The sequence below is a fragment of the Vibrio sp. J383 genome, assembly GCF_023503985.1.
Classification (GTDB): domain Bacteria; phylum Pseudomonadota; class Gammaproteobacteria; order Enterobacterales; family Vibrionaceae; genus Vibrio; species Vibrio splendidus.
Genome location: NZ_CP097294.1, coordinates 630,982 through 1,092,354, shown reverse-complemented (window position 1 = coordinate 1,092,354; position 461,373 = coordinate 630,982). Strand labels below are relative to the sequence as shown.

Annotated in this window: 388 protein-coding genes, 8 pseudogenes and 1 riboswitch; of the genes and pseudogenes, 173 read left to right on the top strand and 223 right to left on the bottom strand. The window is 44.3% G+C overall.

Features of this window, described 5'->3' with window-relative positions:
* Nucleotides 1-25: 25 nt before the first annotated feature.
* The gene (locus tag M4S28_RS21330) at nucleotides 26-454 is read right to left on the bottom strand and encodes a PACE efflux transporter (protein ID WP_102501232.1); all 429 of its coding nucleotides are present in this window, start codon (nucleotides 452-454) and stop codon (nucleotides 26-28) included.
* A 138-nt stretch (nucleotides 455-592) separates the two neighbouring features.
* Between M4S28_RS21330 and M4S28_RS21325 the strand changes: the two genes are divergently transcribed.
* Together M4S28_RS21325 and M4S28_RS21320 are read left to right on the top strand one after the other, a co-directional pair.
* Nucleotides 593-1,495, top strand: a complete 903-nt coding sequence (locus tag M4S28_RS21325; protein WP_249632786.1) for a LysR family transcriptional regulator — start codon at nucleotides 593-595, stop codon at nucleotides 1,493-1,495.
* 417 nt (nucleotides 1,496-1,912) lie between these two features.
* Nucleotides 1,913-2,257, top strand: a complete 345-nt coding sequence (locus tag M4S28_RS21320; protein WP_249633752.1) for a thiamine-phosphate diphosphorylase — start codon at nucleotides 1,913-1,915, stop codon at nucleotides 2,255-2,257.
* A 203-nt stretch (nucleotides 2,258-2,460) separates the two neighbouring features.
* Here the strand turns inward: M4S28_RS21320 and thiE are convergent, their stop codons facing one another.
* Nucleotides 2,461-3,078, bottom strand: a complete 618-nt coding sequence (gene thiE, locus M4S28_RS21315) for a thiamine phosphate synthase (RefSeq protein WP_249632785.1) — start codon at nucleotides 3,076-3,078, stop codon at nucleotides 2,461-2,463.
* Nucleotides 3,079-3,339: 261 nt separating this feature from the next.
* Between thiE and M4S28_RS21310 the strand changes: the two genes are divergently transcribed.
* Nucleotides 3,340-5,283: a methyl-accepting chemotaxis protein gene (locus M4S28_RS21310; RefSeq protein WP_249632784.1), complete on the top strand. Its 1,944-nt coding sequence runs from the start codon at nucleotides 3,340-3,342 to the stop codon at nucleotides 5,281-5,283.
* 135 nt (nucleotides 5,284-5,418) lie between these two features.
* Here the strand turns inward: M4S28_RS21310 and thiM are convergent, their stop codons facing one another.
* The 11 genes from thiM to M4S28_RS21255 all read right to left on the bottom strand — a co-directional run bounded on the left by thiM (nucleotide 5,419) and on the right by M4S28_RS21255 (nucleotide 15,602).
* On the bottom strand, nucleotides 5,419-6,204 hold the full coding sequence (thiM, locus tag M4S28_RS21305) for a hydroxyethylthiazole kinase (RefSeq protein ID WP_249632783.1): 786 nt from the start codon (nucleotides 6,202-6,204) through the stop codon (nucleotides 5,419-5,421).
* 29 nt (nucleotides 6,205-6,233) lie between these two features.
* Entirely contained in the window at nucleotides 6,234-6,914 is a 681-nt protein-coding gene (gene tenA / locus M4S28_RS21300) for a thiaminase II (RefSeq protein WP_004731635.1), read from the bottom strand.
* An 8-nt stretch (nucleotides 6,915-6,922) separates the two neighbouring features.
* Nucleotides 6,923-7,879, bottom strand: coding sequence for an ABC transporter substrate-binding protein (locus tag M4S28_RS21295; RefSeq protein WP_017086372.1), 957 nt, complete (start codon nucleotides 7,877-7,879; stop codon nucleotides 6,923-6,925).
* Between the two features lie 114 nt (nucleotides 7,880-7,993).
* Nucleotides 7,994-8,809, bottom strand: a complete 816-nt coding sequence (locus M4S28_RS21290) for an ABC transporter permease (protein ID WP_249632782.1) — start codon at nucleotides 8,807-8,809, stop codon at nucleotides 7,994-7,996.
* Nucleotides 8,802-9,560, bottom strand: coding sequence for an ABC transporter ATP-binding protein (locus M4S28_RS21285; RefSeq protein ID WP_249632781.1), 759 nt, complete (start codon nucleotides 9,558-9,560; stop codon nucleotides 8,802-8,804). The genes M4S28_RS21290 and M4S28_RS21285 overlap by 8 nt, the downstream gene beginning before the upstream one ends.
* A complete protein-coding gene (gene thiD, locus M4S28_RS21280; protein WP_249632780.1) occupies nucleotides 9,550-10,458 on the bottom strand; it encodes a bifunctional hydroxymethylpyrimidine kinase/phosphomethylpyrimidine kinase in 909 nt (302 codons plus the stop codon). Before thiD ends, M4S28_RS21285 begins: the two co-directional genes overlap by 11 nt.
* Before the next feature lie 96 nt (nucleotides 10,459-10,554).
* Nucleotides 10,555-10,666, bottom strand: a riboswitch (TPP riboswitch).
* Nucleotides 10,667-10,764: 98 nt separating this feature from the next.
* Entirely contained in the window at nucleotides 10,765-11,682 is a 918-nt protein-coding gene (locus tag M4S28_RS21275; protein ID WP_249632779.1) for a DMT family transporter, read from the bottom strand.
* 85 nt (nucleotides 11,683-11,767) lie between these two features.
* Nucleotides 11,768-12,496 (bottom strand): helix-turn-helix domain-containing protein, encoded by a 729-nt coding sequence (locus M4S28_RS21270; RefSeq protein ID WP_249632778.1) that lies wholly within the window; start codon nucleotides 12,494-12,496, stop codon nucleotides 11,768-11,770.
* A gap of 174 nt (nucleotides 12,497-12,670) precedes the next feature.
* The gene (locus tag M4S28_RS21265; protein WP_249632777.1) at nucleotides 12,671-13,699 is read right to left on the bottom strand and encodes a DUF4382 domain-containing protein; all 1,029 of its coding nucleotides are present in this window, start codon (nucleotides 13,697-13,699) and stop codon (nucleotides 12,671-12,673) included.
* Nucleotides 13,700-14,122: 423 nt separating this feature from the next.
* Nucleotides 14,123-14,374 (bottom strand): DUF2999 family protein, encoded by a 252-nt coding sequence (locus M4S28_RS21260; protein WP_009844829.1) that lies wholly within the window; start codon nucleotides 14,372-14,374, stop codon nucleotides 14,123-14,125.
* A gap of 130 nt (nucleotides 14,375-14,504) precedes the next feature.
* A complete protein-coding gene (locus M4S28_RS21255; protein WP_009844828.1) occupies nucleotides 14,505-15,602 on the bottom strand; it encodes a YdcF family protein in 1,098 nt (365 codons plus the stop codon).
* Between the two features lie 498 nt (nucleotides 15,603-16,100).
* On the opposite strand from M4S28_RS21255, the gene M4S28_RS21250 reads away from it, so the two are divergent.
* Nucleotides 16,101-16,775 (top strand): glutathione S-transferase family protein, encoded by a 675-nt coding sequence (locus M4S28_RS21250; protein ID WP_249632776.1) that lies wholly within the window; start codon nucleotides 16,101-16,103, stop codon nucleotides 16,773-16,775.
* Between the two features lie 395 nt (nucleotides 16,776-17,170).
* Here M4S28_RS21250 and M4S28_RS21245 read toward each other — a convergent pair whose 3' ends face one another.
* From M4S28_RS21245 to M4S28_RS21100, 30 genes and pseudogenes are all read right to left on the bottom strand, one after another.
* Nucleotides 17,171-18,979 carry a response regulator receiver domain gene (locus M4S28_RS21245; protein ID WP_249632775.1) on the bottom strand — a complete coding sequence of 603 codons (1,809 nt, stop codon included), beginning with the start codon at nucleotides 18,977-18,979 and terminating at the stop codon, nucleotides 17,171-17,173.
* Nucleotides 18,972-21,974, bottom strand: coding sequence for an ATP-binding protein (locus tag M4S28_RS21240; RefSeq protein ID WP_249632774.1), 3,003 nt, complete (start codon nucleotides 21,972-21,974; stop codon nucleotides 18,972-18,974). The genes M4S28_RS21245 and M4S28_RS21240 overlap by 8 nt, the downstream gene beginning before the upstream one ends.
* A 57-nt stretch (nucleotides 21,975-22,031) precedes the next feature.
* The gene (locus tag M4S28_RS21235; RefSeq protein WP_249632773.1) at nucleotides 22,032-23,210 is read right to left on the bottom strand and encodes a DNA cytosine methyltransferase; all 1,179 of its coding nucleotides are present in this window, start codon (nucleotides 23,208-23,210) and stop codon (nucleotides 22,032-22,034) included.
* 199 nt (nucleotides 23,211-23,409) lie between these two features.
* Nucleotides 23,410-23,667: pseudogene (locus M4S28_RS21230) on the bottom strand (IMP dehydrogenase); the annotation flags it as partial.
* A gap of 130 nt (nucleotides 23,668-23,797) precedes the next feature.
* Nucleotides 23,798-24,088, bottom strand: a complete 291-nt coding sequence (locus M4S28_RS21225) for a hypothetical protein (RefSeq protein WP_249632772.1) — start codon at nucleotides 24,086-24,088, stop codon at nucleotides 23,798-23,800.
* A 485-nt stretch (nucleotides 24,089-24,573) separates the two neighbouring features.
* Nucleotides 24,574-24,771, bottom strand: coding sequence for a hypothetical protein (locus M4S28_RS21220; RefSeq protein ID WP_249632771.1), 198 nt, complete (start codon nucleotides 24,769-24,771; stop codon nucleotides 24,574-24,576).
* Between the two features lie 2 nt (nucleotides 24,772-24,773).
* A complete protein-coding gene (locus M4S28_RS21215; RefSeq protein WP_249632770.1) occupies nucleotides 24,774-25,469 on the bottom strand; it encodes a hypothetical protein in 696 nt (231 codons plus the stop codon).
* Nucleotides 25,460-26,149, bottom strand: coding sequence for a hypothetical protein (locus M4S28_RS21210; protein ID WP_249632769.1), 690 nt, complete (start codon nucleotides 26,147-26,149; stop codon nucleotides 25,460-25,462). Before M4S28_RS21210 ends, M4S28_RS21215 begins: the two co-directional genes overlap by 10 nt.
* A gap of 15 nt (nucleotides 26,150-26,164) precedes the next feature.
* Nucleotides 26,165-26,701 carry a baseplate complex protein gene (locus M4S28_RS21205; RefSeq protein ID WP_249632768.1) on the bottom strand — a complete coding sequence of 179 codons (537 nt, stop codon included), beginning with the start codon at nucleotides 26,699-26,701 and terminating at the stop codon, nucleotides 26,165-26,167.
* A gap of 6 nt (nucleotides 26,702-26,707) precedes the next feature.
* Nucleotides 26,708-27,016 carry a hypothetical protein gene (locus M4S28_RS21200; protein ID WP_249632767.1) on the bottom strand — a complete coding sequence of 103 codons (309 nt, stop codon included), beginning with the start codon at nucleotides 27,014-27,016 and terminating at the stop codon, nucleotides 26,708-26,710.
* 10 nt (nucleotides 27,017-27,026) lie between these two features.
* Nucleotides 27,027-27,827, bottom strand: a complete 801-nt coding sequence (locus M4S28_RS21195) for a hypothetical protein (protein ID WP_249632766.1) — start codon at nucleotides 27,825-27,827, stop codon at nucleotides 27,027-27,029.
* On the bottom strand, nucleotides 27,820-28,626 hold the full coding sequence (locus M4S28_RS21190) for a phage tail-collar fiber domain-containing protein (protein WP_249632765.1): 807 nt from the start codon (nucleotides 28,624-28,626) through the stop codon (nucleotides 27,820-27,822). The genes M4S28_RS21195 and M4S28_RS21190 overlap by 8 nt, the downstream gene beginning before the upstream one ends.
* Before the next feature lie 3 nt (nucleotides 28,627-28,629).
* On the bottom strand, nucleotides 28,630-29,130 hold the full coding sequence (locus tag M4S28_RS21185) for a hypothetical protein (protein ID WP_016796839.1): 501 nt from the start codon (nucleotides 29,128-29,130) through the stop codon (nucleotides 28,630-28,632).
* Between the two features lie 19 nt (nucleotides 29,131-29,149).
* Nucleotides 29,150-30,337, bottom strand: a pseudogene (locus M4S28_RS21180) (baseplate J/gp47 family protein).
* Nucleotides 30,330-30,662: a DUF2590 family protein gene (locus M4S28_RS21175; protein WP_016788158.1), complete on the bottom strand. Its 333-nt coding sequence runs from the start codon at nucleotides 30,660-30,662 to the stop codon at nucleotides 30,330-30,332. The pseudogene M4S28_RS21180 and the gene M4S28_RS21175 overlap by 8 nt, the downstream one beginning before the upstream one ends.
* Nucleotides 30,662-32,992, bottom strand: coding sequence for a phage tail tape measure protein (locus M4S28_RS21170; RefSeq protein WP_249632764.1), 2,331 nt, complete (start codon nucleotides 32,990-32,992; stop codon nucleotides 30,662-30,664). Before M4S28_RS21170 ends, M4S28_RS21175 begins: the two co-directional genes overlap by 1 nt.
* A 27-nt stretch (nucleotides 32,993-33,019) precedes the next feature.
* Entirely contained in the window at nucleotides 33,020-33,163 is a 144-nt protein-coding gene (locus M4S28_RS21165) for a DUF6890 family protein (RefSeq protein WP_249632763.1), read from the bottom strand.
* A 41-nt stretch (nucleotides 33,164-33,204) separates the two neighbouring features.
* The gene (locus M4S28_RS21160) at nucleotides 33,205-33,468 is read right to left on the bottom strand and encodes a putative phage tail assembly chaperone (protein ID WP_016796843.1); all 264 of its coding nucleotides are present in this window, start codon (nucleotides 33,466-33,468) and stop codon (nucleotides 33,205-33,207) included.
* The gene (locus tag M4S28_RS21155) at nucleotides 33,465-33,701 is read right to left on the bottom strand and encodes a hypothetical protein (protein WP_016788153.1); all 237 of its coding nucleotides are present in this window, start codon (nucleotides 33,699-33,701) and stop codon (nucleotides 33,465-33,467) included. Before M4S28_RS21155 ends, M4S28_RS21160 begins: the two co-directional genes overlap by 4 nt.
* On the bottom strand, nucleotides 33,702-34,286 hold the full coding sequence (locus M4S28_RS21150; protein ID WP_016788152.1) for a 3TM-type holin: 585 nt from the start codon (nucleotides 34,284-34,286) through the stop codon (nucleotides 33,702-33,704).
* A 3-nt stretch (nucleotides 34,287-34,289) separates the two neighbouring features.
* Nucleotides 34,290-34,712 (bottom strand): DUF5675 family protein, encoded by a 423-nt coding sequence (locus tag M4S28_RS21145; RefSeq protein ID WP_016788151.1) that lies wholly within the window; start codon nucleotides 34,710-34,712, stop codon nucleotides 34,290-34,292.
* Nucleotides 34,709-34,927 (bottom strand): TraR/DksA C4-type zinc finger protein, encoded by a 219-nt coding sequence (locus M4S28_RS21140; RefSeq protein WP_016788150.1) that lies wholly within the window; start codon nucleotides 34,925-34,927, stop codon nucleotides 34,709-34,711. The genes M4S28_RS21145 and M4S28_RS21140 overlap by 4 nt, the downstream gene beginning before the upstream one ends.
* Nucleotides 34,928-34,953: 26 nt before the next feature.
* Nucleotides 34,954-35,409: a phage protein gene (locus M4S28_RS21135; RefSeq protein ID WP_016788149.1), complete on the bottom strand. Its 456-nt coding sequence runs from the start codon at nucleotides 35,407-35,409 to the stop codon at nucleotides 34,954-34,956.
* A gap of 2 nt (nucleotides 35,410-35,411) precedes the next feature.
* Nucleotides 35,412-36,533 carry a DUF2586 domain-containing protein gene (locus tag M4S28_RS21130; RefSeq protein ID WP_102576115.1) on the bottom strand — a complete coding sequence of 374 codons (1,122 nt, stop codon included), beginning with the start codon at nucleotides 36,531-36,533 and terminating at the stop codon, nucleotides 35,412-35,414.
* A 15-nt stretch (nucleotides 36,534-36,548) separates the two neighbouring features.
* Nucleotides 36,549-37,205, bottom strand: coding sequence for a virion morphogenesis protein (locus M4S28_RS21125; RefSeq protein ID WP_249632762.1), 657 nt, complete (start codon nucleotides 37,203-37,205; stop codon nucleotides 36,549-36,551).
* Nucleotides 37,189-37,680: a phage tail protein gene (locus tag M4S28_RS21120; RefSeq protein WP_016788146.1), complete on the bottom strand. Its 492-nt coding sequence runs from the start codon at nucleotides 37,678-37,680 to the stop codon at nucleotides 37,189-37,191. Before M4S28_RS21120 ends, M4S28_RS21125 begins: the two co-directional genes overlap by 17 nt.
* Nucleotides 37,677-38,096, bottom strand: coding sequence for a head completion/stabilization protein (locus M4S28_RS21115; RefSeq protein ID WP_016788145.1), 420 nt, complete (start codon nucleotides 38,094-38,096; stop codon nucleotides 37,677-37,679). The genes M4S28_RS21120 and M4S28_RS21115 overlap by 4 nt, the downstream gene beginning before the upstream one ends.
* Before the next feature lie 129 nt (nucleotides 38,097-38,225).
* Nucleotides 38,226-38,942, bottom strand: a complete 717-nt coding sequence (gene gpM, locus M4S28_RS21110; RefSeq protein WP_016788144.1) for a phage terminase small subunit — start codon at nucleotides 38,940-38,942, stop codon at nucleotides 38,226-38,228.
* Nucleotides 38,943-38,951: 9 nt separating this feature from the next.
* Nucleotides 38,952-39,962, bottom strand: a complete 1,011-nt coding sequence (locus M4S28_RS21105; RefSeq protein ID WP_016796847.1) for a phage major capsid protein, P2 family — start codon at nucleotides 39,960-39,962, stop codon at nucleotides 38,952-38,954.
* Entirely contained in the window at nucleotides 39,963-40,838 is an 876-nt protein-coding gene (locus tag M4S28_RS21100; RefSeq protein ID WP_108180606.1) for a GPO family capsid scaffolding protein, read from the bottom strand. It abuts the gene before it with no gap.
* Nucleotides 40,839-41,014: 176 nt separating this feature from the next.
* Between M4S28_RS21100 and M4S28_RS21095 the strand changes: the two genes are divergently transcribed.
* The 4 genes from M4S28_RS21095 to M4S28_RS21080 all read left to right on the top strand — a co-directional run bounded on the left by M4S28_RS21095 (nucleotide 41,015) and on the right by M4S28_RS21080 (nucleotide 46,444).
* Nucleotides 41,015-42,793 (top strand): terminase large subunit domain-containing protein, encoded by a 1,779-nt coding sequence (locus M4S28_RS21095; protein WP_249632761.1) that lies wholly within the window; start codon nucleotides 41,015-41,017, stop codon nucleotides 42,791-42,793.
* 4 nt (nucleotides 42,794-42,797) lie between these two features.
* A complete protein-coding gene (locus M4S28_RS21090) occupies nucleotides 42,798-43,817 on the top strand; it encodes a phage portal protein (protein ID WP_249632760.1) in 1,020 nt (339 codons plus the stop codon).
* 482 nt (nucleotides 43,818-44,299) lie between these two features.
* A complete protein-coding gene (locus tag M4S28_RS21085; RefSeq protein ID WP_249632759.1) occupies nucleotides 44,300-46,138 on the top strand; it encodes a tetratricopeptide repeat protein in 1,839 nt (612 codons plus the stop codon).
* Nucleotides 46,139-46,186: 48 nt separating this feature from the next.
* The gene (locus M4S28_RS21080; RefSeq protein ID WP_249632758.1) at nucleotides 46,187-46,444 is read left to right on the top strand and encodes an Ogr/Delta-like zinc finger protein; all 258 of its coding nucleotides are present in this window, start codon (nucleotides 46,187-46,189) and stop codon (nucleotides 46,442-46,444) included.
* On the opposite strand, the gene M4S28_RS21075 is transcribed toward M4S28_RS21080, so the two are convergent.
* The 12 genes from M4S28_RS21075 to M4S28_RS21020 all read right to left on the bottom strand — a co-directional run bounded on the left by M4S28_RS21075 (nucleotide 46,441) and on the right by M4S28_RS21020 (nucleotide 53,712).
* Nucleotides 46,441-47,049: a hypothetical protein gene (locus M4S28_RS21075; RefSeq protein WP_249632757.1), complete on the bottom strand. Its 609-nt coding sequence runs from the start codon at nucleotides 47,047-47,049 to the stop codon at nucleotides 46,441-46,443. The genes M4S28_RS21080 and M4S28_RS21075 overlap by 4 nt on opposite strands.
* Nucleotides 47,050-47,054: 5 nt before the next feature.
* Nucleotides 47,055-47,711 carry a hypothetical protein gene (locus M4S28_RS21070; RefSeq protein WP_249632756.1) on the bottom strand — a complete coding sequence of 219 codons (657 nt, stop codon included), beginning with the start codon at nucleotides 47,709-47,711 and terminating at the stop codon, nucleotides 47,055-47,057.
* A gap of 92 nt (nucleotides 47,712-47,803) precedes the next feature.
* The gene (locus M4S28_RS21065; RefSeq protein WP_249632755.1) at nucleotides 47,804-48,010 is read right to left on the bottom strand and encodes a hypothetical protein; all 207 of its coding nucleotides are present in this window, start codon (nucleotides 48,008-48,010) and stop codon (nucleotides 47,804-47,806) included.
* Between the two features lie 111 nt (nucleotides 48,011-48,121).
* Nucleotides 48,122-50,770: a replication endonuclease gene (locus M4S28_RS21060; RefSeq protein ID WP_249632754.1), complete on the bottom strand. Its 2,649-nt coding sequence runs from the start codon at nucleotides 50,768-50,770 to the stop codon at nucleotides 48,122-48,124.
* The gene (locus tag M4S28_RS21055; RefSeq protein ID WP_249632753.1) at nucleotides 50,770-50,955 is read right to left on the bottom strand and encodes a hypothetical protein; all 186 of its coding nucleotides are present in this window, start codon (nucleotides 50,953-50,955) and stop codon (nucleotides 50,770-50,772) included. Before M4S28_RS21055 ends, M4S28_RS21060 begins: the two co-directional genes overlap by 1 nt.
* Entirely contained in the window at nucleotides 50,952-51,182 is a 231-nt protein-coding gene (locus tag M4S28_RS21050; protein ID WP_249632752.1) for a hypothetical protein, read from the bottom strand. The genes M4S28_RS21055 and M4S28_RS21050 overlap by 4 nt, the downstream gene beginning before the upstream one ends.
* Entirely contained in the window at nucleotides 51,182-51,583 is a 402-nt protein-coding gene (locus M4S28_RS21045; RefSeq protein WP_016788132.1) for a hypothetical protein, read from the bottom strand. The genes M4S28_RS21050 and M4S28_RS21045 overlap by 1 nt, the downstream gene beginning before the upstream one ends.
* Nucleotides 51,580-52,023: a DUF3850 domain-containing protein gene (locus M4S28_RS21040; RefSeq protein WP_249632751.1), complete on the bottom strand. Its 444-nt coding sequence runs from the start codon at nucleotides 52,021-52,023 to the stop codon at nucleotides 51,580-51,582. The genes M4S28_RS21045 and M4S28_RS21040 overlap by 4 nt, the downstream gene beginning before the upstream one ends.
* 2 nt (nucleotides 52,024-52,025) lie before the next feature.
* Nucleotides 52,026-52,430, bottom strand: coding sequence for a hypothetical protein (locus M4S28_RS21035; RefSeq protein WP_137034050.1), 405 nt, complete (start codon nucleotides 52,428-52,430; stop codon nucleotides 52,026-52,028).
* Between the two features lie 110 nt (nucleotides 52,431-52,540).
* Nucleotides 52,541-52,834, bottom strand: coding sequence for a hypothetical protein (locus M4S28_RS21030; protein WP_017079692.1), 294 nt, complete (start codon nucleotides 52,832-52,834; stop codon nucleotides 52,541-52,543).
* 11 nt (nucleotides 52,835-52,845) lie between these two features.
* Nucleotides 52,846-53,385, bottom strand: a complete 540-nt coding sequence (locus M4S28_RS21025) for a phage regulatory CII family protein (RefSeq protein WP_249632750.1) — start codon at nucleotides 53,383-53,385, stop codon at nucleotides 52,846-52,848.
* A 114-nt stretch (nucleotides 53,386-53,499) separates the two neighbouring features.
* Entirely contained in the window at nucleotides 53,500-53,712 is a 213-nt protein-coding gene (locus tag M4S28_RS21020) for a hypothetical protein (RefSeq protein WP_004742462.1), read from the bottom strand.
* Nucleotides 53,713-53,809: 97 nt separating this feature from the next.
* Between M4S28_RS21020 and M4S28_RS21015 the strand changes: the two genes are divergently transcribed.
* The 4 genes from M4S28_RS21015 to M4S28_RS21000 are packed head-to-tail and all read left to right on the top strand — an operon-like array spanning nucleotide 53,810 to nucleotide 58,167.
* A complete protein-coding gene (locus M4S28_RS21015) occupies nucleotides 53,810-54,436 on the top strand; it encodes a phage repressor protein CI (RefSeq protein WP_249632749.1) in 627 nt (208 codons plus the stop codon).
* Nucleotides 54,436-56,511: a sensor histidine kinase gene (locus tag M4S28_RS21010; RefSeq protein WP_249632748.1), complete on the top strand. Its 2,076-nt coding sequence runs from the start codon at nucleotides 54,436-54,438 to the stop codon at nucleotides 56,509-56,511. Before M4S28_RS21015 ends, M4S28_RS21010 begins: the two co-directional genes overlap by 1 nt.
* Nucleotides 56,508-57,200 carry a DNA-binding transcriptional response regulator gene (locus M4S28_RS21005; protein WP_108193665.1) on the top strand — a complete coding sequence of 231 codons (693 nt, stop codon included), beginning with the start codon at nucleotides 56,508-56,510 and terminating at the stop codon, nucleotides 57,198-57,200. Before M4S28_RS21010 ends, M4S28_RS21005 begins: the two co-directional genes overlap by 4 nt.
* A 58-nt stretch (nucleotides 57,201-57,258) precedes the next feature.
* On the top strand, nucleotides 57,259-58,167 hold the full coding sequence (locus M4S28_RS21000) for an MBL fold metallo-hydrolase (protein WP_249632747.1): 909 nt from the start codon (nucleotides 57,259-57,261) through the stop codon (nucleotides 58,165-58,167).
* On the opposite strand, the gene M4S28_RS20995 is transcribed toward M4S28_RS21000, so the two are convergent.
* Nucleotides 58,164-59,702 (bottom strand): DNA cytosine methyltransferase, encoded by a 1,539-nt coding sequence (locus M4S28_RS20995; RefSeq protein ID WP_249633735.1) that lies wholly within the window; start codon nucleotides 59,700-59,702, stop codon nucleotides 58,164-58,166. The genes M4S28_RS21000 and M4S28_RS20995 overlap by 4 nt on opposite strands.
* A gap of 130 nt (nucleotides 59,703-59,832) precedes the next feature.
* Nucleotides 59,833-60,213, bottom strand: coding sequence for a hypothetical protein (locus M4S28_RS20990; protein ID WP_249633734.1), 381 nt, complete (start codon nucleotides 60,211-60,213; stop codon nucleotides 59,833-59,835).
* A gap of 151 nt (nucleotides 60,214-60,364) precedes the next feature.
* Between M4S28_RS20990 and M4S28_RS20985 the strand changes: the two genes are divergently transcribed.
* Complete coding sequence (locus tag M4S28_RS20985; RefSeq protein WP_249633733.1) at nucleotides 60,365-61,396, top strand: phage integrase; 1,032 nt, start codon at nucleotides 60,365-60,367, stop codon at nucleotides 61,394-61,396.
* A gap of 124 nt (nucleotides 61,397-61,520) precedes the next feature.
* Here M4S28_RS20985 and M4S28_RS20980 read toward each other — a convergent pair whose 3' ends face one another.
* From M4S28_RS20980 to M4S28_RS20970, 3 genes are all read right to left on the bottom strand, one after another.
* The gene (locus tag M4S28_RS20980) at nucleotides 61,521-62,564 is read right to left on the bottom strand and encodes a GMP reductase (protein ID WP_017107827.1); all 1,044 of its coding nucleotides are present in this window, start codon (nucleotides 62,562-62,564) and stop codon (nucleotides 61,521-61,523) included.
* An 867-nt stretch (nucleotides 62,565-63,431) separates the two neighbouring features.
* Nucleotides 63,432-63,869, bottom strand: a complete 438-nt coding sequence (locus tag M4S28_RS20975) for a PAS domain-containing protein (protein ID WP_017081449.1) — start codon at nucleotides 63,867-63,869, stop codon at nucleotides 63,432-63,434.
* A gap of 1 nt (nucleotide 63,870) precedes the next feature.
* Nucleotides 63,871-64,875, bottom strand: coding sequence for a response regulator (locus M4S28_RS20970; RefSeq protein ID WP_004731662.1), 1,005 nt, complete (start codon nucleotides 64,873-64,875; stop codon nucleotides 63,871-63,873).
* 102 nt (nucleotides 64,876-64,977) lie between these two features.
* Here M4S28_RS20970 and M4S28_RS20965 point away from each other — a divergent pair, with 102 nt between their 5' ends.
* Nucleotides 64,978-65,175 (top strand): hypothetical protein, encoded by a 198-nt coding sequence (locus tag M4S28_RS20965; RefSeq protein ID WP_017067087.1) that lies wholly within the window; start codon nucleotides 64,978-64,980, stop codon nucleotides 65,173-65,175.
* A 27-nt stretch (nucleotides 65,176-65,202) separates the two neighbouring features.
* Here the strand turns inward: M4S28_RS20965 and M4S28_RS20960 are convergent, their stop codons facing one another.
* Nucleotides 65,203-65,448, bottom strand: coding sequence for a hypothetical protein (locus tag M4S28_RS20960; protein WP_029223306.1), 246 nt, complete (start codon nucleotides 65,446-65,448; stop codon nucleotides 65,203-65,205).
* Between the two features lie 226 nt (nucleotides 65,449-65,674).
* On the opposite strand from M4S28_RS20960, the gene M4S28_RS20955 reads away from it, so the two are divergent.
* Nucleotides 65,675-66,112, top strand: a complete 438-nt coding sequence (locus tag M4S28_RS20955; RefSeq protein WP_017087288.1) for a Spy/CpxP family protein refolding chaperone — start codon at nucleotides 65,675-65,677, stop codon at nucleotides 66,110-66,112.
* A gap of 168 nt (nucleotides 66,113-66,280) precedes the next feature.
* Here M4S28_RS20955 and M4S28_RS20950 read toward each other — a convergent pair whose 3' ends face one another.
* Nucleotides 66,281-67,633, bottom strand: coding sequence for an MATE family efflux transporter (locus M4S28_RS20950; RefSeq protein WP_108155436.1), 1,353 nt, complete (start codon nucleotides 67,631-67,633; stop codon nucleotides 66,281-66,283).
* 100 nt (nucleotides 67,634-67,733) lie between these two features.
* On the opposite strand from M4S28_RS20950, the gene M4S28_RS20945 reads away from it, so the two are divergent.
* Together M4S28_RS20945 and M4S28_RS20940 are read left to right on the top strand one after the other, a co-directional pair.
* Nucleotides 67,734-68,705, top strand: coding sequence for a LysR family transcriptional regulator (locus M4S28_RS20945; protein ID WP_249633731.1), 972 nt, complete (start codon nucleotides 67,734-67,736; stop codon nucleotides 68,703-68,705).
* A 133-nt stretch (nucleotides 68,706-68,838) separates the two neighbouring features.
* The gene (locus M4S28_RS20940) at nucleotides 68,839-69,960 is read left to right on the top strand and encodes an FAD-dependent oxidoreductase (protein ID WP_249633730.1); all 1,122 of its coding nucleotides are present in this window, start codon (nucleotides 68,839-68,841) and stop codon (nucleotides 69,958-69,960) included.
* Nucleotides 69,961-70,078: 118 nt separating this feature from the next.
* Here the strand turns inward: M4S28_RS20940 and M4S28_RS20935 are convergent, their stop codons facing one another.
* Nucleotides 70,079-71,479, bottom strand: a complete 1,401-nt coding sequence (locus M4S28_RS20935; RefSeq protein WP_017081444.1) for an alpha-amylase family protein — start codon at nucleotides 71,477-71,479, stop codon at nucleotides 70,079-70,081.
* A gap of 269 nt (nucleotides 71,480-71,748) precedes the next feature.
* Between M4S28_RS20935 and M4S28_RS20930 the strand changes: the two genes are divergently transcribed.
* Nucleotides 71,749-72,648, top strand: coding sequence for a DMT family transporter (locus tag M4S28_RS20930; RefSeq protein ID WP_081089960.1), 900 nt, complete (start codon nucleotides 71,749-71,751; stop codon nucleotides 72,646-72,648).
* Nucleotides 72,649-72,802: 154 nt separating this feature from the next.
* On the opposite strand, the gene M4S28_RS20925 is transcribed toward M4S28_RS20930, so the two are convergent.
* The 7 genes from M4S28_RS20925 to M4S28_RS20895 all read right to left on the bottom strand — a co-directional run bounded on the left by M4S28_RS20925 (nucleotide 72,803) and on the right by M4S28_RS20895 (nucleotide 81,635).
* Entirely contained in the window at nucleotides 72,803-73,222 is a 420-nt protein-coding gene (locus M4S28_RS20925) for a VOC family protein (RefSeq protein ID WP_061021983.1), read from the bottom strand.
* 229 nt (nucleotides 73,223-73,451) lie between these two features.
* Nucleotides 73,452-74,216, bottom strand: a complete 765-nt coding sequence (gene fecE / locus M4S28_RS20920; RefSeq protein ID WP_249633729.1) for a Fe(3+) dicitrate ABC transporter ATP-binding protein FecE — start codon at nucleotides 74,214-74,216, stop codon at nucleotides 73,452-73,454.
* Between the two features lie 2 nt (nucleotides 74,217-74,218).
* Nucleotides 74,219-75,190 carry an iron chelate uptake ABC transporter family permease subunit gene (locus tag M4S28_RS20915; protein WP_249633728.1) on the bottom strand — a complete coding sequence of 324 codons (972 nt, stop codon included), beginning with the start codon at nucleotides 75,188-75,190 and terminating at the stop codon, nucleotides 74,219-74,221.
* Nucleotides 75,190-76,224 carry a FecCD family ABC transporter permease gene (locus M4S28_RS20910; protein WP_249633727.1) on the bottom strand — a complete coding sequence of 345 codons (1,035 nt, stop codon included), beginning with the start codon at nucleotides 76,222-76,224 and terminating at the stop codon, nucleotides 75,190-75,192. The genes M4S28_RS20915 and M4S28_RS20910 overlap by 1 nt, the downstream gene beginning before the upstream one ends.
* On the bottom strand, nucleotides 76,221-77,198 hold the full coding sequence (locus M4S28_RS20905) for a Fe(3+) dicitrate ABC transporter substrate-binding protein (protein ID WP_249633726.1): 978 nt from the start codon (nucleotides 77,196-77,198) through the stop codon (nucleotides 76,221-76,223). Before M4S28_RS20905 ends, M4S28_RS20910 begins: the two co-directional genes overlap by 4 nt.
* 86 nt (nucleotides 77,199-77,284) lie before the next feature.
* Complete coding sequence (locus M4S28_RS20900) at nucleotides 77,285-79,414, bottom strand: TonB-dependent receptor family protein (RefSeq protein WP_249633725.1); 2,130 nt, start codon at nucleotides 79,412-79,414, stop codon at nucleotides 77,285-77,287.
* A gap of 184 nt (nucleotides 79,415-79,598) precedes the next feature.
* On the bottom strand, nucleotides 79,599-81,635 hold the full coding sequence (locus M4S28_RS20895) for a TonB-dependent receptor (RefSeq protein ID WP_249633724.1): 2,037 nt from the start codon (nucleotides 81,633-81,635) through the stop codon (nucleotides 79,599-79,601).
* Nucleotides 81,636-81,876: 241 nt separating this feature from the next.
* Here M4S28_RS20895 and M4S28_RS20890 point away from each other — a divergent pair, with 241 nt between their 5' ends.
* From M4S28_RS20890 to M4S28_RS20860, 7 genes are all read left to right on the top strand, one after another.
* The gene (locus M4S28_RS20890; protein ID WP_249633723.1) at nucleotides 81,877-83,088 is read left to right on the top strand and encodes an ATP-grasp domain-containing protein; all 1,212 of its coding nucleotides are present in this window, start codon (nucleotides 81,877-81,879) and stop codon (nucleotides 83,086-83,088) included.
* Nucleotides 83,085-84,896: an IucA/IucC family protein gene (locus M4S28_RS20885; protein ID WP_249633722.1), complete on the top strand. Its 1,812-nt coding sequence runs from the start codon at nucleotides 83,085-83,087 to the stop codon at nucleotides 84,894-84,896. Before M4S28_RS20890 ends, M4S28_RS20885 begins: the two co-directional genes overlap by 4 nt.
* 6 nt (nucleotides 84,897-84,902) lie before the next feature.
* Complete coding sequence (locus tag M4S28_RS20880; RefSeq protein ID WP_102546783.1) at nucleotides 84,903-86,120, top strand: MFS transporter; 1,218 nt, start codon at nucleotides 84,903-84,905, stop codon at nucleotides 86,118-86,120.
* Entirely contained in the window at nucleotides 86,092-87,957 is a 1,866-nt protein-coding gene (locus tag M4S28_RS20875) for an IucA/IucC family protein (protein ID WP_249633721.1), read from the top strand. The genes M4S28_RS20880 and M4S28_RS20875 overlap by 29 nt, the downstream gene beginning before the upstream one ends.
* Nucleotides 87,950-89,152, top strand: coding sequence for a type III PLP-dependent enzyme (locus M4S28_RS20870; RefSeq protein ID WP_249633720.1), 1,203 nt, complete (start codon nucleotides 87,950-87,952; stop codon nucleotides 89,150-89,152). Before M4S28_RS20875 ends, M4S28_RS20870 begins: the two co-directional genes overlap by 8 nt.
* A gap of 275 nt (nucleotides 89,153-89,427) precedes the next feature.
* Nucleotides 89,428-89,694 (top strand): DUF3081 domain-containing protein, encoded by a 267-nt coding sequence (locus M4S28_RS20865; protein WP_249633719.1) that lies wholly within the window; start codon nucleotides 89,428-89,430, stop codon nucleotides 89,692-89,694.
* Between the two features lie 47 nt (nucleotides 89,695-89,741).
* A complete protein-coding gene (locus M4S28_RS20860; RefSeq protein WP_249633718.1) occupies nucleotides 89,742-90,377 on the top strand; it encodes a CIA30 family protein in 636 nt (211 codons plus the stop codon).
* 113 nt (nucleotides 90,378-90,490) lie between these two features.
* Here the strand turns inward: M4S28_RS20860 and M4S28_RS20855 are convergent, their stop codons facing one another.
* Entirely contained in the window at nucleotides 90,491-91,516 is a 1,026-nt protein-coding gene (locus M4S28_RS20855) for a zinc-binding alcohol dehydrogenase family protein (protein ID WP_249633717.1), read from the bottom strand.
* Between the two features lie 156 nt (nucleotides 91,517-91,672).
* Nucleotides 91,673-92,440, bottom strand: coding sequence for a glycine betaine ABC transporter substrate-binding protein (locus M4S28_RS20850; RefSeq protein ID WP_249633751.1), 768 nt, complete (start codon nucleotides 92,438-92,440; stop codon nucleotides 91,673-91,675).
* Nucleotides 92,441-92,707: 267 nt separating this feature from the next.
* Here M4S28_RS20850 and M4S28_RS20845 point away from each other — a divergent pair, with 267 nt between their 5' ends.
* On the top strand, nucleotides 92,708-93,640 hold the full coding sequence (locus M4S28_RS20845) for a LysR family transcriptional regulator (protein ID WP_249633716.1): 933 nt from the start codon (nucleotides 92,708-92,710) through the stop codon (nucleotides 93,638-93,640).
* A gap of 156 nt (nucleotides 93,641-93,796) precedes the next feature.
* Here M4S28_RS20845 and M4S28_RS20840 read toward each other — a convergent pair whose 3' ends face one another.
* A complete protein-coding gene (locus tag M4S28_RS20840; protein WP_249633715.1) occupies nucleotides 93,797-94,186 on the bottom strand; it encodes a ParB/RepB/Spo0J family partition protein in 390 nt (129 codons plus the stop codon).
* Between the two features lie 170 nt (nucleotides 94,187-94,356).
* The gene (locus M4S28_RS20835) at nucleotides 94,357-95,550 is read right to left on the bottom strand and encodes a benzoate/H(+) symporter BenE family transporter (RefSeq protein WP_249633714.1); all 1,194 of its coding nucleotides are present in this window, start codon (nucleotides 95,548-95,550) and stop codon (nucleotides 94,357-94,359) included.
* A 98-nt stretch (nucleotides 95,551-95,648) separates the two neighbouring features.
* Here M4S28_RS20835 and M4S28_RS20830 point away from each other — a divergent pair, with 98 nt between their 5' ends.
* On the top strand, nucleotides 95,649-96,215 hold the full coding sequence (locus M4S28_RS20830) for a helix-turn-helix domain-containing protein (protein WP_249633713.1): 567 nt from the start codon (nucleotides 95,649-95,651) through the stop codon (nucleotides 96,213-96,215).
* A gap of 112 nt (nucleotides 96,216-96,327) precedes the next feature.
* Here M4S28_RS20830 and M4S28_RS20825 read toward each other — a convergent pair whose 3' ends face one another.
* On the bottom strand, nucleotides 96,328-97,377 hold the full coding sequence (locus M4S28_RS20825; RefSeq protein ID WP_108150853.1) for a cysteine synthase A: 1,050 nt from the start codon (nucleotides 97,375-97,377) through the stop codon (nucleotides 96,328-96,330).
* 171 nt (nucleotides 97,378-97,548) lie between these two features.
* On the opposite strand from M4S28_RS20825, the gene M4S28_RS20820 reads away from it, so the two are divergent.
* Nucleotides 97,549-97,764, top strand: coding sequence for a hypothetical protein (locus M4S28_RS20820; RefSeq protein WP_004731730.1), 216 nt, complete (start codon nucleotides 97,549-97,551; stop codon nucleotides 97,762-97,764).
* A gap of 203 nt (nucleotides 97,765-97,967) precedes the next feature.
* Here M4S28_RS20820 and M4S28_RS20815 read toward each other — a convergent pair whose 3' ends face one another.
* Complete coding sequence (locus tag M4S28_RS20815; protein WP_017081950.1) at nucleotides 97,968-99,161, bottom strand: acetate/propionate family kinase; 1,194 nt, start codon at nucleotides 99,159-99,161, stop codon at nucleotides 97,968-97,970.
* Between the two features lie 774 nt (nucleotides 99,162-99,935).
* Nucleotides 99,936-101,957, bottom strand: a complete 2,022-nt coding sequence (locus M4S28_RS20810; protein WP_004731737.1) for a DEAD/DEAH box helicase — start codon at nucleotides 101,955-101,957, stop codon at nucleotides 99,936-99,938.
* Between the two features lie 393 nt (nucleotides 101,958-102,350).
* Between M4S28_RS20810 and rnb the strand changes: the two genes are divergently transcribed.
* Nucleotides 102,351-104,357 carry an exoribonuclease II gene (rnb, locus tag M4S28_RS20805; RefSeq protein WP_102488934.1) on the top strand — a complete coding sequence of 669 codons (2,007 nt, stop codon included), beginning with the start codon at nucleotides 102,351-102,353 and terminating at the stop codon, nucleotides 104,355-104,357.
* A gap of 202 nt (nucleotides 104,358-104,559) precedes the next feature.
* The gene (locus M4S28_RS20800; protein WP_004731740.1) at nucleotides 104,560-105,366 is read left to right on the top strand and encodes a helix-turn-helix domain-containing protein; all 807 of its coding nucleotides are present in this window, start codon (nucleotides 104,560-104,562) and stop codon (nucleotides 105,364-105,366) included.
* 161 nt (nucleotides 105,367-105,527) lie between these two features.
* Here M4S28_RS20800 and M4S28_RS20795 read toward each other — a convergent pair whose 3' ends face one another.
* Complete coding sequence (locus M4S28_RS20795) at nucleotides 105,528-105,890, bottom strand: DUF3024 domain-containing protein (protein WP_017077443.1); 363 nt, start codon at nucleotides 105,888-105,890, stop codon at nucleotides 105,528-105,530.
* Nucleotides 105,891-106,199: 309 nt separating this feature from the next.
* On the opposite strand from M4S28_RS20795, the gene M4S28_RS20790 reads away from it, so the two are divergent.
* Entirely contained in the window at nucleotides 106,200-107,015 is an 816-nt protein-coding gene (locus M4S28_RS20790) for a phosphate ABC transporter substrate-binding protein (protein WP_017087313.1), read from the top strand.
* A gap of 236 nt (nucleotides 107,016-107,251) precedes the next feature.
* On the opposite strand, the gene M4S28_RS20785 is transcribed toward M4S28_RS20790, so the two are convergent.
* The 3 genes from M4S28_RS20785 to M4S28_RS20775 all read right to left on the bottom strand — a co-directional run bounded on the left by M4S28_RS20785 (nucleotide 107,252) and on the right by M4S28_RS20775 (nucleotide 112,572).
* A complete protein-coding gene (locus M4S28_RS20785) occupies nucleotides 107,252-107,938 on the bottom strand; it encodes a MaoC family dehydratase (protein ID WP_249633712.1) in 687 nt (228 codons plus the stop codon).
* A gap of 333 nt (nucleotides 107,939-108,271) precedes the next feature.
* Nucleotides 108,272-111,424, bottom strand: a complete 3,153-nt coding sequence (locus M4S28_RS20780; protein WP_249633711.1) for an efflux RND transporter permease subunit — start codon at nucleotides 111,422-111,424, stop codon at nucleotides 108,272-108,274.
* Between the two features lie 11 nt (nucleotides 111,425-111,435).
* Nucleotides 111,436-112,572: an efflux RND transporter periplasmic adaptor subunit gene (locus tag M4S28_RS20775; RefSeq protein WP_249633710.1), complete on the bottom strand. Its 1,137-nt coding sequence runs from the start codon at nucleotides 112,570-112,572 to the stop codon at nucleotides 111,436-111,438.
* A gap of 259 nt (nucleotides 112,573-112,831) precedes the next feature.
* Between M4S28_RS20775 and M4S28_RS20770 the strand changes: the two genes are divergently transcribed.
* Nucleotides 112,832-113,275 (top strand): dCMP deaminase family protein, encoded by a 444-nt coding sequence (locus M4S28_RS20770; RefSeq protein WP_017081944.1) that lies wholly within the window; start codon nucleotides 112,832-112,834, stop codon nucleotides 113,273-113,275.
* 143 nt (nucleotides 113,276-113,418) lie between these two features.
* On the opposite strand, the gene M4S28_RS20765 is transcribed toward M4S28_RS20770, so the two are convergent.
* The 3 genes from M4S28_RS20765 to pepT form a co-directional block, all read right to left on the bottom strand.
* Nucleotides 113,419-114,261 carry a mechanosensitive ion channel family protein gene (locus tag M4S28_RS20765; protein ID WP_004731751.1) on the bottom strand — a complete coding sequence of 281 codons (843 nt, stop codon included), beginning with the start codon at nucleotides 114,259-114,261 and terminating at the stop codon, nucleotides 113,419-113,421.
* Between the two features lie 142 nt (nucleotides 114,262-114,403).
* Nucleotides 114,404-114,871: a DM13 domain-containing protein gene (locus M4S28_RS20760; RefSeq protein WP_249633709.1), complete on the bottom strand. Its 468-nt coding sequence runs from the start codon at nucleotides 114,869-114,871 to the stop codon at nucleotides 114,404-114,406.
* Between the two features lie 76 nt (nucleotides 114,872-114,947).
* Nucleotides 114,948-116,180, bottom strand: a complete 1,233-nt coding sequence (gene pepT, locus M4S28_RS20755) for a peptidase T (protein ID WP_249633708.1) — start codon at nucleotides 116,178-116,180, stop codon at nucleotides 114,948-114,950.
* 349 nt (nucleotides 116,181-116,529) lie between these two features.
* On the opposite strand from pepT, the gene M4S28_RS20750 reads away from it, so the two are divergent.
* The 3 genes from M4S28_RS20750 to M4S28_RS20740 all read left to right on the top strand — a co-directional run bounded on the left by M4S28_RS20750 (nucleotide 116,530) and on the right by M4S28_RS20740 (nucleotide 119,004).
* Nucleotides 116,530-116,676, top strand: a complete 147-nt coding sequence (locus M4S28_RS20750; protein ID WP_004731758.1) for a hypothetical protein — start codon at nucleotides 116,530-116,532, stop codon at nucleotides 116,674-116,676.
* A 410-nt stretch (nucleotides 116,677-117,086) separates the two neighbouring features.
* Nucleotides 117,087-118,079, top strand: coding sequence for an aldo/keto reductase (locus tag M4S28_RS20745; RefSeq protein WP_004731759.1), 993 nt, complete (start codon nucleotides 117,087-117,089; stop codon nucleotides 118,077-118,079).
* A gap of 190 nt (nucleotides 118,080-118,269) precedes the next feature.
* Nucleotides 118,270-119,004, top strand: a complete 735-nt coding sequence (locus M4S28_RS20740; protein WP_004731761.1) for an RNA methyltransferase — start codon at nucleotides 118,270-118,272, stop codon at nucleotides 119,002-119,004.
* 97 nt (nucleotides 119,005-119,101) lie between these two features.
* Here M4S28_RS20740 and fdxA read toward each other — a convergent pair whose 3' ends face one another.
* On the bottom strand, nucleotides 119,102-119,425 hold the full coding sequence (fdxA, locus tag M4S28_RS20735) for a ferredoxin FdxA (protein ID WP_017074827.1): 324 nt from the start codon (nucleotides 119,423-119,425) through the stop codon (nucleotides 119,102-119,104).
* A 254-nt stretch (nucleotides 119,426-119,679) separates the two neighbouring features.
* Between fdxA and M4S28_RS20730 the strand changes: the two genes are divergently transcribed.
* Nucleotides 119,680-121,311, top strand: coding sequence for an NAD(P)/FAD-dependent oxidoreductase (locus M4S28_RS20730; protein WP_017077435.1), 1,632 nt, complete (start codon nucleotides 119,680-119,682; stop codon nucleotides 121,309-121,311).
* A 122-nt stretch (nucleotides 121,312-121,433) separates the two neighbouring features.
* On the opposite strand, the gene M4S28_RS20725 is transcribed toward M4S28_RS20730, so the two are convergent.
* From M4S28_RS20725 to bluB, 3 genes are all read right to left on the bottom strand, one after another.
* Nucleotides 121,434-122,900, bottom strand: coding sequence for a hypothetical protein (locus tag M4S28_RS20725; protein ID WP_249633707.1), 1,467 nt, complete (start codon nucleotides 122,898-122,900; stop codon nucleotides 121,434-121,436).
* Between the two features lie 176 nt (nucleotides 122,901-123,076).
* Nucleotides 123,077-124,732 (bottom strand): ABC transporter substrate-binding protein, encoded by a 1,656-nt coding sequence (locus M4S28_RS20720; RefSeq protein ID WP_108185600.1) that lies wholly within the window; start codon nucleotides 124,730-124,732, stop codon nucleotides 123,077-123,079.
* A 204-nt stretch (nucleotides 124,733-124,936) separates the two neighbouring features.
* The gene (bluB, locus tag M4S28_RS20715; RefSeq protein WP_249633706.1) at nucleotides 124,937-125,608 is read right to left on the bottom strand and encodes a 5,6-dimethylbenzimidazole synthase; all 672 of its coding nucleotides are present in this window, start codon (nucleotides 125,606-125,608) and stop codon (nucleotides 124,937-124,939) included.
* Between the two features lie 167 nt (nucleotides 125,609-125,775).
* Here bluB and M4S28_RS20710 point away from each other — a divergent pair, with 167 nt between their 5' ends.
* The 3 genes from M4S28_RS20710 (at nucleotide 125,776) to M4S28_RS20700 (ending at nucleotide 128,219) form a co-directional block, all read left to right on the top strand.
* Nucleotides 125,776-126,972 (top strand): DEAD/DEAH box helicase, encoded by a 1,197-nt coding sequence (locus tag M4S28_RS20710; protein WP_249633705.1) that lies wholly within the window; start codon nucleotides 125,776-125,778, stop codon nucleotides 126,970-126,972.
* Between the two features lie 112 nt (nucleotides 126,973-127,084).
* Nucleotides 127,085-127,507 (top strand): PPC domain-containing DNA-binding protein, encoded by a 423-nt coding sequence (locus M4S28_RS20705; protein ID WP_249633704.1) that lies wholly within the window; start codon nucleotides 127,085-127,087, stop codon nucleotides 127,505-127,507.
* 88 nt (nucleotides 127,508-127,595) lie between these two features.
* On the top strand, nucleotides 127,596-128,219 hold the full coding sequence (locus M4S28_RS20700; protein WP_108118040.1) for a 3'-5' exonuclease: 624 nt from the start codon (nucleotides 127,596-127,598) through the stop codon (nucleotides 128,217-128,219).
* A gap of 70 nt (nucleotides 128,220-128,289) precedes the next feature.
* Here M4S28_RS20700 and M4S28_RS20695 read toward each other — a convergent pair whose 3' ends face one another.
* A complete protein-coding gene (locus M4S28_RS20695; protein ID WP_249633703.1) occupies nucleotides 128,290-129,126 on the bottom strand; it encodes a DUF6279 family lipoprotein in 837 nt (278 codons plus the stop codon).
* A 302-nt stretch (nucleotides 129,127-129,428) separates the two neighbouring features.
* Here M4S28_RS20695 and M4S28_RS20690 point away from each other — a divergent pair, with 302 nt between their 5' ends.
* Nucleotides 129,429-129,602, top strand: a complete 174-nt coding sequence (locus M4S28_RS20690) for a hypothetical protein (protein WP_017077429.1) — start codon at nucleotides 129,429-129,431, stop codon at nucleotides 129,600-129,602.
* Nucleotides 129,603-129,686: 84 nt separating this feature from the next.
* Here the strand turns inward: M4S28_RS20690 and dbpA are convergent, their stop codons facing one another.
* From dbpA to M4S28_RS20645, 9 genes are all read right to left on the bottom strand, one after another.
* Nucleotides 129,687-131,066 (bottom strand): ATP-dependent RNA helicase DbpA, encoded by a 1,380-nt coding sequence (gene dbpA, locus M4S28_RS20685; RefSeq protein ID WP_004731781.1) that lies wholly within the window; start codon nucleotides 131,064-131,066, stop codon nucleotides 129,687-129,689.
* Nucleotides 131,067-131,215: 149 nt separating this feature from the next.
* Nucleotides 131,216-132,124, bottom strand: a complete 909-nt coding sequence (locus M4S28_RS20680) for an aldo/keto reductase (RefSeq protein WP_249633702.1) — start codon at nucleotides 132,122-132,124, stop codon at nucleotides 131,216-131,218.
* A 218-nt stretch (nucleotides 132,125-132,342) separates the two neighbouring features.
* Nucleotides 132,343-132,936: a hypothetical protein gene (locus M4S28_RS20675; protein WP_249633701.1), complete on the bottom strand. Its 594-nt coding sequence runs from the start codon at nucleotides 132,934-132,936 to the stop codon at nucleotides 132,343-132,345.
* 167 nt (nucleotides 132,937-133,103) lie between these two features.
* Nucleotides 133,104-134,048, bottom strand: coding sequence for a PstS family phosphate ABC transporter substrate-binding protein (locus tag M4S28_RS20670; protein ID WP_249633700.1), 945 nt, complete (start codon nucleotides 134,046-134,048; stop codon nucleotides 133,104-133,106).
* Nucleotides 134,048-134,686, bottom strand: a complete 639-nt coding sequence (locus M4S28_RS20665) for an OmpA family protein (protein ID WP_065681667.1) — start codon at nucleotides 134,684-134,686, stop codon at nucleotides 134,048-134,050. Before M4S28_RS20665 ends, M4S28_RS20670 begins: the two co-directional genes overlap by 1 nt.
* Nucleotides 134,686-135,999 carry a TolC family outer membrane protein gene (locus M4S28_RS20660; RefSeq protein ID WP_249633699.1) on the bottom strand — a complete coding sequence of 438 codons (1,314 nt, stop codon included), beginning with the start codon at nucleotides 135,997-135,999 and terminating at the stop codon, nucleotides 134,686-134,688. Before M4S28_RS20660 ends, M4S28_RS20665 begins: the two co-directional genes overlap by 1 nt.
* Before the next feature lie 34 nt (nucleotides 136,000-136,033).
* Nucleotides 136,034-137,359 (bottom strand): HlyD family type I secretion periplasmic adaptor subunit, encoded by a 1,326-nt coding sequence (locus M4S28_RS20655; RefSeq protein WP_249633698.1) that lies wholly within the window; start codon nucleotides 137,357-137,359, stop codon nucleotides 136,034-136,036.
* Complete coding sequence (locus M4S28_RS20650) at nucleotides 137,352-139,511, bottom strand: type I secretion system permease/ATPase (protein ID WP_249633697.1); 2,160 nt, start codon at nucleotides 139,509-139,511, stop codon at nucleotides 137,352-137,354. The genes M4S28_RS20655 and M4S28_RS20650 overlap by 8 nt, the downstream gene beginning before the upstream one ends.
* A gap of 33 nt (nucleotides 139,512-139,544) precedes the next feature.
* Nucleotides 139,545-148,721, bottom strand: a complete 9,177-nt coding sequence (locus M4S28_RS20645; protein WP_249633696.1) for a T1SS-143 repeat domain-containing protein — start codon at nucleotides 148,719-148,721, stop codon at nucleotides 139,545-139,547.
* 254 nt (nucleotides 148,722-148,975) lie between these two features.
* On the opposite strand from M4S28_RS20645, the gene M4S28_RS20640 reads away from it, so the two are divergent.
* On the top strand, nucleotides 148,976-150,823 hold the full coding sequence (locus tag M4S28_RS20640) for a M3 family metallopeptidase (RefSeq protein ID WP_249633695.1): 1,848 nt from the start codon (nucleotides 148,976-148,978) through the stop codon (nucleotides 150,821-150,823).
* A 93-nt stretch (nucleotides 150,824-150,916) separates the two neighbouring features.
* Here M4S28_RS20640 and M4S28_RS20635 read toward each other — a convergent pair whose 3' ends face one another.
* From M4S28_RS20635 to M4S28_RS20625, 3 genes and pseudogenes are all read right to left on the bottom strand, one after another.
* Nucleotides 150,917-151,228, bottom strand: coding sequence for a hypothetical protein (locus M4S28_RS20635; RefSeq protein ID WP_004731791.1), 312 nt, complete (start codon nucleotides 151,226-151,228; stop codon nucleotides 150,917-150,919).
* A gap of 173 nt (nucleotides 151,229-151,401) precedes the next feature.
* Nucleotides 151,402-152,436, bottom strand: coding sequence for a porin (locus M4S28_RS20630; protein ID WP_249633694.1), 1,035 nt, complete (start codon nucleotides 152,434-152,436; stop codon nucleotides 151,402-151,404).
* 156 nt (nucleotides 152,437-152,592) lie between these two features.
* Nucleotides 152,593-153,509 (bottom strand): annotated as a pseudogene (locus M4S28_RS20625) (DUF3187 family protein).
* A gap of 258 nt (nucleotides 153,510-153,767) precedes the next feature.
* Here M4S28_RS20625 and M4S28_RS20620 point away from each other — a divergent pair.
* Nucleotides 153,768-154,562 carry a response regulator transcription factor gene (locus M4S28_RS20620; RefSeq protein ID WP_017077418.1) on the top strand — a complete coding sequence of 265 codons (795 nt, stop codon included), beginning with the start codon at nucleotides 153,768-153,770 and terminating at the stop codon, nucleotides 154,560-154,562.
* Between the two features lie 39 nt (nucleotides 154,563-154,601).
* Here the strand turns inward: M4S28_RS20620 and M4S28_RS20615 are convergent, their stop codons facing one another.
* A complete protein-coding gene (locus M4S28_RS20615) occupies nucleotides 154,602-155,435 on the bottom strand; it encodes a regulatory protein RecX (RefSeq protein ID WP_249633693.1) in 834 nt (277 codons plus the stop codon).
* Between the two features lie 234 nt (nucleotides 155,436-155,669).
* Entirely contained in the window at nucleotides 155,670-157,274 is a 1,605-nt protein-coding gene (locus tag M4S28_RS20610) for a mechanosensitive ion channel family protein (RefSeq protein WP_017081928.1), read from the bottom strand.
* Nucleotides 157,275-157,527: 253 nt separating this feature from the next.
* Between M4S28_RS20610 and M4S28_RS20605 the strand changes: the two genes are divergently transcribed.
* The 5 genes from M4S28_RS20605 (at nucleotide 157,528) to M4S28_RS20585 (ending at nucleotide 162,165) form a co-directional block, all read left to right on the top strand.
* Nucleotides 157,528-157,776, top strand: a complete 249-nt coding sequence (locus M4S28_RS20605; protein ID WP_004731805.1) for a hypothetical protein — start codon at nucleotides 157,528-157,530, stop codon at nucleotides 157,774-157,776.
* Nucleotides 157,777-158,109: 333 nt separating this feature from the next.
* A complete protein-coding gene (locus M4S28_RS20600) occupies nucleotides 158,110-158,586 on the top strand; it encodes a hypothetical protein (RefSeq protein ID WP_065207018.1) in 477 nt (158 codons plus the stop codon).
* A gap of 95 nt (nucleotides 158,587-158,681) precedes the next feature.
* Nucleotides 158,682-160,745, top strand: coding sequence for a protein-disulfide reductase DsbD family protein (locus M4S28_RS20595; RefSeq protein ID WP_249633750.1), 2,064 nt, complete (start codon nucleotides 158,682-158,684; stop codon nucleotides 160,743-160,745).
* A 3-nt stretch (nucleotides 160,746-160,748) separates the two neighbouring features.
* Nucleotides 160,749-161,318, top strand: coding sequence for a protein disulfide oxidoreductase (locus M4S28_RS20590; RefSeq protein ID WP_249633692.1), 570 nt, complete (start codon nucleotides 160,749-160,751; stop codon nucleotides 161,316-161,318).
* A gap of 127 nt (nucleotides 161,319-161,445) precedes the next feature.
* Nucleotides 161,446-162,165, top strand: coding sequence for a DsbA family protein (locus tag M4S28_RS20585; RefSeq protein ID WP_249633691.1), 720 nt, complete (start codon nucleotides 161,446-161,448; stop codon nucleotides 162,163-162,165).
* A gap of 259 nt (nucleotides 162,166-162,424) precedes the next feature.
* On the opposite strand, the gene M4S28_RS20580 is transcribed toward M4S28_RS20585, so the two are convergent.
* Complete coding sequence (locus tag M4S28_RS20580) at nucleotides 162,425-163,438, bottom strand: succinylglutamate desuccinylase/aspartoacylase family protein (protein WP_249633690.1); 1,014 nt, start codon at nucleotides 163,436-163,438, stop codon at nucleotides 162,425-162,427.
* A gap of 376 nt (nucleotides 163,439-163,814) precedes the next feature.
* On the opposite strand from M4S28_RS20580, the gene M4S28_RS20575 reads away from it, so the two are divergent.
* The 3 genes from M4S28_RS20575 to M4S28_RS20565 all read left to right on the top strand — a co-directional run bounded on the left by M4S28_RS20575 (nucleotide 163,815) and on the right by M4S28_RS20565 (nucleotide 166,543).
* Nucleotides 163,815-164,813, top strand: a complete 999-nt coding sequence (locus M4S28_RS20575) for a porin (protein WP_004731820.1) — start codon at nucleotides 163,815-163,817, stop codon at nucleotides 164,811-164,813.
* A gap of 153 nt (nucleotides 164,814-164,966) precedes the next feature.
* Complete coding sequence (locus tag M4S28_RS20570; protein WP_017089881.1) at nucleotides 164,967-165,857, top strand: DMT family transporter; 891 nt, start codon at nucleotides 164,967-164,969, stop codon at nucleotides 165,855-165,857.
* A 68-nt stretch (nucleotides 165,858-165,925) separates the two neighbouring features.
* A complete protein-coding gene (locus tag M4S28_RS20565) occupies nucleotides 165,926-166,543 on the top strand; it encodes a glutaredoxin domain-containing protein (protein ID WP_249633689.1) in 618 nt (205 codons plus the stop codon).
* A gap of 157 nt (nucleotides 166,544-166,700) precedes the next feature.
* Here M4S28_RS20565 and M4S28_RS26475 read toward each other — a convergent pair whose 3' ends face one another.
* The 3 genes from M4S28_RS26475 to M4S28_RS20555 all read right to left on the bottom strand — a co-directional run bounded on the left by M4S28_RS26475 (nucleotide 166,701) and on the right by M4S28_RS20555 (nucleotide 168,896).
* A complete protein-coding gene (locus M4S28_RS26475; protein WP_004731825.1) occupies nucleotides 166,701-166,835 on the bottom strand; it encodes a hypothetical protein in 135 nt (44 codons plus the stop codon).
* Nucleotides 166,836-167,193: 358 nt separating this feature from the next.
* The gene (locus M4S28_RS20560) at nucleotides 167,194-167,544 is read right to left on the bottom strand and encodes a hypothetical protein (RefSeq protein WP_004731829.1); all 351 of its coding nucleotides are present in this window, start codon (nucleotides 167,542-167,544) and stop codon (nucleotides 167,194-167,196) included.
* A 146-nt stretch (nucleotides 167,545-167,690) separates the two neighbouring features.
* Nucleotides 167,691-168,896: a multidrug effflux MFS transporter gene (locus M4S28_RS20555; RefSeq protein WP_249633688.1), complete on the bottom strand. Its 1,206-nt coding sequence runs from the start codon at nucleotides 168,894-168,896 to the stop codon at nucleotides 167,691-167,693.
* Nucleotides 168,897-169,004: 108 nt separating this feature from the next.
* Between M4S28_RS20555 and M4S28_RS20550 the strand changes: the two genes are divergently transcribed.
* The gene (locus M4S28_RS20550; protein ID WP_054545750.1) at nucleotides 169,005-169,901 is read left to right on the top strand and encodes a LysR family transcriptional regulator; all 897 of its coding nucleotides are present in this window, start codon (nucleotides 169,005-169,007) and stop codon (nucleotides 169,899-169,901) included.
* Between the two features lie 131 nt (nucleotides 169,902-170,032).
* Nucleotides 170,033-171,871 carry a putative bifunctional diguanylate cyclase/phosphodiesterase gene (locus tag M4S28_RS20545; protein ID WP_249633687.1) on the top strand — a complete coding sequence of 613 codons (1,839 nt, stop codon included), beginning with the start codon at nucleotides 170,033-170,035 and terminating at the stop codon, nucleotides 171,869-171,871.
* Nucleotides 171,872-171,993: 122 nt separating this feature from the next.
* Here the strand turns inward: M4S28_RS20545 and shyA are convergent, their stop codons facing one another.
* From shyA to M4S28_RS20530, 3 genes are all read right to left on the bottom strand, one after another.
* A complete protein-coding gene (gene shyA / locus M4S28_RS20540) occupies nucleotides 171,994-173,286 on the bottom strand; it encodes a peptidoglycan DD-endopeptidase ShyA (RefSeq protein WP_017077403.1) in 1,293 nt (430 codons plus the stop codon).
* Between the two features lie 231 nt (nucleotides 173,287-173,517).
* Nucleotides 173,518-173,817 carry an isoamylase early set domain-containing protein gene (locus M4S28_RS20535; RefSeq protein ID WP_009845720.1) on the bottom strand — a complete coding sequence of 100 codons (300 nt, stop codon included), beginning with the start codon at nucleotides 173,815-173,817 and terminating at the stop codon, nucleotides 173,518-173,520.
* 126 nt (nucleotides 173,818-173,943) lie between these two features.
* Nucleotides 173,944-174,597, bottom strand: coding sequence for a hypothetical protein (locus M4S28_RS20530; protein ID WP_249633686.1), 654 nt, complete (start codon nucleotides 174,595-174,597; stop codon nucleotides 173,944-173,946).
* A gap of 32 nt (nucleotides 174,598-174,629) precedes the next feature.
* Between M4S28_RS20530 and M4S28_RS20525 the strand changes: the two genes are divergently transcribed.
* The 4 genes from M4S28_RS20525 (at nucleotide 174,630) to M4S28_RS20510 (ending at nucleotide 179,866) form a co-directional block, all read left to right on the top strand.
* Nucleotides 174,630-175,112, top strand: a complete 483-nt coding sequence (locus M4S28_RS20525) for a GFA family protein (protein WP_017077401.1) — start codon at nucleotides 174,630-174,632, stop codon at nucleotides 175,110-175,112.
* Nucleotides 175,113-175,262: 150 nt separating this feature from the next.
* A complete protein-coding gene (locus M4S28_RS20520) occupies nucleotides 175,263-175,937 on the top strand; it encodes a YoaK family protein (protein WP_004731845.1) in 675 nt (224 codons plus the stop codon).
* A gap of 229 nt (nucleotides 175,938-176,166) precedes the next feature.
* Nucleotides 176,167-177,537, top strand: coding sequence for a YjiH family protein (locus M4S28_RS20515; protein WP_017105635.1), 1,371 nt, complete (start codon nucleotides 176,167-176,169; stop codon nucleotides 177,535-177,537).
* A gap of 457 nt (nucleotides 177,538-177,994) precedes the next feature.
* Nucleotides 177,995-179,866, top strand: coding sequence for a methyl-accepting chemotaxis protein (locus M4S28_RS20510; protein ID WP_249633685.1), 1,872 nt, complete (start codon nucleotides 177,995-177,997; stop codon nucleotides 179,864-179,866).
* Between the two features lie 310 nt (nucleotides 179,867-180,176).
* On the opposite strand, the gene M4S28_RS20505 is transcribed toward M4S28_RS20510, so the two are convergent.
* Nucleotides 180,177-181,562, bottom strand: coding sequence for an alpha-amylase family glycosyl hydrolase (locus M4S28_RS20505; RefSeq protein ID WP_249633684.1), 1,386 nt, complete (start codon nucleotides 181,560-181,562; stop codon nucleotides 180,177-180,179).
* Nucleotides 181,563-181,845: 283 nt separating this feature from the next.
* On the bottom strand, nucleotides 181,846-182,124 hold the full coding sequence (gene ppiC, locus M4S28_RS20500; RefSeq protein ID WP_004731852.1) for a peptidylprolyl isomerase PpiC: 279 nt from the start codon (nucleotides 182,122-182,124) through the stop codon (nucleotides 181,846-181,848).
* A gap of 282 nt (nucleotides 182,125-182,406) precedes the next feature.
* Between ppiC and M4S28_RS20495 the strand changes: the two genes are divergently transcribed.
* Complete coding sequence (locus tag M4S28_RS20495; protein ID WP_249633683.1) at nucleotides 182,407-183,321, top strand: chemotaxis protein; 915 nt, start codon at nucleotides 182,407-182,409, stop codon at nucleotides 183,319-183,321.
* Nucleotides 183,322-183,430: 109 nt separating this feature from the next.
* Here the strand turns inward: M4S28_RS20495 and M4S28_RS20490 are convergent, their stop codons facing one another.
* The 4 genes from M4S28_RS20490 to hutW all read right to left on the bottom strand — a co-directional run bounded on the left by M4S28_RS20490 (nucleotide 183,431) and on the right by hutW (nucleotide 186,748).
* A complete protein-coding gene (locus M4S28_RS20490) occupies nucleotides 183,431-183,973 on the bottom strand; it encodes an ATP:cob(I)alamin adenosyltransferase (protein ID WP_249633682.1) in 543 nt (180 codons plus the stop codon).
* Nucleotides 183,974-184,086: 113 nt separating this feature from the next.
* Nucleotides 184,087-184,617: a heme utilization protein HutZ gene (hutZ, locus tag M4S28_RS20485; RefSeq protein ID WP_249633681.1), complete on the bottom strand. Its 531-nt coding sequence runs from the start codon at nucleotides 184,615-184,617 to the stop codon at nucleotides 184,087-184,089.
* Between the two features lie 141 nt (nucleotides 184,618-184,758).
* Nucleotides 184,759-185,280 carry a heme utilization cystosolic carrier protein HutX gene (hutX, locus tag M4S28_RS20480; RefSeq protein ID WP_249633680.1) on the bottom strand — a complete coding sequence of 174 codons (522 nt, stop codon included), beginning with the start codon at nucleotides 185,278-185,280 and terminating at the stop codon, nucleotides 184,759-184,761.
* Between the two features lie 58 nt (nucleotides 185,281-185,338).
* Nucleotides 185,339-186,748 carry a heme anaerobic degradation radical SAM methyltransferase ChuW/HutW gene (gene hutW / locus M4S28_RS20475; RefSeq protein ID WP_102340527.1) on the bottom strand — a complete coding sequence of 470 codons (1,410 nt, stop codon included), beginning with the start codon at nucleotides 186,746-186,748 and terminating at the stop codon, nucleotides 185,339-185,341.
* Nucleotides 186,749-186,909: 161 nt separating this feature from the next.
* Between hutW and M4S28_RS20470 the strand changes: the two genes are divergently transcribed.
* From M4S28_RS20470 to M4S28_RS20445, 6 genes are all read left to right on the top strand, one after another.
* Nucleotides 186,910-187,725 (top strand): energy transducer TonB, encoded by an 816-nt coding sequence (locus tag M4S28_RS20470; RefSeq protein WP_249633679.1) that lies wholly within the window; start codon nucleotides 186,910-186,912, stop codon nucleotides 187,723-187,725.
* A gap of 2 nt (nucleotides 187,726-187,727) precedes the next feature.
* The gene (locus M4S28_RS20465; protein WP_076666931.1) at nucleotides 187,728-188,423 is read left to right on the top strand and encodes a MotA/TolQ/ExbB proton channel family protein; all 696 of its coding nucleotides are present in this window, start codon (nucleotides 187,728-187,730) and stop codon (nucleotides 188,421-188,423) included.
* Nucleotides 188,420-188,833, top strand: coding sequence for an ExbD/TolR family protein (locus tag M4S28_RS20460; protein ID WP_065104527.1), 414 nt, complete (start codon nucleotides 188,420-188,422; stop codon nucleotides 188,831-188,833). Before M4S28_RS20465 ends, M4S28_RS20460 begins: the two co-directional genes overlap by 4 nt.
* 146 nt (nucleotides 188,834-188,979) lie before the next feature.
* On the top strand, nucleotides 188,980-189,870 hold the full coding sequence (locus M4S28_RS20455; protein ID WP_249633678.1) for a heme/hemin ABC transporter substrate-binding protein: 891 nt from the start codon (nucleotides 188,980-188,982) through the stop codon (nucleotides 189,868-189,870).
* Nucleotides 189,871-189,995: 125 nt separating this feature from the next.
* On the top strand, nucleotides 189,996-191,033 hold the full coding sequence (locus M4S28_RS20450) for a FecCD family ABC transporter permease (protein ID WP_249633677.1): 1,038 nt from the start codon (nucleotides 189,996-189,998) through the stop codon (nucleotides 191,031-191,033).
* Complete coding sequence (locus tag M4S28_RS20445) at nucleotides 191,033-191,815, top strand: heme ABC transporter ATP-binding protein (protein ID WP_249633676.1); 783 nt, start codon at nucleotides 191,033-191,035, stop codon at nucleotides 191,813-191,815. Before M4S28_RS20450 ends, M4S28_RS20445 begins: the two co-directional genes overlap by 1 nt.
* A 406-nt stretch (nucleotides 191,816-192,221) precedes the next feature.
* Here M4S28_RS20445 and M4S28_RS20440 read toward each other — a convergent pair whose 3' ends face one another.
* Nucleotides 192,222-192,683 carry a TetR/AcrR family transcriptional regulator gene (locus tag M4S28_RS20440; protein WP_017105619.1) on the bottom strand — a complete coding sequence of 154 codons (462 nt, stop codon included), beginning with the start codon at nucleotides 192,681-192,683 and terminating at the stop codon, nucleotides 192,222-192,224.
* A 531-nt stretch (nucleotides 192,684-193,214) separates the two neighbouring features.
* On the opposite strand from M4S28_RS20440, the gene M4S28_RS20435 reads away from it, so the two are divergent.
* Nucleotides 193,215-193,514: a YfcZ/YiiS family protein gene (locus tag M4S28_RS20435; protein WP_029225758.1), complete on the top strand. Its 300-nt coding sequence runs from the start codon at nucleotides 193,215-193,217 to the stop codon at nucleotides 193,512-193,514.
* Between the two features lie 39 nt (nucleotides 193,515-193,553).
* Here the strand turns inward: M4S28_RS20435 and M4S28_RS20430 are convergent, their stop codons facing one another.
* The gene (locus M4S28_RS20430) at nucleotides 193,554-193,853 is read right to left on the bottom strand and encodes a YnjH family protein (protein ID WP_249633675.1); all 300 of its coding nucleotides are present in this window, start codon (nucleotides 193,851-193,853) and stop codon (nucleotides 193,554-193,556) included.
* A 100-nt stretch (nucleotides 193,854-193,953) separates the two neighbouring features.
* On the opposite strand from M4S28_RS20430, the gene M4S28_RS20425 reads away from it, so the two are divergent.
* Nucleotides 193,954-194,553 (top strand): hypothetical protein, encoded by a 600-nt coding sequence (locus M4S28_RS20425; protein WP_249633674.1) that lies wholly within the window; start codon nucleotides 193,954-193,956, stop codon nucleotides 194,551-194,553.
* Between the two features lie 221 nt (nucleotides 194,554-194,774).
* On the opposite strand, the gene M4S28_RS20420 is transcribed toward M4S28_RS20425, so the two are convergent.
* On the bottom strand, nucleotides 194,775-195,881 hold the full coding sequence (locus M4S28_RS20420; protein ID WP_029222283.1) for a 1-acyl-sn-glycerol-3-phosphate acyltransferase: 1,107 nt from the start codon (nucleotides 195,879-195,881) through the stop codon (nucleotides 194,775-194,777).
* A gap of 175 nt (nucleotides 195,882-196,056) precedes the next feature.
* Between M4S28_RS20420 and M4S28_RS20415 the strand changes: the two genes are divergently transcribed.
* Entirely contained in the window at nucleotides 196,057-196,683 is a 627-nt protein-coding gene (locus M4S28_RS20415; RefSeq protein ID WP_017077381.1) for a hypothetical protein, read from the top strand.
* A 121-nt stretch (nucleotides 196,684-196,804) separates the two neighbouring features.
* On the opposite strand, the gene M4S28_RS20410 is transcribed toward M4S28_RS20415, so the two are convergent.
* The gene (locus M4S28_RS20410; RefSeq protein ID WP_004731883.1) at nucleotides 196,805-197,296 is read right to left on the bottom strand and encodes a hypothetical protein; all 492 of its coding nucleotides are present in this window, start codon (nucleotides 197,294-197,296) and stop codon (nucleotides 196,805-196,807) included.
* A 22-nt stretch (nucleotides 197,297-197,318) separates the two neighbouring features.
* Nucleotides 197,319-197,840, bottom strand: coding sequence for a nicotinate-nicotinamide nucleotide adenylyltransferase (locus tag M4S28_RS20405; RefSeq protein ID WP_017081421.1), 522 nt, complete (start codon nucleotides 197,838-197,840; stop codon nucleotides 197,319-197,321).
* A 109-nt stretch (nucleotides 197,841-197,949) separates the two neighbouring features.
* Here M4S28_RS20405 and nadE point away from each other — a divergent pair, with 109 nt between their 5' ends.
* On the top strand, nucleotides 197,950-198,780 hold the full coding sequence (gene nadE, locus M4S28_RS20400) for an NAD(+) synthase (RefSeq protein WP_249633673.1): 831 nt from the start codon (nucleotides 197,950-197,952) through the stop codon (nucleotides 198,778-198,780).
* Between the two features lie 97 nt (nucleotides 198,781-198,877).
* On the opposite strand, the gene M4S28_RS20395 is transcribed toward nadE, so the two are convergent.
* On the bottom strand, nucleotides 198,878-200,734 hold the full coding sequence (locus M4S28_RS20395) for a hybrid-cluster NAD(P)-dependent oxidoreductase (RefSeq protein WP_249633672.1): 1,857 nt from the start codon (nucleotides 200,732-200,734) through the stop codon (nucleotides 198,878-198,880).
* Between the two features lie 217 nt (nucleotides 200,735-200,951).
* On the opposite strand from M4S28_RS20395, the gene M4S28_RS20390 reads away from it, so the two are divergent.
* From M4S28_RS20390 to M4S28_RS20375, 4 genes are all read left to right on the top strand, one after another.
* Complete coding sequence (locus M4S28_RS20390) at nucleotides 200,952-201,110, top strand: YqaE/Pmp3 family membrane protein (RefSeq protein ID WP_004731890.1); 159 nt, start codon at nucleotides 200,952-200,954, stop codon at nucleotides 201,108-201,110.
* A 202-nt stretch (nucleotides 201,111-201,312) separates the two neighbouring features.
* Entirely contained in the window at nucleotides 201,313-202,341 is a 1,029-nt protein-coding gene (pyrC, locus tag M4S28_RS20385; protein WP_249633671.1) for a dihydroorotase, read from the top strand.
* 172 nt (nucleotides 202,342-202,513) lie between these two features.
* Complete coding sequence (locus tag M4S28_RS20380) at nucleotides 202,514-203,752, top strand: GGDEF domain-containing protein (protein ID WP_249633670.1); 1,239 nt, start codon at nucleotides 202,514-202,516, stop codon at nucleotides 203,750-203,752.
* 103 nt (nucleotides 203,753-203,855) lie between these two features.
* Nucleotides 203,856-204,782: a M14 family metallopeptidase gene (locus M4S28_RS20375; protein ID WP_249633669.1), complete on the top strand. Its 927-nt coding sequence runs from the start codon at nucleotides 203,856-203,858 to the stop codon at nucleotides 204,780-204,782.
* A 208-nt stretch (nucleotides 204,783-204,990) separates the two neighbouring features.
* On the opposite strand, the gene M4S28_RS20370 is transcribed toward M4S28_RS20375, so the two are convergent.
* The 10 genes from M4S28_RS20370 to xsc all read right to left on the bottom strand — a co-directional run bounded on the left by M4S28_RS20370 (nucleotide 204,991) and on the right by xsc (nucleotide 217,301).
* A complete protein-coding gene (locus tag M4S28_RS20370; RefSeq protein WP_249633668.1) occupies nucleotides 204,991-206,598 on the bottom strand; it encodes a BCCT family transporter in 1,608 nt (535 codons plus the stop codon).
* A gap of 486 nt (nucleotides 206,599-207,084) precedes the next feature.
* Entirely contained in the window at nucleotides 207,085-207,657 is a 573-nt protein-coding gene (locus tag M4S28_RS20365) for an aldolase/citrate lyase/malate synthase family protein (protein WP_004731899.1), read from the bottom strand.
* Between the two features lie 236 nt (nucleotides 207,658-207,893).
* On the bottom strand, nucleotides 207,894-208,814 hold the full coding sequence (locus M4S28_RS20360; RefSeq protein ID WP_054545772.1) for a cache domain-containing protein: 921 nt from the start codon (nucleotides 208,812-208,814) through the stop codon (nucleotides 207,894-207,896).
* An 11-nt stretch (nucleotides 208,815-208,825) separates the two neighbouring features.
* Nucleotides 208,826-210,166, bottom strand: coding sequence for a TRAP transporter large permease (locus M4S28_RS20355; protein ID WP_004731904.1), 1,341 nt, complete (start codon nucleotides 210,164-210,166; stop codon nucleotides 208,826-208,828).
* Nucleotides 210,167-210,203: 37 nt separating this feature from the next.
* Nucleotides 210,204-210,746 (bottom strand): TRAP transporter small permease, encoded by a 543-nt coding sequence (locus M4S28_RS20350; protein ID WP_004731905.1) that lies wholly within the window; start codon nucleotides 210,744-210,746, stop codon nucleotides 210,204-210,206.
* Nucleotides 210,747-210,910: 164 nt separating this feature from the next.
* The gene (locus M4S28_RS20345; RefSeq protein ID WP_249633667.1) at nucleotides 210,911-211,912 is read right to left on the bottom strand and encodes a TRAP transporter substrate-binding protein; all 1,002 of its coding nucleotides are present in this window, start codon (nucleotides 211,910-211,912) and stop codon (nucleotides 210,911-210,913) included.
* 117 nt (nucleotides 211,913-212,029) lie between these two features.
* Entirely contained in the window at nucleotides 212,030-213,496 is a 1,467-nt protein-coding gene (locus M4S28_RS20340; protein WP_249633666.1) for an NAD(P)/FAD-dependent oxidoreductase, read from the bottom strand.
* A 48-nt stretch (nucleotides 213,497-213,544) separates the two neighbouring features.
* Nucleotides 213,545-213,982, bottom strand: coding sequence for a nuclear transport factor 2 family protein (locus M4S28_RS20335; RefSeq protein ID WP_132764031.1), 438 nt, complete (start codon nucleotides 213,980-213,982; stop codon nucleotides 213,545-213,547).
* A 264-nt stretch (nucleotides 213,983-214,246) separates the two neighbouring features.
* Nucleotides 214,247-215,062, bottom strand: coding sequence for an FRG domain-containing protein (locus M4S28_RS20330; protein ID WP_249633665.1), 816 nt, complete (start codon nucleotides 215,060-215,062; stop codon nucleotides 214,247-214,249).
* A gap of 427 nt (nucleotides 215,063-215,489) precedes the next feature.
* Nucleotides 215,490-217,301: a sulfoacetaldehyde acetyltransferase gene (gene xsc, locus M4S28_RS20325; RefSeq protein WP_004731917.1), complete on the bottom strand. Its 1,812-nt coding sequence runs from the start codon at nucleotides 217,299-217,301 to the stop codon at nucleotides 215,490-215,492.
* A 262-nt stretch (nucleotides 217,302-217,563) separates the two neighbouring features.
* Between xsc and M4S28_RS20320 the strand changes: the two genes are divergently transcribed.
* Nucleotides 217,564-218,547: an AAA family ATPase gene (locus M4S28_RS20320; RefSeq protein ID WP_249633664.1), complete on the top strand. Its 984-nt coding sequence runs from the start codon at nucleotides 217,564-217,566 to the stop codon at nucleotides 218,545-218,547.
* A 3-nt stretch (nucleotides 218,548-218,550) separates the two neighbouring features.
* Nucleotides 218,551-220,272 carry a cobaltochelatase CobT-related protein gene (locus tag M4S28_RS20315; protein ID WP_249633663.1) on the top strand — a complete coding sequence of 574 codons (1,722 nt, stop codon included), beginning with the start codon at nucleotides 218,551-218,553 and terminating at the stop codon, nucleotides 220,270-220,272.
* A 50-nt stretch (nucleotides 220,273-220,322) separates the two neighbouring features.
* Here the strand turns inward: M4S28_RS20315 and M4S28_RS20310 are convergent, their stop codons facing one another.
* Entirely contained in the window at nucleotides 220,323-221,090 is a 768-nt protein-coding gene (locus tag M4S28_RS20310; RefSeq protein ID WP_249633662.1) for a sulfite exporter TauE/SafE family protein, read from the bottom strand.
* Nucleotides 221,091-221,158: 68 nt separating this feature from the next.
* Complete coding sequence (gene pta / locus M4S28_RS20305; RefSeq protein WP_108214234.1) at nucleotides 221,159-222,232, bottom strand: phosphate acetyltransferase; 1,074 nt, start codon at nucleotides 222,230-222,232, stop codon at nucleotides 221,159-221,161.
* Nucleotides 222,233-222,385: 153 nt separating this feature from the next.
* Here pta and M4S28_RS20300 point away from each other — a divergent pair, with 153 nt between their 5' ends.
* Both M4S28_RS20300 and M4S28_RS20295 read left to right on the top strand, forming a co-directional pair.
* Nucleotides 222,386-223,174, top strand: coding sequence for an IclR family transcriptional regulator (locus M4S28_RS20300; protein WP_004731927.1), 789 nt, complete (start codon nucleotides 222,386-222,388; stop codon nucleotides 223,172-223,174).
* A gap of 204 nt (nucleotides 223,175-223,378) precedes the next feature.
* Entirely contained in the window at nucleotides 223,379-224,806 is a 1,428-nt protein-coding gene (locus M4S28_RS20295; protein WP_017059979.1) for an NAD-dependent succinate-semialdehyde dehydrogenase, read from the top strand.
* A 194-nt stretch (nucleotides 224,807-225,000) separates the two neighbouring features.
* Here M4S28_RS20295 and M4S28_RS20290 read toward each other — a convergent pair whose 3' ends face one another.
* Together M4S28_RS20290 and M4S28_RS20285 are read right to left on the bottom strand one after the other, a co-directional pair.
* Nucleotides 225,001-227,184, bottom strand: coding sequence for a malate synthase G (locus tag M4S28_RS20290; protein ID WP_249633661.1), 2,184 nt, complete (start codon nucleotides 227,182-227,184; stop codon nucleotides 225,001-225,003).
* A 174-nt stretch (nucleotides 227,185-227,358) separates the two neighbouring features.
* On the bottom strand, nucleotides 227,359-228,312 hold the full coding sequence (locus M4S28_RS20285; protein ID WP_102455298.1) for a LysR family transcriptional regulator: 954 nt from the start codon (nucleotides 228,310-228,312) through the stop codon (nucleotides 227,359-227,361).
* Between the two features lie 141 nt (nucleotides 228,313-228,453).
* On the opposite strand from M4S28_RS20285, the gene M4S28_RS20280 reads away from it, so the two are divergent.
* Together M4S28_RS20280 and M4S28_RS20275 are read left to right on the top strand one after the other, a co-directional pair.
* Nucleotides 228,454-230,052 (top strand): isocitrate lyase, encoded by a 1,599-nt coding sequence (locus tag M4S28_RS20280; RefSeq protein ID WP_017085385.1) that lies wholly within the window; start codon nucleotides 228,454-228,456, stop codon nucleotides 230,050-230,052.
* Nucleotides 230,053-230,304: 252 nt separating this feature from the next.
* Nucleotides 230,305-230,883 (top strand): hypothetical protein, encoded by a 579-nt coding sequence (locus tag M4S28_RS20275; RefSeq protein WP_121602290.1) that lies wholly within the window; start codon nucleotides 230,305-230,307, stop codon nucleotides 230,881-230,883.
* 122 nt (nucleotides 230,884-231,005) lie between these two features.
* Here M4S28_RS20275 and M4S28_RS20270 read toward each other — a convergent pair whose 3' ends face one another.
* Both M4S28_RS20270 and M4S28_RS20265 read right to left on the bottom strand, forming a co-directional pair.
* Nucleotides 231,006-231,398, bottom strand: a complete 393-nt coding sequence (locus tag M4S28_RS20270; RefSeq protein ID WP_249633660.1) for a cystatin family protein — start codon at nucleotides 231,396-231,398, stop codon at nucleotides 231,006-231,008.
* A gap of 222 nt (nucleotides 231,399-231,620) precedes the next feature.
* Nucleotides 231,621-234,056, bottom strand: coding sequence for a M9 family metallopeptidase (locus M4S28_RS20265; protein WP_249633659.1), 2,436 nt, complete (start codon nucleotides 234,054-234,056; stop codon nucleotides 231,621-231,623).
* Between the two features lie 447 nt (nucleotides 234,057-234,503).
* On the opposite strand from M4S28_RS20265, the gene M4S28_RS20260 reads away from it, so the two are divergent.
* Together M4S28_RS20260 and luxN are read left to right on the top strand one after the other, a co-directional pair.
* Nucleotides 234,504-235,790, top strand: coding sequence for an acyl-homoserine-lactone synthase (locus M4S28_RS20260; RefSeq protein WP_249633658.1), 1,287 nt, complete (start codon nucleotides 234,504-234,506; stop codon nucleotides 235,788-235,790).
* Nucleotides 235,783-238,389 carry a quorum-sensing autoinducer 1 sensor kinase/phosphatase LuxN gene (gene luxN / locus M4S28_RS20255; protein ID WP_249633657.1) on the top strand — a complete coding sequence of 869 codons (2,607 nt, stop codon included), beginning with the start codon at nucleotides 235,783-235,785 and terminating at the stop codon, nucleotides 238,387-238,389. The genes M4S28_RS20260 and luxN overlap by 8 nt, the downstream gene beginning before the upstream one ends.
* 158 nt (nucleotides 238,390-238,547) lie before the next feature.
* Here luxN and M4S28_RS20250 read toward each other — a convergent pair whose 3' ends face one another.
* A complete protein-coding gene (locus tag M4S28_RS20250; RefSeq protein WP_249633656.1) occupies nucleotides 238,548-239,474 on the bottom strand; it encodes a LysR family transcriptional regulator in 927 nt (308 codons plus the stop codon).
* A gap of 128 nt (nucleotides 239,475-239,602) precedes the next feature.
* On the opposite strand from M4S28_RS20250, the gene M4S28_RS20245 reads away from it, so the two are divergent.
* A complete protein-coding gene (locus M4S28_RS20245; RefSeq protein ID WP_249633655.1) occupies nucleotides 239,603-240,391 on the top strand; it encodes a hypothetical protein in 789 nt (262 codons plus the stop codon).
* 106 nt (nucleotides 240,392-240,497) lie between these two features.
* Nucleotides 240,498-242,009 (top strand): DUF1214 domain-containing protein, encoded by a 1,512-nt coding sequence (locus M4S28_RS20240; RefSeq protein ID WP_249633654.1) that lies wholly within the window; start codon nucleotides 240,498-240,500, stop codon nucleotides 242,007-242,009.
* A gap of 133 nt (nucleotides 242,010-242,142) precedes the next feature.
* Here M4S28_RS20240 and M4S28_RS20235 read toward each other — a convergent pair whose 3' ends face one another.
* Nucleotides 242,143-242,781: an RpiB/LacA/LacB family sugar-phosphate isomerase gene (locus tag M4S28_RS20235; RefSeq protein WP_249633653.1), complete on the bottom strand. Its 639-nt coding sequence runs from the start codon at nucleotides 242,779-242,781 to the stop codon at nucleotides 242,143-242,145.
* Nucleotides 242,782-242,844: 63 nt separating this feature from the next.
* Nucleotides 242,845-243,606, bottom strand: a complete 762-nt coding sequence (gene kduD, locus M4S28_RS20230) for a 2-dehydro-3-deoxy-D-gluconate 5-dehydrogenase KduD (protein WP_249633652.1) — start codon at nucleotides 243,604-243,606, stop codon at nucleotides 242,845-242,847.
* 340 nt (nucleotides 243,607-243,946) lie between these two features.
* On the opposite strand from kduD, the gene M4S28_RS20225 reads away from it, so the two are divergent.
* The 3 genes from M4S28_RS20225 (at nucleotide 243,947) to M4S28_RS20215 (ending at nucleotide 246,772) form a co-directional block, all read left to right on the top strand.
* Complete coding sequence (locus M4S28_RS20225; RefSeq protein ID WP_249633651.1) at nucleotides 243,947-245,278, top strand: MFS transporter; 1,332 nt, start codon at nucleotides 243,947-243,949, stop codon at nucleotides 245,276-245,278.
* A 185-nt stretch (nucleotides 245,279-245,463) separates the two neighbouring features.
* On the top strand, nucleotides 245,464-246,345 hold the full coding sequence (locus M4S28_RS20220; protein WP_017091732.1) for a DMT family transporter: 882 nt from the start codon (nucleotides 245,464-245,466) through the stop codon (nucleotides 246,343-246,345).
* A 181-nt stretch (nucleotides 246,346-246,526) separates the two neighbouring features.
* Entirely contained in the window at nucleotides 246,527-246,772 is a 246-nt protein-coding gene (locus M4S28_RS20215; protein WP_004731965.1) for a hypothetical protein, read from the top strand.
* A gap of 72 nt (nucleotides 246,773-246,844) precedes the next feature.
* On the opposite strand, the gene M4S28_RS20210 is transcribed toward M4S28_RS20215, so the two are convergent.
* Nucleotides 246,845-248,032, bottom strand: coding sequence for a GGDEF domain-containing protein (locus tag M4S28_RS20210; RefSeq protein WP_249633650.1), 1,188 nt, complete (start codon nucleotides 248,030-248,032; stop codon nucleotides 246,845-246,847).
* A gap of 582 nt (nucleotides 248,033-248,614) precedes the next feature.
* Here M4S28_RS20210 and M4S28_RS20205 point away from each other — a divergent pair.
* Nucleotides 248,615-249,403, top strand: coding sequence for a phytanoyl-CoA dioxygenase family protein (locus M4S28_RS20205; RefSeq protein ID WP_249633649.1), 789 nt, complete (start codon nucleotides 248,615-248,617; stop codon nucleotides 249,401-249,403).
* Nucleotides 249,404-249,522: 119 nt separating this feature from the next.
* Nucleotides 249,523-249,864 (top strand): hypothetical protein, encoded by a 342-nt coding sequence (locus M4S28_RS20200; RefSeq protein WP_249633648.1) that lies wholly within the window; start codon nucleotides 249,523-249,525, stop codon nucleotides 249,862-249,864.
* 170 nt (nucleotides 249,865-250,034) lie between these two features.
* On the opposite strand, the gene M4S28_RS20195 is transcribed toward M4S28_RS20200, so the two are convergent.
* Both M4S28_RS20195 and M4S28_RS20190 read right to left on the bottom strand, forming a co-directional pair.
* Nucleotides 250,035-251,246, bottom strand: a complete 1,212-nt coding sequence (locus tag M4S28_RS20195) for a B12-binding domain-containing radical SAM protein (protein WP_249633647.1) — start codon at nucleotides 251,244-251,246, stop codon at nucleotides 250,035-250,037.
* Between the two features lie 30 nt (nucleotides 251,247-251,276).
* Entirely contained in the window at nucleotides 251,277-251,552 is a 276-nt protein-coding gene (locus M4S28_RS20190) for a hypothetical protein (protein WP_249633646.1), read from the bottom strand.
* An 89-nt stretch (nucleotides 251,553-251,641) separates the two neighbouring features.
* Between M4S28_RS20190 and M4S28_RS26635 the strand changes: the two are divergent.
* Both M4S28_RS26635 and M4S28_RS20185 read left to right on the top strand, forming a co-directional pair.
* Nucleotides 251,642-251,728: pseudogene (locus M4S28_RS26635) on the top strand (phytanoyl-CoA dioxygenase family protein); the annotation flags it as partial.
* Between the two features lie 20 nt (nucleotides 251,729-251,748).
* Nucleotides 251,749-252,738 carry a zinc-dependent alcohol dehydrogenase family protein gene (locus M4S28_RS20185; RefSeq protein ID WP_249633645.1) on the top strand — a complete coding sequence of 330 codons (990 nt, stop codon included), beginning with the start codon at nucleotides 251,749-251,751 and terminating at the stop codon, nucleotides 252,736-252,738.
* Nucleotides 252,739-252,759: 21 nt separating this feature from the next.
* Here M4S28_RS20185 and M4S28_RS20180 read toward each other — a convergent pair whose 3' ends face one another.
* The 3 genes from M4S28_RS20180 to M4S28_RS20170 all read right to left on the bottom strand — a co-directional run bounded on the left by M4S28_RS20180 (nucleotide 252,760) and on the right by M4S28_RS20170 (nucleotide 255,610).
* Nucleotides 252,760-253,707, bottom strand: coding sequence for a FecCD family ABC transporter permease (locus M4S28_RS20180; RefSeq protein ID WP_017081412.1), 948 nt, complete (start codon nucleotides 253,705-253,707; stop codon nucleotides 252,760-252,762).
* 101 nt (nucleotides 253,708-253,808) lie between these two features.
* Nucleotides 253,809-254,771 carry an ABC transporter substrate-binding protein gene (locus M4S28_RS20175; protein WP_249633644.1) on the bottom strand — a complete coding sequence of 321 codons (963 nt, stop codon included), beginning with the start codon at nucleotides 254,769-254,771 and terminating at the stop codon, nucleotides 253,809-253,811.
* Nucleotides 254,768-255,610 carry an ABC transporter ATP-binding protein gene (locus tag M4S28_RS20170; RefSeq protein WP_249633643.1) on the bottom strand — a complete coding sequence of 281 codons (843 nt, stop codon included), beginning with the start codon at nucleotides 255,608-255,610 and terminating at the stop codon, nucleotides 254,768-254,770. The genes M4S28_RS20175 and M4S28_RS20170 overlap by 4 nt, the downstream gene beginning before the upstream one ends.
* Nucleotides 255,611-255,981: 371 nt before the next feature.
* On the opposite strand from M4S28_RS20170, the gene M4S28_RS20165 reads away from it, so the two are divergent.
* Nucleotides 255,982-257,886, top strand: a complete 1,905-nt coding sequence (locus tag M4S28_RS20165; protein ID WP_249633642.1) for a bifunctional metallophosphatase/5'-nucleotidase — start codon at nucleotides 255,982-255,984, stop codon at nucleotides 257,884-257,886.
* Nucleotides 257,887-258,064: 178 nt separating this feature from the next.
* Here M4S28_RS20165 and M4S28_RS20160 read toward each other — a convergent pair whose 3' ends face one another.
* The 4 genes from M4S28_RS20160 to M4S28_RS20145 form a co-directional block, all read right to left on the bottom strand.
* Nucleotides 258,065-258,649, bottom strand: coding sequence for a hypothetical protein (locus M4S28_RS20160; protein ID WP_249633641.1), 585 nt, complete (start codon nucleotides 258,647-258,649; stop codon nucleotides 258,065-258,067).
* A 33-nt stretch (nucleotides 258,650-258,682) separates the two neighbouring features.
* On the bottom strand, nucleotides 258,683-259,261 hold the full coding sequence (locus tag M4S28_RS20155; protein WP_249633640.1) for a hypothetical protein: 579 nt from the start codon (nucleotides 259,259-259,261) through the stop codon (nucleotides 258,683-258,685).
* Entirely contained in the window at nucleotides 259,254-261,905 is a 2,652-nt protein-coding gene (locus tag M4S28_RS20150; protein ID WP_249633639.1) for a DUF2235 domain-containing protein, read from the bottom strand. Before M4S28_RS20150 ends, M4S28_RS20155 begins: the two co-directional genes overlap by 8 nt.
* A gap of 239 nt (nucleotides 261,906-262,144) precedes the next feature.
* Nucleotides 262,145-263,287, bottom strand: a complete 1,143-nt coding sequence (locus M4S28_RS20145) for a hypothetical protein (RefSeq protein WP_249633638.1) — start codon at nucleotides 263,285-263,287, stop codon at nucleotides 262,145-262,147.
* Nucleotides 263,288-263,881: 594 nt separating this feature from the next.
* Here M4S28_RS20145 and M4S28_RS20140 point away from each other — a divergent pair.
* Genes M4S28_RS20140 through M4S28_RS20130 form a run of 3 tightly spaced genes read left to right on the top strand, consistent with a single transcriptional unit; the run spans nucleotide 263,882 to nucleotide 268,256 of the window.
* Nucleotides 263,882-264,580: an ABC transporter ATP-binding protein gene (locus M4S28_RS20140; RefSeq protein WP_249633637.1), complete on the top strand. Its 699-nt coding sequence runs from the start codon at nucleotides 263,882-263,884 to the stop codon at nucleotides 264,578-264,580.
* A gap of 8 nt (nucleotides 264,581-264,588) precedes the next feature.
* Nucleotides 264,589-267,111: an ABC transporter permease gene (locus M4S28_RS20135; RefSeq protein ID WP_249633636.1), complete on the top strand. Its 2,523-nt coding sequence runs from the start codon at nucleotides 264,589-264,591 to the stop codon at nucleotides 267,109-267,111.
* On the top strand, nucleotides 267,111-268,256 hold the full coding sequence (locus M4S28_RS20130) for a lipocalin-like domain-containing protein (RefSeq protein ID WP_249633635.1): 1,146 nt from the start codon (nucleotides 267,111-267,113) through the stop codon (nucleotides 268,254-268,256). Before M4S28_RS20135 ends, M4S28_RS20130 begins: the two co-directional genes overlap by 1 nt.
* A gap of 80 nt (nucleotides 268,257-268,336) precedes the next feature.
* Here the strand turns inward: M4S28_RS20130 and M4S28_RS20125 are convergent, their stop codons facing one another.
* The 3 genes from M4S28_RS20125 to M4S28_RS20115 form a co-directional block, all read right to left on the bottom strand.
* Nucleotides 268,337-268,738: an endonuclease gene (locus tag M4S28_RS20125; RefSeq protein WP_249633749.1), complete on the bottom strand. Its 402-nt coding sequence runs from the start codon at nucleotides 268,736-268,738 to the stop codon at nucleotides 268,337-268,339.
* A complete protein-coding gene (locus M4S28_RS20120) occupies nucleotides 268,675-269,130 on the bottom strand; it encodes a hypothetical protein (RefSeq protein ID WP_249633634.1) in 456 nt (151 codons plus the stop codon). Before M4S28_RS20120 ends, M4S28_RS20125 begins: the two co-directional genes overlap by 64 nt.
* A 353-nt stretch (nucleotides 269,131-269,483) precedes the next feature.
* Nucleotides 269,484-269,912 (bottom strand): nuclear transport factor 2 family protein, encoded by a 429-nt coding sequence (locus M4S28_RS20115; RefSeq protein ID WP_249633633.1) that lies wholly within the window; start codon nucleotides 269,910-269,912, stop codon nucleotides 269,484-269,486.
* 103 nt (nucleotides 269,913-270,015) lie between these two features.
* Here M4S28_RS20115 and M4S28_RS20110 point away from each other — a divergent pair, with 103 nt between their 5' ends.
* Complete coding sequence (locus M4S28_RS20110) at nucleotides 270,016-270,906, top strand: LysR family transcriptional regulator (protein ID WP_249633748.1); 891 nt, start codon at nucleotides 270,016-270,018, stop codon at nucleotides 270,904-270,906.
* A gap of 173 nt (nucleotides 270,907-271,079) precedes the next feature.
* Here the strand turns inward: M4S28_RS20110 and M4S28_RS20105 are convergent, their stop codons facing one another.
* Entirely contained in the window at nucleotides 271,080-271,868 is a 789-nt protein-coding gene (locus tag M4S28_RS20105; protein WP_249633632.1) for an AraC family transcriptional regulator, read from the bottom strand.
* Between the two features lie 98 nt (nucleotides 271,869-271,966).
* On the opposite strand from M4S28_RS20105, the gene M4S28_RS20100 reads away from it, so the two are divergent.
* From M4S28_RS20100 to M4S28_RS20085, 4 genes are all read left to right on the top strand, one after another.
* Nucleotides 271,967-272,860 (top strand): DMT family transporter, encoded by an 894-nt coding sequence (locus tag M4S28_RS20100; protein ID WP_249633631.1) that lies wholly within the window; start codon nucleotides 271,967-271,969, stop codon nucleotides 272,858-272,860.
* A gap of 194 nt (nucleotides 272,861-273,054) precedes the next feature.
* The gene (locus M4S28_RS20095) at nucleotides 273,055-274,677 is read left to right on the top strand and encodes a peptide ABC transporter substrate-binding protein (RefSeq protein ID WP_249633630.1); all 1,623 of its coding nucleotides are present in this window, start codon (nucleotides 273,055-273,057) and stop codon (nucleotides 274,675-274,677) included.
* A gap of 428 nt (nucleotides 274,678-275,105) precedes the next feature.
* Nucleotides 275,106-275,609, top strand: coding sequence for an acyl-CoA thioesterase (locus M4S28_RS20090; RefSeq protein WP_054545838.1), 504 nt, complete (start codon nucleotides 275,106-275,108; stop codon nucleotides 275,607-275,609).
* A gap of 300 nt (nucleotides 275,610-275,909) precedes the next feature.
* Complete coding sequence (locus M4S28_RS20085; protein ID WP_249633629.1) at nucleotides 275,910-276,155, top strand: hypothetical protein; 246 nt, start codon at nucleotides 275,910-275,912, stop codon at nucleotides 276,153-276,155.
* 9 nt (nucleotides 276,156-276,164) lie between these two features.
* Here the strand turns inward: M4S28_RS20085 and M4S28_RS20080 are convergent, their stop codons facing one another.
* The 5 genes from M4S28_RS20080 to malE all read right to left on the bottom strand — a co-directional run bounded on the left by M4S28_RS20080 (nucleotide 276,165) and on the right by malE (nucleotide 282,911).
* Entirely contained in the window at nucleotides 276,165-277,817 is a 1,653-nt protein-coding gene (locus tag M4S28_RS20080; protein WP_249633628.1) for an ABC transporter substrate-binding protein, read from the bottom strand.
* A 78-nt stretch (nucleotides 277,818-277,895) separates the two neighbouring features.
* The gene (locus tag M4S28_RS20075) at nucleotides 277,896-278,507 is read right to left on the bottom strand and encodes an outer membrane protein (RefSeq protein ID WP_102466954.1); all 612 of its coding nucleotides are present in this window, start codon (nucleotides 278,505-278,507) and stop codon (nucleotides 277,896-277,898) included.
* 664 nt (nucleotides 278,508-279,171) lie between these two features.
* Nucleotides 279,172-280,062, bottom strand: coding sequence for a maltose ABC transporter permease MalG (gene malG, locus M4S28_RS20070; protein WP_017081399.1), 891 nt, complete (start codon nucleotides 280,060-280,062; stop codon nucleotides 279,172-279,174).
* Nucleotides 280,063-280,073: 11 nt separating this feature from the next.
* Nucleotides 280,074-281,645, bottom strand: a complete 1,572-nt coding sequence (gene malF, locus M4S28_RS20065) for a maltose ABC transporter permease MalF (protein ID WP_104214893.1) — start codon at nucleotides 281,643-281,645, stop codon at nucleotides 280,074-280,076.
* Nucleotides 281,646-281,726: 81 nt separating this feature from the next.
* Nucleotides 281,727-282,911 carry a maltose/maltodextrin ABC transporter substrate-binding protein MalE gene (malE, locus tag M4S28_RS20060; protein WP_017084832.1) on the bottom strand — a complete coding sequence of 395 codons (1,185 nt, stop codon included), beginning with the start codon at nucleotides 282,909-282,911 and terminating at the stop codon, nucleotides 281,727-281,729.
* Between the two features lie 664 nt (nucleotides 282,912-283,575).
* Between malE and malK the strand changes: the two genes are divergently transcribed.
* The gene (gene malK, locus M4S28_RS20055; RefSeq protein WP_004732014.1) at nucleotides 283,576-284,688 is read left to right on the top strand and encodes a maltose/maltodextrin ABC transporter ATP-binding protein MalK; all 1,113 of its coding nucleotides are present in this window, start codon (nucleotides 283,576-283,578) and stop codon (nucleotides 284,686-284,688) included.
* 230 nt (nucleotides 284,689-284,918) lie between these two features.
* Here malK and M4S28_RS20050 read toward each other — a convergent pair whose 3' ends face one another.
* Together M4S28_RS20050 and M4S28_RS20045 are read right to left on the bottom strand one after the other, a co-directional pair.
* Entirely contained in the window at nucleotides 284,919-285,119 is a 201-nt protein-coding gene (locus M4S28_RS20050) for a restriction endonuclease subunit S domain-containing protein (RefSeq protein ID WP_004732016.1), read from the bottom strand.
* A 208-nt stretch (nucleotides 285,120-285,327) separates the two neighbouring features.
* Nucleotides 285,328-287,244: a methyl-accepting chemotaxis protein gene (locus tag M4S28_RS20045; RefSeq protein ID WP_249633627.1), complete on the bottom strand. Its 1,917-nt coding sequence runs from the start codon at nucleotides 287,242-287,244 to the stop codon at nucleotides 285,328-285,330.
* Between the two features lie 455 nt (nucleotides 287,245-287,699).
* Between M4S28_RS20045 and M4S28_RS20040 the strand changes: the two genes are divergently transcribed.
* From M4S28_RS20040 to M4S28_RS20015, 6 genes are read left to right on the top strand one after another with little or no spacing between them, the layout of a single operon-like run.
* Nucleotides 287,700-288,656, top strand: coding sequence for an AAA family ATPase (locus M4S28_RS20040; protein WP_249633626.1), 957 nt, complete (start codon nucleotides 287,700-287,702; stop codon nucleotides 288,654-288,656).
* 10 nt (nucleotides 288,657-288,666) lie between these two features.
* The gene (locus tag M4S28_RS20035) at nucleotides 288,667-289,593 is read left to right on the top strand and encodes a DUF58 domain-containing protein (protein WP_249633625.1); all 927 of its coding nucleotides are present in this window, start codon (nucleotides 288,667-288,669) and stop codon (nucleotides 289,591-289,593) included.
* On the top strand, nucleotides 289,590-290,075 hold the full coding sequence (locus M4S28_RS20030; protein ID WP_249633624.1) for a DUF4381 domain-containing protein: 486 nt from the start codon (nucleotides 289,590-289,592) through the stop codon (nucleotides 290,073-290,075). The genes M4S28_RS20035 and M4S28_RS20030 overlap by 4 nt, the downstream gene beginning before the upstream one ends.
* Entirely contained in the window at nucleotides 290,068-291,090 is a 1,023-nt protein-coding gene (locus tag M4S28_RS20025; RefSeq protein WP_249633623.1) for a vWA domain-containing protein, read from the top strand. The genes M4S28_RS20030 and M4S28_RS20025 overlap by 8 nt, the downstream gene beginning before the upstream one ends.
* The gene (locus M4S28_RS20020; protein WP_249633622.1) at nucleotides 291,083-293,077 is read left to right on the top strand and encodes a vWA domain-containing protein; all 1,995 of its coding nucleotides are present in this window, start codon (nucleotides 291,083-291,085) and stop codon (nucleotides 293,075-293,077) included. The genes M4S28_RS20025 and M4S28_RS20020 overlap by 8 nt, the downstream gene beginning before the upstream one ends.
* Before the next feature lie 2 nt (nucleotides 293,078-293,079).
* Nucleotides 293,080-294,762 (top strand): BatD family protein, encoded by a 1,683-nt coding sequence (locus M4S28_RS20015; RefSeq protein ID WP_249633621.1) that lies wholly within the window; start codon nucleotides 293,080-293,082, stop codon nucleotides 294,760-294,762.
* Nucleotides 294,763-294,899: 137 nt separating this feature from the next.
* Here M4S28_RS20015 and M4S28_RS20010 read toward each other — a convergent pair.
* The 7 genes and pseudogenes from M4S28_RS20010 to M4S28_RS19980 all read right to left on the bottom strand — a co-directional run.
* Nucleotides 294,900-295,163, bottom strand: a pseudogene (locus tag M4S28_RS20010) (diguanylate cyclase domain-containing protein); the annotation flags it as partial.
* Between the two features lie 10 nt (nucleotides 295,164-295,173).
* Nucleotides 295,174-296,351 (bottom strand): IS3 family transposase gene (locus tag M4S28_RS20005; protein ID WP_249631935.1). Its coding sequence is split into 2 segments (ribosomal slippage): nucleotides 295,174-296,093 and nucleotides 296,093-296,351, totalling 1,179 coding nucleotides; the frame shifts between segments, so codons are not numbered across the junction.
* Nucleotides 296,352-296,428: 77 nt separating this feature from the next.
* Nucleotides 296,429-298,309: pseudogene (locus M4S28_RS20000) on the bottom strand (sensor domain-containing diguanylate cyclase); the annotation flags it as partial.
* Nucleotides 298,310-298,644: 335 nt separating this feature from the next.
* Entirely contained in the window at nucleotides 298,645-299,394 is a 750-nt protein-coding gene (gene pstB / locus M4S28_RS19995; protein WP_004732036.1) for a phosphate ABC transporter ATP-binding protein PstB, read from the bottom strand.
* Nucleotides 299,395-299,483: 89 nt separating this feature from the next.
* Entirely contained in the window at nucleotides 299,484-300,347 is an 864-nt protein-coding gene (gene pstA, locus M4S28_RS19990; RefSeq protein WP_004732038.1) for a phosphate ABC transporter permease PstA, read from the bottom strand.
* 15 nt (nucleotides 300,348-300,362) lie between these two features.
* The gene (gene pstC / locus M4S28_RS19985; protein ID WP_146457831.1) at nucleotides 300,363-301,292 is read right to left on the bottom strand and encodes a phosphate ABC transporter permease subunit PstC; all 930 of its coding nucleotides are present in this window, start codon (nucleotides 301,290-301,292) and stop codon (nucleotides 300,363-300,365) included.
* Nucleotides 301,293-301,403: 111 nt separating this feature from the next.
* Nucleotides 301,404-302,225, bottom strand: coding sequence for a phosphate ABC transporter substrate-binding protein (locus M4S28_RS19980; protein WP_004732042.1), 822 nt, complete (start codon nucleotides 302,223-302,225; stop codon nucleotides 301,404-301,406).
* A gap of 461 nt (nucleotides 302,226-302,686) precedes the next feature.
* Between M4S28_RS19980 and M4S28_RS19975 the strand changes: the two genes are divergently transcribed.
* Complete coding sequence (locus M4S28_RS19975) at nucleotides 302,687-304,330, top strand: methyl-accepting chemotaxis protein (protein ID WP_029405104.1); 1,644 nt, start codon at nucleotides 302,687-302,689, stop codon at nucleotides 304,328-304,330.
* 110 nt (nucleotides 304,331-304,440) lie between these two features.
* Here the strand turns inward: M4S28_RS19975 and M4S28_RS19970 are convergent, their stop codons facing one another.
* Entirely contained in the window at nucleotides 304,441-305,346 is a 906-nt protein-coding gene (locus tag M4S28_RS19970) for a lipase secretion chaperone (protein ID WP_249633620.1), read from the bottom strand.
* A gap of 39 nt (nucleotides 305,347-305,385) precedes the next feature.
* Complete coding sequence (locus tag M4S28_RS19965; protein ID WP_017086552.1) at nucleotides 305,386-306,327, bottom strand: lipase family alpha/beta hydrolase; 942 nt, start codon at nucleotides 306,325-306,327, stop codon at nucleotides 305,386-305,388.
* A gap of 571 nt (nucleotides 306,328-306,898) precedes the next feature.
* Between M4S28_RS19965 and M4S28_RS19960 the strand changes: the two genes are divergently transcribed.
* Nucleotides 306,899-308,146: an SGNH/GDSL hydrolase family protein gene (locus tag M4S28_RS19960; RefSeq protein WP_249633747.1), complete on the top strand. Its 1,248-nt coding sequence runs from the start codon at nucleotides 306,899-306,901 to the stop codon at nucleotides 308,144-308,146.
* 153 nt (nucleotides 308,147-308,299) lie between these two features.
* Here the strand turns inward: M4S28_RS19960 and M4S28_RS19955 are convergent, their stop codons facing one another.
* Nucleotides 308,300-309,631, bottom strand: coding sequence for a DEAD/DEAH box helicase (locus M4S28_RS19955; protein ID WP_004732064.1), 1,332 nt, complete (start codon nucleotides 309,629-309,631; stop codon nucleotides 308,300-308,302).
* Nucleotides 309,632-309,992: 361 nt separating this feature from the next.
* On the opposite strand from M4S28_RS19955, the gene M4S28_RS19950 reads away from it, so the two are divergent.
* Nucleotides 309,993-310,259 (top strand): Lpp/OprI family alanine-zipper lipoprotein, encoded by a 267-nt coding sequence (locus M4S28_RS19950; RefSeq protein ID WP_029223276.1) that lies wholly within the window; start codon nucleotides 309,993-309,995, stop codon nucleotides 310,257-310,259.
* Nucleotides 310,260-310,405: 146 nt separating this feature from the next.
* Here the strand turns inward: M4S28_RS19950 and M4S28_RS19945 are convergent, their stop codons facing one another.
* The gene (locus tag M4S28_RS19945) at nucleotides 310,406-311,482 is read right to left on the bottom strand and encodes a L,D-transpeptidase family protein (protein WP_249633619.1); all 1,077 of its coding nucleotides are present in this window, start codon (nucleotides 311,480-311,482) and stop codon (nucleotides 310,406-310,408) included.
* Between the two features lie 347 nt (nucleotides 311,483-311,829).
* On the opposite strand from M4S28_RS19945, the gene deoD reads away from it, so the two are divergent.
* From deoD to M4S28_RS19925, 4 genes are all read left to right on the top strand, one after another.
* The gene (gene deoD, locus M4S28_RS19940; RefSeq protein ID WP_004732072.1) at nucleotides 311,830-312,540 is read left to right on the top strand and encodes a purine-nucleoside phosphorylase; all 711 of its coding nucleotides are present in this window, start codon (nucleotides 311,830-311,832) and stop codon (nucleotides 312,538-312,540) included.
* An 81-nt stretch (nucleotides 312,541-312,621) separates the two neighbouring features.
* Nucleotides 312,622-314,091 carry a hypothetical protein gene (locus M4S28_RS19935; RefSeq protein ID WP_004732073.1) on the top strand — a complete coding sequence of 490 codons (1,470 nt, stop codon included), beginning with the start codon at nucleotides 312,622-312,624 and terminating at the stop codon, nucleotides 314,089-314,091.
* Nucleotides 314,092-314,276: 185 nt separating this feature from the next.
* The gene (locus M4S28_RS19930) at nucleotides 314,277-315,746 is read left to right on the top strand and encodes a hypothetical protein (RefSeq protein WP_102499697.1); all 1,470 of its coding nucleotides are present in this window, start codon (nucleotides 314,277-314,279) and stop codon (nucleotides 315,744-315,746) included.
* The gene (locus M4S28_RS19925) at nucleotides 315,746-317,326 is read left to right on the top strand and encodes a GGDEF domain-containing protein (protein ID WP_017094635.1); all 1,581 of its coding nucleotides are present in this window, start codon (nucleotides 315,746-315,748) and stop codon (nucleotides 317,324-317,326) included. The genes M4S28_RS19930 and M4S28_RS19925 overlap by 1 nt, the downstream gene beginning before the upstream one ends.
* Nucleotides 317,327-317,389: 63 nt before the next feature.
* On the opposite strand, the gene M4S28_RS19920 is transcribed toward M4S28_RS19925, so the two are convergent.
* Nucleotides 317,390-318,292: a DMT family transporter gene (locus tag M4S28_RS19920; RefSeq protein WP_249633618.1), complete on the bottom strand. Its 903-nt coding sequence runs from the start codon at nucleotides 318,290-318,292 to the stop codon at nucleotides 317,390-317,392.
* A 250-nt stretch (nucleotides 318,293-318,542) separates the two neighbouring features.
* Between M4S28_RS19920 and M4S28_RS19915 the strand changes: the two genes are divergently transcribed.
* The 7 genes from M4S28_RS19915 to M4S28_RS19885 all read left to right on the top strand — a co-directional run bounded on the left by M4S28_RS19915 (nucleotide 318,543) and on the right by M4S28_RS19885 (nucleotide 325,603).
* Nucleotides 318,543-318,938 (top strand): DUF3302 domain-containing protein, encoded by a 396-nt coding sequence (locus tag M4S28_RS19915; protein ID WP_017064245.1) that lies wholly within the window; start codon nucleotides 318,543-318,545, stop codon nucleotides 318,936-318,938.
* Nucleotides 318,938-320,068, top strand: coding sequence for an HlyD family secretion protein (locus tag M4S28_RS19910; RefSeq protein ID WP_102498131.1), 1,131 nt, complete (start codon nucleotides 318,938-318,940; stop codon nucleotides 320,066-320,068). The genes M4S28_RS19915 and M4S28_RS19910 overlap by 1 nt, the downstream gene beginning before the upstream one ends.
* A 319-nt stretch (nucleotides 320,069-320,387) precedes the next feature.
* A complete protein-coding gene (locus M4S28_RS19905) occupies nucleotides 320,388-320,936 on the top strand; it encodes an ECF-type riboflavin transporter substrate-binding protein (RefSeq protein ID WP_004732085.1) in 549 nt (182 codons plus the stop codon).
* Between the two features lie 6 nt (nucleotides 320,937-320,942).
* A complete protein-coding gene (locus tag M4S28_RS19900; protein ID WP_108086138.1) occupies nucleotides 320,943-322,637 on the top strand; it encodes an ABC transporter ATP-binding protein in 1,695 nt (564 codons plus the stop codon).
* The gene (locus tag M4S28_RS19895) at nucleotides 322,634-323,473 is read left to right on the top strand and encodes an energy-coupling factor transporter transmembrane component T family protein (RefSeq protein ID WP_249633617.1); all 840 of its coding nucleotides are present in this window, start codon (nucleotides 322,634-322,636) and stop codon (nucleotides 323,471-323,473) included. Before M4S28_RS19900 ends, M4S28_RS19895 begins: the two co-directional genes overlap by 4 nt.
* A 137-nt stretch (nucleotides 323,474-323,610) precedes the next feature.
* On the top strand, nucleotides 323,611-324,933 hold the full coding sequence (locus tag M4S28_RS19890) for an IS4-like element ISVbsp1 family transposase (RefSeq protein WP_009845967.1): 1,323 nt from the start codon (nucleotides 323,611-323,613) through the stop codon (nucleotides 324,931-324,933).
* A gap of 193 nt (nucleotides 324,934-325,126) precedes the next feature.
* Nucleotides 325,127-325,603 (top strand): hypothetical protein, encoded by a 477-nt coding sequence (locus tag M4S28_RS19885; protein WP_104215511.1) that lies wholly within the window; start codon nucleotides 325,127-325,129, stop codon nucleotides 325,601-325,603.
* Nucleotides 325,604-325,723: 120 nt separating this feature from the next.
* Here M4S28_RS19885 and glgB read toward each other — a convergent pair whose 3' ends face one another.
* The 3 genes from glgB to M4S28_RS19870 all read right to left on the bottom strand — a co-directional run bounded on the left by glgB (nucleotide 325,724) and on the right by M4S28_RS19870 (nucleotide 332,901).
* Complete coding sequence (glgB, locus tag M4S28_RS19880; protein ID WP_249633616.1) at nucleotides 325,724-327,904, bottom strand: 1,4-alpha-glucan branching protein GlgB; 2,181 nt, start codon at nucleotides 327,902-327,904, stop codon at nucleotides 325,724-325,726.
* A 175-nt stretch (nucleotides 327,905-328,079) separates the two neighbouring features.
* Entirely contained in the window at nucleotides 328,080-330,260 is a 2,181-nt protein-coding gene (gene malQ / locus M4S28_RS19875; RefSeq protein ID WP_102557266.1) for a 4-alpha-glucanotransferase, read from the bottom strand.
* Between the two features lie 187 nt (nucleotides 330,261-330,447).
* Nucleotides 330,448-332,901, bottom strand: coding sequence for a glycogen/starch/alpha-glucan phosphorylase (locus M4S28_RS19870; RefSeq protein WP_249633615.1), 2,454 nt, complete (start codon nucleotides 332,899-332,901; stop codon nucleotides 330,448-330,450).
* Nucleotides 332,902-333,469: 568 nt separating this feature from the next.
* Here M4S28_RS19870 and malT point away from each other — a divergent pair.
* From malT to sstT, 7 genes are all read left to right on the top strand, one after another.
* A complete protein-coding gene (gene malT, locus M4S28_RS19865; RefSeq protein WP_102456280.1) occupies nucleotides 333,470-336,178 on the top strand; it encodes an HTH-type transcriptional regulator MalT in 2,709 nt (902 codons plus the stop codon).
* A gap of 591 nt (nucleotides 336,179-336,769) precedes the next feature.
* The gene (locus M4S28_RS19860) at nucleotides 336,770-337,690 is read left to right on the top strand and encodes a polyprenyl-phosphate transporter (protein ID WP_032546399.1); all 921 of its coding nucleotides are present in this window, start codon (nucleotides 336,770-336,772) and stop codon (nucleotides 337,688-337,690) included.
* Between the two features lie 203 nt (nucleotides 337,691-337,893).
* The gene (locus M4S28_RS19855; protein ID WP_102448285.1) at nucleotides 337,894-338,334 is read left to right on the top strand and encodes a hypothetical protein; all 441 of its coding nucleotides are present in this window, start codon (nucleotides 337,894-337,896) and stop codon (nucleotides 338,332-338,334) included.
* Nucleotides 338,331-338,927 (top strand): SCO family protein, encoded by a 597-nt coding sequence (locus M4S28_RS19850; protein ID WP_004732104.1) that lies wholly within the window; start codon nucleotides 338,331-338,333, stop codon nucleotides 338,925-338,927. Before M4S28_RS19855 ends, M4S28_RS19850 begins: the two co-directional genes overlap by 4 nt.
* A gap of 83 nt (nucleotides 338,928-339,010) precedes the next feature.
* Nucleotides 339,011-339,469, top strand: coding sequence for a copper chaperone PCu(A)C (locus tag M4S28_RS19845; protein ID WP_017061862.1), 459 nt, complete (start codon nucleotides 339,011-339,013; stop codon nucleotides 339,467-339,469).
* Nucleotides 339,470-339,957: 488 nt separating this feature from the next.
* The gene (rsgA, locus tag M4S28_RS19840; RefSeq protein ID WP_249633614.1) at nucleotides 339,958-341,022 is read left to right on the top strand and encodes a ribosome small subunit-dependent GTPase A; all 1,065 of its coding nucleotides are present in this window, start codon (nucleotides 339,958-339,960) and stop codon (nucleotides 341,020-341,022) included.
* 458 nt (nucleotides 341,023-341,480) lie between these two features.
* Nucleotides 341,481-342,695, top strand: coding sequence for a serine/threonine transporter SstT (gene sstT, locus M4S28_RS19835; protein WP_004732110.1), 1,215 nt, complete (start codon nucleotides 341,481-341,483; stop codon nucleotides 342,693-342,695).
* A gap of 233 nt (nucleotides 342,696-342,928) precedes the next feature.
* On the opposite strand, the gene M4S28_RS19830 is transcribed toward sstT, so the two are convergent.
* From M4S28_RS19830 to M4S28_RS19820, 3 genes are all read right to left on the bottom strand, one after another.
* Nucleotides 342,929-344,173, bottom strand: coding sequence for a tetratricopeptide repeat protein (locus tag M4S28_RS19830; protein WP_249633746.1), 1,245 nt, complete (start codon nucleotides 344,171-344,173; stop codon nucleotides 342,929-342,931).
* A gap of 322 nt (nucleotides 344,174-344,495) precedes the next feature.
* Nucleotides 344,496-345,098 (bottom strand): response regulator transcription factor, encoded by a 603-nt coding sequence (locus M4S28_RS19825; RefSeq protein ID WP_017058839.1) that lies wholly within the window; start codon nucleotides 345,096-345,098, stop codon nucleotides 344,496-344,498.
* 11 nt (nucleotides 345,099-345,109) lie between these two features.
* Entirely contained in the window at nucleotides 345,110-346,981 is a 1,872-nt protein-coding gene (locus M4S28_RS19820) for a sensor histidine kinase (RefSeq protein WP_249633613.1), read from the bottom strand.
* A gap of 270 nt (nucleotides 346,982-347,251) precedes the next feature.
* Between M4S28_RS19820 and dsrO the strand changes: the two genes are divergently transcribed.
* The 5 genes from dsrO (at nucleotide 347,252) to M4S28_RS19795 (ending at nucleotide 354,526) form a co-directional block, all read left to right on the top strand.
* A complete protein-coding gene (gene dsrO / locus M4S28_RS19815; RefSeq protein WP_249633612.1) occupies nucleotides 347,252-348,088 on the top strand; it encodes a sulfate reduction electron transfer complex DsrMKJOP subunit DsrO in 837 nt (278 codons plus the stop codon).
* The gene (gene nrfD / locus M4S28_RS19810) at nucleotides 348,085-349,242 is read left to right on the top strand and encodes an NrfD/PsrC family molybdoenzyme membrane anchor subunit (protein ID WP_249633611.1); all 1,158 of its coding nucleotides are present in this window, start codon (nucleotides 348,085-348,087) and stop codon (nucleotides 349,240-349,242) included. Before dsrO ends, nrfD begins: the two co-directional genes overlap by 4 nt.
* Nucleotides 349,243-349,256: 14 nt before the next feature.
* On the top strand, nucleotides 349,257-352,349 hold the full coding sequence (locus tag M4S28_RS19805) for a tetrathionate reductase subunit A (protein WP_249633610.1): 3,093 nt from the start codon (nucleotides 349,257-349,259) through the stop codon (nucleotides 352,347-352,349).
* A 464-nt stretch (nucleotides 352,350-352,813) separates the two neighbouring features.
* Complete coding sequence (locus M4S28_RS19800) at nucleotides 352,814-353,455, top strand: c-type cytochrome (RefSeq protein ID WP_249633609.1); 642 nt, start codon at nucleotides 352,814-352,816, stop codon at nucleotides 353,453-353,455.
* 9 nt (nucleotides 353,456-353,464) lie between these two features.
* Complete coding sequence (locus M4S28_RS19795) at nucleotides 353,465-354,526, top strand: c-type cytochrome (RefSeq protein WP_249633608.1); 1,062 nt, start codon at nucleotides 353,465-353,467, stop codon at nucleotides 354,524-354,526.
* Between the two features lie 141 nt (nucleotides 354,527-354,667).
* Here the strand turns inward: M4S28_RS19795 and M4S28_RS19790 are convergent, their stop codons facing one another.
* Both M4S28_RS19790 and M4S28_RS19785 read right to left on the bottom strand, forming a co-directional pair.
* On the bottom strand, nucleotides 354,668-355,597 hold the full coding sequence (locus M4S28_RS19790) for a LysR family transcriptional regulator (protein ID WP_249633607.1): 930 nt from the start codon (nucleotides 355,595-355,597) through the stop codon (nucleotides 354,668-354,670).
* A 26-nt stretch (nucleotides 355,598-355,623) separates the two neighbouring features.
* Nucleotides 355,624-356,064: an Lrp/AsnC family transcriptional regulator gene (locus M4S28_RS19785; RefSeq protein ID WP_102456269.1), complete on the bottom strand. Its 441-nt coding sequence runs from the start codon at nucleotides 356,062-356,064 to the stop codon at nucleotides 355,624-355,626.
* Nucleotides 356,065-356,205: 141 nt separating this feature from the next.
* Between M4S28_RS19785 and M4S28_RS19780 the strand changes: the two genes are divergently transcribed.
* Nucleotides 356,206-356,790 carry a LysE family translocator gene (locus tag M4S28_RS19780; RefSeq protein ID WP_059017579.1) on the top strand — a complete coding sequence of 195 codons (585 nt, stop codon included), beginning with the start codon at nucleotides 356,206-356,208 and terminating at the stop codon, nucleotides 356,788-356,790.
* A gap of 52 nt (nucleotides 356,791-356,842) precedes the next feature.
* On the opposite strand, the gene M4S28_RS19775 is transcribed toward M4S28_RS19780, so the two are convergent.
* Nucleotides 356,843-357,232, bottom strand: a complete 390-nt coding sequence (locus M4S28_RS19775) for a DUF1294 domain-containing protein (RefSeq protein WP_249633606.1) — start codon at nucleotides 357,230-357,232, stop codon at nucleotides 356,843-356,845.
* A 158-nt stretch (nucleotides 357,233-357,390) separates the two neighbouring features.
* On the opposite strand from M4S28_RS19775, the gene M4S28_RS19770 reads away from it, so the two are divergent.
* Together M4S28_RS19770 and pulA are read left to right on the top strand one after the other, a co-directional pair.
* Nucleotides 357,391-359,163 carry an alpha-amylase family glycosyl hydrolase gene (locus tag M4S28_RS19770; protein WP_249633605.1) on the top strand — a complete coding sequence of 591 codons (1,773 nt, stop codon included), beginning with the start codon at nucleotides 357,391-357,393 and terminating at the stop codon, nucleotides 359,161-359,163.
* A gap of 403 nt (nucleotides 359,164-359,566) precedes the next feature.
* Entirely contained in the window at nucleotides 359,567-363,226 is a 3,660-nt protein-coding gene (pulA, locus tag M4S28_RS19765; protein WP_249633745.1) for a pullulanase-type alpha-1,6-glucosidase, read from the top strand.
* A gap of 570 nt (nucleotides 363,227-363,796) precedes the next feature.
* Here the strand turns inward: pulA and M4S28_RS19760 are convergent.
* Both M4S28_RS19760 and lamB read right to left on the bottom strand, forming a co-directional pair.
* Entirely contained in the window at nucleotides 363,797-364,624 is an 828-nt protein-coding gene (locus M4S28_RS19760) for a MalM family protein (protein WP_017081801.1), read from the bottom strand.
* A 163-nt stretch (nucleotides 364,625-364,787) separates the two neighbouring features.
* Complete coding sequence (lamB, locus tag M4S28_RS19755) at nucleotides 364,788-366,011, bottom strand: maltoporin LamB (RefSeq protein WP_181257501.1); 1,224 nt, start codon at nucleotides 366,009-366,011, stop codon at nucleotides 364,788-364,790.
* 434 nt (nucleotides 366,012-366,445) lie between these two features.
* Between lamB and glgX the strand changes: the two genes are divergently transcribed.
* The 3 genes from glgX to M4S28_RS19740 all read left to right on the top strand — a co-directional run bounded on the left by glgX (nucleotide 366,446) and on the right by M4S28_RS19740 (nucleotide 371,271).
* Nucleotides 366,446-368,419: a glycogen debranching protein GlgX gene (glgX, locus tag M4S28_RS19750; RefSeq protein WP_249633604.1), complete on the top strand. Its 1,974-nt coding sequence runs from the start codon at nucleotides 366,446-366,448 to the stop codon at nucleotides 368,417-368,419.
* 258 nt (nucleotides 368,420-368,677) lie between these two features.
* A complete protein-coding gene (locus tag M4S28_RS19745; protein WP_249633603.1) occupies nucleotides 368,678-370,420 on the top strand; it encodes a sensor domain-containing diguanylate cyclase in 1,743 nt (580 codons plus the stop codon).
* Between the two features lie 128 nt (nucleotides 370,421-370,548).
* Nucleotides 370,549-371,271 (top strand): tRNA (adenine(22)-N(1))-methyltransferase, encoded by a 723-nt coding sequence (locus M4S28_RS19740; protein ID WP_249633744.1) that lies wholly within the window; start codon nucleotides 370,549-370,551, stop codon nucleotides 371,269-371,271.
* Between the two features lie 151 nt (nucleotides 371,272-371,422).
* Here the strand turns inward: M4S28_RS19740 and yihG are convergent, their stop codons facing one another.
* Nucleotides 371,423-372,367, bottom strand: coding sequence for a 1-acylglycerol-3-phosphate O-acyltransferase, YihG family (yihG, locus tag M4S28_RS19735; RefSeq protein WP_249633602.1), 945 nt, complete (start codon nucleotides 372,365-372,367; stop codon nucleotides 371,423-371,425).
* Nucleotides 372,368-372,710: 343 nt separating this feature from the next.
* Between yihG and M4S28_RS19730 the strand changes: the two genes are divergently transcribed.
* The 3 genes from M4S28_RS19730 to M4S28_RS19720 all read left to right on the top strand — a co-directional run bounded on the left by M4S28_RS19730 (nucleotide 372,711) and on the right by M4S28_RS19720 (nucleotide 375,129).
* Nucleotides 372,711-373,514: a ferredoxin--NADP reductase gene (locus M4S28_RS19730; RefSeq protein ID WP_249633601.1), complete on the top strand. Its 804-nt coding sequence runs from the start codon at nucleotides 372,711-372,713 to the stop codon at nucleotides 373,512-373,514.
* Nucleotides 373,515-373,580: 66 nt separating this feature from the next.
* Nucleotides 373,581-373,913, top strand: coding sequence for a TehB family protein (locus M4S28_RS19725; protein WP_009845875.1), 333 nt, complete (start codon nucleotides 373,581-373,583; stop codon nucleotides 373,911-373,913).
* A 223-nt stretch (nucleotides 373,914-374,136) separates the two neighbouring features.
* On the top strand, nucleotides 374,137-375,129 hold the full coding sequence (locus tag M4S28_RS19720) for a 2-hydroxyacid dehydrogenase (RefSeq protein WP_017081793.1): 993 nt from the start codon (nucleotides 374,137-374,139) through the stop codon (nucleotides 375,127-375,129).
* Between the two features lie 120 nt (nucleotides 375,130-375,249).
* Here M4S28_RS19720 and M4S28_RS19715 read toward each other — a convergent pair whose 3' ends face one another.
* From M4S28_RS19715 to M4S28_RS19705, 3 genes are all read right to left on the bottom strand, one after another.
* Nucleotides 375,250-376,122: a patatin-like phospholipase family protein gene (locus M4S28_RS19715; protein ID WP_108086817.1), complete on the bottom strand. Its 873-nt coding sequence runs from the start codon at nucleotides 376,120-376,122 to the stop codon at nucleotides 375,250-375,252.
* A gap of 242 nt (nucleotides 376,123-376,364) precedes the next feature.
* The gene (katE2, locus tag M4S28_RS19710) at nucleotides 376,365-377,816 is read right to left on the bottom strand and encodes a catalase KatE2 (RefSeq protein WP_139683731.1); all 1,452 of its coding nucleotides are present in this window, start codon (nucleotides 377,814-377,816) and stop codon (nucleotides 376,365-376,367) included.
* A 199-nt stretch (nucleotides 377,817-378,015) separates the two neighbouring features.
* The gene (locus tag M4S28_RS19705) at nucleotides 378,016-379,197 is read right to left on the bottom strand and encodes a glycerate kinase (RefSeq protein WP_249633600.1); all 1,182 of its coding nucleotides are present in this window, start codon (nucleotides 379,195-379,197) and stop codon (nucleotides 378,016-378,018) included.
* A gap of 427 nt (nucleotides 379,198-379,624) precedes the next feature.
* Between M4S28_RS19705 and yiaK the strand changes: the two genes are divergently transcribed.
* From yiaK to M4S28_RS19640, 13 genes are all read left to right on the top strand, one after another.
* Nucleotides 379,625-380,626, top strand: coding sequence for a 3-dehydro-L-gulonate 2-dehydrogenase (gene yiaK / locus M4S28_RS19700; protein ID WP_017072586.1), 1,002 nt, complete (start codon nucleotides 379,625-379,627; stop codon nucleotides 380,624-380,626).
* Nucleotides 380,627-380,650: 24 nt separating this feature from the next.
* Nucleotides 380,651-381,139: a TRAP transporter small permease gene (locus M4S28_RS19695; protein ID WP_012600147.1), complete on the top strand. Its 489-nt coding sequence runs from the start codon at nucleotides 380,651-380,653 to the stop codon at nucleotides 381,137-381,139.
* Nucleotides 381,139-382,419, top strand: a complete 1,281-nt coding sequence (locus M4S28_RS19690; RefSeq protein ID WP_017078566.1) for a TRAP transporter large permease subunit — start codon at nucleotides 381,139-381,141, stop codon at nucleotides 382,417-382,419. The genes M4S28_RS19695 and M4S28_RS19690 overlap by 1 nt, the downstream gene beginning before the upstream one ends.
* A gap of 21 nt (nucleotides 382,420-382,440) precedes the next feature.
* The gene (locus M4S28_RS19685; protein WP_249633599.1) at nucleotides 382,441-383,415 is read left to right on the top strand and encodes a DctP family TRAP transporter solute-binding subunit; all 975 of its coding nucleotides are present in this window, start codon (nucleotides 382,441-382,443) and stop codon (nucleotides 383,413-383,415) included.
* 95 nt (nucleotides 383,416-383,510) lie between these two features.
* On the top strand, nucleotides 383,511-384,221 hold the full coding sequence (locus M4S28_RS19680) for an L-ribulose-5-phosphate 4-epimerase (protein ID WP_017096280.1): 711 nt from the start codon (nucleotides 383,511-383,513) through the stop codon (nucleotides 384,219-384,221).
* Nucleotides 384,222-384,231: 10 nt separating this feature from the next.
* On the top strand, nucleotides 384,232-385,095 hold the full coding sequence (locus M4S28_RS19675) for a Cof-type HAD-IIB family hydrolase (protein WP_012600144.1): 864 nt from the start codon (nucleotides 384,232-384,234) through the stop codon (nucleotides 385,093-385,095).
* A 48-nt stretch (nucleotides 385,096-385,143) separates the two neighbouring features.
* A complete protein-coding gene (locus tag M4S28_RS19670; protein WP_009845885.1) occupies nucleotides 385,144-385,632 on the top strand; it encodes a NanQ anomerase/TabA/YiaL family protein in 489 nt (162 codons plus the stop codon).
* Complete coding sequence (locus M4S28_RS19665; protein WP_249633598.1) at nucleotides 385,632-387,125, top strand: FGGY-family carbohydrate kinase; 1,494 nt, start codon at nucleotides 385,632-385,634, stop codon at nucleotides 387,123-387,125. The genes M4S28_RS19670 and M4S28_RS19665 overlap by 1 nt, the downstream gene beginning before the upstream one ends.
* On the top strand, nucleotides 387,118-387,804 hold the full coding sequence (locus M4S28_RS19660; RefSeq protein ID WP_249633597.1) for a 3-keto-L-gulonate-6-phosphate decarboxylase UlaD: 687 nt from the start codon (nucleotides 387,118-387,120) through the stop codon (nucleotides 387,802-387,804). Before M4S28_RS19665 ends, M4S28_RS19660 begins: the two co-directional genes overlap by 8 nt.
* A gap of 7 nt (nucleotides 387,805-387,811) precedes the next feature.
* Nucleotides 387,812-388,570, top strand: a complete 759-nt coding sequence (locus M4S28_RS19655) for an IclR family transcriptional regulator (RefSeq protein ID WP_017065667.1) — start codon at nucleotides 387,812-387,814, stop codon at nucleotides 388,568-388,570.
* 9 nt (nucleotides 388,571-388,579) lie between these two features.
* A complete protein-coding gene (locus M4S28_RS19650) occupies nucleotides 388,580-389,449 on the top strand; it encodes an L-ribulose-5-phosphate 3-epimerase (RefSeq protein WP_249633596.1) in 870 nt (289 codons plus the stop codon).
* A gap of 10 nt (nucleotides 389,450-389,459) precedes the next feature.
* Nucleotides 389,460-389,783 carry a hypothetical protein gene (locus M4S28_RS19645; protein WP_017072596.1) on the top strand — a complete coding sequence of 108 codons (324 nt, stop codon included), beginning with the start codon at nucleotides 389,460-389,462 and terminating at the stop codon, nucleotides 389,781-389,783.
* 89 nt (nucleotides 389,784-389,872) lie between these two features.
* Nucleotides 389,873-391,072 (top strand): MFS transporter, encoded by a 1,200-nt coding sequence (locus M4S28_RS19640; protein ID WP_249633595.1) that lies wholly within the window; start codon nucleotides 389,873-389,875, stop codon nucleotides 391,070-391,072.
* Nucleotides 391,073-391,290: 218 nt separating this feature from the next.
* On the opposite strand, the gene M4S28_RS19635 is transcribed toward M4S28_RS19640, so the two are convergent.
* From M4S28_RS19635 to M4S28_RS19625, 3 genes and pseudogenes are all read right to left on the bottom strand, one after another.
* Nucleotides 391,291-391,428, bottom strand: a complete 138-nt coding sequence (locus M4S28_RS19635; protein ID WP_009845892.1) for a hypothetical protein — start codon at nucleotides 391,426-391,428, stop codon at nucleotides 391,291-391,293.
* A gap of 238 nt (nucleotides 391,429-391,666) precedes the next feature.
* Nucleotides 391,667-391,870, bottom strand: a pseudogene (locus M4S28_RS19630) (ribulose phosphate epimerase); the annotation flags it as partial.
* Between the two features lie 4 nt (nucleotides 391,871-391,874).
* Nucleotides 391,875-392,504 carry an HAD family hydrolase gene (locus tag M4S28_RS19625; protein WP_009845894.1) on the bottom strand — a complete coding sequence of 210 codons (630 nt, stop codon included), beginning with the start codon at nucleotides 392,502-392,504 and terminating at the stop codon, nucleotides 391,875-391,877.
* Nucleotides 392,505-392,750: 246 nt separating this feature from the next.
* Between M4S28_RS19625 and M4S28_RS19620 the strand changes: the two genes are divergently transcribed.
* Nucleotides 392,751-392,960 carry a hypothetical protein gene (locus M4S28_RS19620; protein ID WP_009845895.1) on the top strand — a complete coding sequence of 70 codons (210 nt, stop codon included), beginning with the start codon at nucleotides 392,751-392,753 and terminating at the stop codon, nucleotides 392,958-392,960.
* 163 nt (nucleotides 392,961-393,123) lie between these two features.
* Here the strand turns inward: M4S28_RS19620 and M4S28_RS19615 are convergent, their stop codons facing one another.
* From M4S28_RS19615 to M4S28_RS19590, 6 genes are all read right to left on the bottom strand, one after another.
* Nucleotides 393,124-394,005, bottom strand: a complete 882-nt coding sequence (locus M4S28_RS19615) for an L-ribulose-5-phosphate 3-epimerase (RefSeq protein WP_249633594.1) — start codon at nucleotides 394,003-394,005, stop codon at nucleotides 393,124-393,126.
* Between the two features lie 8 nt (nucleotides 394,006-394,013).
* Complete coding sequence (locus tag M4S28_RS19610) at nucleotides 394,014-394,661, bottom strand: 3-keto-L-gulonate-6-phosphate decarboxylase UlaD (RefSeq protein ID WP_017078555.1); 648 nt, start codon at nucleotides 394,659-394,661, stop codon at nucleotides 394,014-394,016.
* Between the two features lie 4 nt (nucleotides 394,662-394,665).
* Nucleotides 394,666-395,487, bottom strand: coding sequence for a pyridoxal phosphatase (locus M4S28_RS19605; protein ID WP_249633593.1), 822 nt, complete (start codon nucleotides 395,485-395,487; stop codon nucleotides 394,666-394,668).
* A 111-nt stretch (nucleotides 395,488-395,598) separates the two neighbouring features.
* Complete coding sequence (locus M4S28_RS19600; RefSeq protein ID WP_017081779.1) at nucleotides 395,599-396,297, bottom strand: L-ribulose-5-phosphate 4-epimerase; 699 nt, start codon at nucleotides 396,295-396,297, stop codon at nucleotides 395,599-395,601.
* 9 nt (nucleotides 396,298-396,306) lie between these two features.
* Nucleotides 396,307-396,774: a PTS sugar transporter subunit IIA gene (locus tag M4S28_RS19595; protein ID WP_249633592.1), complete on the bottom strand. Its 468-nt coding sequence runs from the start codon at nucleotides 396,772-396,774 to the stop codon at nucleotides 396,307-396,309.
* A gap of 66 nt (nucleotides 396,775-396,840) precedes the next feature.
* Nucleotides 396,841-398,679, bottom strand: coding sequence for a PTS ascorbate-specific subunit IIBC (locus M4S28_RS19590; protein WP_017089477.1), 1,839 nt, complete (start codon nucleotides 398,677-398,679; stop codon nucleotides 396,841-396,843).
* 340 nt (nucleotides 398,680-399,019) lie between these two features.
* On the opposite strand from M4S28_RS19590, the gene ulaR reads away from it, so the two are divergent.
* From ulaR to M4S28_RS19570, 4 genes are all read left to right on the top strand, one after another.
* A complete protein-coding gene (ulaR, locus tag M4S28_RS19585; RefSeq protein WP_017081776.1) occupies nucleotides 399,020-399,775 on the top strand; it encodes an HTH-type transcriptional regulator UlaR in 756 nt (251 codons plus the stop codon).
* Between the two features lie 120 nt (nucleotides 399,776-399,895).
* On the top strand, nucleotides 399,896-400,963 hold the full coding sequence (ulaG, locus tag M4S28_RS19580) for an L-ascorbate 6-phosphate lactonase (RefSeq protein ID WP_249633591.1): 1,068 nt from the start codon (nucleotides 399,896-399,898) through the stop codon (nucleotides 400,961-400,963).
* Nucleotides 400,964-401,027: 64 nt separating this feature from the next.
* The gene (locus M4S28_RS19575) at nucleotides 401,028-401,270 is read left to right on the top strand and encodes a hypothetical protein (protein ID WP_017078551.1); all 243 of its coding nucleotides are present in this window, start codon (nucleotides 401,028-401,030) and stop codon (nucleotides 401,268-401,270) included.
* 138 nt (nucleotides 401,271-401,408) lie between these two features.
* The gene (locus M4S28_RS19570; protein ID WP_249633590.1) at nucleotides 401,409-402,308 is read left to right on the top strand and encodes an AraC family transcriptional regulator; all 900 of its coding nucleotides are present in this window, start codon (nucleotides 401,409-401,411) and stop codon (nucleotides 402,306-402,308) included.
* Nucleotides 402,309-402,600: 292 nt separating this feature from the next.
* Here the strand turns inward: M4S28_RS19570 and M4S28_RS19565 are convergent, their stop codons facing one another.
* The 4 genes from M4S28_RS19565 to M4S28_RS19550 form a co-directional block, all read right to left on the bottom strand.
* Nucleotides 402,601-402,900, bottom strand: a complete 300-nt coding sequence (locus M4S28_RS19565) for a hypothetical protein (RefSeq protein WP_237289593.1) — start codon at nucleotides 402,898-402,900, stop codon at nucleotides 402,601-402,603.
* A 50-nt stretch (nucleotides 402,901-402,950) separates the two neighbouring features.
* Nucleotides 402,951-403,289, bottom strand: a complete 339-nt coding sequence (locus tag M4S28_RS19560; RefSeq protein WP_249633589.1) for a Fis family transcriptional regulator — start codon at nucleotides 403,287-403,289, stop codon at nucleotides 402,951-402,953.
* 198 nt (nucleotides 403,290-403,487) lie between these two features.
* Nucleotides 403,488-404,462 (bottom strand): Gfo/Idh/MocA family protein, encoded by a 975-nt coding sequence (locus tag M4S28_RS19555; protein ID WP_249633588.1) that lies wholly within the window; start codon nucleotides 404,460-404,462, stop codon nucleotides 403,488-403,490.
* Between the two features lie 3 nt (nucleotides 404,463-404,465).
* Entirely contained in the window at nucleotides 404,466-404,789 is a 324-nt protein-coding gene (locus tag M4S28_RS19550) for a putative quinol monooxygenase (protein ID WP_249633587.1), read from the bottom strand.
* Nucleotides 404,790-404,895: 106 nt separating this feature from the next.
* Here M4S28_RS19550 and M4S28_RS19545 point away from each other — a divergent pair, with 106 nt between their 5' ends.
* Nucleotides 404,896-405,756, top strand: a complete 861-nt coding sequence (locus M4S28_RS19545; RefSeq protein WP_249633586.1) for a LysR substrate-binding domain-containing protein — start codon at nucleotides 404,896-404,898, stop codon at nucleotides 405,754-405,756.
* Nucleotides 405,757-405,779: 23 nt separating this feature from the next.
* Here the strand turns inward: M4S28_RS19545 and M4S28_RS19540 are convergent, their stop codons facing one another.
* The 4 genes from M4S28_RS19540 to M4S28_RS19525 all read right to left on the bottom strand — a co-directional run bounded on the left by M4S28_RS19540 (nucleotide 405,780) and on the right by M4S28_RS19525 (nucleotide 409,315).
* The gene (locus M4S28_RS19540; RefSeq protein ID WP_249633585.1) at nucleotides 405,780-406,988 is read right to left on the bottom strand and encodes a winged helix-turn-helix domain-containing protein; all 1,209 of its coding nucleotides are present in this window, start codon (nucleotides 406,986-406,988) and stop codon (nucleotides 405,780-405,782) included.
* A 34-nt stretch (nucleotides 406,989-407,022) separates the two neighbouring features.
* Nucleotides 407,023-407,670 (bottom strand): DsbA family oxidoreductase, encoded by a 648-nt coding sequence (locus M4S28_RS19535; protein ID WP_249633584.1) that lies wholly within the window; start codon nucleotides 407,668-407,670, stop codon nucleotides 407,023-407,025.
* Between the two features lie 190 nt (nucleotides 407,671-407,860).
* Nucleotides 407,861-408,658, bottom strand: a complete 798-nt coding sequence (locus M4S28_RS19530; RefSeq protein WP_249633583.1) for a Cof-type HAD-IIB family hydrolase — start codon at nucleotides 408,656-408,658, stop codon at nucleotides 407,861-407,863.
* 78 nt (nucleotides 408,659-408,736) lie between these two features.
* Nucleotides 408,737-409,315 (bottom strand): TetR/AcrR family transcriptional regulator, encoded by a 579-nt coding sequence (locus tag M4S28_RS19525; protein ID WP_249633582.1) that lies wholly within the window; start codon nucleotides 409,313-409,315, stop codon nucleotides 408,737-408,739.
* Nucleotides 409,316-409,453: 138 nt separating this feature from the next.
* On the opposite strand from M4S28_RS19525, the gene M4S28_RS19520 reads away from it, so the two are divergent.
* The 3 genes from M4S28_RS19520 to arsB all read left to right on the top strand — a co-directional run bounded on the left by M4S28_RS19520 (nucleotide 409,454) and on the right by arsB (nucleotide 411,612).
* Nucleotides 409,454-409,978 (top strand): HPP family protein, encoded by a 525-nt coding sequence (locus tag M4S28_RS19520; RefSeq protein WP_102498102.1) that lies wholly within the window; start codon nucleotides 409,454-409,456, stop codon nucleotides 409,976-409,978.
* 134 nt (nucleotides 409,979-410,112) lie between these two features.
* Complete coding sequence (locus M4S28_RS19515; protein WP_249633581.1) at nucleotides 410,113-410,454, top strand: ArsR/SmtB family transcription factor; 342 nt, start codon at nucleotides 410,113-410,115, stop codon at nucleotides 410,452-410,454.
* A 102-nt stretch (nucleotides 410,455-410,556) separates the two neighbouring features.
* Nucleotides 410,557-411,612 (top strand): ACR3 family arsenite efflux transporter, encoded by a 1,056-nt coding sequence (arsB, locus tag M4S28_RS19510; RefSeq protein ID WP_249633580.1) that lies wholly within the window; start codon nucleotides 410,557-410,559, stop codon nucleotides 411,610-411,612.
* A gap of 78 nt (nucleotides 411,613-411,690) precedes the next feature.
* Here the strand turns inward: arsB and M4S28_RS19505 are convergent, their stop codons facing one another.
* Nucleotides 411,691-412,581 carry a LysR family transcriptional regulator gene (locus M4S28_RS19505; RefSeq protein ID WP_249633579.1) on the bottom strand — a complete coding sequence of 297 codons (891 nt, stop codon included), beginning with the start codon at nucleotides 412,579-412,581 and terminating at the stop codon, nucleotides 411,691-411,693.
* A 130-nt stretch (nucleotides 412,582-412,711) separates the two neighbouring features.
* Between M4S28_RS19505 and M4S28_RS19500 the strand changes: the two genes are divergently transcribed.
* Nucleotides 412,712-413,143, top strand: coding sequence for a PACE efflux transporter (locus tag M4S28_RS19500; protein ID WP_054541625.1), 432 nt, complete (start codon nucleotides 412,712-412,714; stop codon nucleotides 413,141-413,143).
* Between the two features lie 58 nt (nucleotides 413,144-413,201).
* On the opposite strand, the gene rtxA is transcribed toward M4S28_RS19500, so the two are convergent.
* The 3 genes from rtxA to rtxH are packed head-to-tail and all read right to left on the bottom strand — an operon-like array spanning nucleotide 413,202 to nucleotide 428,683.
* Nucleotides 413,202-427,829 carry an MARTX multifunctional-autoprocessing repeats-in-toxin holotoxin RtxA gene (rtxA, locus tag M4S28_RS19495; protein ID WP_249633578.1) on the bottom strand — a complete coding sequence of 4,876 codons (14,628 nt, stop codon included), beginning with the start codon at nucleotides 427,827-427,829 and terminating at the stop codon, nucleotides 413,202-413,204.
* Between the two features lie 21 nt (nucleotides 427,830-427,850).
* The gene (gene rtxC, locus M4S28_RS19490) at nucleotides 427,851-428,312 is read right to left on the bottom strand and encodes an RTX toxin-activating lysine-acyltransferase RtxC (protein ID WP_102436863.1); all 462 of its coding nucleotides are present in this window, start codon (nucleotides 428,310-428,312) and stop codon (nucleotides 427,851-427,853) included.
* A 26-nt stretch (nucleotides 428,313-428,338) separates the two neighbouring features.
* Nucleotides 428,339-428,683, bottom strand: coding sequence for a protein RtxH (gene rtxH, locus M4S28_RS19485; RefSeq protein ID WP_004732223.1), 345 nt, complete (start codon nucleotides 428,681-428,683; stop codon nucleotides 428,339-428,341).
* Between the two features lie 351 nt (nucleotides 428,684-429,034).
* Here rtxH and M4S28_RS19480 point away from each other — a divergent pair, with 351 nt between their 5' ends.
* The 8 genes and pseudogenes from M4S28_RS19480 to M4S28_RS19445 all read left to right on the top strand — a co-directional run bounded on the left by M4S28_RS19480 (nucleotide 429,035) and on the right by M4S28_RS19445 (nucleotide 441,738).
* The gene (locus M4S28_RS19480) at nucleotides 429,035-431,140 is read left to right on the top strand and encodes a peptidase domain-containing ABC transporter (protein ID WP_249633577.1); all 2,106 of its coding nucleotides are present in this window, start codon (nucleotides 429,035-429,037) and stop codon (nucleotides 431,138-431,140) included.
* A complete protein-coding gene (locus M4S28_RS19475) occupies nucleotides 431,137-432,498 on the top strand; it encodes an HlyD family type I secretion periplasmic adaptor subunit (protein ID WP_249633576.1) in 1,362 nt (453 codons plus the stop codon). The genes M4S28_RS19480 and M4S28_RS19475 overlap by 4 nt, the downstream gene beginning before the upstream one ends.
* A gap of 110 nt (nucleotides 432,499-432,608) precedes the next feature.
* A pseudogene (locus M4S28_RS19470) lies at nucleotides 432,609-434,693 on the top strand (type I secretion system permease/ATPase); the annotation flags it as partial.
* 590 nt (nucleotides 434,694-435,283) lie between these two features.
* Nucleotides 435,284-436,138, top strand: coding sequence for an MIP/aquaporin family protein (locus M4S28_RS19465; protein WP_004732234.1), 855 nt, complete (start codon nucleotides 435,284-435,286; stop codon nucleotides 436,136-436,138).
* A gap of 59 nt (nucleotides 436,139-436,197) precedes the next feature.
* On the top strand, nucleotides 436,198-437,721 hold the full coding sequence (gene glpK, locus M4S28_RS19460; RefSeq protein ID WP_004732235.1) for a glycerol kinase GlpK: 1,524 nt from the start codon (nucleotides 436,198-436,200) through the stop codon (nucleotides 437,719-437,721).
* 292 nt (nucleotides 437,722-438,013) lie between these two features.
* On the top strand, nucleotides 438,014-438,799 hold the full coding sequence (locus M4S28_RS19455; protein ID WP_004732237.1) for a DeoR/GlpR family transcriptional regulator: 786 nt from the start codon (nucleotides 438,014-438,016) through the stop codon (nucleotides 438,797-438,799).
* 267 nt (nucleotides 438,800-439,066) lie between these two features.
* Nucleotides 439,067-440,626, top strand: coding sequence for a glycerol-3-phosphate dehydrogenase (glpD, locus tag M4S28_RS19450; RefSeq protein ID WP_249633574.1), 1,560 nt, complete (start codon nucleotides 439,067-439,069; stop codon nucleotides 440,624-440,626).
* 302 nt (nucleotides 440,627-440,928) lie between these two features.
* Nucleotides 440,929-441,738, top strand: coding sequence for an SDR family NAD(P)-dependent oxidoreductase (locus M4S28_RS19445; protein ID WP_249633573.1), 810 nt, complete (start codon nucleotides 440,929-440,931; stop codon nucleotides 441,736-441,738).
* A gap of 99 nt (nucleotides 441,739-441,837) precedes the next feature.
* On the opposite strand, the gene M4S28_RS19440 is transcribed toward M4S28_RS19445, so the two are convergent.
* Both M4S28_RS19440 and M4S28_RS19435 read right to left on the bottom strand, forming a co-directional pair.
* The gene (locus M4S28_RS19440) at nucleotides 441,838-442,734 is read right to left on the bottom strand and encodes a LysR family transcriptional regulator (protein ID WP_102536787.1); all 897 of its coding nucleotides are present in this window, start codon (nucleotides 442,732-442,734) and stop codon (nucleotides 441,838-441,840) included.
* A 191-nt stretch (nucleotides 442,735-442,925) separates the two neighbouring features.
* Nucleotides 442,926-443,162: an HP1242/YdcH family protein gene (locus tag M4S28_RS19435; protein ID WP_004732244.1), complete on the bottom strand. Its 237-nt coding sequence runs from the start codon at nucleotides 443,160-443,162 to the stop codon at nucleotides 442,926-442,928.
* Between the two features lie 667 nt (nucleotides 443,163-443,829).
* Here M4S28_RS19435 and M4S28_RS19430 point away from each other — a divergent pair.
* A complete protein-coding gene (locus M4S28_RS19430) occupies nucleotides 443,830-444,870 on the top strand; it encodes a DUF1214 domain-containing protein (RefSeq protein WP_249633572.1) in 1,041 nt (346 codons plus the stop codon).
* 106 nt (nucleotides 444,871-444,976) lie between these two features.
* Here the strand turns inward: M4S28_RS19430 and M4S28_RS19425 are convergent, their stop codons facing one another.
* The 6 genes from M4S28_RS19425 to M4S28_RS19400 form a co-directional block, all read right to left on the bottom strand.
* A complete protein-coding gene (locus tag M4S28_RS19425) occupies nucleotides 444,977-445,891 on the bottom strand; it encodes a LysR family transcriptional regulator (RefSeq protein ID WP_249633571.1) in 915 nt (304 codons plus the stop codon).
* Between the two features lie 241 nt (nucleotides 445,892-446,132).
* Nucleotides 446,133-447,116, bottom strand: coding sequence for an HAD family hydrolase (locus M4S28_RS19420; RefSeq protein WP_249633570.1), 984 nt, complete (start codon nucleotides 447,114-447,116; stop codon nucleotides 446,133-446,135).
* 177 nt (nucleotides 447,117-447,293) lie between these two features.
* On the bottom strand, nucleotides 447,294-448,559 hold the full coding sequence (locus M4S28_RS19415) for a RidA family protein (RefSeq protein WP_249633569.1): 1,266 nt from the start codon (nucleotides 448,557-448,559) through the stop codon (nucleotides 447,294-447,296).
* A 175-nt stretch (nucleotides 448,560-448,734) separates the two neighbouring features.
* Nucleotides 448,735-449,781 (bottom strand): ornithine carbamoyltransferase, encoded by a 1,047-nt coding sequence (gene argF / locus M4S28_RS19410; RefSeq protein ID WP_249633568.1) that lies wholly within the window; start codon nucleotides 449,779-449,781, stop codon nucleotides 448,735-448,737.
* Nucleotides 449,782-449,907: 126 nt separating this feature from the next.
* The gene (gene aguA, locus M4S28_RS19405) at nucleotides 449,908-450,999 is read right to left on the bottom strand and encodes an agmatine deiminase (protein WP_249633567.1); all 1,092 of its coding nucleotides are present in this window, start codon (nucleotides 450,997-450,999) and stop codon (nucleotides 449,908-449,910) included.
* Between the two features lie 16 nt (nucleotides 451,000-451,015).
* A complete protein-coding gene (locus M4S28_RS19400; RefSeq protein WP_249633566.1) occupies nucleotides 451,016-452,452 on the bottom strand; it encodes an APC family permease in 1,437 nt (478 codons plus the stop codon).
* Between the two features lie 396 nt (nucleotides 452,453-452,848).
* Between M4S28_RS19400 and arcC the strand changes: the two genes are divergently transcribed.
* Entirely contained in the window at nucleotides 452,849-453,757 is a 909-nt protein-coding gene (arcC, locus tag M4S28_RS19395) for a carbamate kinase (RefSeq protein ID WP_004732260.1), read from the top strand.
* Nucleotides 453,758-453,881: 124 nt separating this feature from the next.
* Nucleotides 453,882-454,508, top strand: coding sequence for a TetR/AcrR family transcriptional regulator (locus tag M4S28_RS19390; RefSeq protein WP_017078521.1), 627 nt, complete (start codon nucleotides 453,882-453,884; stop codon nucleotides 454,506-454,508).
* Nucleotides 454,509-454,635: 127 nt separating this feature from the next.
* Here M4S28_RS19390 and M4S28_RS19385 read toward each other — a convergent pair whose 3' ends face one another.
* From M4S28_RS19385 to M4S28_RS19365, 5 genes are all read right to left on the bottom strand, one after another.
* The gene (locus M4S28_RS19385; RefSeq protein WP_249633565.1) at nucleotides 454,636-455,880 is read right to left on the bottom strand and encodes an NADH:flavin oxidoreductase/NADH oxidase family protein; all 1,245 of its coding nucleotides are present in this window, start codon (nucleotides 455,878-455,880) and stop codon (nucleotides 454,636-454,638) included.
* A gap of 177 nt (nucleotides 455,881-456,057) precedes the next feature.
* Entirely contained in the window at nucleotides 456,058-457,506 is a 1,449-nt protein-coding gene (locus M4S28_RS19380; protein WP_249633564.1) for a DUF1254 domain-containing protein, read from the bottom strand.
* Nucleotides 457,507-457,578: 72 nt separating this feature from the next.
* A complete protein-coding gene (locus M4S28_RS19375) occupies nucleotides 457,579-459,117 on the bottom strand; it encodes a sulfatase-like hydrolase/transferase (protein WP_249633563.1) in 1,539 nt (512 codons plus the stop codon).
* A gap of 186 nt (nucleotides 459,118-459,303) precedes the next feature.
* Nucleotides 459,304-460,200: a LysR family transcriptional regulator gene (locus M4S28_RS19370; protein WP_249633562.1), complete on the bottom strand. Its 897-nt coding sequence runs from the start codon at nucleotides 460,198-460,200 to the stop codon at nucleotides 459,304-459,306.
* 17 nt (nucleotides 460,201-460,217) lie between these two features.
* Nucleotides 460,218-461,369: an anaerobic sulfatase maturase gene (locus M4S28_RS19365; protein ID WP_249633561.1), complete on the bottom strand. Its 1,152-nt coding sequence runs from the start codon at nucleotides 461,367-461,369 to the stop codon at nucleotides 460,218-460,220.
* Nucleotides 461,370-461,373 lie beyond the last annotated feature (4 nt).

The following is a 461,373-nucleotide window of genomic DNA, read 5'->3' as shown; positions in this document are numbered from 1 at the left end:
AGCTCGTGTTTACTGACTTGGTAGATTACTGAACGGCTAAGTCCGCTCTGCGTACCCAGAATGCTCGTATATGATCATAAATCAGATTAAACACAAACGCGTAAATGGTAATAAAAATGGTCACGCCGATATCCATTAAGAATGCCTGCCAAATCCCCACATTAAGCAAGAAAGCCATCACTGGGATTGTCGCTATGAGAAGACCAGCTTCAAACAACACCACGTGAAAAACACGCAATTTCAGCGAACGCTTTGATTTTTCACCCGTGAAGTAGCGATCAAAAATGCGGTTGAAACAGTAGTTCCAAATCATCGCGATGGTCGCAACAACTATCATGGTTCCTGATAAGGCATTCACATCATGATCAGTAAATATCGCTAAGCCTATAATTGATAGTGTTACGGCCAATACTTCAAATAACACTGAGTGAAACACTCTTTCTAACGTACTCATACATTCCTCTAAATAATCTATTACGTGTTGGATTGGTCGAGATTATGTCACCTGAAATAATAAGAGAAAGTTAACAGCCATCACGAATAGTGATAGCCTAGGAGTGATTACCCCCTTTGGTATTGAGCGAGAGATAACATGTACAGTTTTGAGCAATTAAAAGTCTTCGTCACTGTGTGTGAAAGTGGCTCTTTCTCTGCCGCCGCTCGCAAACTGAAACGCGCTCAGTCTGGAGTCAGCCAGTCGATCGCCAACCTAGAAATTGCCATCGACCAAGAGCTATTTAACCGAGAGAAAAACATCCCCGTTTTGACCAACACAGGTAAAGCGTTATTACCTGTCGCTAAGTCGATTCTCGACCAACAAAAGTACTTCGACCAAAAAGTAGAATCGCTCACACAAGAAGATGAGCACGAACTGATCATTGCGGTTGATGAAAGCATCATAGATAAGAATTTCATTAAGATAATCAGCTCACTGGCCGATCAGTTCCCAATCACGCACTTCGATATTATTACGGCCTCAACCTTCGATGTGGAAGACCTCGTAAGACGCGGCAAAGCGCAGATTGGCATCATCTATGCGGATGGTGAACTTAAAGTGGATATGGACTTCTTCTTACTGGGCCAAGCCCGCTTTCTTACAGTTAGCTCCGCCACTCACGAACTCAGCCAAATGTCGGTAGTACAAGACTCAGATCTAAAGCGTTACCGCCAATGTGTGCATCGCAGTTCAAAGCAGCGCGAACTGTGGTTCACCTACGGTATTAGCTCGATGCTTTGGTATGCCAACAACCACAAAACGATCATCGATCTCGTTGAACAGAACGTTGGCTGGGCAAATGTGCCTGAATTGATGGTGATGGAAGGCATTCAAAAAGGCGTACTTGTGGCGTTACCTGTCTCACACGAGCATGGTGGTTGGATTACTCCAGTGGGTTGTTTGGTGTCTCGCAGCCACATCAATGGGCCAGTGTTAACAAGTTTACTTGAAAAACTAAAAGGCCACTCATTAGAGAACAATCAATGGCAAGCCAACTAGCCTCCCCCAATTCTTGAGTTCAGCCTATTTCAGCAACTGAATCCTAAGTCAATAACGGTGGTGTTTTCTCCAGCACTACCTCATTTCCGCTTTTCGTGCCGATAATTTTCTTTGTCGTGTGGATAAAACACCCTAGTTGATATCTCAAAGTGACATAACTAGTATGTGATCCCAAAGGGTTTGTCTTATCAAACTGATATCGACAAACCAAATCGCTCTTTAACACCACTGACCCAACTTCAAATCTCCCACATAAGTACCCCTGCCCTGCAACCACTTGTGAAAGCTTCAAATAGATCACTTTTGAATATTGATTCGCACCCAGTTTATGAGCCCTCTTCGAGTGCTTTTTTATATCTAAATGAACCTTTTGGAAAATTTGTCGTGAACGTTTTAAGAAATATTTGCCCTGAGAAAATGGGCAAAGAGCGTAACAAACGAGAGTATGATTTACGCGTACTTAATTGTGTCAGTGAAAGCGAATATGAATCGCGTATGGCAGTTTGGAATAGCTTAACTTTGGTTGCTACTCCGTCTGTTCCAGAAACAAAAGGCTTCATCGATGAGGCTTTCAACAAACTTCAACAAGACTTGAAAGAAGCCAGCCGCGAGTTATCGATTAACTACACAGACTTCATTGCCATGGCGCATGAAGAACTCAACTACATTAAGGTGTTTGTTGCTGATAAGACCGCACAATACGGCTGGTATGCCGCGATCGTTGTTATGATCATCGGTACTGTTGCTCTGTGTGCTCAGTAGATCAAACTGTGCATTCAATAGACGCTTTCAGGAACAATAAATACTTTGTGCTTCACACACAGCATAGCGCTCTTAATAGATTGTCTTAGAAGCTCAGTCGATAACCTTAAAAGCTCAAGCGATAAACATAAGCACATCTCTGTGCTTATGTTTTAGCTAGAAAACAAACAGTTAAACTCATTTATTTTCTAGTCTAAAAGCCTTCACTCTCCCATTAGAGACAGCAAATCCTGCGTCGCTTGTTTAGGGCTTTCAGCGTGACATATCGCTGACACCAAAGCCAATCCATGAATACCGGTCGTGACCAACTGCGGAATGTTCGACTCGTTAATTCCACCGATACCCACAATCGGCAACTGCGTTGTTTCCAACGCCATTTGAATGCCTTCATAACCCCAATGTTTCTTTAGATTCGTCTTGGTTGGTGTGGCAAAAAGCGCACTGAGGCCAATGTAATCGATCGGCAAACTATCGGCTTCTTGAAGCTGTTGCTCAGTTTCGATCGACAGACCAAGAATCTTGTCTGGGCCAATCAACTGACGGGCTAACTCTGCAGGCATATCCGATTGCCCTAAGTGCAAACCATCGGCGTCGACAGCCAATGCAACGTCCACTCGGTCATTGATGATCAGCGGAACACCTGAGCCAACCAAAATCGACTTTACGGCTTGTGCTCGTTCAATGAAGGCTCTTACATCCCCATGTTTCTCTCTTACTTGGACCATAGTAACGCCACCTGCAACCGCTTGTTCAACCACGAACTTAAGCGTTTCTAAATCTTGCTGGTCATCCGTTACTAAATAGAGCTTATAAGGGTTCATATCGTACCTTTGGAGTCGATGTCTAAAATTGGCGTTGTACTATTTTACCGACAAATCGCATCATGTGCATGGAAGTTAATACTAAATTAGCTCAATTAAGCGCGCATCATTGAATATACAACTTGTTGAAAGCATACCGAAAACCCTGATTTTTTTAACGAAAGCGTTACTTATTACACAAACTATTCACTCAAGTATGCCCAGAACGCTGTTTTATGAAATACTCCGCTGTGAAGGAATCAGGTAAATATAGGGATAGTTATGCGCCACCTTTCTATAGCGCTCAAGATCAAGCTGGGTTATGCCATCTGCTTGCTCTTTTTCGTCATTTCGGGCTTTGTGAGTTACAAAGGTATCCAAACCTTGTCGAACGGCTTTAGCCAATACAGTGAACTCAGTCAAAAAGCGACATTATCAAGCAACATTCAAGTGCACTTTCTTCAGATGCGTTTAGCTTCTGAACGTTACTTAGAGTCATTGGATGAACAGTACGAAACGAATTATCAATCAAGCAAACTCGCGATTGATGAACTGCTCAACAACTTAATCCAAACCACCACCAAAACCGATAGCCTAGCTAGCCTGCAATTAGTGCAAGACAGTGTGGCGGCGTTTGATGTGGCTTATGGATCAATGAAACAGAGTCAGTTGCTCATAGACCAACTGGTCAACGTTGATATGGTCCAACGAGAAACCAATGCACTGAAAGCTGCTCAGAGTTTGTTGTATGAGTCTTACAATAACAATGATCCAAACGCGAGCTTATACGCGGGCATGTTGATGGAGAATTTCCTCGCAGCCAAGATCACCGTACTCAGTTATTCAAACAACAATGACCTTAAAACCTATGAAGCGGGTAAAGATATCTTTGAATACGCGCTACCAGGTATTGAAGGCGACATTGAATCTCTCAAATCATCGCCTTATCAAAGTGAGCTGATTGAAGACTTCTCGAATCAGCGCGAAGCGTATGCAAAAGGCTTTGAGCAAGTTCATCAACAAATGATCGAGAACACGCAAAGAACTGCGACTCTTGCCTCTATTGGTGACAGCTTAGCGATTGCGGTCTCGGATGCTCAAAGTATTCTCGAGCAACAGAAACAAGCGCTCACACCAGTACTGCAAGCCAGTGAAAAGCGCTCGATTCAAATCATCTTCTTGCTAACGGGTGTGGCTTTGGTGATTGGCATGACGAGCGCCGTGTTGGTGACTCGTTCTATTACCAAAGGCATCGCGCAGGTTAAACAGATCACCAACGAGCTTTCTCAGGGCAACCTGAATGTTGAAGTGAACATTGAGAGCAAGAATGAGATTGGTGAACTGCTGACTAACATGGAGATTACGATTGAATCTCTGCGCGATATTGTTGGTCAAGTGAACCGTTCTAGCGTGCGTATTGGTGAGATGTCGGAGTCACTTAATCAGGTGACAAACAACAGCTCGACCAATGCAACACAATTGAACAGTGAAATGATCAACATCTCTTCTGCCGTTGATCAATTGGCTTCAAGCACATCAGAAATTGCTGCAAGTGCTAACCACGCGTCTCAAGTTGCCAACCAAGCAACCGAGAATGTGGCGATGGGGCTCAAAGAAGTAGACAAAACACTGCATGAGATTGGCAGCGCCGATGAAAGCATGCAGGTGAGCAGCCAAAAAGTGACTGACCTACACAAAGAGTCGATGAATATTGGCGCCATTCTTGAAGTAATCAAAGGCGTTTCTGAGCAAACTAACCTACTGGCATTGAACGCTGCCATTGAAGCAGCGCGCGCAGGTGAACAAGGTCGTGGATTTGCCGTGGTAGCCGATGAAGTAAGAACGCTCGCTAAGCGTACTCAAGATTCAGCTAGCCAGATTGACGAACTCATCACCTCGCTACAGCGTGGCGCTAAAGACGCACTCGAGTCAATCAAAGAGAGTCACAGCACGGTTTCAGATGCTTCAACTCAGGCACAACAAGCTTCTCAGAACTTACATGTGATTAACCAACACATCCAAGATTTGAATCAAGCGAATAGCCAGATCGCAGTATCGGTTGATGAACAAGATTGTCTGACCAAATCATTGGGTGAGAATGCACAAGGTGCCAACACCATCGCACAAAGCAACCAAGAATCGGTCAGCAGCATTTCTGGTGCGGCGAGCGACTTAACCGAAGTTGCCCATCACTTAGAAAGCCAAGTGAATCGATTTAGAACCTAGCTGACTTTAAGTCTCTGTTATTTCGAGCCTCGCTTATTGAAAACATAGCGAACACGGTTTATATAATAAGAAAGCCCCCAGCACATTCGTGTTGGGGGCTTTTTAGTGAGCTAAATGCTTATAGCCAGATTGAATCTACTGAATCTTCAAACATTGGATCAACGTATCTTCATCTAGTTGATACAGCTCGTCAAGCAAGTTCATTTGCAAGCTACCTGGGCCGCGTGAGTTCTCAGCTGCGATTTCACCAACCACACCCAATACCGCCGCTGCCGCTAAACCACTTTCATCTCCAACAGCAGCGAAAGCGCCCGTCAGTGCCGTTAAGGTACAACCCATGCCCGTCACATACGGCATCATTGGATGACCATTGTTTAACGTCACAACACTGTCTTTCGTGACAACGTAATCTGTCTCACCAGAAATCACCACATTCGCACCGTATTCAGCCACCAAACATTGCGCAGCACCTACCGCGGCATCACTGCTATCTAGCGCATCAACGCCTTTGCTCTGTGCTTGCTCGCCCGCTAACGCGATAATCTCAGACGCGTTACCACGAATGATCAACTTGTCAGCTAAGCGTGCAATTTCACGAGAAGTCTCGGTACGCAGCGTACTTGCACCACAACCCACAGGGTCAAGAACCACAACCTTGTTGTTCGCGTTCGCTTGTTCAACAGCGAAGCGCATTCTTGGCGTCCAAATACTGTCGAGCGTGCCAATGTTGATCACAAGCGCGCCAGAGAAAGACATCATCTCAGCCAGTTCTTGCTGCGAGTGCGCCATAATAGGCGAAGCGCCAATCGCTAATAACGCATTGGCCGTATTGTTCATCACAACGTAGTTTGTGATGTTCACAACCAGTGGCTTTTGCTCTCGTACTGCGCGCAACGATTGGATGATTTGTTCAGTTAGCATGGGTAAATCCTTATTCGTGAAAGTCGCTTTTAAGCCGCTGTTGAATCATTAAGAGCGTTCAGCCCTTGCTGCCAAAAAGCCACTTCCATACGCGTTGCGGTTTTGAAGATATGAACGATGTTCTGACCGCGCTCGCTGTTGATATCAATTTCAGCAAGTAGCTGGTTGAAGTATTCCGCGCCCGTTGCTACGCCAGACTGGAACTCTTCACTGCCATACAGTTGCAGCCAACTTGCGTATGGGTTGCCTTCTAATACGGTATCGCTGCTTTCTAAAAGCGCTTTACCAATCACAGCGTAACCAATGGAACACGGAGCCAGTGCAGCATATAAGTCAACAAGATCACCCGTCATGCCTGCATCCAGAACGTAGCGCGTGTAAGCCACCGTACCGAAATCTTCCGGTTCGTTTTCTAGGTCAGATTCGGTTAACCCCCACTGACCACAGTAAGTCACATGGTGAGAGATTTCAGAATCTAATAAAGCATGAACACTTGGCAGTGCACGACGCATATCAGCCAATGTTTTAGCCTTGTAAATCGCCAATGCATAAGCGCGAGCATACTGTTTTAAGAACAGAAAATCTTGCTTCAGATAATGCAGAAAACATGGTTGAGCGAGCGTGCCGTTTGCTAGCGTTTTAACAAAATCATGCTCTGTGTAGTCTTGCCAATCTTGTTGACAGGCTTGGATTAAGTCTTGGTATTTCATGAGATTCCTTAATCAAAAGTCGGTACGTAGTCAGCGGCTTTTGGTAGTGATTTGATGATGCCTTTGTCGAACATGAACTGTGCGTAATCGTCGTAACGTTTTAGATCAACCGCTGAAGGGCGAAGTGCAAAACGAGTCAGCGTATCGTTCCATGCGCGTTGGTTAAGCTCGTTGTTCAACGTATCTGGTGAATACGCGACAAACTCGCTCCATGACTCTTGTGGGTGGTTCACGATGTAAGTTGTTGCTTGCTCAAGTGCTTTGTTGAACGCTTTGATCGCTTCATCATCGTGCTGCTTTGCGTTCGCAACAAAGATAAGCTCATCGTAAGCTGGCACACCGTGCTCTTCTGGGAAGAACGCTTTTGCTTTAAAGCCTTCAAGGGCTAATTGGTTAGTTTCGAAGTTACGTAAACCACCCCAGATTGCATCTACCTTGCCTGATGCCAATGAAGATGAAAGTGCCCAACCCACATTGATGGTTTGCACGTCTGTAAACGCTACATTTTCTTGCGCTAGCATGGTGCCGATGGTCGCTTCTTCGTTACCCGCAATCGCGATACCGATCTTCTTGCCTTTCAGATCCGCTAGCGAATCGTTCTTGCCGTTATCCAGTACCATTAATGTGTTCAGTGGCGTCGCGATAAGGGTTGATGCACGAACTAAAGGAAGGCCCGCTGCTACATCCATAGTTAGGCTTGGTTGGTAGGTTACGGCTAAATCGACCTTACCTGCAGCAACCAATTTTGCAGGCGTGCTTGGGTCAGCTGGCTCTTGGATTTCAACCTCTAGGCCTTGATCAGCAAAGTAACCACGCTCTTGAGCAATCACAATTGGGCCGTGGTTCGGGTTCACAAACCAATCCAACATCAATGTCAGTTTCTTTTGTTCAGAATCCGCTAATGCATGACCTGAAACTAACGAAGCAAGCAGTGCCACTGCACCTATCAATTTTGTATTTTTCATAGTTAACCTTTCCTTTTGAATATTATTATTGTGTTTATAGAGCTAATTTTTAACGAAGTTTTGTTTAGATAAATAGCGTGAGCGAAGCTTTATTAAACAAGTGTTATCGAACCATTACTGGTTCTCCCAAGGGATAGCTTTTTTGAGTAATTTGTCGGTAACGAAGTAGAGCGAGATAGACAGCACCGCCAAGATGAACAAGGCCGCAAACATCTCATCAATGATCATTCGCGCGTTGGCCTGTAGCATTAGGTAACCCAGCCCTTCACTCGAACCAACCCACTCCCCGACGACTGCGCCAATTGGGGCAATAACCACCGCCACACGAATGCCAGACGCTAATGTTGGCAGCGCAGCAGGCAGTTGGATATAACGCAGCAATTGCCATTTCGATGCGCCCATCGTTTTGGCAAGATCAAGGTAGCCTGTCGGAGTATTACGTAAGCCGTCGTAACAACAAGTGGTTACTGGGAAGAAGATAATGATCGCCGCCATCACCACTTTTGAGGCGATGCCGTAACCAAGCCACAGCATCAATACTGGCGCGATAGCAAATACAGGGATCGCTTGGCTAGCGATTAAGATAGGTAACAGCCAGCGTTTTAGTGGTTCGAACATCAACATCTGTAGGGCGAAAAATAGCCCCATCGACAAACCGAGTAGCAAGCCAAGTAAGATCTCTTGCGCAGTCACCCATGTATGTTTGAGTAACACATCGTAACGTTCGAATAGTTTAATAAAGACTTCTGCAGGCGCTGGCAGAATGAAGCTCGGCATCTCGAAGATAACGACCACCATTTGCCATAAACCGAGAATCACAGCACTGCTGATCAGCAAACGCATAACGGGATTCATCTGACGAGGGCGTTCAGTGCTAGGCTGTATGTCGGTTGAACGAGCCCCAACTTCGCTTCGCGTTAGATCATTCATAGTCACGCTCCAACTGATCTAAGATCGCTTGTTGTAACTCAGCGCATTCACCGTCTAACACTCGTGGTGTTGATGTGAGAGGCACAGATAAAGACTGAGCATTCGCAGGTGTGCCTTGCAACACATACAAATTATCCGCCAAGCGCACCGCTTCTTGTGGATCATGGGTGATCAACACAACGGTTTTACCTTTTAGCAGTTCACACGCTAAACTTTGCAGCTTGTGTCTTGTTACCGCATCCAGCGCAGAGAACGGCTCATCCATCAGCACGACTGGCTTGTCTTGCATTAAGGTGCGAGCCAAAGCAACACGCTGGCGCATGCCACCAGACAACTGATCCAGCATCGCATTCGCATAATCAGCCAAACCAACTGCAGCTAACAGCTCTAGTGCTTGATTGGTTTGCAGTGCTTTATCAGAAGCTAGATTTTGAAAGCGATGACTCAGGCAAACATTGTCGATGACCGATAGCCATGGCAGTAACAAATCTTGCTGCGCCATGTAAGCGATGCGATCGGTTAAAGGCAATTCATCAGACGTTGCCAATGTGCCCTGCCACTCCACCTTATCGTCTAATAAGCCTGCCAGATAACGCAATACCGTGGTTTTTCCGCAGCCACTTCGACCAAGCAACACCGTCCATTTACCTGCGTTTAAGCTAAGCGAAAGATCCGATAAGGTTGCGTGCTCGCTATCTCGGTAACGCAGAATCGCATTGCTGAGTTGAACACCAACCGTATTAACGGACATTACCGTGTCCAACGAAGAAGTGATTTACCGGGCCATGGTCTTGGCCGACTTGCAACTCATCAGCGTGAGCAATCGCACGAGAAATGTATTGTTTGCCTAGGTCAACAGCCTCTGGAAGCGTGTTGCCTTGAGCCAAGAAAGAAGCAATGGCAGAAGAGAGCGTACAACCCGTGCCATGGGTGTTTTTGGTAGGAAAACGCTTCGCGCTAATCAGAGCAGATGTGGTTGGCAGAATCAGTAAGTCGTTACTGTTTTCATCTTTCTCTAAATGACCGCCTTTCAAGAGAACGGCTTTAGCACCTAGTGCGCGTAAATCTTCAATCATGCCCTGCATTTCAGCTTCGCTTTCAGGTACCGGCTTGCCTGTTAACGCCGCGCCTTCTGGCAAGTTAGGGGTGATAATGTCTGCGAGCGGAATCAGTTCTTGCTTTAGCGTCGTAATAGCAGAGTTTTCTAACAGAAGATCGCCACTTGTCGCGACCATTACAGGGTCAATCACTAAGTGTTTAGGTTGGTACTGCTTAATTTTGTCAGCAACGACTTTGATGATTTGCGAATCGGCCAACATGCCGATTTTTACGGCCACGATATTCAGATCAGTAAACACCGCATCTAACTGGCTAGCGACATGGTCGAGTGGAATAGGAAAAATGGCGGAAACGCCTTGCGTGTTCTGGGAAGTGATAGCAGTAATTACCGAACAAGCGAAACTACCCGTTGCAGACATGGCTTTGATATCAGCTTGAATGCCCGCACCGCCGCCGCTGTCTGAGCCTGCGATCGTCAATACAATCGGAGTGTTCGTTCGAATCGAACCATCAACAGAATGCTGTTGTGTTGAGGATTTTGGAGTTGAGGCTTTTGGCGTTAAATCTTTTGAAATAGAACTGTGTGTCATTGTCGCTCCTACTATCTTACAAGACGTAGGAGAACGAACACTGATCGAAGGAGAAGTCTCATTAGGCTCATGAAAGTTTTCATGGGTGCAGACGTAGATCGAGTGCTTATAGTTCCCTACGCCAGTGTTAACTGAATCAGGTTCAACGGGTCTCGATTAACGATCTCAGCAAACACCAAATAAGGTATATGCCCCCCGACTATTGATAGCGATAGTAACAGCACTCTCACAACTGAGATACTGATTTTATTCAATTATAAGAATTACGCATGAATAGATTTCAATTAGGCTCAACAAAACAAAGACTTATAGCATTCCTTTAGATGGCTTCGACTGTATCAACAAGCACAGCACAATCAGAAACATACCTAGCCAACCTATAAAAGGAATCAGCTCGCCGACAACGCAGACGGCAAGCACCGCTGCGACTACTGGTTCAAACAGAGTCAGCAGATTGGCGCTACTCGCGGTCACGTGGCGTAAACCAAAACTGAACGCGATATAGCCCAAGCATTGTGGGATTAGCGTCAGATAACTGATGACTAATACGTTAATCTGCGAGGAAAACAGGTTATCACCAGTAAACCAGAGCGTTGGCAGCAACAGCATCGCACCCAGGCCAAAAATACTGCCCATCGCCGCTTGTGACTTAATCCCTTTGTCGATCAGTGCTTTGGTCGCCCAAGAATAAATGGCGTAACACAACCCAGCGAGCAAACCTAAAGCAATACCGAACAGCTTGAGATCATCACCGGATTCATTCGTCGATGAAGATTCTGAAAACACCAACAACCCAATACCCACCACACCAATCGCAAAGCTAGTGAGCCAACGTTTGTTGATATTATTCTTTTTGCTAATCAGACACTCTAATAGTGCCGAAAAGAAAGGGGCGGTCGCAATCGAAACCACTGTACCAATCGCCACACCTGATAATTTCATTGAAGAATAGAAAGCTAAGGGATAGACCGCCAAAGCCAAAGCACTCACTGCCAACAACTTCTTGTTCTGCAAAAGCTGTTCGAAAGCGAATAGGATTTTTCGATACGCCAATCCCGCTTGCATTAGGCCACCGATGCCCATAGAGAAAGCACCAATCGCTAATGGGCTTAGATCAGGAGCAAAACTTGCGGCGGTGCCTGTCGTACCCCATAAAATAGAAGCAAACAAGATGGCTAAAGTGCCCGTTTGGAATTCGTTAACGCGATTGATGGCAAGATTCATTTCTATTACCCAATTTTCAGTTCTGAAATAGATAATAGTGAAGATTGATAAAAGTTAGTTTGCCGAAAGGACGCTATTGTTGTTTCTAAAGACTGTCTTTCATTGAGCCTAGAAACGCCCTTGGAGACATCCCAAAGTGCTGAGAGAAGCGGCGACTGAAAGCAGAAACATCACTATATCCCACATTTTCAGCGATCAATTGAACAGGTAAATCTGTGTGGGTTAACAAGGCTTGAGCTTTCTCCATACGATATCGAGTGATGTATTTAAGCGCACTGATACCCAGGCATTCTTTGAAGCGTTTTTTAAATTGAGTGGGACTCAAACAGGCCGTTTCTGCAAGTTGTGATATGGATAACGGTTGTGTGTAATTATCCGCTATCAGCCTTTGTACGGCGCGGATTCTTGGGTCGATGCTCTTACTGACCTGTTGTTGTTCTAACAGCAGTGAAAACACATCCAAGATGGATGACTCAATACCGCTATCGACCTGATATTCCAGCTGCTTCTCAACAAACAACAAGAAGCTCATCAAAGGTGGCGTTATCGTGAAAACCGAGAGCTCGTGCTCTAACAAATGCTGAGGCAACACAGCCATATCCGCGACAATAAACCGCGCTGCTTCGTCCGCTTTAAACGCATGTGCTGTGGTTACCGGAATCACCACACATTCGCCCACCGCCACTTTACCGACATACCCCACCATTTCGATATTAATACTGCCTTGGATCGGCAATACCAGTTGATGATGGTCACCATGAGCATGGGTATTAAATTGCTTGGTGTAAGATCGAATGCTTAAGCTAGATTTCATGAGCAACGCCGGAGTACATTTCGCTAGGTTAAAGTAAGAGATACAAAGTTACATTATCACTTCCCTAGAGTCACACTCAATGATCATCAAATTCATGCTAACTAGGTGACATGATCAAAAACGGCCTCCAAATAAGAGGCCGTATTTATTCGAATGCTAAATCACGTCAAAGATTTAAAACGATACTTGGTTATCCTGACCAACCACTACCTGAACACTATTTTGAACATCATAGATTTCAAAACCATCAGCAACCGGATCAGCATTGTCTTCATCACTGTCGTACTGCGCAGTACAGGTATAACCCAATGAGTAAGTACCTGGATCAATGAAGCCCAGAGAGAACTCATAGTTAGTCTGTGCTTCATTCATTGCCACTGACGCTGAAGTGATCGGTTTCACTTCATCACTGCCGCCAATCGGAGCCATGTTAGCTTTAGCGATGTCACCTTCATACAAATAAACCGATTGGACGAAGGTATTGTCATTTGTAGGGTTACAAGCTCCAAAAGTTGTTGTCGCTACAGTACCTTCAATGTTTCCTGTCTCAACCGTATTAATAAGGCTTACAGACGTTCTTTGAATGGTGTAATCAGGGAAAGTCGAACTGTTCTTTAGGCCACGTCGAAGATCGAACTCGACAACAAAATCGTTACTCTGTTGGTTCACATCGAATGAGTTGTTGAAGTACAGCACGCCAGCATTGTCTTCTTTACCCACACCTTGCGGGCACGCGCCTTCACCTTTCACTGTTAACTTTTGTTCGTCATTCTGATCATCTACAACATAAGATGGATGCTTCGGGTGATCGCCATCATTCGCAAATACACACAACTTATAACTGCCTACCGGAATGACCTCATTTTCAATCAAAGGAAGCGCCTCGCTGCCTTGGTAATCCAATAAATTAACACTTAACGGAATAGGATCTGCGCCATCAGGTAATGGATCGCCATTTTCATCAACGTAGTCGCCGTTTTCGTCCGTTTTATACACATCATAAATCAGTGGCGAACCTCCCCCTTGAGGAAGTAAAGCCACCTTGCTGAATGTCACCGTCACATCTTTAACATCATCGACGGGCGCATCACTCACACTCAAGGTAATTGGCGTCGTACTGCTTGATGATCCTGAGTCTCCGCCACAACCAACAAGCCCTGCCAACACAAGGCTCGCTAAAGCCGTTTCCTTTAAATATTTCATAACTCATTTCCTATAAAATCACTGCTCAATAAAGGGCTTATTTGAGTGCCCTCTTATTCTTTTTCTTGTTGTGACCCATAAATAAACAGCGCTATTGTTTGATGTTTATATCCCTACTATTCAAGGCATTCCTCATCCAAAAAACACTGTTCATCAAGGTGCACATATCAAGTCGCACATAGGTTAATTAAGTCTAGTAAGTAAATTGTCAGTAGCAACGCATATTTGGCAAAGGTGCTGTCAATTGTGTTGAAATAGTCGTTGAGTAGAAAATGGGAGGCAGGGATTGAAAGCAACTTGATCAAAGTGAATAATCGCCACCAAGATCAAAAAAGGCCGTTAAGACAGCCTGTTGCTGAACTTAAACGACCTTTTCATTGAATTTTGATTAAGCTAATTCGATATTAGCTCATTCAAATTCACTTATTTTTGAAGTTGCTCTTTAGCCGCTTCAACCTTAGAAAAATCTAGGCCAAGCTCTTCAACTGCTTCTTTGATTAGCGCAGGGTTTTGCATTACCTGACCCATCAGCATTTGAAGTTTATCTTGTGGTAAACCAAGTTGGCTGATTGTCGCCATTGCTGCAAGAGGGTTCTCGGTCAACGTCTTGAATATCTCGCTGATCTGCTCGTCGCTAATATTGTTCTCTTTCAACATTGCTAAAATCGGGTTCATTTTTTTGCCTTTGAAACACTAAATTAAGTAGGAGCACAGCATACCATCTAGCTGTGCTCGATTGTACTAGCAAGTGAAGCTTTGGTTTAACACGAACTGTGCTTTTCCCAAATTCAAATGATGCTTGGGCTTAACGAGATTCCAGCGGGTAAGAACGGTAGCTCCACATGCCATAAGTTCTGAGAGCATCACGGTAGATACCTAATAGCTCACCACTGCTCGCTTTCTTAAGATCTTCTAGCGGCTTGTCTGGGTAAGAAACCGTATCGAAGGTAATGCCCTGAGGGCCAGTTTGCCAGCTCGCGATTTCAAACAGAGTTTGACCACGACGAACATGGCTTGCCGAGCTAATAATGGTCGCGTGCTTAATATCATGACGAGCAAGCGCATAACTACTGAATAAGGCATTGCCTACCGTGCTGGTCGCGTAGTTCTCTTCAATGATGCGGTCTTTGCTTACCCCTTTTGAGATAAGCCAATCCGCCATTAACTTGCCTTCTGTCTTATGGTTCTTAGGCACGCCGCCGGTTAACACGATCATCGCGTCTGGGTTCGCTTTCGACATTGCTAATGTCGTTTCAAGACGTTCAATCAAGATTTCATGCATAGAGCCATCAGGGTTAAGCGCGTAGCCCAAAGTGACGATGGCACCGTGGTCGCTCAACAGTCCCTTATCCGCAGACTCTTTAAGAGGAGTTTCTAACACGCGGTCGACCGTTGCAAAAATACGTTTGATGTCTTCTGCTTTGCCTTTATTCAGGCTTTCCAGCTTCTCCATGTGCTTATTCGATTCACTGTCATTGCCTTCAAATCGCTGCCAAACCGCTAGATACGCATGAAGGTCGACATCGTCTGGCGCAACCGTCAGTGCTTGTTCAAACAACTCAATAGCGCGTTCTGCGTTCTTGTTGTAGATCTGAGCGTTCGCTGCCGAGATCAACAAGTCAGTACGGTAAGGTTCTAGCTGGTAAGCTTCTAACAATCGGTTAGTCACAATTTCCATGTTGCTTGGCATTTTAGCCGTGAAGCCCGCGTGAGAAATTCTTGCCGGAGACTTAAACGCCTGCAACGCATCAAGAAGTAATTGGTCGACAACTTGTCGCTTAGTCACCAACTGCGCGTAATCTGCTGAAGCTTGTACTGCGCCATCGTTAGCGGCAAAAGAATAAGGTGTTGCGCCAAAAGCGAGCATGCCACCAAGAGCGAGGGCGATAATGTTCTTTTTCATGGAAAGATCCTGTGTCGTTAAGTGTTCACATCAGATTTGCTCACCAATGTAATTCCCTAAGATTAAAAAACTGTGAACCACACCAGAATCTCCGAGGTTAATATTCATTTGTTGCATAAGGTGTGGCAACAGATCACGATTTTGAACTTACCAATAAGCCTGCGCATCGAGATAACTTTGGTTTAAAGGGGAATTCACCGATCATTTTGGAATATCTAACTGATGATTCCATACGCCCTATTCCACCGAAAACCACCCTTCACAAATCCAAACTCCGCAGAAAACAACACGCCCAAACAGCAACTTTAAGCTCATTTTTTCAACAACTTAAAATCCAATACACTGCATTGTTCGATGTTAATCCTCCCGACAGATAACGAAGTTCTAAACGTATGGCCGATAAATGTGAATCGACGTATTTTCAAATAATTTAGAATCAATTGTTGAACGACCGTTCAAGTGGTGCTTTAATGAATGACCAATACAAGGAGTTACCCCATGCTTAAGTTCTATTTTCACCAAACACCCAACCCAATGAAGATCGCTCTGTTTCTAGAAGAGACAGGCCTAGATTTTGAACTCGTTCCTGTCGATACTTTAAAAGGCGAGCAACACACACCGGAATATCGCTTAATAAATCCGAACGGTAAAACACCAGCCATTGAAGACGATGGGCAACGCGTGTTCGATTCTAACGCTATCCTTCTGTACCTATCAGAGAAAACAGGCAAGCTTGGTGGTCAGCTAGAAGACAGAGCCGAACTGCTATCTTGGATGATGTTTATCGCGAGCGGACTTGGTCCATACTCAGGCCAATCAGTACACTTCCGTCATGCCGCACCAGCAGGCTTAGATTACGCGGTAAATCGTTATCTTCGCGAAGCACAACGTCACTACGAAGTGTTAGAGAAACATATGGAAGGTCGTGAATTTATCGTCGGAAATGAGTACACCATTGTCGATGTCGCTGCATGGGGTTGGATTGATAAAGCACCTTTCGTGCTTGGTGAAGAAGGCTTAGAACCTTACCCGAACTTGAAGCGTTGGTTTAACGCAATTAACACTCGCCCAGCCGCCCTGCGCGCTCGCGAGATTGGTAAAGACGTTGAATTTAAAACCGAACGTGATGAAGAAGCGAAACGAGCACTGTTTCCTTCGAATTATGCGAAGTAGAAGTAGTAAAGTCTTATAATGAGGCTCAGTGAGAATCTGCTGGGCCGATCTCCCTAGAATGAATAGAAAGTCATAGTCCCCCTACTCTTTGTTTAACTTCCTCGATCTTAGTTCAGTGGCTCAAACTAGCTTTTAATAAAACCTAACCACATGTTTGACTATTATGGGTATTAATCTCGATGGGACTCTATTGATTGTCGCTAAAGAGATTCAACCAGCTGCAAGCGATACGTATCTAGTAGGTAGGAGCGGACTTACTTTAGTTAAACGATATTAAATATCGTTTAACTTTACCGGCTCCAACTCGAACAATCGGAGACGGTTAAGTCGCGTTAGTTATAGATAAGTATTAGTTTTGACTTGTCCAACTTAACGTTGCTAGATAGTTAATCTAGTTAGGCTCTATATTGAAGAAAATCCAAACCTACTCTTGACTGCGAGCTTCCAAATTTTTGTAAAAGATTGATTGCGTATTCATAACGAAGTTGAGAAACAATTTTAGCTTTTACTACTCTATTACCTACAATGTTAGACAGGCCGCCAGAATGAACTATTTTAGTAAAAACAATAAAAGGCTTATCATCTTCCCATATTATTTTTCCGAGTTCGTGGCAAAAAGCTTGCTCCCATTGAGGGTTTGCGCCGTCAGCTTTTAAAATAGAGTACCCTTTAATTTTACCATCCTCATTAATGACTACATTCTCGTTACTATTAAGGTTACTTAATAACTTCTCTTCTGAACTAGTCTTCCCTTTAGGTTTAAAGCGATCCGAACAATTCCAAAGTCTAACTAACTTAAATGGCATTAAAGTACCTAGTTCTTTTTTCCAGTCACTTTTTTGTGTAGGAATTAAATCACAAGCAGGAGTCAGGCAAATAAATTTTTCTTCATTAACTTCAACGATATGACCAGTAGATAATTGGTTACCACTAACTAGTTGACTACACCGATGAGCATTCAAATGCTTACATATCTCTAATTTATCATGTCGATCATCTATATTAACCCCGTGATAGTTGGATATAACATCTTTAACTGGGGATCCCTTTAGCTCTTCCCTTAGAGCTGATGAAAATTTTTCTAGGCTTTGCATCATTGATTCAGACATTAACTCAACAGCTTGTGAGACAGTTTGTTGAGTTACCCACTTTGATTTTTCTTCCGTTACTTCAATAAAATCTTTAAGCCAACCAGCATGAACATAGTTATTAGAAAGAATAGCGTCCTCAAATAATGCTCCATTATTATCAAGCTCAGCTCTAATTTTGGACATTAATAAACGGTGTGGCTTTGGATTCCAAGATAGAAGAGCCTTACCTAGATATTCAGGAAGTAGTACTGGCTCGACAGATTTTTTATCTATAACCGTTATAAATAATCGGTTGTTCTTTATCCAATTGACGTTAGATGATATATCTGCATCACAAGTAAGTCCGTTTACTCCTACAAGTTGATGTTTAATCAAGTCGTATTGTTTCTTTGAACCAATATCAACAAATTCTTTAATAGTAAAACCCACATTATCAGGCATATCATTAAATAGATCCAATATCTCACTGTAATAACTTAATTTATCATATTTAATATCATCGTTAGTGAGTGATAATATCTCAATCAATCTTGTCCCTTCGAATAACGTAGTTATTTTTTCTTCAAAATTATCATCTTGACTTTCCCACAACGATAGCTTTAAATCATATTTGACAATAGACAGTGATTCAAAATATTCTGAAGGTGTTGTAAGATTAAATAATATTTCATGAAAAGTATTTTCTATATTATTCTTAGTGTAAACAACAACCAAGTTAAAATGATCATTATGTGATATTTTATTAATAAGCTCTAAAGACTTTGTCCCATCATCATGATCACCCGTCAAATTGTAATCAAGAATTAGTAAATCACTCTGATGTAAGTGATCGGTAATAGTATCACTAATATCTTGGCCATCATGAATATCACACAACCAATTTCTTCCCGGAGCTCGGAACGCCTTTATCAGTTCTCTTGAACGAGCTAAATCTAGTCCATTTGGATATTCAATATTCATATGATATTGAATATCTGAAATGTCATCATGAGTATGAGTATACATACTAATTTCAATCATTTTATCTAAGCTAATAAATTCGTCATCGACAACAAGTACAGTTCTTATCGGATCAATATAGACTTGTTCTAATATACTTGCTAAGTCAGACATTTTTTATTCCTTTAAATAAAATAGAAAAATTGGCACCATTAAGTAACTTTCTTTTTTTATCCATAACATAAGCGATTTTATGACCAGACACTGCGAGATTAGTTCGGCTTAAATATAAACCAATACCTCTTCCACCTGTAGATTTTTTCGTGAAAAATATAGTAAACAAGTTCTTAATATCATCCTTATCCACACCTGGACCATCATCAGAAATCATCACTTCCCCATCAACAAAATCAATCATAATTCTTCTTTCACTTGATTTACTTTGACAGACCCAATACCTAGAATTATTCACTAAATTTACAAACACAGGTAACACTCTTGATTTATCATCTCGAATAGATACATTCCGGAAACTATCAGAATATTCAATGTTTATATTATTTTCCAAAAACAATTTATTAAAAAACGTATTTATATATAATTCTATATCTACGCCCCTAATTTCTTGTTTTTTATTTGAGCCCGAAACTCGTAAAGGAGCGAGAAAGGCAAACTTACTTGATATCCCGTCATAAGTAGATTGCAACGTTGATATCTCAGGTGTGTTTCCTAATTGGTTTACAAGGGTACTAATAATGTTGTTCATTGATTTGTCTAAGTGAGCTAGCTCATGGCTAATAATTTCAACAGTGATTCCAAGCTGCGCCAACCCATTAAGTCTACTAACTTCCTCTTGAAGTTTTTCAAACTCCTCAGAGTCGTATGTGGCAATAGTATTTAGGTCTATATCATTCTTAAGATTATCAATAGATAACATATATGTAGAAAACAGGCTCTCAACTTCTAAGTCTAATTTGTCTTTTTTTAAATCCACATTAGAAAGTGAATCTTGTAAACTAATCACATCATTCTTTAAAGAGAAGCGGATATCTTTATAATCACTTTTGATTCTTTCTATTTGTGATTCAACAACTCCATCTAGTCTAACTCGCTCCGAATCAAATTCACTACTCAAGATTTTGACACTATCTCTTAGGCCTTTAGAAAACGATTTTGTCATTCTTTCTATTCTATCGTCTAATAATTCTATCGGAGTTTTAGGATTCAACTCTTCTTGCAGTAACCCAACTTCTTTTTGGGCATCATTAAGCTTAAATGCAATTTCTTGAAAGTCATCTCTAAACTTTCTATAGTGAATTTCCGCTTTACCTAATTTAGTTGGTATTCCAGACAATCTTAAATTGTTTAATTGTTTTTTATATTCACTGATTTTGTCATGCGATAAGGTTAAATCTTCAGAATCATAAGTCTTCTTGTACTCATTATATACAAGTAAAAACTCTTCGGTTTCTTTCGATAATTCAGAGATCGATTCTAAATTATTTATTAATGTACCAACAAATCTAGCTTGATCTCGTTTCTTTTTCTTTTCTCTTTCTTCTTTGGCTTTACGCTCATTAAATGCAGCATTCAACTGTGGTTGGAGAACCTTTCTTATTTCTGATTCCCTGCCTATATACCTTTTAGATACTGTTACCAATATATTATTAACGATATCTTTAAATACTTTCGAAGATTTATTATCAATAAAACCCTCTCGACCAGCTTTATCTCTTAGGTTTTTGTTATTCTCAGCAGTAATCAATAATCGTCCAAAAGTATTCCTGTTCGAATAATGATATAAACCAGCATTTTTCGATCTTCTTGCCTCTATTTCAAAAAAGTCATTATCATCACGACCGTAGGGCATAACTCTCAAAGTATCTCTATAAACTAAAAATCCCGAAAACTTCTTACTTAAATTAGTCAGGTAATTGAAAACATCATTTTCTAGTGTCGTATTTTTTGCCAAATTTTCAAAGCTAGCTACTGTTATATGAAACTTTCCAACTTTGCTTCTTAGATGTGTAGGTACTGAGTATGGTGAATGTATCGTTACATCCCCTCTATCTTTATGAAATGAGCGAACCTTTCCTGAAAATGTACCATTTTCATCAACTTCACCTGATATTATGTGTTCACAAAGGTCAAAGTTATCAGAAGAAAACTCTTCATCAGGCGATAATATTATATAAGGCTTCCCAGAACGCCATAAACTAACTTCATGTTTAAACGAACTCTCAAAATCATACTCTTTATCAAAGGAATCGAATATATTTCTTTCTATGCCAAGATATGTTTCAGAAAAGTTAGATAATGTTGATGAGAATTTCATTTGAGCTTGTACTATCGTATTATCTACTGAATTTTCCGCTAATTGAGCTGTAATATCAGGGTTCACATCCGAAATAACTAGCGCGGTTCCATGATCACTAAGCTCTTTCCATACATCCCATTTACTAAGTGTTTCCGATGAGTATTTAGTAGCAGCGAGAGTTTTTTCTATTGCGGAAATTGTAGTAGTAACTAATTTATCTTGTTGTTCAAGTTCCTGAGAAACCTCTAATTCAGAAAACAACTTCCAAGCATGGTTAATTCTGCTTGCTCTATCTTTATCTTGCGATATATCACCATAGAGATTACCTCTTAATTGATCTAGCATTGAAGGTAATAAATTGAACAAATCATCTTTATTACTAAACTCTTCAACAGGTAATCTTATATCGTGCAAATACAAATAAGGGTTTTCGAACAAACGCCAGTCGATTAAAGACGCAACAAAATCATCGTTTTTCTTCTTAGATATGATTAAAAGCAATGACCCCATAATTGCACAAGAAAGTCTTCCGATCCCTTTCTGCCCTTGCTTTGGTCGTTCTGGTAGACCATTCATATCACTACGTGACTTAACCTTATTACTTTTTTTAGACTCGGTACCTATTACTAGCCAATAATCGACAAAGTCTTGTCTATTCATTCCATGGCCATTATCGGCCACCATAGCTAAAGGAACATCTCCGTCAATAATATGTAATGCAACATTTCTGGCATAAGCATCAAATGAATTTTTCCAAAGTTCAGATATAGCGGTTGGGCAATCTGCAATTTGTTCTCTTCCCAGATGGTCTAACGTCCTAGCACGGGTTAGAAAAGGAACAGCCTCTGACATTTGTGATTCCTAAGATAATGAAAATAAAAAAAGTGCCTAGTATTGTAGGCACTTTCTTTATATCAATCTACTGCATATGTCACTTATCAGTATCTTTCCGAGCTCAGGAGGTACAGCATTCCCTATTTGCCGAGCTTTTTCAGTCGAGCTGCCATAAAAGTCAAACCAATCGGGGAAAGATTGTAATCTTGCTGCGTGCCGAAGCGTCATACCATGGCTTAACCAGGGGTGCATGAAACGACCTTTGGAAGGGTTATTACATCCAGTGGTGATCGTATTACTTGGCAAGTGTATAAATATCCGACCGTAAACATCTTTATGCCCTTTATACCCATTAGAATGGCATTTTTTTTGATGCTTTTTACCAGCATCTTCTCTACTCCCATTCAGCGGAGTATCTTCAATTTGACCGAGCATTTTTTCTGTAGGCTTCATATGAATGTCGCATGGGTCACTTTCTTTAAAAGTCGCCCCGTAACTCAAAGAAGCTAGGAGCTCAAAAGTCTGCTCATGACTTAGTTTCGATTTATCTTTGAAATAGTCGTCCCAATACTGTTCATAAAGCTCTGTTGGTAACTTATCAAATACACTTGATGCAGTCTCCCAGTGAGGCTTATTTGTAGAACTAGGTGAAAAATGTGTCGGTTTTGGTGGAAAGTGAATACTTTGACAATCCAGATCTTTTCTAAGGCCGTAAATAAACACGCGCTTTCTATTCTGAGGTATACCGTAATCTTTCGCGTTCACAATATCGCAAAACTTTATAATGTACCCAGCATTCTCAGCAAGTGAAATGAACTTATCTAAAAAGTCTTTATGGCGCTTCCACAGTAGGCCTGCAACATTTTCAACAAGGAAAGCTTTAGGGCTAAACTCGTTTACGAATTCAAAGTACCTAAGTAACAGAGCGTTACGAGGATCGTTTACGCCAGCATTATTAATTCGGTGAGTTGAAAAGCCCTGACATGGAGGTCCACCTAGAATAAGGTCTAATTCACCTTTCTCAAGCTTTAAGCTCGTTCTTAACTCTGAAGGCTCCACATTATTAATGTCGCCGTCTTCTTCACCAGCTCGTAAATCAATTTTAAGTTTGCGTGTATTTATAAAGTTTTCTTTATAAGTATTAGCAGCGGCTTTATCAAACTCGATAGCTGCAAGCACATCTACCCCTGCATCGATTGCAGAAAGAGTAAAACCACCGGCACCGGCAAACAAATCTATCGCTTTTACTGTCATTAAAAATACTCAAAGAAACGTAGCTGGCACATTTTACCGACTTACTAATAAATTACCATTATTTGGAGTTCTAATAGACTACAAAACAACCGGAACACATACACTTGGGATAATTAGACCTATTGCTTCTGTTCAAAACCCAAAAAAAGAGCCGCTAAAAAGCGGCTCTTGATTTTCAAACTATTCGAATTCGTTCAGATTACTCTTTACCGAATACGTTGTTCTCTTGCTCTTGTACACGGATGAAAGTCGTACGCTTAGTTAGCTCTTTAAGCTTTGCTGCGCCTACGTATGTACAAGTTGAACGTACACCACCAAGGATGTCAGAAATCGTGTAATGAACTGAACCACGGTATGGAAGTAAAACAGTTTTACCTTCCGCAGCACGGTACTTAGCAACACCACCTGAGTGCTTGTCCATAGCCGACTGTGAAGACATGCCGTAGAACTTAATAAAAACAATAACTATTACAATAAAATCAACAAGTTAATCCAATATTAATGTATATAAAAACAGTAATAAGTGGCGATTTATACCCATAAACAACGCTGTTTTACAATGAATGCCGCCATTTTTGCCGCCACTTTTATTGATTAGGAATGTTCGTTCGTCTCACTTCTCTAATCAAACTTTCTGCAACATCCAAAATCTCACGCTCTTCGCTTTCCAATGGCGCATTTACTATTATTAAGGCGTAAAAGTAGTCAAGCATCACTATCAAGTCGTGGGTTCGATTAACTATATCGATACTTACACTTGCTATGAAGCTATCCAGTTCCGTATCTGAGTGCCATTGTTCGGGCTCCCCGCCAAGTACTTTAGAAATGGTAACTCGTATGTAGCGACATAATGGGACTAACTCCCTAGCAATGATCATTGACCTTCCTTCACAAACATATTTGTAATCTATATTCGATAGCAAGTACTCATTCATACAAGAGGATTAGTGCATAAATTCGTCTGACTTAACAAAGTAAGCGTATTTGAGTGCCAATTCCTCACCAACAATTAGCCAAAATCTATACCTATGATCTCCAGAGGTTCTTCCATGATGATTTTGTAGGCTCAAATAGCAGTAGTAAATCGACACGCCAGATTCTTCAAACTTTCATAATATTGTCTTCAATAGAGTGAGAGGAAAGAAAAATGAGTGGATTCTACGTAATATTATTCCTAGCAATAACTTATAAAACTAGGATTAACGAGACAGGAAAAAAGGAAATTAACCTAATAATTATCAACCTGTTACGATCAATTTTATTGCCTTGCATTGTGATTTTTGGTTTAACCGAAGTATTAATAATGTTTCTTTCAAGTTGATGTAATCAACAAGGGAAACGAACCATCTTAAACTTTGGTTCGTCAACTAACTTTATACTCCCCTGAAGAGCTTCCCGCAGAAATTGCTACTTGAGCGTTCTGCGTGATCTCATCTACTACAGCATTCGCGATGGCTTCAGCCATCATGCCAGCCATTGCGAATTCACCATCGAGCACAAAGCCCTGGGCTTTCAGTTCGGTTTCTAGCTTCTGTTTCAATGATGTTTTACTTATTGCCATTGTTACTTCCCTACATAAACAGTGGTTGATACATCAACATGCGGTTTACCCATGAAGGGGCAAATGCTCGCGCCTGTGCAGACCCCTTTCCCGCCATTGAACTTGATGGTGTCTGCGTCTTCGGTGATGTTCTTAGCTTTGATGGTTCTATTGCCTTTAACGGTTTCGGTGTGGTTCCCATCAATTTCAGCGATTCGATTTTCTAGTACTTTGATTTGCTGAGTTAGGCATTCAAGCTTATCGGCTTGGTCTGTCTTACGTTCAAAGTTGCCTTTCTGGTCGACTAATTGATACACACCTTTGCGCTGTTGGTATCGGCTTTCACCTTCCTTAATGCCTGGTAGCTTAAACCCCAGTGGCAGCACGCAACGAATAAACGGCTTGTCTGGTTGACCGAACATGAAGCCTAGTTCAACAATACTACCGATTGCCGGCGGCTCTAAACGACCAGCATGATCACCCAGACCAGGAACGGGAAGCGGTACCGCCTGCAGTGGTGATTTATCTTCATACTCCATGCCTTTTTCATCAAGCAGCTGAACATCCACCGCGTAGTGAGGGTAGAAGCGATCAGATAAATCGCCCTCTTCAGGCAGCTCTGGGAGCGCAACCACCTTTCCCCAGCGGGGTAAGTGCCATCGCCCTGTGAACTCAGGGAACAACCTAAAGATGATGCGCTTGAAGGTATTCACATCCATGTTAGCTTTGCCTCCGTCCCTTCAAACTCGACACCCACTAATCGAAGCCCGTTCACCACAACACCGGGCTTGAGCTTTGGGATAGCCGGTATCTTTACCGATTTGTTGGCCGTGTGGTTAGTCATAAGCGCATTGGGCAAAGTGATCGGCTTACCTGCCCAAAATGAATCGCTCCAACTGCCCACATACACTTGGCCGTTGCCTTGCTGCTGCCAGAACAAATCATCGATGCTAAATGCCTGGGCCAACTCATCGATGACTCGATACCCATTACCATCACTGTAGAAACAAGGAATGGCTGTTTTACTGTAAGCCTTTTCGGGTACCACAAATTGAAGCCCCGTTTTATTGGTGACCTCGCTCAGTAGCTGCATCAGTGTTGGATGGCGCAATATGATATTGAGCGGTTTATAGAGAATGGCCGCGAGCTCACGGCAAAATATTTTCGACCACCCTTTTTCAGCAGGTTGAACGCGTTCGATGTAACCCAAGAAGACGCGAGTAATGTCATCACCCCAGCCTAAGTCGATAGCGATGAGCGTGTTTGGTTCAGGGTTACCTTCAACCGAAAGCTCACAACGACCAGGCGTATTTTCACTGAAGACAATACGATGGCTTTTGACCTTAGTTTTCTCTTTACCTAAGTAAGCGCGACAAAGAAACTTGTTGTTGGTTGTCATTGGCCACACCCTCGTTTAAGCCAGCGCATTATCCACACTTTTTAGCACTTTCATGACGCCCGTTAATTCCACTTGCGTGCCTGGCGGTACATCGTCGGTTTGTCCTGTTTCAACCGGTGTATTCACACCCTGCACTTTCTGTTGAGCTGCAGGTTTATCCGGTTGACGTTGCTCGACTCGCTCTGGCACTGACAGGTGTTCGACCAGTTCAAACGATACACTCCACTGGCGGTGAGACTCTTGCTCATCTGCCCGCACTACCCCTTGGAATTTCACCTGGCGAATTTTCAACGCCTCGGCTGTTTTGTTACTGATACGATAGATTTGCCGCGCGTCGTTTTCTTGCGCTTCGGCCATACTGAACAAGTTAGTCAGCAACTGATTTTTGGTAAAAGGGATCACGCCTTTCACCGTCAGTATTTTACCCTTGCTGCCTGTTTCCGCTTGGTCAGTCGCCGAGGTTTGGCCGGACATGTCTTGTCCGGCCAATTGCTGACGAACGCTAATACGTAGGTTCTTTAGTGGGAGCTGAGCGCCGTTAAGAATGAGCAAGGTTATCTACCCCTCAGCCGTGTTGTCATCAACTGGTAGAGGGTAGCGCGCTTTTATTTCTTCCACTTTGCTTTTCCAAAGCGATTCAGACTCAGAAGTTCCATCAAACTGCCACTCCATAAACAGTGGGTCAGACTCTTTTCGATAAGCGGCTTTGCGTTTGTCCATCACTTCTTCAAGCTGTTGCTTCCTCTGCTCGGCAGACATACAAGCAACCGCTTCTTCTTCAGTGAATCCAAGCTCCATCAAAATGAATGTTTCGCTTGGAACGTTTATAAGCACTTCGCCGGTTGGTAACGTTAATTCAGATATCATGATCTACCCCTTATGACTTTGGTTCAAACAGTTGTTTATTGGTGTATTGGTACGCATTTCTTGTCTCTGCATATCGCTCACCAAGAAACGAGTCATCTAGCGCGTAAGCTTTGACAGCCCACATGATTTCAAAAGAGCTCTGTGTTGAATGGTCCATCTCAACTTCGCCGACTTCCTTACTAAAATTGACGTCTGTGTCCCAATTAGTCACGACGACATATTTTAGCCCACCGCGCAAATAACAACCGCTTTGTCTCGGACACCCAACGATATCTCCAGACTTCACGCCACCATATAACGGCTTTGCACCCTTAATCGGCCTTGCGATACATGTCATTCGGTGACCAATTTTTTTAACCGTTTCCCGATACGTTTGGGATATGCGCTTAATTTGAAGGTATTGACCATCTCCCCCCCAACCTGAATCATTCCCTTCTAGCTGTAATAAAAGGCCAGCGATATGTACAACACCCGCTCCAAACGGTCTCAAAGAACTATCTCTGCTGTAATGTCGAGTTATCTCTATTTCACAGCCACCATGCTCGTTAGTAAGCATTTTCCACCACACAGGAAAAAAGTAATCCACCGAGGCTTCTGTCAAATCAATGATGTGTACGTATCGAGCGACTCCTTTTAATTGGTCTGCATTGGCAGACTCCTTCCACTCTTCCAGTTGTTTGACTTTGGCTGCCACTGTTGCGTTTATTTGGCCAATTTTCCCCTTCACATCGTCCGACAATTGTTTGCTAGCCGCCGTCTGTTGCAAAGACGCATCCACCGCTTGCTTCAATAACACATCCACATTACTCATCACCGCTCTCCTTCACTCTTAAAGACTCTCGTAACTTCATTAATTCATGCTCTTGTTCTATGGTTTGCTTTTGGGTCTGAATCAAAAACGCCGTCAACGTGACGTCCATTTCTATGCGTTGCTGCTCGGTATACTCATAGTGACTTTGCATTGAATGAGAAAAGACCTGGTGCTTTTCGTTGGTTAAGGCAAGGTCATCCGTTAGCGTATCTAGGCGTTGATTCAAGTGGCAATTTGTCTCACTGAGCATCAAGTTTTCATGGCTTTGCTCAACAACATCCTTTTGGGTCTCAATGAGCCCGACAGTCAACTGGGCGAGTAAAGTGTCCATGTCATCGAGCTTGGCTTCGTAATTAAACTGCCACGTCTCTGGCGTCACGGTAATATTGGTGATGGCCTGAGCGCCGGAGAACTTCAGCAAGAAGTTGCGCGTTAAGTTGTTGCCTTCTTCACTGGTGCGTTCGTTGTTCTTACGTTTGGATTGCACCACCATGTGATTGGCTGATATCAACACCCCTTCTTCGCTGACCAGGCCGAGCCAATTGAATTGAAAGTTGCCCACCGTGTTATCTAAAATCAGCGAATAAACAACCTCGTTTCCATTCACACAAGCGCTACGCGTCGGTGCACTGCGAAACACAATCAGTCCACTCGCCGGAAGCGATTGGTCTCTTCGTGGCGGTATCAGAGGATCTAAGTTTGGCACATGCGCCAACACAAACTCACGGATCACCAAGGGCTGTTTTGCTTGTTGTTTTCGAGCAATAAGCTGCTCGCCTGCAATGGTAATGACTGCCATAACCTATCCTATTGATGCGCTGTACGTTTCATGGGTGTGACTGAACTCGGTGACTGAAATATGAGGATAAGCCGCCGTTGTCACATCAAAGCTGTATCGACGGCAGGTTCTGCCATATTGGCGAACCAAGGCGTCCATCAAGCCAGGGACTTCATTCAAATCACTGTCTCGCACTTTGACGCTCACCACGTCCCAAGGGTAATAGTTCAAACGCTCATCGATTTCGATATGGGGATAACCCAGCTGATCGAACATGGTTTCCCAGCCCACCTCTGAGCCGCCACCGGTTGCAAAGGCGTAAGCAAAATTCACTCGAATACGGTAGATATGCTCGGGCTCTTTAGGCAGACGTTCGATGTCGCGTTGCCAAGCCATCAAATCAACAAATTCGATAGGGGCGACCATCGGGTCTAACTGCCTAAGCGGCCACTCCAATACGTCTTGTACTCGCGACCAATACCCAAGCAAAGCCTGTCCTAGTTTGTAGATCTCGCCCTTACCCATCCAATGCTTGAGCGTAAAGTTAGGCCGTTTCAATACTGACCTCCAAATGGCCCATTCTTGGTACTTCCATGCCATTGGTTAGATCAGCATTATCAAATTCAATCGATTCTAATACGGCGAATTCACCGTGCAGCTCTTGGGCCAATCTCGAAAAACTAAACCGCGAAGAAGGCTTGGTTTTGGTCACGTTATAATCGGTGTTCTGCCTAAAGGCCGAGCCAATAAAAAGCGCAATATTGCTTTCAAGCTGCGCGCTCTCTTCTATCGACAGTATTCGCCCTATCCACACTCGACACTTCACTGTGATGGTATTGCCTGGCATGGCATACACTCTTAAATCATCACCATGGCCATGATTCCCTTCGTGATTAATGTGCGTGTTTAAATCGGCCAGCATTTGAGGCGATGGCTCCCCAGAATCCAATAGAATAAACGCATTCGCCGAACCAGGGCCTCGGGGCGCGTTGTGCTTGAAGTAGACATTTTCACTGTTGATACCGGCGCGCAACATCAGCAATGAACGATAAGCCGCATCAATGTGCCATTTCGCCACCCCACTAAATTGATTGCGAATGCGCACCCTCAATTGGTCGTCACTCTCTTCATCGGCGCCCGCTTTGATTAACCAATCGGCGGTATTCACCGCACGGCTAATACCTGGAACCGCCGTGGTTAGGACATGGAAATACCCTTCGCCTAGATTAAAGGCCGCGCCTTCATGCTCGGCCTCCACCTTGCCAACCGTTGACGCTTCATGCTCTTGCAGTGTCGTGTCCTAGCTTAATATCACTCGGTAAACTGTGCCGTTAATGGGGTCGGTTTGTATCACCGTGCCTTTGGGTACGACAATGGCCGGCCCTTGCTTCGCGGCTCGGTGTATCACCACTTGCCCCCCCGCTTTGGTCGAGGGCTTTCGCTTCACGTTGAATTGCCACGCCCATAAATCGAGCCATTTGTCTTTTGCCGTCGCCACGAACATATTGGGCAACACGTACCCAACCAGAAATCGGTTCACCAACCACACCGTTGGACCAATCACCATGGTTTCAATCAAGCGCCAAAATGGAGAATACTGAGAATCGTTTGCGATGGTGCTGCCTTGCTTTCGAGCTTCCTCTTTGAGTGTCGCTTTCCACTCTGAGGCTTCGAGCGGTAGCCCTGCCTTTTCAGCAAGCTCAGTAAAGTTCGGTTTCGGGATATCAGTCAAAGTTCACCTCTGTGCTTACGCTGCCAAAGCGCACTGTTTCTGCAAAAATATAAATTTGCCCATCGTTCACTTCTTCGATGCGAACCGTACCAGGCACCAGACGAACGTCTTCTTCGACCAACAGTTCGAGTTGCGTACGCGCGTCGGCTTTTTTCGCGGGACTACGTTCAGCTATCAAATGGATCGCGACATTACTTTCAATAATCGCGTGTTTAATGTCTTGTGCTATCACCGCACGATCATGAATCAACACTGGGTTACGGCCGGCATCGAGTACCACGTCACCGTTTTCAATGAGAATGTCTTGATAAAAGAACTCCGCCATTAGCCCGCTGCCATTTCTAGTTCGCTCGCCATGTCTTGTGGGCTACTCATGTAAGTGGGATAAATTGCAACACCACCGTAATTGGTTGAACTCGTTTGGTAGCTAGCAATACTCTTGGCCGCGCCACCTGGCTGGACTTGAGCTTGAGGCGCTGCGCTTTGCACTGACTTAGATTTCACTTTTAACTCATCACTTTCACTGCCAAAGCCTGGTAACCAATCAACAAACCCTTTTAGGTTTTCCCAAATCCCCGCCAACTTATCCGTAAACCAACTAAAGACACTGCCAAAGACATTTCGCATCGAGTCGGCCATTTGTCCAATGAAGGCAAAGCCACTGGTATCAGTAAAACCACTCATTACCCATTGCCAACCTGCAGACAGAAATTGAAACAGCGTTTGAAATGGCAGCGTCAGCAGCTCTAACGCCCCTGAAATCACGGAAAACCACCCAGTATCTGTCATTTCTACTTTCAGCATTTGCCAACCAAAGACCAAGCTTTTAAATCCGTTGCTTAACGAATCCACCACCTGACCAATAAACGTAAAACCACTGGTATCAATAAAACCACTCATCACCCATTGCCAACCTGCAGACAGGAATTGAAACAGCGTTTGAAATGGTAACGTCAGCAGCTCTAACGCCCCTGAAATTACGGTAAACCACCCAGTATCTGCCATTTCTACTTTCAGCATCTGCCAACCGAACACCAAGCTTTTAAATCCGTTGCTTAACGAATCCACCATCTGACCAACAAACGTAAAACCACTGGTATCGGTAAAGCCACTCATCACCCATTGCCAACCTGCTTTGATAAACTCAAACAGGGTTCTAAATGGCAGCGTAATTAACGCGATTGCGCCTTCTAACACTTGAAACCAAGTCGTATCACCAAATGACGCTTTCAGGTCGGCCCAGTAATAAATCAGAGCCCCAACCGCTGCAATGGCAGCCACAACACCGGCAGCAATTAAGAAAATAGGGTTAGCCAGTAACGCCACCGATAGTTTCAAGAACGCCCACGTAGCGCCCATCACCCCTTTTGATAATCCCCACATCGCCACCGTGACGGTTTTGGTCACGCCTACACCTAAAGTCATCGTTGCCCAAGCCACTTTCAAAGCGCCAGATATCATGGTCAACAGGCCACCTGCAGCCACCAAGCCCAAAAGAGCTACGCCAGCAAAGCCAATGTATTTGGTGAAATTTGGGAACATCTGAGTCCATTCGATGATTTCCATCGCGCCATCAGACAAACTAGAAACCACAGGTAAAAGCGCAGGCAACAATGCTGCGCCAAAGGCCGTTCGCACCGCAAACACGCCTTGCTCTAGCCGTTCCCATTGGTCGGTCATGGCGCTAGCCATTTGTTCGGCGACATCCAAACCCTTAACTTGGCCAAGTTCAGAAATGGAGTTGGCAAGACCATCCGTGTTTTGCATCAGTAGCTGGATCATGGCCGACGCTTCTTTGGTACCAAACGCTTTGCTCAGTTCAGCCGCTTCTGCCACCGAAATCGTGTCACCGTAACGGCCTTTAATTTGGTTAAGAATGTCGACAATAGGCAGCATCTGCCCTTGAGCATTAGTGAACTGCATGTTCAATGCTTCTTGGGCTTTTGCGGTACCGGCTAGGAACGAACGGTATTTTGTGCCCGCTTCGCTGCCACTCATCGTGGCTTGCAACGTACCGAGAATGGCCATTTGCTCGGTCATGCCGACACCAACAGAGGTCGCCGCCGCTCCAACTGAGGTAAACGCAGAAGACATACCTGCACCGGTCGTTTTGAACATCTGCACAGCTCTGGCCGTTTGACCACCTAGTGTGTTCACCCAATCCGCTTTGCCCATTTCATTGGCCGAGTTTTGAAAAATGCCATACATAGTCCCAACGTAATTGGTGATGGTTCCAGTATCCGCTTTCGTTGCAGCCGCGAGCACACCCGACGCTCTCGTAAACTCAGACAGCTCATTACCTCCTAATCCAGCAATCGCGGATTGGATGTCATAAGAAGCGGCCACAAACTCCGTGGCTGACTTGCCATAATCCACTGAGAATTTCATTGCCGTTTGAGCAAGGGTTTTGAGTTGTTCATCAGCAACGCCGAGTGATTTGACTTCACCGAGCTTTCTATCCATTTCAATGGCTGGCATTAACGCTTGTTGCAGGGCAAAACCTGCGCCTACCATGCCAGCTGCGCCCGAAACCATCGTTTGAGTACCTTGTTTGTAGGTATTCGTGACATCGGATATTTGGCGCTGAATGTTGCCCAGAGGTTTTGATATCTGGTCAATCAATCCAACTTGAAATCTGAGCGCTTCAGGTAACATCAACCACTCTCTTTATGCTGATTAGAGTTAGGCGCCAAAGGCTTTGGCCACCCCACTTGCGGTAACGGCTTGCATGTTTTCCCAATGGTTCTTCTCTAACCAAATCGCATAGGCAAGATTTTGGTCAGTATCAAGGGCATCGGGTAGCCACTTACGCCGCCACGCATACATCTTTTGCCTGTCACTTCCATCAATGGCCGCGACAAGCGCATCTATTTTTTTACTGAGATAACAAGCTTCGGCGTGTACTCTTTAAGAACCGCACCATAAATCTGCATTGCTGCACCGGCGTTCTCTTTAGTCATCTCACGCAGTGCGTCTTTTGAACCTTCACTCACACAGCTCATCAAAAAGTTGTGTGCTGCCGCGCTTGCATCACCTGAAAGGATGGTATTTTGCGCTTCGTCGTATTCTGCCGGTGTTGGGTTGAATTCAAGGTCGGTTGTGCCAACGGTTAAAACAATGGATTTTGTCATGCTGCTTCTCGCTTTAGTGATTCATAAATTCGGGTGAGTCCGGTTTCAAGTTGACGCTCAAGTCGCTCAAAACCATCCTTCACTTCTTCTTTGGTGGCGTAGCTCTCCGCCACATGGGTTTTATAGTCAGCAAGCTCTTTCGAAAGAGAAAACAGTTTGCTAATCAATGCACCGATCAACATCACCAACAAGGTGGCAAGGGCGACCAGCGCAGATAACCAAGTCGGGTCCATCTAGCCCCCTTTTACCGCCTGCTTTAGTCCACCAATTAGGCTAAGCGGCTTTTGTCCCGCAGTGATTTGCTTATCTACGGAACGTTTGTGGATGTTCACACCAAGTACAGCAAGAGCAACAGAAATCAATGGTGTCAGCGCGACAATGGCATTGACGACATTGGCCGCTTCTTTTGGCTCAATAATCATCACAACAAACAGTCCAAAGAACATCAGCGCCCAACTCAAACACAAGGTGTAACCCCAAGTAGGGCGCCAACGCCTTACAAATGGATCATGACTCGCCATTTCAACTTTCATTGTTGAGGCTTGTTGGGCTATGGCAAGCTTACGTTCTTCACTTTCCAGTTCAGCATGTTGAAAGGCAAATTCACGAAGCTTTACCCGTTCATCAGACTCAAGCTGTTTAATTTTCAATAACGCTTCTGGGTTATTGATAAGTGCCTGTTCAATGGCTTTCGGGCTGCTGTCCACTCCAAGTGCACTGGCGACCATTCCCGCAACCGCGCCCCCTGCAGGGCCACCGATAACAGTGCCAATAAGTGGCGCTGCACTACCAAGTAGTGATTTAATTTTGTCCCACATGATTTAATCCTTAACGATGGTGAGTTTGGCTGGTTTACCGTTCAGCTCTGCCATCAACACTTTGAAAGCGTGACTAGAATTGACAACGGCCCATTCATTTCCGACGAAACCAAAATCGACACCGGGTGCTAAACACCCCTGCAGATCACTCGGTTTATTGGCCTTATGGATCAGCACATGAGTTCGAAGGCTTGGCCCGCTGCGGGTGACGCCTAACATTGGCTCTTCTACTGCATAACAGTGGCCAAAGCGTGGAGATTGATGCGGCAAAAGGTCGTAAGTGCCTTCAACAATGCAAGATTCACTAGGCTTGTTGTTGAGCATTGGTCGTTCAACCACGCAACAGACTTTGGAACCATCAGGGCGATAGAGATACGAATAGGTGCCATGTTCAAAGTAACGGCGTTTCATCAAATAGTGTTTCATCGTTTCATTCGCTCCAATTCGCTTTGGCATTGAGTGCAATATTGGCACCCTGATATGTGTTGGCGGCGAGCTTCTGGAATGGGAACACCGCATTCGCCGCATTCCTGTGCGCTTTCCCGCTGGTTAACTTGCTTAGCCCTTGCCAACTGGTTGGTAAGCGCCACTTCCGTGAATTGGCTTTCAAAGCCACTGGCTTGGTCAAGAACATCAGACATTTCAATCCCTACTTACTGAGCAAACGTTACTGAACCAAATCTTCGGTTTCATCTGGGCGCAAATATGGAACGCCATTGATTTTCACAAAATCTGGACTGGTCACTTCGAACGGCAACTTATGGACTAATGCACTGCCACCATTGGAATCCGCATCGAGTAAGTCTGAGATTTTCAGACGACAACCAAAGGCTTCAATCTTCAATTCGTCTTTATCAATTTTGCCGTAGAACAAGGCATCAAAGTCCGGCATACCGCGCCAAGAGCCGGCGCTTTTAGCGGCTTTGCCTAATCGGTTAAATTGCTGCGTGGTCAGTTCCATTTCACCACTGGCGGCCACATCACCATCGACATAGCCGTCAGGCACACCATTAGTTTTGTTGACGGCAGAATTATCTTCAATCGACAGCGTGACCTTTTGCGCGGTGAGCTTGTAGTCACCCATTGAAAAGTGCATGTTCTTGCCAGAAATACGCATGCTCATGGTTACGCCTCCGTATCTGCAGGGTTAGAGAGATCAAGCCCAATGTTCACAACAATTTGTTTCGGGCAGTTGTGTGGCGTGACCATCAAACCAATCACGACTTTTGTTTTGCTTTGCCACGTGATGGTGACGTCTTGATCGCTTGGTGGCATGATTTCACCAGGGAACGGAATGCCACCAATCTCCGTGGTCTTCGACATATCGCGCATGTCTTTGCTGAAGTAAGTGCGGTTAAGTTCGATACTCGGTGGCGTTGAATTCAGAATGCGGTCAGCAATACGGCGGATCGCTTTGATGCGAACGCGGCGATTCAGTTTGTGAACCGGACGAACGTATTCTAGATATTGATAGTCCCCGCCCTTCGCTTCCAACGTAGTCGCGTCTGTCCAATACACCCCTTCCATGTCGGCATACCATTGCGGCAATGAATAACGCGCATCGGCTAACACTGCGATGGTGCTCATTTCCAGTGGTTTACCTGCGCTATCAATAGGCATTTCACCAAGCCCCAACACGCTGCCCGTTGCTACTCGCATTGGACTGTCGGCGACAGTCACCGCTCGATCGCACAAGCGCCCACCCAACACACCAATGTTATTGCCATTGAGCATCGGCACAGGCGTCACCATATTGGCCGACACATCTTTCACTAACGCCAATAGACTGGTTTCGTATTTCGCCCAAGTTTGCTTACTCTTATCGATGCCAGGACACGCCGCTAAGAAGAACACCCAACGGCCAAGCTTGCTGGTGAGCTCAGTCGCTTTACTTTGCATCGCTTGAAAATCTGCTTTGCTGGTCACGATGTCCACCACACAAACCCCTTCAAACGAGTCCGTGCGATTAGCAATATCAACCGCTTCCTGCCACGTTTTACCTTCAGCGAGACCAAACACGGCGCCTGTCCAGTTCTGTTTCCCATTGAGCTGCGCCGCTTTGAGGTTAGCGCCCAGAGCGTCATCGGCTACGACCTCATCAAGGTTGGTCATGTTATTCACACGCGTAACTTTGCCTTGCAGTTCAGCTTTATCGGTACGCCCGATATAAAGCAGGTGGCGTTCAATTTCTGGGATCCCGCCTTGCCCTAAATTGAGGTTGTTAACCTCTACCTTTCCGGTTGCCATTGGTTATTTCCTCGCTTATTTTCGCTTTCTGGCCTGCTCAAAAATGGTGATGAGTTGGCGGGTGACTTCGCGTTCCTTACTGCCTAATATCTGACGTTCTTTTAAGGGGATATCCCAAGTCGACACACTCGGTTGATTGCTCAACTCACGAATAATTTGTCCTGCTTGCCCGTGGGTTACGGTAGCCATCAACAACTTGAGTGTGGGTTTCTTCCTTCCCTTGCCACTCTTACGCGGGACCGTGTAACCCAGTTCCCTCAGTTTTCTCGCTTGCCCTTTAGAGCAAGGCGCAGAATAGTTTGGTTTTCCCCACCGCTTTTGCATTTGGCGCTTGGTCATTTTTTGTTTTTGACCAAGGTGATGCCTGGCTGCAATTTTTGCGGTGAGCGGATTGCTCCAAGTTAGGTCGAGCGTATTGGCGTTTCTTACATAGGGGGTCAACCCCTTGGCCATACGTCGCATGACTTTTCCGCGCTTATTCCGTTTCTTCGGTGCTAAGGCTTGGCCGTGAATGTCTTTTTGTTGCTGAATGCGCTTTCGAGTCTTGGCTTTTTCCCAGCGCCCTAGGGTTTTCAATATCCAAACACGCTTTCTGGGTGGAAGCGCTAACATGGCAAACTTTTCTTGCAGGTTGAGCACATCCCTTTGATTAACATTAACTGTCGGCTTCATTCACCAACTCCGCTTCTTCGGCGGTATATATCTCGACGGCTTGAACTCGGTATCGAGTCCCGCGCCAAGTGATCATTCCTGCTTCATCAGGTACCAGTTCTATCGGCTCCATCAGTTCAAGTTCAATACTCACATCGGCCGCTTCGCTGCTGATCACATCTACTGATAAAGTCGGGTCTTCAAGCTCTTGCTCGTTACGCTCTTCTTCATGGTCACTTAGCCAGCAAGCAATCAGAGCCAACAAACAGCGTGGGTCTAGTAATTGGTGAGGGAATTCCTCAACCGAGATCACCGCGTTGTATTTCCAGAAACAGGCGATATACCCACCATTCCCACGGTCTTCACCACTAGGCACTATCGAGCCGTTTTCTTGCCACGCATCAATCTTGTTATCGAGCACATTGCTATTGAGGTGACTAACGATGTAATCCGTTAAATGCTCAAGCTTGGTTTTGTTGTAAACCGTGTCGCTCATATCGAATCGATGCCATTAGCACTGCGCCCGAGCAATTGAGAGACATCTTTATTACTTTGAGCTAGGAAACGTGCCGCCTGTTGTGGCTCATCTATCGCCGCGTTGTCCCCTTCTTTACGCCTGTCTTGAGTCGCAAACTCGGGTAACAATTCAGAGTGAGCTCGGCCATACACCGCACGTTTGTACAATGTGGTTTTGGCGATGCTCATTGATGGCGGAATACCATCAACCAACAAGCGATCTAACTTCTCTTGAATATTCAGCGCAGCAATCGTGATGGCCGCAGCAATAGAGTCGTTATCAAACGTATGCGGAATACGGCGTAATTGGCGAAACTCATCGGTCGATAAGCTTGGCCAACCTTCACCAGGTATGGCTTGGTCACTCGTTTTATCCATTTTTCCGCCAAAGCTCATGATTCAACCTTTTTGCTACTGCAGTTAATTAGGGCGCCTCTAGCCACTGAGTCGACGGAATAAGCAGGGTGATGAATCACTTGCTCTTCCTCGTCAGTCGAGGCGCGGTGGCATAGGAGCTGTTTTAAGCTAGAGGTTGTCGCCACTCTCTAATGCTCGGATACGTTGGTCAATGTTATCGATCATGGTGCTGACACCAATCGCGCTGTATTGCTCATGCGCGTTTTGAAGATGAGTTCGCGCTTTCTGTAACGTCGCCACATCTCCGACAGAGGCCGCATGAGGCTTACCTTCATCGTTACGCAGTAGGTACAGGCCCGCGAACTTCAACCATTTAGCCGTTGGCTTTTCGTTGATGCTCCAGTCGTCAGTGACCTTCTCAAATACCTGGGAGAAGTAAGGCTCAATCGATTGGCCTTTGTCTGCCATACGCTCTGACCAAGCCAAGACTTCATCCGCACAGAAGGTGGCAAAATCACGCTTGAATCGTTCTGGTGTATCTAGCCCGCGTTCAATAGCGATATCACACCACTTGATGGCGGTTTCTAGATCTTCGATATCAAAGAGCCAAATCACCATCTGAGTAAATAACGGGTTATCGAACTGCTCGTCACCGGCTAGGTAAGCTTCAATTGCTTCACGATATTTAGGGACCAAAACTTCACGTTTGTGGTTCACCTTTTCATCCTTACGATTGAAGGTTTTTAGCACCTTCAAATCACTTTCGAGTTCAGCTAAAAGCAGGTGAAGGCTGTTAGGATTAGCAACAAACTGTTTCTCAGGTGTCGATTGCTTTTGCTGTTTTGCCAAGGCTTCTTGGCGCAACTTCGCTAATGGACTGGCCATGTCTTCCCCTTAACCTGCGGCTGGCACAATGACAGTGACTTCTTCAATCGCTGCAAACTTGTGGTAATTGCCCACCGCGTAACCTTCCATACGTAGGTATGACGTTTCGAAGCGCTTACGGTCTTCTTCATTACGAGACTTACGCCACTGCGTTCCTTTTTGAGTCAGGATTTGCAGGTTGCTTAAGTTCGTTACCCAAATCATGTCCGGCGGGAAAAATGGCGGTGTATACACCGTTTTACCTGCAACGGTCTTAGCCAAGCTCTGCGCGGCTTTGTGCTCGGTGGGTACTTCTGCCGATTCCAATAAACGATGCTGCTCTGCGGCCACTAAGTTGCGGCCAATCAAAACCACTAAATCCGGGTCGCCTTGATGCACTTCATGGATAGTGGTGTTAATCAGATCGTTAACCAGTGAATCGAGGTTTCGATATGAACCCTCGGTTGCCCCTGTCGAATCCAATTTCACCGCTGGTAAGACTTGAGCCGGTGCTTTCTCTTTTGCGAGTTGTAGCCAACCTTTATTAACGTCTTCACCCATTGGGTTTGCTTTAGGATCCGTACTCTCACCCGCAATGGAGGTGCCGTGGAAACCAATACGCAGCTTATCTAAAGCGAAATTACGCGTGATGGCGTTGTTCATCAGCTTCATCCACTGACCTTTACCACCCGAGTTCGCCCAGATTGTCATCGTAATCCAGTTGATATGAGCGCCTGAGTCCGTTTCGGTTAGCTCGTAGGTATTGCCGCTTTGGTCAAGAGAGCCCATGAAACGACCGTCTTTAACTCGACCTGTCAGCAAGCCACTGTCACCCACATCGATCACTTGACCTTTAATTTGGTCAACCGAGATATTCGAAATACGGTTTAAGAAAGAGTCGGATTCAACAATGGCTTGGCGAAGCTTCGTTTCCATCACAGGCGTGATATTGAATTGCTTAGACGCATCTACAACGCCGCCCGCCTTTGCTACGGCTTGGCAATATTCATCTAAAAATTGAGTCGATACTGCATTGAGCATTTACACGACCTCCACTGTTGATTCGCCGCCGTTGCCTTCTTCACCTGGCTTTTGACCAGGGACTTCTTGCTTAAGCTTTGCGAACTGGGTTTCAAGGTTTTGTACTTGCTCGGCTACAGGAGCAAGCTGCTTCTCTAATTCACTAGAGAACTGCTCCAAAGAGAACGTTTGAACTTCACCTTCTGGTTTGGCTTCGGGTTCGTTAGGTGTTTGCGTTTGCAGGTTAAACTCTTGTTTGAGTTCATCCTTTAGCTCACCTTTCATAATGCCGAACTGCTCTTTCAGTGCAGCTTTGAGTTGTTCTTCGGTCACTTCTTCTTCCTCTGGTTCAGGATCAGGTTGTGGCTCTGGTTGTTCATCACCAGAATTGAAAAAGGCATTACACAAGGCAAAGAATCGGTCTGTTTTTGAGTAACACTCATCAAGGCTGATTTCTTCCAGTTGGCTGCAACTCAGCTCTGTGGTTTGACCTTCTTGTCGCGAAAACTGAAGTAATGAAACACCAGACGACGCAGGGGAATCGGTCACGGCTAATCCCATCAGGTAGCACTTTCCTTGCCCTTTATAGTCTGGGTTGGGTTCTATGGAGGTAAACAGCTTCTGCCCAAGCTTATTGGCTTCAAGTAAATATTGATTAGGTTCAAGTTTGGCAAACAAGCGCATTTTCCCATCCACTTCTTCAGCTTTAACCGCAAGTACTTTGCCCCAGTTACTTCCGTAACCAGCAAAGCGTTTGTGTTCAGGCCAAATCAAAGCGGTGTATTCACTCAAGGCATAATTTTCTGCAATCTGCATGAGCCATTCTCGGGTGATCTTACGACCATCAACCGTCGGCCCTTCTGTTGCTACAATTTTCCAATCACTGGTTTTTGCCATTTGAGTTTTTTACCTAGTATTAATTTGTCAGTTAGGTGTTTCTGGCATTCACAATACGCCTTTGATTTACCCGTTTCAGCCACTTCAATTCCGACCAATTCGGATACAGGGCGTATCCGAACCCATCCGAATTTTGCTATGCAATTTAGGTTGTTACCTCGGCGTATGATTGGTCCATGGCATATTCTCCTGAAACACGACACGCGGCCCGCTCCCTTTATTTAAAGGCTTGGACGCCCAATGAAATCGCTTCCGAACTAGGTTTGAACAGCACCAGAATCATTTATCACTGGGCTGACAAATTTGGATGGCGTGATATGTTGCGCGAGCAAACGATTGATGAATCGATAGCGCGTAGAATTGAAACCCTGCTTGAGCTAGAAAACCCAACCAAAGGCCAGCTCGATATGCTTGATAGGCTCATCAAGCACCACGTACAACTTAAAAAATTCCATGCTCAAGCTCAGCCAGTTGGCGAGAAACACTCAGCCAAAGAAACTGAACCAGCGGCTAAAACTAACGGAAAAAACTCTCGTTCTAATAAGTCAGACGACAAGCAGAAAAAGAAGAGCAAAAAGAAGAACAATATTGCTGAGCTGACCAAAGAGAACTTCGCGACCTGGCATGAATCACTCTTTGAATACCAGCACACGATGCGTAACAACCTGCACCAGCGTACGCGTAATATTCTTAAATCTCGTCAGATTGGCGCCACCTATTACTTCAGTGGTGAAGCGTTAGAAGATGCGATTTTGACTGGCGATAACCAGATATTCTTATCCGCTTCTCGCGCCCAGGCCGAAGTATTCAGAAGCTACATAATTGCGATTGGTGAAGAGTTTTTAGGTGTTGAATTGACGGGTAACCCGATCATTCTCTCTAACGGGGCTGAGCTCAGATTTTTGTCCACCAACTCAAAAACCGCGCAAAGTTATCATGGCCATGTTTATGTGGATGAGTATTTCTGGATCCCGAAATTCGATGAGCTGAACAAACTCGCGTCAGCTATGGCCACTCATAAGAACTGGCGCAAAACCTACTTCTCGACACCTTCCGCCAAAACGCACCAGGCTTACACATTTTGGACCGGTGACCAATGGCGCAGAGGCCGTGATACTCGCACCAACATTGAGTTCCCTACCTTTGACGAATACCGAGATGGCGGCCGACTCTGCCCAGACAAGCAGTGGCGTTACATAGTCACAATTGAAGATGCGGCTGCAGGCGGCTGTGAGCTTTTTGATATTGATGAACTGCGCGACGAATACAGCAAAGACGATTTTGATAATCTGTTTATGTGTATTTTCGTTGATGGCGCCAGCTCCGTCTTCAAGTTCTCAGCCCTTGAAAAAGCCATGGTGGACATTAGCCGGTGGCACGACTTCAAGCCCAATGACAAAGACCCCTTCGATCGCCGTGAAGTTTGGTTAGGTTACGACCCAAGCCGAACTCGAGACAATGCTTGCTTAGTTGTGGTAGCACCGCCCATTGTTGCCGTTGAAAAATTCAGAGTACTTGAAAAACACTACTGGCGAGGTTTGAACTTTCAGTACCAGGCGCAGCAAGTATCAAAAGTGTTTGAGCGTTATAACGTGAGCTATTTGGGTATTGATACAACAGGCATTGGCGCGGGTGTCTATGACTTGATTAACAAGAAACACCCGCGAGAAACCGTGGCCATTCAATACAGTAATGAGAGTAAGAACCGCTTGGTGATGAAGATGATAGATGTGGTCGAAGCCAACCGCATTCAGTTTGATGCTGAACACAAAGACATCGCCATGGCATTCATGGCGATTAAGCGAGCGACCACCAATAGCGGCAACAACATGACCTTCAAAGCAGAGCGCAGCGAGTTAACCGGACATGCCGATGCCTTTTGGGCGATTTCCCATGCCTGCATTAATGAGCCACTCGATCACTCTGAAAAACGTAAATCAACTTGGCAGATGTAAATCAATGACTGAACACACAACAGAAATAATCACGAAAGAATCCGCTAATGATGAAAGCTTGATGTTTAGCTTTGGTGAGCCAGAAATCATGGACCGTGATTTCACCAACTATGAATACAACGAGCTTTACTACAACGAAGACGGAAACTACTGGGAACCGCCACTCGATAGAGCTGGCTTAAATAAACTCACTCGGGCTAACGCTTATCACGGTTCTATCTTAATGGCTCGCCGTAACATGATTGCGGGCCGTTACACCCAAGGTGGAATGCAAAAACAACAAATGCAATCAGCCGTACATGACTTCTTAGAATTTGGTGACACTGCCCTGCTTAAGCTGCGTAATTACTTTGGCAAAGTCATTGGGCTATGGCCTATCCCTACGATGTATTTACGTAAACGTAAGAACGGTGACTTCGCATTCTTAGAGCGAGACGACAAACAGAAGAGTTACAAGAAAGAAGACATCATTTTCATCAAACAATATGACCCAGTGCAGCAAGTCTACGGTGGACCGGATTACCTTGGTTGTGTTCAATCTGCTTTGCTTAGCCAGGACTCCACCACGTTCCGTCGCCGTTACTATAAAAACGGTTTGCACATGGGCTTTATCTTCTATGCGACTGACCCGAACTTGAGTAAAGACGATGAGGAAGACCTAAAGCAGAAGATGGCTTCAAGCCGTGGCGTGGGGAACTTCCGCTCGATGTTCATCAACATTCCAAACGGCAACGAGAAAGGGATTCAATTGATACCCGTTGGCGACATTGCGACAAAAGATGAGTACGAGAAAATTAAAAACGTCACCGCGCAAGAGGTGATCACCGGTCACCGCTTCCCTGTTGAACTGGCCGCTATCATTCCCAATGGTGGCACTCGTGGTGACCCAGTTAAATTTGATTACGTTTACTGTAAAAATGAAGTGATACCCGCTTGCGAAATGTTCATGGATGCAGTGAACAGCGACCCAGAAGTACCCAAACACCTGCATTTAACCTTCAATTTGGACAATGTGGCGGCCTAAGTGGCGTGATGTTTTTTTTGCAATTACGTTTTTATCTTCAATTTGCGCTCAGCCCTTTCCTCATAAGGGCTGAGAAACAACTCAAACGATCGTCGTAAAATACAAACGATCATTAACAAACTGACCTAAAATACAAAAAACCCATAATTTCAATAGCTTAACAAAACCAACCAGATCATCATTGATCATCAAAATTTCAATTCCTTGCAATTTTTTGCACTCTTCGCAATTTTACTAGGCGCTCTGTAAGCCATTTTGAGCACTGTTAACTTGCGGCAAACCCCGTTATTCCTAAAGGGCTAGCGGCTTGTTAGCCTTCAATTGCGGCGGCAGAATTTCACTGAAATAGAATTGCAAAAAAATGAGATCGAAAACTCTTCAGGTGGGGAGGAGGAGTGCGTTTTCCGTGGGTTAGTCTATTGATTCTAATAATAAAAAGGAAGACACTACTCAAATACTTTTATACATGAGATTCATATAAAATGAGCAAGCTAGGCAGAAATTCTATGTGCCCTTGTGGTAGTGGAAAAAAATATAAGAAGTGTTGTTTAACAAAATCGGTTTCCCGAGCAAAGAAAATAGCAAAAATGGACGATAAATCGACTTTTGAACAAGCTATAAGCTTAGTATTACAACACGAAAAAAAACTCATAAATCAAGGAGTCCAGTCTCTTGAACTCCTTTTACAAAAAAAAACGATCTCAGAAGAACTGAGAGCAAATATTATAACTGGGCTTAGTACTGGTTATAGGCATCAAGGGCTGCCTCAAAAGTCATTAGAGATTTTGGAACAGCTAGAAAACTGCTCAATATCTAAAGCACATGAATTTTCGATATTAACGAGCCAAGCTACTACCCTATTCACTCTTCAATATATTGAGTCTGCATGTTCAATTCACGATTACATACTCGTGAACTTCTTTGATACCGATGAAGAACGTAACAAAGATGAAAAAGGATTTGGGATGTATTTGATAGAAGCAGGGAGAGCCTTTAGTTCAAACGATGAAAGAGAAAAGGCTTTAGCCTGTTGGAGTAAATCTGTTGAAATTCTTGAAAAACATGATGAGTTAGAACATCTAAATAGAGCTAGGGCCAATATCGCATTTGACAAATTACGTCATGCAGAAATCGCCCAATCAGATGAATTGGTATCTGAGATTGAAGATATTTCCAAGTCTAAACTGGACGATGGTGATATCCAAGGACTAGCGAACAACTACTGTAATCTAGGAATATACTTTTGGACAAAAGGAAGATACGAACGAGCAATTGCTTACCTGAATAAAGACCTTTATTTATCTCGAATCACCGGTAACAAAATTGACATCATCACATCTCTCGGAAATTTAGCTGCATATTATGTTGAACTTAAGCAATTCAAAAAGGCAAAAGAATTTTTGTGGCAAGTAGAACAACTATGCAATGAAGTTAATTCAGAATACCACTTTGAACAACTTAAGTTCCGCAAAGAACAATTCAGAATCTCAGCTAAAGAGTGTGGTACATCCGGAATTGCAATGAATGAGAAAGCAATTTGTTTATGTGATGAAAACAAGTTGTATATAGACTGCTGTGGAAAGTCAGACTTTGAACCAGTTTATCTCCCTAACAAATTTGGAGGAACAAATGAAGAGTTCAAACAATACAAGGATGGAGAGAATTCACTCAAGCATGCTTTAAGGGACAGTGACGAAACTAAAAAAAGGGTAGCTTGGATGCGATATGAACAACATGATGGGTGGGGTTCACATCATGAAATTCCTGACATGACCAATATCCATCTGATGTCTGCAAGAACCCTTTGCCAAACTATTACACGCGATACTAGCCTCCCTAATGTCTTATCGGCTGTAATACTTTCAGTTTGTTCACTTGAAGCATTTCTCAATCAAGTCTCGTTTTTTTTACATTCATATAAAGAGCAGCACCCTGAGCTCGAAATTCCGCCATTACTTGCAGAAGACGGACCAATTGCATATCAAAGAAAAACGAGTATGGATAGTAAGTTAAATGAACTTTCTAGTTGTTTAATTGGGAAGGGTTGGCTAGAAAATAGTCATTATTGGAAAGAGATTAAAGATCTCATTTATATTAGAAATGAGCTAGTACATTTCAAATCAAGTGGATACGAACAAGTAATTCCAAAACCCCAGCAACGACACAAAATATATGACAAAGTACCAAATCATATAACTATCGCTGATGAGCCACACAGCTGGCCTTTCAAACTATTAAACCTTGATTTAGCTGAATGGAGTATTAGTACAATAGAATGTTTTATTTCTGAATTTAAATCTGATTATTCGACGAAATGTTAATCATTTTTTAGTAGTATAGGGGCAGATTCTATCGTTTATGGTGTCCATATGAGAGTAGTTTGCCCCGAATGCGGCGAGAAAGCCCGCATACAAAAATCAAACCGTATTTCAGCGGGTTATAGCGATTTATATTGTAGTTGTAGTGACCCCGAATGCGGCCACTCTTTCGTTATGAACCTAACTTTTAGCCATACTCTTAGCCCTTCAGCTAAAACAACTTCCCAATTAGCTTTAAACATATTCAAAGCAATACCTCACTCAAAACGTAAGGCATTAAGCGATTTGTTATTAGAGTTTCAGGGCTAATATTCTTCTTTTGCTTTTTTGTTACGAGAAGCATGAACAATAAAGTCAGGCTCAAACGTCACTTGACTTAGCATTCCTTTATTTTTTTTGTCTTTCTTTATTAATAAGGAAGAAGAACTCAAAGATGCAGCTCTAACAATATCAGCGCTACTTAATTTTGGAACCATGCAAGCCATTGGAGCAAAACGTTGATCAACATTAGGACTAAGCTGTTTTTTCCACTCTTCGTATCTTTTTTCAATAGAAGCATTAAGCTTTATCGCTGGTTTTATCGACTGTTTAGGATTTAGTTCAATGTATTGAGTGTCATCCTTATCAACTACTCCTAAACCATCCCAATCAGGGAAAACAACCAGCTCAGCATTAGCGGAAGTTGCCACTTCAGGATCAACAAAAGGAGAGCTTGAAGAAAAAATGACTTTTAATGCCTCATCAATCACTTCGGGAGAACATGTCTCAGACAAGTGCTTTACGAAACGCTCTAAGGCCTCATCACTCAAAGTTCCCAAAGGCTCATTTAGCTCATTTAGCTCATTTAGCTCATTTAGCTCATTTAGCTCATTAGAAACAGAATACTCTTGGTATAACGACGATAGTCGAGACATAATTACTACCTCAAACTGTTATATTTCAAAAAAAGGCTTTGAGAAGTCAGCGCATCACTGTAGAAGAAACGGCCATCATTGCGCCTAATGCCTTTAATAAATTTCCTTTCGTTTAATCTTAGCATACCTGCTTTTTTATACGAACTAATCAAACTGTCCTTCCCCTTAGGGTCAGCATGAAGGCCAATATGCCCCTTGCAACCAACTTTAAAGCTGTCGACAATGGCAGTATCAACTTTAATCGGAATTAAAAAAGGAAGGTTGTCGATATCAACTGAATGCTTTTTCAAGAAACTTTCAGGAGACCTAGCTAGCCACCAAATAAAAGTTGCTTTCTCGTTCCTATCACTAAGGCTATGATAGTTTTGAGCCGCTATCATTAAACTATATAGTACGGGGGTTCCTTGCTGAGACTCAATGTAACTAGCGTAAATTTTAAGGTTCTGTTGACTTCTACTCGTCAACCAATTCGCAAATTTCCAGTTCTTACGCCAATCCCATTGAGCATCTAAACGTAATGGTTCATTATCAATGATGTATGGTCTAATCTTAGTATCCCATAACTCCAAAATATCCTCACTCTCCTCAACGACCTTAATTCGCTGATATGGCTTGTTTTTGGACTCAGCTCGACTCAAAAATAGAAGAGGTTGTTTAAACATTTTTGCTCATAACCCATTGATTTATATATACAAATAATCATACTGATTAATAATGTTAAAATCAATGAAATTAAGCCAGATGACTATGGTTCTCAACTATAAACATCATCAGCCATCTCAATTAATTGCTTCATTGCGACTAACTTTTCAGGCTTCAACTCTTCTCTTTGGTCTGCAACCAATAAACCCATCAAATAAATACCTACATCAGCTCTGCTTTCACCTTCAGTGCTGAGTGCTACAGCATCTATAATGAACTCCATCGCTTGTAAAAATATGTCCTGTTGTTTTAATGACATAGCTCTACTCCAAACCAAAAGACTGGATAAATATACAGTACTTTTATAAATATTCATACAGCGTTTTTATGAAGCGAGATTCACCCCTCATTCTGATAACGAATTTGAGCTTCATATCAACGGCCATTCAGCGGTTTCAGGAAAGAACGACAAATTAGGCTGTTCATATTCATAGTCGTCATCTTCTCCAGCTAAAGGTCCAGGTTGTTTTGCCTTGAAATCATCTAACCAGCTTAAGTCTGGCTTGGGTCGGTACTCTTCAACGAGCTGGGCTGGGCGAACCGTGCCGCATGGTAGATGCTCCGCAGGGCGGATTCTTATACTCGTTTCATCATCGACTCGAATTGAGCTACCTTGTTGCAGCGCGATTAAAGCTAAACCATCAATGTTCGGTGGTAACCCACCACCTACTGAGTAAGGTTCTAATAATCGCTTAAGCTGATCGCTGACCTGTACTTTCTGCGGTAGCGTACAGTTATTGACAGAACTCCGAGAGGAATCGGAGATTCCAGAAAGAGCAAGATCAAAAGCCCCCGCTTTAGCTTCATCGCTCTTTTCTGTTTTTGTTACTATCTGCCAGGTCTTAAGACGTGTCTTAACCAACTCACCTGCTGCAACAAAGCCTTCTATCTTGCGAACGTCTTCGCCATGCGAAGAAGCAAACGGCAGCACTTCATAAGAGTTAGTGATCAACAAATCCTCACGCTTAACGAATGGCCCACCCTGCCCCATGATGTAGCCTTGCCAGTTACCGTGGTCGGCCGCTTTCATTGTTCCTGCGACATTCACTTGGTCAGTATCAGCCCTCGCCTCATAGTTCTCAGCAATCACAGCCACTAATTCAGCATTCGTCATGACATGCGCAGGCTTAAAGGGACCAACCAAACGGTACATCGACATTAGGTAAATAGAAGCTAGCTCTTCACGTTCTTGCTTAAAAACGTATTCCATAAAGGCTTTCTTGTTTTGGCTAGCTAGTCGGCGCAGTTCACGGTAAGTGGTAACCGGCGCCCCACCAAAGAATTGGAATTGACGAATACCCCAACGACTCTTCCAGGCGTTGACGTTTTTGGCCATCGCTTGCACAGATTGCCCGGTCTCTTTCGAAACCTCTTCACCCATGGCATAGCCGTCAATATTTTTAGAAATGTACTTAGCGATGTAACCCGTTGCTGTGCCTTTTTCTGGGTCGATATACCCAAAGTCACAACGAGGCTGATAATTGAATGGACCTTGAATAGACTGCTTTTTGGCTGCACGTTTTTCGTTGCGATCGAAGAACGGGTAAAGTTCTTCTTTGTCTTCATCAACCGCATAGCGAATAAACACGTCACGCACCTTGGCCACATGCTCAGGCTTAACCCAAATCAGCAAATGCCAGTGCGGGGTACCATCATGATGTGGCTCAGCAACGCGAATACCAAACCAACGAATCTCATCACGGCCTAACTTGGCACGAATGCGCTGCCAAACCTTATTCAAATAGGTTTGTGCTTCACGTGGGCTCGCCCCGTTCCAATGTGGAATGAAGCCGCCTTTCTTATAACTATTATGATATTTCGATGGTGTTGTTAGCGTTAAGAACAAACCTTGTAGGCCAAGCTCGTTGCCAATATCTTCACAGCCACGACAACGAACCATTAATTCATGACGACGAATGGCAGGGTTCGACATGCTTTTCAACACCATGTCTTCCATTTCAACTTCTTCGCCAGTGGTCTCTTCTCTAAGTAGCTGGCCCTGAATGAAATCCCAGTTCTTCTTTTGCTGAACTTTATGTTCTTGAATGCAATCCCATGAAGCATAAGGTGATGCCTTCGCCGATACTTGCCCCATAGCAATGGCTAAGTGTTCACGCATAATCTTGCGAATGCGCTTTAAGCGTCTAAACCACCACTTCTCACAACTCAACTTAGAGATAAACGACATGATATTTTCAGGCGTGATTTTCTTGTCATCACTTGGCGTTTTTACCCCAAAGCTACGCACCAAAGAAACGCACTGCTTATAAACCATTAATGCCGCTATGTTCTCACCGTTCTCGGTTTCACATTCAATTGTCTGAGTCAGTGCCGTTTGATAGCGAATCAAGATAGACACAATTTTAAATGCCATATCTCGAAGTTCATCTTCAACAAGCTCGGCAATGATTTTGCTTCTAACAGGTTTACGATTTTTCTCGGCTTGTTCGAAGTCGAAACAGGCTTGCTGGTTCGCTTGTTCAAAGTTGTTTTGCTGAGGCTTGCTATCGTCGTCGACAGCATCACTCAGCAAAGCAACCTTAGAAGTTGTAGGAAGTTGTTTGTATTGCTCTAACACCAACAGAACACGCCTATGCGCGGGTACCATTTTTTCACGAATGAACGTATTCGCAGCAAAGCGGCCTAGCTTCTTAAAAATCGAAACATAGCGATTTGCGAAGTACTTAGTTAGGTAATGAGGGAGTTCGGCAAAGTGCTCAGAAAGCCAGTCTTTGTCTGCAGGGTTTACTTCATATAACTTACGTTCAACAACAGAAAGGTTTTCAGGCTCACGATCGAACACCTGGCGAGAAGACAAAGCCAAGTTGTCTAATGGGGTAACTGCTTGTTCACCACCTACCCATTCAAGGAAGGCTTCGTGTGATCGCTCTTGTTGCTGTTCATTAAATTCAATGCTGCTGATATCAACATCTTGATACCACGAAATAAGGCGTTCACCAGAAGTTTGAACCTTCTGCAGTGAGCGCCTGTTTTTCTTGGAAGCGTAGGTTGATTTCATTAACACTCATCCAAGAAATCTTCGGGGTTACGGGTAATCTTTAACTGAACTTGAATAGTGCTATTACCAGACAATAAAGTACCTAATAACACTTCGTTATCAGGGTGATCACCTTCGAGCATTTCTATTAATAGGGTTTCAATATAATCAGGTGCTTCAGCCGCAACTTTCAATGCTTCGCTCATAACCCTGCTAACTCCTGTGTATCAATGATCATGTGGCCACCGGTGTGGTTACCTTTGATAATCACCCCGTTCAAAACGTGCTGGCAGTTGAACAGTTCGCAAGCCGTATCAATCGCTGGCTCTGGTGAGTCAAACTCACCCAGCAAGACGTTCTTCACTTCATTGGTTTCGTCATGGCGAACAACGCCACCACCGCTATTCAGGGCAACTGCTACATAACTCAACATCAGCAAGCCTCCACAGTTGGGTAGCCATGCTCATCGGCCATATCACGCCACCACATTTGCATTTGAGTAGTTTGAGAAGTGGATTTATTACAAGCCGACACAAAGAACAGCGCACGAACGGCACCTAAAGCTTGATTTGCGATATCTCGGTCAGAAGCCGTGTTGTAAACCACAATCCAAAACGCCCACCAAGCGGTAATGAAATCTTCCAAGCAGAGTCCTTGTTCAGTACCGTTAACATTCACAAGTAGTGCTCGCGTAGAATCCAAGCTCAGCACATCGCCTTGACTAGTTTCTGTGATATTGAAAACACGCATGAACTGTTCAATCTTGCGAGTAGTAAACCCTTCTGAACGCAATGCGTGGTTCAAGTCTTTCTGATAAACAGAGATAGTGCTCATGCTGCCTCCTCCCCTAACTTTTTAAGTAGAGTCGTTGCCTCTGTAGCAAAATAACGTGAGTCTTGAATCTGCCTTTGTAGGTCTGCGGTTGTGAGTCCAGCCTCTCGAACCACATCAATGCCCGCTTCCATGCAGTCGGCAGCTTCCACTAAACGGTCTCGTAAATGCCCCATCAAAATCACACTGTTTAAATGAGATGAATTTGAAAGAGAAAGAACGCACACCTCTTTGCTTAAACCAAACTTACCGCCCTGCAACACATGAGTAATCTCATGAACCAGGGACGCACCCGTTTTATGGCCTTCGCTGTCTACTTCATGCTGTATCAACACATCGTTGGCTTGATAATTACGATCATTGACTCGAATTTCAGCCGTTTTACGGCCTAAACGAACCTCGTTGAAAAACTCTGATTGGGTTTTTACTTCATGTAATTTCATGCCTACGCCCCCACTGCCGATAAACAAAACTGCTCGAATTGATATAACGCTTCATCATCAAAGTGGCCTAAGTCACGGAGGCCAAGCATTTCGAGAAACAAGTGGCGGTTGCTCATATCTAAGTTCGCCCAATGGTGAAGCTGTGAAACTTGTTCAATCGAACCGTTGCGGTACCAGCTTGGAAATGAATAACCAAAGAACACACGAGCTCGATCGCTTTCCATTGCTTCTTTGATATCGGCTAAGACTTCTTCTTGAGGGCGGTGGGTAGCGATAGGCTCTTGCTTCTTCGCGATAGCATCGAGCTGAATCAAAACTTGGTGTTGCTGCTCTTGATTGCTTGAGTTAAAGCGCTCAGCGATTTGGTTAAAAGACTGACTAAATAGGTGTTCCTCAATATTGCTCATCATCATTTCCTCAAATTTTGGATATAAAAAACCCTCCCTCTTTAAATCAAAGAGGGATAAAGGGTGTAGGCATAACGCCTAGTGGCTAGGTCTGCTTGGGTGTAACTGGGTTATGACCAGCGCGAAAGTACATCCTGTGCGTTGGCATCAATTCGGTTAATTTCCCGTGAAAGGCGCATTTGTTCAGCGCGGCAATCACTCTTGGAAAACTGAGCTTGTAACTCTTCACGCTTTGAGCGAAGCGGCTTTAGTTTGCGCTCACCAAGTTCTCTTCGCGTGCGCTGTAATGCTGAAAGGCCACGTTCTTTTTGCTCACGGTTCAAAGACCAACAAGGCAAATCAGGGCATGGATTTTCTAGCGGTGGTACATCTAGGTTTGAATGTTCGACTGTTGCAACTGACATACTATTTTCCTCTAACTTAAGCCGGGAATAGCCGAACCATTAGCGACCAAATCCACACTCATAGCTAAGAATGGGGAAACGCCTTTTGTGCGGCTTTCTATATCGTTGATAAGAAGCACAAGGTTGCTAATACCCGCCTGTGCCTTTTGGATAATGATGTGTTTATTCGTGCGACTAAGGCGATCTTGTCCTGCATGTTCTAAAGCCATACGAGACAAGTCACCAGAGTGCATCGCGTTTTCTAATGCGCGCTTAATGAAGGTTTCTTCACACGCATCATTGGGGATCTGTGCGGTCACCACACCGAGGCCAAGCAAAAGGCTATTAAGAATGGTGAAGTTGCCACTCGCCTTGGTGATCATCACAAGTTCTACACAGGTAAGTATGTGCGGCTGCTCTGGGTTGAGCTTGTTACGCAGCATTGTGGCATTCATATCCACGGCCTTTGCTAACCTGGTCATGTTCTCCGAGTTCGCAAATGCACAACACGCTTCGTTAAATGCCTTTTGTTTAGAGCTACGGAATTCGCACATTGAGTCAATTTCGTTCATAACCAATACTCAATTGAGGACAAACGGGACGAAAACGAAGCCCCAACCAAGAGCATTGAGCCATAAGGGGCAATACTCTTTGGTTGGAATTAGGGAAGATAAACGCATGACGGCCTACCCCAACTTTTCCATGGCTTCACGAGTCGCCATTTCAACTAAGGCGATCATATTGATGAGAGGGGTTTCTTTACCTTTTGCTTTAGTTTTAATAGGTAAGCGGCCATCGGCTACCCAATCCATGATGGTGCGCTTAGGCATTCCAGAGAACTGAGAGTATTGGTCGTACGTCATGAAAGGCGTATTTAGGACTACTTGATATGAGAGCATAGTGATATCCTGTTGTGTTATTGAGTGTTTCATTTCGGACAATAGGGTCGCACCCCGCACTGTCCAGTCATCATTTGAGTGAAAATATAGTCTTCTTATGAGTGAATTACAAGAGCAAATACCACCTTTTGACTACATTGGTGGCCGAGAAGTTACAGAAAGGATGAAGGAAGTCACGAAAACGAGAGACTTCAAGTCCCTTGGAGACGTGCTTGGCATTTCAAAAGGGACGATATCTACGTGGCACCAGCGAGAGTTAACTCCCTTTGAAGTGATTTTGAGACTTCATTTGAAGACTGGCGCATCAATCAAATATCTGGCTTTAGGAGAAGGCGAAGCTTTCCCGGATCAAGTAGTCCAAGAGCATACGTCTAAAAAAAATGAAGCTAAGACACTTTTTGATGTCGATTACTTCACTCTGACTAATGGAAAGCTTGTGGGAAATGAAACGCTAGCTTTTGATAAGAGCTACTTAGACAAACTTGGGGTTCTGAATGTAATGGGCATCGAGCACGATGGGACTACATTCATTGTCGATAAAGAAGTTCACCAAGCAGTAAGCGGCACTTACCTCGTGGATATGGACGGCCTACTCTCACTAAACGATATTCAGCGTTTACCAGGTAAGAAACTAGCGATCAGCTTTAATGGCTCGACTCTAACAGTCGAAGAAGATGAAGTAAGGGTTGTGGGTAGAGTTGCGTTGGTGATGGAGAAGAAGTGATGAGCCAACATAATCTGAAATTTGCTCCATCTATTCTAGCAAGGCTTGGGGAAGAGCTTCTACCCAACTTCGATCAGGGTATTATAGAGCTAGTAAGGAACTCTTATGATGCAGATGCTACTGAATGTACGGTTACCTTATCAGAAATTACCAAACCAGGCGGCAGAATTACAATATGTGATAATGGCTCTGGAATGAATGAAGCCATGATAGCTAATGGCTGGCTTGTATTAGGCAGCTCAACAAAGAGAGGCGCGGAAATAACTAAAAAGGGAAGAACTCAAGTCGGCGATAAAGGGCTTGGGCGTCTCGCAGCACTAAGAATGGGACACCTTACTACCCTTTTATCTCACCCTGAATCTGAACCCGAAATAGCTTACTCTAGTAATATCGTATGGGATCAATTCGACAACAAATCTACCGTTGATGAAGTGAGCATCGAAATAGAGAAATCTATAGTTCCTCCTACTGTTGAATGGGCTAAGGGGACAACTATCGGTATCCACTGCCTACATAAAAAAATTACTAGACTAGAAATTGAACGACTAGCTAGAAGCTTAATGCTACTTTCGAATCCATTTGGGAACACAAACGATTTCACTTTAAAGTTCGAATGTGAAGATTACCCCGACCTCGAAAAGCTCGTCAATAAAGGCTATTTAGAAGAGGCTGAGTACACTCTAACAGCAACACTTCATGATGATGGTTCCGCCTCGGCTCAGGTGTTGGATTGGAAAGGAGATCTCGAGTGGGAAATTTCAAATTCAGATTGGTTTTCCAGTAAAAAAGATATCAACCCTATCTACAACGCCCCTTCAGCCTCTTTTGAACTATCTATCTTCCAACTTGAAAATAAGTCTTTTACTACAAAGAACATCAATGTAAAGCAAGTTAGAGACTGGCTAAAGGCTGTTGGTGGTGTTCATATTTATCACAATAAATTTAGAGTACACCCCTATGGGGATCAAGGCTCCGACTGGTTGGATATGAACTTAGCTCGTGTAAACCAACCTATTCGACCTTCGACCAATACATCTATAGGTAAGGTCGAAGTAACAGACCCTCAAAAAAGACTTCAACAGAAAACTGACCGTATGGGCTTCATTGAAGATGACGAATTTCGCGAATTAAAAAGATTTGTCACCGATGCATTGAGTTGGTATGGGAGAAAGAGAACAGGTCAAGTAGAAAAGAAGAAGAAAGCAGAGCAAACCAAAGATGCACTAGACGTAAAAGATAAGTCTAAGCAGTTAGATAACGCGATCAGCCGCATAAAAGATCGAGCTACGCAGGCTGCTGTTAAAGTTGCTTTAAGGGCAGCTAATACTGCCACCAAAAAGCACACTCAGCATTTAAAGGAAGACCTTAAGCTATACCGCTCTCTTGCAACAGCAGGCACCACTACAGCGGTGTTTTCTCACGAGGTATCTAAACCTTTGGACGAAATACCATTGATTCTAAATAGTGCGAACAAGTTAGTTCAAGATAACTGTGATCAGAGTACTTTTAAAAAATATGAACGACGAACAACCAATATTTTTGGCTACTTAGATCGTTTGAGTCACTTCGCAAAGCTACAACTCAATTTATTAAAGAAAAGCAAAAGGCGTAATGGAGTTATTCACATCAATGATACTTTAAATGAATTGATCGAAAACTTTCGGCCCCTTCTGATGAGAGAGTACATTGAAATCAAGAGCGATATCGATGACTCCACCGGAGCAAGACTCCATGGCTCAGATTGTATATTGGAGGCTATCGTTACGAACTGTTTCACAAACTCCATGAGAGCGTTTCAGACCAACGGCTTCTATGTGGAAGAACGTAAATTAGAAATTTCATCAACAGTTACTGATAAAAAGTTAATTATAGCAGTGCATGACAATGGTCCCGGCATTGTAGATATAAGTGTAGAGGATATTTGGTTACCAGGGTTTACGACTAATACCAATGGTACTGGCTTTGGTTTAACTATTGTTAAAGATTCAGTTTCCGACCTCGGAGGTTACCATCGCGTTGAAGCGAATGGTCCTTTAGGTGGAGCGTCATTTTACTTTGAGTTTGAAATACTATGAAAAAAATTGTAATAGTCGATGATGATTTCGATTCACGAGAGAGTTTAGCTATTCTTGCTGAAGATGCAGGCTTTGAACCTGAAATCATTACTGGTCGTTATGGGAACAATAAAGAAAAGCTAATTGAAGATATTTTGAGCTTTGGGGCAGACGGCGTCATTTCCGACCATAGGCTACAAAATGGGCAAATGGCTAGCTTCTTCGGTGCAGACCTAATTGCTTCTCTATATGACCAGAAAATTCCATCTGTACTAATAACTCAGTTCTATGATGAAGATGCAGATTCTTCAATTAGGTTGTTCCGAGATAAAGTTCCAGCCGTTATTGGCCGCGGCAGCCAAACACCACAATTATTCCATGATTTATTGTCTTTTTCTGAGAGGGAACTTAACGCAGCGAAAGACGTTACTAGAAAATCCCATAGAGCTCTAATTCGACTAGATGATTTTCAAACATATAAAAGTGGAGACCTTGTTGAGGGGATAGTGACAAATTGGAGGGCAGATACTGGTATACGCTTCCCAATTAAATTAATCCCTGAAGAAGTCCGGGAAAAGCTCAAGTCTCAAAAAACAGCTCATGTCTCTGCTTTCGTAAACATAGGAGCTATAGACCCGAGGGATATCTTCATTACCGATATTCATTCAATGCCATCATTTGAGGAGATTAACATCGATGACCTCTGTTAATCTGACTGTCTTAGATATCGGCCATGGCAATTGTACCTTAATCAAGTCAGAGACTTCGATGACTATTATTGACGCAGCTCAAGGCAATGATTTATTGAACATACTCATTGATAAGAACACCTTGGTTGTAGACGATTTGATAATATCACACGCCGATGCTGATCATATTGGAGGCGCTATATCTCTCTTAATGAGTGATGAAATTGTTGTCCACCGTGTACACATGAATTCTGAGCCGATGCGAAATACGAAAGTTTGGATCTCTATAATCCAGGCTATCCAATACGCTAGATCCGCGCAAGACACTAGGTTAAAACCTTCAATAGCTCGCGACGATGACGATATTGTTTATGATAATTATAAGCTAGAAATATTGGCTCCTAACCCTGTAGATTGCTTAACTGGGGCAGGAACGCAAGATCCGGAAGGCCGAATGCTTGATGCTAATTCTATGTCTGTAGTATTGCGACTTGTTCATGACTCATCGAACATCGCCCTTCTACCAGGGGATATGGATGGAGACTCTTTAGAGTTCTTAAAGAACGAACAACAGTGCCTTGATGCTAAAATCTTAATTTTCCCACATCACGGAGGATTACCTGGAACAGGAGATCCGCGAGGGTTTTCGAAGGAGCTATGTGAATTAGTAGAACCAGACTTAATACTTTTTTCTAACTCTAGACGTAAGCACAACAATCCAATACCAGACGTAATCGCTGGGGTAAGGCAGTCAAATTGCGGGGCGCATTTGGCCTGTACTCAGGTATCAGAAAGCTGTTGCCCAAATGAGCAGCATCTATCTAGTGACCACTTAATCGGAATTTATCCAAGCAAAGGGCAACCTAAAAATCATAGTTGCGCTGGTAGTGTAACAATTACATTAAACGGAACAACAACTGACGTAGTAACTCCACTTGGGGGGCATCTCGATTATATTGATAACTTTGCTGAAAGAAAGTGTATTTAGTCATTTGGCTCAAGTAACTCCATAACAACCCTACCAATCTGCTGTGCCAAATACGGTGGTACAGCATTTCCTACCTGCACATACTGCTGCGTTCGAGTTCCTTCAAACAAATAGTTGTCTGGGAATGTCTGTAATCGTGCTGCTTCTCGGACTGTTAAGCTTCGGCATTGCTTTGGATCGTAGTGAATAAAGTAATGGCCATCTTTTGATATATGGCTAGTGACCGTCGTCGCACGCCTGTTTGCTGCTTGGGTACGGAAACGATCGGCGTGTGAACCAGAATCCCAATTTTCATGGGCAGGCGCTAAAGCCGCAGGGAAGTCTCTCGCTTTAGGCGAAGTTCCACCACTTAGTTGAGTATACGCTGCACTGAACGCATAGCGAAGTAAGTCGCTTTCCATGTGACCGCGAGTTTCATGGTTTAGTACACACGTTGGTGCGTTATTCCTATACCATTGAACTAAATGCTCCGGCATTAACTCCGGTTGGTCAACTGGCTGAGTGGCACTTCGTTGGAGTTTTTTTAACGGTTTGAGGTCTAAGGCATTTACTTCTTCTCTTGGAAATAGCAGTCTAAGCACCCTCTTCGCATGTGTCCCATTTCTAGAAATGGTTTTCTCCCACTCTCTTGTTTCATCTTTACGCTTAGAAAAGCCACTTCTTAGCTTAGGTAAATCAGATAATACTTGCTCTACGGTAGTCTGTTCTTCTCCGAGGTTTAATGTTCCTGGCACACCTTCAACATCAGCGCGAACGCCTAGTAAGATAACGCGGTGACGAGCTTGAGGAACACCATAGTTCTCTGATTTAATCAGGAAACTTTTGCCATCTTGATACATAGGGTTAGTTGGGTCTTCTGCATCAACAACTAATGAGAATACTCTGTACCTAGGCGTAGCAATTCTTGTTACTCGCCCTGGCGCTCGTAGGTCTTTCAAGATACGAGGGAACATTACTTCTTCATCAATTTTTGCAGAGAGAATACCTTTTACGTTCTCCATAACGAAAACTTCAGGTTGAGCAATAGAGATGACTTTTAAATACTCTTTGTATAGGAAGTGGCGGTGATCTTTTTTCGCTTCGTAATCATCAACACCCGCATTACGTGAACGGCCAGCTAACGAGTATGCTTGGCAAGGTGGGCCACCAATAACAACTTTCGGCCCATTGTGATTAGCAGTTAGCTCTCTAATACGTTCATGAATATCGTTATTGTCGTCACCCAATGCGTGAGGGGTAAGCAATGTTTCTTGCTGTGCTTCTTCTGCTTGCTGAGGGAAACGTTCAAACAGCTCTTCGCGTGATAAGTCGCCATCTAGATAGGCGTTATAGCTAGCTAGACCGTTTTCAGCATCTTGAATCTTTCTATAGAAAGCTCTAGTAGTAAGAGTTTTGTGTGCAGATGGTTCTTTTTCAACTGATACGCCAATTTGAAATGGCTTATTGCCATTTTCATGTACTACTGACGACACGCCTTCACCAAGCCCTCCGGGCCCCGCGAATAAGTCGATTACAAGAACTTCACCTGTTTCCATGATTACCACAACTATTAATAAAAAGCCTGGCAATCATACCAGGCTTAACCCATGTGGCAATATATTTTGACTATACGGTTAAGGTAATTTTATACATGCAGAATTGTTAGCCAGTAAGATGTTTTATTCATCAAAACAACCCAAACACATTGTTTTTCCCATCTTGTTCAAGGCCTTTGATCTGATGGTGCTTTGGTTCTCCACCAAACAATAAAATATACAACTTCCGGTCTTGATACGTCCCCACTACATAGTGGTCTTTCTGTATCACGTACTCGATGGTTTCGGCTTCATCATCGGTGCACAGATACTTAATATCGACCAGTTTCACCCACTTCAAACCGATCACGTTATCTGCTTCTATAAACCCACCAAATGGCGCCTTAAATCGATTACCTAGCTTCAAAAGCGCTTCAATCATTCCTTGGTTCTTATTATTTATCCCTATTGGGCCATCACTGTTGATTTTGAAAATGCTGTAGCCAGCCGTCACTTGAATTGATTGAAACATAGAAAGCCCGTTTACTACTGTCGACTTTTCAACGTACTAACGTGTTTCTTACTAGGGTGCGAGTCATGTGCTATTCCCCCAATATAAAACATTGTTCTACGTTTTAGCTCGAATTATACTGTTTTTATATACAGTTATTTTAGGCTTTATTATGTCTATCCGCAATTTAAAAGATGGCTCAACCAAACCTTGGATCTGCGAATGTTACCCAAACGGGCGAGCGGGAAAGCGTGTTCGTAAAAAATTCACGACTAAGGGTGAAGCCAAAGCCTTTGAGCTTCACACGATGAAGGAAATTGACGATAAGCCCTGGATGGGCGACAAGCCGGACCATCGCAGACTTTCTCAACTTATCGAGCTTTGGTACTCACACTATGGTGCAACCCTTACCAAAGGCAATGTCATTCATAGTAAATTTCTAAGAATGGCCAACGCGATGGGTAACCCTATAGCGACAGTTTTCAATGCAAAAACATACTCTGAATTCAGAAGTAACCGAATGAGTGGACAAATTAGCTTTGTTGATGCGCGCTGGCAAAAAGGGACGCCTAGTATCGCAACGCTAAATTCAGAACTCGCTCGATTTAAAGCAATGTTCAGCAAGTTAAAAGAACTTGGGGAGTGGAAAGGACCGAACCCTTTGGAAGAAGTGAAGCCATTTAAAGATCACGAACGCACTATGTCTTTTCTTCATAAAGAGCACATTACTTTGTTACTTGAGCATGTGTCTAAACACAGCCGAACAGATATGCAGAAAATAGTGAAGCTATGTCTCGCCACTGGAGCTCGCTGGAATGAAGCAGCTCAGCTGAAAGGCGCTCAGTTAAGCAAATATAAGGTTACGTTCACCAATACCAAGACTAAGAAGAATCGCTCTGTACCCATCTCTGAACGGCTTTACAACGAGATATACAAACCAACATCAGGAAAGCTATTTGAAGAGTGCTATACACCTTTCTGCTACATATTAAAGAATAAACTGGGCATCACCCTACCCTCAGGGCAAGCTTCTCATGTTTTGCGTCATTCGTTCGCAAGTCACTTTATGATGAATGGCGGCAATATTTTAGTGCTAAGGGACATTCTAGGCCACGCCGATATCAGTATGACAATGCGCTATGCCCATTTCGCACCTGATCACCTATCTGAAGCAATTATCCATAACCCTCTTTCTAACCTGTAACCTGTCGCCACAAAATTTTTTGCTCGGCTGTCGCCACTTTGTCGCCACTTGCCAAATTTCAGGTAAAAAAAGAGCCACTCTAAAGTGGCTCAATTCTTAAAATTTTAAACAAGTGTTTTAAACGTTATTCGCGACCGAATACGTTGTTCTCTTGCTCTTGTACTCGGATGAAAGTCGTACGCTTAGTTAGCTCTTTAAGCTTTGCTGCGCCTACGTATGTACAAGTTGAACGTACACCACCAAGGATGTCAGAAATCGTGTTGTGAACTGAACCACGGAACGGAAGTAAAACAGTTTTACCTTCTGCAGCACGGTACTTAGCAACACCACCTGAGTGCTTGTCCATAGCCGACTGTGAAGACATGCCGTAGAACTTCATGTATTGCTTACCGTCTTGCTCTACAACTTCGCCGCCTGACTCAGAGTGACCTGCTAGCATGCCGCCTAGCATTACGAAGTCAGCACCGCCGCCGAACGCTTTAGATACGTCACCCGCACATGAACAGCCACCGTCACCGATGATCATGCCGCCAAGGCCGTGTGCTGCGTCGCCACACTCGATGATTGCAGAAAGTTGAGGGTAACCTACGCCTGTTTTAACACGTGTAGTACAAACAGAACCAGGGCCGATACCAACCTTAACAATGTCTGCGCCAGCAAGAATTAGCTCTTCAACCATGTCACCCGTTACAACGTTACCCGCAGAGATAACTTTAGTCGGAAATTCTGCACGTACTTTTTGTACGAACTCAACTAGGTGCTCTGAGTAGCCGTTAGCGATATCGATACAGATGAATACAAACTCTTCGCTAAGAGCCATGATCTTCTTAACTTTCTCGAACTCAGCTTCAGATGTACCCGTTGATACAAATACGTTGTTCAGTGTTTTCTTGTCTGCTGTTTTAGCGAACTCAGCCCACTGCTCTACTGTGTAGTGCTTGTGTACTGCAGTCATAACACCGTGCTCTGCTAGAGCAGCTGCCATTTCAAAGCTTGCTACCGAATCCATGTTCGCTGCAATTACTGGAGTACCAGACCATTGACGACCGCTATGCTTGAATGTAAAATCGCGGGTTAATTCAACTTGAGAACGGCTTTTAAGGGTAGAACGCTTCGGACGGAAGAGTACATCTTTGAAACCTAACTTAAGTTCTTGTTCGATACGCATGGTGTTTTCCTTGATTCATAAAATTATGTGTCTCTCGCGAAATGCGTAGTAAAACCGTTGGCAGACGAGTTTACTTTTCTTCGGACACAAAAAAACCGGAGCGTTGGCAGACGCTCCGGTTTTCAGCATTATAGGTCGTGATTTAGTAACAGCAAGTCTGATATTTCACTTTTTTTTATGCTATCCTCTCAAAGATTCCATATCCGCTAAAACTCTCTCAGTTACACTTCCCAACTAAATTCTTATTAATTAATAACTTAGCGAACCATTCGCGCAAACGCTGTTGGTTTATTGCGCAATCGTTTTCCTTCATATTTCACGCAATATCGTCCTCATAATGCAAACATGTGAAGAAAGTGTCTCGAAATCACATAAAAACCACACTTTTCTCCAACAAAAAAATGCCTTTTTTCTTAAATAAATTCGATTATTTCCCAATTTTTATCTGTTTTTGACCAAATTGGCCAATCTCGTGACGTTTCTGTTTTGCGGTCACTTAGAAAAGTAGAGTGAAAAGGACTCAATCTAGAGACCAATATTCACTTGGGTTTGAGAGTCGAGCCCTCGCACTCCATTAAATGAAGCTTTCAAGCTTGGACTTTATAAATCCAATTTCTATTCACCCATAGCATTACCGTTCCAAAAGCACGTTTCGTGGCTGCCCTTTCGTTCATTTAACCTAGAAGACTCTGCAAAGGCGCTTAGTAAAAGAGGATTGGTTGACGTGAAAAACCGGGGGAAAGACAAGATCTGAAGAATAGAAAGCAAAAAAAATGGCTAAGGTGATTAACCTTAGCCATTTTTATTCGCTGATCAGACTGATGCTAATGCGCGTACAGGAATGCGTTGTTTGGCGAATAGAGCGATCTAGTTCTTTTGAGAGACTAACGCTTCTGCAGTCGCATCTTGAATAGACAAGAACAATGAGTTGACTTGCCCTGTTGGTGAGCGCATTGGGTTTAGCGTCACGTTCTGATACATGAAATCGGCTTGTTGAGTTACAGGGCGAACATTGCGGCACTTAAACAGATAAGGCCTTTGTTGCCATGTAATGAAGCTGCGGCAGCCTAGGTCATAGACTGGCTTGGTTTTCAGCCTAAACCACTCTTCTGGGATCTCAGGGAACAGTTCAAAGATAGACTTACCGATCGCATCATGCGATTGCTTACCGCTATGGTGCGTCATAAAGCCATTCCAAACTTGTACCTGAAAGTCACGGTTAATGACCACCAGCCCCATATCGACGTTTTGAACCATGTCCACCATCCAGTGGAACTGTTCAAATTCAGCAGGAAGATTCAGCATATTAAAACTCCTCCATTAGGTAGGCCAATTTGTTGTCTAGAAGAGGCAGAGACTCATCAACGAACATAAACAGAAGGTCACAACGGATAGAAGTGCCGTCTATGTTATAGCTGACTTCGAACGTCATGGTCTTTTTGAACGAGCCACTGGTATTCTCAATCACCGAATCAATCGAGATGTGTTGCCCAAGCAGAACAGGCGAACTCTGGAAGAAACGAACTTCTGACTGCTCCCCTAACCCATTCAAGAATGAGCCGACTAAGATGTTAGACACATCCATCAGCAACTCTAATTCTTCTAGCTGCTCGCTTTCTGTTGGCACCTTCATGAGCTTCTTAAGATCGCTCACACTAGAATCACTCAACAAGACTAATGCTTCGCCTGCAATGCCTTCTCCGCTAAAACCTTGGCAAACACCCGACACTTGGTCGTTGTCGGCTAGGTCACGAAGTGCCATGTGCAATTCACTCACTTCGAAGATGTTGACGTTCGGCAGCGGTAAATGAACAAATACATTAAAGTGACGAGCCAGTGCATCAGCGGCACGGCCTATCGCAACGTTCGCCACTTCCATATAGATATCACGTCTGCGAAGTATTGGCAGTTCTAAAGCGGTTGGAGTAATGATCTGAGGCTGTTTTGGCGGCTCAACATGCTCACGTAAAATAGCTTTTAGCGCTTCTTTATCAATTGGCTTTTGTAAAAACGCTTTGGCGCCGAGATCCAGCACCTTCTGTTGTGCTTTTGGTTGTATGTCACCCGAAACAACCACAACAGGCGTGGTATCACCCAAACGTTGCATCTCTTCCAATGTACCATAGCCGTCTAATTCCGGCATGGTGAGGTCGAGGAACATCAATTTAAATTGGTTTTGAGCTAACTCTTCAAGTGCATTAAGCCCATGAACAGCAAAAGTTATATCTGCATTTAGAGAACTAGGCAGTGATCGAGCCATCTGCTTCCTTGCTAACGCAGAATCATCACATATAAGAACTGGGAACGACATAAATGCACCACTGACAAATTAAAGCTAATTCGAACGAGTGTAACAGAACATTATAGTATCAGGTACGGGGTGAATGAATTTATGTGTAGATTATTAGTAAGAATGATGGAACAAGCAGGTGAGCTATTATCTGGCATTATTCTTCATGAAAAACAATATGCTACAAAGGTAATAACCGTTCATCATTATAGAGTAATAGCACTTTTTTATGGAACAACAGCGCTAGTTTATGAAATGGCAGCCTTAATAAGTGAGTTTATTAAGGCTTGGTTTGCTCATTCATTTATCGGCTTTATGTAGCCATGATAAGAGACGTAGTGTGAAGAACTAGAACTGGTATGAAGGCCATAGGATCAGTAATGCGAAACGTATAACCACAGCAAACACCAATAAAGCGATACCCAAACGATACCATTTGTATTCTGCGATATTCATTGGGATGCGCTTATAAAACATCGTAATCACGCCTTTCCAATCACTACTGCGTCTTCCGTACTGCATCATGCTCGTCAAAACAAACAGTGCGCCAAGCACTAACATTCCTTTTTCAGCCCAGAACAATCCAACTTCCATTTGTGTATTCCTTGATAAAACGGTGAGCAACTCAAATCATTCTAGTCACCTTTGCCGTAGGTTTCTGTAAGACCAAGGTCTAACCCACTCTCTACTTACTTGAAGGTACTTATCTGAACGAATTTAAGTGAACGTAAATCGCTGAGCACACTTAACTGAACAGCGTGTTCATATCGAGTTCAGCTTCGCCATCTATACTCATGTTTCCACTAACAGGAGAAATTCAATGAAATCACTGAAAAAGTCGCTTTGTGTATTAACTGCTTCAGCTCTACTCGTTACCGCTCCGTTTGTGAGTGCTTCATCACCACAACAACCGCCACAACCCGCAGTGAGCCCACTGCAAATGGTTATTGCTTCTTTAAACCTAAGCGAAGAGCAGCACGCGGAAGTCATCTCCCTTGTTGAAGGCTACCAATCTGATAGAACACAGATTGACATGGATAGCGCGATCGAGCTCAAGAAGAAACAGATCAGCCTTGTGACTCAACCTGATTTCAATGAAGCCGAGATGGAAAAGATCATCGACACCGTTCAAGCAACCGAGAAGTCGATGGTGATGCAAGAGATGCGTCTTAAGAACAACATTTATAATGTTTTAACTGAAGAACAGAAAGAGCAATTCAAAACCATGATGAAGTCTGCGCTCTCTGGTGGAAAATAGTTTGGTAGAAAGTAGTCTGGCAATAAGTCGTCTGGTAGAAAATAGCTGCCCATAATCCTGATATTGATTCTTCCCATCTCCCTCAGAAAAGGGAGAATCTGAATAGATAACACAAAGCCGCTGTCATTATCATGACTGCGGCTTTGTGTTCAGTGCGCCATTAGCAAATCACGTATAAGCATGATTCGACAAATCTGGAGATTGGTTGTTCTTTTGAATGACACGCATCAATTGGATAAGCAGCAGAATACCTGTCACGCCCAAACCAACGCCGATTCCACCCCAGATCCCTGCCAATTCAAATTTTGGCATCAAATACCAAGCAGCAGGTAGGCCAAATACCCAGTATCCGATAGCAGTCATCACGGTTGGCATGGAGACAATCTTCATCCCTCTCAACAAGTTAATCGCCAGTAGTTGCCAAGCATCAACAATAAAGCACAACGCCACTACCCAGATAACAGAAGCCAATAGTGAAGTCATCGCACCCGTGCCATCGTCCAGCTTAAAGATAGACGCGATCATTTCCGGCCATATGATGAACACGGCAGACAACGCAACGCTCAACACCGACACCAAGATAAAGCTGAGAATCGAGGTTCTTTTGATACCTTCGTAGTTTCCTGCACCGAAATCACGCCCCACCAAAATCGCCGCAGCTTGTGAGAAACCGAAATTGAAGTTCCAAGTAAAGCTTAAGCATTGCAGTAGAATTTGGTGTAAGGCTAGCGAAGCAATACTGATCGTGCCCGCCATCAAGGTGCCACCGTAAATAAGGCCATGTTCAAGTAATGCTGCTAATCCGATAGGTAAACCCATCATTAAAAGCGGACTCATCAACTTAATTGAGTACTCTTCTGTGTTTAACCAAGGGGCGAACTGCCTGAATTCGTCACGTTTGAATACCCAAACTGTGTATCCAACCATCACGATAAATGCCGCGATAGCCGTACCTAGCCCTAAACCCGTTAAGCCCATGTCTAATTGGAAGGTTAAGAAGTAGCTGACTGGCACATTCAGAATTACGGTGATAATCGACATCACAAGAATAGAACGCACATTGCCAAACGCGCTGGTTAAGCCGCGAAGCACCAATAAGATAAGCGAAGGCAACATCACCCATTTCAAGGCGTGTACATATTCCATGGCTAAAGTGATCACTTCTGGCGGCTGTTTGGCTGCTTCTAATACCAACGGAGCAAACCAGAAGCTGGCCATTAAGGTCACACTGAGCACCAATGCCAACATAGTTGCGCCTTTCACAGCCAATCTGATTTGAGTATTACCAAACTCAGGGCGAGCTACTCGCTGACCATAAGCGATCGCAATCAAGTTCGCGACACAACCCACGGTGCTGCTCGCAATAATGAAGATGAAAAAGTAGATAGAGGCTCCTAAGCCACCAGCCGCAAGGGCTGACACACTGATACGCGACATCATCCAAACATCAGTAAGGACTAACGCCATGGAGATCAGCTGTGAAATGATCAAAGGGAATGCAAGTGTGAGTATTTTTTTCATGAGCGCCTCAGGTAATTTCGCCCAAAATACGATCGATGAGACTGGCGTTCAATTGATAAATTTGCGACTCTAACATTCCATAAACTCATGCGAACGAATTATGACCCCATATCCTAGCTTGCCATCCTCACATAATGGCTTAAAAGCGTTTGAAGCTGCTGCAAGGCTGATGAGCTTTACTCTGGCTGCCGAAGAGCTGCATGTGACACAAAGTGCAATCAGCCGGCAGATCAAACAGCTTGAAGATGAGTTAAACGCATCACTGGTTATTCGTAAGCATCGAGCGATTGAATTAACGGTACAAGGTCATGATTTGTATGTAGCTTTGCGAGAAAGCTACGGCAATATCGAAGCTGTCATCGCCTCTTGGAGTGAGCCGAAGCAGAAGCGTATTGTGATCAAAGCGACCTTGAGTTTCGCGACGCGAGTATTGATCTCTAAAGTACGGGAATTAAACGAGCGTTATCAAGATCATGAGATCGTCATTGTTCCTGTAATTGAAGAAGACGAATCGATTAATAGTAGTGAGTATGATCTACTGATCTTCCACACGCGTTTCAAAAAACGCTATGACAAGGCACCTGACATCACCTTCTTGCGTGAAGAGTTTATGGCACCAGTCTGCTCGACTAGCTTAACTAATTCTGCCAACTTAACGAATAAAGACACCGACCTCGATTCGATCTTAACCATGCCACGGTTGCACCCGACCTTAGATCATCACGACTGGAAAGTGTGGTTGGCCGATGTTGAATTCCCACCAAAGAAACCCGTCAGAAATACCAGTTTCTTGTCTTTAGATATGGCACTCAGTGCTTGTTTATCCGGTGAAGGCGTTACGGTCACGGATCTATTGTTAGTACAACAAGATCTCCAACGAGGCTTCTTGTACTGCCCTAAGAATGCAAAGATCCAACACAGTGCGTGGACTTACTTCATGCACCAACGTACTCACACGCCTATCATCAATGACCTTATTGAATGGCTTAGAGAAGAGACAGCAAAAGAAATCGAGTTGCTTAAATCACTATCCCATCAGAACCATTGGTTTGGTGTTATCCAAGATTATTAGGGGATTGGTGCCTCATTTTTTAAAACTGCATTAACCTTATAATTTATAACGTTTATTTATCGATTCGAATGACCTATCTTACGCCCTATGAACCAGTACGCAGATATTGGCATCTTATTCTTAGGAGAAAGTCATGGAACAACAACGTCTAAAAGTCGCAATTATTGGTGCGGGGCTGAATGGTTTGGCACTTGCATTATCATTGCGTAAATTTGGTATTAAAGCTCGAATATACGAAAAAGCAGCACAACCACGTGCTGACGGTACTGGCATCATTATGTGGCCAGAAGGCATGCAAGTGCTTGCGGCACTGGTTGGTGTCGATAAAGTCAAAGCTGCGTGTAACCAAGTCGATACCATCTCGACATTAACGGCGACAGGGTTGCCCATCAACACACTTAATATGAGTGACTCTCCGAGTAAAGCTAACGCGCCAATTGGTTTATTTCACCGCAGCCGTTTATACCAACTGCTATTAAATGAGCTAGGAGATGACTGCATCGTCACTAACCAAACCTGCACTGTTGTTCAAAACGACGATGAGTCGCAAATTCTGATCAACGGCGAACCCATTGATGCGGATATTATTGTGGGTGCCGACGGTGTGTTCTCTCAAGTGAGAAAGTTTGTCGCGCCTGATGTGTCACTAAGACAACCGAACGTTTATTGCTGCCGTGGTGAGATTGATTTCAAAGCATCAGAAATCAGCGATGATGAGTGTTATGTTTTTGCGGGTGATAAATCTCGAATCGTAACCTACACCTACGACCGAGAAACCCAAGGCAAATACTGGTTTGCTGCGTGCGCCGTTCAAGAAGGTGAAACGCTGTCTAAACAAACCGTGTTAGAGCAGTTCTCTCACTATCCGAGCTATCTACTGGATATGATTCGAGATACGCCTGAATCGAAGATCTTGCCTTCTCCACTCACCGATGTCGCCCCATTTGAGACTTGGTATCGCGGCAATGCTGTTCTACTGGGAGATTCTTGTTGCGCTGTGCTACCGACCATGGGTATCGGTTTCAGCTTGGGCATCGAGAACGCTTACGTATTGGCACAAAGCATTGCCTCTAATTTTGAAGGTACAGAGCAAGCATTCAAACGCTATCAGCAGCGTGCTCAGCAACGGTCGCATGAACTGCAAAACATCACACACCGACTCAGTGAGTTGACTTACAAAGATGAGTTCAACCCAGTCGAAGTGGCGGAGCTTTACCAACAGTTCTCCATTGCCAATAGTCGTTCACCTTTCTAAACATTTGGCTCGTAAAAACGCGCCGATCGCTAAACGACTCGTTTACAAAACAATAAGCCGCAGCAAATACTGCGGCTTATACTATCTACCCATTATGTTTCACTTTGTTGAGCAAACATTAAAGCTTAAACATACGCGCACTGCGTGGTGGTAGATTGAAGGTATGGTAGCGAGAAGAAATGGTTTCTGTCGCGCTGCTTAATACGTCTTTGTATTGAACATTCCAATTGAATTCATGTTGGTAGGTATCAACCGTCACGCCACGAGTTTCGCCACACTTGTTAATACCAACAACGCCTTCTTTGCCACGCTTAAACAGCAAAGTACATTGGTCACTCGAAATCATCGTCATCGATTTACCTTGCATCGCGTTATGGAAACTCAGCATATTCTTCATATTCGAGCTATTCCAAACATTACCCCAACGACCGTTATCCTTGTCTTCAGAATCCGGTAGGTCATCGCTGTAGATCAACGGCGTACCGCCATCTTTGCCAAGGATGTAAGCGTAAGCAAGCTGCTCGTCTTGTGGATCCATAATTTGGTAACGGAAACCGTCATTGGTTGGAATATCATGTGTGATCGCAAAAGTAATTGAGCGATTGTCATCCAATGCTTGGCCGTACGCTTTAGGATCATGCAGTTGATTCAAACCACCGCCCATTGAGAATGCCGAGCGAATCGACGCAAACAGCGGGAAATCGTACGCGGAGTGATTAGTATTATTCAGGTACGGCGCTAAGAATGACTCATAGCCGCTGTTCCCTGCTCCACCGCTGGTAATAACTTCACCGAACACATGCATGTTCGCAGTAATTTCAGACGTGAATACCTGATCGATTTGGTACTGGCTCATGTGTTTTACCGCATCAATACGGAACCCTTTGATCCCCATATCTTTTAGCGCTTTCAGATATAAACGTTGCTGTGAAACCACCCAGTTATTTGGGTCGAGATCAGGTAAACCTACATCTCCATCGGCACCACACAAACGCCAGTACTGAACGTGACCAGGATCGTTCCAATCTGAAATACAGCCAGCTGCATGGAAATCGTTAGCCGAGACAAAACCTTGTGCTAAGCTGCCAAACAGAGTCTGGTCAGCATAGTAACTTGAACGGCTCGCATAATCGTTTAGTACTTCTGTGCCTGGATAATCCAAGTCACTTCGCTTCCAGCTTTCATTCGCCATATGGTTGAGTACCACATCGGCATACACATCGACGCCCACACCTTTGAGTGCGGCAATCATTGCGGCTAAATCTTGTTTGTTGCCTAAAGGAGAATCGATAGTGCGTAGATCTTGAGGTTGATAGCGAGCCCACCATTGGCTGCCGCTAGACTTCATCGCAGGTGCAACAAGCACCTTCTTATAGCCAGCTTGTGCAATTTGATCGGCGTTGGCCGTTACGTCCGAATACTTCCAATTGAAAGCATGCAAAATAGTGTCAGCATAAGTGGCTGAGCTAAAAGAACAAACGGCAAGTGCGGATATGAGTAGGGTATTGATTGGTTTCATAGAACATATCTCTCATTATAAATTCACAAGAATGATATGAATAAGAACGACAATTAAAACGACGGATAAATCAGAGTTGAATTAGCGTCACCTTCTGTTGATGGTGATTTTATAAAACTGAGCTATCGCCGATGTTATGCGGGATGAGTTTTGAACAGAACTGAAATGAGAATTAATTGAATCAAGTTGACCAGAACAGGACAAAGACTTTGGTCGGCTCTTCTAAACTACGTTATGATTCCTTTTCCCCTCAACCAATTGATATTTTTATGCCTTCTTTCTCTTTTTCACTGATCCCTGTAGGGGTTCGGTTCATGATCCTTTCTGCTTTTGGATTCGCACTGATGTCAGCTTGTGTGAAATACGTTAGCAATTACGGCATACCTGTATTTGAAATTGTTGCAGCAAGGGCTTTGGTGTCGTTGATCATCAGTTATATCGATGTGAAGCGCAAACGTATTTCTATTTGGGGCAACAACAAACCTCTGTTGTTTGTTCGTGGCGCTGTTGGTACCGCAGCCTTGATGTGTGTTTACTATGCTGTAACCACTCTTCCGTTAGCAGAAGCAACCATTCTACAATACGTGCATCCTGTCTTTACTGCGTTACTTGGCGTACTGTTCCTGAAAGAACGCGTCCAAAAGTCGACCATGATATGCATTGTATTCTGCCTAGCGGGATTATCGGTAATGGTACAGCCAAGCATGAACAGCAGCGCGAGCAGCGAGTTGCCGCTATTCAGTATTATGCTGGCGTTGTGTGGCGCGTTTGGTAGCTCAATTGCTTATGTGATTGTAAGAAAGCTTAGCCAAACTGAAGACAGCTCAGTGATCATCTTCTACTTCCCACTGGTCGCTCTGCCAATATCGACCGCCCTGATCTGGAACGACTTTGTGTGGCCTAGCCTTTTTTTAACCATGATGCTGGTTCTGGTCGGAATTTTCACTCAGATCGGCCAATATGGTTTGACCAAAGCAATGCAAACTCAAGCAGCTGGTAAAGCTTCAGCTTACTCATACGTTCAGATCGTATTCTCAGCACTATTAGGTGTTTGGGTGTTCAATGAGATTCCATCAGTTTGGACCTACCTAGGTGGTGGCCTTATTGTGACGGGTGCTCTTATCAATGTGTTTGGCAAACAACTGTTGGTGCCGTTTAGAGCTAAGTAGATAACCAAATAACAGAGCTGAATACCAGTTAACCAATCAGCGATTAAATAGATCTAAAAAGGGCATTGCGGATTATTCCACAATGCCCTTTTCTATAAATGCTCTAGCGCGTTTTCATTCAGCTAACCAACTTTAATAAAGCGATGTATTACGGCTAGCTTGTAGCGTTACGTAGTTTTGGATCGTCACTCAAATACTCAACGAACTCGATTTCAAAGCCGGCCGGATCCACAAAGTAGACGTTTTTACGATAAGGTTCTTCGGCACCGGGTTTGGCAATTGGGAAGCCTGCATCAACAAGCCGCTTGGTTACGCTTTCGATATTATTGGTCACATAAGCGAAGTGTGCGAGGCCAACAGAATGCCCAGCCAAATCTCTATTTTCACCTTCACCGTGATCGCTCAACGCGATGTATTGGTACTCGTCGCCAAAATGCAGCCAGTTACGTGGCTTGCCTGACCACTCCCCTTGTCCCTCATCACGTACATACCAATGAGGGAACGCCGCTTTATAGAAAACCAGCATTTCGGGGATGTCTTTTACCACTAAATTCACATGTTCAAGTTGGATCATTCTTCTCTCCTTAAAGTATTCTCGTAAGCAACGTTGCATATCCTAATACCTCAAGTTAAGTTGAAGTAAAGCACTAATTTGCATTTATTTTCGAGAACGTTTTTAGAGCCCAAATTGTTCTGCTTTGACTACATACAAACTTTAAGTTTAGACGACTTAATCTAATGTGGCTTCCTTGCCTGTGTTCTGTTCTTTGTGCCTTGGTGATCACGTTGTTCAGAACAGATAACTAAATCGCGACACACATTGGCGTATTTGAAATAGGATCACGAAACACGCTCGCTTTGAGATCAAACACCTTACTGAGCATAGTTTCGGTCATCACCTCATCAGGCGAGCCTTCTGCTATTACGCATCCCTTTTCCAAAACCACTAAATGGTCGCAGTAACGACTGGCTTGGTTAAGATCATGCAGCACAACAACCACCGTTTTTCCTTTGGCATTCATCTGTTGCATCAGGTTCATTAATTCCACTTGGTGAGACATATCAAGGTATGTGGTCGGTTCATCCAACATCACTACGTCCGTATCTTGTGCAATTACCATCGCGATCCATGCTCTTTGACGCTGCCCACCAGACAGTGACTCAACAGGCTTATCAGCAAACTCAAGCACACCTGTATCTCGCATTGCTTGCTCAACAATCCTTTGATCGTCCTGCCCTAACCTTCCCCAATGAGAGACATAAGGCGAACGGCCATATTCGACCAACTTTCTTACCGTGATCCCCTCAGGACTGACCAAGATTTGCGGAAGAAGTGACAACGAACGAGCGAGCGCTTTATCGCCATAGCTTGATAGCGGTTTGTCTTCAAACAACACCTCTCCAGCCACTGGCTTGTTAATTCTGACTAACGTCTTTAACAAGGTGGATTTACCGCACCCGTTAGGTCCTATCAATGCGGTAATTTTTCCCTTAGGGATAGAAACAGACAGGTTCGGTATGATCGTTTGTTTGCCGTACGCGACGGAAAGATTCTGCGTTTTAAGCATGGTTACCAACCTCGATAACGATAGAGAAGAAAGATGAAATATGGCGCGCCAATCACAGACGTGAGAACGCCTGCTGGCAATTCAATGGGTGGCTGTAGACCTCTAGCCAACCCATCAGCGCTGGTAACCAGGATTGCCCCCACCAGTGCAGAGGCTGGGATTAACAACTTATGATTATGCCCAAACAACAAGCGTGCTAAGTGAGGTGCCAATAAACCCACAAAACTGATCGTTCCAGCAACAGAAACGCTAACACTGGCAAGCAATACAGCGGCCAATAACGCGAGAGCCTGAATCTGTTTTGGCTTAGTGCCCAATGTGGTTGCACTTTCCTCGCCAAGCCCCATCACATCTAATCGCCAAGCAAGCCATAATGCCATAGGTAACAACAAGAGCAGTACGCTCCAAATAAAGGGAACTTGCTGCCAGTTTCGCCCCCAAAGGCTGCCAGTAAGCCACACCATGGCCGTGTTAATCTCGATCGGGTTGGTGACCAGCAAGAAGTCGATACAACTGGCCAGAAACGCACTCACCGCAATACCAATCAGTGCCAATTTGGCGGGTGTTGGCCTTGACCACAAGGCCAATGCAGCAATCAGCCCTGCAGCCAATACCCCACCAAACATCGCTACAACAGGAAGCACACTGACTGGTGCATTGGGAAACCAAACTAAACTCGCTGTCGCAGCAAGGCCTGCCCCAGCGCTAATACCCATAAGGTCAGGCGATGCTAACGGATTACGTATCACGCCTTGCACTAATACCCCAGAAAGCCCTAACCCTGCGCCCACGCTTATCGCGAGCAACATACGTGGTAACCGATACTGATGGATAACAAAGTCGTCACTGGAAAACGCGACCAAATGTTCGATGACTTGAGGAATAGAAAGTGACGCTGCGCCGACAAACAAACCCGCAGATGCCACTAATATGAGAATCCCAGATAACAAAACTATCTTGGTGTGATGGTGCATTAAGATCTCCTCGTCGCAATCAAAATAAAACAAGGTGTCCCGAGCAAAGCAGTAATAACACCAACGGGTGTTTCAGTCGGGAAAGCAATCGCTCGCGACAGCGCATCTGACCAAGACACTAATGCTGCGCCTGCCAATGCTGAAATAGGAATCAGTAAATGGTAATTGTGCCCAACCATAGGTCGAACCAAATGAGGCACTAACAATCCAACAAAGCCAATTGGCCCTGCGATAGCGACGCTTGCTCCGGCAAGCAACACGATCGTCAGTCCACTCACGAAGCGAGTAAACCTGATGTTACTGCCCAACCCCACTGCTACCTCTTCGCCAAGCGCCAGTAAGTTGAGATTGCGAGCAAGACTCATTGCCAACACCAAACCAATCACTACAGGCGGCCAAAGCTGTTGCCATTGCTCATCATCCACACTAGACAGTGAGCCAGTAAGCCAATGCAAGACGCTATAAGCCATGTCGTCAGCAAGAATCAGCGCCGCTCGTGTCAGTCCGAGCAATAACGCAGTAATGGCGATACCCGCGAGAACCAAACGTAACGGATGAGAACGTTCGGAGAAAAAACCACCGAGGAGCATCACGGCACCGCCGCTTAGCAATGCACCAAGAACCGCATTAAGGATTGGGTTTAAATCACTAACCACAGGTATGCCTATTGCAGCTAACGCCATAAAACAGGCCGCGCCAGCGTTAATGCCAAGAATCGACGGAGACGCGAGTGGATTGCGCGTCAAACCTTGCATCAATAACCCAGCGACGGCCAAACTCGCACCAATCAATAGCCCAGCACAAGTTCTTGGCGCTCTTAGCGTCGCCAATATTTGATGAGTCATGTTGCTTTCATCAAACGCAAACCAGTAGTGAATCAAGTCACTCAATGTTAAAGAGAAATTAGACCACCCAGTCATAGAGGCCGCGTAACCAGATAGTGCCAAACACGACACTAATGCAATAAATAACGTGACTCGCCACGACAGTATTGGCCAGAATCGCTGACTTTTAGAGAACAACATTGTACTCATGATGGATCCAAGATCTGCTCAAGATTTTTCGCCATTTGTTCTGCCGCTAACATGCCTCGATTCAATGACCAAAGTGCTGGTGACACTTCTACAACTTGCTGATTTTTAGCAGAGGTTAGTACATTGAATAACGGATTTTTCTGCCAATCATCAACAATATTAGGATGAGAGTAAGCGCCAAGGAGCAACCAATCCGGATTGGTTTTCAACAACAACTCAAAACTGGTTGGTAAATATGCCTTCTCTGTTGGTTTCACAATAGGGCTCGCAATACCTAATGCGGTCAGCACGCCTCCTGCGTAAGATGCAGGGCTATGTAACCACATACCTTTATCCGACACGACAGCGAATTGGACGGTTTGTTTGAGCGAGAAATGACTTTTGAATTCAGCCATGGCGTGTTGATGTTGTTGGATGCGTTGTTCCATTGACGAATGCTTGTCGAGAGCGATGCCAATCTTGAGCGCAGACTCCAAATTCTCTTGATACGTCTCGCCGCGGCTTTTGAGCAGCAGCGTTGGTGCGATGCGTTGTAGATCTTGATAGACAGTACGATGACGCTCTGCATCTGCAATGATCAGGTCAGGCTTTAATACCGCAATGGCTTCTAGGCTAGGCTGAGAACGCATGCCAACCGATTCCCATGGTTGAACCAATTCGCGTACCGCCGGAATCACTCGCGAAGCATCATTGTCATCAGCAACACCAACAGGAGAAACCCCCACCGCAGCTAGCGCATCTACAAATGAGAACTCCAACACCACAATACGTTGCGGAGTAGTCGCTATCTCAAACTGACCCTGCTCATCTTGTATGACCCTGGTTTGTGCTGAACTGGAGAATGAAAACAAGCTTAAAACCAGCAAAGCTAAGGTTATCGCTATCCTGCTGAATAAAAACTGCTTATTGAGTGACAGCAGTCCGTTTGACAGCATCAATTGATTCGAAAACAAAAGGCGAGAGTTGTTTTCCATATTTAATTTCCTTAAACGCTAGAACCGTGAAAGTCGCCAAGAGTATTGGCGACTTTTATTCGTTATTACTTTCAATAAATTACGTATTAGAACTGATAATTCAGATCCAAAGTGTAAGAACGTCCTGGTGCTGGATAACGACCAACCGGGCTGGTATCAATACCGCGGAAGTAATAGTCCTCATCAAACAAGTTGTTCACCGCAAGGTTCATTCGCAGCTTACTGTTTTCATCCTTGTACAAATCCGAACCTAGGTTAAAGTTCCAGACCATGTAGGCAGGCACTTTACCTGTCGCGCCCGTTGCATCTTCGGCACTTGTATTCGCATTGTCAGTGTAAGACTCGCTGAAGTAGTAACCAGATAAAGTCGTATCTACCTTGCTAAAGGCGTAAGTCGCATCCCAGCTAAATTGATGTTTAGACGTATAAGGAAGTTGATTACCTTTGTTTGTACCCTCTTCCTCGATCGTCGCATCCAAATAGTTATAACCAGCGCCGAGGCTCAAAGCTTGCATCGCTTGAGGCACGTAACGACCTGAAAGTTCAACACCTTGGTGAAGTGTTTTACCAATGTTGTGAAAAGTTTGAGTTGCACTTTGCCATTGCAGCTGGTCTTCAAAATCGATTCGGTAAAGCGCCACATTGAAGCTTGTTGAATCTTGGTTATAACGTGCACCTAACTCGTAGTTCCATGCGAGCTCGCTGCCCTCTTTACCATTAACCTTAATGTTAGATATTTGTGGTGCACGTAAAGATTTCTGTGCATTGGTGTACCCAACCCATTGTTCAGTCAGATGGTATGCCACCGTCAAGCCCGGCAACCACTCAGTCACCTTATTGTTTCTATTCTGTCCTTGGCCTAGATCACTATATGCCATATCAATCGATTCATAGCGAATACCCGGCGTCACTTTCAGTACATCATTGAACAGGCCGATTTCGTTACTGATGTAACCAGCAAAAGCGTCAGTATCCAAATGCCAATCGCGTGGCGTTGTGGTTACTCCACTAGAAATTGATGTTTGAGTGAGCTTGTAATCGATATCTTCATTAACATAGCGTGCCCCAACAATCACGTTTTGCGTTACGGTATTTCCGTCAAAGTACATCGCGAGTTTAGGTTCAACACCATAAACAGCAAATTCACGTGGTGACGTACGAATATCAGTTGATGGTAATGCAGGGTCCGCCCAGTGACCGCCAGCGCTGTTAAAGCCCCATTGGAAGAAACGCTCAGAACGGTGGCCAAACGTCAGTATTTCTAATTCGGCGCTATCTGCAATATTCAAGTCATGTAAATACTTCAGGCTCCAACGCGTTGAAGTGCCTTGATATTCATCGTATGGGCGCTTCGACTGAGTACGATCTTTTTCGTAATCATCTGGCGATAAAGCGCCCGGCATTTGGGTGTCGGCATCATAACGTTGAACGAAAGCTTGTAACTCTTGAGTATCGCTCAGTAACCATTGCAATTTCGCTTGGAAGTTTTTTACATCCGTGTCGGAGTGTTCACGGAAGCTTTCACCTTTTAAGAAGTTCCCCTCGACTTGAAGTGCCAGCGTATCGGTTAACCAACCACCCGTTCGCAGGTAAAAGTCGTTGAGCGGCGTATCGCCACCCTCGAATACAGTAAAGCGATTACTGATTTCCGTTTGCCACTCATGTGGAATAGGCTTGGTCACCAAGTTGATCACACCACCGACGTTGTTTGGTCCGTACTGAACCGCCGCACCGCCTCGCACAATATCAATACGATCAAGCATCGACAGCGTTGCAGGGAAAATTGATTGTCCTGTGTGACCATACGGCGCCAGTGTCAGAGGAACACCATCCATGAGGAATTGAGCGTGCCCACTGCGACTCGCTTTCAAACCACGCACTGAGATGTTAGGCAAAACACCGGTGCCCGTTTCGTCTTGAACCTTAATGCCCGGTACACTTTGGAAGGCAGAGTCAATCGAGAGTGCGCCAGTCTTTTTAATTTGTTCATTAGTCAGAACAGTACGAGCTCCCGGATACTCTTTCACATCCTCAAGTTCTGAATTACCGATCAAGCTGCCCGTCACGACAACCGTTTCCATGGTCGTCGTTTGTGGATCTGACGCGGCAAATGCGCCCATGGAAGTCACTGAAGCGATGGCCATTGCAAGGGCACTTAGACGCAACTTTTGATGTGATTGAGTACAGGGTTTACCATCCAAATTCTGGTAAGGCATGAAAATCTCCTAAATAGGCAAGTTAGGATCAAAGGCCATGTTTACGATTCGGCGCTTTGATCCTATGGGCTAAACGGCCTCAAAATGAAGCCAACTGTTCACTCACTCGTAGTGAACAAATCAATCGTTTTTAGAGTCGAACTAGCTCTTAGAAATGAACGAACTCTTAGAACTGAATTAGCTTTTAAAACTGATAGCCGTAGCTGAGCATAAATTCGGCTGGTGCTCCGTAACCAATCTGGTTAGTACCCGACGTGCCGTTGGTTGCGCCCAGAATGTATTTCTCATTAAGCACGTTGTAAGCATTCGCTTGAACTTTGTGACGACCCGTGGTGTACGCTGCCATCAAGTCAACCGTGGTGTAGTCACCCAGAGCTACCGCTTCATCATTACCCGCGTAACGGTCGCCTACGTATTTCACGCCACCACCTAAACGCCAGTTGTCATCTAACTGATAAGTGCTCCAAAGAGAGAACAAATGATCAGACACATCGTTTGGCTTTTTGCCTGTCTCTTTGTTCTCCGCGTCTAAATAGCTGTAGCCTACAGAAATGTCCCACTGCTCGGTAAACTGACCGCGAGCTTCTAATTCAATACCTTGGTGACGAGCTTCGATCTTGTTAACAACGTCTCCGTCTATATTGGTTTCAGGTTGTTCTTGATCGATTTGGAAGACCGCGGCATTCAGCATCAAAGCGTTATCTAATAGGTAAGCTTTTGCGCCAATTTCTTTTAGATCGGTGTGGAAGAATTCTGCTAATTTAGGGTTGATGTAGATACCTGAGTAAGGCAATTGCCATGAACGAGCTAAGCTTGCGTACACTGACATATCGTTGTTGATTCGGTAGACCAAACCACCGCGGTAGCTCACTTTGTCATCGTCTAGATTCTCTTTTGCTGAGCCCGCTTTTTGCTGTTCAAGCTCCATCGAGTCGTAACGCACATTGCCGATCACTGAAAGATCACCAAAGGTGTAAACGTCTTGAATGTAAACACCTGTCGTCGTTGTGGTGTTATCACGGGAAGGTTTAAACCCCGGATCAGGCGTTGGGCCTGCTACAGGGTTATAGATATCTTTCGGAGGTAAGGTTTCATCTCTTGCGAGCATTAGGTCGATATTGATCTGATTATAATCCGCACCGATCATCATTTGGTTCGAATCCGTTTCCCAAACTAGCTCAGATTGAAGAGTCGTCGTGGTACGAGGGTCGTAACCGAGGTTATTTACACTCTGAGATACTCCATTCCCAGTTACCGTCCCTTGGCGTGTACCCTTTTGCTCAAGTTCGATATGGTTGTATGCTGCGCGGTTTGTCCATGCCCATTCGCTATTCAAAAGCCATTCATAATTAACGCCAACACGAATGCTGTCCGACTCTTGATAATCGTTCGTGCCACCGTAAAACGTGCTTTCAGAGACGTCGACAGGCTTACCATTCTTTGATGGAACACCACGATATGGCACCAACTCTTGGTGAGCATATTCGACATCGAGATCAATAATGTGTCCATCAGAAGGCATCACTCGAATTGTTGGCGCAATAAAGAAATCATTAGAGTCGACATGGTCTACATAGGAATCAGACTGTCGACTTTCCACGTTGATACGACCACTGACCTTGTCAGTAAACGCCATCGAACTATCAACTTGACCAACAAACAAATTGTTGCTGCCAACACTGCCATTTACGTTGGTGAAGTTATCACCGTTAGCTCGCTTGGTGACCAAGTTAATGATACCGCCCGCGGAGCCTCGGCCATAAAGTGCGCCCGCAGGGCCTTTTACCACTTCGACACGTTCGACATTCGCTAGGCTTCGGTACGATTGCATAGTCCCGTCATCACGCATACCATCACGGTAGATATCGTTGAGTGCATCAAAACCACGAATCACAAATTGGTCTCGGCTTCCCTCACCCAGGGTATTGTTAACCCCTGCGACACCATCAAGTGCATCCACTAAACGTACCGCGCCACGGTCTTCCATTTCCGTCTTTGTGACCACCGATACCGCTTGTGGCACATCTAACCACTCGACATCCGTTTTGGTTCCTGACTGAGGCATATGCTCTGCATAACCTTCGTATTGATGGCCAATAATTTGCACTGTTTCATCTACAGTGGCTTGTTCTTCCGCCACTGCAGTTGACACACCAGCCACCGCCGCCAAGGCTCCGCCAATTGCCAAAGCAAGAGGGGACAAGGTCAATCTCATGTTCATTTTCTAATTCCGTTTTAGTTTATAAAATAACAATATTGCGAATAAGAACAAATATCATTTATATTTGCAATATATATTTTTTGATCTATATTTGCTTTGCAATATGCAACACCACTAATGATACAAGAGTCAATAAAAACAATAAGATAGAAAAATTCTCTTTCTTTTAATTCCGAAAGAGAGCACTAGAAAGCGAGTTGTGAGCAGGCGACAACAACGTTTTGGAAATTAGGAAAGCCCCATGAAATCTACGATAATCATCGTGAGTCACGTCGTGAATGATGCGATCACTCACGGCTTCGTGCCGACAGCAAAAGCGATGGGTCTCCACGTCATTTTGATCACAGACCACAAACTCAATCATTTAAAACTGGCGAATGAAGATGACCGCTTTAATCCAGATGAAATTCTAGAATGCGATGTCTTCAACCCTCTTGAACTCATCGAAATCATCACCGAGAAAAATCTAGCACCTCATGCTGTTTTCAGTAATAGCGACCACCTACAAACTTCCACTGCAATCTGTGCACAGTTCTTTGGTTTACCCGCTAAAGATTGGAACGTGACGATTAAGGCGAAAAACAAATACTTAACTCGTCAGGTTCTCAACGAAAAATCGTTACCTAATACTCAAAGTGTTTTGTTAAGTCGAGAGAGCGCTCCTGTATTCGATTTCGATTTTCCTGTCGTTGCGAAGCCCAAGGAAGGCGTGGCTAGTTTAGACGTGCAGCGCTGCGATTCTGCGGCTGAGCTGGATAACTATTGCGATACGTTTTGGCAAAAGCACCCTACTACTCCCATCTTGGTTGAGGCGTTTTTGCAAGGCCCACTGATTACTGTCGAAACCATTGGCGACGGGGATCATTTGGTCGCGCTTGGTGGGTTTGATGTAGAGCTCTCAGCACCACCCTACTTCATCGAAACAGCGGCGAGTTGGAATGGTATTAACAGCGTGCACTACCGAGAAGAATGTATACGTCAGCTTCAAACATTTGGGGTGGGGTTTGGTGTCTGTCATAGCGAATTCATCATCACAGATTCGGGGCCGGTACTGGTCGAGATCAACTATCGAAGTATTGGTGATGGCCGGGAATTTTTGCTTGATAACCTCAGTGGCGGGAATTGGTTCAATACCATCTTAAATCTTCACTTGGGTCACAAGCTTGACCCTATATTTCGTATTGATGGCAGTGCCCATGTGCACTATGTAGTGGCGCAACAAAGCGGTTTGATTGAAGGGTCATCAACCTCTTTCATTCACCAAGAGGGCGATATTGTCACTCAACAGCAAGTGCTTAAGAAGGTTGGTGAGACGTTCCAACAAAGTTTCTCCAACAAGGATTACCTAGCGAGAATTTCGGTCGTTTCTCCTTCTGGTCGAACACTAGAACCCGCGCTACAACAGGCAATCTCTCGCTTCAATCTAACAGCAACAAACGAGGTAACAGCATGAATGAAAAAGCGTTATACCTCACTCAACGCTTAGTCGATACTTGCTTGCGTGAAGATTTATTCGGATTAGTTTCTCAAAGCCGATTTGAATCTCAGCTCCCGAGTACACTCAAGTTATCTTCTTATCCTCGTAATCAAATTTGGGCTGTTTTTGCGGGTTCAGACTTTACACTCTACTTGCCCGTTACTCCGAGCTATTACATGCAGCGTTGGGTATACGGCCAACCAGATGGCTCGAAAGGTGATGGTTGGTTCATCGAGAGAAATGGTGTCGTTGAAACCCAGCAGCACTATCAAGATTGGATCGAATTATTGAAAGCAAGTGCTCACGAAAGCTCGCATTCGTTATTAGATGGTTATTTGCAAGAACTCGAATGCGCAGAAAAACACAAAGGATTGTGTGATAGCGCCTTCAGTCAGCAATCCGAATCACTCATGCAGCCGATTTCTCAACTAGAACGTTGGGAGAAAAAGCTATTACGTGCCGATCAAATCGCATCCTATCTTGACCACCCTTACTACCCGACAGCACGTGCTAAGTTCGGTTTAAGCGATCACGACCTAGAACAATTCGCGCCAGAATTTGCACAAAGCTTTGAACTTCGTTGGCTCGCAATCGAGAAGTCACTCGTTACATTGACCAGTCCACAACCAGAATGTTGGCCAACGATGGAGCAAGTGGGTCTGCCCGCCGATTTTGCTCTTAGCCATGAGTTATTCCCCGCACACCCATTAACACTAAGAAGTCTTGATGGCATTTCTGACGGTGTCATTGAAGCACCGGTTGCGTATCTTGAGGTAACTCCAACCCTGTCAGTGCGCACTGTGGTCGTGAACACAGCACCACAGGTCCATATCAAGGTGCCGCTGATCATGCGATCTTTGGGTACTAAAAACATTCGCCTAATCAAACCCTCCACGCTCTATGATGGGCATTGGTTTGAACGTTTGTTGACGCACTTAGAGCAAACAGATAAAGACTTACATGGCACGTTTTTCCATTGTTATGAAAAACATGGCGGCCATGTTGGAGACGATAAAACCTTTGCTTACATTGTGCGCGAATACCCGCAGAGTTACTTCCAAGACAAAGCACTAGTACCTGTGGCTGCCCTTGCCAGCCCAATGCCTGATGGACGCTTGTTCTTGGAACACCTCGCCGAACAGTATTATCAACAAGATACACTGATTTGGTTTAAAGATTACGTCGCTCTGCTATGCAAAGTACATCTTACACTGTGGATTCGTTACGGTATCGCTTTGGAGTCTAACCAACAAAACGCCATCATTGCATTCGATGAGCAAGGCAAGATGACCTTAGCCATGAAAGACAACGATGCAGCGCGTATTTGGCCAGAGCGTTTCCAAACGTTTGAGCAACAATCGCCCGTAAAATGCGATCACCTTTTAGATCAACGTATCACTGTAGATAACGAGCTTGCTCTTGGTCAGATGTTTACCACGATTACTTTGCAGTTAGACATTGCTGCGATTGTCGAAGCAATGGCGACGAAAGGAATCGCCACGTCAGCTTATCTGTATGAAGTGGTCGCCAATAGCCTCTCCCAACAACTTAACCAGTTGGATGAACAAGGACACAACACCAAGCTCGCAAACGAGATGTTGTTTGAGTCACCCAACCTATACGCTAAATATCTATTGAGCTCCGGTAGCTTGTTGTCTAAAGAGTCATCCGGTGCAAGCGATATCAATAAATTTTATGGCTTGTCAGCACCGAACTTTTTATTGCTAACCAGCGAAGAAGCACAACACGCTTACCTTGAAAACATCAAGCAGAGTGTGAGTTAACGCATCATGACCAAACTCATCTATTGTGTACTTTTAAGCCACTTTATCGCCGCGTTTGCAGCCTTAGGAATGCCGCTGTTTTTGCCAATGGTATTGCCAACACTAGATGCAAACATTACTTCGGACTGGGCGGGGGTACTGTTCATTTTGCCGACCTTTTGCACTGCCGTTGCGGCACGCTTTTGGGGGCAGTTTGCTGATAAATATGGCAGACGTCGCTCTCTATTACGTGCTCAACTCGGGCTTGCAGCAGGCTTCGCGCTGTGTGGCTTAGCCGATAATCTCTCAATGTTTGTGTTTGGTCTTATCGTACAAGGAACCTTTGGTGGCACCATGGCCGCCTCAAACAGCTACTTATCCAGCCAAATCAACGATGCGAAATCACTCGGTAAGTCACTCAATAAAACTCAGCTTTCTGCTCGTCTGGCGCTAATTATTGCTCCGATAGGGCTTGGCTGGAGCTTATCAGAAACAAACCCGCTGAATGCGTATCTGTGGCTGTCCGCTTTGCCGCTATTCGCGCTATTGATCACCTTAACATTACCCATCGATGACTTAGCGAAATCTAAGGGAATTGTAAAAGATCAGGCGTCGAATAAAGCTCAAAGCAGCCAAACCAATTCGTTAAATACGCTTTATTGGGTGTTTGGCGCGCAGTTCAGCTTTGCTTTCGCCATGGTCGTCACGTTCCCCTATTTCTCGCCTTATGTGCAGCAATATGGAGTGACAAGCCAAGCGTGGATTGGATTTTTATATGCCCTCCCACATGGTGTTTATCTGCTCTTTGCAGGGAAAGTTCATCTGTTCTCAGAATGGGTTGATCGCCACCAGCTTGAACGCAATCAAGCGCAGCGTACTTTATGGCTAGGCTTTGGTTTGCTTTCACTGAGTGCCGCAATGCATCTCACTTCTTATCAAGAAGTATTGATTATTGCTCGTATTGTTTTCGGGCTTGGCATGGTTTGCTGTTATCACGGCTTGCATCAAGTGTTAGCAAACCAAATTGATCGACGACAAAGCGGCAAAGTATTTTCGCGCTTTGATGCCATGTCTAAATGGGGTGGCGTTGCGGCTGGATTGAGCGCGTCTTTCATATCAAGCTTGGGCTGGCTTGAGGTTCCTTTCATACTTTCTATGTTGGTCAGTGGCATTACTGCTATCGCGCTGATCATCCATTCAAAATTTGGACATCAACATGTTACAGACTCAATTATCTCCAAGTGAACATTACGCTGAAGACCAAGTTCTTCAAAGTCGTAAAAAAGTACTGCTAAACCGAGAAAAAGCCCAACTCAATACCATCATGGGCGTAATGAACTGTTACCTACGTGAATACGCGATACCAAAGAAGCAGGTTAATTGGCGCTACAGTTCGGCCTCTCTTCCTCAAACTTTGAAAAGAAACTACAACGCTCACCAACGCGTGGCCATTCACCTACCTCACCAAGATCAACCTCAGAAAAATGGTCTGATGGTTTTACCCGTTGAGTACACCAGTAAACTCGGGAAAGTGAAGCTCAGTGATACACCTTGGGTTAAAATTCCCGGTGCAGCTTGGTTCAAATTGGACGCAACTCAAACCCTGACGCTTCTACTCAGTTACCTAAAAGAAGTGCTGACGATTCCATTCAATCACGAGTTGGTCGAGCAAATGGAAAACAGTTTGTTGATTACCGAGCAGTTCCTAAACTCAGACAACTCACCTCAGCATCACAATTCATTTATCGCATCAGAGCAATCGTTACTTTGGGGACATACTTTTCATCCAACGCCAAAGAGTCGCTCAGGGGTCAGTATCGATGATCTGCTCGCGTGTTCCCCTGAGGTTGGCGCTAAAGTTCCTCTCTATTGGTTTAAGGTCGACACCACGTTGCTTGATGTCTTGAGTTCAGATGACCGAACCTCACCAACGACCATGCTTGAACAACTTGCACCTGATGAAAACAATTCAGCAGGTACCATGCTTTACCCTTGTCACCCTTGGGAAGTTTACACACTTTTGCAAAACCCAGTGGTCAAAACGGCCATTGAACAAGGCAAAATCATCCCGCTTGGATTAGGTGGTGAAAAACTCTTACCCACTTCATCCGTGCGCACTCTGTACCACCCAGATATGGATTGGTTTGCTAAGTTCTCTATCAATGTGCGTTTAACTAACTGCGTACGTAAAAACGCATGGTATGAGCTCGATAGTGCCGTTCAATTAACCTCGATTCTGCATCCCATCAAAGAGAGTGAACAGTTACGTAATCCAGTATTCAAAGTAATGACAGAACCTTACGCAACCACATTGAATCTAGAGTCGGTTGCCGAGCAGGAACAAACTGATGTTATTAAAGCTCGCGAGTCGTTTGGTATTTTGTATCGAGAGAATTTCACCTTAAGCGAAACCGATATTTTGCAACCAACGTTAGCGGGAGCCCTCTTTGCTTACGATACAGACGGGAACAGTTGCATCGCCACTCAACTCAAACAAAAAGCGCAAACAACACAAAGCCAATATGACAATATCGCCACGCTGTGGTTTGAGCGCTATCTGCATTGTTTGATTCCGGGCGTCTTTAACTACTACTTCAAACATGGGGTTGCGTTTGAACCGCACTTACAAAATACGTTGATTGGATTTGAAAAAGGCATGCCTTGCTGTGTATGGATTCGAGACTTAGAAGGTACCAAACTACTACGCGAGTTTTGGCCATCAGACACACTTCAGCAACTTTCAGAGCGTGCTCGTCAATCTGTGTACTACAGCCGAGAGCAAGGTTGGAACCGTATTGGCTATTGCACCTTCATTAACAATATCAGCGAGGCCATTTTCTTTATCGCTGAGTGTAATTCGGCACTTGAGAGCTCGTTATGGGGAACGTTAAAAGACGCTATCGTCCGCTGGCAGTCGATCAATGGTCAGCAACCTGAGCTAATGGCATTGCTCAACGATGGTCATTTCCCAAGCAAAAATAACTTCACAACACGTTTGATGCAAAATGCCGATAAAGAGTCCGGTTACACCCAAGTTGCAGCACCGTGGCCAACTCATTCAAAAGGAGTTCACCATGCTTAATTCTCCTCAACTTTCTGCCTCTATCCATCAAGAAATACAGCAATTGGCCAAGCAGCAAACTCAACCATTATGTGCTTATCTTTATGATCTCGATGCGTTGGAGCTGCACATTAAGCAGATGCGCCATGTATTGCCAAAAAACGTAGAGCTATTTTACGCGGCGAAAGCGAATCCTTCAGCGCCGATACTGCGCACTTTAGCTCCTTATGTTGATGGCTTCGAAGCTGCATCAGGCGGAGAGCTTACACACCTCCACCAGCAACAACTCAATAAACCACTGATCTTTGGTGGCCCGGGGAAAATGCCCAGTGAACTGGAGCAAGCAATTGAACTCGATGTTGATGCGATTCATGTAGAGAGCCTCACCGAATTGCAACGCATTGGTTATTTAACACAAAAGTTGAATCGACCTGCTTCGATCTTCCTGCGTATGAACATAGACATTGGTGACATCACACTTAGCAAATTAGCCATGGGAGGAAAGCCAACCCCGTTTGGCCTAGATGAGAGTGAGTTAAGTAATGCCTTGATGTACCTACGCGATTTCCCCTTAATAAAGTTGAAAGGCTTTCACTTCCATTTGATGTCACATCAACTCGACGTTGATCGCCACCTCGCCTTGATGCAACGCTATTTCCAAGTGGTCAAAGAGTGGCAAAAAACGTTCTCACTCGATGAGTTGATCATCAACCTCGGTGGTGGCATGGGGATCAATTACCAAAACCCTAAACAACATTTTCCTTGGATGGAGTTTTGCGACAAATTGGAGTTCCTGATTTCCAAGGAACATTTACAAGATTGGAAGCTGCGTTTTGAATGTGGCCGCTACATCTCTGCACCTTGTGGCTATTACGTAATGGAAGTCTTGGATATTAAACAAAATCTTGGCGAGCATTTTGTGATTGCCCGTGGTGGCACGCATCATTTCCGTACTCCGGCAGCGCAAAGCCATGACCACCCTTTTGCAATCGTGAAAAGTAATCAGCAACCCACGATTTCACATCCGATAAACCATGCCACAGCCACGTTAGTTGGCCAGCTTTGTACGCCAAAAGATGTTCTGGCACGAAATCAACATATCGAGCAAGTCGATATCGGTGACTATGTGGTGTTCACTCTAGCAGGCGCTTATGCTTGGAACATCTCGCATCAAAACTTCTTAATGCATGAACCTCCGGTGTTTCATTACTTCTAGGCATCCGCTGTGCTCTATGATTTCTAACTTACGGTTTGAGTTGAAACTCCATAGAGCCAGCTAAAGACACCAAATATAAAAAACACTAAATTAAAAAGGCGTTGGCAAACTCAGGTCTGCTAACGCCTTTCTTCTGTTTATCGTAGCCCTTTTGCCAAACAGCTAAGGTGATTGAACACTCGACTCCCCACTGTGATCGTAATGCAGAACCAAACCGTAGTTAATTCGAATACAAGCACTTAGCATTTTTATCGACTACTCAGCGGGAGCAACACATGGACAACAGAATCACCATTTTAGAATTTCTCAGAGTGTTCGATAGCATTCGCTCCTCGGGTAAGCAGCTGGATAGTAAATATCAATTGGGCGAGATGGTAGCGTGGCACGATTACGACGGTTACACCTGTTGGTTGAGCTACCGAGACGTTACGGTGACCCTGATGTTCCACGGTTCATTGAAGATCGAATACGACAAGGCGTCGAACTATGAAGACTTCATCAATCGTTGTTTAGCTATGCTTGAAACTGAACCTTCTTCATAAGTTATCCATCGCTGTCGAGTAAACATCGCATAGCCTATGGGGAAAGAGTGGAGAAATTCATGAACGGAACCAAATGTAAAACGCGGTTACCCCTTAGGTTAAGCACACCTTTATTCCTTCTACTCAGCCTACATTCGTTAAATCTTAAGGCAGATGCAACAGGGACAAACATGATCGACTTTACACAAGCGAGTGAACATCAAAACTGGACAGTGACCAACGACGATGTAATGGGTGGCATCTCAACAGGTGAGCTCATTTATCTTGATAATATGAGTCGATTTAGGGGTGAACTATCGTTAGAAAATAATGGGGGTTTCAGTTCTGTAAAGCGCTCCATTGAATCACTGGCCCATGAAATAGATAGCATAGAACTAGTATTCGTTGGTGATGGTCGCACCTACCAACTGAGGTTCACAACATCGAAGGACGGTCATCGAGTTCAATACAAGCACTATTTTGATACCATTAAGGGACAGCAGCTTAGCAAAGTGTTCCACTTCAATGATTTTCAAGCGGTGTTCAGAGGTAGACTACTAAGCGATGCACCGGAACTTGAGGCACGAGACATCAAACAAATCGGCTTTTTGATTGCAGACAAACAGCCATCGCCTTTTGAGCTAGACCTAATACAGCTTCACTTCAAAACATCGCAACCTATCAGGTCACCAGAGGCTGACTAAATCGCAAACAAACAAAAGCCCCCGATACCTTTTGACTAGCAATAAGATATCAGGGGCTTCTTCTATTTAAACCGTCAACAATTCAAAACAACGGCGGATTAAATCATCAGCAATTAGTATTTGATGGCTGTTTTACCAATCGAGGCACTGCTTTCAATACGTTGGTGTGCATCTTTGATTGTATCCACACTAAAGCCATTTAGGGTCGTGGTTAGCGTTGTTTTAATACGGCCCGCATCAATCAGGTTCGCAGCTTGGAATAAGATGTCTTGCTGCTTCTGGATATCTTCAGTGTTAAACAGTGAACGTGTAAACATCAGTTCCCAAACAAAGCCTGCTGATTTACCTTGCAGCGCTGATAAGTCAATGCCACCGTCAAACTCTACGATCGAACTGATCATGCCTTGCGGTGCAATCAGCTCAACCATCGCATCCCAGTGCCCTTTGGTATCAGCAACATTGAAGATGTAGTCGACATGTTGAATGCCTTGCTCTCGCACTGACTCGACAAGGTTACGGTGGTTTACCACATAGTCCGCCCCCATATCCCTTACCCATTGTTCCGTTTCAGGTCTTGAAGCTGTTGCGATAACATTTAAGTTGGTGAGTTGCTTAGCCAGTTGAATAGTGATCGACCCTACACCGCCTGCTCCGCCAATAATCAGGATAGACTTTTTCTCTTCAGGGCGAACACGCAGGCGGTCAAACAATGCTTCCCAAGCCGTAAGCGTTGCTAGTGGCATAACGGCTGCAGCTTCATCAGAAAGGCTCTTAGGCGCTTTAGCGGTAATGCGGTAGTCCACAGCTTGGTATTCTGCGTTAGCACCCATACGTGTTACGTCACCCGCATAGTACACACGGTCACCGACTTTGAAGCCTTCAACGTCAGCACCTTTGCCAACAACTTCACCGACTGCGTCATAACCCAACACTTTTGGTTGTTCGAGTGTTTTGTCTTTGGCACTACGAATACGAATTTTTGCGTCAGCAGGGTTAATAGAAGTCGCGCTCACTTTTACCAGCAAGTCATTATTTTTTAGTTCTGGCAGACTCGTTTCAAACTCAAATAAACTGTCTTGCTCTGTAATCGCAAGTGATTGAGTAAATCCGATAGCTTTCATTATTGATGGTACTGACATTGTGCTTTCTCCTTGAATTAGACGAGTTAATCTTAGTCAATTCTCACTCTAGATAAACCGCCTAATATTTGAATGATTCTCAAATAATTTTTGATAGTGGTGTTACCGCTATCTGGGTAATGCAGACATCTAACTGCATTGCCAACGGCTTAGAGGTTAAATCAGGCCTTTCTCAATCAACCAATCATGTGTCACTTGATCTTGTGTTTTACCTTCACGGCAAACTTTGTAATCCAGCTCTGCGATGATGTCGTTCGAGAAACGTAGGGAATCCAACTTCTGAATCTGTTGTTCGCTGAACAGGTGCTTCTTGTCATCTCTTAAAAGAAGCACTGCTCTGTCCACAATGCCAAGTAGGCCTTTTGGTTCTTTGAGTTCACGAATATCGTAACGATAGTGCAAAAACTGAGGTTTCCACAGTGGCACTACCACCCACTCTTTGTTTGCGACCGCACTTTCAAAGGCACTGAAACAATCGTCTTCACTGCCAGGAAAGAACTGGTAGCCGGCATCGCTCAGGCCATAGTCTTTCATCATCTGGATAGAGAAGCGTGTGATGCCAGCGCCGGGGTTGATACCTTGGATGGTCGAGTTCATTTTCTCGACCACTTCGGCTTTTAATAAATCAGAGACTTCAGAAACCGCCGCTTCAGGCACATAGTCTGGTACGCCCCACAAGGCATAAGGTTCATAATGAAGCCCAAGCTCGATAAGCGGCTCAACTTCTTCAACGCCAGCTTTGTAGATACCGTGACTTGATGGCAACCACGCAGAAGAAAGCATATCCACTTGGCCTGTTTTCAGCTTTTCAAAGTTCTCCTGATGTGGTGAGAGAATACGCTCTACCTCAAAACCCATGGCTTTCAATACATTGGCAACCAATGATGCGGTCGTACGGTGGAACGACAAATTCGTTACACCCATTATGATTTTCTTAGTCATCTTGTCCCCCTAGATCGTAGGCTTCGTTCATACAGTGTGTACTGCGCTACGTTGTCGATAGGGGAAATGATAGTGAGAAAATTGCTAATGAAAAACAGCCTCATATTTGAATTATTATCAAATTAGTTTTGACAATTAAGTGTTTGAAGCTAACTTTGAAGCGATAATTAGAGATAACCCATCTGCAGATTGTGATGGGGAAATATTCCAACGCCATGTTTAGAACATAATTCAATACAGGTAAACAACATGCTTCTTGAAGACTTACAGGTCATTTTGAAAGTGGCAGAATTTCGCAGTATTACTGCAGCAGCCACCAACCTAGACATGCGTACGGCTACCGCAAGCGCTGCCGTCAAACGTGTTGAAGCGGCTCTGGGGGCGGAGTTATTTGTAAGAACTACGCGCCACCTAAGGCTCTCTTCAGCAGGCGAGCGTTATTTACCGGAATGCGAACAAGCCTTAAAGATGTTGGAGCAAGCAAAGCTCAACATGCGCGAAGAGCTTGGTATTGTTGACGGTGAAATTCGTATTGCGCTTTCATCGGATCTAGGGCGCAACCTAATCACACCTTGGCTTGATGAGTTTTTATTGGAATATCCTAACGCCGCACTACGTACTAGCATCAGCGATAGCAATATCGATTTTTACCGTGATTCTGTTGATATGGCGTTGCGTTATGGCTCCCCGACTGATGCCAACATGTATGGCTTTAAAATCTGCGATGTACCCAGAATATTGTGTGCGGCCCCTGAATACTTGGCTGAAATGGGAATACCAAAACACCCGAGTGACTTAACTCAACACAATGGTTTGCTCTACCAACTTCATGACATATTGCAAGACGAGTGGATATTCAACGATGGCACTCAAGATCATAAAGTGAAACTAAAAGGGAACCGCGCTTCGAACGACGCTGATCTTGTAAGACGTTGGTGTATCGCGGGTAAAGGAGTGGCAATAAAATCTTGCCTAGACATGTCACGTCATCTGCTTTCAGGCGAAGTGGTTAAAGTCATGCCTGAATTTAAACCAACACCTACAGAGTTGTGGTTAGTGTGTCCAAGTCGTCAATCCATCACCCCTACTGTGCGTCTACTGAGAGATTTATTCAGAGAGAAGACCGCAGAGATCCTTTCGCAACTTAGTGAGCAAGGCATTATAGAAAGCAAAATATCATAGGATCTAATGCCGCTTAGAGATAAGAAGTAGAGATACAAAAAAGGCGTTAGCGAACTTCAATTCGCTAACGCCTTTAATCATTTGAACATCATATGGGTATGATGAACATACTAACTTTATTGCAAGTACTTGGTTTAATAACCTTAATACAAGAGTTTAGTTTGACTCGTCTTCAACAACGTCACAGCTTGCACAGCACTGAAGAGCAATTTCATGTTCGAAGGTGATGGTGTCTTCGCCTTCTTCCAGTAGCTCTGTTATTTCGTCCGCGACTTCTTTCTCATCATCCGCTTCAATTTCGCTTGCTAGCTCTTCTTCTGAATAACCGAAGAAGTTAAGCAATAGGTACTCACGAGCTTCCTCTTTAGTACATACCACGTTTGCTGAAAGATCAGGTGTAATCTCACCTTGCGCAAGCGTCGCTGTCAGTTGAGCTATCACATCTTCTTTCATCGCAGGCGTTAACCAACCAAGATCAGTACTTACCGTCGTTTTTTTACAGTCGAAGCAAGGCAGTTGATGAAAATAGTATTGAAAGGTAGTCATAAGTAATTTCTTCTTTAAATGTTGTATAGCGAGATTATGCGCGTTTTGTAGCAAAATACTATCTCAATCACAACCTAAGGCTGGTTCGAACTGAATATTTGTACCAAGTACAGAGCACCATGATGACTACTGATAAATTTAAAGCTTCGCTCACTAGGGACATAATCTCATTACGACGAAGTTTGCGAAGTCTTGTTTGCTCCACGCGACTTAGCTTTGTAATTGTGTAACCAACAACAAAACAACCCGATGCACAGCCCCCAAAATGCACTGCCGATTCCCAGCAAATTGGTGCCCGAAGCAGTGAATAGGAAAGTAAACAGTGCGGGCTCTCGATAGTGGTTGTCTGCCATCGAAACCGCTAAACAATTCATCAATGTAGGCATCACCGCTAAGCCTGCGACAGCTATCACAACCGCTGAAGGAACGGCGCTAAACAGCGACACAAATGACATCCCCATCACACCAGCTAACAGATAAAATACACCCATACAGATCCCCGCCATATAACGTGTCTTTGGATTACTATCCGCATTCGGGCCCATACAAATAGCGCCCGTAATAGCTGCAAGGTTATACGCAAAGCCACCAAACGGTGCAAAGATCAAACCTGTCACTCCGGTGGTGGTAATGATCTTCGATGAATCGACTTGGTATCCGTTCGCTTTTAGAACCGCAAATCCCGGTAAGTTCTGTGAAGCCATCGTCACTATAAACAATGGGATACCGACACTGAACAACGAAAAGAACTCAAAATCGGGCGTAATAAACACTGGGGTCGTTAATCCCATAGTCACCTGACTAACGTCGAGTTTGCTAAACCCCACACACATGACCAGTGCGATGATGAAAATGCTTGGGATCAGTAGATTTCCTAACCGCGCTTTCGCCAAAATAAATACAGCGAGCATGACTGCTACAACTTGTACCTCTTCCATTAACGACGTGAATAAACCTAAGCCGAATTGCAATAGAATCCCCGCGAGCATCGCAGAGGCAATCGATGTTGGGATCTGTTTTAGGACTTTCTCAAATATCCCCGCTAATCCAACTAACGTGATCAACATCGAACTGAACAAAAACACGGCCACTGCCTGATTCATTGTCAGCCCTTCAAGAGACGTGATTAACAACGCAGCTCCAGGCGTCGACCACGCTGTAACCACCGGCTTCTTGTAGTGAAACGAGAGCAGTATCGTGGTTACGCCCATGCCAATTCCCAATGCCCAAAACCATGACGCGACTTGCTCTTCAGTTGCTCCTGCACTCATTGCCGCTTGGAAAATGATCGCAGCAGCACTCGCATAACCGATGAAAACAGCAATAAAGCCGGTACTGACGTGAGAAAACTTTAGCTTAGTCATGTTAATTTGTTCCTGTGTGCGTTATAACGTCCATAGACTGAATTTAGCACTTGTGCGCTATAACGCACAACTGATTTTTAAAAACTTGTAGAAAAAATATGCAAACAGAAATTAAAGTCGGCGTTAACTTGAAACGCCTTCGCCAAGAAAAAGGCTGGAGCTTAGACAGAACAGCAAAAGCAACAGGCGTGAGTAAAGCAATGCTAGGACAAATTGAACGTGGAGAATCTAGCCCGACAGTCGCTAAGCTCTGGCAGATCGCTTCTGGGTTCGAGGTATCACTTTCGAGTTTTATCGCTGCTAGCTCAAACAGTGAACTGACGAGCTTATTCAGAGATGCAAACGAACTAAGGCATGAGGAATACAACATTGGTTTTTTCGTCAGTTTGTTGTTTCCTTTTGAGGAAGCACTAGGGTTTGAAATATTCGAACTCACCCTAGCACCTGATTACCAGCATGAATCCGCCCCACATAACGCAGGCGTCACTGAGCACATCTTATGTATTTCTGGGGAGGTGGCCGTGATGTTTGATGGTGAGTGGCATACGTTACGCGCAGGGCAAGCCGTTCGCTTTAATGCTAACCAGAACCATGGCTACAAAAATGTCGGTGAAGGAAATGCCGTATTTCATAATGTGATTCACTACCCTAATAACAAACAATAATGCCGGATTTGGCGAAAACGGATGTTTAGCGCTAACCGATGTATAGCACTAACGGATGTATAGCGCTAACGGAAGAGTTGGCTGACCACAGGCCTGTATTCACTTAGAACAACTATACGTTGACGACCATGCTGCCATCTTCTGCTTGATAACGAGCCCATAGTTGAGAAAGGTTTTCTTTATTAAGCTGTATCTCTTTTTCTTTCAGAAACGCTTCGTTGTGCAGCTTCGAATACGAGCGCTCAGCAAGGTCACAGCTAAATGTAACGATGGTTTTCCCTTTCCCCATTCTAGCTGCAGCGTATAGCGCACCTGCTACGTTCAGCGATGAACTGCTTCCTAGAAGAATACCGTCATGCTCCGCAACAAGGCGGGATATCGTCACCAAATCCTGATCGGGCAGCGTGATGGCACGATTGATTTTTGCCTGCCTGAAATTTTCAACCGTTCGCATGATCCCTATGCCTTCCGTGAACGAGCTTCCTGTGGATTGATAGTGTCCATTACGGAGAAACGAATAAATGCCAGACCCATTTGGGTCAACCAACCAAGTTTCGAGATTGGGTTTCTGTTCAGATAGATAATGTGAGTTTCCGGCAATGGTTCCACCAGTCCCTACCACAGAAACTAGAGCATCAATATTACCTTGTGTTTGCTGCCATATTTCCGGTCCAGTATTTAAATAGTGCGCTCGATAATTACTGAGATTTTCGAACTGATCTGCCCACCAATAATTTTCATTTTCGACACCGATCCGCTTGGCCGTGTGGTAAAAGTGTTCAGGATTGGCAAAAGGACAAGGGTCGACCAATAACAGTTCAGCATTATAAAGCGAGATCATGCGCTCTTTCTCTTGTGCCTGCCCTTTTGGCATCACCACCAACATTTTGTAACCAAGGGATTTGGCCACCAGAGCAAGGCCGATCCCCGTATTTCCTGCGGTACCTTCAACGATTGTCATTCCCGGCTTAAGCTTACCGGCTTCTACTGCATCCATAACCAACTGAAGTGCCGCTCTATCTTTAATCGAACCACCCGGGTTCTGGTGTTCGCACTTAATAAGAATCTCACAACCTGATATCTCTGAAAGGCTGTTGATTCTAACAAGATCGGTATCGCCGATGAGTTCACTGAGATTGTTTGCAATGTGGGCAGATGACATCGCGACTCCATTTATTTGTTGAGGATGAGTTTGTTGGTCGATTGATCTATCGATGATCATAAGCGTAGCTCTGAGGTCTGCTTAGTCAAGGAGTGGCGGAATTGAAAAGACTCTCATTTTCTAAATAACAATTATAATTAGGGGTAGTCGATTAGATTGAGGGTAAATAAAATGTTTCTAAAAGAGAAAAAGAGCGGTGACCTCGTAGATGTTACTGAAATGACCAAATTGACTAACTTATTTCAAGACAGTATCGAAGGTCGGTTTCAAGCAGGCGAAGAACAACAAGACCCCGAGATGTTTAAAAAGTCCGAACTGGTGTTTATGTCAGGTGAAGAGTTACCTCGATGCTGGACAGATCCAAACTACCGCTCAGAGGTTAAATAACCTTAACTCTTCCAGAGTACCAAGTGAGTTGTAATTGAAACTCTGTTCTAAAAGTGTTTGACGATGGCCTTGTGGGCTATGTAATGGCATAGTTAATTTGGCCCCCTGTTAAAGCGTTAAGACGCATCTTTACTAGACACAAAAAAGCGAGCCACTTGGGCTCGCTTTTGATTGTCTTTTTCTTGCTTAGACTTCAGTTCAGATTACAGAAGTTCTACCGACTGTTGAGCAATCACGAATTCTTCGTTGGTTGGAATAACCATTGCTACAGCGTCTAGCATTTCTGATTTAGCGATGATGCCTTCAGCGCCAAAACGAGCTGCTTCATTGCCTGCTACATCTTCAACAAAACCAAGAATCTTAAGGTTGTTTAGGATTTCACGACGAATTGGTAGAGAGTTCTCACCGATACCGCCAGTGAAGATGATGCCGTCTAAAGAGTCTAGCGTTGCAAGGTAAGAAGCGACGTATTTAGCTACGCGGTAAGTAAACACCTCAAAAGCAAGCTTAGCGCCTTCATGGCCCTCTTCCATTGCTTCTAAGATGCCACGAGCATCGCTCGTAAGACCAGACACGCCAAGGAAGCCAGACTCCTTGTTTAGAGAGTTAAATACTTGCTCTTGTGACCAACCTTTCTTAAGTAGGTATTCGATAATACCTGGGTCTAAGTCACCACAACGTGTGCCCATCATAAGACCAGAAAGCGGTGTGAAGCCCATTGAAGTATCAACACTGTTACCGTCTTTGATAGCACATACAGATGCGCCGTTACCTAGGTGAACAGAGATGAAGCTCGATTCTTCTACTGGCTTGTTGACCATTTTCGCAGCTTCACGGCTAACGAAGTAGTGGCTCGTACCGTGGAAACCGTAACGACGAACGCCAAAGTCTGTGTATAGCTCTTTTGCGATTGCACCTGTAAATGCACGTTGTGGCATTGTTTGGTGGAAAGCAGTATCAAACACAGCGAACTGAGGTAGAGAAGGGAAAGCTTCAATCGCAGCACGGATACCGATAGCACCTGCTGGGTTATGAAGTGGAGCTAAGTCAGATAGGCTTTCAATCTCACTTGTTACTTCTTCAGTAATACGAACGGTTTGAGTGAACTTCTCACCACCGTGAACGATACGGTGACCGATTGCCACGATATCAGCTGTGAAGCCCAAGTCTTCCATCAGGCCAACCAATTTGCCAATGGCAATTTTGTGGTGGTTACCCTCGCCTTGAATAGCAATTTCTGTTTTCTGACCTTGATGCTTCCAGCTCATGCGAGCATCTTCAAGACCAAAACACTCCCCTAAGCCACTTAATACTGCGTCACCAGAAACAGAATCGATGACAGCAAATTTAAGGGAAGAACTACCCGAGTTAATAACCAGAACAAACGAATTAGACATTGGATATGGATCCTGTTTCAGTACGAATTTAGTGAAGTTTTCGCTTCAATTTTAGTTAAGTCTATTATTCAATAATTTTTGAATCTTTCAACTTTTGTTTTGCAAAAACCACTAAATGAACACAATTAAGTTGATCTTAGTCATCAATTTATTTCTTTCGAGAACAAAAATTAAAAAATAGTTGAATAAGATGAAGTAAATGCACTTATGAAACTGATAGATTCATACAAACCACATTGAGAGCAAAGTCATCTGGTATTGAAAGCTTACCCAAGAGCCTAGTTCATGGATTAAGCCCATAAAGCCACCTGAAACCACTAGAACAAGCTAGCGTTCTACGCTGCAACTTAAAAAATACAGCACGACACTTAAATATAGAGCGGTTGGTTACCAATACCCGCGAATAGACTTTAAGGCGTTTAACTTCATCTCAGCATTTCAAGAGCTCACTTATTCGGATCGAACGGTTGAGCAGTTCTTACTTCAAAGTCTGTTTTCATTTTCATTATAGCTCTGTATTTCTTTTGCTAGACAGCGTGCCGCTTCCATATCCCCAAACGAAACACCCTAAACAACGCCTTAAGCGCATGTGAGTGTGAGTGCCATGTGATACGAGACACTATCTTAACCAGGGCATAGAACGTGCTACAGGCGTGAAGAATAAAATAGCAGGCACAAAAAAGCCGAGCATTATGCTCGGCTTTTAAATTCACTGTTTAAGCTATTCGTCTATAAGCACTTGGCTTGTAAGCTTCAGCTTAAACTAAAGGTTGATTAACCTTCGCTGCGCTCTGGACGACGACCGCGGTTGCCGCCATTGCCTGCTGCTGCGCTGCCATGGCCACGTTCGCCACGGTGGTTACCACGGTGATCACCACCACGGTTACGGTCAAAGCGACGTTCGCCATCACGACCACCAGCAGAGTTACCATCACGACCGCCAGCTGGGCTACCATCACGGTTGCCACGGTAGCCACCACGACCGCCATTGCCACCTTCACGGTTACCACCTTCGCGATTACCGCCTTCACGGTTACCACGATAGCCACCGCCATCACGACCGCCACGACCGCCATCACGACCACCACGGTTGCCATCACGACCGCCGCCGCCACGACGAGGCTCACGGAAGTCGTTGAAATCAACAACTACAGCGCCAGCTTCTTTTTGACGAATGCGAAGTTTGCTTAACTTACCAGTAGTTTCAGAGTTCATTGCTTTTGGAAGCTGAACGTAAGTAGAACCTTGGTCTAGCTTGATAGCACCGATAGAACCTTTAGTTAGGCCAAGTTCGTTTGCTAGTGCGCCAACGATATCTTTAACCTGAACACCTTGCTCACGGCCAACTTGTAGTTGGTAAGTATCCCAATCTTGCGTATTGAAGTTACGACCACCACCGTCACGGCCATTGTCACGATCTTCACGACGATCTTTACGACGGTTCTTATCACGCTCAATAGCAGCGATCATTGGGTCTTCGCCAACGTAGAATAGTGGGCTCTTACCTTGCTGACGCTTAAGAAGCATTGCAGCTAGAGTAGCAGCATCAACTTCTAGAGATTCTTGTAGTGTAGAGATTAAACCTGCGAAGTTTTCTAGAGCTTTGCTCTCTTTCTCAGTTTCAAGCTCAGCACCAAGCTTAGCAACACGTGCAGCAGCAACTTCGTCACGTTGTGGAAGTTGGATTTCTTCCATTTGAGACTTAGTTACACGCTCGATTGTGCGAAGCATACGGATTTGGTTAGTACGAACTAGTAGGATCGCTTTACCTTTACGTCCAGCACGGCCAGTACGGCCAATACGGTGGATGTAAGATTCAACATCGAATGGGATGTCGTAGTTAAATACGTGAGTGATACGTGGAACATCAAGACCACGAGCTACAACGTCAGTTGCAACTAGGATATCGATAACACCTTGTTTGATGTGATCAACAGTGCGCTCACGTAGAGACTGAGGAATATCACCGTGCAATGCAGCAGCTTTGAAGCCACGTGCAGATAGCCAATCAGCTAGACGCTCAGTGTCTTGACGAGTACGTACGAATACGATTGACGCGTCAGTTTCTTCAGTTTCAAGAAGACGAGACATTGCTTCGTCTTTCTCTACGCCTTTAACAACCCAGTAATTCTGCGCTACTTTGTCAACTGTGTGGTTAGTACCAGCAACGTCAACTCGTGCAGGGTTACGTAGGTAACGGTCAACAATAGTCTTAACCATTGGAGGCATAGTTGCAGAGAAAAGTACACGTTGTGCAGATTCTGGAGCTTGCTCAAGGATCCAAGTAACGTCATCTACGAAACCCATTTTTAGCATTTCATCTGCTTCATCAAGAACAAATGTATGCGCTTCATCTAGGTGTAGACGGTCACGAGTTAGTAAGTCTTTAACACGACCTGGAGTACCAACAACAATGTGAGCACCGCGGCTTAGAGCACGCATTTGGTCAACAATTGAAGCACCACCGTAGATTTCAAGAACTTTAAGACCGTTGATGTCACGACCTAAGTTTTTGATTTCCGCAGCAACTTGAATCGCTAGCTCACGAGTAGGAGCCATGATGATTGCTTGTGGTTTGTGTTGGTTCAGGTTGATTTTGTTAAGTAAAGGCAGAGAGAATGCTGCTGTTTTACCAGTACCAGTCTGTGCTTTACCTAGTGCGTCACGGCCCTCAAGAAGAAGAGGAATAGCTGCTGCTTGGATTGGAGTCGGAGAAACGAAACCCATGCTATCAAGAGCTGAAAGAATGTTATCGTTAAGGGCTAATTCATTAAATTGAATTACAGATTCGGACATTGGGATCCCACTATATATAAGTAAACAAAAGGTCCCGGGAGCTCTATCAATTCCAATACTGATCCAATCAGATACTGATTCCATTCAGAGTTACGAAGCAGTAATAAAACACTTCAAGCCATTAGGGACGTCTAAGGGAGGCGGATTATTCCCTAAATGCATAAAAAAATCCAGAAAAAATTGAAATACATCACATATTTTTCGCTTTTACATCAATACTGGTTATCATATCGTCAAAACTTGATGAATATCTCGTCACAGCACCCATCTTCTAGCAAATTGACCTAGTTAAATAAGAGGGCAATTAATTAACGCTCACTTCGCCTTTAAGTAGTAATCAAGCCTCGCAATGATTATAGTGTGCTCAATTGTCCTCGATAGATAAAAGTCAAAATGTTTCAAGATAATCCTCTACTCGCTCAACTCAAACAGCAAATCCAAGAAACCCTCCCTAAAAAGGAAGGTACAATCAAAGCCACTGAAAAAGGGTTTGGTTTTCTCGAAGTCGATAACAAGACCAGCTTCTTCATTCCACCTCCATACATGAAGAAATGTGTACACGGTGACAAGGTAATTGCCATCATTCGCACCGAGAAAGATCGCGAAGTAGCAGAGCCTGAGGAATTGATTGAACAAGGCCTTACTCGTTTTATTGCTCGAGTGAAGTTGTTTAAAGGTCGTTTGAACGTTGTTCCAGATCACCCACAACTGAAAAAGCTGCAACTTAAAGCGAAAGCAAAAAAGGGGCTAAACCCTGAAACGCTAAAAGAAGGCGACTGGGTTGTTGCTCATATCATTCAACACCCGTTAAAAGGTGACAACGGATTCTTGGCTCAAATCTCTGAAAAAATCACAGATGCTGACGACAAGATCGCACCTTGGTGGGTAACGCTGGCACAAAACGACCTACCAAACAGCGAACCTGAAGGCATTGACGACTGGCAGATCAAAGACGACGCTGATCTTGAACGTATTGACATGACTCACGTCCCTTTTGTGACTATCGATGGCGAAAGCACAAAAGATATGGACGATGCGCTTTACGCCAAGAAGAAAGAGAACGGTGATTTTGAACTGACTATTGCGATTGCTGATCCTACCGCTTACATCTCTCCAGATGATGCGATGGATAAAGTGGCTCGTGAGCGCGGTTTCACTATTTACCTGCCTGGCCGTAACATCCCTATGTTACCTCGTGATCTAGCTGACAACTTATGTTCACTAATAGAGAACGAAGTTCGCCCGGCACTTTGCTGCACAGTAACAGTATCTAAAGAGGGTGTTATCGGTGATGACATTAACTTCTTTGCTGCGAACATCAAATCTCACGCTCGTCTTGCTTACGACCACGTATCAGACTGGCTAGAAACCGGTGCATCAGACAAATGGCAACCATCAGAAGAGATCGCTGCGATTGTTTCTGACCTTCACCAATTTGCACAAGCACGTTCAGCATGGCGCTCAACAAACGCTGTTGTATTCCCAGATCGCCCTGACTACCGCTTTGAACTAAGCGAAGACAACGATGTTGTCGCTATCCACGCAGACATGCGTCGCACTGCAAACAAGTTGGTTGAAGAGTCTATGATCAGCGCGAACATCTGTGCAGGTCGAGTACTAAAAGAAAGCTTTAACCAAGGTGTCTTTAACTGTCACTCTGGTTTTAAAGCTGAGAAATTAACAGACGTTCTGGAGCTGGTTAACCCAGAAGCAGAAACACCGTTTACAGAAGAGCAGATCGTATCTCTGGAAGGCTTTGCTACTCTGCGTCGTTGGTTAGGTTCTTTAGACAACAGCTACTACGACAACCGTATTCGTAAATTCCAAGCGTACAGCGAGATCAGCAATGAACCTGCGCCGCACTACGCGATGGGATTAGACATTTATGCGACGTGGACGTCTCCAATTCGTAAATACGGTGACATGATTAACCACCGTATGCTTAAAGCACACATCTTAGGTAAAGCGCCAATTCAAACACCAGACGAAACTATTGGTGATGAACTTGCCCTGCACCGCCGTCACCACGGTATGGCTGAGCGCAATGTTGGCGATTGGTTGTACGCTCGTACTCTAGCAAACGCTCCTGTAGAAGAGACTCGCTTCCAAGCTGAGATCTTCGACATTAACCGTGCTGGTATGCGTGTGCGTCTACTTGAGAATGGTGCAGCTGCATTTATCCCTGGCTCTCTCATTATTGATAATAAAGAGAGAATAGAGTGCAACGGTGATATGGGTACTGTATCTATCGATAAAGAAATGGTATACAAACTGGGAGACGTTTTAGAAGTAGTTCTCTTCGAAGTTAATCAGGAAAACCGTAACTTAGTAGCAAAACCTACTCAAGTATTTGCGGACTTGCCTAGCGAGCCTGAAACAACAAACGAAACCGAAGCTTAAGAACTTTAACGGTTACGGCTTTCAAGGTTACGGCTTTCAAAGTCAAAGCTTGCAAGGTTAGAGCTTTCAAGGTCAAAAGCTTCAAAGGTTCACTTCTAAAGGCGCTAATTATTAGCGCCTTTTTTGTAAATGTCTCATGCTTAAACAATACTTAAAAAAACAATCAATAAGCAATCAGTTTACAACGTCAAAGAAGCGCACTATGTCATCAATCACAGTTACTCAATTCAGAAATTTCATTCCCAGGAAACGGGAACGTTACCCCGCCTCTAAAAACGGTATTTTCATCGTTTCTAAAGGCAGTATTTCTTTCGTGCTACCTGATGGGACTGAAGCCTCATTGCAAGCCGGAGATTTTACTCTTTACAATTCTGGTCAGATTAAAGACATCACCGTTGACACTGAGAATGGCGAATTCAGCGCAACCTGTGTAGATTTTGATTTAGCTATTTTTCAGAAATTCATTAATCAGTTTAGCGACCTAGAACCCACTCGAGTCCCAGATAAATACATTAAGTTTAATCAAACTGATACCGAAATCTGCCAATTGAAAGAACTCATCATGTCGCTCGTTCATTCATCGACTCAGAATGACTACGCACTCACTCAATTAGGTTTAGGTTTGCTTTCTCTAATGGTCGAGCAGCACCCTGCTCTGTTAGTTATTATTGCCCGAGCGTCAAGGTTAACCGTGACGCAAAAGGTCATTCATTATATTGAACAGAACATTGAGAATAATATCTCACTCGATACCCTAGCCAGCTATATGGGGATGTCACCAGCCACACTTAAACGCCGTTTATCGGCTGAAGACCTTTCCTTTTCAAATCTATTAAAGATAAAGCGAATCGCCCACGCAGCGACACAGCTCAGAACATCGAATAAATCTATTACTCAAATCGCTTATGAATCTGGATTTAAAAGCGCGGCACACTTCAGTACAGCCTTTAAAACCTATCATGGCAAGACTCCAAAAGACTTCCGCTCTTTGGTTGCACAGTCTTATTAGTTGCATAATCTTATTGGCTGTACTGTCTTATTGGTTGAACAGTCTTAGAAAGTACGGGGACAGGTGCAGGTAAAAGTATAAATCTGAAATGTGTTGGTGGGAATTTACGAAGGTCGTTCGTTTTTGGTATCAAACCACCAGCGAACGCCTAAGTAAAATGGTCACGACCAGAAGTAAGATTTAGGGTCTTTTTCTATTTCAGCCAAAATAGCATCAAGATCCTTGGATTGAGGAAGGTAAGGGTAAGGTCCCCAATTTACAGAGTCGGTTTCCGCATTATCTTCAAGTGGCACCATCACCACCCAGCAAGATAACGACTCATCAAAGGTAACGCAGGCGATCTCGTTGGTATAATCACTATGAGATGAGTCGAGTAGATAATGCGCCTGAGAAAACAGCACACCACCCTCACACTCTTCATAAAGGGATTTGCCTAGCTCTACAGGTAAACTACGATTTCGTGAAGTACAGAGCCTCTCAGCTCCAATTAAAAGACGATTCAGTTCTATATGAATAACGGACATAACACCCCTTGTAACTTCATAGAAACTTCTAAGTAGTGAATTCCTCTACTTAGCTTAGGACTCAACGATCATTTTAGCGAACAAGTGCAAACAAAATACCCGCCCTGCTCCCAGAAACGAATCCTTCTTCAGTAAACACATTCTAAAAGGGTAAAGCCGTCTAAATTTCATTAACCAATGCCATTTTGGCAGCCACACTGTCTTTCACTCACCAGATTAACCGCTATAACGTATCCGTATAGAATTTCACAAAAGTGTCATATAACCGACCTATCATAGCCAACAAATGTTATTAACTAGGAGTTGTTTATGTTACGAGTCGCGCTTGCCTCTCTTTTATCCTTAGCCCTGTCTTCTCAAGCTGCTTTAGCACAAGAAACCACTATTTCGGGCTCCACTTCAGTATCACGAGTGATGGATGTATTAGCTGAGGAGTACAACAAGACTCACCCTGATAACTATATTGCGGTTCAGGGCATCGGTTCTACAGCGGGTATTACCATGGTTAATAAAGGTGTCTCTGATATCGGTATGAGCTCGCGTTATTTAACCGACCGCGAACAGGACGAGAAGTTGAAGGTCTTTCCAATTGCCTTTGACGGCCTAGCTGTCGTAACTAACCGCTCAAACGCTGTAAGCAACGTTACACGTGAGCAGCTATTCGATATCTACAAAGGCAAAATTACGAACTGGAAAGCCGTGGGTGGTGCGGATCAGCCTATCGCAGTTGTAACTCGCGAAGCGTCTTCTGGTTCACGCTACAGCTTCGAAAGCTTGCTTGGTTTAACGAAAATCATTAATGACCGTCTAGTGTCTGACATCAACCCAAATAACTTGGTTGTAAACAGCAACAGCATGGTTAAAACGATTGTTAACCATAACCCACACGCGATTGGATTTATCTCTGTAGGTTCGATCGACCGTTCGATTAAGGCAATTACATTTGAAGGCGTAGAGCCAACATCAAAGAACATTGCTAACCACAGCTATGAATTGGCTCGCCCATTCTTGTTGCTACACAAAACTGAATCAGTTTCTGACGAGAGCAAAGATTTCATCAAGTTCGTGAAGTCAAAGCAAGGGCAAGATCTTATTGAAGAGTACGGCTACACACGTATTAAGTAGCTTATTGCGTCTAAACTAACTAACCGCGTATTAATTAGCAAAACACGCATTAAGTAGTTACACACGTACTAAATAGCGACATACACATTAAGTCAGCAAAATGCTTTTCGTGATGTTGTTACCAACGCTAGAGATGTCGATTTGATATGGCACAAACAAAAAGAGAGAGCCTTAAGCTCTCTCTTTTTTTGAATCTATAATCTTCGCTTAAAAGCAGTTCCACTTATAAAAAAGCTCTAGAAGTGAAGTTGGATCACTGAAACGATCACAGCGCCAGGACGACGAATACCTTCGATTTCTACGCGAATTTCGCGTTCAATCTCTAGGCCTTTCTTAATTGGCGTTACTTTTGTTAGCGTACTTTTAGCACGAACGTTACTGCCCGATTTTACAGGATATGGGAAACGAACTTGGTTAAGACCAATGTTTACAACCATCTTCGCTGTTGGGAATTGAGACTTATCAGGATCAACACTGTCAGTCAGTCTAGGAAGCAGAGACAAAGTCAAAAAGCCATGTGCGATGGTTGTTTTGAACGGAGAATCTGTTTCAGCCTTAGAAGGTTCAGTATGGATCCATTGCATATCTTCAGTAACAAGGCCGAACTGGTTGATACGATCTTGACTAACATTGATCCAGTCGCCAGTATGAATAACTTCACCGATCTGCTGATTAAGCTCATCAAATACAAGCTGTGCTTCTCGCGATAATACTAGCGGCTGTTCTATTGGCATCTCTGGTGCATCTTCATTTACAGCAGGTTTGTGGTGATCACGAACCCAAGCAAAGAAATGGCTATTTTGCGTACGATTCAGAAAGTCACCCCAGTAATCTCTAAGAGCTGGAGACATCCATTGCATAAACTCTGAGTGTTGCGAAGACACGCTATCGCCTCGGTGTTTAAATAAATCAATGACTTTCATAAGAACCTCAATGCACAAAAAATTTCAATATAACTAGGTAATTTTGAAACACTTCACACTATTGTGCAAATGTTTTCGAGCATACACTCGTTAGCTGAACACCGTTATTTCCATATTAAACAGACACTTAATAATAAAACATCATTTTATTACAAAACCCAAATTAGAGTGTTAGCTCCATCACAAAACGAACATTTGATTATATAAATAGCGTTTTTATTCACAAGCGGAATAAAAAAGGCTTAGCGTAATGCTAAGCCTTAGTTTTTACAAGGATTTAATCCTGCAAGGGATTAGCCTTGCAAGGCGTTAATCTGACCGGAGTTAAGTCTCCTATTCGTCATCAAGTGGAATCAACTTAGTCGTGCCACCGTGTGCCTTCTCACGCTTACGTTGCACGAATGCATAGAAGCCTGGGATTAGGAACGTACCCGCTAACAAAACACATAGCAGACCGCCGATCAGCGAAATACCCAACGAGTTCTGGCTCACGTGACCTGCGCCCGCTGCAAAGATAAGCGGGAAGATACCTAAGATGAACGACCAAGAGGTCATGTTCACAGCACGGAAACGCAGCGTACCGCCCTTCACTGCCGCATCTTCAATTGATGCGTCTTTCTCTTCACGCTCCACTTTTGCGAACTCTACAATCAAGATTGCGTTCTTCGCGGCCAAGGCTATCAAGAGAACCAAACCAATTTGCGCATAGAGATTCAGCGGTGTGCCTGTCAGGTTCAACGCCAAGAAGGAACCTAAGGTTGCAACCGGTACCACTAAGATAATCGCTATCGGTATTGTCCAACTCTCGTATTGAGCCACCATAAACAGGTAGATGAAGATCAGAGCCAGTGCAAAAGCAAAGATCGCTTGGTTGCCTGCCAATACTTCTTGGTAGGCCATGCCTGTCCATTCGTACTGATAACCCTGAGGTAAAACTTCAGCGGCTACACGTTCCATTGCAGCAATCGCATCACCACTTGAGTAACCCGGCGCTGGCTGGCCTTGAATCACGGCACTGCGGTACATGTTGTAACGCCATGCGACATCTGGTTCGAAGATCTGGTCGTAAGTCACCAACGTACTGAGCGGGATCATCTCGCCATTAGACGAACGCACGTGGAATCGTTGGAGATCATCCATGCTGCTACGGTGTTCACTATCAGCTTGCATGGTCACTCGGAAGTTCTTACCAAACATGGTGAAATCGTTCACGTACAGTGAACCAAGATTACCTTGCAGAGTTTGGAATATTTCCGACAACGGAATACCTAACTGTTGTGCTTTCTCACGGTCGATATCGACATAGTAGTGAGGAACGTTGGCACGGAAAGTACTGAACGTATGTGAAATCTCAGGCTGTTTGTTCGCCTCAGCAATCACGTCATTCATTACCATCGCCAGATCAGTACGACTACGACCTAATGTATCTTCTAGAACAAATTCGAAACCAGAAGCGGCACCCATACCCGGAACTGCTGGAGGTCCCATTGCAAACACGATAGCTTGAGGCAGTTCAGTGGCCGCTCGACCATTAATACGTTGTGAGATAGCTTGTGCGGAATGTTGACCATCCAGTGCGTTACGCATATCCCAATCATGCAGCTTTATAAATAGCGACGCGCCATTCGAAGCAGAAGCGCCCGTCATGAATGCGTAGCCGTTAACCAGAGTCACACCATCAACACCCGGCTCTTGTTCAACCATCTCTAACAATTGCTTTGTCACATCTTCTGTACGAGATAATGATGCTGCGTCAGGAAGTTGCACGTTAACCAGCAAGATACCTTTATCTTCTTGAGGTACAAACGCCGTAGACGTGGTTTTCGCAAAGTAAGTTACTGCTGCTAGCGCGACTACAAAGAAGGTAAATAGCAAAACGCCCTTTTTCACAAGGAAGCCTGCAATTTGACCGTATTTGTTGGTGACAGATTCAAGACCACGGTTAAACGCTTGGTACCAACGTGCTGTGTTACCACCACCCTGTTTAAGAACCAATGAACACAATGCCGGAGACAAGGTCAGTGCATTAATTGACGAGATAACAACCGCGATACAGATAGTCAGAGCAAACTGGCGATACATGATGCCTGTAATACCCGGAAGCATCGCTACAGGGATAAACACGGCAAGTAGTACCAATGTAGATGTCACAATTGGACCCGTTACTTCTTTCATCGCGATCAGTGTTGCTTTACGCGGTGAGATCGTTGGGTCTTTGGCCATCGTGGTATCTACGTTCTCGATAACCAAGATCGCATCATCTACTACGATACCTATCGCCAATATCAAACCAAACAGGGTTACCGTGTTGATGGTAAAGCCTGTCATCTGCATGATCGCAAAGGTGCCAATCAACGACACAGGAATCGCAACCACCGGAATCAAGGTCGCACGCGCACTACCTAAGAACAGATACGTTACCGCGATAACCAATAAGATCGCTTCAATTAGCGTTTTTACTACGCCTTTGATCGACTCTGCAACGAAGAGTGTGGTGTCATAACTCGCCTCATAAGCAACGCCTTCAGGGAAGTTTTTGCTTAGATTGTCTAGCATCGCCATTACTGCTTTACCACTTTCCAGCGCGTTAGCGTCTGACTGAAGTGACAGCGTTACGATTGAAGCATCTTGACCACGGTATTTACCATTACCATCGTAGAACTTTTTACCAAGCTCAACACGTGCAATGTCTTTTAGGTAAACCGTTGAGCCGTCTTGATTTGCACGAAGCACAACATTTTCAAACTCATCAGCCGTTTCTAGTCGGCCTTTTGTTACCAAGTTGAACTGCACTTCTTGCGCGTCGTTATAAGGAGCAGCTCCAATACGGCCTGCAGCGACTTGAACGTTCTGCTCCGCCAACGCGCGATTCACGTCAGAGGTGGTTATATTCAGGTTAGCCATTTTCTCAGGGTCTAACCAAACACGCATCGCGTATTCACCACCACCCAACACGTTAACTTCACTAATGCCCTTTACACGAGCCAATTGGTCTTTAATGTTCAAGTTCACGTAGTTGATCAGGAATTGATCGTCGTACTCACCGTTTGGCGAATAGAAGTTCAATACCATCAAAAGGTCAGGTGAACGCTTTTTAACGGTGACGCCCACCATTCTAACTTCTTGAGGAAGCTTTGATTCGATTTGAGCAACTCGGTTCTGAACGTTGACCTGAGCCATATCAGCATCAGTACCGACATCAAAGGTCACGTTAAGGTTGTATGAACCATCATTAGCACTCTTAGAAGACATGTAGATCATATCTTCAACGCCATTCACCGACGTTTCTATAGGGTCAGCTATCGCCTGTTCTACTACTTCAGCACTTGCACCTGTATAGAATGCTGTAACACTAACAGAAGGCGGACTAATTTTTGGATATTCCGCCACTGGCAAGATAGCGAGAGAGATCGCACCCGCCAGTGTTAAGATTATGGATATTACAAGGGCAAACTTAGGCCTTTGAATAAAGAAACGACTCAACATAAATAAGCCCCTTACTCAGCTTGTTCAGCAGTAGGTTGAATGCGAACAGACATACCATTACGCACACGCTGTAAGCCTTGAGTGATCACCGCGTCGTTCTTCTCTAATCCAGAATGAACAATCACACCACCTTCAACTTGTCGTCCCATCTCGATGTTTCTACGTTCAGCGACAGGCGCACTCTCGCCTTCAACCAAAACCATGACAAAGTCACCTTCTAGGTCGGTTTGAACTGCACGTCGCGGAATAGTCACAACATCAATAGATTGTTTTTCACGTAGATCAACGCGAACGTGTTGACCTGGAAGTAGTTGCTGATTCGGGTTATCGGCAATCGCACGCATCGCGATTGTACCTGTATTGAGGTTGATACGGTTGCCCAAGAAATCAAGCTGACCTAGATGTTCAAACGCTTCACCATTCTCAAGTATGATCTGAACTTCAACCCCAGCAGAGTCGCTGCTGCCGTCGCCTTCAATGCGATCCATCCCTAACTCGATACGCTCACGCTCACTGATGCTGAACGACGCATGGATTGGGTCTAGGCTAACCAAGGTAGTTAATACACCTGAAGACGGCGAAACCAGATCACCAGTACTCACTTTGGTGTCGCTGATTCTTCCAGAAAAAGGCGCGGTAATTTGGGTATGAGAAAGCTGAACATTGGCTGCGTTTAACTGAGCATGGCTAGCTTCAAGTTGTGCTTGAGAACCTAATAAATTTGCCGTCAGCGCATCGAATTCCGATTGAGAAATACTGCCCTTCGGGAGAAGATTCTTACCACGGTTGAAATCAAGTTCGGCTTTTTTAAGGTTCGCATTCGCTTGAGCAACAGACGCTTTTGCACTTGCAACTTCAGCTTCAAACGAAGATGGTTCGATTGAGTAAAGTAATTGGCCCTTTTCGACCATTTGGCCTTCATTGAAATGACGGCTTTGTAGATAGCCTGAAACCTGCGCGGTGATAGCCGTGTCTTCAACGGCTTCAATACGACCGATGTACGACTTACTTTGCTGGTGAGAAACAACGCTAACATCCTGTACAGCTACGAGAGGTAGAGGCGCTTGCTTGGCATTTTGAGCATCTTGCCCACATCCAGCAAGAATAAGAGAGCTTGCAAGAGCCGTAAGGATCAACTTTTTACGCATGGTTATACCGTCACTTATTAGTATTTGAACAGTATAAAATTTACGTAACACACCCGTTACCATTGTCCGAGGAATATCAATTATAACTAGCCAAAGTGTATCAATATGTTAATTGAAACCAAGTGCTTATAAAGTGGTTACAAACACGTTACAATCCTTAGGTAAATCAACCTCTCAGCTTTTGTTCTCTATGGATATTGTCTAACATAATGTATTGTCGGGCAGATAAGCATTCACATTTAATTGTTAAGGAATTCTCATGATTTCAAAATGGGCTAAGCGTTTCTATCAAATGGCGGAATTGGTCGGTTCTTGGAGTAAAGATCCTTCAACTCAAGTCGGTGCCGTAATCACGAAGCACAACCGTATTGTCTCGGTTGGTTTTAATGGCTACCCACATGGCGTGTCTGATAGTGCGGATACTGATGACAGAGAAATGAAGTACCTCAAGACGCTTCACGCTGAAGAAAATGCAATCTTGTTTGCTAAACGTGATTTAGACAGTTGTGAAGTTTGGGTGACTCACTTCCCTTGTCCGAACTGTGCAGCAAAAATCATCCAAACTGGGATTTCAGCGGTACATTGCCCAGAGCAAAGTGAAGACTTCCTTTCTCGTTGGGGAGATAAGATCAAGATAAGCCAAGATATGTTTGAGCAAGCAGGTGTGGAAGTAGACTGGTTACCACTCGCTGATCTGAACTAATATCGAAGCCGAATTTCAGATTTAGAAAAGCCGAGAGTCGATCTTATCGCTCTCGGCTTTCTTTTACTTTCAGAGCCTTACGTTTCGAACATGAAATACGTGAACAACATAAAGCGTTAGTTAGGATTAAGCGTTAATTGGGGTCAAACGCTAGTTGGAAAGGCCTCTGCGTACGCTTCCATAAAGTCTTTACGAATATCTTGCTCAAGATGAATCGCTTTTTCGGTCGGACAGAAGATCATAAAGTGCACTTCTTGCTCACCCGTCGAACTGCTCGTGATGTGAATATGAGGCTCAGATCCCGGAAGGTCAACGCCAGCGTGTTTTTCGATCACACCGTTATAACGGCGGGCAACATCGATAAACTCTTCACAATGCTCTTCAATTTTCACAATAAGACCCGGCACCATTGGATATAGGTTGACGAAGTCTTTCACCGTCACAAAAAAGTTATGATAAACATAGCGCTTCATGAAATTAAGGTTCTTGACCGGGTAGGTGAAGAACATGCTATTGGGCAGCGTAGCGGTCTTACCTGTGAAATGGTATTGCCCGTGATATAGGTCGATTTCCTGAATCACAGTCGCCATCAAGTTGTGCTCAATCACCTCACCGCTGATTTTGCCTACTTCAATCCAGTCACCAATTCTAAATGAACGAGAGCTTGCGCGTTGAATCGACCCCGTAAAACATAAGATGATCTCTTTAGACGCAACGACTATAGCAACAGCAATGGCCGTTACTGACAGCGCAAACTCGCTGATTTCAGATTTCCACAGCACAAATAAAGTGACCATAATAATGGCAAACGTACCGTTCTTGGTACGTGACATCCAGTTACGTTGATCTTCACTGAGAAAAGCGACATCACCACGGATTCGAGACAGAGTGATTCGTCGGATTATTAATATAATGCAGATGATCAGCACACTAAAAATAAACTTATTAGCGAGTAAGAAATCGATCACTTGCCACAACTTTTCCATTACGTATTCCTTTGTATTACAACAATTAAGCTTTATAACGACGAGCTTTACAACGACTGACTCAACCCAAAAAACACATTATAAAAAAGCGCTCAAAAATAGAGCGCCCCTTTTCATGATTAATTCAGCTTAGGTAAGGCTATCATTTTATTTTGGCAGAAGTAATAAATTGGCCAAAAGTTTCACACCAAATCACAACCGTATTAAATCGATTGAGATCAGTACCCTCGGGAAGCTCAACCATAAACCGGTCAAATGTTTTTACATCTCCGACTCGAAGTAGTTCGCTCTTGCTGTCATTGAATGCCTGCTCGGTTTCAATAAATTTAGGTGATAGGTAAACTTTGTAATCAGGCCCCGGTGCCAGTTCACCTTCAAAAGCTATCGCACTTTCAGACACAGAAACGATGCCTTCTCCCCAATGCAAAAAGTCACTGTCTTGTCGGTCTTTAGTGAACTCGCCTGTGTAGATCGCCTGCTGACTGATCGCTTCAACAGAACTTGAGGAAGGAGAATCAGGCTCAATCAAGATAGGTAGTGCATAGACACCAAGCCCAAAACCAAAAGCACCCACGGTTAAGTGGGTGCAAAGTAAAACTAACTTTTTCATCGCGTACTCCCTTATGCTTAAAGAGAGTATTATTGAATACTCTTAAAAATACAAAGAGATATAACGCTTTGATATCCTATTTTTGGTAATGAGTCGCCGTACGCTGAGACAATTCGACAATCACTTTTACCGCTTGCTCCATGCCTTGAATGGTAATGAACTCATGAATACCGTGGAAGTTATAGCCGCCAGTGAAGATATTCGGACATGGTAGCCCCATGAAAGATAAGCGAGCACCGTCTGTACCGCCTCGGATCGGTTTGATCATTGGCTCAACATCGCACTCGATCATCGCTTGCTTCGCTAATTCAATAATATGTTGATGCGGTTCAACCATCTCTTTCATATTGAAGTAGCTATCGGTTAGCACCAGCTCAACACGGCCTTTCTCAAGACGCTCATTCAGCTCATCCACTTTCTGTTGCATGAATACCTTACGTGCTTCTACACCCTCACGCTCAAAATCACGGATGATGTAACCTAATTCCGAACGCGCTACGCCCATTTCAGCTGATTTCAGGTGGTAGAAACCTTCATAACCTTCTGTGCACTCGGGTGTTTCTTGTGTTGGCATCATCAATTGGAATTGAGCCGCAATATTCATCGCGTTTACCATTTTGCCTTTTGCGGTACCCGGGTGAACGTTCACGCCATGACAGATAACATCTGCGCTCGTAGCATTGAAGTTCTCAAATTCCAACTCACCGACTGGACCACCATCAATGGTATACGCCCACTCAGCGCCGAACTTCTCAACATCAAACAGGTTCGCACCACGGCCGATCTCTTCATCCGGTGTGAAGCCAATACAAATATCACCGTGTTTGATCTCTGGGTTCGCTTTAAGGTAAGCAATCGCACTGATGATTTCAGCAATACCCGCTTTGTTGTCGGCACCAAGCAGAGTCGTACCGTCAGTCGTAATAAGGTCGTGGCCATGTAAAGAATCAAGGTCTGGATATTGGCTTGGGTTCAAACTCTCGCCACTTTCACCTAATTCTATCGTTCCACCTTGATAATCTTTAATCACCTGTGGTTTCACGTTCGCACCGGAAGCATCAGGAGCGGTATCCATATGCGCGACAAAGCCAATAGCAGGCACATCATAATCGACATTCGACGGCAGTTTCGCCATCAAATAGCCATTTTCGTTTAAAGAGACATCAGTTAACTCTAATGCGATCAATTCTGATTTTAAGGCTTCAGCAAATGGAATTTGACCCGGTGAACTTGGGCACTGCTGATTAGAAGGATCGGATTTAGTATCAAAAGTAACGTAATTCAAAAAACGTTCTACAAGCTTTTCCATAATTCATCTCACCATGGATTAAGTAATTGATTTACTGACTTTATTATTCATGTAGATAAGCGAGGCATTGTTAAGTAAATACTTACGCAGAGTCAGTAGCGAGGTTTTTCATCTTACGCCCCTGACCATCTATGTAATTGCTCTACATCATTATTGTGCGAAATTAGACGAGCTTCCTATACTTGAAATCAGAGGGTTTCGTCAGTTCAATATTGCATACGGATGATAAGCGATTGCTTTGTACGCATTCTACGCCCTCCACTCTCAGCCTATAAAAAGTACAAAGTGGATGATGATCACAATTTATCCTTGATGCAGAATCTGTCATACGTTACACGGAGACACAGTTATGACGATTAATAAATATTTCATTTTATCTCCTCAAGCCTCTGAGGAAACACTTCAACCAGCATTAACTGAGAAAGAAGTTCAAAGGCAGGAAGCTCTAAGACAGGCGCAATCTCAAGGTGGGTTTGACACCAACGCGACCTCGTAACTTAATCAATACTCAGAACATATTTATAGAACCCCTAATAAAAGAGCTCTACTTCTCTATGATGTAGAGCTCTTTTGTCTTTGACTCTTCTTCTCTCTTTCTATGATGTCCTATTCAGGCGTCAAACCCATTCACGTTTTGTGACTCCCCTGCTTTATATCTATAGCTCCACGAATATGCGGCTAGCTCATTCGCTACGTTGAGAAATGACTCATTAAACTTCCCTCAGCCATACCTTGTCGTGTCATTTTGTGCTAATAATTTATATTCGTTTTCATTCCTCACTCGCTCTCTTTTCAAAAACTCTAATGCGAGTACCAGAGAACTTAACCACAGGAATCCCGAATTCAATGGAATATTCAAAACTAGGAAGTAGTCAAATTCCCGTTTCCCGCATCTGTCTTGGCAGCATGACTTGGGGGCTGCAAAATACACAACAGCAAGCCGACCAACAGATCGAATACGCACTAAGCCAAGGTATTAACTTCATAGATACTGCAGAAATGTACGCGGTTCCGCCTTCTCCAGAGACCTACGGCAAAACAGAAGCAATCATTGGTAACTGGCTATCGCGCCACCCGCAGCGCCGCCAAGAACTGATCATAGCGAGTAAGATTGCAGGCCCAGGCCTTCCTTGGGTTCGAGATGGTGGCCCTATAACGGGTGAAGCCGTAATCGAAGCGGTTGATGCGTCATTAAAGCGTCTACAGACTGATTATATCGACCTATATCAACTGCATTGGCCAAATCGAAATACACCTCACTTTGGAAAACAGTTCCCAAATCAAATTCGCTTCAGTGATATCGACCGGAAGCAGCATGAAGGGGAAATGTTGGAGATCCTTCAAGCCCTAGCGAGCTGCGTTAAAGCAGGAAAAATCCGTCATGTTGGTTTGTCTGATGACACTACTTGGGGTATCAACACCTATCTCAAGCTGAGCGAAAAACACGATTTGCCACGCATGGTCTCGATTCAGAATGAATTCAGCCTACTTCACGCAAAAGACTGGCCGTATCTGATTGAGAACTGTGTGCATGAAGATGTCGCTTACCTGCCTTGGTCACCGTTATCTGGAGGAATGCTCAGTGGAAAATACATTGATGGTGCAAGACCGGAAGGCAGCCGCTGGACATACATGCAGCGTAAGGGCATTTTCCGCGACACCGAATCAGCCAATGAAGCGGTAAAAGGATATGCAGAAGTCGCGAACACTCATGGATTTACGCCGAGCCAGCTTGCATTAGCATGGTGTAATCAAGTCGATGGTGTTACCTCATCCATCATTGGAGCGACCACGATGGAACAGCTCAAAGAAAACGTAGCCGCTTTCAGCAAGCCTCTATCAGAAGAGATACTCACTGATATCAACACAGTGTTTAAGCGCTACCCTGTTCCATATTAAGCGGTCAGTTCGTCTAACTTGTTCAGCTTAGTCTTTGGTAAGTAAATCAGATAAGAGCGTGCTATTTAGTACGCTTTTCTTTTTGTAAGCGGGTCGCTTTTGCTTTTTATGTGGATCGCATTGAGCTATCACGCTTTTGGTTCTCCAACCTTTGCTCTATAATGCGCGGGCTTATATCTAGGATAAAAACATGATTTCAAAAAACCAATTAAAACTCCTTCGTGCTTTGGGCCAAAAGAAACAACGTAAAGCCCACGGCTTGTTTCTAGTTCAAGGTGAAAAGAACGTTCTTGAGCTGTTCAATAGTGACTTAGTCGTGAAGAACGTCTTTGCTACCGCTGATTTCTTATCTGAAAATCACGCTTCACTGTTTGAGTTTGATTGTGTTGAAGCTTCACTAGATGACCTCACCAAAGCGAGTACTTTGGTGAGTAACAATGCGGCGATTGCTGTCGTTGAGATCCCAACATTTGAACTGCCAGAAGCAACTGGGCTGATGATTGCACTAGATGGCGTTTCAGACCCGGGCAACCTAGGTACGATTATTCGTGTAGCAGACTGGTATGGCATTAAGCATATCGTTGCGAGCAGCGATTGTGCAGACCCGTACAACCCTAAGACCATCAGTGCAACTATGGGTAGCTTTGGCCGAGTACACGTAAGCCAAACAGACTTACCGGCTTATTTAGAACAAGCGAACCTACCGGTTTACGGCGCGTTCTTAGAAGGCGAAAGTGTTCATAAGACAGAATTTACTGCCAATGGTATTTTGCTAATGGGCAGCGAGTCTCACGGCATTCGTGAACATGCGGCTAAATACGTAACGGATAAGATTACGATTCCTGCATTCGGTGGCGCAGAGTCTCTGAATGTAGCAATGGCGACAGGTATTATTCTCGACAATATGCGTCGTCAGCATAGCTAGATCTCACTAACTAACGAGCCAATCGACAGTGTTCAGATATTAAAAAAGGCGTATTGATCAAATCAGTACGCCTTTTTATTTGAGTTCTTTTCAACAATTACTTTTCTAGCATTGCCAACTTATCAGACACACCATTCCACTTTTCAGCGTCATCCATTGGTGCTTTTACTTCCGTCTGTACCGGCCAGATTTCGGCAAGCTCTGCATTCACTTCAATAAAAATCTTTTGGTCTTCTGGAAGATCATCTTCCTGGAAGATCGCTTGAGCGTCACATTCAGGTACACACAACCCACAATCAATGCATTCGATTGGGTTTATTACCATGAAATTCGGACCTTCATGGAACGCATCTGCGGGGCACACCGCCACACAGTCTGTGTATTTACATTGGATACAATTATCGCCTACGACAAATGCCATGATGCTCTGCTCTATAAGTTAGTCAAAATTGAAGAATGGGGGATAATACTCATCCCAAAGCAAAATTCAACATCATAAGGCTCTAATATCGAGTCTATTTGCTCCATGTTTCCAAATTAGTATGACAGATAAATCAATTTCTCGTAAAATGCGCGCCATTGTGAGCTTATCGCTTCTTTCAACATCAGCGTTGCCATCAAACTCTGTATTAAGAAACGAGCTAGCTAAGACACCTATAAAAACGAGACATCAAAATGATACGTTTAACCGAAATTAAACTCCCACTAGACCATGAAGAGTCAGCCATTCAAGACGCTATTGAAGCAAAGCTTGGCATTAACGCTGATCAGGTACTTTCTTTTAATATCTTTAAACGTGGCTACGATGCTCGTAAGAAATCAAAAATCTTACTTATCTACACGCTTGATGTTCTCGTTGAAAACGAAGCTGAGTTGTTAGAACAATTCATCAGCGACCCACACGTAAAAGTGACTCCTGACATGGAGTACAAATTCGTGGCTAAAGCGGTTGAGAACCAAACTGAGCGCCCTGTCGTTATCGGCTTTGGCCCTTGTGGTCTGTTCGCTGGCTTAGTGCTTGCTCAAATGGGTTTCAACCCGATCATCGTTGAGCGTGGCAAAGAAGTTCGTGAACGTACGAAAGATACCTTTGGTTTCTGGCGTAAGCGTACTCTGAACACAGAATCAAACGTACAGTTTGGTGAAGGTGGCGCAGGTACATTCTCTGACGGTAAGCTATACAGCCAAGTTAAAGATCCAAAGCACTACGGCCGTAAGGTAATCGAAGAATTCGTAGCTGCTGGCGCACCAGAAGAAATTCTATACGTAAGTAAACCACACATCGGTACCTTTAAACTGGTAACCATGATCGAGAAGATGCGTGCTTCTATCATTGAGCTAGGTGGCGAAATCCGTTTCAGCACTCGCGTAGACGACGTTCATATGGAAGACGGTCAAATCACTGGCCTAACGCTTTCTAACGGTGAAGAGATTAAAACTCGCCACGTAGTACTGGCCGTAGGCCACAGTGCTCGTGATACGTTTGAAATGCTGCACGAACGTGGCGTTTACATGGAAGCTAAGCCTTTCTCTGTTGGTTTCCGTATCGAACACAAACAGGCGATGATCGATGAAGCTCGCTTCGGCAAGAACGCGGGCAACCCTATTCTAGGTGCTGCGGACTACAAACTCGTACACCACTGTAAGAATGGCCGCACTGTATACAGCTTCTGTATGTGCCCGGGTGGTACTGTGGTTGCAGCGACTTCTGAAGAAGGCCGCGTAGTAACCAATGGTATGAGCCAATACTCTCGTGCAGAACGTAACGCAAACAGTGCCATCGTTGTGGGTATCGACCCAGAGCGTGATTACCCAGGTGACGCACTAGCAGGTATCCGTTTACAGCGTGAATTAGAAAGTGCCGCTTATGTTCTAGGTGGCGAGAACTACGATGCCCCTGCACAGAAAATCGGTGACTTCCTAAAAGGTCGCGATCCAAGTGAAATCGGTGAAGTAAAACCATCATTCACACCGGGTATCCACCTAACGGACATTTCAAAAGCACTGCCTGATTTTGCTATCGAAGCGATTCGTGAAGCAATCCCAGCGTTCGAAAAGAAGATCAAAGGCTTCTCTACGCCAGACGGTCTGCTAACGGGTGTTGAGACTCGTACGTCTTCTCCTGTATGTATCAAACGTGGCAAAGACTTCCAAAGCATCAACTTAAAGGGCTTCTTCCCTGCAGGTGAAGGTGCAGGCTATGCTGGCGGCATCTTGTCTGCTGGTATCGATGGTATTAAGGCTGCAGAAGCACTAGCGATATCAATGGCAGAACAGAACCAAGCTGAGAAAATTGAGATCGCTTAAGCGCTTTTAATAAAGTAAAGCTACATAACGGTCAACCAAAACTAAAAATCCAGTGTCTTGTAGACACTGGATTTTTTTATTGCGTACGGATTATGTAGATTTACTCGGTATCGACTCTGGCTTTACTTACAAGTGTCTTTTGACCAGGTCACACCATCATCTGAACACTCAAATCGACTTGTTCCATTCTGGTAATAATAACCTTTAGTCCAGTTACCTTGAGAATATTTAGACGTTATCGTTTGAGTATAATCAAACGGCGTATTTTCAATGTACGCATACTTATGTCTGTTCCAGTTATCAGCGCCATATGAACTGTTGTCATCAAAATCTACCGATAGGTAATTGAGCGCATCAAAGTCGCTGCGCGACACACTATCCAATGAGTCACCTAGATTAACCCACTTTGGATGTGGCGCATTATTCTCAAAATTAAATTTGGCTTGTATCTGGGTAAACTGATCTTTGTAGTCACCGACAACATCTGCCGTCAAGGTTTGCATAAAGCCCGCACCAACGTCTTGACGAGAACAACTTTCCCAATCAAGTTGTTGAGACCCGCCACGGTTCATCACACCAAAGGTAGTCAATGAGTTAGGCAAAACCTGTTGCTTGATGGTCTCTTGCACCGAACATGAATATTCCGTTCCATCGCTACTCAATGAGAATGAAGCTTCCTTGTCATACTCTAAGCCATTTTTCTTCTGACCATTACGCTCAAAATGTTCACTTAAAACCAGTTCTGTCTGCAGGTCGGCCGAAACTTCATGTTCGATAACAACAAGTTTGTCAGCGGTCATCACTGTTTTAACTTTATACCATTTATTGATTTCATTTTTTTTCGAGTAATCCCAATGCTCCCAGTAATAATCAACATAAGCTTGTTGGGCTTTTGGGTTCTCTTTTTGAATCTCTTTGGTCTCTTGATACGATTTTTTGATAGCCGGCATCATTTTCTGCGCTAACTCATAGAGCTCAGTATTTTGATCTTTAACGAAATCTCCATACAGGTCTTCAACTGCGATGTTGTATCGATTGGCAATTCGGAAGTCATGCTCTTTCACATTTTGGATAATGCTATTTTGGGTGTTCACAGCTTGCTTTAAAGCTGAACAACTGTTTAAACCACCGTTATACAGATCGGCTTGGATCTGATTCCATAAAACGGTCGTAAGTGGTGTCGTAGACTTAATTTCTTGATTGGAACTCACCGTCATGACTGGCGGAAATACTAACTGATAAGGTTCAGTAATCGGCGAGTTTGGGCTATCCGCATCAATTGCGCCGATCGGCACATTCACTACGATTGGTGCGTAATCCATGCAATCCGAGTTAGAGCCCGTTAAAGACAATTCATAGCTGCCCTCATGGTCGGTGATGCTGCTTGGCTCACCTTCATCTAACACACCATTATAATTGATGTCCAAAAACGCGGTCGCCCCTGAAATATAACCATCGATAGCCACACCTTGTAAGGTTTTTGTTTGAGGAGCGGGAGCACTTGTACTGCTGCTACCACCACCTCCTCCTCCGCCACAAGCAGTAAGGCCACCAGCGATAAGTGCGATAGAAATAAGCTTAAGTTTCATTCGATGAGATCCTAATGAAATACATTAATAAGTAGGGTTGTCATTGGGGGGATGACCGAGAATGACTGTGATAGTCATGGCCAGTCATAATAGCGATTGGTATTCAAAAGAAACATGAAAGGGTGCTAGGCAATTTATGCATGTTTTGTTCTAACGAAGGGTCTTAAATGGACTAATTACATATCGCTTGAAGATATCCAGAGTTTATAGAAATCACTGTAGCCAGTTTGATTGATCTCTACGCCTTGAACCTCAATACTATTAGAAACCTTCTCTTTACCATGAAATAACGGACAAAGGAGCTTCTGTTGATACAGTGATTGTTCAATCTTTTTCAACTCGCCGACTGGATTAGCACAACTAACGGCTAAGTGAACTCTCTCACAATGCTCTCTCATCTCAGAACTGTCATAAATGAACCTGAGTCCAGACGAAGCAAGTAACCAATCATACAGGCCATAATCTTTAGGCTGTTCAATAATTTCTTCGATAAATAACAGGTCTGCCGATTCGCTCATAGAGCTAGGATCACTAATATTGGGAAGTTCAACGACTTCAATAGCGACACCAGTCTTTGCAATCGTTTGTTGTAGCCAGTCAGCCATATCTTGAAGTAAAGGAATCGTCATTTTAGGTCGAGTTAGGACAACAGTGCCCGTCAAAATAGGGACAGAATCACTGCACATTAATTCGCTCGACGAGAAAGACAAATCATCCACCACCATATCGATGTCAAAATCTTTACTACTGGTTTTAATAAACGATACCAAGCAGGCTAGGTTTTCGGGGGTAATATCTGAATTTTTCCTGTGATTCACGGCAAGGTACGACAGGGCATTGATGGTGGTTTCTTCCGCTACACCAGACTTATTGAAACTGAGAGTATGATCATTTAAGCCATCAATATCTGTCAGCGTGATCTGCTCTAACAGTGAGTGTTGAGCAAAGTAACCACGGTGACGTTTTAGAATAAGGCGCTCTTCGCTCCAATCATCTAAAGAGAAAGGTCCCGTTCCAATATACGCGCTGCGCCCACTAGCAAAATAGCTACGCTTGCAACGGTAGATAGACGCGTGTGCACTACACAGCGCATAGATAAACATTGGGTTTGCGCGCGCTAGCTCGATAGTTAGTTTTTTCTCACCCACCACATGAACATCATTCACCTGCTCAAATAAAGACTGTACCGGGCCATCTATGTTTTTTAACCGTAACAAACATTGAACGACATCTTTTGCACTCAAGGTTTCACCGTCATGGAAAACAACATTAGGCCTTAACCAAAAATGCAGAAAGCGCCCTTCCATCTTCCAATGGTGGGCAAGACTGGCTTGAGGCTCGCCATTAAGGTCTTGAACTAACAAAGTATTATAGATACTTCTCAGAATTTGATGTTCAGCGATTCTATAGGTTTTGGCGGGCTCTAGATTATCAACCCAGGGGTATTGAGTGATCAACAAATGATCATGCTGTTGATTGAAAAGGTTATGTTTTTCAGTGGCTAGCGTCAGTGCCTTTATTGCGGTATCACCATAGCTTTCTAAAAGGCGAGGAATTACGTTAAAGCGACCTTGCTCTAACTGAAGCGCTAAAACTTGCTCTAATGCCTCAGAGAAGCTAAGCAAAATTTTAAATTGACTAAGCCTCCCTCGTCCTTTGGACGGAATCCAACAAATCCACTGGAATTCAGATAGGCATTTCAGGACGATCGAAGTGTTTCTACGAGAAGTAGAAAGCGAGTGTTCCAGATCATCTATCGTTAGGTGGTACTCTTCACCTAGTTCATATTTGACCAGCAGCTGTTGGAATCTACGTAAGTTCGCGTCGTTCAATGGGTATCCAAATTCAAGCGTTTAAAGGAACGAGAATAGCTATCACAAAAATATGGTCTCTATTTACTCGTTCAACATTGGAATATGCTTTGTGAAACTGTTGATATAAATATTATCAACACCCAATTTAGTTTATAAACACCTCTTTTAGCAAACAAAATAACCAATGATGATACGTAGTCGTAATCAAAATAAGAGATGCGTTTAGTCTTTGACTGAATTCGTTATTTGCTCTGAATTCCACTTACCTTTATGAATCGCAGAATTGACGTCTCGTCTTGGTAGCCAACCCATGGTTTCTAGTTCGGGTTTATCTTTGAAGTGGTCAACGTAGCCGATACATAGATACGCCACGATATCGATGTTTTCTGGGATATCTAAAGCGTCTCGCAGTGTTGAGTCGTGAAGAATGCTCACCCAACCTAACCCAAGGTTTTCAGCTCTTGCTGCGAGCCACAAGTTTTGCACCGCACACACGGTGCTGTACAAATCCATCTCTTGTTTAATGGTTCTACCTAGCACAACCTTTCCGGTTCGATTGCGGTCGCAAGTCACACAGATACCGATAGGCGATTCAACAATACCTTCAAGCTTTAATCGCTTATACATCGCCTGCTTTTCATCGGTGAACATTTGCGCGGATTCCGCATGAGCCTGATTAAAACCGGCTTTGATTTGTTGTTTGGTTTCGATATCACGGACAACGACAAAATCCCAAGGCTGCATAAACCCAACACTGGGAGCATGGTGCGCTGCGGTTAGCACACGCATCAAAACGTCTTCTGGGATCTCATCAGGAAGAAACTGACCACGAACATCTCGGCGAGAAAAAATCGTTTTATATACTGCATCGCGTTCATTCGGCGTAATTTCCATACATCCCTGTCTTATCGTCGTCTTATTGAGTCAGTATTATCCAACTAAAGTGTCTATGTTACTAGCGGTACACAAGCAACATGGTAGAATGCCGCCATTAATCTTATCCTTGTATAAGATTGTTGAACCTTTCCATCGCTATTTAGCCAAATCATACCGAGAAACTTATGCCATTTTCCAAGCTTGGATTAAGCTCACCTATTGTTAAAGCCGTTGCAAAACAAGGCTATGAAAAGCCAACCTCTATTCAAGAAAAAGCAATTCCGATTGTGCTTTCTGGTAAGAACCTAATTGCTGCAGCACAAACAGGTACAGGTAAAACTGCGAGCTTTGTTCTCCCTATCTTAGAAATGCTAAGTAAAGGTGAAACACAACGTAAAAAACGCATTCGCGCTGTTATTCTGACACCAACTCGCGAGCTTGCGATTCAGGTTGAGCAGAACATTACTAAGTACGCGAAGTTCCTAAACCTAACATCACTAGCGATGTACGGTGGCGTATCTTACCAACACCAGAAAGACCGCTTGATCGAAGGTGTCGATATTCTTGTGGCAACTCCAGGTCGTTTAATCGATATGTACGGACAACGTGCCGTTCATTTTGATGAAGTTGAAGTACTGGTTCTTGATGAAGCAGACCGCATGCTAGACATGGGTTTCATCGAAGACATCAACAAGATCATCGCGCGTTTGCCACAAAACATTCAAAACCTGTTGTTCTCAGCAACGCTATCAACGCCAGTTCGTGCGCTAGCGAAAAGCGCAATCAGTGAAGCAGAAGAGATTTCTATCGCCAAAACTGACGCTTCTAAAGCAAACATCGAACAATGGTTAGTTACAGTCGATAAAGACCGTAAGTCTGCACTTTTAAGCCACATGATCACTGACGGTGAGTGGGACCAAGCGCTTATCTTTATCGAGACTAAGCACGGCGCGGCTAAATTGGTTGCTCAACTTGAAAAGCGTGGCATCCAAGCTGAAGCTTTCCACAGTGGACGTAGCCAAGCGATTCGTGAAAAAATCTTAGCTGATTTCAAGAAAGGTAACCTAAAATACCTGGTTGCGACTGGTGTTGCTGCGCGTGGTATCGATATCGATAACCTAAGCCGCGTAGTTAACTACGACATCCCATTCCCTGCGGACGACTATGTTCACCGTATTGGTCGTACAGGCCGTGCGGACGCGTCTGGTGAAGCGATCTCTTTCCTATCGAAAGACAACTTCAAGAACCTGTGCATTATCGAAAAACGTCTTGGTCACTTGATTGAGCGTCGCGTTGTTGAAGGTTTCGAACCACGCAAAGAAGTACCTATTTCTGTATTGAACTTCGTGCCTAAGAAGAAAAGAGAACAGCAACAAGACTAAGTAATTTCAGCGACAGAAAATGTAAAAGTCGCGTTAGCCAAAATGAAAATAAAACGAAGCCCTATGTGGCTTCGTTTTGTTCTTTGAAATACAAATAAAATTGAGGCAATAGATGATCACTCCTATCGCAACGAGATTAACCCGTGGGCAAGACCTAAAGCTTGAGATCCAAAAACTAGTGACAGCGCACAATATCTCAGCGGGCTCTGTCGCGTCTTGTGTCGGGTGTGTTACTCAGCTCAATATTCGTTTGGCTAATGCAAACAACACCAAGCTAATCAAAGCTCCGTTCGAAATAGTGTCGGTGATGGCGACGCTAACCCCAAACCACCAGCATGTTCATATATCCGTTGCTGATGAAAATGGCGATGTGATTGGTGGGCATTTGCTTGAAGGGACGATTATCGCAACCACCGCTGAATTGATTGTTCACCGATACGATACCTTGACCTTCAACAGAGAGCATGACGATTCGACGGGTTACACTGAGCTCACTGTCAGTAGCAATACGCAACAGAACAACAACGCGCAATAGAACAACGCCACGCAATAGATTGACCCATAGCAACACTAAGCGCCCCATATAAAGCGATACAACTAAATAAATAGTATTAGGAAACACGATGGCTCCAAACTCCGCAGACTCCGTTATCGTTCTCGATTTCGAAACCACAGGCTTATCACCAAACATGGGTGATCGAGCGATTGAAATCGGTGCGGTTAAACTCGTTAACGGTGAAGTCGTCGACACCTTCCAGCAGCTAATGAATCCAGGGTTTCGTGTTAGCGGGTTCATTGAAAGCTATACCGGAATCAGTAACCGTATGTTAAGCACTGCGGCCAGTTGCAGTGAAGTGATGGATGAGTTTGCAGACTTTATCCAAGGCAGCCAACTTGTTGCTCACAATGCGTCGTTTGATAAGCGCTTTCTCGATGCGGAATTAGATTTTATTGGCCGAGACTACATAGGCAAGTTCGCTTGCTCAATGTTGATTGCTCGCCGTCTAATCCAAGACGCACCGACTCATAAGCTAGGCGACCTTGTGCGTTTCAAAAATATCGACAACGACGGTACTTTCCACAGAGCGTTAGCCGATTCAGAAATGACAGCACGGTTATGGTTATTGATGATTGATGAACTGCAAAGTGATCACGGTATTCAACAGCCGAGCTTTCAATTGATGCAAAAAATATCTAAGACAGCTAAAGGCTCGATTCCAAAGCTGCTGATGAGTAACAGAGGCTAACTCTCTGCATTCGGTTTAGGGTTTGTCAGAAGGCTAGTAGCAAACAGTCACTAGCCTTAATATAGCTACCCTACTCCTGCAGTGACACTAACGTCGTCTTGAGGCTTTCTAGTTCACTCATAAAATAAGCCCATTGTTTATCACTGCTCACTGCGGCGATATCCACCAAGAACTTCGCTGATGTTTGCATATTCTTATCAAGCTTAGACTCCAGTTCTTGCGGATAATAATCTTCATTGTTCAAAAGTAGCTTCATAATAATTGGCTGTGCAATATGTAAATCGGTCTTCTTTTGCATAAGTGTCGTTAGGTCTTGATACGTATTATTTTGATATTGTCGCCAGCTGTCGTTAGTATTTACCCACTCTTGAGACCACATCAAAATAATCGTTTTTTGCTCTTTCGATACCGACCCGAGCCATCGCTCTAACCGATCTTCAATTCGACTTCGATAACGCTCTCTCGAATCTTCATCATTCAATGATAATCTTTCCTCGTAATATTCTTGCTGCTTTTCTCTAAAGTTCTTTAAGAATTCGTTATCTAGCTCTGGGGTAAGCTGCATACTTAACGCGTAAATATCTGGAGCGAACTTATTAACGATCGAACGGATATGATTTTTAGTTTGTTCACTTTGATCAATGATAAAAGCAACATTCATATCAGAACGGTCTAGGTTTTGAATCGCTTGCAGTTGCAACATATACAGCGGAAGTTGGGTTTCTTTATGCCATTGCTGTAATAAGTCGAGGCGCTCTTCGAGCTCTGATTCTTGACTGTTGGATAGAGAAACAAAGTCTTCAATATAGCTAACCGCAAACCAGCTTATATTGTTGTAGGCAAATTTAGTCCCGCAACCAGCGAATACAAAACAGACTAATAAGACTAACCATCGACACTTTCTCATTTAACCCTCTCACGATATTCAGCAAAGCCACAATCCATTAACTCACCCTTTTAAGGTTAGCTCTAGTTCTTATAACGCTAGTTCTAGCTCTTATAAAAGTAGCCTTAATAAACAGTGGCTGTAAAAACTTTGAGATAAATTGAGACTCAGACTTGCTAATCTAGCTATTTCGGCAAATGATTAAACTAAAAATAATTAATGGCAGTGATGTAACTTGATTTTTATTGCTCATTTGATGTAAACGAACCTTATAAACGAATGGTTTATTTATTTTCAAATGATTAATATTTGGGAGGTAAGCTATGGCCGCTACTCCTCATTATACAAGCGAGTTAGAGTACGAGCTTTGTTATTTTGACGATGGAAGACTAACCACAATTACGATATCCGCTAATAATCGACAGGAAGCGATGACTTGGTATCTTAGCGAAGGAAGACATATCAACGATTTCTATTCGATCAGACCTGATGAATAAACGTTTGATACGTTACTGACTGTGGAACACCCTTTACTGCATTATCACTAGCATGACTTAGCAGTAAAGGGAGACAATCTCGAATTACTTCAGAATTCGGGCGCGGAATTGACGACCCTTCATTTTACCTGATTCGATTTTACCTAATGCTTTCTTAGCCATTGATCTTTCTACAGCAACGTAAGCGCGCATCGCGAACAAGTTGATCTTACCTACTGACTTACCATCAATACCGCCTTGGCCTGTCAACGCACCAAGGATATCACCTGCGCGAAGTTTCGCTTTCTTACCACCATCAATCTGGATGGTTACCATGTTTGAGTAGTACGGCTTAGCAATTGGTTTAGCTGGCAACTGAGACGGTTCGATTGGCATATCCATGTACTCATCAATTTGAGCAACACGGTGCATCTCTTTTTCGCTAAAGAAGCTAATTGCGACACCTTTGCTTCCTGCACGACCAGTACGACCGATGCGGTGCACGTGTACTTCAGGATCGCGAGACAACTCAAAGTTGAACACGGCATCTAGGTTATCAACATCAAGACCACGAGCGGCAACATCGGTTGCAACCAAGATAGAGATGGTTTTGTTTGAGAACTGAACCAAAGCTTGGTCACGTTCACGCTGTTCCATGTCGCCATGAAGCTCGATAACACTGAAACCACGGTGGCTTAGCTCATCATTTACGTTCTGCACTTCTTTCTTAGTATTACAGAACACAACAGCTGACTCTGGTTGATGATGAAGAAGCATTAGCTCTAGTGCGTCATCACGAGCTTCAGTACCTTCAACCTTATAAAAGTGTTGTTGGATGCTTGAGTGATCGTGCGTTGATTCAACCTTCACCATTTCAGGGTTATTCATGATGCGGTCTGCAACAGATTTAATCTGTTTAGGGAAAGTTGCACTGAACAATAACGTTTGACGATCTTTTGGTGCTGCTTCAATAACAGCATCTAGTGCATCTTGGAAACCCATTTCCAGCATGCGATCGGCTTCATCTAACACAAGTGTGTTCAACTCAGACAGGTCAATACGCTCTCTCTCTAGGTGGTCCAGTATACGACCAGGTGTGCCCACAAGAATGTGTGCGCCATGCTCTAATGAACCAATTTGTGGGCCCATTGGCATACCGCCACATAGTGTCAGCACTTTAATATTGTGAATGCCACGAGCAAGAGTACGGATCTCTTTTGCTACTTGGTCTGCAAGCTCACGAGTCGGACATAACACTAAAGATTGAACACGAAAACGCTTAACGCGTAGGTTTTGCAGCACGCCTAAACCAAAGGCAGCTGTTTTACCTGAACCCGTTTTACCCTGACCGATAACATCCTTGCCATCCAGAATAGTAGGAAGACTTAACGCTTGAATAGGCGTCATTTCAGTATAACCAAGAGAGTCTAACGTGTTTAGAAGCTCAGGTTTAAGGGCGATTGAAGAGAATTTTGAAGTGCTCAATGGAAATATCCAACTGGTGAAAAACAGAGTGCATTATGAGTGTTTTTGAAAATTATTCCACCTTAATCACAGTTTTGAAGAAACATGTTAGGCGAACACAAAAAAGCCAGCTTTGTTAGCTGGCTTTTGCTTCTATTTTGACTCGCTGCCTATGGCACACCGTGACCTTTAGAAGCAACCCATACGCGATACCATTGCTCGCGAGTCAGCTCTATTTTCAGTGCATCAACAGCCGTCTTCACGCGTTCAATCTTACCTGAGCCAATAATTGCAATTGGGTTAGATGGTAAACGACGAACCCAAGCGTAAATCACTTGGTCAATGCTGTCTGCACCCACTTCTAGACGAATCGCCTCTAGCTCATCACGAACGCGAATCGCTTGTGCTGAATCACCACTGAAAATGCTACCGCCGCCTAGACAAGACCACGCCATTGGACGAATACGGTTCATCTGTAGTTGATCCAGCGTTCCATCATGAGCCGCTTCGAAGTTCAATGGGTTGATTTCAACTTGGTTTGTCACTAGTGGCTTACCTAGTCGAGATTGCAATAAGTCGAACTGGCGCGGTGAAAAGTTAGAGACACCGAAGTGCTTAACTTTGCCGACCTTATGCAGTTCAGCGAACGCTTCTGCTACTTCATCTGCATCCATCAGTACATCTGGGCGGTGAATCAGTAATACATCAAGTTCGGTTACACCCAAACGCTCTAGAGAGTTATTTACCGACTGGTAAATATGATGCGCGCTGGTGTCATAGTGATTGATCTTACGATCTGGAGTGTGGTCTCCACACAAGTTGATATCGCACTTGGTGACGATTTGAATATCATCACGAAGGCTTGGCTCAAGCGCTAATGCTTCACCAAACAACTTTTCACATTGGTAGTTACCGTAAATATCCGCGTGATCAACAGTTGTGATGCCAAGATCAATGTGCTGCTTCAGGAAAGTCAGGCGTTGTTGCGGGGTCATACCCCACTCTGCTGTACGCCAGTATCCTTGCACCAACTCAGAGAGTTCTGGGCCTTGTGGCGCTGTCGTTACTCTTGCAACCATGGGTTGTCTCCTTTATCAATACTGCACGTATCCTAAGCGCGTTTTACCGAAGGCTCAACGTATAACAAATGGCAAAGGTAAACGCTTACTAAAAAATGTGAGAGCCGCAGAAAAACGAACACTTAAATGAATAATAGCTTGCCGTCTGCCCCTCAGCCGTTCTCCCAAAAGGCTTGTTTACTCTAATGAATGACGAAACTATCTATAAATTTGAGCAATTAAAGACGATTTAGTTCAACCATTAAGTTATCGCCATCACTATGTAGCTGAATCCAAGGAGCTGAAGAACGAGAAGAAGATGAGGAAGAATTAGGCACATTCCATAAACTTATTTGCTCAGAGGAATGATGTGGTGCATTGAGAAATTCGACGAGTTGTTTATCTACCTTGTCGTAACCCACTCCTTCACGTTTCGCTTGTTCGAGTTGAGCGACCACATCGAACTCATCCTCTCCAATACGAATTGAGCTGAGAGCAAAGCCATCTTGGCGAAGGTAGGCTTGAAGCTTTGTGTAACTTAGGTTCGAATATGGCAGATTTAAGCGAACCGTTTCAACGCTTGAGTCGCCCAACTCCAATTCAACATAAACGTCCAGATCGTAATATTGGGTTAAGTCACTGCACAACAGAGTGCCTTCAACTTCGCCACAATCCATGAGATCGATATCGTTAATATAGTTTTGAGAACTCGGTTGAATTGGGCTGCTATTGAATACCGTTCGCAACCACCAGCTTTCACTCGCTTGCGCAGAGAATGAAAGGGTATTCAGGACCAATAACAAAGGTAGGATTAAGACAGGAAGAGTTCTCATTAATTGTGCTTATTCGCGCGGTATGAAGCGCCCATTATACGTGACCAATCAACAAACAACCGCTCAAGGCACAAATTTTAGGGGAAAAAAAACGGGCATGCATGCCCGCTAGATAAATTCTATCGCCGAATAACGTAACCCTTCACGATTACATCACGATATTTGAATCACTTATACCCACCTTCAATAGCTGGTTCTTCAAGGGATAGCCTTACTTTATTTCGTTGAATAGCTTCTGGCGGCAAACTGATGAAACCGTATTGGTTCAACACACCTTGATGTTCTTCCGACAAAGTCAGCCCAACAAAGAACTTCTCTTGTTCCGTAAAGCCTTTGCGATGCGCGGGAATATTCAGGTACATATAGTAAACCGTTGCCAATGGATAACGACCAGAGAGAATCGTTTCTTTGTTTAAGTCGTAGTTCACCCCTAGATTATCAACCACACTCAGCCATTTCACATCAGAGATCTGATCTGAGTAAACGGTGTAACCAATGGCGGCATCTTCGTCTTCTATCTTGTTAATCAGATCCGGCAAATCCGCTAAGAATTGAGTATTCGCATACTCCCCGTCAGCTCCACATTCAACCCAACTTGAAAAGGTGGTATGGCCTTGCAGATTGTGGTCGATAGCGAAAGGCAACATGTGTGTGTCTAAGCTTTCTCCGTCACGAGTGTCACTGCTTGGTGTCCATTTAGGATGCTTAGGGTCGCTAGAACAACCAAACACATCGATAAGTTCAGCAACACTGATGGATGTGGCTGGGTTATTCTCGTTCGCCAGGATCGCTATTACGTCTGCGGTAAACATTAGCTCAGTCGGTCTGTAACCGTAGCGTATGTCGAACCTAGCCATCTCTTTGTCAGTCCACTTTTTGGAAGTAATACCAACACGTGAACGTTGCATGATCATCTGCTCAGGTACACTGTCACTCAACAAGATCTCTAAGTCGATCTCTTGGCTCTTAAGCAAGTCTTCAACAAGGCCCTGCATATTCGGCTCGATCGCAACCAAACCAATATCACTGGCGTCATTCGCTAACGTTGATACTGAGAATAACGCAGGTACAGCAGCAAGCAGTAAGCCCGATTTATTAGATAGACGTTTCATTACTGGCCTCCTACTGGGTCAATCGATGTCTTAGATTCAACATCGCTGTTACTGTCGAGCTGCATCTCTGAGGTAAAGATATTCCAAGATGGATTTACTTCCATGTTCTCTGTTTTTAATACTGCAATGGTTCTACGCTTACGCTTGTGAAGGTGCTGAGTTAAGCTGGTTATCTGAGTAAATTCTTGTTCGAAGATTCGCTCCCCATCGATGCCTCTGTCAATCAGAGCGTCTCGAATCACGCCAGTCCTCTTCTTCGCCAATGCTTTGTTATAAACGTTGGTACCTTCTGAACTCGTATCACCGACTAAGGTCACTGAGGCGTCTGGTTGCTCACCAAGTAAACGTACTAATTCGTTGAGAACGGCTGTGTGTTCTGGTTTAAGTACATATTTATCGAAATCAAATGCCACACTTAAGACTTCAACATCTTCGACAATTTTCCAGTTTGCACAGCCTTTAATGTCTACCGTCACACCTTCTGGCGTATCAGCACAAAGGTCTCGTTGGTTAATCACACCGTCACGGTCATCATCCGCAAGGTCATCAATTTGATGGCGAGTCATCGTCGTATCGGGCGTTTCTGCACACCCCATCAGCAAGATAGAGCTAAGTAGCGCTAATTTAAAATATCTCATTACTTATTCTCCCCTTGCCACTCTTCTGGATGTTCAATCCTCAACGCATACGTCAACATACCCATCGCATTTAACACTCGATAAGCCGCTAACGTTTGATCGTATTCAGTGCTGATAAAGTTTCTTCGAGCCAAGAACACTTCCACTTTTGCATCGAGCACATCCAGCAAGCTTCGTCTGCCAACATTGAATTGTTGGATATAACCAAGCTCTGCGATTTTGGCAGCATCCACGTTCTGCTGAAGAAGGGATTTTTGTTGTTCAAGCATCTTGTAGGCGTTCCAAGCGAGCTGAGTACCCTCTTTAACCTCACGCTCCGTTCGTAATCGTATCGCTCTTGCCTCTTCAACTCGCCAAGCTGACGATTCAACTCTAGAGTCAGTAGAGAAACCATTAAACAAGTCATAATCCATCGTCAACATCAGTCGAGCATCTTCATCAACACCACCCGGAGGGTTAGACACATTGTCATTCTTGTTGGCATGAAGCTCGAGCTTTAGCTCTGGGTAGTAATCCCCTTTCTCGCGGCGCATTTCTTTACGAGCGGCATCGATATCAAGTAAAGAGGCTTGGATCTCAGGGTGATTCTCGACAGCCTGTTCAAGCGCGACCTGTGCTGAGCTTGGTAACAGAGCATAATCAAAACGTGGATAAACCAAGTTCACAGCAGGCTTGCCGACTAAACGTAGGTACTGAGTTTGTAAATCAAACAGGTTATTCTGAGCAGCGATTAATGAAGATTGCGCCGTCGCAACACGGGCAGAGATTTGAGCCAGATCCGAGTTGCTACTCAAGCCTTTGCTCTTTTTATCTTGGATATCTTGATAGATCTCTTGGTGCTCTTTTACATTACGCTTAGACAGTTCAAGTAGCGTCTCTGCCTTAAGAATATCGAGATAGTTTCTAACCACATCTAACGAGACATTTTCAGCGCGTGAAATCAGGGTTAATCGTTCGGCTTCAGCTTCGAACGTTAGTCGGTCGACATTCGACGTCGTTTTAAAACCATCAAATAGTAACTGGGAGACTTTAACGCCAATCTCGGTTCGCGTTAGCCCGCGGTCGTCAGTGTCGAGTTTGCTTCCGCTGTTATAGCGCGTCTCTTCATAGCCTGCCGCCGCGTACAAATTGACTTGTGGCATATACAAACCACTTGCAGCATCTCCGTCTCTGACCACCGATTGGTATCGGGAGTATTGCGCCAATATCTCTGGGCTATAGTCGATGGCAAAGGCCACGGACTCTTCTAATGAGGCTGCTTGAGACAGCCCGCTCATGAGTAAGCAAGAAGAGAGTAAGAATTTTGAATGCATTACACTTCCTTTTATATTTATGCTTTAATCCACTTCATCGTTCGCGAAGCGAGTTTTCCTTAGCTCGTAAAATAGGTTTTAACCAATAACTCAATACTGTTTTTTCTCCGGTCAAGATATCAACCGCGACTTGCATCCCTGGGATAATGCTAAAGGCAGAGTTTTGTTGCTGGTCTTCGTTTAACTGAATATGGGCACGATAATAGGCGTTTCCGTCTTCCGTTTGTAAGGCATCGGCACTGACATAAATCACCTCACCTTTAAGTCCGCCATAAATGACAAAATCATAGGCCGTAAATTTGACTGTTGCCCCCAGTCCCGTATGAACAAACGCGATATCTTGCGGAGAGATTCTCGCTTCAACAATCAGGTCACTGTTTGATGGGATGATCTCAATGATCGGTTCGCCGGGACGAACAACACCACCAATGGTTCGCACAAAGACCTCTTTTACCGTTCCATCAACAGGCGCTAAGATTTGTGTTCGTTTCAGCTGGTCGGCGATCGCCTGTTGGCTTTCATTCAATTGCGCTATTTTGCTGGCAACTTCGTTCAGTTGGCCTTGTACTTTGGCACGAAAATCTAACGCGATGCTGCGATGATCCGCTATCGATTCTGAGTAGGCGGCTATCTGTTTTTGAGCCGCTACTTTTGAACTGGCAATATCACCTTTCAGTTTAACCACATCACGGTTCAGTTTCAGTAGCTCGACTTCTGCTACAGCACCACTCGCCACTACGTCTTTCAGCATGTTGCGCTCACGAATCACAATCTCGAGGCTGCTTTCAAGAGTCTGGATATTATTGAGCGTATCGACACGTGCTTGGTCTTGTTGCTCGATACGAAGTGCCGCCTCTTCCAGTTCAGATTTCAACTGTCCTAAACGCTCTCGATAGTTCGCCTTAGCATTCATTAACGCGGGATGACTTGATACATCGACAACAATATCTTGCGGTATCAAAACCACTCGTTCAAACCACTCTTTTGCATCATTATTTAAAACGACTGTCGCCAGCTCCGCTTTCAATCTTAATTGCTGGGCCAGTAAGGTATCGGCTTGTTGAGCCGACTCTAAAAACGCCGCTTTAAAACGTGTATCTTCGAGCTTAGCCAGAGGCTGTCCTTTCACCACTGATTGGCCTTGTCGCACCATGATTTCTTGAACTAGACCGCCTTCTAAGCTCTGAATGGTTTGTACAGAAAGGCTAGGAACGACTTTGCCCTCACCGATCACGACTTCTTCCAATGTTGCCCACGTTGCCCAGCCGATAATTGAGACAATCAATAACGCGCTGAGCCAGATCAGCTTGCGAGAACGGAATGCCAAATGATTGTTGGTCCATTGAATATCATTACTCATGACGACCTCCCTTCACCACAGATACCGTCTTAAAGCGGCTCGTACCTTTAGGTACACTTTTCTTCTGTAGAGAGAGAATGTCTTTTGGCTCACCCTCTGCCACGATCTGACCTTTATCTAATACAACCACACGATCACACATCATCAAGAAGGAAGATTTGTGCGAGCTGATCAGCATCGAGGTTTCTCTTGGCATACTTTGCAACGCATTGAAGAACTGTATCTCGGCTTGATTATCAAGTGCGCTGGTTGGCTCATCCATGATCAATAATTTTGGACAGCGATAAAGCGCCCTGGCGATGGCCACAGCTTGTCGTTGTCCTCCTGAAAGCAATCGACCACCCTCGCCGACTGGCGTTTCTAAGCCGTTGCTCAAGCGCCCCATGTAACCGTTGAGCCCTGACTGTTGCAGCGCTTGTCTTAGCTTTTCTTCATCAACGTTAGTCGCACCTAAGGTGACGTTGTCGTAAACACTGCCAAAGATAAGATTAGTGGTTTGCCCCACCCAGCCCATGCCACTACGCAGAACACTGGTTGGCCACAATTGCCCATCAATCTCTTGGTAAAAAGCTTGCCCTGTTGTTGGTAAATACTGACGAGCCACAATCGATAAAAGTGTGGTTTTTCCAGCACCTGCCGCACCGACAAGACCAACTCGCTCGCCCGGCTTAATATCAAGAGAAATCTCTTTCAACGCAGGGCTTTGAGTCTCTGGATAAGTAAACGTGACTTCATCTAGCCTAACCCCACCGTCAAAGTCACCCTTATCAATCACTTGATGCTTAGACTCTTCTTGCGGTAACTCCATGATCTGATTCAAACCTTCGACTGCAGAACGGGTTTGTTGAAACCTCAACAATAGAAGAGAAAGCTGGTTCACTGAGCTTGCAGCACGTCCACTCAACATTACCACAGCTATCAAACCACCCATACTCAGCAAGCCTTCAGAGATCTGATACACACCAAAGATGATGAGAGTGATGGTGACGATCTGCTGACTCGACTGAATGGAATGCGTCACGATATTAGAGTAGTGGCGAGATTGAGTCTGCCATTGAGAGAGCGATGAAATAGTCTGTTCCCAACGCTTCTGAGTGATTCCTTCAGCATTGTTTTGCTTGATATCCGGAAGGGTTGTTAAGCAATCAAACAGCTGTGCTTGTCTTTGTGTCGACAAACGTGCGGTTTCATCGAATGTTTTCTCGACTTTACCTTTCATCGCAATGCTCAGCACAATCAATACCAGCATAATTGCGACTGGGATAAACATCATTGCACCACCAAGCCAACCGATAAGGAACAGGAACAGCAAGGTAAATGGTAGGTCGACTAAAGTGACTAAAGAGATGGAGGTGAAGAAATCTTTCACGCTATCGAAATCTTGAAGCTGTCTGGCAAAGGCGCCTACCGACTGAGGTCGATTTTCCAGCTTCATACCAAGGACTTTAGAGAACAGTTGAGAAGACAACTTGTTATCAATATAGCGCCCAGCCATGTCGGTCACAGAGCTTCGTGAGCTTCTCAACACCCAATCAAAAATAACGACAATACCAACGCCTGCCGCCAACACCCAAAGCGTGTTAAACGCTTGGTTTGGCACCACACGGTCATATACATTCATGGTAAAAAGAGGCACGACTAGCGCGAGCAAGTTGATCAAGAATGAAGCGATAAACAGGTCTCGATACCAAGGTTTCACTTCCTTGACGACACGCCATAACCAACGGGTGTTGGACTTATTCTCGCTACGTTCATGGGATTGGACACGCGCATCATCAAGCGCTTGAGCACCCACTTGCCACACATACGATTCGACTTGAGTAACCAATTCTTTTAATGAAGTTTGTTGGTTTGAGTTGGTTTCGCAATCCAATACTTGAAAATCGTCACCGGAACCTTGAGTGACAACAAGGGGACTCCCTGTCGCGGAATTAACCGCAACAACGGGGAACTGACATTGAGTCAGTAATTCTTTTTTTACGTGGCTCAGAGTTAAGCCCGATTTCTCAATCGCTCTTGGGAAAAGGGATTCATTGAGCCTACCTTTATCTAAAGGTAGGCCAGACACTATTTTGGAAGGATGGCTTCGAACATTAAAATACTCACATAGCCACTCAACACAACCTAGCCAGCTGTCTTTTTGTTCTACCAATCTAAACTTCCTTTTATAGACTGTACATCCAACTTACAGCGTTAAATTATTGTCTTCTATCATTTTTTGTAAAATTTGTGCTTCTAATGCACTGCTACTGTCACCTTGATACAGTTCGTCGTACGTGACATCGGCTATTAAGATGTTTTGTTGAACGTCTTCGTCGCCATTAGGTTTAATAGAAATGGTCACGCCTTCACCAGATTCTTCTAAATCTAGATATTGTGTTGCCCCTAGCCCTGTATTAAGCCCTAGGCTTCCCAAAATACCCGAGAGGTCAATTGCATCAGTATCTGGAGACGCATCAAAATCTTGAATCACATCGTAGCTTGGTGCTTCTGCACTCCCTAAGCCTGAAGATGCGAACACAAAATTATCTGAGCCCGTCCCGCCAATCAGCAGGTCGTTATCATCTGTCGCGGTAATCGTAGAATCCCCTTCAGCAACAAATTCAACCGATACCGTTTGAGGTAATCCTACCGCTTGGTTGTTGCCTATTTCAGCAGAAGGTTCGATGGTGATTTCAAATGGGTCAACGCCATCATAGCCACCCGTAATCGCTAGATTCGGTACATCTGCCAGGTCCACCACATATTGACCATCGACCATAGAGCCATGTGAGAACGTCAAACCTGCGGGAATATCATAAATTGTAATGAAGCCCACTTCTGAATCAGCAGGGTTTACAAGAGAAAGGTCTAAACCAAGAGGAATCGTGCCACTTGCTTCTGCCACGATCGAAGAGTATTCAACGCTCAATAACGGTGCATCAGGCTCTGGTGTGATAATAAGCGTCATGTCTTGCGAGCTCGGGTCACCCGTGTCGACCACTAACTCACCGAGTACCGTATTTTGATCAACCGTTCGGCCGGTAATCGTAATATCGAGGTTACCAAACGCATCACCTGCAAAGAATTCGAGCTCATCAACAGAACTTGCTTTAACGAGGATCGTCGCCTGTATGATGCCACCAACACTGGTGAAAGAACTGGTTTCTGATCCAATTCGAATTCGGTCTAACCCAACTAACCCTGATGGGTCCGAAGTTCCATTCACTGTTACCGTAATTGCTAAAAACTCATCACTGTTAGTTTCAAAGCTATTGGCATCAAGAGGAATCACGATGCCATCATCTTCACTTCCAGTGAGCTGTTCAGGTAAATCGAAGAACTCAACTTTATCACCAATAGGATTCACACCGACGGTAAATTCAGATTCGGTATAGCGGATTTCTGTGGTGCCGATTTCTTGAGTAATGGCTTCTAGAGACAGATTAATATCGCCACTAAAGTCTCGCGGCGGTAGAATTACAAGGTTGGCAAGCTGGCTTGGATCGAGCTGCCACTCGTAAGTAGGGTTACCATCAAAGGTACCGCCATCGACGCCATTGTTAGGAACTAATTCGTAGCTGTCGCCCACCTTTATCGCAACAACCGCGCCTTCAGGTACTCCTTTCAATGCCAAGGACATATTTTCAGAGCCATCTTGGTCAATCAGCTCCGCGCTGAGTGATGACAATGAAATGTAGTTATCTTCGTCGCCGATAATATCCTCTGTTATCAAGTTCGCCGCATCAGCGACTGGCTCAACGGTGATAGTCACCACAGTCGTTTTATCTTGCGTATCCGTTTCTGTTACGCAATCCGCTTTGTCGGTAATATTTGCTGTCACAGTGAGGGTAATTTCACCACTGTAATGCTCAGGTGGCGTTACCAACACATCACTCAAGCGGCTAGGATCCGTTACCGTCCAAGTACCATTGCCGTTATCAACCAACAAGCCAGTATCAGTAGGACTCTCCGATAGTGTTACACCATTTGATACTGTGATGGTCAGAGAGTTAACTGTCTCCTTGCCAGTAGCACTATTGCCTTCACCCGTGATTAACTGACCGTCTTCAACGCTATCTCCAAGAACAAGCTCAAGATTAAGATCCGTGGCGATGTCTTCTTGAATCGTTGTCGAATCCGTGGCAACGGTGATGTCATCCACAACAGGCAAGACTTGAATACTAATAGTTTGAGCTGTCGTTACCGTCTCACCATTACACGGCGAGGTTTCAATCGTCTCTATCGTGAAATCAATACACCCAGCGAAGTCTTCGTCCAATCCAGTTAACGTCAATTTCGAGAGGCCATCGGCAGTGATCGAGTAACCAACTACTTCGCCAGACCCGTCATATTCAGCAATAACGCCATCTCCAGAAATCTCAACGCCTTCAGGAAGCGAATCGGCAGGAATGTAGAAAGAAATCGAGTTATCTGGGTCACTGGCTACATTGGTATTGAGCAAGCCCGTAAGATCGATATCTTCGCCTTCATTAGTCTTAATATCACCACCCGGTTGAATGGGACTTGGTGGGCCAACAGGGTCACAAGTACCGCCACCGCCGTCATGGCCAGTGATCTGAATTTGGAATGAAGTATCAATATACTTCGAATCTTCGCCATCAATCACACGAGCACGAACCACAATATCTAAAACGGGAGTATCGCTTGGGCTGGAGATCGTCATACCGCTCAAGATTTCTTGCGCCAACTCTTGGATAGAGTCACTCGTAAGACCGTTCGCAGAGATAATCCAGTTTCCTGAAATATCTTGAGCGGCTCCGTTCGGGTGATCGATAATCAACGAATAACCATCAGGCACATCGATCAAGATATAATCTAAGTATTCTGAGCCATCCATATCAGCGTCAACAAAAGTAACGGCATCAGACACGTTGACTGGAGAGCCGTCATCACTGATGTATAGCTGACCAGAGCTTTCTAAACGAGTATCTGACTCAACCCTCGCATCGACGGTGACACTGATTGATCCCGAGATATCTTTTACATCAGTCGAGCCTGTCGGCGAAGTGTCGGTAACTTCGTAGGTAATTGGGATCGAAAATGTACCGCTCAAATCTTCAGTAGCGGTTACTGACAGTCTTCCGCTACTTAAAAGCTCGGACAATGTTGGCGTCGTAGAATCCAATAAACTTTCTAGATCTAGCCCTGAAACTGGCACAGCAATTACACTGCCATCGAAATAAAGAGTCAGGTCAGCAGGAAGGCTATCAATCACATACCCCGTTAAAGACTCACTTCCATCAACATCTTGATTCACAGATGGCTCAAGATTCAATCCAATTTGGCTGTCTTCAATACCTTGAGTGCTAACTGTTTGGCCATCTTCTTGATCGACAATCGGTGCTAACTCTACTTTCAACGTCATCGGAAACTCGCCCGAATCACCATCTGGCTCTGTTGAAATAGCAATAACAGTTAGCTCTAACGCGCCACTGAAATCAGTAACAGGCTTGAGGTATAGGTCATTCAGTTGAGCGTTAGAGACTTGGAATACAGGCCCTGTCACATCATCAACATACGCGATCGTCAGCGACACTGGCTCACCCAACGAATCCACCAGCAAGGTGCCATCAGGAATATTGGTCAAGAGTATATTAATTTCTTCTGAAACATCGTCATCTGAGGTTTGGACTACAAAATCGAGACGAATCAAACCATCTTCATTGAGGACAGATTGATTGCTGATAATTTTTGTATCGCTGTCATATTCCCAGTGCGCATTGCCACCATCCACAACAATCGGCTCATCGACGACACCTTTGAGGAAAATATTGATGGTTTTGGTATCGCTAAGTGCGGTCACATTAACAGGGTCTAACGAGTCAACTGTCGATTCATAAGAAACGGCAGTCACCTTAATAAACAGCTCTTCCGTAAAGGAACTGATGTCTTCTTTTGGTATTAAATAAGCAGTACCATTCTCTATCGCTTCAGCAGACACGAGATAAGTATTAGGGCCAATTAAGTCAAACAATCCACCTTGAATTACCCAACCGTCTTGTACTTCAACTTGGTAACTTAACGATTCAGAACCGTCAGTATCAGTCAACGCACCATTGATTACGTTCTTTAGGAAGATGCTTTCATCTTCCAGACCTTTGTAATCTTTGACAGATAAAATTGGGGCATCCGCATCCGGTGAAATCTCGACAACTACGGTATTAACAATATCGGCCGTTTTATCATCAGGGTCAGCGAAGGTGTTTCCCGCTTCGGTTGCAATCGCAGTAATCTCAAACTCGAATCGACCCGCTAGATTTTCATCGGCTCTGATTTCCATTTTGTCGATTTGGGTCTGGGTGTATTCCTTACCCTCTTTAACGGCGCTACCGTTCAAGGTGATATTCAACCCGTCTGGAATTTCGCTAATGGTATAAGACAGTTCTTCAGATGTATCTTGGTCAACCAACTGAGCGGTGATATCTAATTTAATTGGATCTGCGTCGTCTTCTACGGATTGGTATGTAAATACAGAATCGGACCAATCCGGGGCATCCGCTACGGGTAAAACAGAAACAGAAACATCTGCGGTCAGCTCTTTTGGAACCGTGTCAGTACTAATGATCGCGTTGATCGCTAGAATAACCGTTGAGGTCGTATTGGATTCATGGAGTGCAGGTCGATAAGTCAACTGACCATTCGGGCCAGTAAACTGGCTGTCAATCGCCGTTAACTGATTGCCTGAAAGCGTCACCTTGCCATCAACTACTTGAAGCAATACGCCATCTAAATACAGGCTACCGCCTTGCAAAGAATCTTCAGAGAATTCAATGGCCGTAACGGTTTCGCTTTGGTCCACGTCTCCAGTAGAAACACTCACAACAATAATGGCGTTGTTATCTTCTGTGGTTTCTGAATCTTCATAACGAATAAAGCCTTCGTTATCATCCAGTATGAGCTCCGCGTTACTTACCACTTCATCGCCGTCGGCATCTCGCACCAAATAATCAATATCATCGACGATCTTAGGATCGACAGGATTGGTCGTTACATTGGGATTCGTGGTTAGTTGATAGCTACCATCAGGTGAAAGGGTAAATTGGCCGTATACGCTACCACTGTCAAAATCGTTGATTAGATCAATGGTTATTGGAGTATCAGCATCCACAAAGGTGTAGGTAGTACCGCGATAATCGAAACTTACAATAGTTGCTCCATCGGCACCTGCGAACTCTTCCGTTAGGAACTGTCCATTGAGGTCATCACCCTCAACCATTTCAATAGAACCGCTTCGTGAAGTTGGAATGGCATCCGTGACATTAACTATATAAATGGCAGGATCAGAACTGTCTCCATCCGCATCGTTGACTGTCAGTTCGAAATTGAGGGCTAGATTATTCTCTCCATCAGCATTTGCATGATCAAGAGGTGCATATAGGTTGAACTCTGTTGTGCCATCGTTGTTAAAACGAATTCGGAAGATATCGTTACCCGACGTATCTTGAGCGTAATACCAACCATCGGCATTCACTGCCTGCAATGAAATGACTTGCCCACCACTGGTATAAGCTAATGCGTCAAAAGCAGCGGCATTAATTGACACTGATGCGATATCGTCCGAGCCTTGGATAATCGCGATCGATGGGCTTGGTTCTTCAGTCCCAGTTTGTTCGTTATCACCAATGAGTCCATCTTCATCGACAGATATGCTGCCTACAATTGAGAATGCAGGGTCCTTACCGTCGTATATTTTAATATCAGATTCTTGCGTATCCTGCGAACCATCGGAGTCTATGGTAACGATAGAGGCCGGAATGGTCAGCTCGGTATCTTTTGTGCCAGAGCCATGATCAATGGACTGATATAACTCAATAACAACAGTTACGTTTGTTGAACCATTTGCTTCAAGACTAAAGTCATCTGGAAGCCTGATTTTTAAAACAGCATCACCATTGCCAAGAACAGCATCAAATGTACCATTTCCGTTGTCACGCCAAGTCAACGCTTCACCATTGCTGGTTACCGCGACACCATCGCTATCAAGAACAGCTTGGCCAGTGATCACATCTAACCCTAAGAGAACCAGAGGATCATTACCAGCGGTAATCGCCAAGCTCACGTTTGCTATAGAACCTACTCCCGACGGCGTGCTATCAGCTACAGGGATTTCACTCAGTTCAACCGTTCCAGAACCAATCGTTGGCTCACCACCATCAGTCACTGACACATTTAAGGCTAATTTGGTTTCATCGTTGTCATCATCTTTTGCTGTGATGACAAAAGGAATTTGGTCGGTTCCATTCGTTTGGTCGAGCCCCTTGAATAGCTCAAAGATATAAACAATGTCAGTATCTGCCTCACCAGATGGCTGCGAGATACTCAAAGTAAACACTTTGTTCTCACTACTCTCAGAGCCAACATAACCAACCAGCTCATCTCCATCAGCCGACACCACGTAAATAATTTGCTCGCCACCGCTAAATAACTGCGGCTGATCTCCTGCACCAAAAAAGACAGATTCGACGTAATCACTCCCAACATTGAGATTGAAGGTACCTGTATCAGAGACACTTCCGTGAACAAGATCTGATTCATCGATGCTCGCGTTACTGATTGAAGTTAATATTGGGTCGGCTCCATCCTGGATGATCCAATCGAATTGCCCTTGCTCTAAAGAAGTACCATCTAAATCCGTCCCATCAATTACAAGTGGCAAAGTAATAGAATCTTTGGTAAGTACATGGTTTATAGGCTGTTCTAACACTAGAGTGACGTCTGATAGAACATCAATACCACTAGCGGCGGCACTCAACGTTAGTGTGAATATCGTTTCACCGTTTGCTTGCGCGGTAATCGTTTTACCATCATTCGCAAGCGTGTAGATTAGAGGGAACTCCTCATCTCCAGTCGTCAAGCCCAGAGCATCTAACTGCACTAAAGTATTGGCATTAAATACAATCGAAGCGGGATCTGGATTATCTGAGCCTGCGGAAACAGTAAACTGACCAACGACAGTTTGAACTCCATCAGACACATCACCTTCAGAGCTGGTTGTTGTCCCACCAACAACTAACCCTACATCACCATCAAATATATCGATGACCGCGGTGCCACTTCCGAAGTCATTACTGCTGTCGCCTGCAACATAGTTGAAAGTGATGTTTTGAGCTACGGTGTGATCCAAATTTCTGTTGGCGACGAACGTCCAATGACCATTGGAAAAAACGGTCAAAACACCTTCATCCAAAGTAAAAGAAACTGGCGCACTCCCGGATATTGTTTGTGTCGTCCCATCAACTTCAACACTTTTTATTGTCAGCTGTGTATCAAGATCGATATCATTATTCAGTACATTTCCTGACGTGACCTCACCTTCAATTACTTCATAAGACTCATCAAAAATGAGTGGTTCCGAGTCTTTGATCACTATAGGTAGATGACCGATGACGAGCTCAGTAGTGCCGTCCGCATCCGTTTGTAAACCTTCAATAACCAGCGCAGTCTGAATTGAATCTAATCCTGCTTCTTGGTCAATCGCCTTATAAAAATTGATATTTACGTTGCTGCCAGAAATTGAAGCGTCGAACACAATTTGACCATCACTTCGCGTGCCCGTTAGGCTTTGTTTGTCACCTGATACGGTAATCGTTATCGACAAGCTTTGAGAAGTTAGCGACTCAGCTATAGTTTGATCTGCGCTAAACGAGAAGTCCGCAAAATCGATCCTAATATCAGAAGTTTGTGTTTCGTCTCCAAAAATACCGATGATGTTTTCCGAAAACACCACTGATTCAGGAAGAATAATCGTCGGCATGTCATCGATGGCTTCGTTGCCGACTGTATTGAAAACTTTTGCGTCGATCGTCCATTCCGCAGAAGAATTTAAGGTAGATATATCAATATTCTCCACCACCCAGTTACCTGCGAAATCAACAACTCCCTCGAACACCAGTGTCTGAGTCCCGTCGTTTACTTCAATGTAAACCGGTAAACCTTCTGCAACATTGGTTGTACCCTGCATGGTTGTAAGTTGGCCACTACGAAATGCCAAAATGCTAAAACCATCTAGCGTATCAATGTCTATAACAGGCGAAACAGTATCAATAACAATTTGCCCTGCGCTATTTATTGCTGAAGCAGGGTTACCGGCAACATCAACAGTGTCAGCCTCAATTTGAATGCCACCATCGGAAAAACTGGTTAGATCCACGCCTTCAACTGACCAAGCACCATCAATCACAGTTGCCGTCAGAACAATGACATTCGTTGTGCTGTCAGAAATACGAATATTGACCGTTTGGCCATCTTCTACATTCTGTACCGTACCAAAGAATTTAGCAGACTGAATTTCGAAGCTATTGAGGACGCCGTCGCCACCATCATCAACCGCAGCGGTGATGTTCGCTAGCGTATCTTTCACGATCGTGTCGGTTGCTGTTGTAGGGTTTCCAGCAATATCGATAGTATTGGCAACAACGGTCAGCTCACCTTCTGCAAAGCTTGAGTAGTCTTGAAGAGTCAGAGTCCAAGTTCCACCTGATACTTCCGTTGTGTATTCTTGTGTCATTCCTTGGCTATCGGTAATTGAAATGTTGATGGTTTGCCCATCTTCTACATTGGCAATCGTACCAACTAGCACCCCATTCGATATTTCAAATTGATTGTAAAACTCATCACCAAAGCCATCGAAATCAACCTCAATGTTGGCTAATGTGTCTTTGATTGTGGAATCGTTAGCTGTAATGCTATTGCCAAAATCATCGGCAACAACCGCATCGACTTGGAGATCACCCTCCTCCAATGAAGAGAGGTCGACGCCATTGACGACATAAGTTTCGTTACTAGTCACGGCAGTAGTGGTAACAGTGTTGCCGTTAACATCAGTGATGGTCAGAACAACGGTACGCCCGTCTCGAACATCCTCTGCCGTACCCGTAATCGTGACACCTGGTACTTCAAACTGATTTTCGTACCCATCTCCACCATCTAATATATCAACGGTTAATAGTGCACTAGGTAACAGAATATCAAGGTTACCTTCATTCGATGCTGTATCTTCTTCGACATATTCTGTAGGACGCGTATCAAAACCTGCCTCAGCGAGCGTTTCATCTAAGGTGGAACGAACATAAGCAATAAAAGAGGCACTGGAACTAGGTTGGTCATTCGCTGAGTTAGGCTGTTGAGGTGCGCTTTCAATGTTGTTAACGAGTTCGGTGACCACCTTTTCCAACTGTTGTTCAACAGCGGCGATTTGTGGTTCAGTTAAGGGCTGAGCCTCTTGTAAATTCTGAGGTTCAATGCTGACGACTTGCACGCCTTCAACTTTTGGCTGCGTAGCAGGTAATTGAAGCCAAGTCCCATCAGGGAATACTTGCCACACAACACCACCAACTTCGATATATAAAATAGGATCCATCCTAAACCTCTTCCTTACAAAAACGCTGACCTTGAGAACATCAATTTACTCAATAAAAAGCCGGAGAAATCAGCACACTCTCTTTAGTTAATACTAGCAAACAACAAATCATTAACAGTTAATTAATTATCACTAATACGCTGTAAAGTAAACCGATAGGTTGTGACTTGCATTCAGTTATATCTATCGTCACAAAATACATTCAATGAATGTGTCATAATGTTGAAATTACTGGTTAATTTTCAAGGAATGTCATGACTGCAACGAACTATCTCAACCAATTGAATCAAAAGTATCTTGCGACTCATAAAGCGAAAGAAGACTTCTTTTGGGATACATATATGGGGATCAGTGACGACCACGATGGTTCGACACTCGCGCAGACTCAGTGGACTGAATTTCTAAGCTCTGCCGAACAGATTGCTGCTATCGAAACTCAACTAGCTGCTATCGATAAAATTCAAGATCCCCTAGAAAAAGAGAGTACACTGACAGGCTTGAATGGTTGGTTAGCGACCTTTAGATCTCACGCTATTGAGTCTGAACAGTCACAGAAGCTTAAAGCCGAACTCATAAAGTTTGAGGCTGAACTGTTTGAGAAAAAACAAAACCATGTGATGACTTACGTAAATGAAACAGGCGACGAAACAGAAGGGTCGCTGCCCGTTTTAGGTTCAGCCGTTAGAAGTAATGGTAATGAACAAGTTAGGCTTTCTGCACATCAAGCACTATTAGATTTAGAACAGTGGCTGCTGGCTAACGGCTTCATTGAACTGATCAAAAAACGTAACCAATTTGCTCAATCACTGGGTTTTAAAACCTTCTTTGATTACTCGGTGGTTAAAACCGAACAGATGACGACAGAGCAGCTGTTTACGATTCTTGACGACTTCGAAGCACGTACACGCGATAGCCATCAGCAAAGTCTAACCAATTTGGCTGAGCAGAAAGGCGAGAATGCACTGCAAGCCCATAACTTTACCTACTCTTTTGCAGGTGACGTTATGAATGATCTTGATCCTTATGTTCCATTCTCAAAGTCACTTCGACGCTGGATCGAATCTTTTGGTCGCCTAAACATCGAATACTCTCAAGCGACATTAAAATTGGATCTGCTTGATCGCAAAGGTAAGTACCCTAATGGCTTCTGCCATAGCCCTATCCCTTCTTTCTACGATCAAGACACTTGGGTAGCTGCTCAAGTTAACTTCACGAGCAACGCAAAGCCCGATCAAGTTGGCAGCGGCTATGATGGCATCAATACACTATTTCACGAGGGTGGTCATGCAGCACATTTTGCTAACGTAAAAATGAACGCACCGTGTTTCTCTCAAGAGTTTGCACCAACCTCAATGGCTTATGCCGAAACGCAATCCATGTTCTGTGACAGCTTGTTGAATGACGCCGATTGGCTCAAACAATACGCGCTTAATGCAGATGGCCAAGCAGTACCTGACGAGTTAATCAAAGCAATCATCGATAACAAACAACCCTTCAGAGCTTATCAAGAACGCAGCATTTTAGTGGTTCCGTATTTCGAGCGAGCACTTTACGAATTGGCGGATGAAGATCTGACACCGGAAAAGATCACTGCTCTTGCTCGTGGCAGTGAGAAAACGATTCTTGGATTGGCTTGCAGCCCTCGCCCATTAATGGCGATCCCGCATCTATTGTCGGATGAAGCCTCTTGCGCGTATCAAGGTTACCTGCTGGCTCATATGGCGGTGTATCAAACTCGTGCGTATTTCACCGATAGGTTTGGCTACTTAACGGATAACCCAGAGATCGGCCCTTTGTTAGCTAAGCACTATTGGCACCAAGGAAACAGCGTAAATCATAATGGGACAATCGAAAGCCTGACTGGGGAAGGTTTTAATGCCAAACACCTCGCTGACGAGTGTAACTTATCGCCAGAGGAAGCTTGGGCGATTGAGGAGCAAAAAATCAAACAACTGTCGACAAGAGAACGTGCACCAGTCTCTGATTTGAATGCGAAGATATCGATCGTTGATGGGGCCACCGAGTTGGCGAATAATGACAAATCAAACCATCAGATGTGTGATGAGTTTGAACACTTTATCGTTGGGCAATACGGCCGATAGCGGGTGCTGAGCATCTGTAACCAAGGTTAAACCAAAAAACTCAAACGAAAAAAGGACGATAATTTATCGTCCTTTTTATATTCAGCGTTGGATCTATGCCGTGACACATGTCGAGCGAGTTTCAGTATCAAACTCAACATCAACAGAATCAGCACTTCGCAATGATTTTCGATGAATACCAAATACTTGCCCCGTCAAAACAATATAAAACTTCTCTGTTTTGAGTAGATTCCAAGCTTCATCAAGAGATTCAGCATAAACCTTGTTCTTGAGATCTTGTGGGCGGGTACCTGCGACTCTTCCATGTTTACGCGCCAATTCAAATAGTCCATTACGATTCGGTTTACACGTAAACAGGGTATCATTTCCATAAATAACACCCTGGGCTGTAATGCTTTTAATCATTACATTTCTCCAGATAATAATTCCACTCGTAGCACTTGAGTGACAAACCACATATCAATCTGTGGATGCTTACACTGCAAAAAGAAGAGAACATGGTGTAACGACCGGGCAAGCTATTACACCATTACCATCAAATGTCTTAGAAGCTCTTAAACTCTGAAGAGTTCAAGTTCTTAGAAGTAGTAGTAAGCTGCTGCGAATACGTGTGTTTCTTCGTCGTATTGCGCACTAGTTTTGCCCACACGGTAACCGTCTAAGTCTTGCTTGATATCAATACCCATGTCAGCGTTGTCTGCAATACGGTACATTGCCGCGATGTTGATGTAAGAAGCATCTACATCTGCTTGGCCATCAAGTTCATTGTTGCTAGATGCATAACCCGCTGCGATTGTTAGGTCTTCAGAAACCGTGTAACCACCTGAAACGTAGTAGCCTGTGTTCTTAGCAGAATCACTCTCTTCAATCCAAGAGTTCATACCTAGTTTAAGAGCACCAACCTTCACGTTACCTGTCACTGTGTAAACTTCGTAATCAGCATCGTCATCACGAGCTTCATAACCTGCGTATAGGTTGAATACCTCTTGCTCTAAACCGATGTAACCGTTAATGCCTTTATCCGCATCATTATGATCATCACCAGTTTCAAAGTAAGAAATACCGTAAGCGATACCGTTTGTTGCGCCTTGGAATTTAACAACATTGAAGCCGTCAGAAGCATCACCAGCTGAAGCACCAAACTCGTAAGTGTTATCGCCAGCGCCATCCACTTTGTCTAGTGCTGTGTCGTTTTCCCAACCGAATGAAGCAATACCGTAGCCAGTATCGAAACCTAACCATGCTTTGTCTACGTCTGTTGCTGGACCAGTATCGATACCGTTTGTCCAACCAGCTGTTGCTGCGTCGTTCGCAGATACGTTGTTGTCTGTCGTGTAGTTCACCATCAAGTCAGTTTCGAAATAACCAACAATACGGTTGTTACGGTAGTTTACGGCAAGAGTAAGACCCGTAGCCCAGTCATCGTAGAACGCTTTAGAGCCAGTGTCGTAGTAACCACCAACACCGAAAGAGCCTGATACTGAGAATTGATCTTTGTGCATTGAATCGAATGCAAACATGTCTTCGTTTTGGCTGTTTTGGCTGCTTGTGCTTACAGCGAAAGCTGAACTTGAAATGCTCGCAATCGCAAGTGCTACTAATGTCTTTTTCATGATAACCACTACCTATATATTGATTCGGCCTTGTTAGTCCGGCCTTTTGGAGTGGCGCTATTGTTCAAAAAAACAGGTTATTGATATACCGTAAATTTACTGAAAATTTTATAGCTTTGGTGAATTTCATGAAATAAGAATATATTAATGTGTCGTTTATATTGAAAAACGTAATCCGAGTGTAAAGCCGATATCGGTGCTGTTATCCATATTACGGATGTTCTCAATCATCAGCGCTTCGACTACGAGTTGATTTAAGCGGTAGCGATAACCCAAAACGACCTCGTTAGAAGGTTCAGAAAAGTCCGGGTCATTGCTCGCCCAACCTTGATAGTTGAGAGACTCAATCAATAAGCTATGGCGTTGATTCAACCGATACTCATACCCAATCGCCCAACTTGCGCTGAAATTTTCAAGACTAACGACATACACATCGCTATCTCGATGTACAAGACCAATGGTTGAAAAAACGCTGTGCCTAGGGGTGATATAGCTGTAGTTAAGCTGAACACCTTGCTCAAAACTGGTTCTCGCAAACTGCCCACTTCTTACATTGTTGTAAAACAAAGAGCCACCAGCCGAGAGCGACATTGGCCCTCTAGAATACAGTAGAAGTTCATTGTAGAACGTCAGAGCGTTGGTTAAGTCATCCCCCTCAAAATCAGACATATAGATACCTGCACTGTGAAAACCCATGGTGAACTGATCTTCCGCCACTTGATCGCGACCATTCTGGCCAATACGAAACAGGTCATGAAACCCCATAACAAAACTGTCTAAACCATTATCTTTTGCAGTCACAACTCGGTAATCCAGCTCCGTTTTCCAGACAGGTGAAGCTTGCCACTCAATCGCAATATTGGATTGATTTTGATAATAGTCGAGAGCATACGCACTCGTGTGTGCCCAAATACTGGCCTGAGTATAAGAAGACTTGAACTCAATGGCCCCCACTCGGTTAGGTTGAGCAGAGCGAAGTTGTGTTGAAAGTACATTGGATGAATGGGTGACTGAGCATACACAAACATTGGAGAATTATTTGCGTGTGTAGTCGGATGAAAAAAGCTCAACATCGAGACTGAAATAGGCAGTAACGTCCTTAAACTTATCACAGTGTTTACTCGGTTATAGAAATGCCCGATCTTATTAAAAAACACCGTTCAATTAATGCAGTAAATGTACTGCTTATCATTCGACAATCTAGAACTAAGAGTTATAAAAAACTTAAAAATAGAACCTATGATATATATAAGAATCTTATCTTGCACTGAGCCACTCGAACGAATATCTTCTGAGTATTGACCTAATGAATGTATCGAGAAAGGAAAAACGTGTCTGCTTTAAGCCTAAGTTTTGAACAGCTATTAATGAAACAATCAACCTCTCTTATTAATAGCGATCCTAAAAACTTTCAAACAACGTGGTCAGAAGCAAGCTTTGACGTACTCGATTGGTTCGGGATTGATCGTTTAACGCTATACCCGAATTCAATGGTCTTACTTGAAGACGGGAAAACTTGTTCAGTATCCAAAGCAAACATACCTCCTGTCGATAAGAAAAGTTTGGTTGGCGGTAACTACCTTGATTACCTAAAGCTATTGAAAACCAATGAAACATATCTCACCTTTACCAGTGACGAACTCGTTTCAACCAAAAACTATGTGTTAAAGAAGATCTATAAAGAAGGGGGAAGATGGCACTGCATCATTCCTTTGCAGCTGTTTAACCAACGCTGGGGAGCATTATCTTTCACTAACTTTCACGACAACGAAACCACCTTTGACCTCGAAGACATCCAGCGCTTAAAGTTAGTCTGTGAACTTTGGCTCTGTTATTGGCAGCACTCAACGCTAGCGAGGACACTAAAGCAAAATGAGAATCGGCTAGCAGATGATAGTGAGAAGCTATTATTACTCACCAAAAAACAAACCAAGGTTTTGGCTCTCATTGCTCAAGGGTTTAGTGCAAAAGAGTGTGCAGAACAGCTCCACCTTAGCTCTCGAACGATAGAATCGCATAAATACAGAATGCTTGGATTGCTCGATTTAAACAGCCACAATGACCTGATTCAATTCGCCTTACGCAATGGCCTAGGTCTTACAGAAAACCTACACACGACACGTTAAAGCAAGGCTATGTACACTCTTTACGCATAATGTTGGTTGTTATTCGTTGCCTTCACTCAGAGCAAATTTGATTTCATCCGACGAAAAGCCTTTTCGACTTAACATTGCGTAAGCCTTTGAGCGTTCTTTGTGATCGTTGAGGTCATATGATTTCTTCTGCAGCTGTTCCAAACAAGATGAATAGAAATCCAGTTGCTCCTCATTAATTAATCGGTCGACCAACGACGACAGCTCGCTGGTGTCGATTTGTCGCTGTCTGAGCTCTTGCTGAATGGCGGTTAGGCCCTTGCCTTTACGAGCATACTTAAGCACCTCTTTTTCCAAATCAGCTTTCTCTGCCTTAATTTGAATATTACTTTTCAGTTCATGCGACTGCGTGTGCTGGTCAATCGCTACCTTCACCTGCTGGTAGCTAAAACCACGCTTTTGCAGGGTCGCGACAAGCTTTTCACGGCTCATGGTAAAACTTGTATAGTAATGGTTGATACGGTCTATCAAGATGGTTTGCTCATCAATAGACTTTTCGAAGGACACTTTATGGATTGCATCAGAAATCACTGAATCGGTCAGGCCTTTCTTCTTCAATTTTTCGACAATATATCGAGAACCGAATTCACCAGAAAAAGCTTGTTCCACGAATTGTTCTGCAAACACTTGGTCAGACTTGAGATACCCGAAGCCTTTCAGTGTCCCTAGAGTTTCATCGATCCATGCTTGATTGTCGGTTTTCACTTTGAGCTTCGCAACCAACTCGCTTTCCGTCATATCTCTCTGGGTTAGGTGCCACATCGCAGAGTTCATGACGCTTTCAATTCGTGTTGCTTTTCTTACCGTTGTATTTCTACTATTCGTTTTTTGCTGTGAATCATCCATTCGCTTTCAACTGTCCAAACTAAGCCTACCCCATCATAACGTAATTCTAAGGCGGTTGAGTGACATAAAAGAATGAAGCTCAATATAAACGGAAGCCAATAAAAATGGACGCTTATTCAGCGTCCATTTGATATCACATTAAGAATGATGGCTCTAAGCCATGCTTAGCTTTTTCGTATTAGCTTTTTTCGTAATAGCTCTATTCGAAATTACTTCTCGTACTAGCTCTTTCGCTTAGCTCTCTTCGTGATTGTAAATATGCACATCTCGTTGAGGGAATGGGATCGTGATACCTTCTTCATCGAAGCGTTTCTTCACGGTTTCCGTCACATCCCAATACACATCCCAATAGTCATCGGTCTTAACCCAAGGTCTGACGACAAAATCAACAGAAGACGTATTTAAGGTATGAAGCTTGATCATATGCTCCGGTTTTTTCAGTACTAGAGGGTGCGCAAGAATGATGTCGTTCAATACCGCTTTCGCTTTATCGATATCATCTGAGTAACCAATGCCGAAGACCATATCAACACGTCTCACACGTTCTGCAGTGATGTTGTTGATCACGTCACCCCAAATCTTGTTGTTCGGGATCACCAAGCGTTGGTTATCGATGGTTTGAATGGTCGTCGACACTAAGCTCATGTCTTTTACTGTGCCTTGAACGCCGGCCACTTTAACCATGTCGCCCACATCATAAGGACGATAGATCAAGATCATCAAACCTGACGCAAAGTTAGATAGTGTGTCTTGCAATGCGAAACCAATAATGACACCCGCAACACCGAAACCGGTTAATAGTGGCGCTAGCTCAATCCCAATTTGAGACAGAGCGATAAGCAAACCAATAAACACGACCGCTTTAGATGCGATGGATACGAAGAACTCCTGCATCAATACGCTAAAGTCCATTTTAGAGTGCGAGACACTCTTACGAACGGTCTTACGAGCCACGTTAGCAATAAGGCGAGTTACGTATAAAATACCGAGAAACAGAGCGAGTTTAACGATAAATGAAGGCGTGTTGTCAAACGCCCATGAACTGAACGATCGAAGCCAGCTATCCAATAGATCCAGTGCAACATCGACATCCAACACATCGGCGTTAATGTCCCCAGTAGTCGCTAATAGAATGCGCTTGTACGAAGTGACATCCACACCAAACGGGGCCATCATAGAGATACTTGTCTCTAAGCTGGCAACCATTACACTGGTTCGTTCGCTGAAACGTATTAACTCTGTTTTTATTGTCGCCTTTTCGTCTTCACTAACAAAAGACAAGCGACGCTCTAGATCTTGACGCTGCGTGTCTGTATACAGGATCGCATTGGTCAGATATTGAGAACGAGAAACCAATGCGGTTTTTAACTGACTTTCCGCAGCCGATACATCAACGCCTCGACCTTTTGACCAACTTAAGGTTTTAGAAAGTTGCTGATAGTAATCATCCATCATTCCGATACGTTTTTGAATCAACAATTCAAGACGCTTTTTAGCATCACCTTCAGCGGAACGGTTGTCTTTGCTCATAGAGACAATTTTAACTTCGTTCAATGACAGTAAATGTTGTAAAAGATCTACCTGTTGGGCAAGAACAGCGTCTAAGCCTTCCTTCTTATCGGATGATAATTGGGAGGAAATCTCTTTACGTAGTGCTTGGTTCTTTCGTCTTAATATATCTTCTAGAAACGGCTTCTCAGCATCGTGCGCTGTTTCTAATGTTGTTAGGTCCAGCATTAGCTGGTCTTGTACTTCTGCTATTTTATCGACACTTTGTGCAAAACTCCCTGATGCAACAAACGCCAACATTAAAAATAGACAACGCCAAACCTTTATCATGTTAATTCCTATGAATGTCTAAATTGACCCCTTAAATAGTAGTAAAAAGAATATGGATAACAAGCATTTAAACGTATGTTGTGTTAAAAATTCGCAAAATATCAGTACGTATCTAATATTTGAGAGTTCCAATCCCCTCTTATGACCTGTAAAGTACGCACCCAACAAAGAACAACGAGCAATGTCATCACTTAGGCGCATGCACTAAAGCACCTTTAATCCGATGTTGGCTCACAGTAAGAGAGCATAAAAAATGAACAACGAACTTGATATTATTGAGTCTCTGGAAGAGCTAGAAAAATTCCTAATTTCGGTTGAAGCTGGTGGTTTAGGCCTCGAAGGCGTTGAAGGCGTAGGCATGGCAACCAATAATTCAGATGGTCGTCACTTCGTTGCTGTATTCAACAGCAGTCACAAAGTTCTGCTCGCTCGCTGGATCACCAAAGAAGTTTTCGAAAATGGCAAAGACTTGGTACGTAATGGCCCTCGCCGTACTCACTAAGCCTTTCCAATAGAACCAACGATTAAGCCCAATAAGTTCCTCTAAGATCTGTTGGGCTTTTTGTATCTCCTCATCGTGAATAAACAAATCGATACAGAATAAATTAGTTATAATTGCCGGTTGTTGTGAACTTTAACCAGAGCCCAATGTCGTATTCGCGTGAGTTGATGTTTATACGTCTTTTATCGTGTATATGCCGTTTCCCGCGTTTATACATAGTTTCACTTTAACAATTTTATGACTTGTGGCGCGAAGAGAACTTATCTAAGCTAGCCATAATTCAATGAGCTCGCTTTTGCTATTAACTATTAACTGATTTGATTACTGACTAATTTGCTGAACACATCGCTACTTTTCTTACCCACACAGAATCGCCAACAAAAGCAATCGCTTTGGGCGCTTCTCCTTACCGGACTGGTTATCATAACTTGCCTGGCGAGTACGCTGTCTGCAAATAAAGTAACGGCTTCAGCTTCTTTAGTTGGACAATCAATATTTGTCGGCGCAGAAACCAGCAACCCACATGCTGTCATCGCATCTTTAGATAAAATGTCTGAGCTTTATGCCAGCGTTTTTGGTTCAGAAGCATCTAAAGCTCTGACAACACCAAATTCAAGTTCATGCAGCCTGAGTTCGAAAATGCTGACCTTTGCCGCCCCGAAAACTGGCTGGCTGATCCCGTTCGTACTTATTATTGCTGTTGCATTTAACTTACCTCCTCACATCTCGAGATTATCTAGAGACAATCATCGCTCTGCTCGACCTACAAAACACCGCTTACACCTAAAGCACTGTATATTTAGAGAGTAAATAACCGGGCTATTCCACCCTTTTATTTATTTTTTGGAGATACATTTGTGTACAACACACTACTAACTAAGTTTGTCGATTCGTTGGCATTCTGCATGCGCACATGCGCAAAAGCTTTCGTCACTGCAATCTTAGTCATGACGTCATTTACCGCCCTGGCTCAAACCACGGGCTGGATAAGCGTGCCTGAGCATCCACCAGTTAAGATGCGAATGATGTCGACGGGTGAACAGTCGGATAACGGCGGTACCGTTCAAACTGTATTGGACGTTACACTCGACGGTGACTGGAAAACCTATTGGCGCAGCCCAGGTGAAGGTGGCATTCCGCCAAGCTGGGATTGGTCTGATTCAACTAATATAGAGTCTGTAGATTGGCATTGGCCGATCCCTAAATACTACGAACAACTTGACGTAATGACGCTGGGCTACAAAAAGCACGTAAGCTTTCCTGTCACCCTAACGTTGAAAGACAAAACGCAACCTGCTGTATTTAGGGCTTCTCTCTCGTTCCCGTCGTGCACCAATATTTGTGTTTTGACTGACTATGACATCGAACTCCCTATCGACACGCAGCAATTGCAGTTCGATGAAGAAGCGATGTTCTTGTTCAACCAAGGCATGAGCCAATCTCCAAGAGAAGCGAACCGGACTTCAGTGAACGGTCTATTTTGGGACAAAAGCAAGCAACAACTGGTCACTCAACTAACCAGTAACGAAGGCTGGGATAAGCCGATGGTGTTGATCGATGGCAAAGAAGTCATCGATGATTTCTTTGCTCAACCAACCGTCCACATCACCGGCAATACGATGACCGCGGTATTTGACGTCAGCAACTGGATAGGCGAAGTCGACTTAACGGATCGCACCGTTAGTGTCACCGTTTCAGACACTAATTTTGCCGAAGAGATGACCGCGCAAGTTGGGTCAGAGCCGATAGCTTACCAAACAAGCAACAACAGTTTTCTAGTCATGCTTGGCTTTGCGTTAGTAGGCGGTTTAATCCTCAACATCATGCCGTGTGTGCTGCCTGTATTAGGAATGAAGCTAAACAGCATCATCCAAAACCAAGGCGCATCTAATAGTCATATCCGACTCTCATTCTTAGCTTCTGCGTCAGGTGTCATTACATCATTTGCACTCCTAGCCCTTGGCATGACCGTTCTAAAAATGGGTGGCAATGCGATTGGTTGGGGAATCCAGTTCCAAAATGTTTGGTTCATCGGGTTCATGCTGATCATCACTTTGCTGTTCTCGATTAATCTACTTGGATTATTCGAATTCAGACTACCATCAGGTTTAAACACTTGGATGGCAACCAAAGGCGATGACTCACATTCAGGCCACTTTATTCAAGGCATGTTTGCGACGCTGTTGGCAACGCCGTGTAGTGCTCCGTTCTTAGGAACCGCAGTTGCTTATGCACTTGGGGCAAGCTACCAAGAGTTGTGGGCTATCTTTATCGCACTCGGCATCGGTATGAGTGCACCTTGGTTGATTTTCGCGCTGTTCCCGAGTCTTACAAAACTGCTTCCAAAACCTGGGGCATGGATGTTCAGAGTTAAGCTGGTATTTGGCTTAATGATGTTCATTACCAGTCTATGGTTAACAAGCCTAATGAGCCCATTCATTGGTAAATTCCCGACGATCCTGTTGTCACTGTTTATCGTGATTACAGTATTGATTTGGATTGGCCGTAAGTTGGGCCGCAAGGTACTTATTCCTATTGTCGCAACCACAACCTTGGTGTTTGGTGCTGCATTGATCGTCGGTAGTGTCACCGCTGATAACTGGGCGACACCGATTGTTGACGATCTCGATTGGCAAAAGCTAGATGCAAAACAAATCCCTCAATTGGTTGAGCAAGGCAAAACGGTATTTGTCGATGTGACCGCTGAGTGGTGTATTACCTGTAAGGCCAACAAGATCGGCGTCATTCTCCAAGATCCTGTCTACAGCCACCTACAGCAAGAAGACATTGTTTTGATGAAAGGTGACTGGACAACACCAAGTGAAAGCGTCACTCAATACCTACAAAGTAATGGTCGATTTGGTGTGCCATTTAATATCGTCTACGGCCCAAGCTATAGAAGCGGTATTCCACTGCCTGTCATTCTCGACAGTGACACTGTCGTTCAAGCCATCGACGCTGCGAGATAATGGATGAAGACTCCCAACAATGAAGGTAAATCTAGCACGACTGAAGACAGCGCTGTAAAGGGTGAAACCAAAAAGCCAAGTCGTCTTAAGAAGTGGGGAAAGGAACTGGTTTCAATGATATTGATCGTTGGCGTGGTTTCATTTGCGATGGACTTTTATCACAGCAGAAGCATGCCTCAGGGCGACGCGATTCCAATTGTGGGTCAATCGCTCCAAGGCGAAGATATTGATGTTATCGAGCTAAGCAAAAATGGTAAGCCAGTCATTGTCTATTTTTGGGCGACTTGGTGTGGCGCCTGCAAATTTGTAAGCCCAACCGTCAATAGCTTCAGTGATTCCCATCAGGTGGTTTCGGTCGCTCTATCGTCTGGTCCAGACGAGCGTGTTCAGCGCTACTTAGAGGCGAAAGAGTATGACTTCCCTGTGATCAATGATCTTTCTGGATCTATCAGCAGAAGTTGGGGCGTTAATGTCACTCCAAGCATCGTCATCATCAAAGATGGAAAGATTAGCAGTATCGCAACAGGCATTACTTCCCCGATAGGGCTTTGGTTGAGAACCTACTTTGCCTAACTCGCTTACAAAGAAAAACAGAGCAAAGCAAGGTGAATAACTCGGATTAGCCCGTTTAACGAACAGAATTTCCGTGAGCGCGACCCAATGAGCGCTCACGATTATCAAGAATTAGAGAATAAATAGCATGAAAAAACATCTGATTAGTACACTGATTTTAGGCTCACTAATGAGCACCACTGCCTTCGCTAAGTTAAGCACAGAACAAACCCAGCAACTTGAAGAGATTAACCAATTTCTGAAAGAGAACCCTTCTACGATCTCTGGCTTGCATACCAGCCTAGAGCAGTACGTAGCAGGGCAAGAACAGTCGAAGAAAGCTCAAGCAGGAAGCCATGATTGGTTGTACAACAATGACGCTCACCCAATCACGGGCAATCCGGATGGCAAATCAGTCATCGTTAACTTTACTGACTACAACTGCCCTTACTGTAAGCGCTTGGAAAAAGGCTTGGTTCAATTAGCCTCTGAAAACAGCGACATTAAAGTGATCAACGTGTACTTATCGTTTAAGCAACAACAAGTTGCAGGGCTAGACACCAACGCGGCGCTATACGCGATGAAAGTATGGAAAGATAACCCAGCAGCATTCCCTGAAGTTGATAGATTGCTGATGGCGAAAAGCGGTATTCACTCGAAAAGCTCACTAGAAGCCGTTGCCAAGAAGACGGGAACAGAGGCGGAACTAAAAACAACTCAAGAACAAAACCAGGTTCTAACCACTAACCATCAAACGTTCAGTGCACTCGGCTTAACGGGCACTCCAACCATGATGATGAACGGAAATGTTTTACCAGGATATGTGCCTTACGACCGACTTAAAGATATCGTGGATGACGCTTTTTAATCGTGCGTAGATAGAGATAAAGACTCGAAAAAGAAGTGAATAAAAGCCGACTCGCGCAACCCGAAGTCGGCTTTTTAATGAGCTTAAGATAATGTTTTCAATATTATTTTTGAAACAGAAAAGCAATCGAAGTGTCACTATCTTGCAATGGATTCTTAATTTACCCTCGCTACGCTAAAAGCAGTTCTGTCGATGAGTCAAAGACGTGTTAACTCAAGACAACTGTCCTTTGACCGAGCCTTGCTCGGTCTTTTTTTGCTTAACTCAGCAAGCGACAAACAAGCGCGCCCGGCTCCCTTAATGCATCCACGTTATAGCTGAGTACACGCCCAGAAGATGGTGCGTGGTAGCGGCGACATTCATTACCGAACGCATCATATTGGATAGCGAGCAGATCATCTTGTTCGACACTTTGCAAAAGCTCGACCCGAGGCAGCACAAAGCCACCTATGTCGGCGCGGATAGACACAACGTTGTTGCCTTCTATCCAGTCCATACTTGGCAGCTGATTTGCCTCAAACGGGTCTTCACCATCAAGCATCTCGTAGTAAGACAGCATATTAAAAACACCGTCCACGGCTCGTTGAATCATATCAGGCTGAGTAAACTTACCCATCCCCACTTCCACCGTAATACTCGGAATTCCACTTCGATTCCAAACCGTTTCAAGAATACCTGGATCGCCGGGATCATTGAGAACACAATCTGGTGTCATCAACCTTGCCATTTCAAGGCATTGTTCAATTCGGTAGTCAGCAAAAACATAAAGTGGGTAGACCGCGCCACGAGTTTGGGTATGCAGGTCAACGGCGAATGTCGCATTATGTTTGAGTAAGCGATCCCACAAAGACGCAACAAAGCGCTCTGCCGCTAAGCCATTCGCATCACCCGGAAAGAGTCGATTAAGGTTGGCAGGGCAAGAGCCCGGATCCGAAGAGATAAAATCGCGGCTGTGGTTAAGCAAACCCGACAAATTCACAGTAGGCACTATCGTTACCGTGCCTTTGAGAGTTTTACCGACTAAGTCTCTGATAATTTGCTGAGCAGCCAACACACCGTTGAGCTCATCACCGTGAATACCAGCGGTGATCATCAACTTAGGACCTGCTTGACTGCCTTTGAAAACAGAAACCGGCATGTTCTTGGGTTGCCCTAGCCCATCACTGGTGACTTGAAACCAAAACTGGTGCTCTCCAACGGGTAGGTCTTCAACATTCAAGGAGCCAATAACCTGCCTACCTTGTAAAACATCGCCTAAGTACTCTGTTTTCATCCAACGTCTCCATCTTGTTGAGCAAAATCTATTCTCTTCTAAGTTTTTGCATCATAGAGGATATCTTAATCAGTACAAACAGTTAATAAGATAAACAAGCTCTGACTTCCCCATAATACTCACTCATATCATCATCACTTCCCCTAAATAAAAGCTTGTGAAAGTCAGCACTCAAGAACAGATAAGTTATATAACCATTCACAAACCACTCAGTCTATTGAAATAAAAGTGCAATAAAATCAACACTTAAAAAGTTCCCTATTCACGAAAATGTAATTTTATAGAAATGAAAGCTTAATTTAGCTGCTCTAAATTAGCTTCATATCGAAACGGAGAGCACATTGCTCACGGATTTTAAAATACAAGGTAAGTGATTATGAAAAAGGCAGTTCTAGCTTCTGCAGTGGTAGCGGCACTAGTTTCAGGTTCATCTCTAGCAGCAACAGTTTACAGCTCTGATGGTACAGAACTCAAAATTGGCGGTCGCGCGGAATTCCGCGGTGATTTCATTGGTTCAGGCGGTAAAGAAATCGACGGAACCATGAAAAATAAAAGCCGTGTGCGTTTAAATGTTGGCGGTACTACTGAAATCACTAGCGATTTATCTGGTTTCGGTTTCTACGAAGCAGAACAAGGCGTAAATTCTTCAGCGGATAACGATGAAACTGATAACTTTAAACAACGCTATATGTACGCTGGCCTGGAAGGTAACTTTGGTGCTGTTTCGGTAGGTCGTCAAGATACAGCCGCTGCTCAAATCTCAGAAATGTCGGATGTTACTATCTACTCAGGTGATCAAAAAGCCTTCATTAACGCGGGCAACGAGCAGATTAACAACACATTCGTGTACGCTTACGATGCTGATGCTCTTTCGTTGAAGGCAAGTTTAATCGCTGGCGAAGATAAAGATACAGACGGTTACGGTATCTCTGGTATCTACACATTGCCTATGGGCTTAGGTTTTGGTCTTGGTTACTCAGGTAATGACAATGGTGCGGGTAATGGCTCTGCAACCGCTGTAATTGCTGGTATCAACTACAAAATGGATGCTCTATACCTAGGTGCAACCTACACAATGGGTGACCTAGACGACAAAGCTAAGACTGAGTTCTCTGGTGTAGAAGTTGCGGCCAAGTACAAACTAACCGATCAATTTGAATTGGCGGCTTTGTACCAAAAACAAGAAAAAGACGCGACACAGAACATCACTGTTGATACAGCTGATTTCTTCGAGCTAACGGGTACATACAAGTTCAACAAATCTATCCGTACTTACGTTGCTTACCAATTAAACAACCTAGACGATGTAAAAGTTGCGGGTCTAGAGACACAAAGCGAAGATTCTCTTCGTCTAGGTCTACGCTACGACTTCTAATCTAAATCGGCTTTAGATACAGACTAAAAGGTTGGGCAATAGCTCAACCTTTTTCATATTCAAATATTCTGACTGACTTCATCAATGCTTTTTCTGGTTAAGTGGTGCTAAATCCGTATCATAGGTGAACCACCTCAAATAATTAGAAGCATCATGTCACAACACCATCCGATCCAAGGCGCTAGCTGGATGCTAACCGCAGGCCTAGCCTTTGCCGTCATTAACAGCCTAACTCAAATCGCTAGCATTCATTTCGGACTTACTTCTACTACCGTTGCCGTCATTCAATACGCCATCGCGTTGTTCGCTATTCTTCCTTATCTGAAAACGCTGGGCATTCGCCGCGCGCTAAAAACCGACAACCTCAAGTTACATGTATTCCGTGTGTTTTTATCGGTGATTGGTATTCAACTTTGGATATGGGCGCTGGCTTACCCTGTTCCTATTTGGCAAGGCATTGCCCTTCTCATGACGTCGCCACTGTTTGCAACCATAGGTTCAGGGCTTTTCCTCAAAGAGAAAGTTGGAGCTGCTCGCTGGGGTGCGACCTTAGCAGGTTTCGTGGGTGCGATGGTGATTCTAGAGCCGTGGGCTGAAGACTTTAACTGGGCAACGCTACTACCGATTGGCGCCGCTTTCTTTTGGGCATGCTACTCACTCATGGTGAAAAAGCTCTCTTCACAAGACAGTCCTTCAACCATGGTGGTCTACCTTTTACTATTGATTACGCCATTTAACATCCTACTTGCTGCGCCAGATTGGCAGACTCCAAGCGGCGGTACGATTTGGGCTATCTTAATTGTCATCGGTGTTATGACGGCACTCGCTCAATGGGCAATTGTAAAAGCCTACTCAGTCGCTGATGCTTCATTCGTACAACCTTTTGACCACGCAAAATTACCGCTAAATGTCCTAGCAGGTTGGATTGTATTTAGCTGGGTTCCACCGGGCCGTTTATGGCTCGGGGCTGCTATTATTATTGCGTCAGTCGCATTTATAACGCACTGGGAAACGAAAAAGCCGTCAAAACTGAAGAAAGTTTAGGGTTAGTGAAATAAATAGTTCAACTGTCCGTTCTATATGGATAAGAGAATTCAAACGAGGCCGTAACCATGAAGAAACCAGTCAAGATTACACTATACCGTTGGGCAGGCAGCTGGGGTCCATTTAAAGTTAATATCCCATGTGGGGAATGTACCCTTACCAAAGACATTCTTAAGGATACTTTTGAGAATGAGTTATCAGATGTCGATGTCGAACTGGAAGTGAAAGATTGGTTGTCTCACTGGTGGGAGCCTCTAAAACTGGGCTCTTGGCATGCTCCAATCCTTGTTGTTGAAGGCAAGGTTGTAAGCCAAGGCGAAGCGCTTAACCGCGGTGTGTTAGTTCAATCCGTGATCAAAGAGTGGACCAAACGCGACAGCCTAAAAGGCAACATCGTTTATGGTAAAGCGACCTGCCCATTCTGCGTTAAGGCAAAGAAAATGCTTGATGAAGCGGGTGTTGAATACCAATACCACGATGTCGTAAAAGACAGCGCAGCTTTGTATCGCATGATTCCAGAGGTCAAAGCGCACATTGGTGAGAAAACACCAGTAACCGTTCCTCAGATCTGGCTCGATGGTAAATACATCGGTGGAGCAGACAACTTAGAAGTATGGATGAAAGAAAATGGTTTAGATACCATTCCAAATAACGTTGTCGACCTGTCCAACCAATCGGCAGGCTAAACTCACACAGAGTTACAAATCCGATCGTGAATTAATCAGTGTTTTTTTGTGTCCATCCACAACAAAACGAGCGATGACCTTCATTAATCGCTAAAACGAAAAAGGCCTTAAACTTCATCGAGTTTAAGGCCTTTTTAAATTCCGTTTTTGAAAATGCTTATTTCGCCATTTTCTTCATCATTCGCTTAAAGAATGATGCTTTTTTTGGCTTTGGCTTGCCATACAATGCTTCGTGCATCATGTTTTTTGCTACCATTTGACCAAGGTATGCGTGGCCTAGTTCGTAATTCATGCTTATCTCCGCACATAATCGATTTTCTTATGCGCGGATTCTACACTTAAAGCGGCCAAAAACAAGATCTAAATCACACTTTAGTGCAAGAATATCATTCTATTGCAACGTCCGTATTCTTGTCTCTGCGTAAATCAGCATTGTATCGTTATATCAATGAGTTAATGTTAAGTCCGTCTAACCTTGATTCACCATACCCATTTGCAATCCAAGACATTGGTTTAGACATTCATAAAAAAAGCAGCTCAAGAGAGCTGCTTTTTAAATACTTAGCTTAGAAACACTGACCTTAAAAAGGGCATTATTCGCTAATGCCTAATAGCGAGTAACTAGTAACTAATATCTAGAAACTAAAACACTAGCTACGCTTTGGCTGTCTGTAAGTTTTACCCGCAATTTGGTATGTATCTTTTTGCTTTAATTCAAACATAGTTTCAAAGAACCAAGCTGCAAATTTGATTAAGTCATCGCCTTCATTCATGACATGTTCGATGTACTCTTGCTCTTCGCCTTGTTCATTTTCTTGAAGCGTCACGTGGTAAATACGCTTTTCGCCTTCTACTTCAGCTAGCGCAAATTGACCTGTTAGTGATCCAGCAGCCTCAGCGACTTCTGTATCCTCATTGGATTTCAATAGCTCAAGCGCTTGAGGCAGGCCATCTAGTGCGCAGATAGCTTTTACCAGTACTTCAAATTCATTTTGCTGCATGTTTATTACCTATTAAATGGACGCAGGTATTGTAGAAAACCATCCATACAAATACAACGTATTAACGACTGTACGCTGAACTATAGCGAGCTAATTGCTTAACTGTACTCTACTTCAACTGTTTAACTGTACTCTGCTTCAGCTGCTTAACTGTATTCTACTTCGATAGCTGCGGCTTTCTTATTCATTCTCGTTGAAGACCAAAGTACTGTGCCCATGCAAGCACCAATAATCAGATAAAACACGCCGAGTTGTAGGTGAGTTGTCACCCAGCTTTCTACTAGATACCCACCCAATAAACCCGCTAAACACATCTGAATTGAGCCAGACAATGCCGACACTGCGCCCGCTTGTTTCTTATGGGGTTCTAATAACATGCTGATTGATAGTGGGAACGAGATGCCTTGTGCTATCGCCAACCAAGTAAACGCCCAAACTAAGTTAAAGATGGATAACTCATGAGTAAGAAGCCAAGTTCCCGAAGCCAAAATAATCAAAATCGCAAGGCTCATCAATTGCGGAGTGCTAAACCTACGATTGAGCAAGTTCAAAGCCACGCTACCTATCAGTAAGCCTGCCGAAGGGACAATCATCAATGAGCCATATTCAGCGGCGGTCAGCCCTAACTGCTCTTGCATTAAGAATGGAAACAGCGATAAAGACACCAAACTTGCCATGTAGCTCATCCAGTTATAACTGGCACTGGTCAACACTTGGCGGTTAGTCAACAAGCGTCCGTAGTTCTTTACTACTTGGCAGGCATCAAAGCGACTCTTTCCATATGGCAAAGTCTCAGGCAACACAAAGTAACCCAGAGTGAATATTGCCAGTAGATACAGTAGAACAAACAGGAACACCGCCTGCCAACCTAGGTGGAATGAAATCCAACCACCAAATACGGGCGCAATGATCGGCATGATCGAAGCGGTGATCGAAATATAAGACAACGCTTTGGTCAGTTGAGGGCCATCATAGCTGTCGCGAAGCACACTTCGTCCGAGAACCGAGGCACTACCTGCCCCTAAACCTTGCAACAAGCGACCAACCTCTAGCGCCGTCATGTTGTCAGAAAAAACAACACAAACGACAGTACCAATCAAATAAACACCCTGACCTAACAAGAAGATAGGTCTTCTTCCCACTGCATCAGACATCGGTCCGTAAAATAGCTGAGACAAGCCAAAACCCACCAGAAACAGCGTGACGAGCAGCTGTACATCTACCTGAGTCACACTTAAGTCAGAAGCAATTAACGGCAATGATGGCAAGTAGATGCTCACACCCACCTGCCCCGTAGCAATAATCATCATTGCTAAAAATAACGGTGTTTTTTTAAAGGTCGATTGGCTCAAAAAATTCCCTATTCGTTTGATATTTGTTCATGATATAAGTTTATATTCAAAACCAGTAATTGATAATTAACCAAATTGGAATTTAATTAAGTCCTAACAGGAAATAATATGGATTGGATTCTCAACGTAAAAAGCTACGTTCGAGTAGTGGAAGAAGGCAGTTTCAATGGCGCTGCTCGCAAACTTAACACCACCAGCTCGGCGATCAGCAAAAGAGTAAACTGGCTCGAAGAGCGTATCGGTACTCAACTTTTAAAACGCACCACTCGCTCGATTAACCAAACCGAAGCGGGTGCACTCTTTTACTTACGGGCCAAGGATCAACTCGACAATTGGCAGTCAATTATTGATGAGACTCGCTCGGTTAACCAAACCCCGGCAGGCCTATTAAAGATTGGCGCGACGATTGCTGTTGGCTCTAAGTTTCTAGTGCAATACATGGACGACTTCTTAGAAAAGTATCCAGATATTAAGGTGCAGCTGATCACGACCACGCCAGGGCAATTACCAGAGCTGGGCTTGGATCTGGTGATCAGTCGTGAACTGGAACAGCTCAACTCGTTAAGCTTCAAGAAAACACCGCTGTTTGAACACAAGGCCAGTTTCTATGCTGCGCCGAGTTATCTTGCCAAACATGGTTGTCCCACCAACGAGCAAGACTTAGAACAACACAACTCCTTAATATGGGGAGAGCGCCCTACCCGTGAAGTCACACTCACCAAAGGGCAGCGCATCACTTTGAACGGCAACTTTGCGACCACCAACCCTGAGGCTTTGTTTCACGCGGCGAAACGAGGAATGGGTGTGCTGTTAACCATCAAAGCAATGATCAAAGAAGATCTTAAACAAGGGACATTAGTTCCAGTATTGCCAAATATTACCGCCGACGAAGTGATGGTTTACGCGTACTACCCTAAGCTTGATTACTCACATACGCGAACCAAGTTATTTTTGGACCATTTGAAAGATAGGCTAGATAAAGAGAGAAATAACCAGATTTTGTGAAATAAGTCTCAACTTAATTTGAAAAATGATACAACGCGGCCAATAATAAACTAAGCGCATATAAAAATAGATGCGTACAAACTAAACACACAGGCTTACACGCTGGATCTGGTTAACTAGGGATGGTAGCTATGACTCAACAAACGTACAACAATATGATAGACACTGAGCGTATAGGGCGCTTGCTCAAGTTGGAAGGTATCGACCTTTTGGAGTCAGCAGTGCTTACCCTGCACCAAATGTTCGATACTAAGTACACCACTATCATTGAGAAAAAGTACTTTCCAGACCAAATTGTTCCTTTAGTTATTGCTCATTCTGATCACGTCTTGCATGACAGAATCAACCCTCGTCATGGGCAAATCTATCAGCAAGCCGTTAATCAAAACCACCCTGATTGCTCATTTGCTCAATACGTTGTCAAATCACTACCTACATCAGCCTTTCGGCAAGAGATTACCTCACAGAATTCCATTGCGATTCCTACACGGACTCAAAGCGGTGAAGTCATGGGGGTACTTTTTTCTACGTTTACTTCCCCACTGAGTAATGCTCAGCAACAAGAAGCGATTAAACATCATCAACTTTTTTCGGATATCATCATCCACACCCTACGTGAGATGTGGTTCAACGATCGCTCTGAGCAACTGGTCAATCAACTCAGCTATGAAGTATCACACGATAGCTTAACAGGTCTACTTAACCGCAGTTGCTTATCTGATACGCTAGAATCAATCACTCAGCAAAACTCAACACCGTTCACGTTAGCAATGCTGGACATTAATAGTTTTAAAGCGATTAACGATCTTCACGGCAACTATGTTGGAGACAAGGTACTGCAACATCTGGCTGAGATTTTGAGACGAACACTCCCAGAAAATAACCTCACCTTTAGAACGGCAGGAAATGAGTTCGCCTTCATCACCTATTACGCCGACCCAACCGCAATTTGTGAACAAATCGTCGCCAAAGTAAAACAGGGTTATAACAGTATTGATCTTAGGATCGATTTTGATATCAGCATAGGCATCGCAGGATCAACCGGAGATAGCAAAGACGTAGAGCAAATCATCTTCAACACCAGCTTGGCGTTAAAAGAATGTAAGCAATATTCGGGTACCCATATCAAGTGCTATGACACCCACTTAAGAGCTCGATATCAGAGAAAGACCGAGTTAATTGCGGCCTTGAGAAATGAACTTGAAAACTCTATCTCGCTGAATAGCGGAATGTATGTTGTGGCTCAGCCGATTGTTGGTCAACAAGACAAACGTTGGAAGTATTTCGAAGTACTCACTCGTTGGAAAACGGAAAAGCACGGCGACATATCCCCAGTTGAGTTTATACAGGTAGCAGAAGAATCCGGGCTAATTGTCGAGCTGGGTGAACGCATTATCGAACTGGTATGCAGAGCTAAAACGACATTAGAACAAGGCTTAGGATACAAGGTTAAGCTCGGAATAAACTGTTCCGCCCATGAGCTTACCGACTCTAAGCGTTACATTTCCTACCTCACTCGGACCATTGAACAGCATCACTTTAAGGCTGATGAGTTTGTTATTGAGCTGACCGAAACAGTATTGCTATCTCCAACTCAAGACACCAAAGACGCACTCAACTTTTTGCGAGAACAAGGCTTTACGATTGCGCTAGACGATTTCGGCACCGGTTACTCTAGCTTGAATTACATTCACAGCTACCCGATTGACTGCATTAAAATTGATGCCATTTTCATTCAAAATTTACTCACCAATTCGACATCAGAGAGCGTTGTTTGGTTGATCATCCAGCTTGCTCATCGACTCAACGTATCACTTGTCGCAGAGGGTGTGGAAAAGCGTGAACAGCTAGAGAAACTTCACGATATGGGGTGTGACAAGATCCAAGGATACCTATACTCGCCTCCTATGCGACCTGAAGCTATCGTGAGTTTAGTGACTCATTCAGAAGCACTCATTCAAAGCCCATAAAAATTAAAAATATAAAGCAGTAGCCAGACCAAAATCTAAAAAGCCGCGAAGCATGACTAAATACTTAAATATTTAGAAAAGCTCTCGCGGCTTGATTAATCGGCCTAATTTAGAGAAATCTATTAACTGTTATTAGATTGTGCTTCTAAAGCTACCTTTAACAGCTTATCAGCTTCATCTCTTGACGCGACGAACGTCGCTTTTTCCTTTTTAGGCACTGAATCAGCCATCGGAATATTCGCTGTCATCGCGTTCACAGGACGACCACGTTCGATTAACTCATAATGCAAGTGTGCACCCGTCACTCGGCCAGTTTTACCTGACAAGCCAATACGCTGACCACGAGATACCGTTTGTCCTTTACGAACTAAGATCTTACTCAAATGGAGATAACGCGTTTTGTAAGTGCTACCGTGCTGAATAACCACGTAATTACCGGCGTATGGGTGCTTACGGGTCATGATCACTTTACCATCACCCGTCGCTTGAACTGGCGTACCAATTGGCGTCGCGAAATCTGTACCGTTGTGAGGTGAGACTCGGCCTGTTACAGGGTGTAAGCGCTTAGGGTTAAACTGAGAACTCTGACGCCATCCACTGCTCACTGGGTAACGTTGGAAAGCACGTTGTAAGCTATCGCCATTGGCATCGTAATATTGCCCATCAGTGTGTAAGTACGCAGAAACAACACGATTACGATTCATGATCTTAATCGCTTCGATTTCACGCTTTCCGGTTGCGACACCATCAACAAATTGCGCTTTCTGAAGCACTTCAAACTGATCGCCAGCGCGCAGGTCGCGGCTAAAGTTCAGCTTATCTTTAAGAAGCGTCACAATATGGTCAATCTCAAGACTATTCAGGCCAACCTTGTTCGCCGACATAGAGAAACTGCCGTGAATATCACCCACTAAAGGCTTTTGTTTCCATTCACCAGGAATAGAAATGTCTTCAAATTCATAGCTGCCATCTTCAAGTCGTCGGTAAACCGCTTTATCCGCAACACTAAATTGAATTTCCATTTTGGAAAGGTTGCCCGTCGCCTCATCACGCCAAAAACGTAATGTGTTACCAGGACGAAGTGTGTCTAGGGCAAGGAAGTTTAAATCGGTTTCCATCACACTCATCATCGATTTATAAGAAAATCCAAGTTGAGTGAAGATGCTACTCAAGTTATCGCCCGTTTGAATTTGATACTCAAACGTCGGCGGTTCGATAATCGCGACAGAAGAAGGTGATAGGATTGACTCAATAACGGTTGAGTCGGGTAAATCAAGATCGATCGTTTTCGTCAGATCCGATTCTGAAGATTGCAAAGCAATACCAAACGCTGCAATAAGTGGCAGTCCTAAAATAGCTACTTTTTTTACAGGTGAAAGCTCAGCAAACGGAGAGGAAAATATTTTTGAATACACGGTAAACAGGTCTTTCTACGATATAAAGGCATAGGATATGCTTTTCAAACGCATAAATCATCATTGCATTGTCATAATATGATGTGAATCTGCCCAATTTAGACTAAGTCATTGAGTTACCGTAAGTGGAAACCCGCTTCACGATTAATAATATTAACCGCCAAATAAAAAAACAAAAAAGCAGAAACGGCTAGTTTCTGCTTTCTATTGGTTCACGCTACTTCATCTCGATTAAGCGTTAACCGTCGATACCAAGCAATTGTCTTCGCCAAACTCATTCGGGATATAACGATCAGCATTCGCATCGTTCACCCATTGTTGGTCATCTACTAGATAGCGGAATTGAAACTCGCCATCTTTAGGCAGGCGAGTTTTAAACTTGTACACCTTCCCTTTGGCCAGTTTTTTCATTGGGGTGGCTTTCCAATCAAGAAAGTCAGCAACGATGGATACAGAGTTCGCTTCTTGAGCTTCTAGCTCGAAGGTCACTTCAACTTCATCTTTCGTCTTAAAAAAACGTTTATTAATCATTCGCAAGCTCCATTTGTAAAAATAGGCAGACACCAAGCATAAGGAGTGTCTAAATTTCATTCATCTAATTAAGATAATATGTAATTTAGCTCACATAAACAACAGATCCTTGCATTAACGAAAACGTTATTGCTTACCAATTGATTGCGTATCAAAAGAAAAGCTCATTAACACCTTTTCAGAAGGGGATTCTGCAAATGATTGTTCCGCAGAATGCTGAGTAAAGCCGATAAAACCTTCCCCTGTTTGTTTGCTATCGGATTGTAAATCTTGCTGCTGAGCGACCTCTAAAGTCTGAATATGCACTCTATCGCCTAGAAAAAGCTGGTCGACTAGCACGACACGACTTCGCTGCTGGTCATGTTTAAACAAGCCAAGATAATAGAACACACCACTGCCTTGGTTAGATACCCACATCGGTGCGACAAAGAAACTCGCCTTGCCCAACGTGACGGCTGAAAGGTTGTTGGTGTCTACCGTTACCACACCACGCTCAACACCCGAGTCATAGCGTCCAAAGGCTATAGCTCTAGGTTCATCGACTTCATTAATAAAAGCGTACGCGTTGGTTTCGGGTACTTTAATTGTCCATGGGTTGGTCGTCTTCAAATCAAAAACGGTTTCAACAACAGGATCATAACTGACTTGAGAAGAAGGAAACTTCGCCAAGATCTCTTCGTCACTTAAGCTAAAACGATAAATACCCGCCAGTATCACCACAACCAGCATGACAATTGGAATCAGTAAAATCAGAGGTATAGGTAAGATTTTCTTTTTCATGAGCAATTATATTCTTTTGTTTTCATCCAGTTGTGCAGACCATAAAGGGCTTTAGTATAATTATCAATACAGGGTTAACCAGAAGTGGAGCATGGATGGATATCAATCATATTAAAGATAGAAATATCAGAAGTTGCGAATGCCGCTGTGGAGCAGTCAACCTAGTATGCAGAGGCGAGCCTCAACGAACCTCTGTATGCCATTGCTATGAATGTCAGAAACGCACCGGAAGTGTGTTTGGTGTTCAGGCTCGATTCCCAATAGAACAAGTCACATTAAACGGAGAAGTCACGTCTTTCTCACGCATCAGTGATACGGGCAGTGAAGTGACCTATCAGTTTTGCCCTAAGTGTGGCACCACCATGCTCTTACAATCTGTTGCTGCTGCCGATTTTTATATCGTCCCGCTCGGATTATTTAAAGAGCAAGACTTTCCGCTACCGAGCTTTTCAGTCTACGAAGAACGCAAACACGGCTGGGTCAAATTTGACCATCAAATGAGTCACTACAACTAGCCTGTTACTGACCTTTATCTCGATAAAGCAACAGCATTAGAACAAACTGCAATACTGTTGCCTAAGATCAAATATCAACGCACCACAGCGCTAGCGTATCTTTTCGCTAGCGTTATAATCTGCTCCTCTTTTTAACCCAGGGTGAACCACATGATTTCTAAGCTACCTCGCTGGGTTGAATACGGCGCTTTGCTGCTCGCAGGCCTTGCTGGCAGTGTTAATGCGATTGGCTTACTCGGCTTTCAGCATCAAGCGATCTCCCACATTTCAGGCACCATGTCTTTATTAGGCAGTAGCCTGCTCACACCAACTTCGGCTTCTTTACATCTTTTACTGATTATCATGAGCTTTATGTTAGGTGCAGCCTTCAGCGGGTTCTTTATTGAGAACCAAGCACTGAAGTTAGGGCGTCGTTACGGCGTTGCTCTGTGTATTGAAGGAGGATTGCTATTTTTAGCACTTTGGGCACTGTTACAGGGCTACACTTCAGGTCAATACTTCGCTTCAGCAGCCTGTGGTTTACAGAACGCGATGATAACGACTTACAGCGGTGCGATCATTCGAACAACGCACATGAGCGGGATCATCACGGATCTTGGGATCATGATTGGTGCTCGCTTAAAGGGGATGCCTTTTGACCGTCGTAAAGCCAAACTGCTGATGTTCATTGTGGTTGGCTTTCTGTTTGGTGGTTTAAGCGGTGCTTGTCTGTTCCAGCGCTTTGAAATTTTGGCGCTGGCTTTCCCTGCCTCTTTCGCCTTCATTATCGCATTTAGCTACTGGCTCTACCTGACCTATCGAACTGAAACTCCAGTCAATTTATAAATATCTGGCAATATATCTTCAAGTTACGTAACATCCGCAACACTTTATTCTAAACTCTTAATGAGTTGCAGAATAACCAGTGTGAATAGTTAGCGATATTTGATGAATAGTATTGCAAGCACTATCAATACTGGGTAATCTTGCAGCCAATGAGAAAATACGGATGTTTAGAGAATAAAAACGCCAAGGATGTGGCTTTTTTACATGTAGAAATACGAGAACAATTAACATGTCTAACAACACGAATACTGCTCAACCAGAGAAATCTAAAGGCAGTTTCTGGGTTTTCTTAATCCCATCTCTGATTGGTTTGTTCCTTTTCATGGCTCCAATCAGCTACCAAGGTGATCTAACGATCCCTGTCGCTATTCTAGCGAAATCAATTCAAGCGGTTTTTGGTGAATACTTAGTTTCTATTATCACTGCAATCGTTGCTTTCATGTCTGTAGCTTCCGTTTTAAGCACCATTTTCAAACCTACATTCATTACATCAAGCTCTTTCTTAAACGGTCTTTTCAACCCATCTCCACTATGGTTGTTGGTTCGTCTTATCGGTGGTGCTGCTGCATTCATGGCTTTCTTCCAAGTAGGCCCTGAGTTTATCTGGGAAGAAAACACTGGTGGTCTCGTACTAGAAGGCCTACTTCCAACACTGTTCTCAGTATTTATCTTTGCAGGTTTACTATTACCACTTCTACTTAACTTCGGTTTGTTAGAGTTGTTCGGTACGCTACTAAGCAAAGTAATGCGTCCAATCTTCAACCTGCCAGGTCGTAGTGCTATCGACTGTATGGCTTCTTGGTTAGGTGACGGCAGCGTTGGTATCCTTCTTACAAGTAAACAGTACGAGAAGAAGTTCTACACTCAGCGTGAAGCTGCGGTTGTTGGTACCACTTTCTCAGCAGTATCTATTACGTTCAGTCTTGTCGTTATTGCTCAAGTAGAACTAGAGCACCTATTCTTGCCTTTCTACGCAGCAATCTGTCTAGCGGGTATTGTGGCTGCGGTAATCATCCCTCGCCTTCCGCCACTAAGCATGAAGAAAGACACCTTCATTGATGGCAGCAAGCCTCACAAAGACGCTGACGCGATCCCAGCGGGTCACTCAACGTTCTCTTGGGGTCTTGAGCTAGCAGTAAACAAAGCGTCACAAGTTAAATCCGCTAAGTCTGTATTTGGCGAAGGCGTTCGTAACGCTGTGGATATGGTTTTTGGTGTACTGCCAGTGGTTATGGGCCTTGGTACGATGGCACTGGTTATTGCGGAATACACATCAGTATTCTCATTCCTAGGTCAACCTTTCATTCCATTCCTAGAGCTACTTGGTGTTCCTGAAGCGGTTGCAGCATCTGAAACGATTGTTGTTGGTTTTGCGGATATGTTTATTCCTGCGATTCTTGCCGCTTCTATCGACAACGAGATGACTCGCTTTGTTATTGCAGCAATGTCGGTAACTCAGCTGATCTACATGTCTGAAGTAGGCGCTCTGCTTCTAGGCAGTAAGATTCCAGTGAACATCCTCGAACTGTTTATTATCTTTATTCTGCGTACGTTAATTACACTTCCGGTTATCGCTGGTGTAGCACATCTAATATTCTAAATTAGACCCTACTGATATAGCGTAATTAAGAACTATTTTATAAAGCCTCACTTTTGTGGGGCTTTTTATTGCCAGTAAATACATTCCCTACCCGCTTAAAATACATTCACCCACCCACCAGAAATACAGCCAATATATAAAATTGGCATATCATTTAATTTCATATCTGTTTACCTTCCTTCTCGTCTGAGAATAGAAAACAACACACATAAACGCTAAATTAATACATTCTTAATGCTCTTACACTCCGATTAAACCAATTCTTCAACTCATTGAACCAAATAACAAAAGTAGCAAATATGTAAATAAGTGAATTTTGCATTGTGTGGGTTGTTGTATTTTTGTAGTCTATTTTGTGAAATTAAACTCAAGTAAATTTCAATCTAGTCGATATATATAATTACAAAAATACGATTAACTTTAGTCTTCGCAAAGTCTGTGAGAAGGGGAAAACTCAATGAAATTTAGCCATAAGGTGGTTGCTGCATCATCAGCCTTGCTGCTAGTGACAGTATCATTGCTTTCAATACAACAACTTTACACTGTAAGAAGTGCTGTAGAAAACCACGTCAATGCAAGCCTGAAAGAAATGGTCTCTGGCGTTAAAAATACCGTCGAATCAGAGATGAACGCCAAGAAAGCGTTGGCTCAATCGACGACTGAAGTCATCGAGATCAACCCTGAAGATCGTACTTATGTAAAAAAAATATTAGAAAAGCCAAAGCTTAAAAGCAGCTTCCTAGCGGTTGGCTTTGGTTACGAAGCAAACGGTTTCGTTATTGAAAATGATGACGGTTGGGAAGCTGGTCCAGATTACGACCCTCGAATTCGCCCTTGGTACATTGATGCTAAATCCAAAAACAGTTTAGTTGTTACCGCTCCTTATGTGGATGCATCAAGCAAGAAAGTCATCATATCTGTGGGTACGCCAGTTAAAGACAACGGCCGCTTCACGGCAGGTATGTTCTACGACCTAGAATTGACTAACCTTGCGACATTGGTAAACCAAGTGAACTTGTTTGATGCGGGCTACCTATTCCTAGTCACTGCCGACGGCACAACGATTGCTCACCCGAATGCGAAAAACAATGGCGAAATGCTTTCAAGCTACATGCCACAAGCAAGCATTCGTGAAGGCTCTCAAGAAATTGAAGTCGACGGCAAGATGTTCCTAGTGAACTTCACTCACATCCCAAGTGAAGATTGGTACATAGGTGCAATCCTTGATGAAGAGATCGCTTACCAAACCGTTGAAGATTTGAAAAACAGCTCAATGATCTACTCGTTGATTGCGGTTATTCTCAGCATCATTGCACTGACTGTTTTGATTCGTGTGTTAATGCGTCCACTTGATGTGCTTAACCAAGCAATTCAAGATGTGGCGAGCGGTCAAGGTGACTTAACTAAGCGCCTAGATACCAACACAGACCAAGAGTTCTCTGACCTAGCAAAAGGTTTCAATACCTTTACTGAAAACCTGCAAAACCAAATCATTCAATCAAAAGCGATTGGTGTTGAGATTAAGCGTGGTACTGAAATCACGGTTAAAGGTGCAGGCGAATCAGCAAACGCGATGAATACCCAACTGCAAGAGCTTGAGCAATTAGCGACTGCAATGAACGAGATGGCGGTTACCGCAACTGAAGTCGCAAACAACGCTCAAGGCGCAGCAGCAGCGGCTCGTGAAGCTGACGAAGCAACGCTAGACGGTACATCTGTAGTCAGTGATACCACTCAAGCGATTGATAACCTTTCAGCACGTATCGACCAAGCGGTTGCAGAAGTACAAGTACTAGAATCAGCGACAGCCAACATCGAAACGATTCTTAAAGTAATCAACGATATTGCAGACCAAACTAACCTACTCGCATTGAACGCAGCGATTGAAGCAGCACGTGCTGGTGAATCTGGTCGTGGTTTCGCAGTCGTTGCCGATGAAGTTCGAACTCTGGCGCAACGTACTCAAGAATCGACCACTGAAATCCGCAACATGATCGAGCAGCTCCAAGCGGGTGCAAGCTCAGTATCGAACGCGATGAATCAAAGTAAAGACACAGCCACTGACGCCGTTGAACGTGCTCAGCAAGCAAACTCTTCACTTGACCGCATCCGTGACGCGATTCAGCGTATCTCTGATATGAATATTCAAATTGCTTCAGCAGCAGAAGAGCAGAGCTTAGTAGCGGAAGAGATCAACAACAACACAGTTAAGATCAAAGACCTTTCAACACAAGTATCCAACGCGGCTCAAGAAGCAAACACGGCAATGCAGGTACAAACTGACAATGTTCGTGCACAGGATGAACTATTGAACAAGTTCACGGTTTAATCGCCTGTCTGTTTAACTAACGCTCCGCTTAGTAACCAATAAAACAGCTTCAAATAAAAAGCCCCGCTTACTGATTGCTAGTAAGCGGGGCTTTCTTTTCAGTCTTATCTTTCTAACCGATTAGACGTAACTCATACCAATCACAGTAAGTAAGTGATCATAAATAGCGCAGGAAAAAGGCTTGAGAACAAGGCAGAAATTTTCGATAAGTAGTTATTCTACAATCAAAATTTATAACGAAGTTATCGAGCGTTTTAACAAGCTAGGATGACCAGTTATTTACTACGATTGGTATCATAACAGGCTCGAACTAGTTCGTTGTCAACATCATGCACTGATTAGATTCAACCTGAATGGTTAGCGTCTTATCGACACAATCAAACACTGCACCAGACAACAAATCCGTTACTTTACCAGTCCAAGTCAGTGATGCCGTTTTACTTCGCTTCGACTTGTTGATCACCACAATGCCTTTGTCGCCACGGACAAACACCAGCAAATCATCATTTGCCTCAACCACACGCATCGCTTCGCCATGAACATGGTTATGGAACTGAATCATGTTTTTCATGTAAGGCGCTTGCCAATCGTTAAGCCAACGAGGCTGACCGTTCTGATCCAGAATGCCGCTGGTACTTAGCTCACTGTAAACAAGCGGCACACCCCCGTCTCGACCAAGAATAAAGGCATGAGCTAATCGCTCGTCAACTTCACCCATTACGTGATCCAAAAATACTTCATTATTTGGAATATCATGAGTGACGGCAAAAGTGATTGCTCGCATATTCGATAACGCCTGACCAAAACAGTAAGGATTGATCAAAGACTTAAAGCTGCCCTGCTCTTCAAAGGATTTGAAGATGGTATTGAACAGAGGGAAATCGTAAGCGCCTAAGCGAGTGTGTTTGAGGTAAGGCTCAAGGAACAACTCATACTCTTCTTTGGTCGCACCACCATCAGTAATGATCTCGCCAAAGATATGCATTTCTTCGCAAATATCATCCGTCCACACCTTGCGTAGATGTGACAGTGTCATGTGTTTCGCTGCGTCTATGCGAAACCCTTTCACGCCAATCTCTTTTAAGGCTTTTAGGTAAGCTCTCTGCTGCGCGACCACATTGTCGTTGTCTAACAGCGTTGGCAAGCCAGGGTCACTAACTCCACCGGTAATACGTCCGTTCTGTACTTCCCAAGTGTCTTTCCAGTTTTTGATACCAAACGCTTCAACAAAATCGTTTTCATCAAATAAAGGCTTAGAAAGATCGCCAAACAAACGTATGGATTCGTAATAGTCAGCATCTTCTTGATAAGACGCCATGTCTTGCTGATTTGGATACGTTAAATCACCACGGATACCCGACTCATTGGCCATGTGGTTAAATACGACGTCCACATAGGTACGAAGGCCGTGTTGCTTTAACGTGTTCACCATCGCAGTGAAATCTTGCGTGTCACCCAGCTGATTATCAATCACACGATAATCTTGTGGTTGATAGCGCTGCCACCATTGGGTGCCAGAATCACGGTCGCAACCTTTTGGTCCGCGTAACGACTTCATTGCCGGTGATACTAAAACAGATTTATAACCCAATTCTTGGATCAGTGGGGCGTTCTTCATTACGTCAGCGTAGCACCAGTCAAAGGCATGCAAAATCACATCTGTCGCTGGGTTGCTTAACATAGCTGAACTATCCATGTTGTTCTCCTACCAAACTTGTTTACAGCTTTCTAGATAAATACAAAGGCTAAAAGGCAAAGCTGCATAAATTTCCTTAAGAATGGTATTTATTATATGAGTTACTCATTAAAAACCCTCCTCCTCCCACCGATTAGTCACGGCGGATAGTCAAGGGCGTAGTGCCAATTATCGCATAACGTCTGGGATGAACACTCAGCCATAGTGCTTTTAAATGCGCAAAAAAGTGACAAAAAAGGAGCGTATATACGCTCCTTTTATTCAATCTAACACATATTTATGACTAAGTTCTGTAAAGAACCTTCACTACGTGCCAGCCAAATTTTGTTTTTACAAGGTGTGGTACTAGCGTCTCGCCAGAGAAACAAACCTTATCAAACTGAGGCACCATTTGACCTTTTTTGAACTCGCCTAGGTCGCCGCCCTTTTTACCAGATGGACACGTTGAATGCTTCTTCGCTAGCGTTTGAAACTTAGCGCCTTTTTTGAGCTGCTTGATGATGTCTTCTGCTACTTCTTTGTGCTTCACCAAAATATGAAGCGCTGCTGCTGTTCTTGCCATGATAATTCTCAGTGTGTTGCGGTCAGTTTAATTACGACGGTTGCTTAGAACATCGTTAATGAACGGACTGTTGTAATTCTGTTTATCGCTAACGACTTGTCGACATAAAACCATCGACAGGCGCGCGTTTAGCGTGATTTTAACTCAAGAACTGCCAATCTTCACTCTATAACCGAAAACAACTGCCTTAAAGCCCCTAAAAACGTATAGTGACTTGCCGACACCCCTGTTTCCCTTTAAATTAATCCTTATAAATTAAGCGCGTATTAAGTAGGAGCCACTATGGCCAAACCGATCAGTAAAGCGAGTCAGTCACAGGGAATGTTGATGTTCAAATTATCCCTTACTCAAAGTTTTGCGATTGGCACGCTTAAGGTAAGAGAAATAGTGCCTTTTCAGCCGATGACTCAAATCCCATACTCCCATCATCACGTGATTGGTACTGTGACCATCCGCGATCTTACCGTTCCAGTCATTGATATGTCTGCAGCGATTGGCTTTCGACCGATAGCACCCGCTGAATACCAAGATTGTGTGCTCATCGTCACTGATTGCTTAAGAACAGTAGTGGCCTTTTTGGTTCGTTCGATTGATAAAATCATTGAATGTGATTGGAAAAGCATTGAATCGCCACCCGCCAGTGTGGGTCGTAATGTGTTTGTTACGGGTATTACGCGTTTTGAAGATCGTATCGTGCAAATGCTCGACGTGGAGTTATTACTTTCTAAGATCTACCCGGCTTATGAAAACGCACATATTCCAATGCTGACCGATGTAGAAAGGGAGCGTCTCAAAGCGCTGAATATCTTATTGGTTGATGACTCTTTAATCGCGCGGAAACAGCTATCAGATGCCTTAGACAGCATCAACATCCCTTACAGCATTTGTAATAACGGCTTAGATGCTATTGACCTAATGCGTCGCCAAGCCAGCGCTGGCAATGCAATTGATCTTCTCGTGAGTGATATTGAGATGCCTGGACTCGATGGCTATGAGCTTGCGTTTGAAGTACAAAATGACAGCGCACTGAGTCATGCCTACTGTATTTTGCATACCTCACTGTCCAGTGAAATCTGTGTCGACCGAGCCAATCAGGTAGGTGCACATGAAGCGCTTGAGAAGTTCAATGCGGGCGAATTAATCGAAGCCATGCTACGCGGCGCAAAAGTCTTAAACGAAGCCTCTACCGCTGCTTAGACGCTATTTTGGAAGCTAAACCTAGCATCATGCTTAATGGTTTAGCTTCTTAGCTTCTTAGCTTCTTAGCTTCTTAAGGATTAGATATGAATCAATATAGAGCTCTTCCTTAAGATTTCTTTGGCATAGAATAACTCTTACTCACAAATTCCACTTCTTCAACTTCATTGACATGATTGGTAAAAGACGCCAATGCATAGAGTGTGTTCGCGACTAAGTTGGCATATTTGAAAATAATCGGGTCTGGCGACTTTTTGCTTTCATGATGTTCAATACTCACCAAAGCTCGCACGACCTTTTTAGCCTGACAACGACACAAGTGAAGTTCACTAGACACTCGGTGCCCACCGGGTAAGACAAAGCCTTTAAAACCACCTTCTAGCTGCTCACGGATACGATGATAGTCTTGCTTGAGCTCGACCAATTCAGACTCGGTGATGGCTAATTTCCCGCGCACAGAGCCATTCAAGTGATAGATGTTTGGCTGCAAGCGTTGCAGGATCTCACGAACCTGAGGCTCTAGCTCTAAAGACAACACCAATCCAACCCGGCAACAAAGTTCATCCGACAAAATCTCAAAATCACAGATAGGACTGTCTTCATAGATAAATGGGTAACAGAATTCATCCCAATCTCGACTTGCTGGTTTCACGTACCGATCCTTACACATAAATAGTCATCAAACGCCAATATACCAAACTCTTTGATTTAGACATAAAAAAGCCCTCACATTGGAGGGCTCCTGAAGAAATCAGTTAAACGAGATTACTCGTTAGATACTTTTTTATGACCTTCTTGCAAGTGAACGAAGTCCACCAGATCATCACCAGACACTTGGTAAGCCTGACCAAAGCCTTTCACAAATAGGCCATTTTCTGCTTTAAGGTTGAACAGAGAGAAGTCTTGAAGTTGGCTCAAACCATCAATGATTTCACCAAAGCGTTCTTGCATCTGGCCGATCACTTGAGTCCAAAGTTCCGTTTCGCGCTCCACAATACTTGCTTGAGCATCAAACGTTAAACGCTTGCGTGCGTAAAGCTGCTTCGAGCTCTCTTCGTCTTCAATCATCATCAAAGACACTTGAGGATTAGCCTTCAAGTTACGAGCATGACGAGCAATATCAGAAATGAGAACAAAATAACCTTCTTGGTTCTGAACGAAAGGCGCGTAACTTACGTTCGGGCGACCTTCTTCATCAACCGTTGCAAGTTGAAGGGTACGGCGCTCTTGGCGAAACTCTTTAATTTCTGGACCTAGGCGACCTTGTAGACGTTCTTGTTTTACTTGCTGTTCCATGGGTAATTCCTTTCTTCACTTTCTCTGATTTATTATTTTTGCCCGAGGTTGAGCGATCATGAGCGAACTAAACGATCCTCGAGCATTGATGTACTGTTTAAACGAGTTGGCAACCTTAGTTAAGCTTGCCGTTAATCGTGTTTAAGCTTGTTCTTTTAGTGCTTTGAAGCGTTCTACTTGGTCGGCAATAAGCTCACGCTTTTCATTGCGGCCTAGGTAGATCTTAAAAATGTTCTCGCCCGTTTCACTGAAGAAACCGAAGTAATGACTTTCACGACCCATGAACGCTTTGCTCACCAAACCGATCTGTTTAACGTTGTCGAGTTTCAGGTGACCATGAAGCTCGCCTTCTTTGCCCATTAAGTTGTAGTAACCACGCGCGACTTTACCTTTAGGGAACGGCGCTTTTACTTCGAAGATTGAGCCGAATGAATGCATAATTGTGGTCACTGGACCCCAACCAACCAAACCTTCTAGAATCTCTTGAGCACGGCTGCCATCTAGCATCACTGCCATGTCGTTTGGAAAAGCAGCAACCACTTCAACTTCTGAAACACCTAGCTTCTCAGCAATTGCTGTCGGCAATAGTTTTGGCTCTTCTTCTAGAATTCGAGCTACGCTTTGTTCTAGAGTTTCTGTCGTTTCTAATGTTGTATCTGTCATTGAATATGTGTCCGTATAAACGAGTAATTTACGTAAGTTTTAAACTAAAAATTCGATATTAAGCGTGCTTTAAACTTGCATGCGGGTGAACGCCTGAACCTGATGCTTTCGGTGCAGGGTGCATCGCTTGATATTCAGCGTTAAGCACTTGAATCACACTCTGAGCCAGGCTTACTGCCCAGAAGCTACCAGCAATAGTCAGGCTCAGGTAATTCTCTGAAAGCTCAACCAAACCATTCTTCTCCCAATGTGAGAACAGAGGCTTCAAGTAATCGAACGTGTCTTGTCCCATAAAGGTCGGCAACGTACTTCTTCTAACAACACCAGAATCAAAACCGGCCTTTAATGTCGAGAAGATTGGCTCTAATGAGCTTTGCTTCGTCATCATGGCAATAGGTAATTGACCTTGCTTTATAGACTCCATGTAGCTGTCTAAAGTTCGATGTTGCATCACTCCATGACCACCGATGTTACCACCAGCACCACAACCAATCGGCAGAACTTCGGCATAAGTTTTCGCTAAGCTGTTGTAAATGCTGCGTTCTCGGTTATCACGAGTCCAGTGATTCACGCTCAGTTGCTTGACCTTATTTTTTGCCATGAACTCGACGCCCGCCAAGTACATACTCGCTTTATCTGGCGTATTCGCTGGTGGTGGAATTTTTCCTTTCTCAACGAGATTAAGCATAGGTGCATTACCCCCAACAATCAGTTGGTAGAGGTCAATTCCGTGAGCACCAGTAGACATGTAATCTTCTAAGTCTTGTTGGAACACTTCCATAGACTGGTATGGTAATCCGTACAGCAAATCCAGAACGATGGGAGCTTGCTCGGTACGGCTCAAAGCACTGATACGTTCCAACACCACTTCACGGTCATCTAAGCGCTTGGCGCTGCGTCTAACTTGAGTGTTGAAACTTTGAATACCGAATGAGAAGCGATTGAAACCACCTTCAAGCGCACGATCAAACATCTCGTCGCCAAAGCGATTGATACGCCCTTCTAAGGTCATTTCCACATCGTTTGCTAGTGGGAAATATTGGCGAATAGCCTTGCCTAACTGCTCTACTTGTTGAGGAGACAAATCGGTAGGTGTTCCGCCACCAATGTAGACGGCGTGAAATAATCCAGACTGAGCCCAAGGCGTTTTGGCTTTTTGCTTCAACTCAACCATCAGCGCATCGAAATACTCATCCACTAATTTGCGACTTGCAGCATTTTGGAAGAAATTGCAAAACGTACAACGCACACGACAGAAAGGAATGTGGATATACAGGCAACGCTTATCCTGTTTTTTCCCTTCACTTAGCATCAGTTCGTCAAAGAGCTCCAACTTCTTGCTCGGATCGACCGGAATTGAACTTCCTCCGGCATGTGCAGAATGCTTTTTCGCAAACGCAAAACGAAGCGGATCAGGGCTAGAAACACCCAGAATTGATTCGTCAAATTTATAGATATCAAGACTCATATAATCTCTCTAAACACTTACATAGCAAAGTCTGGAAGACTATTCGCTAAAAACTGAGAGAATCATAAATAGACGTAAATGATAATGCAATTGATAATTGATCTTATTTAGATTCTAGGCAATAATCCGGTACAGATTTTAGATTTGGTAAAGGATTGAATGTGAACGTTCCTAGATATGTTATTGCAGGCGGTGCATCGTTAGTGATTCATGCGGCGTTATTGTTTGTCGCTCAAGAATCCAAAGTATTTGCGATGCCTGCAGGTAGCCAATCGAACACGGTATCGATCAACTTCACGCCTAAGAACACGCCTTCCCCGGCTCAACAAAAAACCATCACAGAGTCGGTTGAACCAGAACCAATCAAAGAAACGGTCTCACAAGCTGAACCTAAACCTGTCGAACCCAAGGCCGTTGAGCCAAAACAAGCCAAACCGACGCCAAAGAAAAAAGCGATCACTAATAAGCCTCAACCTAAGAAAGTAGAGAAAAAGGTTGTTGAAAAGAAGCCGATTCAAAAGAAACCAAAGACTGAGAAAAAGGTCGTTAAGAAAAAACGCCCAGAACTAAAACCAGAGCCAAAGTCCAAACCAACGCCTCAGCCAGAAAAACTGGCCGACAAGAAAGTCGATAGAAATCTGGCCGAGTCTGCCAACCAACCTCAAGAAGTAAACCAAGGCGTATCAAACCAAGAGCCCGTATTAGTGACTAAGCCCTCTTTTTCTTCACGCCCGACACCACCGAATTACCCACGCCAAGCTAGACGTCGTGGCGTTGAAGGTGTCGCAACTTATGAGGTCTGGTTAGACGCTGAAGGCAAACAAATTAAACAAGCATTAGTAAATTCATCAGGCGCACTAATGCTCGACAACGCCGCTTTAGACGCCATTAAACAATGGAAATTCTCACCTCACACTGTCAATGGTCGAGCGATTGCTCACCGTGTACAAATACCTGTTCGTTTTAGGTTGGATTAATCATGCAACAAATCAGTTACTTACAAGATCAACTTGGCTTAATGACTTGGCCTCTTCTTATCTGTTCAGCATTAACCGCAATGATCATCGCTGAACGTGTCTTCCAAGTGATGTTAAGCATTGGTGTTGGCAAACGCGCCATTCGTCGTGAGCTCAATCAGATCTCACCGACCAACAGTAAAGAGATTGAAGCACTCGCTCATTCGATTTCAGGTAAACGACCGCTACTGTACAAGGGCGTGTCGATGTTGCTTGCTCACCACTCTTTCTCAAAAGGACTACGTGAAGATGCAGCAGGCATCTGGCTACAAGAAAAACGCCACCAGCTGCATGCCGGGTTGAGACTGCTTGGTTTAATCGGCGTAATTAGCCCACTAATTGGCCTACTTGGTACCGTTCTTGGGCTTATTGAGATGTTCAAAGGGGTTGCTGCTACAACCGGCAGTATTACACCGAACGATCTAGCTGACGGCCTTGGCTTAGCAATGAGAACCACAGCGGCAGGCTTGATGATTGCGCTTCCTGCGATCTCTGGCGCTCAACTGCTTGGGCTATGGGCCGACCGAGTACTGGCTCAGTTAGAACATACTCTGAACTATGTGAATGTGTGGCTAGAGGGCATGTCGATTCAAACCAATCACTCTGACGAGACTAAAGGCTCATCAGTAAACAAAGTCGGTGATGTGAGCCAAGCATGATTAAAACGCCCCACTCATCTCAAACACAAAGTTTAGCGCCAGATTTAACACCGCTGCTCGACATCATTTTTATCGTGATGGTTTTCCTGCTTCTGACAGCATCGGTGAAGTTGGAGTCATTAGAAGTTGAACTACCAAGCTCTGATATTAAGAACGTTTCTGAAGTTCATAAAGATTCGATAAGCGTCAATATCTTAGATCGCGAACCTTACTGGGCGATTAACGGCAGAGAGTACATCGACTGGGAAAACTTCAAAATTGCCTTACTCGAAGAAACAGGTTCAGCGGATAAAAAGCCGATCATCATTGGCGCGGATAAAGCTGCCAACGTTGAGAACCTAGTGAAGTTGCTGTCATTCCTTCAAGAGAATGGAATACCCGCAACCCAATTGCTCACCGAAGATGGCTAGAACAACTCTCTATTTTCATGAGGTTAAGCTCTAGTTACTAAGAATAAATAGCCAGAGCTAGACCTCTATCGAATCGAACTCAACATGCGAACGGACTGCTCACTGAGAATCTTCGCGAAACAAATAGATAATATAAAGAAATGATTATGAACAATTTAAACGTGCTCAATAAATTAAAGACCAAGAGACATCTCCTTTCAGTAGCAGCAATGAGCTTGGTACTGACTGCGCCAACGGCAATGGCCAACGACGTAGAACAACCTCGAATCATAAGTGCGGGTAGCGCTGTTACCGAATTGGTTTTAGCTCTGGGTGCTGAAGAGCAGCTAGTGGCAATTGATGTGACCAGTCACTTCCCTCAATCAGAGAATCTGCCGAAGATTGGTTACCACAGAAACTTGTCTGCTGAAGGCTTGATTGCCTTAGAACCAACGACACTCATCGGCTCAGATGAGATGGGGCCAGACAACGCCATTTCTCAATTGAAGTCTGTGGGTATCGATGTCGAGATCGTAAACACCGAAGCGAACGTTGAGGGGCTACTAAAGCGTATCGACCAAATCGCAAAGATTACCCATACCGAAGCTCACTCCGAACAAGTTAAAGCAGAAGTAAATAAGAAGATTGCGGCACTAAAAGCAAACCAAGTACCCAACAACGAAGCAAAGAAAGTGTTGTTCCTATTGCTGCATGAAGGCCGTCCTGCAAACGTTGCCGGTGGTGAGACTTCACCCAACGCGATCATTGAATTGGCTGGCGGTGTTAACCCTGCAGCTCAAAGCCTGACGTCATACAAACCACTGTCGATGGAATCACTGGTAGAAATGCAGCCTGATGTCATCTTAGTGAGCGGCCGTAGCTACCAAAAAATGGGCGGTGCTGATGCCATTCTTAAATCGTTACCTATGCTAGCGGCGACGCCAGCAGGCATGAACAAGCAAATTATTACTGTGAGGGGCAGCGCTTTAGTTGGAGGGCTTGGCCTTGAAAGCCTTTCTGAAGCGAAGCGGTTAAACGCACTTATCTATCCGTTATAACTTATCTACCCGCTATAACTCGACTACCCTATTTCTACTGTTACTTGCTTAATACTCATCACCGTCTCGTTTTTTGCGAAATCGGTGATAAGTATTGAAGCTAGTGATAGACATTGAGGCCCTTTATGTTGCTACGATCCGTCCCACTGAAAACATCGATGTTAGGCCTAGGAGCTACCTTAGTCTTCGTCGCGCTCTACTCGATCACTGTTGGGCCAATGAACATTAGCTTGGCTGACAGCGCAGCCAGCCTGCTCCAACCAAATAATGACTTAGCACCTCACATCAATTTGGTGATTCAAGAAATTCGCTTACCCAGAACGATATTGTGCATGCTAGTCGGCGCAATTCTCGCTTTGTGTGGCGCGGTCATGCAGGGCTTATTTAGAAACCCACTTGCCGAGCCAGGAATCATCGGCGTGTCTGCCGGAGCCTCATTGGGTGCAGCATTAGCCATCGTGCTTTTCTCTGAGCTTTCACTGCAATACCCCGCTTTCATGAACTTTGCAGCTGTGCCTATATTTGCCTTTCTAGGCGGAGCCTTAACCACGCTGCTCGTTTATAAGCTGGGTACAGGCAAATTCGGCACTTCAGTCACCATCATGTTGTTAGCGGGTGTCGCGATCAGTGCACTATCAGGCGCAGGTATTGGCTTCTTGAACTTCATTGCTGATGACCAAATGCTGCGTGATCTTTCATTGTGGTCAATGGGTTCATTAGCGGGTGCTAAGTGGTCTGGCATTTTGCTTGCTGCTGTCACGCTCGTTGGATTGTTTGTTATTTTCTATCGTCAAGCTATGTCACTGAACGCGCTGCTACTTGGGGAATCAGAAGCGCAGCATCTTGGTATCCCAGTACAGAAGCTTAAGCGAAGATTGATTCTACTGACGGCCGCAGGCGTTGGCGTTACGGTTAGCCTATCTGGCATGATTGGCTTCATCGGCCTTGTTATCCCTCATTTAGGTCGCATGTTAGCAGGCCCAGATCACCGAATTCTGTTACCCCTTTCAGCAGTACTAGGTGCATTACTATTAACCGCTGCAGACATGTTCTCACGCGTGGTACTTGCACCAGCAGAACTACCAGTGGGAATTGTCACTGCGATTATCGGTGCTCCATTCTTCTTGTACCTTCTATTTCAACAGAAAGGGAGAATCCTTTAATGTTTCCTTCAGCGTTAAAAGCGACCGACATCGAAGTGAAGTTCGGTAGTAAAGTGATATTAGATGGTGTTTCTATTGAGATTGAAGCAGGAAAGGTAACGACACTGCTTGGGCCTAATGGCGCAGGGAAAAGCACGCTGCTTAAAGCGTTATGCCAAGAGATTTCGAGCACCGGTGATATTCAATATTTTGGACACACCAAAGACAAGTGGCCTTCTCAAAAGTTGGCAAAGCACTTGGCTATGCTTCCTCAGCATAGTACGTTAACCTTCCCATTTTTGGCGCATGAAGTTGTCGAGCTTGGTGGTATTCCTCTGCAAGAGTCCAACAAGAATCTCACCAGCATCGCTAGCCAAAAAATGGATATTGCCGATGTGACTCACCTGAGTGAAAGGCTCTACCCTTCGCTATCTGGCGGTGAAAAACAGCGTGTTCACTTGGCTCGAGTGCTAACCCAGCTTCACTATTCTGGTGACCAATGTATCTTGATGCTCGATGAACCCACATCAGCACTGGATCTTGCCCACCAGCACAACACCTTAAAGATCGCGAGAGAGTTAGCCGACAACCACAATGCCGCGGTTATCGTAGTTTTGCATGATCTCAACTTAGCCGCGCAGTATTCCGATCGATTAGTGGTATTGAAAGATGGTAATTTGGTGTGTGATGGCAACCCTTGGGATGCGCTTAAACCTTCGATGATTGAAGATGTGTACGGCTACAAAAGTATTGTAGAAAAGCACCCAACCATGAACTTCCCTCAAGTTCACCCTGCCCAATAAGTTCGATTTAGGAGCTTCTCATTTTGAGTATTCGTTCCTAATAACAATGACGTCATTCTAAGCCTCGATTTGTTCGAGGCTTTTTATTGGCTCATAGCCCCTCTCTCGCCTTAAACTCAATTTTGTTAGTTACCACAGCAATAACCCCTAAAACGTCTCACTCTGAACGTTTGAGGCTCTAGAAATCAACATTATCAATTGGTGTTACTTAGCTTTTCGCAATGGAGTGAAAGTATAAGGCGTGAACGTAAGCATATAAAAAGAAAAGAAATAACGCCATTCAACACAAATGCAAAAATTGGTAAAACGGTAAACGTACGGCAGAAAAACGAAAAGAAGTGATAGGAGAAGTGAAATGACAGGCACAAAAAAAGCTCCCTTAGGAGCTTCTTTCATTGTGTGTTGATTATTGGCTCATACGAATCAATGATTTACCAATCAACCACTCTAGTTCTTTACCGCTAGTATCACCAAATTGAGTTTCAGTTAGCTTGTAAAGACGATCAATACCGTTTGCTGCAAACTCATGTGCGCTTTCAGCAGTAACGATATGATGGAAAAGTAAACGTAAGATTGCTAGGAATTCAGCGTCTTCAAGTGCTGTAACCCAGCTAGCAGAGAATGCATCAAGACCATTTTCGAAGTCAATGTGTTCCATGAACATCTTGAAGATTCGACCGTCTAGCGCTGCTGTAAAGTCTGTTTTCTTTGGAAAGTGGTGGCTTATACCTGTACGAGAAACGCCCGTTTGCTGACTCAACGTCGTGTATGACATCTTGTCGTAACCCAATCTTAATAGCTGGTCTACAACGGCATCCATGATTTTCTGGATAGTGATTTCTGTATCTTCTTTACTACGCTTTGGCATATTCAGGCTCTTCTCTTTGTAAATCCATCTAACTCAGTCAATTGAAGTCAGAATGCAAATCGTTATCAGCATTATGTGAGCAAGGTGTTTTATCGCAAGTATTTATAACTACATTCACACAAATACTATGTACGAACAATTCGACAGTGACGCCTCTTTGGACGCTTAGTCTAATTATTCTTCGAATAACCACCTTACGATCCTAAGCCAGTAATTTTAAATAACGACTTAGAATATGAAATACCCAACGAAAAATTCATTGTATAAATACCTATCAAGCGATAGATAGTCTTATAAAATCATTCCTGACGCAACTAAGTGAATGATATTCTGACAAATTAATAACATTAATCTTCAGCAAAACATGATCAAGATCACATAGATATTTTGCGCCGCGAATGTTCATATTAATTTCACCTCTGTTCAAACAACATAGCATACCAGTATAAATTAGTTCAAAGATTTTAATTTTTGTAGATACAGATCAAATTGCTCGTTAGAATAACCTCAGATTTTGTAAGAGGATTATTTATGAGCCAAGATGTTGGTAACAATGATGTATGTGAGGCTTGCGGCTGCGCAGGTGAGATCGGTTTCATCATTAAAGAAGGCGATGAGGTTGCTGAGGTAACTGTTTACGGTAGCTCTAAAGCCCTTATTGAAGCTGAGTTTGCTAAGTACGTTGAGTTAGCTAAGCAAGTGTCTAGCAATGTCGAGTTTGAAGCGTCAGAGATGACAGAAGAGAGCACGGAATTACATGCACGCTTTAAATTTGAAGTAAGTGCTGAGAAGATTATTTTCGAACTTAAGACTCGCTCTCTAGCGCGTTAATTTAAGCACTAATATTCATATCACTAAAAGACGAGTTTATTACTCGTCTTTTTTTATAATTTCAGTCCACCCTAGTGCACCATTGGTCTCAAAATCATTTTCAGCCGCACATCGAATCAAAACACCTGAAACTTCAATGACGGCACCGAGACTATATGCCTTATCATTGTAATAACAAACTCGTTGCTGTGAAGTACTCTGAGTGACAACCACTGCCGCTTTTGCAGGCGTTGATATTATTTTATTAGCACTTACTGATATTGAACAAAACGCAGAGGTCAGAATCACAAAGCATTTTAGAATTTGATGCTTTATTCGAACCGAAAATTTACCTTTCATGTCTCTTATTCCTTTCTACCTACCAACAAATGAGTAAAACACTATGCGAGAATAATTTTTTCTTTATAGTGTTAACGTCTATCGTAATAAGAAGCTTGTTATGCTCCGAATAATTGCACTTATTATTGGTTCTTTAACCATAACAAATGTGACTGCTGAACCACTCGATCAGTATCAAATATTGAACCATCTGGATAATTACGGAAACTTATATTTACGAAATAAGCCATACACATCACTGCCAACAGGGTTAATCGTTGATGGCAACCTCAATATTGAGAACACTGCGATTACCCGCCTACCCAAAGGGTTGGACGTAAACGGAAGTCTTAAAGGCGGTAACAGCCAACTCTCGCGGGTTCCCTCAGGAGTGAAGATAAAAGGCTATGCCGACTTGATTGGTAGTCAGATTACCAGTTGGCCAAGAGGTGTGAGAGTGGGCGGATTTATTAACCTCACGGATACTCCCCTCCAGAGGCTACCCAATGGCTTTAGAGTAAAAGGCGACCTGAGCGTGATTCGTACGCCTTTGACAGAGCTACCAAACGGGATAGTGATTGATGGCGATTTATATATAGGCGGTTCTGGGATTACAACATTTCCCGACACCATGACAGTCAAAGGTAATATCTACCTCGGTGGGAACACGATTACTACGTGGCCAAACAGCCTAGAGCTCGGTGGCGCTGTCGCTCGTTAATTCGGGCTGAAGCTCTATTACTCTATTACTCTATTACTCTATTACTCTATTACTCTATTACTCTATTACTCTATTACTCTATTACTCTAATACTCTAATACTCTAATACTCTAATACGTTAATGCTCGATCGCAGCAGCAAGTAGTAATTCAGAAACAAAAAAGGAGCCCAAGGCTCCTTTTTCAATTCAATCAAGTTACTACTCAGCTAACTAACGCTCGTTAACCAATGTTCTTCACTGGATTCGCATAGCTGTCGATCAAGTACTGACGAGCACCTTGTGGCAAACCAGATAGTTTATCTTCAAACTCCTGCTTAACCGCTGCTGTGATCGACTCGTCTTCTTTTTCCGCTGCCAGCAAGTTTACTGGAAACAGTTTGTAGTTGTCGTGGATCTGGCGGTCGATCTCTTGAGCAAGCGCTTCAGGCGTATCAAAATCTTGGTCGATAACCTGACCGAAACCAACATGAACACGTCCTTTATTGCCGATGATACCTTGAATGATACTTTCGATATCTTCAAATTCACCCTTTTCGTAACTGCCGTTTACGTCTTTTTCAAAAAGCTCGATCGCTTTCGCGATATCACATGGATCGTTTTCGTAAGAAATAGACACAGGAACGATCTTCAACGACTTCACGTATTCAGGGAAGGCAATTTTCTGCTTACGACCTTCAACGTGGAACATCTTCAAGATTGCTGGCTCAGTAAAATCATTGCCGTCTTTTGCACGGCCTTCCTTTTGAGCGATCCAGATAGAATTGCCCGTTTCCAAAGAATGCTTGATGTACGAAGACAACTGCCCCAGTGCTTTCATCATCTCACGAGGCCCTTTCAAAGAACGCTTTACAATAAAGCTCTTATTAAGGCGCATCAGTTCAGTCGCACATGGTTTCTTCAACAAGTTGTCACCAATTGCAATTCGGCAAGTTTGGTGATTGTTGTGATGCAATGCGTAATTAACTAATGCTGGATCCATAGCAATATCACGGTGATTTGAAATAAACAGGTAAGCTTGACTAGCGTCCAGTGACTCTACACCTGTGTATGTCACACCATTCGTGGTTTTCGCTAATGTATCTCGCAAGTATTTCTTAACTTCAATCTGAATGGATTCAACGCTGGTCAGCTTGCTCCATTTCATTTTCAAGTAAACGCGCAAGATCGGGCTCATTAATGCTTTAAACCAAGACGCATGGTTTGAAAAACGATAGTGCAGAATCGCACTGATAAATTCTTCATCATTAATAAGACGGTTTAGTGCCGCTGGAATTTCATCATCGCCGTAAGGACGAATATCAACATATGGATCGGTCGGAGAGGTCATTTCTTAATTCAAATAATAAAAATCTGGCTCATTCTACGCGTTGTTTTGACTTCTCGCAGCTACAGAGTCCATACTTTTGACAAGGTCAGACCAGAAAGATTGAAAATACCCTGTTATTGTTGGCATTCTTTAAAATTAACGGTAATCTTGACGCCCCAAAATTAAGGTACTATCTATGAACTTCGCTATTGAATATACATCGGCTTACTTTTCACACTTGGTGATCACACCTCGCAAGAAAGTACTTAAACATAGCCTTGTATCGGTTCAAAGTGGCTTGGTTTTGATAAAGCTGGGTAAACAAGAGTATGCCGTCGAGCCAGGCCAGAGTGTATGGATTCCATATGACTGCCTAACATCACTGACCTACTTTCCAAACACCCAGGTTAATCGTGTCGATTTCTCAGTTCGTTTGACCGACTCATTCCCGAGACAAGCAGGATACATCACGCAAACCAACCTCTCTTCTGCGTTACTGGAAAAGTTGGAGCTAACCAAAGCTCGCGCTTCAAATGCCAATAATACGGAGCAAGCGTTTAAAGATATGCTTTCTGTTCTCAAGCAAGAAGTGTTGGCATTTAAGCCACTGCTTTGCGAAAGTGCTTTGTCTCAGCGATTCAATCAGTGGAACATCGATGACTCGAACCTACCGCAAGAACACACCTTGGTGATGGTAATGCGCGAGGCAAAGAAACGTATGCAGTCGGGTCAGAAACGTGCACTTGTGATTGATGATTTGTTCTCAGGCAAAGAAGAAGAGTTTGAACAGCTGTGCATGCTTGTTTTTGGTGAAGATTTATAGCTTAGCGATAAGTTATAGCTAATATGAAAGCAACAAACCAGATACTAAAAAGCCGCAAAAACTCAGTTTTTGCGGCTTTTTAAATTCTTAGCATCTCAGCATCGATTAATAACCTAACGGTCTAGAACGGCAATTCAACCTGCATCATGAGGTCAGCGTCTCGTGAGTCATGCCAACGGTAATCAAATCGCATGCGTGGTTGCCCTTCTACTTTATCACCAAAGCCAATACTCAATTGAAGGCCATGATTCATCAACCACTCTTCTGTCGACATATCATACTGATCATCTTCGAGATCTTCTGGGAACCACATACCTAATCCAACGTAGTTAGATTCAAGGCTTTGAGTTAATAGAGGCGCATCTTTGCTCTGAATAACCCAATCAGACCAATAGTCTGCCGTTGATTCAGGTTCATCTTCGCTTAATCCACTGAGCTCCATCATACGTTGACCGAAGGATTCAAGGCTCGTAGATAAATCTAAACAGTTATTTTCATCGTCAGAAGTCAGCATGATCGAATCTAAGCTAAAGAAATCACAATCAGCGTGAGCAGGCATACTGCATGCTGCAATGATCATCGTCGCTGGTATCGCGCGCTTTAGCATAGTCATCAGACCTCTTAAATTAGTGAATCTACATTATTGTATACAGTTCACCATCTTGCAATATCTTTGTAACTGACTTTGTACTCAATTTCGCCACATTGCTCCCATTTTGCAAAGCAAGGCGGATATCGGTACTACGAATCTTTACTTTTTCAGGGCAAGCCATCACAGACCACTGCTTGGTAATCTCATCTGATTTATAGAAAGATGAGAATTTAAAGAAGTTATCTGGGCCAATAACAAACGTCAGTTCAGCGTCACGATGTAACTTTTGGAGTTCACTGAGCACTGCATAAGTCGTGACGCTTTCACCTGGAGTAAATAGGCTCTTTTCGATCAAAGAAAGCTCCACTTGATCCAGTGAAAGATCGCTAATAAATGCGTTAACTAACTGACATCTCGTATCAAAGTCTAGCATCTCTTTTCCCCAAGCATGGGCAATACTTGGAACAAGTAGAATTTTGTCAAAGTGAGCCAACGAATCAATCACACTTTTGTGCCCTAAGCTCGGTGGATTAAACGCACTACCGAAAATGGCTATTTTTTCCATTATTAATTACTGCCTTCTCTTTCTAAGCTTGTGCAAAGAGGTTTTTAAATCGGATGATTTAGGTATGATAACACTAGATTTTTAATTTGCTTGCAGGAAAGGAATACGAATGGAACAGTTAATTCGTGACGAAATGCGCGTACTACCTTCAATTGACCCTCACTTCGAAATGACTCGCCGTGTGGACTTTATCAAAACTAAACTTCAGCAGTCAGGCTGCAAGTCTCTGATCCTTGGTATCAGTGGCGGTGTAGACTCAACGACCTGTGGCCGTTTAGCACAAATGGCCGTTGATAGCCTGAATGAAAGCGCTGGTAGCGACGACTACCAATTCATTGCGGTTCGTCTGCCTTACGGTGAACAAAAAGATGAAGACGAAGCGCAACTTGCGCTGTCTTTCATTCAGCCTTCTCAATCTGTTTCTGTAAACATTAAAGCGGGTGTTGATGGGCTTCACGCTGCATCTCACGTTGCTCTAGAAGGCACTGGCCTGCTACCAACAGATTCAGCAAAAATCGACTTTGTGAAAGGCAATGTGAAAGCTCGCGCTCGCATGATCGCACAATACGAAATTGCAGGTTACGTTGGCGGCCTTGTGATTGGTACTGACCACTCAGCGGAAAACATTACTGGCTTCTACACCAAGCATGGTGACGGCGCATGTGATTTAGCACCGCTGTTCGGCCTGAACAAACGTCAAGTCCGTGAACTAGCAGCAACACTGGGCGCTCCAGAGCAACTTGTTAAGAAAGTACCCACTGCTGATCTAGAAGAGCTTGATCCACAAAAAGCCGATGAAGCAGCGTTGAATCTTTCTTACGATCAGATCGATGATTTCCTTGAAGGCAAAGCCGTTTCTCAAGACGTATCCGATCGTTTAGTTGGCATCTACAAAGCAACACAGCACAAGCGTCAGCCTATCCCAACGATTTACGATTAATTTTTTGAGTTAATCTCAGAATCAAAAAGGCTGGAAGCTCATTCACGAACTTCCGGCCTTTTCTATTTAGTGCTTTTCCTTTTGACCGAACGTGTCGTTAATCCACAACTTCGATATCGGTTTGAGGCACACTGCAACACGCCAGTATCTGACCCATATTGCGTTCATGCTCTTGCAATGCAGGCACATCAGGTTGATGAACTTGCCCAGACTCGAGGGTCACTTTACAAGCGCCACAGAAACCCGCACGACAACTTGATGCAATAGACACACCCGCCGACTCTGCTTGCTCTAGCAAGGTTGACTGATTATTACCTTCGAACAAGTAGCCATTGACACTCAACTGAAGTTGCTTCACAGCTTCCTCAGTCGACTGAGCGACACCAAACGCTTCTTGATGGTAATGCTGAGGATTAAGTCCCATTTGAATCAACAGTTTCTTGGCATTGTCCATAAAGCCGTCAGGGCCACACACGAACGCTTGGCGCTTGTGTAACTCTTCAATTTTAGCGACATGAGACACGCTCAAACGGCCAGATAAACCATCCCACTCTTTGGTTGGTTGGCTTAGCGAATAAATCACACGTAGGCCGGCATGCTCACTAGCGATCTTATCAATCTCAGCTTGATAAGGGATGTCTTCTTCGCTGCTGCATTGATGATAGAAAACCACATCATCAATTTGACCATGGTCAGCCAAGTAACGCAGCATCGACAACATTGGCGTGATACCGCTTCCTGCAGACAAAAGCAGTAACGGGTGCGTTGGATTTTGTTCTAGATAGAAAGCACCATCAGGGTTTTGAGCAACAAGAGTATCCCCCACTTGGAAGTGATCATTGATCCAGTTTGAGATTTGACCATCGTCCACTCGCTTCACTGAAATCGCCAAACGACCTGCACGTGATGGGCTCGAAGATAACGTATAACGACGAGACACTTTTTCGCCATTAATTACCATTTCAATCGGTAGATGTTGCCCTGGCTGATAGCTTGGTAATGCGTGGTTCTCTTTCGCTGGCTCTAGCCAGAACGTCGTAAAGTCTCGAGCGATCTCTTCACGCTCAACGCAAGTTAAGTGTAGCGATTCTACCCATGTATCTTGGTAGTGCTCTTTTTCTTTAGTTTCTAATACTTCAACAACATCACCGGCTTTGACTAAGCCTTCATTTTTAGCCACAAGGTTTTGGCCAAAGAAAACGCCACCGCGCTCGTTGGCTCTGAATGAAGAAAAGGTGTTAAGCGGCTCTTTTGTCGCTCTAAGTTCGCCACTCTCAACATCAACCGTGGTTAGGATACATCGTTCACAAGGCTTAACGGATTCAAATTCAACCTCACCAATTCGGATACGCTTCCAGCTATCTTCGGCAAAAGGTTCTGTGTTGGAAACAACAAAGTTGGTGCGGAACTGATCCATTGAATGGGTTTCAGGGCTGCGGCGATTGAGTTCATCAAGAGAGGCTTGGCTGATCACTAACATTGGGTAACCGTCGGCAAAGCTCACATTGTGACCGAGCTTTTCACGAACACGATTCGATTGCTCACCAGAGAACAATAACTCAACGCGCACGCCCAACACATCACTGAACCAATCATCGGCTTCATCACATGTCGTGTATGCCGTGAAGCTGTCTTTCCAGACCGTTGCTGGTGCTTCTTGCATCTTGAAGCTCGCATACTTTAGGCGCAGCGCTTCTTTACCTTCATAAGTGAAGATCAAACCATCTGGTTGCAAGCTAGAAGATACCTTGACCATTTTAGGGTACTTACGCGCCGCCACCATTGAACCGTCAGCCAACGCCAACATAAAGCGCCTGTCGAAAGTAAGACCTTGTTTTTCGACCCAAGCAGAAGAGAGCGCAATCCCGCCCACTGACTTAACCGGAAATACATTGATTTGAGATAGAGAAGGCACTTGCTGTGAAGCCTTTTGGTCTGACGGTAGCTGCGACATAACGATTCCAATGTTTTGTTATTTGTCCCAATGCTAACAAATGGTTATAAATAGATAAACTGGCAGGCATTAAACACTTGATACTAAGCTATTATCTTGAGATGTTTAGCTGTCTATTTTGATACATTAAGGCAGCAATGCAGTAACACTCTCCATACGTTCTATACTTTGAACACGATTGCTGCATTGAACTTTCATTGAATAAAAAGGATTTATCATGAACAAACTCGTCATTATCATCTTGTGTGTACTACTTCCGCCTGTTGGCGTGTTCTTCGCTCGTGGTGCAGGTAAAGATCTATTGATTAACATCATCCTGACTTTCTTCTTCTGGGTGCCAGGAATGATTCACGGACTCTGGGTGGCGACTCGTTAACACGTCTCTTACCATCTCCGAGAATTAATACCGAATAAAATACTCAGAAAAACAAGCTCCTAGCCCTGAAGAGTTAAAAATAGGATGAAATGAAAGTGCTTTTCCACTATCATCCTGTCGCCTAAACGTAAGCGATTGCTTTCACAGATTTCGCCGAGTTTAGGCTCCAACTACATAACACTTCAAATGGTGGGAGCCTTCAATGACACAACTTACGATTACTCGTCCTGACGACTGGCACGTTCATCTACGCGATGGCGAAGTATTAAAAGATACAGTGCGCGATATCAGCCGCTATAATGGTCGAGCGTTAATCATGCCAAACACCATCCCACCGGTAACCGATACCGAAATGGCTTTAGCTTACCGTGAACGCATCATGGCAGAGAAGCCAAGCGAACAATTCCAGCCTCTAATGGCACTTTACCTGACAGACAACACAACACCTGAAGAAATTCGCAAAGCGAAAGAGTCTGGTGCAGTAGTGGCTGCAAAGCTTTACCCAGCGGGCGCGACGACTAACTCTGATTCAGGCGTGACGTCAGCACAAAAGATTTACCACGTGTTAGAAGCAATGCAAGAAGTGGATATGTTGCTACTGGTACACGGTGAAGTAACGGCTCACGATGTTGATATCTTTGACCGTGAAAAAGAGTTCCTAGACACGGTTCTAGCACCGATTGTTAACGACTTCCCTAACCTGAAGCTCGTTCTAGAGCACATCACGACTGCAGATGCAGCGACTTTCGTTAAGAACGCTAACGACAACGTAGCAGCAACCATTACAGCGCACCACTTGCTTTATAACCGCAACCACATGTTGGTTGGCGGCATTAAGCCACACTTCTACTGCCTTCCTATTCTGAAGCGCAACACTCACCAATTAGCGCTTATCGAGGCGGCAACAAGCGGCAGCAAGAAGTTCTTCTTGGGTACAGACTCTGCACCACACGCAAAAGGCGCAAAAGAGTCAGCATGTGGTTGTGCGGGTTCTTACACAGCGCACGCTGCCGTTGAACTGTACGCAGAAGTGTTCGACTTAGAAGGTAAGCTTGAAAACCTAGAAGCGTTTGCGAGCCACAACGGCCCAGACTTCTACGGCATGCCACGCAACACAGACACCATCACTCTTGTTAAAGAAGAGTGGAGTGTTGCTGAAACAATGCCTTTCGGGTCAGACATTGTTGTGCCAATCCGTGGCGGCGAGACTATCGCTTGGTCTGTTAAATAGTCTAACTCTATAAAGCTTACTGTTCATTACACTTAGTTTTATATTGAGCCCTTCACATAAGTGAAGGGCTTTTTATTATGTCTTAATTTCCTTGATTCTAGGCAATAAGCGCCTAACCTTACGGTATAACCACTTGTAAAGTGCGGTTAATACTAAAAATCAGCGGTAAAATATGACTTTAGACTTAGATATTCGGACTCTGTGTTTAATTATGGTGTTCTTATCCGGTACATACTGTATTGGTCTTCTAATTAAACAACAAAACCAAGCTCGTATTTTGGGAATGCGTAGCTTTTTATGCGCTATTTTTCTGTTAATGGCAGGCTTCTCCCTATTGAGCTTTGGTTCCAACATTTCGGTGTGGCTCGCTAAAATAATAGCCAATATAGCAATAGCTGGCGGTTTCGCTTTAATAGTACTTAGCCTTACCCAACTAAGGCAGTCTCCCTCCATTTACAGCCTTTGCGTCTTTTCAGCACTACCTTTCGCTATCGTCGCCTTGGTTTACTTCACCTTTATCGACCCATCCACTAATTCTCGAGTCGTAACGATGAGTCTTTATGTCACACTGTGCACACTTGCAAGCGTATTGGTTGTCAGGTCAGGCACCATAGCTGACGTTAAAGCGCCACTATTCCTGTTAGGGGGCGTGTTCATTATTCATTCTTTTTTCATGATTTATAGAATTGGGGTCACCCTCAAAGAACCCAATATTGAAGACTTTTTGCAAGCCGGCGATATACATCAGTTTGCCATCATCATGACCGCAATCCTACTTAGCACGCTGGGCTTTACTTACAATTGGTTGCTAAGTGCTAGGTTGATGCAATCACTCTACAGTTCTTCAATGAAAGACAGCTTAACCCAGTTGTATAATCGCCGCGCGATGAATGAAATGTTAAGACGAGAATGGATGCGCAGCATAAGGCATCATCATCCCTTGTCTGTGATCATTCTTGACATCGACCATTTCAAACAAGTCAACGATCAGCATGGCCATCAGACTGGTGACAATGTATTGCAAAAAATAGGTGCAATTCTCAGGAAAAACCTTAGAGCTGCGGATATCCCTTTTCGTTATGGCGGCGAAGAGTTTTTGATTGTATTGCCAGATACCCGTATCGATGATGCATGTAAGGTGGCTGAAAAGTTAAGAGTCATTATCGAGGAGAAAAAGTTTTGGCGACAGCAAAGCGGTCGTTTGACAGCAAGCTTTGGGTTGTCCGAACTTCGAACTGAAGACCTGGTCTCTTGCATGATAAAACGAGCAGATGAGGCCTTATACTGTGCCAAGGAACATGGTCGGAATACCGTCTGTCATTCAGAAAATGGACAAGATCTACCATCAGAACTGCACTTAACTCAAGCAAAAGTGATGCTAGAGAACAAGACCTCCACGAGCACGATTTAGAATATCAACCACTTGTAACATAAGCCCACTCAATAAGAGTTGCACGATGCTGTTCTGCTGATTATTCTCATTTAATCGCAACGTATCCCACAGAGATAAAACAATGGAAAGTACTTACATCTACCCTATTGGCAAGCCCGGACAAAAGTGGCAACAAGCAGAACGTGAAGCATGGTTCGCTCAAAGAACGGTGAAGCGTGAATATCAGCAAGAAGTCGTGCCAAAAATCCAAGCATTAACAGACCGCTTTGACATCGAGCAATACGGCGCACTGAGCTACGATGAAGATCGCTTCCCGCTTTTGGCAATCAAAAGCAAAAACTGGGACGCATCAAAGCCAACAATTCTTGTAACCGGTGGTGTTCACGGCTACGAAACCAGTGGTGTTCACGGCGCGATCAAGTTCGCTGCAACCCAAGCAGAACAATACTCAACGCACTTCAATATTGTTGTTGCACCGTGTGTGAGCCCTTGGGGTTACGAAGTGATCAACCGCTGGAACCCAAATGCTGTCGATCCAAACCGCTCTTTCTACGACGGTACACCGGCAGAGGAATCGGCAAATCTACGTGCGTTAGTGGCCTCTTTACCAAAAGTATTGGTTCACGTCGACCTGCACGAGACGACGGATTCCGATGAAACAGAATTCCGACCAGCACTCGCAGCCCGTGATGGCATTGAGTACATTGAAGGTATGATCCCAGACGGTTTCTACACGGTTGGTGATACTGAAAATCCACAACCAGAATTCCAAGCGGCGGTAATTGCTTCAGTTGAAAAAGTAACCCACATTGCGCCAGCAGATTCAGACGGCAAGATCATTGGTTCTGAAGTTACCCAACATGGTGTGATTAATTACCCAATGAAGAAGCTTGGCTTATGTGGCGGTGTGACTGATTGTAAGTACGGTACAACCACAGAGGTTTACCCAGACAGCGACAAAGTGACAGACGAAGAGTGTAATGACGCTCAAGTCGCTGCGGTAGTCGGTGCTTTGGATTACGTAATTCAACACGAATTAAACGCGTAAGATAATAGCTAGTTCCCTAGAGCTAACCCCTAAAACTAAAAAGAGCCACAGGTGACGATTCATTTGTGGCTCTTTTTTGTCTTTTCTGCTTGCCTTTAATTTCTTCTTGGGCATAAAAAATCTCCCTTGCACACAGTACAAGAGAGCTTTGAAATAATACTTAATAAGGAGTAACTAGCGAACTATCTACTCCTCATACTTAGTTACTTTATTTAGCTGTTTCGCTAACGTTCTCTTGTCCTTTATCTACTTCAGTCAGTAGACCTTTCAACAAGCTGAAACAGCCAATCAGAAGAATGATCGTAAACGGCAGTGCAGCAATGATCGTGATCGATTGCAGAGCTTGGATAGATTGAGTACCACCAATCCACAGCATCACCATTGCGATAGCACCTGAGATAACCGCCCAAACCACTTTCTGTTTCACTGGAACTTCAAGCTTACCGCCTGCTGTCATGCCATCGATAACAATAGAACCTGAGTCTAGTGTTGTAACGAAGAACACAATGATCAGTGCAACTGCGAGAACTGACAGAATGCTACCGAACGAGTAAGCATCTAGCATGTAGAACAAGCTTAGAGATACGTCTGTAATGCCTTGGTCAAGGCCAAGTTGCCCTACATGATTAATCACCTGCTCGATAGCCACGCCACCGAAGATAGCCATCCAAGCCGACGTTACCAATGTTGGAATAATCAGTACACAAAGTAAAAACTCACGAACCGTACGGCCTTTAGAAATACGCGCTACAAACATGCCGAAGAAAGGTGCATACGCAACCCACCATGCCCAGTAGAACACAGTCCAGCCATGCAGCCATGTTGTGTCTTCACGACCAGAGCTTTGGCTCAACGCTACGATGTTATTCGCATAACCCGTCACCGCCGTTGCCACAGAATCAAGCACGGTTGTGAAGTTCAGAATAGCGATAAGACCAAGGAATACGAACGCAATAACCATGTTCAAGTTACTTAGGAACTTAACACCACCGTCCATACCACGTAGAACAGAGATGATCGCCAAGCCCATGATCAGAACGATAATAGATTGCTGAAGGAAGATGTTGTTTTCCAAGCCAAATACATGGCTGATACCACTTGCTGCTTGTGTACCACCTAAGCCTAATGAAGTCGCTAGACCAAACAATGTAACCAGTACCGTCAGTACATCGATCACATCACCGGTTTTGCCCCATACTCGTTCACCCAGAATCGGGTAAAACACAGAACGCATAGATAGCGGCAAGCCTTTGTTATAAACAAAATACGCTAGACAAAGTGCCGTCATGCCATAGATAGCCCATGCATGAAAACCCCAGTGGAACAGTGTCGCACCGAGAGCGAGTTCACGGCCTACTTCTGTAAAAGGTTCTGCACCGAGTGGCGTTCCGAACCAGTTCGTGAAGAACGCGGTTGGCTCTGCAACACCCCAAAAAATAAGTCCTATACCCATACCCGCTGCGAATAGCATTGCTATCCAAGATGACATGGAGTAATCCGCCGTCGCGTCTTCGCCACCTAGACGAATTTTACCCAACGGTGAAAACGCGAGAACAACGGCAAACGCTAGCATGATGTTGGCTCCCCACATAAAGAGGAAGTCAAACTTTGATAAAACAGCACCCTTGATAGAATCAATAGCAGCTTTAGCATCTGCAGGAGGAAGAGCAAGAAGAGTGATGATGAAGAGAAGAGATAAGCCTACTGAGGCTACGAAGACTGTGTTATGGACATCCATGCCCCATTTACTGACATTGTCTTGACCAACTTGATAGTCAGTAGAATCAATACTGTATTTTTTTGATTTAAAACTCATAAATTATGATGTTCGCATATCCGAATCAACGAATATAAGGACGCTCTCCATATCCAATTACTACTTGATTGGCTCGCCGCATCACCTAAATAAAAAGGCGATAAAAATCACAATGATTGGTGACAAATGGACTTATTGGCTCAATCCCAAGGCGCGGATTATAGCACAGCTCAAAGCATTTTGACTGAGTTTTAGCTCAATAGTCACCCAAACCACCGTCAATAGTGATAGTTAAGCCAATAAAAACAGAATAAAATAAACAAATAAAAATGTTTAAATACAGCACTTTAAATTAAAATAACGCACTGTAAAATCTCATTCAAACTTTCTAAAGATAAAATCAACAACAGCCTAATTTATTTATAGCTCTAACAAAAAAGCCCCGCTATAGGGGCGGGGAAATTACCAAAGGTAAAATAGAAATCAGTATTCAAATGTCAGTGCTACGTCTAGCAGAGCAGCACTTCACATTTCAAGGACAGCACATTAGATCGCGAAGCAAAAACCTAGGTTATAGTCTTCGCCATTTTTTGCCGTGAACTCTTTATCTTCACTTGAAGCGTTCGGTCGACCGCTTTCATCGCCTTTCACTAAGCTCACCCAGTGACGGATGCCAGAAGAACGGCTCGCCTCAGTTTGGCCAAACGTGGTGCATGTCTCTAACTGGATATCTTGAATATCAACCAATTCCAAGTAGCCGGTGCCTTTACGAGCACCGATTGTCACTTCAACGTGTGTACCGCTTTCATCACGAAATAGGATTGCCGAAGGCTTAGACTTATCGCCGGTGAAAGCAACAAAATGCTTCGCTCGTTTTAGGCCAGTATGTTCGCCATTTTTGAAGTAAACCTGAACATGTCGGTAGTCAATCTCATAGCTCACTGCGTCTTCGTGTGAACCAGCCTCAAGAGGAAATAGAGTATCAAGCAACTGTTTCGCCATTTTTTGTTTTTCGAGCTGCTTGTCTGCTTTCACCATTTCTACGGCAAAGACAGCTTCAGCAATAAATGTTGAATGGTTTCTGTGAAGTTCTGTTCTGTCTAGTGTCAGCATATTCATAGTCTTTCCCTCTTACGGCTTTGAATTTCATGTAGGTCAAAAATCCTGATTGACCCTTTTCAAAATTGTTTTTTACTGTGTTGCTTCCATGTATTTCATACTACTTGTATTTTAGAAACAATTTCACAACAAAAATTTTACAGTGTTAATTTTACTAAATTGCTTTTTTACACAAACCGCCATTTTGAGCCCCTAGCCCTTTATCTAACTGGGTTGAGGGCTCAGTAGAAACACTTTTACGTGTTGTTTGAATTTGTGTAATAACCAACACCAACCAGCTTATTGTCGATCACTCGATAGTAAGTGTGCTTGGTTTCCACTTTGCTCGACAGCGGGTTTAACCATTGATAGGTATAAACGCCTCGCCCATTTTCTTTCGCTAGGTTTAACATCTCAGTGAGAATTGGCTTATCGTCAGGGCTTAGGATTTCGTTGTGTGAACGCCCAACAAGCTCAGGGGATACACCGTGCGCGAGCAGCTTTCCAGAGCTCATATCCATCACGAACACATACAAGTCTCCCTCAACAAAGCTGCCTTCGGTATCATTGAACTCGGCGAGACTGTCCTGCTCTGATTCCACTATCGCGGCCATCGCTCTCGCCAATAATCGCTTAGCTTCTGTTGCACTAGAGCGTTCTGGGTAATACCCCACGGCAACAATCACATCACCCACACGTTCAAAGAAAGTGGTTTTAGGCTCGCCCATGCGGTCAGTCGGATTAGTCCAATGGTACTGAACTTCGCCAAACCCGTTGTGCACAGCCTTAGTGATCATTTCACGGAAAAAGGGATTACCGTAAACGTCTTGAGTATCCAAAACGCTGTCGCCCACCAACACCATTGAAGAGCCTCCACTGGCAAGGAATTGGCCATCAATACCAAGAGCAAACACATAGAGCTCACCGTCTATATATTCGGCATCACTCATGAAGTCTTTGACACTCTCATCGCCATCCTTTTGTACATGGACAACCGCTTTAGCAAGCAGGGTTTTGGCTCTTCTTTCAGCATCGCTGACGACATGTGGCTCTGAAATATCGAGCACATTAACTGGCTCGTTTTCTTTTGCTGTTTCTGAATGTTCGGCACGTAGTCCAATGCCACTGATCACTGCAAATACGGCACAACCAATAAGGATAATTCTTGATATATTCATAGTGACTTCTCCTAATAGCCCACTAAGGACGGTAGCCAAAGCGTAATTTGCGGGAAGAAAGCGATAACGAAAACGCCAATGACGGATGCAAGCACAAAGGGATGGATCTTAGCGGTGATCTGTTCGACCGTGGCTCCGCCTATCCCCGAGGCGACAAAGATATTTTCACCGAGTGGCGGCGTAGCAAATCCTATCGAGAGCGTACATACCACCACAATACCAACGTGAGTAGGATCCGCGCCGAGCATGTACATAATTGGCAGCAAGACCGGTACGATAATCATGATCGCGGCTAACGTTTCCATAAACATGCCAACGAAAAGCAGTAACACAATAGTCAGTGCCCACACCATGTACATGTTGTCAGTGAACCCTAACAGTGACTCCGCCACCACAACTGGAATTTTTTGTTCGATTAACAAGCGACCAAATACGGTTGCCGCGAATAGAATCAGCAACACACGTCCAGTGATCCATGTCGTTGTCGACAATGATTTAATCGTGCTTTTGAACGATAACTCTCGGTGAATAAACACCCCGACAAACAGTGAATAGAAGATAGCCACAACCGCTGATTCTGTTGGTGTGAACATGCCGCTGTAGATGCCTCCGAGAATCAAAAACGGAGCCAGTATCGACCAGATACCACGACGCAAAGAGTGTCTTACTTCGCCAAATGACCAGTTTTCAGTCAGCCCTTTGTAACCTTCACGTTTAGCAATAAAGTAGTTAGTGACCACTAGCGTCGACGCCATAATGAAACCCGGCACAACCCCAGCAACAAACAATTTAGGAATAGATAAAGAAGCAAATTGCCCGTGTTGAGCGATGGCCTCTGGCGGTGCCATTAATCCCATTGCGGAGATGCCGAAAATAACTAACGGGATGGATGGCGGAATGATGATCCCCAAGCCCCCTGATGCGGCCGTTACTGCCGATGCGTAACTCTTATCGTAATCTCGCTTAACCATTGCAGGCACCATTAGCATGCCTACCGCAGCGGTCGTGGCTGGGCCTGAACCTGAGATCGCACCAAAAAACAAACACGCCATCACGGTTGCAGCGCCAAGGCCACCCGTCACGGGTCCGGCTAAGCTCTCGGCTATATCCACCAACCGTTTGGAGATACCCGCCGCCTCCATCAATGCACCGGCAAGAACAAAGGCCGGCAGCGCCATTAATGGGAAGTTACCTACCGAAGTAAACGCGATTTGTACTAACGCAATGGGATTTTTGTCGAGCAACATATAGGCCGCCATTGAAGCGCCGGCCAGTGATACTGTGATTGGTGCACCCAGAATTAACAGGGTTAAGAAGCCACCAAATAAAATTAGAGTTAAATAGGATTCCATTATTACATCTCTCTATTACGGCTATTCTCTGTGACGACTACTGTGATGACTTTTGTGCCGTCATTTTTCGCAGTTCTTTGACTTCAGGATCTTCGTTCTTAGCGCCCTTAAATAAGCGCTCGTAGTTGTTCCAGATAATTCGAATCATCATCAACGAAAACGCGATAGGCAAAATCATATAGAAGTACTTCATTGGGATGCCTGTCGTTTGAGATTTCCAGAACAGGTTCATTTTGTTGAACACGAAATCGTAACTGAGATAGACAAAGTAACCGTTGAACAGCAACCATAAGAAGTCAGCGATGGTTTCACAGACGGTCTGAACAATCGGAGGGAAGAACTTGAAGTGAAAACTGACTCGGTTATGCGCCGACATTTTGGCCGCCACAACGGCGCCTAGATAGGCAAACCAAACGAACATGTAAGTCGCGACTTCATCACCCCAAGGTATGGAGTAATCGAAAAGCTGACGAGTAAGGATTTGTGTGAACAGTAATAAGACAAAGCTTGCTAGCAACAGACAACAGGTATATTCCTCGATGTTGTTAAGATGCTTTTTTATAGTTTTAGCGACTGACATATAACCTCCAATGTTGATTTCCACATGACAACCAGTCGCTCGCGGTACTGAGCAGATCAGGTACTAAACAGATCAACGAGTAAAGCCATGTAAATGCCCTATCTCACTGTTCTATCGCTAGGTGATTAAGTAGCGGAGAACAGCAGATAGGGCGTATCTAATCGTTACTTTCTACCTAGTAACTCAAGAACGTCGTCTAGCTTGTCTTTACCACCAATGCTTGAATAGAACTTAGGCCAAACTGATTTCGTTACCTTGCTAATCCACTCTTTCTCATTGTCTGCTGGGTCTGTGAATACCATGCCTTTTGCTTGTAGCTCTTCACGGATCTTGTTTTCAGTATTCTCTAGATAAGCAAAGCTGTGTTCTGTTGCTTCCTGACCCGCTTCAAGAATGATCTTTTGCATCTCAGGTGTCTGTTGTTGGAAGACCGTTTCACTGACGATTAACGGCTCAAGTGAGAAGATGTAACGCAGGTTTGTTACGTACTTTTGTACTTCATTGAACTTCATCGCATGAACAGTGATGTATGGGTTATCTTGACCATCAACCACACCTTGTTGCAATCCAGTAAAGGTTTCTGACCATGCCATTGGTGTTGGGTTTACACCCCATGCTTGGTACGAAGCAATCATGATTTCGTTACGAGGGACGCGAATCACTAACCCTTTTAGGTCTGCTGGCGAAGCCACTGATTTTTTAGAGTTGGTTAGAACCCTAAAACCAGAATAAGCCCAACCTACGATGCGAACACCTGCATCACGAATCGTGTTATCGACAAGGTCTTGACCCACTTGGCCTTGAGTTAATAGCACCGCTTCTTCTGCACTTTGAATGACGTAAGGCATGGTCAATAGACCAACCGTTGGAGAGAAAGGCGTCACGTTGTTGATCGCCAATACAGAGAAGTCGAGAAGGCCGATTGCCGCGTCGTTCACGGTATCTTGCTCATTGCCCAATTGACCATTCGGGAACAGGTCGATTTTGACTTTACCGTCTGTTTTTTGCTCCATCAATTCAGAAAATGATGTCGCTAATTCCCATTGAGTACCACCAGCAGCATCGCCGATAGCCATTTTAAAATTTGCTGCTGCCGCGGCATTAGATAGCATCGCTGTTGCTACAATTGTGACGCCAGCAATAATTTTATTTTTAATCAATTTCATAGTCTTAACCTTTCATATCATACAGACGTCCTGCCTGTACTTTGCTCACAAGGTGACCTGGTACAACTTTCCTGGTCGTAGTTCTATTTCCCTATTTTGGAAACAATGTTCGAGTAGCTAAAGCACTTCATCCTTTAACGAATACCACTGATAAAGGAACTGTTGCCCTACTCTTCGAAATGGTGCAAACATCTCAGATTCCACCACTTCCCTCACGTTGGGGAACGGAAGTTTTGATTCAAATATTGGCAAGTCAAGCTTATGACCTTCACCTGCGATCCACTGGGCAAGGCGCTTGCCTGCTTGAGCGGAGTACATCACACCATTGCCGCCATACCCTAGTGCGTAGAATATGGATTGCTTTGGATTCGGCTGATAGATTCTTGGCATCATGTCGTGGCTAACATCAACCCAACCCCACCATGAATAATCGATTTTGATCTGATCGAGAGAAGGGAATTTTCGGGTTAAATCCGCTCTCAACATATCTTCGTATTTCTTTTCAGGTGCATTCTTGCCACTGATGGCACTGCGTGTACCTATCTGCACTCGGTTATCGGGTAACAAACGGTAGTAATGACGCAGAATTCTGGTATCAGTAATCACCTGGTTGGTTTTGAAGTTACACGCAGCGATTTCGTCTTGAGTTAACGGACGAGTCACCATCGAATTAGAAAGCACTGGCAACAAGCGATTCTTAAGCTCTGAATGCAAACCTTGACTGGTGTAACCACCGGTACAAACACCGACAGAACGAGCCTTAACCACACCACCTGGTGTTTTTAGGTAGTGTACACCGTTGCGCGTTTCCCACCCCATCACAGGGCTTGCTGGGTGAACTTTTACGCCGAGTGCTCTCGCCTTTCTTAGATAACCAAACGCCAGTTTCCCTGCATGGATGCCAATACCTTCTGGTTCATGTATTGCGCCTGCCGCTTCTTGATCACCAACGTAATCACGCTTTACGGTTTCCGCATCTAAGATCTGCGCATCGTAATCGAACGTGTCACGCAGCAACTTGGCTTCTTTCTCGAGTGTTGCCATCACTTTTGGACGGTGAGCAACGTATAAGTGGCCACCCGGCTGCGGGTCACAATCAATGTCTTTGATCAGAGACTTAAAGGTGTTCATACCATCGATGCATTCGCGGTGCATTTTTAGCGCGGTTTCGAGTCCCCAGCGTTCAATCCACTGAGAGCGCTTCAAACGTCCTGACGCACACTGAGCCTGACCACCATTTCGGGTACTGCAGCCCCAACTCATACGGTTCGCTTCAATCACAATCGCTTTAATGCCGTACATTTCAGCAAGGTGTATCGCGGTGCTTAAGCCTGTGTAGCCTGAACCGATTATCGCTACATCGACATCCATATCCGATGTAATTGGGCCATCATCTTCAGGTGGCGCGCCTGCGGTATCTACCCAATAAGTCGGGGCGTATTCCTTGCCGTGACCTGGGCTCTTGTCTTTAAGTGGATCGTATTTTGGGTCGTATCTTTCTTTTGCTTGGGTACTTTCTTGTGCTTGGGTACTTGTCACCTTTGGCGGCACATCGGCTGCCGGTTGTTCCATTACTAAACTCATAATTCGACTCTCCTAGTCATAACACGTGGACTGATTTTGGTTTCGTGTCTAGCTCTTGGGAGTGTTGTTAGGAGTCAAAAGAGGTCGTGTTTTACGGAAGGCATTTTTTACGCTGATTTTTCCATCTTTCAGGGTAAACACATCAACCATACGAGCTTCGATGACGGTGCCATCTGGGTTAGTCGCAGAGAACGTTGATTCGCTTACTGCGCGGTCACCACACACAAAGTGGACAGGGTCGCTCCAGGCTGCATCTGGAAAGTTCTGCCAAACCAATTCAAAGCTATTGCGAACGGCTTCGTACCCTTCGATAGTGTTTCCAAGTACGCCTTCTCCTGCCACGGTGTGGAAGACACAGTCTTCGGTCATAAACGACATTAGCGCTTCAATATCATGGTTATTCCATGCATCACTAAAAGACTGTAAAAAGGCGGTGTCGACTTGGTTTTCCAGCACGAATGCCGCTGCATTGGTTTGCATATTCATATTCCAGAATCCTTTATGTTTTCGTTATTGGTTTAAATTTCAGTAGCTTTGCGCCACTTTTTTATTAGAGTGTTTAAACTAGATCTGTGAAATTTAACAACTTGATAACAAGCTTCGCCACTCTAACTTCGAGTTACTTTATAAACAATCTTTAAGCTCACAGATTTCATCTTTTTATAAATTAATTAGTGTTCTAATTTTATTTACACAGTCACTCACTAGATTTATACGAGGTCTAAATAAAATAATTAGAAATATTAGACTTTAGTCGAAGTCAAAATCTTGATGGTACTTTCGGCCATACTGCTCAAGCTGGCGATCATGAGTATTAACTTGTAATTCGATATTACCCTCACCTTTATTAATTGCTTGATTACCATCTACATGGGCTTCATTTTTCAAATCAGCCAGTTTCTCTTCAATATATTCTGTCGGTTCATTTAAAACATTCATGGAGGTTAATTCCTTTATCAGGTTTACTTTCGCTGATGGAAGAATATGAACGGACACTAGACCGTTTGAATATTCTTTCTCATCGTACAAAGGCTGAATGGCATCATTGCCACCTTCCTTAAATGGGTGAATGGAATACCACTTATCCTTTCGTTGCTCTTGCTGATCACAATCAGCCACATTGAATATCTGAGTTCTATTGAGGTCACATGGTGAGTTAAAAACACTAACCTTATGATAATCAATAGCTTTAATAATATTGATACAGTCTTTGCTTTGGCTATGACACACAGACCACAACGCATTGACCAGGTTATCTGTCCACTCAAGTAAACGGGTTGGAAACCCCTGTTTCTTGGCTAAACACATCAATAACCAATCGTTTATCTCGTGTGCACTCAACGAATGCCCGCCATAAACTCTCACGGTCGAAAGAAGCTCTTGTTCGACACGGCGAATATTCTTTCGATTTGAGCGACCTAAGCTTGGCATCAGGTTATTATTCTCATAGTCACACACGTTATAAATCAAACCACGATGCCCATTACACTCTGTAATAAGTGAATCGATTATTTTATACAGCTCTTCGAGTGAGCTTATATAATGTTTATTTTTCACAACATGCATACTACGATTCACTTAATTTAAATCCGGAAAAATCCAAATATCAACAACCCTATCAATCGATGATAAAAACCAACCAATAATAACGATTGACCAATAGTCAACGAGTGTCGTTATTGTATTTTTCTAAAATGATAATAGGTATATATATTCATAAACAAGTATCAGTAATAGAACCATTCACTAAGGCGCTATGAGTTAATGGTCGATTAATAATAGCGAGTAACAAAGTTTATATAGCTAGAACCACTTATGTTCCTAATAAATATTTAATTAGTGTTCTAATGTTTAACTGGAAATTATTGAACTAAGCGTTTACGTTCTTAACCTAAGTACTTGCCAATACCCGTTGGTATTGCCCGACCACATTCTCGATAGCACTTCCTCTAACACTCTCGAGATATCTGCGGCCGGACAAACTTCCTATGACTTATACGTAATCTTTGTATTTATCTAGGAAACGAACCGGTGTTGATAGTGCATCTCGGCGGAACGGGTCGCCCAATTCCTGAGTACACATGATTTCAATGATGGTTGTTTTGCCTTCGTTCATCTGCATGTCGATGGCTTTTTGCAAGGTTGGACCTACATCTTCTAGCTTATCAACCGTGATACCTTCAGCACCCATTGCTCGTGCAATCTCTGCAAAGCTTTGGTTTTCAAGTTCACCGGCAACAAAGCGTCGGTTGTAGAAGTCGACTTGGTTCTTCTTCTCTGCACCCCATTGACGGTTGTGGAATACCACAGCTGTCACTGGAATGTTATGGCGAACACATGTCATGGTTTCCATCAGGCTCATGCCCCACGCACCGTCGCCTGCATATGAAATAGCGGGACGATGAGGTGCCGCAGCTTTCGCACCAATGATGGTCGGGAATGCGTAACCACAGTTACCGAAACTCATTGCAGCAAAGAAGCTGCGTGGTTTTTCAAAGCGTAAGTAGCTGTTTGCCACTGAGTTGATGTTACCGATATCCGTCGAGACCATAACGTCTTCAGGCATCGCTTTTTCTAGCTCACGCAGTACTTGGCGTGGGTGTAGGTATTCACCACCAGAGAACGGAGTCTCGTGTGAGTTTTCCTCAATCATATCTAAGCTGAACGAGTCACGTTCGTGTGTCCACTCATCAAGCTCTTTTTCCCAAAGTGCTTTTTCTGTAGCGACGGTATCTTGGCGAGCGCCTTTGTTGTCATCACACAACAGTGCACGACCTTCCAACCTTTCAGATAGAGCAACCGCTGCTGCTTTTGCATCACCACAGATACCAACCGAAATCTTCTTAACCAGACCAAGCATCTTGTTGTCGGCATCAATCTGAATGATTTTGGCGTTCTTCGGCCAGTAGTCCATGCCATGTTGAGGCAAGGTACCAAATGGACCAAGACGTGTACCCAAAGCGATAACCACATCCGCTTGAGCCATCAATTTCATTGCTGCTTTCGAACCTTGGTAGCCTAAAGGACCACACCATAATGGGTGACTAGCAGGGAAAGAATCATTGTGTAGGTAGCTGTTCACAACGGGAGCACCCAGTCTTTCTGCTAATGCCGCACACTCTTGAACTGCATCTGCCATGACCACGCCGCCACCAGAAATGATGACTGGGAACTTCGCTTCAGCAATCAGGTCTGCCGCTTCATTTAGAGATTTCTCACCACCTGGACCTCGGTCTAAACGCGCAGGTTTAGGGATTTCAGTTTGAGTTTCGCCGTAGAAATAGTCACGTGGAATATTCAGTTGAGTTGGACCCATTTCACTCATCGCACGGTCGAAGCATCGGCCTGTGTATTCCGCCATACGATCTGGGTGCGTTACGTGTCCTTGATACTTAGTAAACTCTTGGAACATTGGGAGCTGGTTACATTCTTGGAAACCACCTAAGCCCATTGTTTTAGTGCCTGTCTCTGGCGTCACAATTACGACCGGGCTATGTGCCCAGAACGCAGCTGCAATTGCTGTTACACAGTTACTGATACCTGGGCCATTTTGACCGATAACCACGCCATGGCGACCAGATACACGAGAGTAACCATCTGCCATGTGGGCAGCGCCTTGCTCGTGTACTACTGGGACCAATCGAATGCCAGCAGGAGCAAAGATATCCATTGCGTCCATAAATGCCGACCCCATGATGCCGAACATATCGGTAACATCATTAGCAACCATAGTTTCAACGAACGCTTCTGATGGTGTCATTGTTACTGTGCCGGAAACAACCGTACGTTTTTCTTGCTCGCTCATTCTTCCATTCTCCTTGAGTTAACCAAAATTTCATTTTTCGGAATGAATTGTCTCTTTTTCGAATTCATTTTCACCTTAGTAGTAGAATTTTTGCGCGTCAACTTTTTATATTAAAATGGAACAATTCATTCCAATTAATAAAACTGGATCACATTATTGGTAGTTTTTCGTACAAAAAGTGCCGTTAACTTAACTGGAGCTGTTAATAATCGATGACATATCGCGATAGCAGCGACAAGTGATGAGCTATATAGAGGGAAATATGATGAAAGAGGCGGAATTGGTACCAACGCAGCCGGTAAGCGTGAGAGAACGCTTTGGCATCGACAGCAACCTAACGGTGATGGCATTTGAACATCCGGGTGAATATGTGCCGAAAGTCGACCCAAATTACTGTTTTGATCCTGAAGTGACGTTGGCTATATTAGCGGGGTTCACCTCCAATCGTCGCACATTGATACAAGGCACACACGGAACGGGCAAGTCGTCTCACATTGAGCAAATTGCCGCAAGATTGAATTGGCCGTGTTTGAGGATCAACCTAGACGGACACTTAAGTCGATTGGATTTTATAGGTAAAGACAGCATCGCCATTAAAGACGGAATGCAGGTAACAGAGTTTAAAGAAGGCATTCTTCCTCAGAGCATTCAACAACCCATCGCACTGGTATTAGATGAGTACGACGCCGGTCGTCCTGACGTGATGTTTGTGATTCAGCAGCTGTTAGAGCAAGACGGAAAGTACACCTCTTTAGAACAAAACCGAGTGATCACACCTCACCCTTCTTTCCGCCTGTTTGCTACCTGCAACACGCTTGGCTTGGGTAACTTTTCAGGTTTGTATTCGGGTACTCAAGTGCTTAACCACAGTCAGTTAGATAGATGGAACATCATCGCTACGCTTAACTATTTAGACCCACAACATGAAACCAAAATCGTGTTATCTAAGCTTCCGGAACTGAATAATGAAAGTGGCCGACAACTGGTCGAGAAAATGATCGCCACCGCAAGATTAACGCGCAACGGGTTTCGGGCTGGCGACCTTTCAACGGTGATGTCTCCGCGAACGGTGCTCACTTGGGCCGAAAACATCCAAATATTCGATGATGTAGCCACCGCATTTAGGTTGTCATTCTTGAATCGCTGTGAAGACGAAGAGAAAGAACTGGTTAGCGAATACTATTTCCGTTGCTTTGGTGAAGCCTTGGAAACGCATACTCAAAACTATTCGCACTCGGAGTCGTAAACCATGGCCAATGTTTCTTCCCAGCAGAAAAAGATCCTCGATATTGGTGTGTCTGTCGCCAGAGCAATCAGTGGCGAACTCAATCTGAACTATCGGGGAGAACGTCTCTATAAAGGCAATAAGCCCTGTTATTACCAGTCAGCACATACTAACGATCTCACCTTTGTGTCTCGCCACGAGCTAAGAAACAGCAAGCTATCGATGCAGGGCAAGATCGATTCATCGGCACTGCGATTATTGCTTTCAGACGCTAATCTCCATTATTCATTGCGCCCTCAAAACGAAATAGAACGTCTGCTTTACGACTTCTGCGAACAGGTTCGAGTTGAATCTCAAGTTCCGCCTTATCTAAAAGGCGTGACCACCAGCATCCAATTCAACTTTGCGTATTGGAGCGACCAATATCATCAAAATGGCTTTACCGAATCACGAATAGGCATGTTGCTGTTTACACTGATGCAGGTCATCCACACCCGTTTAACCGGTGTTCCCGTTTCTGAGCCTATCGCTGAAACCATTGAATCGACTCGCGCCGGCATCGTGCCTACTTTTGGGCACAGCCTGAAGCACTTAAAGCAACATAGAACCGACCAAGAGTCATTTGCACACAGCGCCAATGAGCTTGCTGCCCTTGCACAAGAGTTAATAACCCAGGAACAAGAAAGTGATAACTCGCCCACGCCAACGGTCGAAGAAGACATTAAGATCCTTGCACAGCTTGCCTTGATTGTTGATGGTGACATTCAAGATCAAGACGTCGATACCGACATCACAGGCAGTAGCAAGGTATTCGAGTTGTCGGGCGCGAATTATCAGGTCTTTAATTCAGAATTTGATCAAGTCATCGCCGCAGACAAACTCGTCAGGCGCGCCCTATTACTCGAACTGAGGCAGAAGCTCACCGATGAAATCATGGCGAGACAAGTCAACACTCGCCGTTTAGCCGCGATGCTCACTCGCTTTGTTGCCACTCCACAAACGAACCGACGTCAGGATCATTTAGAAGAAGGCATTGTTAACGCCACCACCATAACCAAGCTCATCACGTCGCCATTGGATCGCACTGTCTTTTATCAACCTGACATCGGCGCATCTCATCAATGTGCCATCACGTTTTTGATGGATTGTTCAGGCTCAATGCAAAAGCACAGTCACAAGCTAAGTCTGCTAATGGACACCATTCTCAAATCCGTTGGATTGGCTGATATCCCATTTGAGATCATTGGCTTCACTACCAACAACTGGAACGGTGGCAAGGTCTATCGACAGTGGCTTAAACAAGGCCAACCAAAGCATCCAGGCCGCTTGAACGAAGTTCGGCACATCGTGTTTAAGGATTTTGATACGCATTGGAGACGATCTCGCCTTGGCATTGCGAGTCTTCGTAAAGCAGACGTCTTTAAAGAAGGGATTGATGGCGAAGCGGTGCAGTTCGCTAGCCAGCGGTTGCAACAGCACACTGCTCAAAGAAAGGTTTTGATCGTGTTCTCAGACGGCTGCCCAATGGATACCGCCACCAGCACCGCCAACGATCAGTTCTATTTGGATAACCACCTCAAACAAGTGATTGAACGTGAGTCGATCAAAAACGGAATTGAGATTCATGGCGTGGGGATGGGAGTAGATTTGAGTCCGTACTACTGCAGTAACATCACCTTAGATGTGCAGGAGAGCTGCTTATTTGGATTATCTAAGAGCGTATTTGAGATGCTGAAGCGTGTTTAAACAGGGAAGCTTAGGCTAGCGACTCACCAGCCTCCTTTGTCGAGAATGATTTACGAAGAGCCAAACAACGACCATGCAGAGACCGCCATCAAGTACCCACCAATCAACATCAACACAATAAACACTAACTTTCTGAGTCGATCATTAGACAGCGGTGGTGGAAAACGTCGAGCAAACATCGTGACAAGCGCCACCAAGGGGACAGCAATAGCAGATAACCACAGTATGCTCTGTTCCATGTCGCCTGCAGCGTAGACATTGACAGTACGCGACATCGACGTACAAACGAAAACCATCAGCAGTGTGCTTCGCACCAGATCGAGCGTAAAAGGCTGCCGATAAAGATGATAAACAATCGGTGGACCTGCCATCCCAAACAACCCACCCGCTAAGCCAGAGCTAAAGCCTGAGACAAGGAAAGTTACCGTTGCCGAACGGTTCTTTCTGGTTTTAGGTTTGAACATAAAACTCAAACCTGCGAATAGCACCATCGCACCCAATAGTCCTCGGAGAATATGCGTTGCCGAATCGCTTAACTCGTCCAGCAAGTACACCCCCATCGAAACGCCGGGAATAATACCGATGACCAACACCACAAGAATCTTGAGTTCCCCAAGCAGTGGCTTACCCATCAATGCGACCAAGCAATTGAACAAGGTCACAATACTGACCACAGCGGCTATAACGGGTAAGGAAACCAGATTAAGGCTAACCGTTAAACCAATCACGATGATACCGAGGCCAAATCCGGTGACAGTTTGAAAATAGGTACCCACCGCGATGGTGGCAAGAATAGCGAGTAAAACAGGTAACTCCATCAGCAGTCCTAGTTAGGTTGTTTTTGGGGGTTGATTTAAATGTGAGTATCAGCTTCAGGAGCTAGATTTTAGTATCTAAAATCAAATGTCGATTCATCTCTTTTTTCAGAATCAGCCGCCAAGTCAGTCTTTGAATTTGCTGTTTTTCCTTGCTGCGCTTGTACCGCGGTCACCGCGATCACATTAAAGATGTCTTGTGCGTTACACCCTCTTGATAAGTCATTCGCAGGTTGATTCAACCCTTGTAACAGTGGACCAATTGCAACTGCCCCGCCTAACCTTTCCGCAAGCTTATAACCAATATTGCCTGCTTCTAAATTGGGGAATATTAATACGTTCGATTGACCTTTCACCTCTGAATCTGGCAGCTTTTTTGCGGCAATCTCAGTCACAATCGCGGCATCGAGTTGAACATCCTGATCGACGGCGATTCCGGGACAACGCTGTTTCACTAGTTGAGCCGCGTTACGAACCCTATCGACCGATTCGTGCTTAGCACTGCCGTTGGTCGAAAACGACAGCATTGCGACTTTAGGTTCTTCCATCAGTAGCGTTTGAGCACTGTTTGATGCGGCCACTGCAATCGATGCTAGCTCGGTTTCATTGGGGTTAATCACCAAACCACAGTCACTGAAAATCATGCCGCCTTTAAGATTATGGAAAGGCTCACACAACATCATCAGAAAAAAACTGGACACCAATTCACTGTCTGGCGCGGGGCCGATAATCTGAAGCGCAGCTCGCACGACATCAGACGTGGTATAAACCGCACCATTAACTGTGCCATCCACCAGCCCCTCTCTGACCATCAAATTGGCAAAAACGAGTGGGTCTAGAACCAACTCTAGCGCGTCATCGTAAGTCATACCTTTCGCTTTTCTTAATGTATACAACCGCTCAGCGAGCACTTCTTTGAGTGATGACGCTTGTGGGGAGACAATATGAATGCCCACAAGATCAATGTGATGTAATTCTGCAGCAGCGATGATCGCTGGTTCATCCCCGACTAGGGTGATGTGAGCGAGCTGTTTGTCTATCGCCATTCTTGCGGCTGCTAGTACTCGCGGGTCCTCAGCTTCACTCAAAACCACTCGCTTACGATCTAAGTGAGCCTTGTCAATAATCCGTTCAATTGCCTTCATCTTAAATTCCATTTATTGAGATTAATTGTTCCATAATTTATATTTATACTATTGAAATAATAAAAAAGGTCAAACTTTATTCAGATAATTGAAGAATAATGATTTGGTATGTACACTCTTAGGCATAGACATATCGCAAGGATGGATCATTATATGCAAACAGAAACACCACCAGTTCAAGGGGATACACCGACTCTCCGACTTTTTGCACTATTAGAGGTGATAGCGCAAAAAGACGAGTTTATTTCTCTTCAAGGATTAGTCGAAGAAACTGGACTGCCAAAACCTACGCTGCACCGAATGCTTCAGCAGTTAGAAGCGGCAGGCATTATTCAAAGAGACGGCGATGAGAAGCACTACAGCTCAGGTATTCGACTCAGAAAACTTGCCGAAAACCTATTGTTGAATAGCACCATGCACAGTGCCCGACGCACTATTCTTGAAAACCTGAGAGCAGAAGTTGGTGAAAGCTGTAACCTAACGGCGCTATCAAGTGGCGAGATCATCTATCTTGATCGCGCAGAAACTGAAGCACCCCTTCGTTTTCATCTACACCCAGGTTCTCGCGTCCCAGTGCATTGCTCAGCTAGCGGAAAACTGTTTTTGGCGCACATGTCTAAGTCACAGCGCAGACGATTAATTGAAAATGTGCCACTGACTCAATACACAGTGAACACCATTACAGACTATTCGATGTTAGAGAAAGACATCGAAGAAGCGAAAATCCAAGGCTTTGCGATTGATGACGAAGAGTTTTTGCCGGGCTTAGTCTGTATCGCCGTGCTGATCCCATCATCTACGGGTCAATCAAACCTCGGCCTAGCGATACAAGCGCCCGTAATTCGAGTCAAACCTGATGAAGCGATCAAGTACCTACCCGCTCTCCAGAAAGCCGCAAAAGCGCTAGCGAAAATAGAGTCTGATAATTGGAGTCAACAATAGGTCATTTTCTTAGACCGCTTCGAGTGGCTATCGCTTCGCAAGCAACAACTTAAGCACGAATGAACTAACGAACTAACGAGCTAACGAGCTAACGAGCTAACGACCACTATCTTCGACCAATCAACGGTTGGTCGAAGTCATTTGAACACTCGCCAACCCGCATATAAGCAACACGTCTAAAGTAATCACAACAAAGGAATCACGATGCTAAACATTAAGAACCAGCACTTACTCTCTTTTATGGTGACAGAAGCGAACAACGCAGTTGCAGTCACAAACCCAGCGACAGGTGAACTCGTCGGACACGCACCTATTTCATCACAGGCAGAGTTAGCAAACGCGATTGAACGTGCTCATGTTGCACAGAAAGAGTGGGCCAAGGTTCCAGCTAAATCTCGTGCTGCATCACTGCACCGTTGGCACCAACTGATCCTTGAAAACAAAGAAGATCTGGCTCGAATCATGACGATTGAGCAGGGTAAACCGTTAGCAGAAGCGACAGGCGAAGTCGTGTATGGTGCGAGCTTTATTGAGTGGTTTGCAGAAGAAGCCAAGCGTACTTATGGTGATTCTATTCCTAGCACAGTCGCTGGCAAACGCTTGGTGACCATCAAGCAGCCTATTGGAGTCGCGTGTGCAATTACGCCATGGAACTTCCCTATTGCAATGATCACTCGTAAAGCAGCTCCTGCCCTAGCTGCTGGTTGTAGCTTTGTCGTAAAACCTTCAGATGAAACACCGCTGTCTGCGTTTGCTGTGGTTGAACTGGCTTATCAAGCGGGTATCCCGAAAGATCTACTTCAAGTCGTTCTTGGTGAAAGCCCTGAGCAAGTTGGCACCCTATTCACTTCTCATCCACTGATCAAAAAAATCTCTTTCACAGGCTCGACTCGAGTGGGCAGTATCTTGATGGCTCAAGCCGCACAAGGCATCAAGCGCACCTCAATGGAGCTCGGTGGCAACGCACCTTTTATTGTGTTTGACGATGCAGACATCGACGCGGCGGTTCAAGGCGCAATGGCGTCGAAATTCCGCAATGCGGGACAAACATGTGTCTGTGCAAACCGATTCTACGTTCACAGTAAAGTGTACGATGAGTTCGTGGCTAAATTCGATCAAGCGGTTCAGCAGCTTAAGATTGGTAACGGCTTAGATGAAGGTGTCACCATTGGTCCTGTTGTCAGTCAGAATGCGAAGAACAACATCCAAGCATTAATAGACAGAGCGGTAGAACAAGGCGCGACACCTGTGACGCCAACTCAAGAGCTTGATGGGCTTTTCCTTCAGCCTGTCATTCTTAAAAATGTGAAACACAGCATGGACATTGTTCAGCAAGAGATCTTTGGCCCTGTCGCTCCTGTGATGCAATTCGAGACAGACGAAGAGCTTATTGAGATGGCAAACGACACCATTTATGGATTAGCGTCGTACTTCTACAGTCAGAACATTCATCGAGTATGGAACATCGCAGAGGCACTTGAGTACGGTATGGTCGGTATTAATGATGGCCTCATCTCAACCGAGGTCGCGCCCTTCGGCGGTGTTAAGCAATCAGGTATTGGCCGTGAAGGCGCAAAAGAAGGCATCGATGAATACATGGATATCAAGTATCTGTGTTTTGGTAGTAACTAGGTTTCGACAGTGATTAGGGCTCAGAAATAATTAAGTCTTAGTGATCACTAACCTGCCCCACTCCCCACCTTTCTCACCACAAAAATGAATCAAAAAAAGCCGCGCTATAAAAGCGCGGCACCTTGGGCTCGGTTAAAGGGGGGTTCTCTTTTTTAGTATTTTACATTCTCTGTTTTTGTTATTGGGTTGCTTCTCTATCCCTGCGCTTTCAGTTTTAGACGCATAGCATGCAGCACTGGCTCAGTGTAACCACTAGGCTGAGCGCAGCCTTCGAATACCAACTGACACGCTGCTGAAAACGCGATGCTGTTTTCAAAGTCAGGTGCCATATTGCGGTAGCTCGGGTCGCTAGCGTTTTGCTCATCAACCACTGCGGCCATGCGCTTCATGGTTTTCATTACTTGGGCTTCATTACAAATCCCATGACGTAACCAGTTCGCAATGTGTTGGCTCGAAATACGCAGCGTAGCGCGGTCTTCCATCAAACCTACATCGTTAATATCTGGCACCTTAGAACACCCGACGCCTTGATCAATCCAACGCACTACATAACCAAGAATACCTTGCGTATTGTTGTCCAATTCGTTTTGGATATCTTGAGCCGTCAGCTTTTGATTACCTAGCAATGGGATAGTAAGAATATCGTCAACATTTGCTCTCACTCGCTCACGAAGCTCTTTCTGACGACTTGGTACACTCACCTTGTGATAGTGCAGAGCATGCAAAGTCGCGGCAGTTGGAGAAGGAACCCAAGCAGTATTTGCGCCCGCTTGAGGATGTCCGATTTTCGCGTCCATCATCTTCGCCATATTGTCTGGCTCTGGCCACATACCTTTACCAATCTGGGCTTTACCTTGCAGGCCACAAGCTAAGCCAAGATCAACGTTCTGATCTTCGTATGCGCCAATCCAAGTCATGGTTTTCAGCTGTGTTTTAGGAGCGAATGGTCCTGCTTCCATACTGGTGTGAATCTCATCACCCGTTCGGTCTAAGAACCCTGTGTTGATGAACACAACACGATCTTTAGCCGCTCGAATACACTCTTTAAGATTGACTGAAGTACGACGCTCTTCGTCCATGATGCCGACTTTGATCGTGAATCGATCTAGCCCTAATGCATCTTCAATACCGCCAAACAGCTCATTGGTGAACGCGACTTCTTCAGGACCATGCATCTTAGGTTTTACAATATTGATGCTGTTCGCGGTCGAGTTTTGGTACGCGCTGTTGCCTTTTAAATCATGCATCGCGATTAGTGAAGTGACCATGCCATCCATAATGCCTTCAGGGACTTCGTTACCGTCTGCATCAATAATGGCAGGGTTTGTCATCAGGTGGCCCACATTGCGTATGAACAACATGCTGCGACCTTTCAGCGAGATCTCGCCTCCCGTCACGCTAGTGTATTGGCGGTCTGGATTAAGATTACGAACGATGGTTTTGCCGTTTTTCTCTAGCGACTCTTGTAAGTCACCTTTCATCAAGCCTAACCAGTTACGGTAAGCCAATGCTTTATCTTCACCATCGACCGCAGCTACTGAGTCTTCGCAATCCATAATCGTAGTCAGTGCCGATTCCACCAGCACATCTTTAATACCAGCCACATCAACGCTGCCAATTGGCGCACTCGGGTCAATTTGAATTTCGATATGGAGATTATTGTGCTTAAGCAGAATGCTTGAAGGTGCACTCGCATCACCTTGATAACCAATGAACTGGTTGCGATCAATCAGAGTGACTTCTTCGCCGTTATCTAAGGTCGCTGTCAGTGTATTGCCAATACTGACGTTGCTGATGCTGTATTTGGTGACGTCTTTATGAGAGACACCGTTTAACGGTGCAGCGTCATCAAGGAAACCTCGAGCGTAGCTCACTACTTTAGCGCCACGTACAGGATTAAAGCTTCCACCCTTTTCTGCACCATCACTTTCGCTGATGACATCGGTTCCGTAAAGCGCATCGTATAAACTTCCCCAACGCGCATTAGCCGCGTTAAGTGCAAAACGTGCATTCATAATAGGTACAACAAGTTGCGGGCCCGCTTGTGTTGCAATTTCAGGCTCAACGCTGGCAGTCGTTACTTGAAAGTCATCACCCTCAGGAACTAGGTAGCCAATCTGCTGTAAGAACTGTTTGTACTCGGCCGCATCTAGCGTTTGTCCCGCACGCTCTTGGTGCCAAACGTCAATTTGATGTTGAAGATCTTCACGCTTGATAAGCAGTGCGCGGTTCTTGGGAGCCAAGTCTTCAAGGATAGTTGCAAATGATTGCCAAAAGTCTTCAGCGACAATGCCTGTTCCAGGAATGACCTGCTCATTAATTAATTGGTAGAGGGTGCTATCAATGTTCAAGCTTCCCTGTTGAATACGACTGCTCATAAAATCTCTCTCAAACTAACTGATGACTACTCATTAAATCTACGTAACTGGCTTAAATTCACGTTACTAGCTCAAATTTACGTTACTAGATTAAACTTACGCAACGGACATAAATTTAGCTAATTTATGCCAGTTATACTGGATATTCACAAAAAAAATACCCTACAAACTGTGTTATTCCGTCACGCCACTCTCGATTTCATTAGCGACACTTTTAATCAAGCGACGCATCCACTGATGGTCTGGATTGGTTTGTAACAATGGACTCCACGCCATCTTCACCTCAAAGGGTTCAATCGCAAATGGCGCAGGCTTGATCAACAATCTAGGGTTATTGCGCTGCAGTTGAGCCGCTTTGGTTGGAATGGTCAGGATCAGGTTCTTCTGTTGTGCGAAGAGAATCGCCGACAAATAGTGTCGAGTAAACACCGTGATATTGCGCGTTTTACCAATGCGCATTAATGCTTCATCTATCCAACCTAGCTTTTGCGCTTCGCTTGGGTTGATCCCAACTCCGGTTCCCATTCCGGTCTTACTTACCCAGATATGTTGCGCCTTTAGATAAGACAAAATATCGAAGTTTTCGGCAATCGGGTTATCACAGCTAAATAAGCAAGAGAACCCGTCGTGCCAAAGGCTCATCTGGTGGAACGACTGTGGAATATCGTCAAATCGATTGATAATTATATCAACGGTACCTTGCTCTACATCCTGATAACTCACGTCACTTGGCGTCATGATATCCAGTCGTATTTTCGGCGCGATCTCGCTTAGCCTTTTCAGAAGAGGTTGAATAATAGTCGACTCAGCATAGTCACTCGCCATGATACGAAACACACGTTCACTGTCTTCTGCATTAAATTCCGTGGTCGGCTGCAGTGTCTTCTCTACATTAACCAAGATGTTTCGAATCAGTGGCTGCAACTTATGTGCTCGTTCAGTCGGTATCATCCCTTCACTGGTTCTCACCAATAGCGGATCTTCAAACAGATCACGCAACCGGCGTAGGCCATTACTCATGGCTGGCTGAGTGATACCCAGTTGATTTGCTGCACGCGTTACGTTTCTTTCACGTAGCAACATGTCTAAATACACAAGTAAATTAAGGTCTACACGAGCAATATTCATAAGAAAAATACCGAACATAATAACTATAAATTAACAAAATTATCACATACATGGTTATTCTTTGTCCATGGTTAGATTTAATCCAAATCAAATGACCTCGCCAAATTGGCCAACATGTCCACGTGAAACTAAGGAATAGTTATGTCGCAAATTACACAAGATATCGAAAAGATTGAAGTTGCAAAAAGCGCTGCTGGTGCTCCATGGGATGCAATTAACCCTGAATCTGCAGCCCGTATGCGAGCTCAAAACAAATTCAAAACAGGTCTGGATATTGCGCAATACACGGCAGATATTATGCGTGCAGACATGGCGGCTTACGACGAAGATAGCTCTCAATACACTCAGTCTCTGGGTTGCTGGCATGGTTTCATCGGCCAACAAAAGCTGATTTCGATTAAAAAGCACTTTGATGGCAAGACAGACCGTCGTTACCTATACCTTTCAGGTTGGATGGTCGCGGCACTTCGCTCTGACTTCGGTCCACTTCCAGACCAATCAATGCATGAGAAAACCTCGGTTGCTGGCCTAGTAGAAGAGCTATACACCTTCCTACGCCAAGCAGATGCTCGTGAACTAGGTGGCTTATTCCGTCAACTAGATGCGGCACGTGAAGCTGGCGATGTGAATCTACAAGACCGAATCCAAGACAAAATCGACAACCACGTAACACACGTAGTGCCAATCATTGCCGATATCGATGCTGGTTTCGGTAACGCAGAAGCGACTTACCTAATGGCTAAGCAGATGATTGAAGCAGGCGCATGTTGTCTACAAATCGAAAACCAAGTAGCCGATGAGAAGCAATGTGGTCACCAAGACGGCAAAGTAACGGTTCCTCATGCTGACTTCCACGCAAAACTTCGCGCACTTCGTTACGCTTTCCTTGAACTAGGCATCGACAATGGCGTTATTGTTGCTCGTACCGATTCACAAGGTGCTGGTCTAACAAAAGAAATCGCCGTAGTGAAAGAACCTGGCGACCAAGGTGATATCTACAACTCATACCTAGATGTTGAAGAGATCGATGTTGCTGATATGGCTGAAGGCGATGTTTGCTTCAACCGTGACGGCAAGCTAGTTCGACCTAAGCGTTTGCCTTCAGGCTTATACCAATTCCGCGAAGGTACAGGTGAAGACCGCTGTGTATTCGACTGTATTGAAGCAATCAACGCGGGTGCTGACCTTCTTTGGATTGAGACTGAGAAACCACACATTGGTCAAATCAAAGAGATGATGGATGGCGTACGTGAAGTTCACCCTAACGCTAAACTGGTATACAACAACTCTCCATCATTCAACTGGACGCTAAACTTCCGTCAACAAGCATACGATGCACTGGCAGCAGAAGGTAAAGATGTATCAGCTTACGACCGTGCAAACCTAATGAGTGCGGAATACGACGAAACGGAACTGTCTGCAAGCGCTGACGAGAAGATTCGCACATTCCAAGCCGATGCATCACGTGAAGCGGGTATTTTCCACCACTTGATTACACTACCTACATACCACACTGCAGCGCTGTCTACTGACAACCTTGCGAAAGAGTACTTCGGTGACCAAGGCATGTTGGGTTACGTTGCGAATGTTCAACGTAAAGAAATCCGCCAAGGCATTGCATGTGTTAAACACCAAAACATGTCTGGTTCAGACATGGGTGATGACCACAAAGAGTACTTTGCTGGTGAGAATGCACTAAAAGCAGCAGGTGAAGCGAATACATCGAATCAATTTGATTAATCGCTAGCACTTTTGATTAGTCGCTAACACTTTTGATTAATCGCTAAGACTAAAGCCTCCCCCGCCCTTCTCTCTTACTTAGGTAAGATCCGGGGGAAGGCTTTGAGATAAAGCTACTACTGCCAGCTTTATCTCAAAGCCTCAGATTTGTGTTCCACACCACGGTTAACCGAACAACTTCTGTTTAAGCTAACTGTATCCATATTTGTTCAGATTCATATTTGTTGAGATTCTTATTTTTTGAGAGTGCCTATGACTTCAATTCCGACACACCTACAAGATGCAAAAACACTGTTATCAGAAAATGGTTTCGCAACGGGTGATACTTGGTATCACGGCACATCTTCAGCTTTACTCGCGTCTATTCAAGGTCAAGGGCTTAAGCGCTCTGGAGACAAAGCGCTCAATGAAGCCGCTTCAAAAACCATGGCGACCATCGGTAACAACTACACCGAATCGGTTGAACCAGTGTTTCTCACCCAGAGCAAAGAACTGGCGTATTACTGGGCTCAGCAAACCATTCGCGAGCGCAGCACTCGTTTTGAGGGTGAAGAGCAACCTATCGTGTTAGCCGTCAATCTATCTGACAAACAACAAGCAAAAGTAAGACCGGATGTAGGCGCAATGAGCCTGTTGATGATGAGTGTTGGAGAGCAATTCATGTCTCACCTCACCGAGATCTATCAAGAGAACGACATTGCAGGCCCCGACATTGAGCTTCGCACAGCCGATCGCATGGACTATCTGAATAAACTTGGGATGGCCTACATTGATGAAGACATCAGCCGAGCTTGTGTTCAAGAGTTATCGGAACCCGCATTGGCAAACTAGTAACGTTTAAAAATGCCTCTAAGTAGAATAAAAATGGCTCCTATATAGGAGCCATTTTTTATGTGCGAAGTTATTCACATGCTAGTTAATCAATAGACCAGTTAATTTCTGGACCAGTTGATCTATGGACACAGACGACCTTGCTGTGCAGGTTGCGTCATTTCGATGTCACCTTGTAGAGAACGGTAAACGATGGTGTTCCACACTTCACCATTATCCATTTCAAACTCGATAGCATAGTTCAAACCCGCGACAACCTGAGTTCGAACACTCAAGATCTGTTTGAGCTTGGCAGAGGTGTTCATTTGGCCAAGAACGACGTCTAACGCTTGCTTAGCTTGTGGTGTGATATCACTTTGCGACCAACCACCCGTCAGATTTTTAGTGCTACAAATCGGATTCGTATTCTCTTGTGATTGAACTGGAACCTCAGATTTCTGACTGCATCCTGCTAACACAGCGACACTAAACAAGGTTGCTACTCCAAGTAATGATGTTAATCGTACTTTCTTCATAAATTCTCTCTACCTCTGTCATTCACGAGGCGTTACCCACAATGATGTTTCATATGCAGACAAGCTTAAACCTCGAATGTCATCACTTCATCAGAAATTATGCTGTAACGATCCCCTAAACACAGAACACTGTCAGAAAAACAAAGCCGAGCACTCATGCTCAGCTTGTTATCTCAATGGCTTAAATATCATTGATGATAAAAAGCCATTGAGGTTAGTGTCTTAATGAAAGTACACCAACATCTCGACATCATCTCCTTGTTGTTCAGCACTAAGTAAGAAGTGCACATAGCCTTCTTCTGTTACAGGGATTTGTAGGTACTCATTGCTACCACGGTAATCAGACGCATAGTCATGTTGCCCTGCCGTTGGCCAATATGAGTGACTGGCGAACAGGTCAACGTTGCCTCGATTTGGTTGCTCAGTATTCTTATCGTTCAACCACACTCGAACCTCTAGTACGCCCTGTGGTACATAGACTGCTGCATAACGTCGTTGGTGCACAGTCAATACTTGAGCCTGACCGGATTCCAATACTACAGGCGTTAAATCATCTTGTTCTTGTGTTGGTGGTGTTGGCGTTTTTGTTTCTAGCGAAGCCAACAGTGTCACATCATTGAAATCGGTACGCCCCGCAATACTCATGTAGTAGCGTCCCGGTTTGATATAACCTGATGCCTCTGGTTCAAACGTCACATGCTCATTGCTGCCGTTTCCATATTGGCTGAATTCGAAATCATAGTAATGCGCCTGTTTGTTGTAACTCACGTAGAGGTCAGCATCACCTTGGCTTTGTCCTAGAGCATGACCTTCAATAGAAACCTCGAAATGCTTGGTGTTCTCTGGCACATCAACATAAAACAACTGTTCGCTATACGCCTCTCCGCTCAGCACCACGCTTTGGTTCGCGACAAGCACCGTGAACTTCTCGGTGGAATCAGTTGGCTCTCCTGGGTTTGGTATTTCAGGCTCGGTTGAGACAGATTCTAACCAACGCTCAAACTCACCATTGTATTGTTGCCCAAACACTTTCACTTGCTGCGCCCATTCGGCAAACTGACCAGAACGAGACAATGCCAATAAGCTTTCCACTTCTTGCGGGTGTTCTTCCATCATAAAGCGCACCGCTAAGTAACCCCATCGATAGATACGATTAGAATCGTGGGAGTAAGTGGTCGCAAACACATCCGACAGACTCATTTTTCCACTAGCAATCAAATTAATCGCGGCATCGTAGCCTTGCTGGTAATGCATGAACTCGGCAAAACCTTCTAGCCACCACACCACATAACCATGAGCCAAATTGTCACTAAAGGAACCATACTGGTTAAAGCGCGCATCGAGATAGTGAGTATACTCATGCTCTAAATTGAGAATAGAAAGGTCATCGCCATTGGCGTAACGGTAAGCCACGAAACGTGCCACGTTACCCACTTCAGCAGGGTTTCCTTCTAAATACTGACCGCCGTTATCGGTGGTGTTTCCAAACAAGAATGCAGAGTAATCAGTGTAGCTGCCTTTACTGCCAAATACCGCCACTTCAACGCGGTTGTTGTTATCGCCGGCTACAGGTTGTTGGCCCGTATTCGCCACTTGATGAAACTGTGCTTCTTTGGCCGCCAACACATCACACGCTTCAATGGCTTGTGACGCACTCAAGTCTTGAGATCGAATAATGGCAGGACCTTGGCATTCATGACGATTAGGTAGAACGCGCATCGCTAAATCACGTTTTGCTTGCTCAAGATCCAATCCGTTTAAGCCTAAAGGAGCGTAATACCCCATCATCTCAACCGCAGCTAACCAAAGTTTGTCGTGCTCACTGCCAAGCGGGTTTTGTGCCATCACTTGCTGCATAACTCGCAACGCTTTGTCTTTAGTTTCTTTGTTTGGGCTTGCAAGCAAGCGACCTGTTTCACGGACTGCGTTATAAACAAGAAAGCCGGCATCAGTATCCAGTGCCCATGAGTTATCACGAGCGAACGCTGCAAGTGTATCGATATGCTGAGTATGACTCGCCATATAATCGTAAAAATCATCTCTAGCCGTGTGACCAGCCATTGCTCGAAACAGATTGTTTAGCCCGTCGACCCATTGTGAGTCTTGCGCGGTCTCTCTATTGAAGTGACTCAGTGCTGCAAGTTGTGCATCCATAGTGAGTGGCAGTTGCTTTACGTTATCAACCATTAGCGTCAGGCTTTTCATTGCTCCAACTTGTTCACGACCTTGGTTTAGCGCATTAGGATTAGTAAGGAAGGCAATGGTTGACTGAGCAAACCGCTGGCTCAACGCTTCACTGAAGTCTTGTGCTTGTGCGTTATAGCGAACGTAATAAGCCGCACGAACAAACTCACCAAGGTTTTCTAGCCTACGAGCTTGTTCAGGTTCGCCTCGATAACGGGCTATTTCTAGGTTCAGCGTAAATTGAATGCGGCTTAAGCTCGCTTCGCTGTAGATATTGTTCAATGAACTTTCATCTGCCGAGAACCAAGCGCTATAACAAGCGTTGTCTGCTGCTGAAACTGAAGAAGCGAGATCAGATGCCTGTTGAAGATCAGCAACATCACATTGATTTTCGGCAAAAGAAAAACTAGAAACACTGGCGATCATGCAAGCAAGCGCCAAACGATGACGTGGGAATAAACGGGGATGAGACATACGACACTCATTAGTTAATTGTATATTTAGGGTCGCCGTTATATTCCTTACAACTAGCAAGGTGAATTTACTTGCATATGATTTATGAGATTGGTTCAAAAAATAGATATTTCACGTTATTTTATAAATTCAAAAGTTTATGCTCGACTTAACTACACTTGGATCAAATACAGGAATAACCATCACAAACTGTTGATAGTAATGTATTTTATTCTTACATGATTTAGTCAATATATGACAAGCCTATGTTGTTAAGGGGCCGTGCAAGTAGTAGAATCTCGCCCGATTATGCAACTTATCCCTCAAGTAATAGGCTTAAGTAAAGTTACGGCAGACTCGCTCCAAGTAACATGACTCAAAAAAAATACTAAAAAAATTTGTGTCCTGTAGACAGTGCAGATCGAATAAAAATAATTATATAAACCTAGGCTAGGTTCGGTTAATCAAATGAAAATAACGTCGTCTTTAGGCTCACTGTTGGCTAGCAGTCTGTCTATCGAAATAAAACAGCGAGCTCTGATAGAGCTCGTCATCAGTACCTATCAGCCACAAGAGCGCACTGCTCTTTTCCAAAGCGTGACAGAATATCGTAGAAGCCAATTAGAATTGCTTTTCCCTGAGCATCAAAACAAAAGCTATTCGGTATTGTTTGAGGTGATGGACTACCGCGATCTGATTCTGCGCTATCCAAACACACTACCTGAAGAGGTTGATCTTCTAGAGCAGGCCGTAGGCCAGTGCTACATGCATTGGTTAGATTTTTGGTGTGAATGTGAAATTGCCGCAATCAAAGCAAAATCACCATTGAACACCAAGTCCCCTTCTTCTGTTGATCTGCCCATTAAAGATAGTGCCTACTACGGTGCAATCGTTGAACACATCGAAGATGCTCAACTTGTAGTGCAAACGCCCTGTCACCCACAAGGAATGTCAATCAGCGATGCCATTGCTTTAAGCAATCTTGAGGTGTTCATCAAGGGCGAGAAATGGTTTGAGATGCTGCCTTTATTACACCTTTCTCAGGCAGGTAAGCATTTTATTCTACTCAAACATCCAGTTGATGAAGCCTTTCCGACACTGGTTTCCTCTGCGCTGATTCAAGATTGGTCAAAGAGTGATACGTGGTTAAGTTACGCGCCCCCGTTCAGCAATGAGCAATGGCACTACTGTTTACCTAATCACGGTTACGACGAACTGGCGAAGCTACAACTTTTCACACCGCCTACACTGTCAAAGTGTTACTCTCTGCCAGAATTTGACCAGCAATTCCAGTTACAATTGTCGGCTAAACACGCCCTATGTGAAGTACTGCGTCTGACAGTCAGTGGTAAGACTCAACAAAAGCTCTATTTCCTCTATCTTGCTCAAAAAGAGCTGATGAGTGTCTTACACCAAATAGGGTACAAAATCGGCTTCACTATTATCGAGCAACCTTTCATGCTTCAGTTTTATCAAACTATTGAACCCAATGCGTACTTCCACTCAGGGTATTGCGAATTAAATGATGACGGCACAACAATTTATCGTGGGTTCTGGAATTTCGAGATGATGGTAAAAGCATTCAATGACGTCGATTTTCGCAGCTACAAAAGCGCAGTGCGTGAGAGCAGAAAGCTAAGCTCACTAGAAAAATTGAGTTCTGCAGAAAAAACGATCTCAGCAAAAACGATCTCAGAAAAAAAAGCAAGGGCGGTATTAAAACCGAGTTCGGTAAGAAAGGATGAACATGTTTGATTTTGGCCTAGAGGCGATCATCTATGCAAAAGCAATCACGCTGCTTGCAACCGTGGCTGTGGTTGTTATGTGGTTGCTCTATTATTGCTACCGCCTAAAACAAAAGAACGAAGTCATTGCGGGGACACACCATGCCCCTTACATCGCGTATTCGATCTGTATTGTTGCGTGGATCAGCAGCAACGCCTACTTCCATACCGATTTATTACCAGAACTTGGGGCCTCGGCCGCTGTGTTCGCGGCAAAGTTTGCCAACCTCGCCTCTTTCTTTGCGTTTGCCTTTGCCTATTACTTCTCGTGCAAACTCGCAGCCGAACAACGTAATGGTAAGGTTCATGCGTGGCAGCAAGCCATTTTTGTCACACTGACGGTCTACTCCTTCTTTATCAATTTAAGTCCGGGGTTAACCGTTGAACATGTCACGATTGCTGGCCCAAGCCAGTTCGTGATCGAGTTTGGCACACACACACCGTACTTCTTTATCGGGATGATCAGCTTCGTTGTCCTGACACTATTCAACCTCGTGGCCATGCGCGCCAACAGCAGCAAGCTTACCTTAGCCAAAACCAACTACATGATCGCGGGCATCTTAGTGTTCATGCTGTCTACTGCGACAATCCATCTAGGTATGACCTACTTCTTGCGTGACTTCTCACTCACTTGGCTGCCACCAGCCTTGTCGATCAGTGAGATGTTGTTCGTTGGCTATGCTCTACTGACCTCTCGCTTCTATAGCGTGAAATACCTTGCGTACATGAGCTTAAATACGTTGTTGGTGTGTGCAATTTTGGTGATACCTTTTGGCGCGATATTTATCCCACTGACAGACGATAACCAATGGCTCATTGCTATCCCGATCTGCGCGGTTATCGGCATCACTTGGCATTTACTCTACAAACGTGTGAGCGACTACGCCTCCTTCTTTATCTACGGAAACAAGAAAACGCCAGTACAACAGATCCTCGCGCTAGAAGAGGATTTCAAGCTATCAATTGATGATGCAATGCGTCGTTTGGGTAGCCTACTGCAAATTCCAGAAGATAAGCTACGTCTAGTTAACAGCAACTACAACGAAACCTTCTACGAAGATTATCTGTCTACTAACAAGTCCGTTTTAGTGTTCGATGAGTTGTCTCAGGAGCTTGATTACACTGCACCAGCCAAGCGCTCAATGAAAGCCCTGTATGACAAGATGAGCTCCAACGATACCGCTTTGGTGATGCCTCTGTTCGGCCAGGGGAAATCAGTTACACATTTATTGGTATCGTCACACAAGAGCAACGATCAGATGTTCTCTAACGAAGAGATCTCTGCCCTGCAAACCTTGTTAACTCGAGTACAAAGCACTATTGAAGCTGATAGACGCATCCGCCAAAGTCGTGCCCTTGCTAACTCAATCGCTCATGAAATGCGTAACCCACTGGCTCAAGTGCAATTGCAATTTGAACTATTAAAACAGCACATTGATAATCAAGCGCCAGCGAAACAGATCTTACTTGATATTGAGAACGGCCAAGCTGCGATTCAACGTGGTCGACAGCTGATTGATATCATCTTGCGAGAAGTCAGTGACAGCTCACCCGAGCATGGACCAATCACCATGACCTCTATCCACAAGGCCGTGGATCAAGCCGTCAGCCATTATGGCTTTGAAAACGAGAAGATCATTGAGCGAATTCGTTTACCACAACATGCTGATTTTGTCGCAAAACTGAATGAAACCCTATTCAACTTCGTTATTTTCAACCTAATACGTAACGCGATCTACTACTTTGACTCTTATCCAGACAGCCAAATTGAGATCAGCACCAAAACTGGGGCTTACGAGAACGTCCTCACATTCCGTGATACCGGCCCCGGCATTGACGAAGCCATCGTTCATAAGATCTTTGATGACTTCTTCTCTTACCAAAAAAGCGGTGGTAGTGGTTTAGGTTTAGGCTACTGCCAACGTGTAATGCGTTCATTTGGTGGCAAAGTTGAATGCCATTCCAAACTTGGCGAGTTTACTGAGTTCCACCTGTACTTCCCTGTTGTGCCCAATGCACCCAAAGCAGACGCGCTTCGTACGCCTTACTTCAATGATTGGAAAAGTAATCAAACCACAACTGAAAGCAAAGCCAACGTAGAAGCGAAGCCAGATAACCAAGCGGCAACGCAAAATTCAGAACCAACAAGCACGCTAACCCCAGGGAATCATTTGGCTCCAACCGTACTGATCGTCGATGATAAAGAAGTACAACGCACGCTTGTTCAGATGTACCTGAGCCGACTTGGCGTCAATAGCTTACAAGCCAAAAACGGTGAGAATGCCGTCGAACTGTTCAAAACACACAAGGTCGATTTGATCTTAATGGACGTACAAATGCCGATAATGAATGGTTTTGACGCAAGCCAAATTATCAAGGCACGCTCTCCTCAAACGCCAATCATTGCTTTGTCTGGCGAATCAGGACAACACGAGTTAGATATGATCAGCAAGTTGATGGATGGTCGCCTAGAGAAGCCAACCTCTTTGAAAGCATTGCAACACGTTCTGGACAACTGGCTAGAGAAAGGCTGGGCGTCAAACGCTTCTAAAGAAACAGAAAGTGAATAACTGGCTACGGACGGTTAAGCGAATTAATGGTTAAATAGTTAATAGTTAATAGTTAATAGTTAATAGTTAATAGTTAATAAAAAATGCCCTCAAGAGATGTATTGAGGGCATTTTTTGGTCAACTCATTGAATCAATTAAAAACAATCACAGTTAAAGCTTACTGATGGTTGGCTTCAACCATCGCCGTTTCTATCAAATCCAGTAACCATTTGTATTTAGCTGAGTGCTGGTTTTTCTTATGAAGATAAGCGAACACCTCCATCTCCTCGGTTCCCTCTTCCAATCCTTCAATTGCGATTGAGCGCAATACACCTTTATGTTGTTCAATCACCGGAGGCATGCAAGGCGCGATAATATTGGAGTACTTGATCGTTTCAATTAACCCGACAATAGAAGTCGTTCGCAACGCCATGTTAATCGATTTACCTTGGCTTAAGACTTCCTCTTCCAATCGTGAATGTTTGTTTTGGTCGAAATAAGCAAGGTCAACGTGAGCAAATGGAAACGACAACAAATCATCAATCGTCGCGATGGATGCCTTGAAAGGATGATCTTCTCTTACTGCCAATACAAACTTTAAGTTCACGAGAGGTACGGCAATGATCTCAGCAGGCAAATTCTTAGCTTCAAAGTGAATGACAAAATCAATCTCGTCACTCTTAAGTCTTTCTAATGAGTTTTGGGAACTAGTATGGCTTATCAGCCTAGAAAGCGGACTTTCCATTGAGAGTTGATGGAAGAGAGCTGGTGTTAACCAAGGCAAAATGTGAGGATTCGCCTCAATCTTAAAATCTTCACTGAGGTCCGTGGGATTAAACTGTTTTCCTTCTTCTATCGCCGTAACCAATCCATCCAATAACGGGAAAACACGCTGATAAAGGTCGTCCGAATAAGGCGTTGGTAAAAACTGCTGGTGTGACAACACAAACAATTCTTCACCTAAGGATTCCTTAAGCTTCTTGATGCTTTGGCTAACCGCTGGTGTCGAGACAAACAACTTCTCAGCCGCTTTTCTCAAACTCTTCTCCTGATACACCACCACAAACACTTTCAATAAGTTCAGATCGACATTGTTCAGTTTCATGAGACACCATAAAGCATTGCTTAACGAATAGTTAAGTTTATATGAATTAACTTAACAAAGTCCACTTTGTATAGTTATCCCACCTTCACGAAGACATGGATGTAGTGAGATAACTCTATGAGGCAACTATGTTATTACGACGTTCCATCCTAACTCTAACCCCTCTCTTTTTAGCAAGTAACGTTCTCGCGGAAGAGGCCGAAATTCAAGACATGTCAGACCCGTTAGCCGTTTATACACAAGGTGGCTTCGGCTACACCGACAAAGGCTTAAACCTTAAAGTCGGACAAACCTACGACACTGGCAGCGAAACAACTATGGGTATGAATGTTTTCGAAGTCAAAGGCATAGCTGGTGAGGCTATTGGTTGGAATAACCGAGGCGCAGATGACAGTATCGATTCGATTCGTTTCAGAAACTTCGGCGTAGACTTAACCAATGGTCGAGGCACGCAAGTCGATATGTCTTGGGATTTCGATAGTAATCAAGGTAGTGCGTCATACAGCTTTATACAGGCTCTTCCACAAATGGGCATGTTTAATTTCTATCCGCTTGCGGGTGTCGGTGTTGCTGCAGGTGAAGAGTTGGTAGAAGGCTCTGGAGGCAACCTCGACGCGGATCAACTTCGTGATCGCTACAACATGCACGGTACTTTTTACGTGGCGGGTATGTACGCAAAAATGCAACTTACCGACAAGATTTGGTTGAACTATAACCCTATGTATTTAGGCACGATGTCTGGTTCATCAACGTTCAAAGATTATGGATTCGAGGGCAGTGATTCTGTACTCGCACATGAGTTTGCTGCGAGCTACCAGATTAACCCAAGGGCGAACGTTCGTTATTTTGCAAATTGGACAGAAAACACCAGTATCGAAGACGGTGATCACCGCATCGAATTTAACTATCAGTTTTAAGCAGTCACTTTCTGCTTGGATGAGCTCTTCCAGTTTGAACCAATGATTTCGGTTCGACGAGCCATTCCCGTTTTGACGAATAATTTTGAGTTTTTGAGGACACATTATGAATATGATATCTAAAGCCTTTGTCGGTAGTTTCACTTGCCCACTACGCTCTGCTGCCATGCTAGTTTCTGTAACAGCCTTGTTTTCAGCCACAGCGATAGCAGGCAACGGTGATGCGACAGAAACGATCCAAACGCGTGCAGGTGACTTTACTTTCGAAACCGACTTTCTTCATGGTATACCAACACAAGAAAGCTCAGCAAAACTGTTTGAACTGATGGACTATCAACGCGCGTCACAAGCTTATATTTGGTCTGTACCTTTGGTTTCAAACTACGCATGGAAACAAGCCTATGCTGACATGGGTGCTGAGGATGGCCAAATTACTTATGTTGAGTCTCACGAATCTAAGCTAGGAGGCTTAACTTACAACACCTCTACGCCTTATGCGATTACTTGGTTTAACGTAGAAAAAGAGCCCGTTGTTATAGAGATTCCAACCGATGAACTGCGCGGCGCAGTACACACCATGTGGCAAATCGGTATTTCTCAAATGACAGAACCAGGTGTCTATGTGGTCAAAGCCAAAGGGGCTGAAACACCAACCAACCTACCAAAGGGCGCTAAGGTTTTTGAGTCGGACACCAATTATGTTTTCTTCGGAGTTCGTTTAATGGCAGATTCAGACAAACAACGTATGAAAGACTTAGAGGCTCTCAAAATTACAGACCTCAACGGTAAGCCACTGAGTGATAACGGCGTGAATTTCCCTGATCGTGGTGAAGATGCTAAGCACCCTAGAGGCATGGAATTTTGGGACACGCTGAATGAAGCCATTCAAGCAGAACCTGTAGCAGAGCGTGATCGTATGATGCACGACATGCTACGCCCACTGGGTATTGAAAAAGGTAAGGCGTTTAAGCCATCAGGTCAGCAGCGTGAGATTTTAGAGCAAGCTGTAGTGATGGGGGAAGCAATGGTTAAGAACATCGACTTCAACAAAACAGAACGCTTGCCACACGCAGCTTACGGTAAAAAAGGCAACTTTTGGGAAGTCGCGACGGCTTCCACACCGAACCAAGACCGTTACTACGGTATGGATCTCGATGGTCGCGCAGCATGGTTCTACGAAGCTGTAACTAATGACGTTGCAATGCACGGTTTTGAGAATGGCGGTTGGGGTCAGATCTACCTAGACAACTACCGTGATGATAGTGGTAAGGGGCTTAATGGCAGCAACCACTACACTCTGACTCTGGATGGTGATGTAAACTTCGCCGATCTGTTCTGGACAATCACTGTCTACAACGTTGAGAACCGCGCCATCATCGACAACGACATTGAGCGTGCCGATGTAGGTTCAAACATCGAAGGAACGGTCAAAGACGCACAAGGCAATTACACCTTCCACTTCTCGCCAACTAAGCCAGCAGGTGTGAACGAAGCTAACTGGGTGCAAACCCGAGAAGACGAAAACTGGTTTGTTTACTTCCGTGCATACTCACCAAGTAAAGCGTTTGTAGCGCAGCAGCAAGAGACCTTGTTGCCTAACTTCAAACGTGTGAACTGATCATCTAAAGCGAATTACGTATGACTTGTTCACGCCAAAAATAACTGTCAGGCTCACAGAGCAAAACAAAAGAGGAGCCTCAGGGCTCCTCTTTTCTATATTCATCTAGCAGCTAAGTAAGCTCTTGATAAAGTTAATCTAAAAGTGACCGAACGTAGTCTGCAATGTCTGGGTCTTGGCAATGATCAAACAAGCATTGTTGGAAACGCTCACTGCCAACCGCTGTTTTCACGAGCTCTTGGTCGATTGCTCTTAGAGAATCAATAAAGTTATCTTTTACCACCGCCGCTTTCACCTCATTCAAAATTGCTGCGTTACGTTGCTGTGGTTCAGCTCGCTCTAGTGGATACCCATTACCACGCTCGCCTGTGAACGCTTTTTCAAAGATATAACGAATGTTGAGTTCACCAGCCCAGCCAAAGCCTTTAGCAAAAGCGAGAGCGAGAGCATTACCGTTATTGATTTGGTTAAACAAGAAAGCATCTGATGGCTCTAGGCAGTAACCACAAACCACACCCGGATGCAGGTTCAGTGACATCAAAGCACCTTGCCCTGTTCCACATCCCGTCACAACAAAGTCCACAGCCTTTGAGTTGATGAGAATACTAGCCATGATACCTAAGTGGATATACGTTAAGTGGTGATCATTCTCGTCGGTCATACCTAGATTAAAAACATCATGACCAATGCCACCCGCCACTGACTCTAGCTCAACTGCAACCATGGCATTTTTACCTGCCTGACTGTTTTCCATCATTAGTGCGATTTTCATTTATGTTCTCCTGCAAGATTGCTGCAAATTTAAAATTCTTAACCGTGTTTGTTACAAGGTCAGTTAACGAGCTAACCAACCACCGTCAACAGCAATGGTATAGCCGTTAATGTAATCCGATGCTGATGAGGCTAAGAACACACAAGGACCTGCGATATCTTGCGGTTTACCCCAACGTTCAGCCGGAATACGCTCAAGAATCGCTTGATTGCGCACAGCATCTTCACGCAGAGCTTGAGTATTGTTCGTTTCCATATAACCGGGTGCTACCGCATTAACGTTGATATTATCGCGTGCCCATTCGTTCGCCATCGCACGTGTCATTCCCATCACAGCGCTTTTTGAAGCCGTATAGGAAGGAACTCGAATGCCACCTTGGAATGAGAGCATCGATGCAATATTAATGATCTTTCCGCCAGTTCCTTGAGCCTTAAACTGCTTTGCAACAGCCTGAGACATAAAGAACACAGTCTTGGTGTTCACGTTCATTACGTCATCCCAATTTTGCTCTGAAAACTCAATCGCGTCTTCACGGCGGATGATGCCAGCATTGTTCACAAGGATGTCGATCTGACAAAACTCAGCCAAAGTTCTCTCTATAATGCCAGGAATACACTCTTGCTTTAGAAGGTCGGCACGTACGTCTAAAAACGCATGACCCGCAGCACTCATTATCTCAACAGTCTCTTCAGGCTCGCTACGGTTAACACCGACAACCTTACAACCAGCTTCCGCTAGGCCTAATGCTATACCTTGCCCAAGACCCGTATTGCAGCCAGTCACTATCGCTACTTTACCTTCCAGACTGAATGACTCTAAGATCATGCTCACTTCCTCAATTACATTGGATTCATTGCGTATCATTACTACCAATAATTAAATCATACAATAAGATATAAATGCGAGAGCGACGTTGTAGAAGTTCGATCTTGCACCAAAATCAGTCGAGCAAGTTGAAACGAGCACCACAAACTAAATGAAAGGGGGGAAGTGATTTGAAGAAGAGAAACCTATAACCCACTATGAACTATGAACTATGAACTATGAACCATGAACTCGAAGATCACCTAAATCAGATATTTTAGGGATTTGGCAACAATTCCATGATTTAAAAGAGTAAAAGGGTTATACATAATAATGTGTTATCTAAATTACTGAAATTATCATGACGCTCAAAGAGATCCTTAACATTCCCAATGTCCGCTACTTCTTAATGTTTCGAAGCAGCTACTTTGCGCGTTTTTACTACCCTATATTCACCCTACTCTATTTAGATTACGGGCTAACTCTTTCTCAATTCGCGATGCTCAACGTAGTGTGGGCAGCCACCATTGTGCTTGCTGAGGTGCCGTCGGGCGCGTTCGCTGATACCTTAGGCCGCAAGAAACTAGTGGTGCTGTCTTCGATCGTGATGTTTGTTGAGATCGCAATGATCGCGCTAGTACCAACCGGAAACCCCGACTTGGTGTTCATTGTCTTTCTGATTAACCGGATTCTCAGTGGCTTAGCGATGGCACTGGCCAGCGGCGCCGACGAGGCATTGGCTTACGACACCTTAAAAGAACAAGGCAATGAAGAGTTGTGGCCTCGAGTGCTGCAAATACAGCTTCGTGTCGCCTCAACGGTCGGTATCTTTGTCACACTAATTGGTGCGGCGATGTACGACGTGAATTTTATGACGAACATCTTTCATTTCCTTGGACTAGCCGAACCAGAAAGCACTAAAGACCTGATGCGTATTCCGGTGTTCGCCACCCTATTTGTTGCGATGCTCGCCATCTATGCCGCGATTAATATGCGCGAAGAGAAAAAGGTGATGCCAAGCGACCAAACCAAATTGGCAACCACCATCTCAAGTCTTAAATTGACGATCGATGCGGGTAAGTGGGTATTCGCTACGCCTTACGTGCTGTTCATCTTGCTCTACTACAGCCTATTCGAACACACCTCGCGAATGTTCCTAACCATGAACAGCCAATACTACTTAGCCATTGATATTCCAATTATCTACTTTGGTTTTATTGGCGCGGGTATCAGCTTGCTTAAGATTATATTGGCAGGGCAAAGCCGAAGATTAGCAGAGAGTATGGAACCTAAAACCTTCATTGTAGTTATGGGATTGGCAAGCATGGCGACTTATTACTGGATCAGTTTAGGTTGGTCGATTTACGGGGTCATTCCGGCATTGGTGTTAATTTTTATTATCATGACGATGAACATTTTCATTAGCTACCACCTGAATAAAAAAACCGAATCGCACAACCGAGCCACTGTCCTCAGCTTTAAAGGCCTGATGTTTAATCTCGGATACGGCCTGATCGGTATTTTGTACGCTTACTACTATAAACTGGTGTCTCAGGGCTACACCGAACAAGAAATAGAACAGAACCTCGCTTTCTTAGCTTCACTGTCTTCGTTTTTCTATTACTTCACTCTGTTGTTCATTACGATCAGCGCACTGTTCTATTTCAAGAACCGAAAAGAGCCCATTTTTTGAGGCGGCTAGCTATATTGTGTTGAAGTTCAATGAGCTGCCCCTTCAAAGGTTAGCTCGCACAAAGTTCTGATTTACCCAAATAGACTATCGCCTGAAAATAGACGCTCAATAAACAAACAAGCCCCTTCTTCTATTGGTTAAATTTGTTAATATAATCATAATTTTATATAACACACGGAAGCGTCATGTCATTTAGTTGGATAGCCTTTACTCTTCTCGCAGCCTTCAGCCAATCTTGGCGCAATGCCTTTCAAAGCAAGTTAAGTGGCACCATGAGTGTTGCTGGTGTGACGCTAGCGCGTTTTATCTGGGCAGGCCCAATCGCCTTAATTTATCTGTGCGCCCTCTATCAATGGAAGCCAGTATCCACACCTGATTTTTCGGGTGAGTTTGTTTTCTACATTATTGCAGCAGCCATTATGCAGATCCTCGCGACGGGCTTAATGGTGATGTTATTTAAGCTCGAAAACTATGCGATAGGAGCAGGCTTAGCTAAGTGTGAAGCCCCCGTATCTGCTGTGCTATCCGTATTATTTTTTGGTACTGCTTTGACACTAACAGGTTGGGTCGGCGTGCTTATCGGCACATTAGGCGTACTAATCATGAGTAGTTCTTCTGGTTGGCGAAGCTTGTCTCCAAAAGTATTTTTGTTAGGTATGGCGTGTAGTACCGCTTTTGCTTTAACGTCTCTTTGGGTACGTGAAGCAAGCTTGAGCATAGGGCTGCCCTTCCCTCATAGCGCTGCTTGGGTGCTGTTTTTGGTGATAACTCTTCAGACATGCATTATCTGTACGTATCTCTTTTTCAGAGAGCGAGACACGCTGCGCCAGATATTCAAGAAATCTAAACTGGTCGTGATGACAAGCCTAGCGAGTGTTATCGGTTCTCTGGGTTGGTTTAGCGCGATGTCGCTTCAAGCCGTGCCGTACGTAAAGACGCTTGGGCAAGTCGAAGTGATCTTCATGGTGTTAATATCCTACTTCTGGTTAGGGCAAAGCATCGCGCGCAAAGACATTCTTGCGCTCATCTTGCTTTCTATCGCAGCAGTATTGGTTATGTGGCAGTAAGTTGAACGTCGTCATGCTTGGGCGTAGGCAAATAAGAACGGGCAAATCATGCCAAGCAAAACATTCATCCACCGTATAATTTTTACGGTGGCATAAAATGATAAGAACGACCTCCAGATAATTTTTATAGTGCACGTATCAGCTATTAGTAATTCCCTCTTACCCAATAGGATACAGCCCAATGAAAACACTCGCTCAAATCGCACTAGCAACAATCATTTTTACAACCTCAATGATGGCATTCGCTGAACCCGTAACTACAAACCAAGCCAAGTCAGAAACGGCAACCATAACGGTGAAACATGAAGCAATGACCGTGACGCTAACAGATAAGCATTTTACGTCTGCAGAAGAATCTGAAGCCACTCCTCCTCAGAAGTTAACGCAAAGCCAAAAAACAGACTCAGCGCCACAGCCAACAATATAATGGCCGTGTCAAAACAGTGGACCGCATCAAACTAGTGCCCGCATCAAACTAACGCTTAGAGATCTGTCATCATCAAGCAGTGGCGAGTTGGTTAATATGACTAGGACAAATTGAAGTCATATTGCGACCGTTTGTTTTCGCTTGATATAACGCTTTGTCGGCTCGGCTAATAAACCCATTCCAACTCTCATGCGGGTGAAGCTGAGCAACACCAAAACTCGATGTCAGAAACATCTCATGTTCTTGTACTGCTGATACCTCTGAAATAGACAATCGTAACTTACAGGCAATAACCTGAGCTTGTTGAAAATCGACATTAGGCAATAAAATCATTATCTCGTCTCCGCCAAAACGAAACGCACTGGCTTTGGGCGATGTTTTTATCGCCCTTTGAACCATTTCAGCAAAAGACTTGATCACGAGGTCACCTACAATGTGTCCGTGTTGGTCATTGATCGACTTAAAATTATCAATATCCATCATAATGGCACTGACAGGCGCAGTCTCAGCCTGCTTCATGATAACTGGAACCATCTCATCTAATGCTCTGCGGTTTCCCAGTACCGTTAGGGGATCGCTGTAGGAGAGCTCGTGAATAGAACTAAGCAACCTTGCATTAATCAGCCAAAGCATTGTAAAGCTCATCGACACAATAAGAACGATGCTCACTAAAAAGGCAAGTTGATGAATAAGCGTGGCCGCCATGAAATCCTGCAGCTCAGCCGAAAATAGCGTCACCATTACTCGGAAAACCATAAACCCGCCATATATCGTAAATGACAAGGCCATCATCCGAATACCTAGGGTCAAGTCATCACGCCGGCCCTTTAATACCGCAAAGGCAGTGCAAAGAGTCACAAAAGCCAGATATAAACTAATGAGGATAATTCGAGCCTTGATGGAAGGCTCATAGAACGTGAAGTAAATAAAACATGGCAAAAGAGCCAACATCATTAGACTACTGAGGTAGGTGCATTTGAGAGAGTATTCTCGAAACAGACATAAGCTATACAAGGCGAGATGAAAACCAAGCGCAATGACCATATTGGCACCAATAACGGTGATCCAATCAGGGAACTCCCCTCTTAGGCTCAACATCAACGGCCCAGTTCCGATAACAAATATTGAAATGGAAAAGATTGAAAGCCCTTTAATTGGCTGTTGAGTGAATTGAAATAACAATAAGCCAATACAGTAAATGAAAGAAAATAAAATAATAATAAAATTAAGTGTTCTCATATCCAGCGAAAAACCATCCATGATTTTCTATCTTCCATACGCAAACCAAATCACAACATGGTTAATAATCATACAAACCAAAGAAACATTCACTATATGAATCTTTGTATTTTATAAAATAAGGGATAGATCACATATGCAGAGATTCTTGTCGCATGAGTCCATGATCTGGATAGACATGTAAAACTCGCCCCCATATGGCTTCATAGCATCACGGAATCTACAGGCTTCTGCACTCGTTGCTTGGTTGAATGACGACTGTCTGGCATTATGCGCCCAAGAAATCTCTAGGGGCTGTTGGCCATTCGAGCTGGGTTTTGCAGCATCTTGTGGAAAATTTATATAAGGAAGAGGCTTTGACGTGTAGCTGGCCTACATGAAAAGCCGATAACGCAGTAGAAATGAACCACAAGAGCTGCCCGAAGGGTTCAGCTAAAATCGTTTTATGCTTTGTTGAAGAATATTTGCTTAGAATGCTAGGCTACATACTCTTCGCCGCGCCTAAAACGATTTTGACTAGGCGTCCCCATCCGAACAAAACTTAACCACGAAAGGTCAACAGCCCCTAGTTATTACACAGAAAAGAATGAACGAAGGTAGTCAGTGGTAGAAAACAGCCAACAATTAAGTAACCAATACGACGAAGATGGTTACTTTGTTATTAGAAATTATTTCGATGAAGCTCAGATTGCATCGCTTAGAAAAGTCGTGCTGAAGTTCCATGAATCATGGAAAGCAGACAACGAAGAATTCTATAAAGAAGAAGCATTTAACTCGTCTTTAATTACGGGAAGCGAGTATTTGCCTGCCGACGATAGAAGTGTGCTTTTCGACTTCATCAGCTCAAAACAAGTGATGGACGTGGTTGATGCGGTGATTCCGAACAAACCGGCATTCATGAATACACAGCTGTTCTTCAACCCGGTAAATCCGCAGCAAAAAGACTTCTGGCATCGCGACTGTCAATACGACTATGACATTGATGACCAGATGAAAGTCATCATGGAAACCCAAGTATTGCACCTGCGAGTCCCTATTTTTGACGAGCCCGGTATGGAGCTTATCCCTGGCACACACAAGCGCTGGGACAATGAAGAAGAGTACAATGTTCGGCAAGAAGAAAATGGCAAAGTGAGCAGCGATGACATCTCTGCTGGTAAGCAGATACCGTTAGCCGCCGGTGACTTATTGGTATTTTCAGCGGACATGATCCACCGAGGTCGCTATGGCTTGGATCGTTTGGCTTTGGATATTTTGATCTTTGACTCGGCGGCAGACTATGTCGACTACGTTGATGACGATTGTCTGCCAACACCAGCCATGTTGAGCAACATTTCCGACCCAAGATTGTTTATGAACACGCTACACTTAAAATCGATGCTTTGCTCGTAAGAGATTAAAACAGTTGCATCAAAAGTCACATGACTTGAAAATAATAACAAATATGTTCACATTTAATTCATAGCGCTCGCAATAAGATAGCTTCATATTCAATATTCGAGATAAGCAATATGAAAAAATTAATTAATAGCATGTCACTACTTACAGCACTTGTTTCGGGTGCTGCTTTAGCCGAAGTGAATGGTGAAGATTTTAACGAATTCCCTAAGCAAGATGCGGCTCACTGTTTTGGTTGGGCGGCAGGCTTAGATAAAGACCAAGATTACGCTAAGTTTATTGTCGAACTATCGAAAGATCGCACTGTGAGTGTCAAAGAAGACCCTTATATAATGGAAGAGTTCGGCACTGCAATGGGCTATTCAGAAGCGATGTTAGAATTTGCAGGGAAAGAAGCAGCGGACGCAAAATATAAACTAGTCTGTGAGCCAATCAAACAAAGCTATGATTTTTAATCGCGGAATTTCACAGCTACGCCAAGTAAGTTTGGTGAATACTTTATATAAAGGCTCCACATGGAGCCTCTAAAATGTACTAATTCAATTCTGAATTCCAGATAACTCAGGCTTGTTTATAAACTTCAGTGGTTAGCAGTCCATGCACTTAACTCAATCAAGCACAGATTCTAATTGAACCAAGCAGCGACTCTATCTTTGAAGCTCGTATTCTTACGCCAAATCCAATACAAGCCTTCTTCTAACTCTTCAACACTCATACGACTTGGTTGATAAACCGGGTGACTACCATCGTACTTAGACCAATCTTTAGTGAGGAGTCTCCCCTCTCGCTCTAAGTTATTAAAAGACTCTGAACCCGGAAACGGAATCATATAATGCGGGATGACCTTATCAACCTTGATATTTTCAACGAACTTCTGGGTTTGCTTGAAGATTGAAGTATCGTGTTCATCAAAACCGAACAAGAAATCTCCCCATACCTCAATGCCATGTGACCTTATCTCAGCAATGTACTCTTTCATCTTAGAGGGTTTCACAAAGCCTTTCTTTTGTGCCTTTAATGCCTCTTCAGAAGGCGTTTCTATCCCTAACAATACCGCCTTGAACCCTGCTTTCACCGCAGCATCAAGCAATTCGGTGTCACGAGCAATCAAGACTGTCGTTTCCCCGTAGAAACTCATCTTAAGAGGCTCAATAGCTTTAAACAACGCTAAGGCATATTCTCGATCATGGGTGAGATTGTCGGAGTGCAGCTCGACCCACTCAATACCTAATGTCTTGAGGTGCTCTAACTCGCTGACGATATTTTCGATTGGCCTTTTCTGGAACTTATCAAAGAACCTTGGTACCAAGCAAAAATTACATTTGAATGGACAACCTCTTGTCACGACCACTGACCATGTATAATTGTACACTTCTGGATTGATGATATTTGTTGGGTATGGATTAAGTACACTGAGATCAACAGGCTCAGAGCTTTCATAAATAGGCTGTAGTGAGCCAAACTCGGCATCACGTAGCAGCTGAACCCAGTAGTTCTCAACTTCTCCCATCGCCAAGCAATCCGCATATTCTGCCGCTTCTGTTGGGTTAAACTGAGTATGTAACCCACCGAGTATGACTGTTTTGCCCTTTTTCTTATATTTAGAAGCGAGCTCGTAAGCCCGATAAGCATCAGGGGTCGACATAAATATCACCACCAGATCGGCCTCAGTATAGAGATCGGCTTTTGCACCTATGGTCTCATCAACCATATCTAACTTGTACCACTTTGGTGTCGCAGAAGCGGCGGCAAAGATGTTTTGTGGAGGTCCCCCCGTAGAGGCTTTGTATTTTGAGTAATCGCTGCCAGCAGACGCTTTAACTAAATAAATTTTCATAACGTATCCTAATTATTAACTTTTGCTTTGCTACAAAGAGCTAAAAAATTCAAAGACTCTATTGTCCATATAGAAATATACCCCTCCAATCACAAACCAACTGATGATGATCAAGGTAAACAAAACTGGATGTTCTTTTAGCTCAATACGTTCAACAAAGAAGGCTTCTTTTGCGCGAAGATTTTCCCATCCCCAAAACCAGCAAAATAGCCCCCAAATCAGAAGTAGATGAAACTTAAGAGCAAACAAGGCCATGGTCAGAGCCAGCAATGTTTTCCACTTAGACATTACTTCAGGCACGTTCATCTTTCTTAACTCCTAGTTATTAAACTAGGAATCATTGTAGATAGGTGTTGGTCAACTTTTGGTTAACTAATTTCAATTTGAACAATCGATTGCCAACAACATCAATGTTGAGCAATATTAGCGACCCAAGATTGTTTATGAACACGCTACACTTAAAATCGATGCAGTACTCATAACCCATAAAGGTATCCGAACTATGACTGACACTAAGCAAAACACCCGAATTAGCCAGTTCCGTTTCGGTCAGCCAAAAGAATCTCTCAAGTTAGAACATGTCGCTTTAGGGGCACTAGACAAAGATAAAGTTCGCGTACAAATTGAAGCGACTAACATCAATCCTAGTGATCTGTTGTCGATTTATGGTGTTGGGCAGTACAAGCATAGCCACCAGCCGCCGAGAGTACCTGGATTTGAAGCGGTAGGAAGAGTTGTAGAGTCCAGCAATGCTGAGTTTGCAGTGAACCAGAGCGTGCTTGTGGCAACCAGTGGAACATGGCAGACCTACGTCGATGTATCACCAGATGACCTGTTCCAAATTCCTCAGCATCTAGATAATGGCTACGCCTGTCAATTGTACATTAATGCGCTAACCGCATGGGTATTGACGACAGAAGTAGCGAAGCTAACCCAAGAAGATGTGTTGATCATCAACGCAGGCAGCTCTGCCATCGGTAAGATCTTTTCCCAGTTATCAGCATCACTCGGCTTCAAAATCATTGTCGTTACATCACAGCCGGAACAATACCCAGCCACTTCTAGTTGGGCGTTAGATTCGAACGCTGATCTAGTTTCTCAAATTAAGGCGTTAGGCTTGCCTATGCCAACCGTTGCCTTTGATGCGATTGGCGGTTCACCCGGAACCGATCTTATTCACACCCTTGGCAACAATGGGCGCTTTATCAACTATGGAACGCTGTCGCTGGATTTTTACGAACCACGCTTTTTTAAGCACGTGAAAAGCCAAGGCATCGATTTCAGCACCTTCTTCTTACGCTATTGGGAAGAAGCCGAAGGTAAAGATGTTCGCCGTGATAAATTCACAAGCATGCTAGATCACTTCATCACAAACGACATTCAGCTCGACGTCGACCGCTATCTGCCATTCGATGAAGTGCAAACCGCGATTGATCTCATTGAATCGAAAACCACACGCTTGAACGGCAAGATCATCTTACTGCCTGTTTAGTTTGGTGGAATTGAGAGCACACTATTTACGCCAAACAAGATACAAAACGAACAACCCGCCAAGAGCCGCCGTCACAATACCTACAGGCAGTTCTTGTGGCGCTAATATGGTTCGGCTAATAACATCCCCAAACAGTAAAAGCACCGCGCCCCACAAGGCAACTAAAGGCAGAGCTCGCTTGTGAGTGACACCTGAAAATGGTCGTACTAAGTGGGGAACCATCAAGCCAATAAAACCGACCACTCCGGTCATCGATACAATCGACGCAGTGCAAAACGCACAACAAAGAAAAATCTCGCTTTGTAGGCGGTGCACATTGATCCCCAATGAGCTTGTCGTCTGTTCACTCACCAACAAAGTATCGAGCTCCCGATAACGTTTGAAAATCAACGCTATAAGACACAACACGCCCGCTAAGGCAAAAATCAAATTATCCCAACGTGCAAGCCCTAAGCCTCCCATAGTCCAGAACAAAATCGAACTCGCCGCTCTCTGGTCGCCTGAATAAATCAAAAAACTCGTGATGGCTCCGAATAGAAATGAGATCGCCAAACCACACAAGATCAAGTTGTCATTGCCTTTTTTCTTCTGCATCGAAAACAGAATCAGAACGGCGGTCGCCGAAACAATACCACCCGAGAATGCAGCCAGTGGCAGTGACCAAACACCCAGAGCATCTCCCACTTTGGTGATCACCAGCACCGCACCAGCAGACGCACCAGATGACAAGCCAAACAGAAACGGATCCGCCAGATCATTTCGTGTCGAGGTTTGAAGCAACGCCCCAACCATCGCCAGACCTGCACCCGCGATAACCGCTAACAATGCTCTAGGTAACCTTAGATCAATCAGTATTCGACTAGTCATATCCGGCGTTGGATCAGTGAAAGAGCTCAGCCCTACAATCACTTCCTTAAAAGACAAAGGGACCGAGCCAAATTGTAAACTCATCATGAAGGCGAGCAGCATGGCAGTGATACCTGTTAGCCATGCTGCCCGATATTTATCAAATAAAATCAACGGACTACTACTCTTATCAATAACAAGATTTCATATAACAACCTTCCCGATCACTCAGAAACGAACGCCTCTGCAAGTTTCTCAATGGCATCGATATTGGCAGGCCCAGGGGTGAGTTGCTCATAACGCAGTTTGACATAACGACCAGAAGTGACTGCATTGGTGTATTTCATTAACGGATGGGCTTCGAGGAAACGTTGCAACGAATCGGCACCACTCGCCGATTGGTAATCAAGAAGGATAATCACATCTGGGTTTTCACGAGCGACATTCTCCCAAGAGGTTCGAGCCCAACTTGCTTCCATGTTGTTAGTGATATTTTGGCCACCAGCAGCTTCAATCATTGCGTTTGGCATTCCGTACTTACCCGCGGTGAAAGGCTTGTCTTCACCCGAGTCAAACAAGAACACTTTTGGGCTCGGCTTACCTGATGTTTTTTGCTTTTCTGCTACTTTTTCAACTCTCTCTTTCCAGCTGCTTACCAAAGCCTCGGCTTCTGCTTGCTTGTCGAAAATAACGCCTAACTTTTGCATGTCGCCATAAAGCAGATCCATTGTCGCGCCTTCCTTTTGACTCTGGGTATGAATACAGCTTTCAGAAAGCACTAAGGTATCAATCCCGTATGGCTTCAGTGTTTGAGGCGTCACTTCACCGCCCACTTTCATTCCGTAATTCCAGCCAGCGAAAAAGAAGTCAGCATCGGCAGCAATCAATGTTTCTAATGAAGGATACTTAGGTGCGAGCTCAGGAATGTCTCCTAAACGTTCTTCGAACGAACTCGACATCTTGTACCACCCTGTAATTCCCGTAACACCCACCATCTCCTTTTGAAGACCAAGGGCAAACGCCATCTCGGTCATATTGATGTCGTGTACAACCGCACGCGAGGGGCGCTTTTCAATGGTCAGTGGGCTCCCGCAGTTATCAACCGTCACTGGGTATTGAGTGCTTGTCGCATGCGCAAAAGAGAAAGGTAAAAGAAACAAAAGACTGGAAATTACAGGCCACTTCATTGGGCTGCTCCTATTAAAGAGTGATTAGAGAGAGTTAAGTGAGTTGAGTAAGTTGATGCAGCTTCAAAATGATGGATGGTGCTGCACAGATTAGGATGATTGAACGTGAGAACGCGCAATCCAAAAACAGGGATCATGTATCGGTCTTGCATCACGGTATCTGGGGCTGAGAACGCCACCATTTTTTGGCCTGACATCAACAGGACTTTGTCGGCGAATGGCGCTACCAAAGGTAAATCGTGCAGCACCACAACAGACGCAATGCCACGTTGTTTAATTAGGCTCAGAAGTTCGAGACGAGCGAGAGGATCAAGGTGGTTTGTCGGCTCATCTAAGAGTAAAAGCCGCGGCTCTTGTGCGAAGGCGCGAGCAATACTTGCACGTTGCTGTTCACCACCGGATAGCTCACCAAAGCACCGCTGGCTTTTGTGAACAAGTCCGACATCTTGCATCGCCTGCTGAACCGCTCGTTTGTGCTCTTTTGCGCTACAACAAAACGTATGAGGAGTACGGCCTAAGCCAACATACTCAGCAACGCTCAAACGAGGGTCAACATGCTCATGTTGAGTAACCACCGCGACTTGCTTGGCTATCTGCTGCCGCTCAAGACTTCCAAGCGCAATACCAGACAACATCAACTCACCCGCGACGGTTTTATATTCGCCTGTAATGCCTTTCAGCAAACTGGACTTTCCACTTCCATTGGGCCCAATGATGGCAACGCATTCACCATCGTTCACATCAAATGTCACGTCTGAGACGGCTCTCCAGTTAGCCAAGCCATCAGCGCAGAGCCCGCGCACAGACAATACAGGTTTATTCAAATTCCCACCGAACATCCAAAAACAACATTTATTGTTATGTTATAACATAACAATAAATTAAAGGTATAGTTATTAATAGAAATATTAAGACCGCTCTAAGAAGTAATGGGAATGGCGGGATAATCCAATCACCTTGAATAAAGACTATCGTGTTTAAGAAAAGTGATTCGCTTAAGAAGTTTGATTCAAGGAATTGAGTATTGAGAACGCAATAAAGAGTTGTAATGCGTTTCTCCATAACTTAAGTGGTTACGAGATGGTCATGAGTCACATTTATTTGAAACATCAATGAGTTATATCATTATAAATATGACGCTGGTCACCCATAAGGTAATCTCGATTCTATATGGTAGCGTCATACTTAAAACCACGATGTGAACATACTTATGAAAAGACACATACTATCAAGCGCCATCCTACTCTCTCTAGCCTTTCCCACCTTTGCAGCTGATGGCGACATACACGATGTCACGATACTGGGTACTTCAGATATCCACGGTCATTTTATGGCGTGGGATTATGCGGCAGATAAACTCAACACTCGTGGTAGCTTGAGCCAAATCGCGACCAAGGTTGGTGAGATTCGCAAAGAGCAATCTAACATTATCCTTGTCGATGCTGGCGATACCATCCAAGGTAACTTCGTAGAAACATTCAAAGATGAGTCTGTTGATCCAATGATGCTTGGCTTTAACCACATGAAATACGATGTATGGGTTTTAGGTAACCACGAATTCGACTTTGGCCTTAAAACCCTCAACAGAGCCGTTACCCAATTTAAAGGGCAGTCTCTCGGTGGCAACATCAAGAACAAAAACGGAAATCCATTCTTACCGGGTTACACCATTCTAGAACGCGGTGGCATTAAGATCGGCGTGATCGGAATGGATACCCCAATGACGGAGGTCTTTGCGCAAGGTACAAACCGTTTAGAAGGCGTCACTTTCACTAATCCAACCTTGGAAGTGAAGAAAATCGTCAAAGAGATTGATGATAAAGTGGATGCCATCGTATTGGTTGCCCATATGGGGATTGAAAACGAGAATGACATTGCCGACACTGGTGTCACCGACATTGCCAACGCAAACCCAGAGCTTGATGCCATCGTCGCTGGCCACATGCACACTCGCATCGATAAAGCCGTTGTGAATGGCGTTATTATTACTGAACCCGACAAATATGGCCGCGCCCTATCTCGTATTGATCTTCAATTTGAAGAGCGCGATGGCAAATTCACTCTCGTTAACAAAGACAGTTTCACCTATAAAATTAAAGGTATAGATTCTGATGAGAATATGGACGAGCTATACCAGCCTTATCACAAACAACTCCGAGAAATGGCGAACAGACCAGTTGCTGAGCTAACTGGCGTTGATTTAGTCCCAGAAAATGAAATCCGCGGTATCCCTCAAGTCCACGTTCAAGACACAGGCATCAGTGCGCTATACCAAGAAGCGAGCTTTTTCTATGCACCCAAGGCAAATGTCATCGCACTTCAAATAGACAACGACAATGCAGAGCTTGGTGTTGGCCCAATCAAAGCCAAAGACATCGCGTACAACTACCAATACGCAGGTGGCGAAATCTCTGTCTACCAGATGACAGGCAAAGAGTTAAGAACCTACATGGAATGGTCTGCGGGCTACTTCAACTCAGTGCAACCCGGCGATGTAACCTACAGCTTTAACCCTGATCGCAGAGCTTCAAAATACTCGACCAATGACTTCTTCGCGGGCGTGACTTATACCATCGACCTCACTCAACCTGCAGGTACACGCATCACCAACCTCGCGTTTGCAGATGGCACACCGGTTACTGATCAAACAGAAATCCGTATTGGTATGAATAGCTATCGAATGGGTCATCTAACCAAGAAAGGCGGCGTGCTAGAAGGAGAATCGTTCCCTGTACTCTTTGATACAGAAGCAGAGTATGGAGAAGAGGCCGGCACGATCCGTAACATGACTATCAAGTATCTTAAAGAAGAAAAGAACAGCAAGTATGAGGGTAAACCTCAGCAGCGTTGGGCTCTTTCTGGTTTAGAGAACCGTTACAATGAACAGCGAGAGATCGTAAAGTCATTGATTAACGATGAAACCATATCAATCCCCACCAGTGACGGTGGCCGCTACACAAACATCGCTTCTATCAACGTGAAAGAACTGATGTTCAAATCTGACGAAGCCAAACAAACAGCCATAACCACACGCGAAAAGAAACTGGCGCAGGCAACTGAACAAGAGAGTAAGCAAATCAAACGCGAAATCGCTCTGATCAAAGCACTCAATTAACCCCTGACTTCAACCAATAACGACTTAACGACGCTTAGAGCGTGGTTAGGTCGTTGTTGTTGCTCTCTAACGCTCATTTAAGGAGCCCTAATTTGACGACTTTAAACGAGGTTATTTGGATTGAGCTTGCCATAAAGGCTAACTCATAGTTGGACAGTGCAGTTAAGTAATAAAACCATCATTCAAACGGTACAGGCGAAGACTCACCTTTACCATCAAACAAAACAACCACTTCTGTTACCCCATTTTGCGGAGATCTTTCGATCCAACCATTAGGATCACTTCCTTTCTCTGGCGTACAATCTCGACTTCTAGATACACAAGCGAACGTGTACATTACTTGGATACGCTCTTCATCTACGATCACCTGCATTGACCCATGTGTAGGCTGGTAATATGCATAATAATTCTGCAAAGTACGTATTTTCTTCTCAGCTAATTCAGCGTCAATCGGCGCATCAATACGGTAGTAAGTTAATGTTTCACCCTTGTCGCTGCGGCCTTTACGCCAAGTTCCTTTGATGTATTTGGGGACGCCCATTTTTCCGATATCAGCACTGGCTCCAGGGTAGCCATTAATACCACCATAACCAAAGCCGGTCCAGCCACCGCATGTGGTTTGGATAGCGACATCACGGATCCCATAGAACCCACTAACGCTTCCCGCGTTACCAATGGTCGCCTTTATTAACGGCTGCTCTTCTTGACAACCACTCAAGGCGACCATTGCTATGAAGAGTAGCGTGATTAAGTGCTTAGGCATTGTCCCAAATTCTCCGCTCTGGTGTTTGTTCAGTTATTCAAACGGTACAGGCGAAGACTCACCTTTACCATCAAACAAAACAACCACCTCAGTTGTACTCGATGGGTTCATCACTACCCATCCATTTGGATCCGCATCTTCACTTGGTGAACAATCCATCCGGTAAGAATAACAGCCAACAGTAAACATAACTTGGATACGCTCTTCATCTACGATGACCTGCATTGACCCATGTGTAGGTTGGTAGTCTTCATAATAGTTCTGCAAAGTACGTATTTTCTTCTCAGCTAATTCAGCGTCAATCGGCGCATCAATACGGTAGTAGACTAGTTCATCATCATAACTCCAGCCTTTACGCCATGTCCCTTTGATATGTGCGGGGACGCCCATTTTTCCGATGTCGGCACTCTTTCCAGGATAGCCATTGACGGCTCCATAACCAAAGCCGGTCCAACCACCGCCTGTGGTTTGGATAGCGACATCACGGATACCATAGAACCCACTAAGGCTTCCCGCATTACCAATGCTCGCCTTTATTAACGGCTGCTCTTCTTGACAACCATTCAAGGCGACCATTGCAATGAGGAGTGTCGTGATTACGTACTTAGGCATTGTCCCAAATTCTCCGCTTTGGTGTTTTCTCTGTTTTTTCATCGATTGTGATGCTGTTTATAAGCGTTTCCTTGACCGTCTTATACGGGAGATTTATCACCGTATCATGAGAGCGGTGGATATAGTTGTCAAAGATAAGCGTTGGTTGAAGCGTTGTCTTCCAATCTTCAACGGTTAGATCCCCTAATGGCTTGGCTGATAATTCACCCCATAAAGACTGGCAGAGCTCATCGCTCACATAGTCTGGAGTTAGGTTTTCAATATAATCTGGCTCGATCCATTTTACTCCTGCTTTTTGAGCTTGTTGCTTCATGCGCTCGAGGGCTAGCCCTGCTATCGCATTACTCACGGGTTTAAAGTGATAAAAATAGAGCGTGTTGTCTTTTTCTTTTACCTCACCGTAATGGCCAAACCGTTGTCGGCATGTCTTTTTCCATTCAGCGTCTTTAACTTGACGAGTGCGCTCTATCATCGCAGCCTTATCTAGACTTCCCCCTGGATATGCAAAATTAGCGTGCACGATATCAATGATTTCTGATTTTATTTCGTTACGGTTATAGGTACTGCTCACCGGAAAGCCCACATAGTCAGGGAGTCCCTCTTTCTCGTATTGCTCAATTGAAGGATAACCGCCTCCCACATCGGTATGGCATCCAGGAAAATGTTCTTGGTAGAAATTATCGGGTAACCAATTATCACGACTCAGTGAGGTTAATGGGAAGTTTTTCCGATACTCATGTTCGGCAACCAACTGCAAGACCGTGGTGGCCATCGTCGGCTCTAGGCCCAACTGAAAATTACCTTCATCGTTATTGCCAGCTAAGTAAAACGACCCTACGGTATCAAATAACCCCAAGAACCGTACACTGACACCTTTCGTATCATCGCGTTCATAACCACCTTCTTCTGAAAACTTTTTGTTGCTTTCATTACCCAGTAGATGAGGGTAAACCGTAACATCCGCCTGCTTGCCCGTGACTGGTCGATGGTAATCAGGTAATCCTTGGTACAGTGCATTAACAAAGTGACGAGATAATGCCGCACCTCGGCTAAAACCGATAACATCAAAAACGATATGGGTGATGTCATTATAAGAACCGGATTGCTCCAATTCATCGATAGTGCGCTGCAACTGACTAAGCAAACTCTGCCATTTGTAAAAGGCACCATTTTCACCGTCCACATAGTTGAGTAAGACTTTGCCGCTAATACCCGCAATAGCATCAGCAAAGTCTCCATCAAACGCACGCGGTGCACTCACCCCAAACGCCTGCTCTGGACCGGTTTCATCTTTGGCTGCATCGATGATGGCGGGGCGCTGATTGTTGCCTTCAATGTCGACAGTACCCACTCCCGATACATAGATTGCTGCTGATTCACCTTGAATTTGCGGATAAGCCGCAAACAAACGCGCCACATTGCTGCGTGACTTATTTCCACGCAGCTCTTTGTAAGCGTCATTCTTATCGTTGGCCCCCGTGCCATCAAAAAACACGCCGACACGAAAGAGTTTTTCAGGGCGAAGATTGACGACCGGAATACCTTTGGAAACGAGACTGGGGCTATTGATGGCCACAATCTCTGTCCCATGTAATAAACGGCCAGAGTGCGGGTAATGGCAATTCAGCGGGGCATGATATCGTTCATTCGGGGTTTCCTTACCTTGTCCTACATCCACAAGTTCTGAAATATTCAACGCAAGTCCTTGCTCATTGAGCCACGCTGGATTCACCGAAGAAAACTCATCTTGTGTCAACTTACGAGGTAGATAGAGTAAATGCTGGTTGTCCAACACCTGATTATCGATACGCCATTGAATCGGTATCGCACTTTGCCAAGCGGTAGGACGAAGCTCATCGCTAAGTGTGAGTTCATCCGAATAGGTCAGGCAGAACCGACAATTACCATTACCGATGATTTTGTACTCTTGAACGAGCTTGCCTTCACTAAAGTGGTAATAATACCCTTGAGTGGCAAGCCCTAGTCGTTCACCAAACTGTACGGCCGGCATCACTGCGAGGAAGGCTTCATTGAGTGCGTTCGTCCCTTTAGGCTTGGCTAAGACGTCTGGGATTGATAGGGGTACTGAAGAGCCTCTCGATGACAATGCAAGCGTCCTTGGCGCATCCTCTTTTATGCTGGCCACCAATTGCGTGCTGTGCTCGTTTTCTTGTTCGCTCCAACGAGAATGTATCGGAGATGTACTCGTTTTAGCTAATGCAACATCCCATCCAACATATGCACTAAAAGACGACTGAGAGCACGAGAGCTCAAAAGCGTACTCAAGATCCGGTCTTTGGTCTTCTTCTGTATTACTGACGGCAGCCTGGACGCTTGCAAGTTTAGGCTCTTGTTGCACTGGTGGATAGTACGCACTTTTATAAGAAGAAGCGGACACTGAAGATGACGCTTTTACTGTCATCCACCTTTCTGATTTTAATTGGGACTTTAATGCGTTGAGGTAAGCATTTCGGCTTTGTCCCACAAAAGGAGCAAGTATTCGTTGCAACTCATAAGGCAGCGCATCATGAAATTTAGATATTGAACCACCGTCAATCAAGTAGCTTGTTAGCTCATCTATAGATGCAGGCTGAGCACCTGCCCTTTGGTTAAACTCTACAACCTTTATGTCCGATACACTCATGGCACCCTATCCCTATACAAAACACGATTAATTACAGGTGAATAAATAAACATATCTTACTGATTAATATGCTGTGTGTGTGCCGTTATTCCCTGTCATTATGACGGAATGATCCGACAGCCAGTGACAACTGGTAAACTATTAGAAAATTAGTTAAATACTAAACAGGTTAAGTAGGTGGTAATTAATTATTTGTCTCGTCCAGAAAGAAGGAGCGACTTTTTGACAAGTCACATAAATTATCGTGCATCCGACTCTGCCGTGATGTGTTCCAAGTCAACAAGATAAGGAGGAATAGTGTAAGATGGGGCATTAGGGGTTTCCCCTAACAAACTTTTGTTCGCCATCATGCCACTCGGCAATTCACCATTTTTACTGACAATATCAGGTCGAAGCAGCTCAACACCTTCAATCACATTCGGGTTTTGTTCGCTCGTCGCTATGATGCCATTAAGCATACGCGACATCATCATCGCCATTTCAGCTACCTGTTTCACCGAATCACAATAATTTGAGTCTGAGAGGTTCTGTTTATTTTTTGGGTGAACAACTTGCAAATGTGCATTGATTGGGTCTGTACTTACCGGTGTCGTTGCCCCCATCAAAGGGACAATACCACTCTCGTCATTATGGTAATAACATTGCTCAAAATTCATATTACCTAACCCAAAATCAACATCGAAGTGATGACCGCCTTTTTCCTTTAAGTAAATCAGACGAGCAATATCAGAGAAGTGCTTGATGCCATCCCACTTATTACTTCCTCCTTTTTCCAATTGGTCACACGCTTTCCTAACCATATTGGCAAGTTCAGACTTGGTTAATACACCTGGTTTTGGTTTGGGTAACGGCTTGTTTCTAAAACGCTCAAAAGCACTTTGTGTAGGGTCAGGTTCAAATAATGTATCGATATCACAGGTATCGTACCCACTACTGCGTAATATGGCTCTTTGAGTATCTCGCTTTTCGACAACTTCTTCTTGAATCAATGCACGTTTCACAAACTCTTCTTCTAATAAAGAAGAATGCCAGATGCAGTGTTTGAATGAACTACCTTGAGATTTTTCAACAGACTCAAGTAATACATGCAAAGCTTCTTGACTCATAGCGCCCCCAGACCAAAAGCGATGAATGGTTTGCGGTATAGGTTTACTCTTGCTTTTACCTATTTCGACACCAGCGACCGTCGAAAAAATGCCTAAAACAGTAAGGGGGGCTTCTTGCTTTTCTCTAAGAACCCTTTCTCGGTTTTCATCCCATCGTTTCTCATCGCTTTCAGAATATGTTAATTCAGCTCTACGCTCTTGTCGTTGGCGCTCTGCTCGCTCACTTGTGGTTTCTTGTCTTTCTTCAGGGTTTACTGGTGATGATTGATATCGCATGTGAGTCCACCTACATATAAATAAAAAATGAGGATATCAATAATTTCAGTTATTTATTATTCCAAAAAATACGTTCAGATGACCTAGCTAAACATATAGTCATACCAACTAATTAAAATTGAAATTAGCAGTGCTAATAACTACAAAACACCTCTTTTCGACATAACATTTTGTAACATAACAGCACTAAAACATGACATGTCAGCTTTTAGATTGCCCGAATTCAGCCTATTACTGGGTATAAATTCCGTACTAAATCGTTTAGTTTTCATTAAGAAAAGAACCCAACACTGTTAGAAATAGGCTCGAATTTTTAAACTCAAAAACTGGATATACCACCGACTAACAAAGACTACAAAACCACTATGGATACTTGATTCTCGACTTGAATATGGCTGTTATTGCTTTCCACCAACTGTATTCCTCCTCACACTGATCTATTTCCCTCTTTTCACAGTACAAGTTATTAATAATTCGATATAAATCGCTCTATTGTTTGAAATTGTTGTCTACATTTTATAGAGCTTGTCGCTTCAGTAATTACCACAAGTAACGACACCTTTTGATGGTAAGTTTTGGTTATAAGGAGAGGAAATGGAAAGCCCAATTGTCACACTCACACATGCCAGCAAAAGGTTTGTTGATGGCAAAGATACCCATCACGTGTTGCAAGATGTCGACTTCGCTTTAGCGACAGGAGCAAGTGTTGCTTTGACAGGGGCGAGTGGTAGCGGGAAAAGTACTCTGCTGAATGTAATTGCGGGCTTCGAACCTCTATCTGGTGGCGAGTTGTGGCTCGATGACGAGAACACATTAGATTGGAAAGACCCACAGTGGAGCCGATTCCGCCATCAAAAATTAGGCGTTATCTTTCAACAGTTCAACTTGTTAACCCCACTCAACGTAAAACAAAACATCGCCTTCCCTCTCCATTTAAATCAACAGAAATGGAGTGGCTGGTGTGACTATTTAGTGGAAACGCTAGGCATTAGCGAGTTACTCGAAAGACATGTATCCGCACTCTCCGGCGGTCAGCAACAGCGAGTCGCCATCGCACGCGCTTTAGCTCACAAACCTAAACTATTGCTTGCCGATGAACCCACAGGCAACCTCGACCACAAAGCAGGTTTAGAAGTAATGAGGCTGCTGAACGAAATCACCACACAAGGTAACACTGCCGTGCTTTTGGTCACGCACAGCCCGGAATGCGCCAGCTTTATGCAGACAAAATTGGTGTTAGATGATGGTTGTTTAAAGAACGCAGATCTGACCCCAAGAGCAGCAGTGTTGTGAGTAATCCAATGAAGCAAACTGGCTTCGCACAAAACCAGCTTACCCATACTAAACTGACGTTGAGTCTATTCGCGGCGCACTATCGTCAATCACCACTGCAAGCCGCAGCGATTCTGATCGGCATTGTGTTAGCGGTCACCTTGTTTGTCGCAGTGCAAGCCATCAACCTCAATGCCAAGCGCAGTTATGCAGAATCGACCGAGCAACTGAGCGCTCAAGCGCAGAACCTTATCATTCCACCAGCAGGGCAAAACTATTTGCCGGAATCGCTCTACTTCAGCTTAAGACAAAGTGGATTAAGCGCTGCGCTACCTGTAATTGAAGGGCGAGTAAGAGACGAACAAGGCCGACGCTGGTTAGTTCAAGGAAGTGAGTTGATCGCCGCCCTCACTTCAAGAGCTCGCCACTCTCGCGTCGACGAAAAAAGCAATACTCAAGCCAAAGAACCAAACATTTCCCTGTTCGACAATGCCTTACCTTTGCCGCAACTCTTAGCGGGTGACCCCATTGTGATGATGAGCCAGTCGCAACACCAGAACTTGGGAGAAGTAGACACACTCACTTTGGATGAAGTGCTCACCAAAGTCGTGGTACTGCCTGATGAATGGCAGCTAGGTAGCCGAATGTTGATGGACATTGGGTTCACTCAGCAACTGCTTAACAAGCAAGGGCAACTGAGCTACATCGCTGTTTTTGAAACTAAAAACAATACTCAGGATAAATGGCAAAGCCTCATAGGCGAACAGGGGCAATGGATTACCAACAACCAAAGCACAGATCTCGGTTCAATTACCGATAGCTTTCACCTCAATCTCACCGCCATGAGTTTGTTGGCGTTTTTGGTTGGCCTATTCATCGCTTACAATGGCGTTAAGTACAGTTTGCTGAAACGTAATCGGCTGTTGGTGCAAATTCAACAAGCCGGGATTGCGCCAAGCATCGTATTTTCAGCTCTGTTAGTCGAGCTGACTGTTTTAGTCACACTAGGCGCGTCGCTTGGTTTCATTCTCGGTATTCAACTCAGCCATTGGCTACATCCAACCGTCGCAATAACGCTCGAGCAACTTTATGGCGCAACACTGCTTCCCGGCACATGGCAGTGGCAATGGTTAGTTCAGGCACTATTACTCACGTTGGCCGCAACGCTTATTGCTTGTTGGCAGTACTTTAAACAGCGGGTGCGACAACCCCTCTCCTCCCATGGCGGTTTCTATCAAGCGCCGGAAACGTCTAACGAAAATCAGCTGTTTGTCATCGGGGCAGTATTAACCATTGTCGCGTTAGCAGGGCTATGGCTGAGCGAACACCATCGGTTCACTATGGCCTGGCTCGGTGTGTTAGTGGTGTCGATTCCTTTGTATCTACCGAAAACCCTAAGTGTGCTAGCGAGTTGGAGCGAAAAGCGCGCCCAATCAGGCTTAATACAATATCTGTTTGCTGAACTGCGTGAGCTGATCTCCCCTCTTTCCCTTGCCATGATGGCGCTGCTTCTTGCTGTTACCGCCAATATGGGAATGAATACCTTAGTTGGCAGTTTTGAGTCCACTCTAAAGCAATGGCTTGAACAGCGATTGCATGCCGACATTTACGTTAGCCCGGCCCAAGGTGAAATTGCCAATGTTGAACGTGCCTTAGCCCAGTTTGATAACGTTGAAACCGTCTATAAGCAATACTACGTCGATGATAACTTACAGGGCTTACCGATTTTGCTCGGCACCAAAGACAAAGACACACTTGAGCAAACCATGGTGTTCCAATCCCACGTTGATGATTTCTGGACGCGCTTTTACCAAGGTGAATTCGTGGCGATCAGCGAACCTACAGCGGTGAAGCTCGGCTTGTCCCTTGGAAGCCAACTCAAGCTCGACGCGATCCAAGAAAAAACACTCATCGTCGGGGCGATTTTCCACGATTACGGCTCACCGAATGGCGAAGTGTTGCTTGCACCTGATTTATGGCTTGAAAGCGGCTTTACTGACCTACCCACTAGCTTGGGGATCGAAGTCTCTGGCGACCCACAAGTGATGTACGAACAACTACGCCAACAACTCAATTTGCACCCTAGCCAGCTTTACGATCAAGCGCAGATCAAATCGATCGCTTTAGATATATTCTCACAAACTTTTGCCATCACTCGGGCGCTTAATGGCGTCACATTAATGGTGGCGGTGATTGGGTTGTTCTGCGCCTGTTTCATGTTGCTCGACGCACGCAAAGCCGCTATTGCAAGGTTGTATGCACTCGGTGTTAGTCAGCGAAAACTGATGGCGATGGTGGTCGGGCAAATCATAGTTCTGGTCACCTTTACTCTGGTTATCGCCTTACCACTCGGCGCTATGGTCGGTTATGTATTGACAGACATCGTCACCCTGCGCGCCTTTGGTTGGAGTTTAAATTACGTATGGAATTGGAGTGACGCACTCAGCATCGCAGCCATCACTATTTTAGTCGCTGTGATTGCGACCTTGATTCCACTGTGGCGTTTGGTCAGCAAACCCGTGGTATCCAGTTTGCAAAGTGAGGTGTTGTGATGAATCGACCAATAAGAGTTTTCGTTCTCACACTTACCGCCTTGTTCCTTTTAGGATGCGAAGAGTCTGAACATCACTCAATGCAACAGTCAGCAAAGAATATGGGCTCAATACTCGGCACTGAAAAACGAACCGACGATGAAACACAAAAAGAAACGGAGCAATTCACCCCAGTAGTAAAAGGTGTCGACATCACCTTCCCTGCCGACCATCAAACACATCCTGATTATCGTCATGAATGGTGGTATTTAACCGCAAACTTAATTGATGAAAAAGGCAATACGTTAGGCGTGCAGTGGACACAATTCCGCTTTGCGGCTGCACCACAGAAAAGTGGCAATAGCACTCAGGAAACCGCATGGCAAAGCCAACAAATCTACATGGCGCATAGTGCCGTCACCACCAAAGACAAACACTACGCCGATGAAAAATGGTCTCGCGGACAAGCTGAACTAGCAGGTGTAAGCACTTCGCCGTTTCGTGTTTATCTCGATGATTGGCAATGGACGTCGACGACCGATGACCTGTTCCCAGCCACATTGGTCGCCAACTCGGAGCAATTTGGATACTCGCTTAAGTTAACCAACAACGCGCCTTATCAAAAGCAAGGCGAACAAGGCTACAGCACTAAAAGTAGCGATGGTAAAGTGGCTTCCTATTACTACAGCCAACCATTCATCGATGTATCAGGCGAAGCAACCATTGATGGCATAACACATCAAGTGTCTGGCAAAGGTTGGATAGACAGAGAGTGGAGCTCGCAGTTTTTACTCGACTCGCAACAAGGTTGGGATTGGTTTGCGCTAAGACTGAGTGATGAAACCAGCTTGGTGGTATTTCAACTTCGAAACTCTACTACAGGTAAAGCCAGTTATTCCCATGCAAGGCTGATGAATCAAGATGGCTCTGGCATCACGATTAAGCAGCAAGACATCAGCTTAACCGCCATCAAGCAAACGGAAATCGATGGAAGTGACTACCCAACAGAGTGGCAAGTTTCGATTCCAACTCAACAGCTCGAACTGACCGTCTCGGCACTCAATCCAAATGCCAAAATGCCGCTGTCGGTTCCCTATTGGGAGGGTCCTATCTCAATTGAAGGAACACACTCCGGTACGGGTTATATGGAGTTGACGGGGTATTGATCACATAACAAGCCATCACTGGGATGGCTTGTTTATATTGGTTTCAGGTATCTACCGACTGCTTAGTCTTGATCAACCAATCAATCATTACATCGGCTGCCATATATATCATTTACCCAGCTTGGATTATCGATGAACGGGTTACGGTTGCCTTGCCACTGGACGGCTTTCTCGTGGCGTTGACGTTCCCAGTTGTCTACTGGGTCAGCGTTATGCCATTGAAGCAACGTACATAGCTTTCCAACTTTAGGTTTGCCTGACGCAATCGAAACATCATCAACTAAATACAAGTCAGGCATGTTTGCGTGGTTTCCTTCATAGCGCACGGCCATGTAGAAAATTGAACGAGCAGTATCACCCTTTACAGCATCTCTAAGTTCAAAGCTGTCGTAATCGGTTTTGTTAAGTGGAGACTTTTTCAATGGCGAGCCGCCAAAATCAAAGTCTTTATTTGAGCGAATTGAGTTGATCTCGGCATCGATAGGCTGTAGGTGGTGAATATCGGTATAGCCCCATTGAACTTTACGCTTGAAACCAAAAGATTTAGGCCAAAGGTTTCACGGTTCCAAGCATTTTTGTCGTTGTTACCCGATGAGGTATAGTCTTTGGATTGTGAGCGACCGCTGTAATACAGAATAACGTTGTTCAGATTATTAGGGTCTTCGTTCGTATCTTTCAATACAGACCATACCTGTGTATACGATAATTGCTTTTGCCCACGAGCAGCAATCACCCCGAGCATGTCCTTTAACGCATTGCCGTTGAGTCCTTCAGCTTCAAGGTAGTAGCCGTCAGGGTATGTAATATCAGCAAGCGCAACTGGACTAAGAACTGTAGAAATTAGGAAAAGGCTTAGATTTAAACGCATTTTCATTGTTTTAAGTACCCTTGTTATTGTTTTAATCACTCACTATTGATGAGTGCCCTAATATTCTACAAAACACAATTTATATGTGACATTTTTGGAAACTAGCTATGAATGGCCAAGAACAGAACGCTACAAATAGCTAACTTTATGGCGTGCACCACCTAATGATACATATAAATTTATGTTCTTTTCATTACATTTAGCATCCCATAAAACAATATCACTAGGAAAATCATTATTGTACAAATCAGTACATTCAAAAAAAATCATAATTTAACCCTTTTAGTTGTATTTTCTTTATTTGTCATAATGCTTTTTAAGAAATTCCACATAAAAATAGCATGTAATTAAAGAGCATATTAATACATAGTATTACTATTTATTGAATGTTCGGGTATAACCTGAATAACATCCCAATGCTCTACTATCATTGAATTTTCAACTTTGAAAATATCAACTATGACCCTATTCCTATCGCCTCCAGGAGAAAAGCGTTTGACGTGTAATGCTACCAAACTCCCATCAGCTAGAACGCGTACAATTTCACCCGGAGTTGTGTTTGGGACATTATTAATGAAATCTTTTAGCGCCTTTTTACCATCAGGAATACTAGGGTTATGTTGTATATACTCGTCACCGATATATTTATCAACTTCTTCCGAATTTCTACCAAATAGAACATCGTTATAAAAAGAAATAACTATCGATTTATTGATCTCTTCGAGATCTTGGTCTGCATATAAACTAGAACTTGTTACCAATAACATTAAAATAATCATTTTAATCATACTCGCTCACTCCTCAAAAATCAGTGTATGCATCATAGCGTATTGCCGATCTATGAAATATCCGTAATAATGAGCATCATTGATTCATAAAACGTACAAAAATATGGACAAAATAGTCGCAGCTAAAGTTTTTATCGATGTAGCCCACACGGGTAGCTTTAGCGCAACAGCTGATCGTTTGACTATGTCAAGAGCTATGGTGACACGCAGTATAGCCGTAATGGAAGAGTGGTTTGAAGCTCGTTTATTTCATCGAACAACTAGAAAAGTTTCTTTAACCAACGTGGGAGTTGAATGCCTAGAAGATCTCCAACGCTGGGTTGATGATACAGAGAGGATGATTGACCAATTTAAGCCCAAAGCGGATCTGCAAGGAACAGTTCGTATCGCAACAAGTATGTCATTCGGTCACTCCCAATTAATGGCCGCAGTCAGTGAATTCATGTCATTAAATACAAAAGTAAAAATAGATGTGGAGTTGCTCGATTCACCTCAAGATTTAATCAATAACCGTATTGACTTGGCTATTCGTATAGCTAAGTCCCCACCATCGTATTTGTTGGGAAAACCAATTGCTAAGTGCCAGTCAATATTAGTTGCTAGTCCGAATTATTTAAACAAAAACCAACCTATTAATTCACCCGAAGACTTGGTTCATCATCAATGCTTGGGACATAAAAACATCGAAACTAACACCTGGACACTATACAAAGACAATTTGAAGAAAGTTATAGACGTTAACTGTCGACTAGTAACCAATGAAGCTACTTCTTTAATGCAAGCTTGTATACATGGTTCAGGCGTGTCTTTTCAACCGATTTATCTAATTCAACCTTTTATAGATAATGGCCAATTGGTTCCAGTCTTGCCAGGCTGGGCGCTACAAGATATGGATATTTTCGTCTTGTACCCTTCACGAAAACATTTGTCACCTATAGTCAGAGCTATAATTGACTTTCTAAGTGATTATTTCACAAGGAACAAAATTAGTTAATGCTCAGTTTTTATTTAGACAATGGATCGATATTAAAAGGTTTTTATCTCAAAGTAGAGTTTCTTCCACATTTCTGCCTTTAGTTCAGGCTCCACGAGAGTTAAGGTTAATTCCAGTTATTTTTGTCGATCAGCCTTTAAGGGGGCCCACAAAAAATTGACTTAAATGAGTAATCACAACAAACGGTTCTTATATCGCTCTGGCGTTTGGCCGGAATATTTCTTGAACATACTAATGAACGGGCTTGCTTGGTTATAGCCTAAAGTCAGTGCGACTTCTTTAACGGATTGCCCATTTCTTAACAGATCCATAGAGTACAAATAGCGGACTCGAAGTCGCCATTCAGTAAAGCTCATCCCCAGTTCACTTTGACAGTGGCGCGATAAGGTTCGCTCTGTCGCGTGCACTTTATCGGCCCAATCCTTCAATGAAATATCATCAGTTGGGTTCTCTTCTATCGCAGCCAGAATGGGCGCAAGATATTTGTTATCAGTTGAAGGTAAAAAATGGTGCTCAACTTGACGCTCTGCCAATTGATCCAACAATACTTTCACTAACCTTTGGTCTTGTTCGCTATCAGCAACGTTGATATCACGCTGACGAAAGTCATCAATAATCGAAGACACGATTGGCGTGATCTTAATTAGGCTGGTTTTTTCAGGCAGATGTTGAGTTAGTTCGTGCGCAATATTCAGAGAACAATAATCCAAGGGTTTACGGTTATAACTGCAATGCGTCACCCCCGCCGGTACCCAAATCGCTAGATGTGGCGGCGCTAGGAAGCGTGTATCTTCAGCTTCCATTTCTAGAATACCGCCACTGATCAACTGCACTTGCCCCCAAGGGTGGCTATGCACGCGAGTTTCGGTGTTCGATAAGAAAGCTTCGAAATTCATAAATACGTTGGATGGAGCCTTATCGATTGATAAGGATGGGTGAAGGTTTCTGGAGTGTTTTTTCAAACTTGTCTTCCTATCGCGCCTGATGTCTTTCTAAAGATACTTATAAGTATAACGACCTGTCAAACTAGCCGCATCAACTCATTTGCGACGGAATTCACATGTATTATCTCTTACCATTTTTCACAGTCTGTATCTGGGGTGCAAATGCTATCGTCAACAAACTGGCTGCAAGCACCATTGAACCGAGCGCGATGAGTTTTTACCGTTGGTTTATTGCAATGTTGATCCTTACACCTTTCTGTATTCGGTCTGTTATCAAACAATGGCCACTCATTAAACCTAATTTGTCTAAGCTGGCATTCCTTGGCTTTTTGGGCATGGTGTTAAACCAATCTTTAGGTTACTACGCAGGCTTAACCACAACCGCTTCCAACATGGCATTGATCACGTCTTTAGTCCCGTTGATCAGTGTGTTTCTAAGCGTTCCTTTATTGCACAAGTCGATTTCTAGTTTGAGTATTGTGGGTGGTGTGTTGTCACTGTCAGGCTTAGCTCTGATGTTAGGGAAAGGCGACCCTTTATTCTTCATTCATCAAGAATTGACTCAAGGCGATGGCTATATGCTAATTGCGGCCTTTGTTTATGCTTCTTACTGTGTGCTATTGAAACGCTGGAAAATGCCAATCAGTAGCTGGGTGGTGATTTACATTCAGGGTCTGTTTGCTGTCGCGATGCTTACGCCACTTTGGCTTACCAGCGAACAGCTTTTACCACCGCAACAAGCGATCCCATTGATAGCTTACGCTGCCCTTGCTGCTTCTATTCTGGCACCTTGGATGTGGGTGAAAGCGATTGATACCATTGGGGCGGATTCAAGTGCCATGTTCATGAACTTAATGCCCGTTATCGCGATTGTATTAGCCGCGACATGGCTTGGCGAAGAAATTAACCAGTTCCACATCATTGGTGGTGTGATGGTGATTTCAGGTGTCATCCTTGCTCAAATCAAAAGAAAACCAAGGTTTGGGGTCCCAATTCCTCAACAAAGCTAAACGCATTACCCAACGCTTACATTAGGGTAAATATTCAAACTCACTTTTCTCACAGTGCCTACTCCCGAAGTAGGCACTGTTGTTTTATTCACAAACCTTTCAAATGCTTTTAATACGCGTTCATTGTGGTTGCAACATGTTACCGACTCAGGTTTAATGCATTGAGTACCGTTTAAGTTGTAAAAGGAATTACAATGACTCAACCAACGATCCCTGTGATCATCTCGTCTCTGCTTGCTTTGTCATCTGCTTCAAGCTTTGCTGCCACTGTTCCTGCTGATACACGATTAGCTGAGGAACAACATTTTGTGCGTGGTAATGGCGCAGAGCCCAACACACTAGACCCAAGCTTCGTAAACTCAGGTATGCCCGGTGACATTATCGTCAATGATATGTTTGAAGGCTTTGTGATTGAGGACAATGACGGACAAATCATCCCAGGGCAAGCCAAAGAGTGGTCTATCAGCAAAGACGGCAAAACCGTGACGTTTGTATTGAAAGATAACCTCAAGTGGTCGAATGGTGAGGCAGTCACAGCATCCGATTTTGTCTTTGGTTGGCAGCGCGCTGTGTCTCCTAAAACAGGTAACAACACAGGTTTTGTTTTTTCGACGGCTAACATCTTGAACGCTAGCGAGATTCTATCAGGAGACAAAGATCCCTCTGAGCTTGGCATCAAAGCATTAGATGAGCACACGGTTGAGATTTCACTTTCAAAACCTACGCCCTACTTTATGAGTTTAATGAGCATCAAGATCTTTTTCCCTCTACCCGCTAAGTTGGTTCAAGAGAAAGGTGACCAATGGACTCGCGCAGAAAATATCGCGACCAACGGTGCTTACACTTTGAGTAAATGGGTGCCCAACGAATACGTTGAAGTCGAGAGAAACCCAAATTATTGGGATGACACATCGACAGTCATCAATAAGGTAACCTATCTCGGCCTATCCTCTCAAAATGCCGAACTGATTCGTTACCAAGCTGGTGAGATCGATATGACCAATCGCGTTCAGCTTGAGTACTATCAAAAATTAATCCAAGAAAGTCCTGAACAAATCAAAGCGCAAGCTCTATTGGGTTCTTACGTCTATTCATTCAATACACGTCAAGCACCGTTTGATGACGTAAGAGTACGCCAAGCACTCAGCATGGCCGTCAATCGTGAGATATTGGTAGATAAAGTCACTGGTCAAGGTGAGCCAGAAGCATACAGCGTGACGCCGAATAATATTCCTGACTACACAGCGCCTTTATCCGAATTCAATTCTTTAGACAGCACGCAGCGTTTAACAAAAGCCAAAACACTACTTGCTGACGCTGGATACAACGAGAGCAACCCACTCAAATTCACACTGACTTATAACACCAGTGAGAATCACAAAAAGATAGCTATAGCGATTGCATCGATGTGGAAGCCGCTGGGTGTGAAGGTAGAATTGGAAAACATGGAATGGAAAGCGTATGTTGCGGCAAAAGGCGCTGGTGACTATCAAGTTGCACGCTCATGGGCATTTGGTGACTACCCAGAGCCTTCTGCACTGTTAGAGGCGTTCACTTGTGGTCACACGGCAAACGAAAGTGGCTACTGCAATCCCGATTACGATGAGCTCTTACAGCAAGCAAGTAAAACGGAAGATCAGTCTAAACGCTTTACTTTATACCAGCATGCTGAATCGCTACTTAACGAATCTGCAGCAGTTATGCCTTTATATCATTACAATCACACCCGATTAGTGCGAAATACTCTCAAAGGCTTCCCTAACAATAATCCGAAAGGAAATATCTACGCGAAAGATCTATACTTTATTCAAGAGTAAAAATGAGCTGAATAACAAATATTTTTAACTACCACTTTAGTGGTAAAAAGACTAAAATAATTTAACTAAACCAGATAAACAGCGGTTAGTTGGCTAAAACAAAATAAGGTACCGCAATGAGTACCAAACGGCTTAGAAACACCTAGCATTATGCTAGGTGTTTTTTTTTGCAATCAACCTTTCTAACTGCCAACTCAACATTTATTGATTCTTACTCAATATGGCTAGGCACCTGTTCAATATTGCTTCATCCGCGTTTGCCACACGCCTCAACCGCCTTTAAACATCAATATTCATCCGTTCGTCACCCGTTTGAAAAAATAGTCTTAATCGTGAGAAACACCGCTTTAATTTATGTCATCTTAAGTATATTGTTATTAGCAAGTAACAAGCATGTTATACAGCACAATAATAATGAAGGAAGATAGATGAGCAGTAACAATAACCGACCAGATGGTAAACGAGACGTTACTCTGCGTTTTTTAGCTGAACCTGGGGATGTGAACTTTGGTGGTAAAGTTCATGGTGGCGCAGTAATGAAATGGGTCGATTTAGCGGCTTATGCTTGTTCTGCTGGGTGGAGTGGTAAATATTGTATTACCGCTTACGCAGGGGGAATTCGATTCGTTGCGCCAATCCATGTTGGAAACCTTGTTGAGGTAAGTGCGAAGGTCATCTATACCGGCTCATCTTCCATGCACATCGCTATCGACGTTCAAGCTAGCGACCCTAAAGAACTCAACAACCGCCTAACGACTCACTGTATCGTTATTATGGTCGCTGTTGATGAGAATGGTAACCCTACTAAGGTGCCAGAATGGGTGCCAGAAACGCCAGAAGACATTGAATTAAGAGATTCTGCTATTCGCCTAATGAACATGCGAAAGCAGATAGGTGAAGAAATGGAAGCGCACGTGAAGTACCTTAAATAAGGTCAATCACTAGCCCTAACCTACAAAACCTAATTACGATGCCAAGCACATGCTTGGCATTTATTTATCTAACTCAGATCCCCTATACAAACTCCCACAGACAAAGCTGCGTCTTAACCAATACTGCTTATCTCAATACTACTAATGTCAACAAGGCTTATATAGCGTGATACTCAGCCAAAGGTTGAAATGAACCTGCTGTTGTTGAGCGATTTGCTCAAACTGTAATAAAGTCGTCATTTAGCTCTGGTTAAATACCACCAATCATAATGGATGTATTTGAATTTCCCGGAGCTACTCTTGAGCGTCACACGCACCACTCTTAGCGAATCTACACTGAACAACCTCAAGGCAGTTGAGTACCAATGGGTCAGAACATTGTACGTAGAAGGTTACGATAACAATGAAATTAACCACTATATCCAGACTTGTTTTGGTGGGGACAACACGTTTGCGGATCTCTTTCGCCGTGTCGCACTCGATCAAGAAAGCATCTATGTGTTGTTGCAACACTTGGGCTGCGCTCCTTCTAGTAGAGAATTCTAAACTCAAAAATCACTGTTCGACCCAAAGTCGATAAAAGTCACTATAACCTGTGTTTCTTACTTGAACCCCTCTGACTTGTTGAGTTCTAGACATTTCTTCATAACCAGAAAATAACGGTAAATAGGTATAACTTAAACGTAAATTCCTTTCCATCTCCATCAACTCACTAGATGGTGATTCGCCACTTATCGCCCGTTTTATCTTAGCTTGATGCTCATCCATTTTAAAACGGTCAAAGCTAAATCGTAATCCCGTTGACACACTTAACCATTCGTAAGTTCCGTAATCAACAGGTGTCTCTATTACATCTTCAATAAGGAGAATATCCGCTAGTTCAGACACTAAATGAGGATTACTAATGTTACTGACGATAACAACTTCCAACTCCACTCCTGTTGAACGGATAACATTATGTAACCATTGAGAATTGCGAATTAAGTATGGAATAGTCCATTTGGGCTCAGCCAAGACAATCTTCCCTCTCAAGCTTGGGGCGTTTGCTATCATTGGACTAACTTTACAGGGATCAAAAGCCAAGCTTTCGACCGCATTAATAGGATCATGTAGCTGTTTTTGCTGATGGATATAATCGGCTAGTTGACGCCATGTATCTCGCGAAATGTTCGAGTCAGCCCTTTCTCGATAAGTTAAATAGAATAAAGCACTAATACTCTGAACCTCAACTTGGTCCGACGGACAATTAAAGCTAATCATATTTTGCATATCTGCATCGGCATGCGACAAAGTAACTCGTTCTAACAAAGCTCGGGTAGAGAAATAGTCTTTATGTGCTCGAAGTTGAATACTGTCTTCACACCAGTGTTCAATCTTGAACGGCCCAGTTCCAATATGGTAACTGTATTTATCGCCGAAACTTTGCTGATCTCGACAAACAATAGATGCGTTAGACATAGCTAGCATATAAGGAAAAAGCTTGTTGGCGTACTTGAGAGTAATAACTAAACAATTGGGTGCGACTGCATCTACGCGTTTGGCACATTGCCATAACTCTTTTATAGGGCCATTACCCTCAATTAAACGTCTAATACTCCAAACTACATCTTGAACTTGCAAAAGCTCACCATCATGTCGGTAAACGCCAGGACGTAGCCAAAGAGTCATCCTTGTATCTTCCATCACCCAATCATGAGCTAAGGAAGGCATTAGATCACCATCTGGACTCTGAACCAACAATACATCATATACGCTTTTTGCTATATGCAGTTCTGCATGGCGAAATGTCTTAATTGGATCAATAGTGTCTACCCACGGATAGGAAGCTATCAATACAGCATTACTTGATTCATTGGTTTGGTTAAGGTGTTCGGTCGCTAAAGTAAGAGCTCTGACTGCAGTCGAACCGTATAGGTCGACAAGACGCGATACTAGTTTAAAGCTGCCTTTATTTAGTTCGCTAATCAATAATTCGGTAATCGCTTGTTGCAACGATTTTTTAATCGTAAGTTTGCTAGGATTACTCCTACCTACTGCGGGGAGCCATTCTATCCAACCTTGTTCGGAGAGCTTTTTCATAACAATTGATACATTACGTTTAGAGGTGCATAGCGCAACCTCTAATTCACCTAAACCTATTGAATGGGATAAGTGAATCTCAAAATGCTTAAGCAACTGATCTAAGTGTCTAAGGTTTACATCATTCACAACAATTCCACTGCTATTTATCTCAGCTAAAACATAGCAAAGGGAGCCATGTATTCCTAGCTCCCTAGAATTTCAGTATTAGAAGTGGTAATTCATTCCAAGAGAGAAAACACTAATCTCAGCATCCACAGTGGCAGTCGCACCAAGCCCTTTTGCCACTTCTAGTTCTGGTATCATATAGTCCCATGTTGCTTCAATACGAAGATTATCTGTCAATGAAAAATCAGCGCCTAAGCCATATATGGCAGCCACTGTTGTGTCAGAAAATGTTGAATGACCAGAAGCACCAATGAAAGAGTTACTGACCTTAAATTCAGCATTGAAATATGCTACTCCTGCTTTCGCGAAAAGATTAAAACGGTCATTAATCGGCAAAATTACTTTAGGCTGGAGCGCTGCAAATTTCATGTCGCCGACAGTAACTGAATCACCGTCCAAAGCATCATAACCTCCAATTGAACCTTCCAAAGCAATATAACGGTTGAACTGATACCCACCGTAGATTTTGCCCGCTAAGCTTGAATCATCATCTAACTCTAATGAAGAGATGCTAGAACCAAATGGAGAATCAACAGAAAAGTCTGCACTTTCGAAATTTGCTTGACCAACAGATGCTCCAATATATGGGTTTGCGTGTACTGCTGAAGCTAGCATCAGGAGAGTTGTTGTGATTGTTGTTTTTCTTAACATTGTATTTAACTGCCTATCTAAGAATAATATTTATTGTTTTTGCACATCCTTTAGCAACCAATGCATTCCCTTTCACTGGGTTTCGAAACAGAATAATATTAATGAATAGGAAACGATTAAAACACGTAATTGTTTGCCATCTTTTTTCCACATATCTAAACAATTAAACACAACTGCTCACATTCAAGTTGTTAATCATAAAATCTCTTGGACTTTGGACTTTGGACTTTGGACTTTGGACTTTGGACTTTGGACTTTGGACTTTGGACTTTGGACTTTGGACTTTGGACTTTGGACTTTGGACTTTGGACTTTGGAGAATAGTGTGCTTAGATCACATATCAATGTGTAATTTAAGTATGAACAGTCAATATTTACGCTATACGTCGCATGCTAATTTGACTGAAGTGTTGTTCGGAAGTGAGGTTATTATAATTGAGACAAGAAATTAAACACTGGGCATAAAAAAACCCAAGTAAATACCTGGGTTAGAGTTACAAAAACCACTAATCATTAATAGCGTAAGGAACCTGATTAGCGGCCAGCTATGCGTAACCTGAGGGTTATTTTTATTACTGATCGGCGGCCAAACCAAATGATGTAATAAAAATGCCAATACAGAGCGACCTATAAGGTCGCTCTTTGTCTTTCTTATAGGGTACAGCTTATCCTTTTACACCACCTGCCGTCAAACCGCCAACTAACCAACGTTGAGCAAGTAAGAACACGATAGTAATCGGAAGTGCTGAAAGTACAGCCGCTGCCGCAAAGTCACCCCATAGGTAGTTCTGAGGATATAGGTATTGCTGCATACCTACCGCTAGCGTGTAAGAGTTCACATCGGTTAGCAGGATAGATGCTACAGGCACTTCACCTACTGTAGCGATGAACGAAAGAATAAACACAACCGCTAGAATTGGCACAGACAGTGGTAATAGAACCAATCTGAATGCTTGCCAAGGCGTTGCACCATCCAGTGCTGCAGCCTCTTCCAACGAGTTATCAATCGTCTCAAAGTAACCTTTAATCGTCCAAACGTGCAGTGCTATACCGCCTAAGTACGAGAAGATTAGACCACCGTGCGTGTTCAAGCCTAAGAACGGGATGTATTGACCAAGCTTGTCGAACAGCGCGTAAATAGCGACTAGAGCCAGTACTGCTGGGAACATTTGGAAAATCATCATCGCTTTCAGGATAGTTTCTTTACCTTTGAAGCGCATACGAGCAAATGCATAAGCCGATGTTGTAGACAATGCCACAATAAGAAGCGACGTCACACCCGCGACTTTAATTGAGTTCCATAACCACGTTAGTACTGGGAATGGAGGTGGTGTCACCGAGCCGTCAGCATTCGTTACCGACATACCAAGAGCCAGTTTCCAGTGCTCCAGTGATGGGTTATCGGGAATCAAACTACCGGTTGCGAAGTTACCTTCACGGAACGAGATAGCGATGATCATCAGTAGTGGGAAGATAATCATTGCCAAGAAGCACCACAACACTGCATGCGTTGCCCACACTCGGTATTTAAGGCCTTTACCTTGTACCATAGCCATTGTCGTGCTCCTTAATCTTGAGACAGTTTAGTGAAACGAAGGTTTAGTAACGCAAGTCCACCAACCAATAGGAAAATAAGCGTTGCGATTGCACTTGCTAGACCAAAGTCTTGACCGCCGCCGCCTTCGAATGCAATTCGGTAGGTGTAGCTTACAAGCAAGTCTGTGTAACCCGCTGGCTCTGAGGTGCCAATCATGTTCGGGCCACCGTTCGTCAATAGTTGAATCATTACAAAGTTATTGAAGTTAAAGGCAAACGCTGCAATCAATAGCGGTGTAAGCGGCTTAATCATCAATGGGAATGTAATACGCTTGAAGTTATCAAGGAAGTTCGCACCATCAATCGCTGACGCTTCGTACAAATCCTCAGGAATCGCTTTTAGTAGACCCATACATAGAATCATCATGTAAGGGAAACCTAGCCACGTGTTAACCATCAACACCATGGTTTTCGCAAGAATTGGGTCAGAGAACCAGTTCGGGCTTAAGCCGAAGATATTCTCAAGCACCATGTTGATCTCACCAAAGCTCTGGTTGAATAGACCTTTAAAGATAAGAATCGAGATGAACGCGGGTACTGCGTAAGGCAGAATCAGTAGAACACGATAGATTGAACGACCTTTTAGCTCTTCCCATTGCACGATATTCGCAAGTACAAGCCCGATAACAAGTGTGAACGCTACGGTACATACCGAGAAGATCACCGTCCAAATAAAGATGCTGATGAATGGTTCTTTAATACCATCATCTTTCCAAACACGTTCAAAGTTATGTGTACCAATATTAACCACAAAGCCCGGGGAGATTGTGTTACCAGTAAACTCACCATTGGCATCAACAGGTTGATAGAAACCCTCTTCCATATTTGGCTTGAGAACTTCACCCGTTTCATTGTTGATTAACGTTTGTTCATCGTCTTGTAGCGTGTAAAGCGGAGCAACAGAAGCAAACTTACGTAAGCCACTCATGCGGATGTCATCACCGTTAGGCAGGTGGAAATCAACCGCATTAATCGCAGCACGGTTTTGGATGATCGCTTTGATCTTCTCTTTCTCACCTTGTGCAGACTCAATTGCAGATAGGTCCATCTCTGTTGCACTCATATCTTCAAATGAAAATACGTCTGTTGCTAACAGCTGGTCGCCATCTTTAACAACGATCTGGTGACCGTCATCAGTCTTGTACAAAGTAAATGGGTAGCTCTCACCGCTTTGGAATGAGCGATCTAAAAGAACGGTTTGAGTACGCTCTAAAGACAGTTGGTTTTTTGCGCTGTAGTTAGTGAACGCAAGCCCGACGGTATAAGCCAATGGGAAAAGAATGAACAAGATCATTCCGGCAATACCCGGGTAAATATAACGGTGGGCGTAAGTTTTCTTACTGCCAAAAATGTAAAGTGCCAAAGCCGTTAAAATCACAGTAAGCAGCGCAAAAGCGAGCTCACCGCGTGAATACATTAGAATTGTAGCGTAGCCGTTAATTAAGCCAACACTACCAAGCAACCCCCATTTGATGAAGACGCTTTTACTGCCTAGAAGGCTTGATGGTGCTGGGATAGCATCTGTACCTTGAACTGACTGCATAGAGGAACCTGCTAGCGATATAGATAAAAAATAGAAAAGTAAGGAGAGGTTACCCTCTCCTTAAAAGGTAGTGCTTGGTTGTTACTTAGTCATACGACCTTCAGCAGCTTTTAGTGCTTGGTCTACTGTTTGACGACCGTCAACTACGTTACCGATCGCTTCTTCCATGCTGTACCAGAACGTTGTGAACTGAGGGATGTTAGGCATGATTTCGCCATTCATCGCGTTGTCCATGGTTGCTGCAATACGAGTGTCGCTGTCTAGTTGACGTTGGAAAGAGTTAAGAGCAACAGCGCCTAGTGGCTTGTCGTCATTCAGGCTCTTCATACCTTCATCAGTTAGTAGGTAGTTTTCCATGAACTCAACAGCTAGGTCGCGGTTTGGAGAAGCAGTGCTGATACCACCAGCCCATACACCAACGAAAGGCTTAGATGCTTTACCGTTGAACTTAGGTAAAGTTGCTACGCCGTAATCGATGCCAGCTTTCTTGATGTTTTCCCAACCCCAAGGGCCGTTGATTGTCATTGCAACGTTACCTGCAACAAATTCAGACTCAGCAACTGAGTAATCCATGTCTGCAGAGATAACTTTGTCTTGTACCATCTTCTCGATGAAACCTAGAGACTTCTGAACACCTTCAGTCGCTACGCCCGCATCTTTAATGTCGTAACCTTCTGCAGTCTGTTTGAATGCGTAACCGCCGTCAGCTGCAAGTAGAGGCCATGTGAAGTAAGCGCCGCCACGTAGAGGCCACATGATCGCTTTTTTGCCATCTTTTTTAAGTTCAGCATCAAGTGCTGGGATTTCTTCCCAAGACTTAGGTGGGTTAGGAACAAGCGCTTTGTTATAAATTAGAGAAACTGACTCAACCGCTACTGGGTAAGCGATTGTTTTACCTTCGTATGAAACAGCGTCCCATGCGAAGTCTACGATACCTTCTTTAATTTCTTTAGAAGGTTTGATATCAACAAGAAGCCCCGCTTCTGCATAGCCGCCAAAACGGTCGTGTGCGTAGAAGATCATGTCTGGGCCATCGCCAGCCGCTGCAACTTGAGAGAACTTCTCTTCTAGTTTGTCAGGGAAAGCCACTGTTACTTTAACACCAGTGTCTTCTTCGAAGCGTTTACCTACTTCAGCCATGCCTTCATAAGCTTTGTCACCACCTACCCAGATTGTTAGTTGTCCTTCTTCGATAGCAGCATTTGCACCAAAAGAACCCAGAGCAACTAATGTTCCTAGAGCTACAGCGCTTAGAGCGTTTTTCATGTGAATATCCTTTTTATATTTATACGTAGGGCACATCTACCAAGACGAGCCAGTTTTCAGGGCTTATGATCTGAGAAAATAGACTCTAACTCATCATCCTAGCCACTACGCCCTAGCTATTATGGCTTAATTTCGTGATCGCCATCCGGTCAGATTAGAGACTGAAATCACAAAATCCATACTCATCGTGATCAACATCACCGTTATGGGGTGGATTTATTTGAACTGGATCGCCAATTATTAATAACCCCATTTATCTACTCCTCCCCTACTACTCCCCCTCGTTAAATTTTCATTGGGAGGATGTACCATTGCGCCAATTCACCGAAACTGCATTCATCCAAGAGTGGATAGTAAGAACCCTTTACCAGCGAATGTCGTGTGTAACCGCACTGTTCATTTAGTTGGCTTCACTGCCCGCTGTTGTCTTTATTAAGCATCGAGCTAAATCTGTGATTGAATCGCGGGGGAGATTTAGCTGGATGTGGGGGAAATAGGCACCAGTTTGGCTATGACGGGTGGGCTTGGTTAAAGAATCCAAGTCTCACCCACTTTTTTCTTACTCATTCAATACTTACCAATTCCTACAGTTACTGCTGACCCAAAAATTTCTTATAATGATAAGCAGTAAAACTTAAAATTTGATCGATCGAGGACTAGCTAGATGGCGAGTGTCACGTTAAAAAACGTTTATAAATCATATGGTGATGTACAGATTTCTAAGGACGTAACCTTAGACATCAACGAAGGTGAGTTCGTAGTATTCGTTGGACCATCAGGTTGTGGTAAATCGACGCTATTACGCTGTATCGCAGGTCTAGAGGACATTACGTCTGGTGATTTGTACATTGGCGACCAACGCATGAATGACGTTGAGCCTTCAAAGCGTGGCGTCGGTATGGTATTCCAATCTTACGCGCTTTACCCTCACCTTAACCTTTACGACAACATGTCTTTCGGCCTTAAGTTAGCAAACGCAAACAAAGCTGAAATTGATAAGCGTGTTGAACATGCTGCAGAAATCCTTCAGCTTGGTCACCTTCTTGAGCGTCAGCCTAAAGCCCTATCTGGTGGTCAACGTCAACGTGTTGCTATCGGTCGTACTCTGGTTTCTCAGCCAAACGTATTCTTACTTGATGAGCCTCTATCTAACCTAGATGCTGCGCTGCGTGTTCAAATGCGTTCGCAAATCACTAAACTACAACGTCAACTTGGTTGCACCATGATCTACGTTACCCACGACCAAGTGGAAGCGATGACAATGGCCGATAAGATTGTTGTTCTTGATGGCGGTTATGTTTCTCAAGTGGGTAAACCTCTTGATCTTTACCACTACCCTAAAAACCGTTTCGTGGCAGGCTTTATTGGCTCGCCGAAGATGAACTTTATGTCGGTTCACATCGAGCAAGCTGAAGCGGAACGCGTACAAGTTCAACTTTCTAACGGTATGACTTTCTGGATCCCAGTTGATGGTACGACTGTCAATGCTGGTGACCGTATGTCTCTAGGTGTTCGTCCTGAACACTTGTTGTCTGCTGAAACAGGTGATGCGACGATTGAAGCTGAAGTGATGATGGTAGAGAAACTAGGTAACGAAACACAAGTGTACCTAAACCTCGAAAGTGCTGATGCTGACGTTATTTATCGCCAACCAGACACGTTGACGATTGAGTCTGGTGACAAGCTAGCGATTGGTATTCCTGCGCACCGTTGTCACTTGTTCCATAGCGATGGTCGCGCATGTCGTCGCTTGTACAAAGAGTACGGCACCGACTAATCGGTTCGCCTTTTTAAGATATAACTTGCCCATATCGAATCCCTCTTACCAAGTAAGAGGGATTTTTTTGTTTAAAGACGCCAACTACTTTCGCTTTGATGGTTTAATTTTGCGCACCGCTCAGTTAGCTTTTCGCGCGGCAATAAAAAAGGCCTAGCGGATGCTAGACCTTTATCTGTTTGAGCTAAAAGCCACCCTACCTAAACGATATAGGTTGGCCCTGCAGAAACTTAGTGGATTGGCGTATCACTTGTTTTGTTGAACTGGCCAAAATGCTTTTCTAACACTTCTGGTGTTAGTTTGCCTTCCGCTTCTAGTCGCTTAAATTCAGCAACGATCGCTTTTTGCTCTTCAATTGATGGCAGTTTTACTTCTGGCTCATCGCCCATCTCTTGAGTCATCTGCTCTAGTTCTTTTTCAAAATCGCTCATGATACTTACCTAAATATTAAACCTAATCAGATTTTACTCATTTACGCTCTGTGATGCTAGAGCGATTAAGTGCAAAGCCCGAAACCAGATCAAGCTAAGGCCAGTTAGAAGAAAACAAGCCCGTAAATCAAAAGAGCTGGATTCACGATTAAATGAATCCAGCTCTTCGTCTATGTCTCTTTCTAAGCCATGCTACAGCTTAAAGGAATTAAAGCTTAAACGAGCCAACCATCTTATCCAGACGTGAAGAAAGGTCTCGGAGCTCTTGGCTCGCTTCAGCAAGCTGCTCAGCGGTACCCGTTGTCACTTCATTGATTGCGTTAATCTCTTCAATGTTCTGGTTGATGGTATGAACTACGGTTGATTGCTCTTCCGTTGCCGTTGCGACTTGCGTGTTACGATCGGTGATGTCTACGATGCGGTCCGAAATGCCACCCAGTACATCTACGGCTTCATCCGATGCAGCTACACCTTCAAGGGTAATGACTTTACCTGTACTCATTGCTGCTACTGCATCTTTAGCATCGCTTTGCAGTTGGTTGATCATCTTCTGAATCTCTTCCGTCGAGTCTGCCGTGCGACTTGCTAGATTTCGTACTTCATCTGCTACCACGGCAAAGCCACGGCCTTGCTCACCGGCACGCGCTGCTTCAATCGCTGCGTTCAATGCAAGTAAATTGGTTTGCTCTGAAATATCACGAATAACACCCAGAATGGAGCCGATATCTTGTGTTGTTGAAGCAAGTTGTTCAACCACTTGACCCGTGCTTTCGATATCTTGCGCTAAACGGCTGATCGCGTCTTTTGCTTTGTTCACCACAGAGCGACCGACTTCCGTATTGCCTGACGCTTGTGTTGCCGTTTCTGCTGCTGTTGCCGCGTTCGATGCAATCTCGCTGATGGTCATACCCATTTGGTTAATTGCAGCAACCACTTGAAGCGTTTGGTCGCGCTGTTCTTGGCTATTGTCGTGGGTGATGTGTGCTTTATTCGAAACACTCTCTGCTGCCACTTGAAGCGCTTGGCTTGTCGAACACACCTCTTTCATCGACTCATGAATCTTTTCAATGAATCCATTAAAGCCTTTTGAAAGCTGTGCAATTTCATCGTTGCCTTTCACTTCGATACGTTGCGCCAGATCGCCATCACCTTCGCCAAGGTCACCGAATCGCTTAGCCAGAAGTTTAATCGGTTGAGTGATGCTGTTCGCCAGAACTACGCCCATTAGGATAAAGACTAAAGCCACGATAGCAGTCATGATCAGCATCTTTTGCGCAGTCGCGTCTAGCTCAGCAAATACTTCGCCTGTTGGTACCACACCAATAACAAACCAGTCCATCGACGACACATACAAACTCGCCACAAACAGTTCTTGTCCTTGGCTTTCAGTGGTAATCAGATTGAAGCCCGACTTGTTCAATAGTTGGCTTGATTGAGAGCCGTAAAGTTGTTGAAGTGAAGAATCGCTACGAGAACGCTCACGGTGAATTTGTACATCACCTTGGCTATCGGTTAAGAATACGAAGCCTGTATTTTCAATCTTAAAGCCATTGAGTAAGTTAACCATGTCATCCATCGATTTTGATAGACCAGACATCGCCAAACCAGAAGGCTGCTGATAGTTAGCAAACATCTTCACTTCGCCATTCGCTTCTTGGAACATGCTCACCATGGTTGGCTGTCCAGATTGCGTAAAGCCAAAGAACCAACCATCTTGTTGTTGGTTTAGCTGGCGTAAGAAACCATCTTGGTTCCAGTAGTAAGCTGTTTGACGGTTCGCTACCGAGGCATCGTTCAGCTGATATTGGTTACGCACGTTATTCAGTTGTTTAACCAGTTTATTTTCTAGCTCAGCATCGCGATCGGTCGATTCGATAGCATCAGAAATGAATTCATTTGAAGCAATTTGCTCCGCAGCTAACAATAACTGAGAGACTTCACGGTCAATTTCACCATTGATTCGCTCCAACATACCGGGAAGCTCAATATCAACTAAACGGTGGCTCAATACATCTCTTGCTTGCTGTTGTGCCATCGCGCCGACAATCACTGTCGATGCAAGAACCGCAAAGGTAATTCCAATTACAACTTTTTGTTTGATACTCAGAGAGTTAGTTTTAAACATATTTGGACCTTTAAAAGAATCGCTCGTTATTGGTATACCCTGAACAGGACTTTTTTAGTGCACTCCAACAAGCAATGCACAATCTGAGTGATGTATCGGCCAAAACCAATAAAACTAGAGACTTTTCTCTCAAAAAAACTGCAAATATTATGTAACAATCAAAACCATTCAGATTGGATATGAATTAACTGAGCAAATATCGTACTGTCGAGAATCGATTTTAGCTCTCAGCCCTGATATCTAACCGAACTCAAACAACGACCTCCCCCCGAGCTTTTGTATATAAAAACCAATTGATATGGTAATAATCACACCCTAACGATGTTTTTAGCTAAACACTTGTAAATCTTTCCAATTTTGAAAAAATAAATTCCGCAAATGTACTGGAACTTTTTCCTATTAATAAGTGACCAATACTCAAAATAAGAATCAAATGGCCCCCAGAGAGTCCAAAAATGCATAAAAATAACTTCGAAATCCTTCAAAACTACTTAGAGTCTCAAATCATTGGTCAGCAAGAGCTCGTTAAGCAACTGATGATCGCCTTACTGGCAGATGGTCATATCCTTGTTGAAGGGCCTCCAGGGTTGGCAAAAACCCGTGCAGTAAAGTCACTGGCTGACTGTGTCGAGGGAGATTTTCACCGTATTCAATTTACCCCTGACCTATTGCCTGCCGACCTAACTGGTACCGATATTTTCCGTCCCGAAACGGGAGAGTTCACCTTCCAATCAGGTCCGATTTTCAACTCACTGATTCTAGCGGATGAGATCAACCGTGCTCCGGCGAAAGTACAAGCGGCGATGTTAGAAGCGATGGCTGAGAAACAGGTAACCGCAGGTCGAAAAACCTATGCCCTACCTGATCTGTTTTTGGTGATGGCAACGCAAAACCCGATAGAGCAAGAAGGTACTTACCCGCTACCGGAAGCTCAATTAGACCGTTTCTTGCTGCATTTAGAAGTGGCTTATCCAGACATGGAAAGTGAACTTGAGATCTTGCGCCTAAACAGAGGCGAAGCTCAAGGCAACCAACCTATTCAACCAGAGCCTATTTCTCAACAAGCTATCTTCGAAGCTCGCCAAGAAGTGCTCAACATTCACATGGCAGATACTATCGAGCAGTACATTATTCGACTGGTTATGGCGACTCGCCAACCTAAGCAATACAGCGACCAACTGGATCAATGGTTAGACATGGGTGTTAGCCCGCGTGCGACGATTGCTTTGGACCGATGCGCCCGAGCGCACGCTTGGCTTGCTGGTCGCGACTACGTCACTCCACAAGACGTTCAAGCGATGGCATTCCCTGTATTGCGCCACCGCCTGCTTCGTAGCTACCACGCACAAGCCGAAGGGGTCACTGCAAACCAAGTGATCGCACACCTTATCTCGTTGGTTGGTAGCGCATAGGGATACGCGCATGAATAATCAATTACCTAACCATAGTGACGGTGTCACGTTGAATCTAGACGAACTGCTGCAATACAAAGCACAATCTGTTCGCTGGTTGCCTCCAGCCAAGAGCCTGTGGTCGCAACTTAACGGTCAACACGAGAGCAACCGCAAAGGCCGCGGCATGAATTTCTCTGAGGTTCGTCAATATCAGGCGGGTGACGATATCCGCAGCATTGATTGGCGCGTCACGGCGAGAACAGGCAAGGCGCACACCAAACTGTTCTCTGAAGAAAGAGAACAGCCTGTGATTTTGTTTTTGGATCTATCAAGCAGCATGATTTTCGGCTCAACCTTGTTACTTAAATCGGTTCAACTCGCGCACTTTGCCAGCCAACTGTGTTGGCTAACCGTCGCTCAAAAAGACCGTATTGGTGCAGTGATAGATACTGGCCAAGAGATCATTGAGATTAAGCCAAGTGCTAGCAACCATGCTCCGCTGCGTATTTTACAAAAAGTCATAGAAATCAATAACGCAGCGCTGACCAACCAAGAAAATCACAACGACACAACCTTAGAGCATGGGCTGAAGTCTCTACAGCAACTTTGCCCGAAAGGCAGCGATATTATTATCCTTAGTGACTTCGTTCGTTACCGAGAAAGTGACTACTCACTTATCAATCAAATACGTCGACATAATCGAGTTCGCTTAGTGCATTTTTACGATCCACTAGAGCAAGGTGTTACTGCATTCAAAGGTTCAAAACAGATCACCGACGGCAATAAAACCCAATGGTTTAACTTTTCATCCAGTAAGGAAAAGGAAAAGCTAAGTCTCGCATTTGATCAGAAGCAACAACAGCTTATGAAAATGAGCCTTTCTCTCGCTATCCCATACAGTTCATTGTCTTGTGCGCAATCGTTAATGAGCCAAGTATCAGGAGTTCAGTCATGAATCAACCTCTCGGCTTGAGCCCTATTATTACGCCAAGCGCACCGTCATGGTGGCCTTTGGCATGGGGTTGGTGGGTATTGATTATCACGGCTATTGCTCTGATCGCCTTAGTGTTTTTCATTATAAAACGCAGACAAAAGATCCAACGCGCTAAGAACGAGGCACTTGCTTGCTTTCGTAATAGTCAGCCTTCAAATGCTTTGTCTCCGAGCGCAGCTCAAGACATCGTTCGTCAAGCAGCGCTGAGCTATTTCCCACGCGAAAAAATCGCAGGCTTGTCTGGTGATGATTGGTTGGCGTTCTTAGATGCGCAATTGGCAAAGCCGTTGTTTGTAGCAAAACAATCCCATTGGCAGCAAGCGCTCTATCAAGATGCAGCCCTAATGAACGACGAACAGAAAAAGGCTCAACAGCAATTGGTTAATGACTGCGAAACCTGGCTTCGTAAAGCCCTTCCTCCAAAGCGAGGTCGTTATGAGTGATTTTCTAAGCTTTGGTTTTCTAAGCTCTATGTTTCTAAGCAAGAGCATACTAAATGTTGAGTTCGTTTGGTGGTGGATGCTGTTTCTAGCGCCCTTGCCGATCCTTGTTTACTTGTTTTCACCAAAATCAGAATCAAGCAGCGCTCTAAGGCTTCCGTTTTTGCCAGAGGACAGCAATACCAAAACGCCGAGCAGCCGCTTACCCAAAGCTTTGTCGGTCATCATCTGGCTTCTGCTGGTTACGGCGAGCGCACGCCCTGTATGGTATGGCGAACCGGTGGAGTTTCAGCCGAAGCATCGTGATTTGATGTTGGTTGTCGACCTCTCCGGCTCGATGAGCCAAGAGGACATGCAATTCAATGGTGAATACATCGACCGCTTATCTGCGGTAAAACATGTATTGAGTGACTTTATTGAGCGACGCAAAGGTGACCGAGTCGGATTGGTGCTATTTGCTGATCACGCCTACTTGCAGACGCCACTTACGTTAGATAGAGACACGCTTTCACAACAACTCAATCAGGCTGTGCTAAAGCTGATTGGTACTCAAACTGCGATCGGTGATGGAATTGGCCTCGCTACCAAAACCTTTGTCGATAGCGATGCGCCTCAGCGCGTGATGATTCTACTCAGTGATGGCAGCAATACCGCGGGCGTATTAGATCCACTAGAAGCCGCGGATATTGCTAAGAAGTACAACGCCACGATTTACACCGTGGGTGTCGGTGCGGGTGAAATGATGGTCAAAGAGTTCTTCATGACTCGTAAGGTCAATACCGCTCAAGACCTTGATGAACGCACACTAATGGAAATCGCCAAACGCACTGGTGGTCAGTACTTCCGAGCGCGAGACAGCAAAGAGCTGGCAACGATTTACGACACCATCAATCAATTAGAGCCCGTGACGAACGCCACTAAGATATGGCGACCACAACAAGAGTGGTTTGTCTGGCCACTGTCTGCGGCAATGTTCTTCGCATTTATGCTGTTAGCCATTAGGAGAAACAATGTCTAACTTTACTTTTATCTACCCATATTGGCTCTTGGCTCTTGCCGTGCTGCCCGCTATTTGGTGGCTTAGCAAGAGACAATCCAAGCAAGGGTTATTGGCGTCACACATCGCCCGTTATTTGGCTCCTGAATCGAGCAAGCCATCGAAAAACCGTAGTACTTACTTTGGTATTTGGTGGATAGTCGGTGTCATCGCATTGGCCGGCCCAAGCTTTGAAAAAAACGAACAACCAAGCTTTGAAAAAACACAGGCGCGAGTTGTGATCATGGATATGTCGATGTCTATGTATGCCACTGATATTAAACCGAATCGTTTGACACAGGCACGATACAAGGCTTTGGATCTACTATCACTCTGGAAAGAAGGCCTAACAGGAATGGTGGCATACGCCGGAGATGCTTACACCATCAGTCCGCTAACGTCTGACATCAACACCATCAAGAACCTCGTTCCTAACCTTTCTCCGGATATCATGCCCTTCCAAGGCGGTGATGCTGCGTCAGCAGTCAAACTCGCCATTGAAATGATGACTCGTGCTCATATCTATCAAGGCGATCTGGTACTGATTGCTGATGATATTGACGCTCAAGAGAAGAAAGATATCGAATCGCTACTCTCTGGCAGTAATTGGACGTTATCAGTCTTGGCTGTAGGTACGGAAAGCGGCGCGCCGATCTCGTTACCTACAGGTTCGATGTTACAAACCGATTCAGGACAAACCGTGGTTGCGAAAACCAACTTAGACAATATGCGCGACCTGACTCGTAACTCTGGCGGCACGTTTACTGAGGTGCAATTTGATAACTCAGACGTTGAACACATCGCAAGTTATCTCGACCGAGTTGCGACAACATCAGAAGTCACCAAGACCAATAACTCACTCAACACCAGAGTGAACAACGGTTTCTGGTTATTGCCGTTTCTGTTACTTCCTGCTCTTGGGCTATTCCGAAAAGGGGTCATTTGGTGTGGCCTAGCTGTGCTTGTCTCGTTTAGCCAGCCGAATACTGCGTTTGCGAGCCCTTGGAAAACCGATGACCAAGTGGGTTATCAGTTGTATCAAGATGAGGACTTTCAACAAGCCGCAGAACAGTTCGAACAGCAAGAATGGAAAGGCATTGCGCAATACAAAGCTGGTGATTTCGAAGCGGCCGTACAGACGCTACAAGGTCTTTCTGGCGAAGATGCTCGCTATAACCTCGCCAATGCACAAGCAAAGCAAGGCAAGTACGACCAAGCGATTGAAGAGTATCAACGTATTCTAGAAAACAACCCTGAACATGCTTATGCGAAGAAGAACCTAGAGATTGTCGAACAAGCTCAGAAGCAACAGCAACAGCAACAGCAACAGCAACAGCAACAGCAACAGCAACAGGACGATTCTGAATCCAAAGACCAAAACGAACAAGGTCAGCAAGGTCAGCAAGGTCAGCAAGGTCAGCAAGGTCAGCAAGGTCAGCAAGGTCAGCAAGGTCAGCAAGGTCAGCAAGGTCAGCAAGGTCAGCAAGGTCAGCAAAATGATTCTTCGCAAAGCTCGCAGGATCAACAACAAAGCTCAGCTGACAATGGGAAGTCGCAAGATCAAAGCGGCAGCAAAGAGCAAAGCAATAAACAAGATCAAAGTGAAAACCAAGATCAGAATACTGACCAAAGCCAAGCTGATAGTCGCTCTGATTCCAAGACGGATGAAGAAAACGACAAGCAAGCTGTACAACAAAACAAAGCGGATCAAGCAGATAAACAACCACAGGACAAGGGTGACTCAGTATCTCAGGCAGCCCAAGCACAAGAGGCTGCTAAGGAAGACACTGATAACAACGCTCAACAAGCCGCAACGCAAGTATCAGGTCAACCTACGTCGAGCGATCCTGATATGCGAAAACTTGAGCAAGTAGAAAGCGCCCGTGATCCGAGCCAACTACTTAAAGCGCAAATGATTCTACAAGCACGACAAAAAAGTGCTCCTAACAACCAAAACAAAAAGTGGTAACCATGCGATTTTTAAACAAGCCATTTTTATCAATACTACTGACGCTGCTAATCGGTGTTTTCTCGTCACATTCTGTATTCGCAGCAACCGCTGTTGCGAGTGTTTCGCAAAACAGTGTTACCAAAGATGAAGTCTTCTTACTTAGAGTGGCGACCGATGAAAAAGTATCGTCCGGTGCTTTAGATCTATCCCCCCTTCAGAAAGACTTCTACGTCAGCACCCCAAGATTTGGGTCGTCGATGCGAATCGTCAATGGCAGCCGTTCGGTGTCTAGCGAATGGAATATTACCCTTGCCCCACTTCGATTAGGCCGATTTGAGATACCTAGCTTTGATATTGACGGCGCAAAAACCCAACCGATCACCATCAACGTTTCGGTTAATAAAGCCGCTCCAAAGCAGAGTGATATGGCCGAGTTTCAACTTAACCTGAGTAAAGACTCACTGTACCCTCAAGAGGTCGCGGAGCTTGATGTAAAACTCATCATTAAGGCTGATCCGAGAAGACTTCAAGATCCTAAAATTGCGCCACCAAGTTCAGCGAAATTAGACGTAGAACCTATTGGAGAGTCTAAGCAATTTCAAGATGTTATCAACGGACAAGAAGTCACCGTTGTTCAGCAATCTTTCCATATATCGTCACAACAAGCAGGACAATTTCAGCTTCAAGGGCCAAAGTTAACCGGTGCTGTTGTTTACTCAACCAACAACTCAAGCACAACGCGCCTTTTCCAACTCGACACGCCCGTTGAAACCTTAGATGTCACAGTGAATCCTGTACCAAAAGGCTATCAAGGTGAGTGGTTACCAACATCGAACTTCAAGTTGATTCAGAAATGGTCAGATAGCCAAGGCAACGAGCTGACAGGTAGTAATACTTTAGGTGGCGACAAGCAGAATATTGAGATGGAAGCCGGTGATTCGTTAACTCGTACCATCACAATGACAGCCAGTAACTTGACCCAACACCAGTTACCAAAACTGAACATCACCTACCCTAAATCGGTGCGCGTGTATGAAGAGAAACCGCAATTTGGCACTACCCAATCCGGTAATGCTATCGTTGTTTATAAGCAGGTTCTCATCCCTAAGGAATCTGGAAGCATCTCCCTGCCTGGTGTTTCTCAAACTTGGTTTAACACCGATTCGCAATCACAAAAAACCAGTAAGGCTCTTGGTCTTGAGTTGTCGGTTCAGGCAAGTGATCGCGTAACCTCAAGCACGCCACCTCCTGTTATTGAAACACCAACTCAACAAACCAGCCCGACAATTGTTACCGTTGAAAAACCAGGAATGTGGCCTTATCTAACGGCGCTGTTTGCAGCATTATGGTTAATCAGCTCGGCGTTTGCTTTCTACTTCTGGTCACGCCGCGGTACAGCAGTAAAACCAAAGCAAAAAGATGAACGTCAATCCGATACGGCAGAAGCGCTGATTGCCGCTCTGAAGATGAAAGATGGTGTGAAGACGAGAACTTTGTTCGAACAGTGGAAAACAGAAAATTCAGACTTGAGTGATGAGACGTTAGAAACAATCGAAGCTGAGCTCACCAAGCTAAATCAGAGCCTCTATGCTGAACCTGGCTCACCAAGTCAGTCATGGGATCCAGCTCTAGCAATCAAAGCGGTTAAGAAACCAAAACGCATCTCGAACAAAACACACAAGAGCACATTAGAAAGGCTTTAATTAACCAGCGTTCTAAGTAAGCAGAAAGCTAGTTAAACAGAAAATCTAAGTCAACAAAAAAAGAACGAAGCCGTGATGACCACATTGTGATCATCACGGCTTCAATCGTTTTGAGATCAGAAAAAATAAACGCCAAACTAAATCAGTGGCGTCGCGACCTTTCTTCGCTTTAAAGCAGATACAATTCGATTTCGCCCTGAGTCTTTGGCTTGATACAAGGCTTTGTCGGCCTTGCCATACAGCAGATCAAAATCGAATTGATGCTGGTCTGAGGTTATCGACGCGTACCCGACAGATGCGGTTAAGTATTGGCTAGTGCTACTTTCACAATGAAGGATCTTCGCCTCTTCAATGCATTTTCTGATCGACTCTGCACGCTGTTTAGTTTCAGAGTGATGAGTGCTGTAGTGGTCAAGTAAAACTGGCCACAGTTTTATAAGGGAACCAAAACTGTCGTTCCGACTCATTTGGTGTTAATCCACCATTGTATTGATGTGGACGATGCTGGTTGTAATAACCAACCAAATAATCCGTTATTGCTTTCTGTGCCTCTGTAAAACTTCTATAGCCATTCTTTGGTACCCATTCCGTTTTTAAACTTCTGAACACTCGCTCCATAGGACTATTATCCCAACAGTTCCCTCGACGACTCATACTTTGAGTGATTCGATATCTCCATAGCAACTGACGATATTTTTTACTCGTATAGTGGCAACCTTGATCCGAGTGGAACATTACACCAGACGGCCTTCCGCGGCTCTCATTGGCCATGGTCAGCGCCTTGCCAGTCAATACACTATCTGGTGAGTTAGACATTGCCCAACCGATGACTTTTCGTGCGAACAAGTCAATAACAACGGCTAGATAAGACCATCTCTCCCCCGTCCAGATATAAGTCACATCGCCACACCAGACTTGATTCGGCTCAGTCACCGCGAACTGACGATTTAACCGGTTAGGTATATGAACATGTTCCTGCTGTGTTTTTTTGTACGTATGTTTTGCTAGCTGGCAACTGACTAAGTCTAGTTCTTTCATGAACTTACTTGCTCGGTAACGGCTAAGTCGAATACCTCTTGCTGTGACTATGTCAGCAATGGTTCTCGCTCCAGCGGAACCATTGCTCAGCTCATAAGATCGGCGAACTTCGGCACGAACAAGCACATGCTCTGACGACAGAGATTTATCTCTATTTGCCCAATAACGATAACTACTGCGATGAACCCCGAACACTTCGCAAAGCCGTTTCACAGCATAACTCTTCTTGAGTTTCTCGATCATCGAGAACCGTTCAGGGAGTCTGACATCAAGAGAGCCGTAGCCTTTTTTAGAATTTCCTTTTCTTCTTCAATGCGTTTGATTTTCTTTTTAAGGTCACGAATTTCTCTTTGCTCTGGAGTGAGTGGTGATGAATTTGGTGTCTTACCAGCTCTTTCAGCTTTGAGTTGCCTTACCCAGCTTTCTAACGTAGTTTTTCCAATCCCCATTGCTTCGCAGGTTTCTTTATAGGAACGTCCCTGGTCAAGCACTAGCTGAGCGCATTCAAGCTTAAATTCTGGGTTAAAAGTGCGTCTTTCACGCTTAGTCATAATGTCACCTGTTTTAGTATCGAGATGATCATACATCACCTCTTAATCAGGTGGCCAAATTAACTATGCCACTACATGCCGATCATCAACAACATAAACTCTTCACCACCAATACGGCAGAAGGTTTCTTTATCGCCATGAACATGAGCATTAAGTATCTTGCCTATAGTGCGCAGAGCAGCGTCACCTTCCGTATGCCCGTAAACCGTGTTGTACAAACCAAAGTGATCAAGGTCAACAAGAATGAGCCCAAACGTGACTTCGTGCTCTGTGGCAAATGCCCCTTGATCATCACAATTGAGATCATCTAAAACCTGCGACAACATACGACGATTTCCAAGGCGTGTCAGAGGGTCAAGCTTAGAGATGATATCCAACTGCTCATTAGCTCGTTCAAGCTCTTGAGTGCGCTTGCTGACCTCTTGCTCAAGCGTTTCATTAAGCTTTTTGAGCTCCTCTTGCGCCATGGTTCTCTGTAGCACCTCAGCTAAACTCGAAGCGAAGATACGTATCACTTCACGCAGTTGTGAGGTTAAAGGGCTGCGAGTTAGCAAATTATCCGCGGCAATAAACGCAATCGGCTCACCCGTATTGGTGGTGAGCATTGTCATTGCCGTCCAACCGACACCCACAATATTGAAATCGTGATAGATAGGCACCGATTCTTCAAAGGCAACTTGATTAGGGCAAGCGCGAGCGGCAGCTACAATGTCACGCTCCACCAGCTCTGAGCGATAATAAGATTCATCGACAATGTCGCCTTTTATGTCAGTGCCCCACGTGCCTTGCATGTAACTGCAATTTTTATCTGTTAAAAAAACCGCTAATCGGTCTATCCCTAAGTGCTGGATAGCAAAGCTAACCGCAGATTTACAGACTTCGCTTACGCTATCGCAACGAGACAGTTCCACCATACTTGAGTGCAACATCCGTATATTCTGTTCTTGGCGCTTACGGATGTAGATCTGAGAAAGCAGAGAACCAAAGGATTCAAGCATCTGCTTTTGATAATTAGTGATGGGTGAACGGTGAATGTAATTGTCCATTGCGATCCAACCGACGGGTTTATCCCCTTCACGTAAGATCAACATGCCATTCCAACCCTGCCCTACGACCTTGCCTTCGGTGTATAGCGGCGCTTTCTCAATAATAACTAGGTTGATGTGATTGTCAGACAACGCCTCAATGTATTCGGCTTCAAGTTGATGTAAATCGTACTGAGTATGATGCTCGCTGTTAGTTTTTCCCCGCTCATCGGTGCCGTAAGTGCCACTAAAGCAGCGCTTTTTCATATCGAGTAACATGAAGATCGCACGGTCAAAGCCTAGACGGTCGCGCACTGCCTCAACAGAAGCCTTATACAAAGCATCCAAAGAGTCAGGATTAGAAAGCTCTAACGCGACCTGATGGACTAGTTTCATGTTCTCAACAAATAGCTCTCGCAGCTTAATTTCATCAAGGTACTGCGCTTCACGTGTGTCTCTGTGTTTGATCTCAAGTGCCGCGTTCTTTTCCGCACGAATACACTGCCAGCGAGCTGCGGCTAGTTGAAGGACATCAAGATCTTGGTCGAACGTTTGGTTGATCTGCTGAGCATTGCTATTTTGAACAATTAAATAAGTTCTGCAGGCAGGCGCGTTGTCTAGCATCATGATGAACGACTCACCACCCAGCACCTCCATGTGTTCCCACTTACAAGTATTGATAGACATTGGAAGCACACCATCTGCGGTATCAAACTGGGAAACCCAAGGCCAAAAGGTTGAAGGATACTTGTCGAGGGAGGTTAGCTCACCGCAAGAAAACAAGGGTAACGAATCGCCTTCTGGTGTTGGCTCGGCAAATACTCCGATCCCTTTTGGGGCAAGTACCTCAACAAGGTAACCAAAAAGAGACTCTGCCAACAGACGGTGGTCGCGAGTAGCAGATATTTGTTTTGCAAAGGCTTTAACAGGCACAGCTTCCGTCCATTGGCTAATGAGATTGAAGCAAAAATACCGAAGCCTTGATATGCAATCAATGTAACTAAAAATGAGATGTTAAGCGGGTCGCAATTTCACTTTTTACATTATCACAAGCATGAGAAGGACGACAAAAATGGGATTTCCTGCCCAAAATTTCATCGACATTAAGACTTTTTTACCGACATAAAAAAGCCCCACATTAGAGTGGGGCAAAACTTCCATCGCTTATAGTTATAGTGATAATTCTGTCGATCTATTCGATTATCTAACCTGCGTTTCAGTTAGCGTGCTGTCCTTTAAAAAACTAAAACAGCACTGAGTTAATCGAATTAACCAAAGTCACCGTTTACGTAACCTTTAGTACGATCATCTTTTGGTTCGCTGAAGATAACACTCGTTTCGTTGTGCTCTACTAGCTCTCCCATTAGGAAGAAAGCCGTGCGGTCTGAAATACGACGCGCTTGCTGCATTGAGTGCGTTACGATAACGATAGTGAAGTCTTTCTTCAGGTCTTCCATCAATTCTTCAATCTTGTGTGTCGCGATTGGATCAAGTGCCGATGTAGGCTCATCCATCAGGATTACATCCGGTTCCATAGCAATCGTACGAGCGATACATAGACGTTGTTGCTGACCACCAGACAAACCAAATGCGTGTGCTTTAAGACGGTCTTTCACTTCATCCCAAAGTGCCGCACTGCGTAGTGAACTTTCTACTACTTCATCAATGTGTTTCTTATCTTTGATCCCTTGAGCACGTAAACCGTAAGCGACGTTCTCGTAGATGCTCATTGGGAATGGGTTTGGCTTTTGGAATACCATGCCTACACGAATACGTAGGTCAGCCACATCAATATTGCCGTAGATATTTGTGCCATCCATATCCAGCTTACCTTTGATAGTAACGCCTTCAATTAGGTCATTCATGCGATTCAAGCAACGCAGTAGCGTTGACTTACCACAACCTGATGGACCAATCAGTGCCGTTACCTGACGCGTTGGAATTGGCAGGTTGATAGATTTAAGCGCTTGGTTGTCGCCGTAAAACAGATCTAGGTTCTCAATATCAAATTTGTTCATATTCGTAATCTCTAAATTCTTAAATTCGTGTCTAACTTGATGCTTTCTTTATCACGGGGCTCTCTTTATTGTTGAGCCAGCTAATGAGCTTAGTAAGTTGCCGTGTTGAAGCGTCTCGCAATCAGTTTTGTAACCATGTTGATCAAGAGAACCAATACGATTAGGACTGTCGCCGTGCCGTAGGCTTGGTTCCACTCATCGATAGTAAATAGCTCTGTTGTCAGCTTATATAGGTGAACCGTTAGTGTACGGCCAGAATCGAATACCGACTCAGGAACACGTGCCACCATACCTGCTGTTAAAAATACAGGTGCTGATTCGCCAATTACACGACCAATACTAAGAATGACCGAAGTTAAGATACCTGGCATTGCGCTTGGTAAGATCAAACGCCAGATAGTGTAGATTTTTGAAGCGCCAAGGCCGTATGAACCTTCACGATAAGTTTGTGGTACTGACATCAATGCTTCTTCTGTAGTACGAATGATTACAGGAAGAATCAGGATACTTAGTGTTAGTGCACCCGACAGAATCGAGAAGCCAAGACCAAGAATCGAAACAAAGAAGGTCATACCGAACAGACCAAAGATAATCGACGGAATACCTGCTAAAGATTCTGTACAGAAACGAATCACTTTAACCAGTTTACTGCCCACTTTTGCGTATTCGGTTAGGTATATTGCCGTCATAATGCCGAGTGGCGCCGCCACTGCAATCGATGCGATTACCATGTAGATCGTGGCAATGATCATTGGGAAAATACCACGTTCTTCACCGGTTCGAGTGTAGTCGTCGGTGATGAAGTTCCAGTCTACGTATTGCAGGCCATTCGATAGGATGTACCAAATGATCCAGAATAAGAAACCAACGGTGACTGCTGCTGCCGCCCAGATAAAGCCTTTCAAGACATTATCTTTCATTTGACGTGCTTGTTTTAGTTTTACGCGATCCATATTACTTATCCTCGCCTACTTCGTTTTTTCACGATTAAGATAAAGCAGAGCACCATTCAACATCATGATGAATACCAGAAGCACAACGCCGGTTGCGTACAGTGCACTCGCGTGAATACCACTTGCGTAAGACATTTCAATAGCAATGTTTGCGGTTAGCGTACGAGCCGAATCCAAAATACCTTCTGGCATTGCTGGCGCATTACCCATCACCATGATGATTGCCATCGTTTCGCCAAGTGCACGACCGATACCCAGAATCACACCCGTCATAATGCCTGAACGTGCAGCAGGAACGAGTAACTTAAAAATCGTGTAGATTTTCGAAGCACCCAGTGCAAGTGAACCTTCTTTGTACGTACGAGGTACAGCGCGGATCGAAGTTTCAGAAACCGTAATAACGGTAGGAAGAATCATGATACCCAGAACAATGATACCCGCGAAGATAGTGTTACCCGCTGGTACTTGGAAGATGTTCTGAATCATAGGAACGATGATTACTAGACCAAAGAAGCCGTAAACTACCGACGGGATACCCGCTAGAAGCTCAACTGCTGGTCGAATAATATCGGCAAGACGCTTAGGAGCAATCTCAGCAATAAAAATAGCGGTTAATACACCGACGGGTACACCAACAACTACGGCGCCAAGCGTCGAGACAACCGATGCAACAATCATGGTTGCAACACCGAATAGAGCTGGCGGTAACCAATCCACACCCAGAACGATGCCAGAAACACCAGCCTCTTGGAATGCAGGGATACTCTCTGCAACGATAAAGTAAGCGATAACGGCTAGTGATACGATGCCGATTACAGCACTCGATAAGAACAAGCCGTGGAAGATTCTTTCTCTCCAGTCGATGCGCTTCTTAGCACGTAGACTTGGCTTGTTGATTTGAGTCGCTTCAGTATTCATAAGCTTTTCACTATTTGCGATGGTCATATATAAAATCTCAAACTTTGTGGCTCAACAAGAGCTCGAAATAGACAAAGTTGAAAGAAAAGGCTCAGCCTAAGTTAGGCTGAGCAATAATTAAGTGTTGGTCAGTTAAGATTAGTTAACTGTGATGTAGCCTTTCTTGTCAGCGATAGCTTGAGCTTCATCTGCAACCATCCAATCTAGGAATTGTTGAGTTTCAGCTGTTGGAGCGCCGGCTTTGTAAAGAACTAGGAAAGGACGAGCAACTTTGTAAGAACCGTTCTTTACGTTCTCAACTGATGCTGCTGCGCCATCGATAGTTAGAGCTTGAACTGTGTTATCTACAGTACCAAGAGAGATGAAGCCGATAGCGTATGGGTTGCTTGCTACAGAAACTTTAAGTGCGCCGTTACCGTTTGCAACTTGTGCACGTTGAGAGATAGCCGATACTTTCTTGTCGCCAATCTTCTTCTTAAGCTTCATGATGTCTTCGAATGCACCACGTGTACCAGATGCAGTATCACGAGTGATTGCTACGATTGGCTTGTCAGCACCACCAACATCTTTCCAGTTAGTGATGTCGCCTTTGTAGATTGAAGTGATTTGCTCAGCTGTAAGAGCAGATACTTCGTTATTTGGGTTAACAACAACTGCGATACCGTCACGAGCGATGACGAGCTCTTTCAGGTCAGCTGTTTTCTCTTCTTCTTTTAGGTCACGAGAAGAGATACCAAGGTCAGCACTTCCATTTTTTGCTGCTTTGATGCCTGCAGAAGAACCTGGTGCTTGAATTTCGATGAACACTGGTTCGCCTTTATTCATGTAGGTTTCTGCAAAAACTTCAACCAGTGGAGAAGCACTGTTAGAGCCAACTACAGAGATAGTTTCTTTAGCTGAAGCTGTATTCACTGTTAGAGCGCCTAGTAGTGCGATTGCACCGATAACTGTCTTTTTCATCACAAATTTCCTTTAGTGGCGTTATTGCCGTAATGTTTTGCTTGAACGAGGCCTACTTTAGAATCCGAATGTGACAGTTGTGTTTCACTTAATTGAAGCCTATATGACAACTACAATTTATTTTCTTGTTTTCCCCCTACCAAATAGCCTTGAAGCAATAAATTAGCCTCACTCATAGGCACTGAATATTCATTCCAACTTATTTAAGCCAAACCGCTCAATATCTCGCCCCCTGTCATTACCTAATACCGCACAAGGTTCCTCGTCAAATAACCCTATCTTAAAAATGGCTAAAGCCTTGTTTGTACGATAAATAATCAGAATTTATGAAATATCTATCGCATATATAAAAATAGCATCTATTACTGATTGAATTGTCATTCTCAATAGTTAGAATCACTGGTTAATAACAATAATAACAATTGCTTCTGCTCATTTACTTATTCAAAGAAGGACAATACATGCGCCAACTTCTCAGTGGCTTATCAATCAAAATACAAATTCTGATTCCAGTACTCTTTTCCGTCGTACTACTTTTGACGGGTGTCATTATCGGTGGTGACAAACTGGAAAATGCTTTTAAAGATGTATCAACAGCAACAGATCAACTGATTCTACATAAAGAAGAACTTAGCGAAATCGTCGACAACAGCTACGGCATGCGCATCAAGGCTATCTATAGCTTATTTAATCCTGACGACGTCAAAACGCTTGTCGAAACGCTAAATCAAAAACGTGACCAAAATACTCGTCTACTGAACTCGCTTGATACCGTACCAGGCATGCAAGATGAAGTAGCCGCAATGAGCAAAGCGATGAATCACTACGTTGACTTTTCTCGCACCACCATGCTTCCTCTATTAAGAGCGAAACACGGCGATGCATCACTCGCTTCAGATTTTGATAACCGCTATCAGATCGCAATCGACCAATATCGTCACGCGGGTAACGAAATGGTGCAGGCTATCAACCTCCTTTCAAAGCAACTAAACCGTATTGCCACTCAAGAAGTGGACATCAATGGCCAGCAACACACCAGCACACTCAATACCGCAACCATCGCACTGTTAGTGATTCTTTCAATTGCATTAGTCATCAGTTGGACGCTGGCTGGCATCATTGTTAAGCCGCTTAGCAATATCCAAGAAACCATGCGCGAAGTGGCAAAAGGTAACCTGCTAGTAAAAGCCGAAGAACATGGTGACAACGAAATATCTCGCCTTGCCCAAGACGTAAACAAATCTGTTGAGCAATTGCGTGACACGGTAAGCTCACTGTCTCGAATCAGTATCGAAGTGGCGTCTGCGTCTACAGAACTGGCGGCAGTAATGACGCAATCAAGTGCTAACTCTGATCAAGAGAAGCAAGAGGTTGAACAGGTTGCTTCTGCTGTAAACCAGCTAGAAAGCACAGCAGCACACGTCAACGAGAATGCAGTACAAGCCGATTCAGCTTCCAAGCAAGCCGACGAAATGGCAACACACAGTATGAGCTTGTTTAACGAGAGCAACCAAGCTAATGAGCAAATGGCAATTCAGCTGAGCGAAGCGGCAAACGTTGTAGGCACGTTAAAAGAGCACTCCGAGCAGATTGGTAAGGTAATTGAAGTAATTCAAAGCATCTCTGAGCAAACTAACCTTCTTGCACTTAATGCAGCAATCGAAGCCGCACGAGCAGGGGAAAGTGGCCGTGGTTTCGCCGTTGTTGCCGATGAAGTTCGAATGCTGGCGGCACGTACCCAAGATTCAACCAAAGAGATCCAAGCAATTATCGAAGGCTTGCAGGTTCAATCGGGTAACGCCAATGAGAGCATGAGCAGTTCACTGTCTATGTTAGAGCACAACCAAACGCTCTCAGGCGAGGTGAGCGCAGCCCTTTCTGGTATTGCTAACTCAGTAACCGACATGACTGAAATCAACACTCAGGTTGCCTCTGCCGCCGAAGAGCAAAGCCAAGTGACTGCAGACATCAACCGCAATATCTCCAACATATACAGCCTAGTAAGCCAAAACGTAACCGGCATTACCCAAGCTGCAGCAGCAAGCCACGAGCTTTCTAACTTAGCCGAGCAGCAAAAGCAGCAGTTGGATTACTTTAAGGTTTAAGGGATAAAAACATTTAGCTTTATTTACCTTGCAACTCACCCATAATAAAAAACCAGTCACTCGTGACTGGTTTTTTATTTTTGATAGATGCTCTACTGACTCAGCAAACCTTACTGACCGTTCTCAGCAGCTCTGATTCTTTCAATCGCTTCTACCCTTCTCAGCTGCTGTGGCTGAAAATGAGCTTCTCTAAGCTGGGCGATCGTCTCTTTTTGTTCAATTTCTGAGAGTGCTGAGTCATTCAAAATGTCATTTCGTTCAACAAAGTAAATCTCTAAAGCTCCATCAAAGTCCGCCCTTTGTTGATCAAGCGCTTCGAGCCGCTGTGTCGCTTCTTCACCAACCAGTTCGCTTCTCTTCAAGTATTTTCCTTGTTCATCTAGGCCTTGTGAGCTGGATAGTTGCTGTAATAACACCTGATTTTGATGACTGGCTTGAACGTAATCTGGTTGTTCAGATAGATAAGATTCAAGCCTTTGCTGATATTCTTGTTCCTCTAGCCCTTCTTGTTTCAGAAGTAACTTTTCTAAAGCGATTTCCCTCATTTTATTGTCATGGGTAAATAGAATACTTATCTCGCTCTCACTGAAAAATTGAGATTGGAGATCGAGCAGAGCTTGATTCAGTGCACGTAGGTCATCAGCGGAAATGGATGTGGTGTCGAATTGAACATCCAATGCTGTCAGTGCCGACTTGTACTCGAGGTACTTTACGAACAATGCTTCATCGACCACCGCGGCTTGTGATTGCTCATGGTGTTTTGCCACATTGTCGCGAATATCTTCGAGGGTTAATTCGGTATTGCCGGAGACGAAATATTCCATCATGTCTTTGGCTGATGCGTTATCGATTTCAGTATCTTGTTGAGAGGTAACCTTTAGTGAGGAGGCGTTCTGTTGTTTGTTGTTTAAATTTAGATTGTCTGTTTGTTCGGGCAAAAAGGTTACATATAAAAAGACCGCCGCTGTGCTCATCAGGGCTATCGTAGTTATCGACAAAATGGCGGTCTTTTTCATTATATTTTCCTTATGATCTTAACTTTTGGGCAGTGCGACCTACAGGCCAGCCAACTTCAATCGATTCGCGTGTTGGCGATATAGCGTCACGGGATCGGTCTCAAAGAGATGATGGATGCCCAACAACCCATTAATCTCGTCTAGGTGGTTCATCTTGTAATCATCACCAATCACTTTGCCCAAATGTGCGCTGCATGCTCCCACTAAACCATCATTAGGTTCATTGAATGCTAAGCCAAGGATTGTCATCGCTCCGTCGGTAGGATCGAGAAGATTGGTGAAAGTGGAGGATCCTGTCCATGAATAATAATAAACACCGTTATTGGCTTGCCATTCACCATCGCCACACTCAGACGTCGGAACGCCTTCAGGATAAAACTGATTGAATGCAAGCGAACCTTCGGTGGTCAACGCTTCAAGGGAAGCAAGGCCATCTTGATCAAGATCCGTTCCGCCAGATAATAGGTTGATAAGCGTCGTCAATCCACCAGCCAACTTAACCGCAATACCTTCCGCGGCTGAGCCTTCTGATACGGTTCCACGCACGAGGTCGGCGACTTTCGAGCCTTTATGAACACCACCAATGCTCGTCACCGAAGCAACCAAATCAGGACGTACTGATGCCACATAGCGCGCTGTTGGTCCGCCGTGGCTGTGACCAACTAGGTTCACCTTACTTGCCCCTGTCGCGGCTAACAGTGTTTCAACTTGAGCCAACAATTGCTCGCCACGTACTTCAGAGCTATTGGTCGCTGATACTTGCGCTACATAGACGCTCGCACCATCTTTGGTTAGGGATTCAGGTACGCCATAGAAGTAATCGACACCCGCTAATGTATCGAAACCAAACAGACCATGTACCAACATAATGGGGTATTTCGTTTGTGTGTATCCACTGACCTCTAATGCCGATGCGCTTGTTCCGGCATAAGCGCCAAAACTGGATAGACAGGCTATCGTCCAAATTAATATCTTTTTCAATGCTCTTTCCTTAAACAGATTAGACCTCTGATGAGTAAAAGAACCGTAGTTGATGATTTTATAAAACAGAAAATTGCAACTTGATATTTGTGATGTTGAACTTGAATTAAACAGTTGTGATGAACATTAGAAAAATAGAATCAGACCAGACATCGAAACACAATAAGCTATTGATTATATTAGCATTTAACAAGAAACCATGAAGCTATAACTTCAATTATCTTGACCAAATAAAAACCAACATTCACAAAACAATTTATCTCGTTTAGATCTGCGGCGACAAACTGGCAAGTCATAGCCCACTAAAATCGAATATTAATGATAAATCCCTCGCTTCGACTTGATCGCTTTTTAACCAGAAAGTCGTTGGAAATTTGATACTTATACCAATTATGAAACGCCAACAACCTGAATGTATTGACGTGAATTATTGATGTTAGATATAGGTCGTACCAGTTATTTACTTATCCACTTATCAACAAGCAATAGGCAACAAACAATAGGCAACAAGAAATAGACAACAAGCAACAACGTTTTGTTTGGCTCACTAAATACAAAAGAGAATACAGTGATGAAAAATACGGCTTTAATACTCGCGTTAACCATACCATTTGGGGCTTATGCTGCTGATGACTCCATACCGACACCAGAATCGATGACATCCGCACAAGTGCTCAGCACACAAGGTTCAGAGACTTATTCTTATGTTCGATGTTGGTATCGAACCGATGCATCGCACGACTCTGCAGCCACCGACTGGAAGTGGGCGAAAAAAGAAAACGGCGACGATTACACGATCAACGGATATTGGTGGTCTTCTGTTTCTTTCAAGAACATGTTCTACAGTGATACCCCACAGTCTGAAATCAAACAGCGTTGCGAACAGACTCTCGGCATCCAACATGACGCCGCTGACATTACCTACTTTGCCGCAGACAACCACTTCTCTTACAATCACTCCATCTGGACCAACGATAACGCTGTGCAAGCCAATACCATTAATCGCATTGTCACTTTTGGTGATAGCCTCTCTGACACTGGGAACCTATTTAATGGCTCTCAATGGGTTTTCCCAAATGCAAACTCATGGTTTCTAGGGCACTTTTCAAACGGTTTGGTTTGGACCGAATATTTAGCAAAAGCCAAAGACGTTCCTCTTTATAACTGGGCCGTGGGTGGCGCAGCAGGTACCAATCAATACGTGGCACTTACTGGCGTCTATGATCAAGTCACCTCTTACCTAACTTACATGAAAGTCGCTAAAAACTACCGCCCAGAAAACTCACTATTTACTCTAGAATTTGGCCTCAATGACTTTATGAATTACGACCGAGAAGTCGCTGATGTGAAAGCTGATTTCAGTAGCGCTTTAATCCGATTAACGGAATCTGGTGCGAGTAATATTCTACTGTTTACATTGCCCGATGCGACCAAAGCGCCGCAATTCAAATACTCGACAGAGCAAGAGATCATTAAAGTTCGTGGCAAGATCTTAGAGTTCAACCAATTCATCAAAGCGCAGGCCGAGTATTACCAAAGCCAGGGGGAAAACGTGGTGTTGTTCGATGCAAGTGCGCTGTTCGCCAGCATTACCGATGACCCAGAACAACATGGCTTTCGAAACGCGAGTGACGCCTGTCTTGATATCAATAGAAGCTCAGCAGCAGACTACTTACGAAGCCATAGCTTGACTAATGATTGCGCAACCTATGGTTCAGACAGCTATGTATTCTGGGGCGTGACACACCCAACGACGGCTACTCACAAATATATTGCCGATCATATTTTGGCGTACTCGTTCTCTACCTTTGATTTCTAACGAGGAAACCTCGTCGAGTATCATCAAATACCGTCTGTAAGTACCAGAAGCTAAGGGCTTACACGAAGTGCAGGTACAAAAAAACCGCCATCATCGGCGGTTTTTTATTTGCATCAACCTTTCAAAGCTAAGCTTTTAGGTCACACAAGTTGATTACTCGTCGTCCACTTTTGGTGCGACTTTCTTCTTAGGGATAAACACGGTATCACCCACAGCCACATTTTGGTGGAAGCTCTTATCGCGCTTAACCGGTTTCTTCGGCGTTTTCTTAACTTGGGTGCTGGTCTTCTTCTTCGCAGGTCCGCCTTTAGCAAAAGCAGGTTTACGAGGCTTAATACCTTTGAATTTACCTTTTAGACCTTCAAGTACAGAGAAAGTAAGATCTTGTTGAAGGTAAAGCTCAACACGCTTAAAGCTATCCCAGTCTTTTGGACCAACCAAAGAAATTGCATCACCTTTGTTACCCGCACGACCAGTACGACCGACGCGGTGCACGTACTCTTCTGTATGCTTAGGCATATCAAAGTTGATAACGTGGCTTACGTTTGGAATATCGATACCACGCGAAGCAACATCGGTTGTTACCAAGATCTTGTAAACCGCACGCTCGAACTGGCTCATGATGGCATTACGTTGCGTTTGGTTTAGGTTGCCACTCAATGCAACGGCTTTAAGCTTCTTCTCGTTTAACTTATCCGTTAAACGATCAGTATCGGCACGAGTTGCAGTGAAGATCATCACCTGACGGTATTCTGCTTCTTCAATCACACGATCTAAAATCGCTTCTTTATGATCTAGATGGTCACACAGATAGAACTTCTGAGTGATATCAAGGTGCTGTTCGTTAGAAACACCAACAGAGATACGCTTAGGTGCGTCTAGCATTTCATTTGCAATGCCATTCACTTCAGCGTGATCAAGCGTCGCAGAGAACATCAACGTTTGACGACGACGGTGCTTAGCTGCATTCGCAATGCGACGTAATTCAGGTGCGAAACCTAAATCCAGCATACGGTCAGCTTCATCAAGGATTAGCGTTTCAACACCATCTAAAAACAGTGAGCGGTGCTCAAGGTGATCAGCAAGACGGCCTGGAGTCGCAACAATAAAACGAGGGTACTTACGTAGAGCTTTAACTTGGTCGTTAAAGTTTTCGCCACCCAAGATAAGTGTTGCTTCGTAAGATAGACCGCCAAGCATGCTACGCAGCTCGCCGTAAACTTGTTTTGCTAGCTCACGAGTAGGAGCCAAAATTACACCACGAGGATCTTTAGCAGAAAACGCTTTTGTTTTTAATGCTTTATGTATCATCGGCAACACAAACGCCAATGTTTTACCTGATCCCGTTTTTGATGAAGCCAATAGATCCTTACCAGCAATAGCAACAGGGATCGCTTTTGATTGGATCTCTGTCGCCTTCTTGAAGTCGTAATGTTTTAAGTTCTTCAGTAAGCGGTTATCTAAGCCTAAATCTTTAAAGTGCAAAGGACTCTCCAGTCATGATGGTATTGAATAAAATTAATTTAACGTGACATGATACCGCGAAAGTACTTTATAAGGATAGAGATCACAGTAAATTTATCCTTTTATCTAATGTTAGCCAGAATATTGTATGCGCCGTTAGCAAAGGGGTGACTCCCCTTTCACTGCCTTATTGCCGCACCAAACACTTCATCTCAAAAGTGAGACAGATTGTGATACCTAGCTAATGACCTCAAAAATTTAGCAATTTCTTTAGTTATTGTTTTTGCAGTTAAAAAATTAGTCGCTACAATCATTAATGAAGCGACTATATGATAAAGAATGTATAGCGCATCTTTTGATGATAAATAAGCAAGGAGTTCTTATGAATAAGACGTTAATCGCAGCTGCAGCCTCAGTATTTATTTTAGCTGGTTGTTCTTCAGAGCCTGAAGAAGCAGCGGTATCAGAAATGGACCAACTAACTAACCAAGTTGCTGAGCTAACCAGCGAAGTAGAAGCACTTAAGAGTGACAAAGCGGCTGCTGAAATGAAAGCTCAAGAAGCATCTGCTGCGGCTATGGCAGCAAAAGAAGAAGCGGATCGTGCTAACGACCGTATCGACAACATTGCTGAGTCTTACACTAAGTAATTGAGATAGAAGCTCAATGAAGCTGTAGATTTCAAAAGACGTATATACATGCAGTAAATTGACAACACCACCTCTTTTAGAGGTGGTGTTTTTTATTGAGGGGAAAGAAAAAGAAAGCTATGGGGCTTTACTCACAACCGATCAAATTAGAACTCAATCACAGGCGGTGCAATTTCAACAGGCACACCATTTTGAGCAAAGATAACTGCTTTGGCTTTTGAATTAGGAAGATTAGCGTCTTCAAGCCACCATTTTAGTTCAACAGGGATTTGCAGTAATTTCTTAGAGCCATCACTTCGCGTCAAAGGTTCGTGAGCTTCAACAAATACACTTCTATCGGGCTCTAGAGACACTTTAATCGGCTCATCAATTATTGTGACTTGTTCACCACGACTCACCTGTTCAAAAAGCCACTCGATATCTTTAGGTTCCATACGGATACACCCAGAACTGACTCTCAAACCTATCCCGAAATCCTTATTAGTACCGTGTATCAGGTAGTCACCTGCACCATAAGCAAGTCGCAGTGCATACTCTCCCAAAGGGTTTTCAGGCCCTGCGGGAACCACTCTTGGTAGCTCAATCCCTTTTTCTAAGTACTCTTTGCGAATTGAGTTTGGAGGAGTCCAAGTCGGGTTTGGACGTTTTTGGCTTATCTTTGTGATCATCTCGGGAGTATCACGCCCTACTCGACCGATACCGACAGGGAAGACATGCACCTGATTTTTCTCAGGCTCAAAATAGTACAACCTCAACTCGGCAAGGTTAATCACAATACCTTTTCTCGGAGTATCCGGCAGAATCAAACGGCTAGGAATGCTTAACACATAGCCTTCAGCAGGAAGAAAAGGATCGACCCCTTTGTTTGCCGCCATTAAAGAGAGAAAGCCAATATCGTATTGCTTTGCAATGATCGCCAAGGTTTCACCCGCCGCAACTTCGTGTTGCTGTATTCTGCCCACGATACGGCTTTCTGTTGGTGGCAACTCAAAAGTTGCAGCAGACACCCACGACGAAGTCATCGCGCCAGCAAGCAAAATGATTACCCGAGCAAGTAAAGCAGTTCTCACAGCAAACAAAGTCGTTCTAGCTGTAATCAATGCGGACTTAACAGTAATCAATGTGGATTTAACAGCGACCAACGCTAGCTTATGTAACCTTGTTTTCGTCTGTAACTGTGTTTTCATCGAGTGCGAAGGCGTCGAGTTAGCGCAATACGACATACAATTCCTTGGTTTGTCTCTTTATCAAAGTTTAGATTATCGCTGATCAAACGTCTCTACAACGTATTGTTGCCTCCAAGGCAATATGCAACAGATTTATATTTCGAGCTTTATCTTTAAATATCGTGCAATTTACCCATACAAAATCGATTGCCTTTACGCTTTCAACATATTTGGTTATCAATATTAATAAAACTATAATGGCAAAGCGGTTTTGTGACTAAAGTCTCATGGAGCCTCGTTTTAACTCGCTAATATTGCCTCAACAAAACGAATTCAATTCAACAGAATCGGTAATTGATTAAATCCTGTTCCTATCATTACCGTTTAAACTTTGGAGAACGACCATGGCTACACCTCATATTAATGCTCAAGCTGGTGATTTCGCAGAAACAGTACTTATGCCGGGCGACCCGCTTCGCGCAAAATACATTGCAGAAACATTCCTTGATGACGTGAAGCAAGTTTGTGACGTTCGCAACATGTTTGGTTACACAGGCACTTACAAAGGTAAGAAAGTTTCTGTAATGGGCCACGGTATGGGTATCCCATCATGCTGCATCTACGTACACGAGCTTATCGCTGAATACGGCGTGAAAAACGTTATTCGCGTAGGTAGCTGTGGTGCGGTACGTGACGACGTTAAACTAATGGACGTTGTTATCGGTATGGGTGCTTCTACAGACTCAAAAGTAAACCGTATTCGTTTCAACAATCACGACTTCGCTGCAATCGCTGATTTCGGTCTTCTAGAAGAAGCAGTAAACCAAGCACGTGCACAAGAAGTTCCAGTTAAAGTTGGTAACGTATTCTCTGCAGACCTTTTCTACACTCCAGAAGCTGACCTTTTCGAGAAAATGGAAAAGCTAGGCATCCTTGGTGTTGATATGGAAGCGGCTGGTATCTACGGTGTTGCTGCGGATCTTGGTGCTAAAGCACTAACTATCCTAACAGTGTCTGACCACATCATCCGTGGTGAGAAATTAAGCTCTGAAGATCGTCAAAAATCTTTCAACGACATGATGAAAGTTGCTCTAGAGACTGCAATCAACATCTAACGACTTGAATAAGATACATTGAAAAGCGTTACCCCGCAGCCAAGCTTACTTGGCTGCTCAAATAATCCCGAGGGGGAGATCGTGTCTAACGACAAGCTGCCAAAAGATGCGGATGGTTTGCAACTCAACTTTTGTAAAACATTGGCGTGTGACAACTTTGGCTTGAGCGATGCAAAACGGTATGTTTTGCAACACGCAAACCCTAAGCGTCCGGCGATGGTTTGTCGTGAATGTGGAGCTTTCCCCCCCTTACTTAACAATCGTGAAGTGTTAAGCGAACTTCATCGCCTAAGACAACTTCACAGCGATGGGCTCCCTGCTTGTCGTAATGATGATTGCGATAACTTCGGCTTATCGGTTCATACCCACAAACATCTTTATCATGCCTTCGGCTACAGTGGCGACAGGCAGCGTTATCGATGCAAAGACTGCCAATCAACCTTCGTTGATAAATGGTCTGGATCCAATAAAAAACTCCAATTTCAAGAAAACCTCATGGGCTTACTGTTCATGGGCTATTCCGTACGTGAAATCTGTAGAAAATTAGAGATCAATCCAAAGACTTTCTATGATCATGTTGACCATATCGCGAGCCGTTGTCGTCGTAAATTAGCGATGATCGATGCACGATGGGTTAACCATGCGAAAGATTACGAGTTCGCATCCCACTACCAGCGTCTACAGCCACAAAGTAACAACGGTGTGGTCTGGATAGCGACTGGTGAAGCGCATTCTGGTTATATCCTTTGCCAACACGTCAACTATTCTCAAAATGAAGAGCCTTCAGGGAATGTTGATCACAATCCTTACGATGACGTTGCGCGTTTTGTATCCAAAGATCACTCATCAGAAGCGAACCTCGAACAACCTCAGCCATCTGACAAGTTGAAAGAGCGTATTGAACAGCAGTACCAAGTGATTCTAGCGAGAGGTAACGTTGAGGATCCTATGGGTAACCTCACCACATTTAGCTACCCTTCAAAAGGCGCGCTGATTCGACCGCCTTATACCTCTTATGCTCACTTCTTACATGTGCTTGATATGTGTAATGAAGACAAGCATGTCGCTATCTATATGCCACAAGATCCATTACTAAGATCTGCCGCTTTAAGTGTATGTTTGCCGCGCATTCAGAGTCAAAATATTGACCTTATGTATGTAGAGGAAGATCCTGGCTGGCAAGACGATCAAAGCTTCGAAAAGATCGACATCGTTCACATGAGTTGGTGGCGCGATCGTTGGGCTATCGCAAATCAAGGTGATAACCAGAAAGGCATTTGCTACCTAACGGGTAACAATCCAGAACCAAAACAGTGGTTTAACACTGCCTCAATTCAGCAAACCAAGTTCTATCAACAACGCTTCCAGCTGTTATTTGATAGCTTCATTAATGAGCCCAGACGTAAGCTTCGTCCTGGGGGCATTCTTCCATTGCTCGACATATTTAGAGCTTGGCACAATCTGTGCTACCAAGATAAGCAAGGGCTCACGGCAGCGCAGCGCTTAGGTGTAGCAGAGCAGCCATTGACCCTAAAGCAACTACTTTCATAGAAACAGACCTCTAGATAATTATTCGGGAACTCATTGATTTTAAAGCAACAACATGAGGTAACACCCATAATTGGAAAAGATACATGTTCCTTTAAGGCCCTAAGAAAGATAATTGGTGCTTATCTCAAATCACACTCTTATAATGATTGTGTTATCAATATGTTCGATAATTATGGATCTAACTCTTGGACAAAAATCAGTACCTTCTTGAAACAGAACTAGAACAACTCAAAACTCGTGTCGACTCTGAGCCATCGGTGATCCTAGAGATTGCTCAACAGTGCCTAGTCCGATCGGAGCAAGTTCTGTTTGAAGAGGGTGCTATCCAGTCGTTAATGTTAATGGCAAGGTGTAGCTGGAACCTGATGGATTACCAAAAAGGTTTGAAGTACATCAAGGAAGCCTACAAGCGCCAGAACCGATTAGATACCGACCTTTTCCTCCCTGAAATCCTCCATTTACACGCGCTCCAGTACTGGGGACAAGCCAAGTACTATTCCGCCCAACAGTTCTGGATCAATGCCTTAGAGCAATCTGCACTGGTTGATGAAGTCGAGATTCAAATTGAATGTCTCATTGGGCTTGGCAACATCTGGCGAATGACTCATGAATATAAGCTTGCACGTTCTACCCACCAGCTTGCCGTTAAAGTGGCTAACAACAGCCGCATTGGTTGGCTAGAGGGCAAAGCAAGAATACTGCTCGCTTGGGATTACTACCTGCTTAACAACTATGTTGAAATGCTTTCGGTACTCGACGGTGCAGAAGAAGCATTAAAAGAGCATAAAGATAACACTTGGCATGCCGAAGTATGGGACTTTCGAGGCCTTGCTCTGCTTGGGCTTGAACGTCTAGATGATGCAGAGCGCGCGACAGCCAAAGCGCACAATCTAGCCGTAGAACACAACCTCGTTTGGATGAAAGCGCACTCTTACATCAGTCGAGCTCGATTGGAGCTCCTGAGAAAAAGACCAGAACATGCGGCAGAATTGCTGAAACTCGCTGAACACTCTGCAAATGAATTCGATAATGGTGAGTTGCTTAGCCAAATTTGTTACCAACAATCCTTGGTTGCAGAAGAAAACCAAGATTTCAAAGCTGCGTTGGTCGCCTTTAAAAAGTACCGTCAATATTCCATCGGTATGCTTAAAGAGCAAACTAATCGTGTCGGTTTAGACAAAGCGCGCAGTTCAAAACGCCAGCTTGAACAGAGAGCACGAAAGCTGATTAATCGTATTCGTGGCCAGCATGAGTACGATCCTGAAAAGCACCTCTCTTATGTCGTTTCTGAAACCTTTTGGTGGGAGAAGCTGGTCCTCTTTAAGACAGAACTTAAGCGTTCGAACCACAGCATCATTATGTTCCATCATGTCGATACCGATTACTTAGATGTCTGTACCGAGATTGCTCATACGTTGTGTAATCAAAGCGACTTCATCGCTAGGCTGAGTTCAGAGCGTGTTGCTATGATGCTTTCAGAGAAAGGCGAAGCCGCAGAACAAACCTTCCAAACTCTCAGCACCATGCTAGAAATATATCCATGGCATAGAAAAGGATTAAAAGGTTCGAGACCTACCGTCAGCCTCAATGATATTTTGACGTTCCCGTTCACTCTTGAACAATTAGAAGAAGACGATGCTGAGGTAATAGAATAATGGAAACCCTATTACGCAAGATCACAGATGCTGGTTTAGACCCTTCATCGGTATCGGGTGAAGAAGCGATCATATTCTGGAACCACATTCGCCAGCACGTTTCGACCACGCAAACTGAGCAAGCGCACTGCTATATCATCAGCTCTGAGTACCGTGCCGAGTTACAACAGAATCAAACCAGTATCGAAGAACTCAGGCTTGCACTCGACCTACTCCACCTTCCTGTAGATATCGAAGACATTCTCACAGTAAAGACCAGCCTAAGCGATCGCTTAGTTGAAATTGGTGATTACACATCGGCACTGAATGAATTCGTCAGCTCATCGACAATCGCGGTTGAACATGGCCATATCGATGAATATGTATTAGCAATTTTAGGCATGGGGAACCTGTGTGATGCCTATGGTGATCACAACAGAGCTCTTCGCTATTACCAAAAAATCAGCAGCATAGACCACGCGATAAGCAGTCGCTCACTTCGCCTCAAATTCAAGCTGCATATGGTAGCAAGCCTACTTCTGCTCAACCGCATTACTGCAGCCAGCGATTTACTGAATGAGTGCGAAGAATTAAGTATTCTAGTGAGTGACAAGTTGCTCACAGCTCAAATATTGCTTTACCAGGCGAAAGTGCTTCGTGCTAAGAAGAAATACCACGAAGCCTTACGTTGCCTATCAAAAGTTCAATACCCAGCCAACAGCACTCAAGCAAGCTGGCTCGCGACCATGACTCGTCTCGAGTTAGCACATTGCCTAAGTGCAACCGGAAAGCAAGACTATGCGAGCATGATTTTGTCGAGCACAGACAAACGTGTAAAAGCCTACTCATCGCCAGTGCTTGCAAAGCGTTTCTATGACTCTTTGAGTGACGTATGTATGAATCAGGGCCGTTTTCAAGAAGCTCTGAGCTATGAGAAAAAAGGTTACCGAATTGAAACGGATCTGATGAAGCAGATCCCGATCAGCGAACTCGGTGCAAGCCAACTACGCCGCCTATCGCGTTTTGAGTTACAACTAAAACTCATTCTCTCTGAACAAGAAAATAGAGAACTCAAAGAGACGACTGAACAGCACAAGAATACAGTTGCTCAACTACAACAAGATGTTTTCACCGACCCACTGACCGGGTTACACAACCGTCGATGGTTAGATGTAAAACTAAAAGACCTGTTGCTTCACGAAGCACCTTTCGCCTTGATGGTTGTTGATATCGACCACTTTAAGTCTATCAATGATGAACTAAGCCACTTAGTGGGTGATAAAGCGATTGTCAGCGTTTCTCAAGAGCTGCGCTCATACTTTAAGTTTAGAGGCGCGTCATGTGTCAGATTTGGTGGAGAAGAGTTCCTCGTCATTCTAGAGAACACGGATCTTCCCAAAGCAGAAATGCACTCTGAAAATTATCGAGAGCGCATCTTCCAATTCGGATGGCATGAAATACTCGGAGAACGCGGTTTAACCGTGAGTATCGGTATCACTTTACATCGCGATGGAGAAAATACTCAGCGTACCTTCTACCGTGCCGATAAAGCGCTATACCGAGCTAAAGCCAACGGCCGTAATCAAGTGTGTACAGAGTAGTGGCATGTAGCTCTGTAGCTCTGTAGCTCTGTAGCTCTGTAGCTCTGTAGCTAAGCCTGCATCTTATTGATAAAAGAACAGAGATATTCCAGCAAGAGCAGCAAGCGTCCCGATGACGCTTTGCTTTGACACTTTCTCCCCTTTAATCGCATAAATCACCAAAATAAAGACCGGACTGGTCGCTATCAATGTTTGTGCAATCGCAGGATTGGCATTCTTCAATGCAACTTGCTGAAGCCACAATGCGAGAAACGTTCCGACAAATATCGCCCCTAACAACCAAAGCTTGTCGAGTTTAGTCATTTCCCATAAATCTCTTTTTATCGATGAATACGGCTTCTTTTCAACAAAAGGGATAATCAGCATTACTGCAAACACACCTATCGTGAGACGAATCAGTGCACCTAATAATGGTGGGATATCACCCGCCACTAACGCGTAATGAGAAATCACCACACCGGATGCCTGACAAACACTCGCCACAAGCCCATAACCAATGCCACCCCACCGTGCTTTGTCATTCGATTCACCGCTCGCCGATTTTGATGGTTGGAAGACAACGAAGGTCACTGCTAGTGTTGTAATCACGACTCCGAGCCAACTTTGCAACGTTAATGCGGCACCAAGAAACATGAGTGCCAGCACACCAGAAAGAGGCGGTGCTAAAGATTCCAGTAACAGCGTCTTATTGGCACCGATTCTTTTCAACGCCGCAAAATAGGCGCTGTCTCCAATCGCAATACCAATCACACCTGAAATTGCCAATATCAGAAAATGGTTGGTGCTCAATTCAAATTCAGGCATCGGTATTAACGGCATGACCAACAGCATCATGCCAGAGGCTACTACACCCTTAACAATGTTCAATTGCATCGCAGAGAAGCGATGTCCAAATTGCCCATAGATCCATGTCGCACATGCCCACACAATTGCAGCGCCAATGGCCGCCAATTCACCTATATACATCCGTATTTATCCCTTGTGGTTATGCACGTCATTTAGAATCGTAGCTGTCATCATTTCAGCTGAAATACCAACCAGAAAGCCGAAATAGCCTCTTCAAACGCGATGAGATTTTATAAGATTCATCAATGCTTTTATTCGCATTAGAAGCGACAACACATTATTTTCAACTCGGTAAATCATTTTTATAACAATTACTTGGATGATAGCGTAGTATATTTATAACTAATATCTAACATTACAAGGATCTGTTATGTTTTTAGACTACTTTGCGCTCGGCTTACTTATTTTCGTAGCATTAGTAATCTTTTACGGCATCATCGTTATTCACGATATTCCCTATGAAATTGCGAAAGAACGCAATCACCCTCATCAAGATGCTATTCACGTCTCAGGCTGGGTTAGCCTATTCACCTTACATACTATTTGGCCATTTCTTTGGATTTGGGCAACATTATGGCGCAAAGATCGTGGTTGGGGCTTCGCTAAATTAGAAGAAGAACAACACGATATTCATCATCGCGTCGATATTCTCATCGATCAAGTGAGTACTCTTCAGGAAGAAATCGCACAGCTCAAGCAAGCAGGTGCTGAGCAAAGCAGTCCAGAGAAAGAGACAAACAACGTTCAAGATCAGGAGGCTAAGTAATGGATTTACTGCTGATAATGACCTATGCGGCGCTTTGTATCACCATTTTCAAGGTGTTCAATATACCGCTAAATAAATGGACAGTACCTACTGCCGTACTTGGAGGTGTGATCATAGTAGGTACCCTAATTCTACTAATGAACTACAACCATCCATTTACACAAATCGGTAACCAAGTTTACTCAACAACGCCAGTCGTTTCAGGCGTTAGGGGTAAAGTTATCGAAGTGCCAGTAGAAGCGAACAAACCTCTGAAGCAAGGGGATATTCTTTTCAAAATAGACCCAGTTCCATTCGAAGCTGAAGTCGCAAGGTTAGAAGCCAAGGTAAAAGAAGCAAGCCAAGGTGCGCTTGGAATGGAATCTGAAGTGGTTGAAGCAGAGGCTGCAAAAATCAAAGCCATCGCGGAAAGAGATAAAGCCCAACGTGAGTTTTCTCGTTACAAGCGCGGTTACGACAGTGGCGCTTTTACCGAGCAGCAATTGGATACTCGCAGACAAGCTTACAAAGCATCGGAAGCGGCCGTGAAAGTGGCAGATGCAAACCTAGAACAAACAAAGATCGCCTTGAACTCTGAAATAGGTGGCGAGAATACAGCGGTTTTAAGCTTATTGGCTGAATTACGTAAAGCTCAGTTTGATTTAGAACAAACCGTGGTTCGAGCTCCCACTGACGGATACGTTACGCAACTAGCATTACGCCCAGGTGTAATGGCAGTTCCACTTCCTTTAGCTCCCGTGATGACGTTTGTTCACACAGAGGAGCAGTTCTATACCGCTGCATTTAGACAAAACTCGCTACAGCGTCTACAACCGGGTTACGAAGCTGAGTTCTTGTTTAGAGCATTGCCAGGAAAAGTATTTAAAGGACGTATTGATGAAGTAATTCCAGCTATTGGTGAGAGCCAATTTCAAGCTAGAGGCGCGCTTCTAGGTACTGATGCGTTGCGTACCAGTGGTCGTGTGTTTGTTAAATTGAGCATCACTGATGATCTGTCTGACTACCATTTACCTATGGGTACCGCGGTTGAAGTTGCCGTTTATTCTGACAGCTTCACTCACGTGTCTATCATGCGTAAGGTCCTTATTCGCATGAAGAGTTGGCAAAACTATCTATATCTCGACCACTAACTATATCTAGACAACTAAACGGTCGTAGATATGTGACGAACCCGCTTAACACATTGTTAAGACGAATGAAAAGCCAGACTCGCTCTGGCTTTTTTGTTGCTTGATTAACCGTAAAATTGCGCTTTTTACACGATATTTAAATGTTCAGATGGAATATTAGACATCTAGACACTTACCTTCCCTTATGGAAGTGTTCTACTGTATAATGCGCGCCTTATTTTTTATATTTGCCCAAAAAACGTTCTCATTGAGACGCATATTAATAATGGTGAATATTCGTTCTTTATTAAGCTTTATCTTTCAGTATTCGAGGTTATCTATGAACTTTTCAGCTAAAACAGTGGTCGTTATTGCCATTGGCGCGGCACTGTACGGCATTGGTGGTTTACCTATGTTTGGTGTCCCAGTGTTTGCGAACACGACATTGAAACCAGCGATGGCAGTCCTAGCACTGTTTTCTGTTTTGTTCGGCCCAATTGTTGGATTCTTGGTTGGCTTTATCGGTCACTGGGTAACGGATTTATTTGCTGGTTGGGGCGTATGGTTAACTTGGGTATTAGGCTCAGGTATCGTAGGTATGGTTATCGGTTTGTTCCCGATGATGACCAAAAACCGCCTTCAGCAAGGCGAACTACCAATGAAAGATTTTGTGTTGTTTGTGATTCTGGCTCTCGCGGGTAACGTCGTGGGTTACGGCTGCTCTGCGTTCCTAGATACTATCTTATATGCAGAACCGTTTACTAAAGTCTTCACTCAACTGTCTATCATCGCAGCGGGTAACACCGTTCTGATCGCTGTTGTGGGCTTCCTGATCCTAAAATCAGTCGCTAAACGCAACAAACAAAGCCGCAACCTGACTGAGGCATAAGCGATAATGACTATAGCATTTTCGAACTTCTCTTTTAGATATGAGTCGCTGGATAAACCGACGCTAAAAAATATCAATCTAAGGATAGAGAAAGGAGAGAAAATCGTCATTATTGGACCAAGTGGCAGTGGTAAATCTACCCTAGGTCAATGTCTCAATGGTCTTATACCTCATGCAATCAAAGGAGAGGTAACTGGCTCTTTAGAGATCAACGGCAAGAATATCTCTGAGTTTTCGATGCACGATTATACCGAGCAGGTAGGCACAGTATTGCAAGATACTGACAGCCAATTTGTGGGTTTGAGTATCGGTGAAGATATCGCATTCGCATTAGAAAACCAGTTGATGTCGAACATTGACATGTACCCGTTAGTTAAGTCGACTGCAAAAATGGTTGACCTAGCGGACATGCTTGAGCGCTCGCCACACGATCTTTCAGGTGGTCAAAAGCAGCGTGTATCGCTAGCAGGCATCTTAGTTGATGACGTTGATATCTTGCTGTTTGATGAGCCTTTAGCAAGTCTTGACCCTAAGACAGGCAAGGCGACCATCGAGATCATCGACCAACTTCATAACGAAACCAACAAGACTATCGTGATTATCGAGCATCGCCTTGAGGATGTCCTGCATCGTGATATTGATCGTGTGATCTTAATGGAACGCGGTGAAATCGTCGCGGATATGACTCCCGATGAAATTTTAGCGTCTAAGTTGCTTGATACACACGGTATTCGTGAGCCTCTTTACTTATCTGCGCTTAAAGCAGCGAAAGCCCCACTAACCTGCGAAGATAAACTGTCAAACCTCAAAGCTTTGGATTACAAAAGGTTCCGCCCAGCAGTTCAAGCTTGGTTTGCTGATCGCCCTGCCCCAGCTGCAGAAAAGCAGTATCAACCTTTACTCGAAGTTCATGGTCTGACTTATTCTTACGACGGCGAGAAGAACGCACTCGAAGATGTGAGCTTCAAGATTGGCAAAGGCGAGTTTGTTTCGATTTTGGGCAAGAACGGTTCGGGTAAATCTACCATCACCAAACTCATCATGGGTGTGATCGATGCCGATTCAGGTTCTTCCTATCTAAATGGTGAAGACTTATCTGAGCTTTCTATCTTTGAAAGAAGCCAGAAAGTCGGTGTCGTGATGCAGAACCCAAATCATATGATCTCGCATCATATGATTTTTGACGAGATTGCTTTTGGTCTTCGTAACCGCAATATTGCAGAAGAGCTGATTACAGAAAAAGTAGAGCATGTTCTTGAGCTATGTGGGCTGAGCAAGTTCCGCCACTGGCCGATCGAAGCTCTGAGCTACGGCCAAAAAAAACGTGTAACCATCGCTTCTATCTTAGTGCTGGAACCTGAGCTTCTTATCTTGGATGAGCCGACAGCAGGTCAAGACTACCGTAACTACACATCCATGCTGGCATTCATCCAAAAGCTTAACCGTGATTTGGGTATTACTGTGGTGATCATCTCACACGACATGCATCTCGTTCTAGAGTACACCACACGTTCGATCGTAATCGCTGACAGCAAGCTTATTGCCAATGCAGCCATGACGGAAGTGTTTAGTCAGCCATCGCTTCTAGAACGTGCAAACCTCTGTACCACTAGTATTTATGAACTCGCGACTATGATGAAAATCGACGATACCAATGCGTTTATGCAGTACTTCATCGACTACGAGAGAAGTTCTCTATGAACGCATCAAAAGTAAAATTCGGCATCAACTACATTGATACCAAATCCCCTCTGCACGCATTAAATGGCATCACGAAATTTGCACTCTTCTTAGCTTGGGTAACCGTGGTATTGACTACGTTCGACCTGAGATTGATTACGCTGCTTATTATGACTGGTTTATACCTATTAAAGCTCACCAATGTGCCTATACGCGTGTATAAACCTTTGTTATTAGGTACGGCGAGTGTCTTAAGTCTAAATGCTTTATTCATGTTCCTGCTTGCTCCACAGCAAGGCACTGAGCTCATCGGTAGTGAGAACATATTGTTAACGCTACCTGGCAACCATTCGTTGAGCCAAGAGACGCTGTTTTACTTAGTCACGGTAACACTTAAGTACATGAGCATGTTCCCGATTGCGTTAATCTTTGTCTTCACTACACACCCAACTGAGTTTGCAGCTAGCCTCAACCGTATCGGTGTTCCATACAAGATTGCGTATGCGGTGAGCTTAACACTACGTTATTTACCTGAAGTTAAAAAAGACTTCATTAATATCATGCATGCTCAGCAGGCTCGCGGTGTGGAACTGTCGAAAAAGGCACCACTCATTACACGTATTAAAAATGTCGCTAAAGTTCTTGGACCATTGATTTTTTCTAGTTTGGACAGAGCAGACGAGATTTCAAATGCAATGACACTGCGAGGTTTTGGTCGACACAAGGCACGTACTTGGTATAGCTATGCGCCTTTGAAACGTGTCGACTTTGTTTGTTTAACCGTTATTACATTAGTCGTGATACTCGCAATCACAAAGAGAGCACTCGAGGATCAACTGTTCTGGTACCCTTTCTAAACTTCGCAAACTCTACACACACATACCCAATACAAACAAAGGCCGCTTACTCAAGCTAATGCCGATCGTTTAAGAAGACTTGAACGATCTTGCAGTTAGCAGATAATCCCCATCAACAACGTTGATGGGGATTTTTTATGCTTGAACAAGAATTAGCAATGGCACACGAGACCATTGAAGATGCCGACAATTATGAATCTGTCGTCGACGCCATTCAGATTGAGTGGATAGAACAAGCTCTTCTTGAAACCAATAAAGCGAGCATAAGACGACGTCGGCTTCCCGCTCAGCAAGCTGTCTGGTTAGTTATTTGGATGGGGCTGCAACGCAACATGTCTATCAAAGAGGTATGCAGTTCATTAGACATTGCGCTTCAGCCTAAACCTGAAGATAGCTGGTCTCGTGTTGCACCTAGTGTCCTAACTGATTCACGCCGACGTCTAGATGAGAGTCCATTAGCGGCTTTGTTTCACACAACGGTAAAGGCTTGGAATGGAGATATCCTTCAACAAGATAAAGACTTAGAGCTTAATGTTCTTGCTGTGGATGGAACTACATTTAGGTGCCAAGATTCCCCAGAGAACGCTGAAGAATTTGGGTTCATCTCTAAAAAATTGAAACCTTACCCTCAACTTCGTTTAGTCGCTTTGATGTCAACAGAAACTCGAATGATTATGGGGGCGGCTTTTGATGGCTGTCATGTCGGTGAAACGACCTTAGCTAAGCGTCTATTCAATGATATCCCCGCACATTCATTGACCTTATTTGATCGTTGTTATTTCTCGGCAGACCTTTTGTTGTCGTGGCAAGAGAGTGCGGAAAATGCTCACTGGTTAATGCCTGCAAAACGTAAGCTACGCTATGAAGTGTTGGAGAAATATGCGGAGAACGACATGCTCATCTCAATGCCCATCTCTCCTCAAGCTCAACGGCAGAATCCGAATTTACCCGCACGTTGGGAAGCCAGATTAGTCCTATATCAAGAGCCAAAAGGTGAGATAAAAGGTTTTATTACTTCACTTACAGACCCTAGTAGATACTCGCTAGAAAGCCTGCTGCGTATTTATTGGCAACGCTGGGAGATAGAAGAAGGTTATGGTGAAATTAAACAGACTCAACTGCAAAGTCACGTCACTTTACGAAGTCGTTTTTCTGCCGGTGTGAAGCAAGAGCTTTGGGGCGTATTACTTGCCTATAACTTAGTGCGATTAGAGATGGTTAAGATAGCTTCAGAAGCCGGGGTTCGAGCGACTAGGGTCAGTTTTACCGCCGCAATTAACCTTATTGATGCGCAATTACGTTGGTTAGCTTTAAGTCCAGACGGAACTCTACCTGTAAAACTGAAAAGGATGAGAGACAGTTTGAGTCACTTCATTCTTCCAGATAAAAGAAAGGACCGAACGTTTCCACGTTCAGTCCTCTTTGTCCCAGCCAAATATCCGTTCAGGTTCAAGCAATAATGCTTATCCGAACGGCATTAGCTTACTCAAGCGGCCTTTATTATTCATAAACAACAATTTACGTATAAAATATGGATAAATTATATTTTTTTATACGTGATTTTTTGTTTTTTAAGGTCTATTTCCAGATAGTTTGCTAATATCCTCAAACCGTAATTTATATACAGAATGTCACACTCAATAGAGATTTGTAATGGCTCGAATTACTCAAGTACAGAAACTAGAAAATCAAAAGCACTACGATGAAATCGTATTAAACCTTTTTCTGGCTGAAGGACATGAAGCATTAACTTATGCAAGGATTGCTCAAGAAATTGGCATTAGTTTAACGACGCTTCAGGGTTATTATCCATCGACTCGTGCTATCCGCTCAGTGCTTCACAAGCACATGCTATCGATTGTGATAGAGAGTCTAGACTTCGCATCGGAAGAGGTATTTGTTCAGTCTTGGCAAAATGCTTTAGATGATGAGCAGTTCCGATTCGTTATTAAATTGATGTTTTTCCATGCCTCACAGATCAAAAGTCCAGAAGCATTTAATATCAGTTCAGACGGACAGTTTCGTGAGAAGATGTTTGAAAGCTTTGGAGCCGACTCTGTTCGTATCCTTGAAACCGTAGTAGGACGTTCAATGTTCTATCTAACCAACTTTGGAACGCGTTCAAATTAGTTTTAACGCAATAAAAAGGGAGCCTAAGGCTCCCTTTTTTAGTTCTGTAATAGATTGAACAATTTACAAACGCATTCAATTAATCAATTAACTGACTCACAGACTCATTCAGCTTATAGCTTAATTGAGCTTGTAGAAAACCGTCGATAACGGTGGTAAGCGTAGTTCAATCGATGTATCTAAGCCTTCACTTGCCACTTGTTCAACCTTAGCAACCGGCTTCACTTCAAAGCCACTGCCTGCATAATCCGCAGAGTCTGTATTCAATAACAAAGAGTACTGACCTTGTGCTGGAACACCTAAGCGGAAGTGCTCATGAGGAACGGGTGTAAAGTTAGAAACCACCAATACACGCTCGCCTGATTCACTGATACGCTCATGAGCTAAGATACTCGCTTCAGCTGAATCCTGTAGACGCCATTCAAAACCTTTCGGGTCGAAATCAAGATCATGCATTGCGGCTTCAGAACGGTACAGATTGTTCAAATCTTTCGTTAAGCGCTGAACGCCTTGATGACGTTCATAATCTAGCAAGAACCATTGCAGTTGATCATCGTGGTTCCATTCCGCCGTCTGACCAAATTCAGCACCCATGAAGTTCAGCTTCTTACCCGGCTGCGCGTACATGTAACCCATGTAAGCACGTAGATTTGCCGTTTGCTGCCACTCATCACCAGGCATTTTTTCGTGGATAGATCCTTTGCCATAAACCACCTCATCGTGAGATAGAGACAATACATAGTTCTCACTGTGTGCATAAACCAATGGGAAGGTAATTGTATCGTGGTGATATTTACGATTGATTGGATCTTCTTGGATGTAAGACAAGCTATCGTGCATCCAACCCATGTTCCACTTAAACCCGAAGCCTAAACCCCCCATAAAAGTTGGGGCTGAAACACCAGGGAAAGCCGTCGATTCTTCAGCAATCGTCATCGCATTCGGGAAGTGCTTGTACACTTCTTCGTTCATCCACTTAAGGGTTGCGATAGCATCGTAGTTTTCGTTGCCGCCGTCTGCGTTCGGAATCCATTGATCATGGCTACGCGAATAATCGAGGTACAACATCGAAGCAACCGCATCAACACGAATGCCGTCGATATGGAATTGTTCGAACCAGTACAGTGCGTTTGCAACCAAGAAACGACGCACATGCTCTTTGCCTAAATCATAAATGTACGAATTCCAATCTTGATGCCAACCACGACGTGGATCTGGATCATGGAACAAAGGTGTTCCATCAAAATTGGCTAAGCCGTGATCATCACTAGGGAAGTGCGCTGGAACCCAATCCAGAACAACACCTAAACCAGCTTGGTGACATTGATCGACGAAGAATTTGAAGTCATCAGGAGAGCCAAAACGACTCGTTGGTGCGAACAAACCTATTGGCTGATAGCCCCAAGAGCCGTAAAACGGATGCTCTGAAACCGGCATCAACTCGACATGCGTGTAACCCAAGTCCGTTAAATATGGGATCAATTCAGCAGCAAGTTCACGGTAGTTTAAGAATTCCCCTTCAGCGTTACGCTTCCAAGAACCAGCGTGCAGTTCATAGAACGAAAGTGCTTCTTTACGCTTTTGCGTTACTGGGCGATTCTGCCACTGAGTATCTTGCCACTCGTAACGAGCGTGATCGTAAGTCACTGAAGAAAATGAAGGGTATTGCTCAGAGTAAAAACCCCATGGGTCAGCTTTGTGTGGTAAGCCTTCGCCATCAGGTCCTTTTAATTCAAACTTGTATTGAGCGCCTTCTTCCAGTTCAGGAATGAATAGGCCCCACATGCCATAATCTAAACGTTGCATTGGATGACGACGACCATCCCAAGCGTTGAAGTTACCCACTAAGCTTGCCGCTGTTGCATGCGGTGCATACACCAAGAAACGCGTACCTGAAATCGTCTGTCCATCACGCTCTAGCGTAATAAACTGAGCCCCCATGTGATGATACATATCTTTAGGTGTATGGAGATCTTCATAACTCGCGTACAGATCGTGGTACTGGTATGGGTCATCGATGATCTGCTCGACTCCAGCCCAATCAACCGCGAGCTTGTAGTGAGTAAAACGTAAATCTCTCTCTTGCTTAAGAATGAAACCACTTTCACCCTCTCGCGCTAACTCAATACGAGGTTCCTTTCCAACAATCAACTCGACTTTATTTGCCCCAGGAATCCACACACGTAATGCACCTTGCTCAGAAGGTAAGTATGGCCCTAAAAACGCAAATGGGTCAGTGAAACAAGCCTGTGATAGTTGGGTATATATTTGTTTTTGCTTTGAAATCGAACTTAGTTCCAAAACGCTTCTCCCTAACCAAACATCCAAAAAATATAATACAAAAATGCCCGCTATTAGTGCGGGCAATATAACGACGGTTTATTCTACCAGATGAGCATTCATTATTGAGTGACCGAGGTTGTAGTTTCGTACGGCGTAAGCAAAAAACCACCTATTTTCAAGCCACTCAACGTCATTACTTAGCTGCTTTTTCTCGAACGTCAGTCAGCTTAGAAGCGATACGATTTACCCCTTCGTGAGCAAATATTTCGTCCAAGTTCATTGATAGTTTACGACGCCAGTTAGGGTATTCATCAACAGTGCCCGGAATGTTTACTGGCTTGTCCATCTCTAACCAATCTTCCAGTTGAACACTAAGAAGTGTCGAACCACCAGCCGCAACGTGCAGCTGAAGTGCTTCGGCAAGATAAGAGTCCATCGGTACTTGGCTTGCATCACGACCAACACCTTCAGGTAAGAAGCCATGCCATGCCACTGAATCTAAGATACCTTGTTTGCACTCCAGACGGTCGTCGAACAAGGTTTCTAGCTGTTCTGCATCTGGGTATAAACCAATCTCTTGACCCATTTTCAAGTCATCACAATGCCAGAAGCCGCGAAGCGTTGGCATATCATGAGTACAAAGTGCCGCCATCGATTGTGGTGCATAATGTTTCGGTGAGATAAAGCCACCGTCATCTTCTGACGTTTCGAAGAAGAATACTTTGTAAGAATGCACGCCCGCGTCCGCTAGGATATCGACGATTTCATCCGGCACCGTACCTAAGTCTTCACCGATAACACTACATTGGTAACGGTGAGATTCAAGCGCCAGAATTGACAGCATGTCTTGTACTGGGTAGTAGATGTACGCACCCTTGGTTGCGTTTTCACCTTTTGGAATCCACCACAAACGCAATAGGCCTAATACGTGGTCAATACGAAGGGCACCACAGTGCTTCATATTGGCACGGAGTAGCTTGATGTATGCGTCGTAGCTTGTTTCTAGAAGCACTTCAGGATTAAGCGGTGGTAAACCCCAGTTTTGACCTAGAGGACCAAGCACATCCGGTGGAGCACCGATGCTCGCATCCATCACTAGGTTGCCTTCATCGGCCCATGTTTCGCTGCCTGAATCCGCAACACCAACAGCTAGATCACGGTACAAACCAACGGCCATGCCTTTCTCTTCAGCAAGAGACTGTGCATCGTTGATTTGGCAATCCGCTAACCACTGCAGGTACATGTAAAGATGAACATTCTCTAGGTTCTCTTTAATGTATTTCTGTGTCGCTGGGCTTTCGAATGTGCGGTATTTCTCAGGGAATACAGGCCAGCCCCACATACCTGAATCTTCAGCATGTAACTCACCGTGCAGAGCATCAAACGCCGCTTGATGCATCAGGCTTTCACCGCCCTCTTCTACAAACGCTAAGAACGCTTGTGCACGATCGCTGTTTTTATCTAAATGACGAGTCTTAAATTCTGCGTATAACAGAGGCAAGATGCTCATCTTAAGCTCAGACACTTCGGTGTAGTTTACCCAGTGCGCTTCACGAGCTTTTTGTAGACGCTGTTGGAATTCAGCGCTGCCTACCGTTTGTTGTGCTTCAGCACTTAATGCGAATTCAGGTACTGAGCTCACATCAATGTATAAGATGTTCAACCAACGACGTGACGACGGGCTGTATGGGCTCGCGCCTTCTGGGTTCGCTGGGAACAATGAGTGAATTGGGTTTAGGCCAACAAAATCACCACCACGAGAAGCGATATCAGCAACAAGCTGTTTAAGGTCGCCAAAATCACCAATACCCCAGTTGTGCTGAGTTCTTAGTGTGTACAGTTGAACACTTGGTCCCCAAAGCTTTTTGCCTTGCTCGATTGGTGATTGCTTGAAACACGCTTTTGGCGTAATGATCAATGTCATCTCGTAAGGCTTCTTACGGCGCTTACGACTCACAATCAGCTTGTGATAACCCCATGCCAAATCACTTGGCAATGCAAACACTAAAGGGCCACCCTCGGCACGCTCGTCACGAACGACTTGAGATTGAAGATAGCCTTCAAGTACCTCTCCTTGCTCGGTTTCTAAGCGCCAGCTGAACTCACTTTCACGAGCACTTACACCTAGATTAAGCGCCACTTCTACTGGCTCACCGTCACGCAAGACAAGAACTGGGTCTAGTACATCTTTTTTGTGTTTTCTTTCTGCAGATTTAAGCAGTGCATCATCGCTGCTTGTATCGTAGCCCAATGAAGCCAATAGAGACGTAATCGTCTCTTCTGATACTTGTGCTTCATCGCCCCACGCACTAACGTAACTGTCGGCAATGTTTGCCATTTCTGCGACTTGTTTTAATACGGTCTGTTCTTTCATCGCTCTCTCCGAAAACGTTCTGACGCTTTCTATTTTGTAGGGTTGTTAATTTAATTTTTACTAATCAATTAGCTTGTGACAATCGGTTTGTAAGCAGCTTGTTTATAAACGACAAACCTTTAAGCCTTTCGTTTGCTCACAAGCTAATTGAGCCAAGGCAGAAACTGCCTTGGCTACTTTGGAAGTATTAACGGTTAACCGCTTCAAGTTTCCAAATGTTGTTCACGTAGTCGCGGATTGAGCGGTCTGATGTGAACTTACCAACCAATGCTGTGTTAAGAATTGCTTTCTTAGCCCAACCTGCTTGGTCTTTGTACTGCTTGCCCATGTCTTCATGTGCTTTCACATAAGATGCGAAGTCAGCAAGACATAAGTACGGGTCGCCACCGTCTAGTAGGCTATCAAACGTTGCACGTAGAAGGCCTGGTTGACCTGGAGAGAACTCATCGCCAGTCAGTAGGTCTAGAGATGCTTTCAGCAGTGGGTCTGCGTTGTAGTAATCGTATGGGTTGTAACCCTGAGCTTGCAATGCCACTACACCATCAACGTCTAGGCCAAAGATGTAGATGTTTTCATCGCCAACTTCTTCACGAATCTCAACGTTTGCACCATCCATCGTACCGATAGTTAGCGCGCCGTTTAGCGCCATCTTCATGTTGCCCGTACCCGATGCTTCTTTACCAGCCAGTGAGATTTGCTGAGAAACGTCTGCCGCAGGAATAATGATTTCAGCCATGCTTACACGGTAATCAGGGATGAATACCACTTTCAGCCTGTTGCCAATGCGAGGGTCGTTGTTGATCTTCTCTGCAATCTTGTTAACCGCGAAAATGATCTCTTTCGCTAGGTGGTAACCCGGTGCTGCTTTCGCTGCGAAGAAACATACGCGTGGCTCACACTCGAAACCAGGTTCGTTAAGAATACGGTGGTACAGAGATAGAATGTGTAGCAAATCTAGGTGCTGACGCTTGTATTCGTGAAGACGCTTGATTTGCACGTCGAAGATAGCGTTCGTATCTAGCTCGATACCCATGTTCTCTTGAACCCAATCAGCAAGGCGCTGTTTGTTTTCTTTCTTAACAGCCATGAATTCTTTTTGGAATTTCGCGTCTGTTGCAAACTTAGCGATGCCTTCAAGCTGCTCTAGTTTTGCTGGCCACTCAGTGCCGATCTTACCAGTAATTAGCGTAGATAGGCCTGGGTTACAGAACTTCAACCAACGACGTGGCGTGATGCCGTTCGTTACGTTAGTCAGTTTGCCAGGGAAGATTTCGTTGAACTCTGGGAACAAGTCTTTCTTAACCAGTTGAGAGTGAAGCGCAGCTACACCGTTTACTTTGTAAGAGCCAATCACACATAGGTTTGCCATGCGAACCATGCGGTGGAAACCTTCTTGGATGATAGAAAGCTTCGCTTGCTTCTCACCGTCACCAGGCCACATCTTGCGAACTTCTTGCATGAAGCGGTGGTTGATTTCAAAAATGATTTCCATGTGGCGTGGAAGAAGACGGTTGATCAAAGATTCAGACCAAGTCTCTAATGCTTCTGGAAGTAGTGTGTGGTTCGTGTATGCGAACGTATGAGCACTGATTTCCCAAGCTTGGTCCCAAGTTAAACCTTTCTCATCGATCAGGATGCGCATCAATTCAGGGATAGCAATAGTTGGGTGCGTATCGTTCAGTTGAATCGTTTCTTGCTTAGGCAAATCTTCTAGAGAGAAACCTGCAGCTTCGTGGCGACGTAGAATATCGCGAACAGACGCTGCTGAGTGGAAGTACTGCTGCATTAAACGCAGTGTCTTACCTTTCTCGTGGTTGTCGTTCGGGTAAAGTACTTTAGTGATGTTACCTGCATCGATTAGCGAGTGTTGCGCTTCGAAGTAGTCACCGTTGTTAAAGCTTGCTAGTGAGAATGGTGCGATTGCCTGACATTCCCAAAGGCGCAGTGGGTAAACCGTGTTTGACTCGTAACCTACGATAGGTAGATCCCAAGGCATTGCTTTCACTTCCATACCCGGAACCCAAGTACGAACTTCTTTACCGTCGATGTATTCAACTTCTACATGACCGTAAAAACCAATGTGTTGTGCTAGTTCTGGACGAGCCACTTCCCATGGGTAACCTTCAACACCACGCCATGCGTCAGGTGCTTCTTGTTGACGACCGTCTTGGAAAGACTGTTTGAATAGACCGTATTCGTAGTGAAGACCGTAGCCTACTGTTGGGTATTCTTGAGCGGCACAAGAATCCATGAAACAAGCGGCTAGACGACCAAGACCACCATTACCTAGTGATGGGTCGCGTTCTTCTTCTAGAAGATCAGTTAGGTTTTGACCTAGCTCTTCCATTGCATGAGTGATCTGTTCATACAGACCCATGCTGATCAGGTTATTACCGGTTAAACGACCAATCAAAAATTCTAATGAAAGGTAGTTAACGCTCTTCGCGTTCTTAATTTTTTCATCATTTTCAGTTTCTAACAGATCAAATGTTGTGAGTTCTGCTAGCGCACGCCCCATTGCTAGGTACCATGCGCGGCTATCTGCGTTTTCAATCGTTGTTGCGTAGGTTGCAGATAAATGCTTCTTAACGCTTTCTTGGAACGACACTTTATCGAAAGTTTTTTGCTGAGTTGGTTTCATTTCAGAAATCTCGCTTTTAATAGTTCTAATTCATCTGTGACATATCGTGCATGGTCACCATTAACTAAACATCCTCCCGCTAACGCGACAAACTAGGAGTAGATGGGAGGGCGTAGGGGGCGTACCGACATAGGGTTAGTGATCTGACTCTCATGTTCTGACTTCGAACAAAAACTTGGAGTGACTAAGATCACAAGCTCCCGTTCGATAACTTACCTTCAATTGATGTGACTTTTATTTAACCGGATTAAAGTCATTATCAAATTTGATATTCAGATCACGAAAATAATTTCGTCCTCTCATCTTTTGCATAGATTCACGTGTTGGAATGAAGGAAGTCACATTCACAAACCAACCCGCTATGTGAGCAAAGTCTCAAATAAAGGGCGTAGAAGCCTAAAAACATGCAGGAGTGCAAGGTTTCTGAGGAGGATCATAGTCGGTGCCGTTTTGCTTCACGTAATATGATTGAAGACTTAAGTAATTAGGCTGATGTCATTCGATTACACTCAACGATAGATTGAGGTAATCCAGAACATAAGCCACGGAATAGGTGAAAAACTTCGACATGTGGATCCCTTCGAAACTGACTCGTCCCGGCCGCTTACATAATGCAATCCTACGACCTAGGGTTCTCGATCTGCTCCAACACGCAGATTGCTATAAGCTTGTATTATTCCGCTCTCCAGCGGGGTACGGTAAAACCACAATGGCAGCACAATGGCTGGTAGATAAACCCAATGTGGGTTGGTACAGCATTGATGACAGTGACAACGATGCTTTTCGCTTTATCAACTACCTAATGCAATCACTCAATAAAGCAACTCAAAATGCCTGCCCTAATGCCCAAAAGCTGGCAGAAAAACGACAGTTTTCATCGTTGCATTCTTTGTTAAGTGAAGTGTTTGCTGAGATGTCTGAATTCCACCAAGAATGTTTCCTGGTGCTGGATGACTACCACTTGGTCAACAATGACGACATCCACGAAGCAATGCGCTTCTTCCTTAAACACATGCCTGACAACCTGACGCTTGTTGTGACTAGCCGTGGGACACCACCACTTGGCACTGCAAACCTTCGTGTTCGTGATCTGATGATTGAAATTGGCAACGATTCGCTGGCTTTTGATACTGAAGAGACGACACGCTTCTTCAATCAACGTGTCGCCGATGGCGTAGATGACACGACCGCTGACAGTATCTGTACTTATGTTGAGGGGTGGCCTTCGGCGTTACAGCTTATTGCCCTTCAAGCTCAACATCAAAAACGTACCCTTGCGCAATCTGCAGAATCGTTCTCTCACTTTAACCATGCTCACCTTTGGGATTACTTGGTTGAAGAAGTATTCGATCTACTGGATAAAGAAACCCGACAGTTCTTAATGCAGTGTTCAGTACTTGATCATTTCAATGACGAATTAGTCTGCGCGCTTACACAGCGTGAAGACGCACTGGGTATGATCGAATCACTCAACCGATTTGGCTTATTCATCTACCCGCTTGAAGGTGAAAAGAACTGGTATCGCTTCCATAACTTGTTTGGTGAATTTCTGGCGCACGAGCGTCAAGCTCGAATTCCGCAACAAGAAGCCGAGTTGCACCGAAGTGCCGCGAAAGCGTGGATCAAACAGAAAACGCCTCATCAAGCACTGCGACATGCACAACGTGCTGAAGATCCAGAGCTGATCATTCAAATTTTGACGGAACACGGTTGGCCGATGTTCAACCAAGGCGAACTTTCATCTCTAGAGATGGCGATCAAGCAACTGACTACGGATCAACTATACAGTGAGCCGAAGCTATCAATGCTGCGCGCTTGGCTGGCACAAAGTCAGCACCGGTATGATCAAGTGGGGACTTTGTTGGAAGAGGCTGAGACTCAATATCAAGCTCGAAACATTGAACTTGATACTCAGCAGCAAGGCCAATACAACGCCTTGCGCGCCCAAGTTGCCATTAACAGCAATGAGCCTGAGAAAGCATTGGAATTGGCTGAGCTTTCGTTAAGCCAACTGAACACCACCGTTTATCGTAGCCGCATTGTCGCAACCTCTGTTGTAGGTGAAGTGAATCACGTGATGGGCAACCTGAGCCGTGCGCTACCTATGATGCAGCAAACAGAGAAGCTTGCTCGCCAGTATCAAGTTTACCATCAGGCGCTGTGGGCGATTCTGCAACAAAGCGAAATCTTGATTGCTCAAGGTTATGTTCAAGCTGCGTTTGAGCTACAAGACAGCGCATTCAAATTAATTGAAGAGCACCAGCTGCAATACGTGCCTCTACATGAATTTTTGCTGCGTGTTCGCGCTCAGATCTTCTGGTGCTGGAACCGACTAGATGAAGCGGAAGAGTGTTGCTACAAGGGCTTAGATATCCTTGGTCACCACTCACCAAGTAAACACCTACACAGTTACTCAATGCTGGCTCGTATTTCATTGAGCCGCGGCGAGATTGATAAAGCGTCGAAGTTTATCGACCAAATTCAACACCTGCTACGTCAATCAACTTACCACGTGGATTGGACGGCAAATGCTTCTTTGTCTTTGATTCTTTTTTGGCAAGTAAAAGGCAATAAAGAGGCAATCCGTGATTGGCTAAGCGTGGCGGTTCGACCTGAATCGGCGAGTAACCACTTCTGTCAGCTTCAATGGAGAAACATCGTACGTTCTCACATCATCCTTGAGCAGTATGAAGATGCGGAAGAAGCACTGACTTTCCTTAAGAGTGAAGCGCAGCGTTCACACCTGATTACAGACACCAACCGAAACTTGATCGTTGAAGCGGTGTTGCGTACACAAATTAACGATGAAGACAGCGCGCGCGTGCTACTTGAAGAAGCGCTTCATATGACCAACCAAACCGGTATGGTTGGTAACTTCTTGGTCGACGGTGGAACTATCGGGCATATCTTGGATAAATTGAGCAACAAGCCAGGCTTAGGTGACTTAGAACGCCATCGCGCTCAACAGATCATGAAAGATATCTCAACCACTCAACGCAGCCGCTCGGTTCACTTCGATGAAGACTTTGTTGAGAACTTGGTTAATCACCCGAATATTCCTGAGCTTGTGCGCACTAGCCCACTCACCCAGCGTGAATGGCAGGTACTTGGTCTTATCTATTCAGGGTTCAGTAATGAGCAGATAGCTCAAGAGCTCGATGTAGCGGGGACCACGATCAAAACTCACATCCGTAACCTTTATCAAAAGCTGAACATTGCTAACCGCAAAGAAGCAATCAGCACGGCAGAGAACTTGCTGCAGTTGATGGGTTACTAAAACGGATTCGAGATTGATTCGAGATTGATTCGAGATTGATTCGAGAAAAGCTTAAGCTAGTCACCAATGGTGGCTGGCTTTTTTTTCATCTGAAGTTTAGAGCTTAAAAATGTAGGGACTGGAAAAGAAAAAAGACAATCACCAAACGACAGGCAAAAAAATAGCCAACCGCAATAATCGCGATTGGCTCTATATATTTGTGAACAAATCATAAGTTCACTAACAACGTCAGTTGGCTAGGTGACCCTCGGCTTAAGAAGGGTCAATGTATATAATGCAGTTAGCGTGCCAACTTTAATTCGGCGTTTTATAAGCCCTGCATCGCATAAAAACCATGAATTTGTCATGCGAATTGCAAAGTGCATTTGCATAATGCAACCAAGATGCAATATTGATAAGAGATCAGTTTCATCTCTGCTCTTAATGACAAATTACTAAGTGGTTGTATTTTAAATGTTAGGCAAATGTTCACTTCAACTTATTGCCTTACAATTAAGAGAGTAATAAAAGCCCCTCCCCAATGGCATATTCATACTTTTTTTACACTAAAGTTTGTATACTGCACAAAATCACCCTCAACTCTATGAAGCAATGAACTACTTAAGTACTTTTTTCAAAGGCATGGCGATGGGCGCAGCAGACGTTGTTCCTGGCGTGTCGGGCGGAACCATCGCATTCATCACTGGTATCTACGATACGCTGCTAGAAAGCATTCGCAGGATTAACCCTAGCGTACTTGGCTTATGGAAACGCGAAGGCTTCAAAGCCGCGTTTAACCACATCAATGGTTTCTTCCTGATTTCACTGTTCGCAGGCGTATTCACGAGCATTGCGACATTTGCAAAGCTGATTTCTTGGTTATTGGTCACTCACCCGGTGCCTCTTTGGTCTTTCTTCTTTGGCCTGATATTGGTGTCGGTTTTCCACATTCTTAAGCAAGTAGAAAAGCGCGATATGATTCGATTCGTATTTTTGCTGCTTGGCGTTGCTTTCGCTTATAGCATTACCGTGCTTAAGCCGCTGCAAATGGAGCCTACCAGTATCAATATCCTCATTGCGGGTGCGATTGCGATCTGTGCGATGATTTTACCGGGTATCTCGGGTAGCTTCATTCTGCTATTGATTGGTATGTATGGTCCGGTTCTTGGTGCGGTTAAAGAGTTCCAAATCGATGTGCTTGCGCTATTCCTTAGTGGCTGTGTGATTGGCCTACTGACTTTCTCGCACGTACTTTCTTGGTTACTGCGCTCATTCCGCGATTTCACATTAGTGTTCTTAACTGGTTTGATGATCGGTACGCTGCCTAAGATTTGGCCGTGGAAAGAGACCATCAGCTGGCGCACAAACTCAAAAGGCGAACAAGTTCCTCTGATTCAAGAAAACCTATCACCGTTTGATTTTGAAGCCGTAACTTCTCAGCCTTCTCAGCTGGTAATGGCTATTGTGATGATGTTTGTTGCGATTGCCTTGGTTCTAGGACTAGAGAAGTTTGCAGAGCGTAATGCTGACTAATCATTCAGCCAGCTTCTGGAAAGCGTTTAGAACGGATAATGCTTAGAAATACTAAGCTCACCTCTCGATGAAATAGACAAAAGCGAAGCCAATGGCTTCGCTTTTTTAGTTCTACCATACGCACAAAATTGCTTTTTGATACAAGCACGTATTAAGGGGTATGATAACATCGCCGCTCTTATAAAATTAGATGAGAACACGACATGCACCCAGCATTAAAGGTGGTGGCTCTTGGCATTGCTCTCGTGGCAGGTTTTTATGGGCCGCAAGTATTTCAAAAATTTAAGTCGGTCATTGAGCACTCAACCGCCGAAGTCAACTTGGATGACTACTGCATGCTTTCAACCATATCGTGTGAGCAGGAATCCATTTCAATGTCGCTTGATCGCGAAACCGCGCAACCTCTTCTACCCACAAAGATAAAGGTCGTTTGGGAAGGGGCTGCATCTGAGACACTGATGTTATCGCTCACCGGTTTAGAAATGGAAATGGGATCAGCGCGTTTTCAATTAAAGAGCATTGGCAACAATACCTATGAAGGTGATGTGATTTTACCTGTATGTACTTTAGATAAAATGACATGGATCGGTGAACTCACTGATGGTGTCGATACTGTAAACCCTGCAATAAGGATGGCAAGATGAGTAGAAATTGGTCGTTAGCATTGGTTGTCGCTTTTGTACTTGGCTTTGGTGTCAAAAGCTATCTTGATGGGCAAAACGAAGTTCAAGAACAACACGCTGCAAAACAAGAGTTCTCCGCTACGACTCTTTTCGGCAAAGACAACCAACCAACGGAAATCTTTGACCAAACCGATGACAGAATTCGTATCGTTTACTTCGGTTTCACACGTTGCCCGGATGTATGCCCCACTTCTTTGGCTATGTTGGCCGGAGCACTTAACCAAGTTTCTGATGAAGCAAAAGCCAAGATTCGCCCAATGTTTGTTTCTCTCGATCCTGAACGTGATGCCGCTGAAGCCTCGTATGAATACGCGCAATACTTCCACCCGATGATGGAAGGACTAAGTGGTCCATTGGATGTCACAACGACTCTGGCTCATAACTACGGCGTTATTTTCAGAAAGACCAAGCTTGAAGGTTCAGAGTTGGAATACACCCTAGACCACAGCTCATATTTTTATTTTTTAAAGCCCGACGGTACCTTGATTACCAAAGTACCGCACACGTTGACGCCAGCGCCAATTGTTGAGGCTATCAACAAGCTGACGCAGTAAAACGTAAAAACAAAGAACTTACTCAATAAAGTTCAAAAAAAGTCAGGTCCCAGACCAAAAACATAAAAATTAAGGACAACAACATGAAGTTAAAAGCACTTGCTCTAGCAGGCTTATTGCTCACCCCTTTTGCTCAGGCTAGTAGCGATATTATGGTTCATGACGCGTACGCTCGTGCAACCCCGCCTTCAGCAGTGAACAGCGCGGTGTTCACGACTCTGATGAACCACAGCGATAAAGATCGCGCTATTGTTTCTGCAACAACACCTGCAGCAGGTAAAGTAGAACTTCATGATGTAATCATGGATGGCGATGTTATGAAGATGCGCCAAGTTCAAGAGATCACAATCCCAGCGAATGGTGAAGCGGTACTTAAACCTGGCAGCCTACACATCATGTTGTTCGACCTAGCAAGCAGCCTAAAAGAAGGTGAGCAAATCGAGATGACACTGACTTTCGCCAATGGTGAAACACAGACCTTCGATGCGCCGGTTAAGAAAGTAATGAGCGGCATGAAAAAGATGAATCACGATCATCATTAATCGTATTCACAATTGATAAAATCATTTAAGCCACGATGACTTCTCGCCATCGTGGCTTTTTGTTAAACTGAGTTCGCTTTTTATTCAAAGCCTGAACACATAAATAACCCAAGGAGAATAGAAGATGATTGTAATGAAAACACTAAAACTGGCAGTAAAAGTAGCGCGTTAATTTGTTTGGTTAATCAAACTTAAATACCGATGATCGACCAACTTATCGTCACCCGTGACGACAGCACACTTTTACCCGGTTTACTATTGATCGTAAGTGATCAATACCTGCATGCCCAATAGCGCATGACTAAATCCGGGGTCCTATCTATTTGAATTCGACCCAAGCTCAAACATTTTTGACGTCTCGACGCTTTTTAATCTCAGCAACTCTTTTTGGTCTCATTAACTCTTTTGATCTCATCAACAAATTGAAGTCTCACAAGAAGTTAATGCTCTCATAAGAAAAGAAAGCTCGCACGTCTGGGTAAATAGACATGAATTCACAAAACGCATTTTCTCATCCAATGTCGCTTCAACAGCTTGGATGGCAACCTGTATTCCAACAACAACTGACACTCGAAGACTATGACCATTCCGTCATTGCTCGCATTACCGCGCACCATCGCAGCGGTTATACGCTTGCGTCAGAACAAGGCGAAATCGTTCTACCCGTTCATCAAAACCAACCCGCAATGACGGTTGGCGACTGGGTGATATTAAACGTTGATTTACAATTCGACCGCTTACTTGAGCGTCGGTCTCTCTTCAGCCGTAAAGCAGCAGGCAGTCGTGTGGCAGAACAGTACATTTCAGCCAATATCGACACCGTGTTTATCGTGGTCTCGCTAAATAATGACTTTAATCTGAGCCGCATCGAACGCTATCTAGCACTCGCCAATGAAGCACAGGTTGAAGCGGTTATCGTACTTACCAAGAAAGACTTGTGTGACGACTACCAAGACAAAGTACAGCAAGTGCAAAGCTTAGATCCAATGCTGATGATCGAAGCCGTTAATAGCCTAGATCAAGACTCTACTCAAGTATTGTCGCCTTGGTGTAAAACGGGCAAAACCGTCGCTTTGATGGGTTCGTCTGGTGTCGGTAAATCGACACTCGTGAACTCGCTACTTGGTGAAACTCAACAAGAAACGGGCGGTATTCGTGAAGACGACAGCAAAGGCCGTCATACAACCACGTCACGATCGCTCCACTTTCTAACGTCGGGCGGTTTATTGCTCGATACTCCTGGTATGCGAGAGTTACAACTCGCCGATTGTGCTGAAGGAGTAAGTGAAACTTTTTCTGATGTGGAAGAATTGGCGATGCATTGTCGCTTTTCTGATTGCAGCCATGAGTCAGAACCAGGATGCACAATACGCAAGGCCATTGAAAGCGGTGAGCTTTCTGAAAGACGATTCTCTAACTATGAGAAGTTACTCAGAGAGCAAGCAAGAAATGGAGCCTCATTGGCAGAGCAGAGAGCGAGCAGTAAACAGCTTTCTAAAATGTACAAAACCGTGCAGTCAGAGAGCCGTAATATCAAAAAATCGCCTAAATAGCCGATTATTGAATTAGGTTTACAACACGTAAATAAGCCCCATGTCCCTATCGCGTATTAGCTCATTAATTCATGAGCTCTTTAACGCATTGGGCTGGGGCTTTTTGTATCAGCGGGGCTTCTTTGTATTAACAGGTCTTCTTTGTATCAACAGGAACTCAATGGGATCATTTCTGCACACAATGATCTTGCTAATCGACTCTGACGGCATCAGAACCAGAACATTGACCCGAATGAGTATTATCATGCAGATTTATATCTCAACAAGAGCACAAAAATTTAACATTTAGCTCTAAAAACACCACGTAGCGCAAACAATCACCCTAAAAGTAAACTATTCCTAGACACCCTCTTAGATCCCGCTAATATGACCGCCCATTCCACTAGTGTATAGTTGGATTTGGTACAACTTTATAAAAAAATACATCACTATAATAAATTAACAATTGCAGGTATTTTATGCAAAATCACAACATGCTCGCCCGCATCGCTCGTGGAAATCTCGTTCTACAGATCCTTGCTGGTATTGTTTTCGGTGTCGTTCTCGCCATGGTTTCTCCTTCAGCAGCTCAAGATGCAGGCCTATTAGGTAGTCTGTTTGTTGGTGCTCTGAAAGCTGTTGCCCCAATTTTAGTATTCATTCTTGTTGCAGCTTCTATCGCAAACCAAAAGAAAGGTCAGCATACTCATATGCGTCCAATCATTGTGCTTTACCTGATTGGTACGTTCTCTGCAGCACTAACTGCTGTAGTACTGAGCTTCATGTTCCCAACCACTTTGACACTGGTTGCTGGCGCTGAAGGTGCTAACCCTCCTCAAGGTATTGCAGAAGTTCTTCATACGCTTCTATTCAAGCTTGTAGATAACCCAGTTAGCGCACTAATGAACGCTAACTACATCGGTATTCTTGCTTGGGCTATCGGTCTTGGTCTTGCTCTGCACCACGCATCAGCAACAACAAAAGCGGTTTTCGAAGACCTTAGCCACAGTGTTTCACACATTGTTCGCTTCATTATTCGTCTTGCGCCATTCGGTATCTTCGGCCTTGTTTCGACTACATTCGCAACTACGGGCTTCGATGCACTAGCAAGCTACGGTCAACTGCTAGCGGTTCTACTAAGCTCAATGCTGATCATTGCTCTTGTCGTTAACCCACTGCTTGTCTTTGTAAAGACAAAACAGAACCCATACCCACTTGTACTGCAATGTATTCGTGAATCTGGTGTAACGGCATTCTTCACTCGTTCAAGCGCTGCAAACATCCCAGTGAACATGAACCTTTGTAAGAAGCTAGAGCTAGATGAAGATACTTACTCTGTATCAATCCCTCTAGGCGCAACCATCAACATGGCGGGTGCTGCAATCACCATCACTGTGTTAACGCTTGCAGCTGTACACACAATGGGTATTGAGATTGATATCTTCACTGCGATCCTACTAAGCCTTGTTGCTGCAATTTCAGCATGTGGCGCATCAGGCGTTGCCGGTGGTTCACTGCTACTGATTCCTCTAGCTTGTGGCCTATTCGGTATCTCAAACGATGTAGCGATGCAGGTTGTAGCGGTTGGTTTCATCATTGGTGTGATTCAAGATTCGGCTGAAACAGCGCTTAACAGCTCAACTGACGTCGTGTTCACTGCGGCTGTATGTAAAGCTGAGCAAAACAAAGCTTAACAGCTCTTGGGTATTAGGCTTAAGCTCTAAGCTCTAAAAGCAAATAGCACACAAATAAAAAGGGAAGCATTCGCTTCCCTTTTTTGTTGTCTTGGTTTTCTAGATTACGGCTAGGAGCTATATAGATTTATAGATTTATAGATTTATAGCTTTATAGCTTTATAGCTTTATAGCTTTATAGCTTCACAGCTTTAGTCATTCTTGTCTAACTCATCAAAGCTAACCAACACGTTTTAGTGGTTGCTTTTCCAGCTTGGATCCACTGTTGCCTGACTGAAGTCTAGAGAGTTAGGGCTTGCTTCTTTGTTATGCGTTGCTTGATCGCTGGATGACCCTTGATTCGCAGCACCGCTATCATGGTTTGGCGTCGCCTGCTGGCTGTAATCGACGTTAGAACCTTGCTCACTCGACGCTTTGGTCTCTAAATGATTACCATCGACATTTAACTCCTCACCTTCTTCATCGGACGCTTCTTTAACCTTCTTAGGGACAGGGACATTGCGTTTGTAGAGCTTGTTGAGCGCCTTAATGATTGAGTGCTTAGTGATTGCTTCTTGGGTCAACTTAGTCATTATCGGTTTAGTCAGAGCTTGTAAGCCCACGACAGCATCCACACCAAGTTCCCCGCCGACTTTATCCCTCAAATGCTTGGCTTCTGAGTAACCAAAATGAGCCGATAAAAATAGCCAGATATAAGCAATGGCATTGCCGTGTTCACCATGGTCAATCCAAGCTTCACCTGCTCTAAACATGGCTTCTGCACTGTTCTTTTCTGCGGCCGTCTCAAACCAGTAAACAGCCTCGCCATGGTTAGGCTCAACACCCACACCGTTCAAATAACTCATACCAAGTTTGATCTTGCCGTCTAAGCTATTCTTTTCCGCGGCCTTTTGGTACCACTCGACAGAGCTTTCGGCAGAGTAGTCTGGGTTTTCTTTATCTAGACACCAGTCACCGATAAACAGCATTGCTTCAGTATTACCACCAGCCGCAGATTCTTCGATATAGGTGTAACCTTTAGGGATGTTTTTATCAGTTCCACGACCAAAGACAAGCGCTTTGCCCATCTCAAATTTCGCAGACACGTCATTGTCCAATGCGGATATCGCAAGCTGCCAAAAGTTGGCTTTCTCTCTTAAAATCAGGTCTTCTTTACGCTTCATACTCAGGCGCACAATGCCATACATACCATTGATATTATCGAGTTGTGCCGCTTTGTCGTACCAATACAGAGCTTCCTTAATATTGTTACGTTCAGCTTCTTTTGCCAAATACAGTATCGACGGTACATGCCCAGTTTCGGCTTTGAAGTGACGCTCTTTTTGCTCTTGTATGCGCGCTTTTTCAATCGCTTTTCGATAAGCGACAGCACGAGCCTTACGTTCTTGTTCCAAGCGCTGCTTTCTTAGCGATAAAGAGATCAGCCACACGGCGACAAGTATTAACGAAAGAGCCGTCGCACCAATTGCGATTCCCATTGTACTCATAAAATATTTTAACCTAACTCGGCTGATACTAGCCTCGATATCGGGAAAGTGATCAACCCATAGTGAATGGTATGTTTCTAATTACAGGGAAAAGCGCCGTTATTAAAACGTTCCGCCCTAAAATGAACTCAGTTCAGTATCTCAGGAATACATAGCGATAAAAAGTCTACTAAGACCTATCCTTATGCACTCCATAAATGGTGTAATCTTGCTTCAATAGAGTTCGATAATGAAGACCACCTTTGAGCAAAATAATCTTAAAAAACGATAACGAAATTGATGAATACCTATCAGCAATTTCATGTCGCTGTAGTTAGTTCAGTTGGCCGTATATGTAAGCCAGTTCAGCAACCGTTTTAGCAGAAAATTTCTTCATTAAACTCGCTCGGTGTACTTCTACCGTTCTCATCGCGATACATAATTCATCGGCAATTTTCTGGTTACGTTTGCCGTCGATAATCTGCTTAAGAATATCGATTTCTCGCTCAGTTAACGACGCATACGCTTGGCGATACACATTCATGTGTAAATGCTTTTCAGAAGCGTCCAAACCTTGCTTGATCGCCTCAGCTAACTCACTGCCTTTAACTGGCTTTTGAAAGAAGTTCACCGCACCGGCTTGCAATGCCTCGACCGCCATTGGTACATCACCGTGACCCGTCAGATAGATCACCGACAGTGGGCTCTGCGCCTTCACCATCAACTCATGAACTTGTTGCCCTCTCATTTCAGGCATTCGGCTGTCTAACACCACGCAACCTGGCGCACTCAAATCCACTGAGTCCAGAAAGCTCGGGCCATCTTCATAGGCTGACACCGTAAAATCATGCTCTTCCAATAAGAACACCAATGAGTCACGCATCGACTCATCGTCATCAACCACATAGACCGGCAACGTTTGATGAAGTTCAGACATAACAAGATTCCTTATGAATCATTTGAAAGAGAAAAAGGCAACGTCACTGCGACGTGACAGCCATGAGGAGTTAATGATTTGATGGCCATTTGGCCGCTGTGGTCTTCAATCACATCTTGGCAAATCGCAAGCCCTAACCCCAAGCCGTTTTCTTTGCTACTCACAAAGGCTTGAGTGACTTGTTGCTCGGTGAAATCTAAGCCCGTGCCGTTATCGATAACCGACAGCATCATTTTATCCGGTTGATACTCGGTAATCACTTTAATTGTCGATGGTTCGTTGTTTTTGTTATCAATATCAGACGTAGCACTTTGTTCGCGATGCTGTTGAGCATTACACGCATCAGTCGCATTGTTTATCAGGTTTACAATCACTTGCTGCAATCCGACAGGGTCAACATACAGTTGGATAGGCTTACCTACAGCGTAGCGCTCAATGGTTATCTTGTGTTTCTGTAATCGAAATTGCAGTAGCTCGATAGTGTCTGTGAGTAACTGCTCGATATCAGTCCGTGACTTTTCCGATGAACGTTTCTTTATCATGTTTCTCAAGCGTTGAATGATCGCATCAGCACGATCCACTTGAGACTGGATCTTCTCAAATACAGGTTCTATGTCAGTCAGCGGTTTGTTCTTTGAAATCCGCAGTAAACCACCTTCGCTATAATTCCGAATAGCAGCCAAAGGTTGATTGATCTCGTGTGCCAAACTGCTGCCCAACTCACCGACTACCGCGATACGTTGAGAGTGCTCTAGCTGTTCACTCTTATTTTTCAGCTTGTACAGCGTCGCTTCTAGTTGTTTTTTGCTGCGACTGAATTTGTACTCCAACCAGAAGTGGTAAGCATTCAGCGACACGACAAGAATAAAGAACGCCCATGCCCACTGTTGATTGTACTTAAGCCAGATTAACGCTTCTTTCCACCAAGGTTGTTGCAGTGGGTGCATGTCGAGTTGCTGATAAAGCTTGTCAATTGAAAGCAGGCTAGTGGGTGACGTCCAACCCGAGGCATTCGCTGCAATGGCTGGCGCACTGCTCTTTGGCATTGAAAACAGCACCTGACTCATTTGCTTCGCTAATGCCGAAGAGGCTCGCTCTGTTTTAGCAAACGACCAGTTGGAATACAAAGGCGTAGATACTTGGCAACGGAATCCTTCAGGCGCTTGGTTTTCAATAACTCTATATTGTCCCGCCACCAGCAAACCGTCACTGATCATGTTCTCAACCAAGCAAGCAGGCACTACAGCCGCTTCAATATGCCCTTCACGCAGTTGATACAAACTAGCGTCGATAGGGAAACCTAAGAATTGCGTATTCGAGAAAAAGCGGTTGGGATTGAGCCCTTGTTGCATCACTTGGTAACGCATAGTGAGGTAACCACCAAAAGCATTTTCCGATACTGCCGCAATCGGCTTACCGCTGAGTTGTTCGAGAGAGATATAAGGCGATATTCTTCTCACCACTAAGGCGGAACCAATGCTGCGTGTATTACTGGTGCCTTGAGCTTCAACGTTATGACTGGTCATGGTCGCCATCCAAGAAAGCGCATACTGGCGTCCTAATCGAACCGCCTGACCTGGATTAGTAATAACAAAATCGACAGTGACCCCTTTCACCGCTTCAGCCATCTCTTCCAAATTGAAAGGCTTGAGGACAAAGTGCTTACCCGCAATACGATCCGACAGCCAATCCATTGTCGGCTGCCAACGCTGTTGAGCGGAAAGCTTACCTCGAGTCGCCAACACGCCAACTTCTATGATTTGCTCAGACTCAACAGTGCTTGTCGTTGTAATCTCTTGCTCCGATTGAGCAGCTAAACACGCGCCTGCGGTTAGGCTTAACCAGCAAAGGCTAATGATTGTCACTAGTTTTCGAACGGTCACTGAAATCTCTTTCTCCAAACGGACTGTTTATTCAATTTATTCTCTCGTTATTTCACTTCGTCTTTACGCTGACGATTTGTTTAACGCTTAGATCATGCTCTAGAGCACTTTAAATAAACCACTAAAACAAAGCATAACAGCTAGATAGCGAAAACCACATTTGTTCTAGATCAACTTTGATCTGGGTATGTGGAAATCCACAATACCCCGAGTACGGCCAAAATCTGACAATGAGCTCAACAGAACGAATACCCATTTATAGGTACCTCTATGGACTCATTGAAAAGACGGTTTCTCAGCCAATTCGGCAAGGTTTCCGCTGGTGCTGCGCTCATTCCCATTGCCGGAATCAACACCGCAGTCGCGAGCACAGTCATTCGCAATAACAACCAACCTGACCGCAAAGGCGAAATAGGTAAACGCTACGCGATGGCGATTGATTTACGTAAGTGCGTTGGCTGCCAGGCGTGTACTGTTGGCTGTAGCGTTGAAAACCAAGCGCCGATTGGCCAGTTCAGAACCACTGTAAAACAGTATGAAGTCTCCCTTGATGATGGTTCGACAGCTCAACAAGACGTGAAATCTTTCATGTTGCCTCGCCTTTGTAATCACTGTGACAACGCACCCTGCATCAAGGTTTGCCCTGTTCAAGCGACCTTCCAACGTGAAGATGGCATCGTGATGGTCGACAACGAACGCTGCGTTGCGTGCGCTTATTGTGTTCAAGCTTGCCCTTACGATGCACGCTTCATTAACAACGACACGCTTACCGCTGACAAATGCACCTTTTGTGCACACCGCCTTGAAGACGGCTTACTGCCCGCTTGTGTCGAAACCTGTGTTGGTGGCGCGCGTGTCATTGGCGACCTTAAAGATCCAAACAGTGAGATCAACCGCCTGATCAATGAAAACCAAGACGACATCAAGGTGCTTAAACCAGAGCAGAATACCAACCCCCATGTTTTCTATATCGGCATGAACGAGCGATTCGTTAGCCACATTGAAGGCCAACCTGCGATTTATGATCCAGCCGCCATCGATAACTCATCCTCTAGCAAACAAGAATTGGCAATCGCGACACAAGGCAAACAAGGAGAGACAGCATGAATATCACTGAGGTGTTAGTCCCCGCTCAAGATATCGCTTGGCTACCGTGGGCGGTTCAATATTTCTTCTACATCGGTTCGGCTTATGCGGCGGCTATTCTGTTTTTAATTGCACTGATATTCAAAAACTCAACCAGTCATCAATTCCGTTCTGCCCTTGTGCTTGTGATGGCCATCGGCGCGATTGTTGGGCCATTAGCATTAACCGGTGATTTGCACCAACCGGGACGTGCTTGGCACTTCTACGCCCACATCACGCCTTGGTCATGGATGTCATTAGGCTCTTTGTTTCTACCTCTATTCTCTGGGCTAGCTGTCGCGACTGCTTGGGTTTACCTGCGTGACGACATCGCACAACTTAAGGAAAGTGAAAACCCACTTCTAAAACATTTGGCTTGGCTGACGCTAGGTCAATGGCAAATATCGTCAAAGCTGATGATTGCACTCGCTGCTGTGACGGCTATTTCGGGCCTAAGCATCGCGCTTTACACAGGCGCAGAGATTGCGATTTTGGCGAGCCGACCGCTTTGGCATCAACCGGCTTCTCCACTACTTTGGTTCACGACCGCATTCTTTGCTGCAACGGGCTTAACTCTGTTAATTTGGGCTCTGCAGCCTTCAAGCAAACCAAGCTTAAAACCAACAGACCTAGCTCTGATACAAAGAACCATTACCTTAACAGGTGGCCTTGCCATCATTCTCACGTCGATTTGGGCATCTAACCATGGTCACTTCAATCTCTACGAGAACAACGCTTGGGGAATCAATCTAGGCATCATGACCACTAGTATTTTGCTGTGTATGATCTTAGTTCTCCCCCTACAACGCTTATCGCAAAGCAAGCTAGGAATCATCTGTGTAGCACTTGCGACCATGATTTCAGCATGGGCGGTACGTTGGGTCACCATGATGGAAGTTCAAACCATTCCACGTTTTGATGTAGGCCCATTCCCTTATGAACTGCCAATGGGTAGCGCTGGGTTACTTGGCATTATTGGTATGTGTGGCCTTTGGTTAGCGCTTGCGTTGTTCGCTTCTGAAATCGTGTCTACGCGAACTATTGGGTCTACAAGAGCAACTGGCTCTGCGCCAAAGACAACATCAAAGCCAAACCAAAATACACCTTCACCACTTAACCGCTCACATAGCTTGTAGTCTGAGGAATCATCATGGATAACAAACGTCGTCAATTTTTGAAAACAGGCCTTGCCGCCGGTGGTGTTGGAGCTTTTGCTGCAGGTTATGCGACAACCACAAAGCATATGGTTCACGGTGCTATTGATGGCACCGCAGGTAAGAAAACCAATCACATCCATCACGGTAACTCGCTCGAGACGGAATACAGTGTCGATGAGCAAGGTAAGATCTCACCGAATCCGAACCAGCGCGTGGCACCATCAATGTGTTTTGGCTGCTGGACATTGTGTGGCTTGCGTGTACGTATCGATAATCGCAATGACGAGATTTTGCGCATCTCGGGCAACCCGTACCACCCGCTATCAAGCGACCAACAGATCCCGTTCAAAACGCCCGTAAAAGACGCCTACATTGGCTTGTCTGGTGAATCCGGCATCAATAACCGTTCGACAGCCTGCGCCCGCGGTAACGGCATGTTAGAGATTCAAAACAGCCCATACCGAATCACTCAACCGTTAAAACGCGTTGGTAAACGAGGTGAAGGCAAGTGGGAACCGATCAGCTACGAACAACTCATCTCTGAGATCACCGAAGGTGGTGACTTATTCGGTGAAGGCGAAGTTGAGGGCTTACGATCGATTCGCGACATCGAAACACCACTCGATCCAAACAACCCTGAATACGGACCAAAAGCCAACCAACTGCTTGTGACCAATGCCGGTAATGAAGGCCGTGACGACATCTTGAAGCGCTTTGCATTTAACAGCTACGGCACTCGCAACTTTGGTCACCACGGCTCTTACTGTGGCTACGCGTTCCGCGCAGGTTCAGGTGCGATCATGAATGATCTAGACAAGTTCTCGCACTTAAAGCCAGACTTCAACAACGCAGAGTTCATACTTTTCATCGGTATGTCTCCGGCTCAAGCAGGCAACCCGTTTAAGCGCCAAGCAAGACAACTGGCTGAGGCTCGTACCAACGGAAAACTGAGCTACACCATAGTGACACCAAGCCTTCCTGCAGGTTCGTCAAGCCTTGCGGCGGGCGATCGCAACAACTGGCTACCGATCAAACCGGGCACCGATTCAGCATTAGTTCTGGGCATGATCCAATGGATCATCGAGAACCAGCGCTACAATCACGACTTCTTATCTCGCCCAAGCGCGCAAGCGATGCACAAAGCAGGTTCCACACACTGGTGTAATGCATCTCACCTTGTGATCAGTGACGAGTCGCACCCACAAAATGGGCGTATGCTTCGCGCATCGGATGTGGGTTTGCTAGAAACAGGCGAACCGATGTCTGACGATGATGGATTTATCGCACTAGATGTGACAACGTCACTAATTTCATCACATATTCAGGTGAATGAAGCGGCGCTGTTCGTCGATAAAGACGTAGAAATCGATGGTCAAACCGTTCGTGTGAAGTCTTCTCTACAAAGATTAAAAGAAGAAGCCTTCAAATATGACCTTGCTTACTACAGTGAGCAGTGCGAAATCCCACAAGACCAGATTATTGCACTAGCGAAACGCTTCACCAGCTACGGAACGAAAGCAGTTGTTGATACTCACGGTGGCAACATGCACACCAACGGCTTCTACAACTCGTTCTCTATCCTAATGCTGAACGCGCTGATCGGTAACATCAATGCAAAAGGCGGTGCGATGGCGAAAGCGGGTGGCTACCCAACTTCTGTTGCAGGCCCTCGCTACGACTTTACCAAGTTCAAGGGTAAGACTAAGCCTCAAGGTGTGTTCTTATCTCGCAGCAAATTTCCGTACCACAAGACCAGCGAATACAAGCGTCGCGTTGCTGCAGGTGAATCACCTTACCCAACTCGCGCGCCGTGGTACCCAATCTCTGCGCCACTTTTAACCGAGCACCTATCAGCTGCGATTGATGGCTACCCTTACCGAGCAAAGGCATGGATCAACCACATGGCGAACCCACTTTATGGTGTTCCGGGTTTAGACAACTTGCTAGGTGAGAAGCTTAAGGATCCCAAACAGCTTGGCTTGATCGTGTCTATCGATGCCTTTATCAATGAGACCACAGCATTATCGGATTACCTCGTACCAGACACGGTGACCTACGAAAGCTGGGGCATGGCAACCCCGTGGCATGGCGTCGCGACTAAAGCGATCACCGCTCGTTGGCCGATTGTCGAACCTAAAACCTCACGCACTCAAGATGGACGTGCCATCAACCTAGAGAACTTCTTTATTGATCTGGCGAAAACACTGGGGTTAGGAGGCTTCGGCGACAACGTAATCAAAGATAGCCAAGGTAACTGGCACGGTATTCATAGCGCTGAAGACTTCTACCTGCGCTCGGCTGCTAACTTGGCGTTCGTAAAAGGTGGTGTTCCGAATGTAGACGCCGAAGATATAGTTTGGTCTGGTCTAGAGCGCCTAGTGCCTGTGATGAACAAAACGCTTAAACCAGAAGAGATGCTCAAAGTGGCATATATCTTTGCGCGTGGCGGTCGTTTTGAAGACGCAACCAATGCGTATGCCAATGAAACTATGAAGTACAAATGGACCAAGCCATTGGCTATCTGGAATGAAAAGCTTGGTACTTCTCGCAACACTATCAGTGGTGAGCAGTACATGGGTTGCCCGACTTGGTATCCACAGAAGCTGGCAGACGGCACGCCATTGGCAGAGCAGTTCCCAGCAAAAGAGTGGCCGTTCACCCTGACCAACTTTAAGTCCAACATTCACAGTGCGGTGTCTAACTTGTCACCACGCTTAGAGTCCATTAAGGGCGTGAATCCGGTTTACATCCACCCAAAAGACGCCTCTTCTTCTGGCATCAAAACTGGTGACGTATTTGCCATTGAAACACCAAGTTCAACCACACACGCGTTGGCGATGGTTATTGATGGTATCAAGCCGGGAACATTAGGCTTTGAACACGGCTTTGGACACAAAGAACTCGGTGAGCGTGCCCACTGGATTGGTGACACACAACAACCAGTGAAAATGAAGTCAAACGATGGCGTTAACATCAATGATATTGGCTTGATTGATCCGACGAGAGAAGGCAAAGGCGTGATGCTTGATTGGGTTGTGGGCGCAGCGGCAAGACAAGCGCTTCCGGCTAAGATCTACAAAGTCTAATCAGTGATCCAATACCTATCCCTAATCATGTCTGAATAGGGACAAAACAGAGCAACTTCGTCATTCGAAGTTGTTCTGCTTTTTAACAGCCAATACATCGGCAGCACCCAATCGGCAACATTCAATCCAACCCGCAAACTCACTTCACTTCTATTCTCTTGTCTTCTCTTCTTTTCACCGTAACTTTTTTAGCCAGCCTCTATAAAGCGGCTATGCTTATACAATCGGTGCCATAAAAGAGCCTTAACAAGCAGTTACACCGAGGCGAACATGGCAGTTCCCTTGCACTTCGTTAGCAGCAGTTGGATTCGCCTATCGAAATTCACATCAATACCATTATGGTAACTGAGGTTATTAATGTGAGACTTACCTCAAGTTCCAAGTGAATTAATGTGGAAATCCACAATAGCGCGAACATCCAATTATGTCGAAAATGCGTGCATTACAACCAATAGCGACGCCTCATGATTAAGCTGAACATAAAAACTCAAACTCTAACGCTTTGCATCGCTGCTCTGGGAAGCCTTTCTTTATCCGGTTTTGCACAAGCAGCGCCTAACCCAATGCCAGAAGCCGCAGAAACCTGTAGCGGTTGCCACCAAGCAGACGCTAAAGGCATGCCCAACATCGCCCCTATGCTTGCAGGGCTCAATGCGGACTACCTAGAACATCAACTGGTCTTATTCTCAAGTGGCGAGCGTCAAAGCGCGATCATGAAGGGAATGGCTGACGGTGTGTCTGATCCTGCGATTCGTCGTGAGGTTGCAGAATACTTCGCATCATTACCGTCATACGAATTCAGCGACTTAGAACAGCGCGGCTCACAAGCCGATATTGATAATCCTTATCGTAAGCTGGTTTTCCAAGGCGATTGGGATAGAAACATTCCAGCTTGTGCAACCTGTCATGGGCCAAGTGGTATGGGCGTAGACAAGTTCCCTCGCCTAGCGAGCCAGCACGCCGACTACATTCAAACTCAGCTCAACGCTTGGAAAAACGGCACTCGTAAGGGTGATGATTTGAACATGATGGGCAACATCGCGGGCAAGTTAACCGACGATGAGATCAAAAACCTGTCTTACTACTTCGCCTCTTTCCGATACTAAAGGGCTCGCATGAAAACACTACTTCTAATTACCGCAACCCTTGCCTCTGGAATCGCTTATGCCGAAGCTGAGTTGCCCGATCGCCAAACCGAATTACCAGCCGTTGAGAAGCCTCAAGATAACAAATATCTGGTGCCACGAGACTTGGTAGATATTCCTGCAGGGGAGTTTGGCGACAAAGTAAAACTGGGTTATTCGCTGTTTGTCGATTCACAACAGATGCGTGGTACGTTCGTAGGCAATGAACAAAACTGTGTCAACTGCCACATGCAAGCGGGCATGAAACCAAATGCTGCGCCTCTTTGGGGAGCGTATATGGCTTACCCTGCGTATCGCTCTAAAAATGACAAAGTAAACAGCTACGCAGAACGTATCCAAGGCTGTTTCACTTACTCAATGAATGGTTTACCACCAGCAGTGGGCTCAAAAGAGATGGTCGCGCTAACTGCTTACTCGTACTGGTTGGCAATGGGCGGTATCTTGGATAAGAACGGCATGCAAGACACACCCGTTCCTGAGATTAGCGATGCAGATTTACAAGTCGGCGGAAAAGCAGAAAGCTTCCCTCTTCCTGAAGAGCTGCTAAGCAAATACCCAATCGATGACCGCAGCAAGCTTGCAGGTCGCGGCTACCCTAAAATTGCCAACCCTGAACAAGAGCCATCGATAGCGCGTGGAGAAAAGGTTTACCAAACCAGCTGCCAAACCTGTCATGGCCAAAATGGCGAAGGCATTAAAGGGGCGGATGGTCGCTCATACCTACCACCTCTTTGGGGCGAGAATTCGTTCAACTGGGGCGCAGGTATGCACCGTGTAAATACAGCAGCCTACTTCATCTACGAAAACATGCCGCTTGGGAAGAGCGAACAACTTTCGATTCAGGATGCATGGGATGTGGCAGCGTTTGTAAACAGTCATGAACGCCCACAAGATCCTAGATACAAGGGTGATGTTGCCGGCAATGCTAAGCGTTACCACAACCACCAAGGTTACTATGGTAAAGAAGTCGACGGTAATGTTCTGGGTTCAAAAGCCTACCCAAGTGGTAAAGAAGTGATTCATGAGCATTGATAGGCATTAGTAAAAAGAGCCGTTCACGCCAGCTATAGCTAAGCTTTACATTGTAAATCAGTTATAGCTGGAAGAATAAAAAGGAGCCAGATCGTTCGACGTTCTGGCTCCTTTTTTATGTTTGAACGATTAGAAAAACAACTAACCTTGCTGCATCTTTTCCCAAATGGTCGGAGAGCCAATATAGTCTTGAACCGTAGTGATGAATTCTTTGACTAGTTTGGTCTGCTTACGGTGCGGATAGACAGCGTAGATTGCGGTATCAATCGTAGAGATCGGATAATCCGGCAGTAAAGTGACCAAGCCAAGTTCTTTCATTGAGGCATACAGGTTTGATTGATCAAGGAAGCCATAACCTAGACCATCTTTCACACAAGACACCATAGTACGAACATCACTCACCTTATAGTTGCCACGAATCGTTAGGCTCTGGAAGGTATTACCTCCCGGCTCTTCACTAATGCGCAGATGGTCGACCGTCATATCACCATTGGTATAAATCACCGCAGGTAGAGCGAGTAGATCTTGTGGCGTTTTCGGTTCACCGTGCTCCTTCACAAAATCGTTCGACGCGACCAACATGAAGTTACTGTCAGCAATCTTCTTCGCAATCAAATTCGATTCAACAAGCTTACTGAAGCGAAACGCGATATCAAACTGCCCTGCAATAATATTGGCGATCTTATCGTCTAGTGAAAGTACGATCTGAACATCAGGGTACTTTCTCATGAACTGAGTGATGATAGGTTGCAGATATTGCTGCCCAAAATAGATCGGTGAGGTAATTCGCAGAACGCCTTTGGGCTCTGATTGGTATGAATCTGCGATGCCTTGAATCTGATTAATGGTGTCTTTCAGCACATAGGTTTGTGCGAGAATATCTTCCCCTGCCGACGTCAACGAAAACGAACGTGTCGAACGGTTCAGCAGCTGAACACCTAAATCTTGCTCGAGCCTTTTGATCTGTTTAGAGAGCGATGAATTGTCCATATCATGCAAGGTTGCCGCTTTGGTAAACGACCCTTGTTGAACCACATCTAAGAACAATAACAACTGATTGGTATTTGGCACTACGCCTCTCCTGAAATAAAACTCGACTAGCGTTCGTCTTTAGGGGTATCCATCACAACCATAGTCGTAATAGATTGCACCTGAGCACATTCCCCAAGCACATCGGCATGAAACTTCTTATAGCCCGGTAGATCTTTGGTTTCTACCCTTAGCAAGTACTCGTTGGCACCGGTAATGTTGTGGCACTCCACTACCTCTTTTTCCATACTGACATGCTGTTCAAACTCCAGCTGAGCCGCTTTGCTGTGGCTTGATAAACCAATCGAAACATAAGCAATAAAACCGACCCCCATCAGCCCATTATCCAGAACCGCACGGTAACCTTGAATGACACCTCTACGCTCAAGATCTTGTACTCGCCTTAAGGTCGCAGAAGCCGACAAGCCAATCCGTTCTGAAAGCTCAATGTTGGAGATTCTGCCGTCCAATTTAAGCTCTTGCAATATCCTTTCGTCAAATCTATCCATAACTACTTATTATTGTGCATTAAGTGATAATAGATGAAATAAAAGCACATAATTGCCTCACTTTCCACCTACTATGTTTCTCAACACGTGAAAGTCATGACCGGTCAGTCACTTCGTTCATTTTTTTGCTGGAGAACCATAATGCCTTTAGAACAACTTAGCGCACTTGCATTGTTTGCGTTTGTCTCGACCTTCACGCCGGGTCCAAATAACATCATGCTCATGACATCAGGAGCAAATGTTGGCTTCGCCCGCACTATTCCGCACATGCTTGGTATTGCTCTGGGGTTTGCAGCCATGTTACTGCTGGTTGGCTTCGGTTTAATGGGAATTTTCAACGCGTACCCAGTTACTCACCAAATACTGAAATACCTAAGCCTTGCTTACCTCGTGTACCTTGCAATCAAGATAGCATTGAGCGGCAAAGCCAAAAGCAGCGAGGCTTATAAGCCAATGACCTTCATCGGCGCAGCAAGTTTTCAGTGGGTGAACCCTAAAGGTTGGTCGATGGCGCTGACGGCGATATCCGTTTATAGCAGCGGCAGTTCATGGTGGGAGCTTGCAATCATCGCAGGTATCTTCACGCTAGCCAACTTGCCTTCTGTGACCTTCTGGACGGCAGCAGGCAAGCAACTGCAACACTGGCTAACAACACCCGTCCGCATCAAAAGCTTTAACTACGGTATGGCAGGTTTGCTGTTAGCCTCAACGATTCCGATGTTGTAACCAGATAGCTTCCCCAAGATGGTTAGTAAGTGATTACTAGCCATCAGTTTAGTTACAAGTATCCAATAACCTCGCTAAGCCAACGACCAAAAATTGCCTGCCCGCTTGGGGTTAACGTCCACGCAAACGCCGCAACATTCATTGCCACTGTCACCCAATAAATTGCTCTGAACGGCTGCTTTTGCGTTTTATGGCGCAGCTTATCTTGAGCAATCAAAGCTCCTAGCCAGCCACCAACAACAGACAAAATATGAAGAGTTTTCTCAGGCACACGCCAATTGCTATTGATCGCCGCCCTCTTGTCCTTTGCGTACACAAAAAACGTCACTATCCCGATAACTAAGTACCACACCAACAGCGCTTTCGAACTTTCTACAAACAACGCGGATACCGCCACTAGAACCAGATAAGTGATAGCGATTTGAATAGATGAAGACAACATCAACTCCTTTTGGGTAACAGCTCACATACTGTAGCAATTACGCCCTGTAAATTTTGATAAGGATGAGTAAGGCATATTGTAATTCAGTTAGCCTGCTAAATAACAAACAAGCCCTTTCATCCCTACATAACATGATGGAAGTTAAAGGAATTATAAATATGTACAACCAAAAGTACGCCATCTATCAAGTTTTTACGCGTTTATTTGGTGATAAAAACACTCAACATGTTCCGTGGGGCACAATAGAGCAAAATGGCGTCGGCAAATTCAATGATTTTACAAACAAAGCGCTGTCTGAAATTCGCAAACTCGGCATTACACATATTTGGTACACCGGAGTGCCACATCACGCCGTCATCAATGATTACAAACACATTGGTATCTCAGACGATCACCCGAGCGTGGTAAAAGGTCGTGCTGGCTCACCTTACGCCGTCAAAGATTATTACTCTGTAAACCCAGATCTCGCCGACAATCCCGAGCGCCGTCAGGAAGAGTTTGAGGCATTAATCAAAAGAAGCCACGACAACGGTTTAAAGGTGATCATCGATATCGTCCCTAATCACGTTGCGCGTCATTATGAGGGACTAAATAACCCAGAGGGAGTCAGTGACTTTGGCGCTCACGATGACACTACGCTTGAATATCACCGAGACAATAACTTCTACTACATTCCCAACAGCGCCTTTGAACTGCCGGATGTAGAGCCCGCCTTTAGCCCACTTGGTGGTGAGCAGCACCCTAATCTGAAAGCCCCGTTTATCGAGACACCCGCTAAATGGACAGGCAACGGCTCACGCTTGGCTAAGCCGGATTTTGACGACTGGTATGAAACCGTGAAGATCAATTACGGCGTGCGCCCTGATGGCTCAAAAGACTTCCCTGAGCTGCCGAGCGATTATGCACAGCGTGATCACCTAGACCATTACCACTTCTGGAAAGGCGTGAATGTGCCAGACTCTTGGATTAAATTCCGAGACATCGCCTTGTTCTGGTTAGACAACGGTGTTGATGGGTTCCGCTACGATATGGCTGAAATGGTGCCTGTCGAGTTCTGGAGTTACCTCAACTCATCGATAAAGATGAAAAACCAAGATGCCTTTTTAATGGCTGAGGTTTATCAACCGGACTTATACCGCGACTACATCCATCTCGGTAAAATGGACTACCTGTATGACAAAGTTGATCTGTACGATGGACTTAAAGACATCATGCAAGGCAAGGCTTCAACGGCTATCATCCCCAAGATCCAGCATCAAATGATGGATATTGAACACCACATGCTGCACTTCTTGGATAACCATGATGAGCAACGCATCGCGTCTCCCGAGTTTGTTGGTAATCCTAATATCGCGAAGCCTGCAATGCTCGTCAGCGCGTTATTAAGCAGTTCACCGACCATGATCTATTTTGGACAAGAAGTTGGCGAACCGGGAACGGAAGATGCAGGCTTTGGAAAACCCTCACGTACCTCTATATTCGATTACATCGGAGTCCCACAACACCAAAAATGGATGAACCATGGTGCATTCGATGGCGGATTATTAAACGACAACGAAAAGCAGCTACGTCACTTCTATCAGCAGGTAATGAACTTTTCGCTTGAGCATTCTTCAATGACTGGTGAATATCGAGACTTACACCAGATCAACAACTTGAGTGATTCTATTTACGCATTCCTGCGCTTTGACCACCAAGAGCTCACCATTGTTGCCGCAAATTTCAGCCAGCACATCACAGAGAGTATTCACTTGAAGGTTCCAAGTAATGTCATCCAAAAACTCAAAATAGCGAATGACAATTACTTGCTAGATGAACATATTGGAGGCCTTCACCAACAAGTATTCACCGTTGAAAATAGCATCGGTAATTTTAATATCGAATTAAAACCGCTCGCATCTTTGGTTTGGGTATTGTCGTTAGATGAATAACCTATCTATCAATATTAGTGACCGAACAACTATTACCTTTCTAATTGATAATTAACTTAATTCTCAAGTTAAATTAACAGCCTCTCAATTCGATACATTCCTCACATTAATAAGGATGAGCTCTCATCCTTATTATCTACTCCTAGCTTCTACGCCTTGGGTTATTAATATCGAACATATGAGTTATTGATCCAATTAATTTCACTTAAACCAAATACAAAGCGTGATACTGACACTAGGTTTCCTATTTTTACGTATTAAAAATAACTTTACATATAGCCATCACAAATAGTTGGCCATCATTCGGACTAGGATATTCATCTTCATAAAAAGTGAAATATGGATATCAAACGTGAACAACATAAATATTAATAAGAACATCACTCTACAACGCACCTTCAACATTACAAAAAAGAGAAGCTTCAAACGATCAACGCTAGCCAAAGCGATTCTGCCTCTCTTCACTGCCACCCTTATCGCAGGCTGTGGTAGCGATAACGACAGCGACACGGATGCTGGCAACAGTGGCTTATACAAAGCTGGCGAAAACGAAGTCGTTGTGTATTACAAACGTGATGTCGCGGCTGCTAGCACGTCTAGCACGTCTAGCACGTCTAGCTCGACCTATGATGGCTGGGGATTGCACCTTTGGAATGGCGAAGGCTGTACCAGCACAGACTTAGTAGCCATGGGGTTAAGTGAAACGGGGACTAACTGGGAAGCACCTTACGAATTTGATGGTATCAGCGATACCTACGGTGCCTACTATGTGTTGAAAGTCGATCCAGATGCTTCTGACCCGCATGAATGCATGAACTTCATCTTACACAATGGCGACGAAAAAGCGTTTGGTAGTGCCAATTCGAAAGTCGAGTTAACCAAGCTTGGTGATTCGCAAGGTGTATTCGGATTCCATGGCAGCAGCGAGTTGTACTACGACCCAATCTCAGAAAGACCAGTCAATATTGATGGCCAAAAAGCACATTGGTTAGATGCAACCACCATCGCTTGGGAAGCAGCTAGTAATGCCGATTCTGTAAAACTCTTCTATGCATTAGATAACAGTATCACGATGAACGCCGACAAAGAAATTGTCGGCGGAACTGCAATTGAACTAAGCAAAGACGGGGAGCTGTCCTCTGAATTGAAAGAGCGTTTCCGCCACCTTACAAGCTTACCTGCCCTTGCTATCGACGTTGACGACAATACTTTACGTACCATCTTAAAATCTCAGATAATCTTTGTTGCCTACAATGCCAATGGCGACGTTACCTCTTCAACTGAGGTTCAAAAACCTGGTGTGCTTGATGCGGTATTTGCTAGTGAAGATACTGGTAATGCGATGAGTGAAGAACTAGGCGCGATTGTTGAAGGCAGTGCGGCTACCTTCAAGCTTTGGGCACCAACAGCGCAAGATGTAGAGCTAGTTCTTTACAGCGAAGACCTGAAAAGCTCACAAGTTTTTCCAATGACAGAAAGCACTGAGACGGGTATCTGGGCGACTGACGCGGTACCTAACGCTGTCAACAGTTACTATCGCTACCAAGTGAAGGTTTACCACCCAACCACAGGCAACATTGAGACTCGCCTAGTAACCGACCCTTACTCACTCAGCTTATCGAAAAACTCTGCATACTCTCAAGTCATCGATCTTGATGATTCAGCATTAATGCCTGAAGGTTGGGTTGGATATAAACGCCCTACTGTAGAGAAAGATGAAGACCACGTACTCTACGAATCACATCTTCGTGATTTTAGCTTCAGCGATAAGCTCGGAACAAAGAGCCTAAACGGCAAGTACCTCGCTCTCACAGAAGCAGATCGTGAGTCGGTTAAACACCTTCAAGAATTGAAAGATGCGGGCTTAACGACACTACATATCTTACCGGCATTCGATATCGCTACCGTCGATGAAGATGAAGCGAGCCGTGTCGATATTACTGACACCGTTGGTAAGCTATGTGATGTAAAACCGACTGCCGCCTTATGTGGAAACGAAGACGAAAACAAAGTCATCGAAGAAGTACTCGATGGTTATGATCCTTCAACAGGCGATGCACAAGCGCTAATGAACGACCTGCGTATGCTCGACAGCTTCAACTGGGGCTACGACCCATTCCACTACACGGTTCCAGAGGGCAGCTACGCGACAGATCCTAATGGTTCTAAGCGTATTCTAGAGTTCCGTCAAATGGTAAAAGCCACGCACGACATGGATCTTAAGCTGATCATGGACGTTGTATACAACCATACCAATGCGTCTGGCGTGAACGATAAGTCAGTGCTGGATAAGATTGTCCCTGGGTACTACCACCGTCTTAACGTCAACACAGGTGGCGTCGAAAACTCAACCTGTTGTGACAACACTGCGACTGAAAACCTAATGATGGGTAAATTGATGGTCGACTCACTTAAGGTGTGGGCTGACGATTATAAAGTGGATGGTTTCCGTTTTGACTTAATGGGCCACCAACCAAAAGATGTGATGGTAGAAGCTCTTGCTGAAGTACGTAAAATCGACGAAAACACCCTGTTCTACGGTGAAGGTTGGGACTTTGGCGAAGTAGCAGACAATGCACGCTTCGATCAAGCGAACCAAATCAACATGGCAGGCACTGAGATCGGTACCTTCTCGGACCGTCTGCGTGACGCCGTACGTGGTGGTAGCCCATTTGATGGCGGTGTCGACTCAGAAGGTAATCACCCACTTCGCTTTAACCAAGGCTTTGGTAACGCAGCGATTGCCAACGAAGAGACGAAAGTCGATCAAGACTCTATCAACGGTCGTTTACACAACCAAGACCTTGTTCGTTTAGGGATGGCGGGGAACCTCGCAGAATACGTGCTGATTGATTACAAAGGCGATACCAAACTGGGTAAAAACGTCGACTACAACGGTGCTCCCGCTGGCTACACCAAGATGCCTTCAGAGAACATTTCTTACGTTTCAAAACACGATAACCAAACGCTTTGGGACAACAACGCTTACAAGATCGCTGCCGGTACTAGTTCTGCAGAGCGTGCTCGCATGCAGTCGGTATCGCTTTCTACCGTGATGTTAGGCCAAGGCATACCATTCATCCATATGGGTTCTGAACTACTTCGTTCTAAGTCTATGCAGCGCGATTCTTACGACTCTGGTGATTGGTACAACCGCGTCATGTTTGACGGTACTAACAATAACTGGAATGTTGGCTTACCACGTGAAGACAAAGATGGTGCTAACTGGGATTTGATCAAAACTATCATAGCTGACAGCACGGCTAAACCAGACGCAGACGACATTGAGCTGACTAAGCAGCAATTCCTAGAGCTATTAAAAATCCGTAGCTCAAGCGAACTGTTCCGCTTAGACACAGCAGACGAAGTCATGAAGCGTGTCGACTTCCGCAATGTTGGTGAGGATCAAGTCGAAGGCCTAATCGTGATGTCTATCGATGATGGTGCATCCGCAGGTACAGACCTCGATCCAGCGAACGATGCGATTGTCGCGGTTGTAAACTCTACCGATGAATCTCAATCATTCAAAATCACAGGAGCGACGGGGTTTACTCTTCATACCGTTCAACAGAGCTCAGCTGATGACACAGTGAAAGGCGCAAGCTTTGCCGCTGAAACGTTCACTGTACCTGCATTAACCACAGCAGTATTTGTACAGGCTCAAGGCGATGCGCAAGGTGTCGGTCTGCCAGTCGATAACTCAGATAAAGATGTATCTAGCATTCCGCCATACGGGCAAACAACGGTTTACGTTAGAGGTAACATGAATGAATGGGGCGCAACTGATGATTGGGCGATGAGCTTTGTTAGTAACGGAGTTTATTCTTTAACAGCAACTTTAGATCCTAATAGTTATGAATTCAAATTTGGGAGTTCTACCTGGGAAACCATTGATATCGGTTGTAAGTCCGCTGAACTTGCAGATGGCTCTATCAATCTTGGAACTGATGGTAACTGCCAATTGAGCGTAACAGAAGCTGGCAACTACACATTCATTCTGAATGCGATTTATGAGTTAGATGACAATGTAGAAAAAGCGGTCGTTTCAGTAACCAAGAATTAAGCCTTAAAGCTTATGATTCTAATAAACAGATAATAAAACCAGCGCAAGCTAGCCTTTTGGGAGACGTCAGTCTCCCTTTTTTTATCCTCAATAAACTCCAATCCCAATGCACCACACCATTGCTTTGCTTCTCATCGGTAAATACTCAGTGTTAAGTGATAGACGAGCCACCTTAGTTCTTAGTAGAAAGCATAACGACTCAGTGTGAGCGTCTAGTTTAAGTGTATGTGAAATTTAGGAATCCGAGTTTAGATTTAGGTTGATAAATGAAATGGCGATTCGACAATAGAGCTCGTATTCAGTTGTGTGAGAAGAGTAAAATAGACGAAAGTGTTTTAGTTGGCAATTAGTAATATCAAAACCATAAACGACCATTAACGTCCATTTATATTAGCCATTAATTATTAGGTGTAAGTCAGTGGTTATTTAAGACCTAGTGTTGAGTGAATATAAATATTCCTTTTCACTTTTCACTTATCACTTATCACTTATCACTTATCACAAACAATAAAAAGGCCCCTAACTAGGAGCCCTTCTTTTCATATCATTCAGTATATACAAACCGTTTGATTACTTTTTATTGACGGCTTTTACAAATACTTCTTGTGCGCCTTCAATACCGAGTGCTTTTGCTTCATCTAATAAGCTCAGAGCTTTCGGAATATTATCTTCACTTACTGCCGTTTGAATTGCATTATGGTAGTAAGTTTGCGTCTCTGGTTGAATGGTATCAAGCTTCGCTGCCGCCGCTGGCTTAGCGTTAGAATCACTGCTAGAACCAAACGAGAAGAAACTTACTCTATCAAGAGTCACTTCAATCTTACCTACGTTTGCGTTCGGAACTGGGATATCTTCCATTTCTGGCAAGTAGTTACCGCGGCCTTCTGCATCTAAACGAGCAGGATGAATGACATCAGTAAAACCATCCAGATCTTGCTGCTCAGTATAGATAACTAAATAAACCGATTCAGACGTCGTCGGTGGGTAAAAATCGTTGTCAGCAACTAAGCGATTCCCCAAGTGCAATCTTGGTTTCGCGTATTCGAAACTCTCTTTACCATAACGCTCTAGCTCACGACCATTTTTATCGTAAATGACGGCATTTGGTACAAATGCTGTATCGCCGATCATGCTCGTGATCTTAATAGAATACTCACCACGGTCTGCAGGGAGCTCTATCGCGACCACAGGGCTGTTGATGCCTTGGTAATTTAATATTTGACTATCTGGTGTTACATCAAAAATTGCTGAGCTTGGCAGCTTCATTGAAGCAAATTGAAGACCAGCAATAGAGTTAACTTGTTCAGCTTGCGCAACTTGCACTTGCTCGACTACTTGCGCAGATTGACAACCAGCTAACGCAACACAGCCACTTAGCATAAGAGCTTTAAAATACATAACCCTTCCTTTTTGTTATTTTTTTAAGAAATTTACTAACTTTAATTACCACAAAGAGAACTATTCACCTAGGGAACGATCAACTTAATCGTACATTCCTTAAAAAAATAGCCGACGCAAGCCGGCTATGAATTAGGACAGTTTAGGATTTAAGCTAAGTGGCTTACCACCAAGCTTCAGCTTGGATACCGAACACGTATTCAGTATCGTCACCGTTGAATGCTTCTTTATTTTCAGTATCTAGGATGTAAGAACCGTAAACACGGATTTCAGGACGAGCCCAGAAGCTGTCACCCATAGCCCAAGCTTGAGCTACTGTGAATTTAGCGTTACCGAAGTCTTCTGTTGCTAGACCGCCGTCAGCAATACGCTCACCAGCGTTGTAACCAGCTTCAAATACTGTACGCATAGTGTCGTTCCACTTGTACATTGGACGAACTACAGCAGAATACTGGTCGATATCGAAAGTTTTGTTTGTGTAGTTACCATCTTTGTCAGCACCACCGATATCGCTACCCGCTAGGTAAGCTAGTTGGTGACCCATTTCCCAAGATTCGCCAAGGTTCATTACACCCCAGTTAATTAGACGGAAACCAGATGCTTCATTGAATGCTTCAGTACCACGAGAGTAGTAAGAACCTGAACCCCAGAAGTTTGCAGCTTGTACGCCGTAACCATTAGTACCGTACTGAAGTACAGTTTGGTGGAAGCCGTTGCTCGTTCCTTGGTGTAAAATTGCAGAAGCTAGTAGGCCATCATCAGCAGACTCACTTGCGTCATTTGAATCAGTTGCGAAGTTGTATGCTAGTGCAAATTCTAGAGAAGCATCTTCCCATAGACCAATGTTCGCTAGACGAGCATCAAAGATGTAACCAGTTGAATCGTCAGTGTCACCATCTTGAATAAGCGCTACAGAAAGTTTTTGGTCACCAATAGAGATGTTCTCAACACCACCACCAGTACCTGATGTATTTAGGTAGTAGAAGTCAGTGATATGGATGTCTTTACGTTGGTAGTATGTTTTACCAGCCCAAAGAGTCGCTTCTTGGTCAAAAGATAGAACGCCTTTCGCTTTAACTGCGAACTGAGCAACGTTAAAGTCAGAATCTTCCCAACCATTTGCGCCAGGAGCACCAGAAGCAATCATTGACTCAACGCGCCACGTTTGCTCACCAGTTTTCAGCTCTTCAGCTAAACCAAACTCAGAATAGTTGTCATTTTCGTTACCTAGACGACCAATACCGTTTTTATTTACTGATACATCACCGTTACCGTTACCGCTAATACCAGTACCAGCACGCATGTAACCATTAAAATCTACAGCGAACGCAGAGCCAGCAGCTAATGTAGTTGCCACTGCAGCAGCAATCAAACTTACTTTTTTCATTCTTAACTCCATTAAGGACGATTTATTTTAGGTTTTTATATTTTTGCTCTCTTGCGACAACCAAAGGCAGTAATGGCGGACGTAAGATAGAGAGGTTTAGGGTTGCCCCTGATTCGTTTCAACGGAGTCAATATTAAGAGGGGATGACAAGTTTGACTTCCTCCACCCCTAAGTTAATTAAGGGGGACTAGAGGGGAGTAGAAAATATACAGAACGGTGTTTTAAAGAGGTAGATCACTTAATCTAGGAGGAGTAGACAGCACACAGATCTAATTATTAGATATAAGTGCGATCTAGTTCAAATATATAATTTGAACTTCATCGATGAATTATTTTTTTAACCGTAATTAATCTGTGAAGTTGCTTGACCTTATTGTGACAAAGCTTTTTACTTATAGTTCACTGATGTCGATAAACGAACAAGAAATCAAGCAATGACTAGAACGCTCGCTCGCCCTTATCCACTAGGCGCAACGCTAGGTAACACTGGCTGCAACTTCTCAATTTATTCTCCTGACTGTAAATCCCTTTCCCTCGCTCTCTTTGACGAGAACGATGAGTTCACCACATATAAATTGGAAAATGAATACGCTGATATTCGATATGTGTTTATCGACGGAATAAAAGCAGGACAAAAATACGGCTTCATTGCTGAAACTGAAAATGGGCCAATTCTGCTTTCAGACCCTTACGCTAAAGCAATCAGCGAACCGCTCGATTACGTCACACCGTATACCAATGAAAAAAGCTTTTCGATGGCGAAATGTGTCGTTATTGATGACACTTTCGACTGGCAAGATGTAGACAAGCCGCGTATTAGCCGAGAAGAGACCGTTCTTTTCGAAACTCATGTAAAAGGCCTATCGAAGCTTCACCCTGAAGTCGCGACCCATACTAAAGGCCGTTACTTAGGGTTAGTTAGCCCTGAAATGCTCGCGTTCTACAAACAGCAAAATATCAACTCTCTACAACTTTTACCTATTGCTGCGTGCATGCATGAGCCTCACCTACTAGATATGGGGAAAGTGAACTATTGGGGTTACAACCCATACTTATTCATGGTGCCTGACCCACGCTACGCCGAAAAGGACGCCGTGAATGAGCTCAAAACTGCGATTCGCGAACTGCACCGCAATGGCATCGAGGTCATTCTAGACGTCGTGTACAACCACACAGCAGAAGGCGGCGAAGGTGGAACTACCTTCAACCTAAAAGCACTGGATAGTCGCTACTACATTAAACATGGTTGTCATTATGCGAACTTTACTGGTTGCGGTAATACGGTCGACCTAACCCACCAGCCAGCACTCAACTTAGTGATGGATACGCTTCGCTATTGGGTTAGTGAGTTTAAAGTTGATGGCTTCCGCTTTGATTTAGCAGCAACGCTAGGCCGTGAAGGCGATAATTACAATCCTGAGGCCGCATTCTTTAAAGCTGTGGCTCAAGATCCGGTACTTAAAGAAACTAAGTTAATTGCAGAACCTTGGGACATCGGCCCGAATGGCTACCAAGTCGGTAATTTTCCTTTAGGTTGGAATGAGTGTAACGACAAGCTCAGAGACATTACACGCAGCTTCTGGCGCGGTGATCAAGGCTATCTGAAAGAGTTTGCAACTCGCTTGATGGGATCGCGTGATATCTACAGTGCTGCTCATTGGCCGTACAAATTGACCGTCAACTACATCACTTACCATGACGGCTTCACCATGCAGGACCTTGTTTCTTACAAACATAAGCACAACGAAGAGAATGGTGAGAACAACCGCGATGGACACGGCGACAATCGCTCTGAAAACTATGGCGTTGAAGGCGAAACCGAGAACCTCTTGGTCGTCGCAACACGTGAAAAACAGAAGCGTAACTTCATGGCAAGCCTGTTGTTCGCCTTTGGTATTCCGCATATTTTGACGGCTGATGTGCTATCTCATACTCAAAAGGGTAACAACAACGCTTACTGCCAAGACGGCGTAACCAGCTGGCTGAACTGGGAAGATTCAGAGCGTAAGACTTACTTCAAGACTTGGCTGTCTGAGATGATCTCCGCACGTCAGCAATACATGGTGCCTTTTATTAAGGCATTCAGTGGCGAAAAGCGTAACTCTAACCGCATCTTCTGGAGCCGTGTCGATGGCACTCTCATGGAACATGATGATTGGAACCGTTTAAGCTCAGTTGCATTGCATTTAGGTATTGGTAAAAATGGTGACGAGTTGATTTATCTGATCAACCAAACCAACGCACCAGCGCGTTTTTCTTTACCTAGTGACCGTGAGCAAAACTGGGTGACTATCTGCGATACTAACCTACGAAATGTAAAACCAGGTCATGCTGAAGGTGAAATGCTGTTATCTCCAGCTTCAATGGCGATTCTGCACTATTCGCCAGACAAGACTGATTTAAGTTGAGTTGAGTTGAAAGCTAAGCCAGCTTAATAAATCACCAGAAACCATAAGAGCCAGTTATATTTATAACTGGCTTTTTTGTTAGCCGAATATCACAAAAATCATTCATTTATATGGAATCATTTGCATTGATGTGATTACGAAAACTGTTTAGTATGGCCGTACTATAAAAATGAATCTATAACGTCTTTGGATATCATGGCTTTACCTAAAACATTAATTCGGCTTTTTAAACCATACATTATTTTATTAACTGGAGGGATGCTCTATCTTGCTGTGGCTCAGCTTGAAAAAGTAGAAACAGCAGCAACCGAACAATCATCATCAAATATTCGAATCGCAAGCTCCACGATTCGTTCCAACATCGAAGCCACATTTGGCAAGCTCTATTTTTTAGAAACCAGTCTAGGCTTACCTCAAACGGCTCCAATCGGTGATCGAAAGTTCAGAGAACTGAGTGATAACATTCTAAAAAGAACACCTAACTTCTCTGATATCGTTCGATACCAACCTCAAACCCAACAATATATATCAAGTCGTGGCTTACCTCTTTCCAACGAACAAGTTGGCTCCATCAAATGGAACCCAATAGACAGTGTTGTGGAGGATTTTTATATCTCTTCTATTTATCAAAAGCCCGATGGTCGTTGGGTGTTCGCGGTGAAACATACAGCAGAAAGATTGAACGAAGAGATATGGATTGAGTTTGATCTATTGCACACAACCCAAGGGTTAAGAGACTTAAAAACGCTTAATCACGGCTATGTGTTTGTAGTTGATCGAGCAACAGAACGACTTGTCTTTCACCCTAATCCGAAACGTATCGGCTCTAAATCTATCAGCTACCACGCTGGAATAAGCCACCAACTCTCGCAAGGCGAAACCGTCGGTAAACACGAATACTACTATCAAGATAACTTCAAAATATCGGTATTCGATGCTGACAATAGCTTGAACTGGGTGTTCATCGCAGGTACTGATCGTCACGATATCCTAACCAGCTCATATCAATTCACATTAACTGGTGTCGTACTTGGTTCTCTGATTCTTTTGTGGGTTGGGGCAAACTATTTGTCTTATCGCTTGAACGTATCTTTATCTCAACTGAATAAGGTCGATGACCTCGTAAGCTTTAAGCGAGAGTTGAAATCCATACTGGATAGCTTTACTTACCAAAAAGGCATTCAATTCTGTCTCTATCAGCCTGAAAACCACGCATTCAGTACCATCGACTATCACGGAAACAAATCAACGGTACATTGTGACAAAGCCCTTGCAGAACGATTTACACCAGACACCATGGCTTATCGAAGTGGTAAGTACGCCGATCCTCTGGCATGTAAACTCAAAATACACCAACGTCACTACTGCATTCCTTTGCACTCTCGCAAACAGTTGGTCGCAGTGCTTTATGTGAACGCGAACTTACCGATCAGCCAGAGTATTCTGCGTATGATCAGAGATTACACCGAGGTCTCGCTGTCTAATTTACTGCTCCACCATCAATTGAGCAGTAAAGACCTGATGACTCAGTTGGACAACAAAAGCAGTTTCAATATCGCATTGGAAAACTACGCCGACGAGCCAGATACCTATGTTGCTCTGCTCGACATCGATAACTTTGACCACGTTAATCGCGCCTATGGTGAAGCGGTTGGTGACAAGATGATCAAGCTGACTGCAGAAGCGATACGCTCATACTTCCCTAAGCCTAAAGGGCTTTGTCTTGCACGTATTGGAGGCAAGGAGTTCGCTGTATTGTTCAAAGCAAATGATGTAAAGGATGCCAAATTCCAGCTAGACCAATGTCGAATTGAAGTTAGTGAGCAAGCCATTGCCACGCCAGATATCACGTTATCATTAGGTGTCAGCGTCGGATTCTCGCAAATAGAAGGTGAAACAGATTCGGCTTTAGCGCTTGCAGAACAGGCAAAACTCATCGCTCAACAGCTCGGAAAGAACCGAGTGGAAGGACATATTAGAGCTATCGCGCAAGCTTCATAACACGCCACAGATTCGTATGTGCACACAAAGCATCTAGGATTCACACCCTAGGTGCTTTTGTTTTTATGGAAAGTCATTACAATGCGCCTTCGACACGACAATATCCCCTTTCTAACGACACGAATCTTATGAAGCTAAGTAACCGACTGCAAACTCTCCACTCCCTTGTCAGCAATGACTACCAGCACATTTGGGACTGTTGCTGTGATCATGGCTTTTTGGGTGTTCAACTGTTGTCGGATAATAAAGCGCCTCAGATTCATTTTGTCGATATTGTCCCGTCTCTGATGAATGAACTAGAAGACAAGCTAACTCGTTACTTTCCCCAAGATAATTCAGACCAACAAACGGTTACCAGCCAATGGCAAGTTTACTGCATGGATGTCGCCGCTATTCCGCTCCAGAAACATACTGGTAAACACCTGGTTATTATTGCGGGCGTCGGTGGCGATCTCACTCAGAAGCTCGTCGACGACATTCATCGCCAACATCCAGACAAAGATATCGATTTTTTGCTTTGCCCAGTCCATCAGCAGTTCGAGCTAAGAAGCCATTTAAAAGCGCTCAAGTTCGGTCTTATTGATGAAGTGTTGATTCAAGAAAACCGTCGTTACTACGAAATTTTATTGGTGAGTAATAACCAAGGTGATGCAGAAAAGAGCCAAAACGTTAACGAGATATCAAGCGTCGGCGACAAGATCTGGACGCCAAGTTGTGATGAGCAAATGAAGATATCACAGCAATACAAAGCCAAAACATTGAAGCACTACTTACGTATCCATCAAGGACAAGAGAAGCAAGGTAAGCCTAGCGAAGTGAAGCACATCATTGATGCTTACCAAGCGATTTAGCTTTGCATTCTCTTTGAGTATCTTCACTTTAAAGAATTAAGAACATAGTAAGCACTAACTTCACTGTTCAAGCCGATCAAACCGATTCAATAAAAAAGCCGACAGTTCAATGAACTATCGGCTTTTTTGATGCTATTTGTTTGGTTTGATCTTACTGATCTTGCTTCTTATGAACCGTATCAAGCCCATCAATCGTTTCAACCTCACAGAGCGTATCAAGAGCATAAACCGTATCGAGATACTCGTCTTTCTCTTTCCACGTGTTATTCAACCAACTGTGGAAACGGCGCTTAAACGCTTTGTCTTCAAAGTAATTGCCGTTCACGTTCTCATCCATCGGATGCAATTTAATACGCACGACCACCTTTTTCATCTTACCTTTCAGCATGTCTTCAAACGGAGATGTCTGATTCTCTGGGTAAGCCAGAGTAACATCGACGATACCATCTAAGATTGGGCCCATTGCAGACAGAGCAAACGCCACACCGCCGGTTTTTGGCTTGAGTAGATGTCGATACGGTGTTTTCGCTGTCGCCAGTTTCTCGTGATTTGCACGTGTCCCTTCGACAAAATTGACCAATGTCGTTGGTGCCCATTTGAACTTGGTGCATGCCTTGTTGATTGCGTCGAAGTCATCATTACGACGCTCAGGGTTACGAATCAAAAACTCACGCGAGTGACGTCTCATGAAGGGCATATCCAAGCCCCAACAGGCCAACCCAACAAAAGGGACATACAGCAATTCATGCTTAAGGAAGAACTTAGTCATCGGCATCTTGTCTTTCAAGATTGAAGACAAGATCACGATATCCGCCCAGCTCAGGTGATTCGACATCATCAGGTACCACTGCTTGGTCGAGATATCTTCCCCTCCTTCGACTTGCCACTCGATATCGTTATTCACATTCAACATCCAAAGGTTAAGCGAAGCCCAACACCAAAACGTGAAATTCGCTAAACGAGTACATGACTTTTGAACAATAGAGATTGGAAGAATCAGTTTGATGAGGCCAAAGAAGCTCACGGTAAACGCAGTCATTGCGGTATTGATAGTCACGAACAATACGTTCAAGACCATACGAAGATTATCAAGCATAAAACACGGCTATATTGAGATCGAAAGCCGACATTATACTCATCTGTAAAATATTCTCTTTAGTAATTGGTTGAATACCCTGGGGGTCAAACCACTGTATCAATTTTGGTCTGTGTCCATAGAGCAACTCATCGTTCTTAATCACAAGGAATCACATCAAAAAACAATAAAGATGTCATTTAGACACAGTAAATACAAAGTCTATTTGACATCATTCAAGTTCATTTTCACCGAATTATCAGTATTGATAAGCATTCTCACTAATGGCATGGTACATGCAACTCCAAAGTGTAAATAGTTGAGTATCCTTAATGAGATAACTTCTCTAAGTAAAGGTGATGATATGACAGATATTCCTCATGGTTTGGTAACTGGCAAAGTCTTACATAAAACACAGTGGACAGATCAACTGTTCTCGCTCCAAGTCAGTGCTCCCGTCTCTCCCTATCAAGCGGGTCAGTTTACGAAACTTGGCTTGCTTAACAGTGAGGATGGGTTCGTAAGGCGAGCCTATTCGATGGTGAATGCGCCAGAGCACGAACAAGGTCACCAACACCTAGAGTTTTTGATTATTAAGGATCAGAACGGTCAGCTTTCACCTCAACTTCATGAGTTGAAGGTAGGCGATGACATCTTTGTCGGCAAAGATCCAAGCGGCTTTATGACCTTAGATGAGATCCCAGAGATAGCCGACGATCTATGGATGCTTTCAACCGGGACGGCCGTTGGACCTTTTATCTCAATGCTCGAAAGCATGCAGATACAGCAGCAAAACGGCTCTGAATCTGAAAAAGTCTCCTCGTTCAAAAACCTTGTACTGGTTCATGCCGTAAGAACAGAACAAGACCTGACTTATCGAGACCGTATCGCTCAACTCGTTAATCACTTCCAAGGGAAACTACAATATGTGCCAATTATTTCTAGAGAATCAGTCACCGGAACTTTGCGCGGACGAATCCCAAGCTTGTTACTTGGAGGCGACCTTGAGCAAACCACGTCTGTCGCTTTCAATCAAACCCGCAGTTTTTTCTACCTTTGTGGCAATCCGCAAATGGTTCGTGACACGAGCGAAGCACTAACCAGCTTAGGTTTCGAGAAGCACTTACGCCGAAAGCCCGGCCAATTCAGCAGTGAAAACTACTGGTAATCACAGTCACCAATTCCATCAAAGCTAAAGCTTGTATTCAAAATACAGACAGATAAGAGGTTTTATATGAGTCATTTACGTATTCCGTCACACTGGAAAATTCAACGTTCAACGCCATTTTTCACCAAAGACAACATACCGGCTGCATTGCTTAATCACCATAACACCGCAGAAGGCGTATTCGGCCAGATCTGCGTAATGGAAGGCACCGTCACCTTCTACGGTTTTGCCGATGCAGAAGCGACAGAACCAGAAAGTGTAATCACAATCGAAGCTGGGCAATTTGCCACAAGCCCGCCTCAATATTGGCATCGAGTAGAGCTTAGCGACGACGCACAATTCAACATTAACTTCTGGTCTGAGAAAGAGACCAAGAAGATGTTCAACACCCGAAAGTAAGATCCATTCAATATTGATGAACTTATAAGCAAGCTACTTCGTAGTGTGATTTCCGATGTTCAAAAAGTGATGATAGAAGATCAAATAACCATAGTAATTACAGTGACTAATGGTGATAGACAAGACAAAAAAACTCTAGCACACTGGACAAAGTTATTAGTTTTAATCCCGTTTCAGATAATGAATCAGTGGATTATTTATATTTTAGGTAAGAGAGGAAGCCATGCTCAACATTGCTTTTTTTAGCTCAAAATCATACGACGAAAAATCATTTGAACTTGCAAAAGGCGAACTCAACGCCGAGTTCCATTTTCACGATTTTCGACTCACTACAACAACAGCAAAAATGGCGCACGACAACGAAGTCGTTTGTGCGTTTGTAAACGATGACCTATCGCGAGATGTGCTAGAGATTCTAGCAAAAGGCGGCACTAAGCTGATTGCGATGCGCTGCGCGGGCTTCGATAAAGTCGACCTAGACGCAGCCAAAGAGTTTGGCCTACAAGTGGTTCGCGTTCCTGCTTATTCACCAGAATCGGTAGCAGAACACACGGTCGGCATGATGATGTGTTTGAACCGCAAGTTACACAAAGCATACCAACGTACTCGTGATGCGAACTTCTCTCTTGAGGGACTAGTTGGCTTCAACTTCCACGGTAAAACCGTTGGTGTAATTGGTTCAGGAAAGATTGGCTTAGCGACGATGCGTATTCTGAAAGGTTTAGGCATGAACATCTTGTGCTACGACCCATACCCGAACCCATTGGCAAAAGAACTGGGTGCTAAATACGTAGAACTCGACGAGCTTTACCAAGAATCTGACGTGATTTCTTTGCATTGCCCAATGAGTAAAGAGAACTACCACCTGTTGGATGCAACGGCATTTGGCAAAATGAAAGATGGCGTGATGATCGTCAACACCAGTCGTGGTGAACTGCTGGATTCAACTGCTGCAATTGAAGCACTCAAACAAAGCAAAATCGGCGCGCTTGGTCTTGATGTTTACGACAATGAGAAAGAGTTGTTCTTCCAAGACAAATCTAACGACGTGATTGTCGATGACGTATTCCGTCGCCTATCTGCTTGTCACAACGTATTGTTCACTGGTCACCAAGCCTTCTTGACTAAAGATGCATTGTTCAACATCGCCAATACAACGCTCACCAGTGTTGATGCCTTCTTTACTGGCAACACCAGCGGCAACGAACTCGTTTAATAGCAGACTGAGTTAATAGCAGACTGAGTTAAAAACAAACTAGCTCCACAAATACAAAGCCACGCTATTCCTAAGTGAACAGCGTGGCTTTTTCGTTTATCTAGTATTCTAAAACAGTTCCTAGACGCAGAAATGGCAATCTTCGGTGTCTAAACCATACACGCCTTTTCGAATAGAAAGGTGCTCTTCCCCTGCTTTAACACCCATCTCATAACCGGCATTAAGAGTACTTTGATCCATAGTCAGTCGCTTCACTGCGAACGCTTCTGGCGGCGCTATCACTTTAATGGTCGCATCTTTGGGTGGGTTACGAATGAACTCCAGAGACTGGTTGTAGTTTTCAGCACGCACTGCCATCGATTCTGCAATGTTAGGGAATTTCTTTAATAGTTTTTTCAGCATCCATTGATGCTTTTGAGGCTTCATTCGGTAACTCAAAGGATGAGAAAGAATCACCGTAATGTCTCGTGCGCCGCGACGGTATGCTTCACGAACCGGAATTGAATCGGCTACACCACCATCGGTATAACAACCACCAGAGAAGCACGGCGTTTCACGGTAAGCGATAGGTAGCGCGGTTGTCGCTTCCACCACGTTAGAGAGGTTTTCTGGCTTGATATGATAGTAATCCGCACTGCCAGTATCGACGTTTGTTACAGCAGCAATGAGTGGGATACTTGAAAACAGCTGACCGCAATCGAGTGGGTAACGTTGGTTAGATTCATCCCACAACCACTTCACGTCCACCAAGTTACCGCCTTTGGCAAAGCGAGTTGGATTAAAGAAGGTTTTGTCGGTCGCCATGGTAGTAATCACGTTATAGCTGCGCTTTGGCGCTTGAGATAAGTAACCAACAAGGTTTGACACGCCCGCAGATACACCGATGGCAAAATCATAGGGACGGAAATCGTCTTGCATAAAGGCGTCCAACACTCCGGCAGCGAAGATGCCTCTCATTGCCCCACCTTCAACAATTAATGCGCTTTTACTCATCTCAAACTCTATTACTTTATGAACTGATAGCCGTAGGATAATCCCGTCCATCTTATAAAGATAATGGGATATATTTATCAATTCGATAGGTAAAAACTATCAGTAGAAATGGTACTGAACTTCAGGAAATTCGCACTACTCACATGGATCGCGAATAGAGGCCAACTAATACTCGCATGATCAATAAAGGCCGCTGAGTGATTAACTCAGCGGCCTTCTGACTATTTAAACGAGTTTATTGATTACGACTTAAATTCGCTCACGTCGATTTCAAGCAGTTTACCAATGCCTTCACCGTATGCAGGGTCGGCTTTGTAACAGTGTCTTAGGTGACGCAGTTGAATCTCTTTAGGAACGCCGCCTAGGTTACGGGCAGTGTTATCAAACAGAATCGCTTGCTTCTCTGGCGTCATCAGACGAAACAAGTCACCCGGTTGCGAGAAGTAATCTTCATCTTCGCGGTGATCCCAGTGCGCCGCTGCGCCATCTAGGTTCAATGCCGGTTCAGCAAAGTCTGGTTGCTCAGCCCATTGACCTTCGTTGTTTGGCTCATAACCCAATGTACTACCAAAGTTACCATCAACACGCATCGCACCATCACGGTGATAGCTGTGAACTGGGCAACGAGGTGCGTTCACTGGGATATGCTGATGGTTAACACCCAAACGGTAACGCTGCGCATCACCGTAAGCAAACAAACGCCCTTGTAGCATCTTGTCTGGTGAGAAGCTGATACCCGGAACCACGTTTGCAGGGTTGAATGCAGACTGCTCAACTTCAGCGAAGAAGTTTTGTGGGTTACGGTTCAATTCAAACTCACCCACTTCAATTAATGGGTAATCCGCATGTGGCCAGATCTTAGTAAGATCGAACGGGTTGTAAGACACTTTCGCTGCGTCCGCTTCTGGCATCACTTGTACTTTCAACGTCCATTTCGGGAAATCTTGGTTGTCGATGCTGTCTAATAAATCACGCTGGTGGCTCTCGCGATCATTACCGATCAATTGTCCGGCTTCTGCATCAGATAAGTTCTTAATACCTTGTTGAGATTTGAAGTGGAATTTCACCCAGAAACGCTCGTTGTCTGCGTTAATAAAGCTGAACGTGTGGCTACCAAAACCATGCATGTGACGGTAAGTCGCAGGAATACCACGGTCACTCATTACGATGGTGATTTGGTGAAGCGCTTCAGGTAGAGAGGTCCAGAAATCCCAGTTGTTCTTCGCGCTGCGCATATTGGTGCGCGGGTCACGTTTAACCGCATGGTTTAGGTCTGGGAATTTAAGAGGGTCACGTAAGAAGAACACGGGCGTGTTGTTACCCACCATATCCCAGTTGCCTTCTTCGGTATAAAACTTCAATGCAAAGCCGCGGATATCACGCTCTGCATCAGCCGCGCCACGCTCACCCGCTACCGTTGTAAAACGTGCAAACAGGTCGGTCTTTTTGCCCACTTCAGAGAACAGTTTTGCCTTGGTGTACTTTGTGATGTCGTGTGTAACGGTAAATGTACCGTAAGCGCCTGAACCTTTCGCGTGCATACGACGCTCTGGAATGACTTCGCGGTCAAAATGCGCCATTTTTTCTAAAAACCAAACATCTTGAAGCAGTTGAGGCCCGCGTTTACCCGCAGTTTGAACATTCTGGTTATGAGCAACAGGACAACCCGCAGCTGTAGTTAGTTTTTTACTCATGATCTATTCCTTAAGGTCCAAAGGTGCAGCAATAGTAGTGCACCTTGATATTTATACTGGCTCCCTTTCAAAAGCCCCTAAAATACTATGGATATAGAATAGACCTCTAATGGCATAAAATATAATCGTTTGTATTTATCGTTATAATCTATAAAACCTATTAATCGGCCAACTTAGAAACAACGATGTGACACACTGATTAGCTAAGTATCTTTCTTCCTAGCTTGAGCGTCGCTGCTATATTTCTTGCCGTTCTGGTTAGGTTCATTTCGGCCTCTTGCAGTACCTGATTGAGTGGTTGAGGAGAACGTACCGTTCCAAACAAGCTGCTCATTTCACCATATAAGGCTTCGACTTCAGAACCTAATGACCCAGCAATTCCTATGGTGGGAATACCTTGTAAGCTCGCACGTTTGGCAATGCCGTAAGGTGTTTTCCCCTGTAGCGTTTGGTTGTCCATTTGCCCTTCACCAGTAATCACAAGGTCAGCACCTTTCAGTACTTCATCGGCTTGAAGAACATCAAGCACCATCTCAATCCCCGGTTTAATCTGCATATTAAATAGCAGACCAAGTCCCATCGGCGTGCCACCAGCCGCGCCATAACCAGCACGCTCTTGAACGGGTTCACCACCAACACAACCTTGCGATTCAGCGATTTGAGCAAAATTCGCTAGCGCCTTATCCAACATCAAGACTTGTTCGGATGTCGCCCCTTTTTGTGGGCCGAATATATGGCTAGCACCGTTGTCACCACACAACGGATTATCGACATCGCACGCCACAATTAACTCGATATCAGCACAGCGTGAATCTAAGCCGGTAAGATCTATTGATGCGAGCTCTGCAAGTGCAGCACCACCTCGGTTAAGCTCTTGTCCATCATCATCTTGCACTTTGCTATCTAACAAGCGCCCACCTAGAGCTTGAACGATACCCGCGCCACCATCATTGGTCGCACTGCCACCCAATCCAAGAATGATGGTTTGAGCACCCTGCTCTATCGCTTCCAAAATCAATTGCCCTGTGCCAAATGAAGAAGCAATCAACGGAACACGCTGCTCTGGTTTCAATAAATCCAAGCCCGATGCAGCAGCTATTTCAATCAATGCCGTTTTGTTCGGGTTGCTATCGGATGGCTCAAGCATCGCCCATTCAGCATTAACCAATGCGCCCAACGGCCCTTCCACTTGATGTGTTCGCTTCTGCCCCACTAATCCTTGTAACAATACATCCACAGTCCCTTCGCCGCCATCGGCCAGAGGTAAGGTCACGTATTCAGCGTCAGGGAAGATTTTACGAAAGCCCTTTTCAATACACGCCGCCACCGATACAGCAGATAGAGATTCTTTAAACGAGTCTGGTGCAATAACAATTTTCATAGAAGCTGGCTCCAATACTTCACAAATATCTACCAAGAAATAGTCTAAAAACAACAAAACCACTATATAGAAGAGGGGGCAATTGTGCGTGTTTCCCTTTCCGAATTTGACCAAAACCTCAGATTTCAACGCCACTATTTTATATTCAGTAAAGTTACTGTTTGCTCATAACCCATATTTTGACAAGTTTGATCCCGCCAAATTATCGAATTCCGACTTAATTAGTCGTAGAAACCAGATCCTGAACACGCTTTTTGTTTCGCATTGCGGAATTGTGGAATCTTTTTGTTCCATTTTTTAACCTACCAACAGTTATTAGAGAAAAACTTAATAAGGAAATATTTCGTAACTTTGCTCACAGAATATTTTCGGAATAAAAATAATAATTCATTCCGTATTATGGAATTCAACTTATCGGAGAACACAGATGCCTTTAGTATCAACAGAAAAACTACAACAAGAATACGAACGAATCCTTTTGGCTCGCGACATGAAACCAGAGATGGCAACCAAGCTTGCAGCCGGCTTTGTTGAAATGGCAAACGAGGGTACTTACTCACATGGCATCAACCGTTTTCCAGTGTTCATTGACCAAGTAGATAAAGGTCAGATCAAATTAAATGCTGAACCTGAATGCGTTAACAGCATGGGTGCTCTAGAGCAATGGGATTGTAACTACGGTCCTGGCGTTCTTAACGGCCTTATCTGTGCAGAACGTGCAATGGAATTGGCTCGTGATTACGGCATTGGCATGGTCGGTATGCGTAACTCAAACCACTGGATGCGTGGCGGTGCTTACGTATTAAAAATGGCACGTGAAGGTTTTGCAGGAATTGCGTCAACAAACTCAATCGCAGTAATGCCTGCTTGGGGTGGTAAAGATCACCGTATTGGTTCAAACCCTCTCATCATGGCGGTTGCGGGCGATCCACCCGTAGTTGTTGACTGTTCAATGAGCCAATTTTCTTACGGCCAGCTACAAAACTTCGTGCTTGCTGACAAAGAACTACCTGTTGTTGGTGGCTTTGACAACGAAGGTGAACTCACTAAAGACCCACATGTACTTTGGGAAAACAAACGCCTACTTCCAATGGGTTTCTGGAAAGGCTCATCAATGGCAATCGTACTGGACATGATGCTAACGGCAATCACTGGTGGCCACTCAGTACCAGCACTGACTGAAGATATGGGTGGCGAGTTTGGTGTATCTCAATTCCTTATCGCTATCGACTTAAGCAAGACAATGGATCAAAGCACTTACGCACAAGAGATGAAGCGCATCCGCGATTACGTACTTGAGTCAGAGCCTGCAGAAACGGGTTCAGTGATGATTGCTGGTTCTGAAATTGAAAACTTCATCAAGAAACACGAAGCAGCTGGCGGCATTGAAATAAACGATGGGATTTGGGAACAAATTACGTCTCTGTAATTAGCCAAAGGTAGGGAAAGCTTTATGCAAAGTGTATTAAAGAGTATTTGGAAAAGTATCGATGTCATCATGGCGGTCATTCTGACCTGTATGGTTGCGCTCGTATTTACTAACGTAGTTTTACGTTATGGCTTTTCTTCTGGTCTTCGTCCCTCTGTAGAACTATCTCGCCTTGGTCTTGTATGGGTTGTCATGCTCGGTGCTGCCGTTGTGTTGCGCCGAGGTGAGCACCTCGCTGTTGCGGAATTTTCTGAACGACTTTTTCCAAAAGCAGTACCCGTACTAAGACGCATCTGCTGGGTAATAGTACTGATTTCTGTAGGCATGCTTTACGTCGGTTCATACCGTCAAATGATGTCTAATTGGTCAGATATTTCTCAGCTTACAGGGCTTCCTTCAGCATTGTTTTACTTAGCCGGTGTGGTGTCAGGTTTGTTAATGGGCGTGATTGCCTTTATGCGAATCTTCAAGCCCGACTGGCAGCTAGATAGCTTAGATGAGGAGAAAGAATAATGACATTAGCCATTTTCTTATCGGTATTGATTGTCTCAATCTTACTTGGTCTTCCTGTTGCGTTTGCATTGTTATTGTCTTCAATGGCGCTGATGCTTCACATGGATTTCTTTAGTGCAGACATTCTTGCGCAGTCTTTAATTAATGGTGTCGACAGCTTCACTCTGCTTGCCATTCCATTCTTCCTCATTGCGGGTGAAGTAATGGCATCGGGTGGTTTATCGCAGCGTATAGTTCGCCTAGCAACCACTTACGTGGGACACCGTCAAGGTGGCTTAGGTTACGTTGCTATCATGACTTCGGTACTGCTTGCTGGCCTTTCTGGTTCAGCTGTAGCAGATGCAGCAGCCTTGGTCAGTATTCTTTACCCAATGATGAAAGCCGCGAAATACCCAGAAGCACCTTCAATGGGCTTACTTGCTTCAGGCGGTATCATCGCACCCGTTATTCCACCTTCAATCCCACTCATTCTTGTTGGTGTTGCTGGCGGTATCTCGATCAAAAACCTATTCCTAGGCGGCATCGTTCCTGGCCTGTTAATGGGTATGACATTGATGTTTGTGTGGCGCTGGACAGTTCGCAAAGAAAACCTAGCGACATCAGAAAAAGCGACAAAAGCGGAAAAACGCGCAGCACTTAGAGAAGGTGTATGGGCCTTAATGCTGCCAGTCATCATTATTGTGGGTATTCGTTTCGGCATCTTTACGCCAACAGAAGCCGCTGTAGTAGCCGCAACTTACGCAATCTTCATATCTACGTTTGTGTACAAAGAGCTCTCGATTAAGAAGTTCTACCACATCGTACTGAACGCAGGTCGCTCGACAGCAATGGTTATGTTCTTGGTGGGTTGTGCAATGGTTGCAGCTTGGCTAATTACTGTTGCTCAGCTTCCTCAACAACTCGCAGAAATGTTAGGTCCACTGGTGGATAGCCCACGCCTATTAATGGCAGTAATTATGTTGCTCGTACTTTGTGTCGGCATGGTTATGGACTTGAGCCCAACGATTCTAATCCTTGTACCCCTTTTAATGCCTGTCATCAAGATGGCTGGAATTGACCCAACGTACTTCGGCCTACTGTTCGTTATTAACTGTTCAATTGGCTTGATTACGCCTCCTGTAGGCACCGTACTAAACGTAGTGTGTGGTGTAGCGAGAGTACCAATGTCGACCGCAGTGAAAGGTGTATTGCCCTTCATCGCAGCTTACATGGCTCTGCTCACACTGTTTGTCATCTTCCCAAGCATTATCACTGTGCCAATGTCGTTTGTCATTGGTTAATCCTCGACGGAGAAAATAATAATGAAAACCCTACTAAAACTTACTCTACTCGCTTCGACTATCGCAATGAGCTCTAGCGCTTTTGCCGCTACGACTCTAAAACTGGCGCACGCTGCACCAGAGTCGGATTTGCAACAAGACCTATCTTTGTTCTTTAAGAAAGAAGTAGAAGCTCGTTCAAACGGCGAAATCAAAGTAAACATCTACCCACAAGGTCAATTGGGCAGTGATAAGCAAATGATCGATGGTTCACGTGCTGGCATCGTTGATTTAGCGATGGTTGGTTTGAACAACTACAACGGCCTAATGCCTGAATCAGCGGCCTTCACTCTGCCGTTCATGTTCCCAGATCGTCAAACAGCATACAAAGTACTGGACGGCGAGCCGGGTAAAGAAGTGTTAGCGAACTTTGAAAAATTCGGTCTTAAAGGTCTTGGTTTCCCTGAAAATGGTTACCGCAACATGACCAACAACGAAAAACCTATTCGTGTTCCTTCAGATGTTGAAGGCCTACAAATGCGTGTGAATGGCTCGAAAGCGCTAAACGACATGTTCAACGAGCTAGGTGCGAACCCGCAACAACTTCCAGTATCAGAACTCTACACAGCACTTGAAACCGGCGTTGTTGACTCTCAAGACCACCCAATTTCTGTAACGCTATCTTTCAAGTTTGACGAAGTACAAAAATACCTAAGCCTTACACAACACGCTTACTCACCACTAGTTCTAACAATGAACCTACGTAAGTTCGACAAGCTAACGGAAGACGAGCAAAAAATCATTGAAGAAGTCTCTGCTGAAGCGGTTGCAATGCAACGTGAGCTAAGCATTGAAAAAGAAGACAATATGATTGCTCAACTAGAAGCGAACGGAATGCAAGTAAACCGTGACGTTGATGGTGCTGCTTTCCAACAAGCTATCCAGCCTGTTTGGAGCGCATACATCGAGAAAAATGGCGATGTGATGATCAACAAGATCAAGCTAGCAGCTAAGTAACGCGATTGAGTGCGATTGCCTAGCCCTCTTTTTAGCTAGGGAATTTAGCTAGGCAATCCGCTCGTCATTCACTCAATACAACATGGGCAAACACAATGTCTCAAGAACAAAAAACATACCAAGAATTAAAAGAACGCGTGTTCGCAGCAAACTTGCAACTTCCTAAATATGGCTTAGTGACTTTCACTTGGGGCAATGTCTCTGAAATCGACCGCGAACGTGGCGTGATTGCAATAAAACCGTCAGGTGTTGAATACGATGTAATGACGGCAGATGACATCGTTGTTCTCGATTTAGAAGGCAACCGCCTTGAAGGCAAGCTGAACCCTTCAAGCGACACGGCTACGCACATTGAGCTTTACAAAGCCTTCCCAACCATTGGCGGCATCGTTCACACACACTCTCGTAACGCAACAATTTGGGCACAAGCCGGCCGAGACATTCCAGCGCTGGGCACAACACACGCCGATTACTTCTACGGTGATGTACCTTGTACTCGCCTGCTAACAAAAGCTGAGATTGAGTCGGATTATGAGAAAAACACAGGCTTAGTGATCATCGAAGAATTCAACCAACGTGATATCGACCCGCAAGCAATGCCAGGTGTCATCATCGCAGGCCACGCACCATTTACATGGGGCAAGGATGGTTCAGATGCCGTGCACAATGCAGTGGTAATGGAAGAGATTGCAGCCATGGCAACAGCCACTCGCGCTATCAGTCCAGAAGTAGCGATCCAACCTGAGCTGCTAGATAAACACTACAACCGTAAACACGGCAAGAACTCATACTACGGACAGAAGTAAGGCCTCGCACATGCATAAGTCATCACCGCATAAGTCCTATAAACATAAATTGGATAAGCACAAGCTATTGGCGTTAGATCTCGATGGGACGGTGCTCAACTCGCAGCACACTATTAGCCAAGAGTTAGTCGAAGCCATCAAGCAAGTCGCTCAACACACTCATGTGGTTATCGTTACGGGTCGCCATCATGTCGCGGCAAAACCTTATTACGATCAGCTTGGTTTATCGACGCCAATAATTTGTTGCAATGGCACTTACATCTTTGATTACCAGAACGATACGGTCATTCAAGAAAACGCAATCGACAAAGAAATTGCGGCTGAGTTTATCACCCTATCTCAAGCTCATGATCTAAAGATGGTGATGTATGTGCGTGATGCAATGCTTTACTCGAGAGCACGCCCTATTGAATACATGGAAGCGCTACTGACGTGGTCTCAAACCTTTCCAGAAAGCCAGCGACCAAACATTCAAAAGGTCGACGACTTCCAACATGAAGCACAAATTTCAGAGTATGTGTGGAAGTTTGTCGTTGAAGGTGAAGTAAACACATTCGCAGAAATTCCTTTTGTGAAAGAAAACTTCAATGGCGAGCGGTCTTGGATTGATCGTGTCGATTTCGCAGCAACAGGTAATAGCAAAGGTAATGCATTGACTCGCTACATTGAGCCGCTCGGTATCAGCCTAGAGCAGTGTGTCGCGATTGGTGATAACCACAACGACATTTCGATGCTTAAAGCAGCAGGACTTGGCATCGCAATGCAAAATGCAGATGACACCGTAAAAAGCTCAGCCAACCTGATCACGCCTAAAAACAATGACGATAAGACAGGGTTAGCTACGCTTTTACAAGACCTATTTAGTGCCCATTAATTTAAAGCACCGGCTTTATTAAGCTGTTTATATTTAAAGAGAATTTTTATGCTAGTCGGAAATACTCAACCTACGCAGATCAGTAAGTCGTACCCTGTCGTTATTCAAAACGTGCTTGAGTACTTGAACAGTCTCGACCAAGAAAAACTCGCATTAGGTCGCCATGAACTTCCTGGTTTTGATTCAAAACAGGCATGGTTTGTTGTATTGGAATATGACAAAGAGCCTCTAGGAAACTTCCAACCTGAAGTCCATAAATACCATTCTGACTTGCAGATCATTCTCGAAGGTTCTGAAGTGATGGCATGGGCGATCGACACTGGCGAACACAGCAACGCACAACCTTATAACCAAGAACGTGACCTTCAGTTTTACGAATACCCAGGAATTGAACTCAGCTTCATTCATGCAAAACGCAATCAATTTTATTTATTCACACCAAATATCGTGCATATCACCAATATTGAAAATGATGACAGCCAACCCGTTAGAAAACTGGTGGTGAAAATTCACAACGATTTACTGGAAGCCAAATAATGAATTACTACATTGGAATTGATTCTGGCGGCACTTTTATGAAAGCCGCGTTGTTTAACGCAAAAGGTGAACAACAACGTCTTGCCCGCGTATCGGCGAGCGTCATCAACGAAAAACAAGGTTGGGTAGAACGCGACCTAAACGCACTATGGGGTAACGCTGTCGATGTCATTAAGCAGCTTTTAGAGACCACAAAAGTAGAACCGACCTCTATCAAAGGCTTGAGCATTTCAGCCCAAGGCAAAGGCGTTTACCTTCTTGATAAAGAGGGACAAAACCTCGGCCACGGCATTATGTCTTCTGACTCGCGTTCACTGCCTATCGTTAAAGAGTGGCTAGAACAGGGTAAAGCACAAGAGATCTATCCAACCACACTGCAAACATTGTGGACAGGTCACCCTGTATCGATTATTCGCTGGATCAAAGAGAACGATGCCGAACGATACAACAACATTGGCGCAGTGATGATGTCTCACGACTACCTTCGTTATCGCTTAACGGGCGAAGTCGCAGCAGAACTGACCAATATTTCAGAAAGTAATTTTTTCAACTCCATCACTGGTGAGTATGACAAAGCCCTTCTGGAAACCTTTGGCATCGAAGAAATTTGGGATGCGCTACCACCCGTTGTAAAACCTCAACAGCAAGCAGGGAAAGTCACTGCGGCCGTTGCTAATGAAACCGGACTAGCAATAGGTACACCTGTGTTCGGCGGTTTGTTTGATGTTGTGTCTACCGCGATCTGTTCTGGAATCAACTCTTCAGAAGATACCCTGAATTACGTGATGGGAACATGGGCGGTAACGTCTGGCATATCAAAGCAAGTAACGCAAGAAAGCCACAACTTTGTTTACGGCCATTACGCCGTCGATAACGAATACATCATTCACGAAGCGAGCCCAACTTCTGCTGGTAATTATGAATGGTTCGCCGACTACCTTGGTGAAAATGGCCAGATTAACCACCAGCAAAATCAAGCGTTAGTGGAAGCATTAGATCCGGCATCAAGCAGTATCTACTTTGTGCCATTCCTTTACGGTTCAAACCAAGGGCTTGGCCTAAAGTCAGGCTTCTATGGTCTGCAATCGCACCATACTAAAGGGCACCTAATTCAAGCCATTTGGGAAGGCATTTTATTCTGTCACAACATTCACCTAGAACGTATGCGTCAGCGTTTTCCAAAAGCCAACATACTAAAAGTGACAGGCGGCCCTGCATCTAGCCCTGTATGGATGCAAATGCTGGCTGACCTTACCGGCATGGCCGTTGAAATATCAGACGTAGATGAAACCGGCTCATTAGGTGCCGCAATGATGGCAATGGTCGGCGCAGGTGAGTTCGCTTCATTAGCAGAATGTACTCAAGCGATCACTAATTCTACGTCACGTGTCGAGCCGAATCCTAAACACTACGATATATACCAAAAGAAATATAAGCACTATCAAAGACTGGTGCAGTTGTTTAAACAATTTGAGGATGAAATAGATGTCTAGCACTGTATTAAAACCATCTAAACCCTTGTTCAAATCATCTAAGCCGTTGCTACAAATGGCTCTTGATGCCACAGATATCGACACGGCATTAGCCTCAATAGAGCATGTTGCAGATAAGTTAGATGTAATTGAAATCGGGACGATTTTAGCCTTCGCCCACGGCGTAGATAGCGTAAGAATCCTACGAGAAAAATACCCAAATCACATCATTGTCTGTGACATGAAAATCACCGATGCCAGCGCCATTTTAACGCGTCTGGCGATGGATGCCGGCGCTAACTGGGTAACAGTAAGTGCAGCCGCACACATCGAAACTATTCGTTCAGCGAAGAAAGTAACGGATGAATTCGACGGCGAAGTGCAAATTGAGCTGTATGGACACTGGACAATGGAAGATGCGCAAGCTTGGGTCGACATGGGCATTAAACAAGCAATTTATCACCGTTCACGTGATGCGGAGCTTGCTGGTGTGAGCTGGACCGAAGAAGATTTGATAAAAATGCAGAAATTATCGGATATTGGAATTGAACTATCCATTACTGGTGGTATTGTTCCTGACGATCTGCATTTGTTTAAGAATCTGTCTGCAAAGTCATTTATTGCTGGCCGAGCGTTAGCTGGTAGCAATGGACGTGACATCGCAGAAAACTTCCATACTGAAATAGGTAAACACTGGTAGCACATATATGAGCGAGCAAATTAAATCGTTGTCTAAAGCACTGACCGTATTGGAATTCCTTGGGAATTATCCTAATGGCGTTTCGCTACAAAAAGTGTCTGAAGGGACTGGCTTCAACAAGTCATCTGTCCATCGTATTTTAGCAACGTTTGAAGCCTCTGGTTATGTTGCTCAAATGTGTTCAGGTAAAGAATATCGCTTAACAATGAAGTTGGTTCAGCTTGGACACGCTGCTATCAACTCTGATGTCACTGGCACCGTTAAGCCATACCTATCTGAGCTACTCGACGATGTGAATGAAACGGTTAACTTCCTCTCTTTTGATGCTGACAACATCATTTTTAAAGACAAGTTTGAACCCGTTAATTCTTCCTTTAGAACTCGAACCTACGTAGGGCTGCATTCTCCAATGTACTGCTCAGCGGCAGGAAAATGTTACTTAGCATTTAGCTCTGACAGCGTTCGAGAAACCTATTGGAAACGCAATGTCAGCACAATGAAGCCGTTGACTGAAAACACGATTCTCGACAAGTCTCAATTTTTTGGTGTTCTCGATAAAATTAAGAGCCGTGGTTATGCGCTCGATGATGAAGAGAACGAAGCAGGTATTTCTTGTGTTGCTGTCCCTATTTTTGACAAGAACAATTCTCCTGTATACGCGGTTAGCGTCTCTTCGCTTACGCCAAAAATGAAAGCTCTCGGCTACGAAGAAATTGCTAGCAGAATTCAAGACATAACAACGCGTATAGAACAACAACTCTTTTAAGGAAAAAGAATGTTTGATTCTAAAAACAAATTCAGATTAGGTATTTACGAAAAAGCGATGCCAACCACCCTTACATGGGAAGAGCGTTTGGTTCACGCCAAAGAAGCTGGCTTCGACTTTGTAGAAATTTCAGTCGATGAGACCGACGAGCGACGTGCTCGTTTAGATTGGTCAGACGAAGAGATTTATGAACTTCGCCGCCTATGTGAAAAGCATCAAATGCCATTCCAATCGATGTGTTTGAGCGCGCACCGTAAGTTCCCATTTGGCTCAATGGATGACGGTATCCGCACTGAATCGCTGATCATCATGGAAAAAGCGATTTCATTGGCTTACAAGCTTGGCATTCGCTGTATTCAAATGGCAGGCTATGACGTTTACTACGAGCCACAATCGGCTGAAACTCACGCTCGCTTCATTGAAGGTATGCAGCAAGCCACCAAAATGGCAGAGCGCGCAGGCATCATGTTAGGTGTAGAGATCATGGATACGCCTTACTTGAACTCACTGAGCAAGTTTGAAGTGTTAAAGCGTGAGATCCCATCGCCTTACTTCATGGCTTACCCAGATGTCGGTAACATCTCAGGTTGGAATTACGATGTGTGTACCGAGCTAAAACTGAGCCGTGACCACCTAGTACAAATCCACCTTAAAGACACACTACGAGTTTCAGAAACCTGTAAAGGTCAGTTCCGAGATCTGGTGATTGGTGAAGGCCAAGTCGACTTCCCTGCTATTTTCAAAACACTTGCTGAAATTGATTACAGCGCACCATTAGTGATTGAAATGTGGGCTCAAAATGACAACTGGTTCGAAGATATCAAACAAGCGAAAGCAAAATTGAAATCTATCGCAAACCAATCTGGCTTTGAACTGTAAGGAAACGACCATGACTATTTTTCGCACCGCTTTTTTTGAAGCCGATTTAACTGAAGAACAGAAGCAAGACTTCTACCAATACATGGAAAACGAAGTCGCGCCTATTATTCGCACATTTCCGAATAACCAAGGGCTAACGCTGAACAAACCTGAAGCGATTGAAGCTGAGAGCCATAAAAACCTACTGCTGATGATGCAGCACAGCTACGAGAACGAATCAGTAATGGCAGCCGCTTTAGATTCTGAACAACGAATCAAAAGCATGCATGCGACGAAGGTGATTATTGAGAAATACAACATTCATGTTCATCACATCAATTTCGTTCGTGATTAACAGCTTAATAGGCAATACACCGTAAAGTCTCAATCGAAAAGCAGAAGATCATCTTCTGCTTTTTTTATCGCTATCAATAAGGAATCACTATGAGAGTATTCCCGTTAAAAGATGCCCCACTGGTCTTACTGTCTCTGATCTTTTTTATCTGGGGTTTAATTACCGTTTCAAGTAACTCGCTAATTCCACATTACAAAGAAGCTTTCTCTCTCGATTATAAAATGGCGATGCTATTTCCCATGGCCTTTTTTATCACCCGAATTACGGTGTCTCTTCCAACGTCATTTGTCATGGCAAAAATTGGCTATAGAACTACGCTGAAGTTCTGCTTGATCTGGTGCCTTCTGGGCTGTCTAGCGATGGCATATTTAGTACGAGGAGAAGAGCTTGTTCCAACACTCATCGGGATCTTATTGATGGCCTCAGGTGTGTCAGCAATTCAAGTAGTGAGTTCACCTTACGTATCACTTCTCTCGACACCCGATAAGAGTGTTATACGTCAAAGTGTAGCAACAGCATCTAACTCCGTTGGCACTGTGCTTGGTCCGCTAGTGCTTACCGCTGTCATTCTTGTGGCAGCAAGTTTTAACGTCGACAACACCGCCCATCAAGTTTCGCTTCTGTTCTTACTCATCGCCCTGTTCTTTTTCGGCTTACTGGTATTTTTTAGCAAAATGACGCTTCCAGATATCAAACCAAAACAGATGACTGGCTTTTGGCGAGGGTTAAGGCTTCTAATTAAAAATCAGCAGTTTATGAAGTTAGCGTTGGTACTGTTGCTGTACATCGGTGTAGAGGTCAGTTTTGGTACTTTTACTATTGCGTATCTTGCCGACCAGCAATATGGCGACCTTGGTTTGGTCTTCGCAACACAGATCATCGCTCTTTATTGGGTATTAATGTTTGTTGGAAGAGTGTTATTCGCCAAGTTTGGAAACACTGTAAACAAGCACTATCTCTTCTCACTGTCTTGCGTTATTGCAGCTTTGATTAGTGCCGTTGCGGTCTATCAAAATTATGTTTGGATTGGCTATTTGATGCTTGTCGTAGGGTTATGTAATTCAGCACTCTACCCTATCATTTACGCACAAGCGCTACATGCATCAGGTAAGCAAAACTCACAAGGGGCAGCAATTCTCATTATGTGTTCAATTGGAGGGGTTGTTTTACCATTCGTACAGGCGAGTTTGATTGATGAGCTTTCGCTGAGTACGAGTTATATTGCGCCCGCATTAGCGTATGTATTAATGATAGTTTTGTACTGGTCTAGTTTAAAGCATCGTGTTTAAACTGTTGGCTTAGATAGGTAACTTGGTTTAGTCAATCACTTGATTCAGTAACTAAGTCGATGACTAGAAAGTCGGCCTGATTGGCATAAAAGTCAGGGTAGAGAAAGGGAAGGTGGAATGGGGAAGGTAAATAAATTTAGTGCTTCTGACGTTAGTTTGAACCAGTGAGTGGCTAATCACCACCACTGATCACACTTAACGCGGGTTTATTTAAGGAATTAAACCCAAGCAGAAGCAACAAGTAGGATAATTGCACCCATGATAACGGTAGACTTAGCAAAAAATAGAACTTCATTCATTACTGAAGGTTTTGCTAGTGATGCGTTGTTTTCATTTGTGATTACTGTAGCGTTCATACTGTATTCTCATCGTTGTGTGATCTGAGGTCAATTTTGCGCCGTTATGTGACCAAAGTCAACAATAACTGTAGTTTTATTACACAATGAAAAAGCTATAACTGAAGAGAACTCCAACAACGCAACCTCCCTTACTCCACGGGGTTTTTCATTAGATCAACATCTATTAGATACAAAAAAAGCCCGAAGCCTGATACACAGAACACTTCGAGCCTTTATACAGCAGTCGATACACTACTTAATTCAATTGAGCCAACTCCGCTCGCATTGAATCGATAGCTTGTTGATAATCTTCACTATCAAAAATAGCAGAGCCCGCAACGAACATATCGGCACCCGCTTCAGCAATCTCTTTTATGTTGTTAACTTTCACACCATCGTCGACTTCTAAACGAATATTTCGACCTGATTCATTAATGCGCGTTCTGATTGAACGCAGCTTAGTTTCAGAGCTCAGGTCCGCTACCCACTTCCAAACCATTCGCTGGAACAAATTTAGTTATCTGCCCGTTTTCAACCATGTAGCAATCCATGCCTGCCGATGTCGCTGCGTGCTGGCCTATAATCGTATCTTCAAACACCACACAATCGCTCGGTTCAAGCTCTAACTGGCTAGCGACTTTCAGAAAAGTATCTGGGTTCGGTTTGTGATTTTCTACGTCATCTGAAGTCACAATCGTACGTATCATTGATGGGATATCGGTCGTCTTTAAAATCGCCCTTGCATGCTTGGCTTGAGCACCAGTGCCGATACCTATCTTTTTCAACTGATACTGTTGCTGTAAGAGTGCGTAGGTCTCTGGGATAACATCACCTTTATGCTCAATGGCTTCGAAGTTGGCGATTTTGTCCGAAGTAATTTGTTGAGCATCAAGAGTTAGATCGTAACGCTTAAGGATCTCTTGAGTCACTTTTCGCGATGGCATCCCACCAAGTTGATCGAGCCATTCTTTGTCATAGGGAATACCAAACTTCTGACAAGTTTGTTCCCATGCATGAGCGTGTGCCACCATAGAATTGACCAGAGTCCCATCGAGATCAAAAATAATTCCTTTATATTTATCTAACTTTGGCATCGTCAATCTCTCATATTGTTTTGAGACTCATACTACTAATCACCATACATAAAACCTATTCATGATCGTCTTAATATGATCTTATTCAACAATCCGACAATTAAACGAATTGATGCAATAAAAGCCGTTGTTTTACTATTGAAATCATATTTTGAGCACATCTCACCCATTTTTACTTAAACCAAGTAGAGTTGCATAAATTGAAGATGATATAGTCCACGAAAATCAAATACTTTGGACACGACCATGCATTCTAGCGACATCATCAAACTGGCAAATTTAGGCGTTAATATCGAAATTTCAAAAGACTCTTCATTGCATCCTTCTGATGCGTTGGAAGTGGTAAAGATTGTTGCTGAAATCGGTAGCCAAATCGTCATCAAGAAGAAGTACCATACGGACTACCTGATTCAGATGGCTGAAGTGGGCCGTGATCATGTGACGATCGCTGTTTAAGAACCGCCACTATTTCGAAATTGACATAACCTCAGCTTCAAAAGTTTAGAGCGACATGTTGATATAAAAATGCAGCATATTGGGGGCAATATACTGCATTTTCTCTTTTCGTTAGGAGCATGGAGAACGCAAAGAGAAACTGGTTTGATAATTCTAGGTATAGCTAGTGGTCAAACAATCTCGGAATACTCGTTTGCACACAAACATCATTCAAACGTTTTTGTGCCGTGAGAATATTCTCTTTCCAACGTTCATCTTGAGCCCACATCTCGATCACGAGTGGTACAACGCACTCAGTCTCTTTCAACGTTTCAAAAATAGCATTGAAGTCAACTTCGCCATCACCAATCACTAAGTCTCGAAACTGCCCTTTGTACTCGTCAGTCACTTTATAAGTGTCTTTGAGGTGGATCTGAGTGATATGAGGCTTACTCAGTTTTAGCTCAGTCACTATGTCGTAATTCCAACCAGAAATATTACCCACATCCGGATACGCCGTGAAATACGGTGAATTGACTTCGCGACTCAGCACTTCGAACTTACTCAAAGAGTTCAAGTAATCGGTATCCATGATTTCCACAGCAAGCATTACGCCCGACCTTTCAGCCAACTGTGCCGAAAGCTTCATTCCTTCAATGAACCTTTGGTGAGTCACTTTATCGGCGGGCTCGTAGTAAACGTCATAGCCAGCCAGTTGGATGGTACGAATACCCAACTTATAAGCCAACGAGATCGCTTTCTCCATATGGATAACCGCTTGTTCTCGAATCACAGGATCTGCTGAACCAAATGGGAACTTACGATGCGCGCTTAAACACATGGATTGCAACGGTACGCCGTGCTTTTCACAAAGACGACGCAAGGCATAAACTTCTTCGTCATTCCAATCTAGTCGGCTGCGACGCTCGTCTGATTCGTCTACCGATATCTCAAGAAAATCAAAGCCGAGTTCTTTGGTTTGCTTAAGTTTATCTTCCCAGCTGAGTTCGTTAGGTAGAGCCTTCTCATAAAGCCCTACACGATGGCGTAACAGGTTTTGATACATAACGCCTCCTAGTTCCAGTAACGGTCGATCTGAGCTTTTAGCGCTTCTGCTGTCTCTTTACCTTTGTCACCCGCAAGTGCGCGGCCTGCGATAAAGGTTTTCGCTTTAATACCTTCAAATAGGTATAGGTCTTCAGGCACGATGCCACCTGTGATGGAAAGCTCGATGCCCATTTCAGACAAGGCGCGCATCTTCACTAGATCTTCTTCTGTCCAGCCCACACCAGCTAATTCAGCGTCACGAGAACGGTGATAGATAGCTTGAGAGATACCTAGGTCGACCCAAGATTGAGCATCGTCCATTGTCCAGTTACCATAAATTTCGATTTGGATTTCACCGTTAAATTCATCGGCGACTTTCTTACATGCACCAATAGTCGCAATGTGTGCGGCTGCAGAAACGGTAATCCAGTCGGAGCCTGCTTCAAATGCCATACGCGCTAGAATTGCGCCACCATCGGTGGTTTTCATATCGCATACAAGGATATGGTCTGGGTGGTTTTTACGAAGCGTAGAAACCGCCGTCATGCCTTCGGCGAAAGCCAAAATAGTGCCCACTTCAATCACATCAACAAAGCTTTCAACGTTGTTTGCCACTTCAATTGCTGCAGGAAGGTTTGTTTGGTCTAGGGCGATCTGAATCATTGGTTTAGTCATGTTGTTATCCTTTAATTTGTTCACGTATTAGACGGGCTAAGCCATCATGGTTGTTATCTGTTGAGCACACGCATTGAACGTGTGACTTGACGATGTCATCAGCATTGAGCATCGCTACGCCTAATCCGGCGTACTTGAGCATGGATATATCGTTATGGTTATCACCGACGGCAATGACGTCATCGGCGTGATAACCGAGTTCTGCGATGTATTCAGCAAGGCGTAGGCCCTTACTGTTACCTTTTGCAGCAAAGTCGATTCGGTTTGACCAAGAACGCTCACCGTTGAAGTTCTCTTCTATCCATGGGTGTTGCATTAATCGGTCTACTGAGTCTTGGCTACCTTCCACCACAAACTTCCAAACGTGTTCGGCTTGCTGAGCCGTTTCAATGAATGATTCCACTTGGTAAATTTGAGGGCGATGCTGCTCTGGTGCCGTTTCTGCCCAACTTTCCAATGCCAACATGTAGGCAAATGGGTTGTAGTGTGAGTACGTCATGGCATGCGTGATGTACATGACCATTTTGAGCTGAAACTCGTCTGCCATATCGATGAAGGTCAGCGCTTTGTCTTTACCTATGGAATTTTGAGTCAGTACCGTTTCAGTTTGATAGTCATAAACATAAGTGCCGTTACAGCAAATGATTGGCGTATCTAACCCCAATTCGTAGTAATAAGGTCGTGCTGCTGTGTGGTGTCGACCAGTCACAATCACGACATGACAACTTTGTTTGGCTTCTTGGATCGCCTTTTTCAGTTCTGGATGAATCGTGTGGTCATCCTTTAACACGGTTCCATCGAGATCTAACGCCAGCACTTTATACATAGAGTCCTCTCACTTATTCCCTGAAGTCGGGCCTAGTCAATATTGAAACTACTTAGAGTCGAAGCTCGTTAAACGGCTTACTTAAACAGCCTACTTAAACGAACAGTCGATTTACTGTTGGCCGTAATAAGCATTTTCACCGTGCTTACGTAAGTAGTGTTTGTCGGATAGTTCTGGCTGAATTTTGATGCCGCTGTTCAAGGTGCGCGTTGCCAACGCCATTGCAGAAACTTCTTCTAATACCACCGCGTTGTGAACCGCATCGTTGGCGTCTTTGCCCCAAGAGAAAGGCGCATGTCCTGCAACAATCACGCTGGGAACGGCCATTGGATCAATTCGGCGTTGCTTGAACTCTTCAATGATCACCAAGCCAGTATTTTTCTCGTACTCTTCAGCAATTTCAGAGTGAGACAATCGACGTGTACATGGGATGTCACCGTAGAAATAGTCCGCATGAGTAGTGCCCAATGCTGGAATATCGATACCCGCTTGCGCCCAAATTGTGGCACTGCGTGAATGTGTGTGAACAATGCCACTGACCTCAGGGAAAGCTTTGTAAAGCTCTAAGTGAGTTGCGGTATCACTTGAAGGATTAAGTTTCCCTTCAACAATGTTGCCTTCTAGATCGACGACCACCATGTCTTCAGCCGTCATATCACTGTATTCAACACCCGATGGTTTAATCGCTATCACGCCATTAGTACGGTCAAACTCAGAGACATTTCCCCAAGTGAATGTCACCAAACCGTACTTCGGAAGCTGCAAATTCGCTTCTAAGACACGTTGTTTCAATTGACTATATTTAGACATATCGACTCCTTAAGCCGCTTCCGCTTGCAACAAAGCAGCATCAATTAAACGCGCGACTTCTTCTGGGCTTTTGCAGGCACGAAGTTTCGAGAAATCTTCGTCAAATTCAATCAAGTTCGCCACTTGCATGGTGCCTTCGATGTGCTCTTCTGAGTCTTTACCCGCTAGCGTGATCAGTACATCAACAGGCTCATCAACACCTTCAAAAGTAATAGGCGTTTCAAGCACGGTTAACGCAAACCCAGTGCGAATAACACCATCTTCAGGGCGGCAGTGAGGGAGTGCGAACGCATCGTGAATACAGATGTAAGGGCCTTCTTCACCAATCGCTTTGGTAATCGCGTCGTAGTAACGCTCTTCAGCAATACCAGCTTTAACCAATGCGTCAGTACCTAACTTGATCGCCGCTTTCCAGTCAGCGGCTGTTGCGTTCAGTAGGATAGAGTTATTCTTGATAAGAGATTCTTTTAAGTTCATGTTATTGCTCACTTATATAATTGTTTTTATTGGCTCAGTAGTTCGACACCACTGAGCCGTTTATCATTATTTGTGGAAGTTGTTCTCGATGATGGAAACCAGTTCGTCGCCGAAAGTTTTCACCATAATCATGTTCTTAACCGCTAACTGTTGCTTACCTTCCGGCAGGCCAGTGATCTTCGCAGCAAGCGCAACCGACGTAACGATGATGTCGAATGAACCAAGGTGCGATTTGTAATCAGTAATGGCGCTGTTAAAGGTCGAGCTTGGGATGCCTTTCTTGTCCAAGTACTCTTTGATTTTCTTAGAACACATCATTGAAGAACCTTGACCTGAACCACAGCACACTAAGACACGAACCGGTTTCTGGTCAGCTGCTGGTGAGACGCGAATTTCTGACGTTGCAGAAGCTGACGTCGTAGAAGCTGATGGCGCTTCAGCGGTTGCTGTCGATTGTTGTGGTACTGCGATTTCAACCTCAATACCTTCAGGTGTTACCGCGGTCATTGTTTCAGCGGCAGCTTCTGCGTCTTCTTCAGCTCGTAGTTGCTTAGAAGCGAAGTACATGTAGACACCAGCTAAAGCCAGAATCCCGAAGAAGAACATATTAGAGCTCGAGATACCTTGCATGATAGGTGGGAAGACGAGAGCCCAGTCAGCCATACCCATCCAGCCATTAAACTCTGCACCCGATTGAGCAAAGATATGAATTGCCCAAGCAGAACCAACCACTTCGATGATGCCCATCACGAAACAGATCTTCATTACCGCTTTCCAACCACCAAAGTGGTTAGCAAACACACCGATAGTTGCGTTCGAGAAGAACATAGGGATAAAGCCAGGAATAATCATGATAGGGGAATCAAAGGCTAACATTGCAAGAACGGCTGTGAATTGGCCAACAGCGCCCCACATGAAACCGAATACCATTGCATTTGGAGAATATGCGTAGATAGCTGCACAATCGATTGCTAAAACAGCATTAGGAATAAGACGTTGAGAAATACCGTTAAAGGCTTCTGATAACTCCGCTACGAACATACGGACGCCCGTTACAATAACTTGAATAGCGACTGCGAATTTCAGACCAGTTTCGAAAATATAGATAAACCAGTGTGTTTTCCCTGCCATGTCTTGAAGGTTATCAAGACCAAATGAAAGAAGAATAATGCCGAAGAAAGCAGTCATGACTAACGTTGTCGCTGCGATGCTATCGTGGAAAATGTGTAACCATTTAGGCAGTTTGATGTGGTCAACGCTGTCATTTTTGTCGCCAAGCTTAGGAGCAACCTTTGTCGCTACCCATGACGCAAACTGTTGTTGGTGACCAATAGAGAAACCCGCCCCGCCAGTCACTTCTTGAGTCGGCTTGAACATGATATTTGACGAGATACCCCAGTACAACGCCATCAATATTGCTGAATAGATGATGGTTTCCCACATACCTGCGCCAAGCACGAAGTAGAAAACAGCAATGAGACCAGCTTGTTGGAACATAATATGTCCCGTCAGCATGATGGTTCTGATACCAGTAATGCGGCGGAAGGCAACAAGAAGAATGTTCAGTCCCAGTGCCAACAGTACTGCATACCCGACCCAAGAGTAATTGTCGCCCATGGTTTCCATGGTAGACATCATGGTTGTGTAAGGGTCTATCACTGACCCCGTCAATCCATGAATCTCACTCATTTTCAAAATCACCGGTTTGAAACCCGCTACCAATGTTCCTGCACCTACCTGAACTATCATGAAACCAACGATGGTTTTAATAGAGCCGGAGATAATAGTTGTTGCGTCACGCTTGAGTAGAATGTAACCCAGACAAGTAACAAGACCGAGTAGCAATGGTGCTTTGGTCATTACCTGACTGTAAAAAATATAGAAAATATCGTATAAGAATTCCATATCTTTACCCCTAATTAATTTTTAATTTTAATGGTTTGTAGGATGTGATGATGTCTAGTTTTGCTCACGAACTAAACTTTACCAATCAAAAGTAATCATTCAATGCTCACTTGTGATTACTTTGATTTATATCAATTAACCACACCCAGAATGTGCCTAATTGAGCTTCGGATCACACCGAAAAACAACAAAATGAATAAAATCAACAACTTAAAAATGATTGCGATTAAGATCTGGTTTTTATAGCGATGTAGTTTGACAATCATGATGGTGATTATTAGAATCAAAACAAATCAAAAGTAATCATCAAATTGTCACAACGACATAAAGAGTGATAAATATGAATGAAGTACAAAGACATAACGGCATTGTGTCGCTGTTAGAAGATATGCAGACAATAAACGTCTCACATATCATTGATAAATTTAGCGTTTCACCAGCTACAGCAAGACGCGACATCGCTAAACTGGATGAAGTTGGTAGGCTTAGAAAAATTCGAAACGGTGCAGAACGAGTAGAGACTCAGAAGAGAAAGTGGTCACCACTCAATATAAACAGCACTGATTTCTATGAAGAGAAAGCTGAGATTGCACAAGCAGCAGCTGGACTTTGCGAGGCTGGCGATACAGTCGTTATCAACTGTGGTTCTACTGCGTTCCTACTTGGACAACAGTTATGTGGGGAAGATGTTCAGATCGTAACGAACTACTTCCCACTCGCAAGCTACTTGATCAACGAAGATCATGACGATGTCATCATCATTGGTGGTCAATACAACAAAGCACAGAACATCTTTTTAAATCCCGCGCCCAATTCACTGGGAGGCTATGCCGGAAACTGGATGTTTACCTCTGGTAAAGGCTTAACCGATGCTGGCCTCTATAAAGCAGACATGTTAACCGCTGTCGCAGAACAGCAAATGCTTGAACAAGTAGACAAGCTTGTCGTCGTAGTCGACAGCTCAAAAGTTGGGCAACGTACTGGAATGTTATTTTGCAGCGCTAAGCAAATTGACATAGTCATCACCGGTAAAGAAGCCAACCCAGACGTCGTTAAGCGGATTGAAGCACAAGGGACGCAAGTCATCCTAGTTTAAATCCAGGGCGAGCAAGCCCACCAAATAATAATAAATTTAGCTCAGTGCCTTAATCAAAATTAGGGCGCTCGGTTCCCTACATCCAAAATTAATCAAATTATTGAAATAAAAGGTATTATCATGAGCAACGTAAACGAAATTACTCGCGAGTCTTGGATCCTAAATACATTCCCTGAGTGGGGCACATGGTTAAATGAAGAGATCGAGCAAACTGTCGTGCAACCGAATACATTTTCTATGTGGTGGCTTGGCTGTACAGGTATTTGGCTAAAATCAGAAGGTGGTGCAAACCTATCAATGGACTTCTGGTGTGGTACTGGTAAAAAAACACAAGCTGTTCAAAAAATGAAAAACCAGCACCAAATGATGCGTATGGGCGGTGTTGAAGCACTTCAACCAAACCTACGTACTGCAATCTTCCCACTGGACCCTTTCGCTATTAAAGAGATCGATGCAGTGATGGCTTCTCATGATCACGGCGACCACATTGACATCAACGTTGCTGCAGCCGTTCTACAAAACTGTGGCGATCACGTTAAATTCATTGGTCCTAAAGCGTGTGTTGATTTATGGATGAAATGGGGGGTGCCAGAAGATCGTTGTGTTATCGCGAAAGTTGGCAACGAGATTAAGATCAAAGACGTGAACATCAAAGTTCTAGACGCATTCGACCGTACTGCACTTGTTACACTGCCTGAAGGCACTTCTTCTTTAGATACCGAGATCTTAGGCGGCATGGACGACCGTGCAGTGAACTACTTAGTAGAAACTACCGGCGGTTCTGTTTACCACTCTGGTGATTCACACTACTCAAACTACTACGCTAAACACGGTAACGACCACAAGATCGATGTGGCTCTGCTTTCTTACGGTGAGAACCCACGTGGCGTGACTGACAAAATGACGTCTTCAGACATTTTACGTGCCGCTGAATCTTTGGATTGTGAAGTCGTGGTTCCTTTCCACCACGATATCTGGGCTAACTTCCAAAACGACCCACGTGAAATTGAAATGCTTTGGAACATGAAGAAAGAGCGTCTCCAATACGGCTTCGCACCTTTCTTCTGGCAAGTCGGTGGTCGATACACTTACCCTACAGATAAAGGTCGCATGCACTACCAACACTTCCGCGGCTTTGCAGATATCTTTAAAAATGATCCAGAACTGCCATACCGTGCATTCTTGTAATTAGAAAATCAACCAAGGAGGGAGCATGAGCTCCCTTTTCTTTATCTACTAAAATGGAATTTTTATGTTGTTGCGCGAATTTAAACATCACTTCAAGCGTGGTGATCTAGAATCAGCCGTTGCCGTTAACTCTCCAAATAATGATGGTTATTATCTAATGGTTCGAAGCAATAAATGGGGAGTAAATAGTTTCTTAGAGTCTGACAGAAAGCTGAAACCAAGAGTGTTCAAAACCCAACAAGCTCTGCTTAATGCAGCAAGGTCAATTGGCTTCAATCATCAATCAGTCGATATGCAAAACCTCTAGAGCCTTCTGACTCCCCCAGTTCATCACATGATCCCCTTTGTCCATCTCACCTTTACACTGTGAATATTGAAACTCTGTTTGGATAGGTTAGGCTCTCTGTCTAATACCAATAACAAGCCAAGACAGGCGAGCAAAGCAATGAAAGTTGACTATCACAAACGGCTGATTCCCGTTGTCCGCTATCTAGAGAAGCACTTTAACGAGCCACTCAACCTAATCGAGGTCGCGGCGTTAGCCAACTTTTCACCCTACCATTTTCATCGTACTTTTAAGGCCGTTCAGGGCGAGACCCTTGCTGATTTCATTCGCCGATTGAGACTCGAAGCAGCAGCTAATGATCTATTCAAATCCAAGCAGCCCATTATTAATATCGCATTGGACTACGGGTTCTCATCATCACAAAGTTTTGCCAAGGCATTCAAGCAACACTTTGGTGTCACACCCAGTGCATTCCGTGATTGCGAAGATTACCAAGCGTTCAGCGAGTTAACTCGAAATAGCAAGATTGGACACTCATTGCGCAAGAATGGAAACGATGCAACTGACGGCAATTCATATACTAACTCCGAACTTTCAACATGGAGTATGACAATGAAAACACAAAAATTTGAAGCATCAAAACTGGCGTATGTACGAGTGACAGGCCCCTATGGACAAGGCTATGAAGAGCCAAGCGGTCGTCTTTATCAATGGGCAGAAATGAAAGGACTAGCGAGTAATAGTTGCATCTTTATCTATCATGACAATCCAGAAATCACTCCAACAGAGAAGTGCCGAACAGACATCTGCTTGATGGTTTCAGACGACACTGAAGTACCAAGTGGGATCGAATTAAAAGATTTTCCCGGTGGGCAATATGCGGTGATGAGACAAACGATCACCGAAGTCGGTCAATATGCAAAAGCATGGGATGATTTAATGAGTAACGTCATTGAATCCGGCATTGAAACCGAAGACCGACCTTGTTTTGAGCTCTACCACAGCTACGATCCGCAAACTCAGCATTCAGACGTCAGCTTCTGTACTGCAATTAAGTAACAAGAGTAAATACAATAACAAAGCCTACTTCGCGTAGGCTTTCGTCTCTTTAGAGCGCTTTCCAACAGCTTTGTTACGTAATTAGGTTGGAGATAGAGCCGGCCTGTTTCGAAGATTTTTAGTCAATAAATGAGAATAAATACTAGTAGACACCAGTAATGTCATAGCCCAAACGGATTTGGACCATGATAATCAAAATGAGCGGGATACAAACTGGAGGTAAGCTAAATTTTGCCTTACCATTTCCACCTAACGGTTAAGACAGTTCAAAGCGAACCCCTTACTGATTTCATCAATCGCTTGAGGCTCGAAGCACTTTCCTAACTCGTACAATAAAAAACATCACCACACACGCGATATAGAGCTTACCTACCCATAGGCCGATATTGATCAGCTGAGTTTCTTGCTTAATTAAACGTTGATACTCAGTATCAGAGAGGTAAGGATCGTCAAAGGGGACAACGTTAATCCCCCACACAAACCAAACAAACCAAACGACACTTCCTGCGAGCAGCCATAAGGCTAATATTAAAAGTTGCTCGAACACACCTAGCAGTGTGTTCTTGTTAAGCGATATTTGAGCTTTTTTCATTTCACGACCTTTTTATCACAACACAGGGGGGCTCTAAAGAAGTAAGAGTACTAAAGCCTTTTATTCCACTTCCCTTGATGGTCACGGTCGCAATTCTCTTGTGTATCGAAGCTCACGTGCTTATCGATATTCTTCAATGTAATCCCAACCTGACTAAACGCCTTTTGGATGGTAACAGAGACCTCCTGCTGACCTCCTCCCTCTAAGAAGTTAGCTCTATCTTGATTGGTGTCGAATACGCAGACGATTTTTAGGCTCTGTGGAAAAGAAGAAAAATTGACCGTATGAGTCACCCACAGAAAACCACCGAAGCCTTTTAACGTGTCTTCACAAACGTCAATTAACACGTCTCTGATTTGATTTTCGATTTTCTTATCTGATTTACGCATGCGGCAAAGGTCCTATTTAACACCTTAAAAAATAAGGTTTTTCGGTCAATATTGTCTTAATCGACATTGGACACTGTGGCGGTTTCAAATGCAAAGTATTTATTGGGAGAGTCGGCTGGAAGATATAGATGAAACGCCTCATGCTTGATCACTGACGAGGCAATCAAACATGAGGCGAATATAGAATTTACGAAGCTCTTAGCTCGCCGCTTGTTCCCAATCGGTCAATAGCTTCATTATTACGCGCGAGTCTTGATGAGTCGCCATTGGCGCAGCAAGTTGCGTGTCACCTTGCTCAACTGCTTGGCGGATATTACGCACTTGATAATGGAAGCCATCGCCTTGCGCTTCGACTTTCACTTCACGTTTCGATGTTTCATAAACCTCAACCGTGAACAAGTTGTCTTCGGTCGGTAACCATGGATTTGTGTCGAGAGTGATACAGCCTTTGCTACCTAAAATCGTGAAGCCATGCTTTAAGCCGTGGTCTTCTGCGGTATGGATTTGTGCGGTAAAACGGTCATTGAAGCGCATCATCGCCGACGATTCACAGATATTGCCATCTTGGCCTCGTCGACCGATTGCTGAGATCTGTACATCATCGAACACGCTCTCGCCAAATTGTTGCTGCGCAACAGAGTGAATCAGCGACATTGGATAACAGCCAAGGTTGTACAACGCGCCTTTGCTGGCAGGATTCACAAACTGATCAATCGCCGCAACATAAGACCCTTGAATTGAGCGCACCTCACCAATCTCACCTGTAGCCAACTCTTGATGAAGCTTGGCAATCAATGGGTGGTTTAGGTACATCAGACCTTCTGCGAAGAACACACCAGATACTTTCACCGCTTGCAGAGCTTGCTCGGTTTTTTCCATATCAACCGACAACGACTTTTCACACAGAATCGCTTTGCCTTTTTGAGCCGCTTTGATTACGTATTCGTGGTGAACATGGTTTGGTAGAGCAATGTAGATAATGTCGACCGACTCATCTTCAATCAAAGCTTCATAGCTGTTGAAGGTTCGTGTTGGCTGGTACTGCGCAGCAAACTCGTTAAGTGTTTTTTCAGTACGACCAGCAACGGCATACAGCTCGCTTTGAGCATCGCCTTTAATCGCATCCGCCATTACGCCTGAGATAAAGCTGGTTCCTAGGATTCCCCATTTCATGGCTTATATCTCCTGCTCTTGTGTTTTGATAGGTCCACGTTGCGTTTCAAATGCTTGCACCAATTCCGTAATATCACGCTCAATAAACGATTTGGTATGAGGCATCACAAAGTGCTGATTAATCGCCTCGCGGTTTGCGTATTGTTCAAGCAAGATCACACGATCGCTTTGGCTTTGATCATAGGTTGCAATCGCTTGTAGGCAACCCGACTCGCTCTGCATGTCTAAACAAAACTGTTCGATAGCTTCGATCGCAGCAGCTCGTTCTATGTTGGTTTTGATCTTAAGTTCGGCAGTAACAAAGATAGTTTCATTCGTTTGAGGCATTTCACGCTCTTATTTTAGTTAATTATCGGTTTGCCACTAATATAATTAACCCCTAATAATTGATAAACTCACCTTTTGTTTATTGTTTATCAACCAAGAGTGTTTAATGGATAAGTTAACCAGCATGAAAGTCTTCGTCTATGTTGTGGAACAAGGCAGCTTTCGCAGTGCCGCAAACCACTTCAACTTGTCGGCGACCATGATCAGTAAACATGTCCATTCCTTAGAAACTAGTTTGAATTCTCAACTGATCCACCGCACCACGCGTAAGCAATCGTTAACCGATTCAGGGCAGCTTTATTATCGAGAATGTAAGCGAATTCTCGAAGACATCAGCAATGCAGAGAACCTGATTCAAACCCTGGAGAACCAGCCACAAGGGACGGTAAAAATAAACTGTCCAGTCACCTATGGGAATAAGGTAGTTGCCCCAATCGTGGCCAAATTTCTCGCACATCACCCAACCATTAACGTTGAGCTGATGTTGAATAATGATCTTGTTGACCCTTATTCATCCGACATTGATCTGATTGTGCGTATTGGTGACCTGTCCGATTCAAGTTTGGTCGCAAGGTATTTAGGGGATTATGAGATGTGTTATTGCGCCGCGCCCGCTTACCTAAACCAACATGCTGAAATCAGAGTACTAGAAGACTTGGCGCAGCACCCATCACTTGGGTTCAGTTACAGCAGCCAAGCCCCTCACGCCACACCGAATAAAGAACGCGTGCGCTTGATGTCGAATAATGGGGATGTATTGCGATATGCCGCTCTGCAAGCTGTGGGTATTTTGTTACAGCCAACTATCTTAGTCGCAGAAGAGATTGAGCATGGCACGCTATTGGAAATCCTACCCGGCATGGCGCCGTTACCTAAGCCGATTCACTTGCTCTACAAAACCAAACAACTGTCATTGAAGAACAGAACCTTTGTCGAATTTTTATTAGCCTCTCTACCGAGTAACTAAGCGTTTTCTAAACAACCAAGCCGCTAGACTGTTTGCCAATGGCTCATCAAGCGTTTGCCAAGGTCGGAGGGCGTGGTGTTATGGACGACCATCTCATCACATTGGTTGAACACCATGAAGTGTTTTAGCTCACCGCATAAGGCATGAACTAATGATTCATGGTTTTTAATTCGCTCTTCCACAACCAAGTTGCGAATATTGAGTAAGCCATTCTTCCTGTCGACCTTACAATCCATTCGTGCCACCAGCTCACCTTGCCACAGAATCGGCAAACTAAAGTAACCAAACTGGCGCTTGGCTTCTGGAACATAGCACTCAAGAAGGTAATCAAAGTTGAACAATGATTGTATTCGCTTACGTTGAATCAGCAGGTTATCAAATGGCGAGAGTATCTTAAGCTTGGTTCTAGAAAGAGGCTGATTCAACAGCTCAAAAGCATCAGGCAGGACATAATAATCACAACCTTGAATATCCACTTTCAGTACCTGCTTATCTTCAAGCATCTGTTGGAGTGTTTTCTGTATCAATGGTTTCGTGTTCTTGAGGAGATAGCTCATCTCCGACGCTATTCCCACACCATTGGCCTCTAAATAACGTGTTATCAGATGCTCGATGTACTCTTGTTCCGTTGGTTCAGAGGTATCAATGCCACTCGGCAAAACTCGTTCGGTTAGGTCATAGACCTTATGGAAGTTCACTCGGCTCGGCACCATTAAGTCACCTTGCATAAACAAAGTCTCTAGCGCCTGTTTAGCAGGTTTGCCACCCCACCCGCCGGGGTTGGGTCTATCCCCTTCAAAGTCTTTCGCCATTAATGGCCCTTCGCTCTCAATACGTTTGAGAACATGAGCCATCAGTGCGTCATCCTTTTTATACCAATGCTTGAGTTTACCGCTCGCAAACCCATTCTTGCGATGTAGGCTGAAGCGGTAATCGCGCATAGGCAGATAAGAGGCAGCATGCGACCAATACTCAAACACTTCTCGACGCTCTAACAGCTTATCCAGATGGTTAAGTTGGTAGTCTTGATTGCGATTCCACAGCGTATGATGGTGAGCTCGCTGAATCACAGAGATAGTATCAATTTGCACATAGCCAAGGTTTTCAATCGCAGACAGCGTATTCGACAAGGCGCCGCCATTACGTTGCTTTTTAGGCGGCAGCTTCTTAGGTGGCAATTTCTGCGAAAGCAGTACAATTTTTTGCGCTTGAGCGAGTGACAATGATTCCATGTAATTCAGACTCTATTTGATACCAATAATCGGCTTATGATTCAGCAATAAGTTCTTGAAGGATTTGCTTGTACGTTTCGACCGTCTGCGCACCAGTGACAGCACTCTTGCGGTTGAATACCACGGTAGGTACCGCAGAGATGCCCATGCGTTGCCATTCAAACTCTTGCGCTTCAATTTGCTTTAAGTTGTCGATGTTCTTCAAGCGTTTCAGTGCCTTGGTTGAGTCTAAACCAACTGCTTCAAGTTCTTGCGCGATAACCTCAAGATCAGACAGATCTTTCTGCTCTGAAAAGTGAGCCGTAAAGAAGCGAAGCTTTAACTCCGTCTGTTTACCGTGCGCTAGAGCAAAATCGAGCAGCACATGCAGATGACGTGAATTCACCATTCTCATGCTGTCATAGAAATTGAAATCGAAACCAACCGCTTTGCCACGCGCCGCAAGTTGTTCTCGTGAACTTTTGCTCTCTTCTGCGCTAGAACCGTATTTTCTCATGATATGGTCACGCAGGTTTTCACCCTCTTGCGGCATATCAGGGTTAAGCTCAAACGGCTGCCATTCAAGTTCAATTTGCTCTGCTAAGCCAAGCTCAGTAATAGCTTGCTCTAAGTTTTTGTAACCGACCACGCACCACGGGCACATTACGTCAGAAATAATATCGAGTTGAAGTTTCTTGCTCATCGTCATTCCAAATGATCATTGATAAGGCATGTCCGCTGTATAAACAGGCATCCAATTTATCTTCAGACTACAACAACCTGAACAATCGTTCAAATTTAACTAATACCAATCACAGCACCTGTAGCCAACAAAAAAGCCAACTCATATTACCGAGTTGGCTTTCATCAAAATCTGTTGGAGCTTAAGAGCGTTACGCTAGCAGCTTCTCTAGCACTTGGAACACACCTGCATCGACGTTACTTGGCGCGCCAAAACGAGCGATCTCTTTCAGTTTTGGATGTGCGTTTTCCATCGCGTAAGAGTGGTAGCTCTCTTTAAGCATTTCCAAGTCATTTAGGTAATCACCAAAGCTCATGGTCTGCTCGTAAGTGAAGCCTAATGTGTTTTGTAGATGCTTAATCGCTGCGCCTTTTGACGCTTCAGCATTCATCACATCCAACCAAATTTTCGCACTGACAACCACTTGGTAGTTCTCACCAAACTTGGCATCAATTGTTGGGTTCACTTTCTCTTGTGAGCCGTCGAAGTGACAGATAGCCACCTTGATGAAATCGTCTTCTACCGCCAGTAAATCTTCTACTTGCTCACGGCGGTGGTAGTACTTAGAGATCTCCGCTAGAGCACGCTCATCTTTGGTTTCGATGTAGGCTGATTTCTTACCACAAAGCACAACGTGTGCACCTTCAATAGCACGAGCTTCTTTAATGATGTCTTTGATGGCATCAGTATCAAGTAAGCAGCTGTAAAGCTCTTGGCCTTTGTGCATCACTAGTGTGCCGTTTTCAGCAACAAACATCATGCGATCTTTTAGTGGGGCAAAGGTTTCCATCAAGCTGTAGTACTGACGACCCGATGCCGCAGCAAAAATAATGTCTTGAGATTCTAAGCGCTCGTAAAGGTTGAAAAATTCTGGGTCTAACTTTCCGTGTTCATTAAGCAGAGTGCCGTCCATATCAGCAGCGATAAATTTGATGTTCTGTTGTGGCATTTCAGGGCTTACCTATAAGTAAAGATTAAAGTGTAAATTATGATTTTTCGTTATCTTGTGTAACGGTTCTGCCTTCGATTATATCGCTAGAGTAGCCAGTGAATGCAATGCTTTTCGGTAGGCTTGTCTGTTTGAGTTTGAGTCTGACTTTGAATCAAGCTGACCAAATTCACTTGTTACAATAAGTCCTTCGATAAAAGTCATAACCGATTCACTGCGTAATTCGAGTATTGCAGTGTCTGCTTCTTCATTACCTCTTACCACATCACGAATGCTGTTTTTGAGCCAAACTTTGTGCTGTCGCGAGAGCATCGCAATGTCATCTTCAGACTCTTTAAATTCAGCGAGCGCGTGCATGAACATGCAGCCTTTGAAGTCAGGTTGTTCAAACCACGCAAGGTGCCAATCTAACAGCGCATCGAGTTGATTTTGTATCCCAGAAGTTGATGATAGCGCCGCTTCTAAACTCGACTCGAAACGCTGATGACGCCTCTCTAACACCGCTTCAATCAGTTTGGTTTTCGAGCCAAAATGGCGGTACATGGAGGTTTTAGACACCGCCGCCTCGTCTCGGATCATATCCACTCCAACTGCGGTATAGCCATACTGATTAAATAGCGACTCCGCTACATCCAGAATCAAATCTTTTTTACTCATCGTTCATCAACCTCAAATCGCTCTGAAATCGTAGAGCTCAATTTCTCGTTGCAAGAAGTGTACAGATCTGTATGATTCAAATCAAACAGTACAGATCTGTACACTTGCAATAAAAAGAGATAACAAGAGGAAATGATTATGATCGGTAAACTATCTGGTGGTGGAGCCCTTCCTCCGAAAGCAAGCATTAGCCAGCTTATTAAAGGTTTTATTGGCGGTACGCTAGGCATCTTAACCTTGTGCTTATTAGCAGAAAGCTCTGGGTTCCCGTGGTTAATGGCTCCATTTGGTGCGACGTGCGTACTGCTGTTTGCGGTGCCTACATCGCCATTAGCTCAACCGAGAAACGTCATTGCGGGCCACTTTATTTCGGCTGCTGTTGGTCTAATCGCGTTATATGGCTTTGGGGATTCCTATTTAACCATGGCAATCGCCGTCGGCTCATCCATCATGCTAATGCAATACTTTCGAGCGGTTCACCCACCTGCTGGCGCTAATCCTATTGTGATAGCTTTAGCAGGTACTACGCATGTGGATTGGACGTTCTTATTTACTCCAGTATTAATCGGCAGCATCGCTTTGGTCGGTATTGGTGCGTTATTGAATAACAGCAATTCACAACAAAAATGGCCGTTATACTGGTTTGGTTCATCTAAGTCTTAGTCCGTTGAATTTCAATAGTAAGTAACGATTTTCGTATCCAACTTAAGAGCAAATTGAAAGATCACATTGACCCTTGTATAAAATGGGCTTACTATTAATCGTCTTTTAACGATTATGGAAAGCGAAACATCAATATGAACGAAACTTGCCCTACAACTGGTGGCTGCGCTCTACCAATCGGACATGGTGATACCGAAGCTGAAACGCAAATGGCAGCTCTGGCCAAAGCGCTCGCTCACCCGGCAAGAGTTCGTATATTGAGTATCCTTTTAACGCTAGAAAAATCGGGGGGCTGTTTGAACAGTGATTTGGTTAGCGAATTAGGTTTGGCGCAATCGACAGTATCAGAGCACCTAAGAATCTTGAAAACCTCTGGTTTCATCACTGCTGAATCGATACCACCGAAGATGTGCTATCGCATTAACCGAGATAATATTCAGCAATTTGAATCGCTTATCGACACCATTTTAAAATAGATTAACCACGCTTAGTTTGTCGAACACAATAAACTAAGCGTATTTTTTGCCTTTAAATATCGTTTTTCGACGATTGACGATAACAACCAAAGAGACAATATAATGAAACCAAAATTAGGTTTTCTCGATCGCTACTTAACGCTGTGGATCTTTATTGCCATGGGCCTTGGTGTATTGCTTGGCACCCTGTTCCCACAGATCGAACAGTGGAATGAATCGATGTCGGTTGGTACCACCAACATTCCGCTTGCGATTGGCCTTATCTTAATGATGTATCCGCCTCTTGCTAAGGTTAACTACAACCTATTAGGCACCGTGGTCAAAGATAAGAAAGCCATCAAGCTATCTCTAATCATGAACTGGCTTGTTGGCCCTATTCTGATGTTCGTGTTGGCGCTAACATTCTTAGGTGACCACCCAGGTTACATGGTCGGCGTAATTCTGATTGGTCTTGCTCGTTGTGTGGCGATGGTTCTGGTTTGGAACGATATCGGCGGCGGTAACAAAGAGTATGGCGCAGCTTTGGTTGCTTTGAACAGCGCATTCCAAGTTGTGACTTACAGCTTTATGGCGTGGTTATTCATCAGCGTTCTACCGCCTGTATTTGGTTACGAAGGCATGATGGTTGATATCTCAATGATCGATATTGCACACAGTGTACTTATCTATCTAGGTATCCCGTTTCTAGCGGGCTTCTTAAGCCGTAAGATCCTAGTGTCGATGAAAGGCGAGCAGTGGTACAACGATGTGTTCATTCCACGCATCTCACCAATCACATTAATTGCACTACTGGCAACGATCGTTCTGATGTTCAGCCTAAAAGGCGAGATGATTGTTGAACTGCCAATGGACGTATTATTGATTGCTGTTCCACTGACTATCTACTTCACAGCGATGTTCTTCATCAGCTTCTTCATTGGTAAGAAGATGGGCATTGAATACGACAAGAACGCGTCAATCGCAATCACAGCAACAGGCAACAACTTCGAGTTAGCCATTGCCGTAGCAATCTCTGTATTCGGTATCAACTCAGACCAAGCGTTTGCAGGCGTTATCGGTCCACTGATTGAGGTGCCTGTACTGATTTACCTAGTGAACGTGGCGCTTAAGATGAAAGACAAGTACTACAACGGTCAGACGGTTAAACCTAGCGTCTAGGATCTACATCTAGCTCTTACAAAAAATCAGTATCACTTTGAACAGAAAGGCTCACACGCTAAGCGGTGAGCCTTTTCTTTATTCAGTTTCGTCTAATAAGCCTTTCAAAGCTTGTTCAAGCCAAAGTAACGCAGGGCCTTTCGAGCGTGTTTTAGACAGAACAAGATCAACGGGCGGCGACCATGTTTTGTGATCGAATGAGACATTAATCTCCACTAAACGCTGTTTGTTCAGCTCCTCTTCGACAAGGTGCTTGGGTAAGTATGCCCAGCCAATATCGCTGCCGAGTACCATCTCTTTGATCACAATAAAGCTGTTTGACCACCATACCTTACCGGCCATCAGTGGAAACTGGTCCATCACCTTGCCTTTGTCTCCCCTCAACATTAACTGACGATGCGGGAGTAAGTCAGTGAGTTTCGCCACACCTGTTTTTGCGAGTGAATGACTTGGATGACACACAGCAATAAACGGTAGGTGGCCGATAAAGCATGGCTCAGAACCGACATCAAAAGCCAAATTGGTAAACATTAATCCAATGTCGGCTGTCTCTTCGATAATCAACGGATTGACCTCTGTCGTGGTACACGCAACCAGTTCGACTTCCGTCGCAGGGAACTGTTTACTGAACTGACTAAGGATCTTAGATAGGTTCGGGACCAATAATGAATCATCTAAAGCAATTTTGATGAGCCCCTCTTCACCGCTACCCATCGCACTAACCGTCACATTCAGATCTTCAACCTGCAGCACGATCGCTTTCACCTGTTTAAATAACTGCTCGCCCGCTTTGGTTAATGAAGGCTTTCGAGTCGAACGATCAAAAAGCTCAACATTAAAATCTATTTCAAGATTACTGATGCCTTGGCTCACCGCCGACTGAACCTTACCCAAATGACGAGCACTGGCAGAAAATGACCCTAATTCAACGGCATACACAAACATTTTCAGCTGTTCAATGTTGTACATTCGGTTTCTCCCAAAACTTATTATCACTAAATGTGATAATAACTATCTTTATGTTATCACTTAACTAGATATTATCTAGCCAAGTCATTAGCCCATCGACGGCTATTTAATCGTAAAGAGAGTTAGAAAAATGTCACATAAAGAACGCATGTTGCACATGGTGCTATTTGAATTGGTTGCTTTGATTTTGATGGCAGGGCTTGCAACCTATATTACAGGAAACGGCGCAGGTGAAATGGCAGGCTTAGCGCTCGCAATATCATTGATAGCGATGGCGTGGAACTACGTTTACAACTATGGCTACGACAAAATTTACGGAGCAGACCGAAGCAAAAGAACTAAGAAAACACGTATTCTGCACGGATTAGGTTTTGAACTTGGCTTGATGACAGTGACTTTGCCTGTCTTGATGTGGGTTCTACAACTCGACTTCCTAACCGTACTGATCATGGACATCGGCCTAGTTATTTTCTTCGTACTTTACGCGATTGCGTTCAACTGGGCATACGACTCGGTTCGAGATCAATTGGTAGCGAAAGGAAAAGTAAGTGTGCTGAATTAATAAAGCCGTCTTCAAAAGAAGACGGCTCATATTATTTGCCTAAAGTAGAGATTATTTGCTACGAGATAGCACTGTTCCCTTTAGATACATCGGACCATGCTGTTGTAATCGCAACGCGAGATTTACTATCAAGGTTATCGATAAAGCCATTATCACCAGCCTGAGGCTCAAAAGCGCTCATAGCTTGAACCAATGCATCAACCGCATTATTGGACAACACAGTATGATCTTGGGATGTGCCTTGATCTCCCATCGCCACAACAACTTGCGCACGGTTACCATTGAAGTAATCATTGAAAGTGACAGAACCAATGTGTTCAAACTTGGCTTGATCAGTATCACTTTCAGGATCTCGCAGTATCGACAATTTAAGATCATAGCCACTGCGTTCTAACCACAATTTCTGCCAGTCAATCCCATTGAAAACAATGTTGTCTTCGCTGCGAATGTCTTCAACGAGGTTGTCAATTACGTCACCACTTACAACAAAGCTATCTACGCCAGTGCCGCCCTTGAAGGTATTTTGGAATCCACCAAGTACCATCACGTCACTTCCTTCGCCACCATTGAACTGGCTGAACTTAGAAAGCGCAGCAGCAATTAGGTGATCATCACCTTCGCCACCGTTGAGCACCGCGTTATAACCCATTAACTTAACAACATCATTGCCGCCACTAGCATTGATACGGTTGTAATTGCCAAAGACATTGGCGAAGTCATTACCAGCCCCTAACTCAACTTGGTTATTATTACCAATCGTAACTGAGTAGTCTTGGTCGCCGCCTGTATCAACACGGTTATAGTTACCAGATGTGACGACATAATCACGGCCAGTTCCAGTGTCAATTTCGCCGCCTTCACCAAAGACAAACGACTCATCATCACCCGCGCCCAAGAAGACGTGATTGATTCGTCCAGCAACGACGGCAGTATCATTGCCTTCGCCACCGAACATCATATTTTCACGTCCCATTAGCACGCCCATATCATTGCCTTCACCGCCGGTAAAGATATTAGATGTTCCTGTCGCATAGTAGACATCATCACCTCGACCACCCCAGAAGTTATTGTTATCTCCGAGATACGCGCCGAGATCTTTACCATCACCACCCCAATTGAAGTTGTAATTGCCTAAAGAAACGTTGATGTCTCCATCGCCTTGCAAGTGACCGCTATTACGAAGGAAATCAAATGTTTTCTCCTTCATATTCAGTAGATCAGCCGTCAGGTTTTCTTTTAAGTTTTCCACCAGAGATTTCATTTCTGTTTGCTTATTTTCACTGAAAATGGTCGCAAACAAATTAGGTAGATTTAGCGAATTAAAACCAAATGCACGATCTTCTTTAGCGGAGCTATCTGCCGTTATTGCATCGCCGTTATCCTGAGCTCCAGCGACATTAGTGCCATTGACAGAAACGGATGAATTATCTTCTTCCTCTTCCGGTGCTTTTTCCTTCAAGCCGTGTGTTTCTGCGAACGTCTTAATGCCGTCAGCACCCATATTGATGCCCGACTCTAGGCTGTCTAGCAACTTAGCTGGGTCAACGAAGGCTTGTAATTGATCGCCACTAAACTCACCAACAACTTCCAGCATTTCTTTTAGGATTGCGACACCATCTACTGATTCGCCAGTACGAGACACAATATGCCCTGCAGCTGTGTAATCCACACCGAAGATATCACCTAGCGTCGTCTCTGCACCTACACCGGCAAGTTGGCCTAGAAGCTTGTTTTTTAACTGACGAGGAAGATCCTCGGGGCTGTAAGTAAACGTTGTTTTAGCTTGCCCCGTTGTGGAAAATTGTTGAGTCATAAGACCAAACAACGAACCCAAATTGGTATCAAGAATCGACTGAATATTATCACCGAACATAAAGTTCCAGTTACCCGTCGTCACTTGAATATCAGCGCCTTGGCCACCAACAGCAAAGTTAAACGCTAGCTTCTCATTCGCTTGTCGGAACTTATCTGCACGGCTCATTTTGCTTGAGTCAGAGTTATCACTTCCGCCTAACCACTGGTTGTATTGCTTGTTTAACGTCGCTTCAACGTCATTTTTCAAGCCGCGGCTACTGCGTTCGTTTTGAGAATCTAAGTCAACCAAGCTTGTGTAATCAACACTGCTACTCTGATCTAAGCCAGACATATCTTTAACGAACTTTTTAGCCCCAGATAATGTCCACTGCTGCTCTTGAGCAGCCAACCAATCTTGACCTTCACCTGAACTCGCTATGCTTTTTAACACACCAGAGATTCGAGAGGCGCCGTCAAACGGATTAACCAGAGGAGGCGTAGGAATTGATTTATCCATCATCACAATAAGGTCGTTGCTTTGCCCCAAATTGAAGCTCACATTACGATTACCGATGAACATCTGTGCGCCTTCTAGAGCTTGATATCCGCCAATATCAAAGCTATGTTTACTTTCCCCGTCACCAACGTGAACCATCACATTGTTGTCACCAAAAGCTAGAGATTTAAAGCCACCAGTGCCGACTTTAACGCTAACGTTCGAAGTGCCCCAGTTAACTGCAGTAAACTCACCATCACCGACATTAACTTGGATATTGCCAGAATAACTGAGCTTGCTCTTACTGCTACCAGATGATGAGGACTCTGTATCATTCTTGCGTTTTTCTGGTGCATTGAACACATCACTGTTTTCAGCAATTGCGCCGCGAGCGGTCTCATCAACGTCGCTGGTACCTACGCGAGAAAGATCGATGTCTCCTTCTGCGATACCATTTCTTATACGTTCATGTTTTTCGGTCACTTCGCCTTGTTCATCCCAGCTAAGTGTCACTTTGTTGCTTTTCTCTTTTTGTACCCAATGACCATTTTCGTCATGGGTATGTTTACGACCATTCGAGTCAACAGCAACTTCTGAGCTACGGACAGAAACATCGCTACGGATATCGTTGTCACCCATCGATTGAATAAGAAGTCTTCCGAAGCCATTTTGTTTGTCATCACTGATTAACGAACAACCGACTACACTAATATAATCAGGGCTAGCCTTGACATTTTCAGCCTCACTAAACGCTTGATTGAACGCTGCTAGTTTCACGGCTAACTCATCTGCGCTGTAACCGCTTAGATGAGTATTATTGTTTTCAGATTCATCACGACCATGACCAACTAGTTGCCAACGTAATTGTCCAGTTGACTTGTCTTTAGGTAACTTAGACGGGTCACCGTAAACCACACGATAATTACCGTCTGAGTCTAGCTGAACAACCACGGTACTATCTGGATGTTTGCCTGCTAAATTTTCAGCTGCTTTGGAAACCGAAGAATCATTCTCCATTTGAATAATGATTTGACCGTCAAAACGCGTTTCACCACCGTCAGATTGAGGGGATACTATGAGGCGTTCCCAACTGTTAACGTCTTTGTTTTTAACCGTGTCATCCGAGCCATTTAAGCTTGCTCGGAAATCAATCTTAGGTTTGTTCGCCACATCATCGTAGACAGTACGTAAAGTCTTATCATCTTGTTCGATGACAAACTGATCCGAGGCACTCACTTTAAGTGCAGGCAACCCTAAACGATGGGTAATACCTGGAACAAAGCTTTCGATGCCTTTATGTGACTGCAAGTGCGCTTTCCCGTAGATAGCGACAAACTTTTCGCCATCAGGAAGAGCTTGCAATGCATCGACGGCAACGTTGTTCGCAGCACCAGCACGGTACATCAAGCCATGATCTGTACCTTGAACTGTAGGTCGCGCTGTACTATTTGCATCTAGAGCAAGAATACGCATCCCGTTAGCACGGGCGTTTTCAAACAACGTAATATCTAAATGCTTAGTTTTGATCATTGCACTCAACTCACTAGACATAATGCCTGTGGACAAATAGTTGTCGATCAGTGGTTGGGCAAGGTCGGAACGAAGATGCTCTAAGCCGATGACTGTCACACCTTGCTTTTTGAGCGCGTCCATTTGTTCATTAACAAAGCGCAGACCATTCACATCGCTTCCATGAACTTCCCCAATTAAGAGGCCTTTGCGCTCGTTGAGAAGTACTGACAATTGTTCTTCAACACCGCCGTTCGCACCCGCAAGCTTGTCGCTTAACTCATCATAACCAGCACCAGAATAACGGCGATCCCAATTGTCAACGTCGGTCTCATGACTGCTGCGATATATACCCTCAATGTGATCCATACGATCTGTCTCAAGCTGAGATATATAGCCTTGATCAGCGAATTTTTTCAGCAATATCATTTCAGCGGAATCACTGGTCGTTGAGTCAGACTTTTTAGCGGCTTCTTTCAAGAAGTAGAAAGCCATTTGTACCGACTCAACCCCCGTCAAATCCTGAAGCTCCTGATAGCTATAGCCAAGGTGAACGGTTTGTGTTGCCTCATCCAAAACAGCTTTACTAAGCAAGTCAGCAGACTGTGACTTTTCTAACCATAGTTTAAAGTCAGAATACTGTTCACCAAGCTCGATGTGATACTTCGCGTCAAAGCCCAAGTCACTCGGAGTTTCTCCTGCATAACCTTGTTTTGGCGATAAGTATGGGTCTTCATTAGCCCAGCGCACCATCATGTCCGTTAGGCCAACATGCTCGCCATTTGCTTCTTCCATAGCAACAACATAAATACGAGCGGCCAAATCAGTTCGCGTCTGTGCAATAGCATCAATGCTCTCTTGGGTTACTTTCATCTTGCCACTGAACAGCGCTGTGTTTACTTGCTCTTTCAATGTCGTCAACGCAAGGTTACGTCCAGAGGTTGGATGTTCGGCCAAATAATTATTGATCTGCTTGTTCAGTTCAAAACTCGCCCCCACCTGATCTCGACCAATAGAACTATGCACTAATTCAACTTGATCCAAGATGGCTTGATAAGAAGCACCAATCGGTTTAGCAAAGACTTTACCGCCATCTTTCAACTCTTGCTTTGTCATAATGGTAGACAAATCAACGACTAATTTTGTCTTGTTTCCTAACGATTCAAGGTCCGTTACTTTTACTTCTGTTGACTTCTTAATTGGTGTTGCGTCAAAGACAGGTAAATCAAGAATTCCCTGCAATGTCGTCTTGTCACCCAATGTCGGCTTGTAAGTAGCCAACGTATCGCCATCCATCACTACCACGCGGTTGAAGATCGCCTCACCTGCATCGTTTTTACCCAGCTTGTAGCTTTTAGCCATGTTCAGGTCGGACTTACCGAAGAAACGCGTTAGGTAGGCACCAAATTTCTCTGCGGACGAGAACTCAACGATGCCCGCATTTGGATCATAGAAACCGTAAACACGATCCTCTCCTGAGCCTTTTGCCCAAGCCGCCATCGCGTGACCCGGCGCATCAAGTTCCAACAACACAGGTTTACCGTTAGCCGATACATCGGTGATCTTTTCAACCACACCGTTTACGGTCAGCGCTTGCTTCCCTTCCAGCTTTTCCTGCCATACTTTCATAGAAGTATCATGCATTGGGTTCTTAGCATGAATCGCAGCCAAGCTGCTGAGCAACTTGCTTGCATTGGCTTTTTCACTGTCGGAGTAAAGCGTTGGATTGCTCAGCACCGCCGCCGCAGAATACATTTTCTCCAGCAGTTGTCTTGCAACGCCAGTTTGACCATCGCTTTCTAACTGTTTCGCAACCAGAACAAGTTTAGAGAGTGGATCACAGCGTCCACCAAAACCGTCGTTCGATAGGTTCAACAGCATTAACTGCGGTGCGAGTTGCTCGGTAGCTTTCGCATCCACCACTCCAACAGAGGCAATCTCACGGAACAGTCGGTTATACTTCTCAGATTTGTTCTGGAACGTCACTTTCAGTGCACGACTTTCGATTTCCCAAGCAAGCGCACCTTTTTGCTCTGCACTCCAGTTGCCCTTAACAAACAGATCCACCAGTTGCTTGATGCTCATATCTGAGTAGAAGCCATCAACGGTGTCCTTCGCATGGTCGTTTTTGTAACCATTTAGGAAATCTTTGGTGGTACGAATGTCTTTCGATTTTCCTGGTACGTTAGTATCCGGTTTCAGCGCGTCGCCATAGCGTTTAAAGTCTTCCTGTAGTCCTTTAAGCACTTCGCCCGCTTCTATCGCCGCTTGCTCTGCATTGAACAAACCCGAGACAATTTGATCCGCGTACTGGCTCATCAAGCGATTACTCGCCTCGTGGCCATAGAAGGTTTGCTCACCGGTCACATTAAAGCCAGATACCGCTAGCTTGGCACGAAGCTTCTCACCTTCACCGCCTAAACCTTCATTATCAGTTAACAGCATGATCGGCGTATCTTTCGGTAAACCTTTCAAGTTTTTCTCTACGGAAAACTGGCCATTGACCGCTTTAGACAAAGCTCCAACAATTCCTGCCGGATTCGCCACTTCATGCGCAGTGATCGCTTTGGTCATGCTCGGCATTGGTCTATCCAATAACAAGCCCGAAACAGCTTGACCATTTTGAGCAGCGAAACGCGCGAGATCAGCCGCAATCGGACCGCCCATAGAGTACCCGTGAATAATAATGTTACTTGGGTCTATACCCTTATCATTCACGAGATACTTGAACATAGTACGGGCATCTTGATAGAGACCTTTTTCACTCGGCCCACCGTCGCTTTCGCCATAACCACGCATGTTAACAGCCAACATATCAATATTTTGCTTGTGATAATGACTGCGAATTGCGCTCGCTTGTTCTTCTGAGGATGAACCAGAACCGTGTAAGAACAGCACTACTTTACCGTTCCCAACACTCTCTTCGCCTTCAGATGCTTTAGCCCCCTTATGGAAGTATCCTGACAAACGACCAGCTTCACCTTTCAGAGTCACTTTTTGAGACTCGCCTTTTTCGACAGCAAACCCTAGCAATGTTTCGGTGATATCACCAACCTTACGACGAGCATCTTTAGTTCCGAACAACTCATTGTTTAGGAATCGAGTTAACGGGCTAACAGACTCTTTGTCGCGCGGTGGTGTACCATCATTTTCAATCGCTACGTTTTCTTTGTTCCGTTCTGAAATAGGTTTACGCTTACCACCAAGAGCTTCTAACTCGTTTGATGCGGAGTTTGCGTGCTCTTTGTAGAACTCAAGAGTTTTACCCAGGGCGTTGTCCAACGCATCACGCACTGTGCCCTTCGAGCTATCATCAACTAGATCTATCAGATCCTGATAATTAGCGGTATAGCTTTCCAGTACAGCTTTGCGATCATCTCCCGTTTCCTGAAGAGCCTTGTACACAGCAAGACTCTCGTTGACTGAGTGACCGCCGTCAAAGACTAGGAAAGACAATGTATTCAGATACGCTTGATCAACAGAGAATCCTGGATTCTTACTCGCAATATATTGGTTCAAGTGGGTCATGATATTGGTTGAACCCGACGCGCCCGTCACTACCGAGAGACCATTATTCAACGCATTGCTTTCAAAGGTTGTCTTTTTGCCCGGGTTAAGAATTCGACCATCCGCAACACTACGACCTTCTTTAAAGTCATCGTAAGTATCGCCCTTCGGCTGGTAATGAAGCGCTGTACCATAATCACTGGTTTTCTTTTCAATAAGGTTGACTTGGTTTTCACCATCAACCCCTGATGAGATTACTGTATTGGTTGAGCGAGCTTTGGTGATCACATTTTGATAAAAACGATCGCCTTCAGCTTTCCACGGAGCCATTTCCATCCCCAAGCCAGGGGTAATTGCCATTTTTACAGCAAGGAAAGGAACTTTAATCACTCCGAAACCATCATCAACCTGTGTCATCATGGTCTTGAAGTTGGCATGGCTCGGTGTATCTAAGAATTGAGTTAAGGTAGGTACTCGGCTAAACCATGGTCGCTCATCTTGAGCTATCGCTTGGGCAAATTCTTCCATTTTTGTCTGGATTCGCTCAGCTCTCAGGACGTCATCCGCCGCGTCCGGTAACAGGCTATGCATCCACTCGTCGAAATCATTAACTAAGCTATTCCCGATTTGAGCTGAAGTATTAATCGCTTTATCTGTCGGTGTTTTTACCAACTCATGAGCTATTTCAGAATCAAAACGGCGTCCAAACAAGTTATCAAAGTACTGACCTATTTCTTTTTCTTTCTTTGCATCAAAAAGCAACTTGCTTGCCAAAACTTGAAGTTTAGGGTGCGCAGCAAGCTTGTCATTAGCTTCCGTAAACAGCTTAACGGCGCTGTCTTGAGTCACATTACCGCTCATCCATAGCGTCTTAGCTTGCTCTGCTAACTTGTTTATTTCACTCGTAGAGGTTTCTGTACTCTCTACCTGACCTAATTTATAAATAAACTCAACAATACTCTCACTTTCAGTTTTTGCCGTTTCTCTGTCCGATGTTGAATTCGTCAGAGTCGGAGAAACCACTTCAAGAGACTTTAAGCTATTAATTTGGGCATCAGCTAGAGGTTCAACTAAACCAATTACACGGCCAACACCATCAAACACGACCTTAGACTCAAACGCTTCGACAGATTTTGGATCGATTGCAATACCAAAGATACCTGCATCCTTCGAACGGTTTTTCTGAATATGGCTTTGCAACGACACAATTTCAAACTGAAGTGTCTTAACCATCTCACCGCGTTGAGCAAATTCTTTCGGATTATTTTGCTGCCATTGTTCAACAGCTAGCTCTAATACAGCAAGGTTACTTTCAGATGGAATACGCTGAATTGACTGAATGTGACTTCTTACAGCTTTCAGCTCTTTGCTAGGTAAATCAGTTGAAAGTTTGCCAAGATGTCTCTTAGTCGAGTCGACAAATCTCACATCGTCAGGACCAAGTAATGAGAATTTAAAACCGTCTACGTTTTTCGTTATCGAAGCTGAAACATCAGCCGTTTCGCCCAACCCGTAAAGATTAACCCCTGAAATACGGATCTCTTTTCGAGCCACATCCTGAGAGTGCGTAGTTGGCAGCACAATGCTATCGGCATTGCTCTCAGTGAACAGAGAAATGACTGAGCTTCCGGTATTTTTAGAACGAATGCCTGCATTGATTTGTAGTCGATTTACGGCTTGTACCGCACCGTCTAACGCTTCTTGTTCTTGATCGGTTAATCCTTCACTGAATCGACCATCGGCACTCTGTGGATTTACCGTGTCGACATCGCTACTGGTTGTCTCTTCACTTTGAGTAAAGTGACTTTCATTAGATAAGCCGCTGCCAGAGGCACCTTGACGATCAGGGCGATCACTTTCATTTTGCTTAGAACCTTTCGCGTCCGCTTGTGCTTGATGTGCTTTATTTTCAGCATTTCTTGCATCACTATTACCACGTTCTTCAGCGTCTCTAGCTGAATTATTGGCATTCGATTCAGCTTGTTTAGCTTCATTGGTTTTCGTGGTCGCTTCTGCTTTACGTGCATCAGCATCGGCTTTAGCGTCCGCAATATCTTGCTCTGCACTAGAACGATTATCTTCGCCTTTCGCAACGCCTGCTTCTGATTTAGCCACCGAATCGTTGACGTTCTTTTGGTTGTCTTTATGAGCCTGTTTCGCATCGGCGATCTGCTCGCCAGACACATCTTTGGCATTGTCTAATTGGGTTTGTACATCCTTTAGAAGACCACCAGCAAAACGATCGCGCCAATGATCACCAGACACTCCCGTATACTCAGCTTTGTTGTCAAGTACATCAAGGCCTTGAGCCATTGCCGTTAAATCTTTAGTTACCGCTTCAGACTCTTCGTTCACAGCGTCGCGCTGCGCTTGACAATTACTCTCTAATGCTTCTTGATCGGTTGATTCTAATTGAGCCTGAGAACCTGATACAGCTTCAAGTTGTTTCTGCTTTTCTTGCTCTAAACGCTGGCGATCGGCTTCCGCTCGTTCTTTGTCAGACATTGCATTTTTTGCAGCTTGATTTTGTTCCGCATTATCGGCAACGGCATTAGCTTGGTGTGACGTTTCAGATTTCGCCACCACATTATCTAAAACATAGCCCAACCCATCATTATGGCCTGTGCCTTTGAATTCTATTCGGTTGCTGCCAGAATTTGCAGTCAACTTAAGTGTTTTTTGTTGCCAAGCTGCTTCATCGCCAGAGGTTGAGAATACAACATCACCGTTCCAGAGAACCTCTATGCCTTCATTGCTTGAAATGCCTGCACGCTTCGCAAAATCAAAGCTAACCGCAATGACTTCACCTTCCGCTAAATCCGTTAAATCTTGAGAAAGACTTGTATTAGTATAAGTATCTAGCTCTGTTACACGTGAGCCATGGCCTTCGCCACTTACGCCATAAGCGCTACTTGAATATGATGCTTCTACGCCATGAGTAGATTCCCAACCGTCGCCACCTTGTTCAAAATCGCCGTTAACGATCAGGTTAGGCGCTTGCGCTTGATCTGAAGACTCTTCGATGTTGAGTTCATTTTCCATGCTGCTGAGATCAGGCGTTTCAACGTTAGTCACGCTTCCACTTAGCCCGTCTCCTAGTTCGGAACCTACTTCTTCGATTTCATCCAGAGCGAAACCATCAAGTTTCGTGATTTCAGGCGTTGAAATAGCACCTCGCCCTTTCTGAATTCCTGATGACGAAGCTTCATCACCTTGAACTAGGTAATTAATCGCTTGGCTGCCACCCACTCCAAGAAGAGTTTGTTTAATATTATCAAACAGTGCGGAAAGCTTATTGCTGCTCGTGTTACTTGACGCGACGGCTAGGCTATAGAAATCACCGTTACCCACTTTGATAGCAACGTTATTTCTGGCATAAGAAGCGTTAATCCCTAAGCCATCACCTACGTGAATATTCACGTTTGCTTTGCCTTTCATCACCGCAACATTTAGACCGTCACCCACTTTGGTGTTGACGTTATATTTGCCCCATGCAACGTTAACTGAAATACCGTCACCAATTTTGGTGTTGATATTCGCATCACCATAGGCCGCCGTTACACTCAGGCCATTACCCACGGTTGTCGTAATGTTAGCTTTACCTTTCGCAGCCGTGACCTGCATACCATCACCGACTTTAGTGACAATATTGCCCTTGCTCCAAAGTGCGTTGAAGCTATCTCCGTCACCCACTTGAGTAATGATGTTCGCTTCACCTTTCGCTAAAACAACATTACGGCCATCACCCACTTTCGTAATGATATTCGCTTTGCCCCAAGCTCCCGTGTAATCATCGCCATTACCGACGTGAGTAATGACATTCGCCTTACCTTGAACCACAGAAACTTCTTGGCCATCACCTACTTTGGTAATGATGTTCGCTTCACCTTTGGCGAAGTTGTATCGATCACCGTCACCGACGTGAGTGAAGATATTTGCTTGTCCCCAGGCCACGTTAACGCCTAATCCATCGCCCACTTTTGTGATGATGTTAGCTTTACCTTTCGCCAAACCAATAGTCGTACCATCACCCACATGGGTCATGACATTACCCACTTTTGATATCAGTAAACCAACGGTGGTTCCTTCACCAACTTTGGTTAAGATATTACCTTTACCCGCCAACACAGCTGCGGTTGTTGCATCACCAACATGGGTCACTACGTTTGCTTTCGCAGCTGCGACAACACCCATGAAGTCATCACCGACTTTCGTTATGATATTCGCTTCACCAAGGGCTAGTACGCCAGTAAGACCATCTCCTACGTGAGTCATAATGTTTGCTTTACCAAACATCGCGGCTAAGGTTGTTCCATTACCCACTTTCGTCATCACGTTTAGTTCGCCAGCAAATAAACCTAAGCTTGTGCCATCACCAACGTGAGTATAGATATTCGCTTTACCGATCATTAATGCAGCAGTTAGGTCATTACCCACTTTAGTCATGATATTGGCTTGGCCAAGCATTGCAGCAAACGTGCTGCCGTTACCCACCTGAGTGAATATATTTGCGTTACCTACCATCGCGGCTATCGAAGTACCATTGCCCACTTTGGTTGCGATATTACCTTTCGCCACCATTAATGCGACTGTTGTACCGTCACCAATATGCGTAAAGACATTGGCTTCCGCGACCATAAGCGCTAATGCATCACCATGACCAACCTTGGTAAATACATTGCCTAGGCCACCCATTAGCGCCCACGCGTTGCCTTCACCAACGTGAGTGAAGATATTGCCTACGCCGATCATAGCGGCTATCGAAGTGCCGTCGCCTACTTTGGTGAAGATATTACCCGCAGCACCCATTACGCCAATTGTTTGGCCATCGCCGACATGAGTCAGTACGTTACCAATACCCAACATAATGCCAGTGGTATCACCATCGCCCACCTTGGTTAGAATGTTCGCCCCACCAACCATGACGCCAGTTGTCGAGCCATCACCAACATGTGTAAGTACGTTAGCGCCTCCTCCCATAACGGCAAGCGCATTGCCATTGCCTTTTTTGGTTAGGATGTTTGCACCACCAAGTGCGACTGCGGTCGTATTTGAGGCCGTATCATCACCGCTAATATGAGTAATGATATTGGCACCACCAAGCATACCTGCCGTGAGGTCACCGTCACCCACTTTAGTCATGACATTCGCGCCACCGACAAGTACAGATGCGATGTCACCCTTACCAACCTGTGTCATGACATTAAAGCCACCGACCGCTAACCACAGCCCGTTGCCAGAACCAATTTGGGTGTGCGTGTTGTAGCCGCCTAGCATAGTCAAACGACTATTACCGTTACCTTTGTGAACTGAAATATTGCCATAAGCAAGTAAGTGAGCTAAATATTCGCCATCACCAATACGAACCAATACATTGACCGCACCGCCTGCATAGACATCCATTTTGCCTTGCTTGCTCTGATGGACTAATACGTTAGCCAAGCCAGCACCACGGAAAGTGAGATCGCCTTCATCGCCACTTTTAACAATAACGTTAGCCGCGCCACCACCAATAAATTCAGTATCACCAAACTTAGAGCTGTGAAGGATGACGTTGGCAATCCCTCCACCATTAAAATGAACATCACCGCGGGTAACATTGGATTTGATGACGTTACCACCACCAACACCATTAAAACGCACATCTCCTGAGCTTTCACCGGTATCGGTAGCAGGTTTGATCAATGCTTGTTCATTGTACTCGTCAATATCTGCGACCGTTTCGCTAGTACTTCTTACCGCATTTACACTGTACTGAAGATCACTCAGCGAATATCCACCTCGACCCATTGAGTGATAACCATTTGCTGACGAAATATCCTCATTGGCCAAATTTCCGGTGTAATTACCTTCTTTGTACCAAGAGCGGGCCTGGTACTTTAACTCGCCAGTGTCTGAATCATTCGCTAATTCAACCACCACAATTTTTGTATAAGGGCCAAGCACTTTCGCATATACATACGTGTTTGATTTGCGATTTGACTTAACACCTTTAACATCAACTGTTGTGCCATTTGTAGAAATAGCATGGCCACCCATTTTTGCATCGGCCAAAACAACATCTTCAGCATCGATTAAGGCACCGTTTGCGTATGTAACCCATTCATATTCAGTCAGGTCTTTCTCAATAGCATGAATCGTAAACACTTGTTGATGTTCGAGTTCGATATTAGATAGGGTGTAGCCGCCATTGATTGGATTTGACTCAAATCCACCTGAACCAGAAACATCGGATCGAGCAAGGCTAGTTAAATGATTTCCACGCTTATACCAAGCTTCTGAGTAGTACTTAAGATTTCCAGTTTCCGAGTCATTATAGAGACGAATTTTATTAATTTTGGTGTAAGTACCATCAGCGATAGCAAACAAGTAAGTATTTGCCTCTCGTTCTGATTTTATTGCCTTAACAGAATGGAACTTATTCCCGTTACCAATCGATAACCCATGCATTTGTGCAGTAGTCAGAACGATCTCATCGGCATTGGCATTGGCTAACCCTTCGTCTTTGAAATCGTTACCAGACCCTTTACGGGTAATCTTGTTGTAAGCTCCGCCTCCAGAGAAATGGATATCACCGTGTGCCACATCAGAATAGATACTGTTGTATCCGCCAACACCTTCAAAGCGAATGTTGCCACGTGTTTCCACATAGACATCATCCGATTGTCGCGTACGTTCAATACGGTTTGATGCGCCCGCACCCTGCAATGTTATATCACCGACTTTACCTTTTCGAACGAGATGGTTATCGGCACCAGCACCACGGAAAGTGATATTACCCGTTTCTACTCGTGAGCTAATACTGTTAGCAGCGCCAACACCATCAAACGTCACATTACCGCGAGAACCCTGGTATTTATTGAACCAAGTTCGATCAAGTTTGTTACCGGCCCCAGCTCCAGTAAAAGATAAGTTACCTTGGTTTGTTTCATGCCAAAGGCTGTTATAGCCACCAGCACCACCAAATGTCACATTACCACTTAGGCCTTTACGGGTTATCCCATTATATGCAGCAACACCGCCATAGTTTACGTCACCGCGATTACCTAGATGATCAATAGAAACTCCGCCAGCAGCGCCAGCGAATGAAACGTTTCCATCGCCACTTTTGTTAATGTCCGCATACCCGGCAGCACCTTTTACATTTAGGTTGCCAACAGAGTCTTCTACTCTTAGATATGCCGCACCACCTACTACCGTATCATTTCCGCTACCCGTATAAACCGTCGCCCCAATTGAACCGACAGTGACGTGATCATCACCTCCACGAGCATGTATTTCGCCGCCAAAACCGATAGCAACAATGTTGTTGTTACCTTCATCGGCGGAATAGTTCCCTGTAAAGAAGTATTCAACACTTCTCCAAAATGGTTTTCCCATAAAAAAAACTCTAAATTTGGGTTAAATAGAAAACCACTGTACTTTTCTGATACAGCGATCATTTTGAACATCGACCTTGCCGCGGACAGTGCAAACTTTCTGCCCCTTCCACGGAAGGAATACACGGCGTCGAAGGTCATTTACGACCTCTCGACCATGCCCGAATGGCGCTATCATCTCTGGAATATAAATATGCTGACCGGACCTCCAGTCAGATAAAGAGATTTCTCGATCCCCTGATAGCAGTGCATCTCGACTCTGCTCAGACAAAAACGCCCAATTACAAAATGCAATTGGGCGACCTTGTTCATCTTCGTAATAGCAAAACTGGTTTAGCTCAAACGCCGGCATAATGCGCTGCTGCCATTCAGCAACAACGTATCTGCTGTGGAGAGGAGAATGCTGACTTAACAACATCACCCCACCAATTAAATTTTTAATTTGAGCTAAGGTAAGATTTGCTGATTGATGTGTAATAGACATAGGCTCTATATCACCGAATACAGCTATTATTTAGCTTTAGAAGCTCTCTTCTTTGGCGCAGGTTTTTCTTCTGTCTGCACTTCTTCAGTCTGCTCAACATTAGGCTCATCTGAAGGTAAAAAACCTGCTGCAACTAGCTTGTCAAATTCTGCCGACATACGAGGATCTTCGAGCATATTTTTAACCATTGAGACCATATACATAAAACCAGAAGCTGGCATATGAACGACTTGTTTAAGTTCGAGGTCACCATCATTTTCAGCCATTACGCCGCTAGCCATATTGTTTTGATCTTGACCTACGAAATAAAGAGAGAAAACACCTTTATTGTAATTAACACTAGATACTGTTTGAACAAACTTTTCTGTCATAAATTAAACCCGATTAATTATATACAACGGCTTGATTAGCCTTGGAAACAACTATTATTAAAATAGAAAAACACAAAATAAGAATTAGTTGCGTTTTATAAATTAATTTTACACCTAAAAAAAATTTGAATCAACTTACTTTTATTTTTGTTTTAGAGTATATATTCTATTAATTAAAAAACATAAAAATCTCATTATCACAATAAAAAAAATAAACAATGCATTTTCCAAGAAAAATATTGCATGTTTTATTTTACTTATTAGTAAATATAAATTTGAAGAGTTTCTAAGGTGCTGATACTATGCCGCTCTTTTTTAAACATCATAAAAATCAGCAATGAAGCTTAAATAATGACACAAAATGAAGTTCTAACCCTGAAGTGTATAAACCTATACTTAAGTATTTTAGGCGTAAAAAAAGACATAACTAATATAAAGAACACAACTGAAGAATCAAAAAACTTCAACGATGAATTAAAGAAAATACAAACAAACAACAAAGTTAATGTTGTAATTAAACGTTCAAAAACAAAAAAGATTAACAATATAACAACACCTGTTATTCTATTTGATGCTCAAGGCTTACCATTTATTTTAGCTAAAGCTAATAAAGAATCTTGTTTAATACAAAACCCTAATAAAGAATCTCCTGAAGTTATTCCCTATGATAAAATAAACTCGATATGGAACAAAAGTTGGCTTGAAATAAAACAACCTCAATCACGTTTTGATATCACCTGGTTCATTCCTGAGTTTTTGCAACACAAAAGAATACTCGGGGAAATTTTTTTGTTTTCTTTTGTATTGCAAATACTCGCCTTAATCTCACCGCTATTTTTTCAGGTTGTGATGGATAAAGTGCTTGTACATCAAGCCTGGTCAACCCTTGACGTGCTTGTGATAGGGCTTGTGATCACTGGCATTGTAGAGGTTATACTTCGCGGCTTGCGCGAATATCAATATGCGCACACAGCCAATAGAATTGATATTCAATTAGGGCTTAAGTTGGTAAAGCACTTGTTTGGCCTTCCTTTGATGTTCTTCAAAACACGCCAAGTAGGCGCTATCGTCACTAGAGTGCGTGAGCTAGATACCGTACGAGAGTTTTTGACAGGCTCGATGTTTACTTTAACTGTCGAGTTCTTGTTCATGTTTGTCTTTCTCTACGTAATGAGCTTACTTTCGTCGACCCTCACATTGTTATTTATTGCAACCATTCCTCTTTATGTATTGCTCGCTTGGTGGCTTACGCCTCGAATGCAAACGGCGGTAGAAGAGCAATTTACACATGCTGCTGCAAACACCTCATTTCTAACAGAAACAGTGGCTGGCAGTGAAACTCTAAAAAGTTTAGCCGTAGAGCCACGCTTTGTTCGCCGTTGGGACGAACAAACAGAAAAAATGGTTTCTACTGGATACGTAGTCCAACAAATTAACAATCGCTCTAATCATGCTGTTCAACTTATACAGAAGGTAACCAGTGTCGGTATTTTATGGCTAGGAGCAACTGAAGTATTGTCATTGGAGATGACTATTGGCCAGCTCATTGCCTTCAACATGATGACGAATCACATCGCTCAACCCTTATCTCGTATGGTCGAACTATGGGGGCAGTTTATTCAAACCCGCGTAGCGTTAGAGAAATTAGGAGACATGCTCAATTTGCCGGTAGAACAACATACAGGTAACGACATGGTGACAATGCAAGGGGCTATTTCTTTCAAAAACGTTCTGTTTCGTTACCAACTTGATACCCCTCCTACTCTCCATAATTTATCTTTGGATATACAAGCAGGAGAAACCTTAGGCGTTGTCGGCACATCTGGTTCTGGGAAAAGCACCTTAGCTCGATTATTACTGCGACTATACAACCCAGAGCAAGGGTTAATCACGGTTGATGACACTCCACTGAATCAAATTAGTATTCAGCAACTGCGTCAACAAATCGGCATAGTGCTGCAAGAAAACTACTTATTTAACAAAAGCGTTTGCGAGAATATTGCCCAATCAAAACCTGAGGCAAGCTTAGAAGAGGTTATCGAAGCGGCGAAGCTCTCTGGAGCTCACGAGTTTATTATGAAGCTCCCAATTGGCTACGACACGATATTAGCAGAAGGCGGGCAATCTCTTTCTGGCGGGCAGAAGCAAAGGCTCGCGATTGCAAGAACTCTGCTTTCTAACCCCAAAATCATTATTTTAGATGAAGCTACTAGTGCACTTGACGATGAATCACAGGCGTTGATTCAATCCAATATGGCGAACATCGCAAAGGGCCGAACGGTCATTACTATCGCTCACCGATTATCCACCGTACGAGATTGTGATCGAATTATTGTTCTTCATCAAGGGAGTATCGTCGAGCAAGGCAGCCATCAACAATTATTAACGTTGGGTAAACAGTACAAACAGTTGTGGCAACTTCAACAAGAGCTCAAACAAGAGGATTCAAACGCATGAAAAGCGTAATCAAGCAATTCTTGGCTAGATTCAAGTTCAACCAAGCCGCAGAGAACCACTACGAGTTTTTGCCTGCACACCTCGCTTTGTCACAGCGCCCTCCTTCACCATTTGCTCGTTTAACGGCAATCACTCTTAGTCTAGGGGTAATGGCGGTATTACTTTGGGCGTATTGGGGGAAACTGGACGTACAAGCGACAGCAACCGGGCGTTTCGTTGTCTCTGGACGTTCACAAGTAATTCAATCTTATGAACAAAGTAGAGTCCTCTCCATTCACGTTAAGGACGGGCAGCGAGTTGATAAAGGCGCGCCACTTCTTACTCTCGACACCCTAGGCATTAATCAAGACATTACACGTCTCATCACTCAATCCGAATATCAGACAAATGAATTAGTTCGCTACCGATCTCTGAACAGTGGCCTTCCACTCTCTAAAGACCTTCTATTTTCGACCTTACCATCGGCACAGCAGACATTAATCAATGAAAACCACCTTAGCGAGAAACGCGAGTACGAGTCGACTCTTGCAAGTATCAAGGCAGAAATGTACGTCAACAATGCATCACAGGCAGCCCGTCAAAGCGACATCAACGCCTTAATTCAGTTGACCGAAAATATTAGCCAAAGACTCGCGGCACGAAAAACGTTGAATCAAATAAAAGTCATTGGACACGTAGAATATCTAGAGCAAGAAAAAGAGCTACTGGAGGTTCAGCGTCAAGTGTCTCAGCAGCGAGCTGAATTAGAGGTTTTGAAATCCCAATATCACAGCCTTGAAGAGAGATTAACCGGTTTCAAAGCACAAAAGCAAAGAGAGTGGCTTGAGAAACGAAAGCAAGCAAAGTTGCAGTTGGTTGGGTTAGCTCAGGAGTTATCTAAAGTTCGTGAGCGTGAACAATTAGAAATAATCCGCTCCCCTGTCGATGGCACGGTGCAGCAACTCAGCATTTACACGCTAGGCGCGGTACTTCAACCTGCACAAAACTTGATGATTATTGTCCCTGGAAATTCCGTTCAGCAAGCAGAGATACAGATTCTCAACAAAGATGTAGGTTTTGTTTATCCCGGACAGTCAGTGACCGTAAAAGTAGATGCGTTTCCATATACTCGCTACGGCACAATCGAAGCGGAGTTGTTAAGTATTTCTCGTGATTCGACCACGGATGAACGTCTAGGGCTTGTTTTCCCAGCCCAAGTTAAACTCATCAATAACAATATCTTAATTAACGGAGAAAGCGTTGAGCTAACGCCTGGTATGTCCGTTGTTGCAGAAATCAAAACGGATAAGCGCCGAGTTATCGACTATATACTTAGCCCAATACGTGAATACCAAGCTGAGTCGCTACGAGAGAGATGAGAATGGATATGGCCTTATCAACAACACAAGATGTGTCTATCGCCCAAGATACATCTTGCACTCAAGATACCTCTAGCAATCAAGATATATCTACCACAAAAGATAATGGCGGATTAGACGCCGTCGTTTATGCCGGAAATCACTTTCACAAGAAATCGACTAAAACACAGCTAAAACATGCATTGGGTGTCAATCATTCCAATTTGAGCGACATGCAAATAAGGGAAGCAGCGGATTATATCGGCCTGAAAAGTCAAGTAACGAAAGTAAAATCAAACGAGCTAGATACCCTTCCACTACCCGTTTTAATTGAAATCGACAATAGTTGGAAAGTGCTTACAAAGTCAGCTGATGGTTCCTCTCTTTTATATGACCCAACCACTCAATTAGACCAACAGAGTGAGCTTAGTCTGAGTAGTCAATTATCGATTTACAAGGTAATGCTGGTCGCTGATGAAAGACTAAGTAACAAAGAAGTGAAATTTGGCCTTAGTTGGTTTGCCCCCTCTATTTGGCGTCAAAAAAGCCAGATGCGTGATGTGTTTTTCTATGCTATTGCACTTCAGATATTCGCACTAGTAAGCCCGTTGCTATTTCAAAATATCATCGACAAAGTACTAGTAGGTCGCAGTTTATCAAGTCTTCATGTGCTCGCAATGGCCATGCTCGCATTAGCTATTGCTGAACCAGCATACAGCTACTTACGCAATACCGTATTTGGTCATTTGGCGAGTCAGGTTAATGCAGAGCTATCAGGGCGCCTTTATCGTCACTTAGTTGGCCTTCCACTCACTTATTTTAAGCAGAGACAAACCGGGCAAATCATTGCGCGAGTTCGTGAAATGGCACAAATCCGTCAGTTTTTAACGGGTTCGACGTTAATGTTAGTACTCGACTTAATTTTTGTGGCTGTCTTTATCGCCGTCATGTTCCACTATGCTAGTACTCTGACTTGGTTAGTAATCGGTTCATTGATCATCTATTTCTTACTTTGGCTTATCGCTGGCCCCTTAATAAGAAAAAAAGTGGAATCAGAATACGAATCAGACGCCGACGCCACAACCTTTTTAACTGAAGCGGTAACAGGCATTGAAACCATTAAAACAACTGCGACTGAACATCGATTCTTACATCAATGGCAACGCATACTCAGCCAGCAACTAAAGCGTAGTTTCGATGCTCAGAAGTCTGGGTTAATCGCAGGGCAAAGCATCGCACTTATCCAAAAGCTTACCGCCGCATTATTGCTATGGTGGGGAGTCAGCGCTGTACTAAATGGTGAGCTAACGCCCGGTGAATTGGTCGCATTCAATATGTTAGCTGGTCATGTTACCCAACCGGTACTTAGACTTGCTCAAATTTGGCAAGACTTTCAGCATACTCTCATTGCATTGAAGCGAGTGGGTGACATTCTTGATGAACCAAAAGAAAACAGTAAACAGGGGCTAGCTTCTGTCCCTGAACTCAATGGTGGCATAGAGTTTCACAACATAAGATTCCGTTACCACGAAGACACTCCGGAGGTACTAGCTAACCTCTCATTAAAAATAAAACCAGGGCAGTTTATCGGTATTACAGGCCCATCGGGCTCAGGGAAAAGCACCATAACCCGGCTACTACAACGCTTGTATGTTCCCCAGCATGGTCAAGTGTTGGTCGACGGTATGGACCTAGCTATCGCGGATCCTATATCGTTACGCCGCAATATGAGTGTTGTGTTGCAAGACAGCATTCTTTTCTCAGGGAGTGTTGCAGATAACATTCGCCTAAGTAAGCCACAAGCTTCTGATGAAGAGATGCGCCACGCAGCGCAACTTGCTGGCGCTCTAGAATTTATTGAAGAGCTTCCCCACGGATTCGATCAACCGGTTGGTGAGAAAGGCTCTTCTCTATCTGGTGGTCAGCGTCAACGTGTCGCATTGGCAAGAGCCTTACTCGTAAACCCTCGAATTTTGCTGCTTGATGAAGCGACTTCTGCTCTCGATTATAACTCTGAAGCTGCCATCATGAGCAACATGGACGAGATCTGTCGAGGTAGAACCGTAATTAGCATCGCACACCGCCTCAACACTCTTCGTCATGCGGATAACATTCTAGTTCTTGATAAAGGCCAAGTGTGTGAAAACGGAACTCACGATGAGCTGGTTGAGAAAGAAGGGCTTTATGCCAAACTCTGGAAACAACAGATAGGGTAATAAAATTATCGTATCTATTGCGAGAGAAGCTCGAACTTAGGTTGTACCTCAATATCTGTATTTGATTAATTCAATATCAAACATCGTTCAATAACTAGAGTCTCAAACACCGATCGTAGACAATTCTTTATAACTTGTTGTTAATCAACTACGGCAAGTTAAAAGCCATGAACTGACTAACTATTAAAACTGCCAAACTACAACATAGTTGGCAGTTTATTCATTTATGCATATGAGCTCATTTGTTAACGCCCTTGTTACATAGCAAAAACATCACACAGCCCTCCCTAATTAAGTCTAATAATCCGCCACTCACGAAGTAGCATCACAAATCCAAACATAAACTCCTCGTACCAGTTGCGCATTCATTTACATATAGGTAGTTTGAGCGGCTTCGCAACCTATCAATTCGAGCAATGACGTTCATGCGAGCATCTTTTTCGAGCAAAAGTGTTCGGATTAACATTTCAAGTGACTTTAATTAACAATTTTATGCTCAAACGCTCACTTTTGATGTTCGTTTATTTTCGAGTTCGCAAATATATGCACAATACACGTGCTAGATAAGCAAAACTAAAAAGGACTCGAACATGACAACAAACAAACACCCTTCTTTATTTGGGCAATGCTTGGCTGAATTTATCGGCACAGGATTACTCATATTCTTCGGCGTTGGCTGTGTGGCCGCTCTGGTATTAACTGGTGCGACATTCGGACAATGGGAAATCAGCATCATCTGGGGCTTCGGTGTTGCGATTGCAATTTACTGTACTGCCGGCGTTTCAGGCGCACACATCAACCCAGCCGTAACGATTGCACTGGCCATGTTCCATGGCTTCGATAAAGCGAAAGTGGTGCCTTACATCATTTCGCAACTGCTTGGCGCTTTCTGCTCTGCAGCATTGGTTTACAGCCTGTACAGCAACCTATTTACTGACTACGAAATCGCACATAACTTCGTTCGTAGCAGCCAAGACGCACTATCAACTGCTGGTATCTTCTCGACTTACCCACATGCTTCACTTTCTTTCTTCGGCGCTTTTGCTGTGGAATTCGTGATTACTGCAGTGTTGATGTTTGCCATTTTAGCGTTAGGTGATGAGAACAACGGCGCATCTCGCGGTGCAATGAACCCTCTACTGATCGGTATTCTTATCGCGGTTATCGGTGGTTCTTTAGGTCCACTGACGGGCTTTGCAATGAACCCTGCTCGTGACTTCGGACCAAAACTGTTCGCTTACTTTGCAGGTTGGGATTTCGCACTAAGCGGTGCTCGTGATATTCCTTACTTCATCGTTCCAATTCTTGCTCCAATTGCTGGTGCGTGTTTTGGTGGTTGGTTGTACCCACGTGTTATCGGTGCTTACCTACCAGTAGAAGGCCAAGGCTGCACAATTCCAAACCAATGTGAAACAGAAGAAGAAGCTGAACAAGCTCAAGCTTAATCCCTAAGCGACCTTACATTTACTAAAATATAAATAACGAAAGAAAAAGGATTCTTACCATGACCGAGCAAAAATACATTGTTGCCCTAGACCAAGGCACCACAAGTTCTCGCGCTGTAATCCTCGATCACGATGCAAACATCGTTAGTTCTTCTCAACGAGAATTCACTCAGATTTACCCGAAAGCGGGTTGGGTTGAGCATGATCCAATGGAAATCTGGGCGACTCAAAGCTCTACATTGGTTGAAGCTCTTGCTAAAGCAGGTATCCGCAGCGATGAGCTAGCGGGCATTGGTATCACGAACCAACGTGAAACCACCATTGTTTGGAACAAAGAGACAGGCAAGCCTGTTTATAACGCAATCGTATGGCAGTGTCGCCGTACTGCAGACATCTGTGAAGACCTAAAAGCGCGTGGCCTAGAAGACTACGTACGTGACAATACTGGCTTAGTCCTTGACCCGTATTTCTCAGGTACCAAAGTAAAATGGATTCTAGACAACGTTGAAGGCGCTCGCGAAGACGCTGAAGCTGGCAAATTACTGTTCGGTACAGTTGATACCTGGTTGGTTTGGAAAATGACTCAAGGACGTGTACACGTTACGGATTACACCAACGCGTCACGTACTATGTTGTTCAACATCAACGACCTATGCTGGGATCAGAAGCTACTTGATGAAATGGGCATTCCAGCAATCATGATGCCTGAAGTGAAGCGCTCTTCTGAGGTTTACGGTCAAACGAACCTTGGTGGTAAAGGCGGTACTCGTATCCCAATCGCGGGTATTGCGGGTGACCAACAAGCTGCACTTTACGGTCAAATGTGTGTAGAAGCAGGCCAAGCTAAGAACACTTACGGCACAGGTTGTTTCCTTCTAATGAACACTGGCCAAGAGAAAGTAACGTCGAAGAACGGCCTACTAACAACGCTAGCATGTGGTCCTAAAGGCGAGCCTGCATACGCACTTGAAGGTGCAGTATTCATGGGCGGCGCATCAATCCAATGGCTACGTGATGAAATGAAGCTGCTGGCTGGCGCAGAAGACTCTGAGTACTTCGCAACCAAAGTAGATTCTTCAAACGGCGTTTACGTAGTCCCTGCATTTACTGGTTTAGGCGCACCATACTGGGATGCTTACGCTCGCGGTACGATTGTTGGCCTGACTCGTGGTGTTAACTCTAACCACATAATCCGTGCAACGTTGGAAGGCATTGCTTACCAAACGCGTGACGTACTAGACGCAATGCAAGCGGACTCTGGCATCAAGCTAGCGAAACTACGTGTTGATGGCGGCGCAGTAGCGAATAACTTCTTAATGCAGTTCCAATCAGACGTGCTTGATACTGAAGTTCACCGCCCTGAAGTAACGGAAGTAACCGCTCTGGGTGCCGCTTACCTTGCTGGCCTAGCGGTTGGTTTCTGGGACAGCATTGATGAGCTTCAAGACAAAGCCGTTCTTGACCGCACATTCATGCCACACCACGACGAAGAGAAGCGTAACCGCCGTTACAAAGGTTGGAAACGTGCTATCAAGTGTGCACAGGTTTGGTCTGAGCTGCACGATGACGATGACAACGAGTAATACTAAGTACTCAGCTAATCGTTAATCATTAGCCGCTGATCTAGGAACTCGAGTAATCTAATCGACTAGATTGTTCGAACCTCAGCAAACGAAACTAAAAAGAGCACTATTTTGTGCTCTTTTTTGCGTTTCAGGCTAAAATTCCGCGTTTTGCGCAGCGTTTTTGCGGTTTAGACATGATTCCTTACCATCATTACTTCTCTCTTTTCATCAATTCGAGCACAATAGCGTGAGTTTATATTTTCGATTTTGACGCGCTAGAGCCCTTTGCGCGCAGGGAGTGGTAAGTTAAGTGAAGCAGATACCAAGACACCAGCAGATTGTAGATCTGGTAAAAACACAAGGATATGTGAGTACCGAAGAGCTCGTTGAAAAGTTCGATGTCAGCCCACAAACCATCAGACGAGACCTCAATGAACTGGCCGATAGCAACAAAATTCGTCGCTATCATGGTGGTGCAACCATTCCTTTAAGCTCGGAAAACACCTCATATAACACGCGTAAAGCGCTTAATTTCAACGAAAAAGACGTGATCGCCGACGAACTGGTTAAGCACATCCCAGATGGTGCAACCCTATTCGTTGATATCGGTACCACGCCAGAATCGGTGGCACGCGCCCTCAACAAAAACCACAAACAACTAAGAGTCGTCACCAACAACATCAATGTTGCCAGCATCCTTCTGCCTAACCCAGAGATCAAGGTTATCTTGGCGGGTGGCGAAGTACGCAACCGTGATGGTGGCATTGTTGGTGAAGCTACACTCGATTTCGTGAAGCAGTTCCGCCTCGATTTCGGTATCTTGGGCATCAGTGGCATCGACTTTGATGGCTCACTGCTCGACTTTGATTACCACGAAGTTCGTGTGAAACAAGCTATCATCGAAAACAGTCGCAGCATCTTCTTAGCCGTCGACCACACTAAGTTTGGCCGTAACGCGATGGTTAAGCTCGGTAATATCTCTCAAGCGCACATGGTCTTTACCAATAAACAGCCACCAGAAGAGATTCTCAACATCCTTAAAGATTCAGCAATACCATTAGAAGTGATCGATACCGCTCGTCCTGTGAGCGAATAACTCACACAAGTGCTCGGTGAGCCACTTTCTATAATGAATCACGATTCTTTATAGAAAAGTTAAAAAAGTAAAACTTGCTCACTACCACTGTCGCTTCTATGCTCGAATTAGACTTATTTGAACCTCTGCTTTCATAAGCAGAGGTTTTTTTATGCCCAAATCACATAAAACGCGCATAAACGAAAATAATAAATGACCGCAAACGAAAGTTCATATAGGATTCAATTATGTTCTAAAATGCTCGTTCGCTCAGAAGAGGTCAAAACCATGAGTGCTCAACAAAATAATTCAAACAACAGTACATCTTCCACTTTAGACTTGATCGTGATTGGCGGCGGCATCAATGGCGCAGGCATCGCGGCAGATGCATCAGGTCGTGGTCTAAACGTTGGCTTATACGAAGCAAATGATTTCGCGTCTGCGACGTCTTCTGCTAGCTCAAAGCTTATCCACGGTGGCCTACGCTACCTTGAACATTACGAATTTCGTTTGGTTTCGGAAGCACTCGCTGAACGTGAAGTCTTGTTAAGAAAAGCACCTCATGTTGCTCAACCAATGCGCTTCCGTTTACCTCATCGACCATTTTTACGCCCAGCTTGGATGATTCGCTGTGGCCTATTCCTTTACGATAACTTGGGTAAGCGCACTACTCTTCCTGGAAGTAAGACAGTCAACCTAGCAAAATCAGGGCTACTGAAACCAGAAATGAAGACAGGCTTCGAATACTCAGATTGCTGGGTGGATGATGCGCGTATGGTATTGCTCAACGTGTTGGCAGCAAAAGAAAACAACGCAGAAGTACGTAACTACTGCCGTGTTGAAAAAGCGCACCGCGAAGGTGGTATTTGGCATGTGACGATCCTTGATGTCATGACAAACCAACGCTTTGAACGCAAAGCAAAAGCGCTTGTTAACGCTGCTGGTCCTTGGGTTAAACAGTTCTTTGATGATGGATTAGAGCAGGCTTCGCCTCGTAACATTCGTCTTATCAAAGGCTCACACATTGTTGTGCCACGCATTCATGACGAGCCACAAGCGTACATTCTGCAAAACAAAGACAATCGCATTGTGTTCATGATCCCTTACCTAGATAAATTCTCGATCATCGGTACTACCGACCTTGAATACAAAGGCGACCCACGTAACGTCGCAATTGATGATGTCGAAGTGGATTACTTGATTGATATCGTTAACCAGCACTTTGTTATACAGCTTGGCCGTGAAGACGTGGTTTGGACATACAGTGGCGTAAGACCACTTTGTGACGACGAATCTGATTCACCACAAGCGATCACTCGTGACTACACATTGGAATTGGACGCAGAGCTAGATCAAGCACCACTGCTTTCGATCTTCGGTGGCAAATTAACCACTTACCGTAAGCTAGGCGAAGCAGCACTTAAGAAGTTAGAACCACACCTAACCAATATGGGTGCGCCTTGGACAGCGAACGACACGCTTCCAGGTGGTAACTTTAGCTGCAGTAGAGAACAGCTTGCGAAGATGATCCACACTAAATACCCTTGGGCATCTGAAGCGCTATTGCTTCGCTACGTGACTCAATTTGGTACTTACACGTGGAAGCTACTGGAAGGCGCAAATAGCGAAGCTGACCTTGGTATTCAATTCTCAAACGAAGCGCATGGCGTTTATCAAGTTGAGATCGATTACTTGATCAATGAAGAGATGGCGATGACTGACGAAGACATCTTGTGGCGCAGAACCAAACTTGGCTTGTACATGAGCGAATCCGAGCAGCAAGCGGTGACGGATTACTTGAAAGAGAAGCTACAAAGCAAGGTAGTGAGCTTTTCTCAAGTAGGCTAACCCCACCAGCCTAAACATGGTTCAAGAACATACTTAACAACGAAGCTTAGCGTCCCCCGCGCTAAGCTTTTTTATTGCCTGCTATTCCGGCCTAAGAACTCGATCAGATAAATCTCTCGATTGATCGTCTCCTTCGCACGGACTGAGGCTTTGTCCACTCCCCCATTTTCAACAAAAACTAAATAGTGTTTTATTAATCCGGCTGATTATCAACTTCATAAAAGGTTGCTATTCTTTACCTCAATGAAACGACACATTTAAAAACGCTCACTATGTCAGCGCTTTAATAAGGAATCTATTCCATGCAAAAAGTTATTCTGATCACAGGCTCTACCGATGGTATCGGCTTCGAAACGGCAAAAGTACTTGTTCAACAAGGTCACCACGTTTTATTGCATGGACGTAACCCAAGCAAGCTCAAAGACGTAGAGCAGCAACTTGTGGCTATCTCTGATGAAGCGAAAATTCAAAGTTATGTGGCAGACTTGTCTGTTCTGGCTGATGTGGATGCGTTAGCTGACGAAATAATTGCTGAGCACGATAAGATTGATGTACTGATTAACAACGCAGGTGTGTTCAACACTCCGAACCCAATCACTAAAGACAGTTTAGATGTTCGTTTTGTTGTGAATACCATTTCACCATACCACCTGACTAAACGTCTGCTACCTGTGCTCGATGCATCTAGCCGAGTGGTTAACCTGTCTTCAGCGGCACAAGCAGCAGTGAACATCGAAGCGCTAGAAGGTAAGAAACCAATGTCTGATGGCGACGCTTACGCACAAAGCAAGCTTGCGATCACTATGTGGACTCGTGAGATTGCAAAAGAGTTAGGTTCTACAGGGCCAATGGTGGTTGCGGTCAACCCAGCTTCGTTACTAGGCAGCAAGATGGTGAAAGACGCTTATGGCATTGCAGGCGGAGACCTAAGCATCGGTTCTGATATTCTGGTTCGCGCATCATTGTCTGATGAGTTCGCACAAGCAGGCGGTCAATACTTTGATAACGACAACAACACGTTTGCTAACCCGCACCCAGATGCGATTTACGGCGATAAGTCACAGCAAGTTGTCGCTAAAATTGAAGAGATCATCAAAGCAACGCTTTCTTAATGACAGCTATGCTCAAGTGATTTTCTGATTCCAAGAAAAAGCCCTACGTGACTAACGCATAACTTAGTCACGTAGGGCTTTTTCGTACAACGTTTGTCTCTATGTTTGTTCCCAATACGGCGGGTTGCCATAATACTCAGAGAAGTAGTCAATGAAGGCTCTCACCTTTGGCGCAAGTAACCTTGTGCTTGGGTACACAGCCCAAATCGCAGGCTCTGAGGTTAATGGGTAATCTTCTAATATTTGAACCAGCTGACCACTTTTCAGTTGTTCATAGGCACACCAATTCGATGTCACCGTGATCCCCATACCACCTGAGGCTGCGTCACGCAGTGCTTCCCCGTTATCTGCCCTGAACGACCCAGATGCCTTAATCGTCTTAGGCCCGCTTTCAGTATTGAAGGTCCAGTTTTCTAAACCAATTAAGCTAATACACTGATGATCATTAAGATCTCGAGGTGTAGCTGGCTTACCATATTTGATTAAGTAATCAGGCGATGCACACACAATACGCTTGTCTGTCGCAAGTTTTCGGGCAATCAGTGTCGAGTCTTTCAACTCCGAGATACGAATTGCGATATCAAAGCCACCCTCAACAACATCCACCATCGAATCTGATAGCCTGAGATCGACTTTTAACCCAGGGTAGCGCTCTAAGAATCCAGGTAAAGCAGGAACAAGATGCAAACGCCCAAAAGACGCAGATGCGGTAACTCGCAGCGTTCCGGTTGGAGAATCACAACCCACACCGACCGCCGATTTGGCAGCATCCACACTCGATAGCACTTCTTCAGCATGAGGTAAGAATGCTTCCCCCTCTTCGGTTAAAGAGACCTTACGAGTGGTTCTGTGGACCAAGCGAACGCCTAAATTGTCTTCCAGTTTACTGATGTGCGAGCTTGCAACAGCAGGAGATAAACCAAGCTCTTGCCCAGCCATGCTGATGTTGTGTGTGGAAGCTAAACGAACAAACAATTTGAGGTGTTCAATATTCATGAGATTACCAATAAAATCTTAAAAATCGTGTACCAGTAACCCTCATTATGCGTCATTCACATAACAATACAACGTATTAACTCAGTTGAATTGTGAAGAAGTGATTGAGCCAAAACGAAAAAAACTCCCGAAGGAGTTTTTGTCTAAGTCTGTAATTCGCCATTTAGCTAGCCAGCAAAATTACCAACTCACTAGCCCGTTAAACGAGCATGCAGTGAATCTTTAAGCTCAGAACGATCATGTTTCAATTGGTGCATCGAGCCGTCATCAATGGGTGAATCTTTCAGCTCTAGTTTACGAATCTCTTTATCAAGGTTGTCGTATGTCTTCATATCTGCTGCAAAGCCATCGTCAGTTTTAGCAAGCTCAGCAATTTTGTCTTTCATTTCAGGAAATTCGTGAACAAGAGAGTGATTTTCACCTAGCATAGAAACCTCTTAAGTTGAGTAAAGTGATTGGTAGTACACATTCATTATTTACCTTAGCAAGGGACTCAAATAACAAATGAGATCCAGTACACAGCCTAGAATATAGACAGTTCAGATTCACAAATTTACAACATAAATCGGCAGGGATGCGTTGTTTTACATAGAAGAAAGCCTCACGTAATCGCAAGGCTTTGTAGAAGTGAGTTCTTTATAAGAACAGTGACAGAAATGATAATAACAGCAGCTAAAAAGTATTTTCAAAAAAGGATTAGCTGCTACAACCACCAGAATGAACTCGATTCATTTGATCATGTGAAGACGTGTCAGAGCCTGTCGATTGGCATCCTGCCACGAACAATAGCGTTACAGATAAGATAAGCCATTTCATAATTAATCCTCTTTTAGTCATGACTAAAGCATAGTGCTTAAAAGCGCGGATACCTCAGTCATTAACTAAAGCCTTACCTGCCGATAAAGCCTTAGTTAATGAACAAAGCATCGCTTCATTAACTAACGACCTGTCTTCGTGCAAAAAACTTTCACCAAACGAACAAAAAACAGTCACAACTCTCTCTAAGCTTCACAAAAACCGGCCTTTCAATTCCTTTTAGTTATTATCTAAATAACATCAATTCATTTTTAGAATCACCGCCAAACCGATACATTAGTGTCATCTCCTAATGACGACCTCAAGGTAAACGATATGAAAAAGACCATTTTAGCAACACTGATTACCATCACATCAATGCAAACAATGGCAGCAGTTGAAGTAACCGACGAAAACTTCGCTCGTGCAGAAAGCGACCTTTACTTCACTCAACAGTTAGAGCATCAACCGGTTAATGTTTTTGAGCATAATCGTGAGAACGTAACGGTAGAGAACCAAATGATTATCCGCTCTAACACCGACCTGCTCTATTCAACCGCGGTTGTCGATGTCTCAGAAGGCGCAACATTCAAACTGGCGAAAGGCGATGCGTACCAGATCATGCATATCTTCAATAACAATCATGATAACCACATGGCCATTTATGGTGGCGAAGAAATTTACATCGACTCAGAAATCGCAGGTTCAGACTACATCTACATACTGATGCGAACTGCAACAAGTGCTGGCGCAGATGAAGCGCATCGACTGCAAGATGCGGCGGTCATTAATGCGAAATCAGCTAAGCCTTTTGAACCTGCTTCAGATTGGGATGATGCTTCTCGAGATAACGTCCGAGCAAAATGGGAGAAGCTAGTTAATGACATCAAGACAGAAGAAGCCTTCACACCAAACATCACAGCAACATCAAATAACAAGCAGTTTATGATTGGTACTGCGGTGGGTTGGGCTGGTATGCCAGCAGAGCATGCTGTGTATACATCACGAGCGGGCACAGGTAAAACAGAATGTGCAAACATCACGTTTGAAGCACCCTCATTACGTTATGACGAAGGCGGTTATTGGTCAATTACGGCCTATTCAAGCCAAGGCTGGTTAATGACGAACAACAACAGTGCTGATTCAACGACATCAACACCCAATAAAGACGGTTCTTACACGATTCACTTTGCGCCAAAAGGGCAAACCTGTGACGCTGCAAGTAACGTGATTGAAGTAAACGATGATGGCTGGAACTTTGCGGTTCGTGCATACCGTCCTAGCGATGAAGCGGTAGCATCCGGTGAGATGCACAACTTCCCACAGGTCACGGCTAAGTAGCGGGGAATAACGACTGAGTTGCGAGTAATTAGTGTTAATTAACTGGCAATAACAGCTGCTAACAATAACAGCTACTAACAATAACCTAGCCTCTCATTTGAGAGGCTTATTGCTTTTCTTTTATGATGGCTTGGGAGGTAGTGATAATTTTGCGCTTAAGCCATTGATTCATCGGGTGCATTCTCTTGTTATGAGATTCCACCAACACGATCTTTTTGAGCTCTTCCGGTGCATAATCAGGAAAAGAGAGATAATCGAACTCTTCATGAAGATAAAGAGCAAGCTGCTTGGAACACGGTAGAATCATGTCACTTTGTTTAATGACCTCTAATAGCGTGTGCAAATACGAGCTTCTTGCTTTGACTTTAAGCTGCTCTGTCGACAAATGCTTGGCGATATAAGGCTGAATATCATTCCACCCCGGTATCACCAAACTCGCGTATTCCGCTTCATCTATCTCTTGCTGTGAAATCACTTTACCAGCTAATGGATGGCCGGTTTTAACCAACCCGACAAAGTCATCCTCACCGATAATCTGATGGGTAAACTGCTTATTCGTGTCGATTGGAGAAAAGTTGATAGCTGCTTGTATCTCGCCATCCAACAATTTTTTCAGCGTTTGAGAGCCCCAATTAACAATATTGACTTGAGCATTGGGCGCTTCTTGAATAAGACCAAGGCATAAACGCGCACCAAGCCAGTTCGAAATAAAACCGTTAATCGCAATCGTGATGTTGCCTTGATACTCGACAGGGTCAAAGCTTGGGGTTTCAAGAATCACGTCGTCCAAGCTTTCCATGATCATTGGCAGCCGTTCACCAAGCTCTAACGCACGTGGGGTTGGCTTCAAACCGGAATGGACACGAGTAAACAATTCGTCATCAAAGTATTCTCTCAATCGCCCTAGTGCTTTACTCACTGCGGGCTGACTCAGCGCCAATTTATTGCCAGCAATGCGAGTATTTTGGGTTTCTAGCAAAACCAGAAAAACGCGGATTAAATTGAGATCCAATTGTTTCATAGTTACCTGTCATTAAAGTTTGGTCAGGGAGATATTTAGCCGTCTGGCGATAAACGCTAACTTAGCGAATATCTCTCTCATTATGGCTCATTTGACGATTGATTCGCTTAACGATCTTTAACTCTTTTCTAAGTATGTGACTCATACAAACCCGCTTACCCTCTGCTCCTTCGAAAATACTTGTTGTAAAAAAGGCTCGAATTAAAAATTCGAGCCTTTTTTACCAAAGAAAAAGTCGGCGTTAGTACACCTCACACCAATCGGATTTCATGTCTATCAGCGTCCAATCTTCTCTAGAGTTCGCTTCGTCGAGTGCTTTATCAAGCTTACCAACATGGGATTCACGATCGTACTGCCACTCGCGCTCAGCATCGGTGTGATGAACAATCATCGCCATTGAGTTGGGTTGGCTCGTTGCCCACTGCATCATCGCTTGGTCACCGTCTGAGTTACCGACCGCTAGAATAGGTTTCTTACCGATAATATGTTGAATATTAGTGACCTTTCCGGCTTTATCATCAATCGTCAAAATGGACGAATCTTTCGTTACTGTCGGTTTGCCATCGTTATAGCTGTAGTTGTATTCAAGCGCGCTACCGATGATTTGCTCTGTAGGAATATTGTAAGCTTCTGGAGCCCACGCTCTCATGAAATCAACGCCTCCTCCCGACACAATGTAAGTTTTAAAGTCATGCTCTTGCAGGTAAGTCAGCATCTCTTTCATTGGCTGATAAGTAAGATCTGTGTAGGCTTTATTGAAGCGTTTATCTTTTGCTACCGTCAACCATTGCTCAACGTCTTGCTGGTATTGTTCTACTGTCATACCAGAATGTGTCGCCATGATGATTTTCAATAATCCTTCTTCACCGCTACCAAGAACGCTCTCGATATCATCTTCAAGAACAAACTTAAACGGTGCTTCCGTTTTCCATTCAGGGTGCTCTGGCGCCATCTCTTTTACACGGTCCAACGCAAACACCAATTGGAAGTAGTAAGGCTTTTCCGACCAAAGCGTACCGTCGTTATCGAATACGGCGATACGATCTTCAATCGCCACGAACGTATCAGACTCAGCTTGGGTGGCTTGCACAACATAGTCGACAATAGCGGTTTTGCTCGCGCTGTCCTTCCAAGAAGGCAGCAAGTTAGGATCACAATCTTTAGCAAAAGATAAGAAAGACATACTGGATAAGATCGCGACAGATAAAAGGGTCATTTTCTTCATAGCAACTACCATGTTGTTGAATTAATTGTAGGGTTTAATTCAATTCATCCTAGTTGGTCTACTCTGATTTTCCACTTATGGACACTATAACCAATACTCATGTTGTCGTTAAGGCTGCCGTAAAAAAAAGGGTTAGCCTCACAGCCAACCCTCGTTTTCTAATGCCAGATAAAAAGCTTAAAGACTCGGTGGAGTCCCTTCACCATTGGAAGCAATCGCATCGATTTGTACCAAAGCGCCCATCGGAATATCAGACACACCGATAACCGTGCGCGCAGGCAATGGGCCTTCAAAGTAGTGCGTACAAACGTCATTGAGCACATCTAAATCAGCCATATCTCTTAATTGGATATTAAGCTTCACGATGTCATCCATGACATGACCAACGCTCTCAATCACTTCTTTGATGTTATTCAAGCACTGCATCGCCTGCTCTTTTGCGCCATTCGCAACAATCGCTCCAATTCTTGGATCCAGCGGTAATTGAGCGGAGATATTGTTGTAGTGTGAAAAGGCCACAGTTTGCGTTGAAAGCGGGCTGATTGGCGCAGCTTTGGTATTGGTCGCATTAATTACAATCCCATGTCGGTCTTCAACCGCTTGTGGCGGAGTGCCATCGCCGTGTGACACAGTTGCATCCATCTGCACTAACGCTCCCATTGCAAGGCCTTCAACCACCGTCACCGAGCGTGCTGGCATGTAACCGACAGCTCTTGCAATCGCGGAATCCGGGAAGAAGGTGGTATACACTTCATTGACTGCTGCAAGGTCATCAAGGCTTCCCACATGAATATTCACCTTCACAATGTCATCAAGAGGAACATCAACATTTTCCAGTATCGATTTAATGTTTTTGAGGCATTGAATCGCGTGCTCCTTTGCTCCACCAGCGACGATGCTGCCCGATTGCGGGTCAATCGGTAACTGGGCTGAAATGTGATTATAGTGAGAGAAAGCCACCGTTTGAGTCGATAATGAACTGACTGGTGCGTGTTGAGTATTTCTTGCGATTTTAACTAACTCACAAGCCGCTTGAGGATAAGTACCTTCACCATTCGAGATCACCGCATCCATTTGTAAGTGAGCGCCTGCGAGCGGTAAATCAGCTACCGCTAGCGTCGTGCATGTGGGAACATAGTGTTGGAAAAACGACGCATAGATTTCGTTAACCGCATCGATATCCGCAATGTTCTTCAAGTATATATTTACCCTCACAACGTCGTGCATGCGGTGTCCAATGCTCTCCACAATCGCTTGAATGTTTAGTAAGCACTGCTTGGTTTGATCTTCCAAAGAGCCTGAGATCAAGCTGCCTGTTTTAGGGTCAATCGGTAGTTGAGCAGAAAGGTTATTGTAGTGTGAGAATGCCACCGATTGTGTTGAGAAAGGGCTCAGCGGTGCATCTTCAGTGTTTCTTGAAACTTTAATAATATCGGCACTCATGTCGATACATCTCCTATTCGAGTATTGATGTCAGATATAGCCAATTAGCTGCGTGTTTACCGACATTTCAAAATAAAAGGTACAAAAATAGCCGAACCAATAAATCGTGATGAATACTGGTTCAGCTTAATTCGAGCAACACAGTGGAGGTTCTTACGCCCCCACAAATAAACCTCTACAGAGTACTTAGGAAGCTGCTGATTTTTTCTTCATGATGCTTAACGGTTTCTTGTGTTGGGATAACCGCATCTTTATGTGTGAAGTACACCAAAATCGCCATCTGAGCTGTGAGTCGGTTTTCAGCTTCATCGAACGCCACTGAGTATTCACTTTCTAGTGCGCCGCGAGTCACTTCTTCTTTGTCATTAGCAGGTAGGCAGTGCAGCAGCATTGCGCCCGGACGAGCCTTCGCCATTAACTCTTCTGTGATAACGTAGTTGGGCATGAATGCCGCAAGACGCTCTTCTTTCTCGTCCATTTGAGTCACCCAGTAAAAACTATCGCCGTACACCACATCACAGGCGCTGATGCGTTCTACATCATCCGTAATTTCAATCGTGCCGCCCGACTCTTCACAGAAGTTCAGCGCCATGTCGATCCATTCTTGCTCCATGTGGTATTTCTTAGGACCAATTTGCTTAAAGCCCATCCCGTACTTAGCACAAGTCAGCATCAGTGAACGGCACACATCCGTCGCGTCACCCATGAAAGCTAAGGTGAGATCAGACAACTTACGTCCATCAGTGATGTGCTCTCTTATCGTGTAGAGATCCGCCAGCATTTGAGTTGGATGGAAACGCGTATCGAGGCCGTTGATCACTGGCACTGTCGACATTTCAAGTAGGCCATCGAGTGTTTCAGGGCTATTGGTACGAGCCATGATGATGTCGCACATACGCGATAACACACGAGAAGTGTCATCAATCGACTCTTTACCACCTAAGTGAATGTCTTTTGGTGATAGGAATAGTGCATGACCACCCAATAATGTCGCCGCCACTTCGAAAGAAACACGTGTACGAGTAGAGCCCGCTTCGAAGATCATGCCAACCGATTTACCTTTGAACAACGGCGGAATTGCATTGTCTTTTCGCGCTTGTTTTAGGTGAGCCATCAGTTCCATCATGTTATCCATCTCTTCGACAGAAAAGTCTTTCATAGACACCATGTGCTCAAGATTTTTTTTGTTCAGTTCAGTTGCGCTAGAAGAAGGTAATTTCATAATCAGTTCCTATTTATCATTAGTTTGCACGTTTTCTTTTGAGTAGATCTCGTGCTTATTGAGTTACATATTTTGGATTTAATGCGTTTCTTTTTTGCTTATCTTTATTCGAGTTATTGCTTCAAATTAAATGCTTGGTACCTGCTGAGTGATGCAATGAATGTTGCCGCCTCCCAGCAAGATTTCTCGAGCAGGAACACCGTTCACTTCATACCCCGGATAGATACCTTCCAAGATGGAAATAACGTCGTTGTCGTAACGCCCGTCAAGCAATGGCAGTACAATTTGCTTATTGGTGATTAAGTAATTGGCATACGACGCCGCTAAACGCTCACCCGCTTCTCGCTCCATTCCGTCTGCGATATCGATACCTGCCGCTTCTTCCTCGGTCATGAAAAGAGGGCCTGGCATCGGCAGCTTGTGTACCTTGATTTGACGGCCTTTGGCATCGGTTTGACTGGTGATGTAGTCATAGGCTTCTTTGCTGATCTCATATTGAGGATCATTCTTGTCATCGCACCACGTCAGAACGACTTCACCCGGCTTCACGACGTGAAGGATGTTGTCCACGTGGCCATTGGTTTCATCGTTGTACAAGCCACGAGGCAGCCAGATCACTTTCTCAACATTGAGGTGTTCACAAAGTACTTCTGTCAGCTCTTCTTTGCTCATATCTGGGTTGCGGCTTTCGTGTAATAAGCACTCTTCTGTTGTGTAGAGCGTGCCTTCGCCATCGACGTGAATTGAGCCGCCTTCTAGTACGATTGGAGCGCGGTATCGAGAGTCACGAATGGTTTCACACATCTTTTGAGCAACTTGGTTGTCGCGATTCCAAGGTGAATACAAACCATCAACAAATCCGCCCCATGCATTGAATTCCCAATCCACACCTCGGCGTTCACCGCTGTCATCAACAACATAAGTCGCACCTATATCACGCATCCAAGAGTCATCAGTCGAGATTTCCAACACTCGAATGTCCTCTGGTAAGCGAGATACTGCGTTATCGTATTGGTCTGAACTCGCAAGCATGGTGACTGGTGTTGTATGGCTGATCTTGGTAGCAACGTCTGCAAACACCGCTTGCGCTGGTTTTGCCCCATTGCGCCAATTGTCAGTACGTTCTGGCCAAGCCATCCAAATTTCGCTGTGTGGCTCGTGTTCCCCTGGCATTCTGAAGCCATCATGTTTTGGAGTAGTCTCAATCAGTTTTTTCATAGTTATGTCCCCTAAATTATGCTTGAGCTTCTTTTTTATCTTGCGTATCGGCTGTGTCGTCATCGCCTGAACCTTGCTGTTTCTTACGCTTTAGAGCGCCTAGTAGAATCCATTCACCAGCGAGGATGGTGGCAATCACGCCAATCAAAACAGGTCCTGTGTATCCCCAATCGGCAACGGTTAAATCAAGAGCCTCAGGGAAAATAAACAAGATCACGGCTTGAAAGACGACCAAGAAACAAACAATCGACATGATCCATTGAGCCGCCATGCCACCCGGAACTTTGAATGGGCGTTCGCGTTTACCATCAACCACTCGAAGCTTTAGGTATGCAGGGAACATGAACAGGTAAGGAAGTAAGAAAATGCAGCTAGAGAAGGCAAATATCGACCAGAACAGATCATCATTACCCTGAGCAAACAGCGCGTAAGACAGAATGACGACCGTTGATACTGTGCCTGTGATGTTGTTTGCGCCAACTGGAGAGCCTTTCTCAGACACTTTCGCGACTGGGGCTGGAAGTTCACCTTCTTGAGCGGCTTCAGCAGCAGCTCGGCTAGCGCCCATTGTCCAACTCACCATGTTGCCGATAAGCGTTAACAAAGCGAAAGTACCGAAGATGTACACCATCGCTGTACCAACCACACCAGTGCCGAAAAGTGTTCTAAATGTGTCGATAAGGCCAGACACCAAGCCAATGCTTTCGACAGGTAGCGCCATCAAAATGCCTACCGTACCGAAGATGTATAAGAAAGCGGTGATACCGATAGAGAGGAAGACAGCCTTAGGCATATCACGAACGTCTTTCATTTCTTTAGTCATGGTCGCAACCAGTTCAAAACCCATTAGGTTGAACACAATCGCGGGTAAGAAAGAGACCGCAGAATCCAATGAAGGCATCATTGCGGGCAACGTAAATTCGTTGGCAACGCCGTTTTTCATTGCATAGATAAAGCCGCCCACACCCAATGTACTAATCACAACAATTTTTAATATTGCGCCAATATTGGTGACCCACACACCGATGTCGGCAGACACATTACAAATCAAAACCGTTAGCCAAGTCAGTAATATACAAATGGCGATTTGTCCCCATAAAGACAGATCTGGCATGAAGAGTTCGGCAAACATCCCTGCAAACATGATGTACACCGCAGGCATCCATAAACCAACGTTAATCCAGTAAAACCACGTTGTTCTGACTGCCCATTTAAAATTGAAGGCTTGTTTTACCCAATCGTAAATCCCACCTTCACCTGGATAGGTGGTACTCAGTTCGGAAGTAATTAAGCCATATGGAATGACAAAGAAGACCAACATTAACACCCACCAACCAATGGCACTGACACCAATACTGGCTGACGCGGTTAATGTGTCGACCACCAAAACTGCACACAGTGTAAAGAGTGCAATTCCCGTAACCCCCATTTTTCCTTGCGTTTCGTTACTCATCTCTTAGCTCCTTAATCTCTAATTCGGGATTAATTAAACGGCAAAGCGATGAAGTGAACTGGGATGAAAATTGAATATCGGTTTTACATAAACGAGTTCGGGGTAAAAACAAAATAAACCCAACAAATATTAGATTTATAATGCTAAAAGCCGGAATACTTGATTTTGGTCAATAACCATTCGATTAATAAATACATTTTCTATTTCAAAACCAAGATCACATATCTAGTTAATCTAGGGGTAATTAAGGATTTCTGTGACATATAGGCGACTAAAAACATCAAATATTGAGCACAAATCGAATTGTGATTTTTATCCCCACGACACCGACAATATTTAAATACAATTCAAACCAACTTATTTGCCCTGAGCAAAATATTATTTGGAGAGTTAAACATGTCGAAGCCTATTATTGTTGTTGCTGTCGGTGGGAATGCTTTACTACAGCGTGGTGAAGTAATGAGTTGCGAAAACCAAAAAAAGAGCATCGCGCAAACCGCCAGCTCTTTGGCTGAACTCAGCAAAGACTACCGTTTAGTGGTTGTGCACGGAAATGGCCCTCAAGTCGGCCTACTCTCATTACAGAACAATGCTTATAAAGATTGCCCCCCTTATCCATTTGATGTGCTTGGTGCCGAGACTCAAGGAATGATTGGTTACCTTATCCAACAGGGGCTAAATGCTGCAATTAAAGACCGCTTTACGACCACGATTCTAACTCGCATCGTTATCGACGAGAATGATCCTGCAATTGCCGACCCAGCCAAGTTTATTGGCCCTATCTATACAGAAGAACAAGCCAAACAACTCGCAGAAGCCAACCAATGGGTTGTGAAACCTGATGGCGCACACTGGCGTCGCGTGGTGCCATCTCCTTCACCAAAAGAAGTGCTAGAAATAAAAGCCATCAAAGACTTGCTAGAGAAAGAGCACCTAATTATTTGTGGCGGTGGCGGTGGCGCTCCAGTCGTCGAAAAAGATGGCGCTTATGTGGGTTTTGAAGCGGTAATCGACAAAGACATGACAGCGGCTCTTATCGCAGAAGAAATCGGCGCAGAACATTTACTGATCCTCACTGACGGCTCTCATGTTTGTTTAGATTGGGGAACCCCAAAGGAAGAGAAGCTTGAGAACGTGTCAGTTGAACAAATGAAAAAGTACACTTTCCCAGCCGGTTCTATGGGGCCGAAGGTCGACGCATGTTGTCAATTTGTAGAAAAAACAAAACAGCATGGATACATTGGTGACCTGTCTAGTGCATTAGAGATCATAGAAGGAAAAACGGGGACACATATTAATGCTTAATATTGGGTTATAATGCTTTATATAAATAAAGGGTAATAAAGTCTAAGTTTCGATATTCCGATTGGAACTTTTCTTGAAAACCCTTTATGTTTTTTGTGTTCCAAATAAAAATGAGGATCATTAGATGCGCAAAGTAACAACCGAAGAAAAGTTAATTCGAATTCATGATGCTGTTGTGCAACTAATGGAACGCCGTGAAGCTACTGATATTTCAATGTACGATGTTGCCAAAGAGTGTGGAATGGCAACATCTACGGTTTATCACCACTATCCAAACATAGAGAACTTATTTCATAATCTATTAGATGACGTTTTTACTGATTTCGACTCTCTGCTCGGTAAATGTATAGATTACGAGCATGTTAATCATTGGACTGACATCAATCGCATGATTGAAACAGCGTATGTTAATTATTACAACAATAACCCGATTGCTAAAAAGTTAATTCTAGGTCGTCATACATTCACTGAACTAGGACATGCAGACACCGAGAATGACTTAATTCTTGGTAAAGAAGTAGAAACGATTTATCGACAGTTTTTTGATGTTCCTCAGTTACCACAATCCATCAATGTCTTCGCTATCTCATTGCAAGTCGCAGATAAAATATACTCGTTATCTTATCGCCAACATGGCTGCATCACACCAGAACTTGCCAACGAAGCAATCCGACTGACCGAGTCTTACCTTAAGCTGTATATTCCTCATATCTGTCAAAAAACAGAGCCTAGCATGATGCATACGCATTAAGAGAACCTGTAATCCCGATAACGTCTTACCTTTCTATTTGCGCTCGATGACCAGGCTAAACTCGCTGACCAAACAAAAAAGCAGAACTTCAATTCCTCAAAGTTCTGCTTTAACAATCCATGACTGCTTACGCTCTGCGCTTTTTGAAAGCGTGCCAACCAGCGCTGAAAATTGTTTTTAACACCACACCGAGTGCGCTTAGTTTTGGGTCGGCGTTCTTGCCAGAGGCAATGCGCCACATCTGATGTTCATACCAAACCAGCCCGACCATCGCCACCTTGTCTAATGCGGGTTTTCCTGTGGTTGGCACCGTTAGTGGCATGCCGTGGCTAGGGTTTTCAATTAACTTGTTAGGGAAATCAGGATCAACCGCCATTGTTCGCGCAATACCAATAAAATCGGTCGCCGAGGTGTTTAATGCTTCATTCATAGCTTGCGCGGTTCGAAAACCACCCGTGACCACCAGCGGTGTGCTGACGAGTTTTCTCGCCTTCACCATGTAATCCATAAAATACGCTTCACGTTTTACCGTGCTGGCCTTGATTGGTTCAGCTTGGCTTTTCGAACCCATCATTGATGGGCTTTCATAGGTGCCGCCGGAGATCTCAATCAGGTCGATACCGTTGTCACTCAGTGTTTGTACAACCTGCATCGACTCTTCTTCAGTGAAGCCACCTTTCATGAAATCAGCACTGTTGAGCTTAATTCCGACAGGGAAATCGTCACCGACCTCTTTTCGAATCGCGCGATAAACCTCAAGCACAAAACGAAGTCTATTTTCGAGTGAGCCACCCCATTTGTCTTGGCGTTGATTGTGTCTCGAAGACAAAAACTGACTTACAAGGTAACCATGAGCACCGTGAATCTGCACGCCAGTAAAACCCGCTTGTTTTGCAAGCTTTGCACTCAGCGCGAATTTATCAATGATTGCGATTATTTCCGTCTCATTCAGAGCTCGTGGCGTATTAAAGCCTTTTTCTAATCCACGCTCTAAAGAGATAGCCGAAGGAGCAACCGGGCTATCGCATAAGAACTTAGGAATTTGCTTGCCCGGATGATTCAGTTGCATCCATATCTGAGAGCCATTCTGTGTTCCGGCACTCGCCCACTCACGAAATACGGCTAAATCACTGTGCTCATCCAGCACCACGTTTTTAGGCTCACCAAGCGCACCTCTGTCGACCATCACGTTACCCGTTATGGATAGGCCAATTCCTCCTTGAGCCCAACGCTGGTAAAGCGTGACTAAACCTTGCTTAGGATTATGGTGTTTATCACCTAGCTGTTCACTCATTGCTGATTTGAACAGGCGATTTTTGATCACTTGGCCATTAGGAAGAGAAAAAGGGTCGTTGAGGCAGATCGGATTCATGCGCGTGGTTACTTTCTTTGGTCTATATATTGCGTCCAGTATGCCCTATTTTATCCGACAGTTCTGAGCATTTAGTGCCTATTTCGAAGCAAGTTTCACTCAATAATAAAAAGCCAGCTGCATAACAGCTGGCATTGAACGATGATAAACAAGACCTTAAAAAGGCGATTTAAATGATCACTTAATCGTGGCTTTTTTGACCTTGGTGAACGGTGTCGATTTCCATTTATCTGTTATGACCTCTTCACCAGGCGTGTACATGCGCAACACTGAATACCATTGATGATTAGGGATGGGTAAGAAGTTAGGGTCATCTTCATGCCCTTTTACATCGCTACTCATGTAAATGGTGTAGCTGCCATCAGCATTAGGCGTTAACGTTCTGTCTCCACGGGAGTGACGGTTTAACTCGTTTTTCTCCATCAATCGGGTTTCACCACTGTAGGCCGTGTATGACCAAAAACCACCCTCTTCTAACGGTGGCGCATCGAAGGTCACCGTGTAATCATACTTACTACCGTCGAGCGCACCACCTTCACTATCGAAGAAGTCACCGCTATACATAGTGTGCTTTGCAGGCAGCCCCCATTGGCCCATTAAGGTGCCGTAGGCGTGCTGAAAGCTTGGAACCTTAGTCATTTCATCGCGAGTGCCCAATACGTCACGTGAATCATCAAAGCCCGCATTAATGATTCGTTCCAGCCCCTCTTTTTGGCCAGATTCGATCATACGAAGCTGCTCTGCTGTAAATGGATTACTGGCTTTGCCTAAATCAGAGTCACCTAAACCAAGTTGCTTAAATTGCTCAATCAGCTTTTGGTCATGCGCCTTCATCGTTCCTTCAGATAAAATGAAATTGGTTCGCTCGACCCAATTAGAGTCTTCTGGATCTGGATACTCGCGAACAACGGAATCTGGACCTTTCTGGCCCAAGTATTCAGATAATGTTCTGATGTTCCATTGGTCCATAAGCTTTTGAGCAATTGCGGAGTCTTCTCCACCCAGATCCATGATTCGTCCCATCATCTTCACCAGAGGGTGCTCAACATAAATGACTTGGTCGACACTCGCAGGAACTTCACCTTCCCACCCTTCGACTGCATACATGAAACTGCCGCCTTTTGTGCCTCGTTGCGGAGAGCCAAAAGCAGAGTCAGTAAAGTGCTGCATATTCATGGTATGGAACAGCCAATATCGATTTTCATCATGGTCTGGAATCGTAATGATGACCGGCTCTGCTGCTAGGTCCATCCACCCCATCAAGTGTAACGTGTCATTGTTAATCGTCGGGTGCGCAGTGTAAGTGTCGTCAGCAAGTATTCGAATATTTTGGAATCGATTCAAAGGGTAGTCTTGCTCAATGACGGTTTTGTAAAAATATTTGTAGGCTTCATCTATCGAGTACGCATACTCATAGGCAAGTTGTGCCAATAGCTGATTGTCTTTTTTAAGCGATGCTAAGCTCGCCATTTCAACGGGTAAAGTCTCCGTTTTTATCGCCATAGCTGTGTTTGTTACTAAAGCTGCGCTCGTAGCGTCCACTGATTGGCTCGCTAATACCGTAGACGGAAGTGCAACCATGAAAGCACAAGCCAGTGCTGCCGCAAGTATGTTTTTTTTCATCATTTAATGTCCTAACGAAAAGCAATATGTAAGGTGCGCTTGTTACAGCACACCTTGTATTAGTCGTATTTGGCGTTAGTCAGTAACGACTGATTTATCTGCCATACCAATACCACCGGCTTTCTGTCTTGGTGGGAACGCTTCAAGAGACTTTTGATATTTCGCGGCTGCTTTGTGCAATTTTGGTAATACCCAAGACTTCTCTTTCATCCATAAGAACCAACCGCGAGTATCAGGGCTACGCTCGTAAGGATCAGCCTTGATGTTGATCAGCATCCCTAGTGGCCACTCTTCAGGAGGCGCAATCCACTCCGTTTTGGTTTTTAGATGTACTTTCCAATCATCAACTCGGAACGCATTCAAATCTTGCTCGTTGTAGAAGAAGAACTCATGACGTTGACTCGGTTCACCTTTGGTCAACATGTCTAGCTGGTTATAACCATCCAAGTGAACTTGATAGCGGTCGCCGTTTAACTCTTTTCCTTCAAGCAGCTCTTGCTTAATGTCGCCTTCACCCACTGCAGCCATAATGGTTGGCACCCAGTCTTCAGAAGTCATGAAGCCATCGGTATATTCACCCTGAGGGATTTTATCTGGCCAGCTCACCAACATTGGTACACGGAAACCGCCATCCCAAGTCGTACCTTTCTGCCCTCTGAATGAGGCAGAACCAGAATCAGGCCAATGATCAAGGTTTACGCCATTGTCAGACGTGAAGAGAATGATGGTGTTATCGATTTCGCCTAAATCTTCAAGCTTGTCGAGCAACACGCCGATCTGATCATCAAGTTCGATCAAACCATCGTAGTAGGTGTTGATTTGGCTCGCGCCTCGATACTCCGGACGAACGTGTGTTTTTTGGTGCATACGAGTCGGGTTGTACCACATGAAGTAGGGTTGTTCGTCTTTCTCTGCTTCATGCTTATCAAGCCAGTCCGTAGCAAAATCCAAAAACTCGCCATCAATGGTTTGCATACGCTTAGCACCCAAAGTGCCCTTATCTTCAATGGTTTGTTTACCAACCACGCCAAACCTTGGGTCTTCTTGCATGTCCACACTCTCGGTAGCGACGGTATGAATGACATTGCGAGGACGACCTCTGAAGTTAGGGTCTGTTGGGAACTCAGGCTGTTCAGGCATCTCCATGACATTGAGGTGGTATAGGAAACCGAAGAATTCATCAAAGCCGTGTACCGTTGGTAGATGGCTATTATTATCTCCTAAGTGACTTTTACCGACATGCACGGTCGCATAACCTTTGTCCTTCAGCATTTCGGCTAAGGTTGGATCTTCTTTTTGAAGGCCAAGTGAAGAGCCCGGCTGACCAACAGACGTTAAGCCTGTGCGAAATGGATACTGACCAGTGATAAAAGCAGAGCGACCTGCAGTAGAGCTGCCTTGTGCGTAGTAATCACTGACCATCATGCCGCGATCTGCAATTCGGTCAATATTCGGTGTGTCCACCGCACCCAAGCCACGGTGGTAGGCTGACAGGTCAGTGGGGCTAACATCATCAAGCATAATGGCAACCACATTGGGTTGGCTCGCGGCATGTACATTGACGCTCGCCAGCACCGAGAGCGCCAAAGCGGATTTAACAAAAGACTTATACATTTATAACCCTCATTCACTATGGGTAAATCGCTGAAGTCACACTGAAATTTATGTATGTCTCAAGCGAACCGTTGTTGAGGTAAATGGTATAAGAAAGACGCCAAAAATGGCTTGATAACCACTATTACGATTTTTAATAGTGGCTGCTAGAAGGGGGCGTTATTTAGAGGAAAGAGTTTCGTGAAGCTAGGATTGAATGATCGACGTAATTTCTTTTTGAAGCCAATCGGTGAACGGGTTATTACGGTTTGCTTGGTGAGTAAATAGAGCCAATTCTCGACGATAGGTGTCTTTCAACAGTTCAGGCGGTAACTCAATACAGCGATAAGAGTGATCAAGCAAATAACGACATTTCGTCGATGTAATATAGATAAAGTCGCTGTCCTTAACGATCTCCAACATCAAGTTCATGTTGTTGCTTCGAAGGGCAATATGCTTATCTAAATCGTACTTTTTGATCAACATTTCTGTCTTAGATGGCTGAATGTAACCAGGGATCATGTTGATACAGAGTGGGTACTTCAGCACGTCCTCAAGGGCATTACCTTGAACTGGGTGATCAGCTCTTAGCACCAACATAAACTTATCAAAGCCAACCGGACGCTCAGTCAGCGTTTTATTCACATCCATAGGAAGATAGCTTACTCCCCAACACGTTCGATTGGTCTCTAGAGACTGCACACCGTTATCTAACCAAGGCGAACATTGAAACGTAACTTGTGGCGCTTCTTTGGTCAGTTTTTTAATTAATGGTACACCCACCGGAACCAACAAAGGAGAAGGCAGCATGATTTGAACCTCTCCTCTTAAATCTTCCAATCCCCACTCTTCACTAGGTATATAAAGATTGTCGAGTTGCTCTAGTAACAAAGGCAAGCTTTCGATGAGCTTCAAGCATTTTGGGGTAGGTTCAAGCCTCGCTTTATCTCTAACAAACAATTCATCATCAAACTGCTCTCTTAGTTTACGAAGCATGACACTGATCGTCGGCTGACTCACGTTCAAGGCTTTTGCAGCAGTAACCGTTTGGCGAGTCTCATTGAGCACCAAAATAAGTCGCAATAAATTTAGATCTTTGGTCATGCCCGACTCCAAGTGATTTAGAAAAGTGGAAAGTACGCTGGCGAATACCCTTTTTTCATCGCTTCTACCATTGGCAATAATTTGGGTAACGCGTGACGAAAAAACATCTCATACCCTTGGCATAAATGATTCATCGCACTGCCATCTTTCGTTGTTGCTATCCTGTTCTTAGGACAACCACCTTGGCAAAGCTCAACAAAATCACAACGTCGACAAACGTTGTTTAATTCATGATATTTGTTGGTGCCAAACGCAATTTGTTCAGGTGAGGTCGCCATGCTTACAAGCTTATCACTCTTCACTGTTCCCAGTTGATGATCTTGATACCCATAATGGTCACAACTGTAAACATTGCCGTCATGCTCAACCATTAGTTGCTGCCCACAAGTCGCACTGTGATGACACATTTGACTTTGGTAGCCCATCAACACCATTAAGCAATTCTCAAAAAACTGGATATACACTTTACCGACATCATTTGCGCTCCACGCATCAAACAGATCACAAAGAAACTGGCCCCATTGCTCACCGGTTAGCGACCAGTCGTGCCCTGTTCGCCTATCCAATTCATGATCGATACAAGGCTGAAACTGCATATAACCACTGCCATTTTCAACCAAAAACTGATAAATCGTTTTACCATGTTTGTAGGTTTTATTATTCACGACCGTTAACGTATTAAACTCAACATCATGCTTTTTCAGATAAGACATTCCACGCATTGTGCGCTCAAAAGACGACTGACCATTTTTATCAATCCGAGCGATGTCATTCAGAATGTTGGGTCCATCGATACTGATGCCCATCATGAAATTGTGTTTAGCAAAGAAGCTGGCCCAGCGATCGTTAATCATAGTGCCATTGGTCTGCATGGTATTCACGACGCGCTTTTTTGTGGCTTTGCTTGCCTGTGCTTTCATCGCCGTTTCATAGAAATCGAGCCCTCTTAACATGGGCTCCCCGCCATGCCAGATAAAGTCCACTTGCTGAGCTTTCATTGGCTGCGCGTCGATATGAGCACCGACAATTCGCTCCATCATGTCCAGAGACATCGAAGACCTTAGTTCACCATCTTGTCTATTAAGATAATAGCAGTAGCTACAATCCAGATTGCACTGAGCTCCTTCTGCTTTAATGAATAAGCTAAAAGGATGAGTTGATGTGTTCATATTG

Bases quoted from the DNA above. Each gene is read 5' to 3' on its own strand.
- M4S28_RS21330 (WP_102501232.1), bottom strand. From the start codon at position 454: ATGAGTACGTTAGAAAGAGTGTTTCACTCAGTGTTATTTGAAGTATTG.
- M4S28_RS21325 (WP_249632786.1), top strand. From the start codon at position 593: ATGTACAGTTTTGAGCAATTAAAAGTCTTCGTCACTGTGTGTGAAAGT.
- M4S28_RS21320 (WP_249633752.1), top strand. From the start codon at position 1,913: ATGGGCAAAGAGCGTAACAAACGAGAGTATGATTTACGCGTACTTAAT.
- thiE (WP_249632785.1), bottom strand. From the start codon at position 3,078: ATGAACCCTTATAAGCTCTATTTAGTAACGGATGACCAGCAAGATTTA.
- M4S28_RS21310 (WP_249632784.1), top strand. From the start codon at position 3,340: ATGCGCCACCTTTCTATAGCGCTCAAGATCAAGCTGGGTTATGCCATC.
- thiM (WP_249632783.1), bottom strand. From the start codon at position 6,204: ATGCTAACTGAACAAATCATCCAATCGTTGCGCGCAGTACGAGAGCAA.
- tenA (WP_004731635.1), bottom strand. From the start codon at position 6,914: ATGAAATACCAAGACTTAATCCAAGCCTGTCAACAAGATTGGCAAGAC.
- M4S28_RS21295 (WP_017086372.1), bottom strand. From the start codon at position 7,879: ATGAAAAATACAAAATTGATAGGTGCAGTGGCACTGCTTGCTTCGTTA.
- M4S28_RS21290 (WP_249632782.1), bottom strand. From the start codon at position 8,809: ATGAATGATCTAACGCGAAGCGAAGTTGGGGCTCGTTCAACCGACATA.
- M4S28_RS21285 (WP_249632781.1), bottom strand. From the start codon at position 9,560: ATGTCCGTTAATACGGTTGGTGTTCAACTCAGCAATGCGATTCTGCGT.
- thiD (WP_249632780.1), bottom strand. From the start codon at position 10,458: ATGACACACAGTTCTATTTCAAAAGATTTAACGCCAAAAGCCTCAACT.
- M4S28_RS21275 (WP_249632779.1), bottom strand. From the start codon at position 11,682: ATGAATCTTGCCATCAATCGCGTTAACGAATTCCAAACGGGCACTTTA.
- M4S28_RS21270 (WP_249632778.1), bottom strand. From the start codon at position 12,496: ATGAAATCTAGCTTAAGCATTCGATCTTACACCAAGCAATTTAATACC.
- M4S28_RS21265 (WP_249632777.1), bottom strand. From the start codon at position 13,699: ATGAAATATTTAAAGGAAACGGCTTTAGCGAGCCTTGTGTTGGCAGGG.
- M4S28_RS21260 (WP_009844829.1), bottom strand. From the start codon at position 14,374: ATGAACCCGATTTTAGCAATGTTGAAAGAGAACAATATTAGCGACGAG.
- M4S28_RS21255 (WP_009844828.1), bottom strand. From the start codon at position 15,602: ATGAAAAAGAACATTATCGCCCTCGCTCTTGGTGGCATGCTCGCTTTT.
- M4S28_RS21250 (WP_249632776.1), top strand. From the start codon at position 16,101: ATGCTTAAGTTCTATTTTCACCAAACACCCAACCCAATGAAGATCGCT.
- M4S28_RS21245 (WP_249632775.1), bottom strand. From the start codon at position 18,979: ATGTCTGACTTAGCAAGTATATTAGAACAAGTCTATATTGATCCGATA.
- M4S28_RS21240 (WP_249632774.1), bottom strand. From the start codon at position 21,974: ATGTCAGAGGCTGTTCCTTTTCTAACCCGTGCTAGGACGTTAGACCAT.
- M4S28_RS21235 (WP_249632773.1), bottom strand. From the start codon at position 23,210: ATGACAGTAAAAGCGATAGATTTGTTTGCCGGTGCCGGTGGTTTTACT.
- M4S28_RS21225 (WP_249632772.1), bottom strand. From the start codon at position 24,088: ATGATCATTGCTAGGGAGTTAGTCCCATTATGTCGCTACATACGAGTT.
- M4S28_RS21220 (WP_249632771.1), bottom strand. From the start codon at position 24,771: ATGGCAATAAGTAAAACATCATTGAAACAGAAGCTAGAAACCGAACTG.
- M4S28_RS21215 (WP_249632770.1), bottom strand. From the start codon at position 25,469: ATGGATGTGAATACCTTCAAGCGCATCATCTTTAGGTTGTTCCCTGAG.
- M4S28_RS21210 (WP_249632769.1), bottom strand. From the start codon at position 26,149: ATGACAACCAACAACAAGTTTCTTTGTCGCGCTTACTTAGGTAAAGAG.
- M4S28_RS21200 (WP_249632767.1), bottom strand. From the start codon at position 27,016: ATGATATCTGAATTAACGTTACCAACCGGCGAAGTGCTTATAAACGTT.
- M4S28_RS21195 (WP_249632766.1), bottom strand. From the start codon at position 27,827: ATGAGTAATGTGGATGTGTTATTGAAGCAAGCGGTGGATGCGTCTTTG.
- M4S28_RS21190 (WP_249632765.1), bottom strand. From the start codon at position 28,626: ATGGCAGTCATTACCATTGCAGGCGAGCAGCTTATTGCTCGAAAACAA.
- M4S28_RS21185 (WP_016796839.1), bottom strand. From the start codon at position 29,130: ATGGGTAAGGGCGAGATCTACAAACTAGGACAGGCTTTGCTTGGGTAT.
- M4S28_RS21175 (WP_016788158.1), bottom strand. From the start codon at position 30,662: ATGGCGGAGTTCTTTTATCAAGACATTCTCATTGAAAACGGTGACGTG.
- M4S28_RS21170 (WP_249632764.1), bottom strand. From the start codon at position 32,992: ATGTTACCTGAAGCGCTCAGATTTCAAGTTGGATTGATTGACCAGATA.
- M4S28_RS21165 (WP_249632763.1), bottom strand. From the start codon at position 33,163: ATGTATGCGTGGCGGCGTAAGTGGCTACCCGATGCCCTTGATACTGAC.
- M4S28_RS21160 (WP_016796843.1), bottom strand. From the start codon at position 33,468: ATGACAAAATCCATTGTTTTAACCGTTGGCACAACCGACCTTGAATTC.
- M4S28_RS21155 (WP_016788153.1), bottom strand. From the start codon at position 33,701: ATGGACCCGACTTGGTTATCTGCGCTGGTCGCCCTTGCCACCTTGTTG.
- M4S28_RS21150 (WP_016788152.1), bottom strand. From the start codon at position 34,286: ATGTGGGACAAAATTAAATCACTACTTGGTAGTGCAGCGCCACTTATT.
- M4S28_RS21145 (WP_016788151.1), bottom strand. From the start codon at position 34,712: ATGAAACACTATTTGATGAAACGCCGTTACTTTGAACATGGCACCTAT.
- M4S28_RS21140 (WP_016788150.1), bottom strand. From the start codon at position 34,927: ATGTCTGATGTTCTTGACCAAGCCAGTGGCTTTGAAAGCCAATTCACG.
- M4S28_RS21135 (WP_016788149.1), bottom strand. From the start codon at position 35,409: ATGAGCATGCGTATTTCTGGCAAGAACATGCACTTTTCAATGGGTGAC.
- M4S28_RS21130 (WP_102576115.1), bottom strand. From the start codon at position 36,533: ATGGCAACCGGAAAGGTAGAGGTTAACAACCTCAATTTAGGGCAAGGC.
- M4S28_RS21125 (WP_249632762.1), bottom strand. From the start codon at position 37,205: ATGAAGCCGACAGTTAATGTTAATCAAAGGGATGTGCTCAACCTGCAA.
- M4S28_RS21120 (WP_016788146.1), bottom strand. From the start codon at position 37,680: ATGAGCGACACGGTTTACAACAAAACCAAGCTTGAGCATTTAACGGAT.
- M4S28_RS21115 (WP_016788145.1), bottom strand. From the start codon at position 38,096: ATGAGCTTTGGCGGAAAAATGGATAAAACGAGTGACCAAGCCATACCT.
- gpM (WP_016788144.1), bottom strand. From the start codon at position 38,942: ATGGCCAGTCCATTAGCGAAGTTGCGCCAAGAAGCCTTGGCAAAACAG.
- M4S28_RS21105 (WP_016796847.1), bottom strand. From the start codon at position 39,962: ATGCTCAATGCAGTATCGACTCAATTTTTAGATGAATATTGCCAAGCC.
- M4S28_RS21100 (WP_108180606.1), bottom strand. From the start codon at position 40,838: ATGGCAAAAACCAGTGATTGGAAAATTGTAGCAACAGAAGGGCCGACG.
- M4S28_RS21095 (WP_249632761.1), top strand. From the start codon at position 41,015: ATGGCATATTCTCCTGAAACACGACACGCGGCCCGCTCCCTTTATTTA.
- M4S28_RS21090 (WP_249632760.1), top strand. From the start codon at position 42,798: ATGACTGAACACACAACAGAAATAATCACGAAAGAATCCGCTAATGAT.
- M4S28_RS21085 (WP_249632759.1), top strand. From the start codon at position 44,300: ATGAGCAAGCTAGGCAGAAATTCTATGTGCCCTTGTGGTAGTGGAAAA.
- M4S28_RS21080 (WP_249632758.1), top strand. From the start codon at position 46,187: ATGAGAGTAGTTTGCCCCGAATGCGGCGAGAAAGCCCGCATACAAAAA.
- M4S28_RS21075 (WP_249632757.1), bottom strand. From the start codon at position 47,049: ATGTCTCGACTATCGTCGTTATACCAAGAGTATTCTGTTTCTAATGAG.
- M4S28_RS21070 (WP_249632756.1), bottom strand. From the start codon at position 47,711: ATGTTTAAACAACCTCTTCTATTTTTGAGTCGAGCTGAGTCCAAAAAC.
- M4S28_RS21065 (WP_249632755.1), bottom strand. From the start codon at position 48,010: ATGTCATTAAAACAACAGGACATATTTTTACAAGCGATGGAGTTCATT.
- M4S28_RS21060 (WP_249632754.1), bottom strand. From the start codon at position 50,770: ATGAAATCAACCTACGCTTCCAAGAAAAACAGGCGCTCACTGCAGAAG.
- M4S28_RS21055 (WP_249632753.1), bottom strand. From the start codon at position 50,955: ATGAGCGAAGCATTGAAAGTTGCGGCTGAAGCACCTGATTATATTGAA.
- M4S28_RS21050 (WP_249632752.1), bottom strand. From the start codon at position 51,182: ATGTTGAGTTATGTAGCAGTTGCCCTGAATAGCGGTGGTGGCGTTGTT.
- M4S28_RS21045 (WP_016788132.1), bottom strand. From the start codon at position 51,583: ATGAGCACTATCTCTGTTTATCAGAAAGACTTGAACCACGCATTGCGT.
- M4S28_RS21040 (WP_249632751.1), bottom strand. From the start codon at position 52,023: ATGAAATTACATGAAGTAAAAACCCAATCAGAGTTTTTCAACGAGGTT.
- M4S28_RS21035 (WP_137034050.1), bottom strand. From the start codon at position 52,430: ATGAGCAATATTGAGGAACACCTATTTAGTCAGTCTTTTAACCAAATC.
- M4S28_RS21030 (WP_017079692.1), bottom strand. From the start codon at position 52,834: ATGTCAGTTGCAACAGTCGAACATTCAAACCTAGATGTACCACCGCTA.
- M4S28_RS21025 (WP_249632750.1), bottom strand. From the start codon at position 53,385: ATGAACGAAATTGACTCAATGTGCGAATTCCGTAGCTCTAAACAAAAG.
- M4S28_RS21020 (WP_004742462.1), bottom strand. From the start codon at position 53,712: ATGCTCTCATATCAAGTAGTCCTAAATACGCCTTTCATGACGTACGAC.
- M4S28_RS21015 (WP_249632749.1), top strand. From the start codon at position 53,810: ATGAGTGAATTACAAGAGCAAATACCACCTTTTGACTACATTGGTGGC.
- M4S28_RS21010 (WP_249632748.1), top strand. From the start codon at position 54,436: ATGAGCCAACATAATCTGAAATTTGCTCCATCTATTCTAGCAAGGCTT.
- M4S28_RS21005 (WP_108193665.1), top strand. From the start codon at position 56,508: ATGAAAAAAATTGTAATAGTCGATGATGATTTCGATTCACGAGAGAGT.
- M4S28_RS21000 (WP_249632747.1), top strand. From the start codon at position 57,259: ATGACTATTATTGACGCAGCTCAAGGCAATGATTTATTGAACATACTC.
- M4S28_RS20995 (WP_249633735.1), bottom strand. From the start codon at position 59,702: ATGGAAACAGGTGAAGTTCTTGTAATCGACTTATTCGCGGGGCCCGGA.
- M4S28_RS20990 (WP_249633734.1), bottom strand. From the start codon at position 60,213: ATGTTTCAATCAATTCAAGTGACGGCTGGCTACAGCATTTTCAAAATC.
- M4S28_RS20985 (WP_249633733.1), top strand. From the start codon at position 60,365: ATGTCTATCCGCAATTTAAAAGATGGCTCAACCAAACCTTGGATCTGC.
- M4S28_RS20980 (WP_017107827.1), bottom strand. From the start codon at position 62,564: ATGCGTATCGAACAAGAACTTAAGTTAGGTTTCAAAGATGTACTCTTC.
- M4S28_RS20975 (WP_017081449.1), bottom strand. From the start codon at position 63,869: ATGCTGAATCTTCCTGCTGAATTTGAACAGTTCCACTGGATGGTGGAC.
- M4S28_RS20970 (WP_004731662.1), bottom strand. From the start codon at position 64,875: ATGTCGTTCCCAGTTCTTATATGTGATGATTCTGCGTTAGCAAGGAAG.
- M4S28_RS20965 (WP_017067087.1), top strand. From the start codon at position 64,978: ATGATGGAACAAGCAGGTGAGCTATTATCTGGCATTATTCTTCATGAA.
- M4S28_RS20960 (WP_029223306.1), bottom strand. From the start codon at position 65,448: ATGGAAGTTGGATTGTTCTGGGCTGAAAAAGGAATGTTAGTGCTTGGC.
- M4S28_RS20955 (WP_017087288.1), top strand. From the start codon at position 65,675: ATGAAATCACTGAAAAAGTCGCTTTGTGTATTAACTGCTTCAGCTCTA.
- M4S28_RS20950 (WP_108155436.1), bottom strand. From the start codon at position 67,633: ATGAAAAAAATACTCACACTTGCATTCCCTTTGATCATTTCACAGCTG.
- M4S28_RS20945 (WP_249633731.1), top strand. From the start codon at position 67,734: ATGACCCCATATCCTAGCTTGCCATCCTCACATAATGGCTTAAAAGCG.
- M4S28_RS20940 (WP_249633730.1), top strand. From the start codon at position 68,839: ATGGAACAACAACGTCTAAAAGTCGCAATTATTGGTGCGGGGCTGAAT.
- M4S28_RS20935 (WP_017081444.1), bottom strand. From the start codon at position 71,479: ATGAAACCAATCAATACCCTACTCATATCCGCACTTGCCGTTTGTTCT.
- M4S28_RS20930 (WP_081089960.1), top strand. From the start codon at position 71,749: ATGCCTTCTTTCTCTTTTTCACTGATCCCTGTAGGGGTTCGGTTCATG.
- M4S28_RS20925 (WP_061021983.1), bottom strand. From the start codon at position 73,222: ATGATCCAACTTGAACATGTGAATTTAGTGGTAAAAGACATCCCCGAA.
- fecE (WP_249633729.1), bottom strand. From the start codon at position 74,216: ATGCTTAAAACGCAGAATCTTTCCGTCGCGTACGGCAAACAAACGATC.
- M4S28_RS20915 (WP_249633728.1), bottom strand. From the start codon at position 75,190: ATGCACCATCACACCAAGATAGTTTTGTTATCTGGGATTCTCATATTA.
- M4S28_RS20910 (WP_249633727.1), bottom strand. From the start codon at position 76,224: ATGAGTACAATGTTGTTCTCTAAAAGTCAGCGATTCTGGCCAATACTG.
- M4S28_RS20905 (WP_249633726.1), bottom strand. From the start codon at position 77,198: ATGGAAAACAACTCTCGCCTTTTGTTTTCGAATCAATTGATGCTGTCA.
- M4S28_RS20900 (WP_249633725.1), bottom strand. From the start codon at position 79,414: ATGCCTTACCAGAATTTGGATGGTAAACCCTGTACTCAATCACATCAA.
- M4S28_RS20895 (WP_249633724.1), bottom strand. From the start codon at position 81,635: ATGAACATGAGATTGACCTTGTCCCCTCTTGCTTTGGCAATTGGCGGA.
- M4S28_RS20890 (WP_249633723.1), top strand. From the start codon at position 81,877: ATGAAATCTACGATAATCATCGTGAGTCACGTCGTGAATGATGCGATC.
- M4S28_RS20885 (WP_249633722.1), top strand. From the start codon at position 83,085: ATGAATGAAAAAGCGTTATACCTCACTCAACGCTTAGTCGATACTTGC.
- M4S28_RS20880 (WP_102546783.1), top strand. From the start codon at position 84,903: ATGACCAAACTCATCTATTGTGTACTTTTAAGCCACTTTATCGCCGCG.
- M4S28_RS20875 (WP_249633721.1), top strand. From the start codon at position 86,092: ATGTTACAGACTCAATTATCTCCAAGTGAACATTACGCTGAAGACCAA.
- M4S28_RS20870 (WP_249633720.1), top strand. From the start codon at position 87,950: ATGCTTAATTCTCCTCAACTTTCTGCCTCTATCCATCAAGAAATACAG.
- M4S28_RS20865 (WP_249633719.1), top strand. From the start codon at position 89,428: ATGGACAACAGAATCACCATTTTAGAATTTCTCAGAGTGTTCGATAGC.
- M4S28_RS20855 (WP_249633717.1), bottom strand. From the start codon at position 91,516: ATGTCAGTACCATCAATAATGAAAGCTATCGGATTTACTCAATCACTT.
- M4S28_RS20850 (WP_249633751.1), bottom strand. From the start codon at position 92,440: ATGGGTGTAACGAATTTGTCGTTCCACCGTACGACCGCATCATTGGTT.
- M4S28_RS20845 (WP_249633716.1), top strand. From the start codon at position 92,708: ATGCTTCTTGAAGACTTACAGGTCATTTTGAAAGTGGCAGAATTTCGC.
- M4S28_RS20840 (WP_249633715.1), bottom strand. From the start codon at position 94,186: ATGACTACCTTTCAATACTATTTTCATCAACTGCCTTGCTTCGACTGT.
- M4S28_RS20835 (WP_249633714.1), bottom strand. From the start codon at position 95,550: ATGACTAAGCTAAAGTTTTCTCACGTCAGTACCGGCTTTATTGCTGTT.
- M4S28_RS20830 (WP_249633713.1), top strand. From the start codon at position 95,649: ATGCAAACAGAAATTAAAGTCGGCGTTAACTTGAAACGCCTTCGCCAA.
- M4S28_RS20825 (WP_108150853.1), bottom strand. From the start codon at position 97,377: ATGTCATCTGCCCACATTGCAAACAATCTCAGTGAACTCATCGGCGAT.
- M4S28_RS20820 (WP_004731730.1), top strand. From the start codon at position 97,549: ATGTTTCTAAAAGAGAAAAAGAGCGGTGACCTCGTAGATGTTACTGAA.
- M4S28_RS20815 (WP_017081950.1), bottom strand. From the start codon at position 99,161: ATGTCTAATTCGTTTGTTCTGGTTATTAACTCGGGTAGTTCTTCCCTT.
- M4S28_RS20810 (WP_004731737.1), bottom strand. From the start codon at position 101,957: ATGTCCGAATCTGTAATTCAATTTAATGAATTAGCCCTTAACGATAAC.
- rnb (WP_102488934.1), top strand. From the start codon at position 102,351: ATGTTTCAAGATAATCCTCTACTCGCTCAACTCAAACAGCAAATCCAA.
- M4S28_RS20800 (WP_004731740.1), top strand. From the start codon at position 104,560: ATGTCATCAATCACAGTTACTCAATTCAGAAATTTCATTCCCAGGAAA.
- M4S28_RS20795 (WP_017077443.1), bottom strand. From the start codon at position 105,890: ATGTCCGTTATTCATATAGAACTGAATCGTCTTTTAATTGGAGCTGAG.
- M4S28_RS20790 (WP_017087313.1), top strand. From the start codon at position 106,200: ATGTTACGAGTCGCGCTTGCCTCTCTTTTATCCTTAGCCCTGTCTTCT.
- M4S28_RS20785 (WP_249633712.1), bottom strand. From the start codon at position 107,938: ATGAAAGTCATTGATTTATTTAAACACCGAGGCGATAGCGTGTCTTCG.
- M4S28_RS20780 (WP_249633711.1), bottom strand. From the start codon at position 111,424: ATGTTGAGTCGTTTCTTTATTCAAAGGCCTAAGTTTGCCCTTGTAATA.
- M4S28_RS20775 (WP_249633710.1), bottom strand. From the start codon at position 112,572: ATGCGTAAAAAGTTGATCCTTACGGCTCTTGCAAGCTCTCTTATTCTT.
- M4S28_RS20770 (WP_017081944.1), top strand. From the start codon at position 112,832: ATGATTTCAAAATGGGCTAAGCGTTTCTATCAAATGGCGGAATTGGTC.
- M4S28_RS20765 (WP_004731751.1), bottom strand. From the start codon at position 114,261: ATGGAAAAGTTGTGGCAAGTGATCGATTTCTTACTCGCTAATAAGTTT.
- M4S28_RS20760 (WP_249633709.1), bottom strand. From the start codon at position 114,871: ATGAAAAAGTTAGTTTTACTTTGCACCCACTTAACCGTGGGTGCTTTT.
- pepT (WP_249633708.1), bottom strand. From the start codon at position 116,180: ATGGAAAAGCTTGTAGAACGTTTTTTGAATTACGTTACTTTTGATACT.
- M4S28_RS20750 (WP_004731758.1), top strand. From the start codon at position 116,530: ATGACGATTAATAAATATTTCATTTTATCTCCTCAAGCCTCTGAGGAA.
- M4S28_RS20745 (WP_004731759.1), top strand. From the start codon at position 117,087: ATGACTTGGGGGCTGCAAAATACACAACAGCAAGCCGACCAACAGATC.
- M4S28_RS20740 (WP_004731761.1), top strand. From the start codon at position 118,270: ATGATTTCAAAAAACCAATTAAAACTCCTTCGTGCTTTGGGCCAAAAG.
- fdxA (WP_017074827.1), bottom strand. From the start codon at position 119,425: ATGGCATTTGTCGTAGGCGATAATTGTATCCAATGTAAATACACAGAC.
- M4S28_RS20730 (WP_017077435.1), top strand. From the start codon at position 119,680: ATGATACGTTTAACCGAAATTAAACTCCCACTAGACCATGAAGAGTCA.
- M4S28_RS20725 (WP_249633707.1), bottom strand. From the start codon at position 122,900: ATGAAACTTAAGCTTATTTCTATCGCACTTATCGCTGGTGGCCTTACT.
- bluB (WP_249633706.1), bottom strand. From the start codon at position 125,608: ATGGAAATTACGCCGAATGAACGCGATGCAGTATATAAAACGATTTTT.
- M4S28_RS20710 (WP_249633705.1), top strand. From the start codon at position 125,776: ATGCCATTTTCCAAGCTTGGATTAAGCTCACCTATTGTTAAAGCCGTT.
- M4S28_RS20705 (WP_249633704.1), top strand. From the start codon at position 127,085: ATGATCACTCCTATCGCAACGAGATTAACCCGTGGGCAAGACCTAAAG.
- M4S28_RS20700 (WP_108118040.1), top strand. From the start codon at position 127,596: ATGGCTCCAAACTCCGCAGACTCCGTTATCGTTCTCGATTTCGAAACC.
- M4S28_RS20695 (WP_249633703.1), bottom strand. From the start codon at position 129,126: ATGAGAAAGTGTCGATGGTTAGTCTTATTAGTCTGTTTTGTATTCGCT.
- M4S28_RS20690 (WP_017077429.1), top strand. From the start codon at position 129,429: ATGGCCGCTACTCCTCATTATACAAGCGAGTTAGAGTACGAGCTTTGT.
- M4S28_RS20680 (WP_249633702.1), bottom strand. From the start codon at position 132,124: ATGGTTGCAAGAGTAACGACAGCGCCACAAGGCCCAGAACTCTCTGAG.
- M4S28_RS20675 (WP_249633701.1), bottom strand. From the start codon at position 132,936: ATGAGAACTCTTCCTGTCTTAATCCTACCTTTGTTATTGGTCCTGAAT.
- M4S28_RS20670 (WP_249633700.1), bottom strand. From the start codon at position 134,048: ATGAAACGTCTATCTAATAAATCGGGCTTACTGCTTGCTGCTGTACCT.
- M4S28_RS20665 (WP_065681667.1), bottom strand. From the start codon at position 134,686: ATGAGATATTTTAAATTAGCGCTACTTAGCTCTATCTTGCTGATGGGG.
- M4S28_RS20660 (WP_249633699.1), bottom strand. From the start codon at position 135,999: ATGCATTCAAAATTCTTACTCTCTTCTTGCTTACTCATGAGCGGGCTG.
- M4S28_RS20655 (WP_249633698.1), bottom strand. From the start codon at position 137,359: ATGAGTAATGATATTCAATGGACCAACAATCATTTGGCATTCCGTTCT.
- M4S28_RS20645 (WP_249633696.1), bottom strand. From the start codon at position 148,721: ATGGATCCTATTTTATATATCGAAGTTGGTGGTGTTGTGTGGCAAGTA.
- M4S28_RS20640 (WP_249633695.1), top strand. From the start codon at position 148,976: ATGACTGCAACGAACTATCTCAACCAATTGAATCAAAAGTATCTTGCG.
- M4S28_RS20635 (WP_004731791.1), bottom strand. From the start codon at position 151,228: ATGATTAAAAGCATTACAGCCCAGGGTGTTATTTATGGAAATGATACC.
- M4S28_RS20630 (WP_249633694.1), bottom strand. From the start codon at position 152,436: ATGAAAAAGACATTAGTAGCACTTGCGATTGCGAGCATTTCAAGTTCA.
- M4S28_RS20615 (WP_249633693.1), bottom strand. From the start codon at position 155,435: ATGGATGATTCACAGCAAAAAACGAATAGTAGAAATACAACGGTAAGA.
- M4S28_RS20610 (WP_017081928.1), bottom strand. From the start codon at position 157,274: ATGATAAAGGTTTGGCGTTGTCTATTTTTAATGTTGGCGTTTGTTGCA.
- M4S28_RS20605 (WP_004731805.1), top strand. From the start codon at position 157,528: ATGAACAACGAACTTGATATTATTGAGTCTCTGGAAGAGCTAGAAAAA.
- M4S28_RS20595 (WP_249633750.1), top strand. From the start codon at position 158,682: ATGCGCACATGCGCAAAAGCTTTCGTCACTGCAATCTTAGTCATGACG.
- M4S28_RS20590 (WP_249633692.1), top strand. From the start codon at position 160,749: ATGAAGACTCCCAACAATGAAGGTAAATCTAGCACGACTGAAGACAGC.
- M4S28_RS20585 (WP_249633691.1), top strand. From the start codon at position 161,446: ATGAAAAAACATCTGATTAGTACACTGATTTTAGGCTCACTAATGAGC.
- M4S28_RS20580 (WP_249633690.1), bottom strand. From the start codon at position 163,438: ATGAAAACAGAGTACTTAGGCGATGTTTTACAAGGTAGGCAGGTTATT.
- M4S28_RS20575 (WP_004731820.1), top strand. From the start codon at position 163,815: ATGAAAAAGGCAGTTCTAGCTTCTGCAGTGGTAGCGGCACTAGTTTCA.
- M4S28_RS20570 (WP_017089881.1), top strand. From the start codon at position 164,967: ATGTCACAACACCATCCGATCCAAGGCGCTAGCTGGATGCTAACCGCA.
- M4S28_RS20565 (WP_249633689.1), top strand. From the start codon at position 165,926: ATGAAGAAACCAGTCAAGATTACACTATACCGTTGGGCAGGCAGCTGG.
- M4S28_RS26475 (WP_004731825.1), bottom strand. From the start codon at position 166,835: ATGAATTACGAACTAGGCCACGCATACCTTGGTCAAATGGTAGCAAAA.
- M4S28_RS20560 (WP_004731829.1), bottom strand. From the start codon at position 167,544: ATGCAGCAAAATGAATTTGAAGTACTGGTAAAAGCTATCTGCGCACTA.
- M4S28_RS20550 (WP_054545750.1), top strand. From the start codon at position 169,005: ATGGATTGGATTCTCAACGTAAAAAGCTACGTTCGAGTAGTGGAAGAA.
- M4S28_RS20545 (WP_249633687.1), top strand. From the start codon at position 170,033: ATGACTCAACAAACGTACAACAATATGATAGACACTGAGCGTATAGGG.
- M4S28_RS20535 (WP_009845720.1), bottom strand. From the start codon at position 173,817: ATGATTAATAAACGTTTTTTTAAGACGAAAGATGAAGTTGAAGTGACC.
- M4S28_RS20530 (WP_249633686.1), bottom strand. From the start codon at position 174,597: ATGAAAAAGAAAATCTTACCTATACCTCTGATTTTACTGATTCCAATT.
- M4S28_RS20520 (WP_004731845.1), top strand. From the start codon at position 175,263: ATGATTTCTAAGCTACCTCGCTGGGTTGAATACGGCGCTTTGCTGCTC.
- M4S28_RS20515 (WP_017105635.1), top strand. From the start codon at position 176,167: ATGTCTAACAACACGAATACTGCTCAACCAGAGAAATCTAAAGGCAGT.
- M4S28_RS20510 (WP_249633685.1), top strand. From the start codon at position 177,995: ATGAAATTTAGCCATAAGGTGGTTGCTGCATCATCAGCCTTGCTGCTA.
- M4S28_RS20505 (WP_249633684.1), bottom strand. From the start codon at position 181,562: ATGGATAGTTCAGCTATGTTAAGCAACCCAGCGACAGATGTGATTTTG.
- ppiC (WP_004731852.1), bottom strand. From the start codon at position 182,124: ATGGCAAGAACAGCAGCAGCGCTTCATATTTTGGTGAAGCACAAAGAA.
- M4S28_RS20495 (WP_249633683.1), top strand. From the start codon at position 182,407: ATGGCCAAACCGATCAGTAAAGCGAGTCAGTCACAGGGAATGTTGATG.
- hutZ (WP_249633681.1), bottom strand. From the start codon at position 184,617: ATGGAACAGCAAGTAAAACAAGAACGTCTACAAGGTCGCCTAGGTCCA.
- hutX (WP_249633680.1), bottom strand. From the start codon at position 185,280: ATGACAGATACAACATTAGAAACGACAGAAACTCTAGAACAAAGCGTA.
- hutW (WP_102340527.1), bottom strand. From the start codon at position 186,748: ATGAGTCTTGATATCTATAAATTTGACGAATCAATTCTGGGTGTTTCT.
- M4S28_RS20465 (WP_076666931.1), top strand. From the start codon at position 187,728: ATGCAACAAATCAGTTACTTACAAGATCAACTTGGCTTAATGACTTGG.
- M4S28_RS20460 (WP_065104527.1), top strand. From the start codon at position 188,420: ATGATTAAAACGCCCCACTCATCTCAAACACAAAGTTTAGCGCCAGAT.
- M4S28_RS20455 (WP_249633678.1), top strand. From the start codon at position 188,980: ATGAACAATTTAAACGTGCTCAATAAATTAAAGACCAAGAGACATCTC.
- M4S28_RS20450 (WP_249633677.1), top strand. From the start codon at position 189,996: ATGTTGCTACGATCCGTCCCACTGAAAACATCGATGTTAGGCCTAGGA.
- M4S28_RS20445 (WP_249633676.1), top strand. From the start codon at position 191,033: ATGTTTCCTTCAGCGTTAAAAGCGACCGACATCGAAGTGAAGTTCGGT.
- M4S28_RS20440 (WP_017105619.1), bottom strand. From the start codon at position 192,683: ATGCCAAAGCGTAGTAAAGAAGATACAGAAATCACTATCCAGAAAATC.
- M4S28_RS20435 (WP_029225758.1), top strand. From the start codon at position 193,215: ATGAGCCAAGATGTTGGTAACAATGATGTATGTGAGGCTTGCGGCTGC.
- M4S28_RS20430 (WP_249633675.1), bottom strand. From the start codon at position 193,853: ATGAAAGGTAAATTTTCGGTTCGAATAAAGCATCAAATTCTAAAATGC.
- M4S28_RS20425 (WP_249633674.1), top strand. From the start codon at position 193,954: ATGCTCCGAATAATTGCACTTATTATTGGTTCTTTAACCATAACAAAT.
- M4S28_RS20420 (WP_029222283.1), bottom strand. From the start codon at position 195,881: ATGACCTCTCCGACCGATCCATATGTTGATATTCGTCCTTACGGCGAT.
- M4S28_RS20415 (WP_017077381.1), top strand. From the start codon at position 196,057: ATGAACTTCGCTATTGAATATACATCGGCTTACTTTTCACACTTGGTG.
- M4S28_RS20410 (WP_004731883.1), bottom strand. From the start codon at position 197,296: ATGACTATGCTAAAGCGCGCGATACCAGCGACGATGATCATTGCAGCA.
- M4S28_RS20405 (WP_017081421.1), bottom strand. From the start codon at position 197,840: ATGGAAAAAATAGCCATTTTCGGTAGTGCGTTTAATCCACCGAGCTTA.
- nadE (WP_249633673.1), top strand. From the start codon at position 197,950: ATGGAACAGTTAATTCGTGACGAAATGCGCGTACTACCTTCAATTGAC.
- M4S28_RS20395 (WP_249633672.1), bottom strand. From the start codon at position 200,734: ATGTCGCAGCTACCGTCAGACCAAAAGGCTTCACAGCAAGTGCCTTCT.
- M4S28_RS20390 (WP_004731890.1), top strand. From the start codon at position 200,952: ATGAACAAACTCGTCATTATCATCTTGTGTGTACTACTTCCGCCTGTT.
- pyrC (WP_249633671.1), top strand. From the start codon at position 201,313: ATGACACAACTTACGATTACTCGTCCTGACGACTGGCACGTTCATCTA.
- M4S28_RS20380 (WP_249633670.1), top strand. From the start codon at position 202,514: ATGACTTTAGACTTAGATATTCGGACTCTGTGTTTAATTATGGTGTTC.
- M4S28_RS20375 (WP_249633669.1), top strand. From the start codon at position 203,856: ATGGAAAGTACTTACATCTACCCTATTGGCAAGCCCGGACAAAAGTGG.
- M4S28_RS20370 (WP_249633668.1), bottom strand. From the start codon at position 206,598: ATGAGTTTTAAATCAAAAAAATACAGTATTGATTCTACTGACTATCAA.
- M4S28_RS20365 (WP_004731899.1), bottom strand. From the start codon at position 207,657: ATGAATATGCTGACACTAGACAGAACAGAACTTCACAGAAACCATTCA.
- M4S28_RS20360 (WP_054545772.1), bottom strand. From the start codon at position 208,814: ATGAATATATCAAGAATTATCCTTATTGGTTGTGCCGTATTTGCAGTG.
- M4S28_RS20355 (WP_004731904.1), bottom strand. From the start codon at position 210,166: ATGGAATCCTATTTAACTCTAATTTTATTTGGTGGCTTCTTAACCCTG.
- M4S28_RS20350 (WP_004731905.1), bottom strand. From the start codon at position 210,746: ATGTCAGTCGCTAAAACTATAAAAAAGCATCTTAACAACATCGAGGAA.
- M4S28_RS20345 (WP_249633667.1), bottom strand. From the start codon at position 211,912: ATGAAATTGATTAAAAATAAAATTATTGCTGGCGTCACAATTGTAGCA.
- M4S28_RS20340 (WP_249633666.1), bottom strand. From the start codon at position 213,496: ATGAGTTTAGTAATGGAACAACCGGCAGCCGATGTGCCGCCAAAGGTG.
- M4S28_RS20335 (WP_132764031.1), bottom strand. From the start codon at position 213,982: ATGAATATGCAAACCAATGCAGCGGCATTCGTGCTGGAAAACCAAGTC.
- M4S28_RS20330 (WP_249633665.1), bottom strand. From the start codon at position 215,062: ATGCATGTTGTGAAAAATAAACATTATATAAGCTCACTCGAAGAGCTG.
- xsc (WP_004731917.1), bottom strand. From the start codon at position 217,301: ATGAGCGAGCAAGAAAAACGTACGGTTGTTTCCGGCACAGTAACAATG.
- M4S28_RS20320 (WP_249633664.1), top strand. From the start codon at position 217,564: ATGATGAAAGAGGCGGAATTGGTACCAACGCAGCCGGTAAGCGTGAGA.
- M4S28_RS20315 (WP_249633663.1), top strand. From the start codon at position 218,551: ATGGCCAATGTTTCTTCCCAGCAGAAAAAGATCCTCGATATTGGTGTG.
- M4S28_RS20310 (WP_249633662.1), bottom strand. From the start codon at position 221,090: ATGGAGTTACCTGTTTTACTCGCTATTCTTGCCACCATCGCGGTGGGT.
- pta (WP_108214234.1), bottom strand. From the start codon at position 222,232: ATGAAGGCAATTGAACGGATTATTGACAAGGCTCACTTAGATCGTAAG.
- M4S28_RS20300 (WP_004731927.1), top strand. From the start codon at position 222,386: ATGCAAACAGAAACACCACCAGTTCAAGGGGATACACCGACTCTCCGA.
- M4S28_RS20295 (WP_017059979.1), top strand. From the start codon at position 223,379: ATGCTAAACATTAAGAACCAGCACTTACTCTCTTTTATGGTGACAGAA.
- M4S28_RS20290 (WP_249633661.1), bottom strand. From the start codon at position 227,184: ATGAGCAGTCGTATTCAACAGGGAAGCTTGAACATTGATAGCACCCTC.
- M4S28_RS20285 (WP_102455298.1), bottom strand. From the start codon at position 228,312: ATGAATATTGCTCGTGTAGACCTTAATTTACTTGTGTATTTAGACATG.
- M4S28_RS20280 (WP_017085385.1), top strand. From the start codon at position 228,454: ATGTCGCAAATTACACAAGATATCGAAAAGATTGAAGTTGCAAAAAGC.
- M4S28_RS20275 (WP_121602290.1), top strand. From the start codon at position 230,305: ATGACTTCAATTCCGACACACCTACAAGATGCAAAAACACTGTTATCA.
- M4S28_RS20270 (WP_249633660.1), bottom strand. From the start codon at position 231,398: ATGAAGAAAGTACGATTAACATCATTACTTGGAGTAGCAACCTTGTTT.
- M4S28_RS20265 (WP_249633659.1), bottom strand. From the start codon at position 234,056: ATGTCTCATCCCCGTTTATTCCCACGTCATCGTTTGGCGCTTGCTTGC.
- M4S28_RS20260 (WP_249633658.1), top strand. From the start codon at position 234,504: ATGAAAATAACGTCGTCTTTAGGCTCACTGTTGGCTAGCAGTCTGTCT.
- luxN (WP_249633657.1), top strand. From the start codon at position 235,783: ATGTTTGATTTTGGCCTAGAGGCGATCATCTATGCAAAAGCAATCACG.
- M4S28_RS20250 (WP_249633656.1), bottom strand. From the start codon at position 239,474: ATGAAACTGAACAATGTCGATCTGAACTTATTGAAAGTGTTTGTGGTG.
- M4S28_RS20245 (WP_249633655.1), top strand. From the start codon at position 239,603: ATGTTATTACGACGTTCCATCCTAACTCTAACCCCTCTCTTTTTAGCA.
- M4S28_RS20240 (WP_249633654.1), top strand. From the start codon at position 240,498: ATGAATATGATATCTAAAGCCTTTGTCGGTAGTTTCACTTGCCCACTA.
- M4S28_RS20235 (WP_249633653.1), bottom strand. From the start codon at position 242,781: ATGAAAATCGCACTAATGATGGAAAACAGTCAGGCAGGTAAAAATGCC.
- kduD (WP_249633652.1), bottom strand. From the start codon at position 243,606: ATGATCTTAGAGTCATTCAGTCTGGAAGGTAAAGTAGCGATAGTGACT.
- M4S28_RS20225 (WP_249633651.1), top strand. From the start codon at position 243,947: ATGACGCTCAAAGAGATCCTTAACATTCCCAATGTCCGCTACTTCTTA.
- M4S28_RS20220 (WP_017091732.1), top strand. From the start codon at position 245,464: ATGTCATTTAGTTGGATAGCCTTTACTCTTCTCGCAGCCTTCAGCCAA.
- M4S28_RS20215 (WP_004731965.1), top strand. From the start codon at position 246,527: ATGAAAACACTCGCTCAAATCGCACTAGCAACAATCATTTTTACAACC.
- M4S28_RS20210 (WP_249633650.1), bottom strand. From the start codon at position 248,032: ATGGATGGTTTTTCGCTGGATATGAGAACACTTAATTTTATTATTATT.
- M4S28_RS20200 (WP_249633648.1), top strand. From the start codon at position 249,523: ATGAAAAAATTAATTAATAGCATGTCACTACTTACAGCACTTGTTTCG.
- M4S28_RS20195 (WP_249633647.1), bottom strand. From the start codon at position 251,246: ATGAAAATTTATTTAGTTAAAGCGTCTGCTGGCAGCGATTACTCAAAA.
- M4S28_RS20190 (WP_249633646.1), bottom strand. From the start codon at position 251,552: ATGAACGTGCCTGAAGTAATGTCTAAGTGGAAAACATTGCTGGCTCTG.
- M4S28_RS20185 (WP_249633645.1), top strand. From the start codon at position 251,749: ATGACTGACACTAAGCAAAACACCCGAATTAGCCAGTTCCGTTTCGGT.
- M4S28_RS20180 (WP_017081412.1), bottom strand. From the start codon at position 253,707: ATGCTGCTCGCCTTCATGATGAGTTTACAATTTGGCTCGGTCCCTTTG.
- M4S28_RS20175 (WP_249633644.1), bottom strand. From the start codon at position 254,771: ATGAAGTGGCCTGTAATTTCCAGTCTTTTGTTTCTTTTACCTTTCTCT.
- M4S28_RS20170 (WP_249633643.1), bottom strand. From the start codon at position 255,610: ATGTTCGGTGGGAATTTGAATAAACCTGTATTGTCTGTGCGCGGGCTC.
- M4S28_RS20165 (WP_249633642.1), top strand. From the start codon at position 255,982: ATGAAAAGACACATACTATCAAGCGCCATCCTACTCTCTCTAGCCTTT.
- M4S28_RS20160 (WP_249633641.1), bottom strand. From the start codon at position 258,649: ATGCCTAAGCACTTAATCACGCTACTCTTCATAGCAATGGTCGCCTTG.
- M4S28_RS20155 (WP_249633640.1), bottom strand. From the start codon at position 259,261: ATGCCTAAGTACGTAATCACGACACTCCTCATTGCAATGGTCGCCTTG.
- M4S28_RS20150 (WP_249633639.1), bottom strand. From the start codon at position 261,905: ATGAGTGTATCGGACATAAAGGTTGTAGAGTTTAACCAAAGGGCAGGT.
- M4S28_RS20145 (WP_249633638.1), bottom strand. From the start codon at position 263,287: ATGCGATATCAATCATCACCAGTAAACCCTGAAGAAAGACAAGAAACC.
- M4S28_RS20140 (WP_249633637.1), top strand. From the start codon at position 263,882: ATGGAAAGCCCAATTGTCACACTCACACATGCCAGCAAAAGGTTTGTT.
- M4S28_RS20135 (WP_249633636.1), top strand. From the start codon at position 264,589: ATGAAGCAAACTGGCTTCGCACAAAACCAGCTTACCCATACTAAACTG.
- M4S28_RS20130 (WP_249633635.1), top strand. From the start codon at position 267,111: ATGAATCGACCAATAAGAGTTTTCGTTCTCACACTTACCGCCTTGTTC.
- M4S28_RS20120 (WP_249633634.1), bottom strand. From the start codon at position 269,130: ATGAAAATGCGTTTAAATCTAAGCCTTTTCCTAATTTCTACAGTTCTT.
- M4S28_RS20115 (WP_249633633.1), bottom strand. From the start codon at position 269,912: ATGATTAAAATGATTATTTTAATGTTATTGGTAACAAGTTCTAGTTTA.
- M4S28_RS20110 (WP_249633748.1), top strand. From the start codon at position 270,016: ATGGACAAAATAGTCGCAGCTAAAGTTTTTATCGATGTAGCCCACACG.
- M4S28_RS20100 (WP_249633631.1), top strand. From the start codon at position 271,967: ATGTATTATCTCTTACCATTTTTCACAGTCTGTATCTGGGGTGCAAAT.
- M4S28_RS20095 (WP_249633630.1), top strand. From the start codon at position 273,055: ATGACTCAACCAACGATCCCTGTGATCATCTCGTCTCTGCTTGCTTTG.
- M4S28_RS20090 (WP_054545838.1), top strand. From the start codon at position 275,106: ATGAGCAGTAACAATAACCGACCAGATGGTAAACGAGACGTTACTCTG.
- M4S28_RS20075 (WP_102466954.1), bottom strand. From the start codon at position 278,507: ATGTTAAGAAAAACAACAATCACAACAACTCTCCTGATGCTAGCTTCA.
- malG (WP_017081399.1), bottom strand. From the start codon at position 280,062: ATGGCTATGGTACAAGGTAAAGGCCTTAAATACCGAGTGTGGGCAACG.
- malF (WP_104214893.1), bottom strand. From the start codon at position 281,645: ATGCAGTCAGTTCAAGGTACAGATGCTATCCCAGCACCATCAAGCCTT.
- malE (WP_017084832.1), bottom strand. From the start codon at position 282,911: ATGAAAAACGCTCTAAGCGCTGTAGCTCTAGGAACATTAGTTGCTCTG.
- malK (WP_004732014.1), top strand. From the start codon at position 283,576: ATGGCGAGTGTCACGTTAAAAAACGTTTATAAATCATATGGTGATGTA.
- M4S28_RS20050 (WP_004732016.1), bottom strand. From the start codon at position 285,119: ATGAGCGATTTTGAAAAAGAACTAGAGCAGATGACTCAAGAGATGGGC.
- M4S28_RS20045 (WP_249633627.1), bottom strand. From the start codon at position 287,244: ATGTTTAAAACTAACTCTCTGAGTATCAAACAAAAAGTTGTAATTGGA.
- M4S28_RS20040 (WP_249633626.1), top strand. From the start codon at position 287,700: ATGCATAAAAATAACTTCGAAATCCTTCAAAACTACTTAGAGTCTCAA.
- M4S28_RS20035 (WP_249633625.1), top strand. From the start codon at position 288,667: ATGAATAATCAATTACCTAACCATAGTGACGGTGTCACGTTGAATCTA.
- M4S28_RS20030 (WP_249633624.1), top strand. From the start codon at position 289,590: ATGAATCAACCTCTCGGCTTGAGCCCTATTATTACGCCAAGCGCACCG.
- M4S28_RS20025 (WP_249633623.1), top strand. From the start codon at position 290,068: ATGAGTGATTTTCTAAGCTTTGGTTTTCTAAGCTCTATGTTTCTAAGC.
- M4S28_RS20020 (WP_249633622.1), top strand. From the start codon at position 291,083: ATGTCTAACTTTACTTTTATCTACCCATATTGGCTCTTGGCTCTTGCC.
- M4S28_RS20015 (WP_249633621.1), top strand. From the start codon at position 293,080: ATGCGATTTTTAAACAAGCCATTTTTATCAATACTACTGACGCTGCTA.
- pstB (WP_004732036.1), bottom strand. From the start codon at position 299,394: ATGAACAAATTTGATATTGAGAACCTAGATCTGTTTTACGGCGACAAC.
- pstA (WP_004732038.1), bottom strand. From the start codon at position 300,347: ATGGATCGCGTAAAACTAAAACAAGCACGTCAAATGAAAGATAATGTC.
- pstC (WP_146457831.1), bottom strand. From the start codon at position 301,292: ATGACCATCGCAAATAGTGAAAAGCTTATGAATACTGAAGCGACTCAA.
- M4S28_RS19980 (WP_004732042.1), bottom strand. From the start codon at position 302,225: ATGAAAAAGACAGTTATCGGTGCAATCGCACTACTAGGCGCTCTAACA.
- M4S28_RS19975 (WP_029405104.1), top strand. From the start codon at position 302,687: ATGCGCCAACTTCTCAGTGGCTTATCAATCAAAATACAAATTCTGATT.
- M4S28_RS19970 (WP_249633620.1), bottom strand. From the start codon at position 305,346: ATGAAAAAGACCGCCATTTTGTCGATAACTACGATAGCCCTGATGAGC.
- M4S28_RS19960 (WP_249633747.1), top strand. From the start codon at position 306,899: ATGAAAAATACGGCTTTAATACTCGCGTTAACCATACCATTTGGGGCT.
- M4S28_RS19950 (WP_029223276.1), top strand. From the start codon at position 309,993: ATGAATAAGACGTTAATCGCAGCTGCAGCCTCAGTATTTATTTTAGCT.
- M4S28_RS19945 (WP_249633619.1), bottom strand. From the start codon at position 311,482: ATGTCGTATTGCGCTAACTCGACGCCTTCGCACTCGATGAAAACACAG.
- deoD (WP_004732072.1), top strand. From the start codon at position 311,830: ATGGCTACACCTCATATTAATGCTCAAGCTGGTGATTTCGCAGAAACA.
- M4S28_RS19925 (WP_017094635.1), top strand. From the start codon at position 315,746: ATGGAAACCCTATTACGCAAGATCACAGATGCTGGTTTAGACCCTTCA.
- M4S28_RS19920 (WP_249633618.1), bottom strand. From the start codon at position 318,292: ATGTATATAGGTGAATTGGCGGCCATTGGCGCTGCAATTGTGTGGGCA.
- M4S28_RS19915 (WP_017064245.1), top strand. From the start codon at position 318,543: ATGTTTTTAGACTACTTTGCGCTCGGCTTACTTATTTTCGTAGCATTA.
- M4S28_RS19910 (WP_102498131.1), top strand. From the start codon at position 318,938: ATGGATTTACTGCTGATAATGACCTATGCGGCGCTTTGTATCACCATT.
- M4S28_RS19905 (WP_004732085.1), top strand. From the start codon at position 320,388: ATGAACTTTTCAGCTAAAACAGTGGTCGTTATTGCCATTGGCGCGGCA.
- M4S28_RS19900 (WP_108086138.1), top strand. From the start codon at position 320,943: ATGACTATAGCATTTTCGAACTTCTCTTTTAGATATGAGTCGCTGGAT.
- M4S28_RS19895 (WP_249633617.1), top strand. From the start codon at position 322,634: ATGAACGCATCAAAAGTAAAATTCGGCATCAACTACATTGATACCAAA.
- M4S28_RS19890 (WP_009845967.1), top strand. From the start codon at position 323,611: ATGCTTGAACAAGAATTAGCAATGGCACACGAGACCATTGAAGATGCC.
- M4S28_RS19885 (WP_104215511.1), top strand. From the start codon at position 325,127: ATGGCTCGAATTACTCAAGTACAGAAACTAGAAAATCAAAAGCACTAC.
- malQ (WP_102557266.1), bottom strand. From the start codon at position 330,260: ATGAAAGAACAGACCGTATTAAAACAAGTCGCAGAAATGGCAAACATT.
- M4S28_RS19870 (WP_249633615.1), bottom strand. From the start codon at position 332,901: ATGAAACCAACTCAGCAAAAAACTTTCGATAAAGTGTCGTTCCAAGAA.
- malT (WP_102456280.1), top strand. From the start codon at position 333,470: ATGTGGATCCCTTCGAAACTGACTCGTCCCGGCCGCTTACATAATGCA.
- M4S28_RS19860 (WP_032546399.1), top strand. From the start codon at position 336,770: ATGAACTACTTAAGTACTTTTTTCAAAGGCATGGCGATGGGCGCAGCA.
- M4S28_RS19855 (WP_102448285.1), top strand. From the start codon at position 337,894: ATGCACCCAGCATTAAAGGTGGTGGCTCTTGGCATTGCTCTCGTGGCA.
- M4S28_RS19850 (WP_004732104.1), top strand. From the start codon at position 338,331: ATGAGTAGAAATTGGTCGTTAGCATTGGTTGTCGCTTTTGTACTTGGC.
- M4S28_RS19845 (WP_017061862.1), top strand. From the start codon at position 339,011: ATGAAGTTAAAAGCACTTGCTCTAGCAGGCTTATTGCTCACCCCTTTT.
- rsgA (WP_249633614.1), top strand. From the start codon at position 339,958: ATGAATTCACAAAACGCATTTTCTCATCCAATGTCGCTTCAACAGCTT.
- sstT (WP_004732110.1), top strand. From the start codon at position 341,481: ATGCAAAATCACAACATGCTCGCCCGCATCGCTCGTGGAAATCTCGTT.
- M4S28_RS19830 (WP_249633746.1), bottom strand. From the start codon at position 344,173: ATGGGAATCGCAATTGGTGCGACGGCTCTTTCGTTAATACTTGTCGCC.
- M4S28_RS19825 (WP_017058839.1), bottom strand. From the start codon at position 345,098: ATGTCTGAACTTCATCAAACGTTGCCGGTCTATGTGGTTGATGACGAT.
- dsrO (WP_249633612.1), top strand. From the start codon at position 347,252: ATGGACTCATTGAAAAGACGGTTTCTCAGCCAATTCGGCAAGGTTTCC.
- nrfD (WP_249633611.1), top strand. From the start codon at position 348,085: ATGAATATCACTGAGGTGTTAGTCCCCGCTCAAGATATCGCTTGGCTA.
- M4S28_RS19805 (WP_249633610.1), top strand. From the start codon at position 349,257: ATGGATAACAAACGTCGTCAATTTTTGAAAACAGGCCTTGCCGCCGGT.
- M4S28_RS19800 (WP_249633609.1), top strand. From the start codon at position 352,814: ATGATTAAGCTGAACATAAAAACTCAAACTCTAACGCTTTGCATCGCT.
- M4S28_RS19795 (WP_249633608.1), top strand. From the start codon at position 353,465: ATGAAAACACTACTTCTAATTACCGCAACCCTTGCCTCTGGAATCGCT.
- M4S28_RS19785 (WP_102456269.1), bottom strand. From the start codon at position 356,064: ATGGATAGATTTGACGAAAGGATATTGCAAGAGCTTAAATTGGACGGC.
- M4S28_RS19780 (WP_059017579.1), top strand. From the start codon at position 356,206: ATGCCTTTAGAACAACTTAGCGCACTTGCATTGTTTGCGTTTGTCTCG.
- M4S28_RS19775 (WP_249633606.1), bottom strand. From the start codon at position 357,232: ATGTTGTCTTCATCTATTCAAATCGCTATCACTTATCTGGTTCTAGTG.
- M4S28_RS19770 (WP_249633605.1), top strand. From the start codon at position 357,391: ATGTACAACCAAAAGTACGCCATCTATCAAGTTTTTACGCGTTTATTT.
- M4S28_RS19760 (WP_017081801.1), bottom strand. From the start codon at position 364,624: ATGTATTTTAAAGCTCTTATGCTAAGTGGCTGTGTTGCGTTAGCTGGT.
- lamB (WP_181257501.1), bottom strand. From the start codon at position 366,011: ATGAAAAAAGTAAGTTTGATTGCTGCTGCAGTGGCAACTACATTAGCT.
- glgX (WP_249633604.1), top strand. From the start codon at position 366,446: ATGACTAGAACGCTCGCTCGCCCTTATCCACTAGGCGCAACGCTAGGT.
- M4S28_RS19745 (WP_249633603.1), top strand. From the start codon at position 368,678: ATGCTCTATCTTGCTGTGGCTCAGCTTGAAAAAGTAGAAACAGCAGCA.
- M4S28_RS19740 (WP_249633744.1), top strand. From the start codon at position 370,549: ATGAAGCTAAGTAACCGACTGCAAACTCTCCACTCCCTTGTCAGCAAT.
- yihG (WP_249633602.1), bottom strand. From the start codon at position 372,367: ATGCTTGATAATCTTCGTATGGTCTTGAACGTATTGTTCGTGACTATC.
- M4S28_RS19730 (WP_249633601.1), top strand. From the start codon at position 372,711: ATGACAGATATTCCTCATGGTTTGGTAACTGGCAAAGTCTTACATAAA.
- M4S28_RS19725 (WP_009845875.1), top strand. From the start codon at position 373,581: ATGAGTCATTTACGTATTCCGTCACACTGGAAAATTCAACGTTCAACG.
- M4S28_RS19720 (WP_017081793.1), top strand. From the start codon at position 374,137: ATGCTCAACATTGCTTTTTTTAGCTCAAAATCATACGACGAAAAATCA.
- M4S28_RS19715 (WP_108086817.1), bottom strand. From the start codon at position 376,122: ATGAGTAAAAGCGCATTAATTGTTGAAGGTGGGGCAATGAGAGGCATC.
- katE2 (WP_139683731.1), bottom strand. From the start codon at position 377,816: ATGAGTAAAAAACTAACTACAGCTGCGGGTTGTCCTGTTGCTCATAAC.
- M4S28_RS19705 (WP_249633600.1), bottom strand. From the start codon at position 379,197: ATGAAAATTGTTATTGCACCAGACTCGTTTAAAGAATCTCTATCTGCT.
- yiaK (WP_017072586.1), top strand. From the start codon at position 379,625: ATGCCTTTAGTATCAACAGAAAAACTACAACAAGAATACGAACGAATC.
- M4S28_RS19695 (WP_012600147.1), top strand. From the start codon at position 380,651: ATGCAAAGTGTATTAAAGAGTATTTGGAAAAGTATCGATGTCATCATG.
- M4S28_RS19690 (WP_017078566.1), top strand. From the start codon at position 381,139: ATGACATTAGCCATTTTCTTATCGGTATTGATTGTCTCAATCTTACTT.
- M4S28_RS19685 (WP_249633599.1), top strand. From the start codon at position 382,441: ATGAAAACCCTACTAAAACTTACTCTACTCGCTTCGACTATCGCAATG.
- M4S28_RS19680 (WP_017096280.1), top strand. From the start codon at position 383,511: ATGTCTCAAGAACAAAAAACATACCAAGAATTAAAAGAACGCGTGTTC.
- M4S28_RS19675 (WP_012600144.1), top strand. From the start codon at position 384,232: ATGCATAAGTCATCACCGCATAAGTCCTATAAACATAAATTGGATAAG.
- M4S28_RS19670 (WP_009845885.1), top strand. From the start codon at position 385,144: ATGCTAGTCGGAAATACTCAACCTACGCAGATCAGTAAGTCGTACCCT.
- M4S28_RS19665 (WP_249633598.1), top strand. From the start codon at position 385,632: ATGAATTACTACATTGGAATTGATTCTGGCGGCACTTTTATGAAAGCC.
- M4S28_RS19660 (WP_249633597.1), top strand. From the start codon at position 387,118: ATGTCTAGCACTGTATTAAAACCATCTAAACCCTTGTTCAAATCATCT.
- M4S28_RS19655 (WP_017065667.1), top strand. From the start codon at position 387,812: ATGAGCGAGCAAATTAAATCGTTGTCTAAAGCACTGACCGTATTGGAA.
- M4S28_RS19650 (WP_249633596.1), top strand. From the start codon at position 388,580: ATGTTTGATTCTAAAAACAAATTCAGATTAGGTATTTACGAAAAAGCG.
- M4S28_RS19645 (WP_017072596.1), top strand. From the start codon at position 389,460: ATGACTATTTTTCGCACCGCTTTTTTTGAAGCCGATTTAACTGAAGAA.
- M4S28_RS19640 (WP_249633595.1), top strand. From the start codon at position 389,873: ATGAGAGTATTCCCGTTAAAAGATGCCCCACTGGTCTTACTGTCTCTG.
- M4S28_RS19635 (WP_009845892.1), bottom strand. From the start codon at position 391,428: ATGAACGCTACAGTAATCACAAATGAAAACAACGCATCACTAGCAAAA.
- M4S28_RS19625 (WP_009845894.1), bottom strand. From the start codon at position 392,504: ATGCCAAAGTTAGATAAATATAAAGGAATTATTTTTGATCTCGATGGG.
- M4S28_RS19620 (WP_009845895.1), top strand. From the start codon at position 392,751: ATGCATTCTAGCGACATCATCAAACTGGCAAATTTAGGCGTTAATATC.
- M4S28_RS19615 (WP_249633594.1), bottom strand. From the start codon at position 394,005: ATGTATCAAAACCTGTTACGCCATCGTGTAGGGCTTTATGAGAAGGCT.
- M4S28_RS19610 (WP_017078555.1), bottom strand. From the start codon at position 394,661: ATGACTAAACCAATGATTCAGATCGCCCTAGACCAAACAAACCTTCCT.
- M4S28_RS19605 (WP_249633593.1), bottom strand. From the start codon at position 395,487: ATGTATAAAGTGCTGGCGTTAGATCTCGATGGAACCGTGTTAAAGGAT.
- M4S28_RS19600 (WP_017081779.1), bottom strand. From the start codon at position 396,297: ATGTCTAAATATAGTCAATTGAAACAACGTGTCTTAGAAGCGAATTTG.
- M4S28_RS19595 (WP_249633592.1), bottom strand. From the start codon at position 396,774: ATGAACTTAAAAGAATCTCTTATCAAGAATAACTCTATCCTACTGAAC.
- M4S28_RS19590 (WP_017089477.1), bottom strand. From the start codon at position 398,679: ATGGAATTCTTATACGATATTTTCTATATTTTTTACAGTCAGGTAATG.
- ulaR (WP_017081776.1), top strand. From the start codon at position 399,020: ATGAATGAAGTACAAAGACATAACGGCATTGTGTCGCTGTTAGAAGAT.
- ulaG (WP_249633591.1), top strand. From the start codon at position 399,896: ATGAGCAACGTAAACGAAATTACTCGCGAGTCTTGGATCCTAAATACA.
- M4S28_RS19575 (WP_017078551.1), top strand. From the start codon at position 401,028: ATGTTGTTGCGCGAATTTAAACATCACTTCAAGCGTGGTGATCTAGAA.
- M4S28_RS19570 (WP_249633590.1), top strand. From the start codon at position 401,409: ATGAAAGTTGACTATCACAAACGGCTGATTCCCGTTGTCCGCTATCTA.
- M4S28_RS19565 (WP_237289593.1), bottom strand. From the start codon at position 402,900: ATGAAAAAAGCTCAAATATCGCTTAACAAGAACACACTGCTAGGTGTG.
- M4S28_RS19560 (WP_249633589.1), bottom strand. From the start codon at position 403,289: ATGCGTAAATCAGATAAGAAAATCGAAAATCAAATCAGAGACGTGTTA.
- M4S28_RS19555 (WP_249633588.1), bottom strand. From the start codon at position 404,462: ATGAAATGGGGAATCCTAGGAACCAGCTTTATCTCAGGCGTAATGGCG.
- M4S28_RS19550 (WP_249633587.1), bottom strand. From the start codon at position 404,789: ATGCCTCAAACGAATGAAACTATCTTTGTTACTGCCGAACTTAAGATC.
- M4S28_RS19545 (WP_249633586.1), top strand. From the start codon at position 404,896: ATGGATAAGTTAACCAGCATGAAAGTCTTCGTCTATGTTGTGGAACAA.
- M4S28_RS19540 (WP_249633585.1), bottom strand. From the start codon at position 406,988: ATGGAATCATTGTCACTCGCTCAAGCGCAAAAAATTGTACTGCTTTCG.
- M4S28_RS19535 (WP_249633584.1), bottom strand. From the start codon at position 407,670: ATGAGCAAGAAACTTCAACTCGATATTATTTCTGACGTAATGTGCCCG.
- M4S28_RS19530 (WP_249633583.1), bottom strand. From the start codon at position 408,658: ATGCCACAACAGAACATCAAATTTATCGCTGCTGATATGGACGGCACT.
- M4S28_RS19525 (WP_249633582.1), bottom strand. From the start codon at position 409,315: ATGAGTAAAAAAGATTTGATTCTGGATGTAGCGGAGTCGCTATTTAAT.
- M4S28_RS19520 (WP_102498102.1), top strand. From the start codon at position 409,454: ATGATCGGTAAACTATCTGGTGGTGGAGCCCTTCCTCCGAAAGCAAGC.
- M4S28_RS19515 (WP_249633581.1), top strand. From the start codon at position 410,113: ATGAACGAAACTTGCCCTACAACTGGTGGCTGCGCTCTACCAATCGGA.
- arsB (WP_249633580.1), top strand. From the start codon at position 410,557: ATGAAACCAAAATTAGGTTTTCTCGATCGCTACTTAACGCTGTGGATC.
- M4S28_RS19505 (WP_249633579.1), bottom strand. From the start codon at position 412,581: ATGTACAACATTGAACAGCTGAAAATGTTTGTGTATGCCGTTGAATTA.
- M4S28_RS19500 (WP_054541625.1), top strand. From the start codon at position 412,712: ATGTCACATAAAGAACGCATGTTGCACATGGTGCTATTTGAATTGGTT.
- rtxA (WP_249633578.1), bottom strand. From the start codon at position 427,829: ATGGGAAAACCATTTTGGAGAAGTGTTGAATACTTCTTTACAGGGAAC.
- rtxC (WP_102436863.1), bottom strand. From the start codon at position 428,312: ATGTCTATTACACATCAATCAGCAAATCTTACCTTAGCTCAAATTAAA.
- rtxH (WP_004732223.1), bottom strand. From the start codon at position 428,683: ATGACAGAAAAGTTTGTTCAAACAGTATCTAGTGTTAATTACAATAAA.
- M4S28_RS19480 (WP_249633577.1), top strand. From the start codon at position 429,035: ATGACACAAAATGAAGTTCTAACCCTGAAGTGTATAAACCTATACTTA.
- M4S28_RS19475 (WP_249633576.1), top strand. From the start codon at position 431,137: ATGAAAAGCGTAATCAAGCAATTCTTGGCTAGATTCAAGTTCAACCAA.
- M4S28_RS19465 (WP_004732234.1), top strand. From the start codon at position 435,284: ATGACAACAAACAAACACCCTTCTTTATTTGGGCAATGCTTGGCTGAA.
- glpK (WP_004732235.1), top strand. From the start codon at position 436,198: ATGACCGAGCAAAAATACATTGTTGCCCTAGACCAAGGCACCACAAGT.
- glpD (WP_249633574.1), top strand. From the start codon at position 439,067: ATGAGTGCTCAACAAAATAATTCAAACAACAGTACATCTTCCACTTTA.
- M4S28_RS19445 (WP_249633573.1), top strand. From the start codon at position 440,929: ATGCAAAAAGTTATTCTGATCACAGGCTCTACCGATGGTATCGGCTTC.
- M4S28_RS19440 (WP_102536787.1), bottom strand. From the start codon at position 442,734: ATGAATATTGAACACCTCAAATTGTTTGTTCGTTTAGCTTCCACACAC.
- M4S28_RS19435 (WP_004732244.1), bottom strand. From the start codon at position 443,162: ATGCTAGGTGAAAATCACTCTCTTGTTCACGAATTTCCTGAAATGAAA.
- M4S28_RS19425 (WP_249633571.1), bottom strand. From the start codon at position 445,891: ATGAAACAATTGGATCTCAATTTAATCCGCGTTTTTCTGGTTTTGCTA.
- M4S28_RS19420 (WP_249633570.1), bottom strand. From the start codon at position 447,116: ATGAAGAAAATGACCCTTTTATCTGTCGCGATCTTATCCAGTATGTCT.
- M4S28_RS19415 (WP_249633569.1), bottom strand. From the start codon at position 448,559: ATGAGTGCCGATATTATTAAAGTTTCAAGAAACACTGAAGATGCACCG.
- argF (WP_249633568.1), bottom strand. From the start codon at position 449,781: ATGAAATTACCTTCTTCTAGCGCAACTGAACTGAACAAAAAAAATCTT.
- aguA (WP_249633567.1), bottom strand. From the start codon at position 450,999: ATGAAAAAACTGATTGAGACTACTCCAAAACATGATGGCTTCAGAATG.
- M4S28_RS19400 (WP_249633566.1), bottom strand. From the start codon at position 452,452: ATGAGTAACGAAACGCAAGGAAAAATGGGGGTTACGGGAATTGCACTC.
- arcC (WP_004732260.1), top strand. From the start codon at position 452,849: ATGTCGAAGCCTATTATTGTTGTTGCTGTCGGTGGGAATGCTTTACTA.
- M4S28_RS19390 (WP_017078521.1), top strand. From the start codon at position 453,882: ATGCGCAAAGTAACAACCGAAGAAAAGTTAATTCGAATTCATGATGCT.
- M4S28_RS19385 (WP_249633565.1), bottom strand. From the start codon at position 455,880: ATGAATCCGATCTGCCTCAACGACCCTTTTTCTCTTCCTAATGGCCAA.
- M4S28_RS19380 (WP_249633564.1), bottom strand. From the start codon at position 457,506: ATGATGAAAAAAAACATACTTGCGGCAGCACTGGCTTGTGCTTTCATG.
- M4S28_RS19375 (WP_249633563.1), bottom strand. From the start codon at position 459,117: ATGTATAAGTCTTTTGTTAAATCCGCTTTGGCGCTCTCGGTGCTGGCG.
- M4S28_RS19370 (WP_249633562.1), bottom strand. From the start codon at position 460,200: ATGACCAAAGATCTAAATTTATTGCGACTTATTTTGGTGCTCAATGAG.
- M4S28_RS19365 (WP_249633561.1), bottom strand. From the start codon at position 461,369: ATGAACACATCAACTCATCCTTTTAGCTTATTCATTAAAGCAGAAGGA.